Here is a 446,034-nt window from a genome sequence, read left to right on the forward strand (position 1 = left end):
TATCTGGTGCAGACCAAGCCCAACCAGGAAGCCCGGGCTGAAGAAAACCTGAGCAGACAGGGCTATGTCTGCTTCAGGCCCCAGCGCGAGCGCAAGGCGTCGGGTAGAAGTCGCGCGGCAGGCAGCGAGTCGCTGTTCCCGGGTTATCTGTTCATTCAGCTCAACGATGTGAACGACAACTGGTATCCCATCCGCTCGACGCGCGGCGTCAATCGGATCGTCAGCTTCGGCACTCAGCCGACGGCCGTGAGCGAAGGCATCATCGACGACATCCGCCAGCGGCTCGCCACGCTGGCGGAGCCTGCTCCTACCCACCAGCCCGGCGAGACCGTGCGGGTGCAGTACAGCCAGGCGCTGGAAATGGACGCGGTTTTCCTGAGCGCCGACGGTAACGAGCGGGCAATCATCCTGCTCCGCATCCTGCAGCGCGAACAACGGGTCAGCGTTTCTCTTGATCAATTGTCGGCAGCGACTCCCGTCAACCAACGGTTGCGCGCCTGACCAAGAACTGTAAGACCCTTTGGAGGAGTCTCTTCATGCAATGCAAAACCACGGTCGTTACCGTCACCTACGGCAATCGCCTCGGCTATCTGGAGCAGCTGGTCACCCGCGCCCTGGCCGAACGCACCATTCACCAGGTCGTGGTGGTGAGCAACGCGGCGACGGTATCCCTGGATAGCCTCGAAGCCCGCTGGCCCGGCCAGGTCAAGGTGATCGCCCTGAGCGAAAACACCGGGTCCGCCAACGGTTACGCCGTGGCCCTGGAAGCCGCCCTGGCCACCGACACCACCCATATCTGGATGATGGACGACGACAACGCCCCCATGGGCGATGCCCTCGAGGTGCTGCATCGCCGTCTCGACGAACTCGGGGCCGTCCATGGCCGCGACAAGGTCGCCGTGCTCGGCTACCGGCCGACCCAGCAGGCCGACATCGCCCAGTGCATTCCCACCCGGATGATCACCCAGCCGCGTTCGAGCTACTTCGGCTTCCACGTGGCCCGCATTCCCTACAAGATCTGGCGCCGCCTGCCTTGGGGCCGTCCGCGCGGCGGCAAGCCGGAAGCCCTGGTCGAGCTGCCCTTCGCGCCCTATGGCGGCATGCTGGCCCACCGCAGCCTCTATGAGCGCATCGGCCTGCCGCTGCGTGAGCTGGTGCTCTACTCCGACGACACCGAGTACACCTACCGCATCACCCAGGCCGGCGGAAAGCTGTTCATGGTCACCGAGGCCGAGCTCGAAGAGCTGGAGCACTCGTGGAACATCAAGGAAGGCACCAGCAACGTCTACCAGAACTACCTGCAGGCCGGCTCGGACTTCCGCGCCTACTACGCCGCCCGTAACCAGGCCTGGTTCGACAAGAACGTCTGGGCCAGCTCCCGGCCGATGTACAGCCTCAACCGCTACGTCTTCCACACGCTGCTCAAGTGGTTCGCACGCGACGACAAGAGCCGCCAACGTCTGGCCCTGATCCGGCAGGCGGTCCAGGACGGCGAAACCGGGGCCCTGGGTATAAACCGCAGCTATCCACTATGAAACTGCTCTTTCTCAACAGCTTCTATCCGCCCCATGTGGGCGGAGGCGCAGAGCTCATCCTGCAACGCAGCGTGGAAGGCTTCCAGCAGCGCGGCCACGAGGTCTCCGTGCTGGTGACCGGCCCCGAGCAGGGTGTGCACCAGGAGACGGTGAACGACGTTCGCGTCTATCGCGCCGGGCTGAAGAATTTCTACTGGCCCCTGACCCAGCAGCGCCCCGGTCCGCTGGCGCGCTTCGGCTGGCACTTTCGCGACCAGTACAACAGCGCGATGCGCGCACCCCTGCGCGAGGTGCTGCAACGGGAAAAACCGGATCTGGTGGTGTGCCACAACCTGTCCGGCTGGTCGGTAGCGGCCTGGGACGAGATTCGCGACAGCGGTACCCCCATCGTCCAGGTGCTGCACGACATGTATCTGCTGTGCCCGAAGAACACCCTGTTCAAGAAGGGCCAGAGCTGCCAGAACCTTTGTGGCAGCTGTGCCGCCCTGCGTCGGCCCCACGCCGAGCATTCCGCCAAGGTGGATGCCGTCGTTGGTGTCAGCCGCTACCTGCTGGACACCATCCTGCACAAGGGCTACTTCCGCGGCGTGCCGAGCCAGGTCATCCACAACAGCAGCCTGATCGCCGGCAGCACCGCGGAGATCCCGGCAGCCAGGTCCGACGGCGCCGTCCGCTTCGGCTACATGGGCACGCTGTCGGAAAACAAGGGCGTGGGTTGGCTGATCGAGCAGTTCCAGCGCCTGTCGCTCAACGCGACCCTAACCATCGCCGGCAAGGGCCAACTGGATTACGAAGCCCAGCTCAAAGCCATGGCCGACCCCCAGAAGGTCAGCTTCGTCGGCTATCAGAAGCCTGCGGACTTCTATCGAGAGATCGACGTCTTCGTGGCGCCTTCGCTATGGGCCGAGCCCTTCGGCATGGTCGCCGTCGAGGCCTGCGCCTTCCAGAAGCCGGTCATCGCCAGCCGCATGGGCGGCCTGCCGGAGATCGTCAGGGATGGCGTGAACGGCCTGCTCTGCAATGCCGAGGACCGCGATTCCCTGGGACGTGCCCTGCAACGCCTGCATGACGATGCCGAGCTGCGGCAGCGACTGAGTCTGCTGAGCCGGACCGCGGTGGCTGACCTGCTCAGCATGGACACCATGCTCGACAGTTACCAGAGCCTCTTCGAGCGCGTCCTGGGCGAGGCGCAGCATGGCTCGACCGCGGCGCGTCACGTTCCTCATACACAGCTTTCCAACTGATCCACCCAGGTCACGGCAACGGGCAGAATCATGATCATCGTCAATTCCCGCTTCATCACCCAGGATCTTCGCGGCGTTCAACGCTTCGCGGAATGCATATCGCTGGAGCTGGCGAAGCTGCGATCCGACCTGCGCTTCGTGGCGCCGCCCGGCGTCGTCAGGCCCGACGTGGCCAAGCGACTGAGCATCGAAATCATCGGCACTCGCCAAGGCCAGCGCTGGGAGCAATGGGACCTGCCGAACTGGTTGAAAAGCCAGGGCAGCCCCCTGCTGCTGTCGCTGTGCAGCACGGCGCCGCTGCTCTACACCAACCAGATCGCCACGCACCACGACATCAACTATGTGCGCTTTCCCGAAAGCTATTCGTGGAAATTCCGCACCTCGTATCGCTGCCTGATCCCCATGCTACTCAAGCGGGCGAACTCCCTGATCACCGTCAGCGAATTCTCCCGGGACGAGATCTCGCGCTTCTATCGCTATCCGAGCAGCTCGATCACGGTCGTGCCCAACGCCGTGGCCGACGCCTTCACCCTGGCAGATCGGGTCGCTGGCGCAGAACGCCCCTATCTGCTGGCGGTGTCCTCGCCCAGCTACCACAAGAATTTCTCGCGGATGCTGGAAGCCTTCGCCGCGCTGCCCCGGGATCTGAACGTCGAATTGCGCATCGTGGGTGACAGCCACGCCGTGTTCGGCCAGAGCGATCTAGTGACCCTGGCCGCCCAGGATCCTCGGGTGAAGCTGCTCGGCCGCATCGACGACGCGGAACTGGCTCGCCAGTATCGCCAGGCCACCGCCTTCGTCTTCCCGTCGCTCTACGAGGGGTTCGGCATCCCGCCCCTCGAAGCCCAGGCGTGCGGCTGCCCGGTGATCTCCGCCAACACCGCCTCCATGCCGGAGGTGCTGCAGGACAGCGTGCTCTACTTCGATCCCCACGAGACCTCCAGCATCACCACGGCGATGTGGACCATCCTGCAGGACGAGCAACTCAGGAACACGCTGCGCACCAAGGGCCTGGCCAATATCCAGCGCTTCAACTGGCAGACCTCCGCGAGCAAGGTCTCCGCGCTGCTGGACAAGGCCCTGGCAACAGCACCCAAAACCGCCGCCAAGGCCGCCTGAAAAGCACACCACGACACTAGATCAGTGACCAAGAGAACTCATGGAAGAGACATGCAAAGCCACGGAAGGCCAGAGTTGTTCCTCTGCCCCCCTGACTCTCGAGAACGCCTCATGCGAGTCCGGACACGTCGTGCAGGCCGCTGATCGCCACGTCCTGGAAGGTGGCTCGAACAACACTGCGGTCGCGGCCGCGGAGCACCTGGAAAACGCCTACTTTTTCGAAAAGCCTGCAACCGACGCCGTCTTTGCGAAAAGCCCAAACATCAAGTTGCACGAACTCGAAAGCGCCGTGGAAGGCATCGAGATTACCCGGCTGCCCTGGGGATATGCAGTGACCAGAAAAACCAGCACTCCATGAATCAGCACCAGCACTTGATTTCATTTCACGCTTAAGGAAGACGACATGAAAATCGCCATCGTTCACGACTGGTTGGTAACCTTTGCTGGCGCCGAACGCGTGCTTGCTGAACTGCTCGATATCTGGCCGGAGGCCGACCTGTTCAGCGTGATCGACTTTCTGTCGGACGAGGATCGGGCGCTCCTGCAAGGCAAGCAGGCGACCACGACCTTCATCCAGCGTCTGCCGCAGGCCAAGAAGCGCTATCAGACCTATCTGCCGCTCATGCCGCACGCCATCGAGCAACTCGACCTGTCCGGCTATGACCTGATCATTTCCAGCAGCCATGCAGTGGCCAAGGGCGTCCTGACCGGCCCGGACCAGCTGCACATCAGCTACGTCCACTCGCCCATCCGCTACGCCTGGGACCTGCAACACCAGTACCTCAAGGAAGCCGGTCTGGACCGCGGCCTAAAGGGCAAGCTGGCGCGCGTCATCCTGCACTACATCCGCATCTGGGATCAGCGCACCGCCGCTGGCGTGGACGCCTTCGTGGCCAACTCCCACTTCATCGCCCGTCGCATCAGCAAGGCCTATCGCCGCGAAGCCAAGGTCATCTACCCGCCGGTCGACATCAGCCGCTTCACCCCAGCTGGCGACAAGGACGACTTCTACCTGACGGCCTCGCGCATGGTGCCCTACAAGCGCATGCCCATGATCGTCGAAGCCTTCAGCCAGATGCCCGACAAGAAGCTGGTGGTGATCGGCGCCGGCCCCGAGTTCGAAAAGGCCAAGGAAGTCGCCGGCCCCAACGTCACGCTGCTGGGTTACCAGGACTTCGACTGCCTGCTCGATCACATGCGCCGAGCACGGGCCTTCGTCTTCGCCGCCGAGGAAGACTTCGGCATTACCCCCATCGAAGCCCAGGCCTGCGGTACGCCCGTCATCGCCTATGGCCGAGGTGGCGTGCTGGAGACCGTGCGGGGCCTGGAAACTCAGCATCCCACCGGCGTCTTCTATCCGGAGCAGAGCGTGGCCTCACTCTGTGCCGCCGTGCGCCAGTTCGAAGCCCTGGAAACGCCGATCAGCCAGCAGGCGTGCCGACAGAACGCCGAACGCTTCGCGACCAAGCGTTTCCGTCAGGAAATGCGTGCCTTCGTCGAAGCCCGGGTTGCCGCGCTGCATCTGCCAACCGACCTGGATCTGGATATCGTGACGCCCTTTCCCAGCAAGGGCCTGCAGCCGAGTTCGCTGAACACGGCCTGATCGTTACTCCTTCACGTCCATGAATTCCCGCGCCCAGACTCGATATTCCTGCAATGTCGAGTACTTGGTGGACAGCTCGGAAGCGGACAGATCGGACGCCGTGATGTCGCGCTGCTCTCGCAGGCAATCGTAGGTCGCCTTGATCGCGGCGAAGTAGGCGGCATGACCATTCACCACCACCCGTACCCCGGCCTTGGCCAGGCGTGCGTTGTCGCGCAACTGGGGATTGCCGTAGGTCACCAGCATCACCGGGACGGTCAGGTGCTGGGTAATCTCTTCCAGATGATCGAAGTCGCGAATGCCGACCATGCAGATGCCGTCCGCGCCCGCCGCCTCGTAGGCCTTGGTGCGGGAGATGACTTCCGCGGTGCTCAGTTCGGTGGCATTGGTGCGAGCGAAGATGCTCAGGGCTTCGTCGATACGGGCTTCCAGCGCACCCTTGATCTTGCCGATGCCCTCTTCGACGCTCACCAGGTCGGTGGATTTGCGACCATAGCCAGCCGGCAGCACGGTGTCCTCGATGGTCAGGGCCGCTACCCCGGCCCGTTCGAGCTCGGTGATGGTACGCATGACGTTCAGGGCATTGCCGTAGCCGTGATCGGCGTCGGCGATGATGGGCAGGCGTGCGACCCGGCCAATGCGCGTGGCCTGTTCGACGAACTCGCTCAGGGTGATCAAGGCAAAGTCCGGTGCCGCCAGGACCTGCAGGGAAGCCACCGACCCGCCGAGAATGCCCATTTCGAAACCGAGGTCGTTGGCGATGCGCGCCGACATGGGATCGAAGACGGACGCCGTGTGGTAGCAGCTGTCCGATTTCAGCAGGGCTCTGAACGCTAAACGCAGCTTGTGCGGGGAGGTTGGCTTCATAGGATTTTCCTTCTGGGAGTTACCGAACAGACAATGTTAGCGCGACAAGTAGTGGTCACACGACCAGATGTCTGGCTTTGAGATAAATCGATTCATCAATCCGACTCATGGTCGACACTCAGCCTCGCGTCCGCGATCGCCAGCAGCTAAGGACCCTCGCCGTATCCAGGACCAGGCCGATGGCCGCTCCTGTACCGGCGCCGAGAGCCGGAAATTTCGATACCCAAGGCGCCCGGGCGACGTGACAATAGCGGCCAGGTCCTGTCTCTCTCCTGCCGATTCTGTCATTGCCTACTGCCATCATGCTCGCCGATGCCTTTCTAGAACGCTTCACCGCCCTGGATCTCTTTCTGACCCGGCATCAGCATCTCTGGCGACCCAGACCCTTCGTCGAACGGGCGCTGGACTGGGAGGCGGGCTACCCGGAGCTGGCCAGCTGGTTGCGGGCCCGCAGTCTGGAAGAGGCCGAAGAGGCCCATAATACGCCGCAACTGCTGGAGGCGCCTGAACCCTTCCGCGGCCTGGCAGCGACGTCGTTAGCCCTCACCCAGGTCAGCGAACACCCAGACAGCCTGGGCGGCGACCTGCCTGGCAGGCAGGACGTCGACGTGCCGGGGCGCAAATGGCTGCAGATCGAAGCCTTCACCCGCAAGCTGGATTTCCAGCAGCCCGTGCAGCGCTGGGTCGACTGGTGCGCCGGCAAGGGACACCTGGCCAGGCACCTGACCCATCGAGGGGCACCGGCCATCTGCCTGGAGGTCGATACGGCGCTGGTCGAGGAGGGAGAAAGGCTCAGCCATCGGGCTCATGCGCCCGTGCACCATTATCAGGCCGATGTGCTCCAACCGCTGGCAACGGCTCAACTCGGCACCCGCGACACGCCCGTCGCCTTGCACGCCTGTGGCGACCTGCACGCACAGCTGCTCAAGGTAACGGCGGAACGCGGGTGTCAGCAGCTGGCCCTGGCGCCCTGCTGCTATGACCGGATCACCGCCGAGGTCTATTGCCCGCTGTCCACGGCAGCCAGGGAGTCGTCGCTTCGCCTGGACCGTGAAGCCCTGCGACTGGCCCTGTGTGAAACCGTCACCGGCGGACAGCGAGTGCGGCGTGACCGGGATCTGTCCATGGCCCGGCGGCTGGGATTCGATCTCTTGCAGCGCGAGCTCAGCGGATGCGATGTCTATCTCAACACCCCACCGCTGCCCAGCCATTGGCTACGCCAACCGTTCTCGGCCTTTGGCGCAGAGCTGGCACGGCGCAAGGCGCTGACCCTTCCCGCCGGTATCGACTGGTCGCTCTGGGAACGCCGGGGCTTCCAGCGACTGGCAGAAGTTCGTAATCTCGAACTGTTGCGTGGCCTGTTCCGCCGTCCGCTGGAGCTCTGGCTGGTACTGGATCAGGCGCTGTTCCTACAGGAACAAGGTTACAGCGTGAAGTTGGCGACCTTCTGTCCGGCCAGCCTGACACCGAGAAATCTGCTGCTGACCGCGGAAAAGCCTGTCTCCGCCTAGGCCACAGCCGCTCTATCCTGCACGTTTGTCGGAATCTGAGCAGGGAAATGTAAAAAATACCTTTTGGTGATGGACTTCTCACAAAGTCTGCACAATAGTTAGATTGCAATCTCGCAAAAAAGCAGGAATAACAAAAATGCGCTACTACCTGCCCGTTTGGACCGGCGTTGCCGGTTGCCTCGTCTTCGCCCAAGCCCAGCTGCCCTGGCTTGCGGTGGCCTCGCTCCTCGTCAGCTGGTCTTTCCTGTTGTTCTCTCCGGATAACTCCAGAAGCTCGGCCTGGCACTCCAAGATCTCCACCCTCCCCGTCAATTCCCCCTTGAGCTTTCAGTCCCACCATCGCCATTGAGGCGTTCCGCAGGCCAGGGACTGGCCTACATCCGACCTGAGCATTCAGCCTGTCTCAATGTTTAGTGAACCGGATCACAAATCCTGCATCCCGCGCTCAAGTCCGACGGAACGTTTTCCCCTCTCGTGCTGCCCGGATAAACCACTCATCGCGTCTTGATGCGATGGAAGTGTGCCGACCGTCCGCCCGCACTGTGACGCACTCCCCCCTTCTTCACATCCCCTCCTCCGCCGCACCTCGTCTGGCGTGCTATTTGCCCTGGTTTGGGCTAGCTCGACAGCGCCTCCCTGCCTTTCTACCGTGTGAACCTCTTAATCAGTGCCGAGTCCTAACGTCGCTACAGCCATCATGGCATTTAGCGATCGGTGGTCAGTCATCGGTCCTAGAGCGCCATAGTGAACATTTCATACGCTGGTAGCTGCCCCGCCCAGTTGAAAGTTCGTGCACGGTATACGCACAAGGATGGAACCATGAATTTGAAAGAACGCGGCATTTTGCATACGAATTCCTCGGCAATCTCGCTCGCACACCGCCTGCTCGACCTCGCCGTGATCACGCTGAGCGCCTATGTGGCAGGTACCTGGGCGTCGGAAACCGGCATGCGTCCCGAGCATTGGGTCGTCATCTTCCTGTCCTTGCTGATCTTCCATTTCCTCACCGAGCTGAACCATGTCTATGGTTCCTGGCGTGGTGAGCGCATCACCGATGAACTGCTCAAGATCGCCACCTACTGGGTGCTGACCTTCGCGACCGTATTCATGGTCGACTACTTCTTCTTCGACCAGTCCTACCTCTCGCCCGGCGTGATGCAGGGCTGGCTGGGCCTGACGCTGGGTACGCTCTGCGGCTATCGCGTGCTGTTGCGCTCGATCATGCACTCGCTGCGCAAGGCCGGCATCAATACCCGCCACGTCGCCATCGCCGGTAATGGCATGGTCGCGCAGCGTCTGGCGCACACCATCAGCACGGCGCCCTGGATGGGCCTGCGCATCGCCGGCTTCTATAGCGACAACCAGGACACCGGCGAAGAAGGCGTGCCCAGCCCCGCCCTGAACGGCGGCCTGGACCAGCTCATGCAGGACGTCCGCTCCGGCCAGGTCGACAAGGTCTACATCACCCTGGGCATGGCCGACCAGAGCAAGATCAACTGGCTGGTCCAGGAGCTGAGCGACACCACGGCGTCCGTCTACATCATTCCGGACATCTTCATGTTCCACCTGCTGCACGCCCGCAGCGAGAGCCTGGATGGCCTGCCCAGCATCAGCATCTTCGATACGCCGATGGATGGCGCCAGCCACATCGTCAAGCGTATCGAGGACATCGTGCTGTCCTCCATCATCCTGGCCATGATCTCCCTGCCCATGCTGGCCATCGCCATCGGCATCAAGATCACCTCGCCCGGCCCGATCTTCTTCAAGCAGAAGCGCTACGGCATGGACGGCAAGCCGATCGAGGTGTGGAAATTCCGCAGCATGAAGGTCATGGAAAACGGCGCCAAGGTTACCCAGGCGACCAAGAATGACACCCGGATCACCCCGTTTGGTGCATTTTTAAGACGTACTTCTCTCGATGAATTGCCTCAATTCATTAATGTACTCCGCGGCGAGATGTCCATCGTCGGCCCGCGTCCCCACGCGGTCGCTCACAACGAGCAATACCGCAAGCTGGTGCAGGGCTACATGCTCCGCCACAAGATGAAGCCCGGCATTACCGGTTGGGCCCAAGTCAATGGCTGGCGCGGCGAAACCGACACCCTGGACAAGATGCAGAAACGGGTCGAGTTCGATCTGGACTATATCCACCACTGGTCTTTCTGGTGGGACGTCAAGATCATCTTCCTCACCCTGTTCAAAGGCTTCATCAATAAGAACGCATACTGAGATACGGCCGGGGCCACGGGCCCCGCTACTCAGCACGACGATCTGGAGCCTGGACTCCTGACTCTAATTACATCGGCAGCGAGCAACGCCTGAAGACAGGCCATTGCTGGGCTATCTGCCGTCGATACCTGTTGTCCGGACAACAGGAAGGTTTTGAAGAATGATCAAGTCAATATTGGTTGTATGCGAAGGGAACATCTGCCGCAGCCCGGTCGCAGAAGCACTACTGGCCAAGGCACTGGAAGGCCGTGACGTCCAGGTCAGCTCCGCTGGTATCAGGGCGCTGGTTGGTCATGGCATTGAGAAGACTGCACAGGAGGTACTCCGGGAAAACGGTATCGATTCCACTACCCACAAAGCTCGCCAAGCGGATGCGGAAATGCTGCGCAAGGCGGATTTGATTTTGACCATGGAAGAGTTTCACTCACGCTCCGTCGAAAGTATTGCTCCTGAAGTCAGGGGTAAGGTTTTTCTGATCGGGAAATGGTTGAGCAATCAAGAAGTACCAGACCCTTATCGCCTTTCTAAAGAGATGTTTCAAAATGTGCACATACTTTTGACGCGCTGTGTAGACAGTTGGCTTCCATACATCAAATAGGGAAGAAGGAATTTCATGACTACGATGCCTCGCTTTACTCCCGAAGTTAAGAACGAGTCGGATATTAACTTTTCCGCACTCTTTGGTATGTTGATCGATTACAAATGGCAACTCCTGTCGGTAATCGGTATTTTCGCCGCGCTCGGTATCGGCTACGCCATATTGGCCACCCCGATGTATTCGTCCAATGCCATGATCCAGATCGAACTGGAAAAGAAGGGCGTTACCCGACTGACCGATACGTCCACCGGCATGCCACCGCCCATGCCCGAGGCGGTGACCGAGATCGAGCTGCTCAAGTCGCGCTCGGTGATCGGCAAGGCGATCGAGAACCTCAAGCTGGATATCGAGGTCAAGCCGCGTTATTTCCCGATGATCGGCAACTTCGTCGCCCGTCGCTTCGAGCCGCAGAATGACACCGACGTCGCCTCCCCCCTGCTCGGCCTGAACAGCTTCGCCTGGGGCGGCGAGAAACTGGTCATCGATCAGCTGGAAGTACCTGACAGCAATCTCGACAAGCCGATGAAGCTGAAGGTCGAGGACAATCAGAACTTCACCGTCTTCAACGCCGATGACGAAGTGGTACTGCACGGTGGCGTTGGTCAGCCCGTGAACAACGCCGGCTACCAGATCAAGGTCGCTACCCTGCAAGCGCGTCCGGGTACCGAGTTCACCATTACCAAGAAGCGCTTCTCCAAGACCATCCAGGAATACCAGGGCCGTATCGTGGCCGGTGAACGCGGCAAGATGTCGGGCATCATCGGCGTCGGCCTGCAGGATCCGGATCCGCTGAAGGCCCAGGCCATCGTCCAGGAAGTGGCGGACATCTATGTTCAGCAGAACATCGATCGCAACGCTGCCGAATCGACCCAGAGCCTGGAGTTCCTGCGCGCCCAGATCCCGGTGGTGAAATCCGACCTGGAAAAGGCCCAGTCCGCGCTGAACTACTACCAGACCAACAAGAAGTCGGTCGACATCGACAGCGAGACCAAGGGCGTCCTGGAACAGACCGTTTCCCTGGATAACCAGATCTCCGAGCTGAACCTCAAGCGCACCGAGATGGACCGCAAGTTCACTCGTCAGCACCCGGCCTACCAGGCGCTGATGAGCCAGTTGGGTCAGCTGCAAGCTGAGCGTGCCAAGCTGCAGAAGCGCGTCGAAGTGCTGCCGGAAACCCAGCAGGAACTGCTGCGCCTGAACCGCGACATCGAGGTGACTGGTCAGACCTACGCCCTGATGCTGAACAAGGCCCAGGAGCTGGAAGTCATTCGCGCCGGTACCGTGGGTAGCGTCCGCATCATCGACAATGCCAACGCCAACGTCGACGATCCTTCGGCCCCCAACAAGCCGCTGATCATCGCCGTCGCCATCATCCTGGGCGGCATCGTCGGCCTGGCCATCGTCTACACCCGCCACACCCTGCGTCGCGGTGTCGAGACTCCGGAAGCCATCGAGCAGATCGGCCTGCCGGTATACGCCTCGATTCCCTACAGCAAGAATCAGGCGGATACCACCAAGGTACTGGGCACCAAGAAGCCGGGCGAATCCTCGCTGACCGCCCTTACCCATCCGACCGATCTGAGCACCGAGGCGCTGCGTAGCCTGCGCACCAGCCTGCACTTCGCCATGATCGAGGCCAAGAACAACATCCTGATGATCTCCGGTCCCAGCCCGGGCGTCGGCAAGTCCTTCGTGTCCTCGAACCTGGCTGCGGTAATCGCCGAGTCCGGCCAACGCGTGCTGCTGATCGACGGCGACATGCGCAAGGGCTACCTGCACAAGCTGATGAACACCAAGCAGCAGGACGGCCTGTCCGATCTGCTCAGTGGCCGTATCGCCCTGAACGATGCCATCAAGAAGACCGAAGTCGGCAGCCTGGATTTCGTCTCTTGCGGCCAGTTCCCGCCGAACCCGTCGGAACTGCTGATGAGCCTGAGATTCACCACCGTGCTGAAGAAATTCAGCGAGCTGTACGACATCGTGATCATCGACACCCCGCCGATCCTGGCAGTGACCGAGGCGGGCATCATCGGCAGCCACGCCGGTACCAGCCTGATCGTCGCACGTTTCGGCGTGAACAGTGTCAAGGAGCTGGAGGCGACCAAGCGCCGCTTCGACCTCAACGGCATTCCGCTCAAGGGTGTGATCTTCAACGCCGTGGAGCGCAAGGCCAGCAACTATGGCTCCTACGGCAACTACCACTACTCCTATGAGCAGGGTAGCCAGAGCTGATGCAGTACCCCGGCTGGACGGCCTGAACGCCGTCCAGCCAATCCCTTCAGGGATCGCGGCAGTATTCGTACAGGCGCATCGAACGACAAGAAACTACCTAACACAGCGAATTCGAAGGGTTCGATCTGGAACCCGGCCACGCTTGGCAGCCTTGGATCTCGACGCTGTACCGGATTGATGATTCTGAAGAACAGGAACATGCCAATGAACGTAGTCATGGTGCTTAACTACAAGGCTCCCAACGAAACCATCAGTTGCGTGGAGAGCATCCTCAAGCACTGTCCGTCCATCGATCATGTGGTGGTAGTGGACAATGATTCCCAGGACGTCTCCATCGACGTCCTGCAGCGCTGGCAGGCCGACAATGGCTTGAGCCAGGTCACCGTGCTCGCCAGTCCGCGCAACGACGGCTACGCCGGCGGCAACAACTACGGCATGCGCTGGGCGCTGGACAACCTGCCGGTCAAGCATTTCTGGGTCGTCAACAATGACGCCTACGTCAAGGACGATGCCTTCGCTCCGCTGCTGGCCGAGCTGCAACGTGCACCCAGGACGATCGTCGGCTCGGTGATCCTGAGCTCCCAGACCGGTCGCCTGGAATGCTATGGCGGCGGCATTCTCTATCCACTGCTGGGCAAGTCCAAGCTGCTGGGCAAGGACATCGCCGTCAGCGACATCTCCACGCTGGACCGTGAACCCGACTACATCATGGGGTGCAGCATGGCCTTTTGCGCCAGCCTGCTGACCGAGATCGGGTTCATGGACGAGGCGTACTTCATGTACTCCGAAGAAGTGGACTGGCAGCACCAGGCCAAGCGCAAGGGCGTCGTGCTCAAGGTTTCGCGCACGAGCCATCTTTTCCACTACGGCTCCATGAGCTCGGGCGGACGCAGCGCCTTCTATCACTATTTCCGCAATCGCGCGGCGACCCGGTTCAATCGCAAATTCCACGGCACCTCCTATGCACTGGTGTCCGCGGTGCTGCTGTCCGGCATCACCGTGCTCAAGGAATTCAAGCATCCGAAACTGGCCTGGTCCGGAGTCAAGGGCGCCTTCAAGGGAGCGACGATGCATGTCTAGCCTAAGCACCCAAGCGTTCGGTATCGAGTTCTTCACCGGTACCAAAGACGAGTTGATGAACGCCATCGACCAGGACATCCATCGGCCCTACAGCTACATCGTCACGCCGAACATCGACCATGTCGTGCAGCTGCAGAGCAATGCGGACATGCGCGAGTCCTATCAGCGTGCCGGCAAGCGCATCTGCGACAGCCGCATCCTGATGCCCATCCTCAAGTCGCTGGGCGTCGCCGTGCCCGAGGTCATCACCGGCAGTGACCTCACCCTGAGCATCCTGCGCAAGGCCAACGACGAGCACCTGTCAGTGGTGCTGATCGGTTCGAGCGAGAGTGACGTAGGTAAGCTGCGGCGGATGTATCCGCATATACAGCTGGCGCACTACAACCCGCCGATGGGTTTCATCAACGATCCGCTGGAAACGCAGAAATGCGTCGACTTCGTGATGCGCAACCCCTCCGAGTTCATCCTCTATGCCGTGGGTGCCCCGCGTCAGGAAAAGCTGGCCCGCCAGATCGACAGCAGCAAGCGCACCGGTGTCGGCCTGTGCATCGGGGCCTCCATCCTGTTCGCCGTCGGCACCGTCAAGCGGGCGCCGCGCTGGATGCAGAAGGCCAGGCTAGAGTGGCTGCATCGGCTGTGTTCGGAGCCCAAACGTCTGGCCAAGCGTTACGTGCACGATGCCCTGAGCATCCTGCCCATCTATCTCAAGGAACGCAGCAGTCGACGCACCTGAGAGGCTGCTTCGCAGTTTCTTGGCCGCAAGGAAGATGACCACCGGACCAACTGTCCGGTGGTCCCGTCTGGATGGGTAGGTCTATGAGCATTCTCCGTAAAAGTACCGTTTCCTTCGTTCTCCTGATCCCGTTGCTGATCCTGCATCTGGATGTGTTCGGCGAAAGCCCGCACAACCCGGTCGGCATTCTCTATCTGAACGAGCTGTATCTGGCCATCTGCATGGCCTTCACCTTCTTCTACCTGCTGACCAGCATTGGCACCCAGCAGCGTGAATTCAAGATCCTGATGACCTACGCCGTCTATTCGTCGGTGGTCTTCATCGGGCTGCCGGCGATCTTTTCCTTCCTGTTCTATGGCCAGCCATTGTTCTACGGCCTGATCGAAGAACGGCGGATCCTGTTCAGCTTCGGCTTCGCCACCCTGATGTTTCTGGGGCGCAACATGAGCGCCTCGCAATTCGAGAAAGCCCTGCTGATCACGGCACTGCTGGCCGCCGTCATGGCCTGGATGTTCAAGTTCGGCGTCCTGCCCGACCTGCGTGACAAGCAGTCGTCCTTCGACCGTCCGGATCGCTCCTCCATCGGGGCACCCGCCCTGTGCCTGGCCTATTTCTATTGCATCCAGACCTGGAACAAGGGCATCTCGCCGATCGATGGCTCGCCGCGCAGCAAGACCATCCACATCGTGCTGGCCATGGTCTTCCTGCTGACCCTGGTGTTCGGTACCCAGACCCGGCAGCTGATCGTGCTGGCGCTGTGCTTCACGGTGTTCTGCCTGAAGAGCAAGTCGATCGTCTGGATCTGTGTGTCGGCGTTGCTGCTGTCGCCCTTCTTCATCTTCCCCGACCTGATGAAGGTGCTGGGGCTGAATCTGGACTTCTATGCCCAGTCGGTAGAAGACGGCCCCACCGACGGCGTGCGCGAGCAGACCATCGGCTACATCTTCTCCCACCTCAGCCAGAATCACTGGCTGCCCAGCGGCTCGCTGTCGCTGATGTGGAACAACGGCTTCATCCCCTACTTCGGCGAGTACTTCTTCCTGTCCGACGTGGGCGTGTTCGGCACCCTGTTCCGCTTCGGCTTCCTGGCCTTCATCATCGTCCCGGTCTCGCTGTTCCTCTACTATCGCTGGGCGAAGATGCTGCACCCCGATACCGGCTTCGTGGTGACCGCCACCCTGGCCCAGCTGGTGATCTGGCCGCTGGCCGGCTTCTTCGAGTACCTGCAGGCCACCATCTGCTACCTGATGGTGATCCAGGCCCTGCGCGCGCTGCACCACTACAGCTCCGCTCCCGTCCAGGAGACCTACGTCAGCAGCCCCTACCCGCGCCCGAGCAGCCAGCTGGCCCGCCCGGTCTGATCCCTCGTGCCGCCCGGCGTCTGCCAGGCGGCCCCAAGGAGTTTTCACCCCCACGATGTCGATGATCAAAAACAGCACCTGGAACATCCTGGGTGTCATCATCCCCAGTGCCATCGCGCTGCCCACCATGGGCGTACTGTCGCGCCTGCTCGGCGTCGAGCAGTTCGGTCTCTTCACCCTGGCCTTCGCCATCGTCGGCTATGCGACGCTGTTCGATGCCGGTCTGTCGCGCGCGGTGATTCGTGCCATCGCCATGCACCATGGCGACAAGCCGCTCAACCGGCTGGTCATGGGCACGGCTACCGGTGCCGTCATCGGCCTGAGTCTGCTGGCGACCCTGCTGCTGTGGTTCGGCGCGGGCAAGGTGGTGAGTCTGCTGCACGTCTCGCCCGAGCATTTCGACAACGCCGTCGCCGGCTTTCGCTGGCTGAGCCTGTGCGTGCCGCCCTTCCTGCTGGCCACGGTCTGGTTCGCCTACCTGGAGGGCAACGAGCGCTTCGGCGAATTCAATATCCTGCGGACCTTCTCCAACAGCCTGCTGGCGATCGCGCCGCTGATCGCCGTGCTGATCGAGCCGAGCTTTTCCGCCACGGTGATCGGCCTGGTGCTGGCGCGGGTGGTGTCCATGGCGCTGGCCTACTGGCCGCTGCACAAGGATTTCCCCGAAGGCATCCGCACCTTCAAGGTCGAGGTATTCAAGGAACTGCTGAGATTCGGCAGCTGGATGACGGTGAGCAACATCATCAGTCCGCTGATGGTCTACTTCGACCGCTTCGTGCTCTCGCACATGGTGGGCGCCAGCCGGGTGTCCTTCTACACCGCTCCCGCCGAGGCGGTCTCGCGGATGCTGATCATCCCCAACGCCGTGGCCCGGGTGGTGTTCCCGCTGCTGAGCAAGAGTGGTAGCGATGCCGCCCGCCAGGCCAACAAGGCCTTCTGGGGCCTGCTGCTCATCAGCCTGGCGATGGTGCTGCCGATCCTGCTTCTCGCGCCCTGGATCATGACCGTCTGGATGGGTCCCGAGTATGGCGGCGATGCGGCGCAGATCTTGCGCATCCTCGCGGTGGGCTTCATCTTCAACGCCCTGGCGCAGATTCCCTTCGCCAAGATCCAGGCCCGGGGTCATTCGCGTACCACGGCGATGATCCACCTGGCCGAACTGCTGCCCTATCTGGGCCTGCTGGTGGTCTGCATCCAGCACTTCTCCATCATGGGCGCCGCCATCGCCTGGACGGTGCGGGTGACCGTGGACTACCTGGCCCTGGAATATTTCGCCCGTCGCACCGCGCCCCTGGTGCAGACGCCGGTTTATCAACAGACCCCTTGAATGGATATAGAGGTGCTGTCCGTGTCACGAGTGAAACGTCGTATCGGTCGTGGCCTGCTGGCCACCGCATTACTGTCCGCGGCGCTTTATGGCAAGGCTCAGGCAGAGCCAGCGACAGCCAAGGTGGATCTCATCGGCATCAACATGTCGGCCGCCGGCTTCGCTGGTCAGGTTCTACCTGGCGTGGAAGGTACCAACTACTTCTATCCCACCGAGGATTACTTCCGCCGCTACAGCGCCAAGGGGATCCGCTTCATCCGTTTCCCCTTCCTCTGGGAGCGGGTGCAGCCCCAACTCGGCGGCGAACTGGATCAGGCACAGGTCGCCCTGCTCAAGCGCACTCTGGATTTCGCCGACAAGTACGGCATCCGGGTGATCCTGGACATGCACAACTATGCGCGCTATCGCGGCCAGCTGATCGGTTCGCCGCAGGTGCCCTATAGCAGCTATGCCGACGCCTGGAAGCGCCTGGCCCAGACCTTCCAGAAGCATCCGGCGCTGTACGGCTACGACGTCATGAACGAGCCCCATGATACCCAGGGGCTCTGGCCACGGGCCGCGCAGACGGCGGTGGACAGCATTCGCAGCCTCGACATGCAGACCCCGATCTTCATCGCCGGCGACAGCTGGTCCAGCGCCCAGCGCTGGCCCCAGGTGAACGGCGACCTGCTGATCAAGGATCCGGCGGACAACCTCATCTATGAGGCCCATATCTATTTCGATGAAGATTCCAGCGGCAACTACGCCTCTGGCACCAAGGGCGTCCATCCCATGATCGGGGTGGAAAGGACCCGACCCTTCATCGAGTGGCTGGAACAGCACAATTTGCGCGGTTTCATTGGCGAATATGGGATACCTGCACACCCACAATGGCTCGAAGCCATGGACAATCTGCTGAGCTATCTGGGCGAACAATGCGTACCCAGTGCCTATTGGGCGGCCGGTCCGGGCTGGGGCGATTACCCCCTGGCCATCGAGCCCAAGAACGGTACGGAAAAGCCGCAGACCGCGCTGCTGGAAAAGCACCTGCACAAACATGACTGCCAGGTCATCGGACCTCGGTAGCGGAGAAGCGACAGATTTCGAACCGTGTCACCTTTTTCCGCCTCTGACGTGCTGAACTCGATGGCTAAAGGCCAGTCTCAGACCAGCAGACTCAGGTGCTCGTACAACTACAAGCTGGGACCCGAGCTCACTCGCACACTGGATAGGCCAGCCGCATGGAACCCGGTCCACTGTCGAAGACCGCCAAGTCTCGCGAAGGAACACCATGAATAACCGGCTCGTTGCTTCTACCTTCCGATTTATTCCTCTTGCTCACACTCAATCAGCAATCAAGGACGAATGACATGAAAACCAAATTTACCGCTCTGGCCTTGCTGTCCGGCATCGTCCTGCAGGGTTGTGCCTACTCCCCGGGTCAGTACCTGGACCAGGACGACCTCAAGAGCGATCCAAGCATCCAGGGCACCAAGGTCCAGCTGATCCCGATCACTAGCTCGCTGCTGATGAGCCAGGATTCCGCGGCCCTGTCCAAGGCTCCCGACCTCAAGCCCCTGCTGGACTACAAGCCGCAGGCTTACCGCGTCGGTGCGAGCGACCTGCTCTACATCACCGTCTGGGATCACCCCGAACTGACCGCTCCGTCCGGCGCCCAGCAGCAGCTGGAAGCCAACGGTCGCCTGGTCCGTCCGGATGGCACCCTGTTCTACCCCTACGTCGGCACCGTGCGCGCCGCCGGCAAGACCCTGGAAGAGATCCGCACCGATATCTCCCGCCGTCTGGCCACCTTCATCGACAATCCCCAGATCGACGTCAGCGTGCTGAAGTTCGGCAGCCAGAAGGTCACCGTCTCCGGTGCCGTGAACAAGGGCGATGCCATTCCGCTGACCACCAAGCCCATCACCCTGGTGGAAGCCCTGGGCCAGGTTGGCGTGGCCAACACCGGTGGTGCCGATCTGACCGGCGTGACCCTGGTTCGCGACGGCAAGGAATACCGCCTGGATACCGACAGCCTGAACCGCAAGGATTCCAAGCTGTACGGCATCTACTTGAAGGACGGTGACAGCATCCACCTGCCCTACAACGACGCCCGCAAGGTCTACGTGGTCGGTGAAGTCCGCACGCCGTCTGCGGTCAGCTACAAGATCACCAACCTGAACCTGATGGAAGCCCTGAGCCAGGCCGGTGGCATCCAGCAGGAAACCGCCAACGCCGATGCCGTCTACGTCATCCGTGGCCCGGAAGACCTGAAGGCTCCGGGCGCCACTGCCCAGGTCTTCCACCTGGCGGCCAAGAACCCCACCGCCTACGTGCTGGCGCAGAATTTCCATCTGCAGCCGCAGGACGTGGTCTTCGTCGGCCCGGCCGGTATCACCCGTTGGAACCGCTTCGTCAGCCAACTGCTGGGTTCCACCAACGTCCTCTCCTCCAGCGCCAGCCTGAACAGCAGCTTCAAGTAATAGCGCTCGCTTGCCGTCATGCCGGTTACCGCCGCGCATGACGGCAATTTCTCTGACTTTTCGCTCCACCCCTCTCCTATTCCCGCCTCATACCCTCTTTATTCTTCCCGCCTGAAAACCTCTAGCTAGACGATTTTCCAGGCAGGGCATTACTTATCTCGATACCTATTTATCCCGGTTTTACTGCCACTCAGCTTGGCAGCGACAGTTTTTCGTCACGCTTTTGCGTAATGTAGCTACCCTGATAGCGAAGTCGGCTCGTGTAAGGACTGGGTGTGGCGTCAGGCAAGGCAACAAGGGCGGTGCCCCGCTTCGGTGGGTGGCGCAAGCTGACAATGTGGTTGTTGGGCTATCTGTCCTTCATGGGCACGGCCCTGGCTGCGCCGGCCAGCGTGGCTTTCTGGTACGCGGAAAAACCACCGATCTCCGAACTGGCCCAGTTCGACTGGGTAGTCCTCGAACCCGGGCACGCCGGCGCTGACGATGTCCGCACCCTGCGGGAAGCCGGCGCACAACCCTTCGCCTACCTGTCCATCGGTGAGTTCGCCGGAGACGCCGCCGCGCTGCAAAAGGCTGGCCTCAGTGCCGGCGCCAGTCCGGTGGCCAACAAGGCCTGGGGGAGCCAGGTGATGGATCTGGCCTCTCCGGTCTGGCGGAATCATCTGCTCGGGCGGGCCGCCGAGCTGGCCAAGGCCGGCTATACCGGACTCTTTCTGGATACCCTCGACAGCTTTCAGCTGGTCGCGGAAGACCAGCGGGACGCTCAGCGGCTGGCGTTGAAAAGCCTGCTCGCCGAGCTGCATCGCCGCCAGCCCGCACTCAAGCTGTTCTTCAATCGCGGCTTCGAGGTGCAACCGGAACTGCCAGGCGTTGCCGCGGCCATGGCGGTGGAGTCCATCTATGCAGGCTGGGATGCGGGCAAGAAGGTCTATCGTCCGGTCAGCGCCCAGGATCGCGAGTGGCTCAAGCCGCGAATCGAGGCGGCCCGCAGTGCTGGTATCCCGGTCATCGCCATCGAATACCTGCCGCCGGAGCAGCGCGACGAGGCTCGACAGCTGGCCAAGCGGCTGCGCGACGAAGGGTACGTGCCCTACATCACCACCCCCGATCTCAATACCCTGGGCATCAGCTCGGTCGCCCTGCAGCCACGGCGCCTGGCGCTGTTCTACGACGGTCGCGAAGGCGCCCTGCGGCAATCGGCGGTGCACCGCTTCTTGGGCAGCGCCTTGGAATATCAGGGCTATCGACTGGACTATTTCGACGCCTCCAAGCCACTACCGGCCACCTGGCCCAGTGCCCTCTACGCTGGCGTGGTGGTCTGGATGACCAGTGGCCCGCCGCCCAACTCGCGGGCCTTCAGCGACTGGATCGGCCAGCGCCTGGACGAAAAGACGCCGCTGCTGATTCTTGGTGGATTGCCACTGGACAATGAAGCCCTGCTCAAGCGGCTGGGCCTGGGTGTCAGTCGCAAGCCCCTGCCCGACAACCTGACGCTGAAGGTGGCGGACCCTGCCCTCGCCGGCAACTTCGAGGCGCCGGTCAAGTTGCGGACGCGCGGCCTGCCCGCCGTGCAGACGCTGCCGGGCGGACCGACCCCGGTCGTCACCCTCGCCGGCCAGGGTGAGAGCTTCGTGCCCATGGGCGTGGCCAGCTGGGGCGGTTTCGCCTTTACCCCCTACGTGATGGAAGACGGCCCCGAAGCCAGTCGCTGGATCATCGACCCCTTCGTCTTCACCGCCAAGGCGCTGCAGCTCCCCCCCCTGCCGGTGCCCGACCCGACCACGGAAAACGGCCGCCGGATCGCCACGGTGCATATCGACGGTGACGCCTTCCCGTCCAAGGCCGAAGTACCCGGCGCGCCCTATGCCGGTCAGATCGTGCTGGAGCGGTTCATCCAGCCGCATCCCTTTTTGACCTCGGCGTCGATCATCGAGGGCGAGGTCGGCCCCAAGGGCCGCTACCCGGAGCTGACCGCACAGCTGGAGCCCATCGCCCGTCGACTGTTCGCCGATCCCAAAGTGGAGGTGGCCACCCATACCTTCAGCCACCCGTTCTTCTGGCAACCGGCGGTCTCCGAGCAAAGCGAGAACTTCGAAGCCCAGTACGGCTACATGATGCAGATCCCCGGCTACGACAAGATCGATTTCACCCGGGAGATCGTCGGCTCCACGCGCTACATCAACGAACGGCTGACCACGCCACAGAAGCCGGTGAAGATGGTGTTCTGGTCCGGTGATGCCCAGCCGGACGCCGCCACCCTCAAGCTCGCCTACGACAATGGCCTGCTCAACGTGAACGGCGGCAACTCGCACATCACCCGCGCCCAGCCTTCGGTGAGTGGACTCTATCCCTTCATCCGCCCCACACCGGGCGGCTTGCAGTTCTATGCGCCCATCATCAACGAGAACGTCTACACCAACCTCTGGCGCGGCCCCTATTACGGCTTTCGCGATCTGCTCTATACCTTCGAACGTACCGAACACCCGCGGCGGCTGCGCGGCCTGAACCTCTACTATCACTTCTACTCGGGTACCAAGCAGGCGTCGCTCAAGGTCATGGAAGAGATCTACCAGGGCATGGCCGCCGAGCGACCGCTGTCCCTGTGGATGAGCGATTACCTGCGTCGGCTGCATGGCTTCTATACCGCCAGTCTGGCCCGGGAGGCCGACGGCAGCTGGTCGATCAAGGCCCTCGACGGTCTGCGCACCCTGCGCCTGGATCCGCGCCTGGGCTGGCCGGATCTGCAGCGCTCCCAGGGCATCGCCGGCGTACGCGACCTGCCGCAGGGGCGCTATGTCCATCTGAGCGGCGATCAGGCGCGACTGGTGTTGCGCGACAGTCGCGACCCCACCCCCGCCCTCGAAGAGGCCAACATCCCGCTGCAGCGCTGGGACTACCTGTCGCCGACCCGGATCCGCTTCGCCTTCGCCGGGCAGTTCCCGCTGGAGCTGACGCTACGGGCAGCGTCGGCCTGCGAGGTCCGCGTCGGTCGCGAGCGCTACAAGGGCCAGCCGGGACAGGCCGGCCTCTGGACGTTCAAACTTCCGCTAACACGAGTGAGTGACGGTGAGATCGTCTGCGGCTAAGAAAACCCGACTCCTGAGTGGTTGGACACTGCTGGGGATCGCGCTCATCACCGCGGTGGTGCTGGTGCTGACCTTTCATGGCAAGCAGGTGTTCCTGCCCGGCGAAGAACCGGCGGACCAGGTGTCCATCAGCTACGCCCAGGTGCTGCTCAAGGCGACCCCGGATGACACCGGGCTGCGCATGAAACTGATCGACCAGCTGATCGCCCTGGGTCGCATCGACGAGGCGCGTCGCCAGCTGCAGCTGTTGCCGCAGCCCTTGGCCTCGACGCCCTTCTATGCGCTGGAACTGGACATCCTCCAGGCGGAATCCCAGCCGCAGGGTCTGGGCGAGGCCGATCGCGAGCGCCTGGCGCAACGGCTGAGCGCTCTGGATGTGGCGACCCTGAGCATGCCCCAGCTGCAACGGGTGGCCGAACGCGCCCTGCAGTTGGCCGACCCGGCCACCGCCGCGCAGCGCTACGTCGAACTCGCTCGCCGCGATCCGCCACGCCGCCAACAGTGGCTGGAGCAGGCGGCGCGCTGGAGTCTGGCCGGTGGCCGTCAACAGGAAGCCGCACGGCTCTATCTGCGCCTAGCCGACTTGGCCACGTCGGCCGAGCAGCGCCAGGGCTATCGGCACCAGGCATTCGATGCCTGGCTCGCCGCCGGCCAGGGCGCCGAAGCCGCCGCCCTGCTGGAGCAGGAACTGCCGCGACTGCAACCCGACGCCAGTGGCCTGGCCTGGCTGCAGGCTGGGGTCGCCGCCGCCCAGGGCAGCGGCCGCCTGGACCTGGCCCAGCGGCTCATCGACCGCTGGCGCGAGTGGCAACCGGACGACCCCGCCGCGCTGGAGGCCGCCTATCGACTGGCTCTGGCGCGCGGCGAAACCGAGCGCGCCTGGGAAGAAGGTCAGCAGCTGCTGGCGCTGCGTCCCGACGACGAAGAACTGCTCGCTCAGCTGGCCCAGCTGGGCGAATGGACCGGTCACGTGGACGAAGCCCTCGATCTCTGGTTGCGCCTGCTCGCTCGCCAGGACGACCCGGCCCGGCGCGACCATGCCTGGAAGCTGGCCGCCCGAGCCTTTCGTTTCGATGCCGTGGTCAAGCTGCTGGACGTAGCCTCCCAGGAGCGCCAGCTGGACAAGACCGAACTGGATGCCCTGATCTTCGCCTACGAATCCCTGGGCGATCCCGCGGCCGAGGAACACTGGCTGCGCGGCTACCTAAAACGTCAGCCGAAACAGCGCCTGGCCTGGGAGCGGCTGCAGCAGTTGCTGGCCCGTACCGAACAGGGCGAGGCCGAAGTGGCGGCCTGGGCCGCCTTCGGCAAGCGCTTCCCGCTGACCAATGCGGAGTATCTCGCCTGGGCCGGCACCCTCTGGAAGTTGTTCAAGCCGGAGGAGGCCTGGGCCGTGCTCGAACACCTGCCGGCCAAGCAGCGGCAGGGTGACGACTACTGGCGCCTGCGCGCGGAACTGGCCTGGGAACTGGAGCGCGATAGCGAAGCCCAGCTGGCCTTCGAGCGCCTGGCTGCAGGCAGCAAGGGGCTGGCAGCGACCGACGAGGATCGGCTGCTGGAGATCTACCAGCGTACGGCACCGCGCAAGGCGCTGGCGCTGCTGGAAAAGAGTTGGGAGAAGCACAGGAATCAGGAGCGCCTGACCCAGGCGCTGCAGTGGGCCGAGCAACTCAAGGACATCGCGGCGCTGGAGCGCCTGCTGGCCAGTGCGGCGCGCGAACCGGCTTCCGCCAACAATCCCGCGGTCTGGCTGGCGCGGTCAGGTCTCGACTTCCAGCGCGGCCGGATCAGTCAGGCCGAGGAAGGTTATCGGCAGGCGCTGCAACGTTTCCCGGACGACGACCGATTCCGCGAACGCCTGCTGTGGCTGCTCATCGACCAGAATCGCCAGACCGAGCTGGCGACGTTGCTACGCGACTGGAAGGGTCGAGCCCGTGACAGCGACGTACTCTGGCTGCCCTTCGGCAGTGGCCTGGTGCTGCTGGGCCAGGCAGAGGAAGCCCTCAGCTGGTATCGCCGCTATCTGGACGCCCATCCCCAGGACTGGCTGGTCCAGGCGGCCTATGCCGACGCCCTGGACGCCGCCGGCCACCAAGACGCGGCGTTGCGTCTGCGCAAGGCGGTGACGCCGCACCTCGCCAACGACGAGGTGCCGGCCACTCCCGAGCGCTATGCCACCTACCTGCGGCTGCTGTCCAGCCTGCGTGGCCCCCAGGCGGCCCTGGCCCAGGCGCGCGCCTGGCAGGACGGCTCGCCGAGCATGCTGCAGCTGTGGTTCGACCAGTGGCTCGACGCCCTCAGCCAGAACAACGACGACGGCCTCAAGGGCGAATGGCTGGCCTGGGCCAAGAGCCGTGGCCTGAAGGTCCGTCAGTACGAGCAGCTGCAAGAGGTGCTGCGCCGGCAGAATCGTGGCGAGCTGGAAAAATTGCTGGCGGCGGGTGATCTGGATCCGGCGCAACGCGTCGAGGTGCTGCAGCGTCTCGGCCACGCTGGCGATGCCCAGGCGGCGGCGCTGACGGCCGCCGGCGACGAGCCGCCTGAGGTCATCCAGCGGCAGCTGCTGCGCCAGGCTACCGAACAGGCCGAGCGCACCCCCAATGGGGTCCAGGCCGGCTGGGAACGGCGCGACTATGGCGGTCTCGTCGAACAGGGCTCCGAGGTACGCGCGGCCCGCCGCCTCGCCGATGACGTCTATGCCGATGTCCAGCTCAAGCAGAATCGCCTGGAGGGCAATGGCCTCAAGTCCGACGCCCTGGGCAACGAGCACCAGATGCTGCTCAAGGTGCTGAAAGACCTGTCCGATGGCGGCCTGGAGACCACCGTGGACGCCAGCCAGCGTGCCGACAGCAATCGCCTGGGCGTGGGCGTCGCCCGCACCTGGCGTATCGATGGCAACACCGAGATCGAGGCGGCGCTGGACTGGCACCGGCAACCCGACGAGAGCGGCTATCTGCGCGCCCTGGGCCGGCGCGACAGCGTCAGCCTGGCCGGCCGCCACAACCTCACGCCGCGGGACCAGCTGAGCTGGCGGGCGGCGCACAACCGCTATTCCAGTCGCGATGGCGATGCCCTGGGCAGTGGCTTCGCCTTCAACCTAGAGCTGAGCCATATGATCTTCTTCGAAGGCCCTACCTGGCAGGTGCGGAGCGGCATCACCTACCAGCAAAACAAGGCGCGCAGCACCCTGCCCGCCAGCGTCACCCGCTACCTGCAGCCCCTGGCCGGCAGCGGCGAGAACGGCGAGATCACCGTGGCCGACCTGGAGGCGCTGGGCGGCACCCAGCTGCTGCAGGATCGCTATGGTCAGCTCTATGTCGGCAGCAGCTGGCGGCGCGGTATTCCCGGTTCGCTCAACCGCACCCATCCCCAGTACAGCTGGCTGGTGGATACCCTGGTCGGCTGGCAGTGGACCGAGCGCGAATTCAACTACGGTTTGAATGTCGGCCTGGGCATGGCAGTGCTCGGCGACGACGAACTGGCGTTCACCGCCGGCTACCAGTCCGCGCCCCAAGGCAGTGGCGGTCAGGCCGGCAGCACCCTGGGCATTCAATACAGCAATCGAATCGGCCGCTAGGTCGTTTCAAGGGAGAGACCTCATGAACATCACGCGTCTGCTCGCCGCCAGTGTCGCCACCGTGCTACTGGCCGGCTGCTCGAGCTTTACCCGCCCCAGTGGCGAGGCCCTGCCCAAGGATGCGCGCTGGGGCCTGGTGCCGCTGGCCAACTACGCCCAGGCGCCCATGGCCGGCGATCGCGCGGCACAGATCCTGGTCAGCGTGCTCGGCGAGCGTGGCATCCGCCCGCAGGTCTACGACGACAGTCAGGGTGGCAATCCCACCGATGACGAGAAGGCGCGCCAGCGCGCAGCCCTGGACTGGGCTCGCCAGCAGAATCTGCAATACGTGCTCACTGGCAGCGTGGACGAGTGGCAGTACAAGAACGGCCTGGACGGCGAACCGGCAGTGGGCGTGACCCTCCAGGTGGTCGAGCCGGCCAGCGGCCGGGTGGTCTGGAGCAACAGCGGCGCGCGCTCCGGCTGGTCGCGCGAGAGCCTGGCGGCCACCGCGCAGAAGGTCCTGCGCGGCACCGCGCAAGAGCTGCAGTTGCGCTGATGGCCCTGCAATCCGTCCACAAGGACTACACCCTGGCGCCTCGCGCCAGTGGCCGCCTGTCCTGGCTGGAAACCCTGCTGGTCACGGCGGCCGCCCTGGGCCTGGGCTTCTGGCTGGTGCCGGAAGACCCCTTGATGGTCGGCCTGGCCTTTCCCTGGGTGGTGTTCGCGCCCATCCTCATGGGGGTGCGCTATGGCTTCATGCGCGGCCTGGTGAGTGCCAGCCTCCTGGTGGTGGCGCTGCTCTACCTGCACCGCCAGGGCTATCCGGCCTACGAAGAGATTCCACCGTCCTTTATCGTCGGCGTGCTGCTCAGTGCCATGCTGGTAGGCGAATTCCGCGATCTCTGGGACCGCCGCCTGGAGCGCCTGGACCTGGCCAACGACTATCGCCAGCTGCGCCTGGACGAATTCACCCGCGCCCACCACCTCTTACGCATCTCCCATGATCGCCTGGAGCAACGCGTCGCCGGCAACGACCTCAGCCTGCGCAGCTCCCTGCTGGACCTGCGTCGCCAGCTGCGCGAGGTGCCGCGCGAGCAGGATGCGCTGCAGGCCCTGGCCGAGCCCATCGTCGGCCTGCTGGCCCAGTACGGTTCGTTGCGGGTAGCCGGGCTCTATCGGGTCGACGGCAACGGCCGAGTGGATCGCCGCGCCCTCGCCAGCCAGGGCGAGATGCCCGGCATCGATCCCGACGACCTGCTGGTGCGCCTGACCCTGGAGCGCGGCGAGACCCTGAGCATCCGCCAGGCGCTGCTGGAACGCGGCGAGACCCAGCATTCGGCGCTGCAGGCCTGCGTGCCGCTGCTGGATACCGAGGAGCGGCTGCTGGCGGTGCTGGCCATCGAGCAGATGCCGTTCTTTTCCTTCAACGAGCGCACCCTCAATCTGCTGACCATCCTCGCCGGTCACATCGCCGACCTGCTGGGCAGCGATCCCCAGGCGCTGGCCCTGGCCGACGATGACGCCCAGCAGTTCTCCCAGCACCTCAAGCGCTCGCTGCGCGATGCCCAGCAGCACGCCCTGCCCGCCTGCCTGTTCTGCTTCGAGATGACCGAGGCCGACGGTGGCGAGCGTGCCCTGGCGCTGCTGGAAGGCAGCCGCCGCGGCCTCGACCTGCAGCTGCGCCTGACCAACCAGGCTGGCCACCCCTGCCTGCTGGTGCTCCTGCCGCTGACCTCCTCCGATGGCCTGGAAGGCTATCGCCGCCGCCTGCGCCAGCTGCTGGCCGAGCGCCATGGTCAGGACAGCACCCTGGAAAGCCTGGGCGTGCGCAGCCATGAACACGAGCTGCTGCCCAAGACCCGCGCCCAGGAGTTGCGCGTCTTCCTGTTCAACGAGTGTGGTCTGCATGAACAGCAAGTGGCTGTTTAGCGGCGCCTTCGCCTTCGAGGCCAGCAGCTGGGCGCTGCTGTTCGCCAACCTGCCGGTGGCGGCGGCCGCCCTGGCCTTCGCCACCGCCCATGCCGCCGGCAGCGCCCTGCTGGCAGGCGGCGCCTGGCTGCTGCTGCCCAAGCGCTACCAGCGACCGCTGCCCTGGAGTCCGCTGTTTCTCTTCGCCCTGGCCTTCTTCATTCCGCTGCTGGGCGCGGCCGGGGTGATCGCCGCGGTCTTCCCGGCGCTCTATCTGCCGCGCAAGCATCGCGAGATCGCCTGGGAGGCGCGCAGCGTGCCCAATCTGCCGTTCCGCCCGCTGGAGCGACGCGAGGAGATGCTGTTCAGCGACGGCGGTCTGCAGGACGTCCTGCGTCATGCGCCCAGTACCGACAAACGCCTCACCGCCCTCTTCGCCACCCGCCGCATGCCCGGACGCGATGCCATCCCCATTCTCAAGCTGGCCCTGCGCGATCCAGCCGACGACGTGCGGCTGCTCGCCTATTCGATGCTCGACCAGCAGGAAAGCCAGATCAACCAGCGCATCGAGACCCAACTCGGCGAACTGGCCACGACCCCCGCCGAGCGCCAGCCGGCGCTGCACGGCACCCTTGCCCGTGGCTACTGGGAGCTGGCCTATCTGGGCCTGGCCCAGGGCAGCGTCCTGCGCCACGTGCTGGGTCAGGCGCGCGAGCACATCGAGCTGGCCCTGGCCGGTGAAGAAAACGAAGAACTGCGCATCCTGGCCGGCCGCATCGCCCTGGAGCAGGGCGAGCCCGAGCGCGCCCTGGAATTCTTCCAGGCGGCCGAGGCGGCTGGGGTACCGACCGCCCAGCTAGCGCCCTTCCGCGCCGAAATCGCCTTTTTGCGCCGCGATTACGCGGTCATCCCGGCGCTGCTCGACAGCCTGCCGGCAGATCTGAAGAAGCGGCCGCCGTTCGCCGCGCTGGTGAAGTACTGGTTATGAAAGACGCCCCCGCCGCGACCGTCACGCCCGATGTCTGCCTGCTGCTGGAGGGCACCTGGCCCTATGTCCGCGGCGGGGTGTCGAGCTGGGTCAACCAGTTGATCCTTGGCCTGCCGGAGCTGACCTTCTCGGTGTTCTTCATCGGCGGCCAGCGCGAGAACTACGAGAAGCGCCACTACGCCATTCCGCCCAACGTGGTGCATATCGAGGAGCACTTCCTGGCCGGCTCCTGGGTGCCCAAGGGCGCGCCCATCAGCCCGCGGCGCCAGGCGCCGGTGCAACTGCTGCGCGATCTGCACGCCTTCCTGCACCACCCCGACGAGCCCAGCGCCGCCCAGGGCGATGCCCTGGTGGACGCCTTCGCCCAGGGCAGCGTGACCCTGGACGACTTCATGTACAGCCGCGCCAGCTGGGAAGCCATCACCGAGGGCTACGAACGCTATTGCACCGACCCCTCCTTCGTCGACTACCTCTGGACCCTGCGCGCCATGCAGGCGCCCCTGCTGATGCTGGCCGAAGCCGCGCGCCGCCTGCCCCGGCCACGGATGATCCACTCCATTTCCACCGGCTATGCCGGCATGCTCGGCGCCATCCTGCAACGCCGCTGGGGCTGCAACTTCCTGCTCAGCGAACACGGCATCTACACCAAGGAGCGCAAGATCGACCTGGCCCAGGCCAAGTGGATCGCCGAAGGGCCGGACGAAGCCCTGCGCACCGGGCTGGACGTGGATGTCAGCTACATCCGCCGACTGTGGATCCGTTTCTTCGAGCGTATCGGCCTGCTCACCTACAAGGCGGCCGATCCGATCATCTCGCTCTACGACGGCAACCGCCGCCGGCAGATCCAGGACGGCGCCGATCCCACGCGCTGCCGGGTGATCCCCAATGGCATCAGCCTCACCCAATGGCAGGACGCCCTGGAGCGGCGCCCCGAGGGCGTACCGCCGGTGGTCGGGCTGCTGGGCCGGGTGGTGCCTATCAAGGACGTCAAGACCTTCATCCGCGCCATGCGCGGGGTGATCAGTGCCATGCCCGAGGCCGAGGCCTGGGTGGTCGGCCCGGAAGACGAAGACGAGGAATACGCCGCCGAATGCCACAGCCTGGTCACCAGCCTGGGCCTGGAGGGCAAGGTGAAATTCCTCGGCTTCCAGAAGATCGGCGACATCCTGCCCAAGCTCGGCCTCATGGTGCTGACCTCCATCAGCGAGGCCCAGCCACTGGTGATCCTCGAAGGCTGGGCGGCTGGCGTGCCGGTGGTGAGCAGCGACGTGGGTTCCTGCCGTGAGCTGATCGAAGGCTCGATTCCCGAGGACCGGGCCCTGGGCACCGGTGGCAGCGTGGTCGCCATCGCCGATCCCCAGGCCACCGCCCGTGCCATCCTCGCCCTGCTGCGTAACCCCGGTCGCTGGCAGGCTGCCCAGCGCACGGGCCTGGCCCGGGTCAATCGCTACTACACCGAGCCGCTGATGCTGGAACGCTATCGCGAGCTCTACCAGGACGCCATCGGGAGGAGCCTCTGACATGGCCGGCATCGGCTTCGAACTGCGCAAGATCCTCGCGCGCGACTCCTACACCGCCACCCTGCGCGCCTATGTGTATGCCGGCCTGATCAGTTCCGGCCCCTGGGTGCTGTCGATCATCAGCGTCATGCTGATCGGCGTGCTGGCCACCGGCATCGTCACCCCCAGCGTGCTGATCCGCCAGTTCCTGGTCACCGTGACCTACCTCATGGCCAGCTCGCTGATCCTGACGGGCGGCCTGCAGCTGTATTTCACCCGCTTCGTCTCGGACCGGCTGTTCGAGGAGAAGCAGACCAGCATCCTGCCCAACCTGGTGGGCATCCTGCTGCTGGTGACCCTGGTCGCTGGCGGCCTGGGCTTCGTGCTGCTGGCCACCCTGTTCGACCAGCCCTTCGCCTACCGGCTGCTGGTGCTGGCCAACTTCGTTACCCTCTGCGACCTCTGGCTGGTGATCATCTTCCTGTCCGGGATGAAGGCCTACAACCGCATCCTGGTGGTGATGACCCTGGGTTACGCCATCATGATCGCCGCCGCCTTCGTGCTGCGCTTCCTGGGCATGGACGGCCTCTTGATGGCGCTGCTGCTGGGCCACGCCGCCCTGCTGTTCATGTTTCTCTACGACATCATCCGCGAGTACCCGGCTGATCGCCTGGTGGCCTTCGACTTCCTCGACCGCAAGCAGATCTTCCTCAGCCTCCTGGCGACCGGGCTGTTCTACAACCTGGGCATCTGGGTCGACAAATTCATCTTCTGGTTCAATCCGCTGACCTCCGATGCCGTCATCGGCCCCCTGCGCGCCTCCATCCTCTACGACCTGCCGATCTTTCTCGCCTACCTCGCCATCATCCCCGGCATGGCGGTGTTCCTGGTACGCATCGAGACCGATTTCGCCGAATGGTACGAGCGGGTATTCAACGCGGTGCGCGGCGGCGAGACCCTGCAGCACATCAGCCAGCTCAAGGAGCAAATGATCCTGGCCATCCGCCAGGGCCTGCTGGAGATCTGCAAGGTCCAGGGCCTGACCCTGGTGCTGGTGTTCCTGCTGGCGCCGCAGCTGCTGGCCTGGCTCGGCATGTCGCACTACTACCTGCCGTTGTTCTACATCGACGTGGTGGGCGTGAGCATCCAGGTGGTGTTCATGGCGCTGCTCAACGTCTTCTTCTACCTGGACCGGCGCGACACCGTGCTGATGCTCTGCACCCTCTTCCTGGGTCTCAACCTGGCGCTGACCCTGCTCAGCATCGAACTGGGCCCGAGCTTCTTCGGCTACGGTTTCACCGTCTCCCTGGCCTGCTGCGTGCTGCTCGGCCTGCACCGGCTGGATCGGGTACTGGACGACCTGGAATACGACACCTTCATGCTGCGGCATTGATGGCCGCTGGCACCGGACGAACGGTGTGACCCGCTAACCCTGGAGGCGTCCAACACAGCTCACCCCTGCAGGACCCTGCCATGAATACCGCCGCCTTGCGCCTCGTGATCCAGACCACCCAGGTGCGTGCTCGGGACAGTGGCGAGGCCAGCCGCACCTTCGCCGACCAGGCGGCGCGCACGGCCAGCGCCGATGCCACCCGCGGCGCGGCCCTGGAGCGCTTCGCCAGTGCCTATGTCGACAAGGTGCCCGACGCCCTCGAAGCCCTGCTGCTGCAGGCGCGGGCAGTAGCCTTCGAAGCACCGCTGGCCGGGGTCCTCGAACGTGCCCTGGCCGGTTTCGCCCCGGCCGCCCTGGCCCAGGCGCCCTCGGCCAGCCTGGCGCTGCTGGCCGCGGCCTACCGCGTCCACCGCCTGCTCGAAGGCATCCAGGAGCGTTTCGCCGCCTGGTGGGGCGCTGCCCGCGCGCCGGCCGCCCCCAGCCTGGGCAATCTCATCGCCCACCAGGTGCTGGGGCAGCTCACCGTCGCAGCCTTGGAAGATGCCGTCGATGGCTGGCTCGATGACCTGGACGCGACCGTCGAATCGCCGCTCACTCGCCAGTGCTTCCAGCCGCGGCAGCGCCGTGTCGCCCTGGCGACCGCCCGCCCAGCCTTGACCTTGAGTCGTCAGCGGCAGCGCAGCGTTCGATAAAACGCACGTTTCGACGCTCCAGCCGGCCAACTGTCAAATATATTGATAACCCTTCCGGGCCGGTTTAGGGTGGCTGCTCACCGCCATTAGCGAGGAGTCACCCATGAGCTTGCCCAGCCGCGCCGAGTGGGAGCAGCGCTTCCAAGGTCTCACCCTGGAAGGTCGCGCCTTCATCGACGGCGCCTATGTCGACGCCGCCTCCGGCGCCACCTTCGATTGCCTGAGCCCGGTGGATGGGCGCTTCCTCGCCAAGGTCGCCAGCTGTGACGCCGCCGACGCCGACCTGGCCGTGGCCGCCGCCCGCGCCGCCTTCCAGAAAGGCACCTGGGCGCACCTGGCACCCGCCCAGCGCAAGCGTGTGCTGATCCGCTTCGCCGATCTGCTGCTGGCCAATGCCGAAGAGCTGGCGCTGCTGGAAACCCTGGACATGGGCAAGCCCATCGCCGACTCCCTGAAGATCGATGTGCCCGCCTCGGCCAACGCCATTCGTTGGAGCGCCGAGGCCATCGACAAGCTCTACGACGAGGTCGCTCCCACCCCCCACGATCAGCTCGGTCTGGTCACCCGCGAAGCCGTGGGCGTGGTCGCCGCCGTGGTGCCCTGGAACTTCCCGCTGATGATGGCCTGCTGGAAACTCGGCCCGGCGCTGGCCACCGGCAACTCGGTGGTGCTCAAGCCCTCGGAGAAATCGCCGCTGACCGCCATCCGCGTCGCCCAGCTGGCGCAGCAGGCCGGCATCCCGGCCGGGGTGTTCAACGTGTTGCCGGGCTACGGCCACCAGGTCGGCAAGGCCCTGGGCCTGCATCCGGACGTCGACACCATCGTCTTCACCGGCTCCACCCGGGTCGCCAAGCAACTGCTGGCCTATTCCGGCGAATCCAACATGAAGCGGGTCTGGCTGGAGGCCGGTGGCAAGAGCCCCAACATCGTCTTCGCCGATGCCCCCGACCTCAAGGACGCCGCCGCGGCCGCCGCCAGCGGCATCGCCTTCAACCAGGGTGAGGTCTGCACCGCTGGCTCGCGCCTGCTGGTGGAGCGCTCCATCAAGGAAGAATTCCTGCCGCTGGTGATCGAGGCCCTCAAGGGCTGGAAGCCCGGCCACGCCCTGGATCCGGACACCAACGTCGGCGCCCTGGTGGACACCACCCAGCTGGAAACCGTGCTGCGCTACATCGAAGCCGGCCATGCCGAAGGCGCCACCCTGGTGGCCGGTGGCAAGCGCACCCTGGAAGAGACCGGCGGCGTCTATGTCGAGCCGACCATCTTCGACGGCGTGAGCAACGCCATGAAGATCGCCCGTGAAGAGATCTTCGGCCCGGTACTCTCGGTGATCACCTTCGATACCGCCGAGGAAGCCGTGCAGATCGCCAACGACACCCAATACGGCCTGGCCGCCGCGGTCTGGACCCGCGACATCTCCAAGGCGCACAAGACCGCCCGCGCCCTGCGCGCCGGCAGTGTCTGGGTCAACCAGTACGACGGCGGCGACATGACCGCGCCCTTCGGCGGCTTCAAGCAGTCCGGCAATGGCCGCGACAAGTCCCTGCACGCCTTCGACAAGTACACCGAGCTCAAGGCGACCTGGATCAAGCTCTGATCGCAAACTGACCGGGTCGCAACGACCCGGTCGGTACCCAGCCTCCGCCTAGCGGTAGACGTGGTAGGTGGCGTAACGGCTGACCTCCAGGTTGCCGCTCCAATTGCCGATCACCCGCTTGGAATCCCACTCGTACCAGTGACGGCCTGCCGGTTGGCCTACGCCTACCGAACAGCTGCCATTCTGTACCCAGGCACCGCGGAATTGGCCACTCTTCCAACGGCGCTCGATCACCTGAATCGGCTGCACGCGATAACCCGGTTGCACCCTGACACTCCAGGTAAAGGAGGTGCTCATCGAGCGATCCTGTTTGTAGCTGCCATCGACACCGAGAATGGTGAGGTATTTGCCGACGAAGGGCAGCTTGTCCGGGTTGATCTTGACCCCTACCGACCAGCCATAACTGGATGTCTTGGTCTCGCCCCAGGCGTAGGTACAGTCGACGGTGCCTCTGCTCGAACACACGAAGAGCGGTCCGCGCCAGATCCAGTCTTCCCACTTGTTGCGTGCCTGCTGGGTAGCGAAGGCGCGAGAGCCATCGCCTAGCATCGCCGGTTCCGTGTGATCGGTGAAGCATTCGCCAGCCTGGACCAGCCCGGTCGAAAGCACGAAGCCGAGCGCACCGCCCAGAGTCGATTTCACGAAGGTGTTCATGGCTTCCACTCCTTAGATACCAAAGACATTTTCGATGGTGTTTTCCGTTTCCTGCTTCTTGTTGCTGGCGACTTTGCTTTCGGACAGCGCATCGGACTGCCGCGGACGATCGACGGGGGTCATCAGCAGCCCCGTCGCATCCTTGGGCTTGTGCACCATCAGGGCGTCCGCCTCAACGCTCATGCCGAGTGCCTTGGCCGCGTTCTCGGTGGCGACCTGCTGTCCAGGCTGGTTGTCAAAAAGTACCCGCTTACCTTGATCGAGGGCGTTGTTGATCTCCTTCTTGATGTTGTCATCGACAACCACGTTAGGGCCAACTACCAGGCAGTCATATTCACCACCTGAGACGATCTTGGTATCTGCCACCCTCAATCTTTTCAGCACGAAGCCTTCATTACCCAACACCTTCAATCGCAAGTAAGGATCGCTATTCCCAGACTCCGCGGCCTGAACCGTGGACCCCAGTGCGGCGGACAACAGTAGAGCTGCCATAACTTTCAACTTCATGTCGAAATCTCCCTTTATTGCATTAGCGTGAGAACAGCACTTCTTTGGCATGGATACCGAATAGATCCTCCAAACACTCGACTTAGAAGCCTTTACAGAAATGACGGACAGGTGAGTCCCTTATCACAAGGCTGCCCCCGCGAACCCTGTTCACGCTTCAAAACATCGCATGTCATTCGACCAGATGCTGGCAATATCGAAATGCCTTCATTCATGAAAGCAGTTTCGATGCAGTGCCACTAACAAGGCTAGCTGCACTTTTTTAAAACAAATAGAAAAGATTATGACGGGTTAATCGCCATAGTTACGCCGGACTAACTACCTTCACGCAACAGCGCTTTATAAAGCCATATAAAACCCTGGGAGATACTTTATAGGCAGCGAAGTTAATCCACTAACGACGGAAAACCTGCATATAAAATAAGATGAATCAATTGGATGCCAAAAAATCGACATGCACCGATCAGGGTCCAAATCGCCGGACACAGATGTAACAAAATATTTCTAGACCCTTTGCAAAGGGTACTGCAGACACAGGCGGGGTAACGGGAAACAAGGCGACCCGCGTTGATGGCGCGGGTCGAGGGACGGGCATCAGCCCAGCAGATCCACCAGCAGGTCGTCGTGGCGGCGCTGTTGGCGATCCAGGCGCAGCTGGCGGGTGCGGAAGATCGACTTGAGATCCTCCAGGGCGCTGGCGAAGTCGTCGTTGATGATCAGGTAGTCGTACTCGACATAGTGACTCATCTCGCTCACCGCCTCGCGCATACGGCGCTCGATGACCTCGGCGCTGTCCTGGCCACGATTGTCCAGGCGCTGGCGCAAGGCGGCCTGGCTGGGCGGCAGGATAAAGATCGACTGGGCGTGGGGCAGCTTGCGACGTACCTGCTCGGCGCCCTGCCAATCGATTTCCAGGATCAGGTCGTGGCCTTCGGCGAGGTCGCGCTCCAGCGCGGCCTGGGAAGTGCCGTAATAGTTGCCGAACACCTCGGCGTGTTCGAGGAAATCGCCGTGTTCGAGCAGGTTGGTAAAGGTCGCGCAGTCAACGAAGTGATAGTTCACGCCGTCCGCCTCACCCGGGCGCATGGCGCGGGTGGTGTGGGAGACCGACAAGCGAATGTCGGGCAGGGCGTCCAGCAGGGCCTTGACCAGGCTGGTCTTGCCAGCACCGGAGGGCGCGGAAACGATGTAGAGGGTGCCGGGAAGGGCTGTCATGGAGGTCCGCCTATTCAATGTTCTGCACTTGCTCACGCATCTGTTCGATGAGCACCTTGAGATTGATGGCCGCCTGGGAGGCACGGGCGTCGATGGCCTTCGAGCCCAGGGTGTTGGCCTCGCGATTGAGTTCCTGCATGAGGAAGTCCAGGCGCCGCCCGGCCGCGCCACTGCCGGCCAGGACCCGTCGCACCTCGGCCACATGGGTCTCCAGGCGGTCCAGCTCCTCGGCCACGTCACTCTTTTGCGCCAGCAGCACCAGTTCCTGCTCCAGTCGCGCCGGCTCGAACTCGACGCCTGCCTCGGCGCAGCGCTCGAGGATACGCCGCCGCTGCAGGGCCAGCAGTTCGGGCAGCAGTGCCCTGAGCGTCGCCACCTCCGCCAGCAGCTGAACCAGCCGCTCTTCGATCAGCCGGCCCAGTTCATGGCCCTCGCGGAGCCGACCTTCGAGCAATTCATCCAGCGCCGTCTCGAACAGCGCCAGGGTCTGGGCCTTGAGCTCGGCGCCATCCACCTCGGCACCCGCCAGCACGCCCGGCCAGGCCAGTACGGCCAGGGGATCGAGCTTGGCGGGGCGGGCGATCAGCGCCGCGACGTCCTCGGCGGCCGCCACCAGCTGCGCCGCCCGGCGAGCATCGACACGCAGGGCCGCGCTCTCGTCGCGCGCCTCGCGCAGCACGCATTCCACCTTGCCCCGCGACAGACGGCGCCGCAGCGCCTCGCGCACCCCGGATTCGAGGTCGCGAAAGGTCTCGGGCAGCCGCAGGTGCGGCTCCAGGTAACGGTGATTGACCGAGCGCAGCTCCCAGCTCAGGGTGCCCTGGGGCCCCGGCTGCTCGACCCGGGCGAACGCCGTCATGCTGTGCACCATGGCAGGATCCTCGTCTGGCGATGCGCGGGATCCGGAACGATCCGGACCTTCCACGCACGTAAAACGCACGATTCTAGCGCACCTGATCGGAGCGACCCAACGCATCCGTGTCGCATGAGCCGGACGCTCCCTATACTATGGACCTGATACCCATGCCTTACAGGAAGCCCGCAATGAAGCGTCCCAGTGGCCGCGCCGCCGATCAGCTGCGCCCCATCCGCATCACCCGTCAATACACCAAGCACGCCGAGGGTTCGGTCCTGGTGGAATTCGGCGACACCAAGGTGATCTGCACCGCCAGCGTCGAAGCCGGGGTGCCGCGCTTTCTCAAGGGCAAGGGCCAGGGCTGGCTCACCGCCGAATACGGCATGCTGCCCCGCGCCACCGGCGAGCGGAACCAGCGTGAAGCCGCCAAGGGCAAGCAGGGTGGTCGCACCCTGGAAATCCAGCGTCTGATCGGCCGTTCGCTGCGCGCCGCCGTGGACCTGTCCAAGCTGGGCGAGAACACCATCTACATCGACTGCGACGTGATCCAGGCCGATGGCGGTACCCGTACCGCCTCGGTGACCGGTGCCTGCGTCGCCCTGGTCGATGCCCTGGGCGCGCTCAAGCGCCGCGGCAATCTCAAGGGCAATCCGCTCAAGCAGATGGTGGCCGCCATCTCCGTGGGCATCTACCAGGGCACCCCGGTACTCGACCTGGACTACCTGGAAGACTCCGCCGCCGAGACCGATCTCAACGTGATCATGACCGATGCCGGTGGCTTCATCGAAGTCCAGGGCACTGCCGAAGGCGCGCCCTTCCAACCAGCCGAACTCAACGCCATGCTCGAGCTGGCCCAGGGTGGCCTGCGTGACCTGTTCGAGATCCAGCAAGCCGCCCTGCGCGGCGAGTAAGGAAGCCCTCATGCACGATCTCGTCCCCGCCCCCAGCGCCGAAGCCCGGCGCTGGGCCATGCTCTGTCACTACGCCGCCTTCCTGGGCTTCGTCGTGCCCTTCATCGGCAACGTCATAGGCCCGCTGGTGGTCTGGCAGTTCAAGCGCGAGGACGACCCCTTCATCGACCGCCAGGGCAAGGAGGCGCTGAACTTCCAGCTCACCGTCACCCTGCTGCACATGATCTGCTGGCTGCTGGTGTGGGTGCTGATCGGCTTTCCGCTGATGCTGCTGGTGGCCTGCGTGGCCTTCGTGCTGACGGTGATCGCCGGCATCAAGGCCAATCAGGGCCGCGACTACCGCTATCCGCTGACCTGGCGGATGGTCAAATAGCGGGCTTTTTGTGGCCTGCTTCTGATATCCGCGTTGAGGATTTCCGGTCGGCCCGGCGCCGTTTGACAGGCGCTGCAAGCCCTCCGCTATCATCCCTTCGGCTTACGTCTCGCGCTGCTGCCGTGCCCGTTCTCGACGGTCGCTGGCGGTAGCGTGCCCGCCTTTGCGCCTTTGCTTCTGCAGTCCGTCGGTAACGCCAAGGTGGCGTGCCCTGGCGGGCCTCGCTTTTACGTCAGGACTGGTGGCCCATTACGCCATCGGCATCAAGACAGGGATGATCATCATGTCGGTTGCAACCGCCACCCCCTCCCCCTTCCAGCGCGTGCTCGAATGGCGCTATTCCACCCTCATGGTGTGGACTGCCATCAGCCTGCTGGTCGTCGAGACCTTTTCCGGCTTTCTGCGCTATGCGCTGGACATGGTCGGCGCCTCGGCGCTGGTCTATCTGCCCAAGATCGCCTGCCTGGCACTGTTCGCCCTGCAAGTGGCGACGGTCAAGCTGCCCAGGGTCATCTGGGTGGGCCTGTTCGCCGGCCTAGCCTACGCCGCCCTCGCCCTGCTGCATGGCGGGACCCTCAACAACGTGCTGTTCTCGCTGTTCGTCTACAGCCCGCTGCTGTTCGGTCTGGTCTGCGGCCGCGAACTGCTCAAGCAGCGCAAGCTGCTGGGCCGGGCCATGTTCGTGCTGCTGATCGCCTGCCTGATCGGTATCGCCCTGGACAAGTTCACCTCGGTTCCCTGGAAAGGCTACAGCTACAACCTGGGCGGCAACGACATCGCGGGCAATACCCAGTGGGTCGCCGGCGAAGAGGACCGCATCGCCGGCTTCGCCCGGGTATCCAACGTGCTGGCCGCGCTGATCGCGGTCTATTGTCTGTTCCTGGCGCAATTCGCCCGCTCCAAGACGCTCTGGCTGGTCGTCGCCCTGATCGGCTTCTTCGGCATCCTGCTCACCACCAGCAAGGCGCCGGCGGCGGCCTTCGCCTTCACCCTGGCGCTGATGATGACCCGCCGCTTCCAGTGGCCGACCTACATCCTGATCCTGCTCGCCGTGCTTGGCGGCATGCTGCTGCCGGTGCTGAGCCTGGTGCGCGACTTCGATCCGCTGGTGGTGATGAGCGACAGCGGTCTGGCGTCCTTCTATGATCGCCTGGTCAACACCTGGCCCAATGTGGTGGCGGAGATGACGCGCCATGGCTGGACCCTGGAAGGCGCCGGCTTCGGCCTGTTCGGCAGCTCCATGGCCGCCTTTCCGATTCCGGGGATCGATCTGTTCGTCACCAGTGACAGCAGCGTGGTCTATCTCTGGTGCGTGTTCGGTGTCGTCGGCATCCTCGGTTATGCCATGCAGTTGCCGGTATTCATCCGCCTGCACACCAACCCTGACCGCTTGAGCCACACCCTGCTGGCCATTGCCTTCTGCCTCTGCCTGATCGGCTGGACCACCGACCTGTTCGATATCGGCGTCGGCAACCTTTTCGTCGGCATCATCCTCGGCTACGTGCTGATGCGCGATCCGGAAGACGACGGCCAGCAGCACCTGCGGCCAGTCAGCGGTCGAACCCTGGGCGACTAGGGGCGCTGCGACGATCACGTTGCCGCTACCGAACCGACGTGAAGTCACCGCATAAAAAAAGGCCGATCCCAAGGGGATCGGCCTTTTTTATTACCGCTCCTATCAGGTCACCGGGGCCGGATTGAACAGCGCCAGGTCGTTATGCAGGCGATGGCGCTCGGCCCAGGTCTGGCGGCGACCGCTGGCCACGTCCAGGTAGCACTGGAAGATCTCCCAGCCCATCTCCTCCAGCGACAACCGTCCACTCACCACCCGCCCGGCATCGATGTCGATCAGGTCCGGCCAGCGCTCGGCCAGCTGGGTGCGGGTCGAGACCTTGATCACCGGCACCATGGACAGGCCATAGGGGGTGCCGCGACCGGTGGTGAAGATGTGCAGGTTCATGCCGGCCGCCAATTGCAGGGTGCCACAGATGAAGTCGCTGGCCGGGGTGGCGGCGAAGTACAGGCCCTTGCCTCTGATCTTCTCGCCCGGAGCGATGACCCCGGCGATGGGGCTGGTGCCCGACTTGGCGATCGACCCCATGGCCTTTTCGACAATGTTGTTCAGCCCGCCCTTCTTGTTGCCAGGGGTGGTATTGGCACTGCGATCGGCCATGCCCCGCTCCAGATAGCGGTCGTACCAGTCCATCTCGCGGATCAGGGCATCGGCCACCTCGGGGGTGGCGGCGCGCGGGGTCAGCAGGTGGATGCCGTCGCGTACCTCGGTATTCTCGGAAAACATTACGGTGGCACCGGCCCGCACCAGCAGATCGGCCGCCACGCCCAGGGCCGGGTTGGCCGTGATGCCGGAGAAGGCGTCGCTGCCGCCGCACTGCATGCCTACCACCAGCTCGGACGCCGGCACCGTCTCGCGGCGACGTTGGTCGAGCACCTCCAGGCGCGCCTCGATCAGCCCCATGATCTGCTCGACCATGCCGGTGAAGCCATTGGCCGAATCCTGCAGACGGAACAGCCACTCCTCTTCGTTCTGCCCAGCGGTGAGATCATCACCGGGCATCAGCTGGCTGGCCTGCAGCTTCTCGCAGCCCAGGCCGATGACCAGCGCCTGGCCACCGAAGTTGGGATTGCGGCTGATGTTGTGCAGGGTGCGGATCGGGATCACCGCATCGGGTGCGTTGATGGCCACGCCGCAGCCATAGCTGTGGGACAGGGGCACTACGTCGTCGACGTTGGGATAGCGCGGCAGGAGCTCCTTGCGTACCCGCTCGACACAGTGGTCCAGCACCCCCACCACGCACTGCACGGTGGTGGTCACCGCCAGGATGTTGCGGGTGCCGACGCTGCCGTCCGGATTACGGAAGCCCTCGAAGGTATAGCCCTCCAGGGGTTCGCCGACCTGGCCGGGCGCCGTGGCCTTGGGCAGGTTGTCCAGCGCTGGCGGCTCCGGCATGCGCAGCAGCGCCTCGGTGATCCAGCTGCCGGCCGGAATGTCCTGCAGGGCATAGCCGATGACCTCGCCGTAGCGCACCACCTCGGCGCCCTCGACCAGGTCCACCAGGGAGACCTTGTGGCTCTGGGGGATGGCTTCGACGGTGGTCAGGCCATCGCCGAAGGCGGTGCCGACGGCCACGCCCGGTTCGTTGACCACCACCCCGACATTGTCCTGGGGATGGAGCTTGATATAGCGCGGCGAATCACGGTGATCGATCAGTTGCATCTTCTTATCCTCCGCTCGGGATCAGGCCCGGGCCGGGTCAGGCTGGGTCGTGCCCAGGATCTCGCCGTCGGCGGTACGCAGCTCGACGCGCTGGATACGGCCGACGATGAACAGGTAGCTGAACACGGCCACCAGGGCATTGGCGCCGACATAGACCAGCGCCCACTTGAAGGAGCCGGTGGCGGCGATGATGTAGCCGATGACGATGGGCGTGGTGATGGAGGCCAGGTTGCCGAAGGTGTTGAACAGGCCGCCGGACAGCCCGGCGATCTGCTTGGGCGAAGTATCCGCGACCACTGCCCAGCCCAGGGCGCCGATACCCTTGCCGAAGAAGGCCAGGGTCATGAAGCCGACCACCATCCAGTCCGCATCGACGTAGTTGCAGAAGATCATGGTGGTGGAGAGCAGCAGGCCGCAGACGATGGGCAGCTTGCGGGCGAAGGTCAGGGAATGGCCGCGGCGCAGCAGGTAGTCGGAGATCACCCCGCCCAGCACCCCGCCGATGAAGCCGCAGATCGCCGGCAGCGAGGCGATGAAGCCGGCCTTGAGGATGGTCATGCCGCGCTCCTGCACCAGGTACACCGGGAACCAGGTCAGGAAGAAATAGGTGATGGCATTGATGCAGTACTGGCCCAGGTAGACGCCCAGCATCATGCGGTTGGTCAGCAGTTGGGCGATGTAGTGCCACTTGGGCCCGCCATCCCGCTGGCGCGCGCTGTTGTCCATGTCCACCAGCCCGCCGTTGTCACGGATGTGCGCCAGCTCCGCGGCATTGATGCGCGGATGCTCCTTGGGATTGTGGATGTATTTCAGCCACGCCAGGGAGAACAGGATGCCCAGGGCACCCATGATGACGAAGACATGCTCCCAGCCGAAGTGGAAGACGATGCCGCCCATGATCGGCGCGAACAGGGCGGTGGCGAAGTACTGCGCCGAGTTGAAAATCGCCGAGGCGGTACCGCGTTCGGCGGTGGGGAACCAGGCGGCGACGATGCGCGCATTGCCCGGGAAGGACGGCGCCTCGGCCAGGCCGACCAGGAATCTCAGCAGGAACAGGGTGGTCACCGCCCAGGCCACCGGTAGGCCGCCGACCAGGCCCTGCAGCAGGGTGAAGAAGGACCAGAAGAAGATGCTGCCGGCATAGACCTTCTTCGAACCGAAGCGATCCAGCAGCCAGCCGCCGGGAATCTGCCCGGCCACATAGGCCCAGCCGAAGGCGGAGAAGATGTAGCCCAGGGTCACGGCACTGATGCCAAGGTCTTTCTGCAGGCTGGAGCCGGCGATGGCGATGGTGGCGCGATCGGCGTAGTTGATGGTGGTCACCACGAACAGCATCAACAGGATCAGGTAGCGCACTCGGGTCGGTCTTGTGGCATCCATGGGGATCCCTCTTGCGTGATTGTTTTTATTGAAGGCACGGCCGGAGAAATGATTGCGCAATCATAGAAAGATACGACAAGGTGTCTCAGGCCTTACGGTAGGCCAAGACTAAGCCATGATTGCGCAACCATACAAGTATGACGTCTAACGACGTGAATGCCGGCGGTCAGGTCGTCGCGCGGTCGATGATGTGAAAACCGGTGTCGATCCGCACGGCCTCGCGAGGGCAGCCACCCTCGCTGAACCGCTGCAGCAGAGCCTCCGCCGCCAGGGTACCCATGCGGTCACCCTCGACGCTCACCGACGACAGCGCCGGATGCATCTGGGCCGCGCTGGAAAGATTGCCGAAACCCAGCACCGCCAGGTCTTCGGGCAGGCGCAGACCGCGACTCGCGGCTTCCGCCATCACGCCCTGGGCGACGGTATCGGAGCTGCACACCACCACGTCGAAGGTTTCTCCACGGGCGAGCAGCTGCCGTAATCCGGCCCGGCCGGACTCCACCAGGGCAGGGGCCGGCAGGATTTCCACCGGCGGTGTTGGCAACCCCAGCTCGGCCAGGCGCGCCACCAGACTGCGACAGCGGCGCAGCGCGCGCGGATCGTCCACCGACACCACGGCGAAGCGGCGATAGCCACGCGCCTGCAGGTGCTCGGCCTGGGCACGGCCCACCGCCTCGTGGGAAAAGCCCACCTGCATGTCCAGCGGCGCTTCACCCAGGTCCCAGGACTCCACCACCGGAATGCCAGCCGTGGCCAGGCGTTGGCGACTGGCCACGGTATGCAGGGTACCGGTGAGCACGATGCCATCGGGCTTGCGCCCCAGCACCGCGGCCAGCAGCTGTTCTTCCTGCTCGGCACTGTAGCCAGTCAGGCCCAGCAGGGTCTGGTAGCCGGCCTGGGACAGGCGCGCCATCAGTGCCTGCACGGTCTCGGCGAAGATGGAGTGGACGATGGTCGGCACGAACAGTGCCACCAGGCGACTGCGGTTCGAAGCCAGGCCGCCGGCCAGCAGATTGGGCACATAGCCGGTGGCCTGCACCGCCGCCAGCACCTTGGTGCGCGCCGCTTCGCTGACGATCTCCGGGCGATTCAGCGCCCGGGACACGGTGATCGGCGACACCCCGGCGACCCGGGCCACGTCAATGAGCGTGGGGGCGCCGGGATTGACCGCGGCAGTGAGGGTTTTACCGGACTTCTTGGCCATGGATCGCCAGGGATGGTGAAGAGAGAGGCCATGGTAACGGCTGACGGGGATGGCGTCCCCGGTGAACACCGTAGCGTGGAAAACCGCGCAGCGTTTTCCACATGGGAATGGGTACCGATGGATGAGAGAAGCGAATCCCGTAGGAGCGGCCCATGGCCGCGATACACCCTATGCCAGGTGTGATCGCGGCCATGGCGGTCCGCCGATGCCGCCGCCCCTACGAGCTGCCGTAGGTTGGGTTGAGCGCAGCGAAGCCCAACAGTGCCCCGCGAGCCGACAATGTTGGGCTTCGACGATAGAGCCGTCTCAACCCAACCTACGGTCTATCGCCACTCTGGCTACGATACGCCCTAACCCCCCATCGCCAGGCGGATGTCCGCGGCCAGTTCCAGTACCCGCGCCTCTTCGGTGTCCCAGGAGCACATGAAGCGGGCGCCGCCGCTGCCGATGAAGGTGTAGAAGCGCCAGCCGCGGCTGCGCAGGAATTCCAGTGCCGGCTCGGACAGTTGCAGGAACACCGAGTTGGCTTCCACCGGGAACATGAAGTCCACCCCGGGCACGTCGCGCACCCGCTCGGCCAGCAACCGGGCCATGGCGTTGGCATGGCGGGCGTGGCGCAGCCAGGTGTCGTTCTCCAGAACGCCCAGCCAGGGCGCGGAGAGGAATCTCATCTTGGAGGCCAGCTGGCCAGCCTGTTTGCAGCGGTACTCGAAGTCTTCGGCCAGGTCGCGGTTGAAGAAAAGGATCGCCTCCCCCACCGCCATGCCGCTCTTGGTACCGCCAAAGCAGAGCACGTCGACGCCAGCCTTCCAGGTCACCTCGGCCGGCGTGCAGCCCAGGCCAGCCACGGCGTTGGCAAAGCGTGAGCCATCCATGTGCAGGTGCAGGCCGAGATCGCGGCAGGTGGCGCTGATCGCCTGCAGTTCGTTGAGGCCGTAGAGGGTGCCTACCTCGGTGGCCTGGGTGACGGTCACAGCGCGTGGCTTGGGAAAGTGGATGTCGGCGCGCTTGGTGGCGATCTGCTGGATGGCGCCTGGCGTCAGCTTGCCCTGGTACGCCGGTGCCAGCAGCAGCTTGGAGCCGTTGGAAAAGAACTCGGGCGCGCCACATTCGTCGGTCTCGACGTGGGCGGTGTCGGAGCAGATCACGCTGTGGTAGCTCTGGCACAGCGCCGCCAGGGCCAGAGAGTTGGCCGCGGTGCCGTTGAAGGCAAAGAACACCTCGCAGTCGGTCTCGAACAGCTGGCGAAAGCGATCGGCGGCGCGCGCCGTCCAGGTGTCGTTGCCATAGGCGGTCTCGTGACCGACGTTGGCCGCCGCCATGGCCGCCCAGGCTTCCGGGCAGATGCCGGAATAGTTGTCACTGGCGAATTGCTGGGCGTTGCTGCTCATGCGGCAGTCCTCGCGACGGGTTCGGTACGCGCCAGCAGCCAGTCGCGGGCGGCGCCCTCTACCAGCGGCAGCACGCGGCGGCGGACCTCGGCGTGATAGCTGTCCAGCCAGTCCAGCTCGTCGGCACGCAGCAGGGCGAGATCCAGGCAGCGGGTATCCAGCGGGCAGAGGGTCAGGGTCTCGAAGGCCAGGAAGTCGCCGAATTCGGTACTTTCCGCCCGGGTGCACAGCAGCAGGTTCTCCAGCCGCACGCCCCACTGGCCGGGGCGATAGATGCCCGGTTCGTTGGAGGTGATCATGCCCTCGCGCAAGACGTGATGCGGGGTGACCGTGGCATAGAAGGAAATGGTCTGGGGACCTTCGTGCACATTCAGGAAGTAGCCCACGCCATGGCCGGTACCATGGCCGTAGTCGATGCCGGCGGCCCAGATCGGCTCGCGCGCCAGGGCATCGAGCATGGGCGCGGCGACACCGGCCGGAAAGCGCACCCGCGACAGTGCCAGCATGCCCTTGAGCACCAGGGTGAAATCTCGGCGCTGGGCAGCGCTGGGCGTACCGATGGGCACTACCCGGGTGATGTCGGTGGTGCCACCCAGGTATTGGCCGCCGCTGTCGATCAGCAGCAGGCCGTCGCCCTGGAGTTCGGCATGGGCCTCTTCGGTCGCCCGGTAATGCGGCAGGGCGCCACCGGCATTGAAACCGGCGATGGTGGCGAAGCTCAGGGAAACGAAGTTGGGTCGCGCCGCGCGTGCCTCGGTCAGCCACTCGTCCACGGTCAGCTCGGTGAGCCGCTCGCCACGGGCCAGGGCTGCTTCGAAGCGGGCGAAGAAGACGCACAGGGCCGCACCATCCTCTTCCATGGCCGTGCGCACCTGGGCCGCCTCCTCGGCGGTCTTGCACGCCTTGAGCAGGGTCGAAGGATTGATCTGCTCGCGCCGCTCGACGCCCTGGGGCGCGGCCTCGACCAGCCCCAGGGTGACCCGCGCGGGGTCCACCAGCAGGCGGCTACCGGCCGGCAGCCGGGCCAGTTCGGCGGCGGCCTGGCGATAGTCGGTCAGGGTCACGCCATCCGCCACCAGGGCCGCACGGATCTCGGCCGGCACCTTGGCCGGGTCGATGAACAGCTGGCAGCTGTCCTGACCCAGCAGCAGATGAGCGAGGAACACCGGGTTGTAGGGCACGTCCGCGCCACGCAGGTTGAGCAGCCAGGCGATGTCGTCCAGGGAGGAGATGAAATGCCAGGCGGTGCCAGCGTCGGCCATGGCCTGGCGCACCTGGGCAAGCTTGGCGCTGCGCGGTTGGGGCGCATGAGGTGCGGCGTGGGCATAGATTGGCGCCACCGGCAGCTCGGGGCGCTCGCTCCAGATCGTTGCCAGCGGATCGCGGTCGGTGCGCAGCTGGATGCTCTTGGGCTCCAGGGCCCGGCGCAAGGCGGCGGCGGAACCGAGGGACAGCACCTGGCCGTCCACCAGCACCGTGCCACCCTCGGGCACCTGGTCGGCCAGCCACTGCAGGTGGCCCTGGGGCTGGCTGGCGACCTGCTTCATCAGGTCGATGCCGCTGCCCGCCAGCTCCTGGGTGGCCTGCTCCCAGTAGCGGCTGTCGGTCCAGACGCCAGCGGCATGCCGGGTCACCAGCAGCAGGCCGGCCGAGCCGGTGAAGCCGGACAGCCAGGCACGGCCCTGCCAGTGTTCGGGCAGGTATTCGGACAGGTGGGGATCGGCGCTGGGGATCAGGCAGGCATCGGCGTCCTGTTCGGCCAGGAAGGCACGCAGGCGGGCAAGTCGTTGAGCGGGAGTGGCGGTCATGAGCACCTCGACAAGGTCAGAGACTCAGTGTGCCGCAGATATAAAAAAGCCGCACCCAGAGGGTGCGGCTGAGAAAGACCAAAGGAGCAAAGAGGGGTGGTCTTTCGAAAACGGAGCGGCTCAGCGACGCAGGTTGGCGGCCGGAGTGGCCTGATCGCCGTAGTGCTGCATGGCGGCGTGATTCTGGTCGACCAGCTTGTATCGAAGGCTGGGATTGTCATCGGCAGCAGCGAACTGGGCGGAGGTCAGGGCGGCAAGGGTCAGCAACAGGGCGGACAGAGGGCGTTTCATGGCGAACTCCTCAAAGGAATGTGTTCATCGGGGTACAGAACCATTCTAGGCAATGAACGCAGCCTAATAAATAGCATGCTAACTAAATCACTGTTACAGAACCTGCAACAAGCTCTGGCTTAGTCCTTGGCCCAGTACCGCTGATCTTCCAGCACCAGATTCTCCACCTGCAGGCGCTCGGGCAGTTCTTCCTTGAGGAAGTCGATCCAGGTCTTGATCTTGGCGTCGAGAAAGCGCCGCGAGGGGTAGAGCGCATGGATGGTGCGCTCGCGCAGGCGGAAGTTGGGCAGCAGCCGCACCAGGCTGCCGTCGCGCAGGTAGTTGACCGCGATATAGCTGGGTAGCAGGCAGATGCCCATGCCCTGCCGCGCCACGCTGGCCAGTGCCTCGGCCACATTGACCTGGAAGACATAGCGCGGCGCCACCTGCAGTTCGCCTTCGGGACCGGCGAAGACCCAGCGCTCGGAAAAATTCGGATCCATCAGGCGCAGGCAGTCGTGTTCGGCGAGCTCGGCCGGCACCTTGGGCGCCGGGCGTTGCGCCAGGTAGCTGGGCGCCGCGCAGACGACGCTGTAGACCCCACCCAGGCGCTGGGCGACGAAATCCGAATCGGCCAGTTCGGTGTCCAGGGTGATGGCGATGTCATGCCCATCCTCCAGCAGCGCCGGATGATTCTGCGAGAGCGTCATGACGATCTCCACGTGCGGATAGCGGGCGCAGAAGCGTGACACCAGCGGTGCCAGCAATTGGGTGCCCAGGCCGGTCATGGAGTGCAGGCGCAGATGCCCATGAGGTTTGAGATGCGCCCCGCTGGCTTCGGCTTCGGCCTCGCCGACATCCTGCAGGATGCGCCGGCAGCGTTCGAGGTAGCGCTCACCGGCTTCGGTCAGCGCCAGCCGCCGGGTGGTGCGGTGCAGCAGGCGCGTCTGCAGATGGCTTTCCAGTTCCGCCAATAGGCGCGACACCTGGGCCGTGGACAGGTCGAGGGTATGGGCGGCGGCCGTGAGGCTACCCAGATCCACGACCCGGACGAAGATGCGCATGCCTTGGAAGATATCCATTATTGCCTTTTTCGCAATGGAGTTTCGTCAAGCCGTCACTTTATTGAAAAAGTCACACGCACGATAGTGGTGCGGTGAGCTGCTGTGGATTCGACATTCTGTCCGCGCGAATCCTTCCCTCCGGCAGCGGCTCCTTGGATAGCTCCTTGCGGCCTTCTGGCAGATGTCTTCCGTAGAGACCTCCGCCAGAAGGCCGTTTTTTTTGCCTCCCGATCAGCCCTGACGCTCTGGCTCGCGAATGCGATAGCTGGCGATGTACAGCGCCGGCAGGAACAGCAGGGTGAGCAGCGTCGCCGCGACGATACCGCCGATCATGGCATAGGCCATAGGCCCCCAGAAGACCTCGCGGGCGATGGGAATCATGCCCAGGCTGGCGGCCGCCGCGGTCAGCAGAATGGGACGCCGCCGGTGCCGGGTGGCTTCCACCACGGCATCCCAGGGCGAGCGCCCGGCCTGCTCGAAGGCATCGATCTGGGTCACCAGGATCACCGAGTTGCGGATGATGATGCCGATCAGCGCCAGTACCCCGAGGATGGCGACGAAGCCCAGCGGCTGGCCGAAGGGGATCAGCCCCAGCACCACGCCGATGAGGCCGAGGGGTGCCACGCTCGCCACCAGGAACAGCTTGCGGATGCTGTGCAGCTGGATCATCAGGAAGGTGGCCATGAGAAACAGCATCAGCGGCACCACCTCGGCGATGGGACCCTGGGCCTTGCTGCTCTCCTCCACCGTGCCGCCCACGGCCACGTCATAGCGTGGCGGCAGCTTGGCGATGAAGGCATCGACGTCCGGCTGCAGCTGCTTGACCAAGTCGGGCGCCTGGGTGTCGCTGAGAATCGAGGCCTTGAGGGTAATGGTGGGCAGGCGATCACGCCGCCACACGAGCGGCTGCTCCAGGGCGTAGTCGATGCGTGCGAAGGCCTTGAGCGGCACCGCGACACCCTGGGGGGTCATGATCTGCAGATTTTCCAGGGTCTCCACCGAGCGCCGCTCGGCTTCGCTGGCGCGGGCCACGACGTTGACCAGATAGATGTCGTCGCGCACCTGGGTCACCGGGGTGCCGGTCACCACGCCGTTGAGGATCTGCGCCACGTCCTGCGAGGAGAAGCCCAGCTGCCGCGCCTTGTCCTGGTTGACCTCGACCTTGAGCATCCGCGCCGGCTCGTTCCAGTCGTAGAGGAAGTCGCCCAGCTGGGGGCTCTTGCCCAGCACGCTGGCCAGGGCCAGGGCCTGGCGACGTACCTCGGCGACCTCAGGGCCACTGATGCGGTACTGGATCGGCCGCCCCACCGGCGGGCCCATTTCCAGCGGCTGGACGTAGCCGGACAGGCCGACGAAGTCCTGGCGCAGCCGCTGCTTGAGCTTGGGCAGGAGCCGGTTGCGCGCCTCCAGGTCCTTGGCCACCAGGATGACCTGACCATAGAAGGGGTTCTCCAACTGCTGGTCCAGCGGCAGATAGAAGCGCACCGCGCCCTGGCCGACATAGGAACTCCAGTGGGCGACATCCGGATCGTCGGCGAGGGTCTTCTCGAATCTGTCCATCTGCGCCCGCGTGGCGTCGAGGGAGGCATTCTGCGGCAGATTGAAGTCGATCAGCAGCTCGGGACGATCCGAGGACGGGAAGAACTGGTTCTGCACGAACTTCATGGCGAACAGCGCCGCGGCGAACAGCAGCACCGTCAGGATGATGGTCAGCCAGCGATGACGCATGGCGCCCAGCAGCAGGCCGTCGGACCAGCGCGCCAGGCGCCCGGGTTGGTCGTGATCCTTCTGCTTCACCTTTTTCGGCAGGATGTGCACGCCGATCACTGGCGAAAAGAACACCGCCACGATCCAGGACAGCAGCAGCGCCACGGCGATCACCGCGAACAGGGTGAAGGTGTACTGGCCGGCACTGCTGGAGTTGAGGCCGATGGGCACGAAGCCGGCCACCGTCACCAGGGTGCCGGTGAGCATGGGGAAGGCGGTCGACTCGTAGGCGAAGGTCGCCGAGCGGTGCAGCGATTCGCCCTCCTCCCGCTTGGTCACCATCATCTCCACGGTGATCATGGCGTCGTCCACCAGCAGGCCCAGGGCGATAATCAGCGCGCCGAGGGAAATCCGCTGCATGGTGATGCCGCTGTATTCCATGAAGACGAATACCAGCGCCAGGGTCAGGGGGATCGACAGCGCCACCACCAGGCCGGCGCGCACGCCGAGGCTGATGAAGCTCACCACCAGCACGATGATGACCGCCTCGAACAGCGCCTGGGTAAAGCCGCCCACGGCCTTTTCCACTACCTGCGCCTGGTTGGAGACCACGTGCACGCCGATGCCCACCGGCAGCTCGCCGGTCAGCTCACGCATCTTCTCGGTCAGGGCCGCGCCAAAGGTCTGGATGTTGCCGCCGCTGCTCATGGCGATGGCCAGGCCAATGGCCGGCTGGCCGTTGTAGCGAAACAGCGAACTGGGCGGATCGGCGTAGCCGCTGCGGATGTCGGCCAGATCGGTGAGGCGATAGAAGCGGTCGTCGATGCGCAGATTGACCGCGGCGAGATCGGCGGTGGAGCGGAATTCGCCACTGGTACGCACGCTGATGCGCTCCGCCCCGGATTCGATGGTTCCCGAGGGCGTCACCGCATTCTGCTGCTGCAGACTCTGCATCACCTGGCGCTGATCCAGCCCCAGGGCGGCCAGTTTGCGGGTGGAGAAGTCCAGGTAGATGACCTCGTTTTCCGCGCCGATCAGCTGCACCTTGCCGATGCCCGGCACGCTGCGGATCTCGCGGCGCACCTGCTCCACCTGGTCGCGCAGCTGGCGCATGCTGAAGCCGTCGCCGGTGAAGGCATAGATGCTGCCGAAGACATCGCCGAATTCGTCGTTGAAGGCCGGCCCCTGGATGCCCTGGGGAAAGTCGCCCTGGATGTCCGAGACCTTCTTGCGTACCTGGTACCAGATGTCGGGAATCGCCTTGGCCGGCGTGGTGTCGCGCAGATAGACGAACACGGTCGACTGGCCCGGCCGGGTGAAGCTCTTGGTGTAGTCGAGGGAGTCCAGCTCTTCGAGCTTCTTCTCCACCCGCTCGGTGACCTGGCGCAGGGTCTCCTCGGTGGTCGCCCCCGGCCAGCGGGTCTGGATGACCATGGTCTTGATGGCGAAGGACGGGTCTTCCTCCCGGCCCAGCTTCATATAGGAGAAGACGCCCATCAGCAGGGCGACGAACATCAGGTACCAGACGAAGGATTGGTGGCGTAGCGCCCAGTCCGACAGGTTGAAGCCTTTCATGGCCGTGCGCCCTCTTGATCCTTCACCCGCTGTCCCTCCTCGAGACTGTTGACGCCCGCGATCACCACCCGCTCACCGGCGCTCAGTCCCTTGCCGATCCACGCCAGACCTTCGACCTTGCGTACGACCTCGACCGGACGCTGACGCACCCGCGCCTGCTCGCCTTTGCCCTCCACCACCCAGACCAGGGTCTGACCGTCCTGGCGGCGTAGCGCCTTCGCCGGCAGCGGTAGGCCGGCGATCGGCGGCGCTTCCAGCTCGCCCTGTACCAGGCTGCCGATGCGCAACGCGGCGGGTGGATTATCCAGGGTCAGGCGTACCCGCCGGGTGCGGGTGGTGGCATCGGCCTGGGGCTCGATCTCGCGGACCCGCCCCGTCACCGCGACGTCCGGGTCCAGCGCCATGCGCACCGTCAGCGGCTGCTCGGGCTTGAGGTGGTCGATGGCCGGCGCCGGGAGATCCAGCACCGCCTCGCGAATGTCCGGGCGGGCAACGCGTACCACCGGCTGACCGGCGGACACCACCTGGCCAACCTCGGCCTGCCAGGCGGTGATCACCCCGTCGAAATCGCTGTAGAGCTCGGCATAGTTACGCTGGTCGCGGGCCTGGCGCTCGGCGCTCTGGGCCTGTTCGCGCGCGGCCTCCAGGGTATGCAGCCGGGTCAGTGCCTGGTCCAGTTGAGAGCGTGAGCCGACGCCCTGGTCGAACAACTGTTGCTGACGCCTGGCATCGTTGCGGGCATCGCGCCACTGGGCGTCGGCGTCGGCGGTCTGGCCCTGGCGACTGCGCAGGGCATTGTCCTGGTCGGTGGGGTCCAGCGCCGCCAGCAGCTGGCCGCGCCGAACCGACTGGCCCACGTCCAGCAGGCGCCGGGTCATGCGGCCGCCGACGCGAAAGCCCAGCACGCTTTCGTAGCGCGCCTGGATGCTGCCGGCGAAAACCTCACGCTGGGGCGGCGATGCGCTCAGGGTCAGGGTCGCTACCGGCCTGATCGGCGGTGGCGGGGCCTCGTCGTCGGAACAGCCGGCCAGGACCAGCAGCAGGCAGAGCGGCAGCCAAGGCTTCATGGCCGCACCTCGTTGAAGGTGGACCGCTCGGCGACCTCGACCTTCTGGCCAGGACTCAGCGCCTGGCCACCGGCGACCACGATACGGTCGCCGGCCTTGAGGCCGTCGCTGACGATGATGCTGTCGCGGGTATAACGCTCGATGCGCAGCGGTTGCAGGCTGACCCGGCCATTTTCATCGAGACGCCAGACGGCGGGCTGATCGGTGGTGCCGTTCAGCGCCGTCCAGGGCAAGGCGAAACCCTGTCCGGCCACGCCCTCCAACTGCGCATTGACCACCGCGCCGAGGGTCATGGCGGCGGGCGGCCGGTCAAGCTGCACCTTGATGCGCACCGTACCGCTGCTGGCCACCGTTGGGGCGATCTCGCGCAGGGTGCCCTGGGTAGCGACCGCAGGCTGTGCCTGCAAGGCGATGGGCAAGGTCTGGCCGACCTTGAGTTCGCGGGCAAGGGATTCGTAGAGATCGAAGACGGCATCGAGTTCGCCGCTGACCGCCAGGTCGAAGATCGCCGCCCCGGCCTGTACCACCTGGCCGGACTCGGCGTGGCGAGCGGTGAGCACGCCTGCGGCGCTGGCGCGCAATTCGGTATAGCCAAGCTGCTTGCGCGCATCGTCGCGCTGGGCCACGGCGGTCTGCAGGGCGCTGCGAGCGCCTTCGAGCGTGGCCTGGGCCTGGTCATACTGGCTGCGGCTGGTATAGCCCTTGGGCAGGAGCGCCGCCTGACGCTCGAAATCGATACGTGCCAGGCGCGCACGAGCCTCCTGGGCTTCCACCTGTGCCTGGGCGGCGGCCAGGTTGTTGCGCAGATCCTGGGGATCCAGCCGCGCCAGCACCTGGCCTGCGTGCACCCGGTCACCCACGTCCGCCAGACGCTCGCTGATCTTGCCACTCACCCGGAAACCGAGCGGCGCCTGTACCCGCGCCTGGATATCGCCCGTGAAGGGGATGCGCTGGGTATCGTTCACGGGACTCAACTGCGCCACCACCACCCGCGCCAGTTCCTCGGTGGGAGGTTGTTCCTGGGAGCAGCCCGGTAACAGTGTCACCAGGGTCAGAGCAACCGTTACCTGGCAGAGGGAAGCAAGGCGGAGAGCCCTCATGATTGTCCTTATCGGTGGAAGAGGCGCGATCTGCGAACTGACCACGCGCGCCGCAGGGGGTTCGTCTCACGAATTGTCCGGCGCAGGGCGACGCTTGGGAAGCGCCATGGCCAGCGTCCTGCGCAGACTACCGGCTTCCGAGCGGCAACTTGCCCACAAATGTTCACAAATGCCCTGGAACCCGGCATTCCGCACCGCAGTCAACTGCAACGTGCGCTGTGGACCTATGAGGCCGCAGCTGATGCCCGCCTCCCTTCCGGACCGGGCCCCATCAGATTCACAGGTTTATTTCGACGAGGCCGTTACTCATGAAAAAGCTGCTGATCACCTCTACCGCTGCTGTGATGCTGTCGATGGCCACGGGTGTCTTCGCGGCCGAAACCTCCAAGAGCGCCACCGCGGTCAATGGCTCTGCCACCGAAGCCGTGCCGGGCAAGACCACTGTCAAGGGTGGTGCCGACGGCGGTGCCGAAGTGCCGTTCAAGACCGAGAAGCCCAACAAGGTCGACGCGCGCAACCAGAACAACATGCAGTAACCCCAGCGCCAGGCTGGCGGTAACGAAAAAGCCCCGGCATGCCGGGGCTTTTTGTTGCCTGCTATCAATGGCAGACAAAACAAACCCCGCCGAGGCGGGGTTCGTGAAACTGTGCAGCAGCCGGGCTTAGCGCCAGAACGGCTTGTGCATTTCCTGGTAGCGCTGGGCCTCGGTGATACCGGCATCGGCCAGCATACGGGCATCCAGGCGGGCCAGTTCATTACGGCTGGCGATGCGACGCTGCCAGGTGGACAGGGTGGAGATAACGCGCAGGGCAGCGGGCACACGGTTGCTGGGCTGGGCGTTGTACAGCGAGGAACTGAAGGTGCGTTCCATGGTGGCTTTCCTTCCCGCTTGTGACGGGTACTGGTCATCGAATGGCGCCATTGTCTCGCCAGGCGAGTGCTACCACCAGTAACAGTACGAAGAAAGGTTCGCGGATCACCAGGCACACAATTGCAACTGTACTGCTGCAATTTGGGTCATTCTGTAACGCCATGCACCATTGCAGTGCAAAATATGGTTACTAGAGGGAACATCGAGAAGATTCGAGCTGTACAGTTGGGCTGCGACCAACGAAACAGGAGTGCTGTTCTACCTGTTACCGCGCCTGCTGTCCAGTCAGGACGATGGTGTGCCTCATAAAGAAGCGACTCCGGCACGCCAGGCACCGGAGCCGCCTGTAACTCAACGCGCGGCAGCAGCCAGGGTCGGGGTACCGGGCTGGCGGCGGCCTACCCAGGTACCGATGGCCACGACCACCAGGGCCAGCAGACCGGTCGCCAGGATCTCGAAGCGGTGGGCGTCGCTGAACAGCATCACGGTCAGGGCGCCGACGATGAAGACGATCACCGCCCAGGTCAGCCAGGGGAACAGCCACATGCGAAATTCCAGACGCTCACCACGGGCCATCAGCTTGCGTCTCAGGCGCAGCTGGGTCACGGCGATCACCAGGTAGACCAACAGGGCGACGGCACCGGAGGTGGACAGCAGGAAGCTGAACACCGCCTCGGGCATGGTGTAGTTGGCGATGGTGGTCAGGAAGCCGACGGCGGTACTGGCCAGCACGGCAGTGCGTGGCACACCGGCACTGGACGCACGACCCATCTTGGCCGGGGCATCGCCGCGGCGAGCCAGGGAATAGAGCATGCGCGACGCGGTGTACAGCGCCGAGTTCAGGCAGCTGGCGACGGCGACCAGGACCACGCAATCGACGATCAGCTTGGCGTTGGGAATGGACAGCACTTCCAGGGCGCGCTGGTAGGAACCCACCAGCGGCAGCTGGGCGTCGTTCCAGGGCACCATGGACACCACCAGGAAGATGGAGACCAGATAGAACAGCGCGATCCGCCAGATCACCGAGTTGGTGGCCTTGCTGATCTGCCGGGACGGATCCTTGGATTCGGCCGCGGCGATGGTGACGATCTCGGTGCCCATGAAGCTGAACATGGTGGTCAGCAGGGCGCCCAGCACAGCACCAAAGCCATTGGGCATGAAGCCGCCGGTGTGGGCCATCAGATTGCTCAGGCCACTCACCTCGCGACCTGGCAGGGCACCGACCAGCGCAGCCGCGCCCAGGGCGATGAAGGCGACGATGGCAATGACCTTGAGCAGGGCGAACCAGAATTCGAACTCGCCGTACTTGGCAACGCTGAACAGGTTGGTCACGGTCAGGATGCCCGTGATGATCAGGGCGAACTGCCAGGTGGCAATGGCCGGGAACCAGGCATTGAGGATGGCAGCGGCGGCCACGGCTTCCAGCGGAATCACCAGTACCCAGAACCACCAGTACAGCCAGCCGATGGTGAAGCCGGCCCAGCGACCGATGCCCTGTTGGGCATAGGACGAGAAGGAGCCGGTATCGGGCGAGGCGACCGCCATTTCACCCAGCATGCGCATGACCAGTACCACCAGAGTACCGGCCAGGGCGTAGGCCAGCAGCACGGCGGGACCGGCAGCGGCGATGGCATGACCGGAACCGACGAACAGACCGGCACCGATCACTCCAGCGATGGACAACATGGTCACATGGCGCGGTTTGAGCGCCGGAGAGAGGTTGCATTCTACGTTGGACATAAGGTGTTACCTGACAACGGAAAGCCTCCCAAGTGCAACTTGCGCGCCACCCCCGCTGAAATCGGCACAAAATGAACTCAAAGGGTGCAACGCTTCGCGCAAAGCCGCGAAAAAGCGGCACTTTGCCTAGCTATTGCACTAACCATTTGATGTGCAAAACGATTTCTTTCGTGTGCCGCTGCGCTTCCACCTTGCTTCGTTAGGTATCACTTTGTGCAACTTGCACCATCATGGTGCCGACAAAGGTGGAACCTCAGGTAACCGCATGTGACGAGGATGCTACTGCCTCCACGCGGCGAGGCAGCAGGGAGGCCTGGATCTCCTCAGGAATATCCTCTCCACGGCAAAGGTCCATCGCAGCTGGTCGGACTGACGAAATCAGGACTTCAAAGTCCGACAAGGAAGCTTTTGCGCATCGCTGCACGGGTGGAGGGAACTTGAATGGCTGCCAAGCCTCTGCACAGCTGCGACAAAATGTAACTGCGGTGGCTATATATTGGTAATATTCCAACATATTAGCTAGCTAACCATAAGCCCTGCGGATCACGTCGGGCACCTGATGAGACCCTGATCATGTCCGCAGACGATTCCGTCCCGGCCCGTCGCGACTTCCTGCGCAAGTCCCTGAGCCTGATTCCCGTGGTCGCCCTGGCGGGCGGTGCAACCTCAGGCCTGGCACTCGCCGCGCCCACGCCGGAAAACAAGCCCGGCAGCAGTCCACGCGCCGACCACTATCAGCCGGTGTTCTTCACCGCCGAGGAGTGGGCCTTCGTACAGGCGGCTGTGGCCCGGCTGATTCCAGCGGACGAACTGGGCCCGGGCGCCCTGGAAGCCGGCGCGCCGGAGTTCATCGATCGGCAGATGCAGACCGCCTATGCCCGCGGTGGCCTCTGGTACATGCAGGGCCCCTTCGCCGCCGATGCCGCGCCGGAAATGGGCTATCAGAGTCGCCTGGTGCCGCAGGATCTCTATCGCCTGGGGATCGCCGCGGTGGACCGCTGGACCCGTCAGCAACACGGCAAGGTATTCGCCGAGCTTGCACCCGCCGAGCAGGACGCAACCCTCAAGGCCCTGGAAGGCGGTGACGCCGCCCTGGACGGCGTACCGGCCAAGCTGTTCTTCGCCCAGCTGCTGCAGAACACCAAGGAAGGTTTCTATTGCGATCCGCTGCACGGCGGCAACAAGGAACTGGTCGGCTGGAAACTGGTGAATTTCCCCGGAGCCCGCGCCGACTTCATGGACTGGGTGGAGCGTGACGAACGCTATCCGCTGCCCCCGGTCTCCATTCGCGGGGAGCGCGGTTGATGGCCAAGGTACTGCCCAGCAAGAACGTGGTGATCGTCGGCTTCGGCTGGACGGGGGCCATCATGGCCAAGGAACTGACCGAGGCCGGCCTGGACGTGGTGGCCCTGGAGCGCGGCAGCTACCGTGACACCTATCCCGACGGCTCCTATCCCCAGGTGATCGACGAACTCACCTACAGCATCCGCAAGAAGCTGTTCGTCGATGTGTCCAAGGAAACCGTCACCATCCGCCACAGCGTCAACGACGTCGCCCTGCCCAACCGCCAGCTGGGCGTCTTCCTGCCCGGCGATGGCGTGGGTGGCGCGGGCCTGCACTGGTCGGGCGTGCACTTCCGGGTCGATCCAGTGGAGCTGCGCCTGCGCAGCCACTATGAAGAACGCTACGGCAAGAAATTCATCCCCGACGGCATGACCATCCAGGACTTCGGCGTCAGCTACGCCGAGCTGGAGCCCTACTTCGACTTCGCCGAAAAGGTGTTCGGCACCTCGGGCACCGCCTGGAGCGTCAAGGGCCAGGTGGTAGGCAATGGCAAGGGCGGCAATCCCTATGCCCCGGATCGCTCCAGCGACTTCCCGCTGCCGGCGCAGAAGAACACCGTCTCGGCGCAGCTGTTCGAGAAGGCCGCGCGCGAGGTGGGCTATCACCCCTACAACCTGCCGTCGGCCAACACCTCGGGTCCCTACACCAACCCCTACGGTTGCCAGATGGGCCCCTGCAACTTCTGCGGCTACTGCAGCGGCTACGTCTGCTACATGTATTCCAAGGCCTCGCCGAATCTCAACATCCTGCCGGCGCTCAAGCAGGAGCCGCGCTTCGAGCTGCGCAGCCAGGCCCATGTGTTGCGGGTGAACCTGGACAGCACCGGCAAGAAGGCCACCGGGGTGACCTACCTGGACGCCCAGGGCCAGGAGCTGGAACAGCCAGCCGACATCGTCATCCTCGCCGCCTTCCAGTTCAACAACGTGCGCCTCATGCTGCTGTCGGGCATCGGCCAGCCCTATGACCCCAAGACGGGCGAGGGCGTGGTCGGGCGCAACTTCGCCTATCAGAACATGGCCACCATCAAGGCCTTCTTCCGCAAGGATCAGCACCACACCAATCCCTTCATCGGCGCCGGTGGCAATGGCGTGGCGGTGGACGACTTCAACGCCGACAACTTCGACCACGGCCCCCACGGCTTCGTCGGCGGCTCGCCCATGTGGGTCAACCAGGCCGGCACCCGGCCCATCGCCGGGGCGGCCAATCCGCCCGGCACCCCCCAATGGGGCAGTGCCTGGAAAAAGGCCCAGGCCGGCTACTACAACCATCAGCTGTCGATGGACGCCCATGGCGCGCACCAGTCCTATCGCGACAACTACCTGGACCTGGACCCCACCTACCGCGACGCCTACGGCCAGCCGCTGCTGCGCATGACCTTCGACTGGAAGGACAACGACATCCGCATGACCCGCTTCATGGCGGCCAAGATGAAGAAGATCGCCGAGGCCATGAATCCCGAGCACATCAGCGTCTCAGTCAAGGATTTCGGCGGGCACTTCAACACCGCCAGCTACCAGACCACCCACCTCAACGGTGGCGCCATCATGGGCACCGATCCCAAGACCAGCGCGGTCAATCGCTACCTGCAGAGCTGGGACGTGCACAACGTCTTCGTGCCGGGCGCCTCGGCCTTTCCCCAGGGCCTGGGCTACAACCCCACCGGCCTGGTGGCGGCCCTGACCTACTGGGCGGCGCGCGCCATCCGTGAGCAATACCTGAAGAACCCCGGCCCCCTGGTGCAGGCATGAGAGGCGCGCCCATGATCCTCCGTACCCTCGCGACCCTGTTGCTGGGCGCCGGTCTGGCCATGACGGCCCAGGCCGCCGAAGACCCTGATCCGGCGCTGGTCAAGAAAGGCGAATACCTGGCCCGGGCGGGCGACTGCGTGGCCTGCCACACGGCGCCGGGCGGTCAGCCCTTCGCCGGCGGCCTGCCCATGCAGACGCCCATCGGCACTCTCTACTCGACCAACATCACCCCGGATCGGCAGACCGGCATCGGCGACTACAGCTTCGCCGACTTCGACGCCGCCATCCGCCAGGGCATCGCCAAGGAGGGACACACCCTCTACCCGGCCATGCCCTACCCCTCCTATTCCCGGGTGACCGAGGGGGACATGCGCGCCCTCTATGCCTACTTCATGCACGGGGTCACACCGGTCGCCCAGGCCAACCGCGACAGCGACATCCCCTGGCCGCTGTCCATGCGCTGGCCTCTGGCGATCTGGCGTCAGCTGTTCGCGCCCGAGGTGGTGCAATTCCAGCCGGCCCCGGACCAGGATCCGGTGGTGGCTCGCGGCGCCTATCTGGTGGAAGGCCTCGGCCACTGTGGCGCCTGCCACACACCACGCGCCTTCACCATGCAGGAAAAGGCCCTCTCGCCTGCCGATGGCAAGGACTTCCTGGCCGGCAGCGCACCCCTGGAAGGCTGGATCGCCAAGAATCTGCGTGGCGATCATCGCGATGGCCTGGGCAACTGGAGCGAAGGCCAGCTGGTGCAGTTCCTCAAGACCGGTCGCTCCGCCGACAGCGCCGTGTTCGGTGGCATGACCGAGGTGGTGCAGCACAGTCTGCAATACCTGAGCGACGCCGACCTGCGTGCCATCGCCCGCTATCTCAAGGCCTTGCCGCCCAAGGATCCGCACGATGCGCCCTTCCAGCCCGATGGCCGCGCCGCCGCGGCGCTCTGGAAGGGTGACGACAGCGCCCGCGGGGCCCAGGTCTATGTGGACAACTGCGCCGCCTGCCACCGCACCGATGGCCAGGGCTACGACCGGGTGTTCCCGGCACTGGCCGGCAATCCGGTCCTGCGCACGACCGACGCCAGTTCGCTGATCAACATCGTGCTCAAGGGCGGTACCCTGCCCGGCCTGCATACGGCCCCCTCGATGATCGTCATGCCGCCTTTCGGCTGGCGGCTGAACGACGCCCAGGTGGCCGACGTGGTCAGCTTCATCCGCGCCAGCTGGGGCAACGATGCTGCCCCGGTCAGCGCTGCCGACGTCGCCAAGTGGCGCACCGATGACACCCGCACCACCTCGGGCGATGACCTGGGCCAGGCCTTTGGTCACGGTCAGCCAGAGCCCCGCGAGGCGGGCAAGTAGCGAACGAAGGGGCGCGACCTCGTCTATAAAGACAGGCCGCCCCGGAGATGCCTGGATGTCCTGCGTACTACACCTGCTCAACGCCAGCGGTCGCCTGGACCCCTGGCGCGCCATCCTGGAAGAGACCTTCACCGATGCCCTGCCCCGTATCGCTGCGCACCTGCCCGAGCAACGGGTAGACGTGGTGGTGCAGGCGGGCGCCTGGGTGATCCCGGAGTTGGGTCTGAATGGCTACAGCCCGGACGCCGAGCGGGTCTTTCTGACCCTGGACCCCGACAGCCCGCACCTGCAGCAAGCCTTCCCTGATCACTTCACCGCCCTGCTTGGCCACGAACTGCACCACTGCCTGCGGCATGCCGGCCCCGGTTACGGCAGCACCCTGGGTGAGGCCCTGGTCAGCGAAGGCCTGGCCTGCCAATTCGAGCGCGAGCTGACTGGCCGGCTGCCGTTCTATGCCCAGGCCGCCCCCCAGGACATGGCCGCACATTGGGAAGCCCTAGGTGCTGAACTGGACCAACCGTACGATCACGCCCGCTGGTTCTTCGGCAGCGGCGACCTGCCTCGCCACCTCGGTTATGCCCTGGGCAGCTGGCGAGTCGGTCGGTACCTGCAGCGTCACGGCCTGACGGCTGCCACCAGCGGGCAACGCCCTGCTGATACCTTCCTCGCAGGATGATCTCAACGCCGCAGCCAAGCCGGATCGACCCCGGCGAATACCTCCGTTAGCCATTCGACCCAGGCGCGAACCCGTGGCGAGGTCTGGCCACTGATGTCATTGCGCCGTCTGGTCCTCGCTCAGCGACCTTTCGTACAGGCCTGGAGACCATCAAGCCGATCGCCGACCGGCGGGCTTGCGTGCTTGGCATCGATCCTGCTAGCTTGATCGGGTTAGTACCAAGCTGACCCCAATCGCTGGACGCCTTTCCGCTCGTTGTAGCAGCGCGAAATCAGCGTCATCCGGATCGAATCGATCCCTCGATTGCTCAGGATCTGCCGCCCTGGCCTCTGAATCTCGTGCCCGGCCGGTTGCCTGCCTTCCCAAGTACTTACCTGCATGCCTGGGCATCTTGCCCACACGCTGCCTTCCTCCAGCCAGAGATTCAGCCGTCGGCCGTTATGGGTACGAGGTTGCTGGAGTTATTTCACCGCGCCGACTGAGCGTGGGTCCCAAGGATAGACAGATGAACATTCAAAATCAGGCCATCGCGGCCATGCAACACCTTCAAGCGGCCTTTGCACCGTTCCAATGCATCACCACCCCGGCTTCGCGCAAGGGCGGTTTCAGCTTTACCGTGGTCGACGAGCGCGGTGTCGCCTGCCGCAGCGAGCGTCTCTACCCCGAGCAGTACAACGCTGCGGCCGGGCTGGAACGCGTCATCGAACGCACCCGTCGCGCCCTGGTGGCCTGACACCCGACGCGAGTGCCGGACGCATCACGGTTTCCGTGATGCCCATGCCGGCAGCCTCCATCTGCGGTATGTTTGGCACAGCTTCGCGTAGGCGTGAGCCAAACAATGAATCCCAAGATGGAGGTCGCATGTCGCAAGTCGTATTCATCCGCCATGGCCAGTCGGCGTGGAACCTGGAAAACCGCTTCAGTGGCTGGGCGGATGTGGATCTGACCGAACAGGGGATCCGCGAGGCCCACGAGGGCGGCCAGGCGCTCAAGGACGCCGGCTTCCTCTTCGACGTGGCCCATGTTTCGGTGCTCAAGCGCGCCGTGCGTACCCTGTGGCATGTGCAGGAAGGCATGGACCAGATGTGGCTGCCGGTCGTGAGCGACTGGCGCCTCAACGAGCGTCACTATGGTGGCCTGACCGGCCTGAACAAGTCCGAGACCGCTGCCAAGTATGGCGAGGAGCAGGTGCTGGTCTGGCGTCGCAGCTATGACGTACCGCCGCCCGAGCAGAGTGTCGAGGAACAGCAGGCCCTGGCCGCCGATCCGCGCTATGCCGGTCTGTCGCTGGATCAGGTGCCGCGCACCGAGTGCCTCAAGGATTGCGTCGAGCGCGTCCTGCCCTACTGGAACGAAGTCCTGGCACCGGCCATCCGCAGTGGTCAGCGCGTGCTGGTAGTCGCCCATGGCAACTCCATGCGCGCCCTGATCAAGTACCTGGACAACATCTCCGACAGCGACATCGTCAGCCTCAACATTCCCAACGGCGTGCCGCTGGTGTACGAGTTCGACGAGAACCTCAAGCCCACCAAGCACTACTACCTGGCCGACCCGGACGAGGTCGCTGCCAAGATGGCTGCAGTGGCCAATCAGGGCAAGGCGAAGTAAGGCGCTTGTTCGCGGCCATGGGCCGCTCCTACAGGCCCCAAGGCAACCGTAGGAGCGACCGCATCGGCGGACCACCATGGCCGCGATGAGCGATACGCCCGGACCCACAGTGTGGAAAACCGCTTGGCGTTTTCCACAATCAGGGTCGCTGGTGAACGGTGGATAAGGCGGGCGCCGTTATCCACCCTACCTCAGTTGCGACCGTTCGGCCGTTGCACCACCCGTGCTTCACTCAGGACGCCTTCCTGCTGGGCGCCTTCATCCTGCCCCGCCTGAATCTCTTCGTCGGCTTCCACCCCGCCATCGCCCGGCGTCTTCTCGCCCTTTTCCTTGCCTTCGTCACTGTGGTGCTCGATCACCGCATTGATTTCCGCGCCGAACAGCAGCACGGCTGAAGACAGATAGAAGTACAGCAGCAGCACGATGATGGCGCCGATACTGCCGTAGGTGGCGTTGTAGTTGGCGAAATTCTGCACGTAGTAGCCAAAGCCCAGCGATGCCAGGATCCAGACCACCACCGCCAGCACCGAGCCGGGGGTGATGAAGCGAAAACTCTGCTTCACGTCCGGGGTGACGTAGTAGAGCGCCGCCACGGCGATCATCAGCAGGAACACCGCCAGCGGCCAGCGGATCAGCGCCCAGAGGGTCACCATATAGTCTTCCAGCCCCACATAGGCGGCCAGCCAGTTCATCACTTGGGGACCCAGCACCATCAACGCTGCGGCGCTGAGCAGCAGGCCAGCGAGGCCGATGGTGTGCAGCACCGACAGCGGGATGCGCTTCCAGGACGGGCGGCTTTCCACCACGTCGTAGGCACTGTTCATGGCGGTCATCAGCGAGCGGAAACCGCCCGAAGCGGACCAGAGCGCAATGATGATACTGAAGGACAGCAGGCCGCCCTGCTGCGTCTGCAGCTGGTCGATGATGGGATTGACCGTGTCCAGCGCGGTGGGCGGCAGCAGGTAGGCAGCCTGTTCGCGCAGGAAGGTGAAGAAATCCGGCAGGTGCAGGAAGCCGATCAGGGCGATCAGGAACAGCAGGAAGGGAAACAGCGAAAACAGCATCTGGTAGGCCAGGGCTGCCGCATAGGTGGGCATGTCGTCAGCAACGAACTCCTGGACGGCACGCTTGATGAGGGTGAACGGCGCAATGCCGCGCAGGTTGAAGGCAAACAAGGACATAACGGCTCCTGACGAACGCTCCCCGGAACGGATTTCTGAGGGCTGTCCGCTAGGGCCTGCGCCCGGCGGCTTTTCAGACCAGCCCTACCTTCAGAGTGGCAGCGGCCGGGTTGGTTGCGCCCAGGTGTCAGAAGCCGGAGCCAGAGGCGTCCCGGCAAGCAGCGACCTCAGCGGCACTGGGCATCCTGAGCACCTCTATTCCGTGGTTTTCATCGAAGTCGATATAGCCGGCGGCGGCGAATTCGCGTAGCCAGCCATCCATGGGCCAGAGCCCCCAGCGTGCCCGAAAGCGTCGCGCATTCTCCAGGATGCTGGCGAAGTGATTGAGCGGCGGATGGTAGGTGGGATGATACTGGTGGAAGGCCCGCGCCTCGGCCTGATAAACGGGCACCTCTGCTTCGCGGGCACGAAAGGCGAAGTCGGTGTCCTCACCGCCATAGCCGCGATAGCCCTCGTCGAAGCCACCGATGCGATTGAAGGTGGCGCGGGTACAGGCGAAATTCAGCGACCAGAACAGTGGATGGGGAATCGCCTCCCCGCTCGGACGATCCCGGTGCAGCGGATGGACGACGCCGGTGGCGAGCAACTCATCGGGTGTCCAATCGCCTTCCGAGATGCCGGCCGGCAGGTAGTGGACGAACCCCTGGTGCAGCGCCTCGGGGCGCACTGTCAGCGCCTGGCGATAGGTATCGAGCAATGCCGGTGCGGGGATGCAGTCCACATCGAGAAACACCAGCTCTTCCCCCGGCGCGGCCGCCACGGCCGCATTGCGCGCGGCGGCCAGGGGCAGGACGCCGTCGCCCTCGACATGGAGCACCTGGATTGGAAAGCCTGGGCTGTGCAGTGCCCGCGGTGGCTCGTTCATCTGCACCACCACCAGGGCGGCAGGCGGCGTTGGAGCCAACTCCAGACCCCGGATGAGATTGGCCAGTTGTCGTTCGCGGCCATGGACCAGGGTCAGGACGATCATGCCAGCACCTCCCGGGCGACTGCCTGGATGCAGGCCGCCGCGCGCTGGGCGCCTTCGCCGTCGCTTACCAGAGTCCAGCGCTCGGGATCGAGCTGACGCGCCCTGGCCAGCAGTCCCGGCAAGGCGTCGGCAACGGGCCAGGACTCGCAGGTCACCGCCAGCCCCTGCTCGGCCAGACGGCGACCGGTGGACAGCTGTTCATCGAACGGCCGGGCTTCCGGCAGGCAGACGAAGCGGCAACGCAGATCGGCCAGCTCCGCCACCAGACTGTCGCCAGCGGAGCCGACCACCACTTCGGCAGTGGTCAGCCAGGGGCCGGGATCGGCGACGCTGCCAAGGAGGCGCAGATTGGCCGGCACTGGCGTGGCGTCGTCTCCCACCGGGCCCAGCACCGTCCAGTGCCACTCGGGACAGGCCTGGGCCGCCGCGGCCAGTCGCGCGCGGCTGAAGGCGGTGCCGCCATGGCCGGCGATGACGGTAACCGTGCCGGATTCGCGCACGCTGTCGAGCCGTTGCCCGGCATAGCGCGACAGGCTACCGGCATAGCAGGTCTTGGCCCGCCAGGCGGCCGGGGTAGCGGGCTCTTCCAGGAGGTCCGGATAGGGCGCCAGCAGGCGGCTGGCGCTGGCATAGGCCAGTTCGTGGGCCGCATCGAAGCGACTGCCGCGTTGGCGCAGATAGATCGTCGGTACGCCGCACAGCCGCGCCAGCAGCGCCACCTCCACCGAGACATCGACCACCAGCAGGCAGGGCCAGGCCTGGCGGAACCAGTCCACCAGCAGGCCCATGCGCTCGCGCAGTCCTTCCACGCCCAACGGCGCGTAGTGCAGGCAGGTGAAGGCTTCGCCCTCGACACCAGGGGCCACGTCGGGCGGCAGCGGGCAGAGCTGGACGTTGGGCAGTTCCACCCGCTCGGGCAGGCGACTGCCGAACAAGGTCAGGGCACCGTCGAAGGCGGCGGCGATGGCCAGGGCACGGGTCACGTGACCGGCGCCGTGATGGTGGGCGTAGTAGCCGATGCTCAGTTCAGCCACGGGCCACCCGGCCAGCGGCGACATCGGCGAGCAGGCGCTCATAGCGATCGATCATCAGGCGATGGCTCCATTGAGCCTCGGCCCTTGCCCGACAGGCCTCGCGGGACAGCGACAGGGCCTCGCGCAGGGCCGCGGCCAGGGCCGGAACATCGCCCGGCGGGGCCAGGGCGCCAGTCTCGGCAGTGAGCAACTCGGGCAGGGCGCCCCGCGCGAAGGCCGCTACCGGTGTGCCGCAGGCCAGGGCCTCGGCGACGATCAGGCCGAAGGGCTCATCCCAGCAGGGAGTGACCAGGCAGGCGCGCGCCTGAGCCACCTCGGCCGCCAGCGCGGTCCGATTCAGATGGCCCAGGTAGACCGCCTGCTCCCCCAGGCGTGGCTCGATCTCCTGGCGGAAGTAGCGCTCGTCGGTGACCTGCCCGGCCAGGCGCAGTGGCACACCGGCCTCCCGCGCGGCGTCCAGCGCCAGGTGGGGGCCCTTGTCCGGCACCAGGCGACCGAACCAGAGCGCATGGTCGCCAATTGGGGCGCTGCCCGGTCGCCAGGCGTCGAGATCGATCCCGTTGGGGATCACATGACAGGCCGTCGCCAGGTGCGCCCAACTGTGGGCATTGGCCTGGGACACGGTGCAGTAATGACCGCCCCCGCGCCGATGCAGCTCGCCGATGGCGTTGATCAGCTCGAAGAAGGGCGGGGTGTGCAGCACGGTGAGCATGGGCGTACGGATCAGCCCGGACATGGTCACCGGCACATAGTGCAGGGAGTTGTTGAAGATGACGTCGAAGCCATGGCTGTCGATGCGCTGCAGGCAGTCGAGATAGCCATGGTGCTCGTCGAGGTATTCGGAGCTGAGCACGCCACGCTTGCGCCGGCAGCCGTCCGCGCCGTAATTGCCATCGTCGAGGATGGGCACTACTTCCAGCTCGGGCGCTGAGGCGGAGCTGGCGAACAGGGTCACCGCATGGCCACGCTCGCGCAGCTGCAGGGTGATGTCATAGGTAAAGGCTTCGAGACCACCGGCGAAGGGCTGGCGTACCGGGTGCTTCACGTGGGTGAGAATGCCTATGCGCATGGAACCGTCCGCCTGCTGTTGCCCGTCATCCCACCGTCCTCATCGCTAGCCGCTGGTTGATAGGAGTCTCAGCGATGGGAATTGGTTGTGCGCTTCGTCGTGAAAGGCGCACGACAGGCAAACCTTCGAACCGACCCGACGGTCACGACTCCTGGATCCGTAAATCTGGCAGACGACGGAGGTTCCCATGCGTTACGAACTGCACTACTGGCCCAGCATCCAGGGCCGCGGCGAATTCGTCCGACTGGCGCTCGAAGAAGCCGGCGCGGACTATCTCGATGTCGGCAATGCGCCGGAAGACAAGGGACTGGGCGTGCCGGCCATGAAGCCCTATCTGGAGGGAGACCAGACCCGGCGTCCGCCCTTCGCGCCACCCTTTCTCAAGGCAGGCGACGAGGTCATTTCCCATGTCGCCAATATCCTCCAGTACCTGGGACCACGGCTGGACCTGGTGCCAACCGACGAGCAATCCCAGTTCTGGGTGCATGGCTTGCAGCTGACCATCACCGACCTCACCGCCGAGGCCCATGACGTCCATCATCCGGTGGCCATTTCCCTGACCTATGAAGAACAGAAGGAAGAAGCCCGGCGTCGAGCCAAGGCCTTTGCCGGTGAGCGAATCCGTACCTACCTGAGCTATTTCGAACGCGTGCTGGGTTACAACCCGGCCGGTGATACCTGGCTGGTAGGCGAGCGTCGCTCCTATGTCGACCTATCGCTGTTCCAGGTGGTGGCCGGCCTGACCTATGCCTTCCCCAATGCCATGCGCCGTCTCGCCCCGGAGATTCCGCGGGTCCTGGCGGTGGCCGAGCGGGTCGCGGCCCTGCCCAACATCGCCGCCTACCTCGCCTCGTCGCGCCGTCTGCCGTTCAACGAGAACGGTATTTTCCGCCATTATCCGGAGCTGGATCCGGTCTGACGGGCAATAAAAAGGCCGCCCTCAGGCGGCCTTTTCATACTGGCTGGACTCAGGCGCGATCGATGGTGTCTTTGACCGCTTCCTTGCCCTTGCCGACATTCTTCTGCAGTTTGCCTTCGGCTTCCTGGGTACGACCCTCGCCTTTCATGCGCGAGTTGTCGGTAGCGTCGCCAACACTCTGCTTGACCTTGCCGGTCACTTCTTTGGCGGTACCCTTGATCTTGTCGCTGGTGCTGCTCATATCAGTCTCCTTGGGGTCGCACAGGCAGTGCGCTTGTAAAATCCGACTGCGGTTCTGGCCGCCTGGTTTCGACCACTCGTCGTACAGCGCTGCGGTGACAGGGCCAGGAAGCTTTGGGCAGCCGCGCCGGAAGCCTTTAGACTGCCCGCCCTTTTTCGTGAGCGACTGCCCAGGCGCCACCCGTTATGGGAACGTTGCGCCGAGGCCGTCTCTCCAATTGCCACACCCTCACAGGAGAATCCTGATGTCGCTGAGCCAATTCGACAACCTGCCGGGCGTGACCGCCCAGCCCGACGCCGCCACCCGTGAGTTCGTCTTCAACCACACCATGCTGCGGGTCAAGAACCTGGAGACCTCGCTGGACTTCTACACCCGCGTGCTGGGTTTCACCGTGGTTGACCATAAGGACTTCCCGGACGCCAAGTTCAGCCTGACCTTCCTTGCCCTGGTCGACCGCAATCAGGTGCCGGCAGACCCGGAGGCCCGTCAGCGCTGGCGCAAGTCCACCCCGGGCATCCTCGAACTGACCCATAACCATGGCACCGAGAACGATGCCGCCTTCAGCTACCACAACGGCAACAGCGATCCGCGCGGCTTCGGCCACACCTGCGTGGCGGTCCCGGACATCCGGGCGGCCTGCGAGCGTTTCGAGCAACTGGGCGTGGCCTTCCAGAAGCGCCTGACCGATGGCAGCATGAAGGAAATCGCCTTCATCAAGGACCCCGACGGCTACTGGGTCGAAGTCATCCAGTTCACCCCGCTGTCCTGATTCCTCCGGGCCCGGCATCCGTCGGGCCCTCCCCTTTTCCGCTAGAACAATCGCTGACAATCCAGGGCTCGACCGCTACCGGCTGGGTACCTGCCCTTGCGGCCCTGTGCCGCACCGAACCGGGTATGGCTTTACCTATCTTTACGCTTTCCTGGCATGACGTCGCCGCTGTCACAGGGGAAAATTGACCCTGGGCGCCTCCCGTGGCGCCGGTTCTCGTTCTCGGAGCTACCTGACGTCATGACGACCTGTCCTACCCCGCGCCGCCCTCGCCTTGGATCCCTGCTGCTGTCCTTTCTCGCCTCGCCCCTGGGCCTGCTGGTGGTGCTGACCGGCGTGCTGCAACTGCTCAGTCCCGACTAGCCCTGGCGCGCCCAGCCACCGAGGCGGCTGGGCGCTTCAGCATTACAGGCGGAAGCGGGCTACCAGGCCGTTGAGATCGATGGCCAGGCGCGACAGCTCGGCGCTCGCCGCACTGGACTGCTCGGCACCCGCGGCGGTCTGGATCGACAGCTCGCGGATGTTCACCAGGTTGCGATCCACTTCGCGGGCCACCTGGGCCTGCTCTTCCGCCGCGCTGGCGATGACCAGGTTGCGCTCGTTGATGCCGCCGATGGCGCCATGGATGCGCTCCAGGGCACTGCCGGCGCCCCGTGCCACTTCCAGGGTGGACTGGGCGCGCTCGGTGCTGCTGCGCATGGCCGCCACCGCCTGGCCGGTGCCCTGCTGAATAGTGCCGATGGAGGTCTCGATCTCGCGGGTCGATTCCTGGGTGCGATGGGCCAGTGCCCGTACCTCGTCGGCCACCACGGCGAATCCACGACCGGCCTCGCCGGCGCGTGCGGCCTCGATGGCGGCGTTGAGCGCCAGCAGGTTGGTCTGCTCGGCCACATTGCGGATCACATCCAGTACCTTGCCGATGTCGTTGACCTGCACCGCCAGGTCGCCCACCAGGGTGGCGCCATGCTGGACGTCGTCGCTCATGGTGGCGATGGCGCCCACGGTTTCCTGCACCAGGTCGCGGCCGTCACGGGCCACGCCGGCCGATTCCTGGGAGGCCTGGGAGGTATTGACGGCATTGCGCGCCACCTCCTCTACCGCCGAAGACATCTGGGTCACGGCCGTGGCGGCCTGCTCGATCTCGGCGTTCTGGCGCTGCAGACCGCGGCTCGATTCCTCGGTCACGGCATTGAGCTCTTCGGCCGCCGAGGCGAGCTGGGTGGCGGAGCCAAGGATGCCCTGCAGCGTCTGGCGCAGCTGGCCCTGCATGGTCTTCATGGCCTGCAACAGGCGCGCGGCCTCGTCGCGACCCTCGCTGTGGATCTCCTCGGAGAGGTCCCCGGTCGCGATCACCTCGGCTGCCCGGACGGCCCGGGCGATGGGCTGGGTGATGCTACGGATCAGCAGCCAGGCGAAGACCACGGTGAGAACGGCGGTGGCCGCCAGCAGCAGCACCAGCCACTGGATGGCATGGCGATAGTCGCTGGCGGCCTGGGCGTTGGCCGCACCGGTCTGCTGATCCACCAGGTCGGTGAGTTGCTTGAGCACCGTGTTGACCGCGTCGGAGTTGGCCAGCAGGTCTTCGTTGAGCAGGCGCCGCAGGGGCTCCAGCTGATCGGCGGCGGAAAATGCCAGCATGCGCTGCTGCAGGCTGTCGTACTGGGTGATCAGTTGGCCATAGCGGCCATAGGCGGTGCGCTCCTCGTCGGACTGGATCAGCGCCTCGTAGCGCTGCTGAGCGGCGCGCATCTGGCCGTTACGTTGTTGGAACAGCGCCTGGGTCTTGGCGATGATCTCCGGCTCGCGGTTGAGCAGCAGGCGATAGGACAGCACCCGCAGGCGCAGGGTCAGGGCGGTCAGTTCGTCGAGCGCGGCCACGCGGGGCATGGCGCGGTCTTCGATGGCCAGGCCCGAGGTGCGGATGTCGTTCATCTTGACCAGGGCGGTGCCGCCGAGCAGTAGCAGCAGCAGACCGATAAAGGTGAAACCGAGCGTGGCACGCCGCGCGATGGAGAGGTTGCGAAAGGACATGGAAAGTTTCCGTTGAGCCTGGAAAGCTCCTCCTATCGACCAGCAGGCGCCAATCCTGAGACCGGCTATCGGCCTGAATCCGGACAACCTGCAGGTGCAACGCCTGAGCAAAGCCGCCAAACCCTTGTCCGATAGGGCATTGGAGCTATTGAAAGGCTGGCGAAAGGTCTAGGCTGCGGCACTGTGCCGCAGATCACAGGCTGAAAGGAAACGTCGTCCGAGCCGGGCAATATCCGCCAGCGGCATTGCGTTCACATTTTTGCACATCTCTCGCAAGCCCCTGATCGCCAAGGAAATCTCTTCAGCTATCGCGATTCACGTTTTCTTCACGGGGAAAAGCGCGATCCGGTGGCGAAATGTTGAGTTCGTGCAGATAAAAGGTCTAAATGCACTGATCGTGTTGCGATAATGGCGGTATGATCTCAGTAGTAGTTTGAAATATCTTCTGCGTTGTCGGTCACGAGCGATTGTTTCAGCGTGGATTAAGGTTGTGTTCACCAAGATGCGACACCGGGTGCCGGGACGCTGCCCGAATACGCGATGGATCGCCAGACAATGAAGCCACCAGAGCCCGAGAGGCCGGGGCGTATCGAGGCGATGCCAGGGGGCGTCTAGCCACTAACCAGCGCTTGCCGCTGCCATTGCGTACTTGAGAAGAGGTCAGAAACAGATGAGCGACAACACGGATACCCCCTTCGGCGCACCCGACGAGGCCCTCCTGCAGCTGGTCGATGGTTTCAAGCGTTTCCGCCAGGATGTCTTTCCCGAACAGGAAGCGCTGTTCAAGAAACTCGCCAGTGCGCAGTCGCCCAAGGCCATGTTCATCACCTGTGCCGACTCGCGGATCGTCCCGGAACTGATCACCCAGAGTTCGCCGGGCGACCTGTTCGTGACCCGTAACGTCGGCAACGTGGTGCCTCCCTACGGCCAGATGAACGGCGGCGTTTCCACCGCCATCGAATACGCGGTCGTGGCTCTGGGCGTGAAGCACATCATCATCTGCGGCCATTCCGACTGTGGCGCCATGAAGGCGGTGCTCAATCCCGATCCGCTGGAAAAGATGCCGACGGTAAAGGTCTGGCTGCGCCATGCCGAGGTCGCCCGTACCGTGGTCGAGGACCACAGCCATTGCGACTGCGGCCACGGCGGCACCCTGGGTTTCCTGACCGAGGAAAACGTGGTGGCCCAGCTGGTCCACCTGCGCACCCACCCCTCGGTGGCGTCGCGTCTGGCCAGCGGTCAGCTGCAGATCCACGGCTGGGTCTATTCCATCGAGACCAGCGAGATCAAGGCGTACGACGCCCAACAGGAGCGCTTCCTGCCCCTGGACGGCGAAAACATGCCGGTCGCCACCCCGCGTCCGCGCTTGCAACAGGCCTGATCTACCGCGGCCACCCGGTTCGCCGGCTGGCCGCCTTGAGACGGATCAACCGATCCGTCCCTATAACAGCGCACCGCGCAGGGCGATCCCCTCTTGGGGCTCCACGGGGACCGTCCACCCTTCCGCTAGCCGCTTGAATCCCGAACCGTGTCATATGACGTGATATGACGCGCGGGCACCCTTTTCCCTAGTCGCTGGAGGACCAGGACCATGCTTGGCAATCAACAGACCCCGGGGCGCAACCTATCGCGCGATGCCCTGGCTTCACTCGTGGTGTTTCTGGTCGCCCTGCCGCTGTGCATGGGGATCGCCATCGCCTCCGGCATGCCGCCGGCCAAGGGCATCATCACCGGCATCATCGGTGGCCTGGTGGTCGGCTTTCTCGCCGGCTCGCCGTTGCAGGTCAGTGGTCCCGCCGCCGGCCTGGTGGTGCTGGTGTTCGACCTGATCAACCGACACGGCATCGAGGCCCTGGGCCCGGTACTGCTGCTGGCCGGTCTCCTGCAGCTCGTCGCCGGTCTCACCCGGCTGGGCGCCTGGTTCCGCGTCACCTCGCCGGCGGTGGTCTACGGCATGCTGGCCGGCATCGGCATCCTGATCGTGCTCTCGCAACTGCACGTGATGCTGGACGCCAAACCGGCGGCGTCGGGTCTTTCCAACCTGCTGGCCTTCCCGGGTGCCGCCATCACCGCGGCCGGCCAATGGAACGGCAGTGGCAGCGGCGCCCAGGCGGCGCTGATCGGCCTGCTGACCATCGCCAGCATGTGGCTATGGGAAAAATTCCGCCCGCAGACGCTGCGCTTCCTGCCTGGCGCCCTGATCGGCGTGACCCTGGCTACCCTGGCCAGCCTCTGGCTGGCGCTGGACATCCGCCGCGTGGAAGTGCCAAACAACCTGGCCGATGCCATCGACTGGGTGACCTTCGCCGATCTCGGCATGCTGGCCAACGCCGAACTGGTGGTGGCCGCCCTGGCGCTGGCCTTCATCGCCAGTGCCGAGACCCTGCTCTCGGCCGCCGCGGTGGATCGCATGCACAACGGGCCGCGCTCGCACTTCGACCGCGAACTGGGCGCTCAGGGCATCGGCAATCTGCTGTGTGGTGCCGTCGGCGCCCTGCCGATGACCGGGGTCATCGTACGCAGCTCGGCTAACGTCCAGGCCGGTGCCACCAGTCGCGCCTCCACCATCTTTCACGGCCTCTGGCTGCTGGCCTTCGTCGCCGCCCTGCCCTTCGTGCTCAAGCTGGTGCCGGTAGCGAGTCTGGCGGGGGTGCTGGTGTTCACCGGCGTCAAGCTGGCCGATCCCAAGTCGCTGACCGGTCTCAAGCGCTACGGCCGGGCGCCCATGGCCATCTATGCCCTGACCGCACTGATGATCGTCGCCACCGATCTGCTCACCGGGGTGCTGGTGGGCTTCGGCCTGTCGATTGCCTTCCTCGCCGTCAAGGCGGCCCAGCTCAAGGTCAGCCTGACCTATCGTGACGACGAACCCACGCAGGCCGAACTGCGCCTGGTGGGCGCCGCGACCTTCCTGCGGGTGCCTCAGCTGACCAAGGTACTGGACCAGGTCAAGCCAGGCACCACCCTGCATGTGCCGCTGGATCGTGTGTCCTACATCGACCATGCCTGCATGGAGCTCCTGGATGACTGGGGGCGGACCCAGGCAAGCAATGGCATGCGACTGGTGATCGAGCCCAAGGCGCTGGAGCGGCGCCTGGAAGGCCAGGCACCAGCCGGGCAATCGGTGATGTCGACTCAGGTTCCGGCCTGATCCAGGGTGGCGGAGCGCCCAGAGGGCGCTCCGCCACCTTTGTCTGCGCATAGCAAATCGTTGCAAGACGTTACTGCCCGAAAGCGCCCGCCCCTGCCGCTACAGTGGCTTGCCAGAGCCCCTCGCCGTCATCCCTGCCACTCTCGCCCCAGCCATATCGCGGACATTCTGTCCACAAATAACGGCCAAAATCCCCGTTGAACACCAAAGTTGGTGTCGGTCATCCTACCAACGGCTAATAGTCTGCTAATTAACTTTCGCTCTTCTCAGCTTTGCCTTATAACGCTATCTGGTTCGACTTTTGTCGCACCAATGATCTTTGTGTCGGGCCACCCTCTATCTCGGGGGTAATCGCTTTGCCAGGAAAGCCATGCGACGCCCACACGGCTAAAAATGACTCCACGAGAGGTAGCTATGCGCAAGCCTGAATTGGCGACTGTGATCGCTGAAAAAGTCGGACTTCCAAAGGAACAGGCCAACGTCGTGCTCAACACGCTGTTGGACGAGATTGCGAATGCGCTGCACCGCAAGGACAGTGTGACGCTGGTCGGCTTCGGTACCTTCTTGCCGCGTCATCGCGGTGCCCGCATGGGGAAGAACCCCCAGACCGGCGAGCCGGTCAAGATTCGTGCGAGCAACACGGTGGCGTTCAAGCCCGGCAAGGCGCTGAAGGACAGCATCGAAGGCTGATAATCAGACGGCACGGATGGCCGCTACAGCCAAAAGGCATCGCATCGTGCGATGCCTTTTTTGTTTCCGCAGGAAGCGGCGACGATCAGCCGATGGCGATCATCTCGAAATCGCCCTTGCCCACGCCGCAATCCGGGCACAGCCAGTCTTCGGGCACATCTTCCCAACGCGTCCCCGGCGCGATGCCGTCATCCGGCCAGCCCAGGGCTTCGTCATAGATATAGCCGCACACGATGCACTGCCATTTCCGCATGTTCTGTTATCTCTCAACCGGCTTCAGGTAGCGCGCACGCTACGCGAAAGCCCGGCAAAGGCCAACCGTGCCGGAACCCGTACGGGTATCTCCGTCGCCGCGACCCACGCTCCGCGACTATCCGCGATCCGCTTTCATCAGATAGGCTGAATCCATGAATTCCCCGTCTTCCTCCATGCCCTGGGCTATCTATTTCGCCGTGCTGGGTAGCGTCATCAGTGTCGGCCTGGCCATCGGCCTGTCGATGCCGCTGGTCTCGCTGCGGCTGGAGAGCTGGGGCTATGGCAGCTTCGCCATTGGCGTCATGGCCGCATCGCCGGCCTTCGGCATCCTCACCGGCGCCAGCCTGGCGGGCCGCCTGGCCGCGCGAGTCGGTACGCCACGACTGATGCAGCTGTGCCTGGTGACGGGCGCCGCCTCGCTGATCCTGTTGTCACTGCTGCCCAGCTATCTGCTGTGGCTGCTGCTGCGCCTGGCTCTGGGCGCCATCCTCACCCTGGTCTTCGTGCTGGGCGAAAGCTGGATGAACCAGGTCATCACCGATCGCTGGCGCGGTCGCCTGGTGGCCCTCTATGGCAGCAGCTATGCCCTGAGCCAGCTGGCCGGACCGCTGCTGCTGGGGGTACTGGGCACCGAGGGCGACCAGGGCTTCTGGCTAGGTGCCCTGCTCATGCTCGGTGGCGCCACCCTGCTGCTCGGTCGCCAAGGCGCCCCGGCGGCCGGCGGCCACACCGCCGCCTGGCAGGCGCTGCTCGACTTCTGCCGTGGCGCCCCAGCCATCGCCTGGGCGGTAGCGCTGTTCGCCTGCTTCGAGGCGATGATCCTTACCCTGCTGCCGGTCTATGCCCTCAACCAGGGCTTCGGCCAGCAACTGGCGCTGTACATGGTCAGCGCCGTGGTGGTGGGCGATGCTCTGCTGCAGCTACCCCTGGGCCTGCTCGCCGACCGCCTCTCCCGGCAGGGACTGTTTCTCGGCTGCACCCTGGGCCTGCTGGCGGTCAGCCTGGCCCTGCCACTGCTGCTGCATACCCCGGGCGTCTGGCCGCTACTGGTGCTGTTCGGCGCCACCGCGGGCGGGCTCTTCACCCTGGCGCTGATCCTGGTGGGCGAGCGCTACCGCGACGCCCAGCTGGTCAGCGCCAATGCCTGCATCGCCCAGCTCTGGGGTCTCGGCTGCCTGGTTGGCCCCCTGGTCACCGGTGCCGCCAGCCAGTGGCTCACCGGTCATGCCCTGCCGCTCCTGATGGCAGCGGGTGCGGCCGTGCTGCTGGTGATCATTGGGCGCAGGGGCAGCGTGCCGGCCACCGCCGAGCCAGCGGCCTGACGAGCACCATGAAAAACGCCGGCACAAGGCCGGCGTTTTTCATTTGGGCAACGCTTAGAACGCCGGGACCACGGCGCCCTTGTACTTCTCTTCGATGAATTGCTTCACCGCCGGAGTATTCAGCGCCTTGGCCAGCTTCTGCATGGCATCGCTGTCCTTGTTGTCCGGACGGGCGACCAGGATGTTGGCGTAGGGCGATTCCTTGCCTTCCAGCAGCAGGGCGTCCTGGGTCGGATTGAGCTTGGCTTCCAGGGCGTAGTTGGTGTTGATCAGCGCCAGGTCGACCTGATTCAGCACCCGCGGCAGGGTCGCGGCTTCCAGCTCCTTGAACTTGAGCTTCTTGGGATTCTCGGCGATGTCCTTGGGCGTGGCCAGGATGTTGGCGCTGTCCTTAAGCTTGATCAGGCCGGCTTTTTCCAGCAGCAGCAGGGCACGACCGCCGTTGGTGGCGTCGCTGGGGATGGCCACGATGGCGCCCTCGCGGACTTCATCGAGCTTCTTGATCTTCTGCGAGTAGATGCCGAAAGGCTCGACGTGCACCTGGGCCACGGTCATCAGGTCCGTGCCACGGCTCTTGTTGAACTCGTCCAGATAGGGCTGGTGCTGGAAGAAGTTGGCATCCAGACGCTTCTGGGCCACCTGCAGGTTGGGCTGCACGTAGTCGGTGAAGACCTTGATCTGCAGGTCCACCCCTTCCTTGGCCAGCTGGGGTTTGACGAACTCGAGGATCTCCGCGTGAGGCACCGGGGTGGCGGCGACGCTGAGGGTCTCGGCGGCGTGGGCGGTCAGGCTGGCAGCCAGCAGGGCGGCGGTGGCGAGCAGTTTCTTCATGACAGTTTCCTAAGGCGGGGTGGAACCGCCGGCGCCTCTAGCGGGCGCCGGCGGCAGCTGTAGCGAGGTTCTTAGAACGCGGGCACGACCGCGCCCTGGTACTTCTTCTCGATGAATTGCTTCACCTCGGGAGTGGTCAGGGCCTTGGCCAGCTTCTGAATGGCCGGGTCGTTGGCCTTGTCGGCGCGGGTGTAGAGCAGGTTAGCGTAGGGCGACTCGCCGCTCTCGATGAAGAGGGCGTCCTTGGTCGGCACCAGCTTGGCTTCCAGCGCGTAGTTGGCGTTGATCAGTGCCAGGTCGACCTGGTTCAGTACACGCGGCAGGGTCGCGGCTTCCAGCTCCTTGAACTTCAGGTGCTTGGGATTCTCGACGACGTCACGCGGGGTAGCGGTGACGTTGCTCGGATCCTTGAGGGTGATCAGGCCCTGCTTGGCGATCAGCAGGAGCGCACGACCGGAGTTGCTCGGATCGTTGGGGATGGCCACGGTGGCGCCGTCCTTGAGCTCCTTGATGTCCTTGATCTTCTGCGAGTAGGCACCGAAGGGCTCGACGTGCACCGCCACCACCGGCACCTGGTCGCTGCTCGGGTTGCTCTTCTGGTAGCTGGCGTAATAGGGCTTGGTCTGGAAGTAGTTGGCATCCACCTGCTTCTGATCGGTCTGGCGATCGGGCTGGATGTAGTCGGTGAAGACCTTGATCTTCAGGTCCACGCCTTCCTTGGCCAGCTGCGGCTTGATGAATTCCAGGATTTCCGCATGGGGAACCGGATTGACCGCGACGGTCAGGGTCTCGGCCTGGGCGGCGGTGGCAACACTCAGGCCGAAGGCCAGGGACAGCAGGGTACGTTTCAGCGACATCTGGGATTTTCCTTGTAAAAACCGCGAGTGGATGAAGCCTTGGACTTCGCGGAAAGGTGCCTGCGCTCGGCCGGCGACCTTTCCAGCAAAGCCCGCGATCAACGACGACTGAAATGGGCGACGAGGCGATCGCCGACCATCTGCAGTACCTGGACCAGCACCAGCAGCAAGAGCACCGTGACCACCATGACGTCGGTCTGGAAGCGCTGGTAGCCGAAACGGATGGCCAGATCGCCCAGACCGCCGCCGCCGATCACCCCGGCCATGGCGGTGTAGGACACCAGGGCGATGGCGGTGACGGTGGTGGCCGCGATCAGCCCCGGCAGGGCTTCGGGCAACAGGGTGCGGGTGACGATCTGCCAGAGACTGGCACCCATGGCCTGGGTGGCCTCGATGATGCCGCGGTCGACCTCGCGCAGGGCGGTTTCCACCAGCCGGGCGAAGAAGGGTGCGGCGCCCACCACCAGCGGCGGGATGGCGCCCTCGACACCCAGCGAGGTGCCGATCAGCCAGACCGTGATGGGGATCATCAGGATCAGCAGGATGATGAAGGGCACCGAGCGCAGCACGTTGACCACGAAGGAGAGGATGCCGTAGACCAGCGGCTGCTCCAGCAACTGGCGGCGGCTGGTGAGAAACAGCAGCACGCCCAGCGGCAGGCCGAGGATCAGGGTGAAGAGCATGGACCAGCCAAGCATGGCCAGGGTGTCCTGGGTCGCCTGCCAGATCTCGGCCCAGTCGATGTTGCTGAAGAGTTCGTCCATCAGCGCAGGACCTCCACGGTGACGTCGGCGGCCTGGAAGCGAGCCAGGGCGGCGTCCAGATCACCGCCCACCAGGGCGATGGTCAGCTGGCCATAGGGCTCGTCCCGGATGCGGTCGATGCGACCGCCGAGAATGCTGTAGTCCACACCGGTCTCCCGGGCGACGTGGCCCAGCAGCGGTGCATAGGTGGCTTCGCCGCGGAAGGTCAGGCGCAGGATGCGCCCCTCGACGTGGGCATAGGCGTCGGCCAGGTCGGCCTCGTCCTGGTGCTCGGCCTCGAACACGAAACGGCGGGTGGTGGGATGTTGCGGATGCAGGAAGACATCGGCCACAGTGCCCTGCTCCACCACGGCGCCGCCGTCGAGCACGGCGACCCGGTCGCAGACGCGACGGATCACGTCCATCTCGTGGGTGATCAGCACGATGGTCAGGCCCAGTTCGCGATTGAGCTCGGCGAGCAGTTGCAGCACCTGGGCGGTGGTCTGCGGATCGAGGGCACTGGTGGCCTCGTCGCAGAGCAGGATCTTCGGCTCGGTAGCCAGGGCGCGGGCGATGCCGACGCGCTGTTTCTGGCCACCGGAGAGCTGCGCCGGATACTTGCGTGCCTGGTCGGACAACCCGACCCGCGCCAGCAGCTCCTCGACCCGCTGGGCGATCTGCGCCCGCGAACGGCCACCCGCCAGCTCCAGCGGCAGGGCCACGTTGGCCGCCACGGTCTTAGACGAGAGCAGATTGAAGTGCTGGAAGATCATGCCGATGCGGCGACGGAAATCGCGCAGCTCGCTCGATCCCAATGCGGTGACCTCGGCACCATCGACCAGCAGGCGACCGCCACTGGGGGCTTCGAGGCGGTTGATCAGGCGCAAGAGGGTACTCTTGCCCGCGCCGGAGTGGCCGATCAGGCCGAAGATCTCGCCGGCGTCGATCCTCAGGTCGACCGGCTGGAGCGCCGCGACCTCGCGACCGCGCGTGCGGTACGTCTTGTGGACAGCGTGGAATTCGATCAATGGAAAAACCTTGAGTGTTTCGTAAGACGGCAGGATGGAGATCCAGCCGCGCAGTTTAACGCGAGCGCTTATATCTGCTTAGCACTTGTTGTCGGGTATTAAGCCAATAAAGGCATATGGCCAGCCCAGGCCGGGCACATTTGGCAGCACACAGCCCGTCGCTCCGTATCACCCAAGCGGAACACCGGCTCTAAACCGCGAGTCACTAGAGGACTGCCTGAATTCGCCCCACATTCCGTAGGGGACGCAAAGAGCGCCTGACAGGCGCCTGATGAGGACCTTCCATGGCTACGCCCCCCAAGAGTGAACTCGCCGGTACCGATACCCTGGATCGCCAGAACACCTCGAAGAAACTCGAACAGCTGGAACAATTCCGCTCCGATGCCACCGGCCAGGCACTGCGCACCAATCATGGCGTGAAGATCGCCGACAACCAGAATTCGCTGCGCGCCGGTACCCGCGGGCCCTCCCTGCTCGAAGACTTCATCATGCGGGAGAAGATCACCCACTTCGACCACGAGCGCATCCCGGAACGCATCGTCCATGCCCGCGGCACCGGTGCCTATGGCTATTTCCAGCCCTACCAGGACTGGTCCGACCTGACTAAGGCAGCCCTCTTCCGCGACCCCAACCACCAGACCCCGGTGTTCGTGCGCTTCTCCACCGTGCAGGGCCCGCGTGGTTCGGGCGACACCGTGCGCGACGTGCGCGGCTTCGCCATCAAGTTCTACACCGAGGAAGGCAACTGGGACATGGTCGGCAACAACATGCCGGTCTTCTTCATCCAGGACGCCATCAAATTCCCGGACTTCGTCCATGCGGTGAAGCCCGAGCCGCACAACGAGATCCCCACTGGTGGTAGCGCCCATGACACCTTCTGGGACTTCGTCTCCCTGGTGCCCGAGTCGGCGCACATGGTGCTCTGGACCATGACCGACCGCGCCATCCCGGTGAACCTGCGCAGCATGCAGGGTTTCGGCATCCACACCTTCCGCATGATCAACACCGCGGGCAAGGGCGTCTTCGTCAAGATCCACCTGAAACCTGCCGGTGGCGTGCGTTCCCTGGTGTGGGACGAAGCCCAGAAACTGGCGGGCAAGGACACCGATGCCCACCGCCGCGACCTCTGGGAAGCCATCGAATCCGGTGACTATCCCGAGTGGGAATTCGGCGTGCAGATCATCCCCGAGGAAGACGAGCACAAGTTCGACTGGGACATCCTCGACGCTACCAAGATTATCCCCGAGGAGCTGGTGCCCATCACGCCCCTGGGCAAGCTGGTGCTCAACCGCAACCCGGACAACTACTTCGCCGAAACCGAGCAGGTCGCCTTCTGCCCCGGTCACGTCGTGCCCGGCATCGACTTCACCAACGATCCCCTGCTGCAGGGCCGGCTGTTCTCCTACACCGATACCCAGATCAGCCGCCTCGGTGGCCCGAACTTCCATGAGCTGCCGGTCAACCGCCCGGTGGCGCCGAACCACAATGGCCAGCGCGACGCCAAGTACCGCATGACCATCGACAAGGGTCGCGCCTCCTACGAGCCTAACTCCATCGATGGTGGCTGGCCCAAGGAAACCCCGCCAGCGCCCCAGGATGGTGGCTTCGAGAGCTACTACGAGCGCATCGACGGCCACAAGGTACGGGAGCGTAGCGAGTCCTTCGGCGACCACTTCTCCCAGGCCACGCTGTTCTACAACAGCCTGTCGGAAGCCGAGCAGGCCCACGTCGCCGATGCCTACAGCTTCGAGCTGGGCAAGGTCGAGCGGATGTGGATCCGTGAGCGTCAAGTCAACGAGATCCTCGCCAACATCGATCTGGACCTCGCGCAGAAGGTGGCCAAGAAGATCGGCGTGACGCCGCCCACCGCACCCACCGTGCAACCGCGCCAGATCTCCATCGACAAGTCGCCGGCGCTGAGCCAGCTCAACCTGCTGTCCGGCAACATCAAGGGCTTCAAGGTGGCGGTACTGGTGGGTGACGGCGTCATCGCCAGCGAAGTGGACGCCATCAAGCAGGCACTCAAGGCCGAAGGCGCCCATGTGAAGGTGCTCGGCCCCACCGCCGGCCCGGTCAAGGCCGCCGACGGCAGCGAAGTAGCCGTGGATGGCTCAGCCGAGGGCATGCCATCGGTAGCATTGGACGCGGTCTATGTGCCGGGCGGCGCCGAGAGCGTCAAGGCCATGCTCGACGACGGCGTGATCAAGCACTACCTGCTGGAAGCCTACAAGCACCTTAAGGCCATCGCCCTCACCGGCGAAGCCGAGCAGTTGCTCAAGGCGGTCTACCTGAACCCCGACGAGGCGCTGCTCACCGGTAGCGACTTCAAGGCGGTACAGCAGGACTTCTTCGCCGCCATCGCCAAGCATCGCTGCTGGGCGCGGATGCCGAAGATCAAGTCCATCCCGGCCTAAACAGGCAGGCATGAAAAAGCCGACCGTCGCGAGATGGTCGGCTTTTTTGTTTTTTGCCATCGGCCTGTTCGGCCCCATTGCCACGATGCATACGTAGGTTGGGCTGAGACGGCTCCATCGTCGAAGCCCAACAAAACGGGGCTGACAGCTTGCTTTGTTGTTGGGCTTCGCTGCGCTCAACCCAACCTACGGGTTCTGCGTTGGGATCGGCTCCGTAGGTTGGGCTGAGGCGGCCTTGTCGTCGAAGCCCAACAATACGGGGCTGACAGCTTGCTCCGTTGTTGGGCTTCGCTGCGCTCAACCCAACCTACGGGTTCTGCGTTGGGATCGGCTCCGTAGGTTGGGCTGAGACGGCCTTGTCGTCGAAGCCCAACAACGCGGGGCAAACAGCGTGCTCCGTTGTTGGGCTTCGCTGCGCTCAACCCAACCTACGGATCCTGTGTTGGGATCGGCTCCGTAGGTTGGGCTGAGGCGGCTTTATCGTCGAAGCCCAACAACGTAGAGCTGACAGCGTGCTCCGTTGTTGGGCTTCGCTGCGCTCAGCCCAACCTACGGGTTCTGTGCCGGGATCAACCCAGCACCAACACCCCGTCCATTTCCACCTGCGAACCCTTGGGCAGCGCGGCCACGCCGATGGCGGCGCGGGCGGGATAGGGCTGCTGGAAGTAGCGACCCATGATCTCGTTGACGGTGGCGAAGTGCGCAAGGTCGATCAGGAAGATGTTCAGCTTGACGATGTCGGCCAGCGAACCACCGGCGGCCTCGGCCACGGCCTTGAGGTTTTCGAACACCTGGACCACCTGGGCCTCGAAGCCGTCTACCAGCTCCATGCTGGTGGGATTGAGCGGGATCTGCCCGGAGAGATAGACGGTGTCACCGACCTTGATCGCCTGGGAATAGGTACCAATGGCGGCAGGCGCCTTGTCGGTGTGGATCACTTGCTTGCTCATGGGTCGCTCCTGTGCGGGAAAGGCTCGATTCTGCAAGCCCGTGGCGACCCACTGCAACCTCAGAACCTGTTCACGATCGTGCGAGCTAGAGGCAAACAAGGCGAAAATGCCTGAGGAAGCGGAGTTTACGAGGGGTAAATGAGCATTCCGAAGGCATTTTCAACGCCGTTTGGCCGACGCGCAGCAGATCGTGAGCAGGTTCTCAGCTGCGAACCCGAGTAATACCAGCCACGCCCTTGAGCGTGCGCAGCTTCTTGATCACCCGCGCCAGATGGACACGGTCATGCACGCTGACCACCAGCTGGACCACGCTGATTCGGCCATCGCGTTCGTTCATACCGATCTTCTCGACGTTGGCGTCCGCAGCGGTGACGTTGTTGGCGAGCATGGCGATCAGGCCGCGCTGGTGTTCCAGCTGGACGCGCAACTCGACGCTGAATTCGCCGGTGACGTCCTTGGCCCAGTTGAGCACGATGCACTTTTCGCTGTTGTGCCGGAATTCGGCGATGTTCCGGCAGTTTTCCAGGTGGATCACCATGCCCTTGCCGGCCGACAGGTGGCCGACGATGGGATCGCCCGGAATCGGCGTGCAGCACTTGGCGTAGCTGATCACCAGGCCTTCGGAGCCGCGGATGGCCAGCGGTCCCTGCGGCGTGGTGCCGGGCTGCGGCTCCAGCGGCTCTTCCTGCTCGCTGCCGGACACCAGGCGCCGCGCCACCACATAGGCCATGCGATTGCCCAGGCCGATCTCCTCAAGCAGGTCTTCCAGCACCACACCCTTGTATTCGCCGAGCACCGAGAGGATGCGCATCGGCGAGATCTTCGATAGCTGGGTGCCAAAGCCGGACAGCGCCTTGTTCAGCAGCCGCTCGCCGAGGCTGATGGACTCGGAGCGACGCTGCTGCTTGAGCGCATGGCGGATATTGGTGCGGGCCTTGCCGGTGACCACGAAGTTGAGCCAGGCCGGATTGGGCCGGGCGCCGGGCGCGGTGACGATCTCCACCGTTTCACCACTGCCCAGCGGCTGCGACAGCGGCGCCAGGCGACGATTGATGCGGCAGGCGATGCAGCTGTTGCCGACGTCGGTGTGCACCGCGTAGGCGAAGTCCACGGCCGTGGAGCCCTTGGGCAGCTCCATGATGCGGCCCTTGGGGGTGAAGACATAGACCTCGTCGGGGAAGAGGTCGATCTTCACGTTCTCGATGAATTCCAGGGAGTTGCCCGCACGTTGCTGCAACTCGAGGATGCCCTTCACCCACTGGCGGGCGCGCAGATGGCTGGCGCGCGGCTCGTCGCCCCCGGCCTTGTACAGGCCATGGGCGGCGATGCCGTTGTTGGCCATCTCTTCCATTTCGCGGGTGCGGATCTGGATCTCGATGGGCACACCGTGCATGCCGAACAGGGTGGTGTGCAGGGACTGGTAGCCGTTGGCCTTGGGGATGGCGATGTAGTCCTTGAAGCGCCCCGGGAACGGCTTGTAAAGATTGTGCACCGCGCCGAGCACGCGGTAGCAGGTGTCGACCTTGTCGACGATGATGCGGAAACCGTAGACGTCCATGATCTCGTTGAACGACTTCCGCTTGCCGCGCATCTTCTGGTAGATGCTGTGCAGGTGCTTCTCGCGGCCGACCACCTCGCCATCCAGGCCTTCGCGGGCCAGGCAGTTGGCCAGGGATTCCTGGATCTTGCCGAGGATCTCGCGGCGATTGCCACGGGCCGTCTTAACCGCCCGCTGGATGCGCTCGGCGCGCATCGGGTGCATGGCGCGAAAGCCCAGGTCCTCGAATTCCACATAGAAATCGTGCATGCCCAGCCGGTTGGCGATGGGCGCGTAGATTTCCAGGGTTTCCTTGGCGATGCGCCGGCTCTTGTCCGGTGGCATGGCGTCCAGGGTGCGCATGTTGTGCAGCCGGTCGGCCAGCTTGACCAGGATGACGCGGATGTCCTTGGACATCGCCATGGTCATCTTCTGGAAGTTCTCCGCCTGGGCCTCGGCCTTGGTCTCGAACTTCATCTGGGTCAGCTTGCTGACCCCGTCCACCAGCTCCGCCACGGTCTCGCCGAACTGGCCGACCAGGGCTTCCTTGGCGATGCCGGTGTCCTCGATCACGTCGTGCAGCATGGCCGCCATCAGGCTCTGATGGTCCATGTGCATGTCGGCGAGGATGTTGGCGACCGCCAGTGGATGGGTGACATAGGGCTCGCCGCTGCGGCGGCGCTGCCCATCGTGAGCCTGCTCGGCGTAGTAGTAGGCCCGCCGGACCAGATTGACCTGGTCGGGGGTCAGGTAGCTCGCCAGACGCTCGGCCAGCAGGTCGATGCCGGTCGGGCGGACGTCACCATACGCAGGCTCGGCGGCCATGGCTTAGAGCGCCTCGCCGTCCGCTTCTTCGTTGACTTCGAAGGCGGCGAACAGCGGCTCTTCTTCGACGATGTCGTCCAGACGGATGACTTCCTCGTCGACCAGGCCTTCGGCGATCTCGCGCAGGGCGACGACGGTGGGCTTGTCATTGTCCCACGGTACCTTGGGCTCCTTGCCGCCGGTGGCCAGCTGGCGCGAGCGCTTGGTGGCGAGCATGACCAGCTCGAATCGGTTGTCTACGTTGTCCAGGCAGTCTTCGACAGTAACGCGGGCCATGGTCTTCCTCGTGGCGATGATGATCCCGGGAACGGGGGACCTGATAGTATAAAAATTCGCCAGTGGCAAGGGAAGAGGCGGTGGTCGGAGGACCACCGGCACCGCTCCGTGCAAAAGTGGCTCCCGCCCGCGCCGGACGGGAGCCTTGGCCGGGTCAGGCCCCCGCTTTCTTCTTCAGGCGCCAGGCGTGCAGCAGCGGCTCGGTGTAGCCGCTGGGCTGCTCGCGGCCCTTGAAGATGAGATCGCGGGCGGCGCGATAGGCATAGGAGCTGTCGAAGTGGCCGGCCATGGGCTCGTAGAGCGCATCCCCGGCGTTCTGGCCGTCCACCACCTTGGCCATGCGCTGCAGCGTCTCGTCCACCTGTTCGGCGCTGACCACGCCGTGGTGCAGCCAGTTGGCGATGTGCTGGCTGGAGATGCGCAGGGTGGCGCGGTCTTCCATCAGGCCGACATCGTGGATGTCGGGCACCTTGGAGCAGCCCACGCCCTGGTCGACCCAGCGCACCACGTAGCCGAGGATGCCCTGGCAGTTGTTGTCCAGTTCCTGCTGGATGGCCTCGGCGGACCAGTCCGGCGACTCGGCCACCGGCACGCTGAGCAGGCCGGCGAGCAGTTCGCCACGGGCGGCGTCGACATCGGTGCGCTCCAGCTCCTGCTGGACCTGCTGGACGTTGACCTGGTGGTAATGCAGGGCATGCAGCACGGCAGCGGTGGGCGACGGTACCCAGGCGGTGTTGGCGCCGGCCTTGGGATGGCCGATCTTCTGCTCCAGCATGGCGGCCATCAGGTCGGGCATGGCCCACATGCCCTTGCCGATCTGCGCCTTGCCGCGCAGTCCGCAGGCCAGGCCCACCAGCACGTTGTTGCGCTCATAGGCGGTGATCCACTTGGAGGTTTTCATGTCGCCCTTGCGCAACATGGGTCCGGCCAGCATGGCGGTGTGCATCTCGTCGCCCGTGCGGTCGAGGAAGCCGGTGTTGATGAAGGCCACTCGCGCCGAAGCGGCGGCGATGCAGGCCTTGAGGTTGACGCTGGTGCGGCGTTCCTCGTCCATGATGCCCAGCTTGACGGTGTTGGCCGGCAGCCCCAGCAGGGCCTCGACGCGGTCGAACAGCTCGACGGCGAAGGCCACCTCGGCCGGGCCGTGCATCTTGGGTTTGACGATGTAGACCGAGCCGCTACGGGAATTGCCCTGGCGCTTGAGGTCGTGCAGGGCGCAGGTGACGGTCACCACGGCGTCGAGGATGCCCTCGGGAATCTCGCGACCCTCTTCCAGCAATACCGCCGGGTTGGTCATCAGGTGGCCGACATTGCGGATGAACAGCAGCGAGCGACCATGCAGGGTCAGCGGCTGGCCGTCGGCGCCCTGGTACTCGCGGTCGGAGTTGAGGCGACGGGTAAAGGTCTCGCCACCCTTGCTGACCTCTTCGGCCAGATCGCCCTTCATCAGGCCCAGCCAGTTGCGATAGGCCAGGACCTTGTCGGCGGCGTCCACCGCGGCGATGGAGTCCTCCAGGTCCATGATGGTGCTGACCGCGGCTTCCATGAGCAGATCCTTGACCCCGGCGGCGTCGGTCTTGCCGATGGCGCTGTCGCGGTCGATCTGGATCTCCAGGTGCAGGCCGTTGTGGCGCAAGAGCACCGCGGACGGCGCGGCGGCGTCACCCTGGTAGCCGACGAAGGCCGCCGGATCGGCCAGTTCGCTGGTGCCGCTCTTGAGGTCCACCACCAGGCGACCATCCTGCACGCGGTAGGCGGTGGCGTCCCGGTGCGAACCACCGGCCAGGGGGGCCACGCCGTCCAACACCTGGCGGGCGAAGGCCACCACCTTGGCGCCGCGGGTGGGGTTGTAGCCCTTGCCGCGTTCGGCGCCGTCGCTTTCCGGCAGGGCGTCGGTGCCATAGAGGGCGTCGTACAGCGAGCCCCAGCGGGCATTGGCGGCGTTCAGGGCGTAGCGGGCGTTGAGCACCGGCACCACCAGCTGCGGACCGGCCTGCTCGGCGATCTCGCGGTCGACGCCGGCAGTGCTGGCCTGGACCTGGGCGGGCACGGGCTGAAGATAGCCGATGCCTTCGAGAAAGGCCTGGTAGGCAGGCAGGTCGGTAACCGAGCCGGGGTGGGCGCCGTGCCAGGTGTCGAGCTCCACCTGCAGGCGATCACGCTCGGCCAGGAGCTCGCGATTACGGGGTGCCAACTCGTGCACCAGGGTATCCACCCCCGACCAGAAGGCGGCGGTGTCGAGACCGGTGCCGGGCAGCACCTCCTCGTCGATGAAGCGCTGCAGTTCGGTGGCCACCTGCAGGCGGCCCAGGGTAATGCGGTCGGTCATGATGGCTTTCCTTGATAACGAGAATGTCGAGAGAGGGTTAACCCAGTGCCGCGATGGCCGCCTTGGCGACCTGGGCATCTTCCGGGGCCTTGACGCCGGAGACGCCGACCGCGCCCACCACCTGGCCATCCACCAGGATGGGTACCCCGCCTTCGAGCATGCCCTGCATCAGCGGCGCGCTGAGAAAGGCGGTACGCCCGTTGTTGATCATCTCTTCCAGCACCTTGGACTCCTTGCGCGCCAGGGCGGCGCTACGGGCCTTTTCCGGGGCGATGTAGGCACTGTTGGGCGCGGCGCCGTCGAGGCGCAGCAGGGCCAGCGGATGGCCGCCGTCATCGGCCACGGCGATGCACACCGCCCAGCCCTGGCGTTCGGCTTCGGCGCGACCGGCGGCCAGCAGGGTGTCGATCTCGGCAAGGGTGAGCACGGCTTTGGTCTTCATGGGGCCTCCAGGGTTCAGGGTTGGTTCGGGGCGGCCAGGGCCGCGTCGAGGATTTCGATCCAGTGGCGCACGGGAGTTCTCCCGGCGCCGTCGAGATGGCTCTGGCAACCGATGTTGGCGGTGGCGATCACCTCGGGGTGACCGCTCTCCAGGGCATCGAGCTTGGCGTCGCGCAGCCGCCGCGACAAGTCCGGCTGGGTCAGCGAATAGGTGCCGGCCGAGCCGCAGCAGAGGTGGCCGTCCGGCACCGGCGCCAGCGGAAAGCCCAGGCGTTGCAGCACGCCTTCCACGGCGCCACCCAGGCGCTGGGCGTGCTGCAGGGTGCAAGGGCAGTGGAACGCCAGCCGCGGGGTGTCCATCAGGCGCAACTCTTCCAGTGGCAGATCACGCAGCACCTCCACCAGATCAAGGGTGCGCGCCGAGACCTCCCGGGCCTTGGCGGCGTAGACCGGGTCGTCCTTGAGCAGGCTGGCGTATTCCTTGACGAAGGCGCCGCAGCCGCTGGCGGTCTGGATGATGGCCTCGGCGCCGCCCTGCAGGGCCGGCCACCAGGCGTCGATGTTGCGCCGGGCGCGGTCGAGGCCGGCTTCCTGGGCATTGAGGTGATAGTCCACCGCGCCGCAGCAACCGGCGCGGGGTGCGGCGTCCAGGCTGATGCCGAGGCGATCCAGCACCCGCGCGGTGGCGGCATTGGTATTGGGCGACAGCCCCGGTTGCACGCAGCCTTCGAGGATCAGCATGCGCCGGGCATGGCGAGGTGCCGGCCGCACCCCGGGCGCGGCGATGCGCGCCGGCAGTTTGGCCTGGACGCTGGCCGGCAATAGCGGTCGCAGGGTCTGGCCACTTTTCAGCAGGGCGCCGAACAGCCGTGGCTGCGGCAGCACCTGGCGCAGTCCGGCGCGCAACAGACGCTGACCCAGGGGCCGCGGCACCCGGCGCTCCACCTCGGCGCGGCCGATATCGAGCAGCTCGTGGTAGGAGACGCCCGAGGGACAGGTCGTCTCGCAGTTGCGGCAGGTCAGACAGCGGTCCAGGTGCTCGCGGGTCTTTTCGCTGACCTCGCCGCCCTCGAGCATGCCCTTGATCAGGTAGATGCGCCCACGGGGCCCGTCCAGCTCGTCGCCGAGCAGCTGGTAGGTCGGGCAGGTGGCATTGCAGAAGCCGCAGTGCACGCAGCTGCGCAGCACCCGCTCGGCATCGGCGGCGCGGGGCAGTTCGCGGGCGGCGGGACTCAGATTGGTTTGCATGACATCGCTCCCTTACAGCCCGGCGTACAGCCGACCCGGATTGAAGATCCCCTGGGGGTCCAGGCGCGCCTTGAGGCGACGGTGATAGTCCAGCAGCGCGGCCGGCAGCGGATGCTGGGCCTCGCGTTCGGCGGCGGGCGTATAGCAGAGGGCATGGCCGCCAGCGCGCTCGGCGATCTCGCGCAGGACCGTGGCCGGGGCATCGCTCTTGAGCCAGTACTGGGCACCGCCCCAGTCCAGCAGCCGGGTGCCGGGCAGCTCCAGCAATGGCGTATTGACCGGTACCGACAGTCGCCACAGCGGCGCGGGGCCAGCGAAGAAGGCCAGGCGCTGTTCGTTGAGGTCGTCCCAGAAAGCCTCGGTCAGGCTGTCACCGCCAAGGCGATCGACCGCCGAGCGTACCGAACCCTCGCCACCTTCCAGGCGCAGGTGCAGACGCTGGCCGTCATGGCAGGCCGCCGAAATCGGCAGGGCTTCGCGGCCCCAGACGGCGAGGCGCTGCAGGGCGCGCTCGGCGTCCAGTTCCAGACTCAGGCTCTGGGTGCAGCGCGGCTTGGGCAGGACCTTGAAGGACACCTCGGTGACCACCCCCAGGCAGCCCTGGCTGCCGGCCAGCAGGCGGGAGACGTCGTAGCCGGCGACGTTCTTCATCACCTCGCCGCCGAATCTCAGGTGTTCGCCAGTGCCGGTGATCAGTCGGGTACCCAGGACGAAGTCCCTCAGGCTACCGGCCCAGGGCCGCCGCGGACCGGAGAGGCCGCAGGCCAGGGTGCCGCCGACCGTGGCGCCCTCCCCCAGCCCTGGCGGTTCGCAGGGCAGCATCTGGCCCTGTTCGGCCAGGGCGGCATTGAGTTCGGCCAGCGGTGTGCCGGTACGGACCGTGGCCACCAGTTCGGTGGGGTCGTAATGCACCAGGCCGCGATGGCCACTGACGTCCAGCGGCTCACCGTCCACCGGGCGGCCCAGGTGGGCCTTGGTGTCGCCGCCATGGATACGCAGCGGCTGGCGACGAGTCAGGGCCTCGCGGACCTGGTCAAGGAGCAGTTCCAGGTTGTCCATCAGAAACGCTCCAGTTCGGGGTGGGGCAACTGGCCGTGGTGCACGTGCAGCCCGCCGAACTCGGCGCAGCGGTGCAGAGTAGGCACGTTCTTGCCGGGGTTGAGCAGCCCGGGAGCGTCGAAGGCGGCCTTCACCGCATGGAAGAAGGTCAGCTCGCCCGGCTGGAACTGGGTGCACATGGCGTTGATCTTCTCGCGGCCCACGCCGTGTTCGCCGGTGATGGTGCCCCCCACCGCCACGCACAGATCGAGGATGCGCCCGCCCAGGGCCTCAGCCTGCTCCAGTTCGCCGGGGCGATTGGCATCGAAGAGGATCAGCGGATGCAGGTTGCCGTCGCCGGCGTGGAAGACGTTGCCCACCGCCAGGCCGTATTCCGCCGACAAGGCCTCGATACCGCGCAGGACTTCGGGCAGGGCGCGACGCGGGATGGTGCCGTCCATGCAGTAGTAGTCGGGCGACAGCCGCCCCACGGCGGGAAAGGCGTTCTTGCGCCCGGCCCAGAATTTCTGCCGCTCGGCCTCGTCGCGGGCCAGGCGGATCTCGGTGGCACCGGCGGCGGCCAGCAGGGTGCTGACGCGCTCGATATCGGCGGCCACGTCGGCCTCCACCCCGTCCAGCTCGCAGAGCAGGATGGCGGCGGCGTCCACCGGGTAGCCGGCGTGGATGAAGTCCTCGGCAGCTCTCAGGGTCAGGTTGTCCATCATCTCCAGGCCACCGGGGATGATGCCGGCGGCGATGATGTCGGCCACCGCCGCCCCGGCGCGCTCGATATCGGCGAAGCTGGCCATCACCACCCGGGCACAGGGCGGCTTGGGCAGCAACTTGACGGTTACCTCCACCACCACCCCGAGCAGGCCCTCGGAACCGGTGAACAGGGCCAGCAGGTCGAAGCCGGGACTGTCCAGGGCGGCGCTGCCCAGGGTCAGGCGCTCGCCTTCCAGCGTGACGATCTCCACCGCCAGCACGTTGTGCACGGTCAGACCGTATTTCAGGCAGTGCACGCCGCCGGCGTTCTCGGCCACGTTGCCGCCGATGGAGCAGGCGATCTGCGACGAGGGATCGGGAGCGTAGTAGAGATCATGGGGCGCCGCGGCCTGGGAGATGGCCAGGTTGCGCACCCCGGGCTGGACCCGGGCACGGCGGCCATCGGGATCCACCGCGAGGATGCGATTGAAGCGCGCCATCACCAGCAGCACGCCCTGCTCCAGCGGCAGGGCACCGCCGGAGAGACCGGTACCGGCACCGCGCGCCACCAGGGGTACGTTCAGCTCATGGCAGAGGCGCAGGGTCGCCTGCACCTGCTCCACCGTTTCCGGCAGCACCACCAGCAGCGGCGTGGTGCGGTAGGCCGCCAGGCCGTCGCATTCGTAGGGCTTGAGGTCTTCCCTGTCGTGCAGCAGGCAGTGCTCGGGCAGCGCAGCACGCAGTCGCTGCAACAGCTGCGCCTTGTCCGGGCGGGGCAAGACGCCGTCGAGACGTTCGTCGTAGACCAGGCTCATCGGGTAACCACCCTTGTTGTTGTTCTGGCTGGAGAGGCTTCGTTGTACCCCGACTGCAACGGGCCCGTCCATTGCTCGGCGTACTGGTCATACCAGTTTTTTCGTCTTCTTCGACCAAAGGATTAGCCTGTTTCTGCCGCCTTGACGGCGATGAGCGCCAGTGGCTCACTAGCGTTGAACCTTGTGGTCATACCAGCAGGAAACCAGCATGTCCGCGCCCATCGCCCGCCTTCCCGTCGCCGAGAACGTCAGCCAGCAGATCGAACGCCTGGTGGTGGACGGCGTGCTCAAGGTCGGCCAGCCGCTCCCCTCCGAGCGGCGCCTATGCGACAAGCTCGGCGTCTCCCGGACCGCCCTGCGCGAGGGCCTGGGCCTGCTGCGTGCCCGTGGCATCATCGAGACGCGCCACGGCCAGGGCAGCTTCGTCGCCCGGCTGGCGGCGCCGGCGGCGGAAAATCCCCTGCTGCACCTGTTCAGCAGCCAACCGCGCACCCTCTACGACCTGCTGGAAGTCCGCGCGCTGCTGGAGGGCGAGGCCGCGCGCCTGGCCGCGCTGCGCGCCACCACCGCCGACCTGGTGCTGATCGGTCGGCGCTACGAGGAGCTCTGCGCCGCCTGCCAGGATCCGGCCAGCCTGCCCGCGGAAACCCATGCCCGCCTCGACCACGCCTTCCACCTGGCGATCAGCGAGGCCTCGCACAACCCGGTGCTGGTGCACACCCTGCAATCGCTCAACGAATTGCTGCTGGGATCGGTGTTCGCCTGCATCGCCAATCTCTATCACCGCCCGCCGCAGCGCCGCGAAATCGACGCCCAGCACGCCCGCCTCTATGCCGCGGTGAGTGGACGCCTGCCCGACGAGGCCCACGCCGCCGCTCGCGACCATATCCACAGCGTCAGGGACAGCCTGCGCGAGATCGAACAGGAAGAGCAGCGGCTGGTACGGGCGACCATGCGTCTGGAGGGCTGGACCTGAGCCGGGGCAAAGGCCTGCGCCAGACGTGACGCAAGACCTGACAGGCGCCAACCCGACCATCCGTCGGGCGCAACATCTTGCAACTGCCCTGCCCCGCCCCCATGCTTAGGCGACCTTTCTCCAGCTCTCGGCCCTAATGGACCCTTCCACTAGTCTTTCCTCGACGTTGTTCGCCGATCTCGGCCTCGTGTTCTTTGCTTTCTTCCTCGTGCTGCTCAACGGCTTCTTCGTCGCCGCCGAGTTCGCCATGGTCAAGCTGCGCGCTACCCGCGTGGAGGCCATCGCCAAGAAGCACGGCTGGCGCGGACGCATCCTCAAGAAGGTGCACAACCAGCTCGACGCCTACCTCTCCGCCTGCCAGCTCGGCATCACCCTGGCCTCCCTGGGCCTGGGCTGGGTCGGCGAGCCGGCCTTCGCCGAATTGCTCGAACCGGTGCTCGGTGCCGTGGGGGTCAACAGCCCCGAGGTGATCCACGGCATCGCCTTCTTTTCGGCCTTCTTCATCATCTCCTACCTGCACATCGTAGTCGGCGAGCTGGCACCCAAGTCCTGGGCGATCCGCAAGCCCGACCTGCTTTCGCTGTGGACGGCGGTGCCGCTGTACCTCTTCTACTGGCTGATGTATCCGGCCATCTGGCTGCTCAATGCCAGCGCCAACGGCATCCTGCGCATCGCCGGCCAGGGCGAGCCGGGCGCGCACCACGAGCACCACTACAGCCGCGACGAACTCAAGCTGATCCTGCACTCCAACCGCGCCACCGACCCGGACAGCCGGGTGCTGGCCTCGGCCGTGGAGCTGGGCGAGCTGGAGGTGGTGGACTGGGCCAACTCCCGCGAAGACCTGATCTACCTGGACAGCAAGGCCAGTCTGGACGAGATCCTCACCCAGATCCGCCGCTCCAAATACAGCCGCTATCCGGTCTATGACGAAGACAGCCAGACCTTTACCGGGGTGCTGCACATCAAGGACCTGCTCCTGGCCATCGCCGGGCTGGACAGCGAAGTCGCCTCCTTTGACCTCGACGACCTGGTGCATCCGCTGGAGCGGGTGACCAAGCACATGCCGCTGTCGGAACTGCTGGAGCAATTCCGCCGCGGTGGCGCGCACTTCGTGCTGGTGGAGGAAGCCGACCACAAGGTCATCGGCTTCCTGACCATGGAGGACGTGCTCGAGGTGCTGGTGGGCGACATCCAGGACGAACACCGCAAGACCGAACGCGGCGTGGTGGCCTACCAGCCGGGCAAGCTGCTGGTGCGGGGCGATACCCCCCTGTTCAAGGTCGAGCGACTGCTGGGCATCGACCTGGACCACGTCGAGGCCGAAACCCTGGCCGGCCTGATCTACGATAGCCTGAAGCGCGTTCCGGAAGAAGAGACGGTGCTGGACGCCGAAGGCTTGCGCATCATCGTCAAGAAGATGAAGGGTCCGAAGATCGTCTTGGCCAAGGTCATCAAGCTGGACCCCAAGGACGCCCGCCGGCACTCACCCGAAGAACGCTGAGAAGGGGCGCCCTCAGCCGCGGCCGCTGCCCAGCCCCGGCAGGCCATCGCTCAGGCAGACGCGGTTTCGGCCGCCGCGCTTGGCGGCATAGAGCGCCCGATCGGCATCTTCTAGCAGTCCCAGGCCGTGTTCGAGGTTGCTCGGCACGGCCACCGCGACGCCAAGACTGAGCGACAGCCGCAACCGCCCCTGCTCGGCTTCCAGCTCCAACCCCGCCACCTCCTGACGGATGCGCTCCGCCAGCACCTGGGCCGCCGCCAGGTCGCTGCCTGGCAAGGCGATGACGAACTCCTCGCCGCCGTAGCGCGCCGCTACCTCACCGGCACGCTGGGTGTGCCGGCCCAGCACCTCGGCCACGCACTTCAGGCATTCATCACCCAGGGTATGGCCATGGGTGTCGTTGACCGCCTTGAAATGATCGATGTCCAGCAGCAGCACCGCCAATGGACGCTCCGCGCGAATGGCGCGCCGGATCTCCTGCTGGAAGACCCGCTCGAAATGCCGGCGATTGCTCAGCCCGGTCAGGGGATCGGTCTGGCTCTGATGCAGCAGCTCCCGATTCAATCGCTCCAGCGCGGCCTTGGCCTGCTGCAACTCCACCGTGCGCAGCGCCACTCGCAGTTCCAGCTCGACAAATGAGGCCTCTCGCTCCCGCGTCAGGGCGGTAGAGGCTTCCAGCGCCTGGCGCTGCGCCTCGATCCGCGCGCGCCGTCGCAGGCTGAGGCCCTCGCTGAGCCCTATGGACAGGACCACGAAGCCCAGCGCGAAGCCGGTCATCTGACCGTGGAAGGCCAGGCTCGTCGGCGCCAGCCAACCCGCGACCGCCAGCAACTGGACCAGACTGCCCAGCAGCAGCAACGCCCAGGCGGCGCTGAACCACAGCGCCATGCGATTGCCATGCAGCGCCAGGTACGAGGTGGTGCCCAGCAGGCCCAGGCAACTCAGCGCCATCATGCCGAGCAGTTCCTGGAAGCTCAGCAGATTCGGCCAGAACAGCGCGACGACCAGCGCCACGCTCCAATAGCCGATGAGCAGGCGATTGCCAAAGTCGATCCAGCGGCCACCGTGATAGAGACTGAGCAGATAGCGGACGAACAGGCCCGCGCTCAGGAAGCACAGGGCGGCACACACCAGGTGGGCACGCAGGCCGAAGGCCGGACTGTCCGGCCAGAGCAGCCAGGCGCCGTAGCCGGTGGTCACCGCCTGATACCCGATGACGCTGAGCAGATAGAGGGCATACCAGCCAAAGCCCGAGCGACGCCCGAAGCTCCACAGCGTGAGGGTCAGCAACAGGATGGTGAACAGACCACCAAAGAAGCCGCCGATCAGCCAGGCATCCTGCTGGGCTTCCTTCAGATAGACGGTCGGCGTCACCAGGCGCAGCGGCAGGATGAAGGTCTCGCGCGACTCCAGGCGCAGATAGACCTCTTCCACGGCGCCGGCCTTTGGCGTAAGGGCGAACATCAGCTGGCGGCCAGGCAGGGCTCGCGCCGCTGTCGGCAAGGCGATGCCGCTCCGTTGCAGCGGGCTCCAGCGGCCAGCGCTGTCGCGCGTGCGCACGTCGAGCCGATCCAGCACCGGCCAGCTGGGAATCAGCCACCAGGCCTGGTCATCGCGCCCCTGGATGCGAAAGCGCAGCCAGAGTCCCTGGCGCCCGTCGTGAAGCAGCATCTCCAGCACGCCAGGCGCATGCCAGCCCTGTTCCGTTCCGCTGGGTCGGGCGGCGGCCTCGGCGAAACTCAGGCTGGCCGGCGCCTTGAGGATTTCCAATACTGGCCGCGGATCGTAGGTGCGGGCGGGATCGTCGAGCAGCAGCACCTGCGCCCGGCAGTCGAAGGCGACCAACAGCAGCAACAGACAGAGAGCATGGCGATGCCTACAGGCGCGCAAGGCGACTAAAAGTCCATTCATGGGCAGCGTCCACGGCCTGGAGAGAGATAGGCAGCTGGAAGACCAGCGGGCTAGACGGGAAAAGGCAAGTGATAGCATAACGCCACCTGCCCGGTGCCTGGCAATGGATTTCTAAGCGCGGCGGCGCCCCTGACCGCCTGCCAGACAGGCGGCGACGCTATGGCAGGAACGCCTTTACCGTGGGACTCAGCGGTCGCCCAGCGCCATGTTGGGCAGCGCCGCCAGCGGCCGCACGAAGCGGAAGGGAATGGAGACCATTTCGCCGCCTTCGCGAGCCTGGACCACGAAGTGCAGATGGGGGCCGGTGCTGCGTCCGGTATTGCCGGACTCCGCCAGGGGCGTACCGATCTCCACCCGCTCGCCGGGACGCACCTTGACCGAGCCGCGGCGCAGGTGCAGATAGGCGCTCTGACTGCCATCTTCGTGGGCGATGCGCACGAAGTTACCCGACGGACTGGGGCCATGGCCGAACTGGCCGTTTTCCACGTCGATCACCGTGCCGGCGCGGGCGGCGCTGATCGGCGTGCCCTCGGGCATGGCGATGTCCACTGCATAGCGGCCCTTGGGCGTGTGGTGACTGAAATCACCCCCGGCGCCCTGGGTCACGTAGTAGTTCCCCTCCCGCCAGGGCCAGGCGTAACCGTAGCCCAGTCCGCTGCCGGTCGCGCTCGGAGCGCCGTCCGCCAGCGGCGGCAGGGTGCCGACGGCCAGCTGCGGGCTATAGTTGAACGACTGGTCGAAGTGCATGGGAAAGCCCTGCTGGCGCTTGCGAATCACCGCCAGCTGCACGGTGGAGCGCGGCGCCACGACCTGACGGATCGGCCGTTCGGCGCCGGCCACGTTCACGGTGCGTTGCAGGCGCAGTTCGACGCGTACGGGTACGTCGAAATCGTTGCGGACTTCGAAGATGCGACCCTCGCTGGCATTGCGTACCTTCAGCCTGACCTGCCCCTTGCGGGCCTGGCTCTTGGCGGAGGTCTTGGTCAGGGTCGCCGACTCGGCGGCCGGTGCAACGGCGGGCACGGCCAGGGCGAGGGTCAGGCAGGTGATCAGGGCGGTCAGGCGTCGGTCCATGGCATAGGGCCACCATGATGGGCAAGGACAGACGCTAACAAAGCCGCAGCGCGTGAGCGATGCCCAAACCTTGGCTTTGTGAAGCCGCTGGCAAAGCATCGTCATGAATAAAAAAGCGAGGCACTCAAATCCCTGTGCCACGCTGTCACCGATCGGACGGTAGTTCAAAATACAGGCCTGACGGTTCAGGCAGGTCAGCCAAGCGGCGGGTGTTCTGTGCGACACTCCCGCGAGAGGCATGTCTTCGGCGTGCAGAGGGATCACCCCTGGGCTCGCCTAATGCTCCGGCCATAGTGCTGCAGGTTAGGCCCTAGCGCCTTGACGATGCCCAACCGAAACGGACAGCCGCTATGCAGGAACAGACAATCGACCCGGCGCGGAGCGTGGCCGCGGACGCCCCCGTCCCCGCCGCCGGGCCCCTGGTGTCCCAGCTCAACACCTTCGTCCATGGCCAGGTGTGGCCGCCGCATGTCCACGATCAGGCGCACCTGATGTACACGGTCAACGGCGTGCTGGAGGTCACCACTCACGAAGGGGTCTGGTACGTCCCGCCCAAGCAGGCGATCTGGATTCCACCGCGCATCGAGCACCAGGCGCGGGCCAATGGCGAAGCCACCCTGCAGGTGGTGGTGATCGAGCTGCCGAGTAGCCTACCCTGCCCCCAATCGGCCACCCGCATGGTGCTCATCTCGCCACTGCTGCGCGAACTGCTGCGCTGCCTGCGCCGGGGCGGCGCCTCCTATGGTGAGGCAGAGCTGGGCGGGCATGTGCGGGCGCTGATGCTGGCGGAACTGGTGTTTCTCGAAGAGACCGCGCTGCACCTGCCGGCGCTGGCCGATCGCCGGCTGCAGACCATCCAGACCAGCCTGCACGCCGATCCCGCCAACGACACGGCGCTGGAGACCTGGGCGCAGCAGCTGCACCTCTGCTCGCGCAGCCTGGCGCGACTCTTCCTCAAGGAAACCGGCACCAGCTTCTCCACCTGGCGCCAGCACACCCGGCTGATGCTGGCCCTGCCACGCCTGGCCGCCGGCGAGCCGGTGACCCGCGTCGCCCTGGATCTGGGCTATGCCTCACCCTCGGCCTTTACCCGGATGTTTCGCCGGGTGCTGGGCGTATCGCCCAGCGAGTATCTCAACGCCCAGGGCTAGCGGGTTCTATCTGACAAGCGCCAAGGATCAGGGACCGCCGACGGCGAAATTCGGCAGGCTGTCCACCGCCTGGGCGAAGCGGAAGGGAATGGACTCGACGGCCTCGCCGGTATTGCGCTGAACCACGAAATGCAGGTGCGGCCCGGTGCTGCGTCCGGTGTTGCCGGAAGCCGCCAGCGCCTGGCCGGTACGCACCCACTGCCCTTCGCTGACCTTGATCGAGCCGCGCTGCAGGTGCAGATAGACGCTCATGGTGCCGTCGTCGTGGAGGATACGGACGAAGTTGCCGGAAGGATGGTTGCCGCGGCCGTCCTGGCCGTTCTCCACCTCGACCACCTGGCCGCTGCGCGAGACCACGATGGGCGTACCCTCGGGCATGGCGATGTCCACCGCATAGCGACTCTTGGGGGTGTGGTGGCTGAAACCGCCGCCAGCGCCCTGGCTGACGCTGAAGGGCCCGCCCAGCCAGGGCAAGGGATAGGCGAAGCCCGCGGTGAAGACCGGCGTGGCGCTACCCATCAGGGTGGTGAGCTGGGGGGTGTAGCGCTGCGGGCGGTTCGGATCGGGGGCGACCAGGGTAGCCAGGCGGGTCAAGCTGCGCGCCGGCAGCACCTTACGGATCGGCGCCTCGCCCACGCCGCTGACGTTCTGCAACGCCGAGAGGCGCAGGGTCACGGTCACCGGCAGGAAACTGTCGTTGCGCACCTCCAGCACCGTGCCACCGGCATAGTGCCGCGGTTGTAGCTTGACCCGCTGGTCCAGCCGCTCGATGGGATCGTCGCTGAAGGTCATCACCTTGGCGCCCTTCTGCGCCTTGTCGGTGTAGGTGACCACGCCATTGGCATCGACGTACTTGTAGATGGGCGCCGCCAGGGCGGTACCGGACAGCGCGAGCGACAGCAGCAACAGGCGGTGGACGAGGGGCATGGGCAGGGCGTCAGAAATCCGCGGTATCACCGCGTCAAGCAGTCTCCGTGCCAGCCCCCTCATGGCGCCACCCTGCCCTAGGCGCCCGGCACGTAGTGCCGCTGAGCGGTGCCCTTGGCGATCAGCCGCGACAGATAGTCGAGCTTGGCCGGGTCACGGTCGATGAAGCGGAAATTGACCTGCACCCACTCGCTGGCCGGCGTCGCTTCCACCGCGGTCAGCGAATGCAGGTAGCCGTTGAGACGTGCCACGTCACCGCCGTCTTCGCCCTGCTCCAAATCGAGCACGGCAGTTTCCAGGATTTGCGGTAGCGGATCACCCCGACGGACCACCAGCAGGGCCTCCTTGATGCTGATGGCCTTGATCAGGCAGGCCATGCTGGCGTTGGGCAGACGCAGTTGCCCCTGACCGAAGTTGGGAGCGGCCTTGCCCCGGGTGGGAGCCGACGGCGCAGCGCCAGTGAGCAAGGCGGCACTGGAGGAAGCGACCGGTGCGGCGGCGGGCGCGGCGGTCGGCTGGACCACCTCGCTGCGGCCGGCGGTCAGGGCACCGAGAGAATCGTTGGCGAAACCGGTGGCCGGGCGCGGTTGGGCCCCGGCCTGCAGCTCGGCCAGCTTGCCGGTGCGCTGCAGGGCCTTCTTGACCTTGGCGGCCAGTTGCTCGTTGGAGAAGGGCTTGCCCATGTAGTCGGACACGCCGGCCTGGATGGCCTGGACGACGTTTTCCTTGTCGCCGCGGCTGGTGACCATGATGAAGGGCACGCCCTTGTGGTCCGGCTGGGCACGAAACCAGGTCAGCAGTTCCAGGCCGGTCATGCCGGGCATTTCCCAGTCGCAGAGGATGAGGTCGAAACGCTGCTTGCCGAGTATCGTCTGGGCGCGGCGACCATCGGCCGCCTCATCCACCACGAGCCCGGGAAACAGATTGCGCAGGCCCTTCTTGATCAGATCGCGGATGAAGGGCGCATCGTCCACAACCAGTACGTTCAACTTGCTCATCGGTCACTCCATGCCAAGTCTTGCAGCATAGCAGGCAGCTCCGGGACGCTACCCGGGGAGTGACCGGGCGGATCATTCCCGCGACCGGTTGACCTCTTCGGCCATGCGCTTGAGGCCCATGTGCCGTACATCGGTACCCTGCACCAGGTAGATCACCAGTTCGGCGATGTTGCGCGCATGGTCGCCGACCCGCTCCAGGGAGCGCAGTACCCAGATGATGCTCAGTACCCGGGAGATGGAGCGCGGGTCTTCCATCATGTAGGTGGCCAGCTCGCGCAGGGCGGACTTGTACTCGCGGTCGATCAGCTTGTCGTACTGGGCCACCGACAGGGCCAGCTCGGCGTCGAAGCGGGCGAAGGCGTCCAGCGACTGGTGGACCATCTTGCGCACCTGCTCGCCGATGTGGCGGACCTCGACGTAGCCACGCGGGGCCTCGCCGTCCTCGGTCAGCTCGATGGCACGGCGGGCGATCTTCGAGGCTTCGTCACCGATGCGCTCCAGGTCGATCACCGACTTGGAGATGCTGATGATCAGGCGCAGGTCGGATGCAGCCGGCTGACGGCGGGCCAGGATGCGCAGGCATTCCTCGTCGATGCCGCGCTCCATGATGTCGATCTGGTCGTCGATGGTGCGCACCTGGCGAGCCAGACCGGCATCGGCGTCGATCACCGCGCGCACGGCGTCGCTGACCTGCTTTTCCACCAGACCGCCCATGGCCAGCAGGTGACTGCGGACCTCCTCCAGTTCGACGTTGTATTGCTGGGAGATGTGCTGCGTGTGACCGTCTTTGTTGATCATGCTGTCAGTCCTGCCTGAGAGGATCGAGTCGCCGGGTGGGCACCGGTCTGCCTGGAACTAGCCGTAGCGGCCGGTGATGTAGTCTTCGGTCTGCCGCTTCGCCGGATTGGTGAAGAGGGTATCGGTGTCGCCGTGTTCGACCAGCTGGCCCATGTACATGAAGGCGGTGTAGTCGGACACCCGCGCCGCCTGCTGCATGTTGTGGGTGACGATGACGATGGTGTAGCGCTGTTTCAGTTCGTGGATCAGCTCTTCCACCTTGAGGGTGGAGATGGGGTCCAGCGCCGAGCACGGTTCGTCGAGCAGCAGCACGTCGGGCTGCACGGCGATGGTGCGGGCGATCACCAGCCGCTGCTGCTGGCCGCCGGAGAGGCCCAGGGCGGACTCGTGCAGACGGTCCTTGACCTCGTCCCACAGCGCCGCGCCGTGCAGCGCCCATTCCACCGCCTCGTCGAGCACCCGCTTCTGCTTGATGCCCTGGATGCGCAGGCCATAGACCACGTTTTCGTAGATGCTCTTGGGAAAGGGATTGGGCTTCTGGAACACCATGCCCACCCGCCGCCGCAGCTCGGCGATCTCGGTGCCGCGGGCATAGATGTTCTGGCCATCGAGCAGGATTTCGCCCTCGATGCGGCAGTCTTCCACCAGATCGTTCATGCGATTGAAGCAGCGCAGCAGGGTCGACTTGCCACAGCCGCTGGGACCGATGAAGGCGGTGACGCGCTGGCGCGGGATCTCCAGGGCGATGTCCTGCAGCACCTGCTTCTTTCCGTAAAAGAGGTTGAGCCGCGGCACCGACAGGGCCACGCCACCTTCGCTCGCCGCCGGCTGGGCGCTGGCCGCGTAGGCGGCGGCGGTTCTGAAGATGGAGGAATCGGAAGGCATGGGGTCTCCTCGGCCGTGGCCGTTAATCTTCCAGCAGCCGGTATTTTTCGCGCAGCCGGTTGCGCAGCAACACGGCGGACACATTCAGCCCGGCGATCACCAGCACCAGCAATAGCGCGGTGGCGTAGACCAGCGGGCGGGCGGCTTCCACGTTGGGGCTCTGGAAGCCAACGTCATAGATGTGGAAGCCCAGGTGCATGATCTTCTGGTCCAGGTGCAGATAGGGATAGTTGCCGTCCAGCGGCAGCGAGGGCGCCAGCTTGACCACCCCCACCAGCATCAGCGGCGCCACCTCGCCGGCGGCCCGGGCCATCGCCAGGATCAGACCGGTCATCATCGCCGGGCTGGCCAGCGGCAGCACCACCTTCCACAGGGTCTCGGCCTGGGTGGCGCCCAGCGCCAGGGAGCCTTCGCGGATGCTGCGGGGAATCCGTGCCAGGCCCTCCTCGGTGGCGACGATCACCACCGGTACCGCGAGGATCGCCAGGGTCAGCGAGGCCCATAGCAGGCCCGGGGTGCCAAAGGTCGGCGCGGGCAGGCTGGCCTGGAAGAACAGCTGGTCCAGGGAGCCGCCCAGCACATAGACGAAGAAGCCCAGGCCGAAGACGCCATAGACGATGGCCGGCACCCCGGCGAGGTTGTTGACGGCGATGCGGATGGTGCGGGTCAGTGGCCCCTGGCGAGCGTATTCGCGCAGGTAGATGGCGGCGATGACGCCAAAGGGGGTGACGATCACCGCCATCAGCAGGGTCATCATCACGGTGCCGAAGATGGCCGGGAAGACGCCGCCCTCGGTGTTGGCCTCGCGCGGATCCGCGCTGAGGAACTCCCACAGCCTGCTGCCATAGAAGCCGAGCTTGGCGCCCACGCCCATGGCGTTGGGCTGGTAGGCGCGCACGATGCGGGCAAGGTTGAGCTCCAGGGTGCGGCCCTCGACGTCGCGCAGCACCACGCTGTCGCGCCGCCGCTCCTGGCGCAGGCCGGCCAGCTGATCTTCCAGGTCGCTGTAACGCGCTTCGAGCTCGGTGCGGCGCGCGGCGAGATCGGCCTGGGCGGTGGCATCGAGGCGGCCGTCCAGCTCCAGGCCACGGCCCTCCAGGCGCAGCCGCTCCAGCGCATGATTGACGCTGCCAATGTCATGCTTTTCCAGGCGCTCCAGGCGCTCGCTCAGGTCACGGGTGCGCAGCAGCCGGCGCTGCAATTCGGGCACGGCCGCCGCGCCCTTGGCCACCTGGCGCCCCTCTTCGCGCACCTCCAGCGCATAGCCGTAGAAGTTGCCCCATTCGCGGCGCTCCAGCACCAGAACGTCGGCGGGGGTCTGCCGATCCTGCAGCCAGTCACCGATCAGCCAGACGAAATCGCTGCCATAGAGGTCGCGATTGCCCAGCTTGAAGAGTTCGCGGGTCAGGGTTTCACCGCCGCCAGCCGGCAAGGTCATTCCGGCACTCTGCAGACGCGCCGCCGGTACCGCTTCGCGCTCCACCACCTCGCCCAGCACCAGCCGCGGTTCGAGACCCGGCGGCGTATAGCGCGCCTGCACCACCTCGGCCGGCCAGAAATGCGCCAGGCCGCGCACGGCGATGATGCCGATCAGCCCCAGGGTCATGAGCACGGCGATGGCCACCGCGCCGCCGGTGAGCCAGACGCCAGGCGCGCCGCCGCGCAGCCAGTGGCCAAGAGAGCGCCGCTTCACGACGCCTCGTCCCTGCGACGCGCTTGATTCAGAGCGCCGCATACTTTTTCCTCAGCCGCTGGCGGATCAGCTCGGCCAGGGTATTCATCAGGAAGGTGAAGCTGAGCAGCACCAGCGCGGCCAGGAACAGCAGCCGGTAATGGGTGCCGCCCACCTCGGATTCGGGCATCTCGACGGCGATGTTGGCGGCCAGGGTACGCATGCCCTCGAACAGGTTGGCATCCATGATCGGGGTGTTGCCGGTGGCCATGAGCACGATCATGGTCTCGCCCACGGCGCGGCCCAGGCCGATCATCAGCGCCGAGAAGATGCCGGGGCTGGCGGTGAGCAGCACCACCCGCGTCAGGGTCTGCCAGGGGGTAGCGCCCAGGGCCAGGGAGCCCAGGGTCAGGCTGCGCGGCACGCTGTAGATGGCGTCCTCGGCGATGGAGAAGGTGTTGGGAATGACGGCGAAGCCCATGGCCAGCCCGACGATCAGGGCGTTGCGCTGGTCGTAGGCGATGCCCAGCTCCTGGCTCAGCCAGAGACGCAGGTCGCCGGCGAACAGCAGCTCTTCCAGCCAGGGACTGAGCGAGAGTGCCAGCGCCGTGGTCAGCAGCACCACCGGCAGCAGCAGCAGGCTCTCCCAGCCCTCCGGGATCCGCTCGCGCAGACTTAGCGGCAGCCGCGACCAGCCGAAACTCGCTGCCAGGATGCCCAGCGGCAGGAGCAATAGCAGGCTGAACAGCCCCGGCAGGTGATTTTCCACGAAGGGCGCCAGGAACAGGCCGGCGAAGAAGCCGAGGATCACCGTGGGCAGGGCCTCCATCAGCTCGATGACCGGCTTGACCGTGCGCCTCATGCGCGGCGCCATGAAGTAGGCGGTGTAGACCGCCGCGGCGATGGCCAGGGGCGCGGCGAACAGCATGGCGTAGAAGGCCGCCTTGAGGGTGCCGAAGGTCAGCGGTGCCAGGCTCAGCTTGGGTTCGAAATCAGTGGTGGCCGCACTCGACTGCCAGACCCGCGCCGGCGCCTCGTAATTCTCGTACCAGACCTTGCCCCACAGCGCCGACCAGGAGACTTCCGGGTGCGGATTGTCCAGCTTGAAGCCGAGCAGCCGGCCGTCCGCTTCCAGCAGCAGGCGATCGGCCCGGGGCGACAGGGCCAGCATCCCGGCAGTCGGCGCGATCTGCTCGCGCAGCAGGGTACGCCCGGCGGTGCTGTGGAAGACGCCGAGCTCGCCTGTGGCGTCCAGCGCCAGAAAGCCCTTGCGCCGCTGTTCGGGCACCAGCTGGACGATGGGCGCAGCGCCCAGCTGGAAGCTGCGGATGTGCCGCAGCACCGGCTCGCCATCCGGGCCGCGGACCATGAACCATTGGCCGATGCCGCCCTTGGCGGTGCCCACCAGCAGTGACACGCCGCCTAGCAGCTGGGCGCTGGCGGTGATCTCGTCATCGGCTGCGTCGAGCAGCTTGTAGTGGCCGTTGAGACTGCCGTCGCGCAGATCGAAGACATCCGCCTGGGCGCGGCCATTGAGGGCATAGAGCCAATGGCCGCGCGGGTCCAGGTAGAGGGCTTTGGCGGCGGCATTGAGTGGACCGAATTGGGTAGAGCTCCGCACCGGGCTCGCTGCGCCGCCGGTCACCGGTGGCGCCAGTCCGGCGAGTCGCAGCGCCGTTACCCGATTGCCCTGGGCGCCGGCGAGCACCAGCAGGTCATCGTCACCGGCAATGGCGACGCGGTCCAGGGCCACGCGCGGAGCGCCCAGGTCCAGCGGCTCGCGCCCGTAGGGGAAGTCGAGCTCGGGGGTGATGACACGGCTACCCTGGGGATAGCGGGAGACATAGCGCTTGTGCGCCACCAGCACGCGGCCGTCGGACAGGCCCAGGGCGATCAGCCCGCGAGGGGCGTCCTGGGCCTGGCTGGTGATGGCCACCCCGGGCGGCAGCGGCAGGCGCTCGCGCGTGATCGGCTGGCCGTCGGCCAGGGTGAAGAACACCGCCTCGCCAGCGCTGGAGAGGTGCAGGCCAAGGCGATTCTGCTCATCGATACCCAACAGCAGCGGTGCGCCAGCGGCGGCCAACCAGCTGGGCTGGGGCAGCGGCTGCGCTTCGAGACTGGCGCCACGCAACAGCGGCAGTACCACATAGGCCAGATAGAAGAAGATCAGGGTGATGGTGGCCAGGACGGCAAGGCCGCCCACCAGCACGGACCCTCGTACCAGTCGATCCTGCAGGGCCCGCCAACGTCGCCGCCGGCGTAGTGCGGGCGTGTTGAAGTCCAGCCGAGCAGGGCCGCGAGGATCGGGCAGGGACGGGGGTACCGGGGATTTCATGGCGCAGAGCCTAATCACGTCGTGTGACAGAAAGGTTACAGCGAATGGGCGGCCGCAGCCGCTACCACCGTGGCAGCGACAGGGCGCCAGGCGCTCAGTAGCCCAGGGTCTTCAACGCCTGCTGCACCACCGGGGCCGGCAAGGGAATGTAGCCATCCTTGACCACGGCCTCCTGCCCCTTGCGCGAGAGGATCAGCCGCAGGAATTCCCCTTCCAGGGGGTCGAGCGGGCGATTGGGCGCCTTGTTCACATAGACGTAGAGATAGCGCGCCAGGGGATAGCGCCCGGACAGGGTGTTTTCCTGGTTGTCCTCGACGTAGTCGGTGGTGCCTTGCCGGGCCAGGGCCACGGTGTGGACGCTGGCGGTCTGGTAGCCGATGCCGGAGTAGCCGATGCCACCGAGGGACTGGCTGATGGCCTGGACCACCGAGGCCGACCCGGGCTGTTCGTTGACGTTGGCGCGGAAGTCGCCACGGCACAGCGCCGCTTCCTTGAAATAGCCGTAGGTGCCCGACACCGAATTGCGACCGAATCGCTGGATCGGCCGCTTGGCCCAGTCACCGGTCAGCCCCAGGTCACCCCAGGTCTTGAGTTCGCGTGGGCCACCGCAGAGGCGGGTGCTGGAAAAGATCGCATCGACCTGCTCCAGGGTCAGCTGGCGCAGCGGGTTGTCCTTGTTGACGAAGATCGCCAGGGCATCGATGGCTACCGGCACCGCGGTGGGCTGGTAGCCGAAACGCTGCTCGAAGGCCTGCAACTCGGCGTCCTTCATCTTGCGACTCATGGGGCCGATGCTGGCCGTGCCCTCGATGAGCGCCGGCGGCGCGGTGGACGAGCCGGCCGCCTGGATCTGGATGTTGAGGTTGGGATACTCGCGCTTGTAGCTCTCGGCCCAGAGCGTCACCAGGTTGGCCAGGGTGTCGGAACCCACGCTCGACAGGTTGCCGGAGACCCCGCTCACCTTCTGGTAGTCGGGGATGGCCGGGTCGACGCCCTCGGCCCGAGCGGTCGTGCCACTCAGCGCCAGAGCGAGCGCCACAGCGGTCAGCGGACCTTTGACGTACATGCCGGATTCCTCGCGGGGATGGGAGACGGGCCTGGGCCGCCGACGCTCAGGCGCAAGCGGGCACTCTAGGCGGGCATTGTGACGGATTTATGAGAGAGCGCCAGCCGCACTCGGCGCTTCGACTAGGCTGCAAGGACGCCGCTTCCTGCACCAGGCTGGCGCAGGCAGCGACCACTCGTCCGGCGCCAGGGCTCTGCCTTGCGACTCTCGCGTACCGGACCATCATTTGCATAGCTACGCATTCATCTCAGTGCAGAGGAACGCACCATGGCCCAGGCTCTTCCGACGTCCTCCACCCCGGCCGCTCAGGCAACCACCGCCCCGCCCTCGCGCGCCAAGCTGATCGCCGCGGCCAGCCTCGGCAACGGCCTGGAGATGTTCGACTTCACGGTGTTCAGCTTTTTCGCCGCCATCATCGGCCAGCTCTATTTCCCCTCGGATACCCCCTACGGCTCGCTGCTGATGGCGGTCGGGGTCTTTGGCGTCGGCTTCGTCATGCGGCCGCTGGGCAGCATGGTGCTGGGCGCCTATGCCGACCGTCACGGCCGCAAGCAGGCCATGCTGCTGACCATCTCCCTGATGGGCCTGGGCAGCGCCCTGATCGCCTTTACCCCGACCCACGCCCAGATCGGCCTCGCCGCACCGCTGATCCTGCTCCTGGGGCGCCTACTGCAGGGCTTTTCCGCCGGCGGCGAGATAGGCGCCGCCACCACCCTGCTGCTGGAATCGGCCAGCCCCGGCCGGCGCGGCTTCCATGTCAGCTGGCAGGTGATCAGCCAGGGCGGCAGTGCCCTGCTCGGCGCCGCCTTGGGCGCCCTGCTCACCCGCAGCCTGTCCGAGGCCGAGCTGCACGCCTGGGGCTGGCGTATCCCCTTCCTGGTCGGGCTGCTGATCATCCCGGTCGGCCTCTATATCCGCCGCCAAGTGGACGAGACCTGGCGCGGCGCCGGCGCGGTCGAGGGCGGTCCGGTGCGCGCCTTCCTGCGCGAGCATCCGCGGCGCTTCGGCCTGGGCCTGTTGATCGTGATGTCGGCCACCCTGCTGACCTACCTGATGCAGTTCTACATGCCCACCTACATGACCCGCATCGTCGGCCTGCCGGCCACCAGCGCCTACCTGGCCGGGGTGGCCTCCAGCGCGGTACAGATGGCCGCCGCCCTGGCCGCCGGCCTGCTGCTGGACCGCTTCGGCCGCTACAAGCCGGTGGCCCTGGTCAGCCTGGCGGTGGCCCTGCTGGGCATCTACCCGGCCTTCGTCTGGTTGAACGACCCCACCACCCAGGGCCTGGCCTTCGCCGCTCGCTTCGTGGTGATCACCGCCATGAGCGTCAACATGACCGCCGGTCTGCTGCTGATCCTCGCCGGATTGCCGCGGCCGGTGCGCGCTACGGGCCTGGCCATGACCTACGCCCTGGCGGTGACGTTGTTCGGCGGCACCGCCCAGTTCATCGCCACCTGGCTGATCGAGGCCACCGGCAGCCCGCTCGCCCCGGCCTGGTACCTGATCGTCATGCTGCTGATAGGATGGCTGGCATTGCTGAGCTATCCCGAACGCCACCTGGACTGAGAGAGATCGCCATGAGCCTTGCCACCGCTGCGGATCAAGACGCCACCGCCCGTCACATCGCCGGCTACCTGCCGGAAATGGTCGCCCTGCGCCGCGACATCCACCGCCATCCCGAACTGGGCTACCAGGAGCAGCGCACCAGCGACCTGGTGGCCGCCGCCCTCGCGGGCTGGGGCTACGAAGTCCATCGCGGCCTGGGCGGCACCGGGGTGGTCGGTACCCTGCGCGCCGGCAGCGGCAGTAAGGTGCTGGGCATCCGCGCCGACATGGACGCCCTGCCGATCCTGGAAACCACCGGGCTCGACTACGCCAGCCAGCACCCCGGACGCATGCACGCCTGCGGTCACGACGGCCACACCACCACCCTGCTCACCGCCGCCCGCTGCCTGGCCGAGACCCGCGCCTTCGACGGCACCCTGCACCTGATCTTCCAGCCAGCCGAGGAAGGCCTGGGCGGCGCCCTGAAGATGATGCAGGACGGCCTCTTCGAGCTGTTCCCCTGCGATCAGGTATTCGGTCTGCACAACATGCCCGGCGTGCCCACCGGCAAGTTCTGCTTTGTCGACGGCGCCGCCATGGCCTCCTCGGATACCGCCCTGCTGCGCATCCGTGGCCAGGGCGGCCACGGCGCGGTACCGGACAAGGCCGTCGACCCCATCGTCGCCAGCGCGGCCACGGTGATGGCGCTGCAGACGGTGGTCTCGCGCAACGTGGCGCCGCTGGACACCGCGGTGGTCACCGTGGGCAGCATCCACGGCGGCGAGGCCTCCAACGTCATCCCCGACGCGGTGGAGATGAAGCTCACCATCCGCGCCTTCCAGGACAGCACCCGCGACCTGCTGGAGCAGCGCATCGGCGCCCTGGTGCGCGCCCAGGCGGAAAGCTTCGGCGCCACGGCCGAACTGGACTACCAGCGTGGCTATCCGGTGCTGGTCAACCATGACAGCCCCACCGCCTTCGCCCGCCAGGTGGCGGTCGAGCACTTCGGCGCCGAGGCCCTGCATCCCTTCGCGCCCATCCCGGCCAGCGAGGACTTCGCCTACATGCTGCAGCAGGTGCCCGGCTGCTACCTGTTCGTCGGCAACGGGCCGAGCGCCAACCTGCACAACGCGGCCTACGACTTCAACGACGCCCTGCTGCCGGTGGGCGCGCGCTACTGGGTCAAGCTGACCGAGGCCTTCCTCACCGCCTGAGGCACCTCCTCCGTCGCGCCGGCCGCCGCCCAAGTGGCGTGCTGGCGACGGAATCTTCACGCACCGCCCGCTAGACTGGCCGGTCATTCCTTCTATCCAGAGAGGTCGCCATGCGACGTATTTCGCGCCTGGGCTGGCGCCAGGGCCTGGCGCTGGGCGTCGTTGTGCTGGCCGCGGGATTCGCCTATCCGGCCTGGCGGCATTTCCATCCGGTGAGTGCCGCCGCGGGCTGGAGCTACCGGGAGTTCGCCGCGGACATCCCCATGGTCAGTGCCCTGGCCCTGGATGCCGATGGCAGCCTGTTCGTCACCCAGGAGTTCTCCAGTCGCCGCGGCAGCCTGCTGCGCCTGCTGGCCAATGGCGAGCGCCAGCCGGTGCTGGGCGAGCTGTCCAAGCCGGATGGCCTGGTGATGTTCCAGGGCGGTCTGGTGGTCAGCCAGGAAGGCGGGCCGCTGCCGGTGTTTCTCCTGCGCGACGGGCACCGCGACGCCCTGTTCGACGGTAACGATGTCGAGGGCGTCGCCACCGATGGCCAGACCCTCTATGCCATCGAGGACCTGCCGCGCGGGCGTCTGCTCAGCTACGACCCGGTACAGCGACGCCTGGCGGTGCTGCGCGAGGGCCTGGAAGAAGGCGAAGGGGTGGCGCGCTGCCCGGATGGCCGGCTGTTCTATACCGAAAAGGCCAAGGGCTGGGTCAAGCAGTGGCAACCCGGGGGTGCAGACACCCTGGTCGCCACGGGCCTCGACGCCCCCGGTTTCGTGCAGTGCTCGGCCGATGGCCTGTGGATCACCGAGGATGCCACCCACGGCGCCCGGGTGCTGCTGGTCGAGCCCGACGGCCACCTGGTCACGGTGCTCTCGCACCTGCGCTCGGCGCAGACCCTGATCCGCCGTGGCGACGGCCACTATCTGGTCGCCGAGCAGGGGCGCAACCGGATCCTGGAGTTCTCTCGAGAAGCTGGAGCCGACCGCTAGGGCGACCGGCTCCAGGGGCCTCAGGGCAGGCGATACACCAGGCAGGGATTGCCGTTGAGACGGCGGCCCAGCACCGGGGTCAGGTCGGCCAAGGGGGTGCCGGCCAGCAGGCCGCGGTCGTCGCGGGCCAGGATGATCCAGGCGCCGGACGGCAGGTGCGCCAGGTCCGCGACCTGGGGTCGGGCGATGAAGATCGGCTGCTCGTCATGGTCCAGGTTCATCATGTAGCGGATCGCCCAGCTATCCTGGCCGAGGCCAAAGAACACCAGCGGCCCCGGCTGCTGCTGACGCAGGCCTTCCACCTGCTGGACGAAGCCGCGGGTGTCGTACTGCAGGTCCTGCGCCGGCTCCACCACCGCGACCAGCATCAGCCACTGGGCGGCCAGCGCCAGGGCGCTCAGGGCAAGCAACTGGCGACTGCCGCTCAGGCGGCGCCAGCCGACCAGGGCGGCGATCTGCAGGGCGATGAAGACCGGCACCAGCAGCGCCAGGGAAACGTCCGGCCAGTAGCCGTGGCGCTGCCAGAGGTGACGACAGACCAGCATGGCCACCAGGGCCAGCCCGGGCAGCGCCAGCACCAGCGCCGTGTAGAGCGGCGCGACCCGGCGGAACCAGCCCTCCGCACGCAGCAGGCCATGGGCGGCGATGGCGGCCAGGAAGGGCACCATGGGCACCACATAGTAGGCGCGCTTGAAGTGCGGGATGGACAGCCCGATCAGGATCAGTAGGCCGCTGCCGGCGAGTCCCAGCAGCAGACGACGCTGGGCGGTGTGTGGCCAGCTCAGCAGGCGGCGGCGCTCGGCGATCAGTATCAGCAGCGCCAGGGGCAGCACCGGCAGATAGCGATACAGACCTAGTTGCAGATAGAACCAGAACGGCTTGCCGCTCTCGTCCAGCCGGCCGGTGACCTGCATGTGCCAGACCTCGGCGGCGAAATCCGCGCCGCCTTCATGGTGGGCCAGCTGGATCAGCGTCCACCAGCCCAGGACGAGCAGGGCCAGACCGGCCAGGCCATAGCCAAACAGGCGTTGCAGGGCGAAGGTGCGGCGCGCCGGTTCGCCCCAGGCCACCACCAGCCAGTAGAGACAGACCACGCCGCAGGGCTCGATCAGCCCGAGCGGGCCACGGATGGCGAAGCCCAGGGCGAACAGCGGCAGCACCAGCAGCCGGCGCAGCGGACGACCGTCGCGGTCGGCGCTGTGCATCAGATAGAAGCAGGCCAGCACCACCAGGGCGACCAGCTGGTCCAGGCAGACCGCGCGGGCCTTTTCCAGCCATTGCGGGGTCAGGGCCACCAGCAGCACCGTGAGCAGCGCCCAGGTGCGGCGGGTGTCGGCCAGCAGTCGATAGGTCAGCGCCAGCACGCCGGCCGAGGCCAGGGCGGTGGGCAGGACATTCGCCAGGTGATTGGGCGCGCCGATCACCCGCGCCGCCAGCCAGCTCAGCCAGGTAGCGGTGCCGGGATAGTCCGGATAGGGCTGGCCGTAGGTGGTGGCGAAAAAGGATGGGCCATGGCGGAACATCTCGCCGAGAAACACCGCCCAGCGGCCGTCGAAGCCCTGGGGCGCCTGGTTCCAGATGCCGAGGGTGAACATCAGGGTGGCGACCAGTCCGAGCAGCAGGCTTTCGCGGCGCAGGCGACTGGCCGCCGGCAGCGTGACCATGGGCGCGCTGCGTGGGGTCAGGGGCATCGGCGAGACCATCAGGCGGCATCCACGCGGCGGGCGACCTGGGGACCGCTCAGGGCAGCGCCACGACCGATGGCGAAGTATTCGATGCCGCGGCGCTCCATGCGCTCGGGATCGAACAGGTTGCGGCCGTCGAAGATCAGCGGCTGGTTGAGCTGACGGGCGATGAGGTCGAAGTCCGGGGCCTTGAACTGTTGCCACTCGGTGCAGATGACCAGGGCATCGGCGCCGGCCAGGGCCGCCTCAGGGGTGCCCATCAGCGCCAGGCGCTCGTCATGGCCATAGAGGCGCTGGGCCTCGGCCATGGCCACCGGGTCGAAGGCGCGCACCTTGGCGCCGGCTGCCCAGAGGGCTTCCATCAGCACCCGGCTGGGCGCATCGCGCATGTCGTCGGTGTTGGGCTTGAAGGCCAGGCCCCAGAGGGCGAAGGTGCGACCGCGCAGGTCGCCGTCGAAGTAGGTATTGATGCGCTCGAACAGCTTGGTCTTCTGGCGCACGTTGATGGCTTCCACGGCGCGCAGCAGATCCAGCTCCACGGCATTTTCCTCGCCGGTGCGGATCAGCGCCTGCAGGTCCTTGGGGAAGCAGGAGCCGCCGTAGCCACAGCCCGGGTAGATGAAGTGGTGGCCGATGCGCGGATCGGCGCCGATGGCCTGGCGCACCGCCTCGATGTCGGCGCCGACGTGCTCGGCGAGTTCGGCGATCTGGTTGATGAAGCTGATCTTGACCGCCAAGAGGCTGTTGGCGGCGTACTTGGCCAGTTCGGCACTGCGCAGGTCCATGCACTGGATACGGTCATGGTTGCGGTTGAAGGGCGCATAGAGTTCGCGCATCACGTCGCGGGCCACCGGCGAGTCGGTGCCCACCACGATGCGATCGGGCTTCTTGCAGTCGGCGATGGCGGCGCCTTCCTTGAGGAATTCCGGGTTGGAGACCACCTCCACGTGCAGGGTGCGGCCCTCTTCGGCCAGCACCTCGTGGATCAGCGCGCGAACGCGGTCGCCGGTGCCCACCGGCACGGTGGACTTGTTCACCACCAGCAGCGGATCGCGGGAGACCGGCTGGCCGATCAGCGGCTCGCGACGCAGGCGGGCAATGGTCTCGGCCACGGCGAAGACGGCGGACAGATCGGCCGAGCCATCGGCGGCCGGCGGGGTGCCCACGGCGATGAATTGCACGGCGCCATGGGCCACGGCCTCTGCGGCCTCGTGGGTGAACACCAGGCGACCGGCGGCCAGGTTGCTGCGCACCAGCTCTTCCAGACCCGGCTCGTAGAGGGTTACCTCGCCGCGCTTGAGCTTGTCGATCTTGGTGCGGTCGATGTCCATGCACACCACCTGGTGGCCGACTTCCGCCAGCACGGCGGCCTGCACCAGACCCACGTAGCCGATGCCGAAAACGCTGATGTTCATAGGGTATTCCTCAGGGTGGGAGTGGCGCTGGCCCGGGGCCCGCCGACAAGGGCGACGCCGGCCACGACCAGCGCGACGCCCAGGGTTTTCCAGGGGGTGAAGGATTCAGCGGCGCCTGGCAGCCAGGCCGCGCCGAGGTGGACGAACACATAGGAGAGGCCCAGCGCCGCATAGGCGCGACCCAGCGGCAGGCGCGCCAGGGCCGCCAGCCAGGCCAGCAGCGACAGGCCATAGCAGAGGATGCCCAGGGCCAGCAGCAGACCGGCCGCGCCGAACAGCGCCGACGGCGTGCTCAGCCACGTGGCCATCGCCGGCAGCCGCACCAGGGCGGCGCGCAGGGACAGTTGCGCGAGGGTGGTGAGCAGGATGCTCAGGCCGAGCGGGAACAGGCCGTTCATGCCTGGCCCCCCAGCAGCGCGGCGCCGGCGACGATGCAAAGGCAGCCGCACCAGGCGCGGGCATCCACCCTCTCGCCAAACACCAGCCGGGCCAGCAGGGTCACCGCCAGGGTGTTGAGCGAGAGCAAGGGATAGGCGACGCCCACCGGCACCCGCTGCAGCACCGCGCACCAGACCAGCAGAGCCACGCCCAGGCAGACCAGCGCGCCCCACAGCCAGGGCGAACGCAGTCGCGCGGCCAGGGCACCGCCCGCAGCCACCGCGCGCTTCTGGCCCAGTTGGCCGGCGCTGGTGAGCAGGATCACCAGGGCGATCAGCAGGCCGTCGACGGCGCTCATTGCCCGGTCCTCGGATAGACCAGCAAGACCAGGCGCTCGCTGGCGATGCTCTCGCCTGGCTCGGGCAGGCTGTCGAGCAGCTGGCGGTCACTGGGGCCGTCCACCCGCAGCAGGATGGCCACCGGGCCCTGGTCGCGATGGGCGGCGAGCCAGCCGGCCAGGTCGCGCTCTTCGATCAGGCGCCCGCTGTCGGGTTCACGGGCGAAGCCGTACTTGAGTTCGCCCGGACCGCCTACCAGCACCACGTCGTCGCGGTGGGTGGCCCAGGCCAGGCTGGCGGCCACGCCGAGGTCGTTGCTGAGCAGCAGGCCGGCGTGCTTGAAGTGGCCGAGCTGGGCCTGGATGAAGCTGCTCGGCAGCTTGTTGTCGACCAGGCCGTTGGGCAGCGCGACGGACAGCAGCGGCAACAGCACCCAGAGCGCCAGGGCCGGCGCCAACAGGGTACGCCGCGGCCAGACCAGCGCCGCCAGACCGGCCAGCAGCAGGGCCAGGGGCGCCAGCAGGGCCAGGCCATGGGTCAGGCCTTCACCGGCCGCGTAGAGGCGACCGCCGTAGATCAGCAGGGCCACCAGCCCCGCCAGGCCCAGGAGCAGGTTGCACAGGCCGTTCAGGCGCAGCGCGCCGGTGGCACCGCGGCGTCCGGCCTCCAGCAGGGTACGCGCCAGCAGCGGTACCAGAGCGGCCAGGACGGGCAGCAGGTAGGTGGGCAACTTGCCCCGGCTGAGGCTGAAGAACAGCAGCTGGCCGACCACGGCGATGCCCAGGAAGGCGGTGCCGACATGCCGGCGTTCCTGCCAGGTACGCCCCAGGGTACGCGGCAAGAGGCCGGCCCAGGGCAGGATGGCCACCAGCAGGATGGGGCCATAGAACCAGAAAGGCCGCTCGTGCTGGGCGTCCTGGCCAGCGAAACGCTGGATGTGTTCGTGCCAGAAGAAGAAATTCCAGAAGTCCGGATCGCGATGGGCCACCAGCAGCGCCCAGGGGGCGACCACCAGAGCGGCCACCAGCACCGCGAGGGGACCGCGGCAGAGCAACTCGCCAAGGCGTCCCTGCAGCAGGAAGAAAGGCACGGCCACCAGCACCGGCAACACCAGGGCGAGAAACCCCTTGGTCAGCAGGCCACAGCCACAGGCCAGGCCCAGCAGTGCCCACTGGCCCAGGGCCGCGCTACGGGTTTCGGCGGCCTGCGCCTGCCAGAGGGCGAGCAGCGCCAGTGCCATCCAGAAGGCGAACTGGGCATCAAGGGTCACATAGGTGGCCAGCCCCGCCACGGCCATGCAGGAGAGATAGAGCACCCCGGCGAGCAGCGCCAGGGGACGGTCCTGCCAGATCAGCCGGGTCAGGCGCACCACCAGGGCGGCGGTGGCGAGACTGGCCAGCAAGGGCACCAGGCGCACGCTGAACAGCGAATCGCCCAGCCAGGCCTGGGCGATGGCCTGGGTCCAATAGCCGCCGATGGGTTTTTCGAAGTACGGCAGGCCGAGGAAGTGCGGCACCACCCAGTCGCCGCGGCGCCAGAGTTCCTGGGCGATCTGCGCATAGCGCGACTCATCCGGGATCCACAGGCCACGCCAACCCAGCGGCAGCCCGTAGGCCAGTAGCGCCAGCGGCAGCAGCATCCAGAACCGACGTTGACTCATGCCTGCACGCCCAGCCAGCCCTGGCGTCCGGCCAGGCTGCCCCGCACCAGGTTGCCCGCGGGCAACTGGCGCGGGTCGGCCGGCAGGCGGTCACCCAGGGTCAGAAAGAGAATGCCCTCCTCCCGCGCCGCCTTGAGCAGGGCGCGGAAGTCCTCGGCGAAGGCGATGCCTTCCACCTCGGCGTGCAGGGTGTAGACGTTTAGCGCGCCCGGACGGAAGCGCTTGAGCAGGTAGCTGTTCCAGTTGGCGGCAGCGAGTTCAGGGCCGACCACTTCGTCGAAGGTCGGCATGTCCACCGGTACCTGAGGGGTGCCGTGGCCGCCGTTGCCCAGCCGCGGGCGGAACAGGGCGCTGCCGCGGCAATCGCTGTTGTATCTGAGGCCGAAGGCCTCCTTGGCCAGCACCACGCGCGGATCGGCGCGCCAGCCAGCGGCGGCGGAGCAGTCCACCTTGGCACCGAGGATGTCTTCCAGGGCCTGCAGACCGCGACCGAACTCCTCGCCCAGGCGCTCCAGGCTCCAGCTGCCGGTATGGGCCTGCCAGGCGTGGTGATCCCAGGCGTGCAGCCCGACTTCATGGCCACGAGCGCGGGTCTCGCGCATCAGGTGGCCGAGGTCGCGGCCGATGGGCCGACCCGGCCAGGCGGTGCCGGCCAGCAGGATGTCCCAGCCATAGAGGCTGGCGGCCTTGGACCTGAGCATCTTCCACAGGAAGGTCGGCTTCACCAGGCGCCAGAGGTGGCGCCCCATGTTGTCCGGCCCGACGCTGAAGAAGAAGGTGGCCTTGACCCCGGCCTCGTCCAGCAGGTCGAGCAGCCGCGGTACCCCTTCGCGGGTGCCGCGATAGGTGTCCACGTCGATGCGCAGGCTGGCCGGGATCAAGGTGTTCATCAGGCCTCCCGCTGCGCCATGGCTTCGCGCAGGAAGAAGTCCAGCGTCTTGCCGACGGTGGCGGCCATGGCGGTGCTCGGCTGCCAGTCGATCAGGCGGCGGGCGTTCTCCACGCTGGGCTTGCGGTGGGCCACGTCCTGGTAACCGTCGCCATAGAAGCTCTTGCTCTCCACCTCGCGGAAGCCGGCGAAGGGCGGGAATTCGTGGCGCAGCGGATGGGCCTCGAACTGGGCCAGCAGCTCCTCGGCCAGCTCGCGAATGCTCGCTTCGTTGTCCGGGTTGCCGATGTTGATGATCTGGCCGTCACAGCGACCGCCCTGGTTCTCGATGATGCGGAACAGCGCCTCGATGCCGTCGTCGACGTCGGTGAAGCAGCGCTTCTGGGCGCCGCCGTCCACCAGCTTGATCGGGGTGCCTTCCACCAGGTTGAGGATCAGTTGGGTGATGGCTCGGGAGCTGCCGATGCGCGCCGAGTCCAGGCGATCCAGGCGCGGGCCCATCCAGTTGAACGGGCGGAACAGGGTGAATTTCAGGCCCTTGGCGCCATAGGCCCAGATGACCCGGTCGAGCAGCTGCTTGGAGACCGAGTAGATCCAGCGCTGCTTGTTGATCGGGCCGACCACCAGGTTGGAGCGGTCTTCGTCGAAGCGCTCGTCCTGGCACATGCCGTACACCTCGGAGGTGGACGGGAAGATCACGCGCTTTCCGTACTTCACGCAGTGGCGAACGATCTTGAGGTTTTCTTCGAAGTCCAGTTCGAACACGCGCAGCGGATTGCGGGTGTATTCGATGGGGGTGGCGATGGCCACCAGCGGCAGCACCACGTCGCACTTCTTGATGTGGTATTCCAGCCACTCGGTGTGGATGGAGATGTCGCCTTCCACATAGTGGAAATTCGGATCGACCTTGAGCCGCTCGATGGCGTCGGAGCCGATGTCCAGGCCATAGACCTCGTACTCGCCGTCGGCCAGCAGGCGCTCGGAGAGGTGGTTGCCGATGAAACCGTTGACGCCCAGGATCAGCACCCGGGTACGGCGCTTGGCGCGGCGATCCTGGCGGTGCAGGCGGGCACCGGCCACCAGGCCGGCTTCGCGGGCCAGTTGCGGACCGGACAGATAGAGGCCGTTGTCGCCCAGCTGGCCGGCCTGGATTTCCAGGACGCCCTCGCCACAGGCGATGCGCAGGGGCTCCAGGCTCAGTACGCTGCCGGGGGCCTGGCCATGGGCTTCCTGGCGCGCCAGCGCGCTCCAGACGATCAGCTTGCGATCACCGATCCAGCCGAAGGCGCCCGGATAGGGTTGGGTCACGGCGCGCACCAGGTTGTTCAGCTCCACGGCCGGACGGCTCCACTCCAGCTCGCCATCGGCGGCGCTGCGGCGGCCATAGGTGGTGGCCTGGCTCTCGTCCTGCTCGCGCTCGGTCAGGCGGCCTTCGGCCAGGGCCGGCAGGGCGTCGCGCAGAAGCGTCTGGCTGGCTTCGCGCAGCTTGGCGTGCAGGGTCAGGGCGGTGTCGTCGGCGGCGATGGCGACGCGCTGCTGGGCGACGATGGCGCCGGCGTCGGCGCGCTGGACCATGCGGTGCAGGGTCACTCCGGTCTCGGTCTCGCCGTTGACCAGCACCCAGTTGGCCGGGGCGCGACCACGATAGCGCGGCAGCAGCGAACCGTGCAGGTTGTAGGCGCCGCGCGTGGCGCAGGCCAGGACGTCGTTGGACAGCAGGTTGCGGTAATAGAAGGAGAAGATGAAGTCCGGCTCCAGGGCGCGGATGCGCTCGACCCAGATCGGGTGGTTGACGTCTTCCGGCGCGTGCACCGGGATGCCATGGCGGGCGCAGAGCTGGGCCACCGAACCGAAGAAGCGGTTCTCGCTCGGATCGTCCGGGTGGGTAAAGACGGCGGCGATGGGATAGCCGGCCTGGATCAGCGCGGCGAGGCCGGCGCAGCCGATGTCGTGGTAGGCGAAGACGATGGCGGTTTTCATCAGGGGCTTTCCTGTTACTGGACCTGGCGCAGCGGCGCCGGCGAAGGAGAAAGGGTGGCGGCGCGGATCACTTGTTCCACGTGGAACCGGGGCCGGGCACGGACGTCGTGGTACACCCGGCCGAGGTACTCGCCGAGCAGACCGAGGCCGACGAACTGGGCGCCGGTAAAGATGAACAGCACGGCGAACAGCGAGAACACGCCATCGGCCGCCCACTCGGCGCCGTGGGTCACGCGCAGGACAAGCAGCAGCGCGGCGAAGAGGAAGCCGAAGACGGCCAGACCACCGCCGAACAGGCTGAGCATGCGCAGCGGCGTGGTGGTCATGCAGGTCAGCAGGTCGAACATCAGGTTGATCAGCTTGAGGAAGCCGTACTTGGAATCCCCGTGTTCGCGCTCGGCGTGGGCCACCTCGATCTCGGTGGTGTGGCGGGCGAAGCTGTTGGCCAGGATCGGGATGAAGGTGCTGCGCTCGTGGCAGGCGAGCATCGACTGCACCACCTGGCGGCGGTAGGCGCGCAGCATGCAGCCGTAGTCGCGCATGGCGACGCCGGTGGAGCGCTGCACGGCGCGATTGATCAGCCGCGACGGCAGGGTGCGCAGGTAGGAATCCTGGCGCTGCTGGCGCACGGTGCCGACCACGTCGTAGCCCTGGGCGGCGGTGTGCACCAGGCGCGGGATCTCTTCCGGCGGGTTCTGCAGATCGGCGTCCAGGGTGATGATCAGATCGCCCCTGGCCTGCTCGAAGCCGGCGAGGATCGCCGAGTGCTGGCCGTAGTTGCGATTGAGCAGCACCGCCACGACGGGACTGTCCGGCTCGCTGGCGGCCTGCTGCAGCAGTTCGGCGCTGCGGTCGCGGCTGCCGTCGTCGACCAGGATGATCTCCACCTGGCAATCCAGCAGGCGGCAGGCGGCGCGGGTGCGGCGCAGCAGTTCCGGCAGGCTGGCCTCTTCGTTGTAGACGGGAATCACCACGGATACCCGGTCGATGGCATAGGGCTTCATGCGCCTTTCTCCAGCAGGTCTTCGATGGCGCCAACCACGCGGTCAACGTCGGCGAGGGTCATGTCGGGAAACAGCGGGATGGAGCACAGCCGTGCCGAATTCCATTCGCTGTTGGGCAGCGCCAGCGCCGGCCAGCGCTCGCGGTACCAGGGGTGCAGGTGGGTAGCGGTGAAATGGATGCCGGTGCCGATGCCGCGCGCCTTGAGGCCGGCCATGAAGGCTTCGCGCTCCAGCCCGCAACGCTCGGGGCAGATGCGCAGGATGTAGAGGTGCCAGGCGTGGGTCTGGGCGTAGTCGGGCAGCGCCAGAGGGGCGACCGGCAAATGCGCCAGGCGCTGGGTGTAGGCCTGGGCCAGCAGCCGGCGGCGGCTGTTGATGTCGCCCAGGCGATCCAGCTGCACCAGGGCCAGGGCGGCGTGGATGTCCGAGAGGTTGTACTTGAAGCCGGGTTCCTGCACCTGGGCCTGGGGCTTGCGGCCCAGGGCGTGGCGGTCGAAGGCATCCACCGCCAGGCCATGGAATTTCAGCCGCCGCACCCGCTCGGCCAGGGTGGCGTCGTCGGTCACCAGCATGCCGCCTTCGGCGCAGGTCAGATTCTTGATGGCGTGAAAGCTGAAGATGGCGGTGCCGCGCTGGCCGATGGGCTCGCCCTGGTAGCGGGTGCCAGCGGCGTGGGCGGCGTCTTCGATCAGCGCCACGCCATGCTGCTGGGCCAGGGCACGCAGCGGAGCCAGGTCGCAACTGGCGCCGGCGTAGTGCACCGGGACGATGGCCTTGGTGCGCGGGGTGATGGCCGCGGCCACCTGCTCGGCGGAGACCATCAGGGTGTCGCGGTCGACATCGACGAACACCGGGGTGGCACCGATCAGGGTGATCATGTTGGCGGTGGAGACCCAGGTCAGCGAGGGGGTGATCACCTCGTCGCCCGGCCCGATGTCCAGTGCCAGCAGGGTCACGTGCATGGCGGCGGTGGCCGAGCACAGGGCCACGGCATGGGCGGCGCCCACGGAATCGGCGAAACGCTCTTCCAGCAGGTTGGCCTGGGGGCCGGTGGTGATCCAGCCCGAGGTCAGCACCTTGCTCACCGCGGCCACTTCCTCGGCGCCGATGCTGGGCCGGGAGAACGGCAGGAACGGCTCGTCCAGCTGATGCGGGGCGGTGCTCTGGGACAGATCGGTCATGGCGGCTCATCCGAAGCGAGGGGCGCCGGAACAGGACAGCCGACGCGATGAGCCCAGGCTAAGGCGCCTTGCCTTACGGCCCCCTTAGCGCAACCTGACAACTGCCTGACAGCCCGTCAGTTGCCTGGCCACCCCCGTGAACCCCTTGGCAAAACAAGGGCTTAGCCCGCGATGAATGGGGTGCCGGTGGTCGGCGAGAGGCCTAGAATGCACACCCTGCCCCCACTGGCAGCCCTGAACCTGACACGAGAGACGACCGCGCCCATGCTGGACAAGACCCTGAGCGAACTGGAAACCGCGATCCGCGACCTGCTGCAACGCAACCAGCGCCTGACCGCCCGCACCCACGAGCTGGAGCAGGCCCTGCAAGCCGCGCGCGAGGAAAACGACACCCTGCAACTGAGTCTGATGGAGCAGGAAGAACACGGCGCCAGCACCCGTCAGCGCGTGGAAGGCCTGCTGGCCCTGCTGTCGGCTCAGTCGGTCGAGCACCAGGCCGCGGCCGAGGTCGAGCAGCGCCACGTGGCCGTCGAGTGAAGACCGCCAACGCGGGCGCCGACGACGAGGTGGAGGTGCTCGGTCGCCGCTACCGCTTCAAGGTGGCCGAAGGCGACCGCGCCGCCCTGCAACAGGCCGCCGCCCGCCTGCGCGACGAACTGGTCGCCATCCAGGGCGACCGCCGCCGCGGCGATGCCATCGAACTGCTGGTGCTGGCCGCTCTGCGCCTGAGCCTGGACACCGCCGCCGATGCCGGCGCCCTGAACGCCCTCGACGCCCGCCTCCAGGCCCTGACCGCCGAGGTGCGGGCGGCGCAGGAGGCCTAAGGCCTCTCCCCTCCCCTGACGCGCTGATCCGCTCTCTTGGGGTAAGGGAAGGACGCCGGTCGCAGTCACGCCCTGTGCTCGAATCCGCCTTGTTGGGCTTCGACGATAGCGCCGTCTCAACCCAACCTACGAGGAGTTCGTAGGTTGGGTTGAGCGTAGCGAAGCCCAACACTGGTGAGCACCTATGCGCAGGCACCCGCGTGGAAAACGCTGCGCGGTTTTCCACCCTACGCCTCCTCACCTCCCACGCCGATCCGCTCCCTTTCCTGGGGTAAGGGAAGGACGCCGGTCGCGGTCACGCCCTGTGCTCGAATCCGCCTTGTTGGGCTTCGACGATAGCGCCGTCTCAACCCAACCTACGAGGAGTTCGTAGGTTGGGTTGAGCGTAGCGAAGCCCAACACTGGTGAGCACCTATGCACGGGCACCCGCGCGGAAAACGCTGCGCGGTTTTCCACCCTACGCCTCCTCACCTCCCTCACCTCCCACACCGATCCGCTCCCTCTCCCGCCGGGAGAGGGCTGGGGTGAGGGAAACCCGGTCGCGCTTCAGAACACCCGCCAGGTGGAGATGCGTAGGTGACGGCACTCGCGCACCCGAGCCTGATACGCACGCTACCTACCTCGGTTGGGAGCTGGGAGCTGGGAGCTGGGAGCTATCCAGGGTGCCTCGCGCCACACAAGCTGCTCTAGAATGCAGGTTTCAGGCCCAACCCATCCTGTCTGACGAAACCACACCTTCACGTGTCCCCTGTAAATTTCACTCCCCGCGCCTGTTCCTGGAGATCGCCATGCGTCATCTACGTGTGCTCAGCCTGTCCTTGCTCTCTCTCGCCCTGAGTGGCCCCTTGCACGCTGTGGCCAACCCCCTGCCGGCGTTGATCGATGCCGTCAGCCAACGCCTGGCGATAGCCGACCAAGTCGCCCGCAGCAAGCTCGATACGGGCAAACCCGTGCTCGACGAGACTCGCGAGCAGCAGGTACTGCAGTCGGTGCAACGCGCGGCAGCCGACCGGGGAGTTCCGACCGCCACGGCCCGGACCTTCTTCAGCATCCAGATGGAAGCCAACAAGCTGGTCCAATACGGCCTGCTGGATGCCTGGCGGCGCCAGCACCATATTCCGCCGCCAGACAAACCGGACCTGAGCAAACTTCGCAGCCGCCTGGACGAGCTGCAGGGACGCCTGCTCGATGGCCTGGCCGCCACCGCGCCCCTGCGCCAGGACAAGGACTGCCAAGCCAAGGTCGATCAGGCGGTGACCCGCTACCAGCTCCAGCACTGGCAGGACAGCCTGCATCGCCTGGCCCAGGTGCGCGCCCTGGGCGACTTCTGCAACCTACCGGACTGAACGCGCCAGCGGGCAGCGGCGCGGTCTGCGACAGACCTCGGCGGCGGACGCTACACTCTGCGGCAGACCGTACTCACCGCTTGAGGAATGCCCATGCACATCCTGCTCGTCGAAGACGACGCCACGCTGGCCGACGGCATCCGCCGGGTCCTGGAAGGGCATGGCATGCAGGTCGATCTGCTGCGTAACGGTGCCGAGGCCGATGCCTGGCTGCGCACTACCCGCTTCGCCGTGGTGGTGCTGGACATCGGCCTGCCTGGCGGCCTGGACGGCTTCGAGGTGGTGCGGCGGCTGCGCCAGCGGGGCAGTGACCAGCCGGTGCTGCTGCTCACCGCCCGCGACGCCATCGACGACCGGGTGCACGGCTTCGAGGTGGGCGCCGACGACTACCTGGTCAAGCCCTTCGCCGTGCCCGAACTGGTGGCGCGGATCAAGGCGCTGGTCCGCCGCGCCGGTGGCCAGAACAGTGCCGACCTCACCCTCGGCGCCCTGCGCCTGGACACCGCCGCCCACCAGGCGCGCGTCGGCGACATGCCGCTGGATCTCTCGGCACGCGAGTGGGCCGTACTCGAACACCTGCTGCGCCAGGCCGGCAAGGTGGTCTCCAAGCAGCAGATCATCGACGCCCTGGCGCCCTGGGGTAGCGAGGACCTGACCCACAACGCCGTGGAGGTCTATGTCTCGCGTCTGCGTTTGAAGCTGGCCGATTCGGGCGTCGGCATCCGCACCGTGCGCGGCTTCGGCTATCGCCTGGAGGAAGCCGCGCCATGACCGCCACCGCGCCCAGCCTGCGTCGGCGGCTGCTCAAGTGGCTGGTGCTGCCCGTACTGCTGGTCAACCTCGGCGGCGCAGTGGTCAGCTACCAGTTCGCCCGCAAGCCAGCGTTCAGCGCCCTGGACGGCGATCTCACCGACGCGGCGATCCTGCTGGTCGAGCAGCTGGAGATGGACGGCAATGGCCGCCTGTGGCTGCCGGCGGAGGCCGACTACCTGCTGCGGCACAACAGCCACGATCATGTCTGGCTGGCGGTGAGGAGCCTGGACGGTCAGCTGCTGTTCGGCGACGCCGCCATGCCGGTCCAGGAGATCACCGACGAGATGCGCGACGGCCACACCACCGCCCTGCGCACCCACATCAATGACCGCTCGGTGTTCATGGTCGGCCGGCTAGGCAACGTGGCGGGGCAGCCAGTGGTGGCCAGCGTGGCCCAGACCCTGAGTCGCCACACCGCCGCCCTGCAGCGCATGGTGCTGACCCTGGTGGCGGTGCAGATCCTGGTCGCCCTGCTGATCGCCGCCCAGCTGCTGTGGGCGGTACGTCGCGGCCTGAAGCCGCTGGAACGGCTGGGGCGCCAGCTCGACAGCCGCCACTACGATGACCTTGCCCCGCTGCGCGAAGAAGGGGCACCCCGCGAGCTGGGCACCTTCGTCACCGCGCTCAACGGCCTGCTGCTGCGCATCCGCGAGGGCGCGCGCAACCAGCGCGCCTTTCTCGACGACATGGCCCATCAGCTGCGCACCCCGCTGGCCGGCATCAGCACCCTGACCCAGTGGCTGCGCCAGCGGCACGCCGGCGATGCCGAGAGCGCCGCGGCCCTGGCGCAACTCCAGGCTGCCACCGAGCGCATGACCCGCCAGACCAACCAGTTGCTGACCCTGGCCCGCGCCGCCACCGCGCGCCTGGAGAGTCCGCCGCGCGAACCCCTGCGGCTGGACGAACTCATCGGCGAAGCCATGCCCAGCCAGCTGTCCCAGGCCGATTGCCACGGCATCGACCTGGGCTATGAACTGGAGCCGCAGACGGTACTGGGCAACGCCTTCCAGCTGCGCGACCTGCTCGACAACCTGGTGGACAACGCCCTGAGATATACCCCGCAGGGCGGTCAGGTCACGGTTCGGCTGCACGGTCAGGGCGGGGCGACGACGCTGGAAGTGGAAGACGACGGCCCGGGCATCCCCGAGGCCGAGCGCGAACGCATCTTCGAGCGCTTCTATCGCCTCGACCGCGGTATCCACGGCACGGGTCTGGGGCTGGCCATCGTCCGCGACATCGCCACCGCCCACGACGCCGGCATCGAACTGGCGACCGCGACCGGCGGCCAGGGTCTGCGGGTGGCCATCCATTTCCCGCCCCTGGCCTTGCCGCCAGCGGAGGCTTCGTAGGTTGGGTCGAAAGCTACCCTCACCCCAACCCTCTCCCCGAGGGAGAGGGGGCAATCCGGCACATCCTGCACCTCCGTAGGTTGGGCTGAGCGCAGCGAAGCCCAACACGCCGGAGCCTATCCCCTCACCCCAACCCTCTCCCCGAGGGAGAGGGGGCTGTCAGGCGCGCCGTGCCATCGGTAGGTTGGGCTAAGCCCCGCGAAGCCCAACACACCTAAGCCTATCCCCTCACCCCAGCCCTCTCCCCGCGGGAGAGGGGGCTGTCCGGCGCGCCGTGCGCCATCGGTAGGTTGGGCTGAGCGCAGCGAAGCCCAACACGCCGGAGCCTATCCCCTCACCCCAACATTCTCCCCGAGGGAGAGGGGGCTGTCAGGCGCGCCGTGCGCCATCGGTAGGTTGGGCTAAGCCCCGCGAAGCCCAACACGCCCCGGCCACCCCCCTGCACCTTAACGCCCCCGCCACCCCGGATTCTCCAGCAACACCGCCATCCCCTGCCCGCCGCCAATGCACACCGCCGCCACGCCATACCTGAGCCCCTCGGTACGCAGCTGGCGCGCCAGGGTAATGGCCAGGCGCAGACCGGTCGCGGCCAGCGGATGGCCCAGGGCGATGGCGCCGCCGTGGACATTGAGTCGCGCCGGATCCAGCTCCAGGGCGCGCTGTACCGCCAGCAGCTGGGCGCCCTGGGCTTCGTTGATCTCCAGGCGGTCGATGGCGTCCAGCGTCAGGCCGGCACGGTCGAGCAGGCCCTGGATGGCCGGCACCGGACCGCTGCCCATGAGGTCCGGCGGCACCCCGACCACGCAGCTACCCCGGACCCAGGCCAGTGCCCGTTCCGGTGCGGCGACCGCACCGCGCGTCAGCAACACGGCGGCAGCGCCATCAGCCACCGCGCAGCTGTTGCCGGCGGTCTGGACCCCGCCCGGATGCACTGGCGTCAGCCGTGCCAGGGCTTCCCGCGAGGTTTCCCGTGGATGGCTGTCATGCTCGACCACCGCGCAGCCCCGCGGCAGGCGCAACTTCCGCGGCGCCAGACCCTCGGCCTCGAAGCGCGCCGCCGCCACTGGCACGATTTCTTCCGCGAACCAGCCCTGGCGCTGGGCCGCCAGGGCGCGCTCGAAGCTGCGCAGCGCCCAGGCATCCACAGCCTCGCGGGCGATGCCATGGCGTTGCGCCAGCCGCTCCGCGGTGGCGATCATGTCCAGCCCGACCGCCGGGTCCTTGAGCGCCTCCCAGAGAAAGTCGTGGAATTCCACCGGCGCACCGAGGCGAAAGCCACTGCGGTGGGTATAGGCGGCGATGGGATTGCGAGTCATGGACTCGGCCGCCACGCACAGCACCTGGCTGGCCTGGCCGCTCTGCAACTGGTCACCGGCCTGGCGCAGCAGCTCCAGGCCAGTGCCGCAGACCCGCTGCACCTGCAACGCCGGTACCGACTCGGGCACCCCGGCATAGAGGCCGATGTGGCGTGGCAGCAGATAGGCATCGAAGCTGGCCTGGGCCACCGAGCCGGCCAGCACGGAATCCACCGCCCCGGCGTCGTGGCCGCGCGCCAGCAGCGCCCGGGCCACGGCGATGCCCAGGTCGGTGGGCGATACCTGCCCCAGGGCGCCATTCAGATCGGTCCAGGGCGTGCGCACGCCGTCCAGCAGCAGGACATCGTCGTAGAGCGCACTCATTCCGGTAGCCATCGGGTATTCCTCTATTGCAGCAGATAGGCGTCGTAGACCACCGCCTTGCCCAGGCGCATGGCGCTGCCCACGCCCAGGGCGCGGTTGAGCCAGGCATAGGCCGGGGCGGCGGTCTCGAAGGTCAGGGTGACGCGAAAGAAATAGCGCCGCGGGTCCACTGGTTTGCCTGCCGCCAGCTCGCGCATCACCTCCGGCGGGCCATAGCGATAGCCCTTGGTCTGCAGATAGATCAGGGCGCCGTCGTCGGTCTGCAGCAGATAGCGGGTGTCGATGATGGCCAGGCCATCGGCGGTCACCACTTGCCAGTCGGCGCCATTGTTGAGGATCCGCCCGTGCAGGCGTTTGCCATCGAAGCGGCCACCGGTAATGGGGATGATGCGCCGCTTGCCCAGGTCGCTGGTCTGGCCCAACTCCCACACCGGGGCGTCGAGGGCTACCTCGAAGCGCGCCAGGGGTTCGAGCTGCAGCGGCGGCGGCGTGGCGGTGGCCGGATCGCCGTTCGCCGTGGCCGCGCGGGCTAGCCCGGTCAGCAGCAGCATGACCAGCAGCAGGCTACGCATGACCGGGAGCCTCCACGCGGGCGGTAGCGGTCGGCGCCGGTGCCCGGCGTTGCAGCAGGGCCAGCACAGCGCCCGCCGCCACCAGTACCGCCGGGGTGGTGGCCACCACCAGGGTCGCCGCACCGCCGCCGACGGCCAACACCTGGCCGGCCAGCAAGGGGCCGGCCATGGCGCCTAGGCGCCCCACCGCCACCGCCGCACCGGTCCCGGTGGCCCGTACCGCCGCCGGATAGAGTTGCGGTGCCAGGGCATAGAGCACCAGCTGGCCGCCGACCACGAACAACCCGGCGGCGAAGCCGGCCAGGGCCACGAGCGGATAGGCCTTCGCCAGGCCCAGTCCGGCCAGGCCCAGCAGGATGCCCAGGTAGATGGCCAGCACCGTCAGGCGTGGCCGCCAGCGATCCATGAGCAGGCCGAACAGCACCGAGCCGATGCCGCCGCCCAGGTTGAAGAGAATCTGCACCCCCACCGCCTGGCCGCGGCTGAAGCCCTGGCCCACCAGCAGCGAGGGCAACCAGTTGAGCAGCATGTACATCACCGTGAGGGTGAAGAAGTAGCCCAGCCACAGCAGCAGGGTGGTCGACAGCGGCACCGCTCCCAGCCAGGCTCCGCGCCTGCTGCCGGCCTGAGCCGCTTCGTGGCCGCGGAGAAAACCGGCGGTCTCCGCCAGGTAACGTCCAAGCAGGGGCGCCACCAGCAGCGGCGCCAGACCGCCGACATAGAACACCGTCTGCCAGCGGCCGACATCCAGCAGCCCCACCACGGCCGCCAGGGCACCGCCCAGGGGCACGCCGCAGTACATCAGGCTGACCGCCGTGGCGCGGGCACGCTCGTCCACCGATTCGGCGGACAGGGCGATCAGGTTGGGCAGGGCACCGCCCAGGCCGATGCCGGTGAGCAGCCGCGCCAGCAGCAGGCTCTCGAGACTCCAGACATGGGCGGTGGCCACCGAAAAGACACCGAAGATCAGCACGCAGGCGATCAGCACCTTCTTGCGGCCGATACGGTCGGCACACCAGCCGCCAATGAAGGCGCCGGGCAGGAGGCCAAGGATGCTGGCGCTGAACACCAGGCCCATCTGCCCTGGCTGGAAGCCGAAGGTCTTGGCCATGGCCGGGGCGGCGATGCCCATGGCCTGGAGGTCCATGCCCTCCAGCAGGGCGACGATGAAACACAGCATGAGGGTCAGGCGAGCCCCGGAGGGGGCGTTGGCGAACAGACGCATGGCGGATTCCTCAGAAACGGAAGGTGGTGGCGGCCGACAGGTAGCTCGTACTGTCGCCATCGGCCTGGCGGATCGCAGCGCCGGCCTGGAAGTAGCTGTATTCCAGGTCCAGGGTCAGGTAGGGCAAGGGGCGCCAGCGCAGGTTGTTGCGCCAGAGGTTGCCGGTCTTGCGCGCGCTGCTGGCGGCGGAGCCCGGCACCGTCACCATGCCCGGCAGATAGACGCCGTCGTTGGTGTTCTGCCGCCAGACGGCGAACAGCCCGCTTTCCAGCTGCAGCGTGGGTTGGGGCGCAAGGGTCAACAGCGGACCGACCAGGTAGAGGTTGGCCAAGGTGGTGAGGCCGGAGTTGCCGTAGACGCCGTTCTTCGGATACAGCGGATCGAAGGTACCGGCCCGGTCATCGCCGGGCCGGTCGTCACCGCTGGCGGCATCCAGGCGCACGGCCAGGCGCGGCTTCCAGGCGCCGGCGAGTCGGTAGCCGGTCTCGCTGCTCACCGCCCAGGCGCGGATCTGGGCACCATCGAGATGCCCGCCCTGCCCCATCAGATCCCAGCTCCAATCCCAGGCGTCGGCCTTGCCGAACAGCCGCACGCCGCCGGTGTAGCGCTGCTCCGCGCCGCTCAGGCCGTCCAGGCTGCGCTGATCCTTCTCCTGGCCGAAGCCATAGACGTCCAGCTGCAGCGGTCCTGCCAGCGGCAGGGTGCCGTAGAGACCATAGAACTTGACCGCGTTGTCGGAGCCGTCGTCGAAGCTGTCCTCGCCGGTCACCACCGGCCGCAGGGCGAAGGCATCCAGGCGATAGCCGCCCGGCTGGTTCCAGGACAGACGCAGGCCGTCGAAATTGATGCGGATGTTGGGGCCGTCGCGGTAGGTGACCAGGACCTGCTCGCCATAGCCCAGCTCCTGGCGACCGATGCGGGTCATCAGTTTGCCGCCAGCCAGTGGCGTGTTGAGGTCGATGAAGGCCTGGTGCAGCTCGGTGCGACTCTGGTCGAAGGGGCCATAGATCGCCTTGTTCCAGGTCCGGGTGTTCTCCAGCTGGACGAAGGTACGCACCGCATCGTCGAACAGGTGTAGATCGGCGTGCAGCTGCAGACGCTGCTGGATGTAGTGGTCGGTGTTCACCCCGCGCCGACCAAAGACCGGATCACGAAAGGTATCGAAGCGATAGCGCGCCTCGCCACCGGTCTGCAGCCAGGCCGACTCACTCAGGCGCTGGTAGCGCAGGCCATCGAAGGGATCGGTGCGCTTGGCGGGATCGTCGAGGAAGCGGTAGTCCTCGATCCAGCGCGGCGGACCGGGCGGTAGCGGCCGTTCCACCTCCAATCTGTTGAGCGGCTTTGGCGGTTGCTCCAGATTGAGCGAGGGTGCGGCGGCAATGCCCTGGCTGAAAAGCAAAGCGGCGAGAGAGGCAAACGCAAGGCACGAGCGGGCCCGTGCGCAGGCCTGGGGCGAGCGCGATGTCGACATGGTGTGAGTCCTGACGAAGGAGGCGGAAAGCGCCTTGGGGCGCGAGGATCAGGGCCTAGCGGGCGCGGATTGGCTGATCGTCAGGTGGGAAAGCGGCGGGATAGCGAGCTGGCATGGCGGGTGTTCCTTTCTTGTTGTTGTCATCACCGTAAGAGGCCGTATGGCCCTGGTTCGATGATGGTCGATGCCAAAAATGGATCAAGCCGTCCCAACCGAATTTGGCCGATTACCGAACGTTATATTTGTTAACTTTATCCCTGAGAGATGACTGGTCACCTGCGCCTATCAACGTCGCCTGACTCGCGATTTGTAACAATGCCCACCCCAGAGGGGTCCATGCAGAGGCCCGTACGGGTTAAGGTTCCTTCCCCCACGATCGAAAAGGCGAACTCATGAGCTCCAAGTCCCCTCTCCTGCTGGCCAGTGCCGCCCTCTTCACCCTGCTGGCCGGTTGCAGCTCGCATGAAACCCAGGACAGCCCGGCGGCCTCCTCGACCACGAGCGGCGCCGTCAGCAGCAGTGGCCGTTGCAACTCCGATGCGGTCCAGGATCTGGTTGGCAAGGCCCTCTCCCCGGCCCTGGCCGAGGAAGGCCGTCAGCGCGCCGGTGCCCAGGTCGTCCGCGTGGTCCGTCCGCAGGACCCCATGACCATGGACTTCAATTCCCAGCGCCTGACCATCACCACCAGCGCCAGTCTGGTAGTGCAGACCGCCACCTGCGGCTGATCCCTGCGCCCCTCGACCTGCCGGCCCAGGCCGCGCAGGTCGGCACGCTCCACTAGAGGCCGAAACCCTGGCGCAGGGCCGCCACGCTGTGGAAGTGAAAGGCCGGGTGCTGGCGCTCCAGTTCTTCCCGGCTGCCGAAGCCATAGCCCAGGGCCACCGCCGCCACGCCGTTTTCACGTGCGGCGATCAGGTCGTGCTCGCGATCGCCCAGCATCAGGCAACTTTCCGGCGCCAGCCCTTCGGTTTCCAGCACGAAACGCAGCAGCTCGGTCTTGTCGGCGCGGGTGCCATCCAACTCGCTGCCATGCAGGGCGGTGAAGAACTCCGTCAGGGCGAAGTGCCTGAGGATCTCCACGGCGAACACCCGCGGCTTGGCCGTCACCAGATAGAGTCGCCGCCCGGCTGCCTGCAGATCGGCCAGCATGTCGCGGATGCCCGCGTAGACCTCGTTTTCATAGAGACCAGTGGCGCGGAAATACACCCGATAGGCCTCCACCGCGCGCCAGGACCGCGCCTCGTCGAAGCCATAGTGGGTCATGAAGCTCTGCAGCAGCGGCGGGCCGATGAAGACCTCCAGCGTGCGCAGGTCGGGTTCCTCGATCCCCTCGGCGCGCAGCGCCACCTGGATCGCCCGGGTGATGCCCAGGCGTGAATCGGTGAGGGTGCCATCGAGATCGAACAGCAGATGGGGGTGATGCATGGGGTGTCCTGGCAACGGGAAATCCTGACCAGTATGGCGAGCGGGAACAGAGATCGGTAGGCTCGACCGCTCTACTGGAAATGAGTCTTGTTCGCTGATGTCGCTTTCGCCACGTTTCGCCCGTCAGAGCGCCTGGCTGGCCCTGCCGCTGCTGCTCGCCCTCGCCGCTCCCGGCCAGGCCCGCCCCATCGATCAGCCCATGGACGCCCAGGTGCTCCAGCAGCCGGGCCATGGCTATGCCTTCAGCGAGCTCACGCTGGATTCCGTCGATGGCGCCCGCCACTACCAGGTATGGATCGCCCGACCCGCCACTCCGGCACCGGCTGCCGGCTATCCAGTGCTCTATCTGCTCGACGGCAACGCTGCCCTGGGCGGCCTGAACGCCGAGTTGCTCGACACCCTGGCCAAGCGGCCTAATCCGCCCGTGCTGGTCGCGGTGGGTTACACGGGCGGTAAGCGCATCGACGGCCCCGGACGGGCCTACGATTACACGCCGTCAGCGCCTACCAGCGAACGCTTTCGCGAGATGGCCACCGGCGGCGCCGACGTCTTTCTCGCCTGGCTGCTGGAGCGCCTGGAACCGGCAGTTGGCCGTCAGGTGCCGTTGGATCGCGGCCAGCGCGCGCTCTGGGGTCACTCCCTGGGCGGGCTGTTCGTCCTCCATACCCTGCTCACCCGCCCGGACGCCTTCGCCCAGGGCTACGCCGTGAGCCCCTCGCTGTGGTGGAGCCCTACCGTGCTGCCCCAGAGTGACGAGCAGCTCAAGGAGCGCTTCAGGGCGCACCCGGCCCACCTGGTGCTGCTGCAGGGCGGCGCCGAACGCGAGCTGCCCGCGCATTTCCAGAGCGAGGTCCCTGCCGACGCCACCCGGCGGCTGGCCGACCGCCTCGGCCAGATACCCGGCATCCAGGTGCGCTACGAGGTCCTTGAAGGCCTTGGCCACGGCCCCATGCTGCCAGCCTCGCTGCGACAGGTATTGAGCGAATGGCGCTAGGCCAGCGAAGCTAGTCCGCCAGCCAGCGATACATCACCAGGCAATCCACCAGCCCCAGGCTGGCATGGCGATAGGCCTTGGGCAGGGTGCCGACGATCTCGAAGCCATGCTTTTGCCAGAGCCGCACCGCCACCTGATTGCTGGCCACCACCGAGTTGAATTGCATGGCCTGGAAGCCAAGTTCGCGGCCCACCTGCAAGGAGTGCTCGCAAAGGGCGCCGGCCACGCCCTGGCCGCGGGCGGCGGGGGCGACCATGTAACCGCAGTTGCAGACATGATCGCCCGGGCCCATGGCATTGGCCTTGAGGTAGTAGCTGCCGAGAATCTGGCCATCGCGTTCGGCGACGAAGGTTGCCCGGGGCAATTCCACCCAGAGCCGCCAGGCGTCGTCGCGGCTCATGTCCGGATCGTAGGCGTAGGTTTCCCGGGCCTGGGCAACCTGCTGGATCAGCGGCCAGACCTGGTCGAAATCGGCGGCTTCGAGGGGACGAATCTGCATGGGTGACTCCGGTGGACAAGAGAGGCGCCAGTGTCGCCTAGCCGGCCGCCGCTGCCAAATCCTCGCCCGCGTCCAATAGCCCCTGACCGCCCTGGCGACAGGCCGCCAGCAATTCCTCGGCGAGCCCCTCGTCATCCAGCGCCCGCGCCAGGGCCACGCCACCGATCAGGGTGGTGGCCAGCTGCAGCGCCTGGGTGCGCCGTTGCGCCGGTGGCCCTGGTAGATCCTGTTCCAGACGGGCGACGAAGCGCGCGAAGAAACGGGTATAGCTGCCACGGATGGCGGCCTCCCGGTGGGTGACGTCGGCCGCCAGAAAGGCCAGGGGACAGCGTAGCGACTCGCCCTCGGCGTGCTCGCGACTCAGGTAATGCTCGACCAGCTGGCCAAGGCCCTCGCCACCCAGGCTGTCGAGCCGGGCGCTGCCTACCTGGGCGGCATGGGCGATGGCCTGGTCATAGAGCTCGGTCTTGGTGCGGAAGTGGTGGTAGAAGGCGCCGCGGGTGAGACCGGCAGCGGTCATCAGTTCGTCGAGCCCGACGGCGTCGAAGCCCTTCAGCGCGAACAGGCGGGCGGCGCTGTCGAGGATACGCTGGCGGGTCTGCGCGCGCTGATCAAGGGGCCAGGCCATGAAAACTCCAGATTATGTTCTTGAACATAAGGTCCCCTTTGCCAGCATCAGGCCTTCTTTGCAAGGAGCCTGATCCATGACGCCCTATCTCTTCGGTCCCGCCTTCAGCACCCTGGTACGCAGCGTACGCCTCCATGCCCTGGAAGGAGGCCTTGAACTACCCTGCGGCCTGGCCCCCGGTGGTCAGGCCGTCGCCTGGCGCAGCGAGGCCCATCTGGCACTGCATCCCTTCGGCCAGGTCCCCGTACTGCTGCATGGCGAGCAGCGGGTCTTCGAGACCCTCGCCATCTGCCGGTATCTCGACCGTCAGCGGCTACCGCCCCGTGAGGCGGTCGACGATCCGGAGCAGGACGCCTGGGCCAGTGCCCTGCTGACCACCGTGGACACCCGCCTGATCCGCCACTATCTGCTGCGCGTGGCCGGCCCTCGTCCTCGTCCCTACCAGACGCCGGAAGAACAACAGCGGGCCGTGGCCGAGGTCGACGCGACCCTGGCGGTGCTCGATCGCCAGCTGGGTGACAGGGGCTTTCTCTGCGGCTCCCGCTTCGGCCTGAGCGACGCCCTGCTGGCACCGATGCTGGACTACCTGGAGCGCCTGCCGGAGCCGCGCTGGCTGGCTACCTGGCCGCGCCTGGACGCCTACCTCGCCCGCCTGCGCGCGCGGCCATCCGGCCAGGCGATCCTGGTGGCAACCGACTTCGCCCTGCGTTAAGCCAGTCTTAACCCACCTCTGGTGCAATCGCCCCGCGCCACCGGCCTGCCCGGTGCGCACCCCCTTTCCAGACGGAGGCCACCGCGCCTGATGAACCCCGACCCTAGTCCGTTACTCAGCGCCAGGTAGCCCCGTACGGCCGCCTGGCTTGCCAGGCGGCCGCGACTCTCGCGTGCCGCAGCCCGCTTATCGTGGCCCCGGCCACGGGGAGTTCGCCATGTTCAAAACCCTGACCCAACCCCTGCTGGAGTTCTTCAGCCAGCGCCTCGACCGCCGCCTGTTCCGCCGCCCCGCCCTCTGGCAACACCTGCCCACGGGCCACGGCCGCAGCGAACCCCAGGCCGACTTCAGCCGCCGCCTGCACGAGGCCGCCAGCCTCGCCGAAGGCGACCTGTTGCGCCGCCATCGCAGCAGCCCCCTGGGCCTGTCCGCGGCCGAGGCCGCCGAGCGCCGCGGCAGCGACGGCTACAACGAGGTCGAGCAGGACCAGAAGCTCAGCGCCTGGCGTCACCTCTGGCTGAGCTATCGCAATCCCTTCAACCTGCTGCTGACCCTGCTGGCCATCGTCTCGGCGCTTACCGACGACCTGCCCGGCGCCACGGTGATCGGCACCATGGTGCTGGTGTCCACGGTGCTGCGTTTCGTCCAGGAATCGCGCTCCAACCGCGCCGCCGAGCGGCTCAAGGCGCTGGTCAGCACCACCGCTACGGTACTGCGGCCGGAGGCCGGCAATCCCTTCGGCGTCGAGGTACCGATCCGCGAACTGGTGCCGGGCGACGTGGTGCGCCTGGCCGCCGGCGACATGATCCCGGCCGACCTGCGCCTGCTCAGCGCCCGCGACCTCTTCGTCGGCCAGGCCGCCCTCACCGGCGAATCCTTGCCGGTGGAAAAGCGCGCCCTCACCCTGACCGCCGCCGGCAGCGCGCTGGAGCTGGACAACCTCTGCTTCATGGGCACCAACGTGGTCAGCGGCGCTGCCACCGCCGTGGTCATCGGCACCGGCGTCGGTACCTATTTCGGTAGCCTGGCCGAGCGGGTGACCCGCGTCACCGAGGAGCCCAACGCCTTCCAGCAGGGGGTCAACAAGGTCAGCTGGCTGCTGATCCGCTTCATGCTGGTGATGGCGCCGCTGGTGCTGCTGATCAACGGCCTGACCAAGGGCGACTGGCTGGAAGCGGCACTGTTCGCCCTCTCGGTGGCGGTCGGCCTGACCCCCGAGATGCTGCCGATGATCGTCACCTCCACCCTGGCCAAGGGTGCGGTGGTGCTGGCCCGGCAGAAGGTGGTGGTCAAGCGCCTGGACGCCATCCAGAACTTCGGTGCCATGCAGGTGCTGTGCACCGACAAGACCGGCACCCTGACCCAGGACCGCATCGTCCTGGAACGCCATACCGATGCCTGCGGCCGGCCCAGCGATGCTGTGCTGGAGTACGCCTATCTCAACAGCCACTACCAGACCGGGCTGAAGAACCTGCTCGATGTGGCGGTGCTGCAGCACGCTGAACTGCGTGGCCTGAGCCTGGCCTATCGCAAGGTGGACGAATTGCCCTTCGACTTCGAGCGCCGGCGCATGTCAGTGGTGGTGGCCGACGGTCAGCGCCATCTGCTGGTGTGCAAGGGCGCCCTGGAGGAGATGCTCGCCGCCTGCACCCGGGTCCGCGAAGACGGCGCCGACCTGCCGCTCACCGCCGAGCGCCTGGCGCACATCCGCACGCTCACCGCCGAACTCAATGACGAAGGCCTGCGCGTGGTGGCCGTGGGAATTCGCGAACTGCCCGGCGACAGCCTCGACTACAGCGTAGCCGACGAGCGCGATCTGGTGTTGATCGGCTACATCGCCTTTCTCGATCCGCCCAAGGAGACCGCGGTGGCCGCCCTGCGCGCCCTCGCCGCCCAGGGCGTCGCGGTCAAGGTGCTTACCGGCGACAACGAGCGCGTGACCCGGCGTGTCTGCCACGAGGTCGGTCTGGAGGTGGAGGGCCTGCTCACCGGCGCCGAGATCGAGGCGCTGGACGACCACGCCCTCACCGCGCGGCTGGCCACCACCACGGTCTTCGCCCGCCTCACCCCGGCGCACAAGGAGCGCCTGGTCCGGCTGCTGCGTGACCAGGGCCTGGTGGTGGGCTTTCTCGGCGACGGCATCAACGACGCCCCGGCGCTGCGTGCCGCCGACATCGGCATCTCGGTGGATTCGGCGGTGGACATCGCCAAGGAAGCCGCCGACATCATCCTGCTGGAGAAGAGCCTGCTGGTGCTGGAAGAAGGCGTGCTGCAAGGCCGCAAGACCTTCGCCAACATGCTCAAGTACATCAAGATGACCGCCAGCTCCAACTTCGGCAACGTCTTCAGCGTGCTGGCGGCGAGTGCCTTCCTGCCCTTTCTACCGATGCTGCCGCTGCACCTGCTGGTGCAGAACCTGCTGTACGACCTGTCGCAGACCGCCATTCCCTTCGACCACGTCGATGACGACCTGCTGACCCGCCCGCAGCGCTGGAAGGTGGAGGACATCGGCCGCTTCATGCTGTTCTTCGGCCCGCTGAGCTCCATCTTCGACATCCTGACCTTCCTGATCATGTGGCACGTCTTCGGCGCCAACACCCCAGCCCACGAGACGCTGTTCCAGACCGGCTGGTTCGTCGAAGGCCTGTTGTCCCAGACCCTGGTGGTGCACCTGATCCGCACCCGCCGCCTGCCCTTCGTGCAGAGCCGCGCCGCGGCCCCGCTGCTGATCATGACCGGCGTCATCGTCGCCATCGGCCTGCTGCTGCCCTTCTCGCCGCTGGCCGGCTACTTCCGCCTGCAGCCGCTGCCACTGGGCTACTTCCCCTGCCTGGTGCTCCTGCTGGCAGGCTACGCCCTGGTGGTCCAGGGCATGAAGGGCTGGTTCATCCGGCGCTACGGCTGGCAGTAGGGGACGCGGCCAAGGCTCCCACCCGCGCCCTCTCCTGCGGCGAGAGAGCTGGGTGAGGGGCGCCCGCCACCCCGGCGCGCGACCTGCTAGCCTTGAGGCACCCTTTCCGCCCCAAGGATCGCCCATGACCACCACCCGCCCCATCGCTCTCGTCACCGGTGCCTCCCAGGGTATCGGCCGCGCCGTCGCCCTCGGCCTGCTCGCGGACGGTTTCCGCGTGGTCCTCGCAGCGCGCCGCGCCGAGCCCTTGGAAGCCCTGGTGGAAGAAGCCCGGCAGCAGGGTGGCGAAGCCCTGGCGGTCCCCTGCGACGTCACCGACGCCGCCAGCGTCGAGGCACTCTTCACCCGGATTCGGGACACCTATGGCCGTCTCGATCTGCTGTTCAACAACGCCGGCGTCGGCGCCCCGGCGGTGCCCATCGACGAACTGGAACTGGATGCCTGGCACCGGGCGGTCAACACCAACCTCACCGGCGTCTTCCTCTGCAGCCGCGCCGCCTTCGCCCTGATGCGCGAGCAGTCGCCGCGTGGCGGGCGGATCATCAACAACGGCTCCATCTCGGCCCATACGCCGCGTCCCTTCAGCGCGCCCTACACCGCCACCAAGCACGCCGTGGCCGGGCTGACCAAGGCCCTGGCCCTGGATGGCCGCGCCTTCGACATCGCCTGCGGCCAGATCGACATCGGCAACGCCGCTACCGAGATGACCGAGCGCATGGCCAACGGCGTGCTCCAGGCCGACGGCAGTACCGCCGTGGAACCGCGCATGGACGTCAGGCACGTCGCCGACGCCGTCCGCTACATGGCCAGCCTGCCGCTGGACGCCAACGTCCAGACGCTGACGGTGATGGCGACCAAGATGCCCTACGTCGGTCGCGGCTGAGCGGTTCCACGTGGAACCCGATCAGGCCAATCCTTATCCGAGGAGTGCGACATGACCCCAGCGGACATGGTCACCTTCTGGCGCTCCGCCGGGCGCCATCAGTGGTTCAACGGTGGCGCCGCCTTCGACGCCAGCTGCCGCGCACGCTTCCAGGCAGCGCACCTTGCCGCCAGTCGCCGCGAGTTCGATGACTGGGCCACCAGCGCCGAAGGCGCCCTGGCCCTGTGCCTGTTGCTCGACCAGATTCCACGCAACATCTTTCGTCACAGCGGCCATGCCTTCGCCACCGACGGCCTGGCCCTGAGCCATGCCCGGCAGGCGATCGAGGCCGGTCTGGACCTGCAGATCGAACCCGAACTGCGGGCCTTCTGCTACCTGCCGTTCGAGCACTCCGAGGTGCTGGCCGACCAGCAGCGCTCGCTCGAATTGTTCGCAGCCCTGGGCATCGAGCACTACCTTCGCTACGCCAAGGCGCATCTGGAGGTGATCGTCCGCTTCGGTCGCTTTCCCCATCGCAATCGGGCGCTGGGCCGCATCAATACACCGGACGAACATGCCTGGCTGGATGCCGGTGGCGGTTTCTAAGCAGGCCTTACGGACGAGGCCCGCAGCCCTGTCGGTCGGCAGGGAAGCAGACCTTTCGTCCTTGCCGGACTATAGGGCCGCCGCCCCGTCCCGCCACTCCACCACCAGATCCGCCCGTGCCCGGTCGCCGTCGATCAGCTGTGCATTGGGCTCGTCGGTGCTGGTCACCCAGGCTTCGGCGTCCGCCCGGCTACGGCCGAAGTGCATGTGCCGGGCGACCAGGCGTTCGCGACGCTCCTCGGGGTCGACGCGAACGTACCAGCACTCGTCGAACACCTCGGCGACATCGCCCCAGGGCGCCTGGGTCAGCAACAGGTAGTTGCCCTCGCTGATCACCAGCTGGGTCTCGGCCGGCACTGGAATGGCGTTGGCGATAGGCTCCTCGATCTCGCGATTGAACAGCGGCGCATAGACGATTTCCCCGGCTACCGGCGTCTTGAGTCGCTGCAGCAGGGCGCGATAGCCCCGGGCGTCGAAGGTGTCCGGCGCCCCTTTGCGCTGAGCGCGTCCCAGGCGGGCCAACTCACGATTAGCCAGATGGTAGCCGTCCATGGGCACCACCACGGCGCGCTCGCCCAGCGCCGCCGCCAGCAGCTCGGCCACGGTCGACTTGCCCGCACCCGGGGTGCCGGCGATGCCCAGCAGGCGGCGTCCGCCCTGGGCCAGCAGTGCCTCGGCGCGGGCCAGGAGTTCGGCGGGTACTTGCAAGCCCGCTACCGGACGCTGACTGCTCATGCTGGCACCCCCGGCAGCAAGACGGTAGCGAAGACAGGCAGGCATGGGAGAGCAGTCATGGCGGATGTTCCGGCAATGGGGATCGCGGCACGCTAGCACCCACCGGAGCGGCCGTCGACTCGGGGTATGCGCCTGTGGAAAGCGATCACAGTCGGCACCCCATTCGACCGGATGGCCGAGTGCCCCCTCGGCATCCGCCCAAGGCTCTCGTACACTCCGCCTCCACTCGGCGCGGGTTGCTGCGCTACCTACAAAGGGATTTGGTCTCCATGAAGAAGCCGCTACTTACCACCCTCGCCGGACTGGCCCTGGTCGCCGTCGGCACCGCCGTGGGGGGCGCCTGGTACACCGGCACCCGGCTGGAAGGCGAATTGCGCCAGGCCGCGAGCCAGGCCCAGGTGGCCCTGCAGGCGCAACTGCCCGAGTACCCCTTGCAGCTCCAGCTGGTCGAGCTGCAGCGCGGTGTGTTCAGCAGCACCGCCACCTTCAGCCTGACGGTGCAGGCCGAGGATCGACCGCCGGTGGAGGTGCTGCGGCTGCAGGACGACATCCAGCATGGCCCCTTCCCGCTGACCCGCCTCAAGTCCCTGCAGCTGGCGCCGGTCATGGCGGTCAACCGCTTCACCCTGGCGCGCACGCCGGTCACGGCCGATCTCTTCACCCTGGCCAAGGGCGCCGAACCCGTGCAGCTCGACGCCACCCTGGGCTACGACCGCGGGGTAGACGGCGGCCTGACCCTGGCCGCCCTGCACCTGGACCAGCCCCAGGGCGCGGTGGCCTTCTCCGGCCTGAACGCCACCTTCCACACCGACATGGAGGCCAGCCGGCTACGCCTGGACAGTTCAGTGGGGCAATTCAGCCTCAACGTCCGCACCCCCGACGGCTGGGCCAAGCTGGAGACCGAAGGCTTCGCCCTGACCGGCGACAATCGCCGCAATGCCGATGGCTTCTGGCTGGGCCCAGGCCAGCTGCGCCTGACGCGCCTGTTGCTGGCCATGCCCGGCAAGCCGGCGGTCGAACTGCAGGATCTGCAGCTGCGCGGCGATACCCAGCAACAGGGCCAGCAGTTGTCCGGGACAATCGACGCCAGCCTCGGCCGGCTCGACGTCGCCGGCCAGACCCTGGGCAAGGCGACCCTGAGCGGGCGCTACACCAACCTCGACAGCCCCGCCCTGGCCCAGCTCAACGCCCTGCTGCAGCACCTGCAGTTGGATGCCGAAGAGGGTCTCGATCCCACCACCCAGGCCACGCTGCGGCAGCACCTCAACGATGTGCTCGCGGCCCGGCCGCACCTGGTGGTGGATGATCTGCGCCTCGACACCCCCAGCGGCAGCAGCCATCTGCGCCTGGACCTGACCCTGGACAAGCCGGCGACCTTCGATCTGCCACCGGAGCAGCTCACTGCCCAGCTGCTGTCTCGGCTTGATGCTCGCCTGTCGGTGGCACGCGGTAGCCTGGTGGATGGCGTCCTGTTTCAGGCCGGTGCTCAGCGCACGCAGCCGGCGATGCAGCAACAGGCCCAGGCCACTGCCGAAGCCCTGGCCGGCATCGGCCTGAACAGCGGCCTGCTCAAGGCCGAAGGCGACGACCTGGTGGCTACCCTGGCCTATGCCGCGGGCCGCTTGACGCTCAACGGCCAGGAGGTGCCACCGGAACAGCTGCTGGCCCTGCTGGAGCGCCCGCAGCCGGCGGCCCCGACGCTACCCCAGGGCAAGACACCGAAGCGATAAGCGTGGCAGGTAGGTTGGGCTGAGCAAAGCGAAGCCCAACAAGGCCTTCACCCGCTGGACTTCGACGGTGAAGCCGTCTCAGCCCAACCTACAACGCTCCGTAGGTTGGGCTAAGCGCAGCGAAGCCCAACAGGCCCCAACCGCCCTACTTCAGCTCCAGCCCACCGCTGGCCTTGTTCAGCTCGCGCAGGTGCTTGCCGAGCAGATCCAGGTTGGCTTCGGTCAGGTCCAGGCCGTCGCGGGCCTCCGGCGAGAGCAGCTGCCGGACCTCGTTGTTGAGCGTATCCCTGAGGCTGCGCAGATGGGCCTGGCGCTTCTGGCTCTCGGCGGTCAGCTGTTCCCACTCGCCCGGTTGCGGCAGGCCGTAGCCGTCGGTACCCAGCAGCTCGGCCGGGCGGCTCAGGTAGCCGCTGTCCTTAAGGATCTGCTCCAGGGCGCCACCGGCCTTGCCGAAGCGCGCCTTGTCCACGGCATCCTGACCCAGGTAGCGATCCTTGAGCTCGGTCTGCGCCTGCAGCAGCGCCCGGCGATAGGCCGCTTGCTCCAGCAGCAGCAAGGCGGCGCTGGCGCGCAGGTCGGCGCGCTGGAATTGCTCGCGACGCTGCTGCGGGGTCAGCGCCAGCCAGGCCTCGACGTCCGCCTGGGGCAGGTTCAGGCGCTCCCTGGCCACCTTGAACATGGCCTGGAAGCGTTCGCGGAAGCTGTCGAAGCGATAGCCCAGCCGCAGCGCCTCGCGCGGATCGTCCAGCACCGAGGTGTCCACCAGATCCTTGAACCTGAGCGCGTCCATCAGCCCGGTGGGGGTGATGACATCGAGCTGGGCATCGGCCAGACGCGGCACGCCGTCGTGCAACAGCTTGAAGGTTTCCACCGCGCAGTTGTTAGTGACGAAGTAGTACTGGCCGTCATAGCTCCAGTGCACCTGGGCGGTGCGTTCGAGAAAATCGGCGATCTCCGGGCGGGTCAGCTTGAGCGGCACCGATTGCAGGCCGCGCAGCTCCACCTTGGTGTACTCGTCCACCACCTGGGCCAGCGGCAGCACGAACAGCCGCGAGGGGTAGGAGCCGGTCAGGCCACGCCAGCTGGAGAGCTGGACGTCGTTGACGAAGGCCCGGAACGACAGCACCAGGTGGTATTGCAGGTCCAGCCGGCAATCCGGGCCGCGTGGCCGACCGGGGGCGCAGACCACCAGGCGCAGCATGCTGTGGCCCCAGCGGCTCATGACCTTTTCGTTGCCCTCGGCCAGCAGGTAGTCGACCGCATAGACCCGCTCCGGATCGAGCCAACCCAGGGGCGCCTCGCCGAAGTCATTGCCGGCGTTGAGATAGGGATAGCGCCCCGGACAGGCGTCGTGCGCCGGCGACCAGCCGAAGTGCTCGGCGAAGTAGCGCTGCAGCGCCGGTCGCCGGCAGGCGTAGCTGGGATCGAGCAGGAAATACTCCATGTTCACCGCCACGAATTCCTTCGGGTTGGTGACTTCATAGAGATCGGGACTGCGGGCGATGAAGAGGTTCTTCGACTCGCGATTGCCGTGCTTGCGCGTCTTCACCTGCCAGCCGGCCAGGTCCAGCAACCGTGGATCATCGGACAGGGTATAGCTGCGCCCGGCCTGGCCCTGGCATTTCACCGGCAACTGGTCGGAAGTCAGCCCCAGGCCGCCGCAGGACAGGATCAGCTGGCGCTGCTCGGGCGTCCAGACGCGCTCGCGGTCATAGAAGTGGGTCAGCTCATGCAGCACCGTGGCCAGCAGCTCGCGGTGCTGGGTGCCATGGGGTCGACCGGTCTGGATACCGGTGTCGCTGCCGTCCACCAGACTAGGCAGCAGGCGGCGATTGAGCAGCAGATTGCGCCGATCCGCCTCGCCATAGGCTTCTTTCAGCAGCTCGCTGCTCCAGCGCACCGGAATGCGTTCGTCGAGCGCCGCCTTGAATTTGGGTGGCAGCAACGCCTGGGCCTCATCCAGCAACTGCTGGGTGGCCTGGATCTGCGCGGGCGTCAGGCCCTGGGTGTCGAGTTCGAGGTGCAGGGCGGCCTGGGCCCCACCGAGGGCCAGGCCGGCCGCGAGGCCAGCCAGCCACTGCCGCAGCCGGCCGGCGCGGTTCTTCACAGCGCCAGGATGGCCTGAGCCAGCTGCAGGTCGTTGGCCTGACGCGCGGCCGGGAACTGGTCGCGCAGGCTGCGGAAGGCCTCTTCCAGCTGCACGCCGCGGATGTCGCCGTCGGTGGCGACAAAGCTGGCGGCATCGCCACGGGCAGCCTGGACCACCTTGGCGTCACGGATGGAGGTGGTGGTGTCGGAAGTGAAGTCGATGCTGCGCTGCAGCGCCCGCACCACGATGTTACTGGTGGCCACCAGGGTCTGGGCCTGAGCCAGGCTCGAAACGCCCAGGGTCAGGGCAGCGGCGATAAGCAGGGAACGGCGCATGGATACTCCAGGGATGTCACGGAATTGAAACGGACTACTGACTCAGAATGGCCTGGGCGAGTTCCCGGTCGGAAGCGTGCAACCCGGGATCGGCCGCGCGCAGGGCTCTTAAGGTTTCTTCCAGCTGAGCGCCGCGCAGGGCGCCGTCGGTGGCGACGAAAGCCGCGGCATCGTCACGGGCCGCCAGGACCAGTTTGTTCTGGAAGGGGCCGGTGGTGAGCTGGCTGGTGCCGTAGATGGTCTTGACCAGACCTTCGGTGGTGGAGTCGAACGCCAGAACCGGCGTGGCAAGACAGAGCCCGAGCAACAGCCCGGCAGAACGGCGGAAATACATGGATGACGACCCTCCGGTGGCAGATGGTCGCCAAGGCTAACGCAGCCCCCCGCTCCGGGCTAGCAGACAGGCGGCGCAGGGGGTATTTCGTGGTGTTGCGGTCTAGATCGCCAGGATCGCCTGAGCCAGCTGGTCGTCGCTGGCCTGACGCAGTTCTGGCGCCTGGCTGCGCAGGTGGTCCAGCGCCGCTTCCAGACGTACACCGCGGATGTCACCGGCGCTGCCGACGAAGCTGGCCGCATCGTCGCGGGCGTCCAGCACCAGCTTGTCGTTCTTGAAGGACCCGGTGATGGACGACGTCGTATCGGAGGTCGCATCAATGGCGTTGACGATGATGTCGGTGGTGACATAGAAGCTCGACGCCGACGCGGCGGTGGACAGGCAGAACAGCGCCGCAGCGGCGCTCAGGTGCAAGGTTTTCATGGGTGGCTCCCGTCTGGATATGCCTGAGTGAGACTACTGCCAGCCGGCGGAAGTCTCACCTCGCCGCATAATTTCACTCCTGCCAGAAGGACTTGCTTCCTTCCCGATACTGATCGGCCAGGTTCAAGCCCAGATCGCCCAGCGCTCGGGGATCCAGCCGCTGCAGTTGGCGACGGCCGATCGATCGTCGCCGCCAGCGGGCGAAGAGCTGCAACAGTCGGCGAAAGCCGCGACAGCAGGCCAAAGACCGCATTGGGGCAGAACCGAAGGTCAGGGGATCCATGGCGCATTCCGGTGTAGTGGCAGGAAGACTCCAGCTTCGCCGCCACAGGCAAAGCAGACCACTTACAGCTATGGAACACTGTATCCGTACAAAACTTGCCAATCTGGATCTGTACCTCTATCAATCAGGGAGAGGACGCTGGCGCGTCCGGCTGCGCCGGTCTGACAGGCCCTGGCTGTAACCCTGACCTCCGGCGTATGCCTGCTGTGCCCGAGTCGCTACAATCGATGCTTTCAGCGCCCATCCGCGAGAGGCACCGCCATGAGCTTCAAAGTTTTCGTCGACGGCCAGGAAGGCACCACCGGCCTGCGCCTGCTGGACTATCTGACCGGCCGTTCGGATATCGAGCTGCTGCGCATCGACGAGAGCAAGCGCAAGGACCCGGCCGAGCGTGCGCGCTTCCTCAATGCCGCCGACGTGGCCTTCCTCTGCCTGCCCGATGCCGCCTCCCGGGAAGCGGTCAGCCTGGTGACCAATCCGAACACCTGCATCATCGACGCCAGCACCGCCTTCCGCACCGACAGCGGCTGGACCTACGGCCTGCCCGAACTCGCCCCCGGACAACGCGAGGCGCTGCGCGCCAGCAAGCGCATCGCCAACCCGGGCTGCCACGCCAGCGCCTTCATCCTGCTGGCTCGCCCGCTGGTGGACGCCGGCCTGCTGGCCCCGGAAACCCCGCTGTCGGCCTTTTCCCTGACCGGCTACAGCGGCGGCGGCAAGCAGATGATCGCCGCCTACGAAGCCGGCGGCGATGCACGCCTGCAGAGCCCGCGTCCCTATGCCATGGGCCAGGGCCACAAGCACCTGCCGGAAATGCGCGTACAGAGCGGCCTGGCCGCCGCGCCGGTGTTCAGCCCCATCGTCGGGCCCTTCCTCAAGGGCCTGGCAGTCACTATCCCGCTGCACGCCAGCCAGTTGCGTCCCGGCACCACGGCGGCCGACCTGCAGGCGGCGCTGGCCCGGCACTATGATGGCGAAGCCTTCATTCGCGTGGCGTCGGTAGCGGCCGAGGAGGAACTGGACAATGGCTTCTTCGACGTCCAGGCCAGCAACGACACCAACCGCGCCGATCTTTTCGTCTATGGCAATGCCGAGCGGATGACGCTGGTAGCGCGCCTCGACAACCTGGGCAAGGGCGCGGCCGGTGCCGCCGTTCAGTGCATGAACGTACACCTGGGGGTCGACGAGGGCCTGGGACTCGCCAGCGGCCGCTAGTCAGGGCGCCGGCTTTCTTCCCGGGTGGGGCGAACCTTTCTCAAGGCGCCCCGTCTGAATTGCTGAACGGTTCGGATAACCGTTCAGCTCCTTTGCTGTTTAGTGTTGGCAGATGCTGGACCCCTGCTTTGGCGGTCCAGTCTTGAACTCCGGACTTCTCCCCTCCCCCGATGGAAGTCCGGAGTTTTTTTATGCCTCGGCGACGGGCTCGTCGAGCCCCAGCCAGCCGGCCAGCACCCGCTGCGCATCTTCCACGCCCTGGCGCTTGGGCGCCGAGAACAGCTGGATACTGGCGGTATCGCCCCAGCCCTGACGTATTTCGCGCTGCACCTTGAGCAGGGCATTCTTTTGCGCGCCGAAGGCCAGCTTGTCGGCCTTGGTCAGCAGGATGTGCAGCGGCATGGAGCTGGCCTGGGCCCAGTCCAGCATCAGGCGGTCGAACTCGGTCAGCGGATGGCGGATGTCCATCATCAGCACCACGCCACTGAGCGAATTGCGGCTGCTCAGATAGGCCTCCAGGTGCTCCTGCCAGTGCTGCTTGAGCGGGATCGGTACCTTGGCGTAGCCATAGCCGGGCAGGTCCACCAGGCGCCGCTCCTCGTCGAGGCTGAAGAAGTTGAGCAGCTGGGTGCGCCCCGGCGTCTTGGAGGTGCGCGCCAGGTTGGCATGGGTCAGGGTGTTGAGCGCGCTGGACTTGCCGGCGTTGGAGCGGCCGGCAAAGGCCACTTCCAGGCCGCTGTCGAACGGGCACTGATCGACCTTGGCGGCGCTGATGAGAAAGGACGCCTGCTGGCACAGACCGACGATGGGATTCTTGAAGCTGGACATGGGGGTACTCGCGAGCGCGCGGCAAAGCCAGCAGTATATCGGATGCGCCGGACGAGAGCCTTGCCCGCCGGCAACCTGAACGAAGCCTGAACATGGCCGGCCTCGGCCGCTCTGGCGACTAGGCGCGGCGATGCACCCGGCTACAATGCCCGCAATCCGTCATGCCCGGTTGGTGGGCGTGCCTTCTTCCAGGAGTAGTCCCATGCGCAACCTGCTTTTCTCCGCCGTGTTCGCCGCCGCCAGTCTGTTCGGCGCGGCCGCCCATGCCGACGACATCCAGGCCGGCAAGCAGTACACCGAACTGAGCAGTCCGGTTCCGGTGTCCGAGCCCGGCAAGATCGAAGTGGTTGAGCTGTTCTGGTACGGCTGCCCGCACTGCTACGCCTTCGAACCCACGCTCAACGCCTGGTCCAAGAAGCTGCCCGACGACGTTACCTTCAAGCGCGTGCCGGCCATGTTCGGTGGCGTCTGGAACGTCCACGGTCAGCTGTTCGTGACCCTGGAAGCCATGGGCGTGGAAGCCAAGGTGCATGACGCCGTCTTCGCCGCCATCCACAAGGAACACAAGAAGCTCGCCACCCCCGAAGAGATGGCCGACTTCCTCGCCACCCAGGGCGTGGATCGCGACAAGTTCCTCAGCACCTACAATTCCTTCGCCGTGAAGGGTCAGGTGGAAAAAGACAAGAAACTGGCCATGGCCTATCAGATCACCGGCGTGCCGACCATGGTGGTCAATGGCAAGTACCGCTTCGACCTGGGCTCTTCGGGTGGTCCGGACGAGACCCTGAAGGTCGCCGACTTCCTGATCCAGAAAGAACGCGCCGCCAAGTAATACCCCGCCGCCGCCGCGTCCTGCGGCGGCGGCTCCTCAGCTCGTCCCTCTCAAGCGGCCTCCGGTCGTCCTACTCAAACTTTCGCCGAAACCGCCGATACCCTAGCGACTATCAAGTGGGCTGGCCGCCTTGTCGCGCCTGCCTGCTGGCCACCCTCAAGCCTCTGGAGCGGGCGGATGGAGCGCGCAGACGTCGAACGCTGGAAAAGCAAATACCTGGAGAGCCTCGAGAACCTCGAACGCCTGGAAAGCCGGTGGGAAAACCGCCTGGACCTGGTGCGACGCGGTCTCGTGCGCAGCAGCCTGGCCGCCGAAGGCAACGACGTGGCGGTGGACGCCTGCCTGGTCGAATTGCGCGACATTCTCCGCCGTGACGACAGCGACGCCGATCTCGCCAAGCTGATCCCGCGCCTGGAGCGCACCGTACTCGATTCCGAGCAGCGCCGGGAATTGCGTGCACGCCAGGTGGCCGATGCCTTTGCCGAACTCTGTCGCCTGCTGCAGACCCTGGAGTTGCCCCGCGAGCAGCGCAAGGCGCTCAAGGGTTTCGCCAAGCGCGCCCAGGCCGCTGCCGGCCAGCCGGGCGAGCTGCCCGCGCTGCTCGGCGAATTCAGCCGTCTGCAGCAACAGGCACTGAGCCAGCTGCACCCCGAGCAGCCCGCCCGCCCTGGCTTTTTGCAACGCCTGCTGGGGAGTCGCGGTGAGACAGCCGAGGACGGGCCGGCCCCCCTGCCCGCGCAACCCGTGGAGTCCATCCCACCTCCTGCACGGGAGGAAGCGGCGGAGCTGTCCGAACCGGCCTCGTCAGCGCTCGATCATCCGCCATCACCGGCTCCCGAGGCCTCGCCTGCCCCGGCTGATCCGGCCTATGCCCTGCCTCCCGCTCCCGAGCCGGGCTACAGCGCCATCGCCCCGCACCTGGAAGCCACCCTGCTACGGCTGCTCGATGACCTGGCCCTGCCCGATAGCCACAAGCCCCAGGCCGAACACCTGCGCCAGCGCATACAGGGCAGCCTGAACTGGTACGAACTCGTCCCGGTGCTCGACGACCTGTCGGTGCTGGTGCTGGCCCTCAACCATTCCGGGCAGAGCGAATTCCAGCTCTACCTGCGCCGCCTCAACGAACGTCTCGCCGCCTTTCAGAGCGGCCTGCAGGACGTCCACGAGCAGCGTCAGGACGGCCAGACCCAGGAGCGCGCCTTTGGCGAAGTCCTGCGCGGTCAGGTCAACGACCTGCAGAGCGAGGTGCAGGACGCCACCAACCTGGACAGCCTCAAGCTGTCTCTGGACAGTCGCCTGGAAGGCCTGCTGGCCAGCCTGGCCGAGCAGCAGACCCAGCGCGAGACCCGTGAACAGGAGGCCAGCGACCAGCTCAGCGCCCTCACCGAGCGCGTCGCCGGCATGGAACGCGAAGCCAAGCAGTATCGCGGCCACCTGGAAGAACAGCGGCTGAAGGCCCTCTGCGACCCGCTCACGGGGCTGCCCAACCGCGCCGCCTGGAGCGAGCGCCTGGACCTGGAGGTAGCCCGCTGGCAACGCCATGGCGGCGACCTGCTCATGGCCGTGCTCGACGTCGATCTGTTCAAGCGCATCAACGACGGCTACGGCCACCTGGCTGGCGACAAGGTGCTCAAGATCATCGCCAACGAATTGCAACGCCGCCTGCGCAAGACCGACTTCATCGCCCGCTTCGGGGGCGAGGAGTTCGTCGTGCTACTGGGCGCCACGCCCCTTGCCGGCGGGGTCACCCTGATCGAGCAACTCCGCGCCGCGGTCGCGGCCTGCCCCTTCCATTTCAAGGGTGAACGGGTGGTGGTCACCCTGTCCGCCGGTCTTGCCGCCTTTGCGCCAGGCGAGGATGCCGATACCGTATTCGAACGTGCCGACCAGGCGCTCTACCGCGCCAAGCGCGCCGGACGCGATCGCCTGGACGTGGCCTGACCCTTCCGCCGTTCGCGAGGTAACCGTGCGCAATCCCTTCAAGCTCCTTCCCTGGCTGCTCTGCGGCCTGCTCCTGGCCGGCTGCTCCAGCGGTCCGCGTATCAATGACGACTACACCGCTCGCGACCAGGACAGCCGGGTGCAATACATCGTGCTGCACTACACCGCGGCCGGCTCGCAGCAATCGCTCAAGCTGCTGACCCAGGCCGGCGTCAGTGCCCACTACCTGATCGACACCGATGGCACCATCTATCGCCTGGTGGACGAAAATCGCCGCGCCTGGCACGCCGGCGTCAGCGAATGGGAGGGGCGGACCTGGCTCAACTCCACCTCCATCGGCATCGAGATGGTCAACCTGGGCTTTCGCGACACCCCCGCCGGACGCCAGTGGTATCCCTTCAGCGAAGCCCAGATCAAGGCACTGATTCCGCTGCTCAAGGACATCGAACAGCGCCATGGACTGGATCGCCGCGCCATCGTCGGGCACAGCGATATCGCCCCGGGGCGCAAGCAGGATCCAGGTCCGCTGTTTCCCTGGGCTCGTCTGGCCGCGGCGGGCCTGATCAACTGGCCGGATCAGAACATGGTCGCCCAGCGCCAAGCCAGCCTGGGCGGCGTGCTGCCGCCGCCGGCCTGGTTCCAGGATCAACTGGCACGAGTTGGTTATGCGGTACCCCGCACCGGCGTGCTCGACCAGGGCACTCGCGATGTCATCGGCGCCTTCCAGATGAAGTACCGGCCAGGCCGTTTCGACGGCCAGCCGGATCTGCAGACGGCAGCGTTGCTGCTCAGCCTGCCCAGCGGTCGCTAGGCGGCGTGAAGCGGCGGCTTACAGCCGCACGCTGGCAAAGGTGGATTCGCCCTGGGCCTGGCTCAGGGCGGCCAGTGCCGAGGACGCGGGCATCAGCGACAGCTCCTGGGACAGCGGCATCAGCGCGATGGGCTGCTGGATGGTCGGCCCCTGACGCTCGTCGCGCGGCGGGATGCCGAAGTACTCGCGGTAGCACTTGGAGAAGTGCGGGGTGGAGACGAAGCCGCACACCGAGGCCACCTCGATGATCGACAGGGTGGTCTGCTTGAGCAGCTGCCGGGCGCGGATCAGGCGCAGCTTGAGGTAGTAGCGCGACGGCGAGCAGTGCAGGTACTTCTGGAACAGACGCTCCAGCTGGCGTCGGGACACGTCCACATAGACCGCCAGCTCGTCGAGATCGATGGGCTCTTCGAGATTGGCCTCCATCAGCGCCACGATCTCCTGCAGCTTGGGCTGGTTGGTGCCCAGCATGTGCTTGAGCGGGACGCGCTGGTGATCCTGCTCGTTGCGGATGCGCTCGTAGATGAACATTTCCGAAATCGCCGCCGACAGCTCGCGGCCATGCTCGCGGCCGATCAGGTGCAGCATCATGTCCATCGGCGCCGTGCCGCCCGAAGCGGTGCAGCGGTTGCGGTCGATGGTGAACAGGCGGGTGCTGAGCACCACGCGCGGATAGGCTTCCTGCAGCGCTGCCAGGGTTTCCCAGTGCACGCTGCAATCGTAACCGTCGAGCAGGCCGGCGCGGGCCAGGGCCCAGCTGCCAGTACAGACCGCGCCCAGCTTGCGACCCTGACGCGCCTGGCTCTGCAACCAGGTGCAGTGCTCGCGAGACACGCTGCGCTGGATACCCACGCCGCCACAGACGATCACCATGTCCATTGCCGGGGCGGCGCTCACGGCGCTGTCCGGGGTGATCTGCAAGCCGTCGCTCGCCCGCACCGGACGGCCATCCAGGCTCAGGGTGCACCAGCGATAGAGTTCCCGTCCTGACAGCTGATTGGCCATGCGCAGTGGCTCCACGGCCGAAGCCAGGGAGATGAGCGTGAAGTTATCCAGTAGCAGAAAGCCGATGGACTGGATCGCACGGGCCTGTGACGAGGTGGGAATGGGCGACATGGTTTGAATCTCCTTCACGCAGGCTAAGGCCCTTTTCTGGGCTCTAATGAGGTGCGGCAGACGACTGTGGACGAAGAATGTGTCGCGGACGCATAAGTCATGTCGCAATTCCCATGCCGAAAATAGGTGAACCCAGTGACGACGAGGCTGTCTGGGCCGAATAACCCATTCAGCAGCAGCCAATAGCCTTGATTAGATAGGTTTTTTAATTGCGACCCTTCTGATCCGAGACCGACCTCTGGGCAGTAGCACTTCGCCACATGTATTCCATTGGTAACACCAGGACGTAACCGGCCCGCGCCAAAATGTGGCATGGCGACTCAGTGGGCACAGTCGTAGGTCAGCCGATCGACCGTTTGTCGCCCCTCTGGTGACACATGGCGAAAAGCCAGTAAAGCCCGGGCTAGACGGACCGGTACGTGCAACGGTCAGGCCTCTCACCGTCGCGATCCGTTGGAGTCCAGGATGAAGATCTCCCAAGCGCTGTGGCTGTCCGGTCTGTTGCTGTGCTCGGCTGCGCAGGCAGCGGGCGAACCCGAAAGCTGCCATGAGGTACGTCTGGCCGATGTCGGCTGGTCGGATCTCAATGTCACCAACGCCATGACCCGCTATCTGCTCAGCACCCTGGGTTACGAGACCGAGGTGCTGCGACTTTCCCTGCCGCAGACCTACGAAGCTCTGGCCAGGAACGAGGCCGATGTCTTCCTTGGCAACTGGATGCCCGCCCAGACCAAACTCAGCCAGGCCTATATCGATGCCGGCACGCTCGAACGCCTGCACGCCAACCTGGAAGGTGCTCGCTACACCCTGGCCGTGCCCCAGTACGTCTATGACGCCGGGGTGAAGAACGTCGCCGATATCGCCCGCTACGCTGATCGCTTCGGCCACACCCTCTACGGCATCGAGCCGGGCAACGATGGCAATGCCCTGCTCAAGAAGATGATCGCCAACGACGCCTTCGGCCTGGGCGGCTTCACCCTCGACGAATCCAGCGAACAGGGCATGCTGACCCAGGTGCGGATGAAAGAGCTGCTGGACCGGCAGTGGATCGTCTTTCTCGGCTGGGAACCGCACCCGATGAACATCCGGCACAAGCTGGCCTATCTCGATGGCGGTGACGACTACTTCGGTCCCCATCAGGGCGGTGCCACGGTCTACACGGTGGTGCGCAAGGGCTATGCCCAGCAGTGCCCCAATGTCGCCCGGCTGCTGGGCAACCTGGTGTTTTCCCTGGACATGGAAAACCAGCTGATGGACAGGGTGCTCAACGAAAAGGACAACCCGCGCCGCGCCGCGCGCCTTTGGCTACAGCGCAATCCCGAGCAGCTCGAAACCTGGCTCAAGGGCGTTGTCACCCGCGGCGGAACTCCTGCCAACCTGGCGATCAAGGCCAGTCTGGCCCACTGACCATCCACCTTGGAACGCTCGCCAACACCTCTGGCCTGGGTTTTACCGCACGAGCCCGCGTAGCCGGCGGACCAACCGATGCGCTCTGCCGCGACCGCCGCGAAAGCGCCCTGGACCCCATGCTGGATACGACATTTCCGCTTCTGGTTGCGACGCCGCGTACACTGGTAGCGACGCAGGCGGTAGGCGCGCCTGGGGGGATGAGTTACAGATAAATACACGTGGGGCGCACCGAAAGGTACCCCACCAAACGCAAGGAGATGTGTCCATGAAAGGTTGTTCCCGTTGGCTCTGGAGTGCCGCCCTGCTGGCGCCACTTTTTGTTCAGGCAGCCGAGCCGGCCTCTTGTGCCAAGGTACGCTTCGCGGATGTCGGCTGGACCGACATCACGGTAACCACGGCCGTGACCAGCGAGGTGCTGCACGCCCTGGGCTACCAGACCACGACCAACATGATCTCCGTACCGGTCACCTATAAGTCTTTGCAAAACAAGGACATAGACGTCTTTCTCGGCAACTGGATGCCGAGCATGGCAGCGGACATCAAGCCCTATGCGGACAATGGCAGCGTCGAGACCGTACGCGCCAACCTGGAGGGCGCCAAGTACACCCTGGCCGTCCCCCAGTACGTCTATGACGCCGGGGTCAAGAGCTTCGCCGACATCGCCAAGAATGCCGACAAGTTCGACGGCAAGATCTACGGGATCGAGCCGGGCAACGACGGCAACCGCCTGATCCAGGGCATGATCGACAAGAATGCCTTCGACCTGGGCAAGTTCAAGCTGGTGGAGTCCAGCGAGGCCGGGATGCTGTCGCAGATCCAGCGCGCCGAGCGACGCAAGCAGTGGGTGGTATTCCTCGGCTGGGAACCCCATCCGATGAACACCCGCTTCAAGATGGCCTACCTCCAGGGCGGCGACGACGTCTTCGGCCCCAACTACGGCGGCGCCACCATCTACACCAACGTGCGCAAGGGCTACGTCCAGGAATGCTCCAACGTGGGCAAGCTGCTGACCAACCTGTCCTTTACCCTGGACATGGAAAACCAGCTGATGGACAAGGTCCTCAACGAAAAACAATCCGCGAGCGCGGCCGCCAAGGTGTGGCTCAAGGCGCATCCGCAGGTGCTCGACCAGTGGCTGGCCGGCGTGACCACACGCGACGGCAAGCCTGCGCTAGAAGCGGCCAAAGCCGCCTTGGCACCCTGACGGAACAATAACATTCGACTGTCCCGCGCCACTTCGGGCGGGTACTGCCACAGCCGAAGCACGAATCAGCGTTTCTCGTGCTTCGACCTGTCCACTCCTACCTGACGGGCACCGTTATGTTAATAACAGACCACAAACTCCCTCTCGGTCAGCAGATCGCCGACTTCATCGACTGGTTGACGCTGCATGGCGCCAGCGTCTTCGACAAGATCTCCGATGTGCTATCCGGCCTTATCCATGGCCTCACCGCCGGCCTGATGTGGTTCAACCCGCTGGCCTTCATTGCGCTGGTGGCGGTGGGCGTCTATCTGCTGCAACGCAGCATCGGCCTGGTGATCTTCGCCCTCATCTCCCTGCTGCTGATCCTCAATCTGGGGTACTGGCAGGAAACCATGGAAACCCTGGCCCAGGTGGTCTTCGCCACCCTGGTCTGCATCGCCGTCGGCGTGCCACTGGGCATCATCGCCGCGCACAAACCCTGGTTCTACACCGGCCTGCGCCCGGTCCTGGACCTGATGCAGACGGTCCCCACCTTCGTCTATCTGATTCCGACCCTGACTCTGTTCGGCCTGGGCGTAGTGCCCGGGCTGATCTCCACGGTGGTCTTCGCCGTGGCCGCGCCGATCCGCCTGACCTGCCTGGGCATCCAGGACGTTCCCGCCGAGCTGATGGACGCCGGCAAGGCCTTTGGCTGCTCGCGCTGGCAGCTGCTGACCCGCATCGAACTACCCCATGCCATGCCCAGCATCGGGGCCGGTATCACCCAGTGCATCATGCTGTCGCTGTCCATGGTGGTGATCGCTGCCCTGGTAGGCGCCGACGGCCTCGGCAAGCCAGTGGTGAACGCCCTCAACACTGCGGACATCGCCCTGGGCTTCGAGGCGGGACTGTCCATCGTCCTGATCGCCATCCTGCTCGACCGGGTGTGCAAGCAACCCGCCCCACGCGAGGTTAAATAAGTCATGACCGCCATTCGTTTCGAACATGTCGACGTCATCTTCGGCAAGCAGAACAAGCGCGCCCTGGAAATGCTCGACCAGGGCAAGGGCCGCAGCGATATCCTCCAGGAAACCGGCCAGGTGCTGGGCGTCGAGGACGCCTGTCTGGAGGTCCAGAAGGGCGAGATCTGCGTGCTGATGGGCCTGTCCGGCTCAGGCAAGTCCAGCCTGCTGCGCTGCATCAACGGCCTCAATACCGTGAGTCGCGGCAAGCTGCTGATCGAGCACAAAGGCAGCGAAGTGGACATCGCCAACTGCTCGCCCGCGGTACTCAAGGACATGCGTACCACCCGCATCGCCATGGTGTTCCAGAAGTTCGCCCTGATGCCCTGGCTGACCGTGGCCGAGAACGTCGGCTTCGGTCTCGAGATGCAGGGTCGCTCGGCTGCCGAGCGCAAGAAGCTGGTCGACGAGAAGCTGGAATTGGTCGGCCTGACCCAGTGGCGCAACAAGAAGCCCGACTCCCTCTCCGGCGGCATGCAGCAGCGCGTGGGCCTGGCCCGCGCCCTGGCCATGGATGCCGACATCCTGCTGATGGACGAACCCTTCTCCGCCCTTGATCCGCTCATTCGCCAGCAGCTGCAGGACGAATTGCTGCAGCTGCAGGCCAAGGTCAACAAGACCATCGTCTTCGTCAGTCATGATTTGGACGAAGCCCTCAAGATCGGCACCAACATCGCCATCATGAAGGACGGCCGCATCATCCAGCACGGCCGCCCCGAGGACATCGTGCTCAATCCGGCGGACGAATACGTACGCACCTTCGTCGCCCACACCAATCCGCTCAACGTGCTCAGCGGCTATAGCCTGATGCGTGGCCTGGACAAGTGCGGTCGCGAAGGCAACGAGATCTGCCTGGAGCGCAGCCACGACATCTGGCTGGCCCTGGAAAACCAGACGGTCAAGGCCCTGCGCCGTGGCGGCGAAAGCCTGGCCCTGCAACGCTGGACCCCGGGTATGCCGGTCACCAGCCTGCAGCGCCAACCGACCCTGGCACCGGCCGACATCCGTATGCGCGATGCCCTGGAGATCCGCTACCACACCGGGCACAAGCTGGTACTGGAGACCGATGGCCGTGCCGTGGGCATCCTCGGTGACAAGGAGCTCTACCACGCCTTGCTGGGCAAGAACCTGGAGAAGGCCGGCGAAGACGTCGCCCCGCCCGCCGTGCGCTCCACCCTGTCCCAGGCGGGCTGACCGCCTGCCCCGCCGCCCGCCTCCCCCCTGCGGAGGCGGGTGCGCACCGCCCTCCTGCTCCCTCCGCCGGTAGAGCCAGCCAGGCTCCCTTCCCGGCCTCCTCTCCTCATCCATAGCTACCTCTCTATCCCGGCCATCACCCAGCCTGACGCTGTTCGTCTGGTACGGCCAAAGGACGCGCAAACGTCTCCGGGCAGCACCTGATGGGTGCGCTGCCGAGCTGATAGGAAAGATGATCGAGGTGGCGCAGGACAGGCAGGCTGCGAACGCCTTGGCGATCTCGCAGCCTGCCAGGAGGGATAGCGAGAAGGGTTAGAGCACCACCGTCCGCCCGGCATTGAGGAAGACGCGGCGCTCCAGGTGATAGCCCACCCCGCGCGCCAGGGTCAGGCACTCGATGTCACGGCCGCGGGCCACCAGGTCCTCGGCATAGTGGGCATGGTCCACGGACTCGACGCCCTGGGCGATGATGGGGCCCTCATCGAGGTCGTTGTTGATGTAGTGCGCAGTGGCGCCCACCAGCTTGACGCCCTTGGCGTAGGCCTGGTGATAGGGCCGTGCGCCCTTGAAGCCCGGCAGCAGGGAGTGGTGGATGTTGATCGCCCAGCCATCGAGGCGGCGGCAGAGTTCGGGCGACAGCACCTGCATGTAGCGGGCGAGGATCACCAGCTCGGCGCCCGTTTCCTGCAGCACCTGCCAGACCTTGGCCTCCTGGGCCGGCTTGTCCTGGGGATCCAGGGGGAAATGGTGATAGGGAATGCCGTGCCAGGCCGCCAGGGGCTCCAGGTCGGGGTGGTTGGAGATCACCGCCACCACGTCCATGGGCAACTGGCCGATGCGCTGGCGATAGAGCAGGTCGTTCAGGCAGTGGTCCGCCTTGGAGACCATGATGGCGACCTTGGCCCGATAGGCCGGCGGGGTCAGCTCGAAGGTCATGTCGAAGGGGGTGAAGCGCAGGTCGAGGCCGACGCGGAACAGCCCCTCGTTGAAATCGCCGGGCACCTGGAATTCCACCCGGATGAAGAAGCGCTGGGCTTCGCGATCATCGAAGCTGTGGTGCTGGGTGACATAGCAGCCCTGCTCGAAGAGATAGCGCGTGACCACGTCCACGGTGCCGAGGCGACTCGGGCTCTGGGCGGTGAGAATCCAGGTATCGGGCGTGCGGCTCATGTTGAATTCCTTTGCATAGAGATGAAGCCAAAACCACAAAACCCGACCTGCGCGTCACGCAGGTCGGGTTCGCTAGAACGGGACTGAACGTAGGCCGTGATCAGGCCTCGATGCGCAGTCCGTACTCGGCACTCGCGTCCTGCAGCCACAGCCAGACGTAGTCGGCGAAGCTCCGGCGCACCACCAGCTCCCAGGTGTCCTCCGCGGTGTGGCGGATGATCAGCTGGGACTTGGCGAATACCGTCCCCACTGCCTTGCCTACCGGGAAGTTGTCCGGATGGACATCGTAGGACGTGGACTTCATCAGCACTTCACGCACCTTGGGTCCCTTGAACTCGACCAGCGTCTGGCCGCCACCGACGTTGACGATGGCGACGTGGCGCTCGCCCAGAGCCTGGCGCAGCGCCTGCTCGGTGGCGAATTCGCTGCCACCGGGCACGACCAGCAGCCATTCGTCCGGGCCGAGCCACTGCAGCGAGCTCTCGCCCTTCTGGGTGATCGCCAGCGGACCGGGCACTTCCAGGCCGACCACGCTCTGCACGGCGCCGGTGAAGCCTTCGTCATGGGCATCGCCACGGAGCACCAGGTGACCTAGCAGGGCCCGCTCGCGCAGGGTCACCCCGGCGGTGGCCGGGCCCCGTCCGGCGAGCTTGCTCAGCTCGGCATGGAACAGCGGGGATTCGGCGCGCGCCTTGGCGGAGTATTGGTCGTACACATTGATATTGTTCATGGGGCGCTATCCTCGTTAGGCGACGTTCTGCCGCTCACCCTTGGGGTCGTAGAACACCGGCGAGACGATCTCGGCAGCGATGTAGCGGCCGTCGGCCAGAGGGGCGTAGACGGTCTGCCCCATGCGGCCCAGACCACCCTTGACCATGGCCATGGCGAAGCCGTAGCCCAGGGTCGCGCTGTAGTAGCTGGAGGTCACGTGGCCCACCATGTCCATGGGGATCGGCTGGTTGCGTTCGAACACCAGCTGCGTACCCTCCGGCAGGACATCGCGTGCATCCAGCGGCTTGAGGCCGACCAGTTGCTTGCGATTCTCGCGGACGCAGTCCTGGCGATGCATGCCGCGCTTGCCAACGAAGGAGAAGCTCTTGTTCAGGCTGACCGCCCAGCCCATGCCCAGGTCCTGCGGCGTGACCGAACCGTCGGTATCCTGGCCGATGATGATGAAGCCCTTCTCCGCCCGTAGTACGTGCATGGTCTCGGTGCCGTAGGGGGTGAGATCGAACTCCTTGCCCGCGGCGACCACCTGCTCCAGTACGCCCATGGCATAGTTGGCCGGCACGTTGATCTCGTAGGACAGTTCACCGGTGAAGGAGATACGGAACACCCGGGCCGGCACCCCACCCACCTGGCCTTCCTTCCAGGCCATGAAGGGGAAGGCGGCGTTGTCCAGATCGATGTCGGTCAGCTTGGCCAACAGCTTGCGGCTGTTGGGGCCGGACAGGGTCAGGGTCGCCCAGTGGTCGGTGACCGAGGTGAAGTACACCTCCAGCTCCGGCCATTCGGTCTGGTGGTAGAGCTCCAGCCATTCGAAGACGCGTGCGGCGCCGCCAGTGGTGGTGGTCATCAGGAAGTGGTTGTCGCCGAGACAGGCGGTGACGCCGTCGTCGAAGACCATGCCGTCTTCCTTGCACATCAGGCCGTAACGGGCCTTGCCGATGTCCAGCTTGGTCCAGGCGTTGGTGTAGACGCGATTGAGGAACTCGCGCGCATCCTTGCCCTGGATGTCGATCTTGCCCAGGGTGGAGGCGTCGAGCAGACCGACGCTACGGCGCACGGCCAGGCACTCGCGGTTGACCGCGGCGTGCAGGTCCTCGCCCGCCTTGGGGAAGTACCAGGGACGCTTCCACTGGCCGACGTCCTCGAACAGGGCGCCCTGCTTGAGGTGCCAGGCGTGCAGCGCGGTGTAGCGCTTGGGCTCGAACAGGTGGCCGCAATGCCGTCCGGCGATGGCGCCGAAGGTGATGGGCGTGTAGTTCGGGCGGAACATGGTGGTGCCGACTTCCGGGATGGCCTTGCTCTGCACGCGGGCGGCGATGGCCAGGCCGTTGATGTTGCCCAGCTTGCCCTGATCGGTACCGAAGCCCATGGCGGTGTAGCGCTTGACGTGCTCGATGGACTCGAAGCCCTCGCGGCAGGCCAGCTCGATACCAGCGGCGGTCACGTCGTTCTGCAGGTCGACGAACTGCTTGGGAGCCCGCGACGACGGCTTGTCGTGGGGCACCTGGAACAGCGCCAGACTCGGCTCTTCCTGACGGAACTCGGCCTGGGGCAGTTCACCACTGACGACCTTGGCACCGGCTTCAGCCGCTGCGGTGGCGCCAGCTTCGAAACCATCGGCAAGGACGTCACCCAGGGCGAAGACCCCGTTCACTCCACCGGCGCAGACACGCTTCTGCGGGGCCGGGCCGGGTACGAAGGCCTGGATGTCATCGCGCCACAGCGGACGACCGCCCAGGTGCGAGGCCAGGTGGACCACCGGGCTGTAGCCGCCGGAGGTGGCGATCAGGTCGCAGTCGAGCCACTCGCCGCCACCCAGGGTACGGAAGGCGGTCAGGTCGATGGTGGCGATCTTGGCGCCGGTCACGCGGGTGTTGCCGCGGGCTTCGCTCACGGCCGTTCCGCCCATGACGCGCACGCCACGCTTGCGCACTTCCTCGACCCAGGCACCGCGCGGATTGGGACGCGCATCGGCCACGGCCACCACCTGGCGACCGGCTTCGAGCCAGTCCAGCGCCACGCGGTAGGCGTAATCGTTGTTGGTGGACAGCACCAGCCGCTGGCCCGGGGCCACGGCATAGCGGCGGATGTAGGTGGAAACGGCGCCGGCCACCATGTTGCCCGGCAGGTCGTTGTTGCCGTACACCAGCGGCCGCTCGTGGGCGCCGGTCGCCAGTACCACGCGAGTGGCGCGGACACGGTGCAGGCGCTGACGCACCTGGCCATGGGGCGCGCGATCACCCAGGTGATCGGTCAGCCGCTCGTGAATGGTGAGGAAGTTGTGGTCGTGATAGCCGTTGACCGTGGCGCGCGGTAGCAGCACCACGTTGTCCAGGCCCTGCAGTTCGGCGACCGCCTTGGCCGCCCAGTCGGCAGCCGGGGCGCCGTCGAGACGCTCGCGGCTGTCCAGCAGGCTGCCACCGAACTCTTCCTGCTCGTCGGCCAGGATCACCCGGGCACCGCTACGACCGGCGGCCAGGGCCGCAGCCAGACCGGCGGCGCCACCGCCCACCACCAGCACATCGCAGTGCTGGTTGAAGTTGTCATAGGTGTCGGGATCGACCTGAGTCGGCGCACGCCCGAGGCCAGCGGCCTTGCGGATGTACTTCTCGTAGGTCATCCACAGGTTCTGCGGATACATGAAGGTCTTGTAGTAGAACCCGGGCGGCATCATCTTGCCGCCGACCTTGCCGAGAATGCCCATGAGGTCGTTGTTGACGCTCGGCCAGCCATTGGTGCTGGCGGAGACCAGGCCCTGGTACAGCGCCTGCTGGGTAGCCCGCACGTTGGGCACCTGGGTGGCCTCGGTGGCGCCGATCTGCATGATGGCGTTGGGCTCTTCGGCACCGGCGGCGACGATGCCGCGGGGGCGGGAGTACTTGAAGCTGCGACCGATCACGTCCACGCCGTTGGCCAGCAGCGCCGAGGCCAGGGTGTCACCCTTGAAGCCCTGGTAGGTCTGACCGTTGAAGGTGAAGGTGATGGCCTGGCTGCGGTCCAGGCGACCGCCCTGGGTGAGTCGATGGACCTGGCTCATTTGCGCTCTCCTCGCTCGGCGGTGAAGCGGGGCTGCTCGCCGATCGGATAGGTTTCGAGAATTTCGTAGGTCTCGGTGTTACGGGTCGCGTTGAAGTACTGGCGGCAACCCGACGCGTGGACCCACAGCTCGTGACGCAGACCGCGCGGATTGTCACGGAAGAACATGTAATCGCCCCACTCCGCGTCGCTGCAGGCCTCGGGATCCAGCGGACGCGGGATGTGCGCCTCGCCAGCGGCGTGGAATTCTTCTTCGGAGCGCAATTCCCCGCAGTGGGGGCAATGGATGTACAACATGCTCGGGCTCCTTAGTGCGCGACGGCCGCTGCGCCGTGTTCGTCGATCAGCGCGCCAGTGTGGAAACGGTCGATGGAGAAAGGCTTGGCCAGCGGATGCATCTCGCCGGAGGCCAGGGACGCCGCGAAGACGTTGCCCGAGCCGGGAGTGGCCTTGAAGCCGCCGGTACCCCAACCGCAGTTGAAGAACAGGTTTTCCACCGGGGTCTTGGAAATGATCGGGCAGGCATCCGGCGAGGTGTCGACGATGCCGCCCCACTGGCGGTTCATGCGTACCCGCGAGAGGATCGGGAACATCTCGACGATGGCCTGCAGGGTGTGCTCGATCACCGGGTAGGAGCCGCGCTGGCCGTAGCCGACCCAGCTGTCGATACCGGCGCCGATCACCAGGTCGCCCTTGTCGGACTGGCTGATGTAGCCGTGTACCGCGTTGGACATGATGACGCTGTCGATGATGGGCTTGATCGGTTCGGAGACCAGCGCCTGCAGCGGGTGGGATTCCAGCGGCAGGCGGAAGCCCGCGAGCTTGGCCATGTGCCCGGAGTTGCCTGCGGTAACCACGCCGACGCGACGGGCGCCGATGAAGCCGCGATTGGTTTCTACGCCGATCACCTTGCCGTCCTGCTTGCGGAAGCCAGTGACTTCGGTCTGCTGGATCAGGTCCACGCCCAGGGCGTCGGCGGCGCGGGCGAAGCCCCAGGCCACGGCGTCGTGACGGGCCACACCACCACGACGCTGCACGGTGGCACCGAAGATCGGGTAGCGGGTGTTCTTGCTGCAGTCCAGATAGGGAATCTCCTCGGCCACCTGGCGGGTGTCGAGCAGCTCGCCGTCTACGCCATTGAGGCGGTTGGCACTGACCCGGCGCTCGGAATCGCGCATGTCCTGCAGGGTGTGGCAGAGGTTGTAGACGCCGCGCTGGGAGAACATGACGTTGTAGTTCAGGTCCTGGGACAGGCCTTCCCACAGCTTCATGGCGTGCTCATAGAGGTGCGCCGACTCGTCCCACAGGTAGTTGGAGCGAACGATGGTGGTGTTGCGTGCGGTGTTGCCGCCGCCCAGCCAGCCTTTCTCGATCACCGCGACGTTCTTCACGCCGAATTGCTTGGCGAGGTAATAGGCGGTAGCCAGACCGTGACCGCCACCACCGACGATGACCACGTCGTATGCCGGCTTGGGCGTCGGAGTGCGCCACATCCGCTGCCAGTTCTCGTGATGGCTCAGGGAGTGCTTGAAGAGGCCGAAGCCGGAATAGCGTTGCATCTGGAGACTCCTGCAGACGACGCCCCTTTCCGCTGAGAGGGAAAGGGGTTGGATAGGGGTTGCGTCAGGATTGCAGCGATTAGCGGTAAACCGGATAGTCGCGGCACAGCGCAGCCACCTGGCGCGCCACCTGGGCTTCCACATCGGCATCGCCGAGGTGGTCGAGGATGTCGCAGATCCAGCCGGCGACGCGCTCGCTTTCGCTGACGCCCAGACCACGGGTGGTCAGGGCCGGGGTGCCGATGCGCAGACCCGAGGTCACGAAGGGCGACTGGGGATCGTTGGGCACGGCGTTCTTGTTCACGGTGATGCAGGCACGACCCAGGGCGGCGTCCGCGTCCTTGCCGGTGATGCCCTGCTTGATCAGGCTGACCAGGAACAGGTGGTTGTCGGTACCGCCGGAGACCACGTCGAAGCCGCGGGCCTTGAACACGCCGGCCATGGCCTGGGCGTTCTTGATCACCTGCTGCTGGTAGGTCTTGAAGCCCGGCTCCAGGGCTTCCTTGAAGCACACGGCCTTGCCGGCGATGACGTGCATCAGCGGGCCACCCTGGGCACCCGGGAACACCGCGGCGCTGAGCTTCTTCTCGATGTCGGCGTTGGCCTTGCACAGGATCAGGCCGCCACGGGGGCCGCGCAGGGTCTTGTGGGTGGTGGTGGTCACCACGTCGGCGAAGGGCACCGGGTTCGGATAGACACCGGCAGCGACCAGACCGGCCACGTGGGCCATGTCGACGAACAGCAGGGCGCCCACGCTATCGGCGATGTCGCGGAAGCGCTGGAAGTCCAGGGTCTTGGAGTAGGCGGAGAAGCCCGCCACGATCATCTTGGGCTTGTGCTCCTCGGCCAGACGCTGGATCTCGTCATAGTCGATCAGCCCGGTGTCGGTGTTGATGCCGTACTGCACGGCGTTGTACAGCTTGCCGGAGGAGCTGACCTTGGCGCCGTGGGTCAGGTGACCGCCATGGGCCAGGCTCATGCCCAGGATGGTGTCGCCGGGCTGCAGCAGCGCCAGGTAGACGGCCGAGTTGGCCTGGGAACCGGAGTGCGGCTGGACGTTGGCGTAGTCGGCGCCGAACAGCTGCTTGGCGCGCTCGATGGCCAGCTGCTCGACCTTGTCGACGTGCTCGCAGCCACCGTAGTAACGCTTGCCCGGATAGCCTTCGGCGTACTTGTTGGTCAGCACGCTGCCCTGGGCTTCCATGACGCGCTGGCTGGTGTAGTTTTCGGATGCGATCAGTTCCAGGTGATGCTCCTGGCGCCGCGCCTCCTCGCCCATGGCGGCGAACAACGCATCATCGTAGCCCTGGATTTGGTCCTGCTTGCTGAACATCGCGGCGCTCCTAAAGTCTGTGGCGGTGAAAACCACCCCCTTGGCCGCGATGGTAGGCCCGGCCCCAGACCCCAAGATGCCTGTTTACGCCCCGGGCCGGCGCGTTTGCGACAGCCGTCCAGACGCCGTGTTCCACCGCTCGCCGGGTCCCGTCAAGTCGGCTCGCTTGGAGCCGATAGGCTGGCTACGTCTTTATCCCAGCCAGCGAGTTCTGCCATGTTCAATGCGCATCTAAAGAAGACCATCGCTCGGCTGGAAGCCGAGGCGAACGCCAACCAGGGCCTGACCCAGGCACTGGAGCGTTCCATGGCGGTGATCGAGTTCGATCTCGACGGCGTGATCCTGCGCGCCAACGACAACTTCTTCCGGCTGACCGGCTACCGGGCCGACGTCCTGATCGGCCAGCATCATCGTCGCCTCTGCCCTCCCGCCGTGGTCCAGAGCCGCGACTACGGCGATTTCTGGGCCCGCCTGAAGCGCGGCGAGTACGTCTCCGGCGCCTTCCAGCGTCTCGACGCCCAGGGCCGTACCCTCTGGCTCGAAGCCAGCTACAACCCGGTCCCCGACGGCGACGGCAAGATCGCCAGGGTGGTGAAATACGCCCTCGACGTCACCGAGCAGGTCGAGCGCGACAGCGAAGCCCAGAGCAAGCTCAAGGCCCTGGACCGCGCCATGGCCCGGATCGAATTCGACCTGGACGGGCGCATCCTGACCGCCAACGACAACTTCCTGGCCACCCTGGGCTACAGCCTGAAGGAGCTCCAGGGCCAGCATCACCGCCTGTTCTGTGAGCCCGACCTGGTCAACAGCAACGAATACGGCGACTTCTGGCGTCGCCTCAACGCCGGCGAATTCTTCCGCGGCCAGTTCAAGCGCCTGGGCAAGCACGGCCGGGTGATCTGGCTCGAAGCGAGTTACAACCCCGTGTACGACGCCACCGGCCGGCTATATAAGGTGGTCAAGTACGCCAGTGACATCAGCGAGCGGGTGGAAAAGCACGAAAGCGACGGCCGCAGTGCCTCGCGGGCCTATCACATCTCCGCGGAGACCGAAAAAGTCGCCGAGCAGGGCACCCGGATCATCCAGGCCGCGGCAGGCGAGATGCGCGAGATCGCACAGAACGTCAGCCAGTCCGCCGAGGTGATCGGCCAGCTGGGCCAGCGCTCCGAGCAGATCACCGCCATCGTCAACACCATCCGCGGCATCGCCGACCAGACCAACCTGCTGGCGCTCAACGCGGCCATCGAGGCCGCCCGCGCCGGCGATCAGGGCCGCGGCTTCGCCGTGGTCGCCGACGAGGTCCGCCAGCTGGCGGGGCGTACCAGCAGCGCCACGGCGGAAATCGCCGAGATGATCGGTCGAATCCTCAGCGAAACCCAGCAGGCCGTCGCCAGCATGGAAAGCACCCAGGGCCGGGCGGTCAAGGGCGTCGAGCTCGCGGATCAGGCCGGTGCGGTGATCGTGCAGATCCGCGATGGTGCCAGCGAGGCCGTGGACGCCGTGAGCATGTTCGCCAGCAAGCTGGACGAATCCGAGGTGGTGTCCAAGACCGCTCGCAACGGGGTGGGTCGCTGATGTCGCCGGCGCTGGCAGCGACTTGATCCGGATCAAGCGCCCCTAGCGTCGGCGGTCTAGCATGAAGGCATACCCCTTTCGTGGAGATGCCCCATGCACAATGTCCTGGTCGCCTACGACGGTTCACCCAGCGCCGACAACGCCCTGCGCTACGTCCTTGAGCTGGTGAAGGCCGGCCTGTCGCTGGATCTGCACCTGCTCAATGTCCAGAACGAGCCGGAAATCTACGGCGCGCCCTTCGATGACCGCATCCTGCGCGAATGGCGGGGCAGCCTGCAGGACAAGGCCGAAGACATTCTGGTCAGGGCGCGCCCGGCCCTGCTGGAAGCCGGTATCGAGGCCCAGACCCATGTGGGCTTCGGCAGCATCGCCGAGACCATCGGCGAAACGGCACGGCGACTGGAGGTGGACACCGTGGTGATGGGCACTCGCGGCCTGGGATCGCTCAGCGGCCTGCTGCTCGGCTCGGTGGCCCACCGCGTGGTGCACCAGGTACCGCTGCCGGTGATCCTGGTGAAATAGGCACCCAACAAAAAACCAGCCCGTGGGCTGGTTTTTTCGTTTCAGGGCACTGGGCGGATCAGATGCTCAGCGTCCAGTCATAGTCGACGATCAGCGGCGCGTGCTCGGAGAAGCGCGGTTGCCGCGGCAGCCGAGCCGAGCGCACGAAGCGGCGCAGCCCCGGAGTGAGGATGTTGTAGTCGAAACGCCAGCCCAGATTTAGGTGCTCCGCCTGGTCGCTATCGGGCCACCAGCTGAACTGGTCGCCTTCGCGGCTCACTTCGCGCAGGGCATCCACATAGCCCATGTTGCCGATCACCTCGTCCATCCAGGCCCGCTCGGGGGCGAGGAAGCCAGGGATCTGCTGGCAGTCGCGCCAGTTCTTCACGTCCTGCTTCTGATGCGCCACATACAGCGAGCCGCAATAGATGTACTCGCGGCGCTTGCGGCGCTGCTTGTTCAGGTAATGGGTGAAGTCGTCCATGAACTTGAATTTCATGTTCAGATCCTCATCACCACGCTTGCCCGAGGGCAACAGCAGGCTGGCGATGCTGACCTTGTCGAAGTCCGCCTGCAGATAGCGGCCGAAGCGATCGCAGGACTCGAAGCCCAGGCCGCTGATCACCGCTTTCGGCTGGACCCGGGTATAGAGCGCGACCCCGCCCTGGGACGGCACTTCGGCGTCGCAGGCATAGAGGATGTAACCCTCCAGCGCATAGGCCGGATCGTCCATGTCATAAGAAGAGGCGCGGGTATCCTGCAAGCAGATCACGTCGGCATTCTGCGCCTTAAGCCAGGGCAACAGGCCCCGCTCCACAGCGTCCTGAATACCATTGACGTTCAAGCTGATGATCCGCATAAATGGCCCCCAAAAAATCGTGGATGTATGATACCCGAGCTAAACCGGTTTAGCTAAATACAAGCCGCGCAAGGACTTATATGCAGGCGTATCAGCGTAATTTCATTCGTTTCGCCATCGAGCGCGGAGTTCTGCGTTTTGGCGAATTCACTCTGAAATCGGGACGCGTCAGCCCCTATTTCTTCAACGCAGGCCTGTTCCACAGCGGTTCGGCGCTGGCCCACCTCGGGCGCTGCTATGCCGATGCGCTGGTCGCGGCCAACCTGCCCTTCGATGTGCTCTTCGGCCCGGCCTACAAAGGCATTCCCCTGGCGGCCGCCACGGCGGTGGCCCTGGTCGAGCACCACGGCCGCGATACGCCCTGGTGTTTCAACCGCAAGGAAGCTAAGGATCACGGCGAAGGCGGCCTGCTGGTGGGCGCACCCCTGACCGGCCGGGCGCTGATCATCGACGACGTCATCACCGCCGGCACCGCCATCCGCGAGGTCATGCAGATCATCGAGGCGCAGGGCGCCAGCGCGGCCGGTGTACTAATCGCCCTGGACCGCCAGGAACGCGGGCGCGGCGAGCTGTCGGCCATCCAGGAAGTCGAGCGTGACTATGGCATCCCGGTGCTGAGTATCGTGGCCCTGGATCAGGTGCTCGAATACCTGGCCGAGGACGCCGAGCTCAAGCGTCACCTGCCTGCCGTCCAGGACTATCGCGCTCAATACGGCATCTAGCCGCCAGCCCCAGGAGAGACGGTCATGCTCGTACGTCGCGCCGCTGCCAGCCTGTTGCTCATCGCCCTGCCGCTGGCCGGCCAGGCGGCCGAGCTGTATCGCTATCTGGACCGTAACGGCACCCTGGTCATCGATCGCCAGGGCGTGCCGCCGGAATACGCTGGCAAGGGCTACGACGTGCTCAACGAGCAGGGCCGGGTGATCCGCAAGGTCGCCCCGGCCCTGCCTGCCGCGGAACTCGACCGCCAGGCGCAAGCGCGCCAGCAGGCGCTGGTCGACGGCCAACTGCGCAAGCTCTACAGCAATGTCGAGGATGTCGACCGCGCCAAGGCGCGCAAGCTGGCGGAGCTGGATGGCCTGATGCAGATCAAGAAGGCCACCCTGGACTCCGTGCGCCAGCAGCAGAGCCAACTGATGGAGCAGGCGGCGGTGTACCAGCGCAATGGCCAGGCACTCCCTGCGGACCTGCAGGCCCGCCTCGACGCCATGGCAACCGATCAGATCCGCCTGCGGGCCGATCTGCAGCGCTACGCCGAGCTGCGCATCAGCACCAGCGCCGCCTTCGATGCCGATCGCGCGCGCATGCAGCGGCTGGAAGCGACCCAGGACACGGACCAGTAAGTCGGCAGACGCAACTCACCGACGATCCCTCGACCTTCCCGTGGCGGCGCCCGTTCGCTCACGTGGTAATGGCTGTGCGCTCTCCACTCAGCGGCCCCTTCCCCTCCATCGCCTGCCCAGCGATACCACTAGCTCCTCCTGTCTTGGCACACAGTGTGCAGACTCGACCTCAGCCTATTGTTGAACAATCGGATGCACGCCTGGTGATGGCCGGAAACGGCTCAGCGTTGGACTGAGACCGATACCGTCACGGGTTGGTGAGGAGCCCGCCATGAATGGCAAAGACGCGAGCGGACTACCGCTAGGGATTCAGCTACTCCAGGAGATGCGCGAAGACATCATCGGCGGCCGCCTGCTGCCCGGTACGGCGCTGGTCGAGAGTGAGCTGGTGCGAGCCTACAATGCCTCGCGCAACACCATCCGCGAAGCCCTGCACCAGCTGGATCGCGAGGGCCTGGCCACCTATGTGCGCCACAAGGGCGTGATGGTGCGCCGCCTGGGCCTGGCCGAGGTACGCGACATCTTTCAGGTGCGCCGTACCCTGGAGGTGCAGGCCATCCTCTCCAGCCAACCGCTGCGCGAGTACCAGTCCGATCGCATGCTGGACGCGCTGGAGGCCGCCGATCTGGCGCAGTCGCGCGAAGACTGGCGCGCCTTCGGTACCCACGGCCTGCATTTCCATCAGCACATCGTCGGCCTGCTGCGCAGTCCGCTGTTCGACGAATTCTTCGCCAACGTCGCCGCGCAGATGCGCCTGCTGTTTTCCATCGCTCCCGACGAAGAACACTTCCAGCGCCCCTGGCTGGCACGCGACCGCCAGATCCATGACCTGCTCAGCGCCCGTCGCCTGCAGGCGGCGGCGGAGGCCATGGCCAGCTATCTCGACGATTCCGAAAACCGGCTGCTGGACCTGCTCAGCGCCGCCAAGCCGCACTGACCGAGGAGACCGCCCATGTACAAGGACTACCCCGCCGCCTACCAGGCCACCCAGGGCTCCGCCCTGCAAGTCGACCAGGCCTTCTATGATCGCCTGCGCGAAAGGAAGGAAGCGCGCACCCTGATCGAGCAGTTCGAGATTCCAATCCGCACCGGCCGCGCCTGGAAGGTGCCGGCGGGCCATCTGTTCCGCGTCACCACTCCGCACGGTCCCCAGGTCGGCGACTTCAACGTCTGGAACGCCGAGGACCCGCGCGAGCGGATGTGGGCCGCGCGCACCCGGCAACTGCAGGGTGCCCATGTCAGCACCTATGATCGTCTCTGGTCGAACCTGCCCTTCCTGCGCTCCCTGCTGACCATCACCGACGACAGCCTGGCTGGTTATGGCATCGACGAACACGGCGGCCGCCTGCATGACCTGCTGGGCACCCGCTGCGATCCCTACGTCAACAAGATGCTCACCGGCGAGGACTTCCACCACCACTGCCACTCGAATCTGACCCGCGCGGTGCTGCCCCATGGCCTCACCGAATTCGACGTGCACGACGTGCTGAACATCTTCCAGTGCACCGGCCTGAATCACGACGACCTGTACTTCATGAAGGCCTGTCCGGCCAAGCCCGGCGACTACCTGGAGTTCTTCGCCGAGATCGACGTGCTCTGCGCCCTGTCCACCTGCCCGGGCGGCGATCTGTCCCTGGCGATGTGGGGGCCCGAGGCCGAGGACCCGCTCAAGGTCTGTCGTCCACTGGGGGTGGAGATCTACCGGGTAGAGGAGGCGTTGCTGGAGGGTTGGGAATCACCCAAACGAGCCGCCTACAACGGCCAGCACGGCTTGACGCTGCCCACGCCCAGCTGGGAGCAGTGAGTCCGGGCCAGTAATGAAAACGGCGCCCTGGGGCGCCGTTTTCGTCCGACCGCAGCGCGATCAGCGCTTGCGGTTGGAGATCAGGGTACCGACGCCGACGTCGGTGAAAATTTCCAGCAGCACCGCGTTGGGCACCCGGCCATCGATGATGTGGGCGCTCTCTACGCCCCCCTGCACCGCTTCCAGCGCACAGCGGATCTTTGGCAGCATGCCGCCGTAGATGGTGCCGTCGGCGATCAGCGAATCGACCTGCTCGGTGGACAGCCCGGTGAGCACCTGACCTTGCTTGTCCATCAGGCCGGCAATGTTGGTCAGCAGCATCAGCTTCTCGGCCTTGAGCGCCTCGGCCACCTTGCCTGCCACCAGGTCGGCGTTGATGTTGTAGGACTCGCCGTCCGGACCCACGCCGATGGGCGCGATGACCGGGATGAAATCGCCCCGCACCAGCATGTTGATCAGGTCGACGTTGACCCCGGTGACCTCGCCCACATGGCCGATGTCGATGATCTCCGGCTTGGTCATCTCCGGCGTTTGCCGGCTGACCTTGAGCTTGGTGGCGCGGATCAGGCCCGCGTCCTTGCCGGTCAGGCCGATGGCCTTGCCGCCATGGCGGTTGATCAGGTTGACGATGTCCTTGTTGACCTGGCCACCGAGCACCATTTCCACTACATCCATGGTCTGGGCGTCGGTGACGCGCATGCCATCGATGAAGTGGCTTTCGATGGACAGGCGCTTGAGCAGGTCGCCGATCTGCGGACCGCCGCCGTGCACCACCACCGGATTGATGCCCACCGCCTTCATCAGCACGATGTCACGGGCGAAACCGGCCTTGAGCTCGTCGCTCTCCATGGCGTTGCCGCCGTACTTGATCACCAGCGTCTTGCCGACGAACCGGCGGATATAGGGCAGCGCCTCGGACAGCACCTCGGCGACGTGCGAGGCATCCTCGCGGCTCAGGGTCATGGCTCACCTCTCAAGGTCGACAAAGAAAAGACAAAGGGCGCCTAGGCGCCCTCTGTGCTACCGCTGACCCGAGGTCAGAACGGCAGGTTCAGATCCGGCTGCACCGCCAGCAACTGCTTGCGGAACACCGTCTTGATACGCTCCAGCTCCTCGAGGGTTTCCGCCTCGAAACGCAGCACCAGCACCGGCGTGGTGTTGGATGCACGCACCAGGCCCCAACCGTGCTGGTAATCGACGCGGACGCCGTCCAGGGTGGTGATCTGGGCATCGCCCCACTGGGCGTCGCGCTGCAGGGTTTCGATGATGCCGAACTTGTTCTCTTCGGTCACCTGGATATTGATCTCCGGGGTGGAGATGTCTACCGGGAAGGTATCGAACACCTGTTGGGCGCTGGTCTTCTCCTGGCTGAGGATCTCCAGCAGACGCACGGCGCTGTAGATGCCGTCGTCGAAACCGAACCAGCGCTCCTTGAAGAACACGTGGCCGCTCATCTCGCCGGCCAGCAGGGCGCCGGTTTCCTTCATCTTCTTCTTGATCAGCGAGTGGCCGGTCTTCCACATGATGGGACGACCACCGTAGCCGGCGATGAGGTTGTTCAGGCGACGGGTGCATTTGACGTCGAAGATGATGTCAGCGCCCGGGTTGCGGGAGACCACGTCCTTGGCGAACAGCATCAGCAGCTGGTCGGGGTAGATGATCTTGCCTTCGTTGGTCACCACGCCCACGCGGTCGCCGTCGCCATCAAAGGCCAGGCCCAGGTCGGCGCCGGTTTCCTTGACCTTGGCGATCAGGTCTTCCAGGTTCTCGGGCTTGCCCGGATCCGGATGGTGGTTGGGGAAGTTGCCATCCACCTCGCAGAACAGCGGGATGACCTCACAGCCCAGGGATTCGATCAGCTGGGGAGCATTGACCGCGGCGACACCGTTGCCGGCGTCCACCACGACCTTGAGCTTCTTGGCCAGCACCACGTCGTTGCGGATGTAGTCGGCGTAGCTCTTGAGCACGTCGACCTGCTTGATCTGGCCCTGGCCGCTGGCTACTTCGCCGGTCTCGATGCGCTCGCGCAGACGCTGGATGGATTCGTTGGCCAGGGTCTCGCCAGCGATGACGATCTTGAAGCCGTTGTAGTCCGGCGGGTTGTGGCTGCCGGTCAGCATGACGCCGGACTTGCCTTCGAGCACGTTGGCTGCGTAGTAGAGCACCGGGGTCGGCACCATGCCGACATCGCTGACATTGGCGCCGCTATCGGCCACGCCCTTGATCAGTTGGGCGACCAGTTCGGGGCCGGACAGACGGCCATCACGGCCGACGGCCACGTTGGGCTCGCCACGCGCCAGGCTCTCCGAGCCGATGGCGCGCCCGATCCAGTAGGCGGCTTCGGCAGTCAGGGAGTCACCCACCACGCCACGGATGTCGTAGGCGCGGAAGATGCTAGCGTTGAGTTGGGGGGCTTGCGGGGTAGTGCTCATTGGGGGTTTCTCCAATCCCAGGAGATCCTGGTCTTCGTCGAGGATACTGATATCGAGGATGTCGGTGGTCTGGAACAGCGGCTCGCTCTGCTGAGCGCGGCCTCTGTCGGCAAACTCCGCCAGGGTCTTGGCCACGGCATCACTAGGTGCTGCGGCGTAGAGGTCCGGCGACGACCCGGCCGATCGGTTGGCCAATCGGGCCGTCGACTTGGCCACGGGTTCCATTACCGCCAGGCGCAAGGTCGGGCTTTTGGCTATCTGATTGGATTCAAGTTCCTCGGCATAGGCCGTCAGACTGCGGACGTCGTCACGTAGCCGCCGTGACAGCTCCCGGAAAAACAGCCAAAAGCCCGCCAGCACGCCGAACAGCGCCAGCAGCAGTGCCACCAGGGGAATGCCCACCGGGGTGTCGGCGCCCGCCTCGGCGGCAGGTGCCAGTTCCAGCGTCCAGAGCGGGCTACCAGTGGCGAGCCGGCGCATCAGTGCCGGATCACCGGGGGTACCGCCACTGGCCAGTACCTGCACCCCGCCACCGGGAAACTGCTGCAGCAGGCGCCACTGACCAACCGTCGCCGGCGGCGTGGCCCAGCCCTGCAGGACGGCCGGGAGTTCTTCCACCAGCACGGCGCTGCCCAGCAGTTGATCGCCACGGCGAATGGGCTGGGCACTGTAGACCAGCCAGCGGTCGCCCACGCGATAGGCTTCCGGCGGCGTGCGCTGGCCGCTTTCCAGGCGCTTGAGCAGGTCGAGCGCGGCATAGTTGAGGGGACCGGGACGGTCGTCTTCGATCTGGCGCATACCGGCCGGCACCACCAGGACATCGACCACGCCCAGTCGCTCGCGCAGCTGGCTTTCCGCCGCCGCGCGCGCCGCAGGGTCATCGCCCTGGAGCGCCTGCAGCACCAGGGCATCCCCGGCGACACCCTGCAGCCGTCGCGTCAGACCGACCAGCAGCTGATTGAGGGAGGTGGCCTGGGCCTGCAGGGCCTGATCCGCCTGCTGCTCCTGATTGCGTGCGCCCTGCGGCTGCAACACCAGGAACCACAGCAGCACCGCGGCCAGCAGCAGGCCGGCGAGTGCCAGCAGCAGACCCGCGCCCATGCCGGGCAATGCAGCGACCCGAGGGGCCGTCTTGCGCACATCCTTGCCGTTCTTGCCCCTTGCCATGCCGTTCTTCTCCTTTATGTCACGGCGCGCCTTGCATATCTGGCGTCAGCGGGTACCGGAGTGCCCGAAGCCGCCGGTACCGCGTTCGGTCTCGGTAAAGCTCTCGACGATGTCGAAGTGCGCCTGCACCACAGGTACGAGCATCAGCTGGGCGATACGTTCGCCGATGCTCACGGTGAAGGTGGTCTGGCCGCGATTCCAGCAGGAGACCATGAGTTCGCCCTGGTAGTCCGAGTCGATCAGGCCGACCAGATTGCCCAGCACGATGCCGTGCTTATGGCCCAAACCCGAGCGCGGCAGGATCAGCGCCGCCAGCGACGGATCGGCGACATGGATGGCGAGCCCCGTGGGGATCAGCGCGGTCTGGCCCGGCTCCAGCACCAGTTCCTCCTGCAGCATGGCGCGCAGGTCGAGGCCGGCCGAACCGGGCGTTGCGTAGGACGGCAGCGGGAAATCGCGCCCCAGGCGCGGGTCGAGGATCTTGGCTTGAAGGCTATGCATGAGTCTGAGCGGTGTCTTTGAGGTGGGTGGAAATCAGGGCGATGAGCTGGCGGGCGATCTTGCTCTTGCTGGTCTGCTCGAAGCGGATCTCGTGCAGGCCACGGTCGATCACGGTGACCGCATTGTCCTGGCTGTTGAAGCCGATGGCCGGATTGGCCACATCGTTGGCGACGATGAGGTCGAGATTCTTGTCGCGCAGCTTGCGCTGGGCGTACTCCAGCAGGTTCTGGGTTTCGGCGGCGAAGCCGACGCTGAAGGGCCGATCCGGGCGCCCCGCCAGGGTGGCGAGGATGTCCGGGTTGCGCACCAGCTCCAGCAGCAGGCCGTCGCCACGGGTGGGGTCCTTCTTCAGCTTGTGCGGCGCAATCACCTCGGGGCGATAGTCCGCTACCGCCGCCGAAGCGATGAGCACGTCGCAGGGCATCAACGCCTCGCAGGCCGCCAGCATGTCGCGGGCGCTGATCACGTCGATGCGCTCGACGCGATCGGGGGTCGGCAAATGCACGGGGCCACTCACCAGGCTGACGCGGGCGCCCGCCTCCGCCGCCGCTTCCGCCAGGGCGAAGCCCATGCGGCCGGAGCTGTGGTTGGTGATGTAGCGCACCGGGTCGATGTTTTCCTGGGTCGGGCCGGCGGTGATGACCACATGGCGACCGGTCAGGTCCAGGCGCTGGAAGCAGTCGGCGGCGAGCTGGGCCAGATCGGTGGCTTCCAGCATCCGGCCGGGGCCGACGTCGCCACAGGCCTGGCTGCCACTGGCCGGGCCGAACAGCGCGATACCGCGGCGACGCAGGAGCTCGGCATTGGCCTGGGTGGCCGGATCGCGCCACATGGCCTGGTTCATGGCCGGTGCCAGGGCGACCCGGGCATCGGTGGCCAGCACCAGGGTGGTGAGCAGATCGTCCGCCATGCCCTGGGCCAGGCGCGCCATCACATCGGCGGTGGCCGGCGCGACCAGCACCAGATCGGCCCAGCGGGCCAGCTCGATGTGACCCATGGCCGCTTCGGCGGCCGGATCCAGCAGATCCAGGTGCACCGGCAGCCCGGACAGTGCCTGCAGGGTCAGCGGCGTGATGAATTCGCGCCCGCCGCGGGTCAGTACCACCCGCACCTCGGCGCCCTGATCCTTGAGGCGGCGCACCAGCTCGGCGCTCTTGTAAGCGGCGATGCCACCTCCGACGCCCAGCACGATGCGTTTACGATGGAGCCGCTGCATATAGCCTTTCCGTTCTCGAACCGTCTAGAACGGGCATCGCACGGCCAATCGAGGCCTGCGCGCACCCGAGAATGATCCGGTTAAGATAGCACAGCGCCTGCAGGACGCAGGCGCCCCGCCAGACAGGGAGCGCCCCATGAGCATCAAGGACTGGCCGGCCCAGGAGCGGCCGCGGGAAAAACTGCTGGAACAAGGCGCCCAGGCCCTCACCGACGCCGAGCTACTGGCGATCTTCCTGCGCACCGGCGTGGCCGGCAAAAGCGCGGTGGACCTTGCCCGCCAGCTGCTCGGGGAATTCGGCAGCCTGAGAGCCCTGCTGGAGGCCGACCTCGCCGCCTTCAGCGCCCACCTCGGCCTCGGCCCGGCCAAGTACAGCCAGCTGCAGGCGGTGCTGGAAATGGGCCGCCGCCACTTGGCCGAAGGCCTCAAGCGCGACTCGGCGCTGGAAAGCCCTCAGCAGGTCCGCGACTATCTCAAGGCGCGCCTGCGCCACGAACCTCACGAAGTCTTCGGCTGCCTGTTCCTCGACACCCGCCACCGGGTGCTGGCCTTCGAAGCCCTGTTCCACGGCACCATCGACGGCGCCAGCGTCTACCCCCGCCAGGTGGTCAAGCGCGCCCTCGCCCACAACGCCGCCGCCGTCATCCTCACACACAACCACCCTTCCGGCATCGCCGAACCCAGCCAGGCCGACCGTCTGCTCACTACGCGCCTGAAGGATGCCCTGGCGCTGGTGGATGTGCGGGTGCTGGATCACTTCATCGTCGGGGATGGAGAGCCCTTGTCGATGGCGGAATATGGGTGGCTTTAGCTATTGAATCTAATGCTTTTAAAACTATTTAGAGGAATGGTTAAAAAATTTTTTATTTTGGGTCATTTTTGTTGGAACAGTTACTAGCATCATCCTTGAAAATTATAAATTTTTCTGGCCCTAAATTTGTAGGCCCTAGCAAATGCTTTCTTACTTTGCTTAAGACTTGTCTGACATCAGGCGCATCTGGAGAATGTGAAAGCACTGCAGAGAGGTCCTCAAGAATTTCATCAGGAAGCCACAAAAAAGCTTCGAAAGTCAGCAAATTTAGCTTTTTTCGGCTCTCCGGCCATGAAAACACTCCGATAAAAGATCAGCAATCTTTGCGGCTCTATCTCTGATTTGAATTTCTCTTTTTAACTCTTCGATGGCCTTGACTTGATCTCTAATTATCTCATCCTTGATGCGTTCCAAATCCTTTGAATACTCGTGATCTATACTCGCCCTCAAGCGATTTTCAATCTGGGTTTTTCCTAAAAACCCTATAAGAAAGGTACCTAGACCTACCCCAAACAAGGAGCATACAAAAGACCAGAACCCTTTTATTTTGGCATCCAAGATGGCATAAGAATCTTGTTATAACGTAAGCGTCCGGGTAAGTCACCGTAAGCTCCTGACATCATCCGGTTCTAGCGTCCCGCGTGAGATCCCTACCGGCCCGGCCACCATCTGTCAGGTATGCTTCCACCATTCCCTTCCGTAACTTTTTTTGACACCCCCAAAGCCTCCCAGTATCGTCCTTCCTCCCTCCTTTCCGGCTACCTCTGCCGTGAACCGCCCAGGCGTTAACTCGCGAAGCGGTCATACAAGTTGCCGACACTTTTACGGTCGCTATCTACTAGCGCGCCTCATTTCCGATATCAAGTGTAAAGGATGATTTTATGATCATTCGTCAGGCTACTAACGCCGACCATCCGCAACTGCTCAACATTTGGCTGCGCTCCGTTCGCGCCACACATCACTTCCTGCAAGAATCCGATATCGAGGCATTGCTTCCTCAGCTCCGCGATATTTACCTACCCGCTGTTGAATTATGGGTTACGGTAGATGCCGAGGACTGCCCGCTAGGGTTCATCGGGCTCAATGAAAACCACGTAGAGATGCTCTTCATCGAACCAGATCTTCGAGGGAAAGGGATTGGCCGCGCACTGCTGGATCATGCCCGCAGTTTGCGCAGTCAGATGAGTGTTGATGTGAATGAACAGAACCCTGAAGCGGTAGGGTTCTATTTACATTACGGGTTTGTTCAAACAGGTCGTTCTCCGCTGGATGGCGAGGGCCGCCCCTTCCCCTTGCTGCACTTGAGCCTGCCCGGCTAGAACTGTAGTAGTGAATCGCTCGCCCTTAAAGCGGGAGTTCGGAAGGTGAATTCGCCGGACGCTTACGTTATAACCCTATACGAGTTTTTTTATTCTACTTTCTAACAACCCAGGAAACCTCGTATACCACGTCTGATTCAACGGCGACGGATGCGGCAGTGGATAGAGGGTCAGTGTCTTGCACACGCCCTCCTCCGTTTCCAGGGTGACCTCGATGCTGCTTTCGAAGCGGTCTTCGCTCTTCCAGAAGGCTTCCAGGCGGGCGCGCTCTTCCTTGGATTGGCCGATGCCGAACCAGAGGAAGGCTTCGCGGCCAAAGGTGATGAGCTGGGTGCCGTGCCAGTGTTCCACCAGCAGGCGGCGCATCAGGGGGCGGAAGGTCTTTTTTATCCGTTCCGACCAGGCTTTGTTGCCCAGGGGTTTGTAGGGCACGGTGTTAGCCCAGAAGAACTGCTGGCTCAGGCTGCGGCTGGCCTCGAAGTCGGCCGGGGGATGGCCGTACAGGTGTTTGTAGAGGACCTTGCGGGCGATCTGGCCGCCGCTGCCGATGAAGGGCTCGCCGTACTTCACTTCCTCCCGCCCCGGATCGCGACCGAAAAAGCCCAGGGGCGCCTCGGGATCGCCCAGACCGATGATGGGGTCCAGCGGGTCCTTGGCAAATTGTTCGTAGATCGGAAGATCGACACCAGGAAGGTCGGCGGCGAGTTGGCGAAAGGCTTCGCGCTCTGCGGAAGACAGCGGCATGCAACAGATCCCCATCGAGGAATTAATCCCTCTTGTAGAGCGCTGCCTTGCGGGTGACGTTCCGTAACGACTGGCGGAGCGGCAGCCCTGAGGCGATAGGGTAAACTGCCCGGCTCGAACGACCCCTCAAGGTGAATCCCGTTGATCAATCTGCTACGCAACGGCCTCGGCCAGGTGATCGTCGGCCTGGATCTGGTGACCCGGCCGCGCAAGCTCAAGCGCAGTGAGCAGGCCCAGGCTGCCATCGAGGCGGAACTGGCGAATCTGTCGCTCTATCAGTTCCAGGCCTGCCCCTTCTGCGTGAAGACCCGCCGCGCCCTGCATCGGCTGAACCTGCCGATCCGGCTCAAGGACATCAAGAAGGACCCGCAGCTGCGCACCGAGCTGGAACAGGGCGGTGGCCGGGTGAAGGTGCCTTGCCTGCGCATCGACGAAGGCAGCCAGAGCGTGTGGATGTACGAGTCGGACGACATCATCGCCTACCTGGAGCAGCGCTACGGCGAGCGGCAGCCGGCGTGATGTCTGAGTGGTGAGCGGTAGTGGACAAGGCTGCGCCGTTGTCCACGCTACGCATTTGCCTTGGTTTGTTGGGCTTCGACGGTGGAGCTGTCTCGGCCCAACCTAAGGGGCTACAAGTCGCTTTCTTCGACCTTGCGGACCTTGCTGGCGTCCAGGGTATAGGACGCTTCGGCCAGGTCGTTATCGACCGACTCGGTGTGCAGGGTGCCTATGACCCAGTAGGGCTCATAGATGTCCGGTAGCGGCACGCCCTTGGGGTAGCGCACCAGGACGATCTGGTTCGGCGGTGGCGGTGGCACGTGGATGCAGGCGCCCGGATAGGGCACCAGGAAGAATTCGCGGAAATTGCCCTTGGCGTCGGTCTCCAGGGGCACCGGAAAACCACCCAGTCGCACGTTCTTGCCATTCAGGGCGGCCACGGTGCGGGTGGAGTGCATCACCTCGGGCAGGCCATTGTCTTTCTGCTTGAGCCCGCCCGGCGAGCCGAAGCCGCCCGGCGCCTCCGGGCTGTTGTGGGTGATCTCGGGCATGGTCTCCAGGGCCCGGCGATCTTCCGCGGTGAGCAGGTCCAGCCAGTTGGTTTCGGGCGGTTCGCCCTTGGCGGCGTGAGTCAGCAGGGGCAGGCTGGCGAGCAGCAGGGTGATGAGCAGTCTGGGCATGGTCGGCAGGCTAGGCGCAAAAGTCCGAGTGTGCGGCGCGGCTGCCCAGGGGTCCAGACCCACGACCGCGAACCAGAGCCTCTTCCATAAAAAAGCCCCCGGGTCGACGGGCGACTCCGAGGGCTGAAAACTGTGTAGCTAGGCTTCGCCGAGGCGAAGCGACGTCTTAGCGACGCTTGGTCACCATGCCGTAGATGAACAGCACGATGATGGCACCGACCACGGCACCAATGAAGCCTGCGCCTTCACCGGCACGGTAGATGCCCAGTGCCTGGCCCAGGTAGGTGGCGACCACGGAGCCGACGATGCCCAGAATGATGGTCATGATCCAGCCCATGCTGTCGTCGCCCGGCTTCAGAAAGCGGGCAACCAGGCCGACGATGAGACCGATGATGATGGTTGCGATGATGCCCATGTGAAGAATCCCCTGTTTGAGTGCTGGTAAGACAACGCCGGTCAGCAGGCGTCGTTGTACTCTCCGACCACCGGTGATCGGCTGAGGTTCAGGGGAAAACGGCTTCCGTGCACGGAAGCCGTTTGGCATCAGTCCTGGATCAGGGCTTCCAGGGCGGCGATGCGGGTCTGCAGGATCGCGGCATCGGCGCAACGCAGGGTGGCGTGACCGACCTTGCGGCCGGCCTTGAAGGCCTTGCCGTAATGGTGCAGGTGGCAGTCTTCCAGGGCGGTGACGGCTGCTACCGGCGGCACCGAACCGATGAAGTTGACCATGGCGCTCTCGCCGACCTTGGCGGTGGAGCCCAGCGGCAGGCCAGCCACGGCGCGCAGGTGGTTCTCGAACTGGCTGCACTCGGCGCCTTCGATGGTCCAGTGCCCGGAGTTGTGCACGCGCGGCGCGATCTCGTTGGCTTTCAAGCCACCCTCGACCTCGAAGAACTCGAAAGCCAGCACGCCGACGTAGTCGAGTTGCTCCAGCACGCGGCGGGCATAGTCTTCGGCCAGGGCCTGCAGCGGATGGTCGGAACTGGCCACCGACAGGCGCAGGATGCCGCTTTCGTGGGTGTTGTGTACCAGCGGATAGCAGGCCACCTCGCCGTCACGACCGCGCACGGTCACCAGGGAGACCTCGCCGGTGAAGGGGACGAAGCCTTCCAGCAGCAGGGGGACGCTGCCCAGTTCGGCAAAGGCGCTTGCGACGTCTTCCGGTTGGCGCAGGACCTTCTGGCCCTTGCCGTCGTAGCCCAGGGTACGGGTCTTGAGCACCGCCGGCAGGCCGATACGAGCCACGGCGGCGTCCAGGTCGGCCTGGGACAGGACATCGGCGAACGCGGGCGTAGGAATGCCCAGGTCGCGGAACATGGACTTTTCGAACAGGCGGTCGCGGGCGATGCGCAGGGCTTCGGCCGATGGATAGACCGGTACGAACTGCGAGAGGAAGGCCACGGTTTCAGCCGGAACGCTCTCGAATTCGAAGGTCACCAGATCGACTTCATCGGCCAGCTGGCGCAGGTGATCCTGGTCGCCGTAGTCGGCGCGCAGGTGTTCACCCAGGGCAGCGGCGCAGGCATCCGGCGCCGGGTCGAGAAACGCGAAGTTCATGCCCAGCGGCGTGCCGGCCAGGGCGAGCATGCGGCCCAGCTGGCCACCACCGATGACACCGATCTTCATGCCTGCTCCCTCGGATCGGGATTGTCCAGCACGGTACGGGTCTGCTCGTCACGGAAGGCGTTCAGCCGCTCGTGGTACTCGGGATACTTGCCACCGAGGATGCTGGCGGACAGCAGCGCGGCGTTGATGGCGCCAGCCTTGCCGATGGCCAGGGTGGCGACCGGTACACCGGCGGGCATCTGCACGATGGACAGCAGGGAGTCGACGCCCGAGAGCATGGACGACTGCACGGGCACGCCCAGCACCGGCAAGTGGGTCTTGGCGGCGCACATACCCGGCAGGTGGGCGGCGCCACCGGCACCGGCGATGATCACCTGGATACCGCGACCGGCAGCCTCTTCGGCGTACTGGAACAGCAGGTCGGGGGTGCGGTGGGCGGAGACCACCTTCACTTCGTGGGGAATGCCCAGCTTGTCCAGCATGTCGGCGGTGTGGCTCAGGGTGGACCAGTCGGACTTGGAGCCCATGATCACGCCTACGAGTGCGCTCATCGTCGTGCCTCTGAAATGAAGAAGCCACGCGGCGGACGTGGCTTGGGAAATGAGCGGCACAGTATAGACGAAAGCGGGGCGGAGCGTGCTCCTGCGCCGGGTATCGCCTGTCGGTTGGAGGACAGGACGTGGCGCCCTTGGGATGGGGGGTGGTGTGGAGTGAAAGGTACGGGCCAGAGGGCCGGGTGATTCGGGTGGGACCGCCCTGCAGAGCGCCCTCACCCCAGCCCTCTCCCGCAGGCGGGAGAGGGGGGTGGATTGGTGTGTGTGGAGGCATATCGGTTTATCGCGGCCATGGGCCGCTCCTACGGTAGCGTTCGCCCCTGTAGGACCGAGCCGCTATGGCCGCGGTTGGCCCTGCCTCAGATCCCTACATTCGGCAATTGCGGACGGGTTTCCAGGGCCTTGGCCATCAGGCGTTCGACGAAGGCGCGATCCGCGTCGGGCAGGGCCAGGCGGGGTGGGCGGGTCAGGGCGCGGCCGCGGCCGGCGAGCTCTTCGCAGAGCTTGATGCACTGCACCAGGTCCGGGCGGGCGTCCAGGTGCAGCAGCGGCATGAACCACTCGTAGAGCGGCATGGCGTCGGCGAAGCGGCCGGCCTTGGCCAGGCGGAAGATGGTTTCGCCTTCGGTGGGGAAGATGTTGGACATGCCCGAGACCCAGCCTTCGGCGCCCACGGCGATGCTTTCCAGCACCACGTCGTCGAGGCCAGCGAAGAGCACGAAGCGGTCGCCTACTTCGTTGCGCACGTCGATGAAGCGGCGGGTGTCGCCGGAGGAATCCTTGAAGCAGACGATGTTGTCGACGTCGGCCAGGGAGATGAGGATGTCCGGGGTGACGTCGTTCTTATAGATCGGCGGGTTGTTGTAGACCATCAGTGGCAGGTCGAGGGCGCTGGCCACGCTGCGGAAATGGGCGGCGGTCTCGTGGGGCTTGGCCGAGTAGACCAGGGCCGGCATGAGCATGATGCCGTCGGCGCCGGCGCGACCCACTGCCTGGGCGGTGCGGGTGGCGTTGAGGCTGGTGAATTCGGCCACGCCACAGATCACCGGCACGCGACCAGCGGCGGCGTCCTTGGCGACCTCCACCAGGGCGATCTTCTCTTCCAGGGTCAGGGAGGTGTTCTCGCCCACGGTGCCGCACATCACCAGACCGGAGACGCCATCGCGCACCAGGTTGCTGATCACGCCATGGGTCTGGTCCAGATTGACCGAGAAGTCATCGTTGAATTGAGTGGTGACGGCGGGAAAGACGCCGCTCCAGTTGACGCGGGGAGTGCTCATGCGGGGGTTTCCTCCAGACGGGAACGGGGCTTGAGAGAGTCGCGGTATTGCCGGGGCGACAGGCCGGTGAGACGGCGGAACTGGCGGCTGAAGGCGCTGTGATCGGTATAGCCACAGGCCAGGGCCACTTCGGTGACGGGCAGATCGCGGGCCAGCAGGCGCGAGGCGGCGTCGAGCCGGGCCTTGTGCAGCAACTGCTGGGGCGTGAGGCGCAGGATGCGCTTGCACTGGCGTTCGAGCTGGGAGACCGACAGGCCCACCCGCTGACTCAGTTCGCCCACCGAAAGCGGCTGGGCATAGTGCTCGCGCAGATAGCGATCGACCTCGGCCACCTTGGCGTGGGCCGGATGATCGGCAGCCGGCGCCTGCAGATCGTGGGAGATGCCGGCCATGCCCATGAGGCGGCCCTGGGCATCGTGCAACGGCAGCTTGCGGGTCAGGCACCAACCTGGGGTACGGCCGGCATAGAGGTGCAGCTCCAGCTGGTCGTCCAGCGCCAGGCCCTCGCGCAGCACACGGCGATCCTGTTCGGCGTAGGCGCCACCCAGGGGGGCGGGAAAGACTTCCTCGGCAGTCTTGCCGAGCAGTTCGCTGACATCTTCATAGCCGCAGCGCTGGGCCAGGGTCAGGTTGACCAGCACATAGCGCGCCTCCAGGTCCTTGACGAAGAACACCACGCCGGGAATGGCATCGAGCAGCGGCGCCACCAGGCTCAGGCTGGCGAGCAGCGCGGGCAGATCGGCGGGCCGGGCGCGGCTCAGGGCGTCCAGGTGGGCAGCGGCGTTCATCTCTCGTCCTCGGTCAGGGCCAGCAGGCTGTCGATACGGGTGGGTTGCAGCGGAAAGCGCGGTGCGGGCGGCGTCCAGCCCAGCAATACCCGGGTCGCCTGACCACAGATGCGACCCTGGCAGGCACCCATGCCGCAACGACTGCGCAGCTTGGCCTGGGTCCAGTCGCCATGACCAACCAGGGCACCCAGCGCGACGTCCTCGCAGCGGCAGACCAGGGTATCCGGCTGGGCCAGACGGACAATGGCGGGATTCAAGGCAAAGGTGCGGGCCAGCTGGGCAGCGAAGCGACGCCAGGGGCGTGCCTCCGGTTGCACGGCGCGGGCAGCGTCGAGCTGGCTGGTGGCGACCAGGCCGGCGATCCGCCCGGTGACCTGGGCCAGTTCGTTGCCACCGATGCCGGTGCACTCGCCAGCCGCCAGGATGTGTGGCTGGCTGGTGCGCTGGTGCTCATCTACCGCCACCGCGCCGTCCAGGGTGGCGCAGCCCAGGCTCTGGGCCAGTTCCACGTTGGGCACCAGGCCATAACCACAGGCCAGGCGATCGCAGGCTATCTCCCAGCGACGCTCGCCCTGGCACAGGCGAACGGCTTCGAGGTGATCGGTGCCAAGCGCGGCCTCGACCCAGGTGCCGGGGCTATAGCGGGGGGTAGCTAACGTGATCGCCTGGAGCAGCTTGTTCGGCCAGTGCCAGAGCCCCAGGCCGAAGTCCATCACAGCGTGGCGTCCGGCCTGTTCAGCGACCAGGGCGATGCGGGCACCCGCCTGACGCGCCGTGGCGGCACTGGCCAGCAGCAGCGGACCGGTGCCGGCGACGACGATGCGCTCATCGGCGACTTCGACGCCGCCCTTGATCAACGCCTGCAGGCCGCCGGCGCCGCTCACGCCAGGCAGGGTCCAGCCGGGAAACGGCAGCAGCAGTTCGCGGGCGCCCGTGCAGAGGATGAGCGTTTCGAAGGCCAGGCTACGACTGCCACTGGCGTCTTCCAGCAGTAACTGGCGCGGCCCCAGAACCGCCGCGACCCGGGTGGCGCTCAGTAGCGTCGCGTCGGCCGGCAAGCTGCCGACTTCGGCCGCAACCTGCCCGACTCTGGCACGCCAGATCTGGCCGCCAGGCAAGGGATTGTCGTCCAGCAGCACCAGGTTCAGGCCGCGGCCACTGGCCGCGCGGGCAGCGGCGAGACCGGCCGGGCCGGCGCCGATGATGAGTAGATCGCAGCTCGCGGTATTCATGACAACCGCTCCACCTGCATGCCGTCCCGGCAGGAGGTCTGGCACGCCAGACGGCGCACGCCATCGACCTGCACCCGGCATTCCTGGCAGATACCCATGCCGCAGAAAGGCGTTCGGGCCTCCCCGGTCACCGAACGACGCGCGGCGGGGTTGCCGCTCTTGGCCAGGGCGGCGGTGAGCAGACTGCCAGGGCGGACCTCCAGGCGCTCGCCATCGATGAACAGCGTCAGCATGCCTGGCTCCTCGGGGCGGTCGTGAAACGCGCCGGTGCGAAGGGTTCCACGTGGAACGTCGAAGGCTCGCCGAACAGCCCATTGGCGATGGCTTCGGCGGTGGCCGGCGCGGTAGTGACGCCCAGGCCTTCGTGGCCGACCGCCAGCCATAGACCGGGCTGGTCGGGATGGGCCCCGATCAGCGGCAGACCATCGGGGCTAGCGGCGCGCTGGCCGGTCCAGCCCCGGATCAGCGAGGTATGGGTCAGACCCGGCAGGAAGTCCAGGGCGCGACGCAGCAGCTGGCCGACCACCGCAGGTTCCACGGCCATATCCGGGCGCTCGAATTGCCGCGACGAACCAATCAGCAACTGCCCCGTGGGCCGTGGCTGGACGTTGAAGGCCACCGAGGCGCCGCTGCTGGCGTGAGCGCTGGCACCGTAACCGATCTCCACCAATTGGTGGCGGACCTGCTCGGGATAGCGGTCGGTGATCAGCAGATGGCCTTTCTTGGGTACCAATGGCAGGTCCGGGCAGAGACTGGCGGCCTGCAGGCCGGCGGCGAGCACCACGGCATCGGCGGTCAGCCAGCGACCATCGTCCAGGCGCACGCGCTGGCCTTCGACGGCGCTTACCCGGGCGCGCTGGAATTCGATCAGCGGCGAGCGCTGCAGCAACCAGGCGGCGACTACCGGGGCATATAGCAGACCATCGCCAGGCACCTCCAGGCTGCCGGCCAGGGCGGTCAGTGCCGGTTCGGCGGCGGCGGTCGCCGCAGCGTCGAGCGGCTGGCTGGCGACGCCCTGGGCATCCAGGCGCTGACGCTTCTCTTCGATCAGCTCCAGTTCGGCGGCATCGCGGGCCAGCCAGAGGGTGCCGCAGTTGCGGTAGTCGGCGGCGCCCGGCAACTGGGGCACCAGCTCACGCCAGAGTGCCAGGGAGCGGGCGCTCAAGGTCAGTTCGGCAGGGTCGTCATCCATCACCACCAGGTGGCCCATGCCAGCGGCGGAGGCGCCAGGCAGGCCGGCGTCCAGCACCCGCACGCGACAGCCCCGCGCCGCCAGGGCCGCGGCGCAGCTGGCACCGACGATGCCGCCGCCAACGACGAGGACGTCCGCTACCGACTTCACCCCGGAATGCCCCAGGCGAAGGGATCGTCGTTGGCCAGCAGCAGGGTCGCTTCGGCCATGACATGGGCACGCCCACGGATCACTGGCAGGATGCGGCCCTCATCGCCCGGCTGGTAATGGGCCTCGAAACGACTGCCGATGACGCTGGCCTGATGCCAGACGGCGCCGGGTTCGAGATCGCCGTCCGCCGCCAGGCAGGCCAGCTTGGCGCTGGTGCCGGTGCCGCAGGGCGAGCGGTCATAGGCGCGGCCCGGGCAGAGCACATAGCTGCGGCTGTCGGCGCCGTCCGGGTCGTCGGCGAAGAGCTCGATGTGATCGATATGGCCGCCCTGCTCGCCAGTGATTCCCGCGGCCTCCAGGGTGCCGCGCAGGGCCAGGCTGAAGGTGAGCAGCTCTTCGAGGTTGTCAGCAGCGATACGCTGGCCGTGATCGGCACAGAGGAAGAACCAGTTGCCACCCCAAGCGATATCGCCGGTGACCGGGCCGTGACCGGGAATATCCACCTGCACGCCCTGCCGGTAGCGATAGGCCGGGACGTTACGCACGCTGACGCTGCCATCGTCGTGCAGGGTGGCGGTGACGTCACCCACCGGCGTCTCGATCAGGTGATCGCCAGGGCCGATCCGGCCAAGATGGGCCAGGGAGACGACCAGGCCGATGGTGCCGTGACCGCACATGCCGAGGTAGCCGACCTCGTTGAAGAACACCACGCCAGCGCTGGCGGCAGGAGATACCGGCTCACAGAGCAAGGCGCCGACCAGCACCTCGTTGCCGCGCGGTTCGCGCATGCAGGCCCGCCGAAAGGCGTCATGCTCCCCGGCCAGCAGGGTGCGGCGCTGGGCCATGCTGCCCTGACCGAGATCGGGAAAACCATCGAGGACCAGGCGGGTGGGTTCACCGCCGGTATGGGAGTCGATGACGCGGATGCGCTGCATGGCTGACCTCCGTGAGAGAGGCTCCAGTGTCGCGCAGACAGGCGCAAAAGGCTTGCAGGACGTCGGCTAGCTAAAAGCCGATATCAGCACAATCGCCTGCCGTCGATCAGCCGCCGTGGCTTTGACTTTCCAGATGTCGCCAGACCTGCTGCACCAGCCGCTTGCGCAACAGGGCACAGCGGTAGAGGCGGATCTCCAGGCCGACCTGCCAGGCGGCGTCGCCACACACGGCCAGTTCGCCCCGGGCCAGCTCCGCCGCCACCGACAACTGCGGCACCCAGGCCACGCCCAGGCCCTGCAGGGCCATGGTCTTGAGGCTGTCGGCCATGGCGGTTTCGTAGAGGGTCACGGCGCGCAGCTTGCGCTGGCGCAGGAGCAGATTCACCGACCGGCCGAGAAAGGCACCCGCGCTGTAGGCCAGCAGCGGCACGCTGCTCTGCCCGTCCAGCTGGAACATCGGTCGGCCTTCACCATCGGTGGCGCAGACCGGCAGCATGGCGGTGTGTGCCAGGTGCAGCGAAGGAAACAGCTCCGGGTCCATCTGCAGGGCGGCGTCAGGATCGTGGAAGGCCAGCATCAGGTCGCAGGCGCCGTCACGCAGGGCGTGGATGGCATCGCCGACGTTGGTGGCCACCAGGCGACTGGCCAGCGCCAGACCCTGGCCACGCAGCCCGGCGATCCACTGCGGGAAGAAGCCCAGGGCCAGGGAGTGGGCGGCGGCGAACTGCAGCACCTCGCCCTGCCCGCCTTCCAGGTGATGCAGATGGCGCACCGTCTCGCCCAGTTGCTCCACCACGCTGCGCGCCGTGACCAGAAACAGCTGGCCGGCCTCGGTCAGGCTGATCGGGGTGTGGGATCTGTCCACCAGGGTCAGGCCGACGCTTTCCTCCAGGGCGCGGATGCGCCGGCTGAAGGCGGGCTGGGTGACGAAACGCTTTTCGGCGGCCTGGGAAAAACTGTAGGTGGCCGCCAGGGCCACGAAGTCTTCCAGCCATTTGAATTCGATGTTCATGGCGCCCATACGTCTTCGGATCTCGTGAGGTCACAACCAAAGTTATGCCGATCCGGCATGAGGCTTGGCGGATCGGCATTGGCCGAGATCGGCTGGCAGGCCTAGATTCTAAGGCATCGCGGCGCCCGCCGCTCGATCGAAGCCTAACGCTATCATGTCCAACTCTGCATCACCCGTTCGCCTCGAAAAAGATCTCCTCGGTACCCTCGACGTCCCTGCCGATGCCTACTACGGCATCCAGACCCTGCGCGCCGTACAGAACTTCCGCCTCTCCGGCGTGCCCCTTGGTCACTACCCCAAGCTGGTCGTGGCCCTGGCCATGGTCAAGCAGGCGGCAGCCGACGCCAACCACCGGCTCGGCCACCTGCCGAGCGAGAAGCACCAGGCGATCGTTGACGCCTGCTCGCGCATCATTCGCGGCGAATTCCACGACCAGTTCGTGGTGGACATGATCCAGGGCGGGGCCGGCACCTCGACCAACATGAACGCCAACGAGGTGATCGCCAACGTGGCGCTGGAGCTGCTCGGCCACGCCAAGGGCGAGTATCGCCACCTGCACCCGAACAACGACGTCAACATGGCGCAGTCGACCAACGACGCCTACCCCACCGCCATTCGCCTGGGCCTGCTGCTCGGCCATGACGCCCTGCTCGCCAGCCTGGACAGCCTGATCACCGCCTTCGCCGCCAAGGGCGTGGAATTCGCCGAGGTGCTGAAGATGGGTCGCACCCAGCTGCAGGACGCGGTGCCCATGACCCTCGGCCAGGAATTCCATGCCTTCGCCACCACCCTGGGCGAAGACCTGGCGCGGCTGAAAAGCCTGGCGCCGGAGCTGCTCACCGAGGTCAACCTGGGCGGCACCGCCATCGGCACCGGCATCAACGCCGACCCCGGCTACCAGCTGCTGGCCGTACAGCGCCTGGCGGAAATCAGCGGCCAGCCGCTGACCCCGGCCGCCGACCTCATCGAGGCCACCTCGGACATGGGCGCCTTCGTGCTGTTCTCCGGCATGCTCAAGCGCACCGCGGTGAAGCTGTCGAAGATCTGCAACGACCTGCGCCTGCTCTCCAGCGGTCCGCGCACCGGCATCAACGAGATCAACCTGCCGCCGCGCCAGCCGGGCAGCTCCATCATGCCGGGCAAGGTCAATCCGGTGATCCCCGAGGCGGTCAACCAGGTGGCCTTCGAGATCATTGGCAACGACCTGGCGCTGACCCTGGCGGCCGAGGGCGGCCAGCTGCAGCTCAACGTCATGGAGCCCCTGATCGCCTACAAGATCTTCGATTCCATCCGCCTGCTGCAACGCGCCATGGACATGCTGCGCGAGCACTGCATCACCGGCATCACCGCCAACGTCGAGCACTGCCGCCGCCAGGTGGAGCACTCCATCGGCCTGGTCACCGCGCTCAACCCCTACCTGGGCTACGAGACTTCCACCCGCATCGCCAAGACGGCGCTGGAAACCGGTCGCGGCGTACTGGAGCTGGTACGCGAGGAAAACCTGCTGGACGAGGCGACCCTGGACGACATCCTGCGCCCGGAAAACATGATCGCCCCGCGGTTGGTGCCCCTGAAGGCCAAGGTCTGAGCCTCGCACGCCAGACCTGAGCGGTAACCGACGGCAACTTCCCGCGAGCGCGGTATCCTTCTTGCTTGGAAGGCTGCCACCGCTCCGGGGAGTTTTCACATGCGTCAGTCCGGCTTGATCAATCTCAACCTGGTATCCCTGGTCCTCCAGCAACTGGCGGCCGACACGCCTGCCCGGGCGGCACCGCTGCTGGCTGGTAGCGGCCTGCAGCTGGACGACCTCGAACAGCCCCATCGCCTCATCACCCTGGCCCAGGAACAGCGGGTCATCGCCAACGCACTGCCCGTCGCGCCGCCCGAACTGGGGCTGCTGCTGGGCTGGCGGCTGCGGGTCTCCGGCTACGGCCTGCTCGGCTATGCCCTGCTCAGTGCCCCGACCCTGGGCGCGGCGCTGCAGGCGGCCCTGGCCCACCAGGGCCTGCTCGGCGCCTATTTCACCCTGCGCCTGGAGCGCCATGGCGACTTGGCCTGGCTCAGGGCCGACGACCACCCCTTCGCACCAGAACTGGAACGCTGCAACGCCGAGTGCTGCCTGGCCTCGCTGCTGGCGATCTGCTGCGACCTCCTGGGCACGCCTCTACCCCTGGTGCAGGTGGCTTTTCGGCACCCCGAGCCGACCTATCGCGAGCGCTATGACGATTGCTTCGGCGCCACACCCCTGGCCTTCGGAGCCGCCTTCAACGGCCTGGCCTTTCCCATTGCCTGGCTGGAGCGCGGCCTGCCGCTGGCCGATCCAGTGACCCATCGCGACGCCCTGGAGCAGTGCGGCCGGCTGGCCCCCGAGCAGGATCGCCAGCGCGCCCTGCTCGCCCGCATCCGTACCCTGCTGGGCGCCGACCTGGCTGCACCGCCCTCCTTCGAGGCCCTGGCCGGCCACCTCGGCATGGCGCCGCGCAGCCTGCGCCGACACCTGCAGGCGGGCGGCAGCGGCTATCAGCAACTGCTCGACGAACTGCGCTTCGAACGGGCGCGTGATCTGCTAGCCCAGGAGCGCCTGCCCATCTATCGCATCGCCGAGGTGATGGGCTTCAGCGAAACCGCCAGTTTCCGCCATGCCTTTCGCCGCTGGAGTGGGCAATCGCCACGGGGTTATCGGCTCTAGCGGCTGGCGTATGCTGGCGGTTCCTGCATACCGAGAGGCTCTGCCATGCCAGCCCTGCACCTGCTCGCCGAACGCGGCCAACCCACCGATCAATACCGGCTACCGGCGGAAAAGCGCCTGGAAGGCGATCCGCTGCAGAGCCTCTGGCTCGACTACGAGGATGCCAGCGGCGTCTTCGCCGTCGGCCATTGGCACAGCGAGGTGGGCAAGTGGAGGGTGAACTACACCGAGGAGGAGTATTGCCAGGTCCTCGAAGGCCTAAGCCTGGTTACCGATGACCAGGGCCGCACTACCCGCCTGGGGCCGGGCAGCACCTTCGTCGTGCCGCGTGGTTTCCAGGGCACCTGGGAGGTCGTGGAGCCGACCCTGAAGCGGTTCGTGGTCTACGAAGCCAAGGGCAGCTGACATCTCTTGTGACGGCGCAAGGTGAGAATCTGGCCGGATCTATCCCCTTTTGGCCGCTGCGCCTCTCGTCGCGAGGCGCCGGGCTGGCAAGAATCAGGAGAGAACCCGCCGCCCGGAGTCACCATGCGCATCCACCACAGTCCCGATCACGCCCTGCACCATGGTCGCTGCGAATTGATCGACGGCCAGCTGCAGCCCTGTTTCGAAAAGCCCCAGCGCGTCGAATTCATCCTCGCCGAGTGTCACCGCCGGCAGCTCGGTGAGGTGGTGGCGCCCAGGGACTTTGGCCGGGCGCCCCTGGCGCGTGTCCACAGCGAGGCCTATCTCGACTTTCTCGCCGGTGCCTGGGACGAATGGGCCGCCAGGGGCGAGACCGTGGATCTGCTGCCCTATACCTGGCCCGCACGCACCCTGCGGCAGGTGCTGCCGCCCACCAGCCTGCATGGGCGTCTGGGCTACTACAGCTTCGACGGCGGCGCGCCCATCACCGCTGGTACCTGGCAGGCCGCCTACAGCGCCGCCCAGGTGGCGCTGAGCGCCGGTGCCGAAGTCGCCGCGGGCACGCGCAGCGCCTTCGCCCTCTGCCGTCCGCCGGGCCATCACGCCGCCGCCGATGTCATGGGCGGCTACTGCTATCTGAACAACGCCGCCATCGCCGCCCAGGCCGCCCTCGACGGCGGCGCGCGGCGGGTCGCCATCCTCGATGTCGACTACCACCACGGCAACGGCACCCAGGACATCTTCTATGCCCGCGACGATGTCCTGTTTCTCTCGCTACACGGTGATCCGGGCTTCGAGTTCCCCTTCTTCCTCGGCTATGCCGACGAGACCGGCACCGGCGCGGGCCAGGGCTTCAACCTCAACCTGCCGCTGCCCGCCGGCAGCGCCTGGGACAGCTGGAGCGCCGCGCTGGAGGTGGCCCTGACGCGACTCCAGAGCTATGCCCCGGACCTGCTGCTGGTCTCCTTGGGCGTGGATACCTTCAAGGCCGATCCCATTTCCCAGTTCAAGCTGGAGAGCGATGACTACCTGCGCCTGGGCGAACGCCTGGCGCGGCTCGGCCTGCCGACCCTGTTCGTCATGGAGGGCGGTTACGCCGTGGCGGAGATCGGCATCAATACGGTGAACGTCCTGGCCGCCTTCGACGGCGCCTGATCCCTATCGCGAGGAATCCCACCATGCACAGCCTCCTGCGTCCGCTCACCGCCCTGCTCGGTGGCGCCTTGCTCGCCAGCGCCGTCCAGGCCGCCGATCCCGGCGAACTGCGGGTCTACAACTGGGCCGACTACATCCTGCCCGAGACGCCCAAGGACTTCGCCAAGCAGACCGGCATTCGCGTCACCTGGGATACCTTCGACAGCAACGAGTCGCTGGAAGCCAAGCTGCTGACCGGTCGCTCTGGCTACGACCTGGTGATCCCTTCCAACCAGTTCCTGGAAACCCAGATCAAGGCCGGGGTGTTCCAGAAGCTGGACAAGACCAAGCTGCCCAACTGGCAGAACCTCGATCCCGAGTTGCTCAAGCTGCTGGAGGTCAACGATCCGGGTAACCAGTACGGCGTGCCCTACATGTACGGCACCATCCTCATCGGCTTCAATCCGGCCAAGGTCAAGGCGGCGCTGGGTACGGACGCGCCGGTGGACAGCTGGGACCTGGTGTTCAAGCCGGAGAACATGGCCAAGCTCAAGAGCTGCGGCGTGGCCATGCTGGATTCGCCCTCGGACATCCTGCCGGTGGTACTGCACTACCTGGGCCTGGACCCCAACAGCGCCAACGCCAAGGACTACGAGAAGGCCACGGCGCTGATGCTGAAGATCCGTCCCTACATGGCCTACTTCAACTCCACCAAGTACATGACCGATATCGCCAACGGCGACATCTGCGTGGCGGTGGGCTATTCGGGCAGCTTCTACCAGTTCGGCAACCGCGCCAAGGAAGCCGGCAACGGCGTGGTGGTGGACTGGCGCCTGCCGCGCGAGGGTGCGCCCATCTGGTTCGACACCTGGGCCATTCCGGCCAGCGCCGCCAACGTTGACCAGGCCCATGCCTTCATCAACTACCTGCTCGAACCCAAGGTGATCGCCGGGATCAGCGACTACCTCGGCTATCCCAACGCCAACAAGCCGGGCATGCCGCTGGTGACGCCCACGATCCGCGACAACCACGACCTGGTGCCCACCCCGGAAATGCTCAAGAAGCTCTATGTGGTGCAGCCCCTGCCACAACCCATCGAGCGGGTCCGCACCCGTGCCTGGAGTCGCATCAAGGCCGGCAACTGAAGGCCGAGACGTCCATGGCGGCCCGAATGGTAGCCAAGTGCTACCATTCGGCGGCTATACCCTCTTATCCGGGAACCCTCTATCGCGCTAAGGGACTTATTGTGCTGAAGTGACCTATCGGATTTTCCTGCCAGGTACGGCACCATGTCCCTCAGTCTTGCCCTCGCCCGAGCGCTGGCTCGCCCTTTCTGGGCCCTGCGCTTCGAGCCGATATTGGAACAGCATTACCAGCAGGACATCGCCCGTGCGCGCCGGCGCCACCTGCTCATCAGTCTGACGGTCGCCATCCTGGCCTACGCCAGCTTCTCGATCTGGGACTGGATCCTGATGACCGAGGCCTTCTGGGTTATCAGCCTCCTCAGCGCCCTGGTGGTGCTCGGCGGGGGCATGACGCTCTTGGCCCTCAAACTGATGCCGGCCGAGCATCCGGCGCGCGAGTGGCTGGGCATCCTGCCGTGTCTGCTGGCCTATGCACCGCCGCTGTTCGACCTCCAGGCGAGCGATGTCGCGCATCGTGCCCTCTGGCTGGCCACCCTCCCCCTCATGACGCTGTTCACCAACAGCTGCATCGCCCCGCCCCTGCGGCAGGCGGCGGCACATAGCCTGTTCGCCCTGCTGACCATCGGCCTCGCCACCCAGATGCACGGTCTGCCCGCCGTGGAGGCCGCGCTAGTACTCACCCTGGCCGGTGCCACCGTGGTCTTTACCCTGCTCAACAGCTTCTGGATGGAACGGGCCCGCCGGCAGGGCTATCTGCTGATTCTGCGTGATCGGTTGCGCAACGAAGAGCTGGCCGCCACCAACCGCGTTCTGGAACAGCAATCAGCCACGGACCCCCTCACCGGCGTGGCCAACCGCCGAGCCCTGATGCAGGCCCTTACCACCGCCCTGGCGCGTCCCCCGATCCGACCGCTGCTCCTGCTGATGATCGATGTCGATCACTTCAAGGCCTTCAACGATCGCTATGGGCACCCGGCCGGCGATCGCTGCCTGCAGCAGGTCGCCACTGCCCTGGCCAGTGAATTGCGCGCCGGCGACTGCCTGGCCCGCTACGGCGGCGAGGAATTCGCCATCCTCTGCACGCCCACGCGCGAGGAAGATAGCGGCAAACTGGCCCAGCGCCTGCTGGAGGCGGTGCGTCGACTGGAGATTCCTCATCTCGGGCCCAATGCCGGTCCGCGGGTAACGGTGAGCATCGGCGGTGCCTGTGCCCGGCTGGACCACGACTGCGCCGAAACCTTTCTCGAAGCCGCCGACCGGCAGCTCTACTGGGCCAAGCAGGCAGGCCGTGACCAGGCGATCCTGGAAGACTGCGATCGATGCCAGACGCCGGTCGGTGATCTCAGCTAGCCTAGCCGATAGACCCGGTCGACCAGGGTCGCGCTGGCCAGGCGCTGGCGCAGATCGTCGTCCAGGTGGGGGTCCTGCCAGTCGTAGAGACCGATGCGGCCATAGGCCTGGCCGCGCCGGGGGCGGGTGCCCAGGTACTCCCAGACCACCCGGGTGCAGGCCGGCTCGCGCCGATCGGAGGCGCTGACGCCCAACTTGAGGCCGTTGAGGCGATCGATGCGATTGCGGGCGCTGGGCAACAGCACCGTCTGCGACAGCTCGTTGCCGGTGAGGGACTCGTAGTCGGTGAAGAACAGCCGGCTTTCCAGGCTCATGGCCAGGCCCAGGTAGCGAAAGCGTGCCTGGCTCGTGGCCTCGCCCTGACGACGCAGGCGTTCGAAACGCACATAGCGAAAGACGCCTTCCTCCTCGAACAGCCGCACCAGCCCACAGAGCACCACACCCGGGGTGGAGAGCGACGGATAGTATTCGTGGTAGTAGCCCTGGTACCGGGCCAAGCCTTCCTGGCGCTCGCCGAACAGGGCCAGCGCCTGCCCCGCCCACCCCGTCTCCTGACTGACCGGCGCCCCCAGGCGCGCCGCGAATTGCCGTTGCGGCAGCTGCAGATCGCTGGCTGGCAGTCCGAAGAATTCCGCCAGTCGCTGCAGGTTGTAGGGCGACGGACGGCTCTGGCCGTTGAGGTAGCGATTGAATTGGGCACGGTTGATACCGACGGCGCGACAAACGGCGGCAATCGAGCGGTGGCGCTGGCAGAGCAGCTGCAAATTGGCGGAAAAATCGCTCATGAACCCTGCCCAAGCTTGACAGACGCCCAGAAAACTAGCATCAAGTCGCGCCATTTTGAAGCGAGGCGCGGAATTGTCCACGCCGGTGGGATAGCCGAACCTAGGCGGCCCGGTCCGTCTTACTGCCCGTTCCACCCGGACCGATCCGTCCCAGCGCCCTGTCCCGGTCGTCTCCCCACGACCGGGCACGGCGTCGGGAGCGGGATATTCCACAATAATAGCCCCAAGGCTTGCGAGCCGGCCTTGGAGCATCACTAGCATGCTCGAGGATTCTTCATGCACTACCTAGAAATGCTCAATGACTTCCTGTCCGGCCACGTACTCATCGTGCTGATCGTCGGCCTGGGCAGCTATTTCACCCTGCGCTCGCGATTCGTGCAGTTTCGTCATTTCCCGCACATGTTCACCGTGTTCAAGGATTCCCTGCGCAACAGCGGCGACGGCCTGAGCTCCTTCCAGGCACTGATGCTCAGCCTGGCCGGTCGTGTGGGTGCCGGCAACATCGCCGGCGTAGGCCTGGCCGTGACCCTGGGTGGCCCCGGTGCCGTGTTCTGGATGTGGGTGACCGCCCTGGTCGGCATGGCCAGCAGCTTCTTCGAGTGCACCCTGGCGCAGGTCTACAAGCGCGCCGATGGCGATGGCCTCTACATCGGTGGTCCGGCGTACTACATCCAGCACGGCCTCAACAAGCGCTGGATGGCGCTGATCTTCTCTGGCCTGCTGCTGGTGACCTACGGCTTCGCCTTCGTCGGCCTGCAGTCCTTCACCGTGACCCACTCGCTGGAAAACGCCTTCGGCCTGCCGGTGCAGTACACCGGGATCGCCCTGGCCATCCTGCTGGGCCTGGTGTTCATCGGCGGTATCAAGCGCATCGCCGCGGTCTCCGACATCCTGGTGCCGGTCAAGACCCTGGCCTACATCGCCGTCACCCTCTATGTGATCGTCACCCAGATCGAGCTGGTGCCCGGCACCCTGATGACCATCGTCAAGAGCGCCTTCGGCCTGGAGCCGGCCTTCGCCGGTCTGCTGGGCGCCGCCATCACCATGGGCGTCAAGCGGGGCGTCTTCGCCAACGAAGCCGGCCTGGGCGCCGCGCCCAACGTCGCCGCCGTGGCCGCGGTCAAGCACCCGGCCGCCCAGGGCGTGGTGCAGGCCTTCAGCGTCTTCCTCGACACCTTCGTCATCTGCACCTGCACCGCGCTGCTGATTCTGCTCTCCGGCTTCTACGCCCCGGGCTTCGACGGCGACGGCATCGTGCTGACCCAGAACTCCCTGGCCGCGGTGGTCGGTGACTGGGGCCGCATCTTCATCAGCGTCGCCCTGTCGCTGTTCGTCTTCACCTGCATCCTCTACAACATCTACCTGGGTGAAAACGGCCTGCGCTACCTGCTCGGCCGTGGCAAGGCCGTGCTGCTCGGCTATCGCGGCCTGGTGCTGGTGCTGATCTGCTGGGGCTCCATGCAGAACCTGACCACGGTGTTCGCCTTCGCCGACATCACCATGACCTGCCTGGCCTTCGTCAACCTGATCGCGCTGGCGATGCTGATCAAGGTCGGCATGCGCATCCTCAACGACTACGACGCCCAGCGCCGCGCCGGTGTCGATCAGCCGGTGTTCGATGCCGACCAGTTCCGCGACCTGGACCTGGATCGTCAGGCTTGGCCGTCGCTGGATCGTCTGGAAGACACCGTCGCCGAAGCCCGCGCCGCCCAGCCGCGCCAGGCGCACTGACCGCCGCAGCGGTCACGTTGGGCTTCGCTACGCTCAACCCAACCTACGGGTGACGTAGGTTGGGTTGAGGCGGCTCCATCGCCGAAGCCCAACGGCCCCGAACCATGATTCGCTTGTCTGCCCCCACCTCGCGTGGGGGCAGTCTTATCAGGAAGTCCCCCATGACCTCACCCTACCTGCACATCCTCTACACCGGCGGCACCATCGGCATGCAGGCGACCGCCGCCGGCCTGGCTCCGGCCGCCGGGTTCGAGGCGCGTATCGAAGCCCTGCTGGCCAGCCGTCCGGAATTGGGCGATCCGGCCTGGCGCCTGGAGGAACTGTTGCCGCTGATCGACAGCGCCAACATGACCCCCGCCGCCTGGGAGCGCATGGCCCAGGCCATCACCACCGCCGCCGCGGACCCGGCCTGTCGCGGCGTGCTGGTACTGCACGGTACCGATACCCTGGCCTACAGTGCCGCCGCCCTGGCCTTCCGCCTGCTGGGCCTGGCCATCCCGGTGCTGCTGACCGGCTCCATGCTGCCGGCCGGCGTGCCGGACAGCGATGCCGATGGCAACCTGGCCGACAGCTTCGCCGCCTTCGCCGGCGGGCTGGCGCCGGGCGTCCAGGTGCAATTCCATGAAGAGCGTCTACCCGCCGCGCGCTGCACCAAGCAGGCCAGCAGCGGCTGGAAGGCCTTCGTGGAAAGCGCACGGCCGCGCAGTGGCGACACCCTGGTGGCCGCGCCTGCAGCCCTGCGCTTCGACCAGCCGCGCCAGGCGGTACGGGTAGCGGTGCTGCCGCTGTTTCCGGGCGTCGACGGCGCGGTCCTGCGCGGTCTGGCGGGCAGCGGTGTGCAGGGGCTGGTACTGGAGTGCTACGGCAGCGGCACGGGGCCGGCCGACGACGCCGACTTCCTCGCCGCACTGGCCGAACTGCGCGATGCCGGGGTACCGGTGGTCGCCCTCAGCCAGGGTGCCCGCGGCACGGTGGAACTGGGCACCTACGCCGCCGGCAGCGGCCTGGCCGACGCCGGGGTGATCTCCGGCCGCGGCATGACCCGCGAAGCCGCTCTGGGCAAGCTGCACAGCCTGCTCGGCTGCGGCCTGGATCGCGCGGCGGTGGCCGAGTGGATCGGGCGTAATCTGTGCGAGGAGCTGTAAGCGTCGGCTAGGTGCCGGCGGCTCCCTCACCCCGGCCCTCTCCCAGGGGGAGAGGGGGCGTTTGGGTAGGCTGCGTACTGGCCCTGCGGCTGTCGATCCGACACCTCGGGAGCTTGAAGACGTAGCGACTCTTTCGCCGAAGCCCGACAGCGCGCGCTCGACCTGGGCCGCGTTGGGCTCCGCTCACGCTCAGCCCAACCTACGCCACCGCGGCCTGGAGCGCGCGGGGGGTGGCCGAGTGGATCGGGCGTAATCTGTGCGAGGAGCTGTAAGCGTCGGCCAGGTGCCGGCGGCTCCCTCACCCCGGCCCTCTCTCAGGAGAGGGAGCGTTTGAGTAGGCTGCGTGCTGGCCCTGCGGCTGTCGATCCGACACCTCGGGGGCTTGAAGACGTAGGTTGGGCTGAGGCGACTCTTTCGCCGAAGCCCGACAGCGCGCGCTCGACCTGGGCCGCGTTGGGCTCCGCTCACGCTCAGCCCAACCTACGCCTGACAACCTCAGGCACCCCGCACCAAACTCCCCCTGAGCGCCCCCTCTCCCTCCGGGAGAGGGTCGGGGTGAGGGCTACCCCGGACGTCTGAACAACCCCTACAGCGCCTCGCGCCATAGGCTAACCGCCATCTCGGCCGAGGCACCCGGCGCTACGGTCAGGACATCGTCCATCACCCGGGCGGTCTCGATGCACAGCATGCCGGGCCAGGCGTCGTCGGCGAACTGGCTCAGGCGCGCGGCCTTGTCGATCCAGGGATTCCACAGCACGGCCGAATGGCTGTTGCGCGTCTCGACGAACAGTCGGCGCTGCCACTGCTGATCACGGATCGCCAGGCGCGCCGGCAGGCCGACATAGACCCGATCGGTCTCGGCGGTGATGGTCGGCTCGCCGTTCTGCCGCTTGCGGGTCCAGCCGTCCAGGCAGTCGTAGTAATCGGCATTGGCCAGGCCTTCGATACCCACCTCGCGTACGTCGCTCACGGCGAAATAGGTGTGCAGCGCCTGGCTCAGCACCAGCGGGTGATCCTCGAGGTTGCGCACGCTCAGGGTCAGCTCCAGGCGTTCGCCCACGCTCAGGCTCAGGGTCAGCTCGGTGGCATGGGGCCAGCCGGGCGTGGTCTCGGCGGAGGTGCGGTGGTGGAAGTCCAGGCGCACCCGATCGGTGTCCACTTCAACGCCACCGGCCTGCCAGGCTACCTGACGGGCCAGGCCGTGGGCCGGGGCGTCCTCGGTGGTGGTGCACATGGCCTGGACCTCGGCCGGATTCTTCAGCAGGTCGCCGAACCAGGGCCAGCAGACCGGGATGCCGCCACGGATCGGCGTACCGGGCTCGAACACGGCTTCCGGGTTGCCCCAGACGATGTCCGGTTCGCCGTCGAAACCGTAGCGCAGCACATGGGCGCCCTGGCAGGCCACCAGGGCTTCGGCCTGACCGACGCGGATACGCCAGACGGGCAATTGGCCCAGTTGGATCTGTTCGACGAGGGGGGCAGCGGACATGGGATGACTCCTGGAAAAGGTGAGAGGCGACTGTAGTCCAGTCGAGGACCGGGCTCCAGCCAGCCATGGACAGCGTCGGCGGCAAAATCTCGCGGCGCTGCCCGGTTCTCATGTCCGCGGGCCAGGCTCGGCTAGACTCCAGGCCCCTTACCTCAGGAAATGTCTGGCCATGTCGGGTATCCCTCGCGCTCACCGCTCTTGCGGCCTCCTCCTGGGGCTGGCATTGCCGATCCTCGCCCAGGCCGCGCCCAGCCTCGACGACGAGGTACGCACCGCCGCCCGCGCGGTAATGGCCGAGCAGGACGTCCCCGGCCTGGCGATAGGTGTCAGCGCGCCAGGGCTGCGCCGGCTCTACTACTTCGGCGTGGCCGACCGCCGCAGTAGCCAGCCGGTGGACGCCGCCACCCTGTTCGAGATTGGCTCCCTGAGCAAGACCTACACCGCCACCCTCGGCGCCTACGCGTCGGCGACCGGTCGCCTGCGGCTGGACGAGTCCGCCGCTCAGGTCCGTCCGGCCCTGGCCGGCAGCGCCATTGGCCAGGCCAGCCTGCTGCAACTGGCCACCTACAGCGCCGGCGGACTGCCCCTGCAATTTCCCGACGCCATCGCCACCGAAGCCCAGGCGACAGGCTTCTATCGCGACTTCCAGCCGCCCTTCCCCGCTGGCAGCCGCCGTCTCTATTCCAATCCCAGTATCGGCCTGTTCGGCGCCCTGGCCGCCCAGCGCCTCGATGAACCCTTCGCCACCGCCCTGCAGCGCCACGTACTGACGCCCCTGGGGCTCGGTCACACCTATCTGCAGGTACCGGCGGCGGCGCAGGACCATTACGCCTGGGGCCACGGCAAGAAAGGCGAGCCGCTGCGGGTCAATCCCGGCGTCTATGCCGAAGAGGCCTATGGCATCAAGACCACCGCCGGGGATCTGCTGGGTTTCATCGAGGCCAACCTGAATCCTGGCCGGCTGCCGGCACCTCTGGCCAAGGCGATCACCACCACCCAGCAGGGCTACTACCGCAGCGGCCCCATGACCCAGGGCCTGGCGTGGGAGGCCTACCCCTATCCGCTACTCAAGACCCAGCTGCTGGCTGGCAATACCCCGGCGATGGCGCTGGAGCCACAGCCGGTGGATTGGCAACGGCCACCGCTGCCAGCGAGCGGCGCCCGGTTGCTGAACAAGACCGGCTCCACCAACGGCTTCGGCGCCTATGCGCTGTTCATCCCGGAGCGCCAGCTCGGCCTGGTGATCCTGGCCAACCGCAATTATCCGATTTCCGCCCGGATCGAGGCGGCCTGGCGGATCTTGCAGAAGCTCGATGGCGGAGTGCCGTAAGCGAACGTGTTGTCGCGGCCATGGCGCTCCGCCGAGGCCGTCGTAGGTTGGGCTGAGCGCAGCGAAGCCCAACATCGTCGCGGGACCCAGGCGATGTTGGGCTTCGACGATGTCGCTGTCTCAGCCCAACCTACGGTCTATGACCGCGATAACCGAAACAGCCTCATCCACGAATCCCCGCGTCAGACCGCAGCCTCAAACCCCGCCCGACTCCTCGCGTCCCTCCACCGGCAGCTCGTGCTCGGTGGCGTAGCCGGCGTCGGCCGCTTCCAGCACACCGTGGGCGATGCTGCAGAACAGCGAATTGACCCGACGCATGTCGCTGAGCAGGCCCAGGTGCAGGGAGCTGGTCTCGAAGCTCTCCACCACCTGCTGGTGCAGCCGCTCGACGTGGGCATGGGCATAGCGCCGTTCCAGCAGGCGGAAGCGCTGCTTGAGCCGACGCAGGCGCCGCGCCGCATCCAGGTCGCCGGAGAGATAGACCGACAGGCACAGCTTGAGGCTGTCGACCAGCAACCGGTGCAGGGCGGTGAGTTCGTCCACGCCGGAGGCCGAGAAGGACCGCCGCGCGGCGATCTTCTTGCTCTCCACGTCACTGGCCATGCGCTCGATCAGGTCGGCGGCCTGCTCCAGGTTGATCGCCAGTTCGATGGTCTCGGCCCAGCGCCGGCTGTCGCGCTCGTCGAGGTCGTCGCGCGGCATCCGCGCCAGGTACAGCTTGATCGCCGTGTAGAGGGCGTCGACATCGTCATCGAGGCGGCGCACCTCGCGGGCCAGCTGCTTGTCGCCCGCGTTGATCAGCACCAGCAGGTGCTGCAGCATCTGCTCGATGACGTCGCCCATGCGCAACAGCTCGCGTGAGGCATTGGTCAGCGCCAGGGCCGGGGTATCCAGGGCGGCGGTGTCCAAGTGACGTGGCCGCAAAATGGTCTCGGCGCTGTCCTTGGCCGGCAGCATGGCGGTGCAGAAACGCGCCAGGGGGCCGGCCAGCGGTAGGAACAGCAGGCAGCGCACCAGGTTGTAGGCGACGTGGAAGCCGATCACCACCTCGGCGTCGTTGAAGTCATAGCCCTGCAGCCAGTCGGCCAGCAGACCGATCCAGGGCAGCACCAGGATGCAGCCGGCCAGCTTGAACAACAGGCTGCCCACCGCCACCCGCCGCGCCTCGACGCCCTGCTTGGCGGCGCCCATCAGCGCCAGCACACCGCTGCCCAGGTTGGCGCCTACCACCAGGCACAGCGCTACCTTGAGCGAGATGACTCCCGAGCCGGCCAGAGTGGCGGTCAGCAGCACCGCCGCCAGGCTGGAATAGGAAACCATGGCGAAGACGGCACCAGTCAGGGCGTCGAGCAACTGGTCGCCGGTCAGCGAAGAGAACAGCACCTTGACCCCGGCCGCATGGGTCATGGGCGACGCCGCCTCGACGATCAGCTGCAGCGCCAGGATGATCAGGCCCAGGCCGATGGCGACCCGACCGAGCTGGCCGGCGCGGGTCTGCTTGCGGCCGAGAAAGAACACCACGCCAAGAAAGATCAGCAGCGGCGACAGCCAGGACAGGTCGAAGGTCAGCACCCGCGCCATCAGCGCGGTGCCCACGTCGGCGCCCAGCATGATGGCCAGCGCCGGCGTGAGCGGCACCAGGCCCTGGGCGACGAAGGAAGTCACCAGCAGCGCGGTGGCGTTGCTGCTCTGTACCAGGGCGGTGACGGCGATACCGGAAAGAAAGGCCAGCGGCGTGCGCTGCATGCTGCGACTGAGCACCCGGCGCAGGCTGGCGCCGTATACCCGCAGGATGCCGGTACGGACGATATGGGTGCCCCAGACCAGCAGGGACACGGCGGATAGCAGATTGAGCAGTGTCAGCATCGTGGCGCCCTCCCGGCGCGTGTCCAAGAGCTCCTGACGAGCTTGTCACAAAATCGTAATGACCGTTCTGCACAGACGCACGAGCCCGAAGGCAGGGCACCTTCGGGCTCGTGGGGACTTGCTGGATTAGGCGGCGGAGACCCGGTCGGGTTCCGCCGCTGGGCTCAGATCTGCTCTTTGCGCAGCTTGACCGCCTCGCGGGCCTTGGCCTTGCCGCGCAGGCGGATATTGATGGCTTCCACCGCCAGCGAGAAGGCCATGGCGAAGTAGACGTAGCCCTTGGGCACGTGGACTTCGAAGGCCTCGGCGATGAGCACGGTCCCGACCACGATCAGGAAGGACAGCGCCAGCATCTTCAGGCTCGGGTGCTTGTCGATGAAATTGCTGATGGCGCCGGCCGCCAGCATCATCACCAGCACCGCGACGATGATCGCCGCGACCATGACCGGTACGTGGCTGACCATGCCGACCGCGGTGATCACCGAATCCAGCGAGAAGACGATGTCGATGATGGCGATCTGGATGATGGTACCGATGAAGCCGCTGCCCTTCTTCTGGGGCGCGTCCTCGTCCTGCTCTTCCTCGCCTTCCAGGCCGTGGTAGATCTCGGCACTACTCTTCCACAGCAGGAACAGGCCGCCGAAGAAGAGGATGAGGTCACGCCCGGAGATGCCCTGGCCGAAGACGAAGAACAGGTCGGCGGTGAGGCGCATTACCCAGGTGATGGACAAGAGCAGCAGGATGCGGGTGACCATGGCCAGGGCCAGGCCGAAGAAGCGGGTCCGTGCCTGCATGTGCTTGGGCATGCGGCTGACCAGGATGGAGATCATGATGATGTTGTCGATGCCGAGGACGATCTCCAGGGCCGTCAGGGTAAAGAAGGCGACCCAGATTTCCGGGTTGGTCAGCCAGTCCATTGCAAATCCTCTTTTAGCTGAGACGCGCTCGGGCGCGCGCTCCAATGGAAAAGGCGCGTCAGGCGACGCGCCATTTTCGAACAGCCGGCAAGGCTAGTCGTACATTTGGTAAAACTCTAGCGGCTGTACAGCGGAAACACACCCAGTAACAAAGCACCGCCCAGCAGGAACATGCAGGTCACGGTGGCCCATTTCAGGGTGAAGCGCTGGTGGTCGCCGAACTCCACCTTGGCCAGGCCCACCAGCAGGTAGGTCGAGGGCACCAGGGGGCTGAGCAGGTGCACGGGCTGACCGACGATGGAGGCCCGAGCGATCTCCACCGGACTGATGCCATAGGCCGCGGCGGCCTCGGCCAGCACCGGCAGCACGCCGAAGTAGAAGGCGTCGTTGGAGATGAAGAAGGTGAACGGCAGGCTGACCAGGGCGGTGATCACCGCCATGTACGGACCCAGGGCGTCCGGGATTATCGCCAGCAGGCCCTTGGACATGGCGTCGACCATACCGGTACCCGAGAGGATGCCGGTGAAGATGCCCGCGGCGAAGATCAGCGAGACCACCGCCAGGACGTTTTCGGCATGGGCGGCGATACGCTGCTTCTGCATGTTCAGGCAACGGTAGTTGACGGTCATGGCGATGCCGAAGGCGATCATGAACAGCACCGGCATCGGCAGCACGCCAACGATCAGCGCGGCCATCAGCGCCAGGGTAAGCAGGCCGTTGAACCAGCGCAGGTGCGGGCGGCGGGCCTCGGCGCACTGGGAGACGGTGACGTCGGCGCCTTCGGTCTCGCCGATCTGCAGGATGCCCAGGCGCGCGCGCTCGCTGCGGCCATAGAGGTAGGCGAGGAAGAACAGCCAGGCGATCGCCAGCAGCATGGGCGCGATCATGGGCACGAAGACGTCGGCCGGATCCACGTGCAGGGCACTGGCGGCGCGGGCGGTCGGACCGCCCCAGGGGGTCAGGTTCATCACGCCACTGGAGAGCAGCATCAGGCAGGTCATGATCAGCGGATTCATGCCCAGGCGCTTGTACAGCGGGAACATGGCCGCCACGCAGATCATGTAGGTGGTCGAGCCGTCACCGTCCAGGGAGACCACCAGGGTCAGGAAGACGGTGCCCATGGCCACCTTGAGCGGATCGCCCTTGACCAGCTTGAGGATCCAGCGCACCGCCGGGTCGAACAGACCGGTGTCGATCATCACGGCGAAGTAGAGGATCGCGAACAGCAGCATCACGCCGGTGGGCGCCAGCTTGCGGATGCCGTCGAGCATCATCGGGCCGAGGGCGTCGAGCTTGACGCTGCCGAGGCTGGCGAATTCGCTGGACAGCGCCCAGGCCAGCACGGCGAAGGCGATCGGCACCATGGTCAGGGCGATCAGCGGAGACAGGCGCTTGGTCATGATCAGGTACATGAAGGTCATGACCATGGCGAAGCCGAGGAAAGTCAGCATGGGAATACCTCTGAATTTTCGCGAAGAAAAGGAAGGTTCAGCCGCGGCGCAGCGGCGCGGTAAGGGCGAAAATCCAGGGGAGACGGGCGTGCGGGGACGCCTGGAGGGACAGGTACGGCATGGCAAGGATCCTGGTTATTTTTGTAGGACGGCACCCGCTCACGGAGGCGGGTCTTGAACGGATCCTATGAGTTCAACCTTTCGCCAGCCTTGCGTGGCGAAAGGCGGATGTTGCGGGATGTCACGAAGCCGACACGGAGGGGTGCTAACTGCCCCGCTGCCATTCCGGAGCGCTCAGGTGCTCGACGAAGAAGTCGAGCAGGACCTGAATCTTGGTGGGCCGGCTGCGCGCCGAGGGCGTCACGAAATAGAGGCCGCCACGGGTCAGGTGCCAGTCCGGTAGCAAATGCACCAGCCGGCCATCGGCCAGGTAGTCGTTGGCGATGAATTCCGGCAACTCGGCGATGGCCATGCCTTCCAGCAGGACCGGCAGCAGGGCCTCGGAATTGGTGACGCGCAGGGGGCCGCGGGGCAGCACGCTTTCCTCGCGGCCATCGTCCTGGGTGAAGCGCCACACCTGGCTGCGCGCCCGGTAGGCGTAGCTCAGGCAGGCATGTTCGGTCAGCTCCTGCGGATGTCTTGGGCGACCGTGGCGCTCGACATAGGCTGGCGCCGCCACCAGCCGCTGACTGACCGCGCAGAGACGCCGGGCGACCAGCGAGGAGTCGGGCAAGGCGGCGATGCGCAGGGCGGCATCGAAGCCCTCCGCCACCAGATCCACGGTGGCATCGGACAGGTGCAGATCCACCGTGAGCTGGGGATAGCGACGCAGCAGCTCAGGCAGCAGCGGCGCGACCCAGCGCAGGCCGAAGGCCATGGGCACCGCCAGCCGCACCTGGCCGCGCGGCTGCACGGCGCGTGCCTGGGCGGCGCTTTCGGTCGCCTCCGCCTGCCGGTAGAGATCGCCGGCCTGGGCGGCCAGCTCGTGGCCGAATTCGGTCAGCGCCAGCTGCCGCGAGGTGCGATTGAACAGCCGTCCGCCCAGGCGCTCTTCCAGGCGCGTCACCGCTCGCGACACCGTGGCCACCGACACCCCCAATACCCGCGCCGCGGCGGCGAAGGAGCCCTCCTCGGCGACCTTGGCGAACATCGCCAGGCCTTCGAAATCCGGCAATCTTTTCATTTCATTCCTGCAACGATGACTTTCCAATCATTCTATTTTGCAAAGCAGACCTGGTCGATAGGCTGACTCCACCTGATCACAACCTTTTGGAGATTCAGCATGACTCTCAAGCTCGCAGACAAGATCGCCCTCGTCACCGGTGCCACCAGCGGCATTGGCCTGGCCGCCGCCAAACTCTTCGCCCAGCAGGGCGCCCACGTCATTCTCACCGGCCGGCGGCAGGCGGAACTGGATGCCGCGGTCGCCGAGGTCGGCAACGCCACCGGCATCGCCGTGGACTCCTCGCGTCTGGACCAGCTCGATGCCCTCTATGAGCGCATCCGCCGTGAGCACGGACGCCTCGATGTGCTCTACGTCAACGCCGGGGGTGGCAGCATGCTGCCGCTCGCCGAGGTGACCGAAGCCCACTACGACGACACCTTCGATCGCAACGTGAAGGGAGTACTGTTTACCGTGCAGAAGGCCCTGCCGCTGCTGGCGGACCATGCCTCGGTGATCCTGGCCGGCTCCACCGCCGCCACTACCGGCACCCCGGCCTTCAGCGTCTATGGCGCCTCCAAGGCTGCCGTGCGCGCCTTCGCCCGCAACTGGATCCTGGAGCTGCAGGGGCGCGGCATTCGTATCAATACCCTGAGTCCGGGCGCGACTCGCACCCCGGGCCTGGTGGAACTGGCCGGGCCAGATGCCGCCCAGCAGCAGGGCCTGCTGGACCACCTGGCCACCCAGATCCCCCTAGGCCGCGTCGGCGAGCCGGAAGAGATCGCCAAGGTCGCCCTGTTCCTGGCTTCCAGCGACTCCAGCTTCGTCAACGGCGCCGAGCTGTTCGCCGACGGCGGCCAGGCGCAGATTTGAATGGCACCTTGCAGCAAGAAAAAAGCGGACAGCGCTCGGGGCGCGGTCCGCTTTTTTACTGACTGAACGCGGGCGTCAGCCGCGCAGTCGCTGGTCGAGCACGGCGATGTGTTCCGGGCCGATGCCGCAGCAGCCGCCGATCAGGCTCGCCCCGCGTGCCTGCCAGTCCTGGGCGAAGCTCAGGTAGCCGGGCGGGTCCAGGTCCGGGCGCAGGGGGTCGAGGCCGTCATTGGCGGTAGCCTCTTCCGGCTGGGGTGGAAAGGCATTGGCATAGGCGCCGAAGGGAATCTCGACACCCGCCGTGGCGAACGTCGCCCGCGCGGTATCCAGCGCCGCGGCCATCACCTCGGGCTGGCTGCAATTGAACAGCAGCGCTCCGGCGCCCAGCTCCACGGCCAATTGCGCCGCCTCGGCCACCGGCTCGCCGGATCTCAGGCGCGGTACCTCGTCGACGTCTTCGTCCTTCAGGGTAAAGGACAGCCACAGCGGCTTGCCGTCATCCGGCAGCCCGGCGGCGATGGCGCGCACCTCGGCCAGGGAGCTCTGGGTCTCCGCCAGCCAGAGATCGACATGGGGCGCCAGTCCGCGAATCAGCGGCTGCAGCACCTCGTCCACCCGCGCCGGCTCGAACAGATCGGGGCGATAGGAGCCGAACAGCGGCGGCAGCGAACCCGCCACCCGCACCGGCTGACCACTGGCCACCACCGCCTGCCGCGCCAGCTGGCCGGCTCGTGCCGCCAGGGCCTCGCCTTCGGCGGCGAAGCGCGCCTCACCGATATGGAAGGGCACCACCGCATAGCTGTTGCTGGTGATCACCTGGGCGCCCGCCTCGATATAGGCGCGGTGTACCGCTTCCACCTGCTCCGGCGCCTCGCTCAGCGCCAGGGCCGACCATTCCGGCTGGCGAAAAGGCGCACCGCGTCGCTGCAGTTCGCGCCCCATGCCACCATCGAGAAGAACAAGATTCATGTTGGCCATATAGCTATTTCACTTTTCCTTATAACCAAAACAGAGTTCAATATCGGTTCTCATATCTCTCTAATACCAGGCCCTCTTTCCCTTTGCAAAGGACGCCCCCATGAGAACCGCTCTGCTATCGGCCCTCGGCCTGACCCTGGCGCTGGTCGCCACCTCGGCCTCGGCCGGCGCTACCCTGGACCGTATCAAGGCCAAGGGCGAGCTGGTCAATGTGCTCATGGAGAGCTATCCGCCGTTCTCCCAACTCAATGCCCAGAACCAACTGGAAGGCTTCGACGTCGACGTGGCCAAGGCGGTGGCCGACAAGCTGGGCGTCAAGCTGCGCCTGGAAACCCCCTCGTGGGACGTGATCGCCGCCGGCCGCTGGAGCGGTCGCTACGACGTCTGCATCTGCTCCATGACACCCAGCCAGGCGCGCGCCAAGGTGTTCGACTTCCCGGTCGACTACTACGCCTCGCCGGCAGTGATCGTGGTCAACGCCGGTGACGACCGCATCCACGGCGCCAAGGACCTCTCCGGCAAAAAGGTCGGCGTCACCAGCGCCTCTTCCTACGAGAGCTATCTGAACAAGGACCTGACGATCGAAGGCCAGGAAGACCAGCCGCTGAGCTACCCCTTCGACCAGGTGCAGGTGGTGCCCTTCCCCGACGACAACGTCGCCTTCCAGGACCTGGGCCTGGGCGCCGGCAAACGCCTGGACGCGGTGCTGACCAACCTGGTGACCGCCCAGCCGCGCCTGGCCCAGGACAGCAAGTTCAAGCTGGCCGGCGCGCCCCTCTATGCCGAGCCCAATGCCGTGGCCATCGAGAAGGGTGACCCGGAATTCGCCGCCAAGCTGCACGAGATCATCGAGGGACTGCGCCAGGATGGCACCCTGAAGCGGATCTCCGACAAGTGGATCGGTGCCGACATCAGCCAATGAGCCAGTTACCGCCCCCGGTCGAATCGCGTCCGCTGCTGAGCTTTCGTACCCGTGTCTGGCTGACCTGGCTGGCGCTGCTGGCCGGGGGCGTGTTCTTCGTGCTCGGTTTCGACCTGAAATTCGCCACCGTCTGGCCGCGCCTGCCCAATCTGGTGGGCTGGCGCCTGGGCCCCAACGGCTTCCTGCAAGGTGCGGCCCTGACGCTGTTCCTCAGCCTCAGCTCCATCCTGGTGTCGGTGCTGCTAGGCTTCGCCGCGGCCCTGGCGCGGCTGTCGTCCAGCGCCCTGGCCTATGGCGTGGCGACCTTCTACGCCTCCTTCTTTCGCGGCACCCCGCTGCTGATCCAGATCCTGCTGATCTACCTGGGCCTGCCGCAGATCGGCGTGGTGCCCGGCGCCATCAGCGCCGGCATCCTCGCCCTGTCACTGAACTATGGCGCCTACCTGAGCGAGATCTTTCGCGCCGGTCTGCTTGGCGTTCCCGCCGGTCAGCGCGAGGCGGCCCTGGCCCTGGGTCTGTCGCCCCGGGTGATCTTCTGGCGCGTCACCCTGCCCCAGGCCATGCGCAGCATCATCCCGCCGACCACCAGCCAGTTCATCTCCATGCTCAAGGACTCCTCCCTGGTCTCGGTGATGGGTGTCTGGGAGGTGATGTTCCTCGCCCAGTCCTATGGCCGCTCCAGCTATCGCTATCTGGAAATGCTCACCACCGCCGCAGTGCTCTACTGGCTGATGTCCCTGGCCATGGAGTTCATGCAGTCGCGCCTGGAGCGGCATTACGGGAAGGCGTATCGGGGGCGTTAGAGCCTTTCGCTGCGCCTTCTAGGCCATGCTAGCCCTTTGATACCAAACCCGCTTTCAGTGAATCAGGTCACAACATCTCTGGAGCAAGCCTCTACCATTCCCTCCTCCTAAATTTTCGCTTCGGAAAGGACTCGTTATGAAGCCTCGTCATCGCCTTGCCGTTCTCTGCCTCGGTGGCAGCCTCGCCGTCACCGGCTGCTCCAACATGTCGCAGAACGAATGGCTCAACCAGGAAAACGTCGGCACCGTCGTTGGTGCCGCGGCCGGCATCCTCATCGGCAGCCAGATCGGTGGTGGCAGTGGCCGTACCGCCGCCATGCTGGCCGGCGCCCTCGCCGGTGGCGCCCTGGGCAAGACCCTGGGCGCCAAACTCGACCAGCGTGATCGCGAGGCCCTGGCCGTGCAGACACAAAAGGCACTGGAGCACGCCCAGGATGGTCAGGTGACGACATGGACCTCCGACCACAGCGGCGCTACGGCCCGCATCGTGCCGGTGGCAACCGAGACCGAAGCCCGCCAGGTAGCGGTCAAGCGCACGCCCAAGGTGCAGAAGGTCGAGCAGCTGACCCTGCTCAACAAGCCCTATCAGTCGATCAAGTCGGCCAACCTGCGCGCGGCACCCAATGACAGTGCCGACAAGGTCGGCGGGCTGCCTACGGGTACGCGCTTCACCGCCTTGGGCCGTACCGGCAACGACTGGATCGCGGTGGGCCGCAAGGGCGTGACCATCGGCTACGTCTATGCGCCATTGGTAGCTCCGGCGACCACTACCTCCGTGGCGACGGCAGGCAAGACCAAGGCCCAACCAGCGCCTGCGGTGGATCTGGACACCCTGGACGTGGCCAGCGCCAAGCAGCAGGGCGTGGACCTCGATGCGGCCGATCTCGATGCCGCGCCGGTGCAGGACAAGGTCGCCGCCAAGACCACCTGCCGTACCCTGAACTACAGCCTCAGCCAGGGCGGCCAGCAGGATCAGCAGACCACCAAGGCCTGCCAGGCCGCTGACGGTGCCTGGGAACTGATCTAAGGAAGGATGACCATGAAACCCACCCTGCTGGCCCTGACGCTGCTGGCCACGGCCACGGCTGCCCAGGCTGAAAGCACCCGCCTCGCCTACTCCAAGGCCGAAGAGGTCGAGGTCTTCGTCGATCACGCGGCGGCGGCCTGGTGCGCGCCCGACTTGGCGCTGCGCTTCGTCTATGGCAAGGCTGCCGAGGCTGCGGCTGTCGAACGCTTGATGCCCAAGATTGGCGCTTTGCTCGGCAAACAGTGCGACCAGGCCGAGCGCCTGACCTGGACGGCGACCGGTAACACTGACGCCCGGCTGAACGGAACGGCTACCAAGGCCACGGCCTGGGCGGCGCAGGTACAGAATTCGGCTGCCGTCGTCGCAGCTCCTGCCCCTGCCCCTGTCGAACCGCCCAAGGCGCCCGCTGCTGCGGCGCCTGAGACTGCCAGGCCCGCCACTCCCCCGGTAGTCCCAGAGGCACCGGCACCCGCAGCTCCGCCGGCCCCGGTCGCCGAATCGGCACCGGCCGCGCCGGCCAAGGTCGAGCCTGCACCTGCACCTGCACCTGCACCTGCACCTGTGGCAGCCAAGGAGCCTGCCGGTCAGATCGCCACCGATTTCGATGTCGCCGGCTGGCGCCCGGGCGATGGCGAAGCCGAACTGGCCAAGAGCGACTTCATCACCACCCTCAAGGACAGCCAGGGCTGTGCCTTCCGCGTCCCCTTCAAGGCCGAGGAAGACAGCCGCTACCTGCAGGTTCGCTCCAGCGGTATCCGTTGCGAGAACGGCCTGGCCCAGGGCGAGGGTGAACTCGCCTTGGAGCGGAGCGATGGCAAGCAATTGCAGCGCTGGAAGGGTTTCTTCCTCAATGGTCTGCCGCTGGACAAGCCCTTGCCGCCGCTGCGCTTTGTCGGCTTCGATAGCCAGAAGCAAGCTCTATTCCTGCTGGCCAGCGATCCGGTGACTGCCAGCTACAGCCTGCTGCGTCTCGGCTACAGCTATCGCGGCCAGTGGTCGATCAGCAGTCCGGATGTACTGTTCGTGACCGGCAACAGCGAACAATTCCGTCAGCTCGACCAGATCCGCCCCATCATCGCCAAGACACAGCAACAGCTCGACGCGCTGGGTACGATGGTCCCGCACTTCACCTTCCTGGCCGTGCGCGACTTCACCAAGGGTATCTTTCCCCGCCCCTGGAACAGCGACGAATCCAGCCAGGACTTCTGGCTGTATCGCGTCAATGTCGACCGCAACTGGCGCAGCAAGGCCTGGCAGTTCAGTCCCGAGCAGGCCACCAACTACCTGTTCATGTGGGATGAGAAGCAGGCACGCCAACGCGAGCAGGCCGCACGCGAGCGTGAGCGCGAAGCCCTGCAGGCACGGATGCAACAGGCGTTCCGTGCCCGTGATCAACTCGCCACCTACGAGCGCCTGACCCAGGAAGCGCGCAGCAATCCACAGGCGCTGCTGGCTCGCCAGGTCAACGACGTGCGCTATACCTCAGGCGGCGGTGGTGGCTATGCCGCCCTGGTCGGCGGCGAGACCCGACCGGTACGCCTGATCGCCAGGGTCACCAGGACGAATAGCGACGGCTGGACCCTCGACTATCCCTATCCGATCCAGGCGCAGGTACCGGCCGGCATCCCGGCCAAGACCGGCTGGTATGTCCTGAGCGGCACCCTGCAGCTCGATCCGAAGGCGCGTGACGCCGACGACCTGCCCCTGACGCACCTGACGGCCAAGGTCGTGCAGCCCTGTACCAGCGAAGGCTGCAGCGACCTGCGCGATCCCTTGGCGCTGGCACGGGTGCAATTCGAGGACCCCGCCTGGACCCCCGAGGCGGCCCGCCAACAGCTCAAGGATGCCGGTCTCGGCGAGGAGCGCTTCTGATGAAACGGACTCTCAACGTCAAACTCTTGGCCGGTGCGGCACTGGTCGTGGTGGTCGGGGGCTATTTCGGTCTCAAGGCCTACGCCGCTCATGTCGCTGATGGACGTCTGCGCGACTGGCTGTTCGAACACCGTCTGCAGGACAAGATCAGCTGGCAGTCGCTGTCCTCCTCACCGCTGGGCGGCACGATCAAGCTGCACGAGGTGCGCATCAGCGATGGTCCGAGCATCGCCCAGCTGACCCTCTCCGACCTCAAGGACGAACCCGCCCACCGCCGGGCCGATGTCCAGTTCGAAGGTGTGGCTTTTCCGCCCGACGCCAAGGGGCGCTCGACGGCGCTGCACCTGCCCCTGGTTGGCGGTCTGCTGCTCGCCAGCGGACGTGCAGAACTGGCGCCCTTTTCCGGCCGGTTGAAATGGAACGTCGAGGATGAGCTGGCGGACATCGGCCTGACCCTGGACCTGCCGGAGCTGCTGGACGTGGATGCGAGCCTGTCACTGGCTCAGGTCCGCCGCCTGGCCGAAGACCTGAGTGATATGGCCGACAATGGCCAGCAGGTTGGCCAGCGCGGTCTGCTGTCATCCTTCGGCATACTGGGCAAGCTGCAGCAGAGCGCGCAACGCGCCGAGCTCAAGGGCTTGCGGGTGGATGTCACGGATCAGGGCTACTTCAAGCGCAGCCTGGCCCTGACCCGTCGCTATCTGCCGCTCGACCCTACCGCGGGCGACTTCGACAAGCAGCGTGACCGGGCCCTGGCCGCCGCGCACCAGCAGCAGCGCGATGACTGCCTGCAGGACTTCCAGAACCTGGGCACGCGCGGCAAGGATTTCTGCAAGGGTCTGGTCGATCTGGCCTCTGGCGAAGAAGACGGTCTGCGGGTAAGCCTTGCGCCCAAGGAACGCGTGCGTCTGAGCGACACCCTGGAAGTCGCGCTGACCGCGGCCCTGGATCCCGCTGGCGCCGCCGGTCTGCTGGACCGCCTCAACCTGGAGTCGAAAAGCCTCTGACGGCAGCGCTCAGGTCCAGGCCCCCCGCAGCCTGTCCAGCGCCTGCTCTATCTGCGCCTCCGGCACCGCCGCGAAGCCCAGCACCAGTCCGGCGCGGGCGTCGGGCGGGGTCGAGCCTTCGGGCAGCCAGTAACGCGACAGGGCATTGAGCTCTACCCCGACCGCGGCGGCCCGGGCCACCAGCTCGGCTTCGCGGGTGAGGCTGGCGACCGGCAGGCACAGGTGCAGGCCAGCCACCGGCACGCCCGGCGTGGCGCAGCCGGCGACTTCGGGCCAGCCGGCCAGCAGGGCATCGCGGCGGCTACGCGCGGCTCGTCTCATGCGCCGGATGTGGCGCTGGAAATGGCCCTGTTCGATGAAGTCGGCCATGACCGTCTGGGTGGCGCTGTCGAGATGGCGGATGCCGGCCCGTTGCAGCTCCAGCAGCGCCGGCACCAGCGCGGGCGGGGCCACCAGATAGCCCAGGCGCAGGCCGGGAAAGGCGATCTTGGAAAAGGTGCCGACATAGAGCACCCGGCCGTGACGATCCAGCGCGGCCAGGGGTGCCAGGGGCGCGCCCTGGTAGCGGTATTCGCCGTCGTAGTCGTCCTCGACGATCCAGCCGTCGGCCTGCTGCGCCCAGTCCAGCAGCGCCAGGCGGCGCGGCAGGGACAGTACCGCGCCGGTGGGATACTGGTGCGACGGGGTGACATAGACCAGCCGGCAGTCCGGCAGCCCTGCCAACTGCTCCACCACCAGCCCGGCCCCATCCACCGCGACTCCCTGCAATCGCGCCCCGCCACTCTGCAAGGCCAGGCCCGCGGCGCGATAGCCGGGATCCTCCATGGCCGCCCGGGCTCCGGGCGCCAGCAGCAACCGGGCGCAGAGTTCGATGGCCTGCTGGGCGCCGCTGGTGATGAGGATCTGCTCGGGTGCGCAGACCAGGCCCCGCGCCTGGCGCAGGTAGGCGCTCAGCAAGCGCCGCAGGCGTAGTTCGCCGCCGGGTTCGCGATAGCCGAGCAGGGCCGGCTCGGGCTGGCGCCAGAAACGCTGCTGCAGCCGCGCCCAGGTGGCGAAGGGAAACAGATCCACCGCAGGCAGACCGACGCGAAAGGCGCACGGCGCGCCGGGTGGCACGCTGGCTGGAGGCGCAGGCGTGGCCCTGACCGTGGCATCGGGAGCGGTCAGGGCCTGGGTCACGGGCACGACATAGGTACCGTCGCCCGGGCGGCTGTCGAGAAAGCCCTCGGCCAGCAGCTGCTCGTAGGCCGCGGTTACGGTATTGCGCGACACGCCCAGCAGCCGCGCCAGTTCGCGACTGGCCGGCAGGCGCACCCCGGCGGCCAGCTCACCAGTCAGGATCCGCCCCCGCAGGCCCTGGTAAAGCTGGCGCGCCAAGCCCTGTCCGGGCTCCAGCAACAGCCCCGACGGATCGAATCCCAGCATGGATTGGCACCCTGAAAGTTGCAGGAATTGGCTCTTACAGGGAGCCAAAGTCGACCTTAGCATGGCGAGACGTTGCTGGAGCCTTGCCATGTACCCCAACCCCGCCTTCTGTTTCGATGACCTGCCCAGGCTGCACCAGCACCTGCGGGATCACGCCCTGGCGCTGCTGATCAGTCAGACCTCATCCGGTCCCCTGATAAGCCATCTGCCGCTCTGGCTGGACCCCGACGAGGGCCCCCATGGCACCCTCTACGGCCATCTGGTGCGCAGCAATCCCCAGGCCCAGGCACTCGTCGCGGCGGGGCAGGTACTGGCGGTGTTCCAGGGTCCCCAGGCCTATGTCAGCCCGGCCTTCTATCCCGGCAAGGCCGAGCATGGCCGAGTAGTGCCGACCTGGAACTACCAGGCGGTGCACGCCCGTGGCAGCGTCGAGGTATTCGACGACCCTGAGCGCCTGCTGACCCTGCTGGAGCGCTTGACCGACCGCCATGAGGCCGGGCGAGCACAACCCTGGCAGGTCGCGGATGCGCCAGCGGACTTCATACAGGGCATGTTGCGCGCCATCCGCGGCCTGCGCCTGCCCCTCGACAGCCTCCAGGGCATCGCCAAGCTTAGCCAGAATCGCAACGGCACCGATCGCGAAGGCGTCCGCCAGGGTCTGGCCGCCAGCAACGATCACGACGCGCAAGCCTTGGCCGCCCTGATGACCTCCCCTCTTGCCCCCCGGAGCCACCCATGACCATTCGCCCATTGACCGAAGCCGATCACGCCGCCTGGCATGAGATGTGGCAGGCCTATCTAGCCTTCTACGAGACCACGCTGCCGGAAACCACCTACGCCCGTACCTGGCAGCGCCTGCTCGATCCGAGCGAACCCGTCCATGGCGCCCTGGCCTGGGACGGCGAGCGGCCCCTGGGCCTGGTGCATTTCATCTATCACCCGTCCTGCTGGACCGAGACCGACTACTGCTACCTGCAGGATCTCTATGTCGCCGAAGGCCATCGCGGCGGCGGCCTGGGCCGCGCCCTGATCGAGCATGTCTATGCCCGTGCCGAAGCGGATGGCTGCGACCGGGTGCACTGGCTGACCCAGGAAACCAACCAGGCGGGACGCCAGCTCTATGATCGCATCGCCACTCGCTCGGGTTTCATCCAGTACCGCCACCTGCTGGGAGACAGGCCATGACCACCCTCGACTGGACCCCGGCCCGCCTGCCCCAGCCGCGCCTGCTGCAAGGCCACCATGTGCGCCTGGAACCCCTGGATCCAAAGCGCCACGGTGCCGATCTCTGGCAGGCCCTGCACGACCAGGATCCGGCCCTGTGGGACTATCTACCCTATGGGCCCTTCACCGAGCAGGCCGCCTTCGCCACCTGGCTGACGGGTCTCGCCGAGGGTCGCGATCCGCTGTTCTATGCCGTGGTGGATCCCCAGGACGGACGTGCCCTGGGTCAGCTCAGCCTGATGAGTATCGTCCCCGAACATGGCAGCATCGAGATTGGCCATGTCGCCTTTGGCGGACGTCTGCAGCGCACACCCCTGGCCACCGAGGCCTTTTACCTCCTGATGCAGGAGGCCTTCGCCCTGGGCTATCGCCGCCTGGAATGGAAGTGCGATGACGCCAATGCGCGCTCGAAGCGAGCCGCCGAGCGCCTGGGCTTCAGCCATGAAGGCCTGTTTCGCCAGCACCGGGTGGTCAAGGGCCGCAACCGCGACACCGCCTGGTTCAGCCTGCTGGATCACGAGTGGCCAGGTGTGGATGCCGGCTTCAGGCGCTGGCTGGCGGCAGAGAACTTCGATGCCGCAGGGCGCCAGCGGAGCGCCCTGGCCGTGACCGCCGGACATACCAGCTGAGGCATTACTCACCGCGGATGTAGCCCTCCAGATGGCGGATCAGCTCCGCCTGCTGCACGGTGGTCGCCTTGACCAGGTCACCGATGGACAGCAGACCGATCAGCTTGCCGTTACCCATGACCGGCAGGTGGCGCAGGTGGTGGTCGGTCATCATCTGCATGCAGTCACCTACGGTCTGCTGCGGCAGCACGATGATGACCGCCTCGGTCATGATCTCGCTGACCGGCGTCGCATAGGAGGAGCGCCCCTCTAGTGCCACCTTGCGTGCATAGTCGCGCTCGCTGACGATGCCCACCAGTTCGCCGTCGCGCATCACCGGCAGCGCCCCCACGTTCTTTTCCGCCATCAGCCGCAGGGCGTCGAGTACCCAGGCGTCCGGGGCGATGGTGTAGACGTCCTGCTGGGTCTTGAGGGCAAGCAACTGGGCGACGGTTTTCATTGTAGTTCTCCTGATGGAAGGCGAGCGTGACCGGAAACGCCTGGCAGGGCCGGTCAGCTGATTACATCAGGCCACTTGAACGCCCTTGTCGCCCGAACGACGTCGATCCCGCCACAGGCGCCATGTCAGGGCCAGCAGGAAGCCGGCCGTCAGCAGTACCACCATGGTCGGTGCCGGTGCGCTGTCCCAGACCAGGCTCAGGAGTACCCCGCCCAGGGCCGCCAGCACCGCCAGCGTCGTGGCTACCAGCAGCATCCAGCCAAAGGAGCGGGTCAACAGGAAGGCGGTGGCACCCGGGGCGATCAGCAAGGCCACCACCGGTACCATGCCCACTGCCTGCAGCGCGCCGACCACGGTCAGGGCGATGAGTCCGAGCAGGCCGTAGTGCAGCACATCCACCCGCAGGCCCAGCGCCCGCGCCTGGGCCGCGTCGAAAGCCAGCACCAGCAGGTCGCGCCAGCGACAGGCCAGCGCCAGCAGCACCAGGGCGGCGATCACCGCCATCTGCCAGAAGGCCTCCGGGGTCACCCCCAGCAGATCGCCAAGCAGGATATGGTCCAGGTGCAGCTCGGTGGGCAGCCTGGCATGCAGCACCAGGCCCAGGCCAAACATGCCGGAGAAGACCACGCCCATCAGGGTGTCCTGCTTCACCCGGCTGTGGCGTTTGAGATAGCCGGTCGCCAGGGCGCAGCCCAGGCCCGCGACAAAGGCGCCGACGACCAGGGGCGCACCCAGCGCCGAGGCCAGCACCAGGCCGGGAAACACCGCATGGGCGATGGCGTCGCCCAGCAGCGCCCAGCCCTTGAGCACCAGAAAGCACGACAGCAGCGCCGTCGGGACTGCTACCAGCACGGCCATCAACAGCGCCTGGCGCATGAAGTCGACTTCCAGGGTCAGCCGCAACCAGTCCATCAGCTGGCCTCCGCGGTCCGCCGTGCCCGGCGCCGATTGGCCAGCAGACCATGGCGGGGTGCCAGGACGAAGGCCAGCAGGAAGATCAGCGTCTGCAGGACCACCACGCAGCCACCGGTGGCGCCGTCGAGGAAGTAGCTGAGATAGGTGCCCAGCAGGCCACTGCCGACACCGATGGCCACGCTGATCAGCACCACCCGCGAAAAGCGGTCACTGAGCAGATAGGCCGTCGCCCCCGGCGTCACCACCAGGGCGATGACCAGAAAGGCGCCCACCGTCTGCATGGCCGCTACCGTACTCAGCGCCAGCAGGGTAAAGAACAGCAGCTTGTAGCCGGTGGGATTGAGACCACAGGCGCGGGCCTGGCCCTCGTCGAAGAACACCAGCAGGAGGTCACGCCACTTGAGCACCAGCACCAGCAGGGAGACGGCGGCGATGATCAGCAGCTGGCGACTGGCCTCGGGGGTGATGGCCAGGATGTTGCCGAAGACGATGGTCTGGATGTCCACCGCCACCGGCGCCAGCGAGACCAGGAACAGCCCGCCGCCAAAGAAGGCGCTGAAGATCAGACCGATGATGACGTCTTCTTTCAGCCGGGTGTATTGCCGCAGCCCCAGCATGGCCCCAGCCGCCGCGCCGCCGGCGAGAAAGGCGCCCAGGGCCAGCGGCAGCCCGAGCAGATAGGCACCGGCCACGCCCGGCACCACGGCATGGGACAGGGCATCGCCGATCAGCGACCAGCCCTTGAGCATCAGGTAGGCGGAAAGGAAGGCGCACAGTCCGCCCACCAGCGCCGCCGCCCCCAGGGCGCTTCTCATGTAGCCGTAGGCCAGCGGCTCCAGCAGCCCTTCCATCAGGCGCGCTCCCGCCGCAAAGGCTCTGGTCGGTCGCTCTCGAACAGGCGCAGGGCGCCGCCAAAGGTGCGCTCCAGGTTTTCGCGGGTAAAGACCTCGGCCGTCGGCCCCTCGGCCAGCACGGTGCGGTCGAGCAACACGGTGCGGTCGCAGAAGCGTTCGATGCTGGCCAGGTCATGGGTCGAGACCAGCATCGAGCGACCCTCGGCGCGCAGGGCCTGGAGCAGTTCGATGATGGCCCGCTCGGAGGTGGCATCCACCCCGGTGAAGGGTTCGTCCAGGAGGATCACCCGGCTGTCCTGGGCCAGGGCGCGGGCGAGGAAGACCCGCTTCTTCTGGCCGCCGGAGAGTTCGCCGATCTGCCGCTTGCGCAGCTCGGTCAGCCCCACCCGCGCCAGGGCGGCGTCGACCGCCTGGTGGTCGGCCGTGCGCGCCAGCCGCAGGAAATTCATCCGGCCGTAGCGGCCCATGAGCACCACGTCCTCCACCCGTACCGGAAAGTCCCAGTCCACGTCTTCGCTCTGGGGCACGTAGGCGACGAGATTGCGCTTGAGCGCCTGAGCCACCGGCAGGTCATCGACCCGCACCTGGCCGGCGCGCAGGGATACAAAGCCCATGATCGCCTTGAACAGGGTGGACTTGCCGCTGCCATTGACCCCCACCAGGGCGGTGATGGACCCGCTGGGCACCGTCAGGCTGGCTTCGCGCAGGGCGGTGTGGCCGTTGCGATAGGTCACGCTGACTCCGTCGAGGGCAATCATGGCGCCAGCCCCTGTACCAGGGTCTCGGTGGTCACTCGCAACAGGTCGAGATAGGTGGGCACCGGGCCGTCGGCGGCGCTCAGCGAATCCACGTAGAGCACCCCGCCATAGCGGGCGCCGCTCTCCCGCGCCACCTGCTCGGCCGGCGCGGCGGAAACGGTGCTCTCGCTGAAGACCGTCGGAATCCGCTCGGCGCGCACCGTCTCGATCACCCGGCGCACCTGCTGCGGCGTGCCCTGCTGGTCGGCATTGATCGGCCAGAGATAGAGCTCCTTCAAGCCCAGGTCACGCGCCAGATAGCTGAAGGCGCCTTCGCTCGATACCAGCCAGCGGCGCTCGGCGGGAATCGCCTGCAATTGCTGGCGCAAGGGGTCGAGGGTAGCGGTGATGCGCGCCTTGTAGGCGTCGGCATTACGCCGGTAGGTGTCGGCCTGGGCCGGATCGTGCTCGACCAGGGCATCGCGAATGTTGTCGACATAGATCAAGGCCGCCTGGGGTGACATCCAGGCATGGGGGTTGGGCTTGCCGGCATAGGGCCCCTGGGCGATGGCGATGGGCTCGATACCCTGGGAGACCACCGCGCGGGGCACGTCTTTCATGCGGCCGAAGAAGCGCTCGAACCAGACTTCCAGATTCAGGCCGTTCCACAGCACCAGCTGGGCGTCACGCACCTTGAGCAGATCGCCTGGCGTGGGCTGGTAGTTGTGGATCTCGGCGCCGGGCTTGGTGATGGATTCCACCTGGGCAGCGTCACCCGCCACATTGCGCGCCATGTCGGCGATCACCGTGAAGGTGGTGACCACCTTGAAGGGTTCCGCCGCCTGGGCAGCGTTGCCCAGCAGCAGTCCCAACAGACCCGCCAGGGTCCAGCGTCTCGTCTTCTCTAGCATTCGGCCCGCCTCTCGGTGGTTTATAGCCTTGGCTAAATTAGATAGCACAACCTATCAAGCGTGCAGCGAGACTTTGTAACCTGGGATGAGGACGTTCGTTAGCGACACGAACAGGGGAAGGCGCCTCGCCAGAACGCACGCGAGAAGCCGCGGTAGGGCCGAGCAGCCCTGGCTCGATAGGTAGAAGATCAGTGCGCGGCCTGCACCAGGACGCCGTGCGAACGCTCGGGCTGGGTCTCCAGCGGGCGACGTTCGGCGTGCCCGTCGAGCAGCTTGTCCAGTAGTCCACGCAGAGCACGTCTTTTCAGATCTTTCAGCATCGCGAATCCTCCCGGGATCGTTATAGCCTTGGCTATATTAAATAGCAGACCCTATCGGAAGGCGTTAGTGCTTTTTATCAATCGAGTGGATAGAAACCGCCCATAAAAAAGGGGACCCGCAGGTCCCCGAGGGAAATCGAAGTGATCTCAGCCTTCGATTTCAATCAAGACTTCACCCGGATTGACCCGGTCGCCCTTGGCCACCCGTACCGCGATGACGGTACCGGCGATGGGTGCCTGGATCTCGGTTTCCATCTTCATGGCTTCGGTGACCAGCACACCCTGCCCGGCCCTGACCTGGTCGCCTTCCTTGACCAGCACCTCGACGATGTTGCCTGGCATGGTGGTGCTGACGTCGCCCGGACGCTCCGCCTGGCGCCGCCGCTGACCGCCCTCGGCGACGAAGTCGCCGCTGGCTTCGAACACCACCTCTTCCGGCACGCCGTCGATGGAGAGGTAGAAGTGCCGCTTGCCCTCGCTCTTGAGGCCGATACCGGTGATGTCCACCTGGTAGGTCTCACCGTGTACGTCGACGCTGAAGGCGGTCGGTACACCCTGACCACCGACCGCCGCCACGCCATCGGCCGACGGCATGGGCAGCAGGGCTTCCGGTACCAGGGTGCCGGCCGCACGCTCCTCGAGGAACTTGCGTCCGATGTCGGGGAACATGGCGAAGGTCATCACGTCCTCTTCGCTCTTGGCCAGGTCGCCGATCTCGCCGCGCAACCGTGCCAACTCGGGGCTGAGCAGATCGGCCGGGCGTACCTCGATGACCTCTTCCTGGCCGATGGCTTGCTTGCGCAGCTGCTCGCAGATAGCTCCGGGCGCCTTGCCGTAGCGGCCCTGCAGGTAGAGCTTCACCTCGTTGGTGATGGTCTTGTAGCGCTCACCCGCCAACACGTTGAAGAAGGCCTGGGTGCCGACGATCTGCGAGGTCGGGGTCACCAGGGGCGGATAGCCCAGGTCCTGGCGTACCCGTGGGATCTCTTGCAGCACCTCGTTCATGCGATTGAGGGCGCCCTGCTCGCGCAGCTGGTTGGCCAGGTTGGAGATCATGCCGCCCGGCACCTGGTTGACCTGTACCCGGGTGTCGACCCCGGTGAATTCACTCTCGAACTGGTGGTACTTCTTGCGTACCGCATGGAAGTACAGGCCGATCTCCTGCAGCAGCTCCAGGTTCAGGCCGGTGTCGTAGGGCGTGCCGCGCAGGGCCGCGACCATGGATTCGGTGCCTGGGTGGCTGGTGCCCCACGCCAGGCTGGAGATCGCCGTGTCGATGCGATCGGCGCCATTTTCCACCGCCTTGAGCTGGCACATGGAGGCTACCCCGGCGGTGTCGTGGGAATGCACCACCACATCCAGCGTCAGGGCCTCCTTGAGTGCCTTGACCAGCTCGCCGGTGGCATAGGGCGTCAGCAGGCCAGCCATGTCCTTGATGGCGATGGAATCCACGCCCAGGTCGGCCATGCGCCGTGCCTGGTCGACGAAGGCGCTCACGGTGTGCACCGGGCTGGTGGTGTAGCAGAGGGTACCCTGGGCGTGCTTGCCGCTGGCCTTGACCGCGCGGATGGCGGTTTCCAGGTTACGCACATCGTTCATGGCGTCGAAGATGCGGAAGACGTCGATGCCGTTGGCCGCGGCGCGCTCGACGAAGGCCTCGACCACGTCGTCGCTGTAGTGCCGGTAGCCCAGCAGGTTCTGCCCGCGCAGGAGCATCTGCAGCCGGGTATTGGGCAGCGCCTGGCGCAACTGGCGCAGGCGCTCCCAGGGGTCTTCCTTGAGGAAGCGCACGCAGGCGTCGAAGGTCGCGCCACCCCAGACTTCCAGCGACCAGTAGCCGACCTGGTCGAGCTTGGCGCAGATCGGCAGCATGTCTTCGGTGCGCATGCGGGTCGCCAGGAGCGATTGGTGGGCGTCGCGCAGGATGGTGTCGGTGATCTGGATGGTTTTCATTGTTCTGTCCTTACAGACCGGCATGGGCGGCGATGGCGGCGGCGATGGCGATGGCCAGGTGCGTCGGGTTGCGCTTGATCGAGTACTGGGTCAGCTCCGGATGGCTTTCCACGAAGCTGGTGTTGAAACGCCCGCTGCGGAATTCAGGGTCCCGCAGGATGGCCTCGTAATAGGGCGCGGTGGTCTTCACCCCCTGCACGCGCATGTCGTCCAGGGCGCGGAGGCCGCGATCCATGGCCTCTTCCCAGGTCAGTGCCCAGACGATCAGCTTCAGGCACATGGAGTCGTAGTACGGCGGGATCACGTAGCCGGTGTAGATGGCGGTGTCGGTACGCACCCCCGGCCCACCTGGCGCGTAGTAGCGGGTGATCTTGCCGAAGCTCGGCAGGAAGTTGTTCTTCGGGTCTTCGGCGTTGATGCGGAACTGCAGGGCGAAGCCACGGTGCTGCACGTCTTCCTGAGCGAAGGACAGCGGCAGGCCGGAGGCGATGCGGATCTGCTCGCGAACGATGTCGATGCCAGTGATTTCCTCGGTGATGGTGTGCTCGACCTGCACCCGGGTGTTCATCTCCATGAAATACACCTCGCCCTCGGCGAGCAGGAATTCCACGGTACCGGCGTTCTCGTAGCCCACCGCCTTGGCCGCGCGTACCGCCAGGTCGCCGATGTAGGCGCGCTGCTCGGGGGTCAGCTGGGGGCTGGGCGCGATCTCGATCAGCTTCTGGTTGCGTCTCTGGATGGAGCAATCGCGCTCGAACAGGTGCACGGTGTTGCCGTGGCTGTCGGCGAGGATCTGCGCCTCGATGTGCTTGGGATTGACGATGCACTTCTCGAGAAACACCTCGGCCGAGCCGAAGGCCTTGGTCGCCTCGGAGATCACCCGCGGATAGGCCTGCTCCAGCTCCTCGCGGGTATTGCAGCGACGAATGCCGCGACCGCCACCACCGGACGTGGCCTTGAGCATCACCGGGTAGCCAAGGCGATCACCTTCGCGCAACGCCTCGGCGATATCCGCCACGTTGCCCTCGGTACCCGGGGTACAGGGCACCCCGGCGGCGATCATGCTGCGGCGCGCCTCGGTCTTGTCGCCCATGCGGCGGATGACCTCGGCGGACGGACCGATGAAGCGAATACCGCGCTGAGCGCAGATTTCCGCCAGTTCGGCGTTTTCGGAAAGGAAGCCATAGCCAGGATGGAGGGCATCGCAGCCGGTCTCCACGGCCAGGTTCACCAGCTTGCGCGGATTGAGATAACCCTCGAGCGGATCGCTGCCGATGCCATGGGCTTCATCGGCACGTTTCACGTGGAGCGCTTGGCGATCGGCATCGGAATAGACCGCCACCGAGCGAATACCCATCTCGGCGCAGGCCCGTACGATACGCACGGCGATCTCGCCTCGATTGGCGATAAGTATCTTCTTGATCACACCTGGCTCCTTGTCTGCTGCAGCCTGCAGCCGCTTGTTATTGCCGGTGTCTCGAAGCTACGCCAGGGTCTCTCTTATGGAAAATAAATAATTGTTGGATACTCCATAAGTCATCCCTTATGGATAGAGCCTGATGCCCATGCGCAAGCCGCTGATGCGGCTCACCTTCCGCCAGCTGCAGGTATTCGAAGCCGTCTGCGAAGCCCGCTCCTATAGCCGCGCGGCCGATATCATGGCGCTGACCCAGCCGGCGGTGAGCCTGCAGGTACGCCAGCTCGAAGAGGTGGTGGGCGCACCGCTGTTCAACTACGTCAATCGCACCCTCTATCTCACCGAAGCCGGCGAGGCGCTGCGCCAGACCGGTCGCGATCTCTTCGCCCGCCTGGGCAGCCTGGACATGCAGTTGTCGAACCTGCGTGGTGCCCTGCATGGTCAGCTGCGCCTGGGGGTGGAGAGCAGTGCCCAGTACCTGGCGCCGCACCTGTTCAGCCAGTTTCGCAGCAGTCATCCCCAGGTGGACCTGGCCCTGACCGTGGGCAACCATGCCCGGGTGCTGCGGCGGCTGACGGAAAATCGAGAAGACGTGGCACTGATGTCCGGGGTACCGAGCGGTACGGACCTGGATTTCCTGCCCCTGCTGGACAACGCCATCGTCGCTGTCGCGCGTCCAGGCCATGCCCTGGCGGGTCGCCAGGGACTGAGCCTGCGTGACCTGACAGCCTATCCGCTGCTGGTGCGCGAAGTCGGCTCCGGCACGCGTCAGGCCTGCGAGGACTATCTCAAGCAGAAGCGCGCGCACTTCGCCGAACAGCTGGAGATCGGCGCCTTCGAAGCGCAGCGCGAGGCGGTCCGCGCCGGACTGGGTCTGGCCCTGCTGCCGCGCCAGGCCATTCGCAGCGATCTCGCCGCCGGCAGCCTGGTCGAGCTGGACGTCGCCGAATTGCCGCTGCGACGCTCCTGGTGCGTGGTCCAGGTACGCGGCAAGCCGCTGTCGCCGGTGGCCCAGGCCTTCGTCGACTATCTGCGCGGCCAGCGCAGCCTGATCAATGCGTTAGGTATCGCCCTGGAGCCTGCTGCAGGCGCTGGGCCTGGCGTTCGTCCAGCAGCTGATTGAGAAACAGCAGCTCATCGAGCTCCACGGCCAGGCGCTGCTCTTCGGCGCGGGCTTCGATGGCGCGACGGAATTTCATCCGCCGCTGATCCTGTAGCTTTCTGCGAGTCTTGCTGTCGAGACGAACGCTGGATTCCTGGATGAGAGCGGTCATGCCAATTCCTCCGGGCTGGGATCGGAATGGGCAGCTTCACCTCAACAGGTGACCGTTTGGCGACAGAAAGACGACTATTGAGTGTCGCTGTGCTTGGTCGACTTCGACGACAGCCGCAGGCTACGCAGGCTGCGCTTCACGCTCTTGAGGTGCTCCACCAGCGCCGGACCGCGGGACATGGCCACCCCCATGGCCAGGACATCGATCACCACCAGGTGAGCGATGCGCGAGGTCAGCGGGACATAAATGTCGGTGTCTTCGTGCACGTCGATGGCGATGTTCACCGTGGACAGATCGGCCAGCGGCGTCTGCCCCGGGCAGATGGTGATCAGGGCGGCGCCATTGTCGCGCACCAGATTGGCGGTGATCAGCAGGTCCTTGGAGCGCCCCGACTGGGAGATGCAGATGGCGGCGTCGGAAGAGGTCAGGGTCGCCGCCGACATGGCCTGCATGTGCGGATCGGAATAGGCGGTGGCGCTGAGCTGCAGGCGAAAGAACTTGTGCTGGGCATCGTTGGCCACCGAGCCCGAGGCCCCGAAACCGTAGAACATCACCCGCTGGGCCTTGGCGATCGCCTCGATGGCCGTCTCCAGCGCGCGCATGTCCAGTCGCTCACGGACGTCCATGAGGGTATGCAGAGTGGTATCGAAGATCTTCAGGCTGAAGTCTTCCACCGCATCGTTCTCGTGAATGGCGAACTGGCCAAAACTGGCCCCTGCCGCCAGGCTCTGGGCCAGGCGCAGCTTGAGATCCTGGAAGCCGTCGCAGCCGATGGCCCGACAGAAACGCACGATGGTGGGCTCGCTCACGCCGACGTTGTGGGCAAGGTCGGCCATGGAGCTGTGCATGACCGCAGCCGGATCGACCATGACCTGCTCGGCGACCTTGAGCTCCGACTTGCGCAGCAGGTGGCGGGATTGAGCAATGTGTTGCATCAGGTTCACAGGCGTATCTCGTCTAGCAGGCGGATGTAGTGCGTCGCACTTATACTACATAACGGTCGGCAAGGCTCTTGGTCATTACGATTCAGCACGGTCTTTTTCACCCGCGTACTGGCACTTGGTAGTCGTCTGAACAAACGACTACCTGAATCGGGAAAGCTTTTGCGCCGCTCTGCGCAAGGCCTTGCGCAGATTCTCGAGCACTGCCGCACAGTGTCGCGGCGCCCTCCTTGTAGTCGTTTTTCAAACCACTGATCAGAAAGGATTTTTTCGTTTCTGGCACAGCCCTTGTTAGCTCCTGGCACCCGGGCCATGAAGCCCTATCACCAGGCAAGGAGAGCACCATGCCAACCCCCGCGTATCTGTCCCTCGAAGGCACCAAGCAAGGCCTGATCACTGCCGGCACCTTTACCGAGGACTCGGTCGGCAACATCTTTCAGGAAGGCCATGAAGACCAGATCCTGGTCCAGGCCTTCAATCATCAGGTGATCATTCCCCGCGATCCCCAGTCGGGCCAGCCCACCGGCCAGCGCGTGCACAAGCCGTTGATGATCACCAAGGTCTTCGACAAGGCCTCGCCGCTGATCTTCAACGCCCTCACCTCTGGCGAGCGCCTGGGCAAGTGCCGTCTGGAGTGGTACCGCACCTCGGCCACCGGTACCCAGGAGCACTACTTCACCATCGAGCTGGAGGACGCCATCATCGTCGATGTCCAGTCGCGCATGCCCAATTGCCAGGACCCGAGCATGGCGCACTTCACCCACCTCGAAGACGTCTACTTCACCTACCGCAAGATCGTCTGGACCCACGAGGTCTCCGGTACCTCCGGTTCCGATGACTGGCGTTCGCCGATCGCCGCCTGACGCCACGGCCGCACGACCGCGATCGTCTTCCTGCAGCCTTCGGCCGGCCCTGCCGGCTGGAGGCTCAGCTCCCCGCCCTACCCGCTTCGCCTCCCATCCGTCCGGTTTGGCGCTCCTTTCGCCGCATCGGTAGAATGCGGCGATGAATGACGACATCTCCCTGCTGCTCAATTCCCTCAACGATGCCCAGCGCCAGGCCGTGGCCGCGCCCCTGGGTCGCCAACTGGTTCTGGCTGGTGCCGGCTCGGGCAAGACCCGGGTGCTGGTACATCGCATCGCCTGGCTGATCCAGGTCGAGCGCGCCTCGCCGCACTCGATCCTCTCGGTGACCTTTACCAACAAGGCCGCCGCCGAGATGCGCCACCGCATCGAGCAGTTGCTGGGGATGAGTCCGCAGGGCATGTGGGTAGGCACCTTCCATGGCCTGGCTCACCGCCTGCTGCGCGCGCACTGGCAGGAAGCGGGGCTGTCACAGAATTTCCAGATCCTCGACAGCGACGACCAGCAGCGCATCGTCAAGCGGGTGATCCGCGAGCTGGGTCTCGATGAGCAGCGCTGGCCTGCGCGCCAAGCCCAGTGGTTCATCAATGGCCAGAAGGACGAGGGCCTGAGGCCGCAGCACATCCAGGCCGCTGGTGATCTCTTCCTCAGCACCATGCGCAGCATCTACGAAGCCTACGAGGCGGCCTGCGCCCGTGCCGGGGTGATCGATTTCTCCGAGTTGCTGCTGCGCGCCCTGGATCTCTGGCGCAACAACCCCAGCCTGCTCGAACACTACCAGCGGCGCTTCCAGCACCTGCTGGTGGACGAATTCCAGGACACCAACGCCGTCCAGTACGCCTGGCTCAAACACCTTGCCCAGAATGGCGCCAGCCTCATGGTGGTGGGCGACGATGATCAGTCCATCTATGGCTGGCGCGGTGCCAAGATCGAGAACATCCAGCAGTTCAACGAGGACTTCTCGGCGGAGATCATCCGGCTGGAGCAGAACTATCGCTCCACCGACACCATCCTCAAGGCCGCCAACGGCCTGATCGCCCACAACTTCGGTCGTCTCGGCAAGGAGCTGTGGACAGATACCGGCGAAGGCGATGCCATCACCCTCTATGCCGGCTTCAACGAGCACGACGAGGCGCGCTACATCGTCGAGACCATCGAGAGCGAGTTCAAGAAGGGCACGACCCGCCGCGAGATGGCCATCCTCTATCGCTCCAACGCCCAGTCACGGGTGCTGGAAGAAGCGCTGTTGCGCGAAAAGATCCCCTATCGCATCTATGGCGGCCTGAAGTTTTTCGAACGTGCCGAAATCAAGAACGCCATGGCCTATCTGCGGCTGATCCAGCACCGTCACGACGATGCCGCCCTGGAGCGGGTGATCAACGTGCCGCCGCGAGGCATCGGCGAAAAGACCGTGGAGGCCTTGCGCACCGCCGCACGCGCCCAGAACACCTCGCTGTGGCAGGCGCTGCACGACCTGGTCGGTGCCCGTGCCGTATCCGGTCGCGCCGCCTCGGCGCTCAACGCCTTCGTCGAACTGGTCGACACCCTGGCGCTGAAGGCCGAAGACCTGTCCCTGCACAGCTTGGTGCAGCAGATCATCGAGCAGACCGGCCTGGTCACCTTCCACAAGGAAGAGAAGGGCGAAAAGGGCCAGGCGCGGGTGGAAAACCTGGAGGAACTGGTCAGCGCCGCGCGCTCCTTCGATTTCAGCGGCGACGAGGAGATGACGCCCCTGGCGGCCTTCCTCGACCATGCCGCCCTGGAATCCGGCGATACCCAGGCCGACAGCCACGAAGACAGCGTCCAGCTCATGACCCTGCACAGCGCCAAGGGCCTGGAATTCCCCCTGGTGTTCCTGGCCGGCATGGAAGAAGGCCTGTTCCCGCACAAGATGAGTCTGGAAGAGCCCGGCCGTCTGGAAGAGGAACGCCGTCTGGCCTATGTCGGCATCACCCGCGCCATGCGCCGGCTGGTGATGAGCTATGCGGAGACCCGCCGCCTCTATGGCAGCGAGACCTACAACAAGGTCTCGCGCTTCGTCCGCGAGGTGCCGGATGGCCTGATCCAGGAGGTGCGGTTGTCCAACGCGGTCAAGCAACCCTTCGCTGGCAGTCGGGCCAGTCCCTTCGCCCAGGCACCGGTACCGGAAACCACCTTCAGCCTCGGTCAGCCGGTGCGCCATGCCCTGTTCGGCGAAGGCGTCATCCTCAACTACGAGGGCTCCGGCGCCCATGCGCGGGTGCAGGTGAACTTCAAGTCCGAAGGCAGCAAGTGGCTGATGGTGAGCTACGCCAAGCTCGAACCGCTCTAGGCATGACGGCGTCCTGGCTGTTCTGGGCGCTGCTGGCAGCGGCCTTCGCCGCCCTCACCGCCATCTTCGGCAAGCTGGGCGTGGAACAGGTCAACGCAGACTTCGCCACCCTGTTGCGGACTCTGGTGGTGGTCGTGGTGCTGGCTGCCATCGTCACGGCTACCGGCCAGGCACAATCGCTGGCCAGCATCAGCGGCCGTAGCTATCTGTTTCTGCTGTTGTCGGGGGTGGCCACTGGCCTGTCCTGGCTGTGCTACTACCGGGCGCTCAAGCTGGGACCGGCTTCGCTGGTGGCGCCGGTGGACAAGTTGAGCGTGGTGTTGGTGGCAATCTTCGGCGTGGCGCTGCTCGGCGAACGCCTGGACCTGCGCCAGTGGTGCGGTATCGCGGCCATTGGCGGTGGCGTGCTGCTGCTCGCCTGGAGGCCCTGAAAGGGCGCAGGAAACGGGCCTGACCGCCAGTGGGAGATTGCCGGACGGCAGAAAGCGGCCAAGCCCATTTCCTGCATTGTGCATTCCCTTGCCATCGACCCGCTTATGCAAACGGGCGACTTAGAGCGATTCTGCCGCGTCGATCCCCAGCCGGCAATGGCTGGATTGCGCAAAAGCGGCCTAATGCTGTCCGCCCTTGTCCTGCTCCAGAGTCTCGATGAAGGCGATCTGCAGCCGCGAATGCACGCGGATGAACCAGCGCCACAGCACCGCGATCACCACCACCGCGACCAGGCCGATCAGCAGCAACAGCTCACCACGGGGCAGGATGCTACTGCTCAAGGCGGCTAGCAGCACCAGGATGCCGGCCAGCGACAACAGCGGGATCAGCTCACTGACCAGACGCCGCACCGGCTGGGTATAGCGCCCGGCCTGGTTCTGCCGCACGCTGAGTTCGGCCATCAGCATGGCCAGGGCCTTGAGCTTGCGATAGGCGGCGATCAGGCAGGGCAGCGACAAGAGCAGCGCCCCACCCCAGATGCAGGCCTTCTGCAGGTCGGGATCGGCAATCCAGGTGCCAAGCCAACCCGCCAGGCCGTTGGCGAAATAGGCGCCGCCCAGGAAGATGGCGATCACCAGCGACAGGTTGATGCCGACCTGCAGCAGGATACGTCTCATCATCCCGGCCAACACCGCCTTCTCGCCCTGTGGCTGGATGCTGCGCAACCATTCGCCATAGATGCCCAGTACCCGCTGCAGGGGCTGCGGCAGCCAGCGCCCGATCCATAGCGCCAGCGGATCGGCGGCCTTGATCAGGTAGGGCGTAAGCAGCGTAGTGACCGCCGATACGGCGACCGCCACCGGATAGAGGAAATGACTGGTGACGCCAAGGGTGATGCCCAGGGTGGCGATGATGAAGGAGAACTCGCCGATCTGCGCCAGGCCCATGCCCACTCGCAATGAGGTACGACCATCATTGCCGGCGATCAGGGTACCCAGGCTGCAGGCGAGGATCTTGCCCAGTACCACGGCGACGCTGATCACGGTGATCGGCCAGGCGTATTCGACCAGCACCTTGGGATCGAGCAGCAGGCCGATGGCGACGAAGAAGATGGCGCTGAACATGTCGCGCAGTGGCTCCACCAGCGTCTCGATCTTCAGCAACTGACGGGACTCGGCCATGATGGCGCCGATCAGGAAGGCCCCCAGTACCACACTGTATTCCAGCTTGGCGACCAGCAGGCAGAAGCCGAAGCACAGCCCTAGCACCGTGATCAGCAGCATCTCGTTGCTTTCGAACTTTGCCACGTAGGCCAGCAGCCGCGGCACCAGCAGGATGCCGATCACCAGCGCCACGATCATGAACAGACTCAGCTTGCCCAGGGTCGAGGCCACAGCTCCCGGTTCCACCGAACCGCTTACCGCCAGCCCCGACAGCAGCGCGATGATGCCGATGCCGAGGATGTCCTCGACGATCAGCACGCCAAAGATCTGCTGGGCGAAGCGCTCGTGCTTCATCTTCAGCTCGTTGAGTGCCTTGACGATGATGGTGGTCGAGGAGATGGCCAGGATGGCGCCGAGGAACAGCGAATCCATGTGCGACCAGCCGAACATCTGGCCTACCTGATAACCCAGCCAGAGCATCAGGCTGATCTCCAGGAAGGCCGCGATGAAGGCAGTGGCGCCTACCCGGAACAGTTTGCGCAGTGAAAACTCAAGGCCAAGACTGAACATCAGGAAGATCACCCCCACCTCGGCGAGGGTCTTGATGCTTTCTTCGTCGTGGATCAGACCGAATGGCGGGGTATGAGGTCCGATGATGAAGCCGGCGAGGATGTAACCCAGGACCACGGGCTGCTTGAGGCGGTGAAACAGGATGGTCACCACGCCGGCCACCAGCATGATGACCGCCATGTCCTGGATGAAAGCTAAGGCATGCATCGGCCGGGCCCTCCTATGACGGGCCGGGTTATCTCCCGACACCTGCGCTGACTGGAGTCCAAGACTAGCATCTGCAAACTCTTGTGACGGATTTTGCAAAAATCTGTAATAGATTGATGTAGCTAGAGATTTTCCGCTGTCCGCAGGAGCGACGTTGGTCGCTTGGGCGGCGAGCGCAAAGGGCAAAATACCGAAACAATTCACGCTGGCTGTACTTGACCGGGCAGCGCAAGATGTATCCAACACCAGACTCTTCACTGAGAGAACACCACATGCAACGCCTGATGAGCTTCTTCATGATCCTGTGCCTGGGCCTCACGCTCAGCCTGGATGCCAATGCCAAACGCATGGGCGCCGGCAAGTCCGCTGGCGCCGCGCCCATTCACCAGACCCGCCAGGCCGCACCGACACAGCAGCCGGGCATGGCCGCACCGGCCGCCGGTGCTGGCGCCGCCGCTGCTGCCCGTACCAGTGGCGCCTCGCGCTGGCTCGGCCCACTGGCCGGTATCGCCGCCGGTGGCCTGCTGGCCTCCATGTTCATGGGTGACGGCTTCGAAGGCTTCCAGTTCTTCGACTTCCTGATCCTGGCGCTCATCGCCTTCGTGATCTTCCGTCTGATCGCCCGTCGCAAGCAGCAGGCCGGTCCGCAGCCCGCCGTTGCTGGCCATGCGCCCATGCAGCGCGAAATGCCCAATCAGCCCGCCAACGGTGGCCTGTTCGGGGGTGCCGCTGCCGGTGCCGCACCGGTGATCAATGTGCCGAGCTGGTTCAATGCCGAGCGCTTCGTGGCCGCCGGTCGCGACCACTTCATGAGCCTGCAGCAACACTGGGACGCCAACGAGATGGACAAGATCTCCGAGTTCGTTACCCCGCAGATGCTGCAATGGCTGCGTGACGAGCGCGCTGCGCTGGGTGAAGGCTTCCAGTCCACCTATATCGAGAACTTGAACGCTAACCTGGATGGGGTCGAGGATCTGCAGGGCAAGACCATCGCCACCATCACCTTCAACGGTGTGTCCAAGGAATCGCGTTTCGACCAGGGCCAGCCGTTCAGCGAAAGCTGGCGCATGGAGCGCATGGCTGGTGAAAACCAGCCCTGGCTGCTGGCGGGTATCCGTCAGAACGCCTGATAAGCGCGCGTTACTCGAAAGCCCGGCTCTAAGCCGGGCTTTTTCATTGGTGTCCCAGGCGAACCCTCTCGCGAAACCGCTATCAAGTCCGCACGGAAGCTGCCGTTATCCCGGACTGAACTGCTAACCTTGCGCGCCTCTTTTCCCTATCCGGTGCGCATTTCGAGAGAGGCCTGCTATGGAAGACGTCATCGAACGCCTGCGTGAAGAAAACGAACCCGTTCCCGTTCCCCTGGAACTGCCCGACGAAGACCTGCTGGTCGAAATCGAGGAAGAACTGCTCATCAGCCTGCCGCCGGAATTCCGTGAATTCCTGCTGACCGTCAGCGACGTGGTCTATGGCCGCATCGAGCCGGTGACCGTTACCGATCCCCAGTCCCATACCTATCTGCCGGAAATGGCCGCGACCGCCTGGGATGAAGGCCTGCCGCGCGAGTACATTCCTCTCTGTGCCAGCGATGACGGCTACTACTGCGTCAGCCAGGAAGGCGAGGTGCTGTTGTGGGAAGATGGCGACCTGACCGACGAATCCTGGGATTCGGTCTGGATCTGGGCGCGCGACGTCTGGCTGGAAAGCTGACAGGGCCGCCACTGAACGACCCCGCCTCACGCGGGTCTGGATAAGGCCATTACTCCGGAGGAAGCGTCATGAGCACTCCCGTCGTCCTGATCACCGGCGCCGCGGGCGGCCTCGGCCGTGCCCTGGCGCAACGCTTTGCCCAAAGTCGCTGGCGCGTCGCCGCAGCCGACCGCGATGCCGAAGGCCTGCATGGACTCAACGGCATCGTCGGCCTGGATTCCAGTGTGACCGCCGATATTTCCAGTGCCGAGGGCTGCCGTTCCCTGGTCAGCAAGGTCATGGCTCGCACCGGACGCCTGGACGCCCTAATCAATGCGGCCGGCATCTGGCGCGAAGGCGAGGTGGAGACCTTCAGCGAGGAAGACTACGACCTGGTGATGGCGGTCAATCTCAAGGCCACCTTCTTCATGTGCTCGGCGGCCATCCCCTTCCTCAAGGAAAATCGCGGCGTCATCATCAACGTCGCCAGCGGTGCTGGCCGCCAGCCCATCGCCGGGGCAGCGGCCTATGGCGCGGCCAAGGCCGCGGTCCGCTTCTTCAGTCAAAACTTGGCGGTGGAGTTGGCCCGGGACGGCGTGCGGGTCAATGCCGTTTCCCCTGGCGACATCGACACCCCCATGCTGGACTTCCAGGCGGCGCACTATGGCAGCGGCGATCCGGCCGGCTACCGGCGCAATCTGCTCAACCGCTATCCCCAGGGTGATACCGCACGCTTCATCCAGCCAGAGGAGGTAGCCGAATTCGTCTATTTCCTCTGCCAGCCCCAGGCGGCTGCCATCTCCGGCGCCGACCTGCCCATCGACTTCGGCCTCTCCGCCGGCCGTTGACGGCTGTGACAGACGGCGCTGCGGCGCCGTCTACAGGATTTCCCCTCGAGGATTCGCCCATGGAAGCCGGCAACCACCAGTTGAGCATGACCATCCTGATGACCCCGGACCTGGCCAACTTTTCCGGCAATGTCCACGGTGGCGCCCTGCTCAAATACCTCGACGAGGTCGCCTATGCCTGCGCCAGCCGCTATGCCGGTCGCTATGTGGTGACTCTGTCGGTGGATCAGGTGATCTTTCGCGAGCCCGTGCATGTCGGCGAACTGGTGACCTTTCTCGCCTCAGTGAACTACACCGGCACCACTTCCATGGAGATCGGCGTCAAGGTCATCACCGAGAATATCCAGCAACGTTCGGTGCGCCACACCAACAGCTGTTTCTTCACCATGGTGGCGGTGGACGAGAACGGCAAATCCTGCCCAGTGCCTCAGCTCCAGCCCGTCACCCCGGACGAGAAGCGACGCTGTGTGCAGGCACAGCAGCGCCGGCAGATCCGTCGGGAACTTCAAGAGCGCTATCAGGCACTCAAGGAAACCTTTTGAGTTTTGCCGGCTAGGTCGCCGTCGTTCGACGGCAGCGGCTCCAGGATCTGGCAATCCAAATCCTTGGAGCCAGCATGTCCCATCACACCCCTCTGATATCGACCCTGGCGATCGGCCTGGTCCTGGCCTTCGTCTTCGGTACCCTGGCTACCCGCCTGCGCCTGCCGCCCATCGCCGGCTATCTGCTCGCCGGCGTGGTCGCGGGACCCTTCACCCCTGGCTTCGTCGCCGATCCCGAGCTGTCCAAGGAACTGACCGAAATCGGTGTCATCCTGCTGATGTTCGGTGTGGGCCTGCACTTCTCCATCAAGGACCTGCTGGCAGTCAAGCGCATCGCCATTCCCGGCGCGATCGTCCAGATCGCCGCCGCCACCCTCATGGGCATGGGCGTGAGTCATTTCCTGGGCTGGGGCCTGGGCAGCGGGCTGGTGTTCGGTCTGTCGCTGTCGGTGGCCAGTACCGTGGTGCTGTTGCGGGCGCTGGAAGAGCGCCAGATGGTAGAAAGCCGGCGTGGACGCATCGCCGTGGGCTGGCTGATCGTGGAAGACCTGCTGATGGTGCTGGCCCTGGTGATCCTGCCGGCCCTGGCGGGCCCCCTGGGCGGTGACAGTGGCGAGCAACCGGGCCAAAGCCTGGGGCTGGAGCTGGGTGTTACCGCCCTCAAGGTGGGCGCCTTCATCGCCCTGATGCTGGTGGTGGGTCGGCGAGCCATTCCCTGGCTACTGGCCCGCGTCGTGCGTACCGGTTCGCGTGAACTCTTCACCCTGGCCACCCTCGCCATCGCCATGGGTATCGCCTATGGCTCGGCCTCGCTGTTCGGGGTGTCCTTCGCCCTGGGCGCCTTCTTTGCTGGCGTGGTGCTCAACGAATCCGAACTCAGCCACGATGCGGCGGAAAATTCGCTGCCGCTACGTGAAGCCTTCGCCGTGCTGTTCTTCTTTTCGGTGGGCTGCCTGTTCGATCCGGAAATCCTGCTGGAACGGCCCTGGGCGATTCTGGCGACGGTCGCAGTCATCGTCTTTGGCAAATCCATCGCCGCGATGCTGATCGTCCTGGCCTATCGTCGCCCCCTGAGTGTGGCCCTGACCATCGCCGCCAGCCTGGCGCAGATCGGCGAGTTCTCCTTCATCCTCGCCAGCCTCGGCCTGTCACTGAAATTGCTCGACCAGGGCGCGCACGATCTCATCCTGGCTGCCGCCATCATCTCCATTATCCTCAATCCGTTGCTGTTCCACGGCATCGATCGCCTGCAGCCCTGGCTAGAGCGCCGCGAAGGTCGCCGGCTCGTCAACGCCAAGGGCAAGCATGCACCGGAACTGGACGACGAACCCGAGCCCGTCGAACACAGTGGACATCTGGTCCTGGTGGGCTATGGCCGGGTAGGTCGCTACATCTGCGATCGCCTGGATCGCCAGGGTCCGCCGCTGATCGTGATCACCGATGAGCCCGAGCATGTCACGGCGCTACGCCAGCAGGGCTTCAAGGCAATCCTCGGCAATGCGACCCAAGACAAGGTGCTGGCGCGGGCCAAGCTCAAGGAAGCACGCGCCCTGCTGCTGGCGATACCCAACGGCTTCGAAGCCGCCGAGATCGCCCGCCGTGCCCGCGAGCTGACTCCCGATCTGCACATCCTTGCCCGCGCGCACCACGATGACGAGATCCGTCATCTGGAGGCCAATGGGGTGGATGAGGTAATCATGGGCGAGCGCGAGATCGCCCATGGCATGTTCCGCTACCTGGGTCTGGAACGACCTGGCGAGCATGAGGCGGAACCCAGGGGCTCCGCGGCCTAGCGGCGCTGGATCTTGAAGTTGAAGGTCTTGGTGGCCTTGCGCGGCACGATCTGACCACCAGAGACCCGCGGGGCGAAGCGCCATTCACCCAGCACCTCGAGCACAGCGCGCTCCAGTTGCTTGTTGGAGGCTTCCAGCACTTGGATATCGGCCAGTCGACCATCGGCGGTCACGGTGAACATCACCCTGACCTCGCCACCCACGCCGCGGCGGCGCAGCATTTCCGGATACTCCGGCGGTGTCATCTTGATCGGCCGGATATCGGCGTCATCGATGCTACCCGTGGGTAGACCCGCGGTCTTTGGCGGACCGGAAGGCGCAGCGGCAGGTGCAGGCTGACTAGGTGCGGTAGCCGCGGGAGCAGGCGCTGGAGAAGGCGCCGCCTGGGCGACCGGTTCCGGCGCGGGCTCGACCTTTTTCGGCAATGGCTTCTGCTGGCTGTGCTCGACCGGCTTGGGTTTGGGCTTCGGCTTGGGTTTAGGCTTTTCCACCACCGGCTTGGGCGGCTCCACCGGTTTCGGCGGCTCCACGGGCTTGGGCGGTTCTGGCGGCGGTGGTTCGGGTTGCGGCGGCGCTGGCGGTGCCGGGGCGGGTGCAGGTGGTTCGGGTACCGGCTTGGGCAGCTGGATGAAGCTCACCTGCATGGGCTCGTCGCCCTTGGCTATCTTCAGCTCCGGCGGGGCCTGGACCACGAAGAACAGGGCTGCTGCCATGCTGGCGTGCATGATCAGCGACAATGCCGAGGCGGCGCCCCAGCCACGGCCGCGCGGTGGCTGCTCACCCGGCTCAGCGGCACCTACCGGAGTCAGCACCGGCGTCAGGATCTCTTCGTTACGCTCGGGCATCCGAAACGACAGGATGGTGGCCGAGGGCTCGCTACGCTTGGCATTGACCCCTGCGACCGGTTCCACGTCACCTGCCAGGGCGGCCCTGACGGGTCCCTGGACGGATTCCACCTCGTCACCGTCAGAACGCGCAGCAACTACGAGAGGTTCAGGCTTGGCAAGAGATGTCGGAGCCATGGGAGCGATACGCAGAGGAAGTAAATTTAATAATCATTATCATTAACTGAAAAGATTTGGCAACCTCAAATGTCGCGAATGGTCCCGCGCAGGGCTTTTTCGAGGGCCTCTAGATCCGGCATCTTCTCCAGGATCAGCTCCAGCCGATTGTCACGGCGCCATGGGCTTGGCTCCCAACGACCTTCCCCGGCCAGACCGTTGTAAGCCTGCCAGCCGTCCTGCAATTGCAGGACCGCCTTCAGCCGGCGCAGGCCCGGGAGCCTGGTCAGAAGAGCCAGCAGCGCAGGCCCGTCGAAGCGGTGCTGGGAATGCCAGCGCCAACCGACGGCGTGATGCCCCTCCTGGGTATGACTGAAACGCAGCGGGCGATGGGGTAGCACGAGCGCCTGTGGCGAAGAAACGGCCGTGGGCTCGGGTAACTCGCAAGCGCTTGAGGACTCCTCGGTAGCCAAGGGCAGCTCAGCCAGCGTGATCCGGCCCTCCTCCGTCCAGTACAGCGGCCGGTCGCCCAGCTGCGGTGGCAAGAGCGTCTGGTCCAGCCCTTCGCTCTTGTTGAGCACGACCAGACCCGCCTGCTGCAGTGCCTGGTGCTGAGCATCCGGCAGAGGCAAGCCCTTAAGCAATTGCCCGGCATCCACCACCCAGACCAGCGGTTGCAGCGTCAGCACCCCGGTCCAGGGCGGTGCCTGGAGTTGTCGATACAGGCTGGCGGGATGACCCAGGCCGGAAGGCTCGATGAACAGTCGCTGCGGTCGCGCGCGCCGGAGCAATCGCGTGAGAGCTACCTGCAGGGGCACGCCCTGGACGCAGCACAGGCAGCCGCCCGGAACCTCGGCAATACTCACTCCCTCGTCGTCCCGGGTCATGAGCGCCGCATCGAGGCCGATCTGGCCGAATTCATTGACCAGGATCGCCCAGCGCTCGTTGGCAGGACGCTGGGTGAACAGCTGGCGGATCAGGGTGGTCTTGCCGGCGCCCAAGGGACCGGCGATCACATGGGTCTTGATATCGGCTAGGCGCATGGCGAAAGGTCGAATGCTAGAGTGACGGTTTTGCGAGAGGTTGCTTGGAATGCGGCGCCTGTTGATTGCTCTACTGCTGTTGCCTTCACTGGCGCTCGCCGACGCCTGCGTGATCCGCAGTCGTCAGGGCAGTGTGGACGTGCAGATCTGCCAGAGCAATATCGACATCCCGGCCAAGCTGTTTCGCGAGGGCTTCTGCCAGCCCCAACTCAAGGGCCAGCAGACCGAGGTCCGCTTCGTCGACCGTTGCCCAGTGGGCGAGATCGGCATCTGCCGGGACGCACGCAGCCCCGGCGTGCCCTATCGGCAGGATATCCACTACTACGGCGAACCGGGCGACGGCCGTTTCCTGGCCGTCGCCTGTCGTCAGCAGAATCAGGGCAGCTGGCGCGTGCCCTGAGGTTTCACGTGAAACCCCTTATTCCACGGTCACCGACTTGGCCAAGTTGCGTGGCTGATCCACGTCGGTGCCCTTGAACACGGCCACGTGGTACGACAGCAGCTGCAGCGGGATGGTGTAGAGGATCGGGGACAGGGCATCGTGGATGTGCGGCATGGGCACGATACGGGTACCTTCACCTTCCTCGAAGGCAGCACGCTCGTCGGCGAAGACGATCAGCTGACCACCCCGTGCTCGCACCTCCTGCAGGTTGGACTTGAGCTTTTCCAGCAGTTCGTTGTTGGGCGCCACCGTCACCACCGGCATGTCGGCGTCGACCAGGGCCAGGGGACCATGCTTGAGCTCGCCAGCCGGATAGGCCTCGGCGTGGATGTAGGAGATCTCCTTGAGCTTGAGCGCGCCTTCCATGGCCACCGGGTACTGCTCGCCACGCCCGAGAAAAAGGGTGTGGTGCTTTTCGGCAAAGGACTCCGCCAGCTTTTCCACGGTCTTGTCCATGGCCAGGGCTTCATCCAGACGCGCCGGCAGACGGCGCAGCTCGGCCACCAGTTCGGCCTCGACACCGGCGTCCAGGCGCTGTTGGCAACGTCCCAGGCTTAGGGTCAGCAAGAGCAGTGAGACCAGCTGCGTGGTGAAGGCCTTGGTCGAGGCCACGCCGATCTCCGGACCCGCCTGGGTCAGGAAGCTCAACTGAGATTCGCGCACCAGGGAGCTGGTCGCTACGTTGCAGATCGCCAGGCTGCTCAGATAGCCGGATTGCTTGGCCATGCGCAGGGCCGCCAGGGTATCGGCGGTCTCGCCGGACTGGGAAATGGTCACGAACAGAGTGTCCGGACTGACGGCAACGCGGCGATAGCGGAATTCGCTGGCCACTTCTACCTGGCAGGGAATGCCCACGTATTCCTCGATCCAGTAGCGTGCCACCGAGCCTGCATGGAAGCTCGTCCCGCAGGCGACGATCTGTACCTGGCGCACCTTGGCGAACAACTCGGATGCCGCCGGGCCAAAGGCCTCGGGGAGCACCTGGCCATCGCCCAGGCGACCTTCCAGGGTGCGCTGGACCACGCTGGGCTGCTCGTGGATCTCCTTGAGCATGAAGTGGCGATAGGCGCCCTTGTCGGCGGCCTCGCTGCCTTCGTGGTACTGCACCGTCTCGCGCTGAACCGGCTGGCCATCCACATCCCAGAGGTTGACCTGATCCAGGCGGATCTCGGCCACGTCACCCTCTTCCAGATAGACGAAGCGGTCGGTGACCTGGCGCAGCGCCAGTTGGTCGGAGGCCAGGTAGTTCTCGCCCAGGCCGAGGCCGATCACCAGGGGGCTGCCACTGCGGGTCGCCACCAGGCGATCCGGCTGCTGGCGCCACACGGCCGCCAGGCCATAGGCGCCGTGCAATTCCTTGACCGCCGCCTTGAGCGCCGTGGTCAGGTCGCCGCTGTCCTGCAGCTTGAGGTGCAGCAGGTGAACAATGACCTCGGTATCGGTCTGAGAGGTGAAGACATAGCCCTGAGCCTTGAGCTGGGTCCGCAGGGCTTCGTGGTTCTCGATGATGCCGTTGTGCACCACCGCCACATCACCTTGGGAGAAGTGCGGGTGGGCATTGGCTTCGGTGGGCGCGCCATGGGTGGCCCAGCGGGTGTGGGCGATGCCCAGGCGACCGGCCAGGGGGTCTGCTAGCAACGCCGCTTCCAGTTCGCTGACCTTGCCGATGCGGCGCAGGCGCTGCAACTCGCCCTGGGCATCCAGCAGCGCCAGGCCGGCACTGTCGTAGCCACGGTACTCCAGGCGCTTGAGACCCTCGACCAGAATGGCGGTGATGTTACGCTCAGCAATGGCGCCGACGATTCCACACATGCTTACCTCCCGTTGCCTGTCTTATCCACAGCGACCCCGTTGAGTCGACTGTGGATGACCTGATTGTCTAGTTGTCCACAGGGGCGCAGATGACCTGCACCCCTTGGGTTTCGATCGCTCGGGCCGCTTCGGCCGGCAGGCGCTCATCGGTAATGAGCACATCCACTCTTTCCCAAGGTAGTTCCAGATTGGGAATTCGCCTGCCCAGCTTGCTCGCTTCGGCCATGACCACCACCTCCCGTGCCACCTCGGCCATCACCCGCGACAGCGACAGATGCTCGTTGAAGGTGGTGGTGCCCCGTTCCAGATCGAGACCGTCGGCACCGATGAATAGCTGATCGAAGTCGTAGGATCTCAATACCTGTTCGGCCACCTGTCCCTGGAAGGATTCAGAATGCGGATCCCAGGTCCCGCCGGTCATCAGCAGCATGGGTTCCTGTTCCAATTCGCGCAGGGCCGTAGCGACTTGCAGGGAATTGGTCATGACCACCAGGCCAGGACGGTGATCGAGCTGCGGAATCAGGGCCGCCGTAGTGCTGCCGCAGTCGATGATGATCCGCGCATGCTCACGCAGGCGCTGGACCGCCGCCCGGGCAATGCCCTGCTTGAAGGGCGAGGCCTGGGGGGGTGCCTCGGCCAGCAACTCCTGGGGCATGGCCACGGCGCCGCCGTAGCGACGCAGGAGTAGCCCATTGCGTTCGAGTGCGGCCAGATCCTTGCGGATGGTCACCTCGGACGTTTCCAGCTGGCGAGCCAGGCCATCCACGCTGACCTCGCCCTGCTCCTGAAGCTGGGCAAGGATGGCGTGACGACGCTGAGCGGTATTGCGGCGAGTCATAAATTTCGATTCGAAAGATAATGGATCGAATCAAAACCTAATAGTGGACAGCCGTCAAGTCTTGGGCGCCTTCTTCGGTCGCTGCCAGCCGGTCTTGTTGACCTGGCGTGCGCGGCCCAGTGCCAGGGCTTCGGCCGGCACATCGGCTGTGATGACCGAACCTGCCGCCGTGGTCGCCCCCGCTCCCAGGGTGACCGGGGCCACCAGGGAACTGTTGGAACCCACGAAGACGTCCGCGCCGATTTCGGTTCGAAACTTGTTGGCACCATCATAATTGCAGGTGATGGTACCCGCCCCTATGTTGCTGCCTGCGCCGATACTGGCGTCTCCGAGGTAGGTCAGGTGACCGGCCTTGGCGCCGTCCTGCAGCTGGGCGTTCTTGAGCTCGACGAAGTTGCCCACGTGCGCCTTGACGCCCAGTTCGCTGCCGGGACGCAAACGGGCGAAGGGACCGACGTCGGCGCCCTCCCCTACTACGGCCCCGTCCAGGTGGCTGTTGGCCTTGATGACGGCGCCGCGTTTGAGGACGCTGTCCTTGATCACGCAATTCGGACCGATACTGACACCATCCTCCAACACCACCCGGCCTTCGAGGATGACATTGATGTCGATGGAGACGTCGCGCCCGGCCTCGACCTGGCCCCGCTGATCGAAGCGCAGGGGATCGACCAGGGTCACGCCCTGCAGCATCAGGCGCTCGGCAGCGCGCTGCTGGAAGTGCCGTTCCAGCTGGGCCAGTTGCCGGCGATCGTTGGCGCCCTGTACTTCCATGGCCTCCGCCGGCTGACTGGTGGCGATGGTCAGGCCGTCCGCCACTGCCAGGGCAATGACGTCGGTCAGGTAGTACTCGCCCTGGGCATTGCTGTTAGATAGCCGGCCCAGCCATTCGGCCAGCCGCCGTCCCGGTACCGCGAGAATGCCGGTATTGCCCTCACGGATGGCGCGCTGGGCATCACTGGCGTCCTTGTGCTCGACGATGGCGGAGACCCGACCGTCGCCATCGCGCAGGATACGACCGTAGCCGGTGGGGTCGTCCAGCTCCACGGTCAACAGCGCCAGGTGGCTGTCATCCACCTGCTCTAGCAGACGCTGCAGGGTTTCGGTCTGGATCAAGGGCACATCGCCATAGAGGATCAGCACCCGCTCCGCCGTCAGCGACGGGGTCGCCTGAGCCACGGCATGACCGGTGCCGAGCTGCTCGGCCTGCACCACGAAGCTCACGTCGTCCGCGGCCAGCTGGTTGCGGACCTGGTCGGCGCCATGACCAATGACGACGTGGATGCCGGCCGGCTGTAGCTCACGGGCGCGGTCGAGGACATGCCCCAGCATGCTGCGACCGGCCACGGGATGCAGCACCTTGGGTAGAGCGGATCTCATGCGAGTGCCCTGGCCAGCGGCCAGGATGACGATTTCCAGGGACATCAGAACCTCGGAGACAGGAGGAAGAGACGGGCCGGCGACCGAAGGCGAGATGCCTTCCGAATCTGACCACGCGACATTTCTCGCCCACTTTTCGGGCGACAAAAGAAAAGGGTAGCCGAAGCTACCCTTGTCGTTACAGCCTGACCTTGCGCTTAGCGCTTGGCTTGCCGCTTGAGCTGCTGGATGGTGCGCAGCTGGGCGGCGGCTTCGGCGAGCTGAGCGGCGGCAGCGGTATAGTCGAACTCCGTGCCCTTGTCGCTCAGGGCGGCCTCGGCGCGCTGCTTGGCTTCCAGAGCGGCAGCTTCGTCGATGTCACCGGCGCGACTGGCGGTATCGGCCAGCACTTCGACGACATTCGGCTGCACTTCCAGGAAACCGCCGGAGATGTAGAACACCTCCTCGGCGCCCCCTTCCTTGACCAGGCGAATGGGGCCCGGTTTCAGGTCGGTGAGCAGCGGCGCATGGCCCGGGGCGATACCCAGATCACCCAGGTGGCCGTGGGCGATGATCATCTCCACCGCGCCGGAGAAGATTTCCCCTTCCGCGCTGACGATGTCGCATTGGACTGTCTTGGCCATAGCGTGCCTCTAAGAGCGCCCGTCGCCGGGCGCGGCAGTTACAGTTTCTTGGCTTTCTCGATGGCTTCGTCGATGCCGCCGACCATGTAGAACGCCTGCTCGGGCAGGTGATCGTAGTCGCCGCGCAGAATCCCGGAGAAGCCGGCGATGGTGTCCTTGAGGGACACGTACTTGCCGGGCGAACCGGTGAAGACTTCGGCCACGAAGAACGGCTGGGACAGGAAGCGCTGGATTTTACGAGCGCGGGATACCAGCTGCTTGTCGGACTCGGACAGTTCGTCCATGCCCAGGATCGCGATGATGTCCTTCAGCTCCTTGTAGCGCTGCAGCACGTACTGGACGCCGCGAGCGGTGTCGTAGTGCTCCTGGCCGATCACGTTCGGGTCCAGCTGGCGCGAGGTGGAGTCCAGGGGATCGACCGCCGGGTAGATACCCAAGGAGGCGATGTCACGGGACAGAACCACGGTGGCGTCCAGGTGGGCGAAGGTGGTCGCCGGGGACGGGTCGGTCAAGTCATCCGCAGGGACGTAAACGGCCTGTACGGAGGTGATCGAACCCAGCTTGGTGGAGGTGATGCGCTCCTGCAGGACGCCCATCTCCTCGGCCAGGGTCGGCTGGTAGCCCACCGCGGACGGCATACGACCCAGCAGCGCGGACACTTCGGTGCCGGCCAGGGTGTAGCGGTAGATGTTGTCGACGAACAACAGGACGTCACGGCCTTCGTCACGGAATTTCTCGGCCATGGTCAGGCCGGTCAGGGCCACGCGCAGACGGTTGCCCGGCGGCTCGTTCATCTGGCCATAGACCAGGGCGACCTTGTCCAGAACGTTGGAGTCCTTCATCTCGTGGTAGAAGTCGTTCCCTTCACGGGTACGCTCGCCCACACCGGCGAACACGGAATAACCGCTGTGCTCGATGGCGATGTTACGGATGAGCTCCATCATGTTGACGGTCTTGCCCACGCCGGCGCCGCCGAACAGGCCGACCTTGCCACCCTTGGCGAACGGGCAGACCAGGTCGATGACCTTGATGCCGGTTTCCAGCAGGTCGTTACCGCCAGCCTGTTCTGCATAGGACGGGGCCTTGCGGTGGATTTCCCAACGCTCTTCCTCGCCGATGGGGCCGGCTTCGTCGATGGGGTTGCCCAGGACGTCCATGATGCGGCCGAGGGTCTTGACGCCGACCGGGACCTTGATGGCCTCGCCGGTGTTGCCCACGTTCAGGCCACGCTTGAGGCCTTCGGTGCTACCCATGGCGATGGTCCGGACCACGCCGTCGCCCAGCTGCTGCTGGACTTCCAGGGTGGTTTCGGCACCCTGCACCTTGAGGGCGTCAAAGACGCGCGGTACCGCGTCGCGCGGGAATTCCACGTCGATCACGGCGCCGATGATTTGTACGATACGTCCGCTACTCATTTCGCGTTCCTCGAATGTTTAAGCTGTCCGTCAGACCGCGGCGGCGCCGCCGACGATTTCCGAAATTTCCTGGGTGATCGCAGCCTGGCGAGCCTTGTTGTAGACCAGCTGCAGGTCCTTGATGAGATCGCCGGCGTTGTCGGTGGCGTTCTTCATCGCGATCATCCGCGCGGCCTGTTCGCTGGCAGCGTTCTCGACCACGGCCTGATACACCTGGGACTCCACGTAGCGCACCAACAGGCCGTCGAGCAGGGTCTTGGCGTCGGGCTCGTAGAGGTAGTCCCAATGCTTGCCCTGCAGCTCACCGCCCTCGGCCGGAACCAGCGGCACCAGCTGCTGGATGGTCGGCTTCTGGGTCATGGTGTTGACGAAGACGTTGGATACCACGTACAGGCGGTCGATACGGCCGTCCAGGTAGGCATCCAGCATCACCTTGATGCTGCCGATCAGATCGCCGATCGCCGGCTCTTCGCCGAGGTGGCTGATGGCCGCGACCACGTTGCCGCCGAAGCTACGGAAGAAGGAGGCACCCTTGGCCCCGATCACCGCCAGATCGATTTCCACACCCTTGCCGCGCTGGTCGCCCATGTCGCGGACCAGAGCCTTGAACAGGTTGGTGTTCAGACCACCGGCCAGACCCCGATCGGAGCTGACCACGATGTAGCCGACGCGCTTGACCTCGCGTTCCACCATGAAGGCATGGCGGTACTCGGGGTTGGCGTTGGCCAGGTGGCCGATCACAGCGCGGATGCGCTCGGCATAAGGCTTGCTGGCAGCCATGCGGGCCTGAGCCTTACGCATCTTGCTGACCGCAACCTTTTCCATGGCGCTGGTGATCTTCTGTGTGCTTTTGATGCTCGCGATCTTGCCGCGAATCTCTTTTGCGCCTGCCATGTGACACCTATCGGGTTGGCAAACGGGGGCTGGCGCCCCCGTCGCGGCTTACCAGGTTTGCGTGGCCTTGAACTTCTCGATTCCCGCCTTGATACCGGCGTCGATCTCGTCGTTGAAGTCGCCCTTCACGTTGATCTTGGCCATCAGGTCGGCGTGATCGCGGTTGAAGTAGGCGATCAGGGCCTGCTCGAAGCTACCGATCTTGTCCAGGGCCACATCGCTCAGGAAACCACGCTCGGCGGCGTACAGGCTCAGGGACATCTCGGCGATGGACATGGGCGCGTACTGCTTCTGCTTCATCAGCTCGGTGACGCGCTGACCATGCTCGAGCTGCTTGCGGGTGGCTTCGTCCAGGTCCGAGGCGAACTGGGCGAAGGCCGCCAGTTCACGGTACTGGGCCAGCGCGGTACGGATACCGCCCGACAGCTTCTTGATGATCTTGGTCTGGGCCGCACCACCCACACGGGATACCGAGACACCGGCGTTGACCGCCGGGCGGATGCCCGAGTTGAACAGGCCGGCTTCCAGGAAGATCTGGCCGTCGGTGATGGAGATCACGTTTGTCGGAACGAAGGCGGACACGTCGCCGGCCTGGGTCTCGATGATCGGCAGGGCGGTCAGCGAGCCGGTCTTGCCGGTCACGGCGCCGTTGGTGAACTTCTCGACGTAGTCGGCGGAGACGCGGGAAGCGCGCTCGAGCAGACGGCTGTGGAGATAGAACACGTCGCCGGGATAGGCTTCACGGCCCGGCGGACGACGCAGCAGCAGGGAGATCTGGCGATAGGCCACGGCCTGCTTGGACAGATCGTCATAGACGATCAGGGCGTCTTCACCGCGGTCGCGGAAGTATTCGCCCATGGTGCAACCCGAGTAGGGCGCCAGGAACTGCAGGGCAGCCGATTCGGACGCACTGGCTGCCACCACGATGGTGTTGTGCAGAGCGCCGTTCTCTTCCAGCTTGCGTACCACGTTGGCGATGGTCGACTGCTTCTGACCAATGGCGACGTAGACGCAGCGGATGCCGCTGTTCTTCTGGTTGATGATGGCATCGATCGCCATGGCGGTCTTGCCGATCTGACGGTCACCGATGATCAGCTCACGCTGACCACGACCAACCGGGATCATGGCATCGACGGCCTTGTAGCCGGTCTGCACCGGCTGGTCGACCGACTGACGCCAGATCACGCCCGGTGCGACCTTTTCGACGGCGTCGGTGGCGCTGGCATTCAGCGGACCCTTGCCATCGATGGGGTTGCCCAGGGCGTCGACGACGCGACCCAGCAGTTCCGGACCAACCGGGACTTCCAGGATGCGGCCGGTGCACTTGGCGCTCATGCCTTCGGCCAGACCCAGGTAGCTACCCAGGACCACGGCGCCGACGGAGTCCTGCTCCAGGTTCAGTGCCATGCCGTAGATGCCGCCGGGGAATTCGATCATTTCGCCGTACATGACGTCGGCCAGACCGAAGATCCGCACGATACCGTCAGACACGCTGACGATGGTGCCTTCGTTGCGGGCTTGCGAGGTCACGTCGAGCTTGTCGATGCGACCCTTGATGATTTCACTAATTTCGGAAGGATTGAGTTGCTGCATGCTACTGCCCCTTCAAACTCAAGGTTTCAACGCTTCGGCCAGTTGCGCGAGCTTGCCGCGAACGGAGCCATCGATTACCAAGTCGCCGGCGCGGATAACCACACCACCGATCAGGCTCGCATCCTCGGATGCATTAAGTCGCACGTGTCGACCTAGCCTTGCGCTGAGAGCCTTGGCGAGTTTGTCTTGCTGTTCTTCGCTCAGGGCGAAAGCACTGGTGACTTCCGCCTCGATGGATTTTTCCTGCTCGGCCTTGTACGCCTCGTAGATCTCGGCGATGGCCGGGAACAGGTCGATCCGGTTGTTTTCTGCCACGGTCCGAACGAAGTTCTGGGACTGTGCATCCAGCTGATCGCCACATACGTCGATGAGCAATCCGGCCTTGGCGTCCGCAGTCAACTGCGGCTGCTGAAGCAGCTGGCGCACGGTCCCGTCCTGGGATACCGCGGCGAGCAGCCCGAGCGCGGCCGACCATTGGGTCAGCTGCTGCTGGGACTGTGCGAACTCGAAAGCCGCCTTGGCATAGGGCCGGGCCAGCGTGTTCAGTTCTGCCATTGGTGGCCTCGCTTAGATTTCCGCTGCCAGTCGGTCAACCAACTGGGCATGAGCATTGGCATCAACGGTCGATCCAAGGATCTTCTCGGCGCCGGCCACGGCCAGCAGACCGACGCGAGCACGCAGGGCGTCCTTCGCACTGTTGATTTCCTGCTCGATTTCAGCCTGAGCCTGCGCCTTGATCCGGTCGCCTTCGGCACGGGCCTTGGCCTGTGCGTCCTCGACGATCTGAGCGGCACGCTTGTTGGCTTGCTCGATGATCTCGGCCGCCTGCCCCTTGGCTTCGTTCACTTTCTGGTTGGCTTGCTGCTGTGCCACTTCCAGATCACGAGCCGCGCGGTTGGCAGCGTCAAGGCCATCGGCAATCTTCTTCTCACGCTCACGCAGCGCCGAGATGATCGGCGGCCACACGTACTTCATGCAGAAGAGCACGAAGATGAAGAAGGCAACGGACTGGCCTATCAGGGTTGCATTAATGTTCACGCCAACACCTCGCTCGTTCGTTGTCCATCAGTCCTGCCTACACCCCTGGGGGTGATCAGCCGGCGATCTGACCAACGAAGGGGTTAGCGAAGGTGAAGAACAGGGCGATACCAACACCGATCATGGTCACGGCGTCGAGCAGACCGGCGACGATGAACATCTTGACTTGCAGCATCGGAACCATTTCCGGCTGACGAGCGGCGCCTTCGAGGAACTTGCCACCCAGCAGACCGAAGCCAATGGCGGTACCCAGAGCGCCCAGGCCAATCAGCAGAGCAACGGCGATCGCGGTCAAACCAACTACAGTTTCCATCTTTCCTCCCGACTTTTTTAGTCGTCTTGGTTAAGGTTGAAGCGAAAAAGTTTTCCCAAGTCCCCCGGCGGACAAGGCCCCCGGGACTCACGGCAGAACCGCCTCCAGACGCCGTCAGCAGCGCCCGGGGGCCATTCCTCAGTGACTTTCTTCGTGCGCCATCGACAGGTAGACGATGGTCAGCATCATGAAGATAAACGCCTGCAGGGTGATGATGAGGATGTGGAACACCGCCCACGCCCACTGCAGCACGATACCCAGACCACCCAGTGCCAGACCGTTGGCGAACATGATGGCGATGAGGATGAAGATCAGCTCGCCAGCATACATGTTGCCGAACAGTCGCAGTGCCAGCGAGATCGGCTTGGCGATCAGGGTGACGAACTCGAGCAGGAAGTTGATCGGGATCAGGATGATCTGCAGCAGCATGTTCTTGCTGCTGAAGGGATGCAGGGTCAGCTCGCCGAAGAAGCCGCCGATACCTTTCATCTTGATGCTGTAGAAGATCAGCAGGGCGAACACCGACAGGGCCATGCCCAGGGTGGCGTTCGGGTCGGTGGTCGGAACCACGCGGAAGTAGGTGTGCTCGCCAAACAGCATGCCGGCCACGGACGGCAGCCAGTCCACCGGCACCAGGTCCATCAGGTTCATCAGGAAGATCCAGACGAAGATGGTCAGGGCCAGGGGCGCGATCAGGGCGTTCTTGCCGTGGAAGGTGTCACGGACGCTGCCGTCCACGAATTCGACCAGCACCTCGACGAAGTTCTGCAGACCGCCAGGCTGACCACTGGTGGCCTTCTTGGCGATGCTGCGGAACAGCACCAGGAAGATCAGGCCCAGGGCGACCGACCAGCCAAGGGTATCCACGTGGAAGGCCCAGAAGCCCATTTCCTTAGCTTCAGCGGGGGTGTGGGCGAAGCTCCAGCCGTTCACCGGGTGCATACCATAGGTCAGGTTCTGCAGGTGGTGCTGGATGTAGCCCGAAGCGGAGTCTGCTGCCATGTGTGCCTCGAATGCCTTAAGGTCTAGTCGGTTTTTTCAGTAGCAGGGGCGCGCCGGCATTGACCATCAGCGTCAACAGATAGACGCCGAACAGTGCAGGAGCCGAAAGCGGTTTTACCCCGGCAAACGTCAGTGCAAAGAGCACTGCCGTGAGAATCAGTTTGCCCGCCTCGCCCGAGTAGAAAGAACGGACGATGTCACGGGCGGCATGGGCGCCGCGATAGCGGAACGCCTTGAACGAAAAATACAGATTGGGCAGCCAGGCAATCAGCCCGCCCAACAATCCGGAATAACCGGCGACCTTACCGACGAAGCAAGACAAGACAACGGCGGCACACGACGCGACAGCCAGTTGGACGAGCAGCAGGCGAAAGGCAGGCTGATGATGGAAAGGCAGGCGTTTGGGCGTGCGGCGGTCCATCGGCTCGAAGTCCTCTGGTGTCGGCTTAATAGTTGTTTTCACTGGCATGCTTTGTGCCGACAAAAAGCGGGCAAAGTATAGGGGCGCGCCAGGGGTGGTTCAAGCCACCCCGGACAGATTGCCTTTCCTGCCGTAACGCATTTGTGTCAGCGAATGTGCGCCAGTACGCCTTGAAGTTCGTCCAAAGAGGTGTAACGGATGACCAGTTGCCCCTTCCCCTTCTCGCCATGGCGGATCTGCACGTTGGCGCCCAAACGCTCGGCCAGACGCTGCTCCAGACGACTGATGTCCGGATCCACGGGGGGCGCCTTCTCGCTTGGTTCCACGCCACTGAGCCACTGGCGGACCAGGGCTTCGGTCTGACGAACCGTCAGGCCCCGTGCGACAACGTGCCGCGCCCCTTCGGCCTGACGGCCCTTCGGCAGGCCGAGCAAGGCCCGCGCGTGGCCCATTTCCAGCTCGCCCTTGGCCAGCAGCTCCTTGGCGTCTTCGGCCAGCGCCAGCAGGCGCAGCAGGTTGGTCACGCCCGAGCGCGACTTGCCGACGGCTTCGGCCACCTGGGCCTGGGTCAGCTCGAACTCATCCTGTAGCCGCTGCAGGGCCATGGCCTCTTCCAGCGGGTTGAGGTTCTGCCGCTGGATGTTCTCGATCAGCGCCAGGGCAATGGCCACCTGGTCAGGGACGTCGCGGACCAGCGCCGGGATACGCTCCAGACCCGCCTGCTGGCTGGCACGCCAGCGGCGTTCACCGGCGATGATCTCGTAGCGACCCTCACCGATGGCACGCACCACGATGGGCTGCATCAGTCCCTGGGTGCGGATGGAATTGGCCAATTCTTCCAGCGCGACGGGATCCATGTGCTGGCGCGGCTGGTACTTGCCGCGCTGGATGATGTCCAGCGGCAGCGATTGCAATTCGCTGACCGGGGTGGCGGCAGCCTGCTCCTGCAGGACCTTGACGCTGGCGCCGCCGAGCAGGGCATCGAGGCCGCGGCCCAGTCCTCGTTTCTTCACAGCCATGGGGATTCCTTAGGCAGTCTTGGCGGTGCGAGCCGCCTTGCGCTGACGTTTGACCAGCTCGCTGGCCAGCTCCAGATAGGCCGCAGCCCCTTTCGAACTCTTGTCGTAGACCAGGGCGGGCATACCGTAGCTGGGCGCTTCGGCCAGGCGGACGTTGCGCGGAATGATGGTTTCGTAGAGCTCGTCGCCAAAGTGCTGCTTGAGCTGGGCGGCGACGTCGTTGGCCAGGCCGATGCGCGGATCGAACATGGTGCGCAGCAGGCCTTCGATCTTGAGCTGGGGATTCAGCCGCTGGGCGATGTGCTGGATGCTGCCGATCAGATCGGTCAGGCCTTCCAGGGCGAAGTATTCGCACTGCATGGGGATGATCACGCCATCGGCGGCCACCAGCCCGTTGATGGTCAGCATGGACAGCGACGGCGGACAGTCGATGAGCACGTAGTCGTAGTTGTCCCGCACCGGCGCCAGGGCATCGCGCAGGCGACTCTCGCGACCGGTCATCTCCAGCAGTTCGACCTCCGCGGCGGTGACATCACGGTTAGACGGCAGCAGCTGGTAGCCGCCGTGTTCGGAAAAATGCATGGCATCGAGCAGACCGCAGGCGCCGGTGAGAACATCCAGTACCGAATGCTCCAGGGCGTGCTTGTCCACTCCACTGCCCATGGTGGCGTTACCCTGGGGATCGAGATCGATCAGCAGCACCTTGCGCCGGTTGGTGGCGGCCAGAGAAGCGGCGAGATTGATGCACGTGGTGGTCTTGCCCACCCCGCCCTTCTGGTTGGCTATCGCGTAAACCTTGGCCATGTACCGCCTTACCCCTCTCCAATCGTGCGGCGCAGTATCAGCAAGTGCCGCTGGCCTTGGCAACCGGGAACCGCGAGGACGTGCGCCGCCGCAACCCGGAAATCCGCTGGTAGCTTGGCCAGCTCGTCGTCGGGGTGCAGCCCCTTCATCGCCAGCCACTGTGTTTGGTTGTCGCCCAGATGCCGCGTCCAGGTGGCGAATTCATCGATGGCGCTGAACGCCCGCGAGACGATGCCGGTGAAGGGCGTCGCCGGCTGGAAGGCCTCGACACGGGCGTGGACCACCTCGAGGTTGTCCAGACCCAGTTCGATCTTGGCCTGGGTCAGGAAGCGCGTCTTCTTGCCGTTGCTGTCGAGCAGGGTGAAGCGCGATTCGGGAAACAGGATCGCCAGGGGAATGCCCGGCATGCCGCCGCCGCTGCCCACATCCAGCCAGTGCCCGGCGCCCACGTGGGGGACGATGCTGAGGCTGTCCAGCAGGTGCCGCGAAACCATCTCGTCAGGATCACGCACCGCGGTCAGGTTGTAGGCCTTGTTCCACTTGACCAGCAGGTCCAGGTAGCCCAGCAGCCGCTCCTCCACCGGGGCGGAGAGCATCACACCCAGGGTCTCGGCGCCCTGGCGCAGTTCGTTGGCTTGAATCGCGCTGGCCATCAGGCGCTGTGCTCCAGGCTGCGACCGGCGCTGCGCTTCTTCAGGTGGATCAGCAGCAGCGAGACCGCCGCCGGCGTGACGCCAGGGATACGCGAGGCCTGCCCCAGGGTCTCGGGACGGGCCTGGGCCAGCTTGTGCTGGATCTCCTTGGACAGTCCGGAGATGGTGGCGTAGTCGAGCTCTGCCGGCAGCGCCACGGCGTCACTGGCGCGCAGACGCTGGATCTCGTCCTGCTGGCGATCGATATAGCCGGCGTACTTGGTCTTGATCTCGATCTGCTCGGCGACCTGGGTCTCGGCTGGCGTCTGGCCCACGGCGGCCATCAGGCCGGCGTAGTCGATCTCCGGACGCGCCAGCAGATTCTGCAGGTTGTATTCGTGATTGAGCGGCGTGCCGAAGCGCTCGGCTACCGCCGTGCCCTCGGGCGTGCCCGGGCGAATCCAGGTCGCCTTGAGGCGCTGCTCTTCCAGGGCGATGCCTTCGCGCTTGGCCTCGAACAGCGCCCAGCGCTGATCGTCCACCAGGCCCAGTTCCCGGCCCTTTTCGGTCAGGCGCAGGTCGGCGTTATCTTCGCGCAGGATCAGCCGGTACTCGGCGCGCGAGGTGAACATCCGGTAGGGCTCCTGGGTGCCCAGGGTGATGAGGTCATCCACTAGGACGCCGAGGTAGGCCTCGTCGCGGCGCGGACACCAGGCTTCACGGCCCTGGGCGCGCAGCGCGGCGTTGGCCCCGGCGAGCAGACCCTGGGCGCCGGCTTCTTCGTAACCGGTGGTGCCATTGATCTGGCCGGCGAAGAACAGGCCGGCGATGACCTTGGTTTCCAGGCTGTACTTGAGATCCCGCGGATCGAAGAAGTCGTATTCGATGGCGTAGCCGGGCCGCAGGATGTGGGCGTTTTCCATGCCGCGCATGGAGCGCACCACCTCGAGCTGCACATCGAAGGGCAGCGAGGTGGAGATGCCGTTGGGGTAGAGCTCGTGGGTGGTCAGACCCTCGGGTTCGAGAAAGACCTGATGGCTGTCCTTGTCGGCGAAGCGATGGATCTTGTCTTCGATGGATGGACAGTAGCGCGGCCCTACCCCTTCGATCACGCCCGAATACATGGGCGAACGATCCAGGTTGGCGCGGATGATGTCGTGGGTGCGGGCGTTGGTATGGGTGATCCAGCAGCTGACCTGCTGCGGATGCTGCTCGCGATTGCCGAGGAAGGACATCACCGGCAAGGGGGTATCCCCGGGCTGCTCGGTCATCACCGAGAAATCCACCGACCGGCCGTCGATGCGCGGTGGCGTACCGGTCTTCAGGCGGGACACCCGTAGCGGCAGTTCCCGCAGGCGCTGGGCCAGGGCGATGGCGGGCGGATCTCCCGCTCGTCCACCGCTGTGGTTCTGCATGCCGATGTGGATAAGACCACCAAGGAAGGTCCCGGCGGTCAGCACCACGTTATCCGCATGGAATTTCAGGCCCATCTGGGTGATCACGCCGGCAACGCGATCCCCCTCGACGATGAGGTCGTCACAGGCTTGCTGGAATATCCACAGGTTGGGCTGGTTTTCCAAGGCGTAGCGGATAGCCGCCTTGTACAGCACGCGATCGGCCTGGGCGCGAGTGGCGCGGACGGCAGGTCCCTTGCGGCTGTTGAGAATACGGAACTGGATGCCGGCGAGATCCGTCGCCGCGGCCATGGCGCCGCCCAGGGCATCGATCTCCTTGACCAGATGGCTCTTGCCGATGCCGCCAATGGCGGGATTGCAGCTCATCTGGCCGAGAGTTTCCACATTATGCGTGAGCAGCAGGGTACGCACACCCATACGGGCGGCCGCCAGGGCCGCTTCGGTACCGGCATGGCCGCCGCCGATCACGATGACGTCGAAACGGGAAGGAAAGTCCACCACGCACCTCGTGCCTGTTGGCAGGAATTCGAAGGAAAGCCGGCAAGTATAAGGCCTAGGCCAGTCTTGCAGAAGGGGCTCTGGCCAAAAAATGACCAGTCAGCGGTGAGGGGCTCCAATATAAACAATAGAGAAGAAAGTTTTAAAAGGACTGTTATAGAGCTTATGTATACGCAAGCCATTTTCTGTGGATAACCTTACACAGGCCACGTCGGGGCTGGGCTGGGGAAAACCTGAACCCGGTGTACGTCTTGTGCTGTGGATGAACACAAGCTCTCAGCATCCTGTGGAGCCTTTGCTCGCTTATCCACAACGCCAATCATGGACAGGTCGTGCACCGATTTATGGGCAGACCTCAGGCAGGCTTATCAACAGGGATCTGGAAAGGGGGAATGAGGATAGCCAAGGCCTGCATTGCACAGGCCTGGAGCAGCGGGCAGGGTTTACTTGCCGATGCAGAAGCTGGAGAAGATGCGGCCGAGCAGGTCGTCGGAGCTGAAGGCCCCGGTGATCTCGCCAAGTACCTGCTGGGCCTGCCGCAGGTCTTCGGCCAGGAGTTCGCCAGAGCCGGCCAGGGTGAGTTGGCGATAGCCATGGTCCAGGGCGCTGGCGGCCCGCTGCAGGGCGTCCAGGTGGCGACGCCGTGCGCTGAAGCCGCCCTCGGTGGTCTGTTCGAAGCCCATGCAGGCCTTGAGGTGTTCGCGCAGGGCCTCGACACCGCCACCATCGGTGGCACTCAGAGCGATCTCCACCGGCTCGGTGCTGGGCAACAAACCGGTGGCTTCGCCGGTGAGGTCGGCCTTGTTGCGGATCACCGTCAGCTTGTCCAGTGGCGGCCGGGTGCTCAGCAGTTCCGGCCACAGCGCCTGGGGATCCCCGGCTTCCGGGGCGCTGGCATCCACCACCAGCAGCACCCGATCGGCACCGGCGATGGCGTCCAGGGCGCGCTGGACGCCGATCTGCTCCACCCGGTCGGCGGTATCGCGCAGTCCGGCCGTATCGACCACATGCAGCGGCATGCCATCGATGTGGATATGTTCGCGCAGGACATCCCGGGTGGTGCCGGCGATGTCGGTGACGATGGCGGCTTCCCGGCCGGCAAGGGCGTTGAGCAGGCTGGACTTGCCGGCATTGGGCCGGCCGGCGATCACCACCGTCATGCCGTCGCGCAGCAGGGCACCGCGATTGGCTTCACGCTGGACCTCGTGCAGTTCGGCCTGCACACCCTCCAGCAATCCCTGGACCCGACCATCGGCGAGGAAGTCGATCTCCTCCTCGGGAAAGTCGATGGCGGCTTCGACATAGATGCGTAGGCGGATGAGCTGCTCGACCAGGCTTTCCACCCGGCGGGAGAACTCGCCCTGCAGCGAGCGCAGGGCATTGCGCGCCGCCTGCTCGGTGCTGGCCTCGATGAGATCGGCGATAGCCTCCGCCTGGGCCAGGTCCAGTTTGTCGTTGAGAAAGGCGCGTTCGCTGAATTCGCCCGGACGGGCCAGCCGCGCGCCCTCTTCCAGCGTACGGCGCAAGAGCAGGTCGAGGATCACCGGGCCGCCGTGACCCTGCAATTCCAGAACGTCTTCGCCGGTGAAGGAGTTCGGGCCGGGAAAGAACAGGGCAATGCCCGCGTCCAGTACGCTGCCGTCGGCGGCAAGGAAGTTGCCATAGTGAGCATGCCGCGGCGGTAGCTCGCGGCCGCAGATGGCCTGGGCCAGGGGTGCGGCCAGGCGACCGGAGACGCGCACGATGCCGACACCACCACGGCCGGTGGCGGTGGCGATGGCGGCGATGCTGTCGGAAGGCAGGGACATGACGATCCTCCAGAAAGCACGACGCCCCAATCAAGGGGCGTCGTGTGGACAGGTTGAGCGGGGTCAGGCCTTCTTGGCGGCCGCCTCGATCTTCCGGGTAATGTACCACTGCTGCAGGATCGACAGGCAGTTGTTGACGATCCAGTACAGCACCAGACCGGCCGGGAACCACAGGAAGAAGAAGGTGAAGATGATCGGCATCATTCTCATCACCTTGGCCTGCATGGGATCCGGCGGCGCCGGGTTCAGCATCTGCTGCACCAGCATGGTACCGCCCATGATGATCGGCAGGATGAAGAAGGGATCCTTGGCCGACAGGTCGGTGATCCAGAACATCCAGGGCGACTGGCGCATCTCGACGCTTTCCAGCAGCACCCAGTACAGCGCCAGGAATACCGGCATCTGCACCACGATGGGCAGGCAGCCACCCAGCGGATTGATCTTCTCCTTGCGGTACAGCTCCATCATCGCCTGGGACATCTTCTGGCGATCGTCGCCATGCTGTTCCTTCAGCGCCTGCAGGCGTGGTCCGACGGCACGCATCCGGGCCATGGAACGGTAGCTGGCGGCGGACAGCGGGAAGAACAGCATCTTGATGATGATGGTCAGGACGATGATCGACCAGCCCCAGTTACCCAGGATGCTGTGGATATGCTGCAGCAGCCAGAAGATCGGCTGGGCGATGAACCACAGGAAGCCGTAGTCGACGGTCAGCTCCAGGCCATGGGACAGGGTCTTGAGGTGTTCCTGGATCTTCGGACCGGCGTAGAGGGTCAGCGAGGTCTCGCCCTTGCCACCCGCCGGCACGCTGAATTGCGGACCGGTGAAGCCGACGATGTAGTTGCCCTGGGCATCCTTGCGGGTGGTGATCTGGTGCTGCTCGTCCTTGTTCGGCACCCAGGCGGTGACGAAATAGTGCTGCAGCCAACCGACCCAGCCGCCCTGCACGGATTCCTGCAGGCGGTTCTTGTCCATGTCGCCCATGGACACCTTGCGATAGGGCTCGGCCGGGGTACCGACCGCGGCGCCCAGATAGGTGGAGACGCCGGTCGCGGTAGTGGCCGACGGATCCCCGCTCTTGTCACGCTTGAGCTGCGCATAGAGCACGCCATTCCAAACGTTGGCGCTCTGGTTGTCGATCAGGTAGCTGACTTGGATCTGATAGGCGTCCGGGTTGATGCAGGTGATCTTCTTCTGCGCCTTCTCGGCGTCCGAGCAGTCGACCTTCAGACCCCGGTGGAAGGTGAATCTCTTGATGTAGTCGACGCCATTGGCCTGGTACTTGAGATCCACCACCAGCTGTTGCTTGCCATCGGCGAGCACATAGCTGGACTGGGCCGAGGTGTACAGCGGGCGACCGGCGCTGTTGGCGTCGGGACCGTTGGCACCGGTCAGGCCGCTCTGGGCCAGGTAGAGGCGCTCGTTGCCGTTGTCGAACAGCATGAAGGGAACGTCGGGGTGGTCCTGGCGACGGGGGTACTGCACCAGACCGAGCTGGACGATGTCGCCGCCGCGAGGGTCGATGGCCAGATCCAGAACGTCGGTACGTACCTTGATGAGCGCAGTGCTGGCCTGAGCGGTCGAGTTGTCCACCGGGGCCGCGGCCTTGGCGTCAGCCGGAACGTCGGTGGGCACGTTGGGGGTATCGCCGGGCAGGACGCTGGTTTGCGTCTTGGCCGTGGGCAGATCGGCCTGGCCGTAATCCTTGTTCCACTGGAAGACCAGGGTGTAGGACACGATCGCCAGGGCGGCAATGAGTAGCGGGCGCTTGATATCCATGTTTACTCGGCCATCGAAGAGGTCGGGGCTGGGTTCTTTGCGGGAGGAACGGGATCGTATCCGCCTGAGTGCCAGGGATGGCACCGGCACAGTCGCCGTGTGGTCAGCCAGCCACCACGCAGCAGCCCGTGGCACTCGATGGCTTCGAGGGCGTAACCGGAACAGGTCGGATAGAAACGACAGTGACTGGCCATCATGGGGCTGATGGCATAACGGTAGAAGCGAATCAGCAGCAGGGCCGGTTTACGCATGAGCACCGTCGGGACTGTCGGTTGGCTGGGCAACGGCCTTGCTCGCCTGGCGATTGAGACGTTTCCAGAGTTGCAGCAGTTGATCGTGCAATTCGGGATTGTCTACTTCGCCGAGCCCTTTCCGGGCGACGAAGACCAGATCGAAGCTGCCCAAGCGGTCCTGATTCAGACGGAAGGAATCTCGGATGACCCGCTTGATGCGATTGCGCTCGACAGAAAGCTTGACGCTTTTCTTGCCGATGACCAGCCCCAGGCGGGAATGGTCTAGCCCATTGGCATGGGCGAGCAGCAGCAGGTGCTTGCCGGATGCCTTGTGGGTGGGAGAGTCAAAGACCGCTTGGAACTGTTGGGAGCTCAGTAAGCGCCTGTCCCGACCGAAACCCTGACTCACCACCTGACCGGGCAATCAGATCGCCAGACGCTTGCGGCCTTTGGCACGGCGACGGGACAGAACCTGACGGCCGTTCTTGGTTGCCATACGAGCACGGAAACCGTGGACACGGGCGCGCTTCAGGGTGCTGGGTTGGAAGGTGCGTTTCATGGACTTTTACCTAGGTGAAAGCGGCAAGGCATGAGCGCCCCGCGCAAAGAGACCGGGGATTCTAGAGAAAGCCTCGGTATAGGTCAATTTCCAACCAACACGCGCTGACAGGAGACCGCGTAAATAAAATTAACAGGTCAAAAGGTTTTAAAGGACTATTGAAGTGAATATGTATGGTGAAGCCGATTTCTGTGGATAGAACGCGCAGACACAGATGCCCACTGGCCGGAGTGAGACCGGCAACTCTGTTTTCAACAGGTGGAGCAAGGGTGGCTAGCCTGGTCAGAGGCTGTGGATAAGCGAAGGGGTTACCCACATCACGATTATCCACAGCGCAAACCCGGTACTTGTCCAGAAAGGTCAGACGGCGTTATCCACAGAGCTGACGGTCGCCTGGAGGATGGTCTGGACGGAAGGGGCTATTCGCCGGGAAACTGCGCGGTCATGTGGATAACCCGGGTGGGGAGGGATACAATGGGCGTTTGCTCATGGCCCTTCCGGGCCGCTCCAGTCCTTGGGAGACGCTGTGTCGGTCGAACTCTGGCAACGTTGCGTAGATGTGCTGCGCGACGAGCTGCCTTCGCAACAATTCAATACCTGGATCCGGCCACTGCAGGTGGAAGCGGAAGGGGATGAGCTGCGGGTGTTCGCGCCCAACCGCTTCGTGCTCGATTGGGTCAACGAGAAGTACCTGAGCCGAATCCTCGAATTGCTCGAGGAGCATGCCGACGACGGTATCGCGCCAGTGCTTTCCTTGTTGATCGGGAGCAAGCGCAGCAACAAGCCGCGCCCGGCCCAGACACCCAGTAGCCAGAGCAGCCCCCTGCCGCCGCCGGTACAGGCCCCGCAGCCGATCCAGTCGGATATCGTCACCGCGGGTGTGGCCCTGGAAGACGTGACGGCGGAACTGGCCGAGGCCGACGAGCCGGCGGTCAAGACCGAACGCACCGTGCAGGTGGAAGGTGCACTCAAGCACACCAGCTATCTCAACCGTACCTTCACCTTCGAGAACTTCGTCGAGGGCAAGTCCAACCAGCTGGCCCGCGCGGCGGCCTGGCAGGTGGCGGACAATCCCAAGCACGGCTACAACCCGCTCTTCCTTTATGGCGGCGTGGGTCTGGGTAAGACCCATCTGATGCACGCAGTGGGCAACCACCTGCTCAAGCGCAATCCGAATGCCAAGATCGTCTATCTGCATTCGGAGCGTTTCGTCGCCGACATGGTCAAGGCGCTGCAGCTCAATGCCATCAACGAGTTCAAGCGCTTCTACCGCTCGGTGGATGCCCTGCTGATCGATGACATCCAGTTCTTCGCCCGCAAGGAGCGATCGCAGGAAGAGTTTTTCCACACCTTCAATGCGCTGCTCGAAGGTGGACAACAGGTGATTCTCACCAGCGACCGTTATCCCAAGGAGATCGACGGCCTGGAAGAGCGGCTCAAGTCGCGCTTCGGCTGGGGCCTCACCGTGGCCGTGGAGCCACCGGAGCTGGAGACACGGGTGGCGATCCTGATGAAGAAGGCCGACCAGGCCAAGGTTGACCTGCCCCACGACGCCGCCTTCTTTATCGCCCAGCGCATCCGTTCCAACGTGCGTGAACTGGAAGGCGCGCTCAAGCGGGTGATCGCCCACGCCCACTTCATGGGACGGGACATCACCATCGAGCTGATCCGTGAGTCGCTCAAGGATCTCCTGGCACTGCAGGACAAGCTGGTCAGCATCGACAACATCCAGCGCACCGCGGCCGAGTATTACAAGATCAAGATCGCCGATCTGCTGTCCAAACGCCGCTCGCGCTCGGTGGCCCGGCCGCGGCAGGTCGCCATGGCGCTGTCCAAGGAACTGACCAACCACAGCCTGCCGGAAATCGGCGACGCCTTTGGCGGACGCGATCACACGACGGTGTTGCACGCCTGTCGAAAGATCGCCGAACTTCGGGAATCCGACGCGGATATTCGCGAGGATTACAAGAACCTGCTGCGTACCCTGACCACCTGACGGACGCGGCCCTGGCAAGGACCTGACCATGCATTTCACCATTCAACGTGAAGCCCTGTTGAAACCGCTGCAGCTGGTGGCCGGTGTCGTGGAACGTCGGCAAACGCTGCCGGTGCTGTCCAACGTACTCCTGGTCGTGGAAGGCCAGCGGTTGTCGCTGACCGGTACCGACCTGGAAGTCGAGCTAGTTGGCCGGGTCGATCTGGAAGAAGCCGCCGAGGCTGGCGAGATCACCGTGCCGGCGCGCAAGCTCATGGACATCTGCAAGAGCCTGCAGCCCGATGCGCTGATCGACATCCGCACCGAGGAGCAGAAGCTGCTGATCCGTGCCGGACGCAGCCGTTTCACCCTGTCCACCCTGCCCGCCAACGACTTCCCCACCGTGGAGGAAGGCCCGGGCTCGCTGAAGTTCAGCATTCCCCAGGGCCGCCTGCGTCGCCTGATCGAGCGCACCGGCTTCGCCATGGCCCAGCAGGACGTGCGCTACTACCTCAACGGCATGTTGCTGGAAGCCAGCACCGGACGCCTGCGCGCCGTGGCCACCGACGGCCACCGCCTGGCCATGTGCATGCTGGAGGCCGATGTCGACCAGGCCGAGAAGCACCAGGTCATCGTGCCGCGCAAGGGCATCCTGGAATTGTCGCGCCTGCTCACCGAACCGGAAGAACCGGTCAACGTGGTGCTGGGTCAGCACCATATTCGTGCCACCACGGGCGACTTCACCTTTACCTCCAAGCTGGTGGACGGCAAGTTCCCCGACTACGAGCGTGTCCTGCCGCGGCATGGCGACAAGCTGGTGCTAGGTGAGCGCCAGCATCTGCGCGAGGCTTTCAGCCGCACCGCCATTCTCTCCAACGAGAAATATCGCGGCATTCGCCTGCAGCTGGAAAACGGCTTCATGAAGATCCAGGCCAATAACCCGGAGCAGGAAGAGGCCGAGGAAGAGCTGCAGGTCGACTATGACGGCGGCAGCCTGGAGATCGGTTTCAACGTCAGCTACCTGCTCGACGTGCTGGGCGTGATGACCACCGACCAGGTGCGTATCACCCTGTCCGATTCCAGCAGCAGTGCGCTGTTGCAGGAGGCGGGCAACGACGATTCCTCCTATGTCGTGATGCCGATGCGCCTCTGATCGCCGCTCGATGACATTGATCCGCTTCAATGCCGACCGCCTGCGCAATCTGCAGGCGGTCGTGCTTCAGCCCTCGCCACGGGTCAACCTGCTGCATGGCGCGAACGGCAGCGGCAAGACCAGCCTGCTGGAAGCCATCCACCTGCTGGGACTGGCCCGCTCCTTTCGCAGCACCAAGCTGGCGCCGGTCATCCAGCACGAGCAGGCCAGTTGCACGGTGTTCGGCCAGGTGCGGCTGCCCGGTGGCCAGGATTGCAACCTGGGTATCCAGCGCGAGCGCGGCGGTGACTACCAGATCCGCATCAATGGCGAGAATGCCCGCAGCGCGGCGCAACTGGCCGAGGTGCTGCCGCTGCAGCTGATCAACCCCGATGGCTTCCGGCTGCTCGAAGGCAGCCCCAAGATCAGGCGGCAGTTTCTCGACTGGGGCGTGTTCCACGAGGAACAGCGCTTCCTGCCGCTCTGGCAACGCCTGCAAAAGGCGCTCAGGCAGCGAAATCACTGGCTCAGACGTGGTAAAATCGACCCTGCGGCGCAGGCCGCCTGGGATCAGGAACTGGCCCTGGCCAGCGGCGAGATCGATGGCTTTCGCCAGGCCTATATCCAGCGTCTGAAGCCGGAATTCACGGCGGTGCTGGCCGAGCTGATCCAGCTGGACGGCCTGACCCTGAGTTATTACCGCGGCTGGGACCGCGAGCGCGATCTGCGTGAGGTGCTGGCGGACAGCCTGCCGCGGGATCTGCAGCTGGGGCATACCCAGGCCGGCCCGCAGCGCGCCGACCTGCGGATCCGTATTGGCAATCACAACGCGGCGGACATCCTGTCGCGTGGTCAGCAGAAGCTGGTGGTGTGCGCACTGCGCATTGCCCAGGGGCGGCTGGTCAACCAAGTCAAGCGAGGCCAGTGCGTCTATCTCATCGACGATCTGCCCTCGGAACTGGACGAGGGACACCGGCTGGCCTTGTGCCGGCTGCTGGAGGCACTGGAGTGCCAAGTCTTCATTACCTGTGTCGAGCGCGAGACGCTACAGGCCGCCTGGCGGCCGGAGACAGAGGTCAGCGTGTTTCACGTGGAACACGGCCATATCAAGCAGACCCACACTAGCGGGAGCCAAGCATGAGCGAGAACAATACCTACGACTCTTCCAGCATCAAGGTGCTGAAGGGACTGGATGCCGTGCGCAAGCGCCCCGGCATGTACATCGGCGACACCGATGACGGCACCGGCCTGCACCACATGGTCTTCGAGGTGGTGGACAACTCCATCGACGAAGCCCTGGCCGGCTTCTGCAGCGAAATCAGCATCACCATCCACATGGATGAATCCATCACCGTACGCGACAACGGTCGCGGCATCCCGGTGGACATCCACAAGGAAGAAGGCGTCTCGGCGGCCGAGGTCATCATGACCGTCTTGCACGCCGGCGGTAAGTTCGACGACAACACCTACAAGGTGTCCGGCGGCCTGCACGGCGTGGGTGTCTCGGTGGTTAACGCCCTGTCCGAGGAGTTGCGGCTGACCATTCGCCGCGCCGGCCAGGTGTGGGAGCAGGTCTATGTGCATGGCGTGCCCCAGGCACCCCTGGCAGTGATCGGCGAGACCGACACCACCGGTACCCAGGTGCACTTCAAGCCCTCGGCCGAGACCTTCAACAACATCCAGTTCAACTGGGACATCCTGGCCAAGCGGATTCGCGAGCTGTCCTTCCTCAACTCCGGCGTTGGCATCGTCCTGCGCGACGAGCGCAGCGGCAAGGAAGAGCTGTTCAAGTACGAGGGTGGCCTGCGCGCCTTCGTCGACTACCTGAACACCAACAAGACCGCGGTGAACGAGGTGTTCCACTTTCAGGTGCAGCGCGAGGACGACGGCGTGGCCGTGGAAGTGGCCCTGCAGTGGAATGACAGCTTCAACGAGAACATCCTCTGCTTCACCAACAACATTCCCCAGCGCGATGGCGGTACCCACCTGGCGGGCTTCCGCTCGGCGCTGACGCGCAACCTGAACAGCTACATCGAGGCCGAGGGCCTGGCCAAGAAGTTCAAGGTGGCTACCACCGGTGACGATGCCCGCGAGGGCCTGACCGCCATCATCTCGGTCAAGGTGCCAGATCCCAAGTTCTCCTCCCAGACCAAGGACAAGCTGGTCTCCTCCGAGGTGAAGACCGCGGTGGAACAGGAGATGGGCAAGCACTTCTCCGATTTCCTGCTGGAGAATCCCAACGAAGCCAAGGCGGTGGTCGGCAAGATGATCGATGCCGCGCGGGCTCGTGAAGCGGCCCGCAAGGCGCGGGAGATGACCCGGCGCAAGGGCGCCCTGGACATCGCCGGCCTGCCCGGCAAGCTGGCGGACTGCCAGGAGAAGGACCCGGCGCTGTCGGAACTCTACATCGTGGAGGGTGACTCCGCCGGTGGTTCGGCCAAGCAGGGCCGTAACCGGCGCACCCAGGCGATCCTGCCGCTCAAGGGCAAGATCCTCAACGTCGAGAAGGCACGCTTCGACAAGATGCTCTCCTCCCAGGAAGTGGGCACTCTGATCACCGCGCTGGGCTGTGGCATCGGCCGCGAAGAGTTCAACATCGACAAGCTGCGCTACCACAACATCATCATCATGACCGATGCCGATGTCGACGGCTCGCACATCCGTACCCTGCTGCTGACCTTCTTCTTCCGTCAGATGCCGCTGCTGATCGAGCGGGGCTACATCTACATCGCCCAGCCGCCGCTGTACAAGGTGAAGCGTGGCAAGCAGGAGCAGTACATCAAGGATGACGAGGCGATGGAGGAATACCTGACCCAGACCGCCCTCGAAGAAGCCAGCCTGCATGTCAACGAGAACGCCCCGGGCCTCTCCGGCGTGGAACTCGAGAAGCTGGTGAACAGCTACCGCCAGGTGATGAAGACCTTCAAGCGCCTGTCGCGGCTGTATCCGGCCGCCGTCAGCGAACACCTGCTGTACCTGCCACGGGTCGGTGTCGATCAGCTGGCTGATGAAGCGGCGATGCGTCAGTGGCTGGAAGGCCTTAGCGCACGCCTGCAGACCTCCGAGCGCTCCGGCACCACCTACCGTGTCAGCCTGCGCGAGGACCGCGAGCGAGGTCTGTGGCTACCAGAGGTGGAGACCCTCGCCCATGGCCTGTCCAGCTACGTCACCTTCAACCGGGACTTCTTCGGCAGCAACGATTACCGCCTAGTGACCGAGCTGGCCGCCCAACTAGATAACCTGCTGGAAGAAGGTGCCTATGCCAAGCGCGGCGAACGCCGTCGCCCGGTCAGCACCTTCAAGGAAGCCTGGGAATGGCTGATGAACGAGACCAGCAAGAGATTCAACATCCAGCGCTATAAGGGGCTGGGCGAGATGAATCCGGATCAGCTGTGGGAAACCACCATGGACCCGAACGTGCGCCGCATGCTTCAGGTGACCATCGAGGATGCCATCACCGCGGATCAGATCTTCAACACCTTGATGGGTGATCAGGTGGAACCGCGTCGCGACTTTATCGAGAGCAACGCCCTGGCGGTGTCAAACCTCGACGTCTGATAGCTTCGGTTATGCACAAGCCCCGCCATGCGGGGCTTTTTTGTGGAAAACATTCTGGCTAGAGGCAGACGCCGTTTCGTTCCCTGCTCAGGAATGCCGCTCATCTTATAGCCAGGGGTTTTGTGGATAGTTTTGCTCAGCGTCTTTTGAAGAGACCTTAGAATGCAAGCAAAGAGGCCGTGCCATGCGGCATAGAGACACAGGCTATAAAGGATCATCCTGTGGATAAGCTTGGGAATAAGCTTGTCGGTACTTGTGGATGAGCGCTGATCCGAGCTAGCAGGCCAAAATTCAGGCACGCAGAAATGCCTAGTCGGCCTGTGGATAAGTGTGTGGGTAAAGTGAGGAAAACCGGTGAAAACAGCCAGGCCATTGCGGCCTGGCGATCAGGCGATTATGCGGTCAGGCGACGCGGCGCTCGGTTGGGCTGGCGTCAGAGGCGGGCGCAAGCGCCTGCTCGATGAAGGCGAAGCTGCGGGCATTCAGATCGACGATGGCGCGGGGATCCTGACCCTGTGGATAGAGCAGCGGGCCGATGCTGACCTTGATGGTCCCCGGCGACTTGATCCAGGAACGATTTGGCCAGTAGGCGCCGGCGTTGTGGGCAATGGGCAGGATGGGGACGTTCAGGCTGCAGGCCAGGGCGGCACCACCGCGGGAGAACTTGCCCATCTTGCCAGGATTGATGCGGGTGCCCTGGGGGAAGATCAGCACCCAGCAGCCCTGGGCCAGGTAGCGGCCGCCCTGCTCGGTCAGCTGCTGCAGGGCCAGCTTGCCGTTGTCGCGGTCGATGGCGATGGGCTTGAGCAGCGAGAAAGCCCAGCCAAAGAAGGGAATCCGCAGCAGTTCGCGCTTGATCACCTGGGAGGTGGGTTCGAACTGGGCGGACAGGAAGAAGGTTTCCCAGGTGCTCTGGTGGTTGGCCACGATCACGCAGGGCTGCGCCGGGACGTTTTCCAGCCCTTCGATTTCGTAACGAATGCCGCAGATGACCTTGGCCAGCCAGACGGCAAAGCCGGTCCAGGCCTTGACCACTAGCCGATAGCGAGCGCGATAGGCCAGAAAGGGCGCGATCAGCAGGCTGACGCAGGACCAGAGGATGCCGCTGGTCCCCAGCAGCACGTAGAACAACAGGGTACGCAAGAGCCGCATCAGCGCGTTTCCTCAAGCAGGTGATCAACCACCGCAGCCAGGTCGGCGAAGACCTGGGTACCGGATGGCAAGGGCTTGGCCAGGGTGCGCTCGCCCTTGCCGGTACGCACCAGGTAGGGCGTACAGCCAAGGGCCACGCCGGCTTCCAGGTCGCGCAGGCTGTCGCCGACCACGGGGACTTCCGCAAGATCAGGGCGCCCATAATGGATGGCGATGGCGCGGAACAGGCCGGGTAGCGGCTTGCGGCAGTCACAGCCTGCTTCCGGGCCATGGGGGCAGTGCAGGATCAGATCGACCCGGCCGCCCTCCTCCGCCAGCAGGCGTTGCAGCTTCTTGTGCATGGCCGCCAGGTCATCTTCCGTGAAATAGCCTCGGGCCAGACCTGACTGGTTGGTGGCCACGGCCACCTGCCAGCCGGCCCGGTTCAGGCGAGCGATCGCGGCGAGGCTGCCGGGCAGCGGTTGCCACTGCTCGGCGCTACGCACATAGTCATCGGAGTCGACATTGATGACGCCATCGCGGTCCAGCACGATCAACTTCATGCCCTAGCCCAGCACCGAGATGTCGGCGATGCCGAGGAACAGGCCGCGCAGATGCGCGAGCAGCGCATAGCGATTGGCGCGCACGCGCTCGTCTTCGGCGTTGACCAGGACTTCGTCGAAGAAGGCATCCACTGGAGCACGCAGGCTGGCCAGACGCTCGAGGGCTTCGCCATAGCGACGGGTTTCGGCCAGGGGCGCGGCATCTCGCTCGGCATCAGCGATGGCGGCGGCCAGGGTGCGCTCGGCATCGGTCTCGAACAGGGCGGCATCGGCCTGGGTGGCGACCTGACCTTCGAACTTGCCGAGCAGGTTGGAGACGCGCTTGTTGGCGGCCGCCAGGGCTTCGGCTTCGGGCAGGCGACGGAAGGCCTGCACGGCCTGGACGCGCTGGTCGAAGTCCAGTGCCGAGGCCGGACGCAGGGCGCGCACGGCCAGGTAGGCGGCGGTGTCGATGCCTTCGTCTTCGTAGCGGGCACGTAGCCGGTCGAAGACGAAGTCCAGCACCTGCTCCTGCAGACCGGCCGCCTTGACTCGCTCGCCATAGCCGGCGATGGCGAAGGCGACGGCGGCTGGCAGATCCAGCTCCAGTCCCTTCTCGATGAGGATGCGCAGCACGCCCAGGGCCTGACGGCGCAGGGCGAAGGGATCCTTGCTGCCGGTGGGCAGCATGCCGATGCCGAAGATGCCGACCAGGGTATCGAGCTTGTCGGCCAGGGCTACCGCGGCGCCGGTCAGGGTCTGCGGCAGTTCGGCACCGGCGCCGCGCGGCATGTACTGCTCGTTGAGCGCCAGGGCCACGTCTTCGGCCTCGCCGCCTTTCTTGGCGTAGTAGTAGCCAGCGATGCCCTGCATCTCGGGGAATTCGCCGACCATCTCGGTGGCCAGGTCGCACTTGGCGAGCACGCCGGCGCGGTGGGCACGCTCGGCATCACCGCCGATGCGTTCGGCGATGAAGGCGGCCAGGGCGGCGACGCGCTGGGCCTTGTCGTAGACCGTGCCGAGCTGGGCCTGGAAGACCACGTTCTTGAGGCGCTCGTTGAAGCTTTCCAGCGGCTGCTTCTGGTCCTGCTTGAAGAAGAACTCGGCGTCGGTGAGACGGGGGCGGACGACCTTCTCGTTGCCGCTGACGATCTGCGCCGGATCCTTGCTCTCCAGGTTGGCCACGGTGATGAAACGTGGCAGGAGCTTGCCCTGGGCGTCCAGCAGGCAGAAGTACTTCTGGTTGTCCTGCATGGTGGTGATGAGCGCTTCCTGGGGCACCTCGAGGAAGCGTTCCTCGAAGGCACAGACCAGGGGTACCGGCCATTCCACCAGGGCGGTCACCTCGTCCAGCAGCGCGGGCGGCACCACGGCGCTGCCCTGCTCCGCCGCAGCCAGTTCGGCCACGCGGGACTCGATGAGCTGACGTCGCTCGGCGAAGTCGGCCAGCACATGGGCGGCACGCAAATCGGCGGCGTAGTGGGCCGGGGCGCTGATACGCACGGCGTCGGGATGGTGGAAACGATGGCCACGGGACTCACGACCGGCACGGCGGGTGAGGATCTCGCAGTCGATGACCTCATCGCCCAGCAGCATCACCAGCCACTGGGTCGGACGGACGAACTCCTCGCGGCGGGCGGCCCAGCGCATGCGCTTGGGAATCGGCAGCTCGGCGAGGGAGGCTTCGACGATACCAGGCAGCAGGGAGGCGGCTGGCTGGCCAGGAATGCTCTGGGAAAATCTCAGCTTGGGGCCGCTGCGATCGATGGCGCTGATGTCGACGCCACACTTGCGGGCGAAACCCAGGGCCGCCTGGGTGGGCTGGCCATCGGCGCCAAAGGCGGCCTGGACCGGCGGGCCATCCAGGTTGACACTCCGCTCGGGCTGCTGGGTCTGCAGGGCTTCGACCAGTACCGCCAGACGGCGCGGCGCGGTATAGGCGCGGGCGCTAGCGTAGCCGAGACCGGCCTGCTTGAGGCCCTTCTCGATGCCGGCGAGAAAGCTGTCGCCAAGGGTCTTGAGCGCCTTGGGGGGCAGTTCTTCGGTACCCAGTTCGACCAGGAAATCCAGGGTATCGCTCATCATTCGCCCTCCTTGAGCAGCGCTTGGACATCGTCGCGACCCAGGACCTCGTCACGCAGCGCCGGGGTGGCCAGCGGGAAGCCTAGCCGGGCGCGGGCCTTGAAGTAGCCCTGGGCGACGCTGCGGGCCAGGGTGCGCACGCGCAGGATGTAGCGCTGGCGTTCGGTCACCGAGATGGCGCGGCGGGCGTCCAGCAGGTTGAAGGTGTGGGAGGCCTTGAGCACCATCTCGTAGGTGGGCAGCGGCAGATCCAGGGCGATCAGGCGATTGGCCTCGGACTCATAGAAGTCGAACAGCTCGAACAGCTTGGGCACATTGGCGTGCTCGAAGTTGTAGGTGCTCTGCTCCACCTCGTTCTGGTGGAAGACGTCGCCATAGGTCACGGTGCCGAAGGGACCGTCGGCCCAGATCAGGTCGTAGACCGAGTCTACGCCCTGCAGGTACATGGCCAGGCGTTCCAGGCCATAGGTGATCTCGCCGGTCACCGGATAGCACTCGATACCGCCGGCCTGCTGGAAGTAGGTGAACTGGGTGACTTCCATGCCGTTGAGCCAGACTTCCCAGCCCAGACCCCAGGCGCCCAGGGTGGGCGATTCCCAGTTGTCCTCGACGAAACGCACGTCGTGCACCAGAGGATCCAGGCCGATGGCGGCCAGGGAACCCAGGTAGAGCTCCTGGAAGTTGTCCGGATTGGGCTTCAGGACCACCTGGAACTGGTAGTAGTGCTGCAGGCGGTTGGGGTTCTCACCATAGCGACCGTCGGTGGGGCGGCGGCTGGGCTGCACATAGGCGGCGTTCCAGGTCTCGGGACCGATGGCGCGCAGGAAGGTGGCGGTGTGGAAGGTACCGGCGCCAACTTCCATGTCATAAGGCTGGAGTACCACGCAGCCCTGCTCGGCCCAGTATTGCTGCAAGGCCAGGATCAAGTCTTGGAAGGTGCGCGCGGTGGGCTTGGACTGGCTCACGAAAAATACCCGTTCGGCTGCGACGAAAAGCCGGAGAGTATAGCTGAAAGCCGGGGGTGACCGCATGGGCTCGTAGGGCTGCCCGGCGGTATTTGGCAAGGATGGCTGCCTGCGCGCTTTCTCGCGGCCATGGGCCGCTCCTACCGGTACGGGTTGGCCTGTAGGAGCGGCCCATCGCCGCGATAAAGGTAGCTGCTCCTAAGGTAGCAGCGCCTGCGGCCTGGTAGAAACGTGCGTTCTGAGCATTCGCCATACCACCATTCCAGAAGCCGTTGTGATTCGCCTCCGCTGGCGGGCAATTGCGCTAAGGTGAGGCCTTTCCTCCTCGACCGAGTCTTCGCCATGCCGCGTTGCTTCTGGTGCACCGCCGATCCGCTGTACATCGAGTATCACGACCACGAATGGGGCGTACCCCAGCGCGATCCGGCGGTGCTCTTCGAATTCCTGCTGCTGGAAGGCTTCCAGGCGGGGCTGTCGTGGATCACCGTGCTGAAGAAGCGCGAGCGCTATCGCCAGGTGCTGCACGGGTTCGATCCTCGGCGGCTGGCGCAGTTGACCGATACGGAGATCGCGGAGCTGATGCAGGACCCGGGCATCATCCGCAATGGCGCCAAGCTGCGCGCCGCCCGTCAGAATGCTCAGGCCTGGCTCAGGCTCGAAGACCCGGCCGATTGGCTGTGGTCCTTCGTCGGCGGTGCGCCGAAGATCAACCATTTTCGCGACCGCCACGAGGTGCCGGCGATCACCCCGGAAGCCGAGGTCATGAGCAAGGCGCTCAAGAAAGCCGGTTTCACCTTTGTCGGCCCGACCATCTGCTACGCCTTCATGCAGGCCATGGGGTTGGTGATGGACCACACCCTCGATTGCGACCGCCATGCCGAGTTGGCTCGTCCGTCGGCAGAACTGCAAGAAAAGTCGAATGTATAGCTGCTAGTTGGCGCGAACCTTACGCTTTCTTAACGTTTCCGGGACCTGTAGACGCTAAACTGTCGGCGCATTCAGACAGGAGTCCCTCTTTTGGAAAGATTCAAAGGCGCGCTGATGATCGCCTTCCTGCGCCTTTTCGCCCTGCTGCCCTGGCCACTGGTCCAGCGCCTGGGTGGATTCATCGGCTGGTGCATGTGGAAGCTGCCGACCCGCGCCAGCAAGGTTACCCGCATCAACCTCGCCCACTGTTTTCCCGAACTCGATGCCGCCGGCCTGGAACGGCTGTCGCGCGAGTGCCTGCGCGGCATCGGCAAGACCCTGACCGAAAGCGCCTGCGCCTGGATCTGGTCGCCCCAGCGCTCTCTGCGCCTAGTGCGTGAGGTGGAAGGCATGGATGTCCTCCAAGAAGCCCTGGCCTCCGGCGATGGCGTGGTGGGCATCACCAGCCACCTGGGCAACTGGGAATTGCTCAACCACTTCTATTGCTCCCATGCCAAGCCGATCATCTTCTACCGGCCGCCCAAGCTGAAGGCGGTGGATGACCTGCTCAAGCGCCAGCGGGTCCAGCTAGGTAACCGGGTGGCGCCTTCCACTCCGGAAGGCATCATCAGCGTGATCAAGGAAGTCCGACGCGGTGGCGCTGTGGGGATTCCGGCCGATCCCGAGCCGAGTCGCAGCGCCGGGCTCTTCGTGCCTTTCCTCGGCACCACCGCCCTGACCAGCAAGTTCGTCCCTTCGCTGCTGGCTCGCGGCAAGGCCCGTGGGGTGTTCTTCCATGCCGTGCGCCTGGAAGATGGCAGCGGCTACAAGGTGATCCTGGAAGCTGCACCCCAGGCCATGTACGACCCGGACCCGGAGGTCTCGGTGGCTGCCATGAGCGAGGTGCTGGCCGGCTACGTGCGTCGCTATCCGACCCAGTACATGTGGAGCATGAAGAGATTCAAGAATCGCCCAGACGGTGAGGAGAAGTGGTACTGAGTCCCCTGGCCCGGGTCATGTCTGGGCCCTGAAGGGCGTGCGGTCGTCTTATGACCTATCGCTCGGCGCTTCGCCAGGACCGTTCGGTCGGCGCGCGGCTGACAGGCGCCGGGCTTTGCCGGAAGCTGCCCGGACCTCAAGGAAGCGCCAAGTCAGGGAGTCAGGCGATGAATTCGCGGGATCAGCGCCAGCATACCCGTACCCCCCTCAAGTGCCGGCTGTGGATCGCCTATCCGGATGGCGAGATCGTCGGCGAGACGCGCGATCTGTCCGATGGCGGCGTCTACGTGGTGCATCCCGAACTGACGCGGCTGCCGCGAGGTACTCGGGTGGTGGGTCAGGTGCTCGACCTGCCCATGGAGGCACCCAAGGTGACCATGGAAATCATGCGCACCGACGGAGAAGGTGCCGGCCTCAAGTTCCTGCGTGATCAGGACTGAGCGCGGCGCGCCAGGCGCTTGAGAAACACCGTCATCTCCTTTTCCGCCTGCTTGTCGCCCTTGGCCTGCGCCGCCTGCAGGCCCTGCGTCCAGGCGGCTTCGGCGCTTGCCAGGTCGCCGCTACTCTCGTGGGCCTTGCCCAGCAGCTTCCAGGCCGCCGAATACGCCGGATCGAACTCGACGCAGCGCGCCAGGTGCTCGAGCGCCCGCGCAGGCTCGCCCGCATCCAGATAGCCCTTGCCCAGACCGAACCTGAGCAGGGCGTTGTCCTGGCCGCGAGCGAGCATTTTCTCCAGGGATTCGAGCATGGCGAGGTCTCCTACTTGGCGATCTTGATCAGCTTGCAGTAATAGAAGCCGTCGTGGCCGTCGGGCTGCGGCAGGAGCTGGCGGCCCTGGGGCTGGGCGAGGCCCCAGGGCGCGGGGATATCCAGCTCGCGGGCACCCGGGGTGCGGGCGAGAAAGGCGGCGAGGTTGTCGCTGTTTTCTTCCGGCAACACCGAGCAGGTGGCGTAGACCAGGATGCCGCCTACCTCCAGCGTCGGCCAGAGCGCGTCCAGCAATTCACCCTGCAGCTGCACCAGGGGCGCGATATCGCTGGCCTGGCGGGTCAGCTTGATGTCCGGATGACGGCGGATCACCCCGGTGGCGCTGCAGGGAGCGTCCAGCAGGATGCGCTGGAAGGGCGTGCCGTCCCACCAGTCGGCCACGGCGCGGCCATCGGCGGCCAGGGTGCGGGCCGTGAGGCCCAGGCGCGCCAGATTCTGCTCGACGCGCTCCAGGCGGCCGGCGTCGGCATCCAGCGCCACCACCTCGGCCAGGGCGGGTTCGCGCTCCAGCAGGTGACAGGTCTTGCCGCCAGGCGCAGCGCAGGCGTCCAGCACTCGCTGCCCGGGCGCCAGTTCCAGCAGGTCCGCCGCCAGCTGGGCGGCCTCGTCCTGCACGCTGAGGCGACCCGCGGTGAAGCCTGGCAGGGCGGTGACGTCCTGGGGTTGCAGCAGGCGGATGCCGTCGGCACTGAAGGCGCAGGGCACCGCCTCGATACCGGCGGCAGCCAGGTCGGCCAGATAGGCATCGCGACTGCCCTGGCGGCGATTGACCCTGAGGATCAGTGGCGGGTGCAGATTGTTCGCTGAGGCGATGGCTTCCCACTGCTCTGGCCAGCGCGCCTTGAGCGTCTTCTGCAGCCAGCGTGGATGGGCCAGGCGCGCGGCGGGATCGTGCTCCAGGGCCGGCAGCAGGCTCTCGTATTCGCGCTGGGCGCGGCGCAGCACGGCGTTGAGCAACCCCTTGGCCGAGGACTTCTTCAGCTTGTCGACACAGCCCACCGTCTCGCCAATGGCGGCATGGGCCGGGATGCGGGTGTGGAACAGCTGGTAGAGACCGATCAGCAGCAGGGCTTCGAGATCCCGGTCGCCGGCCTTGAAGGGCTTTTGCAAGAGCTTTTCCGCCAGCAGCGACAGCCGCGGCTGCCAGCGCGCGGTACCAAAGGCCAGGTCCTGGGCCAGGGCGCGGTCACGTGGATCGACCTTGGCCAATTGCTCGGGCAGGCTGCTGCCCAGGGAGGCACGTCCGGCCAGGACCGCGGCCAGGGCACGGGTGGCCGCCAGCCGCGGATTCATAGACCCAGCACCTGACCGGGGGCGAAGCGCTCGCGGCGGGCGTTGTAGAGATCGGCGAAGCCCAGCGGTTTGCCGCCAGGCAGTTGCAGGCGGGTCAGACGCAGGGCGCCCTCGCCACAGGCAACCAGCAGGCCTGTGCGATCGGCGTCGAGCACCATGCCCGGAACGCCCTGCCCTTCGGCCAGTTCGGCGGCCCAGACCTTGAGGGGTTCACCGGCCAGGGCGGTGTGGCACAGCGGCCAGGGATCGAAGGCGCGGATACGGCGCTCCAGCTCCACCGCCGGACGACCCCAGTCCAACCGGGCCTCGTCCTTGTTGAGCTTGTGGGCGTAGGTGGCCAGGTTGTCGTCCTGTACCTCGCCCTGCAGACTGCCGTCGGCCAGACCCGGCAACGCCTGGACCACGGCGGCGGCACCCAGGGCGGCCAGGCGGTCGTGCAGGCATCCGCCGGTGTCCGTGGCGGTCAGTGGCGTCTTGACCTTGCTCAGCATCGGCCCGGTATCCAGGCCGGCCTCCATGCGCATCACGGTGACGCCGGACTCGGCATCGCCCGCCTCCAGCGCACGCTGGATGGGCGCCGCGCCGCGCCAGCGCGGCAGCAGCGAGGCATGGCTGTTGATGCAACCCAGGCGAGGGATGTCCAGCACCACCTGGGGCAGGATCAGGCCGTAGGCCACCACCACCAGCAGGTCGGGTTCCAGGGCCGCCAGGGTGGCCTGGGCCGCGGGATCACGCAGGGTCGGCGGCTGCTGCACGGGAATGCCGTGAGCCAGTGCCAGCTGCTTGACCGGACTCATGGCCAGCTTCTGGCCACGCCCGGCGGGGCGATCCGGCTGGGTGTAGACAGCGGCGATGGGGTAACCGGCAGCGATCAGCGCCTGCAGGTGCACGGCGGCGAATTCCGGGGTTCCGGCGAAGACGAGGCGAAGGGATCTGGACATGGCGGACCTGGCGGAAAGGGCGAGCGGCGGACGCCAGAGACGCCGTCCGCCAGGGCGATCAGGCCTTGTGGCGCTGCTGCTTTTCGAGCTTCTTCTTGATGCGATCGCGCTTGAGCGGCGACAGATAGTCGACGAACAGCTTGCCATCGAGGTGATCGATCTCGTGCTGGATGCACACCGCCAGCAGGCCGTCGCACTCCAGCTCGAAGGACTTGCCGTCGCGGTCCAGGGCAGTCACCCGGACGCGCTCGGGACGGCAGACCTTTTCGTAGAACCCGGGGATCGACAGGCAGCCTTCCTGGTACTCGCCCAGTTCCTGGGTGAGCGGCTCGGCTTCCGGATTGATGAAGACCAGCGGTTCGCTCTTGTCTTCGCTGACGTCGATCACCACCAGGCGGCGATGGACGTTGACCTGGGTGGCGGCCAGACCGATGCCGGGCGCTTCGTACATGGTCTCGAACATGTCGTCGATGGTCTGGCGCAGAGCGTCGTCGACCACGTCGATGGGCTTGGCGACGGTGCGCAGGCGGGGATCGGGAAATTCGAGGATGTCTAGGATCGCCATGGCGTTGAGGGCACTTGTGGAATACAGTCAAGGGGCGCTGCTAAGATGCCGCAGCGTTGTATCCACCCGCTTCGGGCAGGTCCCGGAAGGTGGATGACGTCGGTCGACGGGGATGAGCGCCTGCGCTGCCCGGTGCCGACAGAGGTGGCACTCAGGGCACGACTGGGGCGATTCCCCGACGTTTGCGTGAAGACGGTTCTTCAAAGCCAAGTGTAAAGGGATTCGACGCATGAGGAAATCTTTGTTCGCCCTGCTGCTGGTCGCAGGGGGCGCCCTGCAGTCGGCGTACGCGGCGGTCACCCTGCGTCAGGACCACCCGGAAAGCTATACCGTGGTCCGTGGCGATACCCTCTGGGACATCTCCGCCAGATTCCTCAGCAAGCCCTGGGAATGGCCAGAGATCTGGCAGGCCAATCCGCAGATCAAGAATCCCCACCTCATTTATCCCGGCGATACCCTGGTGCTGAGCTACGTCGACGGCCAGCCGCGCCTGCAGCTCAACCGCGGCGCCTCACGTGGCACGGTCAAGCTGTCGCCCACGGTGCGCAGCACGCCCATCGCCGAAGCCATCCCGGCCATTCCGCTGGAAGCGGTGAACAGCTTCCTGCTGCAGAATCGCGCCATCGACTCGGCCGAACAGTTCCAGTCGGCGCCCTATGTGGTGGCCGGCAACGCCGAACGCGTGGTGAGCGGTGCCGGTGATCGCATCTATGTGCGCGGCAAGTTGCAGCCAGGGGTGTCCGCCTATGGCATCTATCGGCAGGGCAAGACCTATGTCGATCCCAAGACCGGCGCCTTTCTCGGCATCAACGGCGACTTCATCGGCAGCGCCGATCTGGTCACCCAGGAAGGTGATATCGCTACCCTGAAGCTGACCCGCACCACCCAGGAGGTCCGCCTGGGTGATCGGCTGTTCCCCACCGAGGAACGGCTGGTGAATTCCACCTTCATGCCCAGCGCCCCGGCCCGCGACGTCAGCGGCCTGATCCTCGACGTGCCCCGCGGCGTCACCCAGGTCGGCCAGTTCGATGTGGTGACCCTCAACAAAGGCACCCGCGATGGCCTGATCGAGGGTAACGTCCTGGCTGTGTATAAGACCGGCGAGACGGTACGTGATCGCATCACCGGCGAACTGGTGAAGATCCCCGACGAGCGTGCCGGTCTGCTGATGGTCTTTCGCGCCTATGACAAGATCAGCTACGGCCTGATCCTGACCGCTACCCGCCAGCTGGAGCTGATGGACAAGGTGCGCAACCCCTAACCTCTCCCAGGTCGCCAGGATGGCGACCGGCCACACTCAAGGAAGACTTCCATGGCCACCCTCTCTCCCGCCGAGCAGGACGCTCGGCTCCGCCTGCATGCCCTGCCGGAACTTGGCGCCGTGCGCCAGCGGCTGCTGCTGGATGCCTTCGGCAGCGCCGCCGCCGCCCTTAGCGCGCCCGCGTCGGCCTGGCGTGCGCTACGCCTGTCGGCGGTGGCTGCCGAGGCCCGCCGCAGCGCCGTGACCCGTGAGCGGGTCGCCCGGGCCCTGGCCTGGCTGGACGGGCCCGATCGCCATCTGCTCTGCCTGGGCGACGACCGCTATCCGGCGCTGCTCGCCGAGATCGCCGATCCGCCGCCGCTGCTGTTCGTCGAAGGTCGCGTCGAGTTGCTCGAGCAGCCGCAACTGGCCCTGGTTGGCAGCCGCCAAGCCAGCGCCCAGGGCCTGGACAACGCCCGGCGCTTCGCCCAGAGCCTGGCCACGGCCGGATTCTGCATCACCAGCGGCTTGGCCCTGGGTATCGATGGCGCCGCGCACCAGGGAGCCCTGGAGGGCGGTGGCGCCACGGTTGCGGTGCTGGGTACCGGTCTGCTGCAGCTCTATCCCCGGCGGCACCTGGGTCTGGCCCAGCGCTTGCTGGCGGAAGGGGGCGCGCTGGTCTCCGAGCTGCCGCTGGACTGCACCCCCCAGGCGGCTAACTTCCCCCGGCGCAATAGGATCATCAGCGGCCTGAGCCTGGGCACCCTGGTGGTGGAAGCCAGTCCGTCCAGTGGCTCCCTGATCACCGCCCGGCTGGCCGCCGAGCAGGGTCGCGAGGTCTTCGCCCTGCCCGGCTCCATCCACCATCCGGGCGCCCGAGGCTGCCATCAGCTGATCCGCGAGGGCGCGCAACTGGTGGAGAGTGTGGAGCACATCCTCGAAGCCCTGCAGGGCTGGCGTCGCCTGGCACCCGTGGCCGCAGCCGTGGTGGTCGAGGACGACCCGCTGTTGCGGCATCTGGCAGCAGGACCGCTCAACAGCGAGGAACTGGCGCGCCTCAGTGGGCAGTCGCTGCCGGAGGTGCTGGTGCGCCTGACCGACCTGGAGCTAGAAGGCCGGGTGGCCGCACAACAGGGCAGCTGGAGTCGCCTCGGCTAGAGCCGGATGACTGGCATCGGCGCCGCGCTCGGGTAGACTTCAGGGATTTGGCGGAGGCAAGGCGATGCACAACAGCTGGCGAGTGCGGCAGGCGGCGCGAATCGTGCGCGAGGGGGGTGTGCTGGCCTATCCCACCGAGGCCGTCTGGGGCCTGGGCTGCGATCCCTGGGATCAGGCCGCGGTCTATCGCCTGCTGATGCTCAAGCGGCGCCCCCTGGAAAAAGGCTTGATCCTGGTCGCCGACACCATCCGCCAGTTCGACTTCCTGCTCCACGACCTGCCGGAAGAGTCCCTGGCCAAGCTGGCCAGTACCTGGCCAGGGCCCAACACCTGGCTGGTGCCCCACCACAACCGCCTGCCCGGCTGGGTGACCGGCGCCCACGCCACCGTGGCGCTGCGGGTCTCCGAACATCCGCTGGTGGGCGAACTCTGCGCTCTCACCGGTCCGCTGATCTCCACCTCGGCCAACCCCGCTGGACGCCCGGCGGCGCGCTCGCGGCTGAGGGTTCAGCAGTACTTTCCCGGCATGCTGGATGGCATCCTCATGGGCGAGCTGGGTGGGCGCAGGAATCCCAGCGTGATTCGCGATCTGGTCACCGGCAAGGTCTTTCGGCCCTAGGTTCCGTACGCATCGTCACCGACCTCGCGCAGGCACCTTTCGCACAGCTGAACGTCAGTCCAGCAACTGGCGCAGCTGCCGGGCCAGGGCTTCGATCTGGAACGGCTTGGCCAACGACGGCTCGCCATTCGGCGTCGAGCGCTCGGCGTGGCCGCTGACGAACAGCACCGGCAATCCCGGCCAGCGTTCGCGCAGGCGCTCTGCCAGGTCGGCGCCGTCGAGATCCGGCAGGCCGAGATCCGTGATCAGCAGGTCGCAGGGCAGGTCGCCGTCCACCAGGGTGAGCGCCGCCGAGGCGCTGGCCGCGGTACGCACGCGATAGCCCAGTTCGGTGAGCATCTCGCGCAACAGCAGCCGCACCGAGACATCGTCTTCCACCAGCAGCAGACGTTCACCGCGGCTCTGGGCGACAGCCGCCTGGGGCACCTGATGCTGCGCCTGGGTCTCGGAAGGGGCGCAGGGCAGCCAGAGGCTGACGCGGGTACCGTTGCCGGGCGCACTGTCCAGGGTGACATGGCCGCCCGACTGCTTGATGAAACCATAGAGCATCGACAGGCCCAGACCGGTGCCCTGGCCGATGGGCTTGGTGGTGAAAAAGGGGTCGAAGGCGCGATCCACCACCTCGGCGGGCATGCCGCTGCCGGTGTCGGCGATGGTCAGGCGTACGTAGTCGCCTGGCGGCAGATCGTGCTCGGCGGCGAGGTCAGTGAGGTGATCGAGGGCGGTTTCCAGGGTCAGGCGACCCCCCTCGGGCATGGCATCGCGGGCGTTGATCACCAGGTTCAGCAGGGCGTTTTCCAGCTGGTTGGTGTCGGTGCGGGCCGACGGCAACTGCGGCGCGAGACTGGTGCGCAGGGTGATGCGCTCGCCCAGGGTGCGCTGGAAGAGTTCTTCCAGGGACAGGATCAGGTCGTTCACCGCCACCGGCCGCGGGTCCAGGGTCTGCCGGCGGGCGAAGGCCAGCAGTCGATGGGTCAGGGCCGCGGCACGGGTAGCGGACTGCTCGGCGGTATCCAGATAGCGCTGCAGATTGTCGTGGCGGCCCTGGTCCAGGCGGCGGCGCAGCAATTCCAGCGAGCCGCTGATGCCGGTGAGTAGATTGTTGAAATCATGGGCGATGCCGCCGGTGAGATGACCGATGGCCTCCATCTTCTGCGCCTGGCGCAGCGCCGCTTCGGCGTTCTGCAGCGCCAGGGCGGCGTCGTGCTCGACGGTGATGTCGCGGCCGAAGACATAGATGCGTCCATCGTGATCGGCGGTGGCCTTCCACATCATGTAGCGCCAGTTGCCCTCGCGGGTGCGCAGCCGTCCAGGCAGATCGCTCAGCACCTCGCCTTGGCGCAGGGCGGCCAGGCGCGGGAATACCGGTGGATCGTCGGGATGCTCCAGAGACGTGGGCGGCTGATGGCGCAGTTCCTCGTCGTCCCAGCCGAGGGTGCGGCTCCAGGCCGGATTGCGACTCAGCCAGCGCTGACCCTGGATCACTCCGAGCAGGTCGTCGGCCACCCGCCACATGCGGTCGCGTTCGACGGTACGTTCGTGGACGCGCTGTTCGAGTAGTTCGGCCAGCCGCCGCAGCCGATGTTCGGCCATGCGGATCTCGCTGACGTCGGTATGGACGCCGACCCATTCGCAGACCACACCGTTCTCTCGCACCGGCAGGGCCCGCACGCTGAAGGTGCGCCACTGGCCGTCGCGGCAGCGCAACCGGTGTTCGTCATGGAAGTCCACCTGCTGCTGCACGGCCAGGCGCCAGCGGCGCAGGGTGCGGGGGGCATCCTCGGGATGCAGGGCATCGGCCCAGCCTTCCTGCTGATACTGGGCATAACTCTGTCCGGTCAGGGTGCTCCAGGCGAGCTGTTCGCCAAGCAGATGACCCTGGGCGTTGCTGGTCCAGACCACCCCTTGTACCGCCTCGACGGCGTTGCGAAAGCGCTGGTTGGACAGGTGCAGCGCGGCTTCGGCCTGCTTGCGCTGGGTCAGGTCCACCACCACCAGGCTCACCGAGAGTTCCTGGCCCACTTCCGACTGCAGCGGCGAGCCATGCAGGCTGACCCAGACCACCGAACCGTCCGGGCGCAGGAAGCGCTGATCCAGCTTGAAGCTGTCGCCGCGTTCACGCAGCGTTTCGAGACTGCGCTCCAAGAGCGCCCGGTCCTCGGGGTGGGTCTGGGCCTGCAGGGTCTGTTGCAGCACCCCGACCTCGTTGCGATCGAGCAGCTCGCAATAGCGGCGATTGGCGAGCAGGATACGGCCGCGAGCGTCGGTCTGGCAGATGCCGACCGCCGCCTGGTTGATCAGGCTGGCCAGGCGTGCGCTGTGCTCGCGCAGGGCGTTCTCGGCGTCGACCCGCTGCTGGACGTCGTCGAACAGGGTGACCGAGGCGATCACCTCGCCTGTGGCCGAGCGAACCGGCGCACTGGATACCTCCAGCAGCCGGATGCTGCCGTCGGGCCGGCGATAGCGCATCAATTCGGGCGCCACCGCCTGGCCGCTGCGCAAGACCCGCACGGTGGGATAGTCGTCCACTGCGTAGGGTTGGCCATTGGCATGCAGGGCACCGATGGCGCCATAGCGTTCGTCCAGCGTCTCCCCGGCCGGGCGTTTGCCCAGGAGGGTATCGACGCGATCATTGAGCATCACCGCTTCTTCGCTGCCGGCTTCGGTGATGGAGATGCCCAGGGGCGCCTGTTGCAGCACGCTGGCCAGCAACCCCTGTTCCAGCGATAGCCGCCGTTCCAGGTGCCGGGCCTGATCCTGGATCTGCTGGCGCGCCAGCAGGGCGCCGAGCAGCAGGGCCAGCTGGTCCAGCAACAGGCGCGTGTCCGCATCGACGGTATTGCCCAGCTGCAGGTAGCCCAAGGGCTGGGTGGCAGGACCGAAGGGAACGAGCAGCTGCCCCGGTAGCTGACTGCCCGCCTCGGCCACGGACAGCATCCGCGCCTGGGGATCATTGGCGAGGTCACGCAGGGCCTGGGTGGCGCACAGCCGCAAGGCGGCGAGATCCGTCGTGCCGCTGAGTCTTCGCGACCATTCGCCAAGCGCCTGCAGGCGCTGCGCTAGATCCCGCTCGGCGCTGCGTCGGGCGGCGAAGCGGGTACGCGTCGCCGGCGCCTGCCAGACGTGCAGCAGCCAGCCTACCGCGACATCCGCCCGGCGCAGGGGCATCAGGTGCAGGTCAAGTCGCACCAGGTGACCGTCGCGGTGGCGCAGACCCTGGGTCTGGCAGCGTTCGAGCGCGTCCAGCCACTGATCGGCGGGCGGCTCCGGCAGCAGCAGGCCGACGATGGACTCGCCGACCTTGTCCTGCGCGCTCCAGCCCAGCAGCCGGGCGACGACCGGGCACCACTGGCCGATCCGCCCTTCGGCGGTCAGGGTGATCAGGGCCGTGTCCGTGGCGGTGTCGAGCAGGCTGGCGAGTGGGCTGGAGATAGGCATGACAGGGGGCAGCGATCCGGCCGATTCTGAAAAGGACGCCGAGTCCGTACTGGCTCGACTGTCCGAGATAGACCGGCGTTTACCCCTGTCGTGCCGGCCGGCTGCGGGAAACTTAATGGCCGTCACGATTTACCCAGCCAGGCGCGTGGGCGTCTCGTCTCAGGGCAACAGGATGGTCGAGCCGCTGGTCTCCCGGCCCGACAGGACGCGGTGCGCCTCCTGTACCTCGGCCAGTGGATAGCGCCGGCCGATGTCCACCTGGATGCGGCCGTCGGTGATCAGCTCGAACAGCTGGTCGGCCATGTCCTGCAAGGTCTCGGGCGAGGCGGCGTAGGTGGCGAGGGTCGGACGGGTCACATAGAGCGAACCCTTCTGCGAGAGGATCCCCAGGTTGACCCCGGTGACCGCACCGGAGGCATTGCCGAAGCTGACCATCAGGCCGCGCGGCGCCAGGCAGTCCAGCGACATCTCCCAGGTGTCCTTGCCGACGCCATCGTAGACCACCGGCACCTTGGCCCCGTTGGTCAATTCACGAACCCGCGCCGGGACGTCTTCCTGGCGATAGTCGATCACCGCCCAGGCCCCCAGGGCCTTGGCCTTCTCCAGCTTTTCCGGCGAACCGGCGGTGCCGATCAGCCGCACGCCCAGGGCCTTGGCCCATTGGCAGGCCAGGGAGCCGACGCCACCTGCCGCGGCATGGAACAGCACGGTGTCACCGGCCTGCAGCGGATAGGTCTGGCGCAGGAGGTACTGTACGGTCAGCCCCTTGAGCATGACCGCGGCGCCCTGCTCGAAGGACACCGCTTCCGGCAGGTGCACCAGGTGCCGCTCGGGCAGCACATGGACTTCGGCATAGGCGCCCAGCGGACCGGTGGCGTAGGCGACGCGGTCGCCGGCCTTGAAGCGGGTGACCGCGCTGCCCACCGCCTCCACCACCCCAGCACCCTCGGTGCCCAGGCCCGAGGGCAGCGATGGCAGCGGATAGAGACCGCTACGGTAGTAGGTCTCGATGAAGTTGAGGCCGATGGCGTGGTTACGCACCCGTACCTCGTCGGGGCCGGGAGCGGCGGGTTCGAAATCCACGAGTTCGAGTACTTCGGGACCACCGGTGCGGCTGAACTGGATGCGCTGGACCATGCTGTCGGTTCCTTATGGACGTGAGCCTTCATCCAAGCCGCAACCGCGGGCCACGTCAACCGGTCGGATACGGGTGTTATGCTCTGCCCTCCCCGCCTGTTGTGGAAATCCTTGCGATGAATCCCTCCCTGGAGGCCGTCAAGGCCTATCTGCTCGATCTGCAGGAGCGTATCTGCGCCACACTGGAAGCCGAGGACGGTACCGCCCGGTTTGTCGAAGACGCCTGGACCCGGCCGACCGGTGGCGGTGGCCGCACCCGGGTGATCGCCGAGGGCGCCCTGCTGGAAAAGGGCGGCGTGAACTTCTCCCACGTGCATGGCGATAGCCTGCCGCCCTCCGCCAGCGCCCATCGGCCGGAACTGGCCGGACGCAGCTTCGAGGCCATGGGCGTGTCCCTGGTCATGCATCCGCGCAATCCGCATATCCCCACCGCCCATGCCAATGTGCGCTTCTTTCTGGCGGAAAAGCCCGGCGAGGCGCCGGTCTGGTGGTTCGGTGGCGGTCTCGACCTCACCCCCTACTACGGCAACGAGGCCGATTGCGTGCATTGGCACCAGGTCTGCTTTGATGCCTGCGCGCCCTTTGGCGCCGACGTCTATCCGCGCTACAAGGCCTGGTGCGACCGCTATTTCCACCTCAAGCACCGCGGCGAACCACGCGGCATCGGCGGCCTGTTCTTCGATGACCTGAACGACTGGGATTTCGAGACCTGCTTCGCCTTCCAGCGCGCCATCGGCGATGCCTTCGTCGACGCCTACCTGCCCATCGTCCAGCGCCGCCGTGACCAGCCGTACCGCGAGGCCGAGCGTGAATTCCAGGCCTATCGCCGTGGGCGCTACGTGGAATTCAACCTGGTCTACGACCGCGGCACCCTGTTCGGCCTGCAGTCTGGCGGCCGTACCGAGTCCATCCTCATGTCACTGCCGCCCGAGGTGCGCTGGGGCTATGACTGGAAACCCGTGCCCGGCTCGCCCGAGGCGCGCCTGACCGACTTCTTTCTCACCGACCGCGACTGGCTCGCGCTCGCCCCGACGCCTGCAGGATAGACCCATGGATCGCTACGCCGTCTTCGGCAACCCCATCGCCCACAGCAAGTCGCCGCTGATCCACAGCCTGTTCGCCGACCAGACCGGCGAGCGCCTGCACTACGGCACGCTACTGGCGCCGCTGGACGGCTTCGCCGAAAGCGTACGCAGCTTCTTCCAGAGTGGCCTGGGCGCCAATGTCACGGTGCCCTTCAAGGAAGAGGCCTACCAGCTGTGCGACGACCTCACCCCGCGCGCCCGGCGCGCCGGGGCGGTCAACACCCTCAAGCGCCAGCCTGACGGTCGCCTGCTAGGCGACAACACCGATGGCGCTGGCCTGGTGCGGGACCTCACGGTCAACGCCGGTCTGCAGCTGGCTGGGCAGCGCATCCTGGTACTGGGCGCCGGAGGCGCGGTACGCGGCGTGCTGGAGCCGCTGCTGGCCTGCAATCCCGGGCAACTGGTGCTGGCCAATCGCACCGAGCTCAAGGCGGTGCAACTGGCGCGGGAATTCGCCGAGCTGGGGGCCATCGAGGTGGCCGCCTTCTCCACCCTGAGAGAGCCCTTCGACGTCATCATCAACGGCACCTCCGCCAGCCTCGGCGGCGGTCGCCCACCGCTCTCGGAAGCGGTGATCGGCCCCCAGACGGTGACCTACGACATGATGTACGGCAAAGACCTGACCGCCTTCAATCGCTGGGCGCAGGATGAAGGCGCCTTCCACACCCTGGATGGCCTGGGCATGCTGGTGGAACAGGCCGCCGAGGCTTTCGAACTCTGGCGCGGCGTGCGCCCCGACGGTGCGCCGGTGCTGGCGGAGTTGCGGCGACAACTGGGTTAGTTTCGGGATGCTGTTGGGCTTCGCTGCGCTCAGCGCCAACCTACGGGAACTCCATTGTAGGTTGGGTTGAGGCGGCTCCATCGCCGAAGCCCAACGGGCCGCGGTCAGCCCGCCAGCTGGGGCTGGCGCCTGCGCGAGGCCAGAGACACCGGCCACGCCTGGGCGATGCCGAAGCCGATTTCGATCACCAGGAACATTGCCAACAGGGGACTGGCACCTTGGTACAGCGCCCAGGCCTGCCAGAGGGCGAATAGGCCCCTGGCCACGGCGTCGTAGTGCCCCAGCGTCACCGAGGGGCTGGCCAGCCGCAGCGCCGCCCAGACGCACACCACGGAGCCAAGCAGGTTGCCTAGCAGCAGGGCTTCCGGGCTGAAGGTCGCCAGGGGGGGCGAATCCCAGCCATTGCCCCAGGGCGTCGAGCTGCCGCAGCAGCCAGGCGAGACTCCAGGGGGTGGCAAAAGGCGCGGTGACCAGCAGATCATAGAGGGCGCTGGCACGGACCAGCCGCAGATAGGGCGCAAGCTTCCACATGGACGGACTTCCTTGAACGAGAGGAAATCCAGTGTCGACCCTGGAGCTAGGTCCAGGGTCAAGGAGAACGGATGCGTATCGGCACCCTCGCCCAGGCGACCGGCCTGACCCGCGATACCCTGAGATTCTACGAGCGCCAGGGACTGCTCAAGGCCAGGCGCCGGGCCAATGGCTACCGCGACTATCCGCCCGAAGCCGTTGAATGGCTGGGCTATATCCGCACCGCCCAGCGGTTGGGCTTCAGCCTGCAGGAGATCGCCGCCAACCTGGAGGACGTCGAGCGCGCCGCTGATCCGGATGCCTATCTGCAGGAGCTGCTGCGCGACAAGCTCAGGGTCATCGAGGCGCGCATCGATGAATTGCAGGCGTTGCGTGGGGTGCTCCAGGCAAGGCTGGGGGAAGCCTGTCCGCTGCGAACGTAGCTGAGCGTTGGGCTTCGCTGCGCTCGACCCAACCTACGGCCGTGAGCGACCATCGCGGCCGTGGGCCGCTCCTACAATTGTGTTGGAGCCTGTAGGAGCGGCCGCATCGACGGACCGCCATGACCGTGATCAGTTGTAGGTTGGGTTGAGGCGGCTCCATCGCCGAAGCCCAACAGGACCGGGCCTGCTAGGCCCCCTCCTCCCCGTAGCCTTCAGCCAAGTGCTGGTCCTTGAGCTTCACGTAGTTGCCGGCGCTGTAGGTGAAGAAGGCGCGTTCCTTCTCTTCCAGCGGGCGGATCTGCTTGACCGGACGGCCGACGTAGAGGTGGCCACCCTCCAGGCGCTTGCCCGGCGGGACCAGGCTGCCGGCACCGATCACCACCTCGTCCTCCACCACCGCACCGTCCATGATGATACTGCCCATGCCCACCAGTACCCGGTCGCCAATCGTGCAGCCGTGCAGGGTCACCTGGTGGCCCACGGTGACGTCGGCGCCGATCAGCAAGGGATAGCCGTCCGGATTGAAGGGGCCGGCGTGGGTAATGTGCAGGACGCTGCCATCCTGGATGCTGGTGCGAGCGCCGATCCGAATGCGGTGCATGTCGCCGCGGATCACCGTCAGCGGCCACACCGAGCTGTCTGCACCAAGGGTCACGTCGCCGATCACCACCGCGGTGGCATCGACGAAGGCGCCTTCGTCCAATTGCGGAGTCTTACCCTGGAAGGTCCTTATGGTCACGATAGATACCTTTTCTCGTCGGAAGGGTCTTGAGACCTATTAGGATGGGCTCCATATATAACTGTCAAAGCCATCGCCCCGAGGGGAACGCCGTGAGCGCCAGCAATCCGCTGCTTCAGTCCTACGACCTGCCGCCCTTTTCCGCCATCAAGCCCGAGCATGTCGAGCCGGCCATCGACACCATCCTGGCCGAGAATCGCGCCGCCCTGGTCAAGCTGCTGGAGACCCAGAAGGAGCAGCCCACCTGGTCCGGCCTGGTGCTGGCAATGGACGAGCTGAACGATCGTCTGGGCCAGGCCTGGAGCCCCATCGGCCACCTCAACGCCGTGTGCAACAGCGCCGAACTGCGCGCCGCCTACGAGGCCTGTCTGCCCAAGCTGTCGGCCTATTCCACCGAGATCGGCCAGAACAAGGACCTCTTCCAGGCCTACAGCCGCCTCGCCGAGAGCGAAGAAGCCAAGGGCTTCGATGCCGGCCAGAAGACCACCCTGGAGCACGCCCTGCGCGACTTCCGTCTGTCCGGCATCGACCTGCCGCCGGCCGAGCAGCAGCGCTATGCCGCCATCCAGGCACGCAAGTCCGAGCTGGGCAGCAAGTTCTCCAACCAGCTGCTCGATGCCACCCAGGCCTGGACCAAGCACGTCACCGACGAAGCGACCCTGGCGGGCCTGCCCGAGTCGGCCAGGGCGCAGCTGCAGGCCGCTGCCCAGGCCAAGGAGCTGGACGGCTGGCTGGTGACCCTGGAATTCCCCAGCTACTACGCGGTGATGACCTACGCCGACGACCGTGCCCTGCGCGAGGAAGTCTATGCCGCCTACGCCACCCGCGCCTCCGAACAGGGCCCCAATGCCGGCCAGTTCGACAACGGCCCGGTGATGGAAGAACTGCTGGACCTGCGCCAGGAGCTGGCCCGCCTGCTGGGCTACGCCAACTACGCCGAGCTGTCGCTGGCGACCAAGATGGCCGAAAGCAGCGATCAGGTGCTGGGTTTCCTGCGTGACCTGGCGGTGCGCTCCAAGCCCTTCGCCCAGCGTGATCTGGAAGAACTGCGCGCCTTCGCCGCCGAACAGGGCGTAGAGGATCTGCAGAGCTGGGATACCGGCTACTTCGCCGAGAAGCTGCGCCAGCAACGCTATTCGTTGTCCCAGGAAGAGGTCCGTGCCTGGTTCCCGGTGGACAAGGTACTCTCCGGCCTGTTCGCCACGGTGCAGAAGCTCTATGGCATCGAGATCGCCGAGCTGCGCGACTTCGAGAAGTGGCACCCGGACGTGCGTCTGTTCGAGATCAAGGAGAACGGCAACTCCATCGGCCGCTTCTATTTCGACCTCTACGCCCGTGCCAACAAGCGCGGCGGTGCCTGGATGGACGGCGCCCGCGACAAGCGCCGTGATGCCCAGGGCCGCCTGATCGATCCGGTGGCCTACCTGGTGTGCAACTTCACCCCGGCCAGCCCCGGCAAGCCGGCGCTGCTCACCCATGACGAGGTGACCACCCTCTTCCACGAATTCGGCCATGGCCTGCACCACCTGCTGACCCGCGTCGAGCATGCCAGCGTCTCCGGCATCAACGGCGTGGCCTGGGATGCGGTGGAGCTGCCCAGCCAGTTCATGGAGAACTGGTGCTGGGAGCCCGAGGGCCTGGCGCTGATCTCCGGTCACTATGAGACCGGCGAGCCCTTGCCCCAGGAGCTGCTGGACAAGATGCTGGCGGCGAAGAACTTCCAGTCCGGTTTGATGATGCTGCGCCAGCTGGAATTCTCGCTGTTCGACTTCGAGCTGCACGCCAGCCATGGCGACGGTCGCAGCGTGCGCGAGGTGCTGGAAGGCATCCGCGACGAGATCTCCGTGGTGCGTCCGCCGGCCTACAACCGCTTCCCCAACAGCTTCGCCCACATCTTCGCCGGTGGCTATGCAGCGGGTTACTACAGCTACAAGTGGGCCGAGGTGCTGTCCGCCGATGCCTTCGCCAAGTTCGAGGAAGAAGGCGTCTTCAACCCCGAGACCGGACGGGCTTTCCGCGAGGCCATCCTGGCCCGCGGCGGCTCCCAGGCTCCCATGGTGTTGTTCGTCGACTTCCGCGGTCGCGAACCCAGCATCGACGCCCTGCTCCGCCATTCCGGGCTGAGCGAGGAGGCGGCGTGAGCGAGCCGATCCGCAAGAGGTTCATCGCGGGGGCCGTGTGCCCCGCGTGCCAGGCGCAGGACACCCTGAAGATGTGGACCCAGAACGGCACGCCCCACCGTGAGTGCGTCTCCTGCGGTTACAGCGACACCCTCGATGAGCGTGGCAATTCGGTCCCCAAGGAATTACCAACGCGGGTCAATATCAGTGCGCTCAAGCCCAAGAAGCCAGACCCCAAGGTGCAGGCGGTGCAGTTCTTTCCCAATCCCAAGCTGAAGAAGCCGGACTAGGGCAAAGCGCTACCCAGGAAACCGCGCGTGGTGATCAACCAGGCGCGGTTTTTTGTTTAAGCTGGGTAAAACGAGCTGCTCAGGGTGGCTGCGAGCAGTACCAAAACAGTTGGCAGTCCGGGGGGGGGGGTCTCAAGCTTTATCCACAAAAACTGGATTCGATAGCCAGCCGATCATCTTTTTAACTTATTGATAGAAAAGAACTTTTATCTAGTCATCCGGTGGTCTTCGGCATTTCTTCCTGAGTTATACCGATTTTATCCCCGATTTATCCACAGGGGTGAAAGTCTGGGAGTGACCCAAGAGTCTCATCTGGCGCTCAACGTCCACTGGATAGCTGACCACCGTCGTTACTCCTGAGGAAGACCTCCATGCGTACCCTCCTCTCTGCCGCCGCGCTCTGTCTGGTCGGTAACCTGGCGCTGGCCGCTCCCCTGGATCCGGGGCCTGGTGGTCCCAAGGGCCAGGGTCCGCACGGACCCGAGTGGCAGGACCGCGGTGGTCCCCACGGCAAGGGACCGGGACCTGAAGAGCACGGGCGCGGTCGGCCAGGTGCCGGCCCTGCGGCGGGCGGCCCCGCCGACCTGGGACCGGCACGCGAGCGCATCCAGGCGTTGCGGGGCCAGATCGGCCGTGGCGGTGAGTTGCCACCGGGGCTGCGACTGGAACGTGGTCGACCACTGCCTCCCGGTTATGGCCGGCCGCTGCCGCCGGGCATCGTGCGGCAGTTGCCGGACTACCCCGGTTACGAATGGCGGCGCCTGGGGACCGACATGGTGCTGATCGCCGTGGGGAGCGGAATCGTCTATGCCATCCTGCAGGGTGTGCTCGACTAGGACCTGCACCGGGCCGGTGAGATTTTCGTCGCGGACGAGATGCGACGGCCTGGCCCGGTCAACGACCACCAGAGGCTCTGGCACGCCGTCTCTGGCTGACCGCCGCGGTTGTAGCCGTCACGCGGGCGGCGGCAATCGATATCTGGAGCCCTCCCTCTGGCACAGTGCCAGCCCGGATTTCAGTAGAATAGCCGCCGCGCGGCCGTCCTTCGCTTTCGAGCGCCAGGGAAACCGGGCCGCCTTCCATCGGTCTCAACGCCAATCGCTCGCCAAGGATTTCCCATGAGAGCTCTGCCCCGTCTGCTGCCGCTGGCCCTGTTCGCCCTGCTCGTGGGGCATGGCGCTACTGCGCGCGCCGAACCTGGTCTGTTCAATCTGCTGGTCGGCAGCTACACCGGGGGCAGCAGCCAGGGCCTGTATGTCTATCGCTTCAACAGCCGCAACGGCCAGATCGACGGCCCGCTGCGCATCGTCAAGGCCTCCAATCCATCCTTCCTCACCCTGTCGCGTGATGGCCGGACCCTGTTCGCGGTCAACGAGAATGGCCGGGGCTCGAACGGCGATACCATCGGCCGGGTTACCTCCTATCGTTTCGAGCCGGGCAATGGCCGGTTGCAGCAGATCAGCCAGGTCAAGAGCCTGGGCGACGAGCCGACCCATTCCAGTCTGAGCAACGATGGCAAGTACCTGTTCGTGGCCAACTACTCCAGCCTGCCGGAAGGCTCCCTGGCGGTGCTGCCGATCCAGGACGGTGGCGTGCTCAGCCCGGTGGCGCAGATCGAATTCCACCAGCCCAGCGAACAGCACCTGCGCCAGCAGTCCAGCCATGTGCATGCCGCCGTGACTACCCCGGATGGCCGCTTCGTCTTCGCCCCGGATCTGGGCGCCGATAAGGTGTTCGTCTATCGCTATCTACCGCAGCAGCCGGAGCGGCCGCTGGTGGCCGCCGAGACGCCCTTCGTCCCGGTGCCGGAAGGCAGCGGCCCGCGTCATCTGGTGTTCAGCGCTGATGGCCGCTATGCCTATCTGACCCTGGAGCTGGCCGGACAGGTCATGGCCTTCGCTCACCAGGATGGCATGCTGCGCCAGCTGCAGAGCTACAGCCTGACGCCCCAGGAATTCGTTGGCGAGCGTGACGCTGGGGCCTTGCACCTGTCCGGCGACGGACGCTTCCTCTACGTCGCCAGCCGTGGCACGGACAACCAGCTTGCGGTGTTCGCGGTCAATCCCGACGGCACCCTGACCTTTGTCGAGCGCCATTCGGTCAATGGCCTGTCGCCGCGGGAATTTGCCATCGATCCGTCCGGGCGGTACCTGCTGGTGGCCAACCAGAAATCCAACCAGCTCAAGGTCTTCGCCCGCGATCCCGACAGCGGCAAGCTCGGCGATGAACTGCAGAGCCTGGACGTCGGTGCCCCGTCCGACCTCAAATTCGTCGCGGTACCCTGAGAAGCTGTTCACGATCTGCTGCGCGTCGGCCAACCTGCGTTAAAGACGCCCTGGATCGCCAGCCCGGTCGCAATGCACATTTACCGTCCGTAAACTGCGCTTTCTCAGGAATTTTCGCCTTGTTTGGCTCTAGCTCGCGAGATCGTGAACAGCTTCTTATGACCCCTTTCGACCGTCTGCACCACGTGGCGCTGATCTGCGCCGACTATGAACGCTCCCGGCACTTCTACACTGAGATCCTCGGCCTGCCGGTGATTGCCGAGACCTATCGTGAAGCCCGGCGCTCCTGGAAGCTGGATCTGGCGGTGGGCGAGCATGCCCAGCTGGAGCTGTTTTCCTTTCCCGATGCTCCGCCGCGACCCTCGCGCCCGGAGGCCCAGGGCCTGCGCCACCTGGCCTTCGCCGTGGCCGATCTGGACGCCACCGTCGCCCACCTGCAGGGCCATGGCGTGGTCACCGAGCCGATCCGCACCGACGAGCTGACCGGCAAGAGATTCACCTTCTTCGCCGACCCGGACGATCTGCCGCTGGAAGTCTACGAGCGCTGAGTGCTGCGGTCAGGTCGCCAGCCGCGCACCGGCCAGTGACTCGCGCGGCGCCTCCAGCTCTTCCAGCAGCCAGTCCAGAAAGCGCTGTACCAGTCGCTGGCGCCGCTTGCGCTCGGGCAGGATGGCGTAATAGCCATAGCGCGACGTGGCGATCCCGCTGAAGGGACGACAGAGCAACTCCTGCTGCAGCAAGTCGTCCACCAGATGACGCCAGCCGATCGCCAGGCCCTGGCCGGCGATGGCGGCCTGGATCACCAGGGTGTAGTTGTCGAAGCTCAGCACCGCACCGGCGGGTGCCGGGGGCAGGGCGGCCAGCTCCAGCGCTGGCAGCAGGGTCTTCCAGTCGTACCAGCGGCTGTTGGGCGCCGCCTTGAGGTGCAGCAGCGGCCAGCGCCCCAGTTCCGCCGCGGGTAGAGGTGGCTGCCGCCCCTGCAGCAGCCGCGGACTGCACACCGGAAAGACTTCCTCGCGAAACAGCGGCCAGGCCTCGCCATGCTTGAAGCGGCCATCGCCGAAGCCCAGGGTGATGTCGATCTCGGGGCCGGGCAGGGGGACTCGATCACTGGTGACCAGGCTGACGTCCAGCTCCGGGTGGCGGGCATGAAAGCGCGGCAGGCGGGGCAACAGCCAATAGGCGGCGAAGGCGAAGTCGGTAGCCACCTGCAGGACTTCATGGGCAGGCCGGGCGGTGACTAGGCGTACCCCTTCGTCCAGGGTGGCGAGTCCGGCTTCCACATATTCCTGCAGCACCCGCCCGGCCTCGGTGAGCAGGATGCCACGATGGACCCGGTCGAATAGCCGGACCTGCAACTGGGCTTCCAGACGCTTGATCTGCTGGCTGATCGCCGGCTGGGTGGTACCCAGTTCGCTGGCCGCCGCGGTAAAGCTCAGGCGGCGCGCCACCACCTCGAAGGTGCGCAGGCTGTCCAGCGCCAGGGCAGGGCGGTCGGCAGGCGTGGTGGCGTCCAAGGTGAAATCCTCGCGATGATCAGACATAAGCCCAGCTTATCCGAAACATCATCTCCTATGCCCTTCACGTGATTTTCCTGGCATCGGATGATGGACCACCCATAAGCAACCCTGATCCGAAGCGGAGGCGATCTTGTCCAAGCCGATGAACATCCTCTTTCTCATGGCCGACCAGATGGCGGCACCCGTCCTGCCGCTGTACGACGCCGCCTCGCCGATCAAGCTGCCAAATCTGCAACGCCTGGCCGAGCGCGCCGTGGTGTTCGATTCCGCCTACTGCAACAGCCCGCTGTGCGCCCCCTCGCGCTTCACCCTGGTGAGCGGCCAGCTGCCGTCGAAGATCGGCGGCTACGACAACGCCGCCGATTTCGCCGCCGACATCCCCACCTATGCCCACCACCTGCGCCGCCTCGGCTATCGCACGGCGCTCTCGGGCAAGATGCACTTCTGCGGACCGGATCAACTGCATGGCTACGAAGAGCGCCTGACCAGCGACATCTATCCCGCCGACTATGGCTGGGCGGTGAACTGGGACGAAGCGGACGTGCGCCCGAGCTGGTACCACAACATGTCCTCGGTGCTGCAGGCCGGGCCCTGCGTGCGCACCAACCAGCTGGATTTCGACGAGGAGGTGGTCTTCAAGGCGCGCCAGTATCTCTACGATCACGTGCGCCGTGGCGACGACAAGCCGTTCTGCCTGACCGTGTCCCTGACCCACCCCCACGATCCCTACACCATTCCGCGGGAATACTGGGACCTGTACAACGACGTCGACATCCCCCTGCCGGACAGCGCCATTCCCCAGGCCGAGCAGGACCCCCACAGCCAGCGCCTGCTCAAGGTGATCGATCTCTGGGACAAGCCGTTGCCCGAGGCCAAGATCCGCGATGCCCGCCAGGCCTACTACGGTGCCTGCAGTTATGTCGACGCCCAGGTCGGCCATCTGCTCAAGACCCTGGAGGAGTGCGGTCTCGCCGACGATACGGTGATCGTCTTCTCCGGCGATCACGGCGACATGCTCGGCGAGCGCGGGCTCTGGTACAAGATGCACTGGTTCGAGATGGCTGCGCGGGTACCGCTGCTGATCCATGCGCCCGGACGTTTCGCCCCGGCGCGGGTGCAGGCGTCGGTCTCGACGATGGATCTGCTGCCGACCTTCGTCGAGCTGGCCGGCGGCCAGTTGCCGGCCGAGCTGCCGCTGGACGGGCGCTCGCTGCTGCCGCACCTCGAAGGACGGGAAGGGCATGACGAGGTCATCGGCGAATACCTGGCCGAGGGCACCGTCAGCCCGCTGCTGATGATCCGCCGCGGCCCCTACAAGTACATCCACTGCGAACTGGACCCGCCGCTGCTGTTCGATCTGCAGAACGATCCGCTGGAGCGCGAGAACCTGGCCGCCAGCGCCGATTACGCCGAGCTGCTCGCCAGCTTCCAGGACGAGGTTCGCCAGCGCTGGGATCTGGCGCGCCTGCACGGCGAGGTACTGGCCAGCCAGCGGCGGCGGCGCTTCGTCGCGGCGGCCCTGGAGCAGGGCGAGCGGACCAGCTGGGATCACCAGCCCTTCGTCGATGCCAGCCAGCAATACATGCGCAATCACATCGATCTCGACGACCTGGAGCGTCGCGCGCGCTACCCTCAACCCTGAACCGCTATGGAGAACGGCCATGAAACACGGAATCATCGCTACGTTCACGCTGGCCCTGGTCAGCCTGTCGGCCCAGGCCGAGGATCAGGCCTGCGGAACGGTTCGCCTGGCCGATCCGGGCTGGAGTGACATCGCCGCCACCAATGCCCTCACCGGGGCGGTGCTGACGGCGCTGGGCTACACCAGCAAGGTCGATACCCTGGCGGTGCCGATCATCTACGGCGGCATGCGCAATGGGCAGGTGGACGCCTTCCTCGGCAACTGGATGCCGGCACAGCAGGCGCACTATGACCAGTTCGTGAAGACCGGCCAGGTGACCGAGCTGGCGCAGAACCTGGTCGGTACCGAATTCACCCTGGCGGTGCCCACCTATGTCTGGGAGGGCGGGGTGAAGAGCTTCGACGATCTGGCCAAGCATGCCGACAAGTTCGGCAAGAAGATCTACGGCATCGGGGCCGGTGCGCCGGCCAACCAGTCGTTGCAGAAGATCATCCAGGACAACGAATTCGGCCTGGGCAGCTGGCAGCTGGTGGAGTCCAGCGAGCAGGCCATGCTGTCCCAGGTAGGGCGCGCGGTGAAGCGTGACAAGTGGGTGGTCTTCCTTGGCTGGACCCCGCACCCCATGAACGTCGACTACCCGATCAAGTACCTGACCGGGGGTGACAAGTACTTTGGTACCGCCGGTACGGTGAACACCCTGACACGCAAGGGCTACGCCGAGCAGTGCCCCAATCCGGCCCGACTGCTGACCAACATGAAATTCACCCTGGACATGGAAAACGCCATCATGAGCGCCGCACGGGACAAGGGCGGCAGCTATGACACCGCCGCCAAGGCCTGGCTCAAGGCCCATCCCCAGGTGCTGGAGCCCTGGCTGCAGGGGGTCACCACCCGCGACGGCCAGCCCGGCCTGCCAGCGGTGCAGAAAGCCCTCTGAGGGCTACCTGAGACCCAGCCGGCGCGCCAGGCGGGCGAGGTTGGCGCGGTCCAGCCCCAGGGCGGCGGCGGCCAGGGTCCAGTTCTGGCCATGCTGCTCCAGGGTCAGGGTGATGGTCTGGCGCTGGAAGGCGTCGGTGGCGTCGCGCAGAGAGGTGGCGGGGACCACGGGATCGTCACTGGGCAGGGGCGCGGCATCCAGCGGCAGGCCGAGTTGCTCGCCGTCCAGGGTCAGGATGCCGCCACGCTCCGCGCTGCCGGCATGGGCCTTGAGCGCCGCGCGACTGATGAGGTGGGAGAGCTCGCGCACATTACCGGGCCAATCGTAGGCCAGCAGGATGCGCTGCGCCGCGGGGGTCAGGCGCAGGCCGCGCAGCCCCAGTCGCGCGCGATTCTGTTCCAGGTAGAAGCCCGCCAGCAGCAGGACGTCGCGCCCGCGCTCGCGCAAGGCGGGTACCGCCAGGGGGTAGACGCTCAGGCGGTGATAGAGATCAGCACGAAAGCGCCCGTCACGCACGGCTTCGGCCAGGTCGCGATTGGTGGCGGCGATGATGCGTACGTCCACCTTGAGATCGCGATCCGAGCCCAGGCGCTGCAGCTGGCCGCTCTGCAGCACCCGTAGCAGCTTGGCCTGCACCGTCAGGGGCAATTCGCCGACCTCGTCGAGAAACAGGGTACCGCCGTCGGCCAGTTCGAAACGCCCGCGGCGCTCGCTGACCGCGCCGGAAAAGGCGCCGCGCACATGGCCGAAGAGTTCGCTTTCCACCAGCGCCTCGGGCAGGGCCGCGCAGTTGAGGCTGATCAGCGGCCGCTGCTGGCGCAGGGAGCGCGCATGCACCGCCTCGGCCACCAGTTCCTTGCCGACCCCGGTTTCGCCGGTGATGAGCACCGTCAGGTCGCTGGCCGCCACGGTCTCGATCTCCTGGCGCAGCCGCAGGCTGGCCGGACTCTGGCCGATGAGTTCGCGGGGCCGCTGATGCCCCACCGATTGCTGGTAGGCCACGGTCAACTCGTGTTCGCTAACGATGCGGGCGGACAACTGGCCGATGCGCTCGGCGGCGGCCACGGTGGCGGCGGCCAGGCCGGCGAAGGCGGCGAGGGTAGTGAGATCCTCGGGGCGGGCATTCTGCGCCCGCAGCGAATCCAGGGTCAGCAGTCCCCAGAGCTGGTCCTGCACATAGAGTGGACAGCCCAGGCAGTCATGAACCTCCAGGTGCCCGTGCACGCCTTCCACCAGGCCGTCGTAGGGATCGGGCAGGTCGCAGTCGGCGGCGAAGCGGGTTGGGGTGCGGCTCGCCAGCAGTAGCGCCAGGCGGGGATGCTCGCCGACCTTGAAGCGGCGTCCCAGGGTATCGGCATTCAGGCCACGCACCGCCAGGGGCACCAGCACCTCGCCGTCCAGGCGCAGCAAGGCCACCGCATCGAAAGTCAGCACCTGGCGCAGGGCATCGAGCAGGCTGGCATAGCGCTGCTGATCGGGCAGATCGCGGGCCAGATCCGCCACCAGCGGCACCATCACATCGAGCAGGGTGGGACGAGTCAATTTGACCTCGGCGAGTCATGGGGACCTGGTCATTATGACCACTCGACAGGGCAAAGGCCTGATCTAGCGCAGATTTTTAGCTGGCACGACTCGTGATACGGCCAGGGCAGTCCTGTTTTGGAGAGCCCTGCCATGCTGTCATCCGAGCAACAAGCCATCATCAAGGCCACAGTTCCTCTGCTGGAAACCGGCGGTGAAGCCCTGACCCGGCACTTCTACGACAAATTGCTGAATAACAACCCCGAGATCCGTCCGCTGTTCAACGGCGCCCACCAGGCCAGCGGTGCCCAGGCGCGGGCATTGGCCCGGGCAGTGCTGATGTACGCCCGCTACATCGATCGCCTGGATACCCTGGGACCGCTGGTCGAGCAGATCGTCAACAAGCACGTCTCCCTGCAGGTCCAGCCGGATCACTATCCGCTGGTGGGCATCGCCCTGCTGCAGAGCATTCGCGAGGTGCTGGGCACCGAGGTGGCCACCGATGCGGTGATCGACGCCTGGGCCGCAGCCTATGGCCAGTTGGCCAATCTGCTGATCGGCGCCGAAGAGCAGCGCTATGCGGCCCAGGCCGACGCGCCTGGAGGCTGGCGCGGCGGACGCCCGTTCCGCATCGCGCGGATCGAGCCGGAAAGCGAAGAGATCAGCTCCTTCTACCTGGAACCGGTCGACGGCCTGCCGACCAGCATCGCCCAGCCCGGCCAGTATCTGGGCCTGAGCGTCACCCTGGACGGCGTCGAGTACCGGCGCAACTATTCGATCTCGGCGACCAGTGAGGGTCAGGGCTATCGCATCAGCGTCAAGCATCAGCCGGGTGGCCTGGTCTCGCGCTTCCTGCACACCGAGGCCCATGAAGGCACCGTGTTGCAGGTCTTTGCGCCTGCTGGCGAGTTCGTTCTGCAGGCGTCGACCAAGCCCTTGCTGCTGATCGCCGGGGGCGTCGGCATCACGCCACTGCTGCCCATGGTGTCGGCGGCCCTACCGAGCGGGCGACCAATCCAGCTGATTCACTGTACCCGCCATGTCGGGGTGCAGGCCTTCGGTCACTGGCTCGAAGAGCAGGCCGCCCATCATCCGCAACTGCAGCTGTACTTCTGCTACAGCGAGCCGGTAGCCGAGGAAGCCTTCGCTTCGCGACTGGACAAGACGCGCCTGCAGCGCTGGCTGCCCAAGGCCCGCGACCTGGACGCCTATATACTTGGTCCACAGCCGTTCATGGCCCAGGTACGCCGTGACCTGCTGGAACTGGGCGTACCGGAGCAGCAGATTCGCCACGAGTTCTTCGGACCCGCGGCGGAACTCTGAAAATGAAACGCCCGCGGTGAATTGGCCGCGGGCGTTTTGCCAAGTGCTCAAGGATGCCACCTAATGGCGGCACCTTTTAGCCAGGGTTTAGCGACGTTGGTAGACGATTTCCTTGCTACCACCTTCGCAACTGCCCACCACCTTGGCGGAAGCGCTGGCGCTGCCCTTGTCCACCACCTCAAGACTGTAGTGCGCCACCTGCTTGGCCTGCAGCTTGGCATCGATATCGGCCTTGACCGTGTCGCACGAGGTGCCAGCGGCGAAGGCACCGCCGCTCAGGGCCAACAAACCGAGGGTGATCACGACTTTACGCATCTTGCCTGTCCTTTTGCTCGGGGAGGAAAGGGGTATCGGCTCAGCTCGCTTCGATACGGAAGCCGATCTTCAGGGTGACCTGGTAGTGGGCTACCTTGGCATCCTGGATATGGCCACGGATCTCGCCCACTTCGAACCACTCGAGGTTCTTCACCGACTTGGAGGTCTCGGCGAGGGCGTTGTTGATGGCGTCCTCGACGCTGGTAGTGGAGGAGCCAACGATTTCCAGCTTCTTGTAGGTGTGATGATCGGACATGAACAGTCTCCTGGGTCAGCAATGACGGGCGTTGCAGCCGGTGGCCGGCTACCGGTTGACCGGTGTCGCGGTCGACTCGCCGGGAAGGGTGCCGCTGTCATTTGAGGCCGCGAAAAGCCCTGATAAGTTCACTGCCCAGGTGCCAGCCCAGGGCTTTATGCTGCACTTTCCAACGGCTCGGTAGTCACATTTCCTGAATCCGTCCACCTCAGGAGGTTGTCATGGCCCGTAACACCGATTACCAAGCGTCCATCGCCGGCATCGAGAACGAAATCAACAGCCTGCTCGACTCGCTGGCATCGTTGAAGAAGAATGCCGCTCGCGAATCCCGCAGCGGTCTGAACACCTTCAAGAGCACCGCTCGCGAAGCCCTGCATCACTCGGGTGATTCGCTGGAAGAGGTCTATGATGACGTGCGCCGCCTGACCCGCCAGTATGGCCGGGCCGCTGGTGGTGTCGCCCGCGAACATCCCTGGGCCACCGTTGGCATTGCCGCCGGCGTGACCATCCTGGTCGGCTGGGCGCTGCTGCGCGGCGACAACTGATCGCCTGCCAAAGGCATCCCGGCCGGGATGCCTTTGGCCTCAGGACCCGGCCAGCTCCCGTCTGAGCCAAGCCGCCAACCGTTCCACCCGCTCATCCGCCAACCGGCCAGGCGCCCACAACGCCAATTCCGCACCGGTCCCGGCGAAACCCCAGGGCGCGACCAGTCGCCCCGCCTTGAGATCCGCCGCCACCAGTGGTTCCGGCGCGATCGCTACCCCCAGTCCCGACAACGCCGCCTCCAGCAGGTAATAGAGGTGCTCGAAGCCCTGCCCGTATTCCAGTGCCGGTGTTTCCAGGCCCTGGGTGGCGAACCACTGTGGCCAGGCCTGGGGCCGCGACAGGGTGTGCAACAGCCGCTCCGCCAACAGCGCCGAGAGGTCGCCTTCCTTGAGTCTCAGATAGGCCGGGCAGTAGGGGCTCAGTACCGGACCGATACGCTCAGGCGCCAGGTGGTAGGGCATAACGTCCTGTGGTGGCGCGCTTTCGGTGAACAGCAGGCTGGCGTCCAGGCCGGCGGCGGCGAGGGGGGTGTCGTCGGTACGGGTCGACAGGTGCAAATGCAATTCTGGCAGATCCCTATTGAGCCGATCCAGCCGTGGAATGAACCAGCGCGCCACCAGACTGCCGGGGCAACCCAGCACGAAGGGCCCCTGGCGATTGCCGGCCTTGAGTTCGGCGCAGACCTCGCGCAGCCGCTCGAAGACGTCGCCACTCACCTCGCGCAATCTCAGCCCGGCCTCGGTCAGCGCCAGGCCGCGGCCCTCGCGACGGAACAAGGCCACGCCCAGCTGTTCCTCCAGCGCACGTATTTGCCGGCTCACGGCACCATGGGTCACATGCAGCTCGTCACCGGCACGACTCATTCCGCCCAGGCGGGCAGTGGCCTCGAAGGCGCGCAGGGCATTCAGGGGTGGTAAGTCGCGGGGATCGCTCATCTGTGAGGTTTCCTGACAGGTCATCGCGATCTTATCGATTTATCGCCAGCACTCAAGCAGGTAAGGTAGATCCATCTTCGCAGGAGAATCCCATGACCCAGACCGCTTATCGCCAGGGCCCCGACGCTCAAGGCATGTTCGGCCAGTTCGGTGGCCGCTATGTCGCCGAAACCCTGATGCCGCTGATCCTCGATCTGCAGCGCGAATACGAGACCGCCATGGAAGATCCGGCGTTTCTCGAGCAGCTGGCCTATTTCCAGCGCGACTACGTCGGTCGGCCCAATCCGCTGTACTTCGCCGAGCGCCTGACCGAGCACTTCGGCGGCGCCAAGATCTATCTCAAGCGCGAAGAGCTGAACCACACCGGCGCGCACAAGATCAACAACTGCATTGGCCAGATCCTGCTGGCCAAGCGCATGGGCAAGACCCGCATCATCGCCGAGACTGGTGCCGGCATGCACGGAGTGGCTACCGCTACCGTCGCCGCGCGCTTCGGCCTGCCCTGCGTCATCTACATGGGCAGCACCGACATCGACCGCCAGCAGGCCAACGTCTTCCGCATGAAGCTGCTGGGTGCCGAGGTGATTCCGGTCACGTCCGGTACCGGCACCCTCAAGGACGCCATGAACGAGGCCCTGCGCGATTGGGTGACCAATGTCGCCGACACCTTCTACCTGATCGGCACCGTGGCCGGTCCGCACCCCTATCCGGCCATGGTCCGCGATTTCCAGGCGGTGATCGGTCGCGAGACCCGCGCGCAGATCCTGGAGAAGGAAGGACGCCTGCCCGACAGCCTGATCGCCTGCGTCGGCGGCGGCTCCAATGCCATGGGCCTGTTCCACGAATTTCTCGATGACACCGACGTCGCCATCGTCGGCGTCGAGGCCGGCGGGCACGGCGTGGACACCAACAAGCATGCCTCCAGCCTCAACGGCGGGGTGCCCGGGGTACTGCACGGCAACCGCACCTTCCTGCTGCAGGACGACGATGGCCAGATCATCGACGCCCACTCCATTTCCGCTGGCCTGGACTATCCCGGCATCGGCCCGGAGCACGCCCACCTGCACGACGTGAAGCGCGTGGAATACGTGCCGATCAACGATGACGAGGCACTCAAGGCCTTCCACCAGACCTGCCGCCTGGAAGGCATCATCCCGGCGCTGGAAACGGCTCACGCCCTGGCCGAGGCCTACAAGCGCGCTCCGCACCTGCCCAAGGACCACCTCATGGTGATCTGCCTTTCGGGCCGCGGCGACAAGGACATGCAGACCGTGATGAGCCACCTGGGAGACAAGCTATGAGCCGCCTGGAAACCCGCTTCGCCGCGCTGAAGGCCGAGGGCCGCGCGGCCCTGGTCACCTACACCACCGCAGGCGACCCGGACTATGACACCGCCCTGGCGATCCTCAAGGGGCTGCCGGCGGCCGGTGCCGACGTCATCGAGCTGGGCATGCCCTTCACCGATCCCATGGCCGACGGTCCGGCCATCCAGGCTGCTGCCCTGCGTGCCCTGCAGGGTGGCCAGAACCTGGCCAAGACCTTGGAGATGGTGCGTGACTTCCGCCGCGAAGAGCGGGAGACGCCACTGGTGCTGATGGGCTACTACAACCCCATTCACCGCTATGGCGTGGAGCGCTTTCTGGCTGAAGCCGCCGAGGCTGGCGTGGATGGCCTGATCGTGGTCGATCTGCCCCCCGAGCATGACGCCGAGCTGGCCCTGCCCGCCCAGGCCGCCGATATCGACTTCATTCGCCTGACCACGCCGACCACCGATGACGCCCGCCTGCCGCGAGTGCTCAATACCAGTTCCGGTTTCGTCTATTACGTTTCCGTCGCCGGCGTGACCGGGGCCGGTTCGGCTACCACGGAGCATGTCGAGGCTGCCGTGGCACGTCTGCGCCGCTTTACCGACCTGCCCCTGGCGGTCGGCTTTGGTATCCGCACCCCGGAACAGGCCCGGGTGATCGCTCGGATTGCCGATGGCGTCGTGGTGGGCTCGGCTTTCGTCGACCAGATCGCCAAGGCCGAATCCTCCGGTGCCGCCATCGATGGCGTGCTCGGGCTCTGCAAGCAGCTGTCGGATAGCGTGCGCACTGCGCGTTGAGCATGCACCTGCGCTTCAAAAAGACCGCTTAGGCGGTCTTTTTTTGTGCTTGAACGACCCTGGGCCTGTGCATAACTCTGTGGGCAGTCTGTTCGCTCTAGACGCAAAGGCCCGTGCCAGAAGGCCTGCAGCAGGGTTTGCCTTGTTGATCGAATTCGGTACGCGGTGGTCAGATCAGTCAGCCCGCGTACGAAAGCGTCCTTTGCCGTCATTGCCTGACAGGTAAAGGCTGTGGATAAGCCTTGGGCAAGTTGTCAGCAACTCAAGGGACGGAAGCCAGGCCAAAATCGATCAAAAAATAGCCAATGTGGAACGGCTCGGATGAAGAGCGGAGTGACGCCGCCATTGCCCGGTTTCCCACATCTACTGTGTGCGTGCCTGTGGAAAAGATGTGGGACCTACCCTGTAGGCCAGGGTTGGCAAGGCTTGCAGAGGATCGTACAAAAAATGATCAATTCATTTTCGGGGGTTTTCCACAACCCACAATAGGGCTGCATAGGCCTGTGGATAGGTTGTTCGTTCTGTCCTGAAGGCCATGACTGACGCGGCTTGTAGAGAATTGATCAAATAATAACCAGTTTCCTGGGATATTCTCAAGTCAAGGGATTTCTTGCGTAGGCCCAGAGAGTTATCCACTCTTGTTCAGCGCGTAGCTTAGCCGTCGCCGCTAAATGACCTGTGGGTAAGTCTGTTGATTTTCTGTTTGGAAGCCTGTGCATGAAGCCACTCGCTAGCGCAGCGTCACCTGTTGCTGCAGGCCAGCCGCTGGCAGGATGAAGGCACATTCCTCGAAGGTGGCCATGCGCATGCGTAGCGGCGGATTGTTGCTGTAGCCGTATTGTTCGGTGGGCATGCCGATGAAATTGGTATCCAGCGTGCTGTTGCTGTTGCTGTCGTGGATGACCGATACGGCATAGCGCCCGGGTGGCAGCTCGAAGCGCTGTTCCTGGACACCTGGCTGGGCGGCGATATGGGCCTGGGCCACGGGTGTCTTGTGTTCCTTCCAGGCGTCTTCGCTGGCGAACACCGCCAGCAGCAGCTGGCCCCCCGAGGCATCGACCGTCTCCACTCGCACCTGCAGTTCGGCGGCGTGCAGCACACCGCTCAGACAGAGACCAGCGACCAGCAACAGAGACTTCATGGGCATTCCTTCAGCAGGGAGAGGACGTCAGCCGGAGCAGCTCGGCTGGCTGTTCGAAAAAGAGATCGGGGCGCTGCGCTCGTAGGGTGGTCGGGCAACCATAGCCCCAGGCCACCGCAGCACAGCCCAGACCCGCGCGGCGCGCGGCCTGGAGATCGCGTAGCTCGTCGCCCACATAGAGCGCATCGGCCGGCGCGACGCCCTGCCGGCGGATCAGGCGCGCCAGGCGCCGCGCCTTGCCCAGCAGGGGAATATCGAATTCGCCATCGGGGAACAGATGTCCGGCCTGGGGCAGTACCTGGTGGACCGCGGCGGCGGAATTGGAGGTCGCCAGCCCCAGCTGCAGTCCGCTGGTCTGCAACCGGTCGAGCGCCTGGGGGATCTCGGCGAAAGGAGCGACCTGGTCGCCCCGCTGGGCCAGCAGGCGGCGATAGTGACGGGCGATCCGCGGTACGCGCCACAGCGGGATGCCCAGGCTGTCGAGCAGGCCGGTCAGGGAGGCGGCGCGCAGCTGCGGCCACTCCTCCGGCGCCGGCTGGCGAAAGCCATGGGTCCGCGCCAGCTCGCCGAGGCAGCTCAGCAGAAAGGGCAGGCTGTCCGCCAGGGTGCCGTCGAAGTCGAAGATGACGTAGCGGTAGCTCATGCGAGAAGGGCGCGGTGGGCGAAGGCGCCAGCGTAGCGGGCGCCTTTCTGTTTTGCCACCGCGACCGCGTTCGGCAGGAGCGTCCCTGCCGGCCAGGTCACACGCGGAAGCGGCGGATCTGGCCGTTGAGCTCCACCGCCAGTTCGGAGAGCTGCTGGCTGGCGGCGCGGGTCTGTTCGGCGCCGGCGGCGGTCTGCACCGACAGATCGCGGATGCGCACCAGATTGCGGTCCACCTCGCGGGCCACCTGGGCCTGCTCTTCGGCGGCGCTGGCGATCACCAGGTTGCGCTCGTCGATGCCCGACACCGACTGGGCGATGGCGGCCAGGGCGGCGTTGGCCGACTGTGCCTGCTCGCGGGTCTGGCGCGCCTGGTCGGCGCTGGTCAGCAGCGCATCGACGGTCTGGCCGGTACCCTGCTGGATGCTGCCGATCATGCCTTCGATTTCGCGGGTGGACTCGCCGGTGCGATGGGCCAGGGCGCGGACCTCGTCGGCGACCACGGCGAACCCCCGACCGGCGTCACCGGCACGGGCGGCTTCGATGGCAGCGTTGAGCGCCAGCAGGTTGGTCTGTTCGGCGACCGCGCGGATGACGTCCAGCACCTGGCTGATGTTGCGGGTCTGTTCGGCCAGCTGGCGGGCCTGTTCGCTGGCGCCCAGTACGTTTTCGGTGAGCACCTCGATGGCGCCCAGGGTATCGCCGAGCTGACGCTGGCCCTGACGTGCGGTATCGGCGGCCTGGCGCGATTCGGAAGAGGTGGAGGTGGCATTGCCGGCCACCTCGTCCACCGCCTGGCTCATCTCGGTGACGGCGGTGGCCGCCATCTCGATCTCGCTGTTCTGCTGCTGCAGGCCGTGGGCGCTTTCCTGCATGACCGCGGTCATTTCCTCGGCGGCCGAGGCCAGCTGAGTAGCGGAATGGCCCAGGTGACCCAGGGTATCGCGCAGGTTGGCCTGCATCTGCTGCATGGCCTGCAGCAACTGGGCGGCCTCGTCGTGACCACGGGTGTCCAGGGTCTGGGTCAGGTCGCCGCTGGCGATGGTCCGGGCGGCGGCGACGGCTTCGGCGATGGGCCGGGTCATGCTCAGGGTCAGGCGCCAGGCCAGCAGCACGGTCAGGCCCAGGGCCAGGGCGATGACCATCCAGGTGATGGAGGTGGCCTGGGTGTAGGTGTCGCTGGAGTTCTGGGAGGCAGCCTTGATGTCTTCCTGGTTGATCTTGCGCAGGGCTTCGGTGCGCTCGTTCATCTGCGCACCGAGCTGGGCCATGCTGGTCTGGATCAGGCTACGGGCATCGTCGAGCTTGCCGGCATTGATGAGATCGGCGAGTTGGCCCGTGTAACGGCTGTAGTCGCGCTGGATCTGGCGCAGGGCGTCGAAGGCCTGGCGCTCACGATCAGCGCTGATGAGTTTTTCATAGCGACCGAAACCGGCTTCGATGTCGGCGTTGATGCCATCGATCTTCTTGCGCGTGGCGGCGACGGTGGCGGCGTCCGGAATCGCCAGCAGGCGTAGCACCTCGACCCGGGTCCGGGCGAGTTGCAGGGCCAGGTTGTCGGCTTCGACGATGCTGGGGACGTTGTTGGTCTCGATTACCTGACCCTGGGTACGGATCTGCGACAGTTGCAGCAGCCCGAACAGGCCCAGACTGGCCACGAGGATGGCCAGGAGGCCGAAACACAGCACACTGCGGATGGCGATGGAGAAGGAACGAAAGGTCACGGCGGCAGCCCCGGTGAAGATTGAGGCCCCTTGTAACGGCTAGGACCGCCGTGACTTGATGGTCATTCGTCTTAAATCGGATCTAGGCACCGACACGGCGTCCGGGCTGACCATTCGCCATGTTCGACTTGCCGCTAGAACTGGAAGCGCTGCACCTGGCCGCTGAGGGTATCCGCCAGTGCCGCCATCTGCTGGCTGGCACTGTAGGTCTGCTCGGCGCCGGCGGCGGTCTGCACCGAGAGGTCGCGGATGCGTACCAGGTTGCGATCCACTTCACGGGCCACCTGGGCCTGCTGCTCGGCAGCGCTGGCGATCAGCAGGTTGCGTTCGTCGATGCCGGATACCGCACCTGCGATGGCAGCGAGGCCGGCATTGGCCGCCTGGGCCTGTTCCCGGGTCAGGCGTGCCTGATCGGCACTGCTCAGCAGCGCATCGACGGTCTGGCCAGTGCCCTGCTGGATACTGCCGATCATCTTCTCGATCTCGCTGGTCGAGTCCCCGGTGCGCTTGGCCAGGGCCCGTACCTCGTCGGCCACCACGGCGAAGCCGCGGCCCGCCTCACCGGCTCGGGCGGCCTCGATGGCGGCGTTGAGCGCCAGCAGATTGGTCTGCTCGGCCACCGCACGGATCACGTCCAGTACCTGACTGATGTCGCGAGTCTGGCTTTCCAGCTCACGGGCCTGGGCACTGGCGCCGAGGACCTGGTCGGTGAGGGCTTCGATGGCTCCGAGGGTCTCATCCAGCTGGCGCTGGCCCTGGGCCGCCGTCTGGGCGGCCTGGCGCGACGCGGTGGAGGTCGAACCGGCATTGCCGGCGACCTCTTCGACCGCCTGGCTCATCTCGGTGACGGCGGTGGCCGCCAGCTCGATCTCGCTGTTCTGCTGGCGCAGGCCGTGGGCGCTTTCCTGAGTCACCGCGGTCATCTCCTCGGCGGCCGAAGCCAGCTGAGTGGCCGAATCGCCAATGTGCGCGAGGGTCTCGCGCAACTGGGTCTGCATCTGCTGCATGGCCTGCAACAGCTGGGCCGCCTCGTCCCTACCACGGCTATCGAGCGCCTGGGTCAGATCACCCGCGGCGATGGTACGGGCTGCCGCCACTGCCTGGGCGATGGGGCGGGCGACGCTACGTGTCAGGCGCCAGGCGAGCAACCCGGTGAGGGTCAGAGCCAGCAGGATCGCCAGCCCGGTCACGCCGTTTGAGCGCTCATAGGCGGTATCGGCCTCGGTACTGGCAATATGGATATCCTGCTGAACCGCGTTGCGCAGCGTCTCGATGCAGGCATTCATCCGGATACCCAGCTGTGCCATGCTCTGCTGGACTACCTGGCGCGCCTCGGCCATCTGGCCGGCACTGGCCAGGTCGGCCAGTTGCCGCACGCCCTGCATGTATTCCCGGTGCACCTGGCGCAGATCGTCCAGTGCCTGCCGGCTCTGTGGCGATAGCGCACCTTGCTGATAGCGCCCGAAGGCGGCCTGGACGTCGGTACTCAGGCCGTCCAACTTCTTGCGGGTGTTGGCCAGGGTTTCGGCATCGGGCATGGCCAGCAGACGCAGGGTTTCGATGCGGGTTCGCGCCAGCAGCAGTCCCAAATCATTAGCAGCGACGAGCGTGGGAATATGGCGCTGTTCTACCTGGTGCCCCAACTGGCGGATTTGCGCCAACTGGAACCAGCTGAACAAGCCGAGGGCAGCGACAAGCGTCGCAAGAATGCCAAAACAGAGCAGATTGCGAGTAGCGATGGACAGCGAGCGAAGAGTCATGATGAGCCTGTGGAAGAGGGTACAAAATGTGACCAGGCTCACAACTTTATGTGATGTTTTAGAATAAAGACGCGAAATAAGGGTGCGTCAAAAAACCGCATTGCCATAAAGACAGATTATTGAAATGCCCATGGAGCCCTTGCGGCTCCATGGGCGATGAAAGACCAACCGTCTTCAGTCGCCGCTGACCTGGCGCAGATGGCCGGCTGGCGCCTCTTCGCCGAGGTTGTTGAGCAGGCGCTCGCTGTACCAGTCGATGAAGTTGATCACGCCGAATTCGTAAGTCTTTGAGTAGGGACCCGGCTGGTAGGCCTTGGAGTTGATACCGCGCTGGTTTTCCTCGGCCAGGCGACGATCCTGGTCGTTGGTGGCATCCCAGACCTTGCGCAGGTTGACCGGATCGTAGTCGACGCCTTCCACGGCATCCTTGTGTACCAGCCACTTGGTGGTCACCACGGTCTCGGTCGGACCCAGCGGCCAGACGGTGAAGACGATCATGTGATCGCCCATGCAGTGGTTCCAGGAGTGCGGCAGGTGCAGGATGCGCATGGAACCCAGGTCCGGGTCCTTGATGCGACCCATGAGTTTCTTGCAGCCGGGCTTGCCGTCCAGGGTCATGGACACGGTGCCGGCGAGCAGCGGCATGCGCACGATGCGGTTGCGCAGGCCGAAGCTGGCGTGGGCATAGGGGATGTTGTCGGCGTCCCAGCGACTGGTGCAGGCGGCGACCTGATCCTTGAACGCCTGGGAGGCACGCGGATCGGTGACGTCGTCCCATTCCAGCAGGGTGTTCAGCAATTCGGGGTGGGAGCCGCTGCAGTGATAGCACTCGCGGTTGTTTTCCAGCACCAGCTTCCAGTTGGCCTGCTCGACCAGGTCGGTACGCACCGCGACCTTGGCGTTCTCCATGTCGTACGGCTCCATGTAGTGCTCGAGCGTACGCAGGAAGTCGTCGATGGCCGGCGGTTCATCGGCCAGGGAGATGAAGATGTAGCCGCCAGCGGTCTTGACGTGGATCGGCTTGAGGTTGAAGTCGGCCATATTGAAGTCGGCGCCCATCTCGGTGCCGGCGAACAGCAGGCGGCCGTCCAGCTCGTAGGTCCACTGGTGGTAGGGGCAGACCAGCTTGGCGACCTTGCCCTTGTCGCTCACGCAGAGGCGCGAGCCGCGGTGACGGCAGACGTTGTGGAAGGCGTGGATCTTGCCCTCGGCGCCACGGATCACCAGGATGGGATTGTCACCCAGCTGCAGGGTGATGAAGTTGCCCTTGGTGGGGATCTCGCAGGTCATGCCGGCGATCAGCCACTCCTTGCCGAAGATCTCCTGCATGTCGATCTGGAACAGGCGCTCGTCGTTGTAGAAGGGTTGGGGCAGGGAATAGGTGCGCTCGCGGGTGCGCAGCATCTCGGCCGTGGCCTTGCGGGCCGGATCGAGAGGGTCGCCCAAACTCAAGGTGCTGACGTCCATCGTACATCCTCGTGGCCACCGCGATGGGTGGCGAAAGTGGTTGGTCACGGTACTGCAAGGCTTTTTCGGCCGACGGGGCGGGAGCGCCGAATGATCCCAGACTTCGCCCGTCGCGCGCTGTTCGGGTTCGGCTTGGGGCGGAGTGTGGGGCCGGAGCTGGGAGAGGGCCTTGCTCATGGGCGACATGGCCGACGCTGTTCACGACGCCCCAGCCCTTGCCGTTGCTGGGCCGGTCGCCATCGGCATGTGGATGTCGCGATTGGGAAAGTGGCGGTCGTGGGGCCCTCACAGAATCGCCGCCAATAGCCCCAGTGGCAGTCGAGGTGCGCCATGAATACTTTCATCAACCCTGTTACCACCCAGACCTGGACCAATGGCCGCCATCCCGTGCGCTGCGTCAAGGTGATCCAGGAAACCTGGGACGTGCGCACCTTCTGCTTCACGGCCGAAATTCCGCTGATGTACTTCTTCAAGCCGGGCCAGTTCGTGACCCTGGAACTGGAGATCGATGGCAAGCAGGTGATGCGTTCCTACACCATCTCCAGTTCACCTTCGGTGCCCTACAGCTTCTCCATCACCGTCAAGCGCGTGCCGGGCGGCCTGGTGTCCAACTGGCTGCACGACAACCTCAAGGTCGGTGAGAACCTGGCCGTGCATGGCCCGGTCGGCCTGTTCAACGCCATCGACTACCCGGCCGACAAGGTGCTCTACCTCTCCGGCGGCGTCGGTATCACCCCGGTGATGTCCATGGCGCGCTGGTTCTACGACACCAACGCCAGCGTCGACATGGTCTTCGTGCACAGCGCCCGCACCCCGCGCGACATCATCTACCAGGGCGAGCTGGAGCACATGGCTGCCCGGATCGACAACTTCGCCCTGAACCTGGTGTGCGAGCGCACCGAGCACGGCGAATCCTGGGCCGGCTTCCGTGGCTACTTCGATCGCCGCATGCTGGAGCTGATGGCGCCGGACTTCCGCGAGCGCGAGATCTTCTGCTGCGGCCCCACGCCCTACATGAACGCCGTCAAGGCCATGCTCCGCGAGCTGGACTTCGACATGACCCGCTACCACGAGGAATCCTTCGGCGCGACGCCGCCGGAAGCCAAGGTCGAGGCCGCCGAACAGGCCGAAGCCGCCGCCGACCTGCCGCCGATTCCCCTGGAAGCCCAGTGCCTGATCTCCTTCACCGAAAGCGACAAGAGCGTCAGCATCGGCCCTGGCGAGACCATCCACGGCGCCGCGGCCAAGCTTGGCCTGCACATTCCCAAGGCCTGCGGCATGGGCATCTGCGGGACCTGCAAGGTGCTCAAGAAGAGCGGCGAGGTGGTCATGGACCACAACGGTGGCATCACCGAGGAAGATGAAGCCGAAGGCTATATCCTGTCCTGCTGCAGCATTCCGAAGGGGGATGTGCAGATCGAGTTCTGACGGCAAGGGTAGGTTGGGCTGAGACAGCTTCATTATCGAAGCCCAACAAGGCAGAGTGCCGTGGTGGTGTTGGGCTTCGCTGCGCTCAGCCCAACCTACAACCAGCGCGCTAGGCCAGCCGCAACGGCAGGTGCAGGGTGATGATCACCTCGCCCGCGCCGTTGGCGAAGCGCGCCTCGCCACCAAAGCTTTCGCTGAGCGCCTTGACGATGGGCAGGCCCAGACCCCAGCCGCGTTTGTCGCTGCGGGTGGAGATGAAATAGGGCGTGGCCAGATTGGCCAGGACCTCGTCGGGGAACTGGCCGAGGTTGCGCAATTCCAGTACCACCCGCTCCCCGATCCGCTGCTGGCGCACCTGGATCGGCGTACCGCTCTGGCCATGCTTGGCGGCGTTGAGCACCAGGTTGTCGAAGATACGCAGGAAGGCGTACCTGTCCCAGAGCACCTCCAGCTCGGGCGTCTCCAGCCGAAGGTCGAGCGCATTGCTGAATTGCAGGCGCAGATTGGCCGCCGCCTCTTCCAGCAGTGGCCCCAGCACCAGGGGATCGCCGTTGAGGCGGACGCCGCCGCCCAGACTCATGTGACTGATGTCCAGCACGTCGGTGATCATCTGGTTCATCCGCTGCAGATTGTCGTGCAGCGTCTGCAGGAGGTCGTCGGTACGCCGCGCCGGACTGCGCTGCATCAGGTTGACCACCATGGTAGCGGCGGTGAGTGGTGAGCGCAGATCATGGTTGAGCGATCTCATGAAGCGTTCGAGCATGACCTTTTCCGCCTGCAGGTTCTCGCTGCGGGCGATGGCCGAATTGCGCTGCTGCTCCATGTGTCCGACCCGGGAACTGGCCTTGAGCAGGGCACCGACAGTGGCCAGCACCTCTTCCGGACTGATCGGATGGGTCAGATAGGCCTGGGCGCCGGTATTGAAGCCCTGCGCCCGGTCCAGGCCAGACACGAAGGTGGCCGAGATATTGATGATGGCGGGCAGGCGACCCCAGCCCAGCTTGTGCTCGATGGCCTGGATCAGTTCGAAGCCGGTGGTGTCCGGCAGGTTGACGTCGATGATCACCAGCTCGACCGACGCGTCGATCAGCGCCAGCCCGGCGGTGCCGCTGGCCGCTTCGAGCACCTGGTAGTGCGGCTGACCTTCCAGGATCTTGCGCAGCACATAGCGATTGGCCTCGGTGTCATCGATGATGAGGATACGCCGCACAGGGCTAGTCATCGGTTAGGCTCCGCGCCAGGGCGCAGACCTCGGCGAGCAACCGTTCGGCATGATCGGGGGCGTGCTTGAACAGGATGGCGCGGCAATAGTCCTGCAGCCGCAGGCGACCGGCTTCGTCCAGTGGCTGGGCGGTGTTGATCAGCACTCGGCGATGCATGCTCCAGTCCATGCTGGCGAGCAGGTCTTCGCCGTTGATGTCCGGCAGATCGAGGTCGAGGATGATGATGTCCGGGCGCACGGCATTGAGGCGATCCAGGCTGCTAAGGGCGCTGTCGGCCTCCAGCAGGACCGGGTTGAGGCGTTCGAGGGTGCGACGGACCAGATAGCGATCGCCTTCGTTGTCTTCGATCACCAGCACGGTCAGGTTGCTGAGATCCAGCTCCTGTCCGGCCTCCGCGTCACTGACGTAGCGACGGGGCAGCCGCAGGGTGAAGCGACTGCCCCGTCCGACCAGGCTGTCGAGGGACAACTCGCCCTTGAGCAGCACGGCCAGGCGCTGGGCCAGGGGCAGGCCCAGGCCTGTGCCTTCGATATGGGTCAGGTGCGGCGAGCGGATGCGCTCGAACTCCTCGAAGATCTTCTGCTGGTCTTCCTCGGCGATGCCGATCCCGCTGTCTTCCACCAGGAATTCCAGGGTGGCGTCGTCCGGCTGGAACACCTGGATGCGCACCTGCCCCTGGGGGGTGTACTTGAAGGCGTTGGAGATCAGATTGCGCAGCACCTGGAACAGCCGGCTCTCGTCGGTTTCCAGCAGCACCTCCGCCGGCGGCGGGGCGACGCTGAAGCTGACTTGAGGATAGCGCGGCGCCAGGGCCATGGCGAACTGGTCGAGGCGCTCGATGAAGGCGCCCAGCTGGAACGGCTGGGGCACGATGGTCAGGCGGCCGGACTGCACCTCGGCCAGCGCCAGCAACTCGCTGACCAGATTGGCCAGCTCCAGCGCGGCGTCGCTGATGAAGCGTACCTGGCGCTGCTGCTCGGCATTGAGCGCGCCATCCACACCACTGGCGAGCAGCTTGGCGACGTTCTCGATGATGTTGATCGGGGTACGGAATTCATGGGTCATGTTGGAGAAGAAACGCGTCTTCGCCTCGCTGGCCTCCTTGAGTTCCTGGGTAGCTTTTTCCAGTTCCGAATAGAGCGCCACCACGCCCTGATTGGTGTTTTCCAGCTCCTTGTTGGTGACCTCCAGCTCCGACTGGCGCAATTGCAGCTCGGTGTTGGTCAGCAGCAGCTCTTCGCTCTGCAGGCGGATCTGCTGATAGGGATCGGGCGGCGTACTGCCTTGCAATTCGACGACCAGGGCGCGTAGCACGTCCTGCTCGGGCCAGGGCCGCGGCGCCTGGTACTTGCAGGCGGTGATCCGGGTGCCGGCAGGGGAGGTCTGGAGATCGAACTCGTCGAACAGCCGCTGGGCGCCGCGCAGGCCGATGCCCATGCCGGTGCTGGAGCGATAGCTGCCGTCGCGGATGGCCTCCAGCTCGGCGATACCCGGGCCCTGGTCGAGGGCGCGGACCTGCAGCCCTCGCAGCCGCTGGTCGTCGCCGCGCAGCAGGGCGAAGTCGAACTGGCCGCTGCCCGCGTACTGATGAATGTTGCGCGCCAGCTCCGAGACCGCGGTAGCCAGGCGGATCTGCTCCAGTACCGGCCATTCCAGGGCCGCGGCCAGGCGTTTGGCCGCCTGGCGGCAGTGCACGATGTCCTGCTCGCTGCGCAAGGGAAGGGTCAGCAGGGGCAGGGCGTCAAACATGCTTGAGTACCAAAACGGTGGCATCGTCGGAAAGACGCCGGAAGTCACGATGCAGGAGCGCTGCGATCAGCGCGGGATGGCGCGCCCCGAGCCCGGAGTGCTCGCCCAGGCCGACCTTGGAGGTCAGTCCGTCGGAGTTCAACACCAGCAGGGTGCCTGGCGTCCAAGGGTAGGTGAAGGTCTGGATCCGACCGATCCGGTAGCCCAGGGTGCCATTGTTGGACACCAGACTGCGCGAGGTGTTGCCGAGCAGGCGCCCGGCGATGTTGCCGATGCCACAGAAGCTCACCTGCCCCTGATCGGGGTCCAGCTCGGCGAGGGCCAGGGCCGCGCCGCGGGTTTCCATCAGGGCCTGATGCAGATTTTCCATCAGCCGCTGCAGGGGCAGGTGCGTGCCCTGGCGCAGGAACAGCTCCCGCGCCCGGCGACTGGCCGCGGCGGCCTGCTGGCCGTGTCCCAGGCCATCGCATACCAGCAGGCGACGCCCGCTGACCGCCCAGGTGTCGCCACAGACCTGCTCCTCGGGGTGCGGCGTGCAGAGGGCGCCATGCTGCAGACGGGTACTGGGTGCCCCAGCGAGATGAAAGCGCGCCAGCACCACGGTTCCTTGACCCGGTCGCGAGTGGATATCGAAGACATCGGATTGCCGGCGGATCGCTCCGAGACCTGCCCCCAGGGTGGCCGCGGTGCTGTAGTGATCGGTCAGGCAGCGGGCGACGTCGTGCATGCCCGGGCCGCGATCAACCGCCAGGACATCGAGCACGCCTTCGGCGCCCAGCGTCGCGAAAAGCTCGCCGTGACCCGCATGGCGGATCAGGTTGTAACCCAGTTCCTGAGCGACGATGGTCAGCCGCCCGAGCAGGGTTTCGTCGGTGGTGACGGTGCCCGCCAGCCGCACCAACGCGCGCCGCGCGGCATCGACATGGACCGTGCTGGTCACCGGCAGCACCAGGCTGCACGGCTGCTCGTTCATCGCCACTTCCACAATTCGACGGTCGTGCCCTGGCCGGGCTGGCTATCGATATGGAAGTCGTCCACCAGCCGTCGCGAACCGGAGAGCCCCAGACCCAGGCCCTTGCCCGAGGTGTAGCCATCGACCATGGCGCGGTCGAGGTCGGCGATGCCCGGACCGTTGTCGCGGATCACCAGACGGATCGCCGGCTTGCCGGCCCGCACCGTCTCCTCGATCAGGCACTCGCCGCCCAGGCCGTAGACCAGACCGTTACGCGCGATCTCGCTGGCCGCGGTGACGATCTTGGTCTGGGAGATCAGCCCCAGGCGGATGGCTTCGGCGACCTTGCGCACCTGCTGACGGATCAGCACGATGTCAGTCTCCTGGCGGAGTGGAAGCGTCTGCATCTTCGCCACTCTCTGACTCCTCCAGCGATTCGTCGTCGGCGACCATGGCTTCCAAGCGGCGCATGCCCTTTTCCATGTTCAGCGCCGTGGCGATGCCCTCCAGCGACAGCCCCAGTTCCACCAGGGTGATGGCCACCGCCGGCTGCATGCCGACCACGATCACCTTGGCATCGAGGATGCGCGATACCTGGGCGATATGGGACAGCATCCGGCCAATGAAGGAATCGACGATTTCCAGGGCCGAGATGTCGATGAGCACGCCCTTGGCCTTGTGCCGGACGATCTGCTCGGTGAGGTCTTCCTGCAGGTCCAGCGCCAGCTGGTCGTGCATGTCCACCTGGATGCTCAGCAACAGGAAGGGACCCAGTTTGAGGATGGGAATCCGGTCGATCATGGCGGGCTCCTCAGCGCGCGGTCGGGGCGGCCAGGCGCACGCCCTGCTGGCGCAAGGCCAGGCGGAAGGCATCGGCCAGGGACGCCTTGGTGATCACATCGCCGAGTTCCACGCCCAGGTGGACGATGGTGGCGGCGATCTGCGGGCGGATGCCGCTGATGATGCACTGGGCGCCCATCAGCCGCGCGGCGGTCACGGTCTTGAGCAGGTGCTGGGCGACCATGGTGTCCACCGTGGGCACACCGGTGATGTCGATGATGGCGATGTCGGATTCGGTCTGGACGATCTTTTCCAGCAGCGACTCCATCACCACCTGGGTGCGGTTGCTGTCCAGCGCGCCGATCAACGGAATGGCCAGGATGCCGTCCCACAGCTCCACCACGGGGGTGGACAGCTCCAGCATGCTTTCCTGCTGCTCGCGGATCACCGTCTCGCGACCCGTCATGTAGCTTTCCATGCTGTACAGGCCGAGGTCGTCGATCAGCCGGGTGGCGGCCCAGATTTCGGCGAGGGGATCGTCACACTCGTTCTGGATCAGGGTGAACAGCGGTTCCTTGAGCGAGAAGACGAAGGTCGCCGTCTGCGAAGGCGTCAGGCCCGCCCGGCTCTGGTCGAAGGAGAAGCGCTCCAGCAGCGCCCGTACCGGCTGCCAGTGCGGCTCGCGCAGGTCCCCGAGACCCTGGGCCGCGGCTACCGTGATCCGCCGCAGGAACTCGGCGGAATTGGCCAGGATGGTGGTTTCGTCGAGTAGGTCGACGCGCATGCCGGCGGCGCGCTGGGCGCCGATCCAGGCGTCGAGCAGCGCCCGCTCGTGGGTGCGCAGCAGCTCGACCAAAGCGGTACTGTACATGGAGGTTCCTAGGTGAAGAAAGGTGGCTCAGGACGGGCCGACCGGACGAAGAGGGTGCGGGAGGAGATGGTAGGGCGAAGGGGACCTGGCCGTATGGCCAGATCCCGAGAGATCACATGTCCATCTTTTCCTTGGTGATCTTGCCGGTCTTGGCGTCGGCATGGAAGTCGTACTTCATACCATCTTTCTTCATGCCTTCGCCTTCCCACTGACCGTCATCGGCTTCGATCTTGGTGATCGAGGTATAGCCCTGCTCCATGAGCTTGGACTTGACGTCGTTCATGGGCATCCAGTCAGCACCGGGCTGGTCGGCCAGGGCCGCGGTGCTGGCCAGGACGGAACAGGCAAACAGGGAAGCGAGCAGCTTGGATTTCATCGCGCGAGACCTCGTCGTGGTGGTATGTCCTGGCTTGGACCACCACCACGGGCGACAAATCCCCCGAGCAGGCCCTCAGGTACGGGATTCTTCGACCAGATGCGGCAGCAATCCAGCCGGTGCCGCCTTGGATTTGCCCTTGGCCTTGCGGGGTGCATAAGGGTGGCTGGCCAGGCGCCAGAGATCGCGCCAGCGCTCGGCGAGGGCGGTGGGCTTGTCGAGGTAGAGGCGCAGGCCCAGGGAAAAGGCTTTCACCTGCAGGCGCTCGCGTTGCAGGGCCAGGCTTTCGCCAATGGCCTGGCGGGTGTTGCTGGCGCCGAACAGCGTCGGCTCGCTTTCCAGCAGCTGCTGCATCACCGCCAGGTCGTGGTCGTCGCCCAGGTGTTCCGAGAGGCGCTTGAGGCTCTTCTGGCGCGTCTTGAATTCCGCCGGCCAGGCCGCGGCGAGCAACTGGGTGTGGTACCAGTGATCCTTCACTCGCTTGCGCCAGTCGTGCAGGGTCTCGTCGGTGGGCTTGTCGCGAGCGGTCTTGAGCGCCTGGCGCCCGGCCTTGTAGTTGTCTTCCAGTCCTCGGGTGAAGAGGGCGAAGCCCTTTCCGGAGAGCTTCCAGCCGGCTACCTCCTCGCGCAGGGCCGCCAGTTCGTCGAGCAGTTCGGGATGACCGCTGGCCGCGGCGATCTGCTGGTCGGCGCGCTCCTGCAGGCGCTGGCGCACGCGCTTCATGGCGGGCGAGGCGAAACGCTTGCGATCGGACTCGCCCAGCTTGTCCCAGCTCTCCACCAAGGCGGCGCTGTCGCGCAGCGAAGAGAGCTCGCGCCCTAGGTCGCGCAGGCGCCGGTTGCGACTGGCGAAGGCGCGCTTGCCGAGGGCGCCGTGCAGCAGACGCAGCAGGGCACGCAATTCCTTGAGGCGCTTGCGCGTCTCGTGCACCCCCTTGGGGGTCCCGCTCGCCAGCGACGCTTCAGCCTGGACCAGACGATCCGTCACCACTCGGCGGACTTCCTCGTCAGCCGGTTGCCGCGCATCGAAACGAAAGGCCATCGAACTCTCCTCAATAGATAGACTGCAGCACCCGCTAGCGCGGGAGCGTAATGGTGTGAAGACCACTGCAACAGCCGTAGATGCCAAATTTCATTTAATCGTCATATTGCCGTCATGGAAATCCGCGCCGGGCACGGTCTGCTGCAGAGCCGGTCAGAAGGGCTATAGTTGCCCGACCACCTAGCGAGGAGATCCGGATGTTCGAAGCCGCCGAGAACGAACACCTGCTCGACGAGGCCACCTACGATGCCAAGCTGCCCAAGCTGCGCGAGGCACTGCTGGCCGCCCAGTACGAACTCAAGGCGCAGGGGCGTTTCCCGGTGATCGTGCTGATCAATGGCATCGAGGGCGCCGGCAAGGGCGAGACGGTCAAGCTGCTCAACGAGTGGATGGATCCGCGCCTGATCCGGGTCGAGACCTTTCTGCAGCCCACCGTCGAGGAGCGCCAGCATCCGCCTGCCTGGCGTTACTGGCAGCGGCTGCCGGGCAAGGGCCGGACCGGTGTCTTCTTCGGCAACTGGTACAGCCAGATGCTGCACGCGCGGGTCAACAAGGAGCTCAGCCGCTTCGAGCTGGACGCCGCCATCGACCAGGCCGAGCGCTTCGAGCGGATGCTCGCGGACGAGGGCGCGCTGATCCTCAAGTTCTGGTTCCATCTGTCCAAGAGCCAGCTCAAGCAGCGTTTGAAGCACCTCAAGAACGATCCCCGCCTGGGCTGGAAGCTCAGTCCGCTGGACTGGCGCCAGGCCCGGGTCTACGACCGCTTCGTCAAGCAGGGCGAACGCGTGGTGCGCCGCACCCATCACGACTACGCCCCCTGGCACGTGGTGCCCGGCTTCGACGAGCGTTTTCGCAGCCTGACCGTCGGCACCGTGCTGCTCAAGGCCTTGCAGCGCGCCCTGGCCAACAAGCCGCGCAAGCAGCGCCGGGCCGCCGCCGTGGTGTCGCCGCCGGTGGATGGTCGCGGTGTGCTGGAGGCCATGGACCTGACCCAGCGCCTGGACAAGGCCGACTACAACGATCAGTTGCTCGCCGAACAGGCGCGCCTGGCCCGATTGCTGCGTGACAAGAAGTATCGCCGCCACGCCCTGGTGGCGGCCTTCGAGGGCAATGACGCCGCTGGCAAGGGCAGTGCCATCCGCCGCGTCACCGGCGCCCTGGACCCACGCCAGTACCGCATCGTCCCGGTCGCCGCGCCCAGCGACGAGGAACTGGCCCAGCCCTATCTCTGGCGCTTCTGGCGGCACATCCCGCGGCAGGGCAATTTCACCATCTTCGATCGTTCCTGGTACGGCCGGGTGCTGGTGGAGCGGGTGGAAGAACTGACGCCCATGGCCGATTGGCAGCGCGCCTATGGCGAGATCAACGAATTCGAGGAACAGCTCCACGACGCTGGCATCGTGCTGGCCAAGTTCTGGCTGGCCATCGACCAGGACACCCAGCTGGAGCGTTTCCGCGCCCGCGAGGAAACACCCTTCAAGCGATTCAAGATCACCGAGGACGACTGGCGCAATCGCGACAAGTGGGATCTCTACAGCCAGGCCGTCAACGACATGGTGGTGCAGACCAGCACAGCCATCGCGCCCTGGACGCTGGTGGAGGCCAACGACAAGCGATTCGCGCGGGTCAAGGTGCTAAGGACACTCAATGAGGCGTTGGAAAGGGCGTATGACAAGGGCTGAGCTGCTCGGATTCTAGAAGTTGCAGCAAAGCGGCACGTGCGGCACGAGCTTGGCGGCTGCGAGAGCTGGGATGCTGAATGCGATAGCAGGGTATCTCTCCGTATAAACGGAATGACCAGAGCTGCCCCTTTGCGATTCCCATTTCCGTGTAGTGACGACTGTTGCTACAGACACTGCCTGGATTTTTATGCGGGAAGAAGACTTGGCGAACGCGTGCCGAGCTCGAGCCGTTGGCAAAAATGATCACGTCTGGCCGCAGATGGATTATCTGGGCCTTTAACAAGCGTTCGGAAATGTCGCGAATCGTGTTGAACAGGTCTGTCTTCATGGGTGATCCGCTCTTCCACGAAAAGCAGAAGAGGTTCGCCCAGATGATCCCATCTTGCCCATACCGGATAGCGAGGTCGCGCATTAAATTAAAGAAACTGCAGCCAGGATCCGCGGATTGCGCTAAAGCTTTTTTCAGATAGTTCTGAGACTCTGCAGTAGCTTTTTTCAGGTAATCATCTTTGTCGATAAACCGCCTATCTGCTTGCAGAACGTTCCATTGCCGTGTTTCCCGCCCGACAACCATCACCCGCCTGCTTGCAGTCGTTAGATTAGGCGAGTGGCCGGCTAGAAACAGTCCGGACAATCCTGCATAGATAGGGTCGGCGTGCCGACTCTGGTCGAGTAACGCAACGTCTACAGGGGTGAGAATTTCGCGATAGGCGGCGAAAAGCGAGGAGGGAGGCATGATTGCTCGGACGTAAAGCCATGCATGCTAGCTGGTAAGACGGATCGCAAAACCATCTCGAAGACCGTAGGTGTGGGTCAGGGGTCTTAATGGTAAGGATCTTTATTTGCGCCCACGAAAAAGCCCCGCCGAAGCGGGGCCTTTCTGCAACCGGATCAGTCGTTAGACGACTTGAACCTGGTCAGCTTGCATACCCTTCTGGCCTTTGACAGCCACGAAAGTGACCTTCTGGCCTTCGCTCAGGCTCTTGAAGCCGGCGCTTTCGATGGAGCGGTAGTGCACGAACAGGTCGGCGCCGCTTTCCGGGGTGATGAAGCCGTAGCCTTTCTCATCGTTGAACCACTTGACGGTGCCATTTTCACGATTGGACATGAGTATCTCCAGGTGTAGGGGGAACAACCACGTTAGCGAGACATTCGCTAGCGGGACTGTAATGCGAGAGTGAGACGAGCCAGGAGATGAAAATGAAGCAACATCAAGCAGGTATCGAGTAACTATTGCAGTAGCAGTGCCCACACCATACTCGCTTTCACGAGCTTGTATAGCCCTGATTCGCATATTTGTTGACCAATGGCGCTGCTTGCGCTGCCAGGGCGTCTCACTCAGGCTACGGATTCCCCTGCTCGAAAGAGACTCCGCATGGACAAGATGCACCGGATCAAGGGGGCTTGGCCCTACCTGATCGCCGTCTTTCTCAACGCCTTCGTCGATCTTGGCCACAAGATCGTCATCCAGAACACCGTGTTCAAGGTCTATGACGGTTCCACCCAGGTGGTGCTGACCGCCCTGGTCAACGGCATGATGCTGTTGCCCTTCATCCTGCTGTTCAGTCCCTCCGGCCATGTGGCCGATCGCTTCGCCAAGGTCAGGGTATTGCGCCTCGGCGGTTGGGCGGCGGTGGCCATTACCCTCGGCATCACCCTGGCCTATTACGCCGGGCTGTTCGAACTGGCCTTCGCCATGACGCTCTTGCTGGCCATCCAGGCGACCTTCTATTCACCGGCCAAGTACGGCTATATCAAGGCGCTGTTCGGCAAGCAGCGGCTGGCCGAGGGCAACGGCCTGGTGCAGGCCAATTCCATCATCGCCATCCTGGCCGGCACCGTGGTCTTCACCGCTTTCTTCCAGCTGCACCTGGGCGAAGACCACGCCACGCCTCACGCCATCCTGCAGGACATCGCCCCGCTGGGCTGGCTGCTGGTGCTCTGCAGCCTGGCCGAGGTGGCGCTGCTCTATCGTCTGCCGATCCTGGAAGAACCCAAGGCGCAGCAGCCGTTCGACTGGCACGCCTATGTGCGGCTGCGCAGTGCCCGACGCAACCTGGCGGTGATCGGCGAGAATCCGGTGATCCGCCTGTCGATCATTGGCCTGGCGGTGTTCTGGTCAGTGGGCCAGGTGCTACTGGCGAGCTTTCCGGCCTATGCCAAGGATCACCTGGGCATCGACAACGTGCTGCTGTTGCAGGGCATCCTGGCCTGCGCCGGGATCGGCATCGCCATCGGCTCGTCCCTGGCCAGCCGGGCCTCGCGCGGGCGCATCGAGACCGGGCTGATCCCGGTAGGCGCCCTGGGCATCGCCCTTGGCCTGTGGTGGCTGCCGGCGCCCAGTTCGGCCCTGGTGCATGCGCTCAATTTCGTCTTCATCGGCCTGATGGGCGGCCTGTTCATCGTTCCGCTCAATGCCCTGATCCAGTTCCATGCCCGCGAAGACCAGCTCGGTACCGTGCTGGCCGCCAACAACTGGGTGCAGAACGTGGCCATGCTGAGCTTTCTGGTACTCACCGCGGTGATTGCCCTGCTCGGCCTGGACAGTCGCTGGCTGCTCCTGCTGATCGCGGCCGTGGCCATGATCGGCGGGGCCTACACGGTGTGGAAGCTGCCCCAGAGTCTGGTGCGCTTCCTGCTCGGCCTGATGGTCACCCGTCACTACCGCATCCAGGTCCAGGGGCTGCAGAACCTGCCGGCGCAGGGCGGGGTGCTGCTGTTGGGCAACCACATCAGCTGGGTCGACTGGGCCATGGTGCAGATCGCCAGTCCGCGGCCGGTGCGCTTCGTGATGCTCAGGTCGATCTATGAGCGCTGGTACCTGAAGCCCTTCCTCAAGGCGATGGGGTGCCTGCCCATCGCCCAGGGCAGCGGCGCCGGCGCGGCGCTGGAGCAGGTGGCTGGCCTGCTGAGTGCGGGGGAGGTGGTCTGCCTGTTCCCCGAAGGCGCCATCAGCCGTACCGGCCAGCTCGGCGAATTCCGCCGTGGCTACGAAAAGGCCTGCGAGCGGGTCGGCCCGGAGGTGCAGATCGTGCCCTTCTACCTGCGCGGCCTCTGGGGTAGCCAGTTCTCGCGTTCTTCGAGCAAGCTCAAGGAGCTGCGCGACAGCCCGCTGCACCGCGAGGTGGTAGTGGCCTTCGGCAAGGCGCTGTCCAAGGACACCCCGGCCGACGTGCTCAAGCGCCGCATCTTCGAATTGTCGATCCGTTCCTGGGAGCGCTATATGCAGGGGCTGCCGTCGCTGGCCGATGCCTGGGTCGCCAGTGTCAAGCGGCGACCCAACGGCCTGGCCCTGGCGGACGACCTGGGGGCGCCGCTCAAGGCCGCCCAGGCGCTCACCGGCGCCGCCTGCCTGGCGCGGCGGATGCGTAAGCAGCCCGAGGCAAATCTTGGCCTGCTGCTGCCGACCAGCAGCGGCGGCATGCTGGCCAACATGGCGGTGCTACTGGCCGGCAAGACGCTGGTCAACCTCAATTACACCGCCACGCCCGAGGCGCTGCGCTCCGGGCTGGATCAGGCCGGTATCCGTACCGTCTACACCTCCAAGCGGTTTCTCGAACGCCTGAAGAAGCGCGGCCTGCCGGTGGATGAGTTGCTCAGCGGACGCGAGGTGGTGGATCTGGAGGAGCTTCGCGCCGGTATCGGCAAGGCCGAGTTGCTGGCGAACTGGCTGGCGGTGCGGCTGCTGCCCACCGCCATGCTGCAGGTGCTGGTGAGCCGCGCCCACGATCCCGAGGCCACCGCCGCCATCCTCTTTTCCAGTGGCAGCGAGGGCACGCCCAAGGGGGTGATGCTCAGCCATAGAAACATCATGGCCAACCTCAAGCAGACCTCGGACGTGCTCAACACCCAGGACGACGACGTCTTCATGGCGTCGCTGCCGCTGTTCCACGCCTTCGGTCTCACCGTGACCCAGTTCCTGCCGCTGATCGAAGGGCTGCCGGTGGCCTGCCAGGCCGATCCGACCGACGTGGCCGGCATCGCCAAGGCGGTGGCGACCCACCGCGCCACGGTGCTTTGCGGCACCTCCACCTTCCTGCGACTGTTCGTGCGCAACGCCAAGGTGCATCCGCTGATGCTGGAGAGCCTGCGCATCGTGGTGGCCGGTGCCGAGCGGCTGGATCCGGCGGTACGCGAGGCCTTCAAGCTCAAGTTCAATCAGGACATCTACGAGGGGTACGGCGCTACCGAGACCGCCCCGGTGGCCTCGGTCAACCTGCCCGACGCCCTGGACGTCAGCTATCTGCAGGTGCAGCGCGGCGGCAAGCTCGGCACCGTGGGCATGCCCCTGCCGGGAACCGGACTCAAGATCGTCGATCCCCAGACCTTCGCCGAATTGCCCACTGGCGAGGCCGGCATGGTGCTGATCGGCGGGCCGCAGCTGATGCAGGGCTATCTGAACGATCCCGAACGCACCGCCAAGGCCATCCGTGACATCGACGGCGAGCGCTGGTACGTGACGGGCGACCAGGGCCGGCTGGACGAAGATGGCTTTCTCACCATCGTCGATCGCTATTCGCGCTTCGCCAAGATCGGCGGCGAGATGGTCAGCCTGGGCGCCGTGGAGCAGGTTCTGGCCAAGGCGGTGGCCGATCCGGAGATCGAGCTGCTGGCGGTCAATCTGCCCGATGCCAGGAAGGGTGAGCGCATCGTGGTACTGCACACCGGTGAGCTCGACCGCGCCGCGATAGAGAAGACCCTGCTGGCCCTGGGGGTGGGTGGACTGCTGTTGCCCTCGGTCTGGCTGGCGGTGGACAGCCTGCCGAAACTGGGCACCGGCAAGGCCGATGTGGCTGGCGCGAAACGCCTGGCGCAGACACTGTTGAGCGATGTGGGACAGGAGCAGGAGGTAAATCGTCCGCCAGGCGCCAGCGAACCCTAAAGCCTGGCGCCGTTCGGCCGATCATGAGGGGGCTAATCATCTTTTGAGGTGTCTCCGGTGAAGCTACGCTCCCTCAACATCGCCCCGCGCGCCCTGGTCGCCTTTGGCTTCTTCGCCTTGCTGGTGATCGGCCTCGGCCTGTTTTCCCTCGGTCAGAATCGTGTCATCAAGGAGGGCGAGGAGCAGATCGTCGGCAACGTGATTCCCAGCGTCCAGACCATCGGCGAGATTCGTGCCGATCTGCTGAGTCTGCGCATGCACAACCAGGCGTTGATGCTGGCCAGCTCCCAGGCCGAGACCCAGGCCGTGCACCAGAATATCGAGACGGCCAAGGCCGCCCTGGAAAAGCATGTGCGCCAATTCGAAGGCCTGCTGCTCACCGACCGGGGACGTGAGGTCTATAGCCGCATGACCAGCCAGCTGGCCACCTACCTGAACAACCAGGCCCGCTACCTGAAGGCACTGGACGACCAGAATGACACCGAGCTGCTCAAGCTCAGTGGCCAGGACGGCGAGATGGCACACAGCGGCAACGCCCTGAGCGCCACCGTCAACGAACTCGCCGGTCTGGTCGATGGCAAGGTCACGCGCCTGGCCGAGGCTTCCATGGCCACCTATCGCACCACCATCGCCATCACTGTGGCCGTGATGCTGGCAGCCCTGGCCGGCACTCTGCTGCTGGCCTGGCGCTTCACCCGCAGCCTCACCGGGCCGCTGGAAAAAGCCTTGGCGGTGGCTGAGCGGATCGCCGCCAACGACCTCAGCCGGTCGGTGGAGCAGGACGGGCGCGACGAACCCGGACGGCTGCTCGCCGCCATGGCGCGGATGCAGGACAACCTGCGCGGGACCCTGGAGCGGCTGACCCTGTCGTCCAACACCCTGGCATCCACCTCCGAGGAGATGTCGGCAGTCACCGAGACCGGCCTGCGCGGCATTCAGCGGCAGAACGACGAACTGGCCCAGGCCGCCACCGCGGTCAACCAGATGACCACCGCCGTAGAGGAGGTGGCGCGCAATGCCTCTGCCGCCAGCGCCGCTGCGCAGGACAGCCGCAGCTCCGCCGATCTGGGGCAGCGCCGGGTCGAGGAGACCCTGACCACCATCCACGCCCTGCACGCGGCCGTGGCCTCCAGCAGCGGCGAGATCGATGGCCTGGCCACCCAGGTGCAGCGCATCAGCGGGGTGCTCGATGTCATCCGCGGCATCGCCGAGCAGACCAATCTGCTGGCGCTCAACGCCGCCATCGAAGCCGCCCGCGCGGGCGAGGCAGGCCGTGGCTTTGCCGTGGTGGCCGACGAGGTGCGGGCCCTGGCGGCCCGCACCCAGCAGTCCACCGGCGAGATCGAAGACATGATCGGCGCCATCCAGGGCGGCGCGGGCAAGGCGGTGGACGCCATGGCCACCAGCAATCAGCAGGCCGCTGCCTGCCTGGAGGTGGCTGCCGCCGCTGGCGAGGCCCTGGCCGAGATCGGCCGTCACATCGTGCAGATCACCGAACGCAACCTGAGCATCTCCGCCGCCACCGAAGAGCAGGCCCAGGTGGCCCGCGAGGTGGATCGCAACCTCACCAGCATTCGCGACCTGTCCACCCAGAACGCCGCAGGGGCCAGCCAGACCGCTACCGCCAGCACCGACCTGGCCTGCCTGGCCGGTGAGCTGAATGGCGCGGTGCGGCAATTCCGTCTCTGACCGCCAGGCGTGCGTCGGCCATACTTGAGGGCACTCCTGGCCGAACAGAGGTACCCGCGATGCGCCTGACCGTCTTCAGTGCCCAGCCCTACGACCGCGACTCCCTGGAGGCGGTCGCCCGGGAGCGCCTGGCAGGGCGGGACGTGACCCTGGTCCACCAGCCGGTCGCCCTGTCGCTGTCCACCGCGATCCTGGCCGAAGGCAGCCAGGCGGTGTGCGTCTTCGTCAACGACTGCCTCGATGCCGCCGTGCTGGAAGCCCTCCAGGGCCTGGGCGTACGGGCCGTGCTGCTGCGCTGCGCCGGCTACAACAACCTGGACCTGGCTGCGGCGCGCCGCCTCGGTCTGTTCGTGGCCCGGGTGCCGGCCTATTCGCCCGAAGCCGTGGCCGAACACGCCCTGGCGCTGCTGATGACCCTCAACCGCAAGACCCACCGTGCCTACAACCGGGTACGAGAGGGCAATTTCGCGCTGGACGGCCTACTTGGCAGCACCCTGAATGGCAAGACCGTAGGGCTGGTCGGCCTCGGCCAGATCGGCCTGGCCACGGCGCGTATCTTCCATGGCCTGGGCTGCCGGGTACTGGGCCATGATCCACAGCCGCCGGCCGCCTTCGCTGCCTATGGCGATGCGGTAGCGCTGGACGCCCTGCTGGACGAGGCGGATGTCATCAGCCTGCATTGCCCGTTGCTGGAGAGTACCCGCTACCTGATCGACGCCGTGGCCCTGGCGCGGATGAAGCCTGGGGCAGTGCTGATCAATACCTCGCGGGGCGCCCTGATCGACACCGAGGCGGTGATCCAGGCGCTCAAGCGCCGGCAGCTGGGCGGGCTGGCCATTGACGTCTACGAGCAGGAGAGCGAGCTGTTCTTCCAGGATCACTCCCATGACTACATCGACGATGATCTCTTCGTGCGCCTGATGACCTTTCCCAATGTACTGATCACCGGTCACCAGGGCTTCTTCACCGCCGAGGCCCTGCGCGAGATCGCCCTGGTCACTCTCGGCAACCTGGCTGACTTCCTCGACGGGCGCGCCTGCCCCAATGCGCTCTAGCGGGCGATGTCCTCCAGTGCCCGGTTGCGGGTGCGCGGGCCGAACAGGCCAATGGTCAGCACCACGATCAGCATGCTGGCGACGATGAAGGCCAGCACGCCCGGCGTGCCCAGGCGCTCCAGCAGGGCGCCGATCAGCAGGCTGCTGAACACCGTGGACAACCGGCTGAATGAATAGCAGAAGCCCACCGCCCGGGCGCGGATGGCGGTGGGAAACAGCTCGGCCTGGTAGGAGTGGAAGGCGAAGGTCAGCCAGGCGTTGCAGAAGGTGATGCCCACGCCGCAGAGGATCAGCCCCAGGGCGCCCTGCTGCAGGGCGAACAGGCCACCGAACACCACGGTGCCCAGGGCGGAACCGACGATCTGCCACTTGTTCTCGAAGCGATTGGCGATGCGCACGAACAGCAGCGGCCCCAGCGGATAGGCGAGGGTGATGACGAAGGCGTAGCCCAGGCTGTGGGTCAGGCTCACGCCCTGGCCGGAGAGCAGCGCCGGCAGCCAGTTGCCGAAGCCGAAGAAGCCAATGGCCTGAAACAGGTTGAAGACGATCAGCATCACCACCCGCCGCCGATAGGGTGGCTGCCAGAGGGCGGCGAAGCGGGCGCTTACCGCTCGTTCTTCCACTACCTCTGCAGGTGGCGGCAGTGGCTGGCCGCTATCGGCCTGGCAGGCGGCTTCCAGGCGCTCCACGCCGTGCTCGGCTTCATCCAGCCGCCCCTGTTGCGCCAGCCAGCGTGGCGATTCGGGCAGACGCTGGCGCAGCCACCAGATGAACAGGGCGAAGAGGGCGCTGGACAGCACCACCCAGCGCCAGCCGGAGATGCCCAGTGGCGCCTGAGGTACCAGCCACCAGGACAGCAGCGCCACGGCCGGCACTGACAGGAACTGGATGGCGAAGGCGAACGCGAAGGCCGAGGTACGCATGGCCTTGGGTACCAGCTCCGACAGATAGGCGTCGATGGTGACCAGCTCCAGGCCCAGGCCGATGCCGACCACGAAGCGCAAGGCGATCAGCCCCAGGGCGGTGGTCTGCAGACCCATGACGAGGGTCGCCAGGGTGTAGCCGACCAGCGCCCAGGTAAAGATCGCCCGGCGCCCATAGCGATCGGCGATAGGGCTGAGCAGGCTGGCACCGACGAACAGACCGAGAAAGGTAGCCGCGGCGAAAGCCGCCTGATCGGAGATGCCGAATACCCCGGCGGCACCGGTGTGAAAGACGCCGTCGCGCAGCAGACCCGGGCTGATGTAGGCGGTCTGGAACAGATCGTAGAGTTCGAAGAAGCCGCCGATGGACAGTAGTGCGACCAGCCGCCAAAGCGTGCGGGTGGCCGGCAGGCGATCGAGGCGCGCCGACAGGGTGGCAGCTCGGGAAGCGCCGGGCAGGGCGGCGGTGCTGGTGAAAACTGGTTGAGCAGAAGGCATGGGACGCTATCCAGAGAACAGTCGTCCTACAGCTTACGGAGCAACCCCCGCTGAATGTTGCCAAATATTTCCTTTTTACAAGGGGTATTTGGCAGGATCTAGCGCCTGAATGCCTGATTCTGGCAGTAACGTGTGCGGATCAAGGTACCAGCGCCAGTGCGGTGCGCAAGTCGACCACCAGTACATCCAGATAGCCGCCCTGCAGGGCGCCGCGGATGGCGTTGACCTTGCGCAGGCCGCCGGCGAGGCCGACGACGCGGTCGATCTCCAGCAACTGCGGCAGGCTCACCGAGACCACGGTTTCTTCGCTGTCGTCCAGCACCGGGCGGCCCTGGGCGTCAAAATACCTCAGGCAGATGTCGCCCACGGCGCCCCGCGCGGCGAGCACCTCCAGCATGGCTTCGCCATGGTAGTTGCCGCTGTTGCGTAGCAGCTGCGAGGGCTCCAGCTCGCCGATGCCGACCAGGGCCACGGTAAGTCGGGCGAAGCGCTCGGTGACCTCGCGAACCTCGTCCAGCTGCAGGATGCGCTGACGACTTTCCGGTGAGTGCTCGATGCTCTGCGACGGCAGTAGATAGGCAGGACAGCCCAGCAGATTGGCCAGCTGCTGGGTCAGCAGGGTGGCCTCGAAGGCGCCCTTGTTGCCGACACCGCCCAGCAGCTGCACCACTTCGGTCGCGCCCTGGCGACTGCTGCCACGGTGCATGTGGCCCACCATGGCGCGGATCGTGGAGCTCCAGGAGGAGATACCGATATGGTCGCGCTCGGTGACGCTGGTTTCCAGGTAGTGGGCGGCGGCCGAGCCGATGGCCTGCTTGATGGCTTCTTCGTCGTCGCCAGTGGGCTCAACCACGATAGCCTGGCGAATACCGTAGCGCTGCTGCAGCTGACGTTCCAGTTCGAGATGGAAGTTGCGCGGCCGCTGTACCGAGATACGGACGATGCCCTCCTTGAGCGCTCGACTCAAGGCGCGGCTGACGAAGGATTGCGACAGGTCGAGCTGAGCGGAGATCTGCGACTGCTTGAGCCCTTCTTCATAGTAGAGCGAGGCGATTTTGGTCAGCAGGCGTTGTTCTTCGAGGTTACTCATCCAGATTCCCGGTACCAGCGGATACGCCGCACTCGCGGCTGCCGGCCCGAACCGAGAGGTCCTCGGGTCGCGACGAACCACCGAAAAGCAGGCACGTACCTGTTAGAAAGGCGCATTTTCCCGCTATTTTTGCTCAGCCTGCCCTTCAGCGCCAAGGCTTTTGCAGCCCAGGCGCTGGAGAAATGTCGCAGGCCTGCTCATTAGCTTGCGAGCGAGTGTCGAACAGAATGAAAAGACCCAAGGAGGCAGCGTTTGTGAAGGGTAAGGTGCATCCGAACGGCCTTTAAGAGCTGTTTGACTGGCCGCAGCCCCTATCAACCGGTGCTCAGGACATGATCAGGCCACCATCCACATTGATGGCCTGGCCGGTGATATAGGCCGCGTCTGCCGAAGCCAGAAAGGCCACTAGGCCGGCCACGTCGGCTGGGGTACCGGCGCGCTTCATGGGGATGTTGCCGACCCATTCGGTCATCAGTTCGCCCTGACCATAGCGCTTTTCCGGGGTGGAGAGGATCTCGCCCCAGACCCGGTCGTTGTAGTCCCACATCTCGCTTTCGATGATGCCTGGGCAGAAGGCATTGACCGTGATGCCATGGCGCGCCAGTTCGTGGGCCAGGCTCTGGGTGATGCCAATGACGCCCATCTTGCTCGCCGCATAGTGAGGCGTGTAGATGAAGCCCTGGCGACCCTGGCCGGAGCTGGTGTTGATCAGCCGCCCGCCATGGCCAGCGGCGACCATGCGCTTGGCCGCTTCGCGGCAGCACAGCCAGACGCCGGTGGTGTTGACCTGCAGGACGCGGTCGAAGTCCTCACGCGGCATGCGGTCGAAGGCATCGATGGTAATGATGCCGGCGTTTTGCACCGAGACGTCGATGCGCCCGAAGCGGGCTTCGGCCTGGGCATAGAGGTCGGCCACCGCCGCCTCGTCGGTGATGTCCACCACCAGCGGCAGGACCTCGGCGCCGGTATCGGCCACCAGCCGTGCAGCGGTCTCATGCACCCGCTCGGCATTGGACACCAGCACCAGATTGGCACCCTCACGACCGAAGCGTTCGGCGATACCCTCGCCGATGCCCCGGCAACCGCCGGTGATCACTACGGTTTGACCAGCGAAGCGACGTTCCACGTGAAACCTCCTAGAGCGGCTGGCGATCCGGCGCGCGTGATCGCCAGCGGGTTGTTACCAGCAGACGAAACCGCCATCGACGATCAGGTCGACGCCGGTACAGAAGGACGCGGCAGGGCTGCACAGGAAGATCGCTGGGCCGACCATTTCTTCCACCTCGGCCATGCGGCCCAGCGGGGTGGTCTGCTCGAAGATCTTGACCTGGTCGGCCACCTCCGGACGGGTATTCATGGGGGTGGCGGTGTAGCCGGGGCTGATGCAGTTGACCCGGATGCCGCGCTCGGCCCATTCCATGGCCAGGCTCTTGGTCAGGTGGATGACCCCGGCCTTGGAGGTGTTGTAATGGGCCTGCAAGAGGCCACGGTTGACGATGCTGCCGGACATGGAGGCGATGTTGACGATGGCACCCTTGCCGCGCGGCAACATGACCCGCGCCTGGGCCTGGCAGCTGAGCATCACGCCGGTGAGGTTGATGTCGAGCATGCGCTGCCAGCGCTCCAGCTCCAGTTCCTCGGCCGCTTGGGCGTTGGCGATGCCGGCGCTGTTGACGGCCAGGCTCAGGGGGCCGAGTTCGACTTCGGTGCGGGCCACGGCGGCTTCCAGGTCAGCGGCGCTGGTCACCGAGCCTTCCAGGGCCAGGGCGCGGCGGCCATGGGCCTGGATGCGCTCGACGGTGCCAGCAAGGTCGCGGCTGCCGGGCAGGTCGAAGCAGGCCACGTTGGCGCCGGCCTCGGCGAGCCCGACGGCGATGGCCTGGCCGATGCCGCTGCCGGCACCGGTGACGAAGGCGGTCTGGCCGCCGAGATCGAAGAGACGCATTGGAGAACTCCTAGTCAGGCGGTAGCCAGTTCCATCACGGCCACGGGTGTGGCCTGTTCACGTTCGAGAATGCCCATCTGCTGGCCACGGCTCATCACCATGACCCGGTGCGACAGGCCGAGTACCTCGTCCAGATCCGAGCTGACCACGATCACCGCCATGCCGGTGGCGGCCAGTTCGGCGATCACCTGGTAGATGGCGGCCCGGGCGCCGACGTCGATGCCGCGGGTGGGTTCGTCGAGGATGAAGACCTTGGGATTGCGCGCCAGCCACTTGGCGATGATCACCTTTTGCTGGTTGCCACCGGAGAGGGCGGCGATGGCCTGCTCCGGCTGACCCTTGACACCGAGGCGCGCCACCGCCTTGCGGGCGAAGGCACGCAGGCCGCTGGGAGAGACCCAGCCACCACCGGAGAGCAGGTCGGTGTTGCCATAGATGAGGTTTTCCTCGATGGCATGGTCGACCACCACACCCTGCTGCTTGCGATCCTCGGGGACCAGTACGATGCCGGCGCGGATGGCGTCGAAGGGCGAGGCGAAGCGGCAGGTCTGGCCTTCCAGCGCCAGCTCGCCGGTGACCTGTTCGGCGGCGCCGGCTATGGCGCGGACCAGCTCGGTACGACCGGCGCCGACTACCCCGGCCACGCCAAACACCTCGCCGGCACGCACGCTGAAATCGATGTCCTTGAGCGGCATTTCGCGGCAGCTCAGGCCTTTCACCCGGAGCACCTCGCGGGCGGCGGGCGCCGCCATGGCCGGAAAGATGCGCTCCACGCTGCGCCCGACCATCTCTTCCACCAGTTGCCGCACCGGTACCTGGGCGGTGGCGTGCAGGGCGATCTGGCGCCCGTCGCGCAACACCAGCACCCGGTCGGCGATCCGCGCGATTTCTTCCAGGCGATGGCTGATGTAGATGAAGGAGACGCCCTCGGCCTTGAGCCGCTCGACTTGGGCGAACAGCAGTTCGGTCTCTTCGCCGCCGAGCGCTGCGGTGGGTTCGTCGAGGATCAGCAGGCGCGCCTTGAGGGTCAGCGCCTTGGCGATTTCCACCAGCTGCTGAGCGGCCACGCTGAGGCCGGCCACGGTGCGTGTAGCGGGTACCTTCAGCCCCAGGCGATCCAGCTGCCGCTGGGCCTCGGTCTCCATGAAGGTGCGATCAATGCGGCCGCCGCGCATGGGCAGGCGGCCAACGAACATGTTTTCGGCGATGGTCAGCTCCGGCAGCAGGCGGATCTCCTGGTGGATCAGGCCGATGCCCGCAGCCAGGGCGGCGCCGGGGGAATCCGGAGCGTAGTCCCGACCCAGCCAGGTCATGCGACCACCTGCTTCCGGCGGCACCAGGCCGGCGATGATGGAGGACAGGGTGGACTTGCCAGCGCCGTTCTCGCCGAGCAGGGCCAGGACTTCACCGGGCTGGATGTCGACGTCTACCCCCGCCAGCACCTCGATGCCGGCGTATTTCTTGCCGATGTTTCTCAGGCTGAGGGCGGCGGGCTGTTCCAGGGGCATGACGGCGGACATGGGGCCTCCGAAGGGGGGAGCTGAACCGGTGCCTCCATTGCAAGGCACATAAGGCATGGGCTGGATGCGGCGGGCGCTGCCCGCCACTGGCCAGTCCCACCGTTACGGATGGTTCTCGATGAAGGGGGCGACGTTGGCCTTGGTGGTCAGGATCGCCTCCTGCAACTGCTCCTTGGGCAGCTGCTTGCCTTCCTTGAGCGCTACCGCCGACTCCAGTGCCATGCGACCCATCTTGCGGGTCTGCTGGGTCATGGTGGCGGACAGGGTGCCGGCGGCCACCGCCTTGAGACCGGCCACGTCGCCGTCGAAGCCGACGATGGTCACCGGATGATCGAGGTTGGCCACCTTGACCGCCTGGGCAGCGCCAAGGGCCATGGCGTCGGCGCGACCAAAGAAGACGTTGATGTTGGGATCACGCTGGAGCATGTCCTGAGCCACGGCGAAGCCCTTGTCCTGGGCCCACTCGGCAGGCTGCTGGGCAACCACCTTCAACTCGGGAAACTTGGCCAGGCCTTCGGAAAAGCCCTTGGCGCGATCGTTTTCCGGCGTGGTGCCGATCTGGCCCTGGAGGATGGCTACGCGGCCCTTGCCTTCGGTGACCTTGCCGACGTATTCGGCCAGGGTGCGGGCGGCGGCGACGCTGTCGCTGGCGATGAAGGTGTCACCGGGGGCGTCGGGGGCATTGCGGTCCACTGCCACCACCGGGATGCCGGCGGCCTTGGCCGCCTTGACCGGGACGCCGGCGGCGGTGGCGCCGGCTGGAATGTAGATCAGGGCGTCTACCTGGCGGGTGATCAGGTCCTGGATCTGGTTGACCTGGGTCGCCGAGTTGCCCTGGGCGTCCACGGTGATCACCTTGATGCCCTTGGCCTTGCCCTCAGCTTCGACGGCCTGCTTGATCTGGTTGAAGAAGTCGGCCTGCAGGTTGGCCACGGCCAGGCCCACGGTGAGTTCCTTGGCCTGGGCATTGAGGGCACCGGCACAGGTCATGGCGGCGAACAGGGTACCGAGCAACAGCTTCTTGGGGGTCAGCATGGATTGCACTCCGTTGTTATTGTTGTACTGCGGTGTCTACGCGAAGCAGAGCTAACTCAGCGCTGCCCGTTACGGCGGCGCAAGGTGTCCAGGGTGACGGCCAGGGCGATGACGATGCCGATGATCACCTGCTGTACGAAGGGCGAGACCCCCAGCAGATTCAGGCCATTGCGCAGCACGCCGATGATGAGCACGCCCACCAGGGTGCCGCCGACGCTGCCCACGCCGCCGCTGAGGCTGGCGCCGCCGATCACCACCGCGGCGATGGCATCCAGCTCCATGGACAGGCCGGCGCTGGGCTGGGACGAATCCAGCCGCGCGGCCATGGCCACCGCGGCCAGCCCGGCCAGGGCACCGCTCAGGGCATAGATCCAGATGGTGAGGGTGCGTACCTTGATGCCCGACAACCGTGCCACCTCGGCGCTGCCGCCCATGGCATAGAGGTTACGGCCACCGGCGCGAAAGCGCAGGAAGACCCAAGCCACCAGCAGCATCAGCAGGAACAGCCCGACGGTGACCGAGAGGAAGCCGAAGTGCCGCACCGTGGCCAGGTTGGTGAACCAGTCCGGGAAGCCGACGATCTGGCGGCCGTCGGTAAGGATGTTGGCCAGGCCCCGAGCCACCGACATCATGGTCAGGGTGGCGATGAAGGCGGGCAGCCGTGCCTTGGCGATCAACAATCCTGATACCAGGCCGCACACCAGGCCGCCGAGGATGGCTGCGGGAATCGCCAGGCCAAGCGACCAGCCCATGTCCTGATAGAGCCAACCGAGCAGCATCATGGCGAAGGCCAGCACCGAGCCGACCGAGAGGTCGATGCCGCCGATGACGATGACCAGGGTCATGCCGATGGCCAGGATGCCGAGCACGGTTACCTGGTCGAGGATGTTGAGGGCGTTGCGCAGGGAGAAGAAGTACTCCGAGGCAAAGGAGAACACGGCGATCAGCAGCGCCAGGCCGATCAGCGGACCACCGACGTTGCGCGGCAGGCGCAGTGCCAGGCGGGCCAAGGGCTTGGCGGGTGGCGAGGCGGTCGGGGCTTTGGCGTCCACGAGCTTCTCCTGGGGTTATTGTTCTTGTGTATGGCTCGCTTGAATATTTATGCGTGCCTGATTTTTAATTCAGACTCCCCCTGTTCCGGGTGGAAGTCAAGCGGCTTTTCATTGCCACTTTCTTAACGCGATGGTCTCGGCAATCCCGCATACAGCCGCGCATCCTATCCGCTCCGCACGGCGATAACGTCGCTCCGTCGCTATTGACGGCCCCCTGGATTGGGGTCTAAATGATAAATATATTTTCAGTGACGAATAAATATTCATAAGACGCCCACTGAAACCTTGGCAGGCGTCTGCTCTATCGCAGCTTCGGATACCCGAGGGGGTCGCCTGATGAATCCGTTCCAGTACGACGTCGCGCAGATTCGCGAAAAGGCCCGGCTGATCCGCCGGCGCGTCATCCAGCTCAACGCCGCCTCGCCGGCCGGCGGCCATACCGGGGCCGACCTGTCGGAGACCGACATCCTCGCCACGCTCTATTTCCGGTTGCTCGACGTCGCCCCGGAACGCCTCGCCGATCCTCAGCGCGACATCTACATCCAGAGCAAGGGCCACGGCGTGGGCGGCCTCTACTGCTGCCTGGCCGAAGCCGGCTACTTTCCGCCGGAATGGCTCGACACCTATCAGCATTTCGACTCCCACCTGCCGGGTCATCCGGTGCGGCAGAAGACCCCCGGTATCGAACTCAACACCGGCGCCCTCGGTCATGGCCTGCCGGTGGCTACCGGTATCGCCCTGGCTGCCCAGCGCGACAGCAGTCCGCGCCGCGTCTATGTGCTGACCGGCGATGGCGAGCTGGGCGAGGGCTCCAACTGGGAGTCGGCACTGACCGCCGCCAAGTATCGGCTGGACAACCTGACGGTGATCGTCGACCACAACCGCCTGCAACTGGCCGGCCCTACCGCCGAGATCCTGCCGCTGGAGCCGCTGCCCGAGAAGTGGCGCGCCTTCGGCTTCCATGTGGTCGAGTGCGACGGTAACGACGTCGCCCAGCTGGTGGAAGCCCTGGAGACCCTGCGCGAACACCGCGGCCAGCCCCAGGTACTGATCGCCAATACCGTCAAAGGCAAGGGGGTTTCCTTCATCGAGGGCAAACCCGAATGGCACCACCGGGTGCCCAAGGGCGACGAAATCGCCGCTGCACTGGAGGAACTCGACCATGGCCACTGATACCCAGACCCCGGGCGAAGCCCATCTCGCCAGCGTCATGGTCGAGGCCTTCATCGCCGCGGTCGACGCCGGCGTCGACCTGGTGCCGGTGGTGAGCGATTCCACCTCCACGGCCAAGATCGGCCCCTTCGTCAAACGCTTCCCCGAGCGCCTGGTCAACGTCGGCATCGCCGAGCAGACCCTGGTCGGGGTGGCGGCTGGCCTGGGTCTCGCCGGCAAGGTGGCGGTGACCTGCAACGCCGCGCCCTTCCTGATCTCCCGCGCCAACGAGCAGGTCAAGGTGGACGTCTGCTACAACAGGTCCAACGTCAAGATGTTCGGCCTCAACGCCGGGGCTAGCTACGGTCCCCTGGCCAGCACCCACCACAGCCTCGACGACATCGCCGTGATGCGCGGCTTCGGTAATGTGGAAATCTATGCCCCGGCCGATGGCGCCGAGTGCCGGCAGATCGTCGAGCATGCCCTGGCCCATGACGGCCCGGTCTATATCCGCCTGGATGGCAAGGCGCTGCCGGATCTGCACGGACCCGACTATCGCTTCGTCCCCGGTCAGGTGGATGTCTTGCTATCCGGGCATGACGTCAGTCTGGTAGCCCTGGGCTCGGTGGTCCATGAGGCGGTGGACGCTGCCCGGTTGCTGGCCGGGCAGGGCATTAGCGCCCAGGTGATCAACCTGTCGTCGATCCGTCCGCTGCGGCGCGAGGCGCTGCTCGAAGCCCTTTGCGCCACCCGCACGGGCGTCGTCACGGTGGAAGAGCACAATGCCAACGGCGGGGTGGGTAGTCTGGTGGCCGAGGTCATGGCCGAGGCCGCCCTGGGCGTACCGCTGATCCGCCTGGGCATCGCCGATGGCGAGTATGCTGCCGCCGGGGCTCGCGGGCCGACCCGCGCCAAACACGGCATCGATGCCGCCGGCATCGTCGCGGCGGTGCAGCGCCTGAGCTGAACCTCAGGCGTGCGGAACTAGAAGAACAACAGGAGCTGCCATGGCCGCCGAACCGCTGATCCTCGCCCTCGACGAGGGCACCACCAATGCCAAGGCGATCCTGGTGGATCGTGCCGGTCGGGTCGTGGCCCGCGGTTCCCGGCCGCTTACGGTCCAGCATCCGCAGGCGGGTTATGCCGAGCAGGATCCCCTGGCCATCTGGCAGGGCCTGCAGGGTGCCATCGGTGACTGCCTGGCCCAGGTGGACGTACCCCTGGCGGCCATCGCCATCAGCAACCAGCGCGAATCCGCCCTGGCCTGGGAGCGCCGTAGCGGCCAGTTGCTCGGTCCGCTGGTGAGCTGGCAGTGCAAGAGATCCCAGCCGCAGTGCGAGGCCCTGCATGCTGCCGGTCACGGCGAGGCGATCCTGCAGCGCAGCGGTCTGGCGCTGGACCCGATGTTTTCCGCCGGCAAGTGGCGCTGGCTACTCGATCAGATCCCCGACGGCACGGCCCGCGCCGCCGCAGGCGAAATCTGCCTGGGCACCGTGGACAGCTGGCTGCTCTGGCAACTCAGCGGTGGCACGAGCTTTCTCATCGACGCGGCCAATGCGGCCCGTACCCAGTTGCTCGACCTGCGGGGCGGCGACTGGGACCCGCAGCTGCTGAGCCTCTTCGACATTCCCCGGGCGGCGCTGCCGGAGATCCGACCCAGTGCCGGCTACTTTGGCGAGACCCGCGCCCAGGGCCCCCTGCCAGCCGGTCTGCCGATCCTGGCGATGATCGGCGATTCCCATGCGGCCCTGTTCGGCCAGGGCGGTTTCGTCCCGGGCAAGGTCAAGGCCACCCTGGGTACCGGTTCTTCGCTGATGACACCCATCGCCGAGCCGGTGGTGTCCGCCCATGGCCTGGCCACCACCCTGGCCTGGCGCCTGGGGGATACTCCGACCTTTGCCCTGGAAGGCAATATCGTCCACACCGGCGCCGCAGTCGGCTGGACGGCTCGCCTGCTGGGCAGTGCAGGGGACCTGGATGTGCTGGCCGCCGAAGCCGCGGCGCTGCCGGACAACGGTGGCGTCTACTTCGTCCCGGCCCTGGGTGGCCTTGGCGCCCCGCACTGGCGGGCCGAAGCCCGTGGACTGTTCTGCGGTCTGGGTGAGAACTGCGGGCGGGCGCACCTGATGCGCGCGGCCCTGGAAGCCATCGCCTACCAGATCCGCGATGTCTTCGACGCCATGCAGCAGGACAGTCCGACGCCCCTGGAAGAACTCTGGGTGGATGGCGGCGCCACGCGCAACGAATGGCTGCTGCAATTCCAGGCCGATCTCCTGCAGCGTCCGGTGATCTGCAGCCTGTCGCCGGAGGTCTCGGCGCTGGGCGCCGCTCATCTGGCCGGTCATGCCCTCGGCTGGTGGCAGGACGCCGCGGCACTGGGGGATCTGGAACGCCCGCGGCGGCGCTACGAGCCCCGTGCCAATGCCGTGCCCGAGCTGTACGCCGGCTGGCGCCAGGCCCTGGCGCGAACGCTGCTGTAAACAAGGCCGCAGGTTGGGTTGAGGCGGCTCCATCGGCGAAGCTCAACAATGCGGATTCGACCTGGGCACCGTTGGGCTTCGCTGCGCTCAACCCAACCTACGAGCGGGTACGTCGTGCCGAGGGGCGACCTCACCCCAACCCTTTGCCAAAAGGAGAGGGGCTAGACCGTAGGTTGAGGCGGCTCCATCGCCGAAGCCCAACAACGCGGATTCGACCTGGGCACCGTTGGGCTTCGCTGGGCTCAACCCAACCTACGAGCAGGTACGTCGTGCCGAGGGGCGTCCTCACCCCAACCCTTTCCAAAAAGGAGAGGGGGCTAGATCGTAGGTTGGGTCGAGGCGGCTCTATCGTCGAAGCCCAACAACGCGGATTCGATCGGGACACCGTTGGGCTTCGCTGCGCTCAGCCCAACCTACCGGCCACCGTAGCGTGGAAAACGGCGCAGCCTTTTCCACTGGGGCATCGTGACGAGGTGCTGCCTTCACCCCAACCTACGGCCATCCATGGGGGTGGCTCAGGTCGGCAGGGTCATGAAGATCTGGGTGCCCTGACCGGGGCGGGAGACCACGCCGATGCGGCCACCGTGCTGGCGGATGATTTCCTTGCACAGGGCCAGGCCCAAGCCGGCGCCGCCCTTCTGGCTGCCGATCTGTACGAAGGGCTCGAACACCCGGCCCTGCTGGGCATAGGCGATACCTTCACCATTGTCCTGCACCGCCATCAGCAGCTGGTCGTTCTGGCGCAAGGCCTGGATGACGATGCGCCCGCCCGCCGGGGTATGGCGCAGAGCATTGCTCAGCAGGTTGTCGAACACCCGGCCCAGTTGCTTGGGATCCAGGCTGACCCGTGGTAGCGGCGTATGCAGCAACTCGACGGCCAGCTCGACATCGCGCTCGCGGGCCTCGTCGGCATGGCGGCCGCGGGCCTCTTCGAGCAATTCGGCGATTTCGCTCGGCAGCTTTTCCGGGCGCTGCAGGCCGCTCTGGTGACGGGAGTAGTCCAGCAGGTCGTTGATCAGCTGCACCAGCCGATGGGTCTCCTCGTCCACCGTCTGCAGCAGATAGGCCTCGCGTGACTCCGGTGCCACCTTGAGGCGCTCGCGCAGGAGACCGAAGGCCATGTGCATGCCGGTGACCGGGGTGCGCAATTCGTGGGAGGCGCGCAGGACGAACTCGTTGCGTACCCGATCGAAGGCCCGCTGTTCGGTGACATCGCGCAGCACCATGAGCGCACCCACGCTGCGGCCATCGGCGTGGTTCACCGGCGTCAGACTCCAGGCCAGCAGCCGAACCTCGTCGTCGACCCGGATCTCCAGGTCTTCCGGGGCGGCATTCAGCGCGCCACCGGCCAATACCCGCTGCACGCTGGCCTCGATCTCCGGCCGTTCCAGGGCGGCGATCAGGGATTCGCCCAGGTGGTTCTCGTTCCAGCCCAGCTGGCGGCAGGCCACCGGATTGGCGTGCTCGATGTTGCCCTGGGGATCGAGGATCACCAGGCCGTAGTCGATGCTGTCGAGCACCGCCTGCAGGCGCCGCTGCCCGGCCACCAGGGCCTCGACATTGGTCTGGCTGAGGCGGTGCAGGGCCTGGGCCATGTTGCCGAAGCGACGGCTGAGCAGGGTGAATTCGGCGATCTGGGAGGTGGGGAGCTGGACGTCGAAATTGCCCTGGCTGATGCGCTCCGCGGCCTTGGCCAGGCCGTCGATGGGACCGGTGAAGCGCTTGGCGATGCCGTTGGCGGTCACCACCCCGGTGACCAGGATGGCCACGCCGATCAGCGCCAGCAGCATGGCGATGATCACCGCCCGATCATGGGCTTCGTCCTGCATGCGCTCCAGGGTCACCACATAGCTTTTCTGCAGGTCGTAGATCCTATTGCGCAGAGCGTCGAGGGTCTGCTGGAAACCCGGATCGGCGCGCAACCGGTTGTAACCGCCCGGCGGCGACCGCAGGTAATCGGCAAAGCGCTCATAGCGACGCTTGACGTCTTCCAGCACGGCCAGCTGCTCGGGCTTGTGCATCTCGCCCTGGACCAGCTGCAGGTTCTGCTCGAAGCGTTGCTGGGCGGCGACCAGGGATTGCGGATCCGGAGCGCCATCGAGCATCTGGAACAGGCTGTTGCTCAGCTCCTGGCGCATGTTCAGCGTCAGGTTGATGAAGTCCAGGTTGCTGCGGGTCTGGACGCTCTGCTCGCGAGCCAGGTGCAGGACGCTGACCAGTCCCACCAGCAGCCCGATGAGGGCCACGGCGATCAGCGCGGAGATGCTGAGGAAGAGGCGGGTGTGCAGCTTGATCGGCAGTTTCATAGCCCGTACTGCTTACGTTTTCGATAGAGCGTGGAGGCATCGATGCCCAGGGTTCTGGCGGCTTGGTCGAGGGTCTCGCTGGTAGCCATCACCGCAGCGATGTGGGCCCGTTCCAGGGCTTCCAGGCTCAGCGCCTCGCCCACTCGCGGGGCGCTGGCGGCGCCACTGGTGGCCGGGCTGTCACCCATGCCCAGGTGGTTGACGTCCACCAGGTCCTGGCCGCAGATGATGCTGGCGCGTTCGATGACATTGCGCAGCTCACGGACGTTGCCCGGCCAGCCATAGTTGCGCAGGGCGTCCAGGGCCGCCTCGCTGAAGCCGTGGGCAGGACGGTTGTAATCCTTGACGAAGCGGGCGAGGAAGCGCTCGGCGAGATCGACGATGTCTTCCTTGCGCTCGCGTAGTGGCGGCAGGGTGAGCACGATGACATTGAGACGATAGAGCAGGTCTTCGCGGAATTCGTTTTCCGCCACCATCTGTTCCAGGTTGCGGTTGGTGGCGGCAAGGATGCGCACGTCGGCACGGCGCGTCACCGGATCGCCGACGCGTTCGTATTCCTTGTCCTGGATGAAGCGCAGCAACTTGGGCTGCAGGGCCAGGGGGAAGTCACCGATCTCGTCGAGGAAGAGGGTGCCGCCATCGGCCTGGCTGACCCGGCCGAGGGTGCTCTCGCTGGCCCCGGTGAAGGCACCGCGGGTGTGGCCGAACATTTCGCTTTCCATCAGATCGGCGGACAGCGACGGGCAGTTGATGGTGACGAAGGTCTTCTTGGCGCGCCGACTCCAGGCATGAATGGCCCGGGACAGTTCGCCCTTGCCGGAGCCGGATTCACCCAGGATCAGCACGTTGGCATCGGTGGTGGCGACCTGCCGGGCGGTCTCCAAGATGCTCATCATCGCCGGACTGCGCGAGTCCAGGCCGGCGCTGGACTTGCGCACCTCGCCTTCAAGGGCTTCCAGGCGCGCCGAGAGCTGACGGAATTCGAGCTGCTTGGCCGCGGCCATGCGCAGCTGATCGGGGCTGCAGGGTTTCACCAGGTAGTCGGCGGCGCCGGCTTGCATGGCATCCACGGCGGTATCGATGGCCGAGTGGGCGGTGACGATCACCACCCGCATCCAGGGCGCCTGGATGCGCATCTGCTGCAGGACGTCTAGACCGTTGTCCGCGCCCAGGCGTAGATCGAGAAAGCAGAGATCATAGACCTGCCGCAAGAGCAGGGCCTCGGCCTGGGCCGCGCTGTTGGCCGTGGCGACGCTATAGCCGGCGTCTTCCAGGCAGAAACGAAAGGTACGCAAGATGGCGGCTTCGTCGTCCACGAGCAGGATGCGACCGCTGGTTTGTTCCATGACGGGAGAACTCCGGGCCAAAGGGCCGAAACGCACTAAAGGACAGGGCTGGCAGTTAGTCCATGATACATCGTGCAAGTTGCAATCCGCAGGGCTACTGGATGATCCATTTGCGGTCTTGTAGCCATCGTGCAGATCGCAACCCGAGGGGGCGAGAACGAGAAAAAGGCTGTTTTTATGACCGCCCAACGTGCTTTTGCGATGACCGTTGCCGTTGCGCCTGGCAGCGAACAGGCCAGGCGCCCTTCCGTTGCCCCCTGGCCATCATGCAAAACGCAATGCGTCAGGCGTTGCACCTTGCAAGGTGCATGTGCGACGGACCTGGGCTGAAAACATAAGTTATTGTTTTTAAAGGTAAAAACGATTTTTAAAAAGCTGGCACGTAGTCTGCAATCTTCTTGGCAAGCCGGCCTTAGGGCCAACGGACTGCAGGAGAGACCCGATGATCAGCCAGACCCTTCGCAAGCACTTGGTAGGTACTGCGCTCTTCGCTTGCTTCGCTAGCGCCGCCGTCGCTGCCCCCCAGGGCCAGGACGTCAGCCGCGAACAGGCACTCATCGCCTCCACCCGCATTGCTGCCCAGGCCATGGTGCCCGCAGCCAAGCCGCTGGCCAGTCAAGGTCGTGGGGAACTCAAGGCCATCCCGGCACAGTCCAATGGTGACCGCCTGGTGAAGCAGACCCGCTGGGTATTCTGAGGTCATGGCCATGATGTGGATGCTGCTGATGATTCTGTTGTTCGCTGCAGCGGCGGTCGTGAGCATCGGTATGTTGCTCAGTGCTTTGATAATGGGTCGTGCGCTCAATCAGACGCACAACCTCAACGGTTTGGATCTCGATCTGACCGATGTGGAACCACGGATGGCGAGTCTGGATACCCAGGATTTCGCTAATAAAACCAATGCTCGCTGGACAGGTGCTGTCGTCCGCTGAGTGCACTTGTAATACATAGGAGAAACACCATGCTGAGCTGGGCTATCACTTTCCTGATCATCGCGATCATTGCAGGCGTCCTGGGTTTCGGTGGCATCGCCGGTACCGCCACCAGTATCGCCAAGATCCTGTTCGTGCTGTTCCTGGTGCTGTTCGTGGTGTCGTTCTTCATGGGCCGTCGTCGTCCCTGACGCCAGACTCATGAGTGAAACAGACTGCCGGTCGTGACGACCGGCAGTTGAGGCTCTGTCATCGGATTGCAGCTTTAAGCCGATTCAATGGACATCCTCGAAGTCGTCTCCCAACCGGAGACGCATGGGCCACATGGTCGGGACGCTCTGCAGTAGGGGAGGGTTCCAAGAGTACAGGGAGTACTTTCGCACTCGTAGCGGACTGGGCTGGTTACGACCATACCCCTGAATTCGACCGGTTTCGTCTGTTATCGAAACCTGCCGACGTCAGGGGTATTGTCGTTATGGGGCTAGTCATCCGAGTTGCGATGGCGCTCAACCCTGCCAGAAGGCATCCCACCAGGAACGTTCGCCCCGAACGTCTTCCAGGACCACCGTGCAGGTGGTTCCAGCCGCGAGCAGCAGGCCCTCCGGTAGCGGATCCAGGGCAATACGTACCGGTACCCGTTGGGCCAACCGTACCCAGTTGAAGGTGGGATTCACGTCGGCCGTGAGTTCGCGGCTCTGGGGATTGTCACGGTCGTAGATGCCACGGGCGATGCTTTCCACATGGCCATGCAGCGTCTGGCCGCTCATCAGCCGCATCTCGGCGGCCGCGCCCACCCGTACATGGGGCAGCTTGGTCTCTTCGAAATAGCCATAGACCCAGAACGAGTGGGCGTCGATGACGGCCAGCTTGGGCGCACCAGCAGCGGCGTAGTCACCCTTGAACACCGACAGGTTGGTCACGTAGCCGTCGACCGGCGCCAAGACGCGGGTGCGCTTGAGGTTGAGGCGTGCCGATTCCAGCTGGGCCTGGGCCTGGCGCAGATCCGCTTCGGCGGCCAGGGCAGCGGCGCTGGCGTCTTCGCGGTTCTCGCGGGAAACCACCAGGCTGTCGATGTCGGCACGGCGCCGGGCATTCTGCTGGCGCATGGCGAGGGTCGCCTTGCGGGCAGCGACCGAGGCCTCGGCCTGATGCACGGCGATTTCGTAGTGCTCTGGATCGATCTGCAGCAGCAGGTCGCCCTTGTTGACCCACTGGTTGTCGCGCACGGCGATCTCGGTCACCAGACCCGCCACGTCGGGCGCGATGGTGATGACCTCGGCGCGCACCCGGCCGTCACGGGTCCAGGGATCGTTCATGTAGTGCACCCAGAGCAGCCGCCCGAGGATCAGCGCCAGGCAGACCACCAGCAGGGTAAAGAGCACGCCGAAGAGTTTCTTGAGGATCATGGCAGGAGTCCTAGCGATAGACGCACAGCGCCAGGGCGCAGTAGAGGCAGATGAACAGGGCCAGGCGCAGCAGCGCCGGATGCCAGACGACGTGATAGAGGCCAACCGCGGCCAGCACTCGGTCCAGCGCCCAGGCGAGCAGGGCGGCGACCAGGAACAGCACCGTCACGGTAGGCAGATAGAGGCCATGGAAGGCGATTTCACGGGGCATGGAGGATCTCGTGATAGCGGGCCAGCGGACCCTGGGGATCGAGCAGGGCGCTGCGGATGAAGTGCAGATCGCTCTGCACCTGGCGCAGGGGCGACTCGTCATAGGGCAATTCCGGCGGTTCGACCACGGCCGCGACGGCGGCCAGGGCAGCGTCCACGGCAGCCAGGGCCCGACGCAGGTTTTCCGCTCCGGGCTTGAGGAAGAGGCGCACCAGGGCGCGACCGAGGACGCGGATGGCCTGGCGCCAGGCGCTGTGCTCGGCATAGCGGGGTGCCCCAGGCAGGCGTAGCTGCAACTGGCGCAGCTCGATCACCGCGTGACCGATTTCCAGCACGCAGAAGGCCCAGCCGATCAGGCGCCGCTGAGCCTCGCCCTGGCCGGCGCTGACGCCATAGGCCTGGTTGAGCAGGTCGCGGGTCTGGCCTTCGAAGGCCGGCGCCAGGTGCGGCAGCGGAGCGCTCACTGCCCGCACCAGCTGCCGACGCAGGTCACGCTCCAGGCGCCGCCATAGCCAGGGGCTGTTGGGCGGCAGCAGCACCGCCGAGACCGCCGCGGTGATCACCATCGACAGCACCACGGCGATGCCGTTGTTGATGAAGGCGTAGGCATCGTAGACCGGCGGATTGTCGGGCAGCGAGGTAAAGCAGAAGAACACCAGGCAGCCCAGGCCATAGCCCATCCAGCCCGGCCGCAGGGAGATCCAGGTGCCGAGCATGAACACTGGCGCCAGGGTCAGCAGCAGCAGCGGTAGACCGGCGATCCAGGGAAAGACGAAGAAGGTCAGGAAAAAGCCCAGCAGGACGCCGCCACTGGCGCCGACCGCCATCTGCAGGGCGGTGCGCTTGGGATCGGGCGAGGCCGAGGCCAGCGCCGAGACGGCGGCGGCGTTGAGCGCCAGCATGCCGCCACTGGGATAGGCGCTGGCGATCCAGAAGGCGCCCAGCACCAGCACCAGGAAGGCGCTACGGATGCCAGTGACTGCTGCGCCCAGGGCGTTGGCCTTGGCCACGAAGCGTGGCTTCCACTGCTCGCGACTGTGCCGCGGCGCCGCCAGGGAAGCATGGGTCTGCAGGTAGTCATGCCATTCGCCGGTGAAGCGGAAGAGCAGTTCAACGGCCGTCTCGAAGTCCCGCCGATCCAGCTCGCTCAGGAGCGGCAGCTCGGCGCGCAGGGCGCGAATGCGCGGTCGCAGGGCCTGGTGCAGGGCGTCCAGCCGGGCGGCAGCGGCGGGCGCGGCGCTGTCGCTGAGGGACTGGCCCCGCCACTCCTCGAAGAGGTCGAGCAGCGGTGCCCAGAGGCGTTCCAGCGCCACCAACGGCGCCGCAGCTTCACGCTCGCGCAGCCGCATCAGCAAGCGGCTCAGCGCATGCAGGCGGGTGGTGAGACCCATGAATTCGGCATTCAGCCGCGCCAGACGTCCGCTGCGCATGCGCATGTGCGGATCTTCGAAGGCCGAGGCGCTGCGCAGGCTTTCCAGCCCTACCGCCTCGGCGGCCAGACGCACGCCGGCGGCTTCCAGGGTGGCGCGGTCGAGGCGGCCACGCAGCACGTCGGCCGCCAGGCCGGCAAAGCCGCCCATGCGCCTATAGAGGGCCGCGCGCATGGCCGTGGCGCTGGTCTGCGGAAAGACCGCGGCGCTCACCGCGCCGCTGCAGAGCACGCCCAGGGTGATGGCCAGTACCCGCATCACCGCCGACATGAAGGCGGTATCGGCGTTCAGGGCGGCGGGAATGCCGATCAGCGCGGCGGTATAGCCGGCCAGCATGCAGGCATAGCTGCGAAAGTCGCGGTAGCGCGCCGATCCGGCCACGCAGAGCCCAATCCACAGGGCCAGGAAGATCAGGAAGGGCACTCGCTCCTGGGCGAACAGGGCGATCAAGACCAGCATCACCGCCAGCCCCAGCAGGGTGCCCATCACCCGGTAGAAGCTCTTGGCCAGGACCTGACCGCTCTGCGGCTGCATGACGATGAAGACGGTGATCACCGCCGAACTCGGATGCGGCAGTTGCAGGCGCATGGCCAGCCACAGGGTCAGGCTGGCGGCGAGCAGCACCTTGGCCTGGTACAGCCAGAGGCTGCCATCGCTGCGCGCCCAGGCGCCCAGGGCCTGGCGTAGTGGCGAGTGGGTGGCCACGTGGGTACTCACCGCGCGGCCCGCTCGACGGCCACGCGGGCCGGCACCAGATCCTGGTCGGCCGGCCCGCGTTCGAGGTCCGCGCCGCCGCCGAGGGCGACCAGGGCGCCGGCCTGGGCGGCCAGGCGCAGGGCATGTACCTGGGCGGTGACGCGCTGCTGGGCGAACAGCCGGGTCTGGGCGTCGAGCACGTGCAGGTAGTCGGTCAGGCCGCGGCGGAAGGCCTCGCGGGCGATGTCATAGGTGCGCTGGGCCTCCTGGCTGGCCTGGTCGGCGAGGGTGGCCTGCTTGGCGGCCGAGTCGGCCCTGATCAGGGCATCGGAGATGTCCTTGAGCGCATCTACCAGGGTCTGGTTGTAGGCGCTGACCGCCAGGTCGTAGGCCGCCGATTCCGCGCCGAGGCGACTGCGCAGGGCGCCACCGTCGTAGATCGGCAGGGAGAACGCCGGGCCTATGAAGGAGCCGGTCTTGGCGTGGGTCAGCATCTCGCTGAGGCGGCCCAGAGTCAGGAACTGGCCGACGTTCGCCACCAGGTCGATGTTGGGATAGAAGCTGGCTCGGGCCACGTCGACGCCCTTGGCCGCGGCCGCGATCTGCCAGCGACGCGCCACCACGTCGGGCCGCTTGCCGACCAGTTCCAGCGGCAGGCTGCTGGGCAGCCGCGGGGCCGCGCCCAGGGTCAGCCGCGGTCGTTGCAGGCGGGCGCCAGCACCCGGGCCCTTGCCGGCCAGGGCGGCCAGTTGGTTGCGATCCAGTGCCAGGGTCTCGTCCAGGGCTTCCAGCTGGCGCTCGGTCTCGGGCAGCAGGGCGCGCGCCTGGCTGACCTCGAACTGGGTGCCGAGACCGCCGTCCAGTTGCCGCTGGGCCAGGTCGGCCAACTGCCGCTGCTGCTCCAGGGTAGCGGCGAGGATGTCGCGCTGGTCATGGTGCAGGGCGAAGCCGATATAGCTGCGGACGATGTTGCCGGTCAGCTCCAGCTCGGCGGCGCGCACCTCGGCGGCGGCCTGGTGGGCTTGGTCCAGGGCCTGGGCGCTGGCGTCGCGCTCGCGACCCCAGAAGTCCAGCGCATAGCTCAGGCCCAGCTCGGCATTGTTGTTCCAGGTGGTGCGATCGGACAGCTCGCCCGGGCCATAGAAGCCGTCGGTGGGCCAGCTGTAGCGCTTGAAGGCACCCTTGGCCTCCACCTGCAGGGCTTCGCGGGATTCGGCCAGGCCCGCCAGGGATTCGGCGCGGCGCACCCGGGCGGCGGCCGTGGCCAGGCGCGGGTTGTCCGCCAGGGCGCCGGTGATCCAGGCATTCAGCTGGGGATCGCCATAGGCGCGCCACCACTGGCGCTCGGGCCAGGCGGCCTGCCCGGCGGCGGCGCGGATGGCGGCGTCGGTGGCCAGCGCCTGATCGTCGAGACGCTGCGCCTGGGGGGCGTTGTGACCGGTACCGATACAGCCGGCCAGCAGGGTCGCGAGGGCGACCACCGTGAGCGCAGGCCAGGCTCTGCAAGAGGAAGGCGACACGTGGGGATCCATTTGCAACAGGGCCATACCCGCGCGGGGCGTCGAGAAGCGCAGCGAGGTTGGCGAGATGAGCTGGAACTGAAGAGGACGCCAGCGAACGGGACGGTCGATGGACGTTACCATTAGGCTGCTAACGATTCTATAAAATTCCAGGGGAGCCGATTAGCGCGCCAACTGGCGAATCTTTGTTTCACATACTGAAATAATATGGAGAATGGCGCTTTTCCAGACTGTCGAGGCGGCATGGACACCCTGCACAACATGCGCGTTTTCGTCGCCGTGGTGGAAAGCGGCAGCTTCACCGGTGCGGCCCAGACGTTGCAGACCACCACCGCCCATGTCTCCCGGGCGGTGGCCCATCTCGAAACCCATCTGCGCACCCGGCTGCTGCACCGCACCACCCGGCGCATCGCCCTGACCGAGGCCGGTCAGCGCTACCTGGCGCGCTGTGAGCAGATCCTCGCCTATGTCGAGGAAGCCGAAGCCGAGGCCGGGCATGCCCAGGCACGCCCGGAAGGGCGGCTGCGGGTGCACAGCATGACCGGCATCGGCCAGCACTACGTGATCCGCGCCATCGCCGGCTATCGCGCCCTGCACCCCGAAGTACGCTTCGACCTGACCATGGCCAACCGTATCCCTGATCTGCTGGAGGAGGGTTTCGACCTGGCCATCGTGGTAGCCGTGGAGCTGCCCGACTCCGGTTTCGTCTCCCAGCAGATCGGCCAGACCTACAGCATCCTCTGCGCCTCGCCTGCCTATCTGCAGGAGCACGGCCAGCCGCAGACCCCGGCGGAGCTGGCCGATCACGCCTGCCTGAGATTCATCAGTCCCGTGGTCTCCTTCGACCGCTGGCACTTCGAGGGTCCCAACGGTCCGGAAACCTTTCGCATCGGCGAGACGCCCTTCCAGGTCAATGTCGGCGACGCCATGACCGAGGCTCTGCGCCAGGGCCTGGGCATCGGCGTGCTGCCGCTCTACTCGGCGGTGGACGGCCTGCGCGACGGCAGCCTGGTACGGGTGCTGCCGGCCTATCGCCTGCAGCGGCTCAACGCCTATGCCCTCTATGCCTCGCGGCAGTACCTGGACGCCAAGATCAGGACCTGGGTCGCCTATCTGCGCGAAGAGATCCCCGGAGCGCTGGAAGCGGACGAAGCCTTCGTACGCGCCGCCAGTAAAGTCGTCGGCCCAGCGCATTGAGGTCGGCAGGGCGCTTGGACTAAGCTCGGGGAAACCGCGGCCCATGCGCGGTCATAGTTAGTAGGCTATTGAAATATCGCCCGGTATCGCGGTCCTGAGGGCGACAGGACGGCTTCCTCCCGGCACGCTTGCGTGTCGCCGAGGTCCATGTCCCGAGTCGGTGGCCACGCCGACGGACCGCCGTGCAGGACGGCCGGATCATGCAGGCGGTCAGGGACCGCCGTCAGCGCCACGGGAGTCCAATGAGCGCCACAGCAGGACCCACTTTGAGATTCGCCGACCAGCCGCTCAAGGGCATCGCCCTGATCTGCCTTGCCGTCTGGCTGTTCGCCTCCCACGACGCCCTCTCCAAATACCTCTCCGGCTTCTATCCGGTGGTCATGGTGGTCTGGGCCCGCTATCTGTCCCACACCCTGCTGATGATGGGGATCTTCATCCCGCGCTCGGGCCTGGCGGTAATCCGTACCAAACGCCCGGGATTGCAGGTGCTCAGAGCCCTGTGCCTGATCGGCTGCAGCCTGTTCTTCACCACCGGGCTGCGCTATCTGCCAATGGCCGAGGCCACGGCGGTCAACTTTCTCGCCCCGCTGATGGTGACGGCGCTGTCGGTGCCGCTGCTCAAGGAGAGTGTCACCCGCAGCCAGTGGGCGGCGGTGCTGGCGGGCTTCGTCGGGGTGCTGATCATCGTGCGGCCGGGCGGCCAGCTGTTCACCCCAGCGGTGCTGCTGCCGGTCTGCTCGGCGGTGTGCTTCGGCCTCTACCAGCTGCTGACGAGGCTGCTCAGCGGCATCGACAGCCCCACCACCAGCAACTTCCTCACCGGCATCATCAACACCCTGGTGCTGAGCAGCGTGGTGCCCTTCTTCTGGGAGATCCCCACCCTGACCCACGGCTTCATGCTGGCCTTGCTCGGCCTCTTCGGCATGTCGGGCCATCTGCTGCTGACCCAGGCCTTCCGCTATGCGCCGCCAGCGCTGCTGGCGCCCTTCAGCTATGGCCAGATCGTCACCGCCGGCATCATCGGCTACCTCGTCTTCGGCCATGTGCCGGACAGCGGCGCGCTGATCGGCATCCTGATCATCTGCGCCAGTGGTCTGGCGGTAGCCTGGCAGCAGAGCCGCAAGGCGTCCAAAGCCAAGAAGGCCCGGGCGGTGCCGGCAGCGCAACCCGAGGCGCTGCCAGAGGTGGTGGCCGATGCCGCCGCGGGCACCCCGGCTCAGCGCAGCCCGTAGTCGGCGATGATCCCGACGAGGATCGCCAGCCCGGCCCAGTGGTTGTGCAGGAAGGCCTTGAAGCACACCAGGGGGTCGCGGTTGCGGGTGACGTGGAATTCCCAGGCGAAGCAGCCGGCCGCCACCACCAGGCCCAGGTAGAACGGCAGGCCTAGGCCGAAGCGGCCGCCGGCCAACGCCAGGCAGAGCAGGGTCAGGCCTTGCAGGGTGGCGATGATCACCCGGTCGGCGTCGCCGAACAGGATGGCGGTGGACTTCACCCCGATCTTGAGGTCGTCCTCGCGGTCGGCCATGGCGTAGTAGGTGTCGTAGCCCACCGTCCAGATCACGTTGGCGATGAACAGCAGCCAGGCCGCAGCCGGCAGCTCGCCGGTCTCGGCGGTGAAGGCCATGGGCATGCCCCAGGAAAAGGCCGCACCCAGCACCGCCTGCGGGTAGTAGGTGTATCTCTTCATGAAGGGGTAGAGCGCGGCCACGCCGAGGGCGCCAAAGGACAGCCAGACGGTGGTGGCGTTGGTGCAGAGCACCAGCCCGAAGCTGATCAGCACCAGCACGGCAAAGAACAGCAGGGCCTCCTTGGGCGAGATGCGTCCGGTGGCCAGGGGGCGATTCTTGGTGCGGGCGACGTGGCCGTCGAAGTTGCGGTCGGCGAAGTCGTTGATCACGCAGCCGGCCGATCTCATCAGCACCACGCCGAGCACGAAGATCACCAGGTTCTTCAGGCTCGGCACGCCCTCGGCGGCGATCCACAGCGCCCAGAGGGTGGGCCAGAGCAGCAGATAGATGCCGATGGGTCGGTCCAGCCGGGTGAGCTGGACGAAGTCGCGGATGCGCTCGCTGCGAGGGCGCGTGGCGATGACCCGGGCACTGGGCTCGGGGCCACGGGGCGCGGCAGGACGGCGATCGAGGGGGCGGGAAGCGTTCTTTTTCATCGGGCGGCTGCTTGGCAAAGGGCCCGGCGATTATAAGGGCCCTGTCGTGTCGCCGCTGCCGTCCTGACGGATCAGCGCCTGTTCGTGTTCGGCATGGGGCCAGAAGGCCGGCAGGAAGACTTCGCTCACCAGGATGGCCAGCGGCCCGCGGCTGAACACCGAACGACGCGCCCAGCAGGCCGTGGACGCCGCGCCGTCGGGCAGCCAGGCCAGCGGATAACGGCAGGCTTCCAGGGGACCGCGGACAAAGGCCGGTGCCTGGAACAGCCAGTGGCCGAGCGGTCGATCACCGAGCGCCGCCAAGTCGAAATCGGCGGCTTCCAGGGCCTTGCGCGCTGCCACGCTACGGGCAAAGACCCAGGCTTCGCCATCGCCGCGCAGCCAGACCTCACGCACCCAGCCAGGGCTGCTGGGCGGGACGTCCAGCGCCTGGCACTCGTCCGGGCGCAATGGTTGCCAACCCTGGGTGATCACCTCGACGGCGAAGCGTCCGCCCGCGAGGGCGGTGAGTCGCTCGGTGAGGGAGCCGCGGTCGACGTAGAGCCAGCCGAGAGGCGCCTCCCGGTAATCCGGCGCCTGGCTGGCCGCCGCCTGGGTCAGCCAGCGCGGTGAGCCGTCACAGCCCCCAGACATTGCCCAGGGTGCTCAGCAGGGAGGGCTGGGTGCCTTGCTTGCCGAGATAACCCAGGATCACCTGGGCGAACTGGCTGGTCATGCTGCTGTTCATGCCCAGGGCATTGAAGGTCTTGTCGACGTCCTGGCGACTGTCGACATTGCCCAGCAGGCTGCCCAGCGGACTCTGCTTGGCATCCTTTCCACCACCGCCGAGCAGACTGCCCAGGCCACCGAATTGCGCCAGGCCACCGGTGGCATTGGCGCCGGCCAGCTGGTCCAGCCCTGGCACGGCCTTGGCCAACTGGCGGTAGTCGGTGCCGACCAGCTGGTTCTTGGCCAGGCCCAGCAGGGCACCGGTGCCGCCCACCGCCTGTTGCGGGGTGACGTTGAGCTGGCTGGTCAGCGCCTGCAGCAGGCCCTGCGCCTGGGGCGTGGCGGCCGCCGCGGCGGTGGCCTTGGCGTTGCTATTGCCGTTGGCGCCGTTGTAGGCGTTGACGGCGTCGTTGAGGTTGAAGGCGAACACCGGGCTAGCGGCGAGCACCAGCGGCAGGGCGAGAACGGACAGACGCATGGGCAGACTCCAGCGATTTGCGTGAAAGGTCAGAGGATAACCCGCTGGCGATGACCACAGACTGAACGGCGTCCCTGCGCGGACCCGACGCTGCGGTTATCATCGCCGTTTTGCCGGGAGAACACCGATGCTCAACGGGTTGTGGCTGGGCTTCTTCATCGTCGCCGGGATCAGTGCTTTCGGCCAGTGGCTGGTGGCCGGCAACGCCGGGGTCTTCGCCGCCATGGTGGAGAGCCTGTTCGCCATGGCCAAGCTGTCGGTGGAGGTCATGGTGCTGCTGTTCGGCACCCTGACCCTCTGGCTCGGCATCCTGCGCATCGCCGAGAAGGCCGGGCTGGTGGACGCCCTGTCACGGCTGCTCGGTCCGCTGTTCGCCCGGCTGATGCCCGAGGTGCCGCGTGGCCATCCGGCGCTGGGGCTGATCACCCTCAACTTCGCCGCCAACGGCCTGGGCCTGGACAACGCCGCCACGCCCATCGGCCTCAAGGCCATGCGGGCCCTGCAGGAGCTCAACCCCAGCAGCACCACGGCGAGCAATGCGCAGATCCTCTTCTTGGTACTCAACGCCTCTTCGCTGACGTTGTTGCCGGTAACGGTGTTCATGTACCGCGCCCAGCAGGGCGCCACCGATCCGACCCTGGTGTTCCTGCCGATCCTGCTGGCCCACACCTGCGCCAACCTGGTCGGGCTGTTCTCGGTGGCCTTCATGCAGCGGCTGAAACTCTGGGACCCGGTGGTGCTGGCCTGGATCGGCGGGGGCGCCCTGGCCTTTGGCGCCTTCGTCGCCTTTCTCTTCACCCTGACCGCCACGGCGCTGTCCGGGCTGTCGTCGCTGCTCGGCAACCTGACCCTGTTCGGCATCATCCTGGCATTCATGATCCTTGGCGCCCTGCGCAAGGTGCCGGTCTACGAAGCCTTTGTCGAAGGTGCCAAGGAGGGCTTCGACGTCGCCAAGTCGCTGTTGCCCTACCTGGTGGCCATGCTCTGCGCGGTGGGCATGCTGCGTGCCTCCGGCGCCCTGGAATTCATCCTCGAAGGCGTTCGCCATGCGGTGACCTTCTTTGGCTGGGATACCCGATTCGTCGAGGCCCTGCCCACCGCCCTGGTCAAGCCCTTCTCCGGCAGCGCCGCCCGCGCCCTGCTGATCGAGACCATGCAGACCCACGGTGTGGACAGCTTTCCGGCCCTGGTGGCAGCCACCATCCAGGGCAGTACCGAGACCACCTTCTATGTGCTGGCGGTGTACTTCGGCGCGGTAGGCATCCAGCGCGCGCGCCATGCGGTGGGCTGCGCCTTGCTGGCAGAATTCACCGGGGTCACGGCGTCGATCCTGATCTGCTACTGGTTCTTCGGCTGAACCTTGGGTTCCAGGTCGAGCATCCAGTCGTTCTGCACCATGCGTCTTTGACGACGGGAGGTGAGCTGCTGGGTCTGCCAGTCCTCGGCGATCAGGGCGCAGTAGTTGCCGTCGTGCTGCCCGAGGCGAAAGCGCCGGCGCACCCCGATCGGATCGTGATCCGAGCCATAGAAGGCCACCGCACGAATCTCCAGGCCCTCGAACACCCAGCCCTCGGGTGGTCGGTGGCTGTCCATGGTCAGGCCGTTGTGCTCGGCGGCGCGGCGGATCAGGCCCTGGAAGGTGCCGATGTGGGTGAAGTCACCGGTATTGAGCGGTCCCTGGTGGGTCGCCTCGCCCAGCACCAGTTCGGGATCGAAGTCATCCTGACCACTCTCGCGGATGTCGGTGACATCGGTGTAGAGCGTCTCGCGATTGGTCTTGAGGATCACCGTGAGCTGGTTGATGAACACCGGCTCGGCGCTCATGTTCGACAGCAGGCACAGGGCGCCCACGCCCTTGCCGGCGCCCCGGTTGATGATCAGCCGCGGCTGGCGCTGGCGCTTGTAGTTGTTGAGCAGCAATTGGGCATAGAGCACCCAGACGCCCAGGGTGCAGCACTGGGCGAAGAGCGTGAGGACTTGGGAATTGTCTTTCAACCACTGGAACATAGGGGCACTTCGCTGGAAAGAATGACTATCCGAAAGACCGTTCGGGTTCCAGGTTCCACCGCTTCGCTGACCAATGGGTCGCGCTGAGAACATCGCCACAGCTCGGGCGTCCAAGCCTGAGAGGTCATCATGCCAAGGAAAATCGCCATGCTGCGTCTATCGCTACTCTGCTGTACCGCCCTGTTGAGCACGGCTGTGCTGGCCGAACCCCTCTCCTGCGACCAGCTCAAGGCCGAGATCGAGGTCAAGATCCAGTCCGCCGGGGTGACCGCCTATACCCTCGAAGCGGTACCCAATGCCGAGGTGACCGATCCCAACATGGTGGTGGGCAGCTGCGCCAACGGCACCCACAAGATCCTCTACCAGCGCAACGACTGAACCTCGGGTAGGGCGACAGACCGTTCATCCGCTGGATGCTTGTACAGTTCCCTCTGGCTTAGTACTGTTTGCGCATACAGTATTTAGCCAAGAGGGTAATGCCATGTCGCCGTTCGCTCGGATTCGCCAAGCTCTATCCCTTGTCCAGCCTGCACCACGCTGGATGGAACGCGAGGATTTTCTGCGCCTGAGTCGCCAGCTGCGCGAGCAGAAAGGACGCCCTGCACCGGTCCGTGCCCCGAGCCGGGATCAGGACGACTGGCTCAGCGTGCCTGCCTAGGGACTTGCAGCCTGGTGAGCACGCGTCTTTGCGGGTAGCGGTCGGTTAGAAGGGCGAGCAGATGCCTCGCTCCGAGGTCATCAGCTCACGCTGATCGTCGTAGAGCGTGATCTCGCCCCGGCCGAAGGTGTGCTCGGCCTCCAGTCGATAGCGCCGGCCAGCTTGGAAGTCGCCGTAGCCCAGTTCCAGATAGCACTGGATCTGCAGGGGCTCGTTCCAGCCAAAGCGCGGACCGAAGCCGCCCCCGCCATAGAGTTCGTAGCGATAGCTCACCTTGAGGCTGTGGCTGCCGGGGGTGAGCTGGAAGTAGCGGCCGTCGTCGAGACGTCGACCGTCCTGGGACTCGGCCAGCAGCGAGGCGCCTACCGCGGGTTCGCGCAGCACCAGATCGACCCACGCCTGGTTGGGGTCGACGGGAGGCAGCGGTGTGGTGCAGCCACCGAGCAGCAGCAGAAGAGCCAGCAGGCGCAGACGCATGGACGGCGACTCGCGACAGGGAGATCAGCCGAGTCTACACGTCGCCGCAACGACTGGCATTGCTGCGCGCCACTTCCTGGTTGCGCTCGTCATAGAGGCGCGCCCAGGGCCGCCAGCCGGTCTGGCCGGCCTCCAGGCGATAGCGCTCGCCCGCGGTGAAGGCCTTGTAGTTGAGGGTCACCAGGCAGGTGCGTGCCAGCGGATCGGCCACCTGCGCGCCGATATTGGTGGGCTGCACCTCGAACTGGTAGCGTACCTGCAGATCGTGGCTCCCTGGCCAGACCTGGAAGTAGCGTTTGTCTTCGAGTTCCTTGCGATCGGCACGCAGGGCTTCCAGCTTGGCCTTGCCGTCGCTGTCCAGATCGATCCAGGCCTGTGCCGGATCCGGTTTGGGCAGCGGCCATAGGGAACAGCCACTCAGGAACAGCACAGGCAACAGCAGGCACAGTCTACGCATGACGGCTACAACTCCGGGCAGGGAAGGGCGCGCCACCCAGTCAGGCACCCTGCCTGCGCAACGCGCGGGCCGCTGGCTGGCGCTGCTGTCCCTGGCGATCGGACTGGGCGGTTGTACCTCGGTCGGGTACTACGGTCAGATGGTACAGGGCCAGTGGGCGCTGATCCGTGATCGCGAGCCCATTGCGACGGTCGTCGCCGATCCCGCGCGCCCCGCCGCCCTGCGCGAACGCCTTGCCGCCGCCGCGGCCGCGCGGCGCTTCGCCAGTGCCGAACTGGCCTTGCCGGACAACGCCAGCTATCGCAGTTTCGTCGAACTCAAGCGCCCCTTCGTGCTGTGGAACGTCTTCGCCACCGCCGAGTTCTCCACCCGGCCCACCACCCACTGCTTTCCCATCGCCGGTTGCGTGGCCTATCGCGGCTACTACCAGGAGGCTGTAGCCCGGGCAGCGGCGCAGGCGCTGCAACGGCAGGGCCAGGACACCTACGTCGGCGGCGTACCGGCCTATTCGACGCTGGGGTGGTTCAGTGATCCGCTGCTGAGCAGCATGCTGCGCTGGGACGATGACCAGGTGGCCGCGACCATCTTCCACGAGCTGGCCCACCAGCGCTTTTACCTGCCGGGCGATACTGCCTTCAATGAATCCTACGCCACCTTCGTCGAGGGGGAAGGGCTGCGGCAATGGCGCGCCAGTCGTGGCCTGCCGCCGCCGGACGCGGGGCGCGAGGCCCGCTACCAGCAATTTCGCGCCCTGCTGCTGACCACCCGCGAAGACCTGGCGCGGCTCTATACCCAGCCGCTGACGCCCTCGGCCAAGCGCACGGCCAAGGCCCGGCGTTTCGCCCAGTTGCGCGCTGACTATCAGCGCCTGCGCGCCACCCCGGCCTGGCGTGACGAGCGTCGCTTCGATGGCTGGATGAGCCAGCCACTCAACAATGCGCGGCTGGTGCCCTATGGGCTGTACGAACAGTGGGTACCAGCCTTCGCGGCGCTCTATGCACAGCACCCGGGCAATTGGCCGGCCTTCTTCCACCGGGTACGGCTATTGGGCGAGCGCCCGGCGGCCGAACGCGAGCAGGCGCTCAAGGCGCTGCTCGGCCAGATGACAACACCGCAGCCCTAGCGCGGCGCTCGCCAGTTGGACCAGGCAGCGACCAGGCCCAGCCCGGCCGCCAGGGCCAGTCCCAGGCGCGGGGCCAGCCCGGCATCCAGATGCAGCAGCAGCGCCAGGGACGCGGCCCCCAGTGCCATGCCGGTCTGGCGCGCGGTCGCCTGGACGCCGCCGGTGGCGCCGTTGCGACCGAGCGGGGCAGCGGTCAGCATGATCCTGTTATTGGGCACCTGGAAAAAGCCGAAGCCGATGCCACCGACGATCAGGCAGGGAACCAGCAGCGTGGTGGATTGCTCCAGCGGCATCACCGCGGCAGCCGCCAGGCCCAGGGCGATCCCCAGGCCGCCGAGCATGCACAGTCGCTGGGGGGGATAGCGATCGGCCAGTCGCCCGGCCACCTGTGCCGACACGGCCACGGTGAGCGGCCAGGCCAGCATCAGCAGGGCAATCTGCAGGGGTACCAGGCCCAGCTGGTGCTGCAGGTAGAAGGGCAGGGCGAGAAAGCAGAGCATCTGCGCGGCGAAGGAGCAGACCGAGGCCAGCACCGAGTGACGCATGGCGGGCAGCCCCAGCAGATCGACGGGCAGCAACGGCGCCGCCAGCCCGCGTTCGCGACGCACCAGCAGCACCAGACTGGCCGCGGCCAGCAGCAGCAGGACCACTCCCTGCAGCGGCGCGCCGCCAAGACGCTCCAGGCCGCCGATGCCGGCGCAGAACAGCAGGGCGTTGAGCAGCACGCTGACGGGATCGAGACGGCGTTGCGCGCGGGGGCTGTCGGGCAGGTTGCGCACCAGCAGGCCGACCAGGATGGCCAGGGGTACGTTGATCGCGAACAGCCAGGGCCAGCCGCCCAGCGCCAGGATGGCCGCGCCCAGGCTGGGCGCGGCTGCCGAACCCAGGGCCACGCAGAGGGCGTTGATGGCGATGCCGCGACCCAGGCGCGCCCGTGGATAGGACAGCCGCACGATGCCGGCACTGACGCACATGATGGCGGCGGCGCCCACGCCCTGTAGCGCTCGGGCGGCGACCAGGCTGGCAAGATCCGGGGCCAGGGCGCAGCCCAGGGAGGCCAGGCCGAAGATGCCGACGCCGGTGGCGAACACCGGACGCAAGCCCAGCCGCTCGGCCACCGCGGACAACGGAAACAGCAGGGCGACCAGGCTCAGCTGGTAGGCGCTGACGATCCACACCGCCGCAGCGGCGGACACATCCAGGGCCTCGGCGATGCTGGGCAGGGCCAGGTTGGCGATGCCACTGTCCAGCACCGTCATGCTGATGGCCAGGAGCAGGGCGGCAACAGCACGGTAGCGGCGCGGGCGCGGCAGTCCGTCGGCGACGGAGGCAGTGGCGCTCAATCGTCGACCTTCACGTGTTGGTCACTCTCGCCAAGCTTCCAATAGCCGGCCGCCTTCACCCAGTCCCGTGGCAGACCCTTGGCCAGCAGCACCTGGCGTGCGGCGCGTGCCTGCGCAGCCTCACCGGCGATCCAGGCATAGCCTTCGCCCGCGGGCAGCTCCAGGGCTTCCAGCGCCTGCACCAGGGCGTCTGCCTGGGCCTCTCGGTAGACCCAGCGGATCTCGGCAGCGGTGGCGGTGGGCAGGGCGATTTCCAGGCCGGGGCGGGCCACTTCGGCGATGACCTGCACCTTCACCCCTGCGGCCAGCTGTTCGAGGCGCCGGGCGATGGCGGGGAGGGCGGTCTCGTCACCGGCCAGCAGGTACCAGTCGAAATCCTCCGGTGGCACCAGGGCACCCTTGGGCCCGCCGATGATCAGCTCGGCACCGGGCTGCGCCTGGCGCGCCCAGGTGGTCAGTACACCCGCTTCGTGCAGGAAGAAATCGATGGCCAGTTCGCCGCGGGTGGCATCGTAGTAGCGAGGGGTGTAGTGCCGCCCAGCGAGCTGCTCGGGGCTGGCAGCGCGAATGGGGGTGGCGTCGATTGGCACGAAGAGCTTCACGTGTTCGTCGAAGGCGGCGCTCTGGAAGTCGGCCAGGTCGCTACCACCGAAGGTCAGGCGCAACAGATCGCCGCCGAGCGCTTCGCGACGGACGACGGTCGCCCAGCGGCGCTTGAGCTCGAAACGCACGCGCTGGAAAAGGTGGCGGGCACTGGCATCGCCCTCTTGGCTGTGAAAAGATGTCGCCATTGCGGAGGTACCATTCATTGAGGTTCCTCACTATATTCGAGGTAAGAATCGTTCATGTCAACCGCCGCCGCCATCGCCGAAGCCTTGCTGGATCTGAAACGGCAGATGCGCCAACAACTGGATGAGACGCTCAAGGCGTCCGGTCTTTCCTTCGCCCGCTACAAGGTGCTGATGGTGCTGGAGCGGCTGGGCCCCTGTCGTCCGGGCGAGGTCGCCGAACAGCTGCGCCACGCGCCGCGTACCCTGACCGATGCCTTCGACGCCCTGGAGCGCGACGGCCTGGTGCGCCGCGAACCCCATCCCCAGGACAGGCGCGCCTTGCTGGTCCACCTGACCGAGCAGGGTCGTCAGGCGCTGGCTCATGCCCAGGTGCCCCGTACCCAGGCGCTGGAAGCGGTCTTTGCACCACTGGACGCAGCGGAGCAGGCGCAACTGCTGGGCTATCTGGAGCGAGTCCGCAGCCGTAGTTGAGCAGCGGGAGAACTCCGTGCGGGTTGGCACGCTCGAAAGAGTGAGCCTACCGAGGAGAGCCTTTCATGAGCGACCAGCGTTCCGATGCCCATCTGGGCAAGACCCCGCCAAACGAACCCGCGCTCGATGAGGCGGGACGTCCGGTGGATGTGGTGAAAAAGGATATGGAGCAGTCGGAAGCGACGCCGACCGATGGCATCGACAAGGTCATCACGCCTACCGATATCAAGACCAAGGAGCAGGAAGCCGAAGCGCTCAAGCGCAAGACCGCCGAGGTCGAACGCAAGCTGGACCGTTGATGCTCCACGTGAAACCTCGGGTTCCCGAGGTTTCACCTTCCTTTCGTTACCTTGATGGCCATAGCCGGAGTGATGCCGCGCTATAGAAGCGTTGTACTAACTGCTTGGCGGGCGCGTCGCTAGTCTTGGCACCTTCTATTCCCTTGTCGCAAAGGAGCCTCCATGGACCAGGCCGCTTTCGCCATCCAACTTGCCAAGGAAGGGTTTCAGCCGCCGGTACTGGTCATGCGCGAAGCCCATGGCACTCTGGACGCCCATGCTCATCCTTTCGACGCCAAGGCGCTGGTCATCGAAGGCGAATTGCGTATTCGGACGGCGGCCGGCGAACGTCATTATGGCGTGGGCGAGATCTTCCAGCTGGCCGCCCATGAGCCCCACTCGGAAGTCTTCGGTGCCCAGGGTGTACGCTATCTGGCGGGGCGACGACCGGTCTAGCGGCCTGGGTTAGCCTTCGCTGTCGTTCTTCTCGATGTCCTTGCGCTGGCGATTGAGGATCACGCAGCCGTAGACCCCACCACCCAGCAGCAACAGGGCGAGGATGGAAAAGATGGCCATGAAAATGGAGTCGTTCATCGAAATCTCCGAAAGCAGGGTCGGAGCAGTCTAGCGACTCGAAGGCGTTCTTGCGAATCGGCTCTAGGACGTGGTATTGCCGGTGCCAGGGCAGCACCGGCAAGAACCTGAAGCCTTAGCCTTCGAGCGTGGCGTTCAGGTTGATCTTGGCACCCTTGAGCACCTTGGACACCGGGCAGCCTTCCTTCGCCTGGTTGGCGATGGTGGTGAACTGCTCCTGGGTGGCACCGGGGATCTTGGCCTTCATGGTCAGATCGATGGTGGTGATCTCGAAGCCATCACCGACCTTGTCCAGGGTGACATCGGCCTTGGTCTCGATCCGCTCGGGAGTCAGACCGTTCTGGCCCAGCAGCATGGAGAAGGCCATGGAGAAGCAGCCGGCATGGGCCGCGCCGATCAATTCTTCGGGGTTGGTGCCGGGCGTGCCTTCGAAACGGGTGTTGAAGCCGTAGGCATTGTCCTTGAGCGCGCCGCTCTCGGTGGAGATATGACCTTTGCCATCCTTCAAACCGCCTTGCCAGACCGCGGAAGCATATTTCTTCATGGAGCGTCTCCGGTTGTTGGTACGAATCCATCTAGAACAACTCGGCAGCCGGTAAGTTCGTTGCAGTCGATGCGGGCGTTTCGCGGTCAACCTCTTTCGACCATCCCTGGAGGCCCCCCATGAACTATCGCACTCTCGGCCGTACCGGTCTGAAAATCTCGCCCCTTTGCCTGGGCTGCATGACCTATGGCGTGCCCGAGCGGGGCAATCATCCCTGGACCCTGCCGGAAGACCAGAGCCAGCCGCTGCTGAAGAAGGCGCTGGATCTGGGCATCAACTTCTTCGATACCGCCAACAGTTACTCGGACGGCACCAGCGAAGAGATCGTCGGCCGCTTCATCAAGGCCAACGCCGTGCGCGAGGAGATCGTGCTGGCGACCAAGGTGTACTTCCCGCTGCGGGATAGGCCCAACGTCGGCGGCCTGTCGCGCAAGGCCATCTTCGCCGCCATCGACGCCAGTCTGCAGCGCCTGGGCACCGACTACGTCGATCTCTACCAGATCCATCGCTGGGACTATCACACGCCCATCGAGGAGACCCTGGAAGCCCTGCACGACGTGGTCAAGGCCGGCAAGGCGCTGCACATCGGCGCCAGCAGCATGTACGCCTGGCAATTCGCCAAGGCACTGCACACCGCCGAACGCCATGGCTGGACGAAATTCGCCACCATGCAGAATCACCTCAACCTGCTCAATCGCGAGGAGGAACGGGAGATGCTGCCGCTGTGCCGCGATGCCGGCATTGGCGTGATCCCCTGGAGTCCGCTGGCCCGTGGCCGCCTGACCCGCGACTGGGACGCCAGCACGGCGCGCACCGAAAGCGATGCCTTCGGCAAGACGCTCTATACCGCCAGCGAGGAATCCGACCGGCAGATCGTGGCCGCCGTGGCCCGCATCGCCGAGGCCCGCGGCGTACCGCGCGCCCAGGTGGCGCTGGCCTGGCTGCTGCAGAAGCCGGGCATCGACGCACCCATCGTCGGAGCGTCAAAGCCGCAGCATCTGGAAGACGCAGTGGCGGCGCTGGAGCTGCACCTGAGCGACGAAGAGATCTCCGCCCTGGAAGCGCCCTATGTCCCGCATCCGGTGGTGGGTTTTAGCTGAGGAGCCGTGTTGCCCTCACCCCGGCCCTCTCCCGAGGGGAGAGGGGGAAGAGCGGGATGGAGTGCTGGCTGAGGTCCAATCCCCCGGACCCTGCGCATCCCCTTTCACCCCTCACTCCTGGGGCTAGGACCAAGTGCGAGGACTGTTCTGCTCCCCTCTCCCTCAGGGAGAGGGGCCGGGGGTGAGGGCATCTGGACTCAGGCGTACTGATCGGCGATCTGCCGTTCGGCACTGGCCAGGGCCGCGCTCTTGGCTTCGTCGCCATAGGCCAGGCCTTCGGCGCGAACGATCTGGATGTCGGTGATGCCCAGGAAGCCCAGCAGCAATTTCAGATAGTCCTCATGGGCGATGCCAGTGGGCTTACCGGCATGGATGCCGCCCGCCGTAGCGACGATGATCGCCTTCTTGTCGCCACACAGGCCTTCCGGACCGGCTTCGCTGTAGCGGAAGGTGGTGCCGGCCACGGTGATGCGGTCGATCCAGGCCTTGAGCTGGGTCGGAATGGTGAAGTTGTACATGGGGGCACCCAGCACCAGCATGTCGGCGGCGAGGAATTCCTGCAGGGCGCGGGCATTGCGCTCGGCTTCGTCACGCTGTTCGGCGGTGCGCTGCTCGGCCGGGGTGGTGCCAGCGGCCAGACTGGCACCGGAGAAGTGCCCCAGGGAGTCGTGGGCGAGGTCATGGTAGGTGACCTCCAGACCCGGCGTGGCGGCCTTGAGGGCGGCGACGACCTTGGCGCTCAGGGCGCGGGAAGCGGAGTGATCGCCGAGGATGCTGGAGTCGATGTGCAGGAGTTTCATGGCGGTGGTCCTGTAGGGTCTTAAGAGATGAGCCCAGACTACCGATAAGACGATCAGTTGATTAGTCGCCTAAAATGCGATGCTTCGTCCCATGGATAGGACAATCCCCATGCAAGACCTCAATGACCTCGCCTATTTCGCCAAGGTGGTGGAAGCCGGTGGCTTCGCCGCGGCCGGCCGCCTGCTGGGCATTCCCAAGTCGCGGCTGTCGCGGCGCATTGCCGAACTGGAGACGCGTCTGGGTGCACGCCTGTTGCAGCGCACCACCCGCACCCTGACCCTCACCACCCTGGGTGAGCGCTATCTGGTGCATTGCCAGGCATTGCTGCGCGAAGCGGAAAGCGCCGCCGAGACCGCCGCCAGCCTGTCCAGCGAGCCGCGGGGGCCGCTGCGGGTATCCTGCCCGGTGGCCCTGGCCCAGCAGTATCTTCCCGAGGTGGTGACGCGGTTTCTTACCCGCTATCCCCAGGTGCAGCTGGACATGCTGCTGGTCAACCGGCGGGTGGACATCATCAACGAAGGGGTGGACGTCGCCATGCGCGTGCGGGACGTCGACGACGAAGAACCAGGCCTGGTCGTGCGGCGGCTGCGCCAGGCTTCCGTGGTGCTGGTGGCGGCTCCCGAACTGCTCGCCGGGCGACGGCTGGATACACCGGAGGCCTTGCTGGGCCTGCCCTTGCTGGGCGCGCTGGAGGTGGATCGCAAGGTACACCTGCGTCTCGCAGGACCTCAGGGCGAACGTCGCGAACTGATTTTGGAAGCACGCCTGGGCATCGATGACTTCGGCGTACGCAAGGCCGCCGCCATGGCGGGTCTCGGCTATACCCTCCTGCCACTGATCTATTGTCAGGCCGAGCTGGCCGAGGGCCGCCTGCAACGCCTGCTGCCGGACTGGTCGATCCCCGGTGGCCATCTCCAGGCCGCCTATGCGCACCGCCGTGGCCAACTGCCGGCGGTGCGCGCCTGGCTGGAGCATCTGGAAGAGAACTTCCGCGATCAGGGCAGTGCGCCGGTCTAGACCACCGTCGCCCAGGCCGAGACGAGCAACAGCGCCGCCATCCCCAGGTTGAAACCACGCCAGGCGCGCTGCGATCTCAGGCTGCGCGCCGCGACCCGGCCGAGCAGCGCCCAGAGGCCCAGACAGGGTACGGACACCAGCAGGAACACCAGGGCCAGGACCAGCACCTGCCGCCAGAGGTCGGCGCCGGGCTCGGCATAGACCGTGACCACCGCCAGCGCCATGCTCCAGCTCTTGGGGTTGAGCACCTGCAGGCCGGCGATGCCGCCGAAGCCCAGGCGGGCGCTGTCATTCGTGACCGCGGGCGCGCCGGCTCGGGCCAGTCGCCAGGCCAGCCAGCTCAGCCAGAGCACGCCGGCCCAGGCCAGGCCGCGTTGCCAGTCGGGATGTCGGGCCAGGGTCTGGCCAAGACCGAAACCCACCACCAGGACCAGGGCCACCGCGCCCAGGCTGCCGCCCAGCACCAGCGGCAGACTGGCCCGGGCGCCGTGGCGGGCGCTGTGGCCGAGGATGAGCACATTGGTCGGTCCGGGGGTAATGGAAGCGACCAGGGCGAACAGCAGGAAGGGCAGCAGGGACATGGGAGACTCCTGGTTGGAGGGAGCCCCAGGGTCGCAAGCCTGCCGCTAGCGGTCTGGAAGATTCGAGCAGCGCGCGCGATAGGCCGCCGGGGTCAGGCCATAGGCGCGGCGAAACCAGCGGCCCAGATGACTCTGGTCGGCGAAGCCCAGGGCGGCGGCGGTCTCTGCCGGCGACAGGCCGTCGGCCAACAGGCGGCGTGCCCGCGACAATCGCAGCTGCACCAGATAGGCGTGGGGTGCCAGACCAAAGGCCGCCTTGAAGGCGCGGGTCAGGCGGAATCTGTCCACGCCACAGGCCTGGGCCAGTTCTTCCAGGCCGAGGTCTTCCTGATGATGGGCATGCAGGAAGTCCCGGGCGCGCAGAGCGACCTGGGGCAGGCGCGGATCGCCCGCCTGGGGCGCCCGCCATTGCAGTTGCGGCAAGAGGCGCAGCAACAGGGCGTCCAGGGCGCTCTGGCGGACGATGCGCAGCTCTGGCCGACTCAAGACGTCATGGGCCCAGGCCACCGCGCGGTGCAGTTCGGCCTGGTCCACCAGGGTACGGGCGAAGCCCGGTTCGCCCAGCGGCCGGGCCTCACCGTGCAGGCCTTGCAGCTCGCGCGCCAGCCACTGGGGATCGAGGTAGAGCATGGAATAGGTGAAGCCCTCTGCTTCCGGCGCCTGGCCGTCGTGCAACTCGCCAGGCTCCAGCAGAAAGACCTGCCCCGGGGTGCTCAGGTGGCGCTGGCCACGGCAGTGGAATTGCTGCAGGCCCTGCTCGGTGTAGCCCACCAGATAGGCGTCGTGCCAGTGTGGGTCATAGGCATGGCCCTCGAAATGGGCGCGCAGGGTCTCGATGCCGGTGTCGGCGTCCTGTTGCAGCTGGATCCAGTGATCGTCGGCCATGGCGAGAAAAGGGGATCTGCGGGCTTTCCAGTCTAGCTACGGACCCGGCGCCGGTCTGGAAGATTCGTGCAACTTCAGCGACCCAGACGTGCGGGTAGCTCCCGTGCCAGATGGCGGATCAGCTCGGAGAGGCGGCGCGGCACATGGCGCTGTTGGCGGTGGACCGCATAGATGGCCGCCGCTGGCGCCTCGTGATCGGTCAACAGCGGCACCAGGGCGCCGCTGGCGAGCAGCTCGGCCACGTCCCATTCCGATCTCAGGATCAGCCCATGGCCCTCCAGCGCCAGGCGCACCACCACCTCGCCATCGTTGCTGCTGAGGCTGCCGCGCACCTTCTGGGCGAAGTGCTGGCCGGCCTTGGTGAAGCGCCAGACGGCGTAGTCGCCCGCGTCCTGGCGCAAGACCAGGCAATTGTGCCGCGCCAGGTCCGCCACGCTTTCCGGCACGCCGGCCCGGGCCAGGTAGGCGGGGGCGGCGCAGAGCAGGCGGCGGTTATCCAGCAGGCGATGGGCGATGACCCGGGCGTCGGGTGGCTCGCCGACACGGATATCCAGGTCGAAGGGCCCTTCCAGCAGGTTCACCGGATGGCTGGAGAGATGCAGGTTGAGCTCCAGCCCGGGATGGCGGCGGGCGAAGTCCGACAGCAGCGGTGCCAGGTGGCGGCGGCCGAAGCCGAAGGTGGCATTGAGATTGAGCACCCCGCTCAGGGGCGCGTCGGGCCGGCCGACTGCGGCCTCCAGATCTTCCAGCTGGGTCAGCAGCGGACGGGCGCCTTCCAGGTAGCGCAGGCCCTCCGGCGTCAGGTCCAGCCGCCGGGTAGTCCGGCGGATCAGTTGCACACCCAGGCGGCGCTCCAGCGCAGTGAGTCGTTTGCTGACCGCCGCCAGGGACAGGCCCAGCTCCCGGGCAGCGGCGGTCAGGCTGGGGTGGCCAGCCAGGCGGACAAAGAAGGCGAGGTCGTCAGCGGACAAGATTCTTGATCCCAGGTTAAGAATGGCTTTCCCTGAGACGGGATTGTACGCCTCCGGCGCGAGACTACACTGGGTCCATCCCACCCAGACTGCCGGAGAAAAGCCATGCAAGCGTCCAAGCCCTACAAGATCGCGGTCATCGCCGGTGACGGCATCGGCAAGGAAGTCATGCCTGAAGGCATCCGCGTGCTGGACGCCGCTGCCCAGCGCTTCGGCATCGCCTTGCAGTGGGATCACTTCGACTTCGCCAGCGCCGAGTACTACCAGGCCCACGGCAAGATGCTGCCAGATGACTGGTTCGAGACGCTCAAGGACTACGATGCACTCTACTTCGGCGCCGTCGGTTGGCCGGACGTGGTGCCCGACCACATCTCCCTCTGGGGCTCGCTGCTGCAGTTCCGCCGCCGCTTCGACCAGTACGTCAACCTGCGCCCCTGCCGCCTGATGCCTGGCGTCAAGGCGCCCCTGGCCAATCGTCAGCCGGGCGACATCGACTTCTATGTGGTGCGCGAGAACACCGAGGGCGAGTACTCCAGCGTCGGCGGCATCATGTTCGAAGGCACCGAGCGCGAGGTGGTGATCCAGGAAACGGTCATGACCCGCCATGGCACCGACCGCATCCTCAAGTTCGCCTTCGACCTGGCCCAGCAACGGCCGCGCAAGAAACTGACCTCGGCCACCAAGTCCAATGGCATCGCCATCACCATGCCCTGGTGGGACAAGCGCGTGGAAGAGATGGGCAAGGCCTATCCGGACGTGGCGGTGGACAAGTTCCACATCGACATCCTCACCGCCAACTTCGTCCTGCACCCGGACTGGTTCGACGTGGTAGTCGCCAGCAACCTGTTCGGCGACATCCTCTCCGACCTGGGCCCGGCCTGCACCGGCACCATTGGCATCGCCCCCTCGGCCAACATCAATCCGGAACGTAATTTCCCCAGCCTGTTCGAGCCGGTGCACGGCTCGGCGCCGGACATCGCCGGCCGGGGCATCGCCAATCCCATCGGCCAGATCTGGTGTGGCGCCATGATGCTCGAACACCTGGGCCATGCCGACGCCGGCGCGGCGGTGGTCGCGGCCATCGAAGCGGTACTGCGCCAGGGGCCCGAGCAGGCGCCCCTGACCCGCGATCTTGGCGGCCAGGGCACCACCGAGAGCCTGGGGCAGGCCATCGCCGCGGCCCTGGCCTGAGATGGACGGCCTCTTTCCGGGATTCGAGCAGCGGCGGCTGGACGTCGATGGCGTCGAGCTCAATTGCCGCGTCGGCGGCCAGGGCCCGGCGCTGCTCCTGCTCCACGGCCATCCCCAGACCCATGTGATGTGGCATAAGGTGGCGCCGCGGCTGGCCGAGCGTTTCACCCTGGTGGTCGCCGATCTGCGCGGCTATGGCGACAGCGCCAAGCCCGACGCGGGCACGGAGGCCTACAGCAAGCGCACCCTGGCGAGGGACAACGTCGAGCTGATGCGCCTGCTGGGCCACCAGCGCTTCGCCGTGCTGGCCCACGACCGTGGCGCCCGCGTCGCCCATCGCCTGGCGCTGGATCACCCGGAGTCGGTGGAGCGGCTCATGCTGCTGGACATCGCCCCGACCCTGGCCATGTATCGGCAAACCGACGAGGCCTTCGCCCGCGCCTATTGGCACTGGTTCTTCCTGATTCGTCCGGCGCCATTGCCGGAGCGGCTGATCGAAGCCGATCCGGAAGGCTATCTCAAGGGCGTGATGGGTACGCGCAGCGCGGGTCTGGCGCCCTTTCCACCCGAGGTGCTGGCCGAATACCTGCGCTGCCTGAGCTTACCTGGCACAGCTCGCGGCATTTGCGAGGATTACCGCGCCAGCGCCGGTATCGACCTGGCGCACGACCAGGCCGATCTGGACGCCGGTCGTCGACTGGAGCTGCCGCTGCGGGTGCTCTGGGGCGCCGAAGGCACTGTCGGGCGTTGCTTCGATCCGTTGGCCGAATGGCGTCCGGTGGCCACTCAGGTCAGTGGTCGCGCCCTGCCAGGCGGTCATTACCTGGCGGAAGAAGTGCCGGACCTGGTGCTGGAAGAGGCCCTGTCCTTTCTGGGTTGAATCGGCTGCCGCAAAGGAGTGTTGCGTCTTCTGTCGGTAACAAAGTGTGACGCCATCGAGGTGGAATCGGTCTATTCGTGAAATTTTCGTGAAAAGAGACCTCGATGAACGCTCCACTCTTCACCGCCACCTGGCAGTGGCGCCGACTGGCGCTCTCCCAGGGACTCGCCCTGGGCCTGCTCGTGCTCTGGCTCATTCCCGCCGTTCGGATCCAGTTGCTGGCGTTCGATGCCGGGCTGTTCCATGCCCTCAACGCGCCCCTGGCTCACTCCACCGCCTGGCTCTATCTCTGGACCTTCTTCAGCCTGCGACCGGTGGATGCCTTGGTCGGGCTGGTGCTGCTGGCCTTGCTGGTTCGCGGCGGCTGGGCCTATCCGGCCCATCAGGTACGACCGGCGCTGGCGACCTTCATCGGCCTGCTGGTGATCCTGCTGATCGTGCGAACCCTGCTGACCAAGGGCATCGAAGCCTGGGGCTTGCAGCATTCCAGCCCGTCCGACGTGCTCTCGGGCGCCTATCTGCTCAGCGATCGCTTTCCCGGGCTGGAGCATGGTTGGGAATTGAAGGACAGGTCCGGCGCCAGCTTTCCTGGCGACCATGCCTCGGTGCTGCTGCTCTGGGCGCTGTTCATGGCGCACTTCACCCGCGGCGGACGCCGCCTGGTGGTGGCCGCGCTGGCGGTGCTGTTCATGCTGCCGCGCCTGGTGGCCGGCGCCCACTGGGGTTCGGATGACTACATCGGCGGCCTGGCGCTGGCCCTGGGCGTCATCAGTCTGGGCCTGCATACCCCGCTTGCAGCGGGACTTGCCCACAGGGGTGAACGTCTGCTGACGCCACCCCTGCGTGGCCTGGGACGGCTACCGGTGCTGGGCCGCCTGAGTCTGCTGCGACCCTAGCATCCGCTAGGCGCGCGTCGGGGCCAGGGCCGGCAGCAATTGCTGGTCGATGGCCTGGCGCACCGCCGGCAGCAGCGCCGCGCTGCCGGACAGCAATTCCTGGATCAGCTGGCGCAGGGCCTGGGCACGCTCCTGGTTGAGCCCGGTCACGGCCTGGCGACAGGCTTCGTCCGCCGATGCCGCGGGCGTCACGTTGAAACCCAGCGCACGCAGGCGGTCGCGGAAGTCGTCCTGGTCGATCAAGTCGGCGATCATCATGGCACTGCCCTCTCAGGTGGAATGCCTGGATTCTCCCATTGGCGTCGCAGACGGCAAGCCGGGCTGGCGTCGCCGCATAGCCCGATGTCGTTTTTGGAAAGCGCCTCGCCGGCCAGCCAGGCAATGTAGGTTTATTACGACGCCCTGCCTGGACAATCTGCCGCAGGGTCAAAACCGACGTTCGCCGTTAGAATGCGCCGTATCCACGATATTTTGCGGTTGTTCGCTTCCAGAGCGAGCAATCCACGGTTACACACTGAGGCCCATCAGGGCGTTTGAACCTCTTCCGTCTCCAGCGGTTGAGGTTTTTTTTTGTCTTTTGATAGGTTGGCCGCGGGTACCAAGCCCAGTTCGCCGCCGAGAAAGCGCTCCAGGGCACAGCGCAGGGCTTCGGCGCGCCGGCCCTGGGCGCGCAGTGCACCGTGCAGCAGGCCGGCGCCCTCCCACAGCCGACAGGAGTTACCCGCCGCGCGCAGGGCGGCAGCATAGGCGCGGCCGTGGTCAGCCAGAGGATCGCGCCGCGCCACGGCGACCAGGGCGGGTGCCAGCCCGCTGAAAGCGTCAGCCTGCAGCGGCAAGGCGAGGGGATCCCGGCGATCTTCCGGGCGGGGCAGATAGGCATCCAGACAAGCCCGCCAGTCGGTCGCGCTCAGCAGCGGTGCCAGGGCCTGCCGGCGCTCGCTGGACAGCACCCGATCCGTTAGCGCGGGATAGATCAGTACCTGGGCCCGCGGCTGGGCGCGACACTGTTGGCGCAGCGCCAGGCACAGGGCCGCGGCGAGATTGCCGCCGGCACTGTCACCGGCCACCGCCAGCCGGCGCTCGTCCAACCCCAGTGCCTGAGCCTCACGTTGCAGCCAGTCCCAGGCCCGCTGGGCATCGTCCAGGGCCGCAGGATAGGGATGCTCCGGCGCCAGGCGATAGTCCACCAGCAGCACCGCCAGCCCCAGTCGCCGCGCCAGCCGTGCCGCGAGAAAGCCGTGGGAATCCAGGTCGCCGAGCATCCAGCCGCCGCCGTGCAGATAGAGCAGGGCGGGGCGGTTGGCGCGGGCGTTCAGTGGCGCCACCAGCCGCAGCGGTACCCCAGCGGCACGGTGATCGCTGATCGCCAGCCCCTGGTAGTCCGCTGGCGCCAGGGCCGCGCAGAGCCGGGCATAGGCCTGGCGCTGGGCAGTGATGTCCGGATCCTGGGTGGCGAAGGCCTGGCTGGCCGCGACGAAGGCGGCCATGTCCGTGGATAGCGGCGGTGTTCTCATCGCCGGGACGGGGGCAGGCCGATGACCCGCCCGACGTGCTCCGGCCAGGGCTCGTCCCGCTGCGCCGCCAGCCGGGTCGCCAGCCAGTCGTGCATCCGCGGCGCGAAGGGCGCGGAGCGGGGACCGTCCAGGTGGACGTGCAGGAGCAGCTGCTCGGAGGCGGCCAGCAGCTCGGCCTGGCCCTGGTGATGGAGGCCGAAGTGCAGGTGCAGGCGCTTGGCGTCCAGGGCCAGGAACCTCACCCGCACCTCCAATTGGGCGTCCGCCTTCACCTCGTGGAGGAAGTTCAGGTGGCATTCCAGCGTGAACAGCGAGTGTCCGCTGGCCGCGCGACCGGCGGCGTCCAGGCCCATGGCGTCCATCAGGGCGTCGGTGGCATGGCTGAAGATCAGCAGGTAGTAGGCGTCGCGCAGGTGGCCATTGTAGTCGACCCACTCGGAGGCGACCGAAGTACGGTGGATGATCATGACCGCTCCTAATCCAAGATGCCGTGGCGCGCCTTGCACCCGGCGATGGCCGCCTGCACCGCCAGCAGGCAGTCGTCGCGATAGCGCTCCAGCGCCGCCAGTTCCAGGTCGCCCTGCTGGGCCTGGGTACCCTCGACCACGGCGTCGATCAGGCCGTCGGTCAGCTCCGGGGCTTCCAGGTAGGTCCAGGGCAGCTTCAGCGCCGGGCCGAATTGCTGCATGAAGTGGCGCATGCCCGCCGGGCCGCCGGCCAGGGTGTAGGTAAGAAAGGTGCCCATGAACGACCAGCGCAGGCCGGCGCCGTAGCGGATGGCGTCGTCGATCTCGCCGGTGGTGGCGACCCCGTCGTTGACCAGGTGCAGGGCCTCGCGCCACAGGGCTTCGAGCAGGCGGTCGGCAATGAAGCCGGGCACCTCCTTGCGCACCCGCAGCGGCCGCATGCCCAGCTCGCGATAGAAGGCCTCGGCGCGCGCCAGGTTGGCCGTCGAGGTCTGGCTGCCGCCCACCACCTCCACCAGCGGCAGCAGATAGACCGGATTGAACGGGTGGCCCACCAGGCAGCGCTCGGGGTGCAGGGCTTCGGCATAGAAATCGCTGGGCAGCAGCCCCGAGGTGCTGGAGCAGATCAGGGCGTCGGGTCGCGCCGCACGGCTGACCCGGGCATGCAGTTCGCGCTTGAGCTCCAGGCGTTCGGGGGCGCTTTCCTGGATGACGTCGGCGCTGGCGACCGCGGCGTCCAGATCGGTATGGAATGTCAGGCGGTCCAGGCTGGCACCGGGCGCCAGGCCCTGGGCCTCCAGCGCCGGCCAGGCATTGGCCAGGCGGGTGCGCAGGGCGGCTTCGGCGCCGGGTGCCGGATCCCAGGCGCGCACGTCCAGGCCGTGGGCCAGGGCCCGGGCGATCCAGCCGGCGCCGATCACGCCGGTTCCAAGGGCGGCGAAGACGGCGCTCATCGCGCACCTCCCAGCTGCATCTTCGTCCGGCCCTCGGCGGGGCTCAGGGCGCGTCCGCCCAGGCGTTCGATGATCTGGATGACCCGCTCCACCAGGCTGCCGTTGGTGGCGTGGACGCCCCGGTCCAGCCAGAGATTGTCTTCCAGGCCGACGCGCACGTTGCCGCCCAACAGCATGGCCTGGGCGGCCATGGGCATCTGCATCCGGCCGATGCCGAAGCCGGCCCAGCAGGCGCCCGCCGGCAGGTTATCGACCATGGCCTTCATGGTGGTGGTGTCGGCCGGGGCGCCCCAGGGAATGCCCAGGCACAGCTGGAACAGCGGATCCTTCAGCAGGCCTTCCTTGAGCAGCTGCTTGGCGAACCAGAGGTGGCCGGTGTCGAAGATCTCCAGTTCCGCCTTCACTCCCAGTTCGGTGATGCGCCTGGCCCCCGCGCGCAGCTGCGCGGGGGTGGAGACATAGATGAAGTCGCCGTCGCCGAAGTTGAGGGTGCCGCAATCCAGGGTGCAGATGTCCGGGCGCAACTCTTCGATGTGCAGCAGGCGGGTGAGGGGGCCGACCAGATCCGAGCCGGGGCCGAAGTCGGTGGGCGTCTCGCCCGGGCCGATCTCCAGGTCACCGCCCATGCCGGCGGTAAGGTTGACGATGATGTCGACGTCCGCCTCGCGGATGCGCTCGACCACCTCGCGATAGAGGGCCACGTCGCGGCTGGGCTTGCCGGTGGCGGGGTCGCGCACATGGGCGTGCACCACGGTGGCGCCGGCGCGGGCGGCCTCCAGGGCGGCTGCGGCGATCTCTGCCGGGGTGACGGGAACATGGGGATTGCGGCCTACGGTATCACCGGCGCCGGTCAGGGCGCAGGTGACGATGACATCGGTGTTCATGGGGTCTGTCCTTGGGCGATCAGAGCTTGATGGCGGCGGGCTGGCCAGCGCGGGTGGTCACGCCCTGGAGGAAGGCGTCGAGGCGTTGCGGATGGTCCTTGAGCCAGGTACGTGCGGCGTCCTTGGGGGCGGTGCGCTCCAGGATGGGGGCCATCACGGCGCTGACCTCGGCGCTGTCCATATGCAGGTTGGCGAGCAGGCGCTGGACATTGGGGCAACGCTGCGGATAGTCGGCGGTGGTCACCACCGAAACCGTGGCCTGGCCTTCGTTGGGGCCGAAGACGTCCTCGCTGCCGGTCAGGTAGCGCATCTTGATCTGCAGATTCATGGGGTGCGGCTTCCAGCCGAAGAACACGATCCACTCCTTGCGCTTCTCGGCCCGGCGCACGGCGGTGAGCATGCCCGCCTCGCTGGATTCCACCAGCTGGAAGTCCTTGAGGCCGAAGCGGTCGGTCTTGATCATCTCGGCGGTGCCGCGATTGGCGCCGCTACCCGGCTCGATGCCATAGATCTTGCCGCCGAGCTTGTCCTTGAAGCGGGCGATGTCGGCAAAGGTCTTCAGGCCGGCCTGGTAGACGTACTCGGGTACCGCGAAGGTGGACTGGGCATCGGCCAGCAGCGGCGGGGCCAGCACCTTGACCTGGCCCTTGTCGACAAAGGGCTGCACCACCGGCTGCATGGTGGGCTGCCAGTAGCCGAGGAAGACATCCAGGTTCTTGTCACCCATGGCCGCCATGATGATCTGTTGCGAGGCGGTGGTCGGCTTGATCCCGTAGCCGAGGCCTTCGAGCATGACCTCGGCCAGGGCGCTGGTGGCGACCACGTCGGTCCAGCCGACGACGCCCAGGCGCACGGTCTGGCAGCTGTCGGGATCGGCGGCGCGGGCGCTGCCTAGGGTGGCGGCGAGGAGGCCGCAGGCGAGGAGGGTGGCACTAAAGGTCTTGTTAGGCATGGCGAACTCCCTGGGTCGGCGGGCCGAGGATGACTGCCGGTGCCTTCTACCCTAGGCGCCTTGCCCGACCGGCATGCGCAGCCCGACGACCGGAATTTGCACCCTGGCGACCTTCTTGCTTGCCAAAGCGGATCGTTACCGAGGACGCCCCACCCATGCCGCAGTCCTTTGCCTTTCTCCTGCTGCCCGGCTTTTCCGCCCTGGGCTTCATCGCCACCCTGGAACCCCTGCGGGTGGCCAATCGCTTCCGTCCGGGCAGCTATGACTGGCGCATCCTCGGACGTGACGGGGCAGCGGTGACGGCCAGCAACGGCATGTCGGTCAATGTCGATGGCGGCCTGGACGCGCTGGCGCCGGGCACCACCCTGTTCGTGGTGGCCGGTTTCGAGCCCCTGGCCCACTACGACGATGGCCTCGCCGTCTGGCTACGCCAGGTCTCCCGCCACGGCCATCCCCTGGGCGGCATCGACACCGGCGCCCTGGTGCTGGCCCGCGCCGGGCTGCTGGACGGTCACCGGGTCACCCTGCACTGGGAGGCGGTGCCGGCCTTTCGCGAAGCCTGGCCGCAACTGGCGGTGACCGGCGAATTGTTCGAGATCGACCGCGGCCGCATCACCTGCGCCGGCGGCACGGCCAGTCTCGATCTGCTGCTGGAGCTGATCGGCCGCAGCCACGGCAGCGAACTGGCGGTGCAGGTCTCCGAGCAATTCGTGCTGGGCCGCATCCGCCCGCCGCGGGAGCACCAGCGGCTCCAGGTGGCCCAGCGCTATGGCATCGCCAATCGCAAGCTGATCCGCGTGGTGGAGCGCATGGAGCGCCATACCGAGACGCCCCTGGGTACCCTGGAGCTGGCCGCCGGTATCCAGGTGACCCGCCGCCAGCTGGAGCGGCTGTTCCGGCTCTATCTGCAGACGACGCCCTCCACCTTCTATCTGCAGCTGCGTCTGGACCGGGCGCGCCAGCTCCTGCAGCAGGGCGAGGCCAGCGTGCTGGACGTGGCTCTGGCCTGCGGCTTCGAGTCCGCCTCCTATTTCTCCCGCTGCTACCGGCAGCGCTTCGGCCTGAGTCCGCGGGAGGATCGCCCCCGCCGCGAGGGCCGGCTGTCGGCGGACGAGCTCGCCACGGTCGCTGACCGCTAGCGCGCGCCCAGGCCTGACGCTTCTGGTGATACCCCTGTCGTTTTTGCATCCGGTCGGCCGGAACCCCGGGGCTATGCTGGCCTCGAATCGCCGGCACCCGTTCCGGCGCGAGACCTACGCCGGAGCCCGTCATGAATGCCACCGAACTCCACGCCGACAGCATCGTCATCGACGGGCTGATCATCGCCAAGTGGAACCGCGAACTCTTCGAAGACATGCGCAAGGGTGGCCTGACCGCCGCCAACTGCACCGTCTCGGTATGGGAGGGCTTCCAGGCGACGGTCAACAACATCGCCGCCAGCCAGAAGCTGATCCGTGAGTGCAGCGACCTGGTGGTCCAGGTGCGCACCACCGCCGAGATCCGCCAGGCCAAGGCCCAGGGCAAGACCGGCATCCTGTTCGGCTTCCAGAATGCCCATGCCTTCGAAGACCAGATCGGCTACGTCGAGATCTTCAAGCAGCTCGGCGTGGGCATCGTGCAGATGTGCTACAACACCCAGAACCTGGTGGGCACCGGCTGCTACGAGCGTGACGGCGGCCTGTCCGGCTTCGGCCGCGAGATCGTCGCCGAGATGAACCGCGTCGGCATCATGTGCGACCTCTCCCACGTCGGCTCCAAGACCAGCGAGGAAGTCATCCTCGAATCCAAGAAGCCGGTCTGCTACTCCCACTGCCTGCCCTCCGGCCTCAAGGAGCATCCGCGCAACAAGTCGGACGAAGAGCTCAAGTTCATCGCCGATCACGGCGGCTTCGTCGGCGTGACCATGTTCGCTCCCTTCCTGGCCAAGGGCATCGACTCGACCATCGACGACTACGCCGAAGCCATCGAGTACGTGATGAACCTGGTCGGCGAGGACTCCATCGGCATCGGCACCGACTTCACCCAGGGCCACGGCCATGACTTCTTCGAGTGGCTGACCCACGACAAGGGTTACGCCCGCCGCCTGACCAACTTCGGCAAGATCGTGAACCCGCTGGGCATCCGCACCGTGGGCGAATTCCCCAACCTGACCGAGACCCTGCTCAAGCGCGGCATGCCCGAGCGCACCGTGCGCAAGGTCATGGGCGAGAACTGGATGCGCATCCTCGGCGACGTCTGGGGCGAATGATCCCGACGAACCCTTTCCACCCCTTTGTGATCGTCGGGCTTCGCTAGCGCTCAACCCGACCTACGACCCTCTGTTCTGGAGTATCCGCATGGCCAGCCACGCCCCCGAAATGCCCATCCAGGTCGACGACGAAACCGGCGTCTGGACCACCGACGCCCTGCCGATGCTGTACGTACCCCGGCACTTCTTCGTCAACAATCACATGGGCATCGAAGAAGTCCTGGGCGCCGACAAGTACGCCGAGATCCTCTACAAGGCCGGCTACAAGTCGGCCTGGCACTGGTGCGAAAAGGAAGCCGAATGCCATGGCATCAACGGCGCCGCGGTATTCGAGCACTACATGAAGCGCCTGTCGCAGCGCGGCTGGGGCCTGTTCGAGACCCAGAAGCTCGACCTGGACACCGGCTACGCCGAGGTCAAGCTCAAGCACTCCGCCTTCGTCTACGTCTACGGCAAGGTCAATCGCAAGGTGGACTACATGTTCACCGGCTGGTTCTCCGGCGCCATCGACCAGATCCTGGCCGCCAAGGGCAGTGCCATCCGCACCGTCACCGTCCAGGAATACAGCGGCTCCGAAGAAGGTCACGACGACGGCCTGTTCGTCACCCGGCCGAAATAACGTCCCGCCCCCGGGTGGCCAGCGACCCGCTCGCCGCCGCCCCAGCGACACCCAAGAGCAAGAGCGCGGCTCAAGACCGCGCACCAGCCGATCGAGGAGAAGGTCATGGCCTTCGAAGCAATGTTCCAGCCGATCCAGATCGGCAAGCTCACCATCCGCAACCGCGTGCTGTCCACGGCTCACGCCGAGGTCTACGCCACCGACGGCGGCATGACCACCGACAGATACGTCAAGTATTACGAAGAAAAGGCCAAGGGCGGCATCGGCCTGGCCATCTGCGGGGGTTCCTCGGTGGTCGCCATCGACAGCCCGCAGCACTGGTGGAGTTCGGTCAACCTCTCCACCGACCGCATCATTCCGCACTTCCAGAATCTCGCCGACGCCATGCACAAGCACGGCGCCAAGATCATGATCCAGATCACCCACATGGGCCGGCGCTCGCGCTGGGATGGCGGCCACTGGCCGACCCTGATGTCGCCGTCGGGCATCCGCGAGCCCGTGCACCGGGCCACCTGCAAGACCATCGAGCCGGAAGAGATCTGGCGGGTGATCGGCAACTTCGCCCAGGCCGCGCGCCGGGCCAAGGCTGGCGGCCTGGACGGCGTCGAGCTGTCCGCCGTGCACCAGCACATGATCGACCAGTTCTGGTCGCCGCGCGTCAACAAGCGCACCGACGAGTGGGGCGGCAGCTTTGAGAACCGCATGAGATTCGGCCTGGAGGTGCTCAAGGCCGTACGCGCCGAGGTCGGTGACGACTTCTGCGTCGGCATGCGCATCACCGGGGATGAATTCCACCCGGACGGCCTGTCCCACGACGACATGAAGCAGATCGCCAAGTACTACAGCGACACCGGCATGCTCGACTTCATCGGCGTGGTCGGCTCGGGTTGCGACACCCACAACACCCTGGCCAACGTCATCCCCAACATGACCTATCCGCCGGAGCCCTTCCTGCACCTGGCCGCGGGCATCAAGGAAGTGGTCGATGTCCCGGTGCTGCACGCCCAGAACATCAAGGACCCCAACCAGGCCACCCGCATCCTGGAATGCGGCTATGTCGACATGGTCGGCATGACCCGTGCGCACATGGCCGACCCGCACCTGATCACCAAGATCAAGATGGGCCAGATCGACCAGATCCGTCAGTGCGTCGGCGCCAACTACTGCATCGACCGCCAGTACAACGGCCTGGACGTGCTGTGCATCCAGAACGCCGCCACCAGCCGCGAATACATGGGCCTGCCGCACATCATCGAGAAGTCCACCGGACCCAAGCGCAAGGTGGTCGTCGTCGGCGGTGGTCCCGCCGGCATGGAGGCCGCCCGCGTCTCGGCCGAGCGCGGCCATGACGTCACCCTGTTCGAGAAGCAGGAGCAACTGGGTGGCCAGATCACCCTGGCCTCCCGCGCCCCGCAGCGCGACCAGATCGCCGGCATCACTCGCTGGTACCAGCTGGAGCTGACGCGCCTGGGCATCGACCTGCGCCTGGGCACCGCTGCCGATCCGGCGACCATCCTCGACCTGCGACCGGACATCGTCATCCTGGCCAACGGCGGTCACCCCTTCCTGGAGCAGGTCGATCACTGGCATGCCGCCGAGGGCCTGGTCGTCAGCAGCTGGGACATCCTCTCGGGCAAGGTCGAGCCGGGCAAGAACGTGCTGGTGTACGACACCATCTGCGAATTCACCGGCATGTCCGTGGCCGACTACCTGGCCGACAAGGGCGCCCAGGTGGAAATCGTCACCGATGACATCAAGCCGGGCGTGGCCATCGGCGGGACCACCTTCCCGACCTACTACCGCAGCCTCTATCCCAAGGAAGTGATCATGACCGGCGACCTGATGCTGGAAAAGGTCTACGCCGAGGGCGACAAGAAGATCGCGGTACTGGAGAACGAATACACCGGCGCCCGTGAGGAGCGCGTGGTCGACCAGGTCGTCATCGAGAACGGCGTACGGCCGGACGAGGGGCTCTACTACGCCCTCAAGGAAGACTCGCGCAACAAGGGCCAGATGGACATCGAGGCGCTGTTCGCCATCGAGCCGCAGCCTGCGCTCGGCGAGACCGGCAACGGCTACCTGCTCTACCGGATCGGTGACTGCGTGGCCCAGCGCAACACCCACGCCGCCATCTACGACGCCCTGCGCCTGTGCAAGGACTTCTAAGACGGCCTAATCGCTGCTCGGAAATTCGCGGCCATGGGCCGCTCCTACAGGCTCCGAACGTCCCTCGTAGGAGCGGCCCATGGCCGCGATAGCTCACCTTCTGCGGCCCCCGGCGCTTCGCTACCTCGGCCGCGCCTGCGGGGCCCGCCCTGTGAGGATAGATCGATGTTGAACACCATCCTCCCCATCCTGCTCTTCGCCGCCCTGGCCCTCACCGTGATCGGCGCCGTGCGGCGTTTCAGTCTCTGGCGACAAGGGCGTCCGGCCGAGGTCGACTGGCTCGGCGGGCTGTTGAAGATGCCGCGGCGCTACCTGGTGGATCTGCACCACGTGGTCGACCGCGACAAGTACATCTCCAAGACCCACGTGGCCACTGCTGGCGGCTTCGTCCTGGCGGCCCTGCTGGCCATCCTGGTGCACGGCTTCGGCCTGCACAGCCGCATCCTCGGCTGGGCACTGCTGGCGGCCACCGCCTGCATGTTCACCGGCGCCCTGTTCGTCGCCAAGCGCCGTCGCGATCCGCCGGCGCGGCTGTCCAAGGGCCCCTGGATGCGTCTGCCCAAGAGCCTGCTGGCCTTTGCCGCAAGCTTCTTCATCGCCACCCTGCCGGTCGCCGGTATCCTGCCGGAAGGCTTTGGCGGCTGGATTCTGGCCGCGGTCCTGGCGGTCGGTGTGGCCTGGGGCGTATCCGAGATGTTCCTCGGCATGACCTGGGGTGGCCCCATCAAGCACGCCTTCGCCGGTGCCCTGCACCTGGCCTGGCACCGTCGCGCCGAGCGCTTCAGCACGCCGCACAACGCCAGCGCCGCGCGCTCCAGTGGCCTCAAGGCGCTGGACCTGCACGATCCCAAGGCGCCGCTGGGCGTGGAAAAGCCCGCTGACTTCACCTGGAACCAACTGCTCGGCTTCGACGCCTGCGTCCAGTGCGGTCGCTGCGAGGCCATGTGCCCGGCCTTCGCCGCCGGCCAGCCGCTCAACCCCAAGAAGCTGATCCAGGACATGGTGGTCGGCCTCAAGGGCGGCAGCGATGCCCATTACTTCGGCTCGCCCTATCCGGGCAAGCCGGTCGGCGAGCACGCGGGTGGTCCGCACCTGCCCATCGTCGCGCGTCAGGGCAAAGCCCTGGTGGACGCCGAGACCCTCTGGTCCTGCACCACCTGCCGTGCCTGTGTCGAGGAATGCCCGATGATGATCGAGCACGTCGATGCCATCGTCGACATGCGCCGTCACCTGACCCTGGAGCGCGGCGAGACGCCGAACAAGGGCGCCGAGGTGCTGGAAAATCTCATCGCTACCGATAACCCCGGCGGCTTCGCCCCCGGTGGTCGCCTGAACTGGGCCGCCGACCTGGACCTGCCGCTGATGAAGGACAAGGGCCAGGCCGAGGTGCTGTTCTGGGTCGGCGACGGCGCCTTCGACATGCGCAACCAGCGCACCCTGCGCGCCTTCGTCAAGGTGCTCAAGGCGGCCAAGGTGGACTTCGCCGTGCTCGGCCTGGAAGAACGCGATAGCGGCGACGTGGCCCGCCGTCTGGGTGACGAGGCCACCTTCCAGCAACTGGCCAAGCGCAACATCGAGACCCTGAGCCAGTATCGCTTCCAGACCATCGTCTCCTGCGATCCCCACAGCTTCCACATGCTCAAGAACGAATACGGCGACCTGGGTGGCCACTACCAGGTGCAGCACCACAGCACCTTCATCGAGACCCTGCTCAGCCGTGGCTCCCTGCATCTCGGGCAGCATGCCCTGGCCGAGCAGGGCGCCACCATCACCTATCACGATCCCTGCTACCTGGGCCGCTACAACGGCGAGTACGAGGCGCCGCGCGCGGTGCTCAAGGCGCTGGGCATCGCGGTTAAGGAGATGGAGCGTTCCGGCTTCCGTTCGCGCTGCTGCGGCGGTGGCGGCGGCGCGCCGATCACCGACATCCCCGGCAAGCAGCGGATTCCCGACATGCGCATGGCCGACATCCAGGAAACCGGCGCCGAGCTGGTGGCCGTGGGCTGCCCCCAGTGCACCCTGATGCTGGAAGGCGTGGTCGCCCCGCGCCCGGAGATCAAGGACATCGCCGAGCTGGTGGCCGAGGCCATCGTCGAGGCACCGGTGGACAGCAAGCCGGCCGCCGCACGGCGGCCGGTCGCGGAGGCGCTGTCGTGAGTGGGTTTGGTAGCCCCCTCACCCTAGCCCTCTCCCTGAGGGGAGAGGGGACGATCAGGTGTGCCAGACAAGTCCCGGTGTTCACCGCTTTTACCCCCTCTCCCCTCAGGGGAGAGGGCTGGGGTGAGGGGCCCACCGCGCACCTCACCTGCCATTTTCAAACGGAGCGCACAGCATGAGCATCATTCGTCGCGACCCGCGCCGCGAGTGGATCGCGCGCAACCGTCTGCATCCGCTGCACGCAAGTATCGCCAGCAGCGCCGATGCCGAAAGCCGCTGGATGGGCCCCAATGGCCTGGTCCGCAAGAATCCCCACGCCGCTGCCGCCGGCTTCGTCGGTCCCCAGGGCGTCAAGCGTATCGACCGCAGTGGCGCCCAGCAGGGCGGCGGCCGTCGTGGCGCTGCCCAGGCCGTGGAAGAACAGCTGCCCCTGCACCGGATCGCCGAGCCGGCCTTCTACATCGCCGTGGTGCCGGACCTGGTCAGCGGTCGCCTGACCGCCCACGACCGCGACCTGCTGGGCCTGGCCCGGCAGCTGGCCGGAGCCGAGGGCGCGGTGCTGGCGGTGGTCTTTGGTGAGGTCAAGGAAACCGCCTTCGACACCGCCGGGGTGGATCGCCTGCTGCATCTGGAAGGCGAGCAATTCCAGGGCTATGCCCCCGAACAGCGGGTACTCGCGCTGCGCACGGTCAACAACGAACTGCAGCCGCGCCACTGGCTGCTGCCCGACAGTCGCAGTGGTGGCGGTGAATTGGGTCGGCGCCTCGGCGCTGCCCTGCACGAACGCCCCGCCACCCGTGTCTGGCAGGTCAAGGACGGCCTGGTCACCGGCCGCGCCGGTGCCGGTCGCCAGGATCTGCAGCAGCCGCTGGCGCGCCTGGTCCTGGCCCTGCCGGAGTGCGCGGAGCCGGTCGGCGAGACCCGCCACGAAGTCCTGCCCGTGCAGCTGGAAGGCAACATCGCCCGTCACCTGTCGCGTATCGAGGATCTCGGCCCGGTGGCGGTGGATCCCATGCAGATCCCCCTGGGCGAAGCCGAATTCATCCTCTCCGGCGGCAACGGCATCCGCGATTGGGAGCTGTTCCACAGCACCGCCGCGCTGCTGGGTGCCACCGAGGGCGCCTCGCGGGTGGCGGTGGACGACGGCCATATGCCGCGCAACCGCCAGGTCGGCGCCACCGGTACCTGGGTCACCGCCCGGGTCTATCTGGCCGTGGGCATCTCCGGCGCCGTGCAGCACCTGCAGGGCATCGCCAGTTGTGACAAGGTCATCGCCATCAACACCAATCCGGGCTGCGACATGGTCAAGCGTGCCGATCTGTCGGTGATCGGCAACGGTGACGCCATCCTGGCCGCCCTGGCGCGGCTGGTCGAACAACAGCGGGCAGGGGAGTTGCAGGATGTCGCTTGAGCAGAAGCTGCCGTCGCTGGACGGCGTCAATGTCGTGGCCCTGGTCTCCGTTGGTGCCCACCCGACCTCCGGGCGGGCACGGCGGGCGGAACAGGATGCCCGCGCGGTGGAACTCGGCCTGCGCCTGGTCGGCGAGCGTCTGCGCGTGCTGCATGCCGGTAACCCCGCCGAAGAGGCCCTGCGCGGCTATCTGGGCATGGGCGTGCCGGCTCTGCACGTGCTGGAACAGCCGGCGGGCGCCGATGCCCTGCCGGCGCTCGGCGATACCCTGCGTGACGTCGGTGCCGGCCTGGTGCTGACGGGCAGCCAGGCGGAAACCGGTGAGGGCTCCGGCCTGTTGCCCTATCTGCTGGCCGAGACCCTTGGCTGGCCCCTGGTGGTCGGCCTCGCCGCGGTGGAAGCCGTGGAAGGCGGCCAGGCGACCGTGCTCCAGGCCCTGCCGCGTGGTCAGCGGCGTCGGCTGCGGGTGCGTCTGCCCTTCGTCGCCAGCGTCGACAGCGCCGCGCCCTCGCCTCGCCAGAGCGCCTTCGGCCCCGCCCGCCGTGGCGAGCTGCAGGTGGAGACCACCGAGGTGGTACAGGACAGCCTGTTCGAAAACGGCGAATTGCAACCGGCCAAGGCCCGCCCCAAGCGTCTCAAGGTGATCAAGGCCAAGACCGCCGCCGACCGCTTCAAGGCCGCCACGGCCAAGGCTTCAGGCGATGGCGGCCAGGTCCTCAAGGACCTGACCCCGGAAGCGGCAGCCGCCGCCATCTTCAAGGTATTGCGCGAGGAAGGCGTGGTGCGCTGAAGCCGTATCCCCTCTCCCTCTGGGAGAGGGCTAGGGTGAGGGCACCTTCGGCGCCCCATCCTCAGGTGGAAAAGGCGGCGCCGTTTTCCACGCTACGAGGTCGCGGTGCCAAAACCACGCTCCAAACCGCCCCCTCTCCCTCAGGGAGACGGCCGGGGTGAGGGTGTCCTTGGCACCCAATCCTCAGGTGGAAAAGGCTACGCCGTTTTCCACGCTACGAGGTCGCGGTGCCAAAGCCACGCTCCAAACCGCCCCCTCTCCCTCAGGGAGAGGGCCGGGGTGAGGGTACCCTTGGCACTCAATCCTCAGGTGGAAAAGGCTACGCCGTTTTCCACGCGACCGAGGGTGGCAGGACCCGTAGGTTGGGCTGAGCCTGCGAAGCCCAACGATCCCAACCTCCGGCACTCATCAGTGCGCCTCATCCCAATTGCCACCCACCCCAGACTCCACCAGCAGCGGCACGTCCAGCTCGCCGGCACCGCTCATCAGCGGCAGCAGGCCTTCGCGCAGGCGCTCCACCTGGTCTTCGCGTACTTCCAGCACCAGTTCGTCGTGTACCTGCAGGATCACCCGGGCGTCCAGCTCCGGGGTCGACTGCAGCCAGGCGTCCACCGCGATCATGGCGCGCTTGATGATATCCGCCGCGGTGCCCTGCATGGGCGCGTTGATCGCCGCCCGCTCGGCTGCCCGACGCAGGCCCTGGTTCTTGGAGTGGATGTCCGGCAGGTACAGCCGGCGACCATAGAGGGTTTCCACGTAGCCCTGGTCCACCACCTGGGCGCGGGTGCGTTCCATGTAGGCCAGCACGCCGGGATAGCGCTGGAAATAGCGATCGATATAGGCCTGGGCCTCGGCCCGGCCAACCCCGATCTGCTTGGCCAGGCCGAAGGCGCTCATGCCATAGATCAGGCCGAAGTTGATGGCCTTGGCGCGGCGGCGATCCTCGTTGCTGACCTCTTCCAGCGGTACACCCATCACCTCGGCGGCGGTGGCGCGGTGCACGTCCAGATCGTTCTGGAAGGCGTGCAGCAGACCTTCGTCCTGGGCCAGGTGGGCCATGATGCGCAACTCGATCTGCGAATAGTCCGCCGCCAGCAGGCGATAGCCTTTTGGCGCGACAAAGGCCTGGCGGATGCGCCGGCCCTCGGCGGTACGGATCGGGATGTTCTGCAGATTCGGGTCGCTGGAAGACAGTCGGCCGGTAGCCGTCACCGCCTGGTGATAACTGGTGTGAATGCGCCCGGTGCGCGGATTGATCTGCTGCGGCAGCTTGTCGGTGTAGGTGCTCTTGAGCTTGCTCATCTGCCGGTACTGCATCAGCACCTTGGGCAGCGGGAAATCCTGATCGGCCAGTTCCTGCAACACCGCCTCGGCGGTGGAGGGCTGGCCGGAGGCGGTCTTGCTGACCACCGGCAGGCCCAGCTTGACGAAGAGGATCTCGCCCAGCTGCTTGGGCGAACCCAGGTTGAATTCCTGGCCGGCCAGCTCATAGGCCTCCTTTTCCAGGGCGATCATCTTCTCGCCCAGCTCGCGGCTCTGCACCCCGAGCAGCGCCGAATCCACCAGGGCGCCGTTGCGCTCGATGCGCGCCAGTGCCGGCACCAGCGGCATCTCGATGTCGCGCAGCACCCCAGCCAGGCCGGGGATGGCTTCCAGCTTGGGCCAGAGGGTCTCGTGCAGGCGCAGGGTGACGTCGGCATCCTCGGCGGCATAGGGCCCGGCCTGCTCGATGGCGATCTGGTCGAAGGTCAGCTGCTTGGCGCCCTTGCCGGCGATGTCCTCGAAACGGATGGTGCTGTGGCTCAGGTACTTGAGCGCCAGGCTGTCCATGTCGTGACGGGTGGCGGTGGCATCCAGCACATAGGATTCGAGCATGGTGTCGAAGGCGATGCCCTGGATCGTGATGCCGTAGCGGGTCAGCACATTGAGGTCGTACTTGCCGTGCTGCATGACCTTGAGCTTGGCCGGGTCCTCCAGCAGCGGCTTGAGCGCCGCCAGCACCGGCTCCAGTGCGAGCTGGGTCGGCGCGCCCATGTAGCTGTGGGCCAGGGGCACATAGGCGGCCTGGCCCGGCGCCACGGCAAAGGACAGCCCTACCAGCTCGGCGCGCTGGGCGTCGATGCTGGTGGTCTCGGTGTCGAAGGCGAAGCAGTCGGCGGCCTGCAGCCGCGCCAGCCAGGCGTCGAAGTCGGCCTGTTCCAGCACGGTGTCATAGTGGGTTTCCACCTGGGTGGTGGCGGCATCCTCGGCCAGCGGCAGGGGCGCGCCCTGGCGCTTGGTGTCGCGGATCAGGTCATCCAGCCAGGACTTGAACTCCAACTCCTGGTAGAGCGCCATCAGGGCTTCCACATGGGGCTCGCCGACTTTGAGCTCGTCGAAGGTCAGCTCCAGCGGCACGTCCAGTTTGATGGTGGCCAGCTGGTAGGAAAGGTAGGCCTGCTCGCGATGCTGGTCCAGCTTGGCGGCCAGCGACTTGGCGCCGCGCAGGGGCAGGGCGGCCACGGCGTCGAGGTTGGCATAGAGGGTATCCAGGCCACCACCGATGCCATTGAGCAGGCCGGCGGCGGTCTTCTCGCCCACCCCCGGCACCCCGGGGATATTGTCGATCTTGTCGCCCATCAGCGCCAGGTAGTCGATGATCAGCTCGGGGCCTACGCCGAACTTGGTCTTGACCCCTTCCACGTCCAGCACGCTGCCGCTCATGGTGTTGACCAGGGTGACATAGGGGCAGACCAGCTGGGCCATGTCCTTGTCGCCGGTGGAGATCACCACCGGGCGCTCGGCGCTGGCGCAATGACGGGCGAGGGTGCCGATGACGTCGTCGGCCTCCACCCCTTCGATGGCCAGCAGCGGCAAGCCCAGGGCGCGAATACAGGCATGCAGCGGCTCGACCTGGCCGCGCAGGTCGTCGGGCATGGCCGGGCGCTGGGCCTTGTAGTCGGCGAAGAGGGCGTCGCGGAAGGTCGGGCCCTTGGCGTCGAAGACCACCGCGAAGAGGCTGTCCGGATACTGGCGCCGCAGCGAGAGCAGCATGTTGAGCACGCCCTTCACCGCGCCGGTCGGCTTGCCGGTGGAAGTCATCAGCGGCGGCAGGGCATGGAAGGCGCGATACAGATAGGAGGAACCGTCCACCAGGACGAGAGGGGCGTGGCTCATGGTCTAGACCTTTGTCGTGGCGTGTGCGGCGTCTGTCCGGCCAGTCTCGACGACGGCAAGGCCGGGTTCTAGAATCGACCACTCGCTCCGTTCAAAAGGTCAAAGGTTACCATGGGTGCTCGTCGCTTCCTCTTCGCCGCGTTGCTGCTGGCCCCGCTGGTGCAGGCCGCGGAACCGCTGCCGCCGGGGGAAAAGCCCCTGCCTGACGAGATCAAGGTGATCCGCTACCAGGCCGGCGACCAGACCATCGAGGAGACACGGATCCGCGGCGTGCTGCAGTCCACCCGGGTCATCCCCAAGCACGGCGCACCCTACGAGCTGGTACCCGCCGATGGCAGCAGCACCGCCGCCAACGACAAGCCGACCCTGCACGTCCCCAGCTGGCGACTGTTCAGCTGGTAGGCGCAGGGCGCCTGGACCGGTAAACTGCGCGCCGCTCGCACACTCTCCCGCCAGGCCCTGTCATGTCCGTCTTCACGCCCCTCGATCGTCCCACCCTCGAAGCCTTTCTCGCGCCCTATGGCCTGGGTCGGCTGCGGGATTTCCGGGGCATCGCCGAGGGCTCGGAAAACACCAACTACTTCATCAGCCTGGAAGGCGGCGAATTCGTCCTGACCCTGGTGGAGCGCGGCCCGGTGGCGGAAATGCCGTTCTTCATCGAGCTGCTCGACGTCCTCCACGACGCCGACCTGCCGGTGCCCTATGCGGTACGCACCCAAGATGGCCAGGCGCTGCGCCAGCTGGCGGGCAAGCCGGCGCTGCTGCAGCCGCGCCTGGCCGGTCGCCATGAGCGTGCGCCCAATCCCCATCACTGCAGCGAAGTCGGCCACCTGCTGGGCCATCTGCACCGGGCCACTGCCGGCGAGCGGCGCATCGAGCGTGCCAGTGACCGAGGCCTGGCCTGGATGCTGGCCGAAGGCGAGCGCCTGGCGCCTAGCCTGGACGCCACGGCCCAGCCGCTGCTTGAGCGCACCCTGGGGGAAATCCGCAGCCTGCTGGCCGAGCAGCCGCCGTTGCCCGAGGCCAACCTGCACGGCGATCTGTTCCGCGACAACGTGATGTTCGATGGTCCGCAGCTGTCGGGCGTCATCGACTTCTACAACGCCAGTTCCGGCTGGATGCTCTATGACCTCGCCATCACGGTGAACGACTGGTGCTCCACCGACGATGGCGCGCTGGACCTGCCGCGCGCCCGGGCGCTGCTGGCGGCCTATGCCGCCGACCGTCATTTCGCGCCCCGTGAAGCCGAACTGTGGCCGGTGCTCCTGCGGGTCGCCTGCGTGCGTTTCTGGCTGTCCCGGTTGATCGCCGCCCAGGCCTTTGCCGGGCAGGACGTGCTGATTCACGACCCGGCCGAATTCCAGCAGCGCCTGGCGGCGCGCCAGCAGACCCTACTGGAATTGCCGCTGACCCTGTAAGCCGGGTTCCACGTGGAACCTGTCGGCTGGCCGCTCGCTACAGCTGCAGCCGACGCTCGATGACCGGTTGCGCCTGCCCTTGGCGTTGCCAGGTCAGGGTCGCGCGGATCAGGCTGCCTGGCGCCGCGCTTATGCGATTGGCCAGTGGACAGCTGTCGCCCTCGGCTTCACCCGCTTGCCGGGTACGGGCGACGCCAGCGGGTCCATGCAGTTCGACGACCAGCTCATAGCGAAGCGGCGCGTCCTCATGGGCGAAGCATAGCTGGACCCGAGCGCCATCTCCCTGGGCTTGCAGCTCCAACTTGGCGCTGGCAGCGGCGCCTCCCGCCAGTGGCAGGAGGACCGGCAGCAGCCAGGTAGCGCGGTTCACCGCTGGTTGATGGTGGCGTTGTTGCCGAAGCCGTTCTGCGAGATCCGCGCGCTGTCGTTGTAGCTGTTGAAGTTGGCCGAAGTCTGCAGAATGCTCGCGTGGTTGCTGTTGCCGACCTGGTCGATGGTGGCCGTGCTGTAGGCGCTGGTGGTGTCGAGACGTGCCTCGTTGCCATTGCCGTTCTGCACGATGCTGGTGGTGTTGCTGTCGCCCTGGACGTTGAAGGTGGCCAGGTTGTCGTCGCCCGTGGAGCTGCCGGTGGTGTGGTTGCCACGGCCCGACTGGTCGACCTTCAGTTCGTTGCGATTGCCGTCCTGGGTAAAGGCCAGCTCGTTGAACTTGCCGGACGACGACGCCATGATGCGATTGCCCTGACCCCGCTGGGTCAGCTCGGCAGTGCCGCCGGGGTAGCCGATCTGGGTCAGCTCCATGCGGTTGTCGCTGCCGAGCTGGGTGAGGGTGGCCACGGCGCCGTCGCCGCTCTGGTCGACCCGCACCTGGTTGTTGTCGCCATTCTGGTCCAGGGTCAGCTGGGCGCTGGAGGCCGACTGGACCAGGGTGCCGCTGTTGCTGCCCACCGAGGTGACGGTGGCCTGGTTGCCGAAGCCGTCCTGGGTCAGGGTATGGACGCTGCTGCCGCCTTCCTGGCGCAGGGTCGCCACGTTGCCCTGGGCATAGCCGTAGATATCGCCGCCCTGGGTGATGGTGGCGCTGCTGGCGCCGGTCTGGACCACATTGATCTCGTTGCTTTCACCCTGCAGCTGATAGAGGGCGGCGCTGTTGCCGGCGCCGCTCTGGTCCAGGGTGATGGTGCCGCTGTTGCCATTCTGCTGGACGGTGGCGGTGCTGTTCTCGGCGAGGGCGTTACCGGCGACGAGGGCCAGCGTCAGGGCGGCCAGGGGCCTGAGTAGAAACATCTGTCTGATCTCCGTGAGGGTCATCAGCGGTACTGCCGTACCACCGTGTTCTGGTTGCTTCCGTACTGGACGATGCGGCTGGACAGGCCCGAGCCGTGTTGTTCGATGCGGGCGTTGCCCTGGACGCCGAGCTGAAGGATGTCCGCCTGGTTGCCACTGCCGACCTGCTCGATACGCGCGACGTTGCCGTAGCCGCCTTGCAGGATGGTCGCGCTCAGCTCGGAGCCGTCCTGCAGGATCGTGGCCTCCTGGGCCGCGCCGCTCTGGACGATCTGGCCCCGTAGCGCAGTGCCACGCTGGTCGATGAGCGCCTGGTTGTTCACGCCGAGTTGGCGGATGGCGGCGTCGTGCTGGGCCGCCGGCGCCTGACCCAGATCGCCGGTTTCCATGAGATCGGCGGCCGAGGCCGTAGCCGTCAGGCCGAGTGCCAGGGTGAGGATCACGGCCAGGCCGCGGGGTAGGCTGCACATCTCTATCACCGTCATTGCCTGAATTCTCCGTCCGGCATTGTCCGGAGCCGCCTGGCCCATCGCTATCGCTCCAGGGAGCGAAACCCCGGGGGGCGGCGGCTTAATCCCTAGCGCCGGGTTGGCTCCAGGTACTTGGTCAGGGCCGGGTCACGGGGATCGCGTCCGTCCGCCACCAGCCATAGCCGCCGCTCGACGCCCTGGGCGACCAGATGGGCGACCGCTGCCTCGATGGCCGAGAGCACGCACAGCTGCGCCGGCTCGTTGGTGGTGTAGCCGGACTCGGCTTCCAGCAGCTTCTTGAATTCGATGAACTTGAAGACGCCGGCCTGGCGACCGATGGAATAGATGGTCTTGGAGGTCATGACATTGGCCAGCACCCGGCCGCTGCGGGTATCGATGGCGCGCAGATTGACCGTGACCTGATCCACCCGGTACTCCTCGGACAGGCCGATGCCCAGGTAGCGGGCTCCCTCGCCGCCGCTGCGCACGTTGGTGTCATAGGCCACCACGCCGCCTTCGAGCAGCAAGTTGGCCGCCTGCAGCGACGGCAGCGCCTGCTGCAGGTTTTCCGGCAGATCCGGCTTGTTCTGGGTGGCGCGGATGATCTTGCGCTCGGTCAGCAGGTTCTGCAGCCCCTCGCGTTCGAGCACCACGAACCAGCCGCTGGCCTGCAGGGCGTCCACCAGCATGCTGCCGGCGCCCTGGGTCACGGCGGTGGAAAAGGAGCTGGCCGGGTTGGGCTTGTACTGCCCGGTCTGATCGCGGAAGCCGTAGACGGCGGCCACCAACGGTCCCTTGGGTGGCGGCAGCGCCAGCAGGTCGTAGTAGGTGGAGGCGCGCGGTGTCAGGGTCGGGGCGGCGTTCTGCTCGGCGGGCATGGGGTCGCGTACGCAGCCGGTCAGGACGAGAGCAGCGGTCAGGGCCGCCGCCAGGGAAAAGGCGTTCATGGGTGGCGTCCGTGCTCAGGGTTGGTTGAAGCCGTTGACGGAGATTTCCGAAATCTCCCCGGTACCGCGGTCGGTGATCTGCACGGTGAGGTTGCCGGAGTCGTCGACGATGTTGACGATGAACTGGTCGGTGGACAGCGTGCCCGAGTTGCCATCCTTGATGTCGGTCAGCACCTGGGACAGCAGCCGCGATTCCAGCTGGCTGGTGAAGCGCTCCAGCGCCGACTGGCTGTTGGCGCTGCTGCGCAGGTCCGGATCCTTGTGGCGATCCTGGGCGGTGGCGTTGTTCAGCAGGTAGGTACCATTGAGCGGATTGCCGCCAAAGGACGGATTCACCGGCGAGTAGACCAGTTCGGTCGCCGCGGCCGAGGCGATTCCCAGGGTCCAGAACAGGGGCAGGACCTTCCAGGCGTGCGCGTTCATAATTCGTCCTTATCCATGTCGAAAGTGTCCTGCAGCAGGTTTTCCAGGCGCCGCCGGGTGATGCCCTCGTGAACCTGATCCGCGGCGGCGTAGGCCGCATCCTTGAGTTCGCTGTTGTTCGGCGGAATGAACTGGCGATAGAGCAGCCGCTGCTCGTACTCGACCCAGACCAGGCTGCCCCAGCGCGCCGAGGGCCGTTCGCGCACCACCAGGTTGAAGTCCAGGTCGGTGGTGTCGGTCAGGCGATCGGAAAAGTGGCGATAGAAGTCGTGGCCGAAGCGGGAGATGGTGTTGTCCACCAGCAGTCCCTGGATCAGATCGCCTTCGGCTCGCAGCGGTCCGGCCAGCAGCAGGCCGAACAGCAGCCAGACCGCCTTCATCCCGGCAGGTCCTGCCCGGCATGGAAGCGCAGCGCCGCCTCGGCGCGATTGGCGGCGCCGGTCTTGCGGAGCAGGTTGTGCATGTGGCTCTTGACCGTGTGGGTGCTCAGGCACAGCGCCTGGCCGATGGCGGCGTTGGAGAGTCCCCGGCCGACCAGCCGCAGGATCTCGCGCTCGCGGCGGGTCAGGCCGTCGGCGGCAAGACTGGGTCGCTCGCGGGAACGGCGCAGCAGGTGGGCCAGGACGGCGCGGGGCAGCCAGTCCTCGCCGGCCAGCAGCGCGCCCAGTCCTTGCAGCAGTTGCTCCCGGCTGGCCTGGGGCGCGAACACGCCCTGGATGGCGGGAAAGCGCTCGACCCAGGGCAGCGCCTGTTCGACGCTGGCGTTGAGAAAGGCCACGGTGACCGCTGCTGGCAGGCTGGCCAGCCAGCGTTCGAGCGGCGCCTCGGGCACGCTGCCGAGATCGACCAGCACCAGGCTTGCGTCCCCCGCCTCATCCAGCTCGCGGGCACAGCCCAGCTCGATGCCGTGGCGTTCTTCCAGAAAGGGTTTGAGCAGTTCCGCCAGGAGGACGTTTCCCGTCGTCAGGCGGACCTTGTTCGCAGGTATCGTGCTCATGTCCATATGTGCTGCCTCATCATCCGTTGCGCGAACGCTGAGACAAATCGCCGGGAGCGACAAGAAAAAAGTGACCGATTTCCAGCGACTTACCGGCTCTGTGGACCGCTTGGCAGATTGTTGCCCGGCAGGCACTCACCGACTAGATCGAAAGAGCTAGCTCCAAGGGTGGGGTAGGGCCGGGGAGGGCGTCGGCGTCCCGTCCTGGGACGCCTGGGTGAAGGGGTGCGGCTTAGCGGGTGAGGGTGACCTTGCGCAGATGGCGGGGCTGGTCCGGGTCCTGGCCACGCGCCTCGGCCAGCAGCGCGGCCATGCGGTAGAAACTCTGGATCGCCAGCAGGCCGTCCAGATCCGGGTGGCCGGCGACGGCGAGCGGCAGATCGCGCTCGGCAACGTCGTCCGGGGCCGCCAGCAGCACCCGGGCACCGCGTCCGCGCAGATCTCGCGCCAGCTGCAACAGACCGGGCTGCTCGGGCCCGCGCAGGGCGAAGATCAACAGCGGATAGCCGCGTTCCACCAGCGCCAGGGGGCCATGCTGCAATTCCGCGCCGCTGAAGGCCTCGCCCTGCAGCGCCGAGGTTTCCTTGAGCTTGAGTGCGGCTTCCTGGGCAATGGCGAAGCCGGGACCACGGCCGACCACCATGCAGCGCTCCGCGTCGCGCAGTACGGGCAGCGCGGGCGCCCAGCTCAGTTCCGCTGCCCGGTCCAGGGCTTCCGGCAGGGCTACGCCGGCGGCGAGCAGCGTCTCGTCCTGCTGCCAATGGGCAATCAGGCGGGCGGCGGCGGCCAGGGTAGCGATGAAGCTCTTGGTAGCCGCGACGCTGCGTTCAGGACCGGCCTGCACTCCGATGGCGTGGCGACAGGCCAGCGCCAGGGGTGAATCGATCTCGTTGACCAGGGCGGCGGTGCGGGCGCCGTAGCGATCCAGCGCGCTGAGGGTCTCGATCAGATCGGGACTGCGCCCGGATTGGGAAAAGCCCAGGGCGAGCTGGCCTTCGACGCGCAGCGGTGCCTGGCGCAGGGTCACCAGCGAGGGCGGCAGGGACAGCACCGGTAGGCCGAGGTGGGCCATGGCCAGGTAGGCGAAATAGCTGGCGGCGTGGTCCGAGCTGCCGCGGGCCACGGTCAGGGCGAGCTGCGGCGGCTGGACTCTGAGGTCGTCGGCCAGAGCCGCCAGGGCCTGGTCGATGGTCGCCAGTTGGCGAGTGACCGCCGCACCGCTGGCGGCGGCTTCTTCGAGCATGAGCGAGGTCAAGAGGATCTCCTTGCGCGAACACCTGTTACACGACGCCTGTTGCACGACGCCTGATTCCCGCACTCTGCCACTCCTGACTACGCGCGACCAGCCGACCTTGGCCTAGTCGCCTTCGTCCGCCGCACCGCCGGTGAATTGCAGGTCGTGCTTGCGCAGCTTGTCGGACAGCGTCTTGCGTGGCAGGCCCAGGGCCTCGGCGAGGCTGCGCAGGGAGGCATGGGGTCGGGCCAGTTCACGCTGGATGAGGTCGCGCTCGAAGGCCTCGACCTGCTCGCCCAGCCCGGCGGCCAGGCCAGCCGAAGACGGCGCCGCGACGACCGCTGCCGAGGCGGCCACGGGGGCGGCGCTCATCGGTGCCAGGGGCGCGAAGGCGCTGCTGTCCAGCGCCAGGTCCAGGCCCAGGGCGAAGCGCTCGGCGGCGTTCTGCAATTCCCGCACGTTGCCGGGCCAGCTGTGGGCGATCAGGGACGCGCGCTGCTCGGCATCGGGCTCGCGCCCCGGGGTGCCATGGCGCTCGGCGGCGGCCCGGGCGAAGTGGTGGAACAGCGGCAGGATGTCTTCGCTGCGCTCGCGCAGGGCGGGGATGCGCAAGGTGGCGACATTGAGCCGGTAGTAGAGGTCGGCGCGGAAACGGCCCTGGTCGGCGGCCTGCCGCAGGTCTTCCTTGGTCGCGGCGACCACCCGGATATCCAGCGGGATCTGCTGGTTGGACCCGAGTCGCTCGACCTTGCGCTCCTGCAGCAGGCGCAGCAGCTTGACCTGGACGTCCAGGCTCATGCTCTCGATCTCGTCGAGAAAGAGGGTGCCACCGCTGGCGTATTCGAACTTGCCGATGCGGCGCTTCTGGGCGCCGGTGAAGGCGCCCTGTTCGTGACCGAAGAGTTCGCTTTCCACCACGGATTCGGCCAGGGCGCCGGCGTTGATGGCGACGAAGGGGCCGTCGCGGCGATTCGACAGGTCGTGCAGGGCGCGGGCGACCACTTCCTTGCCGGCACCGGTTTCGCCATGGATCAGCACATCGGCCTGGGTGGCCGCCAGGGCGCCGATCTGATCGCGCAGCCGGGCCATGCCCGGGGTCTGGCCGATCAGCCGGGTCTGCAGTTCATGGCGCTCGGCCAGGGCCAGGCGCAGGCTGCGGTTTTCCAGGACCAGATGGCGAGCCCCCAGCGCACGCCGCACGCTGTCGATCAGGGCGTCGTTGGCGAAGGGCTTTTCCAGGAAGTCATAGGCGCCGGCGCGCATGGCCTGCACCGCCAGGGGCACGTCGCCATGGCCGGTGATCAGCACCACCGGCAACTCGGCGTCGCGCTGATGCAACTGGGCCAGCAGCTCCAGGCCGTCGATGCCGGGCATGCGGATGTCACTGACCACCACGCCGGGCCAATCGCGCACCGCGGCCATCTCCAGCTCGCGGGCGTCAGCCAGGGCCGTCACCTTGAAGCCGGCTAGATCCAGGGTCTGGCTCAGCGCCAGGCGCAGGTGGGCGTCGTCGTCGATCAGCAGGATCTGGCTGGCGGGATCGAAGGGGGGCAGGGCACTCATGACAAAGACCTAAGGTAGAGGGGCTTGGCGATCATCCGCGGACTTCTTCCTGGGGCACCGAGGCGACCCCCGGCTTGCCGTGCTGCAGGTAGAGGCGTACTTCGGCCCCGCCCTCGGCGTGGTTGGACAGGTGCAGGTGGCCACCCAGGGTCCGCAACAGGTTATCGCAGATCGCCAGGCCCAGGCCGAGTCCCTGGGCGGTGGCCTTGGTGGTGAAGAAGGGTTCGTGGGCACGGGCCAGGGCTTCGCTGGAAAACCCCGGTCCATTGTCTCTCAGGATCAGGGTCACACCGCGCTCATCGAGGCTGGTGGTCAGCCAGAGCCTGCGGGTGCTGGTCTTTTCCGCCAGGGCGTCGAGGGCATTGCTCAGCAGGTTGCTGATGATCTGTCGCAGCCGGGTCTCACCGGCCTGCACCCACAGGGGCGCATCGGGCAGGTCGCGGATCAGCTCCACCTGCATGGCGCGGCGGCGCGCGGCGACCATGGCCAGGGCGTCTTCCAGGGCGCCCTGCAAGACCACGCTTTCCGGCGCGCGGCGGGCGCCGCGGGCATAGGCCTTGAGGTGGGCGATGATGTTGGCCATCCGCGTGGTCAGCTCGCCGATCAGCTTGAGGTTGCCACGGGCATCGTCCAGCCGGTCATGGTCGAGCAGCACGACGGCATTTTCCGTGTAGCTGCGGATGGCCGCCAGGGGCTGGTTGAGTTCGTGACTGATGCTGGCGGACATGGTCCCCAGGGCCGACAGCTTGCCGGCCTGCACGGCTTCGTCCTGGGCGCGCATGAGTTCGCGCTGGGCCTGTTCACGGTCGTGCACCTCCTGCTGCAGGCGCGCGTTGAGCGTCTGCAGGTCGCGGGTGCGTTCCTCCACGTTCAGCTCCAGGTCGCGCTTAGCCCGGGCATCCAGCGCCAGGCGCTCGATGAAGTGCCGCCGCCGCAGGGTCATGACCACCAGCAGCAGGAGCAACGCCAGCAGGGTCGCGGCCCCCACGTAGAGAGCGCTGCGTACCTGGCGCTCGACCATCTCCCGCGGTGCCAGGATCTGCGCGGTCCAGCCTACCTCGTCGAGATTGCGGGTCTGGGTCAGCCAGTCGTCAGGGACCAGCGTCAGGGGCGCGGGATTGGTGGTGGGGTAGGGGCGATTGGCATTGACCTGCTCGCGCTGGCGCTCGTCCAGCGGATGGGTCGCGCGAAAGCGCCAGGCGTCGTGGGAGGTGAGGATGACCACGCCGAGGTCGTCGGTGACCAGCAACTGCTCGGGGGCGTTGCCCCAGAGCCTTTCCGCGCTGTCCAGATCGACCTTGACCACCACCACGCCGGTGGCACGCTCGCCATCGCGCACCGCAGCGGCGAAATAGTAGCCGCGCTTGCTCGACGTGGTACCGAGGCCGAAGAACCGACCCGGTTGGCCCTGCATGGCCGCCTTGTAATAGGGCCTGAAGGAGAAGTCGCGACCGACGAAGCTGTCTGGCTGGCGATAGTTGGAGCTGGCCAGGCAGGTGCCGTCGCCCTGCATCAGGTAGATGACATCCGCCCCGGTACGCTGCCGGATGTCTTCCAGCATCTGGCTGGCAGCGTCCTGGGCGCTGCCGTCACCCTGGCGCGCCAGGGCGTTGCGCAGCACCGGCAGGTCGCCCAGCAGGTCGGGCAGCACCTCGTAGCGTCTCAGGGTGCCGAGCAGGTTGGCGACATAGAGGTCCAGGGTCTGGCCGTTCTGCTCGGCCAATTGCGCCTCGTAGAAATGCTGGGCCGCATAGCGCAGCGGAATCAGCAGCAGCGTCAGGCCGAGGGCCAGCAGCAGCAGGCTGCTCCAGCGAGGGCGCTTGGGAAGGTGAGGGCTCTTGGGCATGCGCGGCAACGGTAGGGGGCGTCCCGGCATTATGCCCAAGCTGGGACCCTGGCGAAGGGGTCGGCAGACTGTTAACGCCTTGGCAGTCGGCTGAAATATCTTGTTACTAGTGACCCTGGCTGTGGAAGAGGACACGGTTTTGCCTGGCGAAAGCCGGCTAACTGACGCTGCAATCAGCCACCGAAGGAGTGACTTCCATGAAAAGCACCACCCTCTGCCTGACCCTCGCCGGCCTCCTGGCTACCTCTGCCGCCTTCGCCCAGACGGCGCCGACCGATCCCGCCACGCCGCCCGCGGCTACCACCAGCAGCCCTGCCAAGACCGGCAAGCAGGCTACCACCCACCATAAGAAGGTGGCGCACAAGAAAGCCCACAAGGCCAGCACCAGCGGCAGCTGACCCGCGGCGCGGCACCTCCCCGCGCGGGAGGTGCCTAAACGGGAGTGAATCCGTCCAGAGGAGTCCTCCCATGCGCAAGTCCCTGCTGCTTCCCACCTTGATCCTGGGCCTCGGCCTGTCCAGCGCCGCCCTGGCCCAGACCAGCCCGACCAATCCTCCCGCTACTCCCGCGCGTCCCGATCCCACCAGCACCCATGGCATGGAAAAGGCGCCCAGCACCGGTGTGGGCGCGGCCGACAACGGCTCCAGCGGCGGTTCGGGTAGCGATACCGGCGCCGATCACGTCAAGAAGCCAAAGACCCAGCACAAGGATCACTAGGCCTTCCACCCATTCCCCCGGGGAATGATCCGATGAGCAAAGATCGCTTGAGCAGCGCGCGAGGGCGTGTCGAAATCGACGCCTAGCCTGAGCCAGGAGCCGCTCCCATGACCGCCGCGTCGCTGCTTTCCCCGGACCTGATCCGTACCCGCTTTTCCCAGGCCATGTCGGTGATGTACCGCCAGGAGGTACCGCAATACGGCACCCTGCTGGAGCTGGTCGCCGAGGTGAATGCCGGGCAGCCGGGTTTCTCCCAGGATTCCGCGGAGCGCCTGGATCTGGAGCGCCATGGCGCCATCCGTGTCGGCACGGCTGACGAGTTGGCCACCTTGCGCCGCCTGTTCGCCGTGATGGGCATGCAGCCGGTCGGCTACTACGACCTCAGCGTGGCGGGTGTCCCGGTGCATTCCACCGCCTTCCGCCCGGTCGAGCCGGCGGCCCTGCAGGCCAATCCCTTCCGCGTCTTCACCTCGCTGCTGCGCCTGGAGCTGATCGAGGACGCCGAGCTGCGCCAGCTGGCTGAAAAGGTCCTGAACGAGCGCCGCATTTTCACCCCGGGCGCGCTGGAGCTGATCGAGCGCGCCGAGGCCCAGGGTGGTCTCACCGACGCGGAGGCCGATGCCTTCGTGCAAGAGGCGCTGGAGACCTTTCGCTGGCACCGCGAGGCCAACGTCGATGCTGGCCTCTACGGGCGCCTGCACGATGCCCACCGGCTGATCGCCGACGTGGTCTGCTTCAAGGGCCCGCACATCAATCACCTGACGCCGCGCACCCTCGACATCGATGCCGTCCAGGCTCGCATGCCCGCCCGCGGCATCGCGCCCAAGGAAACCATCGAGGGCCCGCCCCGCCGCCAGTGCCCCATCCTGCTGCGCCAGACCAGCTTCAAGGCCCTGGAGGAACCCATCCTGTTCCAGGGCGAGGTCCAGGGCTCGCACACGGCGCGCTTCGGCGAGATCGAGCAGCGCGGCATCGCCCTCACGCCGGCCGGTCGCCAACGCTACGACGAGCTGCTGCAAGAGGTCCGCCAGCGCAGCAAAACGGCAGGCAGCGACTATGCGACCGTACTGGCCGAGGTGTTCCAGGCACTGCCCGACAACTGGGACGAACTGCGCCGTCAGGGCCTGGCCTGGTTCCGCTATCGTGCCGCCCAGGGCACTGGCTCAGGCGTCGAGACCACGGATACCGAAACCCTGATCGCCGCCGGCCAGCTCATCGCCGATCCCATCACCTACGAAGACTTCCTGCCGGTTAGCGCCGCGGGCATCTTCCAGTCCAACCTGGGGGCCGGCAACCAGCAGGAATACCAGAGCGGCGGCAATCGTGCGGCCTTTGAAGCGGCCCTGGGTGCGCCGGTGCTCGACGAGATGGCGCTGTACGAACGCCAGCAGCGCGAATCCCTGATAGCTGCCCTGGCCGTGCCGAACTAGCACGCCTAGAATGACGGCTCCGCGCCGGGGTTCCAGCCCTGGCGCGCCCATTTGCGGCAGGGAGCCTCATGTTCACCAAGCTCGATCCAACTGACTGGCAGCTTATCCACTTGCTGCAACAGAACGCCCGTGCCTCCAATGCCACCCTCGCCCGTCAACTGGGCATGGCGCGTACTACCGTCGTTACCCGTCTGGCTCGTCTAGAACGTGATGGCGTTATTCAGGGTTACGGCCTGCGCTTGGGTTCCGAACTGGAACAGGCCGCCGTGCGTGCTTACTGTGCCATCAGCGTCCTGCCGCGCAGCACTGCAAGCGTTATCCGTTCCTTGGAGCGAATGCCCGAGGTTGAAGAAGTATCCTCTGTTAGTGGCCAGTTCGATTACCTAGCCTTCTTGCGATGCACTACGCATGAAAAACTGGACGACCTTCTGGATTGCATTGGAAACCTTGACGGGGTTAAGCAGACGCAGACTTATATTGTTTTAAAAAGAAAGATAGGCTCCACGTCAGTTATTTAAGAACTGGTTATGAGAAAATAATCAGTTTGCCGAAGTCGAAGGTGAGATTAACTTTTCTGATTTCGATGGCTGGTTAGGCAATGTTGAAGTGGATTGTATTGTGAGTGAAAAAGTGAATCTCGAAATAAAGCTATCTTTTAAGGGTGTATATTTTTGAATGACTAGATAAGTTGAATGACGATTTACTAGCCGGTGGCCGAAATTATAGGTAGGCCTGAGAGTTTTGAAGTCTTATAGGTTTAAAATATGGCTTTACTGGCGGTCTTTTCTAGTTTGATTGTTATGTTGATGTACGGGCTTTCGGATAAAAGAGAAAAGCCGGAAGTTTTGATATGGAGCATAGTGGGAGTATTGGCGGGGATCATAAAAGTTTTACTGATCCAAAGCATGCCTCAATGGCATGACGTACCTTCGGATGCATTGAAGTATCAAAAGAATGCGCTCGCTTTTTCGATGCACTGGGCGGGCGAAGCTGTTCCAGCAGTACCTTACGAATTGTCTGGATATTTAAGTGCCTGGCATTCCAATGATGCGCCTACTTGGTTACCAACCGATACCTCCGCTTACGCCGGAGTGCTGGGTACGCATGAATGGCTATACGCTGCGTTTGCAGGGTTCTGGGCATTGTTCAGCGACAACTGGATGCAAAGTGTCATTACTGCAAATGCTATATTAGCGGGCTCAATGGTGGCTGCTACTTTTATGATTTGCCGCATATTAGGGGGGGAGGTTAAAGTAAGTAGAGTAGCTGCTCTGATTATTCTTTTCGATCCACTGATGGCGGTAAATAGCGCATGGCTGATTAAAGATTCCCTTGCGGCTTTTTTAACGGCTATCGCTGTTATTTCAGTGGCGGATTTATACAAGAAATTTTCGTGGAAGTTTTTTATAACTTTAGTTGGGTGCGTTGGCCTATTGGCAGGTGTAAGGTTCATCGCATTTGTTGCGTTTATCGCTTTAATGTTTTTCCTAGCAGTATATTTGTTGTATGCCAAAAGAAGAAATGGGTTTTTACTTTTCTCTTCTTCGATGGTTGTCTGTCTCGCTGCTCTGATTATTATAAATTTTCTGCCTTTTGGCTCTAAAATTATTCAAGATGTATTTCCTGTTGAAAATGCACAGTCGATACCCATATTGGTTGTGGATAAAGATGGAGGGCTTCAAGGTGCAGTTGATCAGTCTTATGGAAAAAACAAAAGCGAAGAAAATACGGAAACAAAAAAAATTGAGGTGGCTGAAGTGCTACCTTTATCTATACCTGTGCCTGTCCTGCAAAATGCAGACAATTTGATAAAAGAATCTGTAAAAGATATTTCTGTTAGTAACGATGTTCCAAGTACGCCGCAAGTAGGGATTACTAACGTGGTAAATACCTTTACCGCTCCAATAAGCGGACAGGTAACTACGTTGGCTGCGCAAAAGGGGGAGTCTGGCGCAGATCAAACAGTAATCGAGTGGCGGCAATATTTTTTAAGTCACCCTGTATTAGCTACTATACGAGCAGTAGCAAGAACTCTTTTTGCCCCGTATCCATGGAGCATTATAAAGACTGAGATTAGCGGGAAAAATTATATCGAATTGTACTTGTTTGCTACGTTTTTCTGGGTGGCTATGCTGCCAGGAACTTTATATGGCATCTATGTGGCAGTCAAAAGGAGTAAAATTGCTGCTTTTCAAACTCTATTAGTTTTCTTGATAATTGTCCCGTATCTTGTTTTCTTTGGAGAGTGGAGTACTAGGCAGCGCGTGTTCATGCTACCGCTACTCTACGCATTTTCAGCAATCGGATGGCACGCTCTTCGCCAAAGGTACTTGGAGAAAATCTTAGGTTTTTTCAAGTACAAGTCAGGCTCTGGCGGTAATCAGGCTGAGACCTACAAAGAATAAGGCTGGATCACTATCGTGTTATTTATTCAGTAAATGGTGCAGTTAAGGGTTTCTTGGCATATGGTAACGGGTTTCAATAAATTCGAAGTGTTTTAGTTGCTGCAATGCTGTCATGGGCAATTAATACTAGCAGGTAGCGATTAAATAACGTGAGGTGCTCTAGGAAATAAGATTATTTATCGAATGGAATATCCACGACACGAGAGCTCGCCGCCTGCGAGTTCATGTCCAAGGCTAAAAGTCCTTGAAAATAAACGCAAGTCAAAACTATAGGTTCAGAATGCAATTAGAAAAATTGAAGCTGGGTGTAATAGGTCTAGGCTACGTAGGTCTGCCTCTGGCTGTTGAGTTTGGCCGAAACCGATCCGTGGTTGGTTTCGACATAAATTCGCAGAGAATATCTGATCTTCGCAATGGTATAGATTTTACTCTCGAAACGACTTCAGAAGAGCTCACAGCCGCCCAGTTTCTTACGTACACAACAGATATTTCAACATTGGCTGGTTGCAACTGCTATATCGTTACAGTTCCAACGCCAGTGGATAAGCATAAAAGACCGGATTTAACTCCTTTGATACGTGCGAGTGAAACCGTAGCTAAAGTTCTAAAAAAGGGGGATATCGTAATATATGAGTCTACAGTCTATCCTGGTGCTACTGAAGAAGATTGCGTTCCGGTTCTAGAAAAGGGCTCAGGTCTTATATATAACAGAGATTTTTTTTGTGGCTACAGCCCTGAACGAATAAATCCTGGCGATAAAGAGCATCGGTTGGTAAATATTAAAAAAGTGACATCTGGTTCAACACCAGATGTTGCCGATCTTGTAGATGCGCTGTATAGAGAAATCATTATCGCAGGTACGCATAAAGCAAGTAGTATTAAGGTAGCGGAAGCTGCAAAAGTGATCGAAAATACTCAGCGTGATCTAAATATCGCACTGGTAAATGAGTTAGCTATTATTTTTAACAAAATGGGTATTGATACCGAGTCGGTATTACTGGCGGCTGGGAGTAAATGGAATTTTCTTCCCTTTAGACCAGGCCTAGTTGGTGGCCATTGCATTGGCGTTGACCCTTACTACCTTACGCACAAAGCGGAGTCCATCGGCTACCATCCGGAGATTATTCTGGCTGGGCGACGCTTAAATGACAGCATGGGTCCCTATGTAGTGTCTCAGCTTGTCAAGGCAATGACTAAAAAGCGTATTCAGGTAGAGGGCGCAAGGGTGCTGGTCATGGGACTTACCTTCAAAGAAGACTGTCCTGATCTACGTAATACGCGTGTAGTCGATATAGTCGCTGAGCTCGAAGAATATAATTGTCAAGTTGATGTGTATGACCCATGGGTAAACGCCGATGAGACAGAGCACGAGTACGGCATTCTGCCAATAGCGAAGCCAGAAGCTGGCAGCTACGATGCCATTATTCTCGCAGTGGCCCATAGTCAATTTAAAGCTATGGGTGTTCAGGCGATTAAGGCGTTAGCAAAAAACAGCCACGTAATTCAAGATCTAAAATATGTTTTGAAGCAAAACGAATCCGACCTGAGACTTTAAAATATGAATTCTCTATATGAAAAAACTCTGACAAGTATTACGCATTCTCCGCGCTCTTGGCTGATAACAGGTGTTGCTGGTTTCATTGGTAGCAATCTTTTAGAGAAGCTGCTGAAGGCCGATCAGCGTGTGGTGGGGTTGGATAACTTTTCTACAGGTCATCAGCGTAATTTAGACGAAGTAAGAAGTCTTGTTTCTGAACGTCAATGGGAAAACTTTAAGCTTATAAAAGGCGACATACGCGAGCTTCAAGACTGTCACGCAGCCTGTAAAGAAGTTAATTACGTTCTACATCAAGCGGCTCTGGGGAGCGTGCCACGTAGTATCGATGACCCATTTACTACTAATGCGACGAATATTTCGGGCCATTTGAATATGCTGATCGCAGCAAAAGATGCTCAGGTAGAGCGACTTGTATATGCTGCCAGCAGTAGCACATATGGAGACCATCCAGGCTTGCCTAAAGTGGAAGATACTATTGGCAAACCGTTGAGCCCCTATGCTGTTACGAAATATGTTAACGAACTATATGCTGATGTCTTTGCCAGGACTTATGGGTTTAATACCATAGGCCTGCGCTACTTCAATGTCTTCGGCCCTCGCCAAGATCCTAATGGATCGTACGCAGCCGTCATTCCTAAATGGACGGCAGCTTTTCTCAAGGGCGAATCAGTATTCATCAATGGCGATGGAGACACTAGCCGGGACTTCTGCTTTATCGAGAACGTGATTCAGGCAAACATATTGGCAGCTACAACGACCTTGGAGTCGGCGGTTAATCAAGTTTACAACGTTGCTGTTGGAGAACGCACGACTCTGAACGAACTAGCTATCCATATAGAAAGAGCTTTGTCGTCTATAGGGGTCTCTAAGGAAGCTAAGGTTATACATCGAGAGTTTCGAAAAGGAGATGTTAGACACTCCCTAGCAGACATCTCAAAGGCAGAAAGTCTTTTGGGGTACGAGCCTATTTACCGGGTTAAGGATGGGCTTAATATCGCTGTAGATTGGTATGTAAAAAACCTCGATTGAAGCGCAGTAATTTAAAACTCGCAGGCCTGACGATAATGCGGTCATGAAAAGTACATTGATATTAGTTTCCCTGTTAACGGCAGGGGCGCAACTGGCCGCATTTTGCAAGTTGTGGTTTACCGTTCGCATATTCGGTTTAAGCCCAGAGCTTGATGCTTATTATTTAGCGTTGACGGTACCTACGATGGTATCGGGGGTGATCTCCGGTATCTTGCAAACAGGCCTGTTTCCCGTACGAGCAAGACTAAACTTAGAAAAAAATAAAGATGAAGTCGATGCTTTTGAACGCTCGGTGTTAGCAGGGGCATCAATTTTTGCTCTAGTTATATTGGTTTTTTTAGGGCTATCTATTCCTTATGCCCCTCATCTATTAGCGGGCAAAGCAACATCGTCTGTTCAAGGTTCTGTGGCTATCGCATTTCCTTGGCTTTTACTGCTGCTGCCTCTTAACGTACTGTCAGACTGCTGTGGCTACCTACTTGCTATGCGAAATCGCTTTGCAATAGCTGCAGCTGCGCCTATTGCAAATGGTTTGTTGGGAGCGGTTCTGTTTGCAGCCTGGCCCTCCGGAGGCTTTGCTAACCTGATAATAGGGACCTTAGCAGGGTTTCTGCTCCAAGTCTTGATATGCATAATAGGGTTGAATAAAAGTGGGCTTAGGATTTTTGGCAAATTGCCGGGATTAATGGCTATTTTTTTACACTGGAAGGATGTTGGCCTTTTAGGTGTGAAGATACTTCCAGCCGTAATTGTAGCAAGTCTTCTTACTGCCATGCCTCCGTTATGGCTGGCTTCTTTTGGTGAGGGTGCTATTTCTGCTTTCGGTTATGCCTATAGATTGCATAGTTCAGCAGTACAGCTTTTGATCATGGCGAGTACTACCGTAATTTTAGCCGAGTTCTCAGAGCTGGTTGCGCAAAATGATATTAAGGCTATCCGTAGAATTTTGTACAAAGCTGCTGCGGCAGGAATAGTTGTTGGAGTTTTGGTTGTTATTTTGGTAGACACGATTGGTTCTGATGTTCTAATGCTATTGTTTGGAGGTAAGTTCGACCTGCCTGTTGCTACAAAAGTGACTGAGCATTGGCTTTGGCTTTCACTCGGCATGCCTTTTATTATCTTTAGCAATGTGCTAGCCAAGCTTTGGCAAGCACAACGTCGTCCGCTATTGATGTCTGCCTTGGGCATGGTCAATCTATCAGCACTTTTCCTGGCGTTCCCGCTACTAAGGCACTGGGTTGGCGAGTTTTCTGTTGCAGGCGCTTTAACTGTAGGCACAATGATTATGGCGATTCTGGGGCTTTTAGTGACATGGAAAAGTGTAAGTGCTAGGCAAGCATACCGAATTTAAAGTCTCAGAAGACATGGCGTAATGGCCCCGGTAAAGAGTTTATGAATAGTAAGCGAATCTTGTACGTCATTGGTTCCCTAGAGGTTGGAGGGGCTGAGCAGCACTTGGTCAAAGTTGCAACTTCATTAAAACGTCGCGGGTGGGAGCCAGAAATTTTTACTTTGGCTATGAAGGGCCCATTGCTAGAAAAAGCAAAGCAGGCCGGAATCCTTGTAAGCGGTGGTTCTCTACCTGCCTGGCTAGGATCTTTAGTAAAGAATAGGTGGCTGCAAATTCGTCTACTGCTGCTTATAAGCTCTGCCAAGCTTCTCGCTAGAATGTGGACCCGTCGTCCTACGGTTGTGCATTTTTTTCTTCCGACAGCGTACGTTATTGGTGGCATTATTTCGTTGTTTTCACGGGTGCCGATAAAAATAATGAGCAGGAGAAGTATGAATGAATATCAAAAGAACTCTCCACTTCAAGCCAAAATAGAACGCTGGCTGCATGGTCGCATGACGTATATCTGTGGGAATTCGCAGGCAGTGATTGACCAGCTTGCTTTGGAAGGTGTTGGTAACGAAAAGCTATTTCTGATTTATAACGGAATTGAGCTTGCTGAGCCCGTATCAAAGATGCATTCAACAGAATGGAGGCGTTTACATAGTATTAGCGATGAATCCTTACTCATGGTCATGGTAGCAAATCTGATCCCTTACAAAGGGCATCACGATCTTATTCAAGCTTTAGGAATTATAAAAAAAGTTTTGCCTGAGCCTTGGGATCTCCTGTGTTTGGGAAGGGATGACGGGATTGGTAAAAGCCTCCTAGAGCAGTCAAAGGTGCTGGGAGTAGGCAAAAATATCCACTTTTTAGGCTCCCGGTCGGATGTGCCAAAATTTCTGATGGCGTCTGATATTGGTATCCTGTGTTCACATGAGGAAGGCTTTTCCAATGCGGTATTAGAGTGTATGGCCTACGGCCTCCCTATGGTTGTCACCAACGTGGGTGGAAACTCTGAGGCAGTGTTAGATGGTAAAAACGGGTACGTCGTCGAGGCAGGGAATGCTGAAGAGTTAGCCTGCGCAATTTTGAGGTTGGCTCAGGATCCTGAACGAAAAAAAATAGGCGAAGCAGGCAGGCAAAGGGTTTTGCAAAATTTTACTATGGATACATGCGCTAACGGTTATGAAGAGTTGTACCGAAAAGCGGTGAACCGATAAAAGACCGGTTTTTTATATTTTCAGATTATTTTGGTTTTGACTTTATAAAATGGTTGGCTGTAGCAGCCAGGCTTTTTGTTAAATGCTCATATGCTTTTTTGTTTTTGGGGGCTGCCTTGTCAAGTTTTGTTATTTCCCTAGATTTCGAAATGTTTTGGGGGGTTACTGACTCTCAGCAGATTGCACACTATGGAAAGAACGTGGCTGGTGTTTGGATAGCTATTCCTGAAATGCTAAAGATTTTCAGTGAGTTCGAGGTTAAGTGCACTTGGGCCACTGTGGGTATGTTAATTTGCAAAGACTATAGTGAATGGATGGAGCGTAGGCCGGCTCTTTTGCCTAGTTATAGCAACTCTAAGCTTTCGAATTACAATTGGGCTCAATTAGTCCGCGAGAATTCAAAGTTATTTTTCGGGCGTCCGCTTGTCAAAAGAATTTTAGAGACACCAGGTCAAGAGTTGGCAAGCCATACATACAGCCACTTCTTCTGTGGTGAAAACGGCGTATCGCCGGATGAGTTCTCTGCCGATTTGACGTGTGCTCAAGAGCAGTTCAAGGAGCTGGGTGGTCGGTTTGAAAGTTTGGTTTTTCCGCGTAATCAGGCTCGCAAAAGCTTTATAAAGATGCTGCCGACATGTGGCTTTCGAACTTTCAGAGGTAATCCCGGCTCTTGGTTGTATCGAGATGGTCACCGTATCCCTGGTGGAGCCATAGGACGCGCTGTTCGGCTCGCGGATTCTTGGGTGCCTTTGAGCGGTGATCTCATGTCACAGGCTGATGAAAGCCTAGGCGTTATCAACATACCTGCAAGTATTTTTCTCCGGCCATGGTCGCGTCGTCTTGCGATTTTCGACGATCTCCGTATGAATCGCATAAAAGCAGTCATGACTCAGGCAGCAATAAGTAAAGGGGTTTGCCATCTCTGGTGGCATCCACACAATTTTGGCCTTAATACGGAGAAAAACCTGCAGGTACTGAGGAGCTTACTGGAGCATTATAGGTTTCTTAACGATAAATACGGGATGCGCTCTCTCGCAATGGCGGATTTTACAGGAAATACAGTATGAAGGTGGTTGTTCTAGGCATTGATACAGATACAACATGGACCGTAGTAAATGAGCTGGAAAAAGATTTTCCGCGTCTAGCTCTATGTCTAGAAAATCCCGTTTCACGTTATGGCCTGTTAAAGGGTCGGTTGCGCAAGGTAGGTTTTCTTACCGTTGGAGGGCAGCTGCTCTTCATGCTGTATATGAGTATTATTAGAAAACTTAGCCTTAATCGAATTAGGCGTTTGTTTGACGAACTTGGCTTAGATAGTGCCAGGCCAGATAGGCTAAATGTATTTCACGTGACTTCCGTCAATTCACCAGAATGTATTGAATGGCTGAAAAGAGAATCACCCGATATTGTTGTGTTGAATGGGACCCGAATCGTCTCTTCCAAAGTTTTGAATTCTATTGATTCTATTTTTATTAATCTGCACTGCGGTATCACACCTGCTTATCGAGGTGTACATGGAGCTTACTGGGCTTTTTATAAAAATGACGAAGCTAATGCAGGGGTCACTGTACATGTCGTTGATGCCGGAATAGATACGGGTGATATTCTCTATCAGAGCTGTATCAGTCGACTAGCTGAAGATAACTTTCTAACCTATCCAATTCGTCAATATCATGTTGGAATACCCTTGCTCAAGAAAGCAATTGCAGACGTCAGCAAGGGAAACATGAAAAAATTTAAGCGTCCAGATTTGGGTAGTTCGATATGGATGCATCCAACTTTGTTGCAATATTTATATGCTCGTTGGTTCAGAGGTGTCAAATGAGCAGATTGGTATATCACGTAGTGAGTGGTTTAAAGGTGGGGGGGGCCGAAATGTTCCTGCACCGCCTTGTGAACCATTCCAGGATACACGGAAGTAATCATCTGATCATAGCGCTTACGCCTCAAGGCGAGATGGCAGAACGATTTCGGGATTCCAACATTTCGGTCATTGCGCTCGATATTCGAAAGAATCCGATATCTGCATTTTTTAAGTTAGTGCATATATTCCGAAGAGACAAGCCAGATATAGTTCAAACGTGGATGTATCACTCAGACTTGTTCGGTGGGATAGCTGCCAAACTAGCTGGGATCAAGGTCGTCATCTGGGGCGTCCGCACTACAGATATAAGTAGCGGAGCAAGAGCGACTCAATGGATCAGGAGATGTTGCGCAAAGCTATCGGCCCTCGTCCCTACCAGCATCGTTTGTGCTGCAGAAGCATCGTTACGTAATCACGCTGCAGTAGGGTATTCTAAAAAGCTTATGCGCGTAATACCCAATGGATTTGAGCCGGACAAGCTGCGCGCAGCAATGGAAAAGCGGGAAGTACTCCGACAGTCCTGTGGGTTTTTGCCTACGCATATCGTAGTAGGAAGCGTAGGTCGTTTTAGCGAAGACAAGGATCAGCTTAATTTCATACGTGCTGCTGCGCTGGTGGCACAAGAATGCAAACACGTGCGGTTTTTGCTGGTAGGTAGAGATCTCGTTTCTACTAACCCGGAGCTTGTAGGTTGGCTCGAAAACTCGGGATTCCGAGAAAGATTCGTTCTCTTAGGCGAGCGCAAGGATGTCGCTGCCTGTTTGGCTGCCGTAGATATTTTTTGTTTATCTTCAAGAACCGAGGGCTTTCCCAATGTGTTGGGTGAAGCGATGGCAATGGGACTGCCCTGTGTTACTACGGATGTCGGGGATGCTGCACTACTATTAGGTGGGCAAGGTATCCTCGTTCCGCCTGAGGATTCATTCGCACTTGCCGAGGGCCTACGGACGATAGTGAAAATGGCTGCCGAGGAAAGGTCCGCCTTGGGCGACCGGGCGTACAAGCGGGTTGCCGAAGAGTTCAGTATGGAAAACACCAGTAGCAAATTTGAAGAGCTGTATCGACAGCTCGACGGTAGGAGTTGACGCGATGTGTGGTTTTGCAGGGACTTTGGAGGCAATAGCTGGCGGCGCGGATAACAGCGACGTTGTACTCAAGATGAACCAGGCTATCAGCTATCGCGGCCCCGATGACTTTGGTGTGTGGACCGATCCCGCCTCAGGGGTTTCATTGGGACATCGCCGACTGGCCATCGTCGATCTGAGTGCTGCAGGCCACCAGCCCATGCGCTCGCGGGGCGAAAGATACGTGCTAGTCTTTAATGGCGAAATCTACAACCACTTGAGTATGCGTCAGGAGTTGACTGCATCAGGCCGTCCGGGTGATTGGAGAGGTACTTCCGATACCGAGACTCTACTGGCCGGATTTGAGACTTGGGGTATAGCGGGAACGGTAGAAAAAGCCATCGGCATGTTTGCATTTGCAGTGTGGGATCGGCAGGCACGCGTATTGACGTTGGGCCGAGATCGGCTTGGAGAAAAACCCCTATATTACGGCTGGCAGGGGCAGTCCTTTTTGTTTGGGTCAGAACTCAAGGCCTTGAAGCAACATCCTTCTTTCGAGGGGCAGATTGACCGCGGTGCTCTAGCGCTGTTCATGCGTCACAATGCGATACCTGGAGGCTCTTGCATCTACCGCGGAATAAGTAAGCTGCAGCCGGGTTGCTTGGCATCGGTATCTCTCGACAAGCGAGAACCGATTGTCCATACCTATTGGTCAGTCGAGCAAGTCGTTAGACGGGGTCAGGATAGACCTTTTGTTGGATCGCCTGAGGCGGCTGTCCAACAATTGGACGAGCTACTGCTTTCAGCTGTTGGTCAGCAGATGGTTGCCGATGTACCGTTGGGAGCCTTTTTGTCCGGGGGCATAGATTCCTCCACGATCGTCGCCTTGATGCAAGCGCAGTCGTCCAAGCCTGTAAGGACCTTTTCCATCGGCTTCCACGAGCCGGGTTACAACGAGGCCGAGCATGCAAAGGCGGTCGCGCGACACCTGGGCACTGAACACACCGAGCTTTATGTCACCTCGACACAGGCACAAGATGTCATTCCGAACATCCCTGACATTTATGATGAGCCCTTCGCCGATTCATCACAGATACCTACCTACCTTGTATCTCAGCTGGCAAAGCAGCATGTGACGGTATCCCTTTCGGGAGATGCTGGAGACGAGTTGTTCGCTGGGTACAATCGCTATCTAATGACGTCCCGGTTGTGGGGGCGCCTATCCAAGCTGCCAAGATTTATGCGGAAAGGGATAGCACTCGGCATTACCACGGCTCCACCTTCGACTTGGAATTCGGTAGTTTCGCCCTTCGCGCGACTACGTGGTACCAATTTTGGTGACAAGCTGCACAAGGGTGCTGATGTGCTAGCTGCAGCAAACATTGACGATCTTTATCGTCGCCTCATTTCTCACTGGCAAGATCCGGCTCAAGTTGTTATCGGTGCAGAGGAGCCGGATACTCTCTTGACTACCAATCGTTTGCCTTCACTGAACAACGGTATCGAGCGCATGATGGCGCTGGACACCATGACATATTTGCCAGACGACATCCTGACCAAGGTGGACAGGGCGGCAATGTTTGTGTCGCTGGAAACACGCGTTCCTTTTCTTGATCATAGAGTCGTCGAGTTTGCTTGGCAGTTGCCGCTTGCCTATAAGCTACGTGATGGTCAGTCAAAGTGGATACTCCGGCAAGTTCTCTATCGCTATGTTCCGCGGGCACTCATCGAAAGGCCGAAGATGGGGTTTGGTGTGCCAATCGGAGACTGGTTGAGAGGGCCATTGCGCGACTGGGCTGAAGAGCTGCTCGATGAATCTCAACTTCGGCAGCAGGGTTACTTTCATCCGCAACTGATCCGACTAAAATGGGCTGAGCACTTGTCGGGTAAGCGTAATTGGCAGTATCTGCTTTGGGATGTTTTGATGTTCCAAGCTTGGTTAGCAAAAAATTCATGAGCTCCATCTTGCTGTTCGTTGTGAACGATGCGGGCTTCTTCCTTTCTCATCGCCTCGCCGTAGCAGAGCAAGCAAGGAGTCGGGGCTATGAGGTACACATCGCCACCATGCCCGGAAACGCAGTGGAGCGAATTCGCACGCTCGGCTTCATCCATCATTCTTTGCCGTTATCGAGGAATGGTAGGAATCCGATAGCCGAGCTCCGTGCTTTGTACGCCATTTGGACACTCTGTCGGCAATTGAAGCCCGACATATTGCATTTGGTGACAATAAAGCCAGTTCTGTATGGCGGTATTGCGGCTCGTGTGGCCCCCGTCGGGAGTGTGGTTGCTGCGGTCTCTGGGCTAGGTTTTGTTTTCCTCGCTCAAGGCTGGAAGGCCAGGGGCATGCGCCAGCTCGTTAGAGCCTTGTATTGGTTAGCTTTGGGCAAGAAAAAGCTGCGGGTTATTTTTCAAAATCCGGATGACCGCCAGGCTTTGGTCGAGCTAGGCGCCGTTCGGATGGACAAGACGGTCCTGATAAAGGGATCTGGAGTCGACCTTGCCAGCCATCCGGTATTGCCCGAGCCCGATGGCGTTCCGTTAGTGACCTTTGCCGCCCGTCTATTACGTGATAAAGGCGTTATCGAGTACGTAGATGCAGTGCGATTACTCCGCCAGCGAGGTGTCGAGGCGCGTTTCCAATTGGTTGGAGACCCAGATGTAGGCAATCCGACCAGCATTAGTTTGCAAGAGCTAGAGAAGTGGCGTCATGAGGGGATCGTTGAGATCTTGGGCCATAGCAAAGATATTGCCAAGGTCTTCGCCTTGTCTCATCTTGTCGTCCTCCCGTCATATCGCGAAGGTCTACCCAAGGTCTTGGTTGAGGCGGCTGCCTGTGGCCGAGCCGTTGTCACGACGGACGTTCCGGGATGTCGTGATGCGATAGAGCCAAATGTCTCTGGATTGTTAGTACAGGCCAGAGATTCCGTCGCCCTTGCGGATGCCATCGAGCGTCTGGTCAAAGATACTGATTTACGCAAGCGTATGGGGGAGCAAGGGAGAAAGCTCGCTGAGCGCGATTTTGCAATAGAGCAGATCGTAGAGCAGCATTTGGCTATTTATCGACAGCTTCAAGGTGGTGGCGCTTGTACAGCCAAAAAATAATAGTCACAGGCGCTTCCGGGCTGGTAGGTAGTGCTCTGGTTGAGCGCCTGAAAAGCTCTGGCGGATACTCAATTGTAAAAGGCGTACGCAGTGTCTCTGCTGGGCTGGATCAGTTGCCGTTGGAAGCGCTCGATAGTGACGTTGCAATTCGACTTTTAGAAGCTACGGATGTCGTGGTCCATTGTGGTGCTCGAGTCCATGTCATGGAGGACAGAGCTGTAGACCCTCTGGAAGAGTTCAGGAAGGCTAACGTACAGGGAGCCTTGGAATTGGCACGTCGTGCTGCCGAAGGCGGCGTCCGACGCTTCATATTTATTAGCTCGGTCAAGGTCAATGGCGAAGCTACGATGCCAGACTGCCCTTATCTGGCTGATCAGGAGCCAGCACCACAAGATCCCTATGGTATATCCAAAATGGAGGCCGAAGAGGGCCTCAAGGCGCTGGCCCAAGGCACGGGGTTAGAGGTAGTCATCATCCGGCCAGTGCTGGTCTACGGGCCTGGGGTGAAGGCAAACTTCCGTAGCTTGATGAATTGGCTGAGTAAAGGCGTTCCCTTGCCCTTGGGCGCCATCGCCAATAGACGTAGCTTGGTGGCTTTGGACAATCTGGTGGATCTAGTGGTGACCTGTATTGACCACCCTGCTGCCGCTAATCAAACCTTTCTCGTTAGCGATGACGAGGATCTTTCTACTTCAGATCTACTGCGCCGCTTGGGGCTCGCCCTAGGGCGATCTCCTCTACTACTGCCCGTACCTGCCCGCGTCTTGCAACTTAGCGCGGGCCTTGTGGGCAAAAAAGCCCTAGCACAGCGTTTGTGCGGCTCACTACAGGTAGACATTACGAAAACCCGTACGCTGTTGGGCTGGACACCTATCATCAGCGTTGATGAGGCCTTGCGTAAGACGGCACGGCATTTCCAGAAGCGTTGATAACTGTTCAGGCAGGAGCACCTGTTTCAATGATCGAGCTATTGTCGTTGCTAGCCCTAACGGCTTTTTGTTTTTTCCTGACCGGCTGCCTAAGGCGCTACGCGCTCAGTCGGAGTCTGTTGGACGTGCCCAATTCAAGAAGCTCCCATGTTGTACCGACGCCAAGAGGCGGAGGCTTGGCAATAGTGATGAGCTATCTGACTTGGCTGCTACTAGGCCTCGGGTTTGGCAACCTTCCACTCAGTCAGTTGTTAGCCTTGGCCGGCGCTGGTGGTGGCATAGCACTGCTCGGCTTTCTCGATGACCACGGCCACATCGCTGCACGCTGGCGTTTGCTCGGACATTTCACTGCAGCCATTTGGGTACTGGTGTGGTTGGGTGGTATGCCGCCTGTCATGCTTTTCGGCGAAACCCATGATCTCGGCTTGATCGGAAGTGTTCTTGGCGCGCTTTATCTGGTCTGGCTACTCAATCTCTATAACTTCATGGATGGCATCGATGGTCTAGCCAGTATTGAAGCGATCTGTGTCTGTTTGGGCGGTGCCCTCCTTGCGCTCTGCAGCGCGCCGGGGGCTAATCTCCAGGTTTGGTTACCCCTGGCATTGGCCTTCGCTGTTGCAGGATTCCTAATCTGGAACTTTCCGCCAGCGAAGATATTCATGGGCGACGCTGGCAGCGGATTTCTAGGCATGATGCTGGGCGCACTGTCCTTGCAAGCGGCTTCGGTCGACTCACGCTGGCTCTGGAGCTGGCTTATTCTGCTAGGTGTCTTCATCGTCGACGCTACTTTCACCCTATTGCGACGCCTTCTGCGAGGTGAGCGAGTGTATGAAGCCCATCGCAGCCATGCCTACCAATACGCGTCTCGCTGCTATGGGCGACATCTCCCCGTCACCATGGCAGTTCTAGTGATTAACGTAACGTGGCTGATCCCTTTGGCATTGATCGCGGGCCTGGGCTTCGTGGACGGGAGCCTTGCCCTCGTCCTGGCCTATGCTCCTCTGCTAGTGATCGCTGTCAGATTCCAAGCCGGGCAGCTGGAAAAGAGGACATGACTATGCGGACGCTACTGGTACTTGGAGCCGGCGGACATGGCAAGGCCGTGGCTGATTCTGCACTCTCCGGCAAAGAGTGGCAGCGAGTGGTTTTCGCGGACGACCGTTGGCCTGCCTTGCAAGACTGCTTCAATACCGACGTGGTTTCCGATATCACCGAAATCGGTAAGTTGAAAGGCAGCGTCCAAGGCGCTATTGCTGCGGTAGGCGACAATCGACGTCGCCAAGCTTGGACTGCGTTGATTGAGAGTGCTGGGATCGACCTTGTATCCATTCTTCATCCGCGATCGGTTGTCAGTAACTCTGCGAATATCTACCCAGGATGCGCCATCATGGCAAACGCCGTAGTTGGGGCCGATGCTGTCATAGGGCGGGGTGCTATAGTCAATGCGGGCGCCATAGTAGATCACGACGCTTCCCTAGGAGACTTCGCTCACTTAGGCGTAGGTGTACAACTGGCTGGCGGTGTATCTATTGGCGCTGGTGCTTGGTTGCAGGCTGGTTGCTGTGCTGGCTATTCAGTGGTGGTGGAAGAAAATTCGGTAATTGCTCCAGGCACCGCCCTTAGCATCAGTTGATCTTTCCATAGGTAATAGGAAGGTATAGGTATTGTCCAGGATTGACTCAAGAATGCGCGACTGGTTGGTACGTCTACCGCGTCGACAGAAGCGTCTACTTCAAATAGTGACTGATGTTTTATTGCTATGGTTGGCGCTATGGCTGGGATTCGTATTGCGTCTGGGCTTAGACCAACATCTCGATCCATTCGGCAAGCATCTATGGCTGTTCGTTGCTGCCCCGCTTATTGCTATTCCGATTTTTATCCGCTTTGGGCTCTACCGCGCAGTTATGCGGTATATTGGTAACGATGCGCTAATGGCCATATTCAAGGCAGTGACACTTTCTGCACTGCTGTTGACCTTGGTCATGTATTGGAATCAGTTCACCGACGCCTTGATCCCACGCTCTGCTGTTTTTAACTACTGGTGGTTGAGTCTGATGTTGATCGGCGGGCTGCGGTTGCTGATGCGCCAGTATTTCCTCGGCGACTGGTATGGCGCCATTCGTCATGTGCCTTTCATGGGCAAGCGCGGCAGTATGCCCAGGGTCGCCATCTGGGGAGCGGGGCAAACGGGTAATCAATTGGTACATGCGTTGCGCTTGGGGAGAGGCTTGGAGCCAGTCGCCTTCATTGATGATGATCGGGCACTGGCCAATCGGGTCATAGCGGGTCTGAAGGTTTACAGTCGCAAGCATGTCCAACAAATGCTGGACGAAACAGGTGTCCAGGAAATTCTCCTTGCTATTCCTTCGGCCAGCCGTGCCTGCAGGGGTGACGTACTTGCTTATCTTGAAAAGTTTCCGGTTCACGTTCGTAGTGTGCCAAGTTTCATGGATTTGGCATCGGGTAGGGTCAAGGTCGAAGATATCCAAGAAGTGGATATTGCCGATTTGCTTGGCCGAGAGGCGGTGCCTCCTCGTCAGGAGCTATTTGAAAGGTGTATTCGCGATAAAGTGGTGATGGTAACCGGTGCTGGTGGTTCCATCGGTTCAGAGCTTTGTCGCCAAATCATATCCAGCTCTCCCAAGACACTCCTGCTATTCGAGCATAGTGAGTTCAATCTCTATTCTATCCATGGCGAGTTGGAACGTATAATCCTAAAGGAATCCGCTCCTATTGCCCTCGTGCCTCTTCTGGGGTCCGTACGGGATTATCAATATCTGGAAGAGTTGATGCGCGAATGGGGAGTTGAGACGGTCTATCACGCTGCTGCCTATAAGCATGTGCCCATGGTCGAGCACAATATTACCGAAGGGGTACTAAATAACGTTTTCGGTTCTCTCTATACTGCTCAGGCAGCCTTGGTTGCCAATGTCGAAAATTTCGTACTTATTTCTACAGATAAGGCAGTAAGACCTACTAACGTGATGGGCAGTACCAAACGTATTGCTGAGATGATCCTCCAGGCGGTCAGTCAAGAAATTGCCTTGCTACCTCTCCACGCGTCAGAGTCTTTGCTTTGCCTAAACAAGACGCGATTTACGATGGTACGGTTCGGTAATGTCCTGGGGTCATCTGGCTCCGTGATCCCTCGATTTCGCGAACAGATCTCCCGAGGCGGCCCCGTCACCGTTACTCATCCAAACATCACGCGCTACTTCATGACCATTCCGGAGGCAGCACAACTCGTCATTCAGGCAGGCTCGATGGGACGTGGTGGCGACGTTTTTGTCCTCGATATGGGCGGGCCAGTTCGAATCGTTGACTTGGCAGAAAAGCTGATCAAGCTGTCAGGATCAAGTGTTCGTTCGGAAAATAATCCGAATGGCGAAATAGCGATAGAGTTCTCAGGCCTACGTCCTGGTGAGAAGCTTTATGAAGAGCTGTTGATTGCAGACGAGGGAGTGACCTCGACAGAGCATCCCATGATTATGCGAGCTGACGAGGAGTATCTCTCGTGGGCGCAACTGAGACCTCTGCTGGAGCATCTGTTAAAGGCAACCGAGAGCAAAGACCATGATGCAGTCAGAAGACTACTGCGAGAAATGGTCAGCGGCTATGTGCCAGAAGGGGAGATCGTTGACTGGTGCTACCTCTTGAAAAAGAACAGAGGTCCGATCAACGCAGAAAAATGATGGTGCCGGCACCAGGAGTCGAACCCGGGACCTACTGATTACAAGTCAGTTGCTCTACCAGCTGAGCTATACCGGCAAGGGGGAGGCCATTATAGCCATGGAAAAGCCCTTGTAAACCAAGGATGTGCGTAGGTTAAGGCTGGCGTAAGCCGGCTGAGGCTAAAATAGGGCAAATAGCTTGCTAGGAGCCATTGATGAGAAAGAAGACCCTGGCCGTGCTGGCCGCTGCGCTGGCTGGTTGCACCAGTCAGGCGAACCTTGAGCGCAATCCACCGATGGAGCTGCGTACCGGCAAGAGCGCCGACGACTATCGAGCCTGCCTGGTCGCCAAGCTGGAAAAGGGTGGGCGCCATGTGGAGGTGCAATCCCAAGGCAGTGGGCAGCGCGTCCTGGTAGACAGCATGGTGCCGCCGACTACAGCGGCCATCATCGACATTGGTTCGGCATCGCGTGGCACGCGAATCGCGTTGCGTGAGCAGATGGCCAATAACCCTCTTCGACCGAGGGATGTGCTCGTGGCCGTCAAAGACTGCCTCTAAAACCGGATCAATGGAAAAAGGGCGCCTAGGCGCCCTTTTTCATGACCGGCTGCGGACTACTAGGCCGCCGGTTGGTCACGACGCTGCGGAACCGGCTCGGCGGCGCGCTGACCGTTGACGTCACGCAGCGGGGTACCCCGTACCGGCGCGCCGTTGGCGACGTAGTAGGCGGCGTTGCTGCGCGGCAGCGGAGCGCGACCACGGATTTTGTCGGCGATCTTCTCGGCGATCATGATGGTCGGGGCGTTGAGGTTGCCCGTCGCGATGATCGGCATGATGGAGGCGTCCACCACGCGCAGGCCTTCCAGACCGTGCACGCGACCGGCGCCATCGACCACCGCCATGTCGTCGGTACCCATCTTGTTGGAGCAGGACGGGTGGTAGGCGGTCTCGGCGTGGGAGCGCACGAAGGCATCCAGCTGGGCATCAGTCACGCAATCGCGGCCCGGGTTGATCTCTTCGCCACGATAGGGGTCCAGCGCCGGTTGCTGCATGATCTCGCGGGTCAGGCGGATGCCGTCGCGGAATTCGCGCCAGTCCTGCTCGGTGCTCATGTAGTTGAACAGGATGCTCGGATGCTGGCGCGGATCGCGCGAGGTCAGTTCGATGCGGCCGCGGCTGGGCGAGCGCATGGAGCCGACGTGGGCCTGGAAGCCATGGGCCTCGATGGCGTTGGTGCCGTTGTAATTGATGGCGATCGGCAGGAAGTGGTACTGGATGTTGGGCCAGTCGAATTCCTCGCTGGAGCGGATGAAACCGCCCGCCTCGAAGTGGTTGCTGGCGCCCAGGCCGGTACCCTTGAGCATCCACTCCAGGCCGATCTGCGGCTGGTTGTACCACTTCAGCGCCGGGTACAGCGAGACCGGCTGCTTGCACTCGTACTGCAGGTACATTTCCAAGTGATCTTGCAGATTCTGGCCGACGCCGGGCAGGTCGTGGACGACCGGGATGTCGAAGCGACGCAGCAGCGGCGCGGGGCCGACACCGGAGCGCTGCAGGATTTGTGGCGAGGCGATGGCGCCGGCGCAGAGCAGGACTTCACGACGGGCGCGCACGGTGATGGCTTCCAGCGAATCGCCCTTCATGTAGGCGACGCCATTGGCGCGCTTGCCCTCGAAGAGGATGCGATCGGTGGTGGCGTGGGTGACGATGGTCAGGTTCGGGCGACCTTTGGCCTGGTCTAGATAGCCACGGGCGGTGCTGGAGCGACGGCCGTTCGGGGTGACGAAGCGGTCCATCGGACCGAAGCCTTCCTGCTGGTAGCCGTTGAGGTCTTCGGTGCGCGGATAACCCGCCTGGACACCGGCTTCGACCATGGCTTCGAACAAGGGATTGGTGTCTGGCTTGGCGGTAGTCACCGACACCGGGCCCTCGCCGCCGTGCCAGTCGTTGGCCCCGGCATCGCGCTTCTCGGCCTTGCGGAAGTAGGGCAGGCAGTCGAGGTAGGTCCAGTCGTCCAGGCCATCAAGTTGCGCCCAGTTGTCATAGTCCAGGGCGTTGCCGCGGATGTAGCACATGCCGTTGATCAGCGAAGAGCCGCCCAGGCCCTTGCCGCGGCCGCATTCCATCCGGCGATTGTCCATGTGCGGCTCGGGCTCGGTCTGGTAGGCCCAGTTGTACTGCTTGCCCTGCAGCGGATAAGCGAGGGCGGCTGGCATCTGGGTGCGGAAGTCCAGGCGGTAGTCGGGGCCGCCGGCTTCCAGCAGCAGGACGCTGACGTCCTTGTCCTCGGTCAGCCGGGTGGCCAGGACGTTGCCGGCCGAGCCGGCGCCTATGACGATGTAATCGAATTCGTGTGCCATGAAAAAGTCTCCTCCTGACGGCGGGTGGGGTCTGGCCCCATCCCCGGACCCTCTCCAGCGGAGAGGGGAGAAAAGCGCTGCCTGAGCGGCCTAGAAGATCGAGGCGTAGTCGCCCAACTCGACCTGCACCGACTTGATGCGGGTGTAGTGGCCGAGGGTGGTGAGGCCGTTTTCGCGACCGACGCCGGAGTGCTTATAGCCACCCACCGGCATCTCGGCGGGGGACTCGCCCCAGGTGTTGATCCAGCAGATGCCGGCTTCCAGGCGATGGATCATGCGGTGGGCGCGGGCCAGGTCACGGGTGACCACGCCGGCGGCCAGGCCGTACTCGGTGTCGTTGGCGCGGCGTACCACTTCGTCCTCGTCGGCATAGGCGAGGATGCTCATGACCGGGCCGAAGATCTCTTCGCGGGCGATGGCCATGTCGTCACGGCAATCGGTGAAGACGGTGGGGGCCACGAAGTTGCCCTTGGCCAGGTCGCCCTGGGTAACGCGCTCGCCACCAATGAGCAGGCGGGCGCCTTCAGCCTGGCCCTGGGCGATGTAGCCCAGCACCTTTTCCAGGTGCGGGGTGCTGACCAGCGGACCGAAGTTGGTCTCGGCGGCCAGGGGATCGCCCAGCTTGATGCGCTTGACTCGCTCCACCACCTTGGCTTCGAAGTCGGCCTTGAGCGCCTGGGGCACGAAGACGCGGGTGCCGTTGGTGCAGACCTGGCCAGAGCTGAAGAAGTTGGCCATGACGGCGATGTCGGCGGCGCGATCCAGGTCAGCGTCATCGCAGACGATCAGCGGCGACTTGCCACCCAGTTCCATGGTGACTTCCTTGAGCGTCGAGCCGGCGGCACTTGCCATGACCTTCTTGCCGGTGGCGACACCGCCGGTAAAGGAGATCTTCTCGATGCCGGGATGCTCGGTCAGGGCCACGCCCACCTCGGGACCGACGCCGTTGACCACGTTGAAGACGCCAGCGGGCAGGCCGGCTTCGGTGTAGATCTCGGCCAGCTTCAGCGCGGTCAGCGGGGTGACTTCGCTGGGCTTGAAGATCATGGCGTTGCCAGCGGCCAGGGCCGGGGCGGACTTCCACAGGGCGATCTGGATCGGGTAGTTCCAGGCACCGATGCCGGCGACCACGCCCAGGGGTTCGCGGCGGGTATAGACGAAGGAGGTCTCGCGCAGCGGGATCTGCTCGCCTTCCAGGGCGGGGACGAGGCCGGCGTAGTACTCGAGCACGTCGGCGCCGGTGACGATGTCCACGGCCTGGGTTTCGGACAGGGCCTTGCCGGTGTCCAGGGTTTCCAGCAGGGCCAGCTCGTCGTTGCGTGCGCGGAGGATGTCTACGGCTTTGCGCAGGATGCGCGAGCGCTGCATGGCGGTCATCGCGGCCCAGACCTTCTGGCCTTCGGCGGCGGCTGCCACCGCCTTGTCCACGTCGGCGCGGCTGGCGCTTTGCACCACGGCAAGCACTTCGCCGGTGGCGGGACTCAGGGTTTCGAAGGTGGCGCCACCGGTGGCGGCGACGTAGCGGCCACCAATGTACAGCTGCTGTTCGGCGAAACGGGCCATGGACGATCTCCCAAAACGGGGCGGGCGCCGTGGCACCCGCAAGGAACACAGGGGGAGCGAAAGAAGGGCTCTTTGCTCCAGCGATGAATCCAGTCTACTTAATTTTTATTGAACGTTCAATCAATGAAAAATTCGTGGCCGAGGCGAGACGAGCCAAGGGGCCGCCTAGAGCGGATCGGTCCGGGGCGGATGATTAACCAGGGGAGAGGAGGGAGGTTGGGGAGGGAGCAGCTGAAGACGCCCCGTCGGTGCTGGCCGGCAGGGCGGGGGCGATCAGGTGAGCGTCAGGCCTTGGCCAGTTGCAGGTCCAGGTAGTCGTAGGCGATCTGCAGGGCCTGCTGGGTGTTGAAGGCGTCACCGGAGAGGGCGCCGCGCAGCCAGAGTCCGTCGATGATGGCGGCCAGGCCGCGAGCGGCGGCGCGAGCCTGGTCGCGCGGCAGCAGGCGCCGGAATTGCCAGCAGAGGTTGGAATACAGGCGCAGGTCGTTGATGCGCTGCAGGCGGCGCAGGTTGGGCTGATGCATGCTGGTGGCCCAGAAGGCCAGCCAGGTCTTCATGGCTGGTCCGCTGACCTGAGTGTCATCGAAGTTGCCCTGGATGATGGCGCGCAGGTTGGCGGCGGGATCGTCCCCGGGCAGCGCCGCGCGGCGCTCGCGCACGGCCTGGCGCAGGGCATTCATCAGATGCCGCATGGTGGCTTCGAGCAGGCCGTTCTTGTCTTGGAAGTAGTGGCTGATGATGCCGTTGGAGACACCGGCCTTGCGGGCGATGAAGGCGATACTAGCGTCGCCCATGCCAACTTCGTCGACGGCTTCGAGGGTCGCGGCGATGAGCTGCGAACGGCGGATGGGCTGCATCCCGACCTTGGGCACGGAGCATCTCCTGAACAGAGGAAAGAGCCTCCGAGGGTAACTATTTTTTATTGAACGTTCAATCAATAAAAACGGTCACGACCTCCTGGATTGTGCCTTGGCCGGAGCAGCAGTACCAGCCCTGACAGGTGGTTACTTTTAATAACCGCCCAGAAGGCGTAGGCTGGAGTCAGTTCTGCTTCGAGGATCGCCATGGACGCCGTGGTCAGTCGTATCTCCAGTCGTCGCCGCCTGCATGCCCATGCCTGTCCGATCAGGGACGTGCTGGATCGGATCGGTGATGCCTGGTCCTTGCTCACGCTCTTCACTTTGGAAGCCGGCCCGTTGCGCTTCAATGAATTGCGTCGTCGGGTCGACGGCATTTCCCAGCGCATGCTCAGCGTGACCTTGCGTCAGCTGGAGCGCGACGGCCTGGTGTCCCGCACGGTGACCCCGACCAAGCCGCCCCAGGTGGAATACGCGCTCACCGCCCTGGGCCAGAGCCTGATGGTGCCGGTGGGTGCCCTGGCCGCCTGGGCCGCCGCGAAGCAGCCTCTCATTCAGCGCCACAGGGCGGCCTACGATCAGGCCGCCGAGGAGATCCCTGATGACCCGTCTCTCTAAGACCGCCCTATCGGTCCTTGACCTCGCTCCCATCCGCGACGATGGCGATGCCGCCCAGGCGCTGCACAACGCCCTGGACCTGGCGCGCCATGTCGAACAGCTCGGGTTCTCCCGCTACTGGGTCGCCGAACACCACAACATGGACGGCATCGCCAGCTCGGCGACCGCCGTGCTGCTGGGCTATCTGGCCGGTGGCACCAGCACCCTGCGCCTGGGTTCGGGTGGGATCATGCTGCCCAACCACGCGCCGCTGGTAGTAGCCGAGCAGTTCGGCACCCTGGCCTCGTTGTATCCGGGCCGTATCGAACTCGGTCTGGGTCGCGCACCGGGTTCGGATCAGCGCACCGCCTATGCCCTGCGCCGTGATCGCCTGGGCAGTTCCGACGACTTCCCGCGGGACGTGGAGGAGCTGCAGCACTACTTCGGGCCACAGCAACCGGGGCAGGGCGTCATCGCCATGCCGGGCGCGGGCACCGAGGTGCCGATCTGGCTGCTGGGTTCGAGCCTGTTCAGTGCCCAGCTGGCCGCGGCCAAGGGTCTGCCCTATGCCTTCGCGTCGCACTTCGCGCCGCGCTATGTGCACGAGGCGATCCGCCTGTACCGCGAAAACTTCAAGCCATCCAAGGTCCTCGACCGGCCCTATGTGATGCTCGGCGTGCCCCTGGTGGCCGCCGACAGCGACGATGAGGCCAACTACCTGGCTACCACCGTCTACCAGCGCATCCTGGCCCTGTTCCGCGGCGACAGTCTGCGCCTGCAACCGCCGGTGCGCAGCATGGAGGGCGTCTGGTTGCCGCACGAGAAGGAGTCGGTATCGAGCTTCCTCGGCATGGCGGTGATCGGTGGCCCGGACAAGGTCCGCGAGCGCCTGGAACTGCTGCTGGAGAAGACCGACGCCGACGAGCTGATCTTTACCTGCGACGTCTACGAGCAGGCGGATCGCTTGCGGGCGTTCTCGATCCTGGCGGATCTGAAGGGTTAAGGCGGTCGAGGTCTTTCAACGTCGCGGTTGGTACGGCGGTGCGCGCTCTCGCACCGCCGCCGCCGAGGCGGTTCCTGACGGACCACTCTCCAGTTTCATCCGCTCCCCGGTCCCACGCAGCAGGCGCTTTATCGCAAAAGCCTGACCTTGCTGGAACCCCATCATAAGAAACCGTGCCTGTAGCTTTATACATAAAGCCTGGCGGTTGGTACGTCGTTATTCGATCGACGCCCTTGTCAGGCAAGGATCGGTTACTGATGTCTTCTGTGCACGTACTCCTTCGTCAACGAACGGCACTGGCAAAGTTTGGGGAGCTTGCACTCAAGGGAAACGACCTTGATGAAATCCTCCATCAAGCCTGTCACCTCGTCAGTGAGGCGCTGGATACACCGCTGGCGAAGGTCATGGAGCTCCAGGCCGATGGTAGGAATCTCCTTGTCCGCAGTGGCGTCGGTTGGAAACCCGGCGTAGTCGGGCACGAGCTCGTGCCCGCTAAAGAGCGTTCGTCCGAAGGTTTCGCGCTACAAACGGGTGAGCCGGTGGTATCGACGGACATCACCACCGAGGATCGTTTCGATTACCCGCAGTTCTTGAAGGATCACGGCGTGCGGGCGCTGGTGAACGTCATCATCCTGGGGCCGGAAGGCCAGCCGCCCTTTGGCTTGCTGGAGGTGGATAGCCCTGTCGAGCGTGAATTCTCACCAGACGACATCGACTTCCTGCGGACCTACGCCAACCTGCTGGGGGCGACCGTGGATCGCCTCAATAAAGTCCAGGCGCTTGAGCATTCCGAAGCCGAGTTGCGTGAGCGCGAGGCCCAGTATTGCGCCGCGACCGTCCTCAATCCGCAGATTCCCTGGACAGCCGATGCGCAAGGATTCATCGATTCCTTCGATGACCGCTGGCTGACGCTTACCGGTCGCTCTCGTGAGGAGCTGTTGGGCGAAGGCTGGTTGCAGGTGCCTCATCCTGACTACCGGGAGCGTATGCAGCAGGCCTGGCGACACTCCCTGGCAACTGGCGCCGCCTACGACATTCGAACCTGTCTCCAGACGGCCAGCGGCGGCTACGGCTGGTACCGCGTCAGGGCCTTCGCTCAAACGGACGAACAGGGCCAGCGTCAGCGCTGGTACGGCACCATCGAAGATATTCAGGAGCGAATGGATCTCGAGTCGGCGCTGGTCCATTGGAACGAGACGCTGGAAGAGCGGGTACGTGACCGCACCGCAGCCTTGGAGCAGGAGCAAGCAGAGCGGGCGGTCACGGAGGAGAAGTTGCGCCAGAGCCAGAAGATGGAAGCGGTCGGCCAGCTCACGGGCGGGATCGCGCATGACTTCAACAACATGTTGGCCGGGGTGATTTCCAGTCTGGAATTACTGCAGCTACGTATCGCCAGAGGCCGTTTGGATGATCTGGACCGCTACATCATCCTGGCCTTGACCTCTGCGAATCGCGCCGCAGGCCTTACGCACCGGCTTCTGGCCTTTTCTCGTCAGCAGCGCCTCGAGCCAAAGAACCTGCAAGCCAGTCTGCTGGTCAGCGAACTGGAGGATCTGATCCGGCGCACGGTAGGGCCCGGGATCCGTTTTGAAATCCTGATCGGAGACACGGGCGTCATCCATTGCGACCCCAACCAACTCGAAAATGCGCTGCTGAATCTCGCCATCAATGCACGCGATGCGATGCCGGACGGCGGGGTACTGACCCTTGAAACGAAACGGGTGTCAGTCGAGCCCCACTACGGCGAGCTGAGGGATCTGCCGATAGGCGACTATCTCAAGATCAGCCTGACCGATACCGGTATCGGCATGTCGCCGGACACCGTGGCGCGGGTCTTCGAACCCTTCTTCACGACCAAGCCACTGGGGGAGGGCACCGGGCTGGGTCTGTCCATGGTCTTTGGCTTCATGGAGCAGTCCGGCGGGCAGATCCGGGTGCATAGTCAGCTGGGTGCAGGCACCTCTGTCAGCCTGTTTTTCCCCAGGGGCAGCAAGGGCATCGAACAGATCGATGAGTTGGCCAGTGCCGAGCCCGATGCCTGCCCTACCGGTAATGGCGAACGGGTCCTTGTGGTCGATGACGAGCCGGTGGTTCGCAAGACCATGGCGGCTGCCCTGAAAGAGCTTGGTTACCAGGTGATGGAGGCGGCAGATGGCGCCTCGGCGCTTGCCAGGTTCAAGGCGTCGCCGGATATTCAGGTGTTGGTGACCGACATCGGCTTGGCGGGTGGAATGACCGGCAAGGTCCTGTACAGCCAATTGATCGCCTTGGATCCCCAGCTCCGGGTGCTGTTCGTCAGCGGCTTTGCCGGCCCGCTGTTCGAAGAGGGCCTGCCAAGCCAGGCGCTGTTGCTGTCCAAGCCGTTCACGATGAATGAGTTCAGTCGCTGCGTAAGCCAGCTGGTTCGCTCGCCATGAATACAGCCGTGGTTGAGATCACTGCCTTGGCGGGTAGTGCGCCAGGTGAAGGGCGCCTGTGCTGCGCCCTTTCCTGACAGTTACCAGACTACCTTGCTTCAATCGAGGAAGGTGAAGACCTGCTCGCGGGTGAGGCGCGACTTGGGCAGAGCGGCGTTGAAATCACTTTCGCCACGATAGCCCAGGCCGACTACCACCAGCGCGGTGTAACCCTGTTCGCGCAGGCCCAGTTCCTGGTCCAGGCTGTTGGCGTCGAAGCCTTCCATGGGGGTGGCATCGATACCCAGCGCGGCAGCGCCGAGCAGTAGGGTGCCTAGCGCCAGATAGGTCTGCTTCTCCATCCAGTGCTGCACATCCTGGCGCTCATGACGATGCAGGTCGACGAAGTGACGGCGGGTACCGTCCTGGGTGGCGCGCGCTTCGGGCTTGGCGAAGCGGCCGTCCTGGGCTTCCTGTTCCAGCACTTGGGCCAGATGGCCTTCGGTCATCTCCAGGCGGGTGCAGAGCACGATGACGTGGGAGGCCGGCAGCACCTTGGGTTCGTTGTAGGGGCTCTGCATGCCACGGGCGATGCGCGCCTTGGCCTCGGCGCTGGCGGCGACCACGAAGTGCCAGGGCTGGGAGTTGACCGAGGAAGGCGCTTGTCGCAGCAGCTCCAGCAGTTCTTCGACCTGTTCGGCCGGGATGCTGCGGGAGCCGTCGAAGGCCTTGGTGGTGTAACGGGTACGGGCGATCTGGGACAGCTGCATGGATAACTCCTGATCGGATCAGTGGGTGGGGGCAGGCTGGGCGTCGATCTTGACGCGGAACAGGCTGTAGGGCCTCTCGCGCAGGTCCTGGCCACCGTGGAACTGGGCCTGGCGATGGAGCTGGTTGGCGGTGAAATAGAGATAGCCGTCCGGGCCGATGCTGAAGGTATCGGGCCAGAGCACGCGCGGATCGTGGACCAGGGTCTTCCAGCTGCCATCGGCCTGGCGCTGGCGCACGGCATTGTGCTCGTAGTCACCGGCATAGACGCGGCCCTGGGCATCGGCTTCGAGGCCGTCGGAAGCGCCTTTCTCGCCGAGATCCTGCACCCCGGCGCGCACCTGGGCCTCGCTGGCGCTGGGGTCGCGCAGCAGGGCGGTGGGCACGGCATAGAGGTGCCGACTGGACAGCGGGCTGAAGTAGAGGATGCCGCCGTCCGGCGACAGGGCGATGCCATCGCTGGCGATGGCCGGGCGGACCTTGCTGCCATCGGGACGCTGCATCAGCAACGGCTCGCCTTCCACTACCGGCACGAAGCTGGGATCGACATTGGCCTGGGGCGCACCGGTCAGGCGGCGCTGCGCCTGACCGGTGGCGAGGTCGAGGATGATCAGGCCGCCCGGCGGTGCCGAGTCGGTGACATAGGCCACCCCGGCGCGACCGACGCGAAAGTCGAAGCGCACATCGTTGACGTAGCTGTTGGGTTCGAGCACCGCCGCGGGGAAGACCAGGGTTCTGGCGACCTTGTTGGTCTTGAGGTCGATGGCCACCAGCTTGACGCCACCGGCCTTGGGCGGAGCGAAGCCGGGGGCGGCGGTGTCCAGCACCCAGAGGTGCCCGCGACCATCGGCGACCACGCTCTGCACACTGATGAAGCCCTTGCCCGGCTGGCCGGGGGTTTCCACGTTGAGCGCGGCGTCCGGGTAGGGGATGGCCTTGCCGTCCTTGAGTTCGGCGACGGTGAAGGGCACCTCGTCGCCCCAGCGCGGATAGTTGACGAAGATCCGGCCGGTCTCGCTGACGGTGACCCCGGTGGGCATGGCGTCGCGGAAGGCGAAGACCTGCTCCAGCTGGCCGAGCGTGCGCTCCTGCGGTAGCGGCGCCGCCTGGGCGGTCAGGCTACCCATCGCCAGGGCGACGGCGAGGGTCAGGGCGGAGAGCCTGGCCATCAGAAGCCCTCCAGTACGAGCTTGCCGCGGGCCTGGTGGCTTTCCAGCTGGGCATGGGCGCGGCGCAGGTTGGCCGCATCGATACGACCCAGGTGTTCACCCAGGGTGGTCTTGAGCGTGCCCTGGTCGATCAGCTCGGCCACGCGTTCGAGGATCTCGTGCTGGCGCACCTTGTCCGGAGTCTGGAACAGCGAGCGGGTGAACATCAGCTCCCAGTGCAGCGACAGCGACTTGGCCTTCATCGGCACCACGTCCAGCTGCGCCGGATCGTCGATCACGCCGAGACGGCCCTGGGGCCGCAGGACGTCCACCAGCTGGGTGAAGTGCTCATCGGTATGGGTGAGGCTGGCCACCAGGGTCACGCCGTCCAGGCCCAGGGCTTCGAGCTGGGGGCGCAGCGGCTGGTGGTGGTCGATGACGTGATGGGCGCCGAGCGAGCGCACCCACGCCTGGGTTTCCTCGCGCGAGGCGGTGCCGATCACGGTCAGCTGGGTCAGCTGACGGGCCAGCTGGACCAGCACCGAGCCGACGCCACCCGCGGCGCCCATCACCAGCAGCTGTTGACCCGCACCACCGCCCTCGGTCGCGCCCAGGCGATCGAACAGCAGCTCCCAGGCAGTGATGGCGGTCAGCGGCAGCGCCGCGGCCTGGGCGTGATCCAGGCTTTTGGGCTTGTGGCCGGCCAGGTGTTCATCCACTAGGTGCAGTTCGCTGTTGCAGCCGGGGCGGAACAGCTCGCCGGCATAGTAGACCTCGTCACCCACGGCGAAGCGGCTGACGGAGCTGCCCACGGCGCGAACCACGCCGGAGACGTCCCAGCCCAGCACCTTGGAGTCGCGCTGCACCAGGCCCTGGCGCACCTTGGTATCCACCGGATTGACCGACACGGCACGGACCTCTACCAGCAGGTCATGGGCCTCGGGCGTAGGATCGGGCAGCACGGCGTCCTGCAGGGCGCGGGGATCGCTGGCGGGCAGGGTGGCGTCACCGTGGATGATGGCTTTCATGGGCGGATTCCTTTGTACGATGAGAAACGTGAGGCCATGGTCGTCTTCATTGTCGGTCGGAAAAAGCGGCAGAATCGGATAGCACCTTCACTGCAGGAAAGAAAATGATCCGCTTCGACGACCTCGGCCTCTTAGTGCGCTCCGCCGCCCTGGGCAGCTTTTCCCGCGCGGCCCGCGAGGCAGACCTCTTGCCAGGTCAGGTGAGCGCCGCCATCGGGCGGCTGGAGCGGGAGCTGGGCATTCGCCTGTTCGCTCGCTCGACGCGCAGTCTGAGGCTCACCGCCGAGGGCGAGGCCTATCTGCCCTATGCCCGGGAGGTGCTGGAGACCTTGCGCGAGGGACGCGAGCGGCTGCAGGGGGAAAGCCCCGAGCTGCGCGGGGTGCTGCAGGTGGCGGCGCCTTCGGATCTGGGGCGCAATCTCTTGCTGCCCTGGCTGGCGGAATTTCGCCAGCGGCATCCCGGCCTGACCCTCAGGCTCTACGTCTCGGACCAGCAGGCCGATGTCTATCGCGATCCGGTAGACATCGCCATCCGCTATGGCCGCAGCCAGGACGACAGCCTGGTCGCCCTGCCACTGGCGCCCGACAATCACCGGCTGCTGGCCGCGGCGCCGGCCTACCTGGCGCGCCATGGCACGCCACGCCGCCTGGATGACCTGGTAGAGCATGCCTGCCTGCTCTACCAGCTGCACGGTCGCACCTATGACAAATGGAGCTTTCCGCTGGCCGAGGGTGGCCAGCGGCAAGTCGGCGTCAGCGGGCCGCTGCAGAGCGATGATGCCGAGGTGGTGCGGCGCTGGGCGGTGGCCGGGGAGGGCATCGTCTACAAGTCCTGGCTGGACATGCGCGACGATCTCGAGACCGGGCGGCTGGTGCGGGTGCTGCCCGACCAGCCTGGCGAACCCCTGCCGTTGCAGCTGTTCTGTCCACACCGGCGCCAGTTCTCGCCGGCGGTCCGGCAACTGCATGGCTGGCTGGCGGAACGCTTCGCGGGCCTGACGGGCCAGCCATAGAAAAGGGCGCGTCCCCGAGGAGGCGCGCCCTTGGATGTTCCCAGGTGTCAGACCAGGGTCAGACGCACGTCCACGTTGCCGCGGGTGGCGTTGGAGTAGGGGCACACCTGGTGGGCTTTCTCGACCAGGTCCTCGGCCACCGCGCGCTCCAGGCCCGGCAGGCTGATGGTCAGCTCGACGTCCAGAGCGAAGCCGGTGGGGATCGGGCCGATGCCGACCTGGGCGGTCACGCTGACGTCAGCCGGTACGGCGATCTTTTCCTTGGCGCCCACGAACTTGAGCGCGCCGATGAAGCAGGCCGAGTAGCCGGCGGCGAAGAGTTGCTCGGGGTTGGTGCCTGCACCACCGGCGCCGCCCAGCTCCTTGGGCGTGGACAGCTGCACGTCCAGGGCCTTGTCGCTGCTGATGGAACGGCCGTCACGGCCACCGGTGCTGGTTGCGGACGCGGTATAGAGGATGTTCATGGCGTGCTCCTGTTTTAGGTATTGCGATAACTGTTTGGCCGGGCGTTGACCGTGAGAACCGACAAGGCATGGACTTAAGTTATCGCGATACCTGTTATCGCGCAAATATATTTTCGGGAGCAGGCGACCAGTGGCAGCGAGCCGGTTAGCGCGTCAGCTTGGCGCGCAGTGCCATCAGGTGTTCGCGCAGCTCGGACATCTGGGCATCTCCCAGCGCACAGTAGCCGCTAATGGTGCCGTTGATCTCCCGCGCCCGCTCTCGCAGGGCACGGCCGCCCTCGGTGAGTTCGATGGACAGGTTGCGTTCGTCTTCGGCATTGCGTTGCCGGGTCACGTAGCCCTCGGCCTCCAGGCGCTTGAGCACCGGGGTCAGGGCGCCGGAGTCCTGGTGCAGACGGCGCGCCAGTTCCTTGAGCGGCAGGTGATCGTTTTCCCAGAGCACCAGCATCATCAGGTACTGCGGGTAGGTCAGGCCCACCTCTTCGAGCAGCGGCTTGTACACCTTGGTCATGGCCAGGGAGGTCGAGTACAGCGCGAAGCACAGCTGCTGATCGAGAAGAAGGGGGTCTTTGGTGGTCATGGCGGTCCCGCCTTGGTAAATGAGAAGTGATTCTACCCCGAGCATTTGGGTAGCATTAGCCTTTCGCTTTCAGACCCTGCGGTTTCCATGCGTATCCATGTCTCCTTCATCGATCGGGTCGGCATCACCCAGGAAGTCCTGGCGTTGCTCGGTGCCCGAAATCTGAACCTCGATGCCGTGGAGATGGTGCCGCCCAACGTCTACATCGACGCGCCGACCCTGAGCGCGGCGGTGTTGGAGGAATTGCGCGCCGCCCTGCTGACCGTGGTGGGGGTCGAGGCGGTCCGGGTGGTGGACATCCTGCCCGGCCAGCGTCGCAGCCTGCAGCTCGATGCCCTGCTTGCCGCCATGGCCGATCCGGTGCTGGCGGTGGACGGCGAAGGCCGCATCCTGCTGGCCAATCCGGCCTTCGCCGCGCTGGCCGGCGAGGGTGCCGGCACGACCCTCGCCGACCTCTTCAATGACAGCGAGCTGCCAGCCGAGCTGCTGGCCCAGGGCTTTCGTCTGCCCCTGCGCGAGGTGGTACTGCGCGGCCAGGCCCTGTTGCTGGACGCCACCCCCATCGGCGAGCCGGTAGGCGGGCTGGCCGGGGGGCTCCTGACGCTCTATGCACCCAGCCGCATCGGCGGTCGGCTGTCAGCGCTACGCCATGACACCCCCGAGGGCTTCGATTCCCTGCTGGGCGATTGCGCGGCCATCCGTACGCTCAAGGCCCGCGCCCAGCGCCTGGCGGCCCTGGAAGCACCGTTGTTGATCCTGGGTGAGACAGGCACTGGCAAGGAGCTCGTCGCGCGGGCCTGTCATGCCGCCAGTGCCCGGCGCGATGCGCCCTTCCTCGCCCTGAACTGCGCCGCCCTACCGGAGAGCCTGGCCGAGAGCGAACTGTTCGGCTATGCCCCGGGCGCCTTCACCGGTGCGCAGCGTGGCGGCAAGCCGGGTCTGCTGGAGCTGGCCGACCAGGGCACGGTGTTTCTCGACGAGGTCGGCGAGATGTCGCCCTATCTGCAGGCCAAGCTGCTGCGATTCCTTTCCGACGGCACCTTCCGCCGCGTCGGTGGGGCCCACGAGAGCCAGGTCAACGTACGCATCCTGGCTGCGACTCACCGCGACCTGCAGGCCATGGTGGCCGCGGGAAGCTTTCGCGAAGACCTCTTCTATCGTCTCAATGTGCTCAGCCTACAGGTCCCGGCGCTGCGCGAGCGCGGCCAGGACATCCTGCTGCTGGCACGGCACTTCCTGCAGCAGGCCTGTGCCCAGATCGGCCGGCCGCCGTGCCGCCTGGCACCGGCCACCTACGGTGTGCTGCTGGGCAACGCCTGGCCAGGCAACGTGCGCCAGCTGCAGAACATCCTCTTTCGCGCCGCCGCCATCAGTGAAAGCGGCCAGATCGACGTCGAGGACCTGGATCTGGCCGGTACTGCAATGGCTGGGCAGGTGGAAACCGAGGTCAGCACCCTGGAAGCCGCCGTCCAGGGCTACGAGGCAGCGCTGCTGGAACGACTCTATCCGCAGTATCCGTCCAGCCGCCAGCTGGCCGCACGCCTGCAGACCTCCCATTCGGCCATCGCCATGCGGCTGCGGCGTTACGGCATTCCGCGGCGTTAAAGTTCTAGAGCCTGTTTAAAGGTTCGCGAGCTAGAGACAAGCAAGGCGAAAATGGCTGAGGAAGCGGAGTTTACGAGTGGTAAATGAGCATTCCGAAGCCATTTTCAACGCAGTTTGGCCGACGCGCAGCAGCCTTTAAACAGGCTCTCAGCGCAGGACGTTGGTCTTGGCCAGGTCCACCACTTCGCTGCCACGGCCACTCATCACCGCGCGCAGCATGTAGAGACTGAAACCCTTGGCCTGGGCAGCCTCGATCTTCGGTGGCAGCGACAGCTCCTGCTTGGCGATGCGCACGTCCACCAGCGCCGGGCCGGGGTGGGCGAAGGCCTCTTCCAGGGTGGCGTCGAGCAGACTGGCCGATTCCACCTTCCAGCCGCGCACGCCGCATGCCTCGGCCACCCGGGCGAAATCGACCTCACCCAGATCGGTGGTCTCGTCGATCATGCCGGCGGCCTTCATCTCCATGGCGACGAAGCCCAGGGTGGCGTTATCGTAGACGATGACCTTGACCGGTAGCTTTTCGCTGGCGAGGGTCGCCAGTTCGCCCAGCAGCATGGACAGCCCACCGTCGCCAGCCAGGGCGACCACCTGGCGGTCGGGATAGGCCGCCTGCAGGCCCATGGCCTGGGGCAGGGCATTGGCCATGGAGCCGTGGCTGAAGGAGCCGGCCAGCTTGCGTTCGAAGTTCATCGCCAGGTAACGCGCGGCCCACACCGTGGGGGTGCCGACGTCGCAGGTAAAGAGGGCGTCCGCGGCGGCGAGCTCGCTGACGCGCGTGGTGAGGTACTGCGGATGCAGGGGTTCACCGTCGGCGGTGGCGGTGGCCAGCTCGTCCAGCTCGGCGCGGGTCTTGCGATAGTGCTGCTGGGCCTTTTCCAGGAAGCGGCTGTGGCTGTTGGGCTTGAGCCGCGGCAACAGGGCGTCCAGGGTGGCGCGGACATCGCCCACCAGGCCTTTGAGCAGGGGGGTGCGCACGCCCAGATGAGCCCCGCGTATGTCGATCTGCACCACCCGGCCATGGTCCGGGAAGAAGTTGCGATAGGGGAGGTTGCTGCCCAGCATCAGCAGCAGGTCGCATTCCTTGAGCGCGTGATAGCCGGACGAAAAGCCGATCAGCCCGGTCATGCCCACGCCATAGGGATTCGAATACTCGATATGGGCCTTGCCGCGCAGCGCATGAACCACCGGTGCCTGCAGCCGCTCGGCCAGGGCTACCACCTGGGCATGGGCACCGGCGCAACCGGCGCCGCAGAGCAGGGTGATGCGCTTTTCGCCGGCCAGGAGTTCGGCCAGAGCGTCCAGCTCGGCCTCCGGCGGGACCACCACCGGACGCACCGGCTCGCTCCACTGGGCTTGCTTGATCGGCGCCTCGGCCAGGGCCACGTCGCCCGGGATCACCACCACCGACACCGAGCGATTGAGGATGGCCGAGCGCATGGCGGTTTCCAGGATGCGCGGCAGCTGCTCGGGATGGGACACCACCTCGCAGAAGTCGCTGCAATCACGGAACAGGCGCTCCGGGTGGGTCTCCTGGAAATAGCCAAGGCCGATCTCGCTGGAGGGAATCTGGGCGGCGATGGCCAGGACCGGCGCACCGCTGCGCTGGGCGTCGAACAGGCCGTTGATCAGGTGCAGATTGCCCGGACCGCAGGAGCCGGCGCAGACCGCCAGGCGCCCGCTGGTGTCGGCGGCGGCACTGGCCGCGAAGGCAGCGGCTTCTTCATGACGCACGCCACGCCAGCGGATGCGATCACGCGTGCGCAGGCTTTCGGTGAGGCCGTTGAGCGAATCGCCCGGCAAGCCCCAGATGGTATCCACACCAGCGGCTTCGAGGGTGGCGACGAGCAGATCGGCAACGGTTTTCACAGCCATGACAAAGACTCCAGGCAAGGGTGGGGGAGGGCAAAGCCGCTTGGCAGAGGTCTTGTTGTGCCTTCTTGGTCCGACGAAGCGGGGCGGAAGTTCGCGCTGGTGCTCTTTCCGGAATCCGGCCGGAGGCTCCAGAGTTTTCCGCCTCCAGCATTCTTGCAAGGTCTAGCAAGTGCCATGACTAAGAAGATTCTCATCTGGCGGCATTGCCCGATGCCGAGAGATAGCTGAATTGACACATCCAACCCCATCATTATTATGGGATATACATTTGACATATCCCAGGAGGTTGGTCGTGGAACAAGGTGCTGTATTTCAGAGTAATCGCAGTCAAGCGGTGAGACTGCCGAAGGCGGTTGCCCTGCCCGAAGACGTGAAGCGAGTCGACGTAGTCGTTGTCGGCCGCGCGAGAATCATTACCCCGACCGGGGAATCTTGGAATTCTTGGTTTGAGGGAGAGGGCGTCACCGCGGATTTCATGGCAGAACGTGATCAGCCTGCCGAGCAGGACCGTGAGGGCTTCTAATGCTCAAGTTCATGCTCGACACCAACACCTGTATCTTCACCATCAAAAATCGGCCGGAGTCGGTTCGTGAGGCCTTCACAAGGCACCATGGCCAGTTGTGCATCAGTACGGTCACCCTGATGGAGCTGATCTACGGTGCGGAAAAATCTTCCAGCCCGGAGCGCAACCTGGCTGTGGTCGAGGGCTTCGCCGCTCGCTTGGAGGTCTTGAAATACGGTCTCGAAGCAGCGGCGCATACCGGACAACTGCGTGCCGAGTTGGCCAGGGCGGGTCAGCAAATTGGCCCCTATGATCAGATGATTGCGGGGCATGCGCGATCCCTGGGCCTGATCGTGGTTACTAATAACCGCCGCGAGTTTGATCGGGTGCCGGGCTTGCGCGTTGAAGACTGGGTTACCGCTGAAAAAGGTTAGCGAGTAAAAGGGCGCTTAATCTGCCTTTGTCCGCATTGCATAGATAAGAGATGACTTCTTTATAGCTGATAGCCTGTCTGTCGGACCCAGGAGCCCAGCTAATTTCGTATCGATTACGATACGGTGTGCGTGAATCAATACGGCCATGGCAGGCTCCTGCTCGGATCGTAACGATTTCGCTACAGGCGGAATCTGCTGATCTAGCTAAGCCGCTGAAATCATTGAATTTTATTCCTGGCACTAGCCTTGCAGCAGCAGATTCCATCTATCCATCAGGACCAAGGTCCGCAGGAGTCTGGCAATGAGTCTGCGCTATACCGAAGAACACGAATGGCTGCGTCAGGAAGCCGATGGCAGCATCACCGTCGGCATCACCGACTATGCTCAGGACTCGCTGGGCGACCTGGTCTTCGTGCAACTGCCGGAGCTGCGCAGCTATGCCCAGGGCGATGAGGTCGCGGTGCTGGAGTCGGTCAAGGCCGCCAGCAACATCACCATGCCGCTGGAAGGCGAGGTCCTGGCGGTCAACGAGGCGCTGAACGATGCGCCCGAGACCATCAACAGTGATCCGCTGAACGCCGGCTGGTTCTTTCGCTTCCAGCCCGCCAATGCCGAAGCCTTCGCCGCGCTGCTCGACGAAGCCGCCTATCAGCAACTGATCAAGGGGTAAGATCGTCATGTCGCTGCACGATACCCTCAGCACCGCCGACGAATTCGTTCCGCGCCACATCGGCCCGCGCGAGCTGGACGAGATCGCCATGCTCGATCTGCTCGGCTATGAATCCCTGGATGCCATGACCGCCCAGGTGATCCCCGAGAGCATCAAGGGCACCAGCGTGCTGGACCTGCCCGCCGGGCTGTCCGAAGCCGACGCCCTGGCCGAGCTGCGCACCATCGCCGGCAAGAATTGCCTGCTCAAGAGCCTGATCGGCCAGGGCTACTACAACACCCATACCCCGGCGCCGATCCTGCGCAACCTGCTGGAAAATCCGGCCTGGTATACCGCCTATACCCCCTACCAGCCGGAAATTTCCCAGGGTCGCCTGGAAGCCCTGCTCAACTTCCAGACGCTGATTGGCGACCTCACCGGCATGCCGGTCGCCAATGCCTCGCTGCTGGACGAGGGCACTGCCGCCGCCGAGGCCATGACCTTCTGCAAGCGCCTGGCGAAAAACAAGGCCAGCGCCTTCTTCGCCTCCGTGCACTGCCATCCGCAGACCCTCGACGTCCTGCGCACCCGCGCCGAGCCATTGGGTATCGAGGTAGTGGTGGGGGTGGAAACCGAGATCGAGGACCACGGCCGCTTCTTCGGCGCCCTGTTCCAGTACCCGATGACCACCGGTGAGATCCGTGATTACCGGGAGAGCATCCAGGCCTTCCAGGCGGCCGGTGCCCTGGTGGCCATGGCTGCCGACCTGCTGGCCCTGACCCTGCTCACCCCGCCCGGCGAGCTGGGTGCGGACGTGGCCATCGGCACCGCCCAGCGTTTCGGCGTGCCGCTCGGTTTCGGCGGCCCGCACGCCGCGTATTTCGCCACCCAGGACAAGTACAAGCGCGACATGCCCGGGCGGGTCGTCGGCGTCTCCATCGACCGCCACGGCCACCCCGCCTATCGCCTGGCCCTGCAGACCCGCGAGCAGCACATTCGCCGCGAGAAGGCCACCAGCAACATCTGCACCGCCCAGGTACTGCTGGCCAACATCGCCAGCATGTACGCGGTCTACCATGGTCCCGAAGGCTTGGTCCGTATCGCCACCCGGGTGCAGCGTCTCACCAGCCTGCTGGCCGCCGGCCTGCAGCGCCTGGGCCACCAGACCCAGCACACCGCCTTCGACACCCTGACCCTGGTGTTCGGCGAGCGCACCGCCGCCCTGCACGAGGCCGCGCGTGCCCGCGGCTACAACCTGCGCGACGTCAGCGCCGAGGCCCTGGGTGTCGCCCTGGACGAGACCAGTACCCTGGCCGATGTCCAGGCGCTGCTGGAGATCCTGGCCGACGGCAAGGCCGCGCCCCAGGTCGCCGAGCTGGGTGAAGCGGAGGGCGTCGAGCTGCCCGAGGCGCTACGGCGCCAGTCGGCCTTCCTGACCCATCCGGTGTTCGCCAGCCATAGATCCGAGACCGAGCTGATGCGCTACCTGCGCAAGCTGGCGGACAAGGACCTGGCCCTGGATCGCACCATGATCCCGCTGGGCTCCTGCACCATGAAGCTCAACGCCGCCAGCGAGATGATCCCGGTCACCTGGGCCGAATTCGGTAGCATCCATCCCTTCGCGCCGGCCGACCAGGCCGAGGGCTATGCCCAGCTCACCACCGAACTGGAGGCCATGCTCTGCGCCGCCACCGGCTACGACGCCGTCTCCCTGCAGCCCAACGCCGGCTCCCAGGGCGAGTATGCGGGCCTGCTGGCCATTCGTGCCTATCACCAGAGCCGCGGCCAGGGCGAGCGCGACGTCTGCCTGATCCCGGCGTCGGCCCACGGCACCAACCCCGCTACCGCCAGCATGGTCGACATGCGCGTCGTGGTGGTGGCCTGCGACAAGCGCGGCAACGTCGACCTCGACGACCTGCGCGCCAAGGCCGAGCAGCACAGCGAGCGCCTGGCCGCGCTGATGATCACCTACCCGTCCACCCACGGGGTGTTCGAGGAAGCCATCCGCGAGATCTGCCAGGTGGTCCATGACCATGGCGGCCAGGTCTACATAGACGGCGCCAACATGAACGCCATGGTCGGCCTCTGCGCCCCGGGTCAGTTCGGCGGTGACGTCTCCCACCTCAACCTGCACAAGACCTTCTGCATCCCCCATGGCGGCGGCGGTCCGGGCGTCGGCCCCATCGGCGTCAAGGCGCACCTGGCGCCCTTCCTGCCTGGCCATGCCCGGCTGGAACGCAAGGAAGGTGCGGTCTGCGCGGCGCCCTACGGCAGCGCCAGCATCCTGCCGATCTCCTGGATGTACCTGAAGATGATGGGCAGCGCCGGTCTGACCCGCGCCTCCCAGATCGCCATCCTCAGCGCCAACTACATCGCCCGCCGGCTGGAAGAGCACTATCCGGTGCTCTACAGCGGCACTGGCGGTCTGGTGGCCCACGAGTGCATCCTCGACCTGCGTCCGCTCAAGGACAGCAGCGGCGTGACCGTGGACGACGTGGCCAAGCGCCTGATCGACTTCGGCTTCCATGCCCCGACCATGTCCTTCCCGGTGGCCGGCACCCTGATGATCGAGCCCACCGAGAGCGAGTCCAAGCAGGAGCTGGATCGCTTCTGCGACGCCATGATCGCCATCCGTGAAGAGATCCGCGCCCTGGAGGCCGGCACCCTGGATCCCCAGGACAATCCGCTGAAGAACGCGCCCCATACCGCGCGTGAGCTGGCAGGCGAGTGGACTCATCCCTACAGCCGCGAGCAGGCGGTATTCCCGCTGCCGACCCTGGTGGACGGCAAGTACTGGCCGCCGGTGGCGCGCATCGACAACGTCTATGGCGATCGCAACCTGGTCTGTTCCTGCCCGCCGATCGAGGCGTACGGCGAGGCCTGACCCTCACCCCCGGCCCCTCTCCCGGGGGGAGAGGGGAGCAAAGCCGCGGCACTCCGATAGCTCTGCAGCCGTTGTGCAGGGTGTCCGAGTGAAGCACCGCTCTTCCCCCTCTCCCTGAAGGAGAGGGCCGGGGTGAGGGAAATCCGAAGCACCGAGGTCGCGTCTCGCTCGTCAGCGGCAGGCACGACCCACTCAGATAACAGCTTCCTGCTCTGGAGGACCGGAGTGCGGAAGCCGCCACCCGACACGGAGCCCCACCATGTCCCTGCTCAAGACTTCGCTGCACGCCCTGCACCTGGAACTCGGTGCCCGCATGGTGCCCTTCGCCGGCTACGAGATGCCGGTGCAATACCCGCTCGGCGTGCTCAAGGAGCACCAGCACACCCGTGCCCAGGCCGGGTTGTTCGATGTCTCCCACATGGGCCAGGTCATGCTCGAAGGCGAGGAAGCCGCCGAGGCCCTGGAGACCCTGGTCCCGGTCGACATCATCGACCTGCCCAGCGGCATGCAGCGCTATGCCCTGCTGACCGACGACAACGGCGGCATCCTCGACGACCTCATGGTCGCCAACCTGGGCGACTGCCTTTATCTGGTGGTCAACGCCGCCTGCAAGGAAGCCGACCTCGCCCACCTGGAAAAGCACCTGGGCGATCGCTGCCAGGTGCTGCCGCAATTCGATCGCGCCCTGCTGGCCCTGCAGGGGCCTGCAGCCGCTACGGTCCTGTCGCGCCTGGCGCCGGAAGTGGCCGAGATGACCTTCATGCAGGTGCGTCGCGTGAAGCTGCTGGACCAGCCCTGCATCGTCAGCCGCAGTGGCTACACCGGTGAAGACGGCTACGAGATCTCGGTGCCGAGCGCCGCCGCCGAGGCCCTGGCCCGCCGTCTGCTGGCCGAGCCGGAAGTCGAGGCCATCGGTCTGGGTGCCCGGGATTCCCTGCGTCTGGAAGCGGGCCTCTGCCTCTATGGTCACGACATGGATGCCGGTACCACGCCGGTCATGGCCAACCTCGGCTGGGCCCTGTCCAAGGTGCGCCGTGAAGGCAATGGCCGCGCCGGCGGTTTCCCCGGCGCCGAGCGCATCTTCACGGAGCAGCGCGACGGCGTGAGCCGCAAGCGCGTGGGGCTGCTGGTGCAGGAGCGGGTGCCGGTACGCGAAGGCGCGGAGCTGGTGGATGCCAATGGCGCCAGCATTGGTCGCGTGACCAGTGGCGGCTTTGGCCCGACCCTGGGCGCCCCGGTGGCCATGGGGTATGTCGACAGTGCTTTCGCCGCCGTCGATACCCCGTTGTTCGCCGTGGTGCGTGGCAAGCAGGTCCCGGTCAAGGTCGCCAAGACCCCTTTCGTGCCGCAGCGGTATTACCGTGGGTAAGTAGTCGCCAAGAGCATGGCGGCCATCGCGGTCCGCCGTTGCGGCTAATCCTGCGGGACTCTGGTGCTTTGTTGATCGCGGCCATGGGCCGCTCCTACAGGTACGGACGTTACCGTAGGAGCGACCCATGGCCGCGATGCTTTCTAGGCCACCGGATAATCTCGAAACACCGACAGCGCCTCCGCCTCGGCGGTCAGGGCCTCCAGCGTCGGGTAATTGCGCCGCTCGATCAGCTCCGGCAGGGCGAAGTGCAGGAAGGTCCAGGCCACGGCGGTGTCGATGGCGTCCTGGCCGATGCTGTCCTCGCCCAGCGGCGGCCGCGGGCCCAGCCAGGCCTTGTCCAGGGCGCCACAGGCCGCGCGCAACTGCCCCTCTACCCGCTGCTGCCAGGGCGCATGACGCTTCTCTGCCGGCCGCAGGTCGCGCTCGTACAGCAGCTGTACGGCTTTCTCGGACAAGGCCAGTGCCAGGCCGCTTCGACTGAGCGCGGTTGCCCGCGCGGCATGGCCACTGGGTAGCAATTGCCGGCTGCCGCAGGCGAGATGCTGGGCGTAGTCCAGAATCAGTGACGAATCCATCAGCCGGTGGCCATCCAGGCAGATCAGCGTGGGCGCCTTGAGTACCGGATTGAAGCTGCGAAAGCGCTCGACCTCACGGAAGAGCGATATCTGGCGCAGTTCGAAGGGCAGAACCAGCAGGCGAAGGGAG

Annotated in this window: 413 protein-coding genes, 1 tRNA gene and 5 pseudogenes (2 of these 419 running past the window's edge); 194 read left to right on the plus strand and 225 right to left on the minus strand. The window is 65.1% G+C overall.

Features of this window, described 5'->3' with window-relative positions; genetic code table 11:
- The 4 genes in view from rfaH to PJ259_RS14955 are tightly spaced (at most 35 nt apart) and all read left to right on the plus strand, a layout consistent with a single transcriptional unit that may run on beyond the window.
- Positions 1-501 carry the 3' portion of a transcription/translation regulatory transformer protein RfaH gene (gene rfaH / locus PJ259_RS14940; protein ID WP_059316588.1) on the plus strand. Its footprint begins 30 nt before the window's first position, so the window shows 501 of its 531 coding nt (coding positions 31-531); its start codon lies off the left edge, out of view; the stop codon is at positions 499-501.
- A 35-nt stretch (positions 502-536) separates the two neighbouring features.
- Positions 537-1,535, plus strand: a complete 999-nt coding sequence (locus PJ259_RS14945) for a glycosyltransferase (RefSeq protein ID WP_271653341.1) — start codon at positions 537-539, stop codon at positions 1,533-1,535.
- Positions 1,532-2,779, plus strand: coding sequence for a glycosyltransferase family 4 protein (locus PJ259_RS14950; RefSeq protein ID WP_271653342.1), 1,248 nt, complete (start codon positions 1,532-1,534; stop codon positions 2,777-2,779). Before PJ259_RS14945 ends, PJ259_RS14950 begins: the two co-directional genes overlap by 4 nt.
- A gap of 30 nt (positions 2,780-2,809) precedes the next feature.
- Positions 2,810-3,898 (plus strand): glycosyltransferase family 4 protein, encoded by a 1,089-nt coding sequence (locus PJ259_RS14955; RefSeq protein ID WP_271653343.1) that lies wholly within the window; start codon positions 2,810-2,812, stop codon positions 3,896-3,898.
- Between the two features lie 109 nt (positions 3,899-4,007).
- Here PJ259_RS14955 and PJ259_RS14960 read toward each other — a convergent pair whose 3' ends face one another.
- Complete coding sequence (locus PJ259_RS14960) at positions 4,008-4,322, minus strand: hypothetical protein (RefSeq protein WP_271653344.1); 315 nt, start codon at positions 4,320-4,322, stop codon at positions 4,008-4,010.
- Here PJ259_RS14960 and PJ259_RS14965 point away from each other — a divergent pair.
- Entirely contained in the window at positions 4,302-5,501 is a 1,200-nt protein-coding gene (locus PJ259_RS14965; RefSeq protein ID WP_271653345.1) for a glycosyltransferase family 4 protein, read from the plus strand. The two genes, PJ259_RS14960 and PJ259_RS14965, sit on opposite strands and share 21 nt — an antisense overlap.
- A 3-nt stretch (positions 5,502-5,504) precedes the next feature.
- Here PJ259_RS14965 and PJ259_RS14970 read toward each other — a convergent pair whose 3' ends face one another.
- Positions 5,505-6,368: an isocitrate lyase/PEP mutase family protein gene (locus PJ259_RS14970; protein ID WP_059316594.1), complete on the minus strand. Its 864-nt coding sequence runs from the start codon at positions 6,366-6,368 to the stop codon at positions 5,505-5,507.
- A 272-nt stretch (positions 6,369-6,640) separates the two neighbouring features.
- Between PJ259_RS14970 and PJ259_RS14975 the strand changes: the two genes are divergently transcribed.
- The 20 genes from PJ259_RS14975 (at position 6,641) to PJ259_RS15070 (ending at position 34,623) form a co-directional block, all read left to right on the plus strand.
- Positions 6,641-7,879, plus strand: a complete 1,239-nt coding sequence (locus PJ259_RS14975; RefSeq protein WP_271655874.1) for a methyltransferase — start codon at positions 6,641-6,643, stop codon at positions 7,877-7,879.
- A gap of 136 nt (positions 7,880-8,015) precedes the next feature.
- Positions 8,016-8,228, plus strand: a complete 213-nt coding sequence (locus PJ259_RS14980) for a hypothetical protein (RefSeq protein ID WP_059316596.1) — start codon at positions 8,016-8,018, stop codon at positions 8,226-8,228.
- Between the two features lie 470 nt (positions 8,229-8,698).
- The gene (locus tag PJ259_RS14985; RefSeq protein ID WP_059316597.1) at positions 8,699-10,108 is read left to right on the plus strand and encodes an undecaprenyl-phosphate glucose phosphotransferase; all 1,410 of its coding nucleotides are present in this window, start codon (positions 8,699-8,701) and stop codon (positions 10,106-10,108) included.
- A gap of 160 nt (positions 10,109-10,268) precedes the next feature.
- Positions 10,269-10,706: a low molecular weight protein-tyrosine-phosphatase gene (locus PJ259_RS14990; RefSeq protein WP_082696400.1), complete on the plus strand. Its 438-nt coding sequence runs from the start codon at positions 10,269-10,271 to the stop codon at positions 10,704-10,706.
- A gap of 15 nt (positions 10,707-10,721) precedes the next feature.
- A complete protein-coding gene (locus PJ259_RS14995; RefSeq protein WP_059316599.1) occupies positions 10,722-12,938 on the plus strand; it encodes a polysaccharide biosynthesis tyrosine autokinase in 2,217 nt (738 codons plus the stop codon).
- A 204-nt stretch (positions 12,939-13,142) separates the two neighbouring features.
- Positions 13,143-14,018 carry a glycosyltransferase family 2 protein gene (locus PJ259_RS15000; RefSeq protein WP_271653346.1) on the plus strand — a complete coding sequence of 292 codons (876 nt, stop codon included), beginning with the start codon at positions 13,143-13,145 and terminating at the stop codon, positions 14,016-14,018.
- Entirely contained in the window at positions 14,011-14,751 is a 741-nt protein-coding gene (locus tag PJ259_RS15005) for a WecB/TagA/CpsF family glycosyltransferase (protein ID WP_059316601.1), read from the plus strand. The genes PJ259_RS15000 and PJ259_RS15005 overlap by 8 nt, the downstream gene beginning before the upstream one ends.
- Before the next feature lie 83 nt (positions 14,752-14,834).
- Complete coding sequence (locus tag PJ259_RS15010) at positions 14,835-16,112, plus strand: hypothetical protein (protein WP_059316602.1); 1,278 nt, start codon at positions 14,835-14,837, stop codon at positions 16,110-16,112.
- 55 nt (positions 16,113-16,167) lie between these two features.
- Positions 16,168-17,439, plus strand: coding sequence for a flippase (locus tag PJ259_RS15015; RefSeq protein WP_237140548.1), 1,272 nt, complete (start codon positions 16,168-16,170; stop codon positions 17,437-17,439).
- Between the two features lie 30 nt (positions 17,440-17,469).
- Entirely contained in the window at positions 17,470-18,504 is a 1,035-nt protein-coding gene (locus PJ259_RS15020) for a glycoside hydrolase family 5 protein (protein WP_271655875.1), read from the plus strand.
- A gap of 284 nt (positions 18,505-18,788) precedes the next feature.
- Positions 18,789-19,901 carry a polysaccharide biosynthesis/export family protein gene (locus tag PJ259_RS15025; protein WP_059316604.1) on the plus strand — a complete coding sequence of 371 codons (1,113 nt, stop codon included), beginning with the start codon at positions 18,789-18,791 and terminating at the stop codon, positions 19,899-19,901.
- Between the two features lie 335 nt (positions 19,902-20,236).
- Positions 20,237-22,987, plus strand: coding sequence for a bifunctional glycoside hydrolase 114/ polysaccharide deacetylase family protein (locus PJ259_RS15030; protein ID WP_271653347.1), 2,751 nt, complete (start codon positions 20,237-20,239; stop codon positions 22,985-22,987).
- A complete protein-coding gene (locus PJ259_RS15035) occupies positions 22,968-26,564 on the plus strand; it encodes a tetratricopeptide repeat protein (protein WP_271653348.1) in 3,597 nt (1,198 codons plus the stop codon). The genes PJ259_RS15030 and PJ259_RS15035 overlap by 20 nt, the downstream gene beginning before the upstream one ends.
- Before the next feature lie 22 nt (positions 26,565-26,586).
- Positions 26,587-27,102: a hypothetical protein gene (locus PJ259_RS15040; protein ID WP_059316607.1), complete on the plus strand. Its 516-nt coding sequence runs from the start codon at positions 26,587-26,589 to the stop codon at positions 27,100-27,102.
- Complete coding sequence (locus tag PJ259_RS15045; protein ID WP_271653349.1) at positions 27,102-28,475, plus strand: PelD GGDEF domain-containing protein; 1,374 nt, start codon at positions 27,102-27,104, stop codon at positions 28,473-28,475. Before PJ259_RS15040 ends, PJ259_RS15045 begins: the two co-directional genes overlap by 1 nt.
- On the plus strand, positions 28,453-29,442 hold the full coding sequence (locus PJ259_RS15050) for a tetratricopeptide repeat protein (RefSeq protein ID WP_271653350.1): 990 nt from the start codon (positions 28,453-28,455) through the stop codon (positions 29,440-29,442). Before PJ259_RS15045 ends, PJ259_RS15050 begins: the two co-directional genes overlap by 23 nt.
- Positions 29,439-30,962, plus strand: a complete 1,524-nt coding sequence (pelF, locus tag PJ259_RS15055) for a GT4 family glycosyltransferase PelF (protein WP_271653351.1) — start codon at positions 29,439-29,441, stop codon at positions 30,960-30,962. Before PJ259_RS15050 ends, pelF begins: the two co-directional genes overlap by 4 nt.
- A 1-nt stretch (position 30,963) precedes the next feature.
- A complete protein-coding gene (gene pelG / locus PJ259_RS15060; RefSeq protein ID WP_271653352.1) occupies positions 30,964-32,334 on the plus strand; it encodes an exopolysaccharide Pel transporter PelG in 1,371 nt (456 codons plus the stop codon).
- Between the two features lie 80 nt (positions 32,335-32,414).
- The gene (locus PJ259_RS15065; protein ID WP_059316612.1) at positions 32,415-33,026 is read left to right on the plus strand and encodes a hypothetical protein; all 612 of its coding nucleotides are present in this window, start codon (positions 32,415-32,417) and stop codon (positions 33,024-33,026) included.
- Positions 33,027-33,129: 103 nt separating this feature from the next.
- Complete coding sequence (locus tag PJ259_RS15070; RefSeq protein WP_271653353.1) at positions 33,130-34,623, plus strand: aldehyde dehydrogenase; 1,494 nt, start codon at positions 33,130-33,132, stop codon at positions 34,621-34,623.
- Positions 34,624-34,671: 48 nt separating this feature from the next.
- Here the strand turns inward: PJ259_RS15070 and PJ259_RS15075 are convergent, their stop codons facing one another.
- From PJ259_RS15075 to PJ259_RS15090, 4 genes are all read right to left on the minus strand, one after another.
- Positions 34,672-35,277 carry a hypothetical protein gene (locus PJ259_RS15075; RefSeq protein WP_271653354.1) on the minus strand — a complete coding sequence of 202 codons (606 nt, stop codon included), beginning with the start codon at positions 35,275-35,277 and terminating at the stop codon, positions 34,672-34,674.
- Between the two features lie 12 nt (positions 35,278-35,289).
- Complete coding sequence (locus PJ259_RS15080; RefSeq protein ID WP_271653355.1) at positions 35,290-35,784, minus strand: hypothetical protein; 495 nt, start codon at positions 35,782-35,784, stop codon at positions 35,290-35,292.
- A 594-nt stretch (positions 35,785-36,378) separates the two neighbouring features.
- Positions 36,379-36,999 carry a guanylate kinase gene (gene gmk / locus PJ259_RS15085; RefSeq protein ID WP_271653356.1) on the minus strand — a complete coding sequence of 207 codons (621 nt, stop codon included), beginning with the start codon at positions 36,997-36,999 and terminating at the stop codon, positions 36,379-36,381.
- Positions 37,000-37,009: 10 nt separating this feature from the next.
- Positions 37,010-37,870 carry a YicC/YloC family endoribonuclease gene (locus PJ259_RS15090; RefSeq protein WP_059316617.1) on the minus strand — a complete coding sequence of 287 codons (861 nt, stop codon included), beginning with the start codon at positions 37,868-37,870 and terminating at the stop codon, positions 37,010-37,012.
- Positions 37,871-38,043: 173 nt separating this feature from the next.
- Between PJ259_RS15090 and rph the strand changes: the two genes are divergently transcribed.
- From rph to PJ259_RS15105, 3 genes are all read left to right on the plus strand, one after another.
- Positions 38,044-38,766, plus strand: coding sequence for a ribonuclease PH (rph, locus tag PJ259_RS15095; protein ID WP_058791176.1), 723 nt, complete (start codon positions 38,044-38,046; stop codon positions 38,764-38,766).
- Between the two features lie 10 nt (positions 38,767-38,776).
- Entirely contained in the window at positions 38,777-39,139 is a 363-nt protein-coding gene (locus tag PJ259_RS15100; RefSeq protein ID WP_007161419.1) for a DUF4870 domain-containing protein, read from the plus strand.
- 283 nt (positions 39,140-39,422) lie between these two features.
- Positions 39,423-40,715, plus strand: coding sequence for a hypothetical protein (locus tag PJ259_RS15105; protein ID WP_333909674.1), 1,293 nt, complete (start codon positions 39,423-39,425; stop codon positions 40,713-40,715).
- 102 nt (positions 40,716-40,817) lie between these two features.
- On the opposite strand, the gene garD is transcribed toward PJ259_RS15105, so the two are convergent.
- The 10 genes from garD to PJ259_RS15155 form a co-directional block, all read right to left on the minus strand.
- Positions 40,818-42,374: a galactarate dehydratase gene (gene garD, locus PJ259_RS15110; RefSeq protein WP_271653357.1), complete on the minus strand. Its 1,557-nt coding sequence runs from the start codon at positions 42,372-42,374 to the stop codon at positions 40,818-40,820.
- Between the two features lie 21 nt (positions 42,375-42,395).
- Positions 42,396-43,754, minus strand: a complete 1,359-nt coding sequence (locus PJ259_RS15115; RefSeq protein WP_059316619.1) for an MFS transporter — start codon at positions 43,752-43,754, stop codon at positions 42,396-42,398.
- 166 nt (positions 43,755-43,920) lie between these two features.
- Complete coding sequence (locus PJ259_RS15120; protein ID WP_059316620.1) at positions 43,921-44,958, minus strand: LacI family DNA-binding transcriptional regulator; 1,038 nt, start codon at positions 44,956-44,958, stop codon at positions 43,921-43,923.
- Positions 44,959-45,308: 350 nt separating this feature from the next.
- Positions 45,309-46,349, minus strand: coding sequence for a threonine aldolase family protein (locus PJ259_RS15125; RefSeq protein ID WP_271653358.1), 1,041 nt, complete (start codon positions 46,347-46,349; stop codon positions 45,309-45,311).
- Positions 46,346-48,157, minus strand: a complete 1,812-nt coding sequence (locus tag PJ259_RS15130) for an aminopeptidase P family protein (protein WP_271653359.1) — start codon at positions 48,155-48,157, stop codon at positions 46,346-46,348. Before PJ259_RS15130 ends, PJ259_RS15125 begins: the two co-directional genes overlap by 4 nt.
- A gap of 120 nt (positions 48,158-48,277) precedes the next feature.
- Positions 48,278-48,448 (minus strand): hypothetical protein, encoded by a 171-nt coding sequence (locus PJ259_RS15135; RefSeq protein ID WP_271653360.1) that lies wholly within the window; start codon positions 48,446-48,448, stop codon positions 48,278-48,280.
- 119 nt (positions 48,449-48,567) lie between these two features.
- On the minus strand, positions 48,568-49,509 hold the full coding sequence (locus tag PJ259_RS15140; RefSeq protein WP_271653361.1) for a LysR family transcriptional regulator: 942 nt from the start codon (positions 49,507-49,509) through the stop codon (positions 48,568-48,570).
- 213 nt (positions 49,510-49,722) lie between these two features.
- Positions 49,723-52,773, minus strand: coding sequence for an efflux RND transporter permease subunit (locus PJ259_RS15145; RefSeq protein ID WP_059316624.1), 3,051 nt, complete (start codon positions 52,771-52,773; stop codon positions 49,723-49,725).
- A complete protein-coding gene (locus PJ259_RS15150; protein WP_271653362.1) occupies positions 52,770-53,840 on the minus strand; it encodes an efflux RND transporter periplasmic adaptor subunit in 1,071 nt (356 codons plus the stop codon). The genes PJ259_RS15145 and PJ259_RS15150 overlap by 4 nt, the downstream gene beginning before the upstream one ends.
- Entirely contained in the window at positions 53,837-54,940 is a 1,104-nt protein-coding gene (locus tag PJ259_RS15155) for an efflux RND transporter periplasmic adaptor subunit (protein WP_271653363.1), read from the minus strand. The genes PJ259_RS15150 and PJ259_RS15155 overlap by 4 nt, the downstream gene beginning before the upstream one ends.
- A 308-nt stretch (positions 54,941-55,248) precedes the next feature.
- Between PJ259_RS15155 and PJ259_RS15160 the strand changes: the two genes are divergently transcribed.
- Positions 55,249-55,476, plus strand: coding sequence for a hypothetical protein (locus tag PJ259_RS15160; RefSeq protein WP_059316627.1), 228 nt, complete (start codon positions 55,249-55,251; stop codon positions 55,474-55,476).
- Between the two features lie 126 nt (positions 55,477-55,602).
- On the opposite strand, the gene PJ259_RS15165 is transcribed toward PJ259_RS15160, so the two are convergent.
- Both PJ259_RS15165 and gabP read right to left on the minus strand, forming a co-directional pair.
- On the minus strand, positions 55,603-55,812 hold the full coding sequence (locus tag PJ259_RS15165; RefSeq protein ID WP_059316628.1) for a DUF1127 domain-containing protein: 210 nt from the start codon (positions 55,810-55,812) through the stop codon (positions 55,603-55,605).
- A 351-nt stretch (positions 55,813-56,163) separates the two neighbouring features.
- Positions 56,164-57,552: a GABA permease gene (gene gabP / locus PJ259_RS15170; protein ID WP_059316629.1), complete on the minus strand. Its 1,389-nt coding sequence runs from the start codon at positions 57,550-57,552 to the stop codon at positions 56,164-56,166.
- 573 nt (positions 57,553-58,125) lie between these two features.
- Between gabP and PJ259_RS15175 the strand changes: the two genes are divergently transcribed.
- The 6 genes from PJ259_RS15175 to gpmA all read left to right on the plus strand — a co-directional run bounded on the left by PJ259_RS15175 (position 58,126) and on the right by gpmA (position 64,283).
- Positions 58,126-58,857: a gluconate 2-dehydrogenase subunit 3 family protein gene (locus PJ259_RS15175; protein ID WP_271653364.1), complete on the plus strand. Its 732-nt coding sequence runs from the start codon at positions 58,126-58,128 to the stop codon at positions 58,855-58,857.
- Positions 58,857-60,644 (plus strand): GMC family oxidoreductase, encoded by a 1,788-nt coding sequence (locus PJ259_RS15180; RefSeq protein WP_271653365.1) that lies wholly within the window; start codon positions 58,857-58,859, stop codon positions 60,642-60,644. The genes PJ259_RS15175 and PJ259_RS15180 overlap by 1 nt, the downstream gene beginning before the upstream one ends.
- An 11-nt stretch (positions 60,645-60,655) precedes the next feature.
- Positions 60,656-61,999 carry a cytochrome c gene (locus tag PJ259_RS15185; protein ID WP_271653366.1) on the plus strand — a complete coding sequence of 448 codons (1,344 nt, stop codon included), beginning with the start codon at positions 60,656-60,658 and terminating at the stop codon, positions 61,997-61,999.
- 55 nt (positions 62,000-62,054) lie between these two features.
- The gene (locus PJ259_RS15190; RefSeq protein WP_271653367.1) at positions 62,055-62,675 is read left to right on the plus strand and encodes a DUF2268 domain-containing putative Zn-dependent protease; all 621 of its coding nucleotides are present in this window, start codon (positions 62,055-62,057) and stop codon (positions 62,673-62,675) included.
- Between the two features lie 505 nt (positions 62,676-63,180).
- A complete protein-coding gene (locus PJ259_RS15195) occupies positions 63,181-63,408 on the plus strand; it encodes a hypothetical protein (protein WP_059316634.1) in 228 nt (75 codons plus the stop codon).
- Between the two features lie 128 nt (positions 63,409-63,536).
- Positions 63,537-64,283, plus strand: a complete 747-nt coding sequence (gene gpmA, locus PJ259_RS15200; RefSeq protein WP_044341142.1) for a 2,3-diphosphoglycerate-dependent phosphoglycerate mutase — start codon at positions 63,537-63,539, stop codon at positions 64,281-64,283.
- A 191-nt stretch (positions 64,284-64,474) separates the two neighbouring features.
- On the opposite strand, the gene PJ259_RS15205 is transcribed toward gpmA, so the two are convergent.
- The 4 genes from PJ259_RS15205 to PJ259_RS15220 all read right to left on the minus strand — a co-directional run bounded on the left by PJ259_RS15205 (position 64,475) and on the right by PJ259_RS15220 (position 68,537).
- Positions 64,475-65,464, minus strand: coding sequence for a YihY/virulence factor BrkB family protein (locus tag PJ259_RS15205; RefSeq protein ID WP_271653368.1), 990 nt, complete (start codon positions 65,462-65,464; stop codon positions 64,475-64,477).
- A 127-nt stretch (positions 65,465-65,591) separates the two neighbouring features.
- Entirely contained in the window at positions 65,592-66,434 is an 843-nt protein-coding gene (locus tag PJ259_RS15210; RefSeq protein ID WP_271653369.1) for a glycosyltransferase family 2 protein, read from the minus strand.
- A complete protein-coding gene (locus PJ259_RS15215; RefSeq protein WP_271653370.1) occupies positions 66,431-67,468 on the minus strand; it encodes a hypothetical protein in 1,038 nt (345 codons plus the stop codon). Before PJ259_RS15215 ends, PJ259_RS15210 begins: the two co-directional genes overlap by 4 nt.
- Positions 67,461-68,537: a glycosyltransferase gene (locus PJ259_RS15220; protein WP_271653371.1), complete on the minus strand. Its 1,077-nt coding sequence runs from the start codon at positions 68,535-68,537 to the stop codon at positions 67,461-67,463. Before PJ259_RS15220 ends, PJ259_RS15215 begins: the two co-directional genes overlap by 8 nt.
- A 187-nt stretch (positions 68,538-68,724) precedes the next feature.
- Here PJ259_RS15220 and PJ259_RS15225 point away from each other — a divergent pair, with 187 nt between their 5' ends.
- Positions 68,725-69,456 (plus strand): glutathione S-transferase, encoded by a 732-nt coding sequence (locus PJ259_RS15225; RefSeq protein WP_271653372.1) that lies wholly within the window; start codon positions 68,725-68,727, stop codon positions 69,454-69,456.
- A gap of 49 nt (positions 69,457-69,505) precedes the next feature.
- On the opposite strand, the gene PJ259_RS15230 is transcribed toward PJ259_RS15225, so the two are convergent.
- Entirely contained in the window at positions 69,506-69,697 is a 192-nt protein-coding gene (locus PJ259_RS15230; protein WP_271653373.1) for a CsbD family protein, read from the minus strand.
- Positions 69,698-69,941: 244 nt separating this feature from the next.
- Between PJ259_RS15230 and gloA the strand changes: the two genes are divergently transcribed.
- The gene (gloA, locus tag PJ259_RS15235; protein ID WP_059316640.1) at positions 69,942-70,466 is read left to right on the plus strand and encodes a lactoylglutathione lyase; all 525 of its coding nucleotides are present in this window, start codon (positions 69,942-69,944) and stop codon (positions 70,464-70,466) included.
- 240 nt (positions 70,467-70,706) lie between these two features.
- Positions 70,707-70,829 carry a hypothetical protein gene (locus tag PJ259_RS15240; RefSeq protein WP_257721103.1) on the plus strand — a complete coding sequence of 41 codons (123 nt, stop codon included), beginning with the start codon at positions 70,707-70,709 and terminating at the stop codon, positions 70,827-70,829.
- A gap of 42 nt (positions 70,830-70,871) precedes the next feature.
- Here PJ259_RS15240 and PJ259_RS22980 read toward each other — a convergent pair whose 3' ends face one another.
- Together PJ259_RS22980 and PJ259_RS22985 are read right to left on the minus strand one after the other, a co-directional pair.
- The gene (locus PJ259_RS22980) at positions 70,872-71,744 is read right to left on the minus strand and encodes a methyl-accepting chemotaxis protein (protein WP_423815118.1); all 873 of its coding nucleotides are present in this window, start codon (positions 71,742-71,744) and stop codon (positions 70,872-70,874) included.
- A 30-nt stretch (positions 71,745-71,774) separates the two neighbouring features.
- Positions 71,775-72,497, minus strand: a pseudogene (locus tag PJ259_RS22985) (MCP four helix bundle domain-containing protein); the annotation flags it as partial.
- A 670-nt stretch (positions 72,498-73,167) separates the two neighbouring features.
- On the opposite strand from PJ259_RS22985, the gene PJ259_RS15250 reads away from it, so the two are divergent.
- The 3 genes from PJ259_RS15250 to PJ259_RS15260 all read left to right on the plus strand — a co-directional run bounded on the left by PJ259_RS15250 (position 73,168) and on the right by PJ259_RS15260 (position 76,338).
- Positions 73,168-73,878 carry a carbonic anhydrase gene (locus tag PJ259_RS15250; protein ID WP_059316642.1) on the plus strand — a complete coding sequence of 237 codons (711 nt, stop codon included), beginning with the start codon at positions 73,168-73,170 and terminating at the stop codon, positions 73,876-73,878.
- A gap of 210 nt (positions 73,879-74,088) precedes the next feature.
- Entirely contained in the window at positions 74,089-75,648 is a 1,560-nt protein-coding gene (locus PJ259_RS15255) for a SulP family inorganic anion transporter (protein WP_271653375.1), read from the plus strand.
- 414 nt (positions 75,649-76,062) lie between these two features.
- Positions 76,063-76,338, plus strand: a complete 276-nt coding sequence (locus PJ259_RS15260) for an HU family DNA-binding protein (RefSeq protein WP_017639309.1) — start codon at positions 76,063-76,065, stop codon at positions 76,336-76,338.
- 85 nt (positions 76,339-76,423) lie between these two features.
- On the opposite strand, the gene PJ259_RS15265 is transcribed toward PJ259_RS15260, so the two are convergent.
- Positions 76,424-76,591: a rubredoxin gene (locus PJ259_RS15265; protein ID WP_007161456.1), complete on the minus strand. Its 168-nt coding sequence runs from the start codon at positions 76,589-76,591 to the stop codon at positions 76,424-76,426.
- Positions 76,592-76,766: 175 nt separating this feature from the next.
- Here PJ259_RS15265 and PJ259_RS15270 point away from each other — a divergent pair, with 175 nt between their 5' ends.
- Positions 76,767-77,915 (plus strand): MFS transporter, encoded by a 1,149-nt coding sequence (locus PJ259_RS15270; RefSeq protein ID WP_271655877.1) that lies wholly within the window; start codon positions 76,767-76,769, stop codon positions 77,913-77,915.
- Between the two features lie 54 nt (positions 77,916-77,969).
- Here the strand turns inward: PJ259_RS15270 and PJ259_RS15275 are convergent, their stop codons facing one another.
- From PJ259_RS15275 to PJ259_RS15290, 4 genes are all read right to left on the minus strand, one after another.
- Positions 77,970-78,746 (minus strand): MetQ/NlpA family ABC transporter substrate-binding protein, encoded by a 777-nt coding sequence (locus PJ259_RS15275; protein ID WP_271653376.1) that lies wholly within the window; start codon positions 78,744-78,746, stop codon positions 77,970-77,972.
- A gap of 71 nt (positions 78,747-78,817) precedes the next feature.
- Positions 78,818-79,597, minus strand: a complete 780-nt coding sequence (locus tag PJ259_RS15280) for a MetQ/NlpA family ABC transporter substrate-binding protein (RefSeq protein ID WP_271655878.1) — start codon at positions 79,595-79,597, stop codon at positions 78,818-78,820.
- Between the two features lie 104 nt (positions 79,598-79,701).
- A complete protein-coding gene (locus tag PJ259_RS15285) occupies positions 79,702-80,367 on the minus strand; it encodes a methionine ABC transporter permease (protein ID WP_017639302.1) in 666 nt (221 codons plus the stop codon).
- The gene (locus tag PJ259_RS15290; RefSeq protein WP_271653377.1) at positions 80,367-81,374 is read right to left on the minus strand and encodes a methionine ABC transporter ATP-binding protein; all 1,008 of its coding nucleotides are present in this window, start codon (positions 81,372-81,374) and stop codon (positions 80,367-80,369) included. Before PJ259_RS15290 ends, PJ259_RS15285 begins: the two co-directional genes overlap by 1 nt.
- Positions 81,375-81,658: 284 nt before the next feature.
- On the opposite strand from PJ259_RS15290, the gene katE reads away from it, so the two are divergent.
- Complete coding sequence (gene katE / locus PJ259_RS15295) at positions 81,659-83,788, plus strand: catalase HPII (RefSeq protein ID WP_271653378.1); 2,130 nt, start codon at positions 81,659-81,661, stop codon at positions 83,786-83,788.
- A gap of 569 nt (positions 83,789-84,357) precedes the next feature.
- Here the strand turns inward: katE and PJ259_RS15300 are convergent.
- The 8 genes from PJ259_RS15300 to glcD all read right to left on the minus strand — a co-directional run bounded on the left by PJ259_RS15300 (position 84,358) and on the right by glcD (position 93,952).
- On the minus strand, positions 84,358-84,738 hold the full coding sequence (locus PJ259_RS15300) for a RidA family protein (protein ID WP_271653379.1): 381 nt from the start codon (positions 84,736-84,738) through the stop codon (positions 84,358-84,360).
- Positions 84,739-84,940: 202 nt separating this feature from the next.
- On the minus strand, positions 84,941-87,100 hold the full coding sequence (gene spoT / locus PJ259_RS15305) for a bifunctional GTP diphosphokinase/guanosine-3',5'-bis pyrophosphate 3'-pyrophosphohydrolase (protein ID WP_059316649.1): 2,160 nt from the start codon (positions 87,098-87,100) through the stop codon (positions 84,941-84,943).
- Between the two features lie 3 nt (positions 87,101-87,103).
- The gene (gene rpoZ / locus PJ259_RS15310) at positions 87,104-87,376 is read right to left on the minus strand and encodes a DNA-directed RNA polymerase subunit omega (RefSeq protein ID WP_007161465.1); all 273 of its coding nucleotides are present in this window, start codon (positions 87,374-87,376) and stop codon (positions 87,104-87,106) included.
- Between the two features lie 154 nt (positions 87,377-87,530).
- A complete protein-coding gene (locus PJ259_RS15315) occupies positions 87,531-89,705 on the minus strand; it encodes a malate synthase G (RefSeq protein WP_271653380.1) in 2,175 nt (724 codons plus the stop codon).
- A gap of 37 nt (positions 89,706-89,742) precedes the next feature.
- Positions 89,743-90,147 carry a heme-binding protein gene (locus PJ259_RS15320; RefSeq protein ID WP_017639294.1) on the minus strand — a complete coding sequence of 135 codons (405 nt, stop codon included), beginning with the start codon at positions 90,145-90,147 and terminating at the stop codon, positions 89,743-89,745.
- Positions 90,148-90,161: 14 nt separating this feature from the next.
- Positions 90,162-91,394 (minus strand): glycolate oxidase subunit GlcF, encoded by a 1,233-nt coding sequence (glcF, locus tag PJ259_RS15325; RefSeq protein ID WP_271653381.1) that lies wholly within the window; start codon positions 91,392-91,394, stop codon positions 90,162-90,164.
- 12 nt (positions 91,395-91,406) lie between these two features.
- Positions 91,407-92,453 (minus strand): glycolate oxidase subunit GlcE, encoded by a 1,047-nt coding sequence (gene glcE, locus PJ259_RS15330; protein WP_271653382.1) that lies wholly within the window; start codon positions 92,451-92,453, stop codon positions 91,407-91,409.
- Positions 92,453-93,952 carry a glycolate oxidase subunit GlcD gene (gene glcD, locus PJ259_RS15335; RefSeq protein WP_271653383.1) on the minus strand — a complete coding sequence of 500 codons (1,500 nt, stop codon included), beginning with the start codon at positions 93,950-93,952 and terminating at the stop codon, positions 92,453-92,455. The genes glcE and glcD overlap by 1 nt, the downstream gene beginning before the upstream one ends.
- A gap of 208 nt (positions 93,953-94,160) precedes the next feature.
- Here glcD and glcC point away from each other — a divergent pair, with 208 nt between their 5' ends.
- Positions 94,161-94,928: a transcriptional regulator GlcC gene (glcC, locus tag PJ259_RS15340; RefSeq protein ID WP_059316654.1), complete on the plus strand. Its 768-nt coding sequence runs from the start codon at positions 94,161-94,163 to the stop codon at positions 94,926-94,928.
- A 136-nt stretch (positions 94,929-95,064) separates the two neighbouring features.
- Positions 95,065-96,429 carry a hemolysin family protein gene (locus tag PJ259_RS15345; RefSeq protein ID WP_059316655.1) on the plus strand — a complete coding sequence of 455 codons (1,365 nt, stop codon included), beginning with the start codon at positions 95,065-95,067 and terminating at the stop codon, positions 96,427-96,429.
- Between the two features lie 12 nt (positions 96,430-96,441).
- Here PJ259_RS15345 and PJ259_RS15350 read toward each other — a convergent pair whose 3' ends face one another.
- Positions 96,442-98,340, minus strand: a complete 1,899-nt coding sequence (locus tag PJ259_RS15350; protein WP_271653384.1) for a sensor domain-containing diguanylate cyclase — start codon at positions 98,338-98,340, stop codon at positions 96,442-96,444.
- A gap of 186 nt (positions 98,341-98,526) precedes the next feature.
- Complete coding sequence (locus tag PJ259_RS15355) at positions 98,527-99,414, minus strand: M23 family metallopeptidase (protein WP_271653385.1); 888 nt, start codon at positions 99,412-99,414, stop codon at positions 98,527-98,529.
- A 350-nt stretch (positions 99,415-99,764) separates the two neighbouring features.
- Between PJ259_RS15355 and PJ259_RS15360 the strand changes: the two genes are divergently transcribed.
- Positions 99,765-100,565, plus strand: coding sequence for a helix-turn-helix transcriptional regulator (locus tag PJ259_RS15360; RefSeq protein ID WP_271653386.1), 801 nt, complete (start codon positions 99,765-99,767; stop codon positions 100,563-100,565).
- Positions 100,566-100,592: 27 nt separating this feature from the next.
- On the opposite strand, the gene PJ259_RS15365 is transcribed toward PJ259_RS15360, so the two are convergent.
- From PJ259_RS15365 to PJ259_RS15395, 7 genes are all read right to left on the minus strand, one after another.
- Positions 100,593-101,492 (minus strand): peptidoglycan DD-metalloendopeptidase family protein, encoded by a 900-nt coding sequence (locus PJ259_RS15365; RefSeq protein ID WP_271653387.1) that lies wholly within the window; start codon positions 101,490-101,492, stop codon positions 100,593-100,595.
- Positions 101,493-101,569: 77 nt separating this feature from the next.
- Positions 101,570-102,490, minus strand: coding sequence for a response regulator (locus PJ259_RS15370; RefSeq protein ID WP_271653388.1), 921 nt, complete (start codon positions 102,488-102,490; stop codon positions 101,570-101,572).
- 72 nt (positions 102,491-102,562) lie between these two features.
- Positions 102,563-103,288 (minus strand): phosphate signaling complex protein PhoU, encoded by a 726-nt coding sequence (gene phoU / locus PJ259_RS15375; protein ID WP_059316661.1) that lies wholly within the window; start codon positions 103,286-103,288, stop codon positions 102,563-102,565.
- Between the two features lie 57 nt (positions 103,289-103,345).
- Positions 103,346-104,173 (minus strand): phosphate ABC transporter ATP-binding protein PstB, encoded by an 828-nt coding sequence (pstB, locus tag PJ259_RS15380; RefSeq protein WP_156428981.1) that lies wholly within the window; start codon positions 104,171-104,173, stop codon positions 103,346-103,348.
- A gap of 22 nt (positions 104,174-104,195) precedes the next feature.
- Complete coding sequence (gene pstA, locus PJ259_RS15385; protein WP_271653389.1) at positions 104,196-105,866, minus strand: phosphate ABC transporter permease PstA; 1,671 nt, start codon at positions 105,864-105,866, stop codon at positions 104,196-104,198.
- A 28-nt stretch (positions 105,867-105,894) separates the two neighbouring features.
- Positions 105,895-108,180: an ABC transporter permease subunit gene (locus PJ259_RS15390; protein ID WP_271653390.1), complete on the minus strand. Its 2,286-nt coding sequence runs from the start codon at positions 108,178-108,180 to the stop codon at positions 105,895-105,897.
- Between the two features lie 94 nt (positions 108,181-108,274).
- Positions 108,275-109,246, minus strand: a complete 972-nt coding sequence (locus tag PJ259_RS15395; RefSeq protein WP_059316664.1) for a PstS family phosphate ABC transporter substrate-binding protein — start codon at positions 109,244-109,246, stop codon at positions 108,275-108,277.
- A 267-nt stretch (positions 109,247-109,513) separates the two neighbouring features.
- On the opposite strand from PJ259_RS15395, the gene PJ259_RS15400 reads away from it, so the two are divergent.
- The 3 genes from PJ259_RS15400 (at position 109,514) to PJ259_RS15410 (ending at position 112,982) form a co-directional block, all read left to right on the plus strand.
- Positions 109,514-110,812, plus strand: coding sequence for an MFS transporter (locus PJ259_RS15400; RefSeq protein WP_271653391.1), 1,299 nt, complete (start codon positions 109,514-109,516; stop codon positions 110,810-110,812).
- Positions 110,813-110,823: 11 nt separating this feature from the next.
- A complete protein-coding gene (locus PJ259_RS15405) occupies positions 110,824-112,005 on the plus strand; it encodes a M20 aminoacylase family protein (protein ID WP_271653392.1) in 1,182 nt (393 codons plus the stop codon).
- Between the two features lie 110 nt (positions 112,006-112,115).
- Positions 112,116-112,982 (plus strand): hypothetical protein, encoded by an 867-nt coding sequence (locus PJ259_RS15410; RefSeq protein ID WP_271653393.1) that lies wholly within the window; start codon positions 112,116-112,118, stop codon positions 112,980-112,982.
- A 20-nt stretch (positions 112,983-113,002) separates the two neighbouring features.
- On the opposite strand, the gene PJ259_RS15415 is transcribed toward PJ259_RS15410, so the two are convergent.
- Genes PJ259_RS15415 through arnB form a run of 9 tightly spaced genes read right to left on the minus strand, consistent with a single transcriptional unit; the run spans position 113,003 to position 123,476 of the window.
- On the minus strand, positions 113,003-114,685 hold the full coding sequence (locus PJ259_RS15415) for an ArnT family glycosyltransferase (protein WP_271653394.1): 1,683 nt from the start codon (positions 114,683-114,685) through the stop codon (positions 113,003-113,005).
- Positions 114,685-116,082: a UDP-glucose dehydrogenase family protein gene (locus PJ259_RS15420; RefSeq protein ID WP_271653395.1), complete on the minus strand. Its 1,398-nt coding sequence runs from the start codon at positions 116,080-116,082 to the stop codon at positions 114,685-114,687. The genes PJ259_RS15415 and PJ259_RS15420 overlap by 1 nt, the downstream gene beginning before the upstream one ends.
- Complete coding sequence (gene arnF / locus PJ259_RS15425) at positions 116,079-116,480, minus strand: 4-amino-4-deoxy-L-arabinose-phosphoundecaprenol flippase subunit ArnF (protein WP_059316670.1); 402 nt, start codon at positions 116,478-116,480, stop codon at positions 116,079-116,081. The genes PJ259_RS15420 and arnF overlap by 4 nt, the downstream gene beginning before the upstream one ends.
- Positions 116,477-116,818, minus strand: a complete 342-nt coding sequence (locus tag PJ259_RS15430) for an EamA family transporter (protein WP_059316671.1) — start codon at positions 116,816-116,818, stop codon at positions 116,477-116,479. The genes arnF and PJ259_RS15430 overlap by 4 nt, the downstream gene beginning before the upstream one ends.
- Positions 116,815-118,458, minus strand: coding sequence for a lipid IV(A) 4-amino-4-deoxy-L-arabinosyltransferase (arnT, locus tag PJ259_RS15435; RefSeq protein ID WP_271653396.1), 1,644 nt, complete (start codon positions 118,456-118,458; stop codon positions 116,815-116,817). The genes PJ259_RS15430 and arnT overlap by 4 nt, the downstream gene beginning before the upstream one ends.
- On the minus strand, positions 118,455-119,336 hold the full coding sequence (arnD, locus tag PJ259_RS15440; RefSeq protein WP_271655879.1) for a 4-deoxy-4-formamido-L-arabinose-phosphoundecaprenol deformylase: 882 nt from the start codon (positions 119,334-119,336) through the stop codon (positions 118,455-118,457). Before arnD ends, arnT begins: the two co-directional genes overlap by 4 nt.
- A gap of 11 nt (positions 119,337-119,347) precedes the next feature.
- Complete coding sequence (gene arnA / locus PJ259_RS15445) at positions 119,348-121,327, minus strand: bifunctional UDP-4-amino-4-deoxy-L-arabinose formyltransferase/UDP-glucuronic acid oxidase ArnA (RefSeq protein ID WP_059316673.1); 1,980 nt, start codon at positions 121,325-121,327, stop codon at positions 119,348-119,350.
- Between the two features lie 14 nt (positions 121,328-121,341).
- Complete coding sequence (gene arnC / locus PJ259_RS15450) at positions 121,342-122,331, minus strand: undecaprenyl-phosphate 4-deoxy-4-formamido-L-arabinose transferase (RefSeq protein ID WP_241807518.1); 990 nt, start codon at positions 122,329-122,331, stop codon at positions 121,342-121,344.
- On the minus strand, positions 122,328-123,476 hold the full coding sequence (gene arnB / locus PJ259_RS15455) for a UDP-4-amino-4-deoxy-L-arabinose aminotransferase (protein ID WP_271655880.1): 1,149 nt from the start codon (positions 123,474-123,476) through the stop codon (positions 122,328-122,330). Before arnB ends, arnC begins: the two co-directional genes overlap by 4 nt.
- Positions 123,477-123,719: 243 nt before the next feature.
- Here arnB and PJ259_RS15460 point away from each other — a divergent pair, with 243 nt between their 5' ends.
- From PJ259_RS15460 to PJ259_RS15480, 5 genes are all read left to right on the plus strand, one after another.
- On the plus strand, positions 123,720-124,049 hold the full coding sequence (locus PJ259_RS15460; protein WP_271653397.1) for a hypothetical protein: 330 nt from the start codon (positions 123,720-123,722) through the stop codon (positions 124,047-124,049).
- A complete protein-coding gene (zapA, locus tag PJ259_RS15465) occupies positions 124,046-124,336 on the plus strand; it encodes a cell division protein ZapA (RefSeq protein WP_059316677.1) in 291 nt (96 codons plus the stop codon). The genes PJ259_RS15460 and zapA overlap by 4 nt, the downstream gene beginning before the upstream one ends.
- A 788-nt stretch (positions 124,337-125,124) precedes the next feature.
- Entirely contained in the window at positions 125,125-125,682 is a 558-nt protein-coding gene (locus tag PJ259_RS15470) for a chorismate mutase (protein ID WP_271653398.1), read from the plus strand.
- A 93-nt stretch (positions 125,683-125,775) separates the two neighbouring features.
- Positions 125,776-126,453: a response regulator transcription factor gene (locus PJ259_RS15475; protein WP_271653399.1), complete on the plus strand. Its 678-nt coding sequence runs from the start codon at positions 125,776-125,778 to the stop codon at positions 126,451-126,453.
- The gene (locus PJ259_RS15480) at positions 126,450-127,844 is read left to right on the plus strand and encodes a sensor histidine kinase (protein WP_271653400.1); all 1,395 of its coding nucleotides are present in this window, start codon (positions 126,450-126,452) and stop codon (positions 127,842-127,844) included. Before PJ259_RS15475 ends, PJ259_RS15480 begins: the two co-directional genes overlap by 4 nt.
- Positions 127,845-128,290: 446 nt before the next feature.
- Here the strand turns inward: PJ259_RS15480 and PJ259_RS15485 are convergent, their stop codons facing one another.
- The 4 genes from PJ259_RS15485 to PJ259_RS15500 are packed head-to-tail and all read right to left on the minus strand — an operon-like array spanning position 128,291 to position 132,791.
- A complete protein-coding gene (locus tag PJ259_RS15485; RefSeq protein WP_442964900.1) occupies positions 128,291-129,523 on the minus strand; it encodes a thiolase family protein in 1,233 nt (410 codons plus the stop codon).
- 23 nt (positions 129,524-129,546) lie between these two features.
- Positions 129,547-130,095, minus strand: a complete 549-nt coding sequence (locus PJ259_RS15490) for a DUF3237 domain-containing protein (RefSeq protein ID WP_271653402.1) — start codon at positions 130,093-130,095, stop codon at positions 129,547-129,549.
- Complete coding sequence (gene mhpT, locus PJ259_RS15495; protein ID WP_271653403.1) at positions 130,088-131,320, minus strand: 3-(3-hydroxy-phenyl)propionate transporter MhpT; 1,233 nt, start codon at positions 131,318-131,320, stop codon at positions 130,088-130,090. Before mhpT ends, PJ259_RS15490 begins: the two co-directional genes overlap by 8 nt.
- Positions 131,321-131,330: 10 nt before the next feature.
- On the minus strand, positions 131,331-132,791 hold the full coding sequence (locus tag PJ259_RS15500) for an alginate export family protein (protein ID WP_271653404.1): 1,461 nt from the start codon (positions 132,789-132,791) through the stop codon (positions 131,331-131,333).
- 392 nt (positions 132,792-133,183) lie between these two features.
- Between PJ259_RS15500 and PJ259_RS15505 the strand changes: the two genes are divergently transcribed.
- Positions 133,184-133,516 carry an I78 family peptidase inhibitor gene (locus PJ259_RS15505; protein WP_017639258.1) on the plus strand — a complete coding sequence of 111 codons (333 nt, stop codon included), beginning with the start codon at positions 133,184-133,186 and terminating at the stop codon, positions 133,514-133,516.
- Positions 133,517-133,568: 52 nt separating this feature from the next.
- Here the strand turns inward: PJ259_RS15505 and PJ259_RS15510 are convergent, their stop codons facing one another.
- Positions 133,569-134,216, minus strand: a complete 648-nt coding sequence (locus PJ259_RS15510; RefSeq protein ID WP_271653405.1) for an HAD hydrolase-like protein — start codon at positions 134,214-134,216, stop codon at positions 133,569-133,571.
- A 97-nt stretch (positions 134,217-134,313) separates the two neighbouring features.
- Here PJ259_RS15510 and PJ259_RS15515 point away from each other — a divergent pair, with 97 nt between their 5' ends.
- Positions 134,314-135,210, plus strand: a complete 897-nt coding sequence (locus PJ259_RS15515) for an alpha/beta hydrolase (protein ID WP_271653406.1) — start codon at positions 134,314-134,316, stop codon at positions 135,208-135,210.
- A 10-nt stretch (positions 135,211-135,220) separates the two neighbouring features.
- Here the strand turns inward: PJ259_RS15515 and PJ259_RS15520 are convergent, their stop codons facing one another.
- Together PJ259_RS15520 and PJ259_RS15525 are read right to left on the minus strand one after the other, a co-directional pair.
- Positions 135,221-135,709, minus strand: coding sequence for a GNAT family N-acetyltransferase (locus PJ259_RS15520; RefSeq protein ID WP_271653407.1), 489 nt, complete (start codon positions 135,707-135,709; stop codon positions 135,221-135,223).
- 37 nt (positions 135,710-135,746) lie between these two features.
- A complete protein-coding gene (locus tag PJ259_RS15525) occupies positions 135,747-136,337 on the minus strand; it encodes a TetR/AcrR family transcriptional regulator (protein ID WP_271653408.1) in 591 nt (196 codons plus the stop codon).
- Between the two features lie 76 nt (positions 136,338-136,413).
- On the opposite strand from PJ259_RS15525, the gene PJ259_RS15530 reads away from it, so the two are divergent.
- The 4 genes from PJ259_RS15530 (at position 136,414) to PJ259_RS15545 (ending at position 141,428) form a co-directional block, all read left to right on the plus strand.
- Positions 136,414-137,049, plus strand: coding sequence for a glutathione S-transferase family protein (locus PJ259_RS15530; RefSeq protein WP_271653409.1), 636 nt, complete (start codon positions 136,414-136,416; stop codon positions 137,047-137,049).
- 217 nt (positions 137,050-137,266) lie between these two features.
- A complete protein-coding gene (gene mgtA, locus PJ259_RS15535; RefSeq protein WP_271653410.1) occupies positions 137,267-139,960 on the plus strand; it encodes a magnesium-translocating P-type ATPase in 2,694 nt (897 codons plus the stop codon).
- 124 nt (positions 139,961-140,084) lie between these two features.
- Entirely contained in the window at positions 140,085-140,843 is a 759-nt protein-coding gene (locus PJ259_RS15540) for an SDR family oxidoreductase (RefSeq protein ID WP_271653411.1), read from the plus strand.
- A 51-nt stretch (positions 140,844-140,894) separates the two neighbouring features.
- Positions 140,895-141,428 (plus strand): DUF924 family protein, encoded by a 534-nt coding sequence (locus PJ259_RS15545; RefSeq protein WP_271653412.1) that lies wholly within the window; start codon positions 140,895-140,897, stop codon positions 141,426-141,428.
- Between the two features lie 69 nt (positions 141,429-141,497).
- Here the strand turns inward: PJ259_RS15545 and PJ259_RS15550 are convergent, their stop codons facing one another.
- Entirely contained in the window at positions 141,498-142,163 is a 666-nt protein-coding gene (locus PJ259_RS15550; RefSeq protein ID WP_271653413.1) for a nucleoside/nucleotide kinase family protein, read from the minus strand.
- Between the two features lie 269 nt (positions 142,164-142,432).
- On the opposite strand from PJ259_RS15550, the gene PJ259_RS15555 reads away from it, so the two are divergent.
- Entirely contained in the window at positions 142,433-143,893 is a 1,461-nt protein-coding gene (locus PJ259_RS15555) for a YdgA family protein (protein ID WP_271653414.1), read from the plus strand.
- A 145-nt stretch (positions 143,894-144,038) separates the two neighbouring features.
- Here the strand turns inward: PJ259_RS15555 and PJ259_RS15560 are convergent, their stop codons facing one another.
- From PJ259_RS15560 to PJ259_RS15580, 5 genes are all read right to left on the minus strand, one after another.
- On the minus strand, positions 144,039-146,000 hold the full coding sequence (locus PJ259_RS15560; protein ID WP_442964857.1) for a DUF7844 domain-containing protein: 1,962 nt from the start codon (positions 145,998-146,000) through the stop codon (positions 144,039-144,041).
- Complete coding sequence (locus PJ259_RS15565; RefSeq protein WP_059316695.1) at positions 145,997-146,317, minus strand: DUF2388 domain-containing protein; 321 nt, start codon at positions 146,315-146,317, stop codon at positions 145,997-145,999. Before PJ259_RS15565 ends, PJ259_RS15560 begins: the two co-directional genes overlap by 4 nt.
- Positions 146,318-146,351: 34 nt before the next feature.
- On the minus strand, positions 146,352-146,651 hold the full coding sequence (locus PJ259_RS15570; RefSeq protein ID WP_059316696.1) for a DUF2388 domain-containing protein: 300 nt from the start codon (positions 146,649-146,651) through the stop codon (positions 146,352-146,354).
- A gap of 102 nt (positions 146,652-146,753) precedes the next feature.
- Complete coding sequence (locus PJ259_RS15575; protein WP_271653415.1) at positions 146,754-147,074, minus strand: DUF2388 domain-containing protein; 321 nt, start codon at positions 147,072-147,074, stop codon at positions 146,754-146,756.
- Between the two features lie 73 nt (positions 147,075-147,147).
- Entirely contained in the window at positions 147,148-147,357 is a 210-nt protein-coding gene (locus PJ259_RS15580) for a DUF1127 domain-containing protein (protein WP_271653416.1), read from the minus strand.
- Between the two features lie 261 nt (positions 147,358-147,618).
- On the opposite strand from PJ259_RS15580, the gene argC reads away from it, so the two are divergent.
- Complete coding sequence (argC, locus tag PJ259_RS15585) at positions 147,619-148,572, plus strand: N-acetyl-gamma-glutamyl-phosphate reductase (protein ID WP_059316699.1); 954 nt, start codon at positions 147,619-147,621, stop codon at positions 148,570-148,572.
- Positions 148,573-148,761: 189 nt separating this feature from the next.
- On the opposite strand, the gene yihA is transcribed toward argC, so the two are convergent.
- On the minus strand, positions 148,762-149,400 hold the full coding sequence (gene yihA, locus PJ259_RS15590) for a ribosome biogenesis GTP-binding protein YihA/YsxC (protein WP_059316700.1): 639 nt from the start codon (positions 149,398-149,400) through the stop codon (positions 148,762-148,764).
- 202 nt (positions 149,401-149,602) lie between these two features.
- On the opposite strand from yihA, the gene PJ259_RS15595 reads away from it, so the two are divergent.
- The 3 genes from PJ259_RS15595 (at position 149,603) to PJ259_RS15605 (ending at position 152,984) form a co-directional block, all read left to right on the plus strand.
- Positions 149,603-150,232, plus strand: coding sequence for a thiol:disulfide interchange protein DsbA/DsbL (locus tag PJ259_RS15595; RefSeq protein ID WP_017639243.1), 630 nt, complete (start codon positions 149,603-149,605; stop codon positions 150,230-150,232).
- Between the two features lie 177 nt (positions 150,233-150,409).
- Positions 150,410-152,173, plus strand: a complete 1,764-nt coding sequence (locus PJ259_RS15600) for a GGDEF domain-containing protein (RefSeq protein ID WP_271653417.1) — start codon at positions 150,410-150,412, stop codon at positions 152,171-152,173.
- A 25-nt stretch (positions 152,174-152,198) separates the two neighbouring features.
- Positions 152,199-152,984 carry an N-acetylmuramoyl-L-alanine amidase gene (locus tag PJ259_RS15605; protein ID WP_271653418.1) on the plus strand — a complete coding sequence of 262 codons (786 nt, stop codon included), beginning with the start codon at positions 152,199-152,201 and terminating at the stop codon, positions 152,982-152,984.
- 18 nt (positions 152,985-153,002) lie between these two features.
- Here PJ259_RS15605 and PJ259_RS15610 read toward each other — a convergent pair whose 3' ends face one another.
- Positions 153,003-154,100, minus strand: a complete 1,098-nt coding sequence (locus PJ259_RS15610) for a GlxA family transcriptional regulator (protein WP_271653419.1) — start codon at positions 154,098-154,100, stop codon at positions 153,003-153,005.
- A gap of 465 nt (positions 154,101-154,565) precedes the next feature.
- Between PJ259_RS15610 and choX (PJ259_RS15615) the strand changes: the two genes are divergently transcribed.
- The 4 genes from choX (PJ259_RS15615) (at position 154,566) to choV (ending at position 158,909) form a co-directional block, all read left to right on the plus strand.
- Positions 154,566-155,507: a choline ABC transporter substrate-binding protein gene (choX, locus tag PJ259_RS15615; RefSeq protein WP_271653420.1), complete on the plus strand. Its 942-nt coding sequence runs from the start codon at positions 154,566-154,568 to the stop codon at positions 155,505-155,507.
- Positions 155,508-155,775: 268 nt separating this feature from the next.
- Positions 155,776-156,714, plus strand: coding sequence for a choline ABC transporter substrate-binding protein (locus PJ259_RS15620; RefSeq protein ID WP_059316704.1), 939 nt, complete (start codon positions 155,776-155,778; stop codon positions 156,712-156,714).
- A 116-nt stretch (positions 156,715-156,830) separates the two neighbouring features.
- Positions 156,831-157,673, plus strand: coding sequence for a choline ABC transporter permease subunit (choW, locus tag PJ259_RS15625; RefSeq protein ID WP_059316705.1), 843 nt, complete (start codon positions 156,831-156,833; stop codon positions 157,671-157,673).
- A 3-nt stretch (positions 157,674-157,676) separates the two neighbouring features.
- Positions 157,677-158,909 (plus strand): choline ABC transporter ATP-binding protein, encoded by a 1,233-nt coding sequence (gene choV, locus PJ259_RS15630; protein WP_059316706.1) that lies wholly within the window; start codon positions 157,677-157,679, stop codon positions 158,907-158,909.
- A gap of 312 nt (positions 158,910-159,221) precedes the next feature.
- On the opposite strand, the gene PJ259_RS15635 is transcribed toward choV, so the two are convergent.
- From PJ259_RS15635 to glyA, 6 genes are all read right to left on the minus strand, one after another.
- The gene (locus tag PJ259_RS15635; RefSeq protein ID WP_059316707.1) at positions 159,222-160,079 is read right to left on the minus strand and encodes a formyltetrahydrofolate deformylase; all 858 of its coding nucleotides are present in this window, start codon (positions 160,077-160,079) and stop codon (positions 159,222-159,224) included.
- Between the two features lie 100 nt (positions 160,080-160,179).
- Positions 160,180-160,809 carry a sarcosine oxidase subunit gamma gene (locus PJ259_RS15640; protein ID WP_271653421.1) on the minus strand — a complete coding sequence of 210 codons (630 nt, stop codon included), beginning with the start codon at positions 160,807-160,809 and terminating at the stop codon, positions 160,180-160,182.
- 15 nt (positions 160,810-160,824) lie between these two features.
- Positions 160,825-163,845, minus strand: coding sequence for a sarcosine oxidase subunit alpha (locus tag PJ259_RS15645; protein ID WP_059316709.1), 3,021 nt, complete (start codon positions 163,843-163,845; stop codon positions 160,825-160,827).
- On the minus strand, positions 163,842-164,141 hold the full coding sequence (locus PJ259_RS15650; RefSeq protein ID WP_059316710.1) for a sarcosine oxidase subunit delta: 300 nt from the start codon (positions 164,139-164,141) through the stop codon (positions 163,842-163,844). The genes PJ259_RS15645 and PJ259_RS15650 overlap by 4 nt, the downstream gene beginning before the upstream one ends.
- 11 nt (positions 164,142-164,152) lie before the next feature.
- Positions 164,153-165,403: a sarcosine oxidase subunit beta family protein gene (locus PJ259_RS15655; protein ID WP_059316711.1), complete on the minus strand. Its 1,251-nt coding sequence runs from the start codon at positions 165,401-165,403 to the stop codon at positions 164,153-164,155.
- A 79-nt stretch (positions 165,404-165,482) separates the two neighbouring features.
- Positions 165,483-166,736, minus strand: a complete 1,254-nt coding sequence (glyA, locus tag PJ259_RS15660; protein WP_059316712.1) for a serine hydroxymethyltransferase — start codon at positions 166,734-166,736, stop codon at positions 165,483-165,485.
- A 216-nt stretch (positions 166,737-166,952) separates the two neighbouring features.
- Here glyA and PJ259_RS22990 point away from each other — a divergent pair.
- From PJ259_RS22990 to PJ259_RS15670, 3 genes and pseudogenes are all read left to right on the plus strand, one after another.
- Positions 166,953-167,723 (plus strand): annotated as a pseudogene (locus PJ259_RS22990) (PAS domain-containing protein); the annotation flags it as partial.
- Between the two features lie 111 nt (positions 167,724-167,834).
- Positions 167,835-168,311: pseudogene (locus tag PJ259_RS22995) on the plus strand (methyl-accepting chemotaxis protein); the annotation flags it as partial.
- A gap of 93 nt (positions 168,312-168,404) precedes the next feature.
- Entirely contained in the window at positions 168,405-168,833 is a 429-nt protein-coding gene (locus PJ259_RS15670; RefSeq protein ID WP_271653423.1) for a universal stress protein, read from the plus strand.
- Positions 168,834-168,891: 58 nt separating this feature from the next.
- Here the strand turns inward: PJ259_RS15670 and PJ259_RS15675 are convergent, their stop codons facing one another.
- Positions 168,892-169,671: an exodeoxyribonuclease III gene (locus PJ259_RS15675; protein ID WP_007160046.1), complete on the minus strand. Its 780-nt coding sequence runs from the start codon at positions 169,669-169,671 to the stop codon at positions 168,892-168,894.
- An 80-nt stretch (positions 169,672-169,751) separates the two neighbouring features.
- On the opposite strand from PJ259_RS15675, the gene pyrE reads away from it, so the two are divergent.
- The 4 genes from pyrE (at position 169,752) to PJ259_RS15695 (ending at position 172,818) form a co-directional block, all read left to right on the plus strand.
- Positions 169,752-170,393 (plus strand): orotate phosphoribosyltransferase, encoded by a 642-nt coding sequence (gene pyrE, locus PJ259_RS15680; protein ID WP_059316715.1) that lies wholly within the window; start codon positions 169,752-169,754, stop codon positions 170,391-170,393.
- A 24-nt stretch (positions 170,394-170,417) separates the two neighbouring features.
- Positions 170,418-171,014 carry a DUF4124 domain-containing protein gene (locus tag PJ259_RS15685; protein ID WP_271653424.1) on the plus strand — a complete coding sequence of 199 codons (597 nt, stop codon included), beginning with the start codon at positions 170,418-170,420 and terminating at the stop codon, positions 171,012-171,014.
- A 271-nt stretch (positions 171,015-171,285) separates the two neighbouring features.
- Complete coding sequence (locus PJ259_RS15690) at positions 171,286-171,951, plus strand: GntR family transcriptional regulator (protein ID WP_271653425.1); 666 nt, start codon at positions 171,286-171,288, stop codon at positions 171,949-171,951.
- A gap of 15 nt (positions 171,952-171,966) precedes the next feature.
- On the plus strand, positions 171,967-172,818 hold the full coding sequence (locus tag PJ259_RS15695) for an urea carboxylase-associated family protein (RefSeq protein ID WP_271653426.1): 852 nt from the start codon (positions 171,967-171,969) through the stop codon (positions 172,816-172,818).
- A gap of 60 nt (positions 172,819-172,878) precedes the next feature.
- On the opposite strand, the gene argB is transcribed toward PJ259_RS15695, so the two are convergent.
- From argB to coaBC, 4 genes are all read right to left on the minus strand, one after another.
- The gene (gene argB, locus PJ259_RS15700) at positions 172,879-173,781 is read right to left on the minus strand and encodes an acetylglutamate kinase (RefSeq protein WP_059316719.1); all 903 of its coding nucleotides are present in this window, start codon (positions 173,779-173,781) and stop codon (positions 172,879-172,881) included.
- A gap of 74 nt (positions 173,782-173,855) precedes the next feature.
- Complete coding sequence (gene algC, locus PJ259_RS15705; RefSeq protein ID WP_271655882.1) at positions 173,856-175,250, minus strand: phosphomannomutase/phosphoglucomutase; 1,395 nt, start codon at positions 175,248-175,250, stop codon at positions 173,856-173,858.
- 1,212 nt (positions 175,251-176,462) lie between these two features.
- Positions 176,463-176,918, minus strand: a complete 456-nt coding sequence (dut, locus tag PJ259_RS15710; protein WP_059316721.1) for a dUTP diphosphatase — start codon at positions 176,916-176,918, stop codon at positions 176,463-176,465.
- Complete coding sequence (gene coaBC, locus PJ259_RS15715) at positions 176,911-178,134, minus strand: bifunctional phosphopantothenoylcysteine decarboxylase/phosphopantothenate--cysteine ligase CoaBC (RefSeq protein ID WP_059316722.1); 1,224 nt, start codon at positions 178,132-178,134, stop codon at positions 176,911-176,913. Before coaBC ends, dut begins: the two co-directional genes overlap by 8 nt.
- A gap of 136 nt (positions 178,135-178,270) precedes the next feature.
- Here coaBC and radC point away from each other — a divergent pair, with 136 nt between their 5' ends.
- A complete protein-coding gene (gene radC / locus PJ259_RS15720) occupies positions 178,271-178,945 on the plus strand; it encodes a RadC family protein (RefSeq protein WP_059316723.1) in 675 nt (224 codons plus the stop codon).
- 881 nt (positions 178,946-179,826) lie between these two features.
- Positions 179,827-180,264 (plus strand): acetyltransferase, encoded by a 438-nt coding sequence (locus tag PJ259_RS15725; RefSeq protein ID WP_271653427.1) that lies wholly within the window; start codon positions 179,827-179,829, stop codon positions 180,262-180,264.
- A gap of 75 nt (positions 180,265-180,339) precedes the next feature.
- Here the strand turns inward: PJ259_RS15725 and PJ259_RS15730 are convergent, their stop codons facing one another.
- Complete coding sequence (locus tag PJ259_RS15730; protein ID WP_271653428.1) at positions 180,340-181,008, minus strand: uracil-DNA glycosylase family protein; 669 nt, start codon at positions 181,006-181,008, stop codon at positions 180,340-180,342.
- A 141-nt stretch (positions 181,009-181,149) separates the two neighbouring features.
- Between PJ259_RS15730 and PJ259_RS15735 the strand changes: the two genes are divergently transcribed.
- Positions 181,150-181,527 (plus strand): glutaredoxin family protein, encoded by a 378-nt coding sequence (locus PJ259_RS15735; protein WP_271653429.1) that lies wholly within the window; start codon positions 181,150-181,152, stop codon positions 181,525-181,527.
- A gap of 110 nt (positions 181,528-181,637) precedes the next feature.
- Here PJ259_RS15735 and PJ259_RS15740 read toward each other — a convergent pair whose 3' ends face one another.
- From PJ259_RS15740 to PJ259_RS15790, 11 genes are all read right to left on the minus strand, one after another.
- Complete coding sequence (locus PJ259_RS15740) at positions 181,638-182,186, minus strand: DUF3299 domain-containing protein (protein WP_271653430.1); 549 nt, start codon at positions 182,184-182,186, stop codon at positions 181,638-181,640.
- 166 nt (positions 182,187-182,352) lie between these two features.
- Positions 182,353-182,601 carry a GlsB/YeaQ/YmgE family stress response membrane protein gene (locus tag PJ259_RS15745; RefSeq protein ID WP_007160058.1) on the minus strand — a complete coding sequence of 83 codons (249 nt, stop codon included), beginning with the start codon at positions 182,599-182,601 and terminating at the stop codon, positions 182,353-182,355.
- A gap of 128 nt (positions 182,602-182,729) precedes the next feature.
- Positions 182,730-183,812: a 5-(carboxyamino)imidazole ribonucleotide synthase gene (locus tag PJ259_RS15750; RefSeq protein WP_271653431.1), complete on the minus strand. Its 1,083-nt coding sequence runs from the start codon at positions 183,810-183,812 to the stop codon at positions 182,730-182,732.
- On the minus strand, positions 183,809-184,303 hold the full coding sequence (gene purE / locus PJ259_RS15755) for a 5-(carboxyamino)imidazole ribonucleotide mutase (RefSeq protein ID WP_271653432.1): 495 nt from the start codon (positions 184,301-184,303) through the stop codon (positions 183,809-183,811). The genes PJ259_RS15750 and purE overlap by 4 nt, the downstream gene beginning before the upstream one ends.
- A gap of 362 nt (positions 184,304-184,665) precedes the next feature.
- The gene (locus tag PJ259_RS15760) at positions 184,666-185,586 is read right to left on the minus strand and encodes a dihydrodipicolinate synthase family protein (RefSeq protein ID WP_271653433.1); all 921 of its coding nucleotides are present in this window, start codon (positions 185,584-185,586) and stop codon (positions 184,666-184,668) included.
- Positions 185,583-186,374: an AraC family transcriptional regulator gene (locus PJ259_RS15765; protein ID WP_271653434.1), complete on the minus strand. Its 792-nt coding sequence runs from the start codon at positions 186,372-186,374 to the stop codon at positions 185,583-185,585. The genes PJ259_RS15760 and PJ259_RS15765 overlap by 4 nt, the downstream gene beginning before the upstream one ends.
- Positions 186,371-187,606 carry an NAD(P)/FAD-dependent oxidoreductase gene (locus PJ259_RS15770; protein WP_271653435.1) on the minus strand — a complete coding sequence of 412 codons (1,236 nt, stop codon included), beginning with the start codon at positions 187,604-187,606 and terminating at the stop codon, positions 186,371-186,373. The genes PJ259_RS15765 and PJ259_RS15770 overlap by 4 nt, the downstream gene beginning before the upstream one ends.
- Positions 187,603-187,839 carry a (2Fe-2S)-binding protein gene (locus PJ259_RS15775; protein ID WP_271653436.1) on the minus strand — a complete coding sequence of 79 codons (237 nt, stop codon included), beginning with the start codon at positions 187,837-187,839 and terminating at the stop codon, positions 187,603-187,605. Before PJ259_RS15775 ends, PJ259_RS15770 begins: the two co-directional genes overlap by 4 nt.
- Positions 187,833-188,948, minus strand: coding sequence for an NAD(P)/FAD-dependent oxidoreductase (locus PJ259_RS15780; protein ID WP_271653437.1), 1,116 nt, complete (start codon positions 188,946-188,948; stop codon positions 187,833-187,835). Before PJ259_RS15780 ends, PJ259_RS15775 begins: the two co-directional genes overlap by 7 nt.
- Positions 188,945-189,883 (minus strand): 4-hydroxyproline epimerase, encoded by a 939-nt coding sequence (locus tag PJ259_RS15785; protein WP_271653438.1) that lies wholly within the window; start codon positions 189,881-189,883, stop codon positions 188,945-188,947. The genes PJ259_RS15780 and PJ259_RS15785 overlap by 4 nt, the downstream gene beginning before the upstream one ends.
- 106 nt (positions 189,884-189,989) lie before the next feature.
- Positions 189,990-190,895 carry a LysR substrate-binding domain-containing protein gene (locus PJ259_RS15790; protein WP_059316971.1) on the minus strand — a complete coding sequence of 302 codons (906 nt, stop codon included), beginning with the start codon at positions 190,893-190,895 and terminating at the stop codon, positions 189,990-189,992.
- A 154-nt stretch (positions 190,896-191,049) separates the two neighbouring features.
- Here PJ259_RS15790 and aspA point away from each other — a divergent pair, with 154 nt between their 5' ends.
- The 6 genes from aspA to PJ259_RS15820 all read left to right on the plus strand — a co-directional run bounded on the left by aspA (position 191,050) and on the right by PJ259_RS15820 (position 197,618).
- The gene (gene aspA / locus PJ259_RS15795; RefSeq protein WP_059316752.1) at positions 191,050-192,483 is read left to right on the plus strand and encodes an aspartate ammonia-lyase; all 1,434 of its coding nucleotides are present in this window, start codon (positions 191,050-191,052) and stop codon (positions 192,481-192,483) included.
- Positions 192,484-192,582: 99 nt separating this feature from the next.
- On the plus strand, positions 192,583-193,584 hold the full coding sequence (locus PJ259_RS15800) for an AraC family transcriptional regulator (RefSeq protein ID WP_271653439.1): 1,002 nt from the start codon (positions 192,583-192,585) through the stop codon (positions 193,582-193,584).
- A gap of 45 nt (positions 193,585-193,629) precedes the next feature.
- Positions 193,630-193,989, plus strand: coding sequence for a cupin domain-containing protein (locus PJ259_RS15805; protein WP_271653440.1), 360 nt, complete (start codon positions 193,630-193,632; stop codon positions 193,987-193,989).
- 123 nt (positions 193,990-194,112) lie between these two features.
- Entirely contained in the window at positions 194,113-195,144 is a 1,032-nt protein-coding gene (locus PJ259_RS15810; protein ID WP_271653441.1) for a histone deacetylase family protein, read from the plus strand.
- Positions 195,145-195,167: 23 nt separating this feature from the next.
- Positions 195,168-196,268 (plus strand): polyamine ABC transporter substrate-binding protein, encoded by a 1,101-nt coding sequence (locus tag PJ259_RS15815; protein ID WP_271653442.1) that lies wholly within the window; start codon positions 195,168-195,170, stop codon positions 196,266-196,268.
- A gap of 144 nt (positions 196,269-196,412) precedes the next feature.
- The gene (locus PJ259_RS15820; protein ID WP_271653443.1) at positions 196,413-197,618 is read left to right on the plus strand and encodes a GGDEF domain-containing protein; all 1,206 of its coding nucleotides are present in this window, start codon (positions 196,413-196,415) and stop codon (positions 197,616-197,618) included.
- Here PJ259_RS15820 and PJ259_RS15825 read toward each other — a convergent pair.
- Positions 197,615-198,403 (minus strand): helix-turn-helix domain-containing protein, encoded by a 789-nt coding sequence (locus PJ259_RS15825; protein ID WP_271653444.1) that lies wholly within the window; start codon positions 198,401-198,403, stop codon positions 197,615-197,617. The two genes, PJ259_RS15820 and PJ259_RS15825, sit on opposite strands and share 4 nt — an antisense overlap.
- 276 nt (positions 198,404-198,679) lie before the next feature.
- Between PJ259_RS15825 and PJ259_RS15830 the strand changes: the two genes are divergently transcribed.
- Together PJ259_RS15830 and PJ259_RS15835 are read left to right on the plus strand one after the other, a co-directional pair.
- Positions 198,680-200,134, plus strand: a complete 1,455-nt coding sequence (locus PJ259_RS15830; RefSeq protein WP_271653445.1) for an alanine/glycine:cation symporter family protein — start codon at positions 198,680-198,682, stop codon at positions 200,132-200,134.
- 161 nt (positions 200,135-200,295) lie between these two features.
- Positions 200,296-201,279, plus strand: a complete 984-nt coding sequence (locus tag PJ259_RS15835; protein ID WP_271653446.1) for an asparaginase — start codon at positions 200,296-200,298, stop codon at positions 201,277-201,279.
- Positions 201,280-201,865: 586 nt separating this feature from the next.
- Here the strand turns inward: PJ259_RS15835 and PJ259_RS15840 are convergent.
- Entirely contained in the window at positions 201,866-202,768 is a 903-nt protein-coding gene (locus tag PJ259_RS15840) for a D-hexose-6-phosphate mutarotase (RefSeq protein WP_059316761.1), read from the minus strand.
- 169 nt (positions 202,769-202,937) lie between these two features.
- Between PJ259_RS15840 and ampC the strand changes: the two genes are divergently transcribed.
- The gene (gene ampC / locus PJ259_RS15845; RefSeq protein WP_271653447.1) at positions 202,938-204,098 is read left to right on the plus strand and encodes a class C beta-lactamase; all 1,161 of its coding nucleotides are present in this window, start codon (positions 202,938-202,940) and stop codon (positions 204,096-204,098) included.
- Positions 204,099-204,293: 195 nt separating this feature from the next.
- Here ampC and PJ259_RS15850 read toward each other — a convergent pair whose 3' ends face one another.
- The 4 genes from PJ259_RS15850 to PJ259_RS15865 all read right to left on the minus strand — a co-directional run bounded on the left by PJ259_RS15850 (position 204,294) and on the right by PJ259_RS15865 (position 209,515).
- Entirely contained in the window at positions 204,294-205,964 is a 1,671-nt protein-coding gene (locus tag PJ259_RS15850) for a Na/Pi cotransporter family protein (RefSeq protein WP_271653448.1), read from the minus strand.
- Positions 205,965-206,128: 164 nt separating this feature from the next.
- Positions 206,129-206,881 carry a TerC family protein gene (locus tag PJ259_RS15855; protein ID WP_059316764.1) on the minus strand — a complete coding sequence of 251 codons (753 nt, stop codon included), beginning with the start codon at positions 206,879-206,881 and terminating at the stop codon, positions 206,129-206,131.
- 116 nt (positions 206,882-206,997) lie between these two features.
- A complete protein-coding gene (locus PJ259_RS15860; RefSeq protein ID WP_059316765.1) occupies positions 206,998-208,332 on the minus strand; it encodes a CitMHS family transporter in 1,335 nt (444 codons plus the stop codon).
- 265 nt (positions 208,333-208,597) lie between these two features.
- Complete coding sequence (locus PJ259_RS15865; protein ID WP_271653449.1) at positions 208,598-209,515, minus strand: LysR family transcriptional regulator; 918 nt, start codon at positions 209,513-209,515, stop codon at positions 208,598-208,600.
- A gap of 99 nt (positions 209,516-209,614) precedes the next feature.
- Between PJ259_RS15865 and PJ259_RS15870 the strand changes: the two genes are divergently transcribed.
- Entirely contained in the window at positions 209,615-210,367 is a 753-nt protein-coding gene (locus PJ259_RS15870) for an SDR family oxidoreductase (protein WP_271653450.1), read from the plus strand.
- A gap of 75 nt (positions 210,368-210,442) precedes the next feature.
- Here the strand turns inward: PJ259_RS15870 and PJ259_RS15875 are convergent, their stop codons facing one another.
- Positions 210,443-211,345 (minus strand): homocysteine S-methyltransferase family protein, encoded by a 903-nt coding sequence (locus PJ259_RS15875; RefSeq protein WP_271653451.1) that lies wholly within the window; start codon positions 211,343-211,345, stop codon positions 210,443-210,445.
- A gap of 100 nt (positions 211,346-211,445) precedes the next feature.
- Here PJ259_RS15875 and PJ259_RS15880 point away from each other — a divergent pair, with 100 nt between their 5' ends.
- From PJ259_RS15880 to PJ259_RS15900, 5 genes are all read left to right on the plus strand, one after another.
- A complete protein-coding gene (locus PJ259_RS15880) occupies positions 211,446-212,267 on the plus strand; it encodes an ABC transporter substrate-binding protein (RefSeq protein ID WP_271653452.1) in 822 nt (273 codons plus the stop codon).
- Positions 212,264-213,070, plus strand: coding sequence for an amino acid ABC transporter permease (locus PJ259_RS15885; protein WP_184289370.1), 807 nt, complete (start codon positions 212,264-212,266; stop codon positions 213,068-213,070). The genes PJ259_RS15880 and PJ259_RS15885 overlap by 4 nt, the downstream gene beginning before the upstream one ends.
- 136 nt (positions 213,071-213,206) lie before the next feature.
- Positions 213,207-214,097, plus strand: a complete 891-nt coding sequence (locus PJ259_RS15890; RefSeq protein WP_271653453.1) for an SH3 domain-containing protein — start codon at positions 213,207-213,209, stop codon at positions 214,095-214,097.
- A gap of 12 nt (positions 214,098-214,109) precedes the next feature.
- Entirely contained in the window at positions 214,110-215,969 is a 1,860-nt protein-coding gene (locus tag PJ259_RS15895) for a hypothetical protein (protein WP_271653454.1), read from the plus strand.
- On the plus strand, positions 215,969-216,976 hold the full coding sequence (locus tag PJ259_RS15900) for a hypothetical protein (RefSeq protein ID WP_271653455.1): 1,008 nt from the start codon (positions 215,969-215,971) through the stop codon (positions 216,974-216,976). The genes PJ259_RS15895 and PJ259_RS15900 overlap by 1 nt, the downstream gene beginning before the upstream one ends.
- A 9-nt stretch (positions 216,977-216,985) precedes the next feature.
- Here PJ259_RS15900 and pdxR read toward each other — a convergent pair whose 3' ends face one another.
- Positions 216,986-218,401, minus strand: a complete 1,416-nt coding sequence (pdxR, locus tag PJ259_RS15905; RefSeq protein ID WP_271653456.1) for a MocR-like pyridoxine biosynthesis transcription factor PdxR — start codon at positions 218,399-218,401, stop codon at positions 216,986-216,988.
- Positions 218,402-218,489: 88 nt separating this feature from the next.
- On the opposite strand from pdxR, the gene PJ259_RS15910 reads away from it, so the two are divergent.
- The 3 genes from PJ259_RS15910 to PJ259_RS15920 are packed head-to-tail and all read left to right on the plus strand — an operon-like array spanning position 218,490 to position 220,254.
- Positions 218,490-219,140: an FMN-binding negative transcriptional regulator gene (locus PJ259_RS15910; RefSeq protein WP_271653457.1), complete on the plus strand. Its 651-nt coding sequence runs from the start codon at positions 218,490-218,492 to the stop codon at positions 219,138-219,140.
- Positions 219,137-219,586: a GNAT family N-acetyltransferase gene (locus PJ259_RS15915; RefSeq protein WP_271653458.1), complete on the plus strand. Its 450-nt coding sequence runs from the start codon at positions 219,137-219,139 to the stop codon at positions 219,584-219,586. Before PJ259_RS15910 ends, PJ259_RS15915 begins: the two co-directional genes overlap by 4 nt.
- Positions 219,583-220,254, plus strand: coding sequence for a GNAT family N-acetyltransferase (locus PJ259_RS15920; RefSeq protein ID WP_271653459.1), 672 nt, complete (start codon positions 219,583-219,585; stop codon positions 220,252-220,254). The genes PJ259_RS15915 and PJ259_RS15920 overlap by 4 nt, the downstream gene beginning before the upstream one ends.
- Before the next feature lie 4 nt (positions 220,255-220,258).
- Here the strand turns inward: PJ259_RS15920 and PJ259_RS15925 are convergent, their stop codons facing one another.
- The 8 genes from PJ259_RS15925 to PJ259_RS15960 all read right to left on the minus strand — a co-directional run bounded on the left by PJ259_RS15925 (position 220,259) and on the right by PJ259_RS15960 (position 227,809).
- Positions 220,259-220,693, minus strand: coding sequence for a CBS domain-containing protein (locus PJ259_RS15925; RefSeq protein WP_017639179.1), 435 nt, complete (start codon positions 220,691-220,693; stop codon positions 220,259-220,261).
- 66 nt (positions 220,694-220,759) lie between these two features.
- The gene (locus PJ259_RS15930; protein WP_059316779.1) at positions 220,760-221,605 is read right to left on the minus strand and encodes a metal ABC transporter permease; all 846 of its coding nucleotides are present in this window, start codon (positions 221,603-221,605) and stop codon (positions 220,760-220,762) included.
- A complete protein-coding gene (locus PJ259_RS15935) occupies positions 221,605-222,459 on the minus strand; it encodes a metal ABC transporter permease (RefSeq protein ID WP_156428985.1) in 855 nt (284 codons plus the stop codon). Before PJ259_RS15935 ends, PJ259_RS15930 begins: the two co-directional genes overlap by 1 nt.
- Positions 222,459-223,220 (minus strand): metal ABC transporter ATP-binding protein, encoded by a 762-nt coding sequence (locus PJ259_RS15940; protein WP_271653460.1) that lies wholly within the window; start codon positions 223,218-223,220, stop codon positions 222,459-222,461. Before PJ259_RS15940 ends, PJ259_RS15935 begins: the two co-directional genes overlap by 1 nt.
- Positions 223,217-224,110 carry a metal ABC transporter substrate-binding protein gene (locus PJ259_RS15945; protein ID WP_271653461.1) on the minus strand — a complete coding sequence of 298 codons (894 nt, stop codon included), beginning with the start codon at positions 224,108-224,110 and terminating at the stop codon, positions 223,217-223,219. The genes PJ259_RS15940 and PJ259_RS15945 overlap by 4 nt, the downstream gene beginning before the upstream one ends.
- 188 nt (positions 224,111-224,298) lie before the next feature.
- Positions 224,299-224,430, minus strand: a complete 132-nt coding sequence (locus tag PJ259_RS15950; RefSeq protein WP_271653462.1) for a hypothetical protein — start codon at positions 224,428-224,430, stop codon at positions 224,299-224,301.
- A gap of 147 nt (positions 224,431-224,577) precedes the next feature.
- Complete coding sequence (oadA, locus tag PJ259_RS15955) at positions 224,578-226,383, minus strand: sodium-extruding oxaloacetate decarboxylase subunit alpha (RefSeq protein WP_059316783.1); 1,806 nt, start codon at positions 226,381-226,383, stop codon at positions 224,578-224,580.
- 10 nt (positions 226,384-226,393) lie between these two features.
- A complete protein-coding gene (locus tag PJ259_RS15960; protein WP_059316784.1) occupies positions 226,394-227,809 on the minus strand; it encodes an acetyl-CoA carboxylase biotin carboxylase subunit in 1,416 nt (471 codons plus the stop codon).
- A 139-nt stretch (positions 227,810-227,948) separates the two neighbouring features.
- Between PJ259_RS15960 and PJ259_RS15965 the strand changes: the two genes are divergently transcribed.
- Positions 227,949-228,923: a LysR family transcriptional regulator gene (locus PJ259_RS15965; RefSeq protein WP_059316972.1), complete on the plus strand. Its 975-nt coding sequence runs from the start codon at positions 227,949-227,951 to the stop codon at positions 228,921-228,923.
- Here the strand turns inward: PJ259_RS15965 and PJ259_RS15970 are convergent.
- Positions 228,853-229,074, minus strand: coding sequence for a PA3496 family putative envelope integrity protein (locus PJ259_RS15970; protein ID WP_082696406.1), 222 nt, complete (start codon positions 229,072-229,074; stop codon positions 228,853-228,855). The genes PJ259_RS15965 and PJ259_RS15970 overlap by 71 nt on opposite strands.
- 74 nt (positions 229,075-229,148) lie before the next feature.
- Positions 229,149-230,018, minus strand: coding sequence for a transcriptional regulator HexR (hexR, locus tag PJ259_RS15975; RefSeq protein ID WP_059316785.1), 870 nt, complete (start codon positions 230,016-230,018; stop codon positions 229,149-229,151).
- A 341-nt stretch (positions 230,019-230,359) separates the two neighbouring features.
- Here hexR and PJ259_RS15980 point away from each other — a divergent pair, with 341 nt between their 5' ends.
- The 3 genes from PJ259_RS15980 to PJ259_RS15990 all read left to right on the plus strand — a co-directional run bounded on the left by PJ259_RS15980 (position 230,360) and on the right by PJ259_RS15990 (position 233,620).
- On the plus strand, positions 230,360-230,878 hold the full coding sequence (locus PJ259_RS15980; protein ID WP_017639168.1) for an Hcp family type VI secretion system effector: 519 nt from the start codon (positions 230,360-230,362) through the stop codon (positions 230,876-230,878).
- A gap of 142 nt (positions 230,879-231,020) precedes the next feature.
- Positions 231,021-233,189 carry a DNA helicase II gene (gene uvrD / locus PJ259_RS15985; protein ID WP_059316786.1) on the plus strand — a complete coding sequence of 723 codons (2,169 nt, stop codon included), beginning with the start codon at positions 231,021-231,023 and terminating at the stop codon, positions 233,187-233,189.
- Between the two features lie 2 nt (positions 233,190-233,191).
- Positions 233,192-233,620 carry an EamA family transporter gene (locus PJ259_RS15990; protein ID WP_059316787.1) on the plus strand — a complete coding sequence of 143 codons (429 nt, stop codon included), beginning with the start codon at positions 233,192-233,194 and terminating at the stop codon, positions 233,618-233,620.
- Between the two features lie 180 nt (positions 233,621-233,800).
- On the opposite strand, the gene PJ259_RS15995 is transcribed toward PJ259_RS15990, so the two are convergent.
- Positions 233,801-235,561 carry a cation:proton antiporter gene (locus PJ259_RS15995; RefSeq protein WP_271653463.1) on the minus strand — a complete coding sequence of 587 codons (1,761 nt, stop codon included), beginning with the start codon at positions 235,559-235,561 and terminating at the stop codon, positions 233,801-233,803.
- 272 nt (positions 235,562-235,833) lie between these two features.
- On the opposite strand from PJ259_RS15995, the gene PJ259_RS16000 reads away from it, so the two are divergent.
- The 5 genes from PJ259_RS16000 (at position 235,834) to ybaL (ending at position 240,433) form a co-directional block, all read left to right on the plus strand.
- Positions 235,834-236,691 carry a Tim44 domain-containing protein gene (locus PJ259_RS16000; RefSeq protein ID WP_271653464.1) on the plus strand — a complete coding sequence of 286 codons (858 nt, stop codon included), beginning with the start codon at positions 235,834-235,836 and terminating at the stop codon, positions 236,689-236,691.
- Between the two features lie 178 nt (positions 236,692-236,869).
- Complete coding sequence (locus tag PJ259_RS16005; RefSeq protein ID WP_059316790.1) at positions 236,870-237,271, plus strand: SMI1/KNR4 family protein; 402 nt, start codon at positions 236,870-236,872, stop codon at positions 237,269-237,271.
- Positions 237,272-237,339: 68 nt separating this feature from the next.
- Complete coding sequence (locus PJ259_RS16010) at positions 237,340-238,098, plus strand: SDR family NAD(P)-dependent oxidoreductase (protein WP_059312981.1); 759 nt, start codon at positions 237,340-237,342, stop codon at positions 238,096-238,098.
- A 59-nt stretch (positions 238,099-238,157) separates the two neighbouring features.
- The gene (locus PJ259_RS16015; protein WP_059312982.1) at positions 238,158-238,640 is read left to right on the plus strand and encodes an acyl-CoA thioesterase; all 483 of its coding nucleotides are present in this window, start codon (positions 238,158-238,160) and stop codon (positions 238,638-238,640) included.
- A 74-nt stretch (positions 238,641-238,714) separates the two neighbouring features.
- On the plus strand, positions 238,715-240,433 hold the full coding sequence (gene ybaL / locus PJ259_RS16020; RefSeq protein WP_271653465.1) for a YbaL family putative K(+) efflux transporter: 1,719 nt from the start codon (positions 238,715-238,717) through the stop codon (positions 240,431-240,433).
- Here ybaL and PJ259_RS16025 read toward each other — a convergent pair.
- Positions 240,430-241,389, minus strand: a complete 960-nt coding sequence (locus PJ259_RS16025) for an energy transducer TonB (protein ID WP_271653466.1) — start codon at positions 241,387-241,389, stop codon at positions 240,430-240,432. The genes ybaL and PJ259_RS16025 overlap by 4 nt on opposite strands.
- A 131-nt stretch (positions 241,390-241,520) precedes the next feature.
- A complete protein-coding gene (locus PJ259_RS16030; RefSeq protein WP_271653467.1) occupies positions 241,521-242,477 on the minus strand; it encodes a CobW family GTP-binding protein in 957 nt (318 codons plus the stop codon).
- 49 nt (positions 242,478-242,526) lie between these two features.
- Between PJ259_RS16030 and PJ259_RS16035 the strand changes: the two genes are divergently transcribed.
- Complete coding sequence (locus PJ259_RS16035; RefSeq protein ID WP_059312986.1) at positions 242,527-242,877, plus strand: hypothetical protein; 351 nt, start codon at positions 242,527-242,529, stop codon at positions 242,875-242,877.
- An 18-nt stretch (positions 242,878-242,895) separates the two neighbouring features.
- Here the strand turns inward: PJ259_RS16035 and glmS are convergent, their stop codons facing one another.
- From glmS to rpmH, 21 genes are all read right to left on the minus strand, one after another.
- On the minus strand, positions 242,896-244,731 hold the full coding sequence (glmS, locus tag PJ259_RS16040) for a glutamine--fructose-6-phosphate transaminase (isomerizing) (protein ID WP_271653468.1): 1,836 nt from the start codon (positions 244,729-244,731) through the stop codon (positions 242,896-242,898).
- Between the two features lie 67 nt (positions 244,732-244,798).
- The gene (locus PJ259_RS16045) at positions 244,799-245,569 is read right to left on the minus strand and encodes a DeoR/GlpR family DNA-binding transcription regulator (RefSeq protein WP_271653469.1); all 771 of its coding nucleotides are present in this window, start codon (positions 245,567-245,569) and stop codon (positions 244,799-244,801) included.
- Positions 245,570-245,623: 54 nt separating this feature from the next.
- Positions 245,624-246,991, minus strand: a complete 1,368-nt coding sequence (gene glmU, locus PJ259_RS16050) for a bifunctional UDP-N-acetylglucosamine diphosphorylase/glucosamine-1-phosphate N-acetyltransferase GlmU (RefSeq protein WP_271653470.1) — start codon at positions 246,989-246,991, stop codon at positions 245,624-245,626.
- Between the two features lie 152 nt (positions 246,992-247,143).
- The gene (locus PJ259_RS16055; RefSeq protein ID WP_059312990.1) at positions 247,144-247,569 is read right to left on the minus strand and encodes a F0F1 ATP synthase subunit epsilon; all 426 of its coding nucleotides are present in this window, start codon (positions 247,567-247,569) and stop codon (positions 247,144-247,146) included.
- Positions 247,570-247,607: 38 nt separating this feature from the next.
- Positions 247,608-248,984, minus strand: a complete 1,377-nt coding sequence (gene atpD / locus PJ259_RS16060) for a F0F1 ATP synthase subunit beta (RefSeq protein WP_017641466.1) — start codon at positions 248,982-248,984, stop codon at positions 247,608-247,610.
- A 30-nt stretch (positions 248,985-249,014) separates the two neighbouring features.
- Complete coding sequence (gene atpG, locus PJ259_RS16065; protein WP_059312991.1) at positions 249,015-249,878, minus strand: F0F1 ATP synthase subunit gamma; 864 nt, start codon at positions 249,876-249,878, stop codon at positions 249,015-249,017.
- 48 nt (positions 249,879-249,926) lie between these two features.
- Positions 249,927-251,471, minus strand: a complete 1,545-nt coding sequence (atpA, locus tag PJ259_RS16070; RefSeq protein ID WP_059312992.1) for a F0F1 ATP synthase subunit alpha — start codon at positions 251,469-251,471, stop codon at positions 249,927-249,929.
- An 18-nt stretch (positions 251,472-251,489) separates the two neighbouring features.
- Positions 251,490-252,026, minus strand: a complete 537-nt coding sequence (locus PJ259_RS16075; protein WP_017641468.1) for a F0F1 ATP synthase subunit delta — start codon at positions 252,024-252,026, stop codon at positions 251,490-251,492.
- Positions 252,027-252,038: 12 nt separating this feature from the next.
- Positions 252,039-252,509, minus strand: coding sequence for a F0F1 ATP synthase subunit B (locus tag PJ259_RS16080; protein WP_059312993.1), 471 nt, complete (start codon positions 252,507-252,509; stop codon positions 252,039-252,041).
- 55 nt (positions 252,510-252,564) lie between these two features.
- Positions 252,565-252,822, minus strand: a complete 258-nt coding sequence (gene atpE, locus PJ259_RS16085; RefSeq protein ID WP_003097235.1) for a F0F1 ATP synthase subunit C — start codon at positions 252,820-252,822, stop codon at positions 252,565-252,567.
- Between the two features lie 138 nt (positions 252,823-252,960).
- On the minus strand, positions 252,961-253,824 hold the full coding sequence (atpB, locus tag PJ259_RS16090; protein ID WP_059312994.1) for a F0F1 ATP synthase subunit A: 864 nt from the start codon (positions 253,822-253,824) through the stop codon (positions 252,961-252,963).
- Positions 253,825-253,840: 16 nt separating this feature from the next.
- A complete protein-coding gene (locus tag PJ259_RS16095) occupies positions 253,841-254,245 on the minus strand; it encodes a F0F1 ATP synthase subunit I (protein WP_037006585.1) in 405 nt (134 codons plus the stop codon).
- A 146-nt stretch (positions 254,246-254,391) separates the two neighbouring features.
- Positions 254,392-255,264: a ParB/RepB/Spo0J family partition protein gene (locus PJ259_RS16100; protein WP_059312995.1), complete on the minus strand. Its 873-nt coding sequence runs from the start codon at positions 255,262-255,264 to the stop codon at positions 254,392-254,394.
- 9 nt (positions 255,265-255,273) lie between these two features.
- The gene (locus tag PJ259_RS16105) at positions 255,274-256,068 is read right to left on the minus strand and encodes a ParA family protein (RefSeq protein ID WP_059312996.1); all 795 of its coding nucleotides are present in this window, start codon (positions 256,066-256,068) and stop codon (positions 255,274-255,276) included.
- An 8-nt stretch (positions 256,069-256,076) separates the two neighbouring features.
- Complete coding sequence (gene rsmG, locus PJ259_RS16110; RefSeq protein ID WP_271653471.1) at positions 256,077-256,721, minus strand: 16S rRNA (guanine(527)-N(7))-methyltransferase RsmG; 645 nt, start codon at positions 256,719-256,721, stop codon at positions 256,077-256,079.
- On the minus strand, positions 256,721-258,613 hold the full coding sequence (gene mnmG / locus PJ259_RS16115) for a tRNA uridine-5-carboxymethylaminomethyl(34) synthesis enzyme MnmG (protein ID WP_059312998.1): 1,893 nt from the start codon (positions 258,611-258,613) through the stop codon (positions 256,721-256,723). The genes rsmG and mnmG overlap by 1 nt, the downstream gene beginning before the upstream one ends.
- A gap of 443 nt (positions 258,614-259,056) precedes the next feature.
- The gene (mnmE, locus tag PJ259_RS16120) at positions 259,057-260,421 is read right to left on the minus strand and encodes a tRNA uridine-5-carboxymethylaminomethyl(34) synthesis GTPase MnmE (RefSeq protein ID WP_271653472.1); all 1,365 of its coding nucleotides are present in this window, start codon (positions 260,419-260,421) and stop codon (positions 259,057-259,059) included.
- 63 nt (positions 260,422-260,484) lie between these two features.
- On the minus strand, positions 260,485-262,200 hold the full coding sequence (yidC, locus tag PJ259_RS16125; RefSeq protein ID WP_271653473.1) for a membrane protein insertase YidC: 1,716 nt from the start codon (positions 262,198-262,200) through the stop codon (positions 260,485-260,487).
- Positions 262,201-262,202: 2 nt separating this feature from the next.
- Positions 262,203-262,451: a membrane protein insertion efficiency factor YidD gene (gene yidD / locus PJ259_RS16130; RefSeq protein WP_082696248.1), complete on the minus strand. Its 249-nt coding sequence runs from the start codon at positions 262,449-262,451 to the stop codon at positions 262,203-262,205.
- Positions 262,444-262,845 (minus strand): ribonuclease P protein component, encoded by a 402-nt coding sequence (gene rnpA, locus PJ259_RS16135; protein ID WP_059316791.1) that lies wholly within the window; start codon positions 262,843-262,845, stop codon positions 262,444-262,446. Before rnpA ends, yidD begins: the two co-directional genes overlap by 8 nt.
- Positions 262,846-262,857: 12 nt before the next feature.
- Complete coding sequence (gene rpmH, locus PJ259_RS16140) at positions 262,858-262,992, minus strand: 50S ribosomal protein L34 (RefSeq protein ID WP_007160134.1); 135 nt, start codon at positions 262,990-262,992, stop codon at positions 262,858-262,860.
- Positions 262,993-263,518: 526 nt separating this feature from the next.
- Between rpmH and dnaA the strand changes: the two genes are divergently transcribed.
- From dnaA to gyrB, 4 genes are read left to right on the plus strand one after another with little or no spacing between them, the layout of a single operon-like run.
- Positions 263,519-264,988: a chromosomal replication initiator protein DnaA gene (gene dnaA, locus PJ259_RS16145; RefSeq protein ID WP_017641477.1), complete on the plus strand. Its 1,470-nt coding sequence runs from the start codon at positions 263,519-263,521 to the stop codon at positions 264,986-264,988.
- Between the two features lie 28 nt (positions 264,989-265,016).
- Positions 265,017-266,120, plus strand: coding sequence for a DNA polymerase III subunit beta (gene dnaN / locus PJ259_RS16150; RefSeq protein WP_007160136.1), 1,104 nt, complete (start codon positions 265,017-265,019; stop codon positions 266,118-266,120).
- Positions 266,121-266,130: 10 nt separating this feature from the next.
- On the plus strand, positions 266,131-267,240 hold the full coding sequence (gene recF / locus PJ259_RS16155; protein ID WP_271653474.1) for a DNA replication/repair protein RecF: 1,110 nt from the start codon (positions 266,131-266,133) through the stop codon (positions 267,238-267,240).
- Positions 267,237-269,657, plus strand: a complete 2,421-nt coding sequence (gene gyrB, locus PJ259_RS16160) for a DNA topoisomerase (ATP-hydrolyzing) subunit B (protein ID WP_271653475.1) — start codon at positions 267,237-267,239, stop codon at positions 269,655-269,657. The genes recF and gyrB overlap by 4 nt, the downstream gene beginning before the upstream one ends.
- 402 nt (positions 269,658-270,059) lie before the next feature.
- On the opposite strand, the gene PJ259_RS16165 is transcribed toward gyrB, so the two are convergent.
- The 4 genes from PJ259_RS16165 to glyQ are packed head-to-tail and all read right to left on the minus strand — an operon-like array spanning position 270,060 to position 274,377.
- A complete protein-coding gene (locus PJ259_RS16165) occupies positions 270,060-270,809 on the minus strand; it encodes a lysophospholipid acyltransferase family protein (RefSeq protein WP_271653476.1) in 750 nt (249 codons plus the stop codon).
- Entirely contained in the window at positions 270,809-271,351 is a 543-nt protein-coding gene (gene gmhB, locus PJ259_RS16170; protein ID WP_271653477.1) for a D-glycero-beta-D-manno-heptose 1,7-bisphosphate 7-phosphatase, read from the minus strand. Before gmhB ends, PJ259_RS16165 begins: the two co-directional genes overlap by 1 nt.
- Before the next feature lie 3 nt (positions 271,352-271,354).
- A complete protein-coding gene (gene glyS, locus PJ259_RS16175) occupies positions 271,355-273,412 on the minus strand; it encodes a glycine--tRNA ligase subunit beta (protein WP_271655883.1) in 2,058 nt (685 codons plus the stop codon).
- Positions 273,412-274,377, minus strand: a complete 966-nt coding sequence (gene glyQ, locus PJ259_RS16180; RefSeq protein WP_271653478.1) for a glycine--tRNA ligase subunit alpha — start codon at positions 274,375-274,377, stop codon at positions 273,412-273,414. The genes glyS and glyQ overlap by 1 nt, the downstream gene beginning before the upstream one ends.
- 342 nt (positions 274,378-274,719) lie before the next feature.
- Between glyQ and PJ259_RS16185 the strand changes: the two genes are divergently transcribed.
- The 3 genes from PJ259_RS16185 (at position 274,720) to PJ259_RS16195 (ending at position 276,722) form a co-directional block, all read left to right on the plus strand.
- Positions 274,720-275,304 carry a DNA-3-methyladenine glycosylase I gene (locus PJ259_RS16185; RefSeq protein ID WP_271653479.1) on the plus strand — a complete coding sequence of 195 codons (585 nt, stop codon included), beginning with the start codon at positions 274,720-274,722 and terminating at the stop codon, positions 275,302-275,304.
- Positions 275,305-275,394: 90 nt separating this feature from the next.
- On the plus strand, positions 275,395-276,282 hold the full coding sequence (locus tag PJ259_RS16190; RefSeq protein WP_059313007.1) for a lysophospholipid acyltransferase: 888 nt from the start codon (positions 275,395-275,397) through the stop codon (positions 276,280-276,282).
- A gap of 167 nt (positions 276,283-276,449) precedes the next feature.
- Positions 276,450-276,722 carry a PilZ domain-containing protein gene (locus tag PJ259_RS16195; protein WP_059313008.1) on the plus strand — a complete coding sequence of 91 codons (273 nt, stop codon included), beginning with the start codon at positions 276,450-276,452 and terminating at the stop codon, positions 276,720-276,722.
- Here PJ259_RS16195 and PJ259_RS16200 read toward each other — a convergent pair.
- The 4 genes from PJ259_RS16200 to def are packed head-to-tail and all read right to left on the minus strand — an operon-like array spanning position 276,713 to position 279,849.
- Positions 276,713-277,030, minus strand: coding sequence for a tetratricopeptide repeat protein (locus tag PJ259_RS16200; protein WP_271653480.1), 318 nt, complete (start codon positions 277,028-277,030; stop codon positions 276,713-276,715). The two genes, PJ259_RS16195 and PJ259_RS16200, sit on opposite strands and share 10 nt — an antisense overlap.
- Before the next feature lie 11 nt (positions 277,031-277,041).
- Positions 277,042-278,343, minus strand: a complete 1,302-nt coding sequence (rsmB, locus tag PJ259_RS16205) for a 16S rRNA (cytosine(967)-C(5))-methyltransferase RsmB (protein WP_271653481.1) — start codon at positions 278,341-278,343, stop codon at positions 277,042-277,044.
- Entirely contained in the window at positions 278,340-279,284 is a 945-nt protein-coding gene (fmt, locus tag PJ259_RS16210; RefSeq protein ID WP_271653482.1) for a methionyl-tRNA formyltransferase, read from the minus strand. Before fmt ends, rsmB begins: the two co-directional genes overlap by 4 nt.
- A 58-nt stretch (positions 279,285-279,342) precedes the next feature.
- Positions 279,343-279,849 (minus strand): peptide deformylase, encoded by a 507-nt coding sequence (def, locus tag PJ259_RS16215; RefSeq protein ID WP_059313012.1) that lies wholly within the window; start codon positions 279,847-279,849, stop codon positions 279,343-279,345.
- A gap of 229 nt (positions 279,850-280,078) precedes the next feature.
- On the opposite strand from def, the gene PJ259_RS16220 reads away from it, so the two are divergent.
- The 3 genes from PJ259_RS16220 to PJ259_RS16230 all read left to right on the plus strand — a co-directional run bounded on the left by PJ259_RS16220 (position 280,079) and on the right by PJ259_RS16230 (position 282,866).
- Complete coding sequence (locus PJ259_RS16220) at positions 280,079-281,110, plus strand: LysM peptidoglycan-binding domain-containing protein (protein WP_059313013.1); 1,032 nt, start codon at positions 280,079-280,081, stop codon at positions 281,108-281,110.
- Between the two features lie 51 nt (positions 281,111-281,161).
- Positions 281,162-282,247, plus strand: coding sequence for a DNA-processing protein DprA (gene dprA, locus PJ259_RS16225; protein WP_271653483.1), 1,086 nt, complete (start codon positions 281,162-281,164; stop codon positions 282,245-282,247).
- 64 nt (positions 282,248-282,311) lie between these two features.
- Entirely contained in the window at positions 282,312-282,866 is a 555-nt protein-coding gene (locus tag PJ259_RS16230; RefSeq protein WP_271653484.1) for an L-threonylcarbamoyladenylate synthase, read from the plus strand.
- Between the two features lie 54 nt (positions 282,867-282,920).
- Here PJ259_RS16230 and PJ259_RS16235 read toward each other — a convergent pair whose 3' ends face one another.
- Both PJ259_RS16235 and PJ259_RS16240 read right to left on the minus strand, forming a co-directional pair.
- The gene (locus PJ259_RS16235) at positions 282,921-286,304 is read right to left on the minus strand and encodes a PAS domain S-box protein (RefSeq protein ID WP_271653485.1); all 3,384 of its coding nucleotides are present in this window, start codon (positions 286,302-286,304) and stop codon (positions 282,921-282,923) included.
- 159 nt (positions 286,305-286,463) lie between these two features.
- A complete protein-coding gene (locus PJ259_RS16240; RefSeq protein WP_271653486.1) occupies positions 286,464-287,441 on the minus strand; it encodes an NADPH:quinone reductase in 978 nt (325 codons plus the stop codon).
- A gap of 116 nt (positions 287,442-287,557) precedes the next feature.
- Here PJ259_RS16240 and hemF point away from each other — a divergent pair, with 116 nt between their 5' ends.
- Together hemF and aroE are read left to right on the plus strand one after the other, a co-directional pair.
- Entirely contained in the window at positions 287,558-288,487 is a 930-nt protein-coding gene (hemF, locus tag PJ259_RS16245) for an oxygen-dependent coproporphyrinogen oxidase (protein ID WP_271653487.1), read from the plus strand.
- Positions 288,488-288,491: 4 nt separating this feature from the next.
- Positions 288,492-289,307, plus strand: a complete 816-nt coding sequence (gene aroE / locus PJ259_RS16250) for a shikimate dehydrogenase (protein WP_271653488.1) — start codon at positions 288,492-288,494, stop codon at positions 289,305-289,307.
- A 104-nt stretch (positions 289,308-289,411) separates the two neighbouring features.
- Here aroE and PJ259_RS16255 read toward each other — a convergent pair whose 3' ends face one another.
- Positions 289,412-289,765: a hypothetical protein gene (locus tag PJ259_RS16255; protein ID WP_271653489.1), complete on the minus strand. Its 354-nt coding sequence runs from the start codon at positions 289,763-289,765 to the stop codon at positions 289,412-289,414.
- Between the two features lie 144 nt (positions 289,766-289,909).
- Here PJ259_RS16255 and PJ259_RS16260 point away from each other — a divergent pair, with 144 nt between their 5' ends.
- Positions 289,910-290,260, plus strand: a complete 351-nt coding sequence (locus PJ259_RS16260) for a MerR family transcriptional regulator (protein WP_271653490.1) — start codon at positions 289,910-289,912, stop codon at positions 290,258-290,260.
- A gap of 187 nt (positions 290,261-290,447) precedes the next feature.
- Here the strand turns inward: PJ259_RS16260 and PJ259_RS16265 are convergent, their stop codons facing one another.
- Positions 290,448-290,999, minus strand: coding sequence for a gamma carbonic anhydrase family protein (locus PJ259_RS16265; RefSeq protein ID WP_271653491.1), 552 nt, complete (start codon positions 290,997-290,999; stop codon positions 290,448-290,450).
- 44 nt (positions 291,000-291,043) lie between these two features.
- Here PJ259_RS16265 and prlC point away from each other — a divergent pair, with 44 nt between their 5' ends.
- The 5 genes from prlC (at position 291,044) to gloA2 (ending at position 296,242) form a co-directional block, all read left to right on the plus strand.
- On the plus strand, positions 291,044-293,140 hold the full coding sequence (gene prlC, locus PJ259_RS16270) for an oligopeptidase A (RefSeq protein ID WP_271653492.1): 2,097 nt from the start codon (positions 291,044-291,046) through the stop codon (positions 293,138-293,140).
- Positions 293,137-293,409 (plus strand): YheV family putative zinc ribbon protein, encoded by a 273-nt coding sequence (locus tag PJ259_RS16275; protein WP_271653493.1) that lies wholly within the window; start codon positions 293,137-293,139, stop codon positions 293,407-293,409. The genes prlC and PJ259_RS16275 overlap by 4 nt, the downstream gene beginning before the upstream one ends.
- Positions 293,410-293,780: 371 nt before the next feature.
- Entirely contained in the window at positions 293,781-294,245 is a 465-nt protein-coding gene (locus PJ259_RS16280; protein ID WP_271653494.1) for an anti-virulence regulator CigR family protein, read from the plus strand.
- A 282-nt stretch (positions 294,246-294,527) separates the two neighbouring features.
- Positions 294,528-295,694: a lactonase family protein gene (locus PJ259_RS16285; RefSeq protein ID WP_271653495.1), complete on the plus strand. Its 1,167-nt coding sequence runs from the start codon at positions 294,528-294,530 to the stop codon at positions 295,692-295,694.
- 158 nt (positions 295,695-295,852) lie between these two features.
- Positions 295,853-296,242, plus strand: a complete 390-nt coding sequence (gene gloA2 / locus PJ259_RS16290) for an SMU1112c/YaeR family gloxylase I-like metalloprotein (RefSeq protein ID WP_059313027.1) — start codon at positions 295,853-295,855, stop codon at positions 296,240-296,242.
- A 9-nt stretch (positions 296,243-296,251) separates the two neighbouring features.
- Here the strand turns inward: gloA2 and PJ259_RS16295 are convergent, their stop codons facing one another.
- Positions 296,252-297,238 carry a choline sulfate utilization transcriptional regulator gene (locus tag PJ259_RS16295; protein ID WP_271653496.1) on the minus strand — a complete coding sequence of 329 codons (987 nt, stop codon included), beginning with the start codon at positions 297,236-297,238 and terminating at the stop codon, positions 296,252-296,254.
- 118 nt (positions 297,239-297,356) lie between these two features.
- Here PJ259_RS16295 and betC point away from each other — a divergent pair, with 118 nt between their 5' ends.
- Positions 297,357-298,856 (plus strand): choline-sulfatase, encoded by a 1,500-nt coding sequence (gene betC / locus PJ259_RS16300; RefSeq protein WP_271655884.1) that lies wholly within the window; start codon positions 297,357-297,359, stop codon positions 298,854-298,856.
- A 19-nt stretch (positions 298,857-298,875) separates the two neighbouring features.
- Positions 298,876-299,793: a choline ABC transporter substrate-binding protein gene (locus PJ259_RS16305; RefSeq protein WP_059313030.1), complete on the plus strand. Its 918-nt coding sequence runs from the start codon at positions 298,876-298,878 to the stop codon at positions 299,791-299,793.
- Between the two features lie 3 nt (positions 299,794-299,796).
- Here the strand turns inward: PJ259_RS16305 and norR are convergent, their stop codons facing one another.
- Complete coding sequence (gene norR / locus PJ259_RS16310; protein ID WP_271653497.1) at positions 299,797-301,335, minus strand: nitric oxide reductase transcriptional regulator NorR; 1,539 nt, start codon at positions 301,333-301,335, stop codon at positions 299,797-299,799.
- A 132-nt stretch (positions 301,336-301,467) separates the two neighbouring features.
- Here norR and hmpA point away from each other — a divergent pair, with 132 nt between their 5' ends.
- Positions 301,468-302,637 carry an NO-inducible flavohemoprotein gene (gene hmpA / locus PJ259_RS16315; RefSeq protein ID WP_271653498.1) on the plus strand — a complete coding sequence of 390 codons (1,170 nt, stop codon included), beginning with the start codon at positions 301,468-301,470 and terminating at the stop codon, positions 302,635-302,637.
- 87 nt (positions 302,638-302,724) lie between these two features.
- Here hmpA and PJ259_RS16320 read toward each other — a convergent pair whose 3' ends face one another.
- Together PJ259_RS16320 and PJ259_RS16325 are read right to left on the minus strand one after the other, a co-directional pair.
- The gene (locus PJ259_RS16320; RefSeq protein WP_059313033.1) at positions 302,725-302,952 is read right to left on the minus strand and encodes a DUF1161 domain-containing protein; all 228 of its coding nucleotides are present in this window, start codon (positions 302,950-302,952) and stop codon (positions 302,725-302,727) included.
- Between the two features lie 40 nt (positions 302,953-302,992).
- Positions 302,993-303,208 carry a dodecin gene (locus tag PJ259_RS16325; protein WP_017641514.1) on the minus strand — a complete coding sequence of 72 codons (216 nt, stop codon included), beginning with the start codon at positions 303,206-303,208 and terminating at the stop codon, positions 302,993-302,995.
- A 221-nt stretch (positions 303,209-303,429) separates the two neighbouring features.
- Here PJ259_RS16325 and PJ259_RS16330 point away from each other — a divergent pair, with 221 nt between their 5' ends.
- Entirely contained in the window at positions 303,430-303,753 is a 324-nt protein-coding gene (locus tag PJ259_RS16330) for a DUF883 family protein (protein ID WP_059313034.1), read from the plus strand.
- Between the two features lie 39 nt (positions 303,754-303,792).
- Here PJ259_RS16330 and PJ259_RS16335 read toward each other — a convergent pair whose 3' ends face one another.
- Positions 303,793-304,689, minus strand: coding sequence for a LysR family transcriptional regulator (locus tag PJ259_RS16335; RefSeq protein ID WP_271653499.1), 897 nt, complete (start codon positions 304,687-304,689; stop codon positions 303,793-303,795).
- 92 nt (positions 304,690-304,781) lie between these two features.
- Here PJ259_RS16335 and trpB point away from each other — a divergent pair, with 92 nt between their 5' ends.
- Entirely contained in the window at positions 304,782-305,990 is a 1,209-nt protein-coding gene (gene trpB / locus PJ259_RS16340) for a tryptophan synthase subunit beta (protein ID WP_059313036.1), read from the plus strand.
- Positions 305,987-306,793 (plus strand): tryptophan synthase subunit alpha, encoded by an 807-nt coding sequence (gene trpA / locus PJ259_RS16345; protein ID WP_271653500.1) that lies wholly within the window; start codon positions 305,987-305,989, stop codon positions 306,791-306,793. The genes trpB and trpA overlap by 4 nt, the downstream gene beginning before the upstream one ends.
- A gap of 730 nt (positions 306,794-307,523) precedes the next feature.
- Here the strand turns inward: trpA and PJ259_RS16350 are convergent.
- The 6 genes and pseudogenes from PJ259_RS16350 to gbcA form a co-directional block, all read right to left on the minus strand.
- The gene (locus PJ259_RS16350) at positions 307,524-307,934 is read right to left on the minus strand and encodes a DUF2141 domain-containing protein (protein ID WP_271653501.1); all 411 of its coding nucleotides are present in this window, start codon (positions 307,932-307,934) and stop codon (positions 307,524-307,526) included.
- A 10-nt stretch (positions 307,935-307,944) separates the two neighbouring features.
- Positions 307,945-308,577 (minus strand): HAD hydrolase-like protein, encoded by a 633-nt coding sequence (locus PJ259_RS16355; protein ID WP_271653502.1) that lies wholly within the window; start codon positions 308,575-308,577, stop codon positions 307,945-307,947.
- A gap of 97 nt (positions 308,578-308,674) precedes the next feature.
- Positions 308,675-310,300 carry a methyl-accepting chemotaxis protein gene (locus tag PJ259_RS16360; RefSeq protein ID WP_271653503.1) on the minus strand — a complete coding sequence of 542 codons (1,626 nt, stop codon included), beginning with the start codon at positions 310,298-310,300 and terminating at the stop codon, positions 308,675-308,677.
- 134 nt (positions 310,301-310,434) lie between these two features.
- Complete coding sequence (locus tag PJ259_RS23000; protein ID WP_442964901.1) at positions 310,435-311,490, minus strand: methyl-accepting chemotaxis protein; 1,056 nt, start codon at positions 311,488-311,490, stop codon at positions 310,435-310,437.
- Positions 311,491-311,532: 42 nt separating this feature from the next.
- A pseudogene (locus PJ259_RS23005) lies at positions 311,533-312,060 on the minus strand (MCP four helix bundle domain-containing protein); the annotation flags it as partial.
- Between the two features lie 174 nt (positions 312,061-312,234).
- Complete coding sequence (gbcA, locus tag PJ259_RS16370) at positions 312,235-313,527, minus strand: glycine-betaine demethylase subunit GbcA (RefSeq protein WP_059313042.1); 1,293 nt, start codon at positions 313,525-313,527, stop codon at positions 312,235-312,237.
- A 330-nt stretch (positions 313,528-313,857) separates the two neighbouring features.
- Between gbcA and PJ259_RS16375 the strand changes: the two genes are divergently transcribed.
- The gene (locus PJ259_RS16375; protein ID WP_271653505.1) at positions 313,858-314,955 is read left to right on the plus strand and encodes a hybrid-cluster NAD(P)-dependent oxidoreductase; all 1,098 of its coding nucleotides are present in this window, start codon (positions 313,858-313,860) and stop codon (positions 314,953-314,955) included.
- A 109-nt stretch (positions 314,956-315,064) separates the two neighbouring features.
- On the opposite strand, the gene PJ259_RS16380 is transcribed toward PJ259_RS16375, so the two are convergent.
- The 8 genes from PJ259_RS16380 to PJ259_RS16415 form a co-directional block, all read right to left on the minus strand.
- The gene (locus PJ259_RS16380) at positions 315,065-316,177 is read right to left on the minus strand and encodes a hybrid sensor histidine kinase/response regulator (protein ID WP_271653506.1); all 1,113 of its coding nucleotides are present in this window, start codon (positions 316,175-316,177) and stop codon (positions 315,065-315,067) included.
- On the minus strand, positions 316,170-317,927 hold the full coding sequence (locus PJ259_RS16385) for an ATP-binding protein (protein ID WP_271653507.1): 1,758 nt from the start codon (positions 317,925-317,927) through the stop codon (positions 316,170-316,172). The genes PJ259_RS16380 and PJ259_RS16385 overlap by 8 nt, the downstream gene beginning before the upstream one ends.
- Positions 317,920-318,900, minus strand: coding sequence for a SpoIIE family protein phosphatase (locus PJ259_RS16390; RefSeq protein WP_059313046.1), 981 nt, complete (start codon positions 318,898-318,900; stop codon positions 317,920-317,922). The genes PJ259_RS16385 and PJ259_RS16390 overlap by 8 nt, the downstream gene beginning before the upstream one ends.
- A complete protein-coding gene (locus PJ259_RS16395) occupies positions 318,897-319,250 on the minus strand; it encodes an ATP-binding protein (RefSeq protein ID WP_059313047.1) in 354 nt (117 codons plus the stop codon). The genes PJ259_RS16390 and PJ259_RS16395 overlap by 4 nt, the downstream gene beginning before the upstream one ends.
- Positions 319,251-319,254: 4 nt before the next feature.
- Positions 319,255-319,677, minus strand: a complete 423-nt coding sequence (locus tag PJ259_RS16400; RefSeq protein WP_271655885.1) for an STAS domain-containing protein — start codon at positions 319,675-319,677, stop codon at positions 319,255-319,257.
- A gap of 13 nt (positions 319,678-319,690) precedes the next feature.
- Entirely contained in the window at positions 319,691-320,530 is an 840-nt protein-coding gene (locus PJ259_RS16405) for an STAS domain-containing protein (RefSeq protein WP_271653508.1), read from the minus strand.
- A gap of 112 nt (positions 320,531-320,642) precedes the next feature.
- The gene (locus PJ259_RS16410) at positions 320,643-320,906 is read right to left on the minus strand and encodes a PepSY domain-containing protein (RefSeq protein WP_007160186.1); all 264 of its coding nucleotides are present in this window, start codon (positions 320,904-320,906) and stop codon (positions 320,643-320,645) included.
- 75 nt (positions 320,907-320,981) lie between these two features.
- Complete coding sequence (locus PJ259_RS16415) at positions 320,982-321,947, minus strand: CHAD domain-containing protein (protein ID WP_271653509.1); 966 nt, start codon at positions 321,945-321,947, stop codon at positions 320,982-320,984.
- A gap of 197 nt (positions 321,948-322,144) precedes the next feature.
- Here PJ259_RS16415 and pap point away from each other — a divergent pair, with 197 nt between their 5' ends.
- Positions 322,145-323,629: a polyphosphate:AMP phosphotransferase gene (pap, locus tag PJ259_RS16420; protein ID WP_059313051.1), complete on the plus strand. Its 1,485-nt coding sequence runs from the start codon at positions 322,145-322,147 to the stop codon at positions 323,627-323,629.
- On the opposite strand, the gene PJ259_RS16425 is transcribed toward pap, so the two are convergent.
- Positions 323,592-324,365 (minus strand): hypothetical protein, encoded by a 774-nt coding sequence (locus tag PJ259_RS16425; RefSeq protein ID WP_271653510.1) that lies wholly within the window; start codon positions 324,363-324,365, stop codon positions 323,592-323,594. The two genes, pap and PJ259_RS16425, sit on opposite strands and share 38 nt — an antisense overlap.
- Positions 324,366-324,527: 162 nt before the next feature.
- Positions 324,528-324,737 (minus strand): cold-shock protein, encoded by a 210-nt coding sequence (locus PJ259_RS16430; protein ID WP_007160189.1) that lies wholly within the window; start codon positions 324,735-324,737, stop codon positions 324,528-324,530.
- A 267-nt stretch (positions 324,738-325,004) separates the two neighbouring features.
- Between PJ259_RS16430 and PJ259_RS16435 the strand changes: the two genes are divergently transcribed.
- The 3 genes from PJ259_RS16435 to PJ259_RS16445 are packed head-to-tail and all read left to right on the plus strand — an operon-like array spanning position 325,005 to position 331,255.
- Positions 325,005-328,511: an acyl-[ACP]--phospholipid O-acyltransferase gene (locus PJ259_RS16435; protein WP_271653511.1), complete on the plus strand. Its 3,507-nt coding sequence runs from the start codon at positions 325,005-325,007 to the stop codon at positions 328,509-328,511.
- Positions 328,512-328,568: 57 nt separating this feature from the next.
- A complete protein-coding gene (locus PJ259_RS16440) occupies positions 328,569-330,200 on the plus strand; it encodes a methyl-accepting chemotaxis protein (protein ID WP_271653512.1) in 1,632 nt (543 codons plus the stop codon).
- A 59-nt stretch (positions 330,201-330,259) separates the two neighbouring features.
- Complete coding sequence (locus tag PJ259_RS16445) at positions 330,260-331,255, plus strand: 2-hydroxyacid dehydrogenase (protein ID WP_271653513.1); 996 nt, start codon at positions 330,260-330,262, stop codon at positions 331,253-331,255.
- On the opposite strand, the gene PJ259_RS16450 is transcribed toward PJ259_RS16445, so the two are convergent.
- The 7 genes from PJ259_RS16450 to PJ259_RS16480 all read right to left on the minus strand — a co-directional run bounded on the left by PJ259_RS16450 (position 331,252) and on the right by PJ259_RS16480 (position 339,318).
- Positions 331,252-332,676 (minus strand): MFS transporter, encoded by a 1,425-nt coding sequence (locus PJ259_RS16450; protein ID WP_271653514.1) that lies wholly within the window; start codon positions 332,674-332,676, stop codon positions 331,252-331,254. The genes PJ259_RS16445 and PJ259_RS16450 overlap by 4 nt on opposite strands.
- A gap of 139 nt (positions 332,677-332,815) precedes the next feature.
- Positions 332,816-333,766, minus strand: coding sequence for a sugar-binding transcriptional regulator (locus PJ259_RS16455; protein ID WP_059313056.1), 951 nt, complete (start codon positions 333,764-333,766; stop codon positions 332,816-332,818).
- 325 nt (positions 333,767-334,091) lie between these two features.
- Entirely contained in the window at positions 334,092-334,892 is an 801-nt protein-coding gene (locus PJ259_RS16460; RefSeq protein WP_271653515.1) for an SDR family oxidoreductase, read from the minus strand.
- Between the two features lie 54 nt (positions 334,893-334,946).
- Positions 334,947-335,711: an SDR family oxidoreductase gene (locus PJ259_RS16465; RefSeq protein WP_271653516.1), complete on the minus strand. Its 765-nt coding sequence runs from the start codon at positions 335,709-335,711 to the stop codon at positions 334,947-334,949.
- Positions 335,712-335,725: 14 nt separating this feature from the next.
- On the minus strand, positions 335,726-337,231 hold the full coding sequence (locus PJ259_RS16470; RefSeq protein ID WP_271653517.1) for a sugar ABC transporter ATP-binding protein: 1,506 nt from the start codon (positions 337,229-337,231) through the stop codon (positions 335,726-335,728).
- A gap of 102 nt (positions 337,232-337,333) precedes the next feature.
- Positions 337,334-338,266 carry a sugar ABC transporter substrate-binding protein gene (locus tag PJ259_RS16475; RefSeq protein WP_271653518.1) on the minus strand — a complete coding sequence of 311 codons (933 nt, stop codon included), beginning with the start codon at positions 338,264-338,266 and terminating at the stop codon, positions 337,334-337,336.
- 56 nt (positions 338,267-338,322) lie between these two features.
- Positions 338,323-339,318 carry an ABC transporter permease gene (locus PJ259_RS16480; protein ID WP_434775396.1) on the minus strand — a complete coding sequence of 332 codons (996 nt, stop codon included), beginning with the start codon at positions 339,316-339,318 and terminating at the stop codon, positions 338,323-338,325.
- Positions 339,319-339,654: 336 nt separating this feature from the next.
- Between PJ259_RS16480 and PJ259_RS16485 the strand changes: the two genes are divergently transcribed.
- Genes PJ259_RS16485 through PJ259_RS16495 form a run of 3 tightly spaced genes read left to right on the plus strand, consistent with a single transcriptional unit; the run spans position 339,655 to position 342,950 of the window.
- Positions 339,655-340,491 carry a transketolase gene (locus tag PJ259_RS16485; RefSeq protein ID WP_271653519.1) on the plus strand — a complete coding sequence of 279 codons (837 nt, stop codon included), beginning with the start codon at positions 339,655-339,657 and terminating at the stop codon, positions 340,489-340,491.
- Entirely contained in the window at positions 340,481-341,437 is a 957-nt protein-coding gene (locus PJ259_RS16490; protein WP_271653520.1) for a transketolase family protein, read from the plus strand. The genes PJ259_RS16485 and PJ259_RS16490 overlap by 11 nt, the downstream gene beginning before the upstream one ends.
- A gap of 40 nt (positions 341,438-341,477) precedes the next feature.
- On the plus strand, positions 341,478-342,950 hold the full coding sequence (locus PJ259_RS16495) for an FGGY family carbohydrate kinase (RefSeq protein ID WP_271653521.1): 1,473 nt from the start codon (positions 341,478-341,480) through the stop codon (positions 342,948-342,950).
- 515 nt (positions 342,951-343,465) lie between these two features.
- Here the strand turns inward: PJ259_RS16495 and PJ259_RS23010 are convergent.
- The 3 genes and pseudogenes from PJ259_RS23010 to algB form a co-directional block, all read right to left on the minus strand.
- Positions 343,466-343,888, minus strand: a complete 423-nt coding sequence (locus PJ259_RS23010; protein WP_442964902.1) for a sensor histidine kinase — start codon at positions 343,886-343,888, stop codon at positions 343,466-343,468.
- A gap of 51 nt (positions 343,889-343,939) precedes the next feature.
- A pseudogene (locus tag PJ259_RS16500) lies at positions 343,940-345,256 on the minus strand (KinB sensor domain-containing domain); the annotation flags it as partial.
- Entirely contained in the window at positions 345,253-346,602 is a 1,350-nt protein-coding gene (algB, locus tag PJ259_RS16505; RefSeq protein WP_271653523.1) for a sigma-54-dependent response regulator transcription factor AlgB, read from the minus strand. The gene algB and the pseudogene PJ259_RS16500, both read right to left, overlap by 4 nt.
- Before the next feature lie 442 nt (positions 346,603-347,044).
- Between algB and PJ259_RS16510 the strand changes: the two genes are divergently transcribed.
- From PJ259_RS16510 to PJ259_RS16520, 3 genes are read left to right on the plus strand one after another with little or no spacing between them, the layout of a single operon-like run.
- Complete coding sequence (locus tag PJ259_RS16510) at positions 347,045-347,299, plus strand: hypothetical protein (protein ID WP_007160204.1); 255 nt, start codon at positions 347,045-347,047, stop codon at positions 347,297-347,299.
- Positions 347,300-347,309: 10 nt separating this feature from the next.
- On the plus strand, positions 347,310-347,534 hold the full coding sequence (locus PJ259_RS16515) for a hypothetical protein (RefSeq protein ID WP_271653524.1): 225 nt from the start codon (positions 347,310-347,312) through the stop codon (positions 347,532-347,534).
- Between the two features lie 29 nt (positions 347,535-347,563).
- Complete coding sequence (locus tag PJ259_RS16520; RefSeq protein WP_007160206.1) at positions 347,564-347,725, plus strand: DUF1328 domain-containing protein; 162 nt, start codon at positions 347,564-347,566, stop codon at positions 347,723-347,725.
- A 315-nt stretch (positions 347,726-348,040) separates the two neighbouring features.
- On the opposite strand, the gene PJ259_RS16525 is transcribed toward PJ259_RS16520, so the two are convergent.
- The 4 genes from PJ259_RS16525 to PJ259_RS16540 are packed head-to-tail and all read right to left on the minus strand — an operon-like array spanning position 348,041 to position 352,796.
- Positions 348,041-348,940 carry an efflux RND transporter periplasmic adaptor subunit gene (locus tag PJ259_RS16525; RefSeq protein ID WP_059313068.1) on the minus strand — a complete coding sequence of 300 codons (900 nt, stop codon included), beginning with the start codon at positions 348,938-348,940 and terminating at the stop codon, positions 348,041-348,043.
- A gap of 10 nt (positions 348,941-348,950) precedes the next feature.
- Complete coding sequence (locus PJ259_RS16530; RefSeq protein ID WP_007160208.1) at positions 348,951-349,151, minus strand: DUF1656 domain-containing protein; 201 nt, start codon at positions 349,149-349,151, stop codon at positions 348,951-348,953.
- A complete protein-coding gene (locus PJ259_RS16535; RefSeq protein ID WP_271653525.1) occupies positions 349,141-351,297 on the minus strand; it encodes an FUSC family protein in 2,157 nt (718 codons plus the stop codon). The genes PJ259_RS16530 and PJ259_RS16535 overlap by 11 nt, the downstream gene beginning before the upstream one ends.
- The gene (locus PJ259_RS16540; protein ID WP_271653526.1) at positions 351,294-352,796 is read right to left on the minus strand and encodes an efflux transporter outer membrane subunit; all 1,503 of its coding nucleotides are present in this window, start codon (positions 352,794-352,796) and stop codon (positions 351,294-351,296) included. Before PJ259_RS16540 ends, PJ259_RS16535 begins: the two co-directional genes overlap by 4 nt.
- Positions 352,797-353,039: 243 nt before the next feature.
- Here PJ259_RS16540 and PJ259_RS16545 point away from each other — a divergent pair, with 243 nt between their 5' ends.
- Positions 353,040-353,993: a LysR family transcriptional regulator gene (locus PJ259_RS16545; protein WP_059313070.1), complete on the plus strand. Its 954-nt coding sequence runs from the start codon at positions 353,040-353,042 to the stop codon at positions 353,991-353,993.
- 242 nt (positions 353,994-354,235) lie between these two features.
- Positions 354,236-355,225, plus strand: a complete 990-nt coding sequence (locus PJ259_RS16550) for a DMT family transporter (RefSeq protein ID WP_059313071.1) — start codon at positions 354,236-354,238, stop codon at positions 355,223-355,225.
- On the opposite strand, the gene ubiA is transcribed toward PJ259_RS16550, so the two are convergent.
- The 3 genes from ubiA to PJ259_RS16565 are packed head-to-tail and all read right to left on the minus strand — an operon-like array spanning position 355,210 to position 357,343.
- Positions 355,210-356,157: a 4-hydroxybenzoate octaprenyltransferase gene (gene ubiA, locus PJ259_RS16555; protein WP_271653527.1), complete on the minus strand. Its 948-nt coding sequence runs from the start codon at positions 356,155-356,157 to the stop codon at positions 355,210-355,212. The genes PJ259_RS16550 and ubiA overlap by 16 nt on opposite strands.
- A gap of 30 nt (positions 356,158-356,187) precedes the next feature.
- On the minus strand, positions 356,188-356,790 hold the full coding sequence (locus PJ259_RS16560; protein WP_257704882.1) for a chorismate--pyruvate lyase family protein: 603 nt from the start codon (positions 356,788-356,790) through the stop codon (positions 356,188-356,190).
- The gene (locus tag PJ259_RS16565) at positions 356,774-357,343 is read right to left on the minus strand and encodes a DUF2780 domain-containing protein (protein ID WP_271653528.1); all 570 of its coding nucleotides are present in this window, start codon (positions 357,341-357,343) and stop codon (positions 356,774-356,776) included. The genes PJ259_RS16560 and PJ259_RS16565 overlap by 17 nt, the downstream gene beginning before the upstream one ends.
- A gap of 127 nt (positions 357,344-357,470) precedes the next feature.
- Between PJ259_RS16565 and PJ259_RS16570 the strand changes: the two genes are divergently transcribed.
- Positions 357,471-358,700: a nucleoside recognition domain-containing protein gene (locus PJ259_RS16570; protein WP_271653529.1), complete on the plus strand. Its 1,230-nt coding sequence runs from the start codon at positions 357,471-357,473 to the stop codon at positions 358,698-358,700.
- Here PJ259_RS16570 and PJ259_RS16575 read toward each other — a convergent pair.
- Positions 358,682-359,350, minus strand: a complete 669-nt coding sequence (locus PJ259_RS16575; RefSeq protein ID WP_059313075.1) for a hypothetical protein — start codon at positions 359,348-359,350, stop codon at positions 358,682-358,684. The genes PJ259_RS16570 and PJ259_RS16575 overlap by 19 nt on opposite strands.
- 147 nt (positions 359,351-359,497) lie before the next feature.
- Between PJ259_RS16575 and PJ259_RS16580 the strand changes: the two genes are divergently transcribed.
- Together PJ259_RS16580 and PJ259_RS16585 are read left to right on the plus strand one after the other, a co-directional pair.
- Positions 359,498-359,728, plus strand: coding sequence for a DUF1161 domain-containing protein (locus PJ259_RS16580; RefSeq protein ID WP_271653530.1), 231 nt, complete (start codon positions 359,498-359,500; stop codon positions 359,726-359,728).
- A gap of 103 nt (positions 359,729-359,831) precedes the next feature.
- Complete coding sequence (locus tag PJ259_RS16585; protein WP_167348545.1) at positions 359,832-360,008, plus strand: hypothetical protein; 177 nt, start codon at positions 359,832-359,834, stop codon at positions 360,006-360,008.
- Between the two features lie 45 nt (positions 360,009-360,053).
- On the opposite strand, the gene PJ259_RS16590 is transcribed toward PJ259_RS16585, so the two are convergent.
- Complete coding sequence (locus tag PJ259_RS16590; RefSeq protein ID WP_271653531.1) at positions 360,054-360,485, minus strand: PA0061/PA0062 family lipoprotein; 432 nt, start codon at positions 360,483-360,485, stop codon at positions 360,054-360,056.
- Positions 360,486-360,519: 34 nt separating this feature from the next.
- A complete protein-coding gene (locus tag PJ259_RS16595) occupies positions 360,520-360,942 on the minus strand; it encodes a PA0061/PA0062 family lipoprotein (protein WP_271653532.1) in 423 nt (140 codons plus the stop codon).
- Here PJ259_RS16595 and PJ259_RS16600 point away from each other — a divergent pair.
- The gene (locus tag PJ259_RS16600) at positions 360,941-362,065 is read left to right on the plus strand and encodes an aminopeptidase (RefSeq protein WP_271653533.1); all 1,125 of its coding nucleotides are present in this window, start codon (positions 360,941-360,943) and stop codon (positions 362,063-362,065) included. The two genes, PJ259_RS16595 and PJ259_RS16600, sit on opposite strands and share 2 nt — an antisense overlap.
- Here the strand turns inward: PJ259_RS16600 and PJ259_RS16605 are convergent.
- Positions 362,062-363,408 carry an MFS transporter gene (locus PJ259_RS16605; RefSeq protein ID WP_271653534.1) on the minus strand — a complete coding sequence of 449 codons (1,347 nt, stop codon included), beginning with the start codon at positions 363,406-363,408 and terminating at the stop codon, positions 362,062-362,064. The genes PJ259_RS16600 and PJ259_RS16605 overlap by 4 nt on opposite strands.
- Positions 363,405-364,199 carry a siderophore-interacting protein gene (locus PJ259_RS16610; protein WP_271653535.1) on the minus strand — a complete coding sequence of 265 codons (795 nt, stop codon included), beginning with the start codon at positions 364,197-364,199 and terminating at the stop codon, positions 363,405-363,407. The genes PJ259_RS16605 and PJ259_RS16610 overlap by 4 nt, the downstream gene beginning before the upstream one ends.
- A gap of 54 nt (positions 364,200-364,253) precedes the next feature.
- On the opposite strand from PJ259_RS16610, the gene PJ259_RS16615 reads away from it, so the two are divergent.
- The 3 genes from PJ259_RS16615 to PJ259_RS16625 all read left to right on the plus strand — a co-directional run bounded on the left by PJ259_RS16615 (position 364,254) and on the right by PJ259_RS16625 (position 365,404).
- Positions 364,254-364,670 carry a MarR family winged helix-turn-helix transcriptional regulator gene (locus PJ259_RS16615; protein ID WP_271653536.1) on the plus strand — a complete coding sequence of 139 codons (417 nt, stop codon included), beginning with the start codon at positions 364,254-364,256 and terminating at the stop codon, positions 364,668-364,670.
- Positions 364,671-364,735: 65 nt separating this feature from the next.
- On the plus strand, positions 364,736-364,969 hold the full coding sequence (locus PJ259_RS16620; protein WP_271653537.1) for a hypothetical protein: 234 nt from the start codon (positions 364,736-364,738) through the stop codon (positions 364,967-364,969).
- Positions 364,970-365,131: 162 nt separating this feature from the next.
- On the plus strand, positions 365,132-365,404 hold the full coding sequence (locus tag PJ259_RS16625; protein WP_271653538.1) for a cupin: 273 nt from the start codon (positions 365,132-365,134) through the stop codon (positions 365,402-365,404).
- A gap of 9 nt (positions 365,405-365,413) precedes the next feature.
- Here PJ259_RS16625 and PJ259_RS16630 read toward each other — a convergent pair whose 3' ends face one another.
- Positions 365,414-365,542, minus strand: a complete 129-nt coding sequence (locus PJ259_RS16630) for a hypothetical protein (protein WP_257721105.1) — start codon at positions 365,540-365,542, stop codon at positions 365,414-365,416.
- 115 nt (positions 365,543-365,657) lie between these two features.
- Positions 365,658-366,086: an OsmC family protein gene (locus PJ259_RS16635; protein ID WP_017641568.1), complete on the minus strand. Its 429-nt coding sequence runs from the start codon at positions 366,084-366,086 to the stop codon at positions 365,658-365,660.
- 119 nt (positions 366,087-366,205) lie between these two features.
- Between PJ259_RS16635 and PJ259_RS16640 the strand changes: the two genes are divergently transcribed.
- Positions 366,206-367,186 (plus strand): aldo/keto reductase, encoded by a 981-nt coding sequence (locus PJ259_RS16640; RefSeq protein ID WP_271653539.1) that lies wholly within the window; start codon positions 366,206-366,208, stop codon positions 367,184-367,186.
- Between the two features lie 197 nt (positions 367,187-367,383).
- On the opposite strand, the gene PJ259_RS16645 is transcribed toward PJ259_RS16640, so the two are convergent.
- Positions 367,384-367,986, minus strand: coding sequence for an NAD(P)H-dependent oxidoreductase (locus tag PJ259_RS16645; protein ID WP_271653540.1), 603 nt, complete (start codon positions 367,984-367,986; stop codon positions 367,384-367,386).
- A 109-nt stretch (positions 367,987-368,095) separates the two neighbouring features.
- Between PJ259_RS16645 and PJ259_RS16650 the strand changes: the two genes are divergently transcribed.
- Positions 368,096-369,004 (plus strand): LysR substrate-binding domain-containing protein, encoded by a 909-nt coding sequence (locus PJ259_RS16650; RefSeq protein WP_271653541.1) that lies wholly within the window; start codon positions 368,096-368,098, stop codon positions 369,002-369,004.
- Here the strand turns inward: PJ259_RS16650 and PJ259_RS16655 are convergent.
- The 3 genes from PJ259_RS16655 to PJ259_RS16665 all read right to left on the minus strand — a co-directional run bounded on the left by PJ259_RS16655 (position 369,001) and on the right by PJ259_RS16665 (position 371,441).
- Positions 369,001-369,585 carry a LysE family translocator gene (locus PJ259_RS16655; protein ID WP_271653542.1) on the minus strand — a complete coding sequence of 195 codons (585 nt, stop codon included), beginning with the start codon at positions 369,583-369,585 and terminating at the stop codon, positions 369,001-369,003. The genes PJ259_RS16650 and PJ259_RS16655 overlap by 4 nt on opposite strands.
- Positions 369,586-369,630: 45 nt before the next feature.
- Positions 369,631-370,470: an AraC family transcriptional regulator gene (locus tag PJ259_RS16660; protein ID WP_271653543.1), complete on the minus strand. Its 840-nt coding sequence runs from the start codon at positions 370,468-370,470 to the stop codon at positions 369,631-369,633.
- Between the two features lie 74 nt (positions 370,471-370,544).
- Positions 370,545-371,441, minus strand: coding sequence for a LysR family transcriptional regulator (locus tag PJ259_RS16665; protein WP_271653544.1), 897 nt, complete (start codon positions 371,439-371,441; stop codon positions 370,545-370,547).
- 105 nt (positions 371,442-371,546) lie between these two features.
- On the opposite strand from PJ259_RS16665, the gene PJ259_RS16670 reads away from it, so the two are divergent.
- The 3 genes from PJ259_RS16670 (at position 371,547) to PJ259_RS16680 (ending at position 374,408) form a co-directional block, all read left to right on the plus strand.
- The gene (locus tag PJ259_RS16670; RefSeq protein ID WP_059313090.1) at positions 371,547-372,632 is read left to right on the plus strand and encodes a tartrate dehydrogenase; all 1,086 of its coding nucleotides are present in this window, start codon (positions 371,547-371,549) and stop codon (positions 372,630-372,632) included.
- Between the two features lies 1 nt (position 372,633).
- Positions 372,634-373,512, plus strand: coding sequence for an alpha/beta fold hydrolase (locus PJ259_RS16675; RefSeq protein ID WP_271653545.1), 879 nt, complete (start codon positions 372,634-372,636; stop codon positions 373,510-373,512).
- A gap of 104 nt (positions 373,513-373,616) precedes the next feature.
- A complete protein-coding gene (locus tag PJ259_RS16680) occupies positions 373,617-374,408 on the plus strand; it encodes a phosphatase PAP2 family protein (RefSeq protein ID WP_271653546.1) in 792 nt (263 codons plus the stop codon).
- 6 nt (positions 374,409-374,414) lie between these two features.
- Here PJ259_RS16680 and PJ259_RS16685 read toward each other — a convergent pair whose 3' ends face one another.
- The 6 genes from PJ259_RS16685 to choX (PJ259_RS16710) form a co-directional block, all read right to left on the minus strand.
- Positions 374,415-374,666 carry a hypothetical protein gene (locus PJ259_RS16685; protein ID WP_059313093.1) on the minus strand — a complete coding sequence of 84 codons (252 nt, stop codon included), beginning with the start codon at positions 374,664-374,666 and terminating at the stop codon, positions 374,415-374,417.
- 266 nt (positions 374,667-374,932) lie between these two features.
- Positions 374,933-375,895 carry an alpha/beta hydrolase gene (locus tag PJ259_RS16690; protein WP_271653547.1) on the minus strand — a complete coding sequence of 321 codons (963 nt, stop codon included), beginning with the start codon at positions 375,893-375,895 and terminating at the stop codon, positions 374,933-374,935.
- Between the two features lie 23 nt (positions 375,896-375,918).
- A complete protein-coding gene (locus PJ259_RS16695) occupies positions 375,919-376,389 on the minus strand; it encodes a thioesterase family protein (RefSeq protein WP_017641582.1) in 471 nt (156 codons plus the stop codon).
- A gap of 8 nt (positions 376,390-376,397) precedes the next feature.
- Entirely contained in the window at positions 376,398-377,342 is a 945-nt protein-coding gene (locus tag PJ259_RS16700; protein WP_271653548.1) for an L-carnitine dehydrogenase, read from the minus strand.
- Positions 377,339-378,226, minus strand: coding sequence for a 3-keto-5-aminohexanoate cleavage protein (locus tag PJ259_RS16705; RefSeq protein ID WP_271653549.1), 888 nt, complete (start codon positions 378,224-378,226; stop codon positions 377,339-377,341). Before PJ259_RS16705 ends, PJ259_RS16700 begins: the two co-directional genes overlap by 4 nt.
- Before the next feature lie 19 nt (positions 378,227-378,245).
- Positions 378,246-379,178, minus strand: a complete 933-nt coding sequence (gene choX, locus PJ259_RS16710) for a choline ABC transporter substrate-binding protein (RefSeq protein ID WP_271653550.1) — start codon at positions 379,176-379,178, stop codon at positions 378,246-378,248.
- A 155-nt stretch (positions 379,179-379,333) separates the two neighbouring features.
- On the opposite strand from choX (PJ259_RS16710), the gene PJ259_RS16715 reads away from it, so the two are divergent.
- The 7 genes from PJ259_RS16715 to etfB all read left to right on the plus strand — a co-directional run bounded on the left by PJ259_RS16715 (position 379,334) and on the right by etfB (position 388,569).
- Positions 379,334-380,317: a GlxA family transcriptional regulator gene (locus PJ259_RS16715; RefSeq protein WP_271653551.1), complete on the plus strand. Its 984-nt coding sequence runs from the start codon at positions 379,334-379,336 to the stop codon at positions 380,315-380,317.
- Positions 380,318-380,448: 131 nt separating this feature from the next.
- Positions 380,449-381,426, plus strand: coding sequence for a dipeptidase (locus PJ259_RS16720; protein WP_059313099.1), 978 nt, complete (start codon positions 380,449-380,451; stop codon positions 381,424-381,426).
- Positions 381,427-381,514: 88 nt separating this feature from the next.
- Positions 381,515-382,045, plus strand: coding sequence for a DUF5943 domain-containing protein (locus PJ259_RS16725; RefSeq protein ID WP_160922196.1), 531 nt, complete (start codon positions 381,515-381,517; stop codon positions 382,043-382,045).
- Positions 382,046-382,150: 105 nt separating this feature from the next.
- A complete protein-coding gene (gene dgcA / locus PJ259_RS16730; protein WP_271653552.1) occupies positions 382,151-384,211 on the plus strand; it encodes a dimethylglycine demethylation protein DgcA in 2,061 nt (686 codons plus the stop codon).
- A 165-nt stretch (positions 384,212-384,376) separates the two neighbouring features.
- On the plus strand, positions 384,377-386,368 hold the full coding sequence (gene dgcB / locus PJ259_RS16735; RefSeq protein WP_271653553.1) for a dimethylglycine demethylation protein DgcB: 1,992 nt from the start codon (positions 384,377-384,379) through the stop codon (positions 386,366-386,368).
- 175 nt (positions 386,369-386,543) lie between these two features.
- Positions 386,544-387,779, plus strand: a complete 1,236-nt coding sequence (gene etfA / locus PJ259_RS16740; protein ID WP_271653554.1) for an electron transfer flavoprotein subunit alpha — start codon at positions 386,544-386,546, stop codon at positions 387,777-387,779.
- Positions 387,769-388,569, plus strand: coding sequence for an electron transfer flavoprotein subunit beta (gene etfB, locus PJ259_RS16745; protein WP_442964858.1), 801 nt, complete (start codon positions 387,769-387,771; stop codon positions 388,567-388,569). The genes etfA and etfB overlap by 11 nt, the downstream gene beginning before the upstream one ends.
- A 408-nt stretch (positions 388,570-388,977) precedes the next feature.
- Here the strand turns inward: etfB and polA are convergent, their stop codons facing one another.
- Positions 388,978-391,725 carry a DNA polymerase I gene (gene polA, locus PJ259_RS16750; RefSeq protein WP_271653555.1) on the minus strand — a complete coding sequence of 916 codons (2,748 nt, stop codon included), beginning with the start codon at positions 391,723-391,725 and terminating at the stop codon, positions 388,978-388,980.
- 111 nt (positions 391,726-391,836) lie between these two features.
- On the opposite strand from polA, the gene PJ259_RS16755 reads away from it, so the two are divergent.
- The gene (locus tag PJ259_RS16755; protein ID WP_027597317.1) at positions 391,837-392,127 is read left to right on the plus strand and encodes a DUF2782 domain-containing protein; all 291 of its coding nucleotides are present in this window, start codon (positions 391,837-391,839) and stop codon (positions 392,125-392,127) included.
- Positions 392,128-392,189: 62 nt separating this feature from the next.
- Positions 392,190-393,143 (plus strand): homoserine kinase, encoded by a 954-nt coding sequence (locus tag PJ259_RS16760; protein ID WP_271653556.1) that lies wholly within the window; start codon positions 392,190-392,192, stop codon positions 393,141-393,143.
- A 37-nt stretch (positions 393,144-393,180) separates the two neighbouring features.
- Here PJ259_RS16760 and PJ259_RS16765 read toward each other — a convergent pair whose 3' ends face one another.
- The 10 genes from PJ259_RS16765 to PJ259_RS16810 form a co-directional block, all read right to left on the minus strand.
- Positions 393,181-393,513, minus strand: a complete 333-nt coding sequence (locus PJ259_RS16765) for a hypothetical protein (RefSeq protein ID WP_271653557.1) — start codon at positions 393,511-393,513, stop codon at positions 393,181-393,183.
- Positions 393,510-394,430 carry a hypothetical protein gene (locus PJ259_RS16770; protein ID WP_271653558.1) on the minus strand — a complete coding sequence of 307 codons (921 nt, stop codon included), beginning with the start codon at positions 394,428-394,430 and terminating at the stop codon, positions 393,510-393,512. Before PJ259_RS16770 ends, PJ259_RS16765 begins: the two co-directional genes overlap by 4 nt.
- Before the next feature lie 23 nt (positions 394,431-394,453).
- Positions 394,454-394,900, minus strand: a complete 447-nt coding sequence (locus tag PJ259_RS16775) for a curli fiber surface-exposed nucleator CsgB (protein ID WP_271653559.1) — start codon at positions 394,898-394,900, stop codon at positions 394,454-394,456.
- A 107-nt stretch (positions 394,901-395,007) separates the two neighbouring features.
- A complete protein-coding gene (locus PJ259_RS16780) occupies positions 395,008-395,847 on the minus strand; it encodes a CsgG/HfaB family protein (protein ID WP_017641598.1) in 840 nt (279 codons plus the stop codon).
- Between the two features lie 15 nt (positions 395,848-395,862).
- On the minus strand, positions 395,863-396,270 hold the full coding sequence (locus PJ259_RS16785; protein WP_059313109.1) for a curli assembly protein CsgF: 408 nt from the start codon (positions 396,268-396,270) through the stop codon (positions 395,863-395,865).
- A complete protein-coding gene (gene csgE / locus PJ259_RS16790; protein ID WP_059313110.1) occupies positions 396,267-396,650 on the minus strand; it encodes a curli production assembly/transport protein CsgE in 384 nt (127 codons plus the stop codon). The genes PJ259_RS16785 and csgE overlap by 4 nt, the downstream gene beginning before the upstream one ends.
- Positions 396,647-397,267: a helix-turn-helix transcriptional regulator gene (locus PJ259_RS16795; protein ID WP_271653560.1), complete on the minus strand. Its 621-nt coding sequence runs from the start codon at positions 397,265-397,267 to the stop codon at positions 396,647-396,649. The genes csgE and PJ259_RS16795 overlap by 4 nt, the downstream gene beginning before the upstream one ends.
- Positions 397,268-397,499: 232 nt before the next feature.
- Positions 397,500-398,510, minus strand: a complete 1,011-nt coding sequence (locus PJ259_RS16800) for an SIS domain-containing protein (protein ID WP_271655888.1) — start codon at positions 398,508-398,510, stop codon at positions 397,500-397,502.
- A 114-nt stretch (positions 398,511-398,624) separates the two neighbouring features.
- Positions 398,625-400,064, minus strand: coding sequence for a sigma-54-dependent transcriptional regulator (locus PJ259_RS16805; RefSeq protein WP_271653561.1), 1,440 nt, complete (start codon positions 400,062-400,064; stop codon positions 398,625-398,627).
- A gap of 31 nt (positions 400,065-400,095) precedes the next feature.
- On the minus strand, positions 400,096-401,910 hold the full coding sequence (locus PJ259_RS16810) for a sensor histidine kinase (protein ID WP_271653562.1): 1,815 nt from the start codon (positions 401,908-401,910) through the stop codon (positions 400,096-400,098).
- A gap of 197 nt (positions 401,911-402,107) precedes the next feature.
- On the opposite strand from PJ259_RS16810, the gene PJ259_RS16815 reads away from it, so the two are divergent.
- From PJ259_RS16815 to PJ259_RS16900, 18 genes are all read left to right on the plus strand, one after another.
- The gene (locus PJ259_RS16815; protein WP_271653563.1) at positions 402,108-402,308 is read left to right on the plus strand and encodes a hypothetical protein; all 201 of its coding nucleotides are present in this window, start codon (positions 402,108-402,110) and stop codon (positions 402,306-402,308) included.
- Between the two features lie 70 nt (positions 402,309-402,378).
- A complete protein-coding gene (locus PJ259_RS16820) occupies positions 402,379-402,627 on the plus strand; it encodes a hypothetical protein (RefSeq protein WP_271653564.1) in 249 nt (82 codons plus the stop codon).
- 107 nt (positions 402,628-402,734) lie between these two features.
- On the plus strand, positions 402,735-404,057 hold the full coding sequence (hglS, locus tag PJ259_RS16825; RefSeq protein ID WP_271653565.1) for a 2-oxoadipate dioxygenase/decarboxylase HglS: 1,323 nt from the start codon (positions 402,735-402,737) through the stop codon (positions 404,055-404,057).
- A gap of 68 nt (positions 404,058-404,125) precedes the next feature.
- Positions 404,126-404,575, plus strand: coding sequence for an Lrp/AsnC family transcriptional regulator (locus PJ259_RS16830; RefSeq protein ID WP_271653566.1), 450 nt, complete (start codon positions 404,126-404,128; stop codon positions 404,573-404,575).
- A 246-nt stretch (positions 404,576-404,821) separates the two neighbouring features.
- Entirely contained in the window at positions 404,822-406,462 is a 1,641-nt protein-coding gene (locus tag PJ259_RS16835; protein WP_271653567.1) for a hypothetical protein, read from the plus strand.
- Positions 406,463-406,742: 280 nt separating this feature from the next.
- Positions 406,743-408,017 carry a Vi polysaccharide biosynthesis UDP-N-acetylglucosamine C-6 dehydrogenase TviB gene (gene tviB / locus PJ259_RS16840; RefSeq protein ID WP_271653568.1) on the plus strand — a complete coding sequence of 425 codons (1,275 nt, stop codon included), beginning with the start codon at positions 406,743-406,745 and terminating at the stop codon, positions 408,015-408,017.
- A 3-nt stretch (positions 408,018-408,020) separates the two neighbouring features.
- Complete coding sequence (locus PJ259_RS16845) at positions 408,021-409,049, plus strand: NAD-dependent epimerase/dehydratase family protein (protein ID WP_271653569.1); 1,029 nt, start codon at positions 408,021-408,023, stop codon at positions 409,047-409,049.
- Between the two features lie 43 nt (positions 409,050-409,092).
- On the plus strand, positions 409,093-410,400 hold the full coding sequence (locus tag PJ259_RS16850) for a lipid II flippase MurJ (protein WP_271653570.1): 1,308 nt from the start codon (positions 409,093-409,095) through the stop codon (positions 410,398-410,400).
- Between the two features lie 41 nt (positions 410,401-410,441).
- Complete coding sequence (locus tag PJ259_RS16855) at positions 410,442-411,602, plus strand: glycosyltransferase (RefSeq protein WP_271653571.1); 1,161 nt, start codon at positions 410,442-410,444, stop codon at positions 411,600-411,602.
- A gap of 53 nt (positions 411,603-411,655) precedes the next feature.
- Positions 411,656-412,669 (plus strand): polysaccharide deacetylase family protein, encoded by a 1,014-nt coding sequence (locus tag PJ259_RS16860; protein ID WP_271653572.1) that lies wholly within the window; start codon positions 411,656-411,658, stop codon positions 412,667-412,669.
- Entirely contained in the window at positions 412,666-413,427 is a 762-nt protein-coding gene (locus PJ259_RS16865) for a formyl transferase (RefSeq protein ID WP_271653573.1), read from the plus strand. Before PJ259_RS16860 ends, PJ259_RS16865 begins: the two co-directional genes overlap by 4 nt.
- Positions 413,424-414,551 carry a glycosyltransferase family 4 protein gene (locus PJ259_RS16870; protein WP_271653574.1) on the plus strand — a complete coding sequence of 376 codons (1,128 nt, stop codon included), beginning with the start codon at positions 413,424-413,426 and terminating at the stop codon, positions 414,549-414,551. The genes PJ259_RS16865 and PJ259_RS16870 overlap by 4 nt, the downstream gene beginning before the upstream one ends.
- 4 nt (positions 414,552-414,555) lie before the next feature.
- Positions 414,556-416,487 carry an asparagine synthase (glutamine-hydrolyzing) gene (gene asnB, locus PJ259_RS16875; RefSeq protein WP_271653575.1) on the plus strand — a complete coding sequence of 644 codons (1,932 nt, stop codon included), beginning with the start codon at positions 414,556-414,558 and terminating at the stop codon, positions 416,485-416,487.
- Positions 416,484-417,632, plus strand: a complete 1,149-nt coding sequence (locus PJ259_RS16880) for a glycosyltransferase family 4 protein (protein WP_271653576.1) — start codon at positions 416,484-416,486, stop codon at positions 417,630-417,632. Before asnB ends, PJ259_RS16880 begins: the two co-directional genes overlap by 4 nt.
- Positions 417,614-418,561 (plus strand): UDP-glucose 4-epimerase family protein, encoded by a 948-nt coding sequence (locus tag PJ259_RS16885; protein ID WP_271653577.1) that lies wholly within the window; start codon positions 417,614-417,616, stop codon positions 418,559-418,561. The genes PJ259_RS16880 and PJ259_RS16885 overlap by 19 nt, the downstream gene beginning before the upstream one ends.
- Before the next feature lie 29 nt (positions 418,562-418,590).
- Positions 418,591-419,616 (plus strand): MraY family glycosyltransferase, encoded by a 1,026-nt coding sequence (locus PJ259_RS16890; RefSeq protein WP_271653578.1) that lies wholly within the window; start codon positions 418,591-418,593, stop codon positions 419,614-419,616.
- Between the two features lie 2 nt (positions 419,617-419,618).
- Positions 419,619-420,194: an acetyltransferase gene (locus tag PJ259_RS16895; RefSeq protein ID WP_271655889.1), complete on the plus strand. Its 576-nt coding sequence runs from the start codon at positions 419,619-419,621 to the stop codon at positions 420,192-420,194.
- A gap of 52 nt (positions 420,195-420,246) precedes the next feature.
- On the plus strand, positions 420,247-422,253 hold the full coding sequence (locus PJ259_RS16900) for a polysaccharide biosynthesis protein (protein ID WP_271653579.1): 2,007 nt from the start codon (positions 420,247-420,249) through the stop codon (positions 422,251-422,253).
- Here the strand turns inward: PJ259_RS16900 and PJ259_RS16905 are convergent.
- Positions 422,254-422,329 (minus strand) — tRNA-Thr (locus tag PJ259_RS16905).
- Between the two features lie 118 nt (positions 422,330-422,447).
- On the opposite strand from PJ259_RS16905, the gene PJ259_RS16910 reads away from it, so the two are divergent.
- Positions 422,448-422,792, plus strand: coding sequence for a hypothetical protein (locus tag PJ259_RS16910; RefSeq protein ID WP_271653580.1), 345 nt, complete (start codon positions 422,448-422,450; stop codon positions 422,790-422,792).
- A 59-nt stretch (positions 422,793-422,851) separates the two neighbouring features.
- On the opposite strand, the gene betA is transcribed toward PJ259_RS16910, so the two are convergent.
- From betA to betI, 3 genes are all read right to left on the minus strand, one after another.
- Positions 422,852-424,594, minus strand: a complete 1,743-nt coding sequence (betA, locus tag PJ259_RS16915; protein ID WP_059313125.1) for a choline dehydrogenase — start codon at positions 424,592-424,594, stop codon at positions 422,852-422,854.
- A gap of 90 nt (positions 424,595-424,684) precedes the next feature.
- Complete coding sequence (gene betB, locus PJ259_RS16920) at positions 424,685-426,157, minus strand: betaine-aldehyde dehydrogenase (protein WP_271653581.1); 1,473 nt, start codon at positions 426,155-426,157, stop codon at positions 424,685-424,687.
- A 284-nt stretch (positions 426,158-426,441) separates the two neighbouring features.
- Positions 426,442-427,029 carry a transcriptional regulator BetI gene (gene betI, locus PJ259_RS16925; protein ID WP_059313127.1) on the minus strand — a complete coding sequence of 196 codons (588 nt, stop codon included), beginning with the start codon at positions 427,027-427,029 and terminating at the stop codon, positions 426,442-426,444.
- A 192-nt stretch (positions 427,030-427,221) separates the two neighbouring features.
- On the opposite strand from betI, the gene PJ259_RS16930 reads away from it, so the two are divergent.
- The 3 genes from PJ259_RS16930 to PJ259_RS16940 all read left to right on the plus strand — a co-directional run bounded on the left by PJ259_RS16930 (position 427,222) and on the right by PJ259_RS16940 (position 431,031).
- Positions 427,222-427,632, plus strand: a complete 411-nt coding sequence (locus PJ259_RS16930; protein ID WP_059313128.1) for a winged helix-turn-helix transcriptional regulator — start codon at positions 427,222-427,224, stop codon at positions 427,630-427,632.
- Positions 427,616-428,614 (plus strand): LLM class flavin-dependent oxidoreductase, encoded by a 999-nt coding sequence (locus PJ259_RS16935; protein ID WP_271653582.1) that lies wholly within the window; start codon positions 427,616-427,618, stop codon positions 428,612-428,614. The genes PJ259_RS16930 and PJ259_RS16935 overlap by 17 nt, the downstream gene beginning before the upstream one ends.
- A 257-nt stretch (positions 428,615-428,871) precedes the next feature.
- Complete coding sequence (locus PJ259_RS16940; protein ID WP_271653583.1) at positions 428,872-431,031, plus strand: ATP-binding protein; 2,160 nt, start codon at positions 428,872-428,874, stop codon at positions 431,029-431,031.
- 98 nt (positions 431,032-431,129) lie between these two features.
- Here the strand turns inward: PJ259_RS16940 and nfsB are convergent, their stop codons facing one another.
- The 3 genes from nfsB to PJ259_RS16955 are packed head-to-tail and all read right to left on the minus strand — an operon-like array spanning position 431,130 to position 433,954.
- A complete protein-coding gene (nfsB, locus tag PJ259_RS16945) occupies positions 431,130-431,780 on the minus strand; it encodes an oxygen-insensitive NAD(P)H nitroreductase (protein ID WP_271653584.1) in 651 nt (216 codons plus the stop codon).
- Positions 431,781-431,798: 18 nt separating this feature from the next.
- Complete coding sequence (locus tag PJ259_RS16950; RefSeq protein ID WP_271653585.1) at positions 431,799-432,947, minus strand: L-dopachrome tautomerase-related protein; 1,149 nt, start codon at positions 432,945-432,947, stop codon at positions 431,799-431,801.
- A complete protein-coding gene (locus PJ259_RS16955) occupies positions 432,947-433,954 on the minus strand; it encodes a zinc-binding alcohol dehydrogenase family protein (protein ID WP_271653586.1) in 1,008 nt (335 codons plus the stop codon). The genes PJ259_RS16950 and PJ259_RS16955 overlap by 1 nt, the downstream gene beginning before the upstream one ends.
- 104 nt (positions 433,955-434,058) lie before the next feature.
- On the opposite strand from PJ259_RS16955, the gene PJ259_RS16960 reads away from it, so the two are divergent.
- Positions 434,059-434,967 carry a LysR family transcriptional regulator gene (locus PJ259_RS16960; RefSeq protein ID WP_271653587.1) on the plus strand — a complete coding sequence of 303 codons (909 nt, stop codon included), beginning with the start codon at positions 434,059-434,061 and terminating at the stop codon, positions 434,965-434,967.
- A gap of 47 nt (positions 434,968-435,014) precedes the next feature.
- Here PJ259_RS16960 and PJ259_RS16965 read toward each other — a convergent pair whose 3' ends face one another.
- Together PJ259_RS16965 and PJ259_RS16970 are read right to left on the minus strand one after the other, a co-directional pair.
- Complete coding sequence (locus tag PJ259_RS16965; protein WP_271653588.1) at positions 435,015-435,431, minus strand: organic hydroperoxide resistance protein; 417 nt, start codon at positions 435,429-435,431, stop codon at positions 435,015-435,017.
- 145 nt (positions 435,432-435,576) lie between these two features.
- Positions 435,577-436,011, minus strand: a complete 435-nt coding sequence (locus PJ259_RS16970) for a MarR family winged helix-turn-helix transcriptional regulator (RefSeq protein ID WP_271653589.1) — start codon at positions 436,009-436,011, stop codon at positions 435,577-435,579.
- Between the two features lie 87 nt (positions 436,012-436,098).
- On the opposite strand from PJ259_RS16970, the gene PJ259_RS16975 reads away from it, so the two are divergent.
- A complete protein-coding gene (locus PJ259_RS16975; protein WP_271653590.1) occupies positions 436,099-437,616 on the plus strand; it encodes a sigma-54-dependent transcriptional regulator in 1,518 nt (505 codons plus the stop codon).
- A 147-nt stretch (positions 437,617-437,763) separates the two neighbouring features.
- Here PJ259_RS16975 and poxB read toward each other — a convergent pair whose 3' ends face one another.
- Entirely contained in the window at positions 437,764-439,488 is a 1,725-nt protein-coding gene (gene poxB, locus PJ259_RS16980; RefSeq protein WP_271653591.1) for a ubiquinone-dependent pyruvate dehydrogenase, read from the minus strand.
- Between the two features lie 292 nt (positions 439,489-439,780).
- On the opposite strand from poxB, the gene vapB reads away from it, so the two are divergent.
- The 5 genes from vapB to gcvT all read left to right on the plus strand — a co-directional run bounded on the left by vapB (position 439,781) and on the right by gcvT (position 445,326).
- Entirely contained in the window at positions 439,781-440,011 is a 231-nt protein-coding gene (vapB, locus tag PJ259_RS16985) for a type II toxin-antitoxin system VapB family antitoxin (protein WP_271653592.1), read from the plus strand.
- Positions 440,011-440,424, plus strand: a complete 414-nt coding sequence (gene vapC, locus PJ259_RS16990) for a type II toxin-antitoxin system tRNA(fMet)-specific endonuclease VapC (RefSeq protein WP_271653593.1) — start codon at positions 440,011-440,013, stop codon at positions 440,422-440,424. Before vapB ends, vapC begins: the two co-directional genes overlap by 1 nt.
- A gap of 301 nt (positions 440,425-440,725) precedes the next feature.
- Positions 440,726-441,094, plus strand: a complete 369-nt coding sequence (gene gcvH, locus PJ259_RS16995; RefSeq protein WP_271653594.1) for a glycine cleavage system protein GcvH — start codon at positions 440,726-440,728, stop codon at positions 441,092-441,094.
- Between the two features lie 7 nt (positions 441,095-441,101).
- Entirely contained in the window at positions 441,102-443,957 is a 2,856-nt protein-coding gene (gcvP, locus tag PJ259_RS17000; RefSeq protein ID WP_271653595.1) for an aminomethyl-transferring glycine dehydrogenase, read from the plus strand.
- 259 nt (positions 443,958-444,216) lie between these two features.
- Positions 444,217-445,326, plus strand: a complete 1,110-nt coding sequence (gcvT, locus tag PJ259_RS17005) for a glycine cleavage system aminomethyltransferase GcvT (RefSeq protein WP_271653596.1) — start codon at positions 444,217-444,219, stop codon at positions 445,324-445,326.
- 143 nt (positions 445,327-445,469) lie between these two features.
- On the opposite strand, the gene PJ259_RS17010 is transcribed toward gcvT, so the two are convergent.
- Positions 445,470-446,034, minus strand: the 3' portion of a protein-coding gene (locus PJ259_RS17010) for a glutathione S-transferase (protein WP_271653597.1). Its footprint extends 50 nt past the window's final position; only the last 565 of its 615 coding nucleotides appear in the window; its start codon lies beyond the right edge, outside the window — the gene reads right to left on this strand; its stop codon occupies positions 445,470-445,472.

Source organism: Pseudomonas sp. JBR1 (assembly GCF_028198185.1).
In the GTDB taxonomy this organism is placed as follows: domain Bacteria; phylum Pseudomonadota; class Gammaproteobacteria; order Pseudomonadales; family Pseudomonadaceae; genus Chryseomonas; species Chryseomonas oryzihabitans_E.

What these genes read in the sequence shown, in the direction of transcription:
- PJ259_RS16410 (WP_007160186.1), bottom strand. Translation starts at nt 320,906, where the DNA reads ATGAAATCCAAGCTGCTCGCTTCCCTGTTTGCCTGTTCCGTCCTGGCC.
- mhpT (WP_271653403.1), bottom strand. Translation starts at nt 131,320, where the DNA reads ATGCGTCTGTTCGCCAACGCCCCCTCCGGGGCTCGCCTGACCCTCATG.
- PJ259_RS15565 (WP_059316695.1), bottom strand. Translation starts at nt 146,317, where the DNA reads ATGCGCCGTTCCCTGCTTATCGCCGCTGCCCTGACCCTGGGCGTTTCG.
- PJ259_RS16855 (WP_271653571.1), top strand. Translation starts at nt 410,442, where the DNA reads ATGAATAGTAAGCGAATCTTGTACGTCATTGGTTCCCTAGAGGTTGGA.
- gcvT (WP_271653596.1), top strand. Translation starts at nt 444,217, where the DNA reads ATGTCCCTGCTCAAGACTTCGCTGCACGCCCTGCACCTGGAACTCGGT.
- PJ259_RS16770 (WP_271653558.1), bottom strand. Translation starts at nt 394,430, where the DNA reads ATGTTTCTACTCAGGCCCCTGGCCGCCCTGACGCTGGCCCTCGTCGCC.
- PJ259_RS15520 (WP_271653407.1), bottom strand. Translation starts at nt 135,709, where the DNA reads ATGCAGATTCGTCCCCTCGAAGCCGCCGATTTCGACCAGGTCTGGCCG.
- atpA (WP_059312992.1), bottom strand. Translation starts at nt 251,471, where the DNA reads ATGCAGCAACTCAATCCTTCCGAAATTAGTGAAATCATCAAGGGTCGC.
- PJ259_RS16850 (WP_271653570.1), top strand. Translation starts at nt 409,093, where the DNA reads ATGAAAAGTACATTGATATTAGTTTCCCTGTTAACGGCAGGGGCGCAA.
- PJ259_RS15240 (WP_257721103.1), top strand. Translation starts at nt 70,707, where the DNA reads ATGACGACCTGTCCTACCCCGCGCCGCCCTCGCCTTGGATCCCTGCTG.
- PJ259_RS15365 (WP_271653387.1), bottom strand. Translation starts at nt 101,492, where the DNA reads ATGCCCCTCGTCCACCGCCTGTTGCTGCTGTCGCTCGCGCTGTCCGGT.
- PJ259_RS14990 (WP_082696400.1), top strand. Translation starts at nt 10,269, where the DNA reads ATGATCAAGTCAATATTGGTTGTATGCGAAGGGAACATCTGCCGCAGC.
- PJ259_RS15500 (WP_271653404.1), bottom strand. Translation starts at nt 132,791, where the DNA reads ATGTCGACATCGCGCTCGCCCCAGGCCTGCGCACGGGCCCGCTCGTGC.
- aroE (WP_271653488.1), top strand. Translation starts at nt 288,492, where the DNA reads ATGGATCGCTACGCCGTCTTCGGCAACCCCATCGCCCACAGCAAGTCG.
- PJ259_RS15570 (WP_059316696.1), bottom strand. Translation starts at nt 146,651, where the DNA reads ATGTATTTCCGCCGTTCTGCCGGGCTGTTGCTCGGGCTCTGTCTTGCC.
- PJ259_RS15505 (WP_017639258.1), top strand. Translation starts at nt 133,184, where the DNA reads ATGAGCTCCAAGTCCCCTCTCCTGCTGGCCAGTGCCGCCCTCTTCACC.
- PJ259_RS15460 (WP_271653397.1), top strand. Translation starts at nt 123,720, where the DNA reads ATGCACACCCTGCCCCCACTGGCAGCCCTGAACCTGACACGAGAGACG.
- PJ259_RS16405 (WP_271653508.1), bottom strand. Translation starts at nt 320,530, where the DNA reads ATGTACAGTACCGCTTTGGTCGAGCTGCTGCGCACCCACGAGCGGGCG.
- PJ259_RS16815 (WP_271653563.1), top strand. Translation starts at nt 402,108, where the DNA reads ATGAAAAGCACCACCCTCTGCCTGACCCTCGCCGGCCTCCTGGCTACC.
- coaBC (WP_059316722.1), bottom strand. Translation starts at nt 178,134, where the DNA reads ATGCAGCGGCTCCATCGTAAACGCATCGTGCTGGGCGTCGGAGGTGGC.
- PJ259_RS16285 (WP_271653495.1), top strand. Translation starts at nt 294,528, where the DNA reads ATGAGAGCTCTGCCCCGTCTGCTGCCGCTGGCCCTGTTCGCCCTGCTC.
- PJ259_RS15745 (WP_007160058.1), bottom strand. Translation starts at nt 182,601, where the DNA reads ATGGGCATCATCGCAACCATCATCATCGGTCTCATCGTCGGCCTGGTT.
- vapC (WP_271653593.1), top strand. Translation starts at nt 440,011, where the DNA reads ATGCTCAAGTTCATGCTCGACACCAACACCTGTATCTTCACCATCAAA.
- arnF (WP_059316670.1), bottom strand. Translation starts at nt 116,480, where the DNA reads ATGAACGGCCTGTTCCCGCTCGGCCTGAGCATCCTGCTCACCACCCTC.
- PJ259_RS16690 (WP_271653547.1), bottom strand. Translation starts at nt 375,895, where the DNA reads ATGGCCGCCTTCGTCGCGGCCAGCCAGGCCTTCGCCACCCAGGATCCG.
- glmU (WP_271653470.1), bottom strand. Translation starts at nt 246,991, where the DNA reads ATGTCCCTGGAAATCGTCATCCTGGCCGCTGGCCAGGGCACTCGCATG.
- PJ259_RS15790 (WP_059316971.1), bottom strand. Translation starts at nt 190,895, where the DNA reads ATGAACATCGAATTCAAATGGCTGGAAGACTTCGTGGCCCTGGCGGCC.
- PJ259_RS15600 (WP_271653417.1), top strand. Translation starts at nt 150,410, where the DNA reads ATGGAGCGCGCAGACGTCGAACGCTGGAAAAGCAAATACCTGGAGAGC.
- PJ259_RS15555 (WP_271653414.1), top strand. Translation starts at nt 142,433, where the DNA reads ATGAAGAAGCCGCTACTTACCACCCTCGCCGGACTGGCCCTGGTCGCC.
- PJ259_RS16685 (WP_059313093.1), bottom strand. Translation starts at nt 374,666, where the DNA reads ATGATGATCGCCGACTTGATCGACCAGGACGACTTCCGCGACCGCCTG.
- PJ259_RS15195 (WP_059316634.1), top strand. Translation starts at nt 63,181, where the DNA reads ATGAACATTCAAAATCAGGCCATCGCGGCCATGCAACACCTTCAAGCG.
- PJ259_RS15105 (WP_333909674.1), top strand. Translation starts at nt 39,423, where the DNA reads ATGTCGGTTGCAACCGCCACCCCCTCCCCCTTCCAGCGCGTGCTCGAA.
- arnT (WP_271653396.1), bottom strand. Translation starts at nt 118,458, where the DNA reads ATGAGTCAACGTCGGTTCTGGATGCTGCTGCCGCTGGCGCTACTGGCC.
- PJ259_RS16220 (WP_059313013.1), top strand. Translation starts at nt 280,079, where the DNA reads ATGAGGAAATCTTTGTTCGCCCTGCTGCTGGTCGCAGGGGGCGCCCTG.
- algC (WP_271655882.1), bottom strand. Translation starts at nt 175,250, where the DNA reads ATGAGCACTACCCCGCAAGCCCCCCAACTCAACGCTAGCATCTTCCGC.
- PJ259_RS14945 (WP_271653341.1), top strand. Translation starts at nt 537, where the DNA reads ATGCAATGCAAAACCACGGTCGTTACCGTCACCTACGGCAATCGCCTC.
- PJ259_RS16565 (WP_271653528.1), bottom strand. Translation starts at nt 357,343, where the DNA reads ATGCGTCTGTCCGTTCTCGCCCTGCCGCTGGTGCTCGCCGCTAGCCCG.
- PJ259_RS15690 (WP_271653425.1), top strand. Translation starts at nt 171,286, where the DNA reads ATGAATGGCAAAGACGCGAGCGGACTACCGCTAGGGATTCAGCTACTC.
- PJ259_RS16510 (WP_007160204.1), top strand. Translation starts at nt 347,045, where the DNA reads ATGATCAGCCAGACCCTTCGCAAGCACTTGGTAGGTACTGCGCTCTTC.
- PJ259_RS15930 (WP_059316779.1), bottom strand. Translation starts at nt 221,605, where the DNA reads ATGGACTGGTTGCGGCTGACCCTGGAAGTCGACTTCATGCGCCAGGCG.
- gmk (WP_271653356.1), bottom strand. Translation starts at nt 36,999, where the DNA reads ATGACAGCCCTTCCCGGCACCCTCTACATCGTTTCCGCGCCCTCCGGT.
- gloA (WP_059316640.1), top strand. Translation starts at nt 69,942, where the DNA reads ATGTCGCTGAGCCAATTCGACAACCTGCCGGGCGTGACCGCCCAGCCC.
- PJ259_RS16385 (WP_271653507.1), bottom strand. Translation starts at nt 317,927, where the DNA reads ATGTTTGACGCCCTGCCCCTGCTGACCCTTCCCTTGCGCAGCGAGCAG.
- PJ259_RS15510 (WP_271653405.1), bottom strand. Translation starts at nt 134,216, where the DNA reads ATGCATCACCCCCATCTGCTGTTCGATCTCGATGGCACCCTCACCGAT.
- PJ259_RS15640 (WP_271653421.1), bottom strand. Translation starts at nt 160,809, where the DNA reads ATGAACAATATCAATGTGTACGACCAATACTCCGCCAAGGCGCGCGCC.
- PJ259_RS16805 (WP_271653561.1), bottom strand. Translation starts at nt 400,064, where the DNA reads ATGAGTGCCCTGCCCCCCTTCGATCCCGCCAGCCAGATCCTGCTGATC.
- PJ259_RS15180 (WP_271653365.1), top strand. Translation starts at nt 58,857, where the DNA reads ATGGCCAAGGTACTGCCCAGCAAGAACGTGGTGATCGTCGGCTTCGGC.
- PJ259_RS14995 (WP_059316599.1), top strand. Translation starts at nt 10,722, where the DNA reads ATGACTACGATGCCTCGCTTTACTCCCGAAGTTAAGAACGAGTCGGAT.
- atpD (WP_017641466.1), bottom strand. Translation starts at nt 248,984, where the DNA reads ATGAGTAGCGGACGTATCGTACAAATCATCGGCGCCGTGATCGACGTG.
- PJ259_RS15770 (WP_271653435.1), bottom strand. Translation starts at nt 187,606, where the DNA reads ATGAATACCGCGAGCTGCGATCTACTCATCATCGGCGCCGGCCCGGCC.
- PJ259_RS16455 (WP_059313056.1), bottom strand. Translation starts at nt 333,766, where the DNA reads ATGAGTAACCTCGAAGAACAACGCCTGCTGACCAAAATCGCCTCGCTC.
- PJ259_RS15595 (WP_017639243.1), top strand. Translation starts at nt 149,603, where the DNA reads ATGCGCAACCTGCTTTTCTCCGCCGTGTTCGCCGCCGCCAGTCTGTTC.
- PJ259_RS16950 (WP_271653585.1), bottom strand. Translation starts at nt 432,947, where the DNA reads ATGGCCAGGCTCTCCGCCCTGACCCTCGCCGTCGCCCTGGCGATGGGT.
- PJ259_RS16195 (WP_059313008.1), top strand. Translation starts at nt 276,450, where the DNA reads ATGAATTCGCGGGATCAGCGCCAGCATACCCGTACCCCCCTCAAGTGC.
- PJ259_RS15895 (WP_271653454.1), top strand. Translation starts at nt 214,110, where the DNA reads ATGAAACCCACCCTGCTGGCCCTGACGCTGCTGGCCACGGCCACGGCT.
- PJ259_RS16940 (WP_271653583.1), top strand. Translation starts at nt 428,872, where the DNA reads ATGTCTTCTGTGCACGTACTCCTTCGTCAACGAACGGCACTGGCAAAG.
- PJ259_RS15835 (WP_271653446.1), top strand. Translation starts at nt 200,296, where the DNA reads ATGACCTCACCCTACCTGCACATCCTCTACACCGGCGGCACCATCGGC.
- PJ259_RS15540 (WP_271653411.1), top strand. Translation starts at nt 140,085, where the DNA reads ATGACCACCACCCGCCCCATCGCTCTCGTCACCGGTGCCTCCCAGGGT.
- PJ259_RS16230 (WP_271653484.1), top strand. Translation starts at nt 282,312, where the DNA reads ATGCACAACAGCTGGCGAGTGCGGCAGGCGGCGCGAATCGTGCGCGAG.
- purE (WP_271653432.1), bottom strand. Translation starts at nt 184,303, where the DNA reads ATGAGCGCACTCGTAGGCGTGATCATGGGCTCCAAGTCCGACTGGTCC.
- PJ259_RS15950 (WP_271653462.1), bottom strand. Translation starts at nt 224,430, where the DNA reads ATGCTGAAAGATCTGAAAAGACGTGCTCTGCGTGGACTACTGGACAAG.
- PJ259_RS16620 (WP_271653537.1), top strand. Translation starts at nt 364,736, where the DNA reads ATGAGCGACCAGCGTTCCGATGCCCATCTGGGCAAGACCCCGCCAAAC.
- PJ259_RS15635 (WP_059316707.1), bottom strand. Translation starts at nt 160,079, where the DNA reads ATGAGCCGCACGCCCGATACCTGGATTCTCACCGCCCAGAGCCCGAGT.
- PJ259_RS15810 (WP_271653441.1), top strand. Translation starts at nt 194,113, where the DNA reads ATGCGCATCCACCACAGTCCCGATCACGCCCTGCACCATGGTCGCTGC.
- PJ259_RS14970 (WP_059316594.1), bottom strand. Translation starts at nt 6,368, where the DNA reads ATGAAGCCAACCTCCCCGCACAAGCTGCGTTTAGCGTTCAGAGCCCTG.
- PJ259_RS15620 (WP_059316704.1), top strand. Translation starts at nt 155,776, where the DNA reads ATGAAAGGTTGTTCCCGTTGGCTCTGGAGTGCCGCCCTGCTGGCGCCA.
- choX (WP_271653420.1), top strand. Translation starts at nt 154,566, where the DNA reads ATGAAGATCTCCCAAGCGCTGTGGCTGTCCGGTCTGTTGCTGTGCTCG.
- algB (WP_271653523.1), bottom strand. Translation starts at nt 346,602, where the DNA reads ATGGAACAAACCAGCGGTCGCATCCTGCTCGTGGACGACGAAGCCGCC.
- PJ259_RS16525 (WP_059313068.1), bottom strand. Translation starts at nt 348,940, where the DNA reads ATGATCCTCAAGAAACTCTTCGGCGTGCTCTTTACCCTGCTGGTGGTC.
- PJ259_RS16425 (WP_271653510.1), bottom strand. Translation starts at nt 324,365, where the DNA reads ATGCCTCCCTCCTCGCTTTTCGCCGCCTATCGCGAAATTCTCACCCCT.
- PJ259_RS16725 (WP_160922196.1), top strand. Translation starts at nt 381,515, where the DNA reads ATGGCCAGCCACGCCCCCGAAATGCCCATCCAGGTCGACGACGAAACC.
- nfsB (WP_271653584.1), bottom strand. Translation starts at nt 431,780, where the DNA reads ATGCAGCTGTCCCAGATCGCCCGTACCCGTTACACCACCAAGGCCTTC.
- PJ259_RS16200 (WP_271653480.1), bottom strand. Translation starts at nt 277,030, where the DNA reads ATGCTCGAATCCCTGGAGAAAATGCTCGCTCGCGGCCAGGACAACGCC.
- ampC (WP_271653447.1), top strand. Translation starts at nt 202,938, where the DNA reads ATGTCGGGTATCCCTCGCGCTCACCGCTCTTGCGGCCTCCTCCTGGGG.
- PJ259_RS15765 (WP_271653434.1), bottom strand. Translation starts at nt 186,374, where the DNA reads ATGAACGCCGCTGCCCACCTGGACGCCCTGAGCCGCGCCCGGCCCGCC.
- PJ259_RS16820 (WP_271653564.1), top strand. Translation starts at nt 402,379, where the DNA reads ATGCGCAAGTCCCTGCTGCTTCCCACCTTGATCCTGGGCCTCGGCCTG.
- glmS (WP_271653468.1), bottom strand. Translation starts at nt 244,731, where the DNA reads ATGTGTGGAATCGTCGGCGCCATTGCTGAGCGTAACATCACCGCCATT.
- gmhB (WP_271653477.1), bottom strand. Translation starts at nt 271,351, where the DNA reads ATGAAGTTGATCGTGCTGGACCGCGATGGCGTCATCAATGTCGACTCC.
- pstB (WP_156428981.1), bottom strand. Translation starts at nt 104,173, where the DNA reads ATGCCTTCCGATTCCTCCATCTTCAGAACCGCCGCCGCCTACGCGGCC.
- PJ259_RS16380 (WP_271653506.1), bottom strand. Translation starts at nt 316,177, where the DNA reads ATGACTAGCCCTGTGCGGCGTATCCTCATCATCGATGACACCGAGGCC.
- PJ259_RS15410 (WP_271653393.1), top strand. Translation starts at nt 112,116, where the DNA reads ATGCGACGTATTTCGCGCCTGGGCTGGCGCCAGGGCCTGGCGCTGGGC.
- PJ259_RS15395 (WP_059316664.1), bottom strand. Translation starts at nt 109,246, where the DNA reads ATGTACGTCAAAGGTCCGCTGACCGCTGTGGCGCTCGCTCTGGCGCTG.
- PJ259_RS16795 (WP_271653560.1), bottom strand. Translation starts at nt 397,267, where the DNA reads ATGAGCACGATACCTGCGAACAAGGTCCGCCTGACGACGGGAAACGTC.
- PJ259_RS16375 (WP_271653505.1), top strand. Translation starts at nt 313,858, where the DNA reads ATGAATACTTTCATCAACCCTGTTACCACCCAGACCTGGACCAATGGC.
- PJ259_RS16890 (WP_271653578.1), top strand. Translation starts at nt 418,591, where the DNA reads ATGATCGAGCTATTGTCGTTGCTAGCCCTAACGGCTTTTTGTTTTTTC.
- atpB (WP_059312994.1), bottom strand. Translation starts at nt 253,824, where the DNA reads ATGGCAGCAGACTCCGCTTCGGGCTACATCCAGCACCACCTGCAGAAC.
- glcE (WP_271653382.1), bottom strand. Translation starts at nt 92,453, where the DNA reads ATGGACAACCTGGAACTGCTCCTTGACCAGGTCCGCGAGGCCCTGACT.
- PJ259_RS16880 (WP_271653576.1), top strand. Translation starts at nt 416,484, where the DNA reads ATGAGCTCCATCTTGCTGTTCGTTGTGAACGATGCGGGCTTCTTCCTT.
- fmt (WP_271653482.1), bottom strand. Translation starts at nt 279,284, where the DNA reads ATGTCCAGATCCCTTCGCCTCGTCTTCGCCGGAACCCCGGAATTCGCC.
- PJ259_RS16465 (WP_271653516.1), bottom strand. Translation starts at nt 335,711, where the DNA reads ATGCGTCTCTTCGATCTCGGCGGCCAGACCGCCTTCGTCACCGGTGCC.
- PJ259_RS15935 (WP_156428985.1), bottom strand. Translation starts at nt 222,459, where the DNA reads ATGGAAGGGCTGCTGGAGCCGCTGGCCTACGGCTACATGAGAAGCGCC.
- PJ259_RS15165 (WP_059316628.1), bottom strand. Translation starts at nt 55,812, where the DNA reads ATGGAACGCACCTTCAGTTCCTCGCTGTACAACGCCCAGCCCAGCAAC.
- PJ259_RS15415 (WP_271653394.1), bottom strand. Translation starts at nt 114,685, where the DNA reads ATGGTCTCGCCGATGCCCCTGACCCCACGCAGCGCGCCCATGGTCACG.
- PJ259_RS14950 (WP_271653342.1), top strand. Translation starts at nt 1,532, where the DNA reads ATGAAACTGCTCTTTCTCAACAGCTTCTATCCGCCCCATGTGGGCGGA.
- atpE (WP_003097235.1), bottom strand. Translation starts at nt 252,822, where the DNA reads ATGGAAACTGTAGTTGGTTTGACCGCGATCGCCGTTGCTCTGCTGATT.
- dnaN (WP_007160136.1), top strand. Translation starts at nt 265,017, where the DNA reads ATGCATTTCACCATTCAACGTGAAGCCCTGTTGAAACCGCTGCAGCTG.
- PJ259_RS15270 (WP_271655877.1), top strand. Translation starts at nt 76,767, where the DNA reads ATGCCCTGGGCTATCTATTTCGCCGTGCTGGGTAGCGTCATCAGTGTC.
- PJ259_RS15825 (WP_271653444.1), bottom strand. Translation starts at nt 198,403, where the DNA reads ATGAGCGATTTTTCCGCCAATTTGCAGCTGCTCTGCCAGCGCCACCGC.
- PJ259_RS15945 (WP_271653461.1), bottom strand. Translation starts at nt 224,110, where the DNA reads ATGCTAGAGAAGACGAGACGCTGGACCCTGGCGGGTCTGTTGGGACTG.
- PJ259_RS15865 (WP_271653449.1), bottom strand. Translation starts at nt 209,515, where the DNA reads ATGAAAAGATTGCCGGATTTCGAAGGCCTGGCGATGTTCGCCAAGGTC.
- PJ259_RS15145 (WP_059316624.1), bottom strand. Translation starts at nt 52,773, where the DNA reads ATGAAAGGCTTCAACCTGTCGGACTGGGCGCTACGCCACCAATCCTTC.
- PJ259_RS16585 (WP_167348545.1), top strand. Translation starts at nt 359,832, where the DNA reads ATGTCGCCGTTCGCTCGGATTCGCCAAGCTCTATCCCTTGTCCAGCCT.
- PJ259_RS16675 (WP_271653545.1), top strand. Translation starts at nt 372,634, where the DNA reads ATGGACGGCCTCTTTCCGGGATTCGAGCAGCGGCGGCTGGACGTCGAT.
- PJ259_RS15045 (WP_271653349.1), top strand. Translation starts at nt 27,102, where the DNA reads ATGGCCCTGCAATCCGTCCACAAGGACTACACCCTGGCGCCTCGCGCC.
- PJ259_RS16680 (WP_271653546.1), top strand. Translation starts at nt 373,617, where the DNA reads ATGAACGCTCCACTCTTCACCGCCACCTGGCAGTGGCGCCGACTGGCG.
- PJ259_RS16700 (WP_271653548.1), bottom strand. Translation starts at nt 377,342, where the DNA reads ATGAGCGCCGTCTTCGCCGCCCTTGGAACCGGCGTGATCGGCGCCGGC.
- PJ259_RS16235 (WP_271653485.1), bottom strand. Translation starts at nt 286,304, where the DNA reads ATGCCTATCTCCAGCCCACTCGCCAGCCTGCTCGACACCGCCACGGAC.
- arnA (WP_059316673.1), bottom strand. Translation starts at nt 121,327, where the DNA reads ATGAAAACCGCCATCGTCTTCGCCTACCACGACATCGGCTGCGCCGGC.
- asnB (WP_271653575.1), top strand. Translation starts at nt 414,556, where the DNA reads ATGTGTGGTTTTGCAGGGACTTTGGAGGCAATAGCTGGCGGCGCGGAT.
- recF (WP_271653474.1), top strand. Translation starts at nt 266,131, where the DNA reads ATGACATTGATCCGCTTCAATGCCGACCGCCTGCGCAATCTGCAGGCG.
- poxB (WP_271653591.1), bottom strand. Translation starts at nt 439,488, where the DNA reads ATGGCTGTGAAAACCGTTGCCGATCTGCTCGTCGCCACCCTCGAAGCC.
- glcF (WP_271653381.1), bottom strand. Translation starts at nt 91,394, where the DNA reads ATGCAAACCAATCTGAGTCCCGCCGCCCGCGAACTGCCCCGCGCCGCC.
- PJ259_RS16045 (WP_271653469.1), bottom strand. Translation starts at nt 245,569, where the DNA reads ATGACTCGCCGCAATACCGCTCAGCGTCGTCACGCCATCCTTGCCCAG.
- PJ259_RS15080 (WP_271653355.1), bottom strand. Translation starts at nt 35,784, where the DNA reads ATGAAGTTGAAAGTTATGGCAGCTCTACTGTTGTCCGCCGCACTGGGG.
- ybaL (WP_271653465.1), top strand. Translation starts at nt 238,715, where the DNA reads ATGTCCCATCACACCCCTCTGATATCGACCCTGGCGATCGGCCTGGTC.
- PJ259_RS16075 (WP_017641468.1), bottom strand. Translation starts at nt 252,026, where the DNA reads ATGGCAGAACTGAACACGCTGGCCCGGCCCTATGCCAAGGCGGCTTTC.
- PJ259_RS16785 (WP_059313109.1), bottom strand. Translation starts at nt 396,270, where the DNA reads ATGAACGCGCACGCCTGGAAGGTCCTGCCCCTGTTCTGGACCCTGGGA.
- PJ259_RS15190 (WP_271653367.1), top strand. Translation starts at nt 62,055, where the DNA reads ATGTCCTGCGTACTACACCTGCTCAACGCCAGCGGTCGCCTGGACCCC.
- PJ259_RS14955 (WP_271653343.1), top strand. Translation starts at nt 2,810, where the DNA reads ATGATCATCGTCAATTCCCGCTTCATCACCCAGGATCTTCGCGGCGTT.
- PJ259_RS16100 (WP_059312995.1), bottom strand. Translation starts at nt 255,264, where the DNA reads ATGGCTGTGAAGAAACGAGGACTGGGCCGCGGCCTCGATGCCCTGCTC.
- PJ259_RS16960 (WP_271653587.1), top strand. Translation starts at nt 434,059, where the DNA reads ATGATCCGCTTCGACGACCTCGGCCTCTTAGTGCGCTCCGCCGCCCTG.
- PJ259_RS15125 (WP_271653358.1), bottom strand. Translation starts at nt 46,349, where the DNA reads ATGAGCAGCAACGCCCAGCAATTCGCCAGTGACAACTATTCCGGCATC.
- PJ259_RS15875 (WP_271653451.1), bottom strand. Translation starts at nt 211,345, where the DNA reads ATGGCCAACATGAATCTTGTTCTTCTCGATGGTGGCATGGGGCGCGAA.
- PJ259_RS15980 (WP_017639168.1), top strand. Translation starts at nt 230,360, where the DNA reads ATGCCAACCCCCGCGTATCTGTCCCTCGAAGGCACCAAGCAAGGCCTG.
- dgcB (WP_271653553.1), top strand. Translation starts at nt 384,377, where the DNA reads ATGTTGAACACCATCCTCCCCATCCTGCTCTTCGCCGCCCTGGCCCTC.
- PJ259_RS15050 (WP_271653350.1), top strand. Translation starts at nt 28,453, where the DNA reads ATGAACAGCAAGTGGCTGTTTAGCGGCGCCTTCGCCTTCGAGGCCAGC.
- PJ259_RS16720 (WP_059313099.1), top strand. Translation starts at nt 380,449, where the DNA reads ATGAATGCCACCGAACTCCACGCCGACAGCATCGTCATCGACGGGCTG.
- PJ259_RS15800 (WP_271653439.1), top strand. Translation starts at nt 192,583, where the DNA reads ATGCGTCAGTCCGGCTTGATCAATCTCAACCTGGTATCCCTGGTCCTC.
- PJ259_RS16845 (WP_271653569.1), top strand. Translation starts at nt 408,021, where the DNA reads ATGAATTCTCTATATGAAAAAACTCTGACAAGTATTACGCATTCTCCG.
- gbcA (WP_059313042.1), bottom strand. Translation starts at nt 313,527, where the DNA reads ATGGACGTCAGCACCTTGAGTTTGGGCGACCCTCTCGATCCGGCCCGC.
- PJ259_RS15135 (WP_271653360.1), bottom strand. Translation starts at nt 48,448, where the DNA reads ATGAAACGCCCTCTGTCCGCCCTGTTGCTGACCCTTGCCGCCCTGACC.
- glyA (WP_059316712.1), bottom strand. Translation starts at nt 166,736, where the DNA reads ATGTTCAGCAAGCAGGACCAAATCCAGGGCTACGATGATGCGTTGTTC.
- PJ259_RS15155 (WP_271653363.1), bottom strand. Translation starts at nt 54,940, where the DNA reads ATGAGGGCTCTCCGCCTTGCTTCCCTCTGCCAGGTAACGGTTGCTCTG.
- PJ259_RS16630 (WP_257721105.1), bottom strand. Translation starts at nt 365,542, where the DNA reads ATGAACGACTCCATTTTCATGGCCATCTTTTCCATCCTCGCCCTGTTG.
- oadA (WP_059316783.1), bottom strand. Translation starts at nt 226,383, where the DNA reads ATGAAAACCATCCAGATCACCGACACCATCCTGCGCGACGCCCACCAA.
- PJ259_RS15405 (WP_271653392.1), top strand. Translation starts at nt 110,824, where the DNA reads ATGAGCCTTGCCACCGCTGCGGATCAAGACGCCACCGCCCGTCACATC.
- PJ259_RS15990 (WP_059316787.1), top strand. Translation starts at nt 233,192, where the DNA reads ATGACGGCGTCCTGGCTGTTCTGGGCGCTGCTGGCAGCGGCCTTCGCC.
- def (WP_059313012.1), bottom strand. Translation starts at nt 279,849, where the DNA reads ATGGCGATCCTAGACATCCTCGAATTTCCCGATCCCCGCCTGCGCACC.
- PJ259_RS16295 (WP_271653496.1), bottom strand. Translation starts at nt 297,238, where the DNA reads ATGTCTGATCATCGCGAGGATTTCACCTTGGACGCCACCACGCCTGCC.
- PJ259_RS15025 (WP_059316604.1), top strand. Translation starts at nt 18,789, where the DNA reads ATGAAAACCAAATTTACCGCTCTGGCCTTGCTGTCCGGCATCGTCCTG.
- PJ259_RS16560 (WP_257704882.1), bottom strand. Translation starts at nt 356,790, where the DNA reads ATGTCTGGGGGCTGTGACGGCTCACCGCGCTGGCTGACCCAGGCGGCG.
- PJ259_RS15010 (WP_059316602.1), top strand. Translation starts at nt 14,835, where the DNA reads ATGAGCATTCTCCGTAAAAGTACCGTTTCCTTCGTTCTCCTGATCCCG.
- glcD (WP_271653383.1), bottom strand. Translation starts at nt 93,952, where the DNA reads ATGAGCCTGGTCTACGACGAACGTCTCGACGGCGTCTTGCCCCGCCCG.
- pap (WP_059313051.1), top strand. Translation starts at nt 322,145, where the DNA reads ATGTTCGAAGCCGCCGAGAACGAACACCTGCTCGACGAGGCCACCTAC.
- PJ259_RS16105 (WP_059312996.1), bottom strand. Translation starts at nt 256,068, where the DNA reads ATGGCCAAGGTTTACGCGATAGCCAACCAGAAGGGCGGGGTGGGCAAG.
- PJ259_RS15645 (WP_059316709.1), bottom strand. Translation starts at nt 163,845, where the DNA reads ATGAGCCAGGTCCATCGACTCACCCAGGGCGGTCGCCTGGACCGCAGC.
- PJ259_RS16625 (WP_271653538.1), top strand. Translation starts at nt 365,132, where the DNA reads ATGGACCAGGCCGCTTTCGCCATCCAACTTGCCAAGGAAGGGTTTCAG.
- PJ259_RS16610 (WP_271653535.1), bottom strand. Translation starts at nt 364,199, where the DNA reads ATGGCGACATCTTTTCACAGCCAAGAGGGCGATGCCAGTGCCCGCCAC.
- PJ259_RS16810 (WP_271653562.1), bottom strand. Translation starts at nt 401,910, where the DNA reads ATGCCCAAGAGCCCTCACCTTCCCAAGCGCCCTCGCTGGAGCAGCCTG.
- pyrE (WP_059316715.1), top strand. Translation starts at nt 169,752, where the DNA reads ATGCAGGCGTATCAGCGTAATTTCATTCGTTTCGCCATCGAGCGCGGA.
- PJ259_RS15750 (WP_271653431.1), bottom strand. Translation starts at nt 183,812, where the DNA reads ATGAAGATCGGTGTCATCGGTGGTGGCCAGCTGGGCCGCATGCTCGCC.
- trpA (WP_271653500.1), top strand. Translation starts at nt 305,987, where the DNA reads ATGAGCCGCCTGGAAACCCGCTTCGCCGCGCTGAAGGCCGAGGGCCGC.
- PJ259_RS16095 (WP_037006585.1), bottom strand. Translation starts at nt 254,245, where the DNA reads ATGGACCGCCGCACGCCCAAACGCCTGCCTTTCCATCATCAGCCTGCC.
- gpmA (WP_044341142.1), top strand. Translation starts at nt 63,537, where the DNA reads ATGTCGCAAGTCGTATTCATCCGCCATGGCCAGTCGGCGTGGAACCTG.
- PJ259_RS16545 (WP_059313070.1), top strand. Translation starts at nt 353,040, where the DNA reads ATGGACACCCTGCACAACATGCGCGTTTTCGTCGCCGTGGTGGAAAGC.
- betB (WP_271653581.1), bottom strand. Translation starts at nt 426,157, where the DNA reads ATGGCCCGTTTCGCCGAACAGCAGCTGTACATTGGTGGCCGCTACGTC.
- PJ259_RS15115 (WP_059316619.1), bottom strand. Translation starts at nt 43,754, where the DNA reads ATGGATGCCACAAGACCGACCCGAGTGCGCTACCTGATCCTGTTGATG.
- PJ259_RS15830 (WP_271653445.1), top strand. Translation starts at nt 198,680, where the DNA reads ATGCACTACCTAGAAATGCTCAATGACTTCCTGTCCGGCCACGTACTC.
- PJ259_RS15400 (WP_271653391.1), top strand. Translation starts at nt 109,514, where the DNA reads ATGGCCCAGGCTCTTCCGACGTCCTCCACCCCGGCCGCTCAGGCAACC.
- katE (WP_271653378.1), top strand. Translation starts at nt 81,659, where the DNA reads ATGGCTACGCCCCCCAAGAGTGAACTCGCCGGTACCGATACCCTGGAT.
- PJ259_RS16615 (WP_271653536.1), top strand. Translation starts at nt 364,254, where the DNA reads ATGTCAACCGCCGCCGCCATCGCCGAAGCCTTGCTGGATCTGAAACGG.
- PJ259_RS16760 (WP_271653556.1), top strand. Translation starts at nt 392,190, where the DNA reads ATGTCCGTCTTCACGCCCCTCGATCGTCCCACCCTCGAAGCCTTTCTC.
- PJ259_RS15925 (WP_017639179.1), bottom strand. Translation starts at nt 220,693, where the DNA reads ATGAAAACCGTCGCCCAGTTGCTTGCCCTCAAGACCCAGCAGGACGTC.
- PJ259_RS16490 (WP_271653520.1), top strand. Translation starts at nt 340,481, where the DNA reads ATGGCCACTGATACCCAGACCCCGGGCGAAGCCCATCTCGCCAGCGTC.
- PJ259_RS15475 (WP_271653399.1), top strand. Translation starts at nt 125,776, where the DNA reads ATGCACATCCTGCTCGTCGAAGACGACGCCACGCTGGCCGACGGCATC.
- PJ259_RS16705 (WP_271653549.1), bottom strand. Translation starts at nt 378,226, where the DNA reads ATGAACACCGATGTCATCGTCACCTGCGCCCTGACCGGCGCCGGTGAT.
- PJ259_RS16935 (WP_271653582.1), top strand. Translation starts at nt 427,616, where the DNA reads ATGACCCGTCTCTCTAAGACCGCCCTATCGGTCCTTGACCTCGCTCCC.
- PJ259_RS15300 (WP_271653379.1), bottom strand. Translation starts at nt 84,738, where the DNA reads ATGAGCAAGCAAGTGATCCACACCGACAAGGCGCCTGCCGCCATTGGT.
- PJ259_RS15175 (WP_271653364.1), top strand. Translation starts at nt 58,126, where the DNA reads ATGTCCGCAGACGATTCCGTCCCGGCCCGTCGCGACTTCCTGCGCAAG.
- hemF (WP_271653487.1), top strand. Translation starts at nt 287,558, where the DNA reads ATGAATCCCTCCCTGGAGGCCGTCAAGGCCTATCTGCTCGATCTGCAG.
- gcvP (WP_271653595.1), top strand. Translation starts at nt 441,102, where the DNA reads ATGTCGCTGCACGATACCCTCAGCACCGCCGACGAATTCGTTCCGCGC.
- PJ259_RS15430 (WP_059316671.1), bottom strand. Translation starts at nt 116,818, where the DNA reads ATGAGCGCCGTCGACGGCCTGCTGATCGCCCTGGTGATCCTGCTCACC.
- PJ259_RS15005 (WP_059316601.1), top strand. Translation starts at nt 14,011, where the DNA reads ATGTCTAGCCTAAGCACCCAAGCGTTCGGTATCGAGTTCTTCACCGGT.
- betA (WP_059313125.1), bottom strand. Translation starts at nt 424,594, where the DNA reads ATGGCACACGAATTCGATTACATCGTCATAGGCGCCGGCTCGGCCGGC.
- PJ259_RS16835 (WP_271653567.1), top strand. Translation starts at nt 404,822, where the DNA reads ATGGCTTTACTGGCGGTCTTTTCTAGTTTGATTGTTATGTTGATGTAC.
- PJ259_RS16165 (WP_271653476.1), bottom strand. Translation starts at nt 270,809, where the DNA reads ATGCGGCTCTTGCGTACCCTGTTGTTCTACGTGCTGCTGGGGACCAGC.
- PJ259_RS15315 (WP_271653380.1), bottom strand. Translation starts at nt 89,705, where the DNA reads ATGACCGACCGCATTACCCTGGGCCGCCTGCAGGTGGCCACCGAACTG.
- PJ259_RS15350 (WP_271653384.1), bottom strand. Translation starts at nt 98,340, where the DNA reads ATGAATGGACTTTTAGTCGCCTTGCGCGCCTGTAGGCATCGCCATGCT.
- rph (WP_058791176.1), top strand. Translation starts at nt 38,044, where the DNA reads ATGAAGCGTCCCAGTGGCCGCGCCGCCGATCAGCTGCGCCCCATCCGC.
- arnC (WP_241807518.1), bottom strand. Translation starts at nt 122,331, where the DNA reads ATGAAGCCCTATGCCATCGACCGGGTATCCGTGGTGATTCCCGTCTAC.
- PJ259_RS16930 (WP_059313128.1), top strand. Translation starts at nt 427,222, where the DNA reads ATGGACGCCGTGGTCAGTCGTATCTCCAGTCGTCGCCGCCTGCATGCC.
- argC (WP_059316699.1), top strand. Translation starts at nt 147,619, where the DNA reads ATGAGCTTCAAAGTTTTCGTCGACGGCCAGGAAGGCACCACCGGCCTG.
- etfB (WP_442964858.1), top strand. Translation starts at nt 387,769, where the DNA reads ATGTCGCTTGAGCAGAAGCTGCCGTCGCTGGACGGCGTCAATGTCGTG.
- PJ259_RS15470 (WP_271653398.1), top strand. Translation starts at nt 125,125, where the DNA reads ATGCGTCATCTACGTGTGCTCAGCCTGTCCTTGCTCTCTCTCGCCCTG.
- PJ259_RS14985 (WP_059316597.1), top strand. Translation starts at nt 8,699, where the DNA reads ATGAATTTGAAAGAACGCGGCATTTTGCATACGAATTCCTCGGCAATC.
- PJ259_RS16655 (WP_271653542.1), bottom strand. Translation starts at nt 369,585, where the DNA reads ATGTCCCTGCTGCCCTTCCTGCTGTTCGCCCTGGTCGCTTCCATTACC.
- phoU (WP_059316661.1), bottom strand. Translation starts at nt 103,288, where the DNA reads ATGATCAACAAAGACGGTCACACGCAGCACATCTCCCAGCAATACAAC.
- PJ259_RS16390 (WP_059313046.1), bottom strand. Translation starts at nt 318,900, where the DNA reads ATGAACGAGCAGCCGTGCAGCCTGGTGCTGCCGGTGACCAGCACGGTC.
- hglS (WP_271653565.1), top strand. Translation starts at nt 402,735, where the DNA reads ATGACCGCCGCGTCGCTGCTTTCCCCGGACCTGATCCGTACCCGCTTT.
- PJ259_RS15100 (WP_007161419.1), top strand. Translation starts at nt 38,777, where the DNA reads ATGCACGATCTCGTCCCCGCCCCCAGCGCCGAAGCCCGGCGCTGGGCC.
- PJ259_RS15420 (WP_271653395.1), bottom strand. Translation starts at nt 116,082, where the DNA reads ATGAACATCAGCGTTTTCGGCATCGGCTACGTGGGTCTGGTGCAGGCC.
- PJ259_RS16320 (WP_059313033.1), bottom strand. Translation starts at nt 302,952, where the DNA reads ATGCGTAAAGTCGTGATCACCCTCGGTTTGTTGGCCCTGAGCGGCGGT.
- uvrD (WP_059316786.1), top strand. Translation starts at nt 231,021, where the DNA reads ATGAATGACGACATCTCCCTGCTGCTCAATTCCCTCAACGATGCCCAG.
- mnmE (WP_271653472.1), bottom strand. Translation starts at nt 260,421, where the DNA reads ATGTCCCTGCCTTCCGACAGCATCGCCGCCATCGCCACCGCCACCGGC.
- PJ259_RS15870 (WP_271653450.1), top strand. Translation starts at nt 209,615, where the DNA reads ATGACTCTCAAGCTCGCAGACAAGATCGCCCTCGTCACCGGTGCCACC.
- PJ259_RS15850 (WP_271653448.1), bottom strand. Translation starts at nt 205,964, where the DNA reads ATGCTGACACTGCTCAATCTGCTATCCGCCGTGTCCCTGCTGGTCTGG.
- glcC (WP_059316654.1), top strand. Translation starts at nt 94,161, where the DNA reads ATGTCCGCGCCCATCGCCCGCCTTCCCGTCGCCGAGAACGTCAGCCAG.
- PJ259_RS15360 (WP_271653386.1), top strand. Translation starts at nt 99,765, where the DNA reads ATGCAGGAACAGACAATCGACCCGGCGCGGAGCGTGGCCGCGGACGCC.
- PJ259_RS15760 (WP_271653433.1), bottom strand. Translation starts at nt 185,586, where the DNA reads ATGAGCACTCCCCGCGTCAACTGGAGCGGCGTCTTTCCCGCCGTCACC.
- PJ259_RS15890 (WP_271653453.1), top strand. Translation starts at nt 213,207, where the DNA reads ATGAAGCCTCGTCATCGCCTTGCCGTTCTCTGCCTCGGTGGCAGCCTC.
- PJ259_RS16955 (WP_271653586.1), bottom strand. Translation starts at nt 433,954, where the DNA reads ATGAAAGCCATCATCCACGGTGACGCCACCCTGCCCGCCAGCGATCCC.
- PJ259_RS15970 (WP_082696406.1), bottom strand. Translation starts at nt 229,074, where the DNA reads ATGACCGCTCTCATCCAGGAATCCAGCGTTCGTCTCGACAGCAAGACT.
- PJ259_RS15130 (WP_271653359.1), bottom strand. Translation starts at nt 48,157, where the DNA reads ATGACCGCCACTCCCGCTCAACGACTTGCCCGCCTGCGTGCCTTCCTG.
- rsmG (WP_271653471.1), bottom strand. Translation starts at nt 256,721, where the DNA reads ATGGCCAGCGCGATTCAAGCCAACGAACTGCGCCAGGGCGCCGAGACC.
- PJ259_RS15900 (WP_271653455.1), top strand. Translation starts at nt 215,969, where the DNA reads ATGAAACGGACTCTCAACGTCAAACTCTTGGCCGGTGCGGCACTGGTC.
- choW (WP_059316705.1), top strand. Translation starts at nt 156,831, where the DNA reads ATGTTAATAACAGACCACAAACTCCCTCTCGGTCAGCAGATCGCCGAC.
- polA (WP_271653555.1), bottom strand. Translation starts at nt 391,725, where the DNA reads ATGAGCCACGCCCCTCTCGTCCTGGTGGACGGTTCCTCCTATCTGTAT.
- PJ259_RS15390 (WP_271653390.1), bottom strand. Translation starts at nt 108,180, where the DNA reads ATGAAATCCCCGGTACCCCCGTCCCTGCCCGATCCTCGCGGCCCTGCT.
- rpoZ (WP_007161465.1), bottom strand. Translation starts at nt 87,376, where the DNA reads ATGGCCCGCGTTACTGTCGAAGACTGCCTGGACAACGTAGACAACCGA.
- atpG (WP_059312991.1), bottom strand. Translation starts at nt 249,878, where the DNA reads ATGGCAGGCGCAAAAGAGATTCGCGGCAAGATCGCGAGCATCAAAAGC.
- PJ259_RS15675 (WP_007160046.1), bottom strand. Translation starts at nt 169,671, where the DNA reads ATGCGGATCATCAGCTTGAACGTCAATGGTATTCAGGACGCTGTGGAG.
- yihA (WP_059316700.1), bottom strand. Translation starts at nt 149,400, where the DNA reads ATGTCCAGCTTCAAGAATCCCATCGTCGGTCTGTGCCAGCAGGCGTCC.
- hmpA (WP_271653498.1), top strand. Translation starts at nt 301,468, where the DNA reads ATGCTGTCATCCGAGCAACAAGCCATCATCAAGGCCACAGTTCCTCTG.
- PJ259_RS15285 (WP_017639302.1), bottom strand. Translation starts at nt 80,367, where the DNA reads ATGGACGAACTCTTCAGCAACATCGACTGGGCCGAGATCTGGCAGGCG.
- PJ259_RS16005 (WP_059316790.1), top strand. Translation starts at nt 236,870, where the DNA reads ATGGAAGACGTCATCGAACGCCTGCGTGAAGAAAACGAACCCGTTCCC.
- PJ259_RS16350 (WP_271653501.1), bottom strand. Translation starts at nt 307,934, where the DNA reads ATGAAGTCTCTGTTGCTGGTCGCTGGTCTCTGTCTGAGCGGTGTGCTG.
- PJ259_RS16430 (WP_007160189.1), bottom strand. Translation starts at nt 324,737, where the DNA reads ATGTCCAATCGTGAAAATGGCACCGTCAAGTGGTTCAACGATGAGAAA.
- radC (WP_059316723.1), top strand. Translation starts at nt 178,271, where the DNA reads ATGAGCATCAAGGACTGGCCGGCCCAGGAGCGGCCGCGGGAAAAACTG.
- PJ259_RS16580 (WP_271653530.1), top strand. Translation starts at nt 359,498, where the DNA reads ATGCTGCGTCTATCGCTACTCTGCTGTACCGCCCTGTTGAGCACGGCT.
- PJ259_RS16280 (WP_271653494.1), top strand. Translation starts at nt 293,781, where the DNA reads ATGCGTACCCTCCTCTCTGCCGCCGCGCTCTGTCTGGTCGGTAACCTG.
- PJ259_RS14980 (WP_059316596.1), top strand. Translation starts at nt 8,016, where the DNA reads ATGCGCTACTACCTGCCCGTTTGGACCGGCGTTGCCGGTTGCCTCGTC.
- PJ259_RS16830 (WP_271653566.1), top strand. Translation starts at nt 404,126, where the DNA reads ATGTTCACCAAGCTCGATCCAACTGACTGGCAGCTTATCCACTTGCTG.
- PJ259_RS15525 (WP_271653408.1), bottom strand. Translation starts at nt 136,337, where the DNA reads ATGGCCTGGCCCCTTGATCAGCGCGCGCAGACCCGCCAGCGTATCCTC.
- PJ259_RS15730 (WP_271653428.1), bottom strand. Translation starts at nt 181,008, where the DNA reads ATGCCGCTGTCTTCCGCAGAGCGCGAAGCCTTTCGCCAACTCGCCGCC.
- PJ259_RS15650 (WP_059316710.1), bottom strand. Translation starts at nt 164,141, where the DNA reads ATGTTGTACATCCATTGCCCCCACTGCGGGGAATTGCGCTCCGAAGAA.
- PJ259_RS16870 (WP_271653574.1), top strand. Translation starts at nt 413,424, where the DNA reads ATGAGCAGATTGGTATATCACGTAGTGAGTGGTTTAAAGGTGGGGGGG.
- aspA (WP_059316752.1), top strand. Translation starts at nt 191,050, where the DNA reads ATGTCCAACTCTGCATCACCCGTTCGCCTCGAAAAAGATCTCCTCGGT.
- gyrB (WP_271653475.1), top strand. Translation starts at nt 267,237, where the DNA reads ATGAGCGAGAACAATACCTACGACTCTTCCAGCATCAAGGTGCTGAAG.
- PJ259_RS15965 (WP_059316972.1), top strand. Translation starts at nt 227,949, where the DNA reads ATGCGCAAGCCGCTGATGCGGCTCACCTTCCGCCAGCTGCAGGTATTC.
- PJ259_RS16260 (WP_271653490.1), top strand. Translation starts at nt 289,910, where the DNA reads ATGCGTATCGGCACCCTCGCCCAGGCGACCGGCCTGACCCGCGATACC.
- PJ259_RS14965 (WP_271653345.1), top strand. Translation starts at nt 4,302, where the DNA reads ATGAAAATCGCCATCGTTCACGACTGGTTGGTAACCTTTGCTGGCGCC.
- PJ259_RS16415 (WP_271653509.1), bottom strand. Translation starts at nt 321,947, where the DNA reads ATGGCCTTTCGTTTCGATGCGCGGCAACCGGCTGACGAGGAAGTCCGC.
- PJ259_RS15070 (WP_271653353.1), top strand. Translation starts at nt 33,130, where the DNA reads ATGAGCTTGCCCAGCCGCGCCGAGTGGGAGCAGCGCTTCCAAGGTCTC.
- PJ259_RS15820 (WP_271653443.1), top strand. Translation starts at nt 196,413, where the DNA reads ATGTCCCTCAGTCTTGCCCTCGCCCGAGCGCTGGCTCGCCCTTTCTGG.
- PJ259_RS16015 (WP_059312982.1), top strand. Translation starts at nt 238,158, where the DNA reads ATGGAAGCCGGCAACCACCAGTTGAGCATGACCATCCTGATGACCCCG.
- choV (WP_059316706.1), top strand. Translation starts at nt 157,677, where the DNA reads ATGACCGCCATTCGTTTCGAACATGTCGACGTCATCTTCGGCAAGCAG.
- choX (WP_271653550.1), bottom strand. Translation starts at nt 379,178, where the DNA reads ATGCCTAACAAGACCTTTAGTGCCACCCTCCTCGCCTGCGGCCTCCTC.
- PJ259_RS16000 (WP_271653464.1), top strand. Translation starts at nt 235,834, where the DNA reads ATGCAACGCCTGATGAGCTTCTTCATGATCCTGTGCCTGGGCCTCACG.
- PJ259_RS15580 (WP_271653416.1), bottom strand. Translation starts at nt 147,357, where the DNA reads ATGGATCCCCTGACCTTCGGTTCTGCCCCAATGCGGTCTTTGGCCTGC.
- PJ259_RS15220 (WP_271653371.1), bottom strand. Translation starts at nt 68,537, where the DNA reads ATGCGCATAGGCATTCTCACCCACGTGAAGCACCCGGTACGCCAGCCC.
- PJ259_RS15370 (WP_271653388.1), bottom strand. Translation starts at nt 102,490, where the DNA reads ATGAGCAAGTTGAACGTACTGGTTGTGGACGATGCGCCCTTCATCCGC.
- PJ259_RS15695 (WP_271653426.1), top strand. Translation starts at nt 171,967, where the DNA reads ATGTACAAGGACTACCCCGCCGCCTACCAGGCCACCCAGGGCTCCGCC.
- PJ259_RS15040 (WP_059316607.1), top strand. Translation starts at nt 26,587, where the DNA reads ATGAACATCACGCGTCTGCTCGCCGCCAGTGTCGCCACCGTGCTACTG.
- PJ259_RS15210 (WP_271653369.1), bottom strand. Translation starts at nt 66,434, where the DNA reads ATGATCGTCCTGACCCTGGTCCATGGCCGCGAACGACAACTGGCCAAT.
- PJ259_RS15685 (WP_271653424.1), top strand. Translation starts at nt 170,418, where the DNA reads ATGCTCGTACGTCGCGCCGCTGCCAGCCTGTTGCTCATCGCCCTGCCG.
- PJ259_RS15655 (WP_059316711.1), bottom strand. Translation starts at nt 165,403, where the DNA reads ATGCAACGCTATTCCGGCTTCGGCCTCTTCAAGCACTCCCTGAGCCAT.
- PJ259_RS16900 (WP_271653579.1), top strand. Translation starts at nt 420,247, where the DNA reads ATGCGCGACTGGTTGGTACGTCTACCGCGTCGACAGAAGCGTCTACTT.
- PJ259_RS15150 (WP_271653362.1), bottom strand. Translation starts at nt 53,840, where the DNA reads ATGAAGCCTTGGCTGCCGCTCTGCCTGCTGCTGGTCCTGGCCGGCTGT.
- PJ259_RS16970 (WP_271653589.1), bottom strand. Translation starts at nt 436,011, where the DNA reads ATGACCACCAAAGACCCCCTTCTTCTCGATCAGCAGCTGTGCTTCGCG.
- PJ259_RS15515 (WP_271653406.1), top strand. Translation starts at nt 134,314, where the DNA reads ATGTCGCTTTCGCCACGTTTCGCCCGTCAGAGCGCCTGGCTGGCCCTG.
- PJ259_RS15320 (WP_017639294.1), bottom strand. Translation starts at nt 90,147, where the DNA reads ATGAAGACCAAAGCCGTGCTCACCCTTGCCGAGATCGACACCCTGCTG.
- PJ259_RS16435 (WP_271653511.1), top strand. Translation starts at nt 325,005, where the DNA reads ATGGACAAGATGCACCGGATCAAGGGGGCTTGGCCCTACCTGATCGCC.
- PJ259_RS16475 (WP_271653518.1), bottom strand. Translation starts at nt 338,266, where the DNA reads ATGCTGACCCCCAAGAAGCTGTTGCTCGGTACCCTGTTCGCCGCCATG.
- PJ259_RS16755 (WP_027597317.1), top strand. Translation starts at nt 391,837, where the DNA reads ATGGGTGCTCGTCGCTTCCTCTTCGCCGCGTTGCTGCTGGCCCCGCTG.
- dgcA (WP_271653552.1), top strand. Translation starts at nt 382,151, where the DNA reads ATGGCCTTCGAAGCAATGTTCCAGCCGATCCAGATCGGCAAGCTCACC.
- dut (WP_059316721.1), bottom strand. Translation starts at nt 176,918, where the DNA reads ATGCATAGCCTTCAAGCCAAGATCCTCGACCCGCGCCTGGGGCGCGAT.
- rsmB (WP_271653481.1), bottom strand. Translation starts at nt 278,343, where the DNA reads ATGAATCCGCGGCTGGCGGCCACCCGTGCCCTGGCCGCGGTCCTGGCC.
- garD (WP_271653357.1), bottom strand. Translation starts at nt 42,374, where the DNA reads ATGCAACTGATCGATCACCGTGATTCGCCGCGCTATATCAAGCTCCAT.
- PJ259_RS16445 (WP_271653513.1), top strand. Translation starts at nt 330,260, where the DNA reads ATGCGCCTGACCGTCTTCAGTGCCCAGCCCTACGACCGCGACTCCCTG.
- PJ259_RS15915 (WP_271653458.1), top strand. Translation starts at nt 219,137, where the DNA reads ATGACCATTCGCCCATTGACCGAAGCCGATCACGCCGCCTGGCATGAG.
- mgtA (WP_271653410.1), top strand. Translation starts at nt 137,267, where the DNA reads ATGTTCAAAACCCTGACCCAACCCCTGCTGGAGTTCTTCAGCCAGCGC.
- PJ259_RS15530 (WP_271653409.1), top strand. Translation starts at nt 136,414, where the DNA reads ATGACGCCCTATCTCTTCGGTCCCGCCTTCAGCACCCTGGTACGCAGC.
- PJ259_RS22980 (WP_423815118.1), bottom strand. Translation starts at nt 71,744, where the DNA reads ATGAAGACCATGCAGGGCCAGCTGCGCCAGACGCTGCAGGGCATCCTT.
- trpB (WP_059313036.1), top strand. Translation starts at nt 304,782, where the DNA reads ATGACCCAGACCGCTTATCGCCAGGGCCCCGACGCTCAAGGCATGTTC.
- PJ259_RS16695 (WP_017641582.1), bottom strand. Translation starts at nt 376,389, where the DNA reads ATGATCATCCACCGTACTTCGGTCGCCTCCGAGTGGGTCGACTACAAT.
- PJ259_RS15860 (WP_059316765.1), bottom strand. Translation starts at nt 208,332, where the DNA reads ATGCTGACTTTCCTCGGCTTCGCCATGGTCATGACCTTCATGTACCTG.
- PJ259_RS15670 (WP_271653423.1), top strand. Translation starts at nt 168,405, where the DNA reads ATGCACAATGTCCTGGTCGCCTACGACGGTTCACCCAGCGCCGACAAC.
- PJ259_RS15480 (WP_271653400.1), top strand. Translation starts at nt 126,450, where the DNA reads ATGACCGCCACCGCGCCCAGCCTGCGTCGGCGGCTGCTCAAGTGGCTG.
- PJ259_RS15575 (WP_271653415.1), bottom strand. Translation starts at nt 147,074, where the DNA reads ATGAAAACCTTGCACCTGAGCGCCGCTGCGGCGCTGTTCTGCCTGTCC.
- glyS (WP_271655883.1), bottom strand. Translation starts at nt 273,412, where the DNA reads ATGAGCGATACCCTGGATTTCCTGGTCGAACTGGGTACCGAAGAACTG.
- PJ259_RS15815 (WP_271653442.1), top strand. Translation starts at nt 195,168, where the DNA reads ATGCACAGCCTCCTGCGTCCGCTCACCGCCCTGCTCGGTGGCGCCTTG.
- PJ259_RS15120 (WP_059316620.1), bottom strand. Translation starts at nt 44,958, where the DNA reads ATGGCCAAGAAGTCCGGTAAAACCCTCACTGCCGCGGTCAATCCCGGC.
- PJ259_RS16450 (WP_271653514.1), bottom strand. Translation starts at nt 332,676, where the DNA reads ATGCCTTCTGCTCAACCAGTTTTCACCAGCACCGCCGCCCTGCCCGGC.
- PJ259_RS15030 (WP_271653347.1), top strand. Translation starts at nt 20,237, where the DNA reads ATGTGGTTGTTGGGCTATCTGTCCTTCATGGGCACGGCCCTGGCTGCG.
- pelG (WP_271653352.1), top strand. Translation starts at nt 30,964, where the DNA reads ATGGCCGGCATCGGCTTCGAACTGCGCAAGATCCTCGCGCGCGACTCC.
- PJ259_RS15205 (WP_271653368.1), bottom strand. Translation starts at nt 65,464, where the DNA reads ATGTCCTTGTTTGCCTTCAACCTGCGCGGCATTGCGCCGTTCACCCTC.
- PJ259_RS16520 (WP_007160206.1), top strand. Translation starts at nt 347,564, where the DNA reads ATGCTGAGCTGGGCTATCACTTTCCTGATCATCGCGATCATTGCAGGC.
- rpmH (WP_007160134.1), bottom strand. Translation starts at nt 262,992, where the DNA reads ATGAAACGCACCTTCCAACCCAGCACCCTGAAGCGCGCCCGTGTCCAC.
- PJ259_RS15885 (WP_184289370.1), top strand. Translation starts at nt 212,264, where the DNA reads ATGAGCCAGTTACCGCCCCCGGTCGAATCGCGTCCGCTGCTGAGCTTT.
- PJ259_RS16355 (WP_271653502.1), bottom strand. Translation starts at nt 308,577, where the DNA reads ATGAGCTACCGCTACGTCATCTTCGACTTCGACGGCACCCTGGCGGAC.
- PJ259_RS15250 (WP_059316642.1), top strand. Translation starts at nt 73,168, where the DNA reads ATGAGCGACAACACGGATACCCCCTTCGGCGCACCCGACGAGGCCCTC.
- argB (WP_059316719.1), bottom strand. Translation starts at nt 173,781, where the DNA reads ATGACCCTGAGCCGCGAGGATGCCTCGCACGTCGCCGAGGTGCTGTCC.
- PJ259_RS15485 (WP_442964900.1), bottom strand. Translation starts at nt 129,523, where the DNA reads ATGAGTGCGCTCTACGACGATGTCCTGCTGCTGGACGGCGTGCGCACG.
- spoT (WP_059316649.1), bottom strand. Translation starts at nt 87,100, where the DNA reads ATGGCCGCCGAGCCTGCGTATGGTGACGTCCGCCCGACCGGCATCGAC.
- PJ259_RS16600 (WP_271653533.1), top strand. Translation starts at nt 360,941, where the DNA reads ATGACGGCTACAACTCCGGGCAGGGAAGGGCGCGCCACCCAGTCAGGC.
- pelF (WP_271653351.1), top strand. Translation starts at nt 29,439, where the DNA reads ATGAAAGACGCCCCCGCCGCGACCGTCACGCCCGATGTCTGCCTGCTG.
- PJ259_RS15840 (WP_059316761.1), bottom strand. Translation starts at nt 202,768, where the DNA reads ATGTCCGCTGCCCCCCTCGTCGAACAGATCCAACTGGGCCAATTGCCC.
- PJ259_RS15805 (WP_271653440.1), top strand. Translation starts at nt 193,630, where the DNA reads ATGCCAGCCCTGCACCTGCTCGCCGAACGCGGCCAACCCACCGATCAA.
- PJ259_RS16965 (WP_271653588.1), bottom strand. Translation starts at nt 435,431, where the DNA reads ATGAACATCCTCTATACCGCGTCCGCAACCAGCACCGGTGGCCGTGAC.
- prlC (WP_271653492.1), top strand. Translation starts at nt 291,044, where the DNA reads ATGGGCTCCATATATAACTGTCAAAGCCATCGCCCCGAGGGGAACGCC.
- PJ259_RS16865 (WP_271653573.1), top strand. Translation starts at nt 412,666, where the DNA reads ATGAAGGTGGTTGTTCTAGGCATTGATACAGATACAACATGGACCGTA.
- PJ259_RS16030 (WP_271653467.1), bottom strand. Translation starts at nt 242,477, where the DNA reads ATGCGCCTAGCCGATATCAAGACCCATGTGATCGCCGGTCCCTTGGGC.
- PJ259_RS16515 (WP_271653524.1), top strand. Translation starts at nt 347,310, where the DNA reads ATGATGTGGATGCTGCTGATGATTCTGTTGTTCGCTGCAGCGGCGGTC.
- tviB (WP_271653568.1), top strand. Translation starts at nt 406,743, where the DNA reads ATGCAATTAGAAAAATTGAAGCTGGGTGTAATAGGTCTAGGCTACGTA.
- PJ259_RS15345 (WP_059316655.1), top strand. Translation starts at nt 95,065, where the DNA reads ATGGACCCTTCCACTAGTCTTTCCTCGACGTTGTTCGCCGATCTCGGC.
- PJ259_RS16330 (WP_059313034.1), top strand. Translation starts at nt 303,430, where the DNA reads ATGGCCCGTAACACCGATTACCAAGCGTCCATCGCCGGCATCGAGAAC.
- PJ259_RS15225 (WP_271653372.1), top strand. Translation starts at nt 68,725, where the DNA reads ATGCGTTACGAACTGCACTACTGGCCCAGCATCCAGGGCCGCGGCGAA.
- etfA (WP_271653554.1), top strand. Translation starts at nt 386,544, where the DNA reads ATGAGCATCATTCGTCGCGACCCGCGCCGCGAGTGGATCGCGCGCAAC.
- PJ259_RS15490 (WP_271653402.1), bottom strand. Translation starts at nt 130,095, where the DNA reads ATGCGTAGCCTGCTGCTGGTCATGCTGCTGCTGACCGGGCTAGCCCGC.
- PJ259_RS16055 (WP_059312990.1), bottom strand. Translation starts at nt 247,569, where the DNA reads ATGGCCAAGACAGTCCAATGCGACATCGTCAGCGCGGAAGGGGAAATC.
- gloA2 (WP_059313027.1), top strand. Translation starts at nt 295,853, where the DNA reads ATGACCCCTTTCGACCGTCTGCACCACGTGGCGCTGATCTGCGCCGAC.
- PJ259_RS15775 (WP_271653436.1), bottom strand. Translation starts at nt 187,839, where the DNA reads ATGCTGACGCTGTTCATCGATGGCGAGCGCCTGGAGGTCCGCCCTGGC.
- PJ259_RS15725 (WP_271653427.1), top strand. Translation starts at nt 179,827, where the DNA reads ATGATCATTCGTCAGGCTACTAACGCCGACCATCCGCAACTGCTCAAC.
- PJ259_RS16325 (WP_017641514.1), bottom strand. Translation starts at nt 303,208, where the DNA reads ATGTCCGATCATCACACCTACAAGAAGCTGGAAATCGTTGGCTCCTCC.
- PJ259_RS15140 (WP_271653361.1), bottom strand. Translation starts at nt 49,509, where the DNA reads ATGGATATCTTCCAAGGCATGCGCATCTTCGTCCGGGTCGTGGATCTG.
- PJ259_RS15740 (WP_271653430.1), bottom strand. Translation starts at nt 182,186, where the DNA reads ATGCCCAGACTGCTCATCACCCTGCTGCTCGCCAGCCTGCCCCTGCTG.
- PJ259_RS15855 (WP_059316764.1), bottom strand. Translation starts at nt 206,881, where the DNA reads ATGGACTGGCTGACCAACCCGGAAATCTGGGTCGCCTTCTTTACCCTG.
- PJ259_RS15545 (WP_271653412.1), top strand. Translation starts at nt 140,895, where the DNA reads ATGACCCCAGCGGACATGGTCACCTTCTGGCGCTCCGCCGGGCGCCAT.
- PJ259_RS16975 (WP_271653590.1), top strand. Translation starts at nt 436,099, where the DNA reads ATGCGTATCCATGTCTCCTTCATCGATCGGGTCGGCATCACCCAGGAA.
- PJ259_RS15090 (WP_059316617.1), bottom strand. Translation starts at nt 37,870, where the DNA reads ATGGTGCACAGCATGACGGCGTTCGCCCGGGTCGAGCAGCCGGGGCCC.
- PJ259_RS16910 (WP_271653580.1), top strand. Translation starts at nt 422,448, where the DNA reads ATGAGAAAGAAGACCCTGGCCGTGCTGGCCGCTGCGCTGGCTGGTTGC.
- PJ259_RS16780 (WP_017641598.1), bottom strand. Translation starts at nt 395,847, where the DNA reads ATGAACGCCTTTTCCCTGGCGGCGGCCCTGACCGCTGCTCTCGTCCTG.
- PJ259_RS16650 (WP_271653541.1), top strand. Translation starts at nt 368,096, where the DNA reads ATGCAAGACCTCAATGACCTCGCCTATTTCGCCAAGGTGGTGGAAGCC.
- pdxR (WP_271653456.1), bottom strand. Translation starts at nt 218,401, where the DNA reads ATGCTGGGATTCGATCCGTCGGGGCTGTTGCTGGAGCCCGGACAGGGC.
- PJ259_RS15255 (WP_271653375.1), top strand. Translation starts at nt 74,089, where the DNA reads ATGCTTGGCAATCAACAGACCCCGGGGCGCAACCTATCGCGCGATGCC.
- PJ259_RS16335 (WP_271653499.1), bottom strand. Translation starts at nt 304,689, where the DNA reads ATGAGCGATCCCCGCGACTTACCACCCCTGAATGCCCTGCGCGCCTTC.
- PJ259_RS16495 (WP_271653521.1), top strand. Translation starts at nt 341,478, where the DNA reads ATGGCCGCCGAACCGCTGATCCTCGCCCTCGACGAGGGCACCACCAAT.
- PJ259_RS15075 (WP_271653354.1), bottom strand. Translation starts at nt 35,277, where the DNA reads ATGAACACCTTCGTGAAATCGACTCTGGGCGGTGCGCTCGGCTTCGTG.
- PJ259_RS15265 (WP_007161456.1), bottom strand. Translation starts at nt 76,591, where the DNA reads ATGCGGAAATGGCAGTGCATCGTGTGCGGCTATATCTATGACGAAGCC.
- PJ259_RS15355 (WP_271653385.1), bottom strand. Translation starts at nt 99,414, where the DNA reads ATGGACCGACGCCTGACCGCCCTGATCACCTGCCTGACCCTCGCCCTG.
- yidC (WP_271653473.1), bottom strand. Translation starts at nt 262,200, where the DNA reads ATGGATATCAAGCGCCCGCTACTCATTGCCGCCCTGGCGATCGTGTCC.
- ubiA (WP_271653527.1), bottom strand. Translation starts at nt 356,157, where the DNA reads ATGAAAAAGAACGCTTCCCGCCCCCTCGATCGCCGTCCTGCCGCGCCC.
- PJ259_RS16485 (WP_271653519.1), top strand. Translation starts at nt 339,655, where the DNA reads ATGAATCCGTTCCAGTACGACGTCGCGCAGATTCGCGAAAAGGCCCGG.
- PJ259_RS15785 (WP_271653438.1), bottom strand. Translation starts at nt 189,883, where the DNA reads ATGCAGCGCATCCGCGTCATCGACTCCCATACCGGCGGTGAACCCACC.
- PJ259_RS16550 (WP_059313071.1), top strand. Translation starts at nt 354,236, where the DNA reads ATGAGCGCCACAGCAGGACCCACTTTGAGATTCGCCGACCAGCCGCTC.
- PJ259_RS15910 (WP_271653457.1), top strand. Translation starts at nt 218,490, where the DNA reads ATGTACCCCAACCCCGCCTTCTGTTTCGATGACCTGCCCAGGCTGCAC.
- PJ259_RS16470 (WP_271653517.1), bottom strand. Translation starts at nt 337,231, where the DNA reads ATGTCCGCCGTCATGCCCCTGGAACAGCCCGCCGCCCTCAGCCTGAGA.
- PJ259_RS16570 (WP_271653529.1), top strand. Translation starts at nt 357,471, where the DNA reads ATGCTCAACGGGTTGTGGCTGGGCTTCTTCATCGTCGCCGGGATCAGT.
- PJ259_RS16895 (WP_271655889.1), top strand. Translation starts at nt 419,619, where the DNA reads ATGCGGACGCTACTGGTACTTGGAGCCGGCGGACATGGCAAGGCCGTG.
- PJ259_RS15550 (WP_271653413.1), bottom strand. Translation starts at nt 142,163, where the DNA reads ATGAGCAGTCAGCGTCCGGTAGCGGGCTTGCAAGTACCCGCCGAACTC.
- PJ259_RS15065 (WP_059316612.1), top strand. Translation starts at nt 32,415, where the DNA reads ATGAATACCGCCGCCTTGCGCCTCGTGATCCAGACCACCCAGGTGCGT.
- PJ259_RS16670 (WP_059313090.1), top strand. Translation starts at nt 371,547, where the DNA reads ATGCAAGCGTCCAAGCCCTACAAGATCGCGGTCATCGCCGGTGACGGC.
- PJ259_RS16010 (WP_059312981.1), top strand. Translation starts at nt 237,340, where the DNA reads ATGAGCACTCCCGTCGTCCTGATCACCGGCGCCGCGGGCGGCCTCGGC.
- PJ259_RS16775 (WP_271653559.1), bottom strand. Translation starts at nt 394,900, where the DNA reads ATGTGCAGCCTACCCCGCGGCCTGGCCGTGATCCTCACCCTGGCACTC.
- PJ259_RS15995 (WP_271653463.1), bottom strand. Translation starts at nt 235,561, where the DNA reads ATGCATGCCTTAGCTTTCATCCAGGACATGGCGGTCATCATGCTGGTG.
- PJ259_RS16800 (WP_271655888.1), bottom strand. Translation starts at nt 398,510, where the DNA reads ATGCTCGAAGAAGCCGCCGCCAGCGGTGCGGCGGTCACTCGCCAACTG.
- PJ259_RS16530 (WP_007160208.1), bottom strand. Translation starts at nt 349,151, where the DNA reads ATGCCCCGTGAAATCGCCTTCCATGGCCTCTATCTGCCTACCGTGACG.
- betC (WP_271655884.1), top strand. Translation starts at nt 297,357, where the DNA reads ATGAACATCCTCTTTCTCATGGCCGACCAGATGGCGGCACCCGTCCTG.
- PJ259_RS16575 (WP_059313075.1), bottom strand. Translation starts at nt 359,350, where the DNA reads ATGTTCCAGTGGTTGAAAGACAATTCCCAAGTCCTCACGCTCTTCGCC.
- PJ259_RS15185 (WP_271653366.1), top strand. Translation starts at nt 60,656, where the DNA reads ATGATCCTCCGTACCCTCGCGACCCTGTTGCTGGGCGCCGGTCTGGCC.
- PJ259_RS16635 (WP_017641568.1), bottom strand. Translation starts at nt 366,086, where the DNA reads ATGAAGAAATATGCTTCCGCGGTCTGGCAAGGCGGTTTGAAGGATGGC.
- PJ259_RS16185 (WP_271653479.1), top strand. Translation starts at nt 274,720, where the DNA reads ATGCCGCGTTGCTTCTGGTGCACCGCCGATCCGCTGTACATCGAGTAT.
- PJ259_RS15160 (WP_059316627.1), top strand. Translation starts at nt 55,249, where the DNA reads ATGAAAAAGCTGCTGATCACCTCTACCGCTGCTGTGATGCTGTCGATG.
- PJ259_RS15275 (WP_271653376.1), bottom strand. Translation starts at nt 78,746, where the DNA reads ATGAAGAAACTGCTCGCCACCGCCGCCCTGCTGGCTGCCAGCCTGACC.
- PJ259_RS15940 (WP_271653460.1), bottom strand. Translation starts at nt 223,220, where the DNA reads ATGATTGCCCTCGACGGAGTCAGCGTGACCTATCGCAACGGCCACACC.
- PJ259_RS15880 (WP_271653452.1), top strand. Translation starts at nt 211,446, where the DNA reads ATGAGAACCGCTCTGCTATCGGCCCTCGGCCTGACCCTGGCGCTGGTC.
- PJ259_RS16645 (WP_271653540.1), bottom strand. Translation starts at nt 367,986, where the DNA reads ATGAAACTCCTGCACATCGACTCCAGCATCCTCGGCGATCACTCCGCT.
- gabP (WP_059316629.1), bottom strand. Translation starts at nt 57,552, where the DNA reads ATGTCCAACGTAGAATGCAACCTCTCTCCGGCGCTCAAACCGCGCCAT.
- PJ259_RS15000 (WP_271653346.1), top strand. Translation starts at nt 13,143, where the DNA reads ATGAACGTAGTCATGGTGCTTAACTACAAGGCTCCCAACGAAACCATC.
- PJ259_RS15015 (WP_237140548.1), top strand. Translation starts at nt 16,168, where the DNA reads ATGTCGATGATCAAAAACAGCACCTGGAACATCCTGGGTGTCATCATC.
- PJ259_RS16660 (WP_271653543.1), bottom strand. Translation starts at nt 370,470, where the DNA reads ATGGCCGACGATCACTGGATCCAGCTGCAACAGGACGCCGACACCGGC.
- csgE (WP_059313110.1), bottom strand. Translation starts at nt 396,650, where the DNA reads ATGAAGGCGGTCTGGCTGCTGTTCGGCCTGCTGCTGGCCGGACCGCTG.
- PJ259_RS15920 (WP_271653459.1), top strand. Translation starts at nt 219,583, where the DNA reads ATGACCACCCTCGACTGGACCCCGGCCCGCCTGCCCCAGCCGCGCCTG.
- PJ259_RS16640 (WP_271653539.1), top strand. Translation starts at nt 366,206, where the DNA reads ATGAACTATCGCACTCTCGGCCGTACCGGTCTGAAAATCTCGCCCCTT.
- PJ259_RS16715 (WP_271653551.1), top strand. Translation starts at nt 379,334, where the DNA reads ATGCCGCAGTCCTTTGCCTTTCTCCTGCTGCCCGGCTTTTCCGCCCTG.
- PJ259_RS16590 (WP_271653531.1), bottom strand. Translation starts at nt 360,485, where the DNA reads ATGCGTCTGCGCCTGCTGGCTCTTCTGCTGCTGCTCGGTGGCTGCACC.
- PJ259_RS15260 (WP_017639309.1), top strand. Translation starts at nt 76,063, where the DNA reads ATGCGCAAGCCTGAATTGGCGACTGTGATCGCTGAAAAAGTCGGACTT.
- PJ259_RS16305 (WP_059313030.1), top strand. Translation starts at nt 298,876, where the DNA reads ATGAAACACGGAATCATCGCTACGTTCACGCTGGCCCTGGTCAGCCTG.
- yidD (WP_082696248.1), bottom strand. Translation starts at nt 262,451, where the DNA reads ATGCGTAAACCGGCCCTGCTGCTGATTCGCTTCTACCGTTATGCCATC.
- PJ259_RS16035 (WP_059312986.1), top strand. Translation starts at nt 242,527, where the DNA reads ATGCGGCGCCTGTTGATTGCTCTACTGCTGTTGCCTTCACTGGCGCTC.
- dprA (WP_271653483.1), top strand. Translation starts at nt 281,162, where the DNA reads ATGGCCACCCTCTCTCCCGCCGAGCAGGACGCTCGGCTCCGCCTGCAT.
- PJ259_RS15230 (WP_271653373.1), bottom strand. Translation starts at nt 69,697, where the DNA reads ATGAGCAGCACCAGCGACAAGATCAAGGGTACCGCCAAAGAAGTGACC.
- PJ259_RS16595 (WP_271653532.1), bottom strand. Translation starts at nt 360,942, where the DNA reads ATGCGTAGACTGTGCCTGCTGTTGCCTGTGCTGTTCCTGAGTGGCTGT.
- gcvH (WP_271653594.1), top strand. Translation starts at nt 440,726, where the DNA reads ATGAGTCTGCGCTATACCGAAGAACACGAATGGCTGCGTCAGGAAGCC.
- PJ259_RS15610 (WP_271653419.1), bottom strand. Translation starts at nt 154,100, where the DNA reads ATGTCGCCCATTCCCACCTCGTCACAGGCCCGTGCGATCCAGTCCATC.
- PJ259_RS16240 (WP_271653486.1), bottom strand. Translation starts at nt 287,441, where the DNA reads ATGGTCCAGCGCATCCAGTTCAGCCGCACCGGTGGTCCCGAAGTACTC.